Below are 461,373 nucleotides of genomic sequence, written 5' to 3' on the forward strand. Positions count from 1 at the left end.
GTGGAGAGCCGACTCAGCGTGCCGGTTCCGAGCTGGAACAGGCGCCCGTCCGCGGCGGGAAGCCCAAGGCGCCGCGCCGTAAGGACACGAAGGAAGTGGGCGTGAGCGACAAGCACCACGTCACCATCACCCAGCGCCTTCTCCGCCCGCGCCAGAACACGATCGGCCCGCTCACCCACCTCGTCGGCAGACTCACCCGGATGCCCGTCCGGCCCCGCAGGCACCCCGTCGTTCCACAAGTACCAGTCGGGACGAGTCAGATGGATGTCCACGGTGGCGATACCTTCGTACGCCCCGTAGTCCCACTCGTGCATGTCCGGATCGGACACCGCCCCGGTCAGCCCCGCCAGCTCCGCGGTCCGTATCGCCCGCCCCAGCGGACTGGTGAGTACGAGCGCGAAGGGCCGCCCGGCGAACAGCGGGACGAGGGACTTGGCCTGTTCCTCACCGTGCTGGGTGAGGGGCAGATCGGTCCAGCTGGTGTGCCGGCCCGACCTGCTCCACTCGGTCTCGCCGTGCCGGACGAGAAGGAGGTCGCCCATGACTGCTGACCTCTACTTCGCGGACTCGACGGCGTGGCCGCCGAACTGGTTTCGCAGCGCCGCGACCATCTTCATCTGCGGCGAGTCGTCCTGCCGGGACGAGAACCGAGCGAAGAGGGAGGCCGTGATGGCGGGCAGCGGCACGGAGTTGTCGATGGCCGCCTCGACGGTCCAGCGGCCCTCGCCGGAGTCCTCCGCGTAACCGCGGAGCTGCCCCAGGTGCTCGTCCTCGTCCAGCGCGTTGACGGCCAGGTCGAGCAGCCAGGAACGGATGACCGTGCCCTCCTGCCAGGAGCGGAACACCTCGCGCACATCCGTGACGGAGTGCACCGCTTCGAGGAGCTCCCAGCCCTCGGCATAGGCCTGCATCATGGCGTACTCGATGCCGTTGTGGACCATCTTCGAGAAGTGGCCGGCGCCCACCTTGCCCGCGTGGACGAACCCGGCGTCGCCCTCCGGCTTGAGCGCGTCGAAGATCGGCTGGACCTTGGCGATGTGCTCGGCGTCGCCGCCGACCATCAGGGCGTAGCCGTTCTGCAGGCCCCAGACGCCGCCCGAGACACCGGCGTCCACGAAGCCGATGCCCTTGGCCGCCAGCTCCTCGGCGTGCTTCTCGTCGTCCGTCCAGCGGGAGTTGCCGCCGTCGACGACGGTGTCGCCCGGCTCCAGCAGGTCGCCGAGTTCGTCGATGACGCCCTGGGTGGCGGCCCCGGCCGGGACCATCACCCAGACCACGCGCGGGCCTTCGAGCTTGCCGACCAGTTCGGTCAGGCTGCTGACGTCGGAGAGGTCCGGGTTGCGGTCGTAGCCGATCACGGTGTGGCCCGCGCGGCGGATCCGCTCGCGCATGTTGCCGCCCATCTTGCCGAGGCCGATGAGACCGAGCTGCATCGCAGTCATGTCAGTTCACTTCTTTCGCAGAGTGCGGTACGTGGCCACGAGGGCGGCGGTGGAGGGATCGAGACCGGGGACGTCGGCGCCCTCGGTGAGGGCGGGTTCGACGCGCTTGGCGAGGACCTTGCCGAGCTCGACGCCCCACTGGTCGAAGGAGTCGATGTTCCAGATCGCGCCCTGGACGAACACCTTGTGCTCGTAGAGGGCGATCAGCTGACCGAGGACGGAGGGGGTCAACTCGGCGGCCAGGACGGTCGTCGTGGGGTGGTTGCCGCGGAACGTGCGGTGCGGGACCTGCTCCTCGGGCACCCCCTCGGCGCGTACCTCGTCGGCGGTCTTGCCGAACGCGAGCGCCTGGCCCTGGGCGAAGAGGTTCGCCATCAACAGGTCGTGCTGGGCCGCGAGTTCGGCCCCCAGCTCGTCGACCGGGTTGACGAAGCCGATCAGGTCGGCCGGGATCGTCTTCGTGCCCTGGTGGAGCAACTGGTAGTACGCGTGCTGGCCGTTGGTGCCGGGCGTGCCCCAGACGACCGGGCCGGTCTGCCACTCGACCGGGTTTCCCTCGCGGTCGACGGACTTGCCGTTGGACTCCATGTCGAGCTGCTGCAGGTACGCGGTGAACTTGGACAGGTAGTGCGAGTACGGCAGCACCGCGTGCGACTGGGCGCCGAAGAAGTCGCCGTACCAGACGCCCAACAGGCCGAGCAGCAAAGGCGCGTTGGCCTCGGCAGGAGCCGTGCGGAAGTGTTCGTCGACGAGCCTGAACCCGTCGAGCATCTCCCGGAAGCGGTCCGGGCCGATCGCGATCATCAGCGACAGACCGATCGCCGAGTCGAACGAGTAACGGCCGCCGACCCAGTCCCAGAACTCGAACATGTTGGCCGTGTCGATACCGAAGTCCGCGACCTTCTCGACGTTCGTCGACAGTGCCACGAAGTGCTTGGCGACGGCCTCGGACCCACCGCCGAGACCGGCGAGGAGCCAGGACCGTGCCGAGGTCGCGTTGGTGATCGTCTCGATGGTGGTGAAGGTCTTCGAGGCGACGACGAACAGCGTCTCCGCCGGATCCAGGTCCCGGACCGCCTCGTGCAGGTCGGCGCCGTCCACGTTCGACACGAAGCGGACCGTCAACTCGCGGTCGGTGAAGGCGCGCAGCGCCTCGTACGCCATCGCCGGACCGAGGTCGGAGCCGCCGATGCCGATGTTGACGACGTTGCGGATGCGCCTGCCGGTGTGGCCGGTCCACTTGCCGGAGCGGACCTGCTCGGCGAAGTCGGACATCTTGTCGAGCACGGCGTGCACCTTCGGCACGACGTTCTCGCCGGAGACCTCGACGACCGCGTCGAGCGGGGCACGCAGCGCCGTGTGCAGCACGGCCCGCCCCTCGGTGACGTTGATCCGCTCGCCGCGCAGCATCGCGTCCCGCAGCCCGAACACGTCGGTGGCGGTGGCGAGTTCCTGGAGCAGTGCGAGCGTCTCGTCGGTGATCAGGTGCTTGGAGTAGTCGATGCGCAGGTCACCGACGCGCACGGTGTATCGCTCGGCGCGCTCCGGGTCCGTGGCGAACAGTTCGCGCAGCTGCGGATGGAGGAGCGGACCGGCGCGGTGGTCCTCCAGGGCCGTCCACTCGGGACGACGGGTGAGCCTGGGCGTCCGGGGCTCGGACGGAGGCGTGTCAGGCACGGCTCTCCTCCTCTCGGGTGTCGTCACCGCGCAGGGCGACGGCGTACATCTCGTCCGCGTCCAGGCGCCGCAGCTCCTCGGCGATCAGCTCGGAGGTGCTGCGGACCTTCAGCGCGAGGGTGCGCGAGGGCTGGCCCGGCAGCGACAGCGTCGCGAGGGGACCCTCGGGACGGTCGATGACGATCTCGCCGTTCCTGGTGCCGAGCCGGACGGCGGTGACGACCGGCCCCGCGGTCACGACACGCTCGACCGGTACCTGGAGGCGGGCCTCCAGCCAGCGCGCCAGCAGTTCGGCGCTCGGGTTCTCGGCCTCGCTCTCCACCGCGGCCGAGGTGATCTTCGTACGGGCCTGGTCCAGGGCGGCCGCGAGCATGGAACGCCACGGAGTCAGCCGGGTCCAGGCCAGGTCGGTGTCGCCCGGCGCGTACGAGGCGGCACGGGCCTCCAGGGCCGCGAGCGGTGCCTCGACCGCGTACATGTCGGTGATCCGGCGCTGGGCGAGGGCACCCAGCGGATCCTTGGCCGGGACCTCGGGCGCGTCCACCGGCCACCAGACGACGACGGGCGCGTCCGGCAGCAGCAGTGGCAGGACCACCGAGTCGGCGTGCTCGGACACCTCGCCGTACAGCCGCAGCACGACCGTCTCGCCGGTGCCGGCGTCGGCGCCCACGCGGACGTCGGCGTCGAGGTGCGAGTTCGTGCGGTCGCGCGGGGTGCGGGCGTGCCGCTTGATGACGACCAGGGTGCGCGAGGGGTGCTCGTGCGAGGCCTCCTCGGCCGCCTTGATCGAGTCGTAGGCGTTCTCCTCGTCCGTGACGATGACCATCGTCAGGACCATGCCCACGGCAGGCGTGCCGATGGCGCGGCGGCCCTCCACTAGGGCCTTGTTGATCTTGCTTGCCGTGGTGTCGGTCAGGTCGATCTTCATGGCCTGCGCCAGCTCCGTCCGTCTCGTGCGAGCATCTCGTCGGCTTCCCCGGGACCCCAGCTGCCCGAGGCGTACTGCGCGGGCTTGCCGTTCTTGTCCCAGTACTCCTCGATCGGATCGAGGATCTTCCAGGACTCTTCCACCTCCTGGTGACGGGGGAAGAGATTGGCGTCGCCGAGCAGGACATCCAGGATCAGCCGTTCGTACGCCTCCGGGCTGGACTCCGTGAACGACTCGCCGTAGGCGAAGTCCATGGAGACGTCCCGGATCTCCATCGACGTACCCGGCACCTTCGATCCGAAGCGCACCGTCATGCCCTCGTCGGGCTGGACGCGGAAGACGATCGCGTTGGCGCCGAGCTCCTCCGTGGCCGTCGAGTCGAACGGGGAGTGCGGGGCGCGCTGGAACACGACCGCGATCTCCGTGACCCGCCGGCCGAGCCGCTTGCCGGTCCGCAGGTAGAAGGGGACGCCCGCCCAGCGGCGGTTGTCGACCTCCAGCTTGACGGCCGCGTACGTGTCGGTCTTCGACGCGGGGTCGATGCCGTCCTCTTCCAGGTAGCCGGGCACCTTCGCGCCGCCCTGCCAGCCCTCCGCGTACTGCCCGCGCACGGTGTGCTCGCCCAGGTCCTCCGGCAGCCGCACCGACTTGAGGACCTTGAGCTTCTCGGTGAGCAGCGAGTCCGCGTCGAAGGCGATGGGCTCCTCCATCGCGGTCAGCGCCATCAGCTGGAGCAGGTGGTTCTGGATGACGTCACGGGCCGAGCCGATGCCGTCGTAGTACCCGGCCCGGCCGCCGATGCCGATGTCCTCGGCCATCGTGATCTGTACGTGGTCCACGTACGACCGGTTCCAGATCGGTTCGTACATCTGGTTGGCGAAGCGGAGCGCCAGGATGTTCTGGACGGTCTCCTTGCCGAGGTAGTGGTCGATCCGGAAGACCTGCTCCGGGTCGAACACGTCGTGCAGCACCTTGTTCAGCTCACGGGCGCTCTTGAGGTTGTGGCCGAACGGCTTCTCGATCACCGCGCGCCGCCAGGAACCCGCCGGGGCGTCGGCCAGTCCGTGCTTCTTGAGCTGCTTGACGACCTTCGGGAAGAACTTCGGCGGTACGGAGAGGTAGAAGGCGTAGTTGCCGCTGGTGCCCCGGGAGGCATCCAACTCCTCGACGGCGGCGCGCAGTTGCTTGAACGCCTGGTCGTCGCCGAAGTCGCCCGGGATGAACCGCATGCCCTCGGCGAGCTGCTGCCAGACCTCCTCGCGGAACTCCGTACGGGCGTGTTCGCGCACCGAGTCGTGCACGATCTGCGCGAAGTCCTCGTCCTCCCAGTCGCGCCGGGCGAAGCCGACGAGGGAGAAGCCCGGCGGGAGCAGTCCGCGGTTGGCCAGGTCGTAGACGGCCGGCATCAGCTTCTTGCGCGCCAGGTCGCCGGTGACACCGAAGATGACCAGACCGGACGGCCCGGCGATCTTCGGCAGACGGCGGTCGCCGGGGTGGCGCAGGGGGTTGTCCCAGTCGGACGTCAGATCCAGCGCCTGGGCGAGGGACTCGGGCGTGATGTCGGCGGCGGTGGTGGCGTCCGGCGTCGTACCGGGCGTTTCGGCCGCGGCGGCCTCAGTCTCTGCTGCCACTCCCGTCACCTTCGCCGAGGCTCCCTCGGGAAGCTTGTCGCTCATTCCCCGTCAACTCCCTTGCGGCTCAGTGAGACGGCGACCGCGTCGAGCAGTTCGCCCCAGGCGGCCTCGAACTTGGCGACGCCCTCGTCCTCCAGCTGCCGTACGACCTCGTCGTACGAGATGCCCTGCTTCTCGACGGCCTCCAGGTCGGCGCGGGCCTGGGCGTAGCCGCCGGTCACCGTGTCGCCGCGGATCTCGCCGTGGTCGGCGGTGGCGTTCAGCGTGGCCTCCGGCATGGTGTTGACCGTGCCGGGCGCGACCAGCTCGTCGACGTACAGCGTGTCCTTGTAGGCCGGGTCCTTGACGCCGGTCGAGGCCCACAGCGGACGCTGCTTGTTGGCGCTCCCGCCGAGGGCGGTCCAGCGGTCCGAGGCGAAGACATCCTCGTACGCCTCGTAGGCGAGCCGCGCGTTGGCGAGCGCCGCCCTGCCCTTGAGCGCGAGGGCCTCGTCCGTGCCGGTCTTCGCCAGCCGCTTGTCGATCTCGCTGTCGACGCGGGAGACGAAGAAGGAGGCCACGGAGTGGATGGCGGAGAGGTCGAGGCCCGCGGCCCGTGCCTTCTCCAGGCCGGCCAGGTAGGCGTCCATGACCTCGCGGTAGCGCTCCAGCGAGAAGATCAGCGTGACGTTGACGCTGATGCCGCGGCCGATGACCTCGGTGATCGCGGGGAGACCGGCCTTCGTCGCCGGGATCTTGATCATCACGTTCGGGCGGTCGACCAGCCAGGCGAGCTGCTTGGCCTCGGCGACCGTCGCCGTCGTGTCGTGGGCGAGGCGCGGGTCGACCTCGATGGAGACCCGGCCGTCCCGGCCGCCGGTCGCGTCGTACACCGGACGCAGGATGTCGGCGGCGGCGCGGACGTCCGCGGTGGTCATCATCCGTACGGCCTCGTCGACCGTCACGCCGCGCGTGGCGAGGTCGGCCAGCTGCTCCTCGTAACCCTCGCCCGAGCCGATCGCGGCCTGGAAGATGGAGGGGTTGGTGGTCACGCCCACCACGTGCCTGGTCTCGATGAGCTCGGCGAGGTTGCCGGACTCGATCCGCCTGCGCGAGAGGTCGTCCAGCCAGATGGAGACGCCTTCGGCGGACAGGTTCTTGAGGGTTTCCGCGGTAGCGGTCGCTTCGGTGGTCGCGGTTGCTTCGGTCACAGTGATCATCTTCCTTCGGGCGATCGGATCAACCGCGGACTGCGGCAAGAGATTCCCGCGCGGCGGAGGCCACGTTCTCGGGGGTGAAGCCGAACTCGGCAAAGAGGGTCTTGGCGTCGGCGGAAGCGCCGAAGTGTTCGAGGGAGACGATGCGTCCGTGGTCACCGACGTACCGGTACCAGGTCAGGCCGATGCCCGCCTCGACCGCCACGCGGGCCTTCACGGACGGCGGAAGCACGCTCGCGCGGTACTCCGGCGACTGCTCCTCGAACCACTCGACGGACGGCATCGACACCACACGCGTTCCGACGCCCTCGGCCTCCAACTGCTCGCGGGCGGCGACGGCGAGCTGCACCTCGGAACCGGTCGCGACGAGGATCACGTCCGGGGTCCCGGTGGAGGAGTCGCGCAGGACGTAACCACCCTTCGCCGCCTCGGGGTTGGCCTCGTACGTCGGCACGCCCTGACGGGTGAGGGCGAGGCCGTGCGGAGCCGGGTTCGTGGCGTGCCGCTTGAGGATCTCGGCCCAGGCGATCGACGTCTCGTTGGCGTCGGCGGGGCGCACGATGTTCAGGCCCGGGATGGCGCGGAGCGAGGCGAGGTGCTCGACCGGCTGGTGGGTCGGGCCGTCCTCGCCGAGGCCGATGGAGTCGTGCGTCCAGACGTACGTCACCGGCAGCTGCATCAGGGCCGAAAGGCGGACGGCGTTGCGCATGTAGTCGGAGAAGACGAGGAACGTGCCGCCGTAGATCCGGGTGTTGCCGTGCAGCGCGATGCCGTTCATCTCCGCGGCCATCGAGTGCTCGCGGATTCCGAAGTGGACGGTACGGCCGTACGGGTCGGCCTCCGGCAGCGGGTTGCCCTTCGGGAGGAAGGACGAGGTCTTGTCGATGGTCGTGTTGTTCGAGCCGGCGAGGTCGGCGGAGCCGCCCCACAGCTCGGGGAGCACATCGCCGAGCGCCTGGAGGACCTTGCCGGACGCGGCACGGGTCGCGACGGACGTGCCCGCCTCGAACGCCGGGAGCGCGGACTCCCAGCCCTCGGGGAGCTGACCGGCCACGATCCGGTCGAAGAGCTTGGCGCGCGCGGGCTGCGCGGTGCGCCACTCGGCCAGCTGCTTGTTCCAGGCGGCGTGCGCCTCGGCGCCCCGGTCGAGGGCCCGCCGGGCGTGGGCGAGCACCTCGTCGGCGACCTCGAAGGTCTGCTCCGGGTCGAAGCCCAGGAGGCGCTTGGTGGCCGCGATCTCGTCGGCGCCGAGCGCCGAGCCGTGCGAGGCCTCGGTGTTCTGGGCGTTCGGGGCGGGCCAGGCGATGATCGTGCGCATCGCGATGATCGAGGGGCGCCCGGTCTCGGCCTTCGCCGCGGTGAGCGCCTCGTGGAGCGCGTGCGGGTCGATGTCGCCGCCGAGCGCGGGCTCGATCCGCTGCACATGCCAGCCGTACGCCTCGTACCGCTTCAGTACGTCCTCGGAGAAGGCGGTGGCGGTGTCGCCCTCGATGGAGATGTGGTTGTCGTCGTAGACGAAGACGAGGTTGCCGAGCTTCTGGTGGCCGGCGAGCGAGGACGCCTCGGCGGAGATGCCCTCCTCCAGGTCGCCGTCGGAGACGATCGCCCAGACGGTGTGGTCGAAGGGGGACTCGCCCTCGGGGGCCTCGGGGTCGAACAGGCCGCGCTCGAAGCGGGCGGCCATCGCCATGCCCACCGCGTTGGCGACGCCCTGGCCGAGGGGGCCCGTCGTCGTCTCGACCCCGGCCGTGTGCCCGTACTCCGGGTGCCCGGGTGTCTTCGAGCCGTGCGTGCGGAACGCCTTGAGGTCGTCGAGCTCCAGCTCGTAACCGGAGAGGAAGAGCTGGGTGTAGAGGGTCAACGAGGTGTGGCCGGGGGAGAGGACGAAGCGGTCGCGGCCGGTCCACTCGGGATCCGCCGGGTCGTGTCGCATCACCTTCTGAAAGAGGGTGTACGCCGCCGGGGCGAGGCTCATCGCGGTTCCGGGGTGGCCGTTGCCGACCTTCTGCACGGCGTCCGCCGCAAGCAGACGGGCCGTGTCGACGGCTCGCCGGTCCAGGTCGGTCCACTCAAAGCTGTCAGGTGTCTGCGTGCTCATCTTCAAGAAGTCCTCGGTAGAAGCCCAGTAACTGCTCGGTTGCGTTCAAACTTAAAAGTCTGACTTTTGCCGGGGAAGGTGGCCCTGTGTCAGCCTTTGGTGAAAGTGGGACAACGACTGCGGGACCGAGCCGACGCGAGAGGGACATGGCGGACAGAAGCACCCAAGGTGGTGGCGGCCGTGATGGTGGAGGCCGTGGCGGCGATGGCCGTGACGGTGAGAGCGGCGACGGGATCCGGACCTTTCCCTTTCCCGTCGACCTGAGCGTCTGCGGAGTCGGCATGCAGGTCGGCCCGATGGAGCCCGGCCGGACCTGGCACGCGAACGAGGCGATCGAGCGCGTCCACCGCATCGACTTCCACGTGGTCATGCTCTTCGGGGAGGGCCCGGTCCGGCACATGGTCGACTTCACGGAGTACGAGGTCTCCGCCGGTGAGCTCCTGTGGATACGGCCCGGTCAGGTCCACCGTTTCTCCAGCACGGAGGCCTATCGCGGAACGGTCCTGATCATGCAGCCGGGCTTCCTGCCCCGCGCCACGGTCGAGGCGACCGGCCTCTACCGCTACGACCTGCCGCCGCTGCTCAGGCCCGACCCGGACCAGCTCGCCGGACTCAGGGCGGGCCTCGCCCAACTGGAACGCGAGTACGTCGACTCGACCACGCTGCCGCTCAGTCTGCACACCTCCGTGCTGAGGCACTCCCTGACGGCGTTCCTGCTCCGCCTGGCGCACCTGGCCGCCGGCTCCGCCGACGCGGCACGCGACCAGGACCAGGCCGACACCACCTTCACCCGCTTCCGCGAGGCGGTCGAGAAGGGCTTCGCCACCAACCACAGCGTCAGCGCGTACGCCGACGCCCTCGGCTACTCCCGCCGCACCCTCGTCCGGGCGGTCCGCGCCGCGACGGGCGAGACCCCGAAGGGCTTCATCGACAAGCGGGTGGTCCTGGAGGCCAAGCGGCTCCTCGCACACACGGACATGCCGATCGGCCGCATCGGGGTCTCGGTGGGCTTCCCCGACGCGGCCAACTTCACCAAGTTCTTCCACCAGCACACCGGGGTGGCACCGGCGGCGTTCCGGGCGGAACTGCACTGAGCAATCAGAGGAGTTGGACGAGTCCGGGGAATCGAAGGAGGGGGCGGGCCCGTCCGGCCCGCCCCCTCCTCTCCGACTCGGCTCTCAGCGGGCGAAGCTGAACCAGTTCACGTTCACGAAGTCCGCGGGCTGGCCGCTGGTGAAGGTCAGATAGACGTCGTGCGTTCCGGTGACGTTGCTGATGTTCGTCGGTACGGTCCGCCAGCTCTGCCACCCGCCGGTGTTGGCGAGCGCGAAGGTGCCGATCGGTGCGTTCGTACGGCTGTCGAGGCGGACTTCGACCAGGCCACTGGCGCCGCCCCCCACACCGCTCGCGACCCGGGCGCTGAACTGCCTGGCCGCCGTGGAGCCGAAGTTGACGCCCCGGAAGAGGGCCCAGTCGCCGTTGGCGAGGGCACCGATGTTCTGGCCGCCGCCCGTGTCGGTCGTGGTCTCGGTGATCGTGCCGCTCTGACCGTCGAACGACTCGGCCTGGATCGCGCTGTACGCGTCACGGTTGCCCGTCGGCGGAGGCGTGGTGCCGCCCGCGGACTGCAACACCTGGACGTAGTCGACGACAAGTGGGTTGCCGGGCACGGTGGCACCGTCCGGACCGCCACCGAAGGCGTCGACGAACCCGCCGCCCATCGCCACGTTCAGGATGATGAAGAAGCCGTGGTTCGTGGCGTTCGACCAGGTCGTCGCGTCGACCTGATTCGCCCGTACGGTGTGGTAGTTGATGCCGTCGACGTAGAAACGGATCTCCTCCGGGCTCGTCGAGCGGTCCCACTCCATGCCGTACGTGTGGAAGCCGGCCTGGCAGGTCGCGCCCGGGCAGGCGGTGGAGCCGCCGAGGCCGGTCGTCTCGTTGCAGGGGCCGCCCGGGTTGGTGCCGCAGTGCATCGTGGCCCACACGGTGTTGAGACCCTGGACGTTCTCCAGGATGTCCAACTCGCCGACGCTCGGCCAGTTCTGGTAGTTGCCGCGGTAGGGCGCGCCCAGCATCCAGAACGCCGGCCAGTAGCCGCGGGCGGCGGCGCCCGTCACGTTCGGCATCTGGATACGGGACTGGACGCGCAGCTTGCCACCGGCGGGCGGCTGGAAGTCGGTGCGGTTGGTCTCGATGCGGCCCGAGGTCCAGTTGCCCGCGGCGTCGCGGCGGGGGGTGATCCGGAGGTTCCCGGTGCCGTCCAGGGCCACGTTGTTGGTGCTCGACGTCATGTTCTCGATCTCGCCCGTGCCCCAGTTGGCGGGCCCGCCGGGGTAGCCGTGGCCGGTCGCGTACTGCCAGTTCGAGGTGTTGACGCCGGTGCCGGCCGTGCCGTTGAAGTCGTCGACGAAGACCTGGGTCCAGCCGCTGGGCGGCGCGGGCGCGTCCGCCTCGGCCGCCGATGCTCCGGCCGCCGCCAGGCTGAGCACGCTGACCAGCGCGATGAGCGTGCGCCGGAGTGGACCGCGTCTGACGGGTGTGCCTGAAGTTTCCCTCATGGGTGCCTCTTCGGGTACGGAGTGGGGGTGCGCGGGTGTTTCGGAGGGGGCTCCGAGGTGGTTCGGGGGTGGTTCGGGGGTGGTTCGGGAGTGTGCGAGAGGATTTGAGAGCGCTCTCAACTCAGCCGCGCGGCCAATGTGCTCTTCGGCACTCCGGTCGTCAAGAGATAAAGCAGAGAAAGCCCTTGGAGGGCAGGGGAGTTCACACCGTGAAGGTGGGACGGATCGGACCGCTCAGACCGCTGACACTTCCCGGGCTTCCGGGGCCACGGTCCGGGTCCTGTTCGGTCACGTGTCGGAGAAGGGGCGTGCTCGGGGGCGGAGGGCCGGGGAGTGTGCGGGCATGGCGAGACGCGGGGGATGTCTGATCAACGGGTGTCTGGGGGTGCTGGTGCTCGGTGCCGCCCTGGCCGCCCTCATCGGGGGAGGGACCTATGTCGCCTACCAGCGCGACGAGGACAAGGCGCGCGACCAGGTCGAAGCGGGCGCCGAGCGGGCAGAGGCCGAACTGTCCGGAGCCGCCGAGGACGGCACGCTCCTCGGCACGGAGATCTCCAGGGCCGTACGGGGCGGCGAGGTGCGGCGGCAGGGCCGTGAGGTCACGGTGACCGGCTCGTTCATCGGGCAGGTGAACGGCTGGTACGTCGGCGGCATCTCTGCCCGTGACTGCTACCGCTTCAAGGTCGTCCCGCCTGCCGCCGCCGTGCGGGAAGTGGTCGAGGAGGGGTGTAGCTATGCCCTGAAGGTGACACGCCGGGATCCGGCGGCGGTCGCCGACGACGTGGTCGTGGAACTGCGGTCGGCGGTGGCCCGCGGAGGGGTCGCGGCCGCGGGTACCGCGCAGGTGTGGCAGACCCCGGGCGTCACCGTCGAGGACACCGAGACCGAGGGCGGCCGGCTGACCAGCCTTGTCCGGCTGGACGGCGGCACCGCACAACAGGGCAAGGACTGCTACGAGTTCAAGGCGTCCGAGTCCTCCGTCACCGCCAAGAGGCTGAAGCCGGAGGGCTGTTACGGCCCGATCGGCTGATGGGTACGGTCCCTGTATGTCCGACTCAGCCGAAGTCATCAGCGAGCGCAACGCCGAGGTCGTCCGCCGCTACCTTCGGGTCTTCGAGACGAAGGAAGTCGCCGAGTTCGAAGAGCTCGTCGCCGAGGACGTCCTCGTTCACGGTGCGGGCCTGCACGTCCGCGGCCGACACCATCCCGAGGGATCGGTACTGACTCCGGGGCTGTCCAACTGCCGTGTGCAGGTGGACGACCTCTTCGCCGCTCACGACCGGGTCACCGTGGCCTTCACCCTCACGTACACCCATGACCGCAGCGGCCGGGATCTCACCATGACGGGAGTCAAGTCCTACCGGCTCCGAGAAGGACGGATCGTCGAGTTCTGGGGTGAGACCGACCTCTACGGCCTTCTCCGCCGGGCCGGACTCGTACCCGAGCAGATTCCGCCCTTCTGACCGGACCACGCCCCGGCACCGATCGCCCGGGCGGCCTCAAGCCCCGGCCGCGTCCCTCTCCTTCGCGTCGAGCGCCCGCCGTGCCTCGGCCGCGCGGGCCGAGCGGACGAAAGCGGTGACGGCCGGACGGGACGCCCCCTCGGGCCAGGCCAGGGCGAGACGCGTGGGCGGCAGGTCCGACACCGGTACCGCGGCCACCTCGGGGGAGATCCGTTCGGCGGCCCCCGTACCCACGACGGTGACCAGGCGCCCGAGCGCCACCCGGTCGACGATCTCGTCGAGCCCGACCGGCGGGCACTCGGGCGCGAAATTCGCGTCCTGGCCGAGCTCGGCGACCGTCACCGCGGTGCGCCGGGCCAGCGGATGCCCACGCGGCACCAGCGCGAAGGGCGCCTCCTCGGTCAGGTCGGCGGTCCGCAGCCCGGTGAGGTCGTCGGTGCCGACGCACAGCAGTGCGATATCGGCCCTGCCGTCCCTGAGGGCGGCCGGGCGGTCATGCGTGAAGACGACGTCGTGGCCGCCGACCTCGGAGGAGCGGAGCAGATCGGCGATCAGCCCGGACGCGGTGCCGGGACGTACCGCCATCACCAGCCGGCCGGGCTGCTGCACGCGCTGGGCCCGACGCACGGCCGCGTCGAGCGAGTCGAGCAGCCGTCGGGATTCGTCCAGGAACACGGCACCCGCGTCGGTGAGCGCGACCCGGCGGCTGCTGCGCTCCAGCAGTAGCACCCCCATTCGGCGCTCCAGACGGCTGATCGCGCGCGACAGCGGGGGCTGGGCCATGCCCAGGCGCTCCGCGGCCTTCCCGAAGTGCAGCTCCTCGGCGACCGCGACGAAGTAGTCGAGCTCGCGGGTCTCGAGACGATCCATACCTCCAGGGTATCGACCCTTGCCGGAACCCTCATCGTTCTCGCCCGTTCCCGGTGGTCGACTCGAAACAGCAACAGGAAAGAACTCGCATCAGGAACCCGAAAGGAACGTGCGAACCATGAGCGACGAGCGTAAGGTCCAGGAGGTCCTGGCCCACTATGTCCGTGCCGCCGACCGACGCGACGGCAAGAGCCAGGGAGCCCTCTTCACCGACGACGCGATCGTGGACGTCTTCATCAAGACCGGCCCCGACGCCTACGAGAAGGTCGGCGAGCCGATCGTCGGCGGCGCGGGCGTGGCGTACGCGGTCGACAACTTCATGGCGCCGCACCCCGAGGGCGGCTCCAGTCACCACGTCACGGCGGACCACCTCATCGAGGTCGACGGCGACGAGGCGCACATGAACGCCCACTTCGTGGTCTTCGAGGTCCGCGCCCTCTCCCGCCCGGCCGGCGGCTGGCCCGAGGACGCCTTCGGCGCCCAGGGTATCATCCGGCCCATCGAGTCCGGCTACTACGACACCGACCTGCACCGCATCGACGGCGAGTGGAAGATCGTCCGGCACCGCGTCCTGCACGACATGCCGTACGCGGTCCTGGAGGCCTGAGCGTTGAAGGCCGTCGTGTACCGCCGTTACGGCGGACCTGAAGTCCTTGAGCTCACCGAGCTGCCGGAGCCGAAGACCCACGTGGACTCGGTGCTGATCCGGGTCAGGGCCGCCGGGCTGAACCGCGCGGACGCCGCCATCCAGGCCGGGGCGCTGGACAGCGCCGTGGAGACGTTCTTCCCGGTGGTGCCCGGCTGGGACGTCGCCGGTGTGGTGGAGCGCTCCGGGCCCGGCGCACCCGAGTTCACGCCGGGGGACGAGGTGATCGCGTACGTACGAGGCGACGTGCAGCGTGCGCACGGCGGCTTCGCCGAACTGGTCTCCGCGGACGTGCGCACCGTGGCGCACAAGCCGAGCAGCATGTCCTTCACCGAGGCCGCGGGACTGCCGCTGGCCGCGCTCACCGCCTACCAGGGAGTGGTGCACGCACTCGCGGTGCGGCACGGCGAGATGGTCCTCGTGCACGGGGCTGCCGGCGGCGTGGGTTCCGTCGCCGTGCAGATCGCCCTGGCCCGGGGCGCCCGCGTCGTCGGCGTGGGCGGGGCCGACGATCACGACTACCTGCGCGCGCTCGGCGCCCAGGCGGTCTCCTTCGGCGAGGGCCTGACCGACCGGGTGCTCGGCCTGGTTCCGAACGGTGTGGACGCGGTGTTCGACACGGTCGGCGGCGGTGCCCTCGTCGCGTCGGCGGGGGCCGTACGGTCCGGTGGCAGGCTCGCGTCCATCGCCGAACCCGGCGTCCCCGGCTCCACGGACGTCTTCGCCCGCATGGACCGTGCCGACCTCACCGCGGTCACGGCACTGGCCGAGGCAGGCCTGCTCGCCGTACGGGTCGGCGCGGTCTTCCCCCTGGAGAAGGCCGCCGAGGCACAGCGCGCCTTCGCCGCCGGGAACATCACCGGCAAGGTCGTCCTCGAAATCGGCTGAGCCACCGGCCCTGGTCCTGTCCCGACCCGCCTCCGGTCCGACCGCCACACGACGAAGGCCCCGGTCCGGAGGGACCGGGGCCAACGCTCAGTGCCACGCGGGGAGTTCAGGGCTGCGCCATGACTTCAGCGCTGATTGGTGAGTTCGGGCTCGGCGGCCCGTGCCTCCTCGTGCAGTCCGAACCGGTCATGGGCCCGCCGCAGCCGCTGGGGTGCCCACCAGGCGCGCCGGCCGAGCAGCGCCATGGTCGCCGGGACGAGGAGCATGCGTACGAGGGTCGCGTCGATCAGTACCGCGAGGGTCAGGCCGAGGCCGATCTGCAGGATGGGTGCGAAGCCGCCCGTCATGAAGGCGCCGAAGACGACGGCGAGCAGCAGCGCGGCACAGCTCACGACGCGCCCCGAGCGGCGCAGGCCGGTGACGACCGCCTCCCGTTCGTCGCCCGTCCGCAGCCAGGTCTCGCGCATCCGGGCGAGGATGAACAGCTCGTAGTCCATGGCGAGCCCGAAGGCGATCGCGATGATCAGCGGAGGGGCGGTCAGGCTCAGCGCGCCGAGTTCCTGGGAGCCCAGCACCGAGGCCAGATGCCCGTCCTGGAACACCCAGACCACCACACCGAGTGCGGCACCCAGGCTGAGCAGCGTGGTGACGATGGTCCGCAGCGGGATCAGGACCGAGCCGGTGAAGGCGAAGAGCAGGAGGAAGATACCGCCCAGGACGGTGATGGCGGCCCAGGGGGCCCGGTCGCCGAGCATCGCGCGGAAGTCGACGAGACGGGCCGCGACACCGGTGACCTCGACGGGCTCGTCGCCCCGTATGTCCCGTACGCGCTGGACCAGTTCGGTCGCCTCCTTGCCGTCCGCGCTGCCGCCCGGTCGCAGGTTCAGGACCGTCGTGCCGCCCGGCAGGTCACGGGACTCGGCGCCCGGCGAGAGGGCCCGGATCCGGTCGGCCGTGGCGGGGTCGGTGCCCGGCTTCAGGACCACGGTGACGGGGGAGACTCCGGTGCCCGGCGGGAAGTGGGCCTCCACCGTGTCGTCCAACTGGCGTGCCTCCGTGCTCGACGGCAGCTGTTGGGCGCCCCCGATGTTGATCTTCATGCCGGTGACGGGCAGGGCGAGGACGAGCAGGGCAATGGCGGAGGCCGCTGTCACGACGACCGGACGGCCCGTGGCGAACCGGGCGAGGCGGGCGAAGACACGGCCCTCCTCACCGGCGGGCTTGGTGCGTGCCGGAGCGATCTTTCCGCCGAAGCGGGCCAGCAGCGCCGGCAGCAGGGTGAGCGCGGCCAGCATGTCGACGACCACCACGGCGGCCACGGCGAGACCCATGCTGCGCAGGAACGTGCTGGGGAACACCAGCAGACCGGTGAGGCTGACGGCCACCGTCAGGCCGGAGAAGAGGACCGTGCGTCCGGCGCGGGCCACCGTGCGGTGCACGGCCTCCACCACGTCGTCGGTGGTACGGCGTTCCTCGCGGAAGCGGACCACCATCAACAGCGCGTAGTCCACGGCCAGTCCGAGGCCGAGCATGGTCGTCACCTGGATCGCGTACACGGAGATGTCGGTGAACTGGCTGAAGCCGAACAGTGCCAGGAACGCGCCCGCGATACCGCTGACCGCGACCAGCAGGGGCAGCCCGGCGGCGCGCAGTCCGCCGAAGATGACGAGCAGCAGGACGAGAACGACCGGCAGCGAGATGATCTCCGCGCGGGCCACGTCCTGCTGGGCCCGTTCGCCGAGCTGCTGCCCGAGCAACGGGCCGCCGCTGACGTGGACTTCGGGCGCCTTGATCTCATGGACGCGGTCACTGGCCGTGTCCAGGACCTTCTCCTCCGCCTCGTCGTCGAGGCCGCCCTTCAGCGTCACCGGGATGACGAGGGCCTGCCCGTCCTCCGCGAGGAGACCGGGTGTGTCGTACGGGTCGGGCACGGCCGCGATGCCGGCGGCGTCGCGCAGGTCGGCGACGGCGGCCTCGACCTGGGCGCGCAGCCCGGGGTCGGAGACCGCGGTGCCACCGATCACCGCGGTGATCGACTCACCGACGGGGTCGATGCCGTCGAGGTGCACGGCGGCCCGGTCCGACTCGGTGCCCGGCACGTCCGGCACGGAGTCGCTGAGCCGTCCGAAGACGCCCGTCCCGAGCCCGAAGCCGAGCAGTAGGAAGAGCAGCCAGAGGCCGATCACGGTCAGGGGGCGGCGAGTTGACGCCCTGGCGATGGTGGCTAGCACGGGGTGCCTCCCGGCGGGGTCGGCGGTTCTAGGAGTTGCCCCAGACTCGCGTGGCCCGCCCTGTCCGCGGATCGCCGGTGGGAGCGGTTTCCCCGGATCCCTCGCGCGGGTGAGTGGGTGGGGTGGCTCCGCCGTGCGGGGGATGCGCGGGTGCGGGCGGGTGGGGGTTGCTCGCGCAGCTCCCCGCGCCCCAGCTCCCTTGGGGGCGCGGGGAACTGCGCGGCCGGCACAAACCCACCCGCACCCGACGACCCACCCCGAAAGGTCAGTTCGAACCCGGAGTCACCAACCCCGACTCGTACGCCCGGATGACCGCCTGGACCCGGTCCCGCAAGCCCAACTTGCCCAGGACATTGCTGACGTGAGTCTTCACGGTGTGCTCGCTGACGAACAGCGTCGTCGCGATCTCCGCATTGGAGAGGCCGCGGGCCAGCAGCCGCAGGGTCTCCTCCTCGCGAGCCGTGAGGACGTCGAGCCGCACTGTCGAGGGCGGCGGCGTCGAGGCCTCGGCCCGCCGTCGCTGGATGATGTCGGCCACCAGCCGCCGCGTCACCGACGGCGCGAGCAGCGAGTCGCCGGCCGCGACCACGCGCACCGCGTGCACCAGGTCGTCCCGGCGAACGTCCTTCAGCAGGAAGCCGCTGGCGCCCGCGTACAGCGCCTCGTACACGTACTCGTCGAGGTCGAACGTCGTCAGCATGACCACCCGGCAGCCGGACTGCGCGCAGACCAGCCGGGCCGCCTCCAGGCCGTCCATCCGGGGCATGCGGATGTCGAGCAGCAGCACGTCGGGTGTGTGTCGCTGCACCGCGGCCACCGCCTCGACGCCGTCCCCGGCCTCCGCGACCACCTCGATGTCGGGCTGTGCCTCGAGGATCATGCTGAACCCGCTGCGGACCAGCTCCTGGTCGTCGGCGACCACCACACGGATGCTCACCCCAGGGCCGCCTGCCGGTCGGCGGCCACGGGAAGGCGTACGGCGACCCGGAACCCGCCGTCGGGGCCGGGTCCCGTACGGGCCGTGCCCCCGCAGGCGGCGGCCCGCTCGCGGATCCCGATCAGGCCGTGGCCGGACCCGCCCTCACGCGCGCTCCCGCTACCGCCGCGGTCCGCGGGGCCTCGCCCGTCGTCCGTCACCGTGAGCGTCAACTCGTCCTCCGTCCAGTCGAGTTCGACCCGCGCCAGGGAAGCGTACGCGTGCTTCACGGTGTTGGTCAGGGCCTCCTGGACCACGCGGTACGCGGCGACCTCGGTGTCCGGGTGCAGCGGGCGCGGTTCGCCGGTGGCGTGCAGCTCGACGCGCAGACCGGCGGACTCCGCGACCTGCCGGACCAGGTCGGTCAGGGCCGCCACGCCGGGCTGTGGCAATCGGGCGGAAGTACCGTTCACCGGCTCGTCCTTGAGTACGCCGAGGATCCGCCGCAGCTGGTTCATCGCGTCGCGTCCGGCGGCGGCGATGGCGTCGAACGCCGTCTCCGCGCGCTCGGGATCGCTGCGCACCACCACGGGCCCTGCCTCCGCCTGCACCACCATGAGGCTCACCGCGTGGGCCAGGATGTCGTGCATGTCCCGGGCGATCCTGGCCCGTTCCCGCGCGACGGCCCGCGCGGTGTCGGCGGCCCGCTCCCGCTCCAGCCGGCGGGCCCGGTCCTCCAGCGCCGCCGTGTACGCCCGCTGGAGACGGGCCAGCATCCCGAACCCGTACGCGCTGACGCAGCTCAGCAACTGGAAGGCGTACTCGAAGGGTTGGGCGCCCTCCTTGTGCATCATGGTCAGCGAGACCCCGGCCAGCCAGCCCACCAGCATGAAGCGCCGCTGCCAGGGCGGGGCGATCGCGGCCATCGTGTAGAGCACGACCAGGCCGCCGTACATCACGTCGGGCGGCGGCGCGTGGTAGACCGCCATGACGGGCGTGAACACCGAGACACCGCAGGCCGCCAGGAACGGCGCCCGCCGCCGCCACACCAGCGGCACCGCCGTTCCGGCGCCCAGCACCAACCCCTGCCAGGTGAGGCGGTCGTCGCCGTCGTCGGGGAACATCCACTGCAGCGACGCGGCGAACAGCACCAGCGCGGCGAGCGCGGCGTCGACGACGTACGGGTTGGCCGCACGCAGGCGGGCGACGGCAGGTGAGATCCAGGACCGGACGGACAACCGGACGGACATACGCGGCTCCTCGGGGCAAGGGCCGTCTCAGTATCGGGTGACCGCCGGGCCACGTCCTCACCGGTGAGAGGGATTTCCGAGGCCCGCGTTCCCGGCATGGACCTGTCCTCCCCGAAGGGGGCTCGCCTTTCCGGACTGGGCCCGCCGTCCCGGGAAGGCGAGGCACGCGCGCCGTGTCACAACCGTTCCGGCTGCCACCCCAGCGCCCGAGAGATGCCCCGCGCCGCGAGCCGTACCGCCGGGATCAACGCCGGTGTCTGTGCGTCGCGTTCGGGCACTACGACGGAGACGGCCGCGGCGACCGAGCCGTCGGCTCCGCGGACCGGCGCGGCCACCGAGAGGGCGTCGTCGGTGATCTGACGGGTGCTCACCGCGACGCCCGCGTGCCGGACTTCGGCGAGTACGCGGCGCAGGGTGGCTCCGTCCGTGATGGTGTGCGGGGTGAATCCGGCGAGCGGTCCGCCGCAGTACCTCTCCTGGAAGGCGGCCTCGCAGTGCGCGAGCAGGGCGAGGCCCACGCCGGTCGCGTGCAGGGGCCAGCGGGCGCCCACCTGGATCTTCACGCCGACGGCCGAACGGCCGGAGATCCACTCTATGTAGACGACCTCGGAGCCGTCCCGGACGGCCAACTGCACGTTCTCGTGCGTGGCTTCGTACAGGTCCTCCAGATACGGCAGCGCGATCTGCCGCAGCGCGAGACCGCGCGGGGAGAGCGCCGCGATCTCCCACAGGCGCAGGCCCACGTGGTAGATCCCGGACGCGTCGCGCTCCAGGGCGCCCCAGTCGCTGAGCGCGCCCACCAGCCGGTGGGCGGTGGTGAGGGAGAGCCCGGCCCGGCGGCTGATGTCCGTGAGGGAGAGCGCCGGATGGTCGTGGTCGAAGGCGGCGAGCACGGCCAGGAGGCGGTCGGGGGCGGACGACGCGGTCATCGGCCCGAGCCGGTCATCGGCCGGGCCCGGTCATGAGTAGAGCCCGGTCATGAGTCGAGTTCCGCTTCGGCGATCCGCTGCAGCAGCGTGTGCAGGGTGTCCCGTTCGGCGGGGTCGAGGGGCTTGAGCAGGTCGTTCGTCACCCGCAGACCCGCCTCGTCGGTGTCGCGCAGGAAGGCGCGGCCGTCCCCGGTGAGCACCACGATGCGGCTGCGGCGGTCGTCGGGGGAGGGGCGGCGCTCGGCGAAGCCCAGCTTCTCCAGGTCGTCGACCAGACCGACGATCGCGCTCGGGTCGTAGCCGAGCCGCGAGCTCAGCTCCCGCTGGAGCGCGCCCTCCGAGGTGGCCAGGAACCGCAGCAGCGCGTAGTGCCGCAGCCGAAGCCCCGACGCCTGGAGGAACGTGTTGAACAGCTGCCCCGACCGCAGTCCCAGCCGGTAGAGCAGGTAGCCGGTGTCCGCGTGCAGTCCACGCATCCACGGCTCCTGGGCGTCGATGGCGTCGGGGGGCGTGGCGTGCTGCTGGCCGGTGATGGCGGGCTCCCTGGACCGGGCCCCTGCGGGGCGGTGCGTACCTGTTCCGCACAGCATGCCGCACAGACGAGTCGGCAACAACTATTGACGACAACAATGATTGTCTTTAGCTTCGATCTCGTACTGCTTCGATCTCGCAGCCGTCCTGCCTTCCGCAGGTGATCCGTTTCCCGAAGGGACCGTCGTGCCCAGCATCGATCTCACCGGCAAGGTCGCCGTCGTCACCGGCTCCGGCCGTGGCCTCGGCCTGGCCTATGCGCACGCCCTGGCCGCCGCCGGCGCCTCCGTGGTCGTCAACGACGTGGACGCCGACGTCGCCGAGCAGGCCGTCAAAGCGATCACCGAGGCGGGCGGCACCGCCGTGGCCGAGGTGGTCCCGGTCGGCACCACCGAGGCCGCGGACCGGCTGGTGGGCCGCGCGGTGGCGGAGTTCGGCCGCCTCGACATCCTGGTCACGAACGCGGGCATCCTCCGGGACAAGGTCCTGTGGAAGATGACCGACGAGGACTTCGACGCGGTGATCACCACCCACCTCAAGGGCACCTTCACCTGCGCCCGCGCCGCCGCCGTACACATGCGCGAGCAGGGCGAGGGCGGCACGCTGATCCTGGTCGGCTCCCCGGCCGGACAGCGCGGCAACTTCGGCCAGACGAACTACGCCGCCGCCAAGGCCGGCATCGCCGCGATGGCCCGTACGTGGTCGATGGAGCTGGGCCGCGCGGGCATCACCGTCAACGCGATCGTGCCGGTGGCCGCGACCGCGATGACCGAGACCATCCCGGCCTTCGCGCCCTACATCGAGGCCATGCGCGGCGGCGAGCCGCTGCCGGAGTTCCTCCGCAAGGGCGAGGGCTTCGGCACCCCCGAGGACTGCGCCGTCCTCGTCCCCTTCCTGGCCTCCGAGGCCGCCCGCGGCGTGACCGGCCAGGCCATCGGCATCGGCGGCGACAAGGTGGCCCTGTGGTCCCACCCCCAGGAGATCAAGGCGGCGTACGCTGACGGTGGCTGGACCCCCGACTCCCTCGCCGACGTCTGGCCGGCCTCGCTGGGCGCCGAGCCGCAGTCGGTCGGCATCCCCGCCCCGAAGTTCCCGGAGGCGTGATCCATGACGAACATCGATGTCGAGGAACTCGTCGCGATCGACGTCCACACCCACGCCGAGGTCTCCTCCAAGGGCACCTCCTCCCTGGACGACGACCTGCACGAGGCCTCCAGCGCCTACTTCAAGGTCGAGGGCAATCGGAAGCCGACCCTGGAGGAGACGGCCGCCTACTATCGCGAGCGGAAGATGGCCGCCGTGATCTTCACGGTCGACGCCGAGTCCGCCACCGGCACCGCGCCCGTCCCGAACGAGGAGGTCGCCGAGGCCGCCGCCGCCAACGCGGACGTGCTGATCCCCTTCGCCTCCATCGACCCCTTCCGCGGCAGGGCGGGCGTCAAGCAGGCCCGTCGCCTGGTCGAGGAGTACGGGGTGAAGGGCTTCAAGTTCCACCCCAGCATCCAGGGCTTCTTCCCCAACGACAGGTCAGTCGCGTACGAGCTGTACGAGGTGATCGAGGAGACCGGCACCATCGCTCTCTTCCACACCGGGCAGACGGGCATCGGCGCGGGCGTCCCGGGCGGCGGCGGGATCAGGCTCAAGTACTCCAACCCCCTGCACGTGGACGACGTGGCCGCGGACTTCCCGCACCTCAAGATCATCCTGGCGCACCCGTCGTTCCCGTGGCAGGACGAGGCCCTCGCGGTCGCCACCCACAAGCCCGGCGTCCACATCGATCTGTCCGGCTGGTCGCCGAAGTACTTCCCGCCGCAGCTCGTGCAGTACGCGAACACGCTGCTCAAGGACAAGGTGCTGTTCGGTTCCGACTACCCGGTCCTCACCCCGGACCGCTGGCTGGCCGACTTCGCCAAGCTCTCCATCAAGGACGAGGTCAGGCCGAAGATCCTCAAGGAGAACGCGGCCCGGCTGCTCGGGCTGACGAAGCCGTAGCGGACAGCCAAGTGCAACGAAGGACAGAGGCACCCCATGTGCGATGAAGGACAGGGGCACGGACATGCGTAACGAGGGACTGGGGTCGTGGCCCGCACGCCGGGCCCGCAAGACCCCGCACCGCACCGCCCTGATCCACGGCGACACGACGGTCACCTACGCCGGGCTGTACGAGCGCACCACCCGCCTCGCGCACGCCCTGCGCGACTCCGGGGTGCGCCGCGGCGACCGGATCGCCTACCTCGGCCCGAACCACCCCTCCTACCTGGAGACACTGTTCGCAGCGGGCACCCTCGGGGCGGTCTTCGTCCCGCTCAACACCCGCCTCGCCGGACCCGAAATCGCCTACCAGCTCACGGACTCCGGCGCGAAGGCCCTCGTGTACGGGCCGACGTTCGCCGGCCTCGTCGCGGGACTGCCGGGCAACAGCGACGTGCGTACGTACGTCGAAGTGGGCGCCGAATACGACCAGTTGCTCGGCGCGGCCTCCGACGAGGCGATCGACGAACCCGTCACCCCCGACGACACCTGCATCATCATGTACACCTCGGGCACGACAGGCCGGCCCAAGGGCGCGATGCTCACCCACGGCAACCTGACGTGGAACGCGGTCAACGTCCTGGTCGACCAGGACGTGATCACCGACGAACGCGCCCTGGTCTCCGCCCCGTTGTTCCACACGGCCGGGCTGAACATGCTCACCCTGCCGGTCCTCCTCAAGGGCGGCACCTGCGTCCTGGTCGAGGCCTTCGACCCCGAGGCGACCTTCGACCTGATCGAACGGCACCGGATCACCTTCATGTTCGGCGTGCCCACCATGTTCGAGCACGTGGCCCGCCATCCGCGCTGGGCCGACGCCGACCTGTCCTCCCTGCGGATGCTCAGCTGCGGCGGCTCACCCGTACCGACCCCGCTCATCGCCGCCTACCAGGAGCGGGGCCTCACCTTCCTCCAGGGCTACGGCATGACCGAGGCCTCGCCCGGCGTGCTGTTCCTGGACGCCGAGCACGCGGTGAGCAAGGCGGGTTCGGCGGGCGTGCCGCACTTCTTCAGCGACGTCCGTGTCGTACGGCCCGATCTCGCCCCCGCCGAGATCGGCGAGACCGGGGAAGTGGTCGTACGCGGGCCGCACGTCATGCCCGGCTACTGGGGGCTGCCCGACGAGACCGCGGCCGTGTTCCACGACGGCTGGTTCCGCAGCGGGGACGCCGCCCGGATCGACGAGGACGGCTATGTCACCATCGTCGACCGCATCAAGGACATGATCATCTCGGGCGGGGAGAACATCTACCCCGCCGAGATCGAGGACCAGTTGCTCGCCCACCCCGACATCGTCGAGTGCGCGGTCATCGGCGTGCCCGACGAGAAGTGGGGCGAGGTGCCGCGTGCGGTCGTCGTGCCCCGCGAGGACGTCGAGCTCGACCCGGACGAGGTCCTCGCGTCCCTCGCCGGACGCCTCGCCAAGTACAAGATCCCGAAGTCGGTGGTGCTCGCGGACGAACTGCCGCGGACGGCCTCCGGCAAGCTCCTCAAGTCCCGTGTCCGCAAGCGGTACGGCACCAACTCCTAGTCGAAGGACGACACATGAGCATCACCGCGAACGGCATCGACGAGCTCAAGAAGCTCGCAGGCAGCGACCTCGGCACCAGCGAGTGGATCGAGGTCACCCAGGAGCGCATCAACACGTTCGCCGACGCCACCGGTGACCACCAGTGGATCCACGTCGACGAGGAGAAGGCCAAGGAGGGGCCGTTCGGCGCGCCCATCGCGCACGGCTATCTCACGCTCTCCCTCTTCATCCCGCTCTTCACCGAGCTGCTGGACGTCCAGGGCGTCACCACGAAGGTCAACTACGGCCTCAACAAGGTGCGCTTCCCCTCACCGGTGAAGGTCGGCTCCCGCATCCGCCTGGTCGCGAAGCTGGCGGACGTCGAGGACGTACCGGGGGGTGTGCAGATCACGGTCGACGGCACGATCGAGATCGAGGGCGCACCCAAGCCCGCGGCCGTGCTCCAGAGCCTGTCCCGCTTCTACGCGTGAGCGCTCCGCTGTGAGCGCCATTTCGTCTGCGGGTTCGTCGTGGCTGGTCGCGCAGTTCCCCGCGCCCCTATGGGGTGCGAACCGGCACCAGGTCGAGAAGTCGTTCCGCCGATTCCTTCGCGAGTGGGGTCAGTCGGGTGTACACCGTGCGGAACGTCTTCTCGGCCTGTTCGGCGGGCCAGTCGTCCGGCAGGTGCTTGACCGGCAGGCGCGGATCGCCCCGGATGATCTGCAGCCACTCCGTCGACAGGCGCAGCCGGAGCGCGAGCGCCTCGTCGGCGGCGGGCTCCGTCGTCTCCCAGTGCTGCCAGCGGCGCACGAACGCCTCGTAGCGCGTGGCCAGTTCGCCCAGTGCCCAGGTCTCCTCGATCATGGCGCCGATGTCCATGCCCGCGTCCGCGTGGGCGCGGAAGATCTTCACATGGGCGGACAGACCGAGCTCGGTGACGAGCGCGGAGACGTCGGCCTCGCCGGGCGCGATCCACAGTCCGCCGAACAGCGGGCCGAAGCCGCTCCAGGTCAACTGCGCGCGCAGATCGTGCCGTTGACGCTGCCAGGACTCCGGCAGCGAGAAGCCGAGCAGCGTCCAGGAGCCGTCCCACTGCCGGTTGACGGCCCCGTCCTCCCAGATCCGCTGCTCGCCGTCCCGCAGCACGGACTCCGAGCGCTCGGTCAGCCCGAAGTACATACGGCGTCCCTCGCGCTGCCGTCTGAGCAGATCGCGGCCCACCATGCGCGTCAGCGTCGAGCGGGTCGCGTGCTCGCCGACGCCCGCGCGCCCGAAGACGTCGATGACGCTCCCCGAGTACACGCAGACGTCACGGCCGAGCACCTGGTCGCCCAGGAACGACAGCATGAGGGACTGGGGCCGCAGCGCCTCGTCAGTGGTCACCGGCCCACGGTACGCCCGTCGATCAGCTCGTGACCAGGTAGTACGGGCGTACCGGCGGCCCCGGTACATGCGGCCCCGGACCGGCCTCACCGGTGGCCGGCGACCTCCACGAACACGGGGTTGGAGTAGAACCACGTGTCGAGCCACGGATCACCGTCGCCCGGCGCGTGCGGGATCGGCCCGTGCGGGTCGACCGACGCGCCCAGGTATCCGGCGCCGTGCCGGTTGCCGTCGCTGCCGCGCAGCCGCACGTAGAAGGACTCGTCCCCGGCGGTCAGCGGGATGCGCAGGGTGTACGTGCCCTTGCGGCCGGACACGTCCGCCGTGTGCACGACCTTGGTGGCCGGCGCCCGCCAGGTGTCCCGGTCGGCCGCCGGACCGCGCACCGCGCCGCGGATGACGTCCACGTGGGCCAGCTCGGGCAGGATGTCGTGCGGATTGGGCCGCGAGGCCGTCGTCACGGTCACGTTCAGGGTGAGCTTCTCGCCCTTGCGCACCCGCAGCCGACTGCCCAGGGTGACGCCCCGGCCGTGGTCGCAGTCCCGCTTCAGCCGTACGTCGAGACCGTCGAGCAGATGCCCGTGGTCGAGCCAGACCCGGCCCGCGCGCAGGCCCGCCATCACCGCGCGGTAGCCGTAGCGCGTCACGCCGACGTGCGTGCGGCTGAACTGGCCGGGCCAGAAGTCGCCGCCCGGCTGCGGCTCGGTCGTGTTGACCGGGTCGGGCAGCCGGCCCGTGTTGTCGAAGTTCTGCCCCGGCAGCCAGTCGCCGTTCTTCCAGGTGTCGAACACCACCCGGTGCACATCGGAGTTGGTGGTGATCGTGAACAGCCTGCCCTCGGAGAGCATGGCGTCCCACATGCCGCCGACGGTCGCCGTCATCCAGTCGAAGCCGCCGTACGTGAGGTACGAGTCCGTCGGATAGGCGGGCCAGGAGTCCGCCGACGGCTTGTTCTCGTATTCGCCCCGTATCGACGTCGGACCGCGCCACCCGGGGATGGCACCGCCCTGCGCACCCGGCGCGCCCTCCATGCCGATCATGATCTCGGGGGCCGCGTCCCGCCAGTTCCGCATCTCGTGCGGGGAGTCGATGCCGAGGCGCATCGGGTGGTTGGCGAAGACCAGCACGTCGTCCACGTAGCCCGAACGGCGTTGCGCGGCAAGCCACTTGATGGCCTTGACGGCGTGCGCCTCGTTGCGCGGGGTGTCGGGGTGGGTGGGGCCGCCCGCCGTGTAGCCGAGCAGCTTGCCGTCGTAGGCCAGCTCGAACTGCGTGAGCAGGTCCACCTCGTGGCGGCCGGGCGCCGCGAAGATCGTGCAGTGCTCGGCGCCCGGGATGTACCACTCCAGGCCCTGGAAGATCAACTGACGCGGGTTCGCCGCACGGGCCTTGAGGATCTCCTCGTGCTCCAGCTTCGCCCCGTACTGGGCGTGCCCGAAGTTGGAGTGCTCGTTGAACACCATCCAGTCGAGGCCGTACTTGGCGCTCGCCTGCGCCAGTTGGGAGAACGTGTACTTCGCGTCGTGGCTGTAGACGGAGTGCACATGGTGGTCGCCGACGAGGTAGGCGAGGCGCGGGTCGTTGCCGCCGAAGCCCTTCGCGCTCGCCACGGCGGGCGTCGACAGCGACCCGGCGGCGAAGGCGGCGCCGAACAGGCCCGCACGGCGCATGAGTTGACGTCTGGACACGCCCTGCGCGTCCAGGGCGGCGGGGGAGACGGACGGATCTGCCCAGGCGGGCAGCTGCTGCTCGGTCATGGTCTGTGAGTCCCTCGGAGCTCGATGGATCAGTGGTTCATGAACGACGTGACGGGCAGGGCGCGTTCGACGATCCGCACGTCACCGAGCCGTCCGTGCAGGATCTGGTCGATCTTCCCGGCGTACTCGTAGCCGCCGAGCAGCCAGGGCAGGCCGACCGAGGTGATGCCGACGGACGACGCCTTCGGGTTGCGCACCACCGGGCAGCCCTGGACGTACAGAGTGGTGTGCCTTCCGTCGTTGACGACGGCGAGGTGCCACCACGTCTCCAGCGGTGTCTCCTGGCCCCAGTTGGTCGCGATTCCCTGCTGGTTGAGGGGGCGCATGGCCCACTGGGGCTCGCGGTCGTTCGACAGCGACAGCGTGGCGATGGGCTCGTCCGGGTCGTCGTCGGTCTTGCCCGCGGCACCGCCCGTACCGGTGCGGCCGAGCAGCCCGGCCCATGCATCACGCCCGGGATCCCAGTCGGCGGGCAGCCGGTAGAAGGCCTCGATGGTGTAACCCGCCTTGAAGGTGGCCGAGTTGAGCGGCGCGCCGTCGACCGTCCGCAGGTACGCGCCCTTCAGCGGGGGCTTGCCGCCGTGGAAGTCCAGGCTGCCGTGGCCCGGCTGGTCCGGGTGGTGGTCCGACGACCAGGTGAGCGAGCCGCCCGCGACCGTGACCAGGGAGAGGTCGTTGCCGCGCCCGGACGCGTCGCGGACCGTGCCGGTCACGGCGGCCCCGTCGGACTTCCCGTCGAAGCGCCAGTACGCGACCGTGCCCGGTATCAGCATCTTCGACGCGGGACGCGCCGGGCGCGCGGGCACCGGGGCGAAGCCGGCGAAGCGCTCCTCGAAGTCGATCCCGACCGAGAACCGGTCGGCGTCGCCGCTGAGTTCGCTCTCCTGGCGCTCCAGCTCGTTGAGCCCCTTCGCGGCCCGGCCGAGGATCCACGGCGACACCGTCTCCACGTCCACGGTGTTCCGGTCGAGGTCGAAGCGGTAGAGGCGGATCATCGCCGCGCCGCCGAAGTAACGGTTCTGATAGTTCGTCAGGTGCAGGTGGACGTCATGTCCCGCCGCGTTCTTGCGCGTTGCCCTGGCCGCGGGCCAGTAGTGGCCGTTGAGGGTGAGGAAGATCTGGTCGTGGTCCTCGATGAGCCGGTCCCACAGCTGCTGCCCGTACGAGGAGAGCGAGTCGTCCTGGTCGACCAGTTCGTGCGTCGTCAGGATCACCGGAGTCCTCGGGTGCCGGGCGATGACGTCCTCGGCCCACGCGAAGCCCTTCGCCGACAGCCGCCAGTCCAGCGCGAGCACCATCCACTCCCGCCCGGCGGCCCGGAAGAGGTGGAAGGTGTTGTACCCGTCCGGGGAGGCGCCCCCGTACGTGGACCTGCCCCTGAAGCGGTCCGGGCCGAAGACGTCCAGGTACGGGCTCGGGCCGCGCTGGTCGTCCGTCGACGACTTCACGTCGTGGTTGCCCGCCAGGACGCTGTAGCCGACGCCCTGCCGGTCGAGCAGCCGGAAGGCGTCGCCGATCGCCGCGCACTCCGCCTTCGCGCCGTTCTGCGTGAGGTCGCCGAGGTGGGACAGGAACACGATGTTCTCGTCGCGCCCGTGCTCCAGCAGATAGCGCAGGGATGCCTCGACGGGGGCCTTGTCGATGCTGGGCCCGTCGAAGAGGTACTGCGTGTCGGGCATAACGGCGAGCGTGAAGCGGCGGCTGTCGGGGTCGGGTCTCCAACGGGCCTTCGAGCCCGGCACCGCCTGTGTGGTGGCCGCCGGCAGCGCGACCGCCGCCGTGGCCACGCCGATCAGCGCGGTCGCCCGCAGGAAGTTCCGTCGCCCGGCGCCGGCCTGCTCGGCCTCGCAGAGGGTCTGGTCGTGCTCATGCGAAGTACACACGTCTGCTCCGTGAAAGGGGGATGCGTGGCTTGCGGAAACGGGGATCAGAGCACGCGCAGCGTCCAGGCCCAGTGGTGGGTGCCCGGTGCGACGAGGTACTCGGCAGTGGTGTCGGGGCCGCACGACGCCGTGCCGAGCCCCCGGTGCGCGGTGTCGAGGTGCACGACACAGCCGGGCCGCGGCACCAGCTCGTCGTGGTGCGCGGCAGCCGCCAGATCCTCGGCCCGGTACCGGTTGACGGAGACCTGCCCCGGCGCCCCGAGCTCCACGGTCAGCCCCGTGGCGTCCGGCGCCGACAGCGTGAACCGCCGCACACCGTGCCGGCCGCCGCTCTCCTGTGGCCGCAGATAAGGAGTGAACAGCTCGTCCACCGGGAGGGAGTGGTGTCCCACGGGCGCGCCCGTTCTCCGGTCCGGGTAGGACTCCCAGGGGCCCTGCCCGTACCAGTCCAGGACGTCGAGCCCGGGGACCGTCTCGAAGACCGTGCCGACGCGGGCCACGTCGTCGAGGCCCTGAGGCAGTTCGGCCGACTCCTCGACCCGGAGGCCGCTGGCGACCGGGGTGAACACCTGCTCGTGGCGGACGGGTCCGGCCCCGGTCGCGTACTCGGCGACCACGACGACCCGGGGGCCCTCCTCGCGGACGTCCACGACCTTGCGTACGAGCTCGTCGAGCCCCCAGTCGTGCCAGCGGGCCGCCATGCCGCCCAGTTCGTCGTTGTCGGTGGGCGCCCGCCACAGCGAGAGCACGGGCGCGGCGGTCAGCAGCGGGTGGACCAGCAGCGCGTCGGCGTCCAGCGTGACGGCCGGGCCGGGGGCGGGCTCCGGCGTCGGGTCGGCGACGGCCTCGCCCAGCCGGACCTGCGGCAGGCACACCTCGGTGCCGAGCGGCGCCCAGGCCTCGTCGTCCGCGGTGACGACCCGCAGGGTCAGCCAGGACTCGCCCTCGGGAACGGGGAACGGCAGCGGTACTGCCGCGGACTCGCCCGGCAGTACGTCGGGCAGCTCGGCCGGTGCCGTCACCGTGGAGCCGTCCGCGAGGGCCAGATGCCACTCGGCGGCCAGCCATTCCAGGCCCCGGAAATGCTGCCGGTTGTGGACCAGGAGCACGCCCTGGCCGTAGGTGAGGCGGACCGGCGCCGCGATCTCCCGGTGCTCGTACATCACGGGCTTGGGCGTGCGGTCCGGGAACACCACGCCGTCGGCGATGAACGCCCCGTCGTGGATGGTCTCGCCGAAGTCGCCGCCGTAGGCCCAGCGATGGCCGGGCGCGGCGACTCCGTGCTCGTACAGCCCGGCGCCCCCACGCCCGGCAGGTCTTCCGTCGTTCACACGCTGGAGAATGCCGTGGTCCCAGAACTCCCAGATGAAGCCGCCCTGAAGACCTGGGGTGGACTCGATGGCGGCCCAGGTGTCGGCGAGTGTGCCGTTGCTGTTGCCCATGGCGTGCGAGTACTCGCACTGGATGATCGGTTTGGTCTGCTTCCCCGACCGGGCGTGCGCGACACAGTCCTCGATCGGCGCGTACATCGGGCAGGCGATGTCGGAGGCGACCGTGAGGTCGGCCCAGTCGAGCTTGGCCGCGCCCTCGTACTGGATGGGCCGGGTCGGGTCGTGGCGCCGGACCCAGCCCGCCGCCGCGTCGTGGTTGGCGCCGTAGTCGGACTCGTTGCCGAGCGACCAGATGATGACCGACGGGTGGTTCTTGTCGCGCAGCACCATGCGCGAGACCCGGTCCACGAAGGCGGGCAGATAGCGGGGGTCGTCGGCGATCTCGTGGGCGTGGTCGTGCGACTCGATGTTCGCCTCGTCCACGACGTAGAAACCCAGCTCGTCGGCGAGGTCGTACAGCGTCGGGTCGTTCGGGTAGTGGGCGGTGCGGATCGCGTTGAAGCCGAAGCGCTTCATGACGACCAGGTCCGCGCGCATGTCGTCCGCGGTGACCGTGCGACCGGTCAGCGGGTGGAAGTCGTGCCGGTTCACGCCCCGGATGTAGACGCGCTCGCCGTTGACCAGCAGGTCCCGGCCGCAGATCTCGACGTCCCGGAACCCGACCCGGTGCTGCGAGGTGTCGGCGACCGAGCCGTCGGCCCGGTGCAGGCGCACGGTCAGGTCGTACAGCTCGGGCGTCTCGGCGGTCCACGGCCATACGTTCTCGACGGTGCCCCGCAGCCGGGCCTCGCCGAGGAAGTCGGACACCCGCATGTCCTCGGCGTTGAAGCGGTCGAACTCGGTGTCCTGGGCGAGGAGTTGGTCCTCCAGTGCCCCGGTGACGTACCACCCCTGGGGCAGCGGTCCCGCCGCGTCGCGCACCTTGCAGTCGACGCGGAGCCGCCCGTCCCGCCGGGCGCGTACGGTCACGTCCGCGAGATGCAGCGGATCGGTCGCGTACAGCAGCACCGAGCGGGTGATCCCGGCGTGCCACCACTGGTCCTGGTCCTCGATGTGCGAGGCGTCGGACCACTTCACGACGGTCAGCCGCACGGTGGCCGGGTCTCCGGGGCGTACGACGTCGGAGAGGTCGAACTCGGCCGCGAGGTGGGAGTCCTTGGAGATGCCGACCGGTTTGCCGTTCACATGGACCAGGAGCACGCTCTCGGCCGCGCCGACCTGGAGGACGATCCGGCGTCCGGCCCACTCGGCGGGGATGTCGACGGAACGCTCGTATATGCCCGTCGGGTTGGCGGCGGGCGAGGCGGGCGGGATCTCGCCCCACGGCATCTGCGCGTTGGTGTACTGCGGCAGGTCGTCGCCGCTCTGGGTGGTCCAGGTGCCCGGCACCTCGGTCCGCGTCCACTCGCCCGAGCAGCCCATGGGCGAGGGCAGCAGCTGGAAGTGCCAGGAGCCGTCCAGGGACAGTGCGCCGGAGCGCCGGTCCACCGCGTTCATGGCCAGCCGCCCCCAGGAGGTCACCTCGGGTGCCTCCCAGGGGCGCAGGGCGATCAGGTGATCGCGTCGCATCAGCGAATGGCTCCCTTGCCGAGGTCCGCGATGATCTGCTTGGCGCCGATCGCGAAGACGATCAGCAGCGGGATGAGGGCCAGGACCGCACCCGTCATGACCATCCCGTAGTCCGTGGTGCCGTGGACACCGTTGAGCTGGGACAGCGCGACCTGGAGGGTTACGTTGTCCGGGTTGGTGAGGGCGATCAACGGCCAGGCGTAGTCGTTCCACTGGCCCATGAAGGTGAAGATGCCGAGGAAGGCGAGACCGGGCCGGACGACCGGCAGCGCCACGTGCCAGTACTGGCGCATGAAGCTCGCCCCGTCGAGCTTGGAGGCGTCGAGCAGCTCGTCGTGGATCGCGCTCTTCATGTACTGGCGCATCCAGAAGATGCCGAACGCGTTCGCGGCGGCCGGCACTATCAGCGAGGTCATCGAGCCGATCCAGCCGAGCTTCGCCATGATCACGAACTGCGGGATGGCCTGCAGCTGAGCCGGCACCATGAAGATCATCATCATCATGGCGAACAGCACCCCCCGGCCCGGGAAGCTGAACTTCGCGAAGACGAACGCGGCCAGTGAGTCGAAGAAGAGCACGAGGACCGTCACCGAGGTGGCGACGAGCAGCGAGTTGAACATCGATCCGAAGAAGTCGATGCTGTCGAAGAGCTTGCTGAGGTTGTCGCCGAGGTGCGAGCCGGGCAGCAGCTTCGGCGGGTAGGAGAAGATCTCGGTCGACGAGTGCGTCGACATGATCACGGCCCAGTAGAACGGGAACGCGGAGAGCAGCACGCCGAGGATCAGTGAGACGTGGAGGGCGATGCCCCTGCGCCGGGTGCCCTCGATGCGCCTGTTCTTGCCGTGCCTGGCCTTGCCGGGCTCTGACTCGGTGGGCTTGACATCGGTGATTGTCATGGTGACGGGCCTCCCTAGTCTTCGCCCCGGCGCTGCACCAAGCGCCAGTTGATGATCGAGAAGATGACGACGACGAGGAAGATGCCCCAGGCCACGGCCGCGCCGTAACCGAAGTCGTTGTTGTCGAAGGTCTGCTGGAAGAAGTAGAGGACCATCGTCCGGCCGGCGTGGTCGGGACCGCCGGAGAACGTCGACTCGTTGGCCGTGGTCTGCAGCAGCACCTGGGGTTCGGAGAAGCTCTGCAGTCCGGTGACCGTCGAGATGACGAGGACGAAGAGCAGCACGGGCCGCATCATCGGGAGTGTGATCCGGAAGAAGGTCTGGACGGGCCCGGCGCCGTCGACGCGCGCGGCCTCGTACAGCTCACCGGGGATCGTCTGGAGTCCGGCGAGGAAGATGATCGCGTTGTAGCCGGTCCACTGCCAGGTCATCAGGGTGGCGATGGCGACCTTGATGCCCCAGGGGGTGTTCAGCCAGGCCACCTGGTCGAGTCCGACCGCCTGCAACAGGGCGTTCACCAGGCCGAAGTTGGTGGAGAAGACCGAGCCGAAGATGATCGCTACGGCCACCACCGAGGTGACGTTGGGCAGGAAGTACGCGAAGCGGTAGATCTTCTTGAAGCGGACCGCCGAGTTGAGCATCACGGCCGTCACCATCGCCAGGAAGATCATGGGGAAGGTGGCCAGCGCCCAGATGATGATCGTGTTGCCGATCGAACTCCAGAAGTCGGTGTCCGTCAGCAGGTACTTGTACTGCGACAGCCCGGCGTACTCCATCGAGCCCAGGCCGTCCCAGCGGTGGAACGACAGATACAGCGAGAAGCCGACCGGGATCAGACCGAAGGCGAGGAAGAGCAGATAGAAGGGGGAGATCGCGGCGTACAGCCGCCAGTAACTCAGGATGCCCTTCTTGGGGTTGGGGGAGGGCGGCTCCACGGCGGGCGCCGGGGGCTTCTCGACCAGGGGCACGGTAGCCATCAGTGACTCACCCCCAGGTGGTCCGCGATGCGCCGGCACTTGCTCATGGCGTCCCTCCAGGCCTTCTTGGGGTCCTTGCCGAGGACGCCGACGTTCTTGATCTCGTCCCTGATCGGCTGCCCGAGAGCCACGTCGAACGGGCTGTTGAAGGCGACCGGGATCTTCTCCGCGGCCGGCCCGTAGACGTCCATCGTGATCTGGTCGCCGAAGAACGGGTCGGGCTCGCGCAGCTTCTTCATGTCGTACGAGGCGGGGGTCGACGGGAAGAGTCCGGCGTCGACGAAGCCCTGGGCCTGGTTGTCCGCGTCGAGCAGCCAGGTGATGATCTCGAAGGCCTTCTCGGGTTCGCGGCACGCCTTGGTGATCGCCAGGAACGAACCGCCGACGTTCGACGGGCCGCCCGGACAGTTCGCGACCCGCCACCTGCCCTTGGTCTTCGGGTACTGGAGCTTGAGGTCGCCGGCCGCCCAGGAGGCGTTCAGCTGGCTGGGCAGGCGGCCCTTCTCGGTGGCCGAGATGGAGTCGGGGGTGCCCGTCACGAGGTCGGAGACGATCCCGCGCCGCTTGGCCTCCACCGCACGGTCCCAGCAGACGCGTACGTGCTCGCCGTCGCCGATGAAGTGCTTGTCCCGGTTCACGAACCGGGTGGTCCCCTGGCCGATCGACATCTCGAAGACGCTGCCGACGTCGGTCAGGATGTACGTGCCGGGGATGCGCTTCTTGAGCTGTTCACCGGCCGCGAAGAACTTGTCCCAGGTGTTCATCTCCGAGGAGACGTCGTCCGGTTCGTACGCCAGCCCGGCCTTCTCGTAGACCGCCGGCTGGTAGTACTGCACGACCGGGCCCACGTCGATGGGGAAGCCGATGAGGCTGCCGTCCGGTGCGACCGCCTGCTGCCACTTCCAGTCCAGGTACTGGCTCTTGAGCTTCTCGGCGCCGAGGGTTCGCAGATCGACGAACTGGTCGGCGTTCGGCAGATAGGACGCCATGTCCTCGCCCTTGAGCCCCGCGATGTCGGGGATGTGGGCCTGGCCGGTCATCGTGGTGATCAGCTTGGAGCGGTAGTAGCCGCCGATCTGGATCGCGTCCAGGTCGACCGACGAGTCGTAGCGCGCCTTGGCCTTCTTGACGACGGTGTCGCTCAGTCCGCCGCTCCAGTACCACAGGACCATGTTCCGGCCGGTCGAGCCGGTCGGTACGGCGCAGCCGGACGCCAGGCCGCCGAGCGCCGTGGCGGCCGTACCGGCCAGACCCGCGCGGAGCAGGCCCCTTCGTGAGAGCCGCACAGCTCCCACCGCCTTTCGGATGTGTTCGGTCTTCGCATCAGGGGAGATCGGGAATGCCGTGGGGGGCGGGTGGGGTCACCGGGGCGTGGGGGACCGGCGGGCCGGGTTCCGCGGGCATGCGGTCGGCCAGGAAGCCGTACGCACGCCGCAGTTCGGTGGTTTCGCTGTTCTCGGCGTGCTCGGTGTTCCGGACCGACTGCCACCACTGGTGAACGCCGTACCAGCCCGGCGCGGCGAGAGCCCCGCCGTGCCGCTGTACGGACAGTCCGGCGGCCAGCACCGCGAAGCGCAGCCGCTCTTCGAGGGGCCACCCTTCGAGGGAGGCTGCGACGAAACTCGCGCCGAAGACGTCTCCGGCACCCGTCGCGTCCAGCACCTCGGTGGCGAGGGCGGGTACGTCGGCGTACTCGCCCGTCGTCTGGTCGACCGCGATCGCGCCGTCGCCGCCGCGCGTGACCACGGCCACCGGCACCAGCTCGGAGAGCTTGGAGAGCGCGTCGGCCGCGGTGTCGGTGCGGGTGTACGCCATCGCCTCGGTGTCGTTCGGGACGAAGGCGTGGCACAGGGCGAGCTGGTCGAGGAGGGCCGAGGACCACTGCTGGGTGGGATCCCAGCCGACGTCCGCGAAGATCTTCGTACCGTTCGCCGCCGCCTTGGCGAGCCACTCGCGGGGTTCGGCCTCGATGTGCACGAGGGCGGTGCGCGCGGCGGGCGGGTCACCCATGAGCGCGTCCTGCGAGTACGGGGGTTCCTGGCCGTGGGTGACCAGGGCACGGTCGTGGCCGTACGCGATCGAGACGGTGACCGGGGTGTGCCAGCCGTCCGCGGTACGGGAGAGCGAGAGGTCGATGTGCTCCTGCTCCGCGAGGACCTCACGGCAGTGGGCGCCGTAGTAGTCGTCGCCGAACACCGTGGCCAGGGACGTCCTCAGGCCGTAGCGGGCCGCGGCCACGGCCAGGTTCGCTATCCCGCCCGGGCTCGTGCCCATCCCGTCGGTCCAGATCTCCTCGCCGGGGGTCGGCGGCTTGCCCAGACCGGTCAGGACGAGGTCGTAGAAGAGCAGCCCGGTCAGCAGCACATCGGGCCGCGCGTCGGGCCGTTCGTCACCCACGAGCGCATCCTCTCGTCAAAACTCTTCACTTTCGATGCACGGGATCGTGTTTCGGTGGACAGGATCGTGCGCGCCTCCGGCTGATTTGGCAAGAGTCGAGCAGAACTGAGCATAGAAATGATTGCGAATGACGAGTACTGTTCAGCGCGTGCTGGCAGAGCGACGACATCAACTCATCCTGCGGGCCCTGCGAAACGGGGGCCCCGCAGCCGTCACCGACCTCTCGGAGCAGCTGGGCGTGAGCCCCGCCACAGTCCGGCGTGACCTGCTCAAACTGGAGGAGGAGGGGCTGCTCACCCGCGTGCACGGCGGGGCGGTCGCCGAGGAGGGCGACCAGCCCTTCGCCGAGGTCGCCGAGGTGCGCGTGGCCGAGAAGGACGCCATAGCCGAACGCGCCGCCGCCATGGTCGAGGACGGCCAGTCGGTGCTGCTCGACATCGGCACCACCGCGTACCGGCTGGCCCGGCAGCTGCACGGCCGCCGGATCACCGTGATCACCAGCAACCTCGTGGTCTACGAGGAGCTGGTGGACGACGAGGGCATCGAACTGGTGCTGCTCGGCGGCATGGTCCGCCGCGAGTACCGCTCACTGGTCGGCTTCCTCACCGAGGACAACCTGCGTCAGCTGCACGCGGACTGGCTCTTCCTCGGCACCAGTGGAGTGCGCCCCGGCGGGCAGGTGATGGACACGACGGTCGTCGAGGTGCCGGTCAAGCGGGCCATGATCAAGGCGGCCGAGCGGGTCGTCCTGCTCGCCGACCGCGCAAAGTTCCCGGGTACGGGCATGGCCAAGGTCTGCGGGCCCGAGGAACTGGACGTGGTGGTGACCAACGGACCGGCGGACGCCGGGACGCGGTCCGCCCTGGAGGAGGCGGGCGTGCGCGTGGTGCTGACGTGAACGGCGTGCGCGCCGGTTCACGGACATCGAGGAGCTCAAGAGCCTCGACGAACATCGAAAGGGCAGTTGCGTGAAGCTGACGATTCTGGGCGGCGGCGGATTCCGGGTGCCGCTCGTGTACGGGGCGCTCCTCGGGGACCGCGGCGAGGGCCGCGTCACCGACGTCGTGCTGCACGACCTGGACGCGGGACGGCTCTCCGCCGTCGCCCGCGTCCTCGCCGAGCAGGCCGCGGACGTCCCCGACGCACCGACCGTGACCGCCACCACCGATCTCGACGAAGCGCTGCGCGGCGCCGACTTCATCTTCTCCGCGATCCGCGTCGGCGGCCTCGAAGGCCGCGCGGCCGACGAGCGCGTCGCCCTCGACCAGGGCGTCCTCGGCCAGGAGACGGTCGGCGCCGGCGGCATCGCGTACGGACTGCGCACGGTGCCCGTCGCCGTGGACATCGCCCGGCGCGTGGCCCGGCTCGCGCCCGACGCCTGGCTCATCAACTTCACCAACCCGGCGGGCCTGGTCACCGAGGCCATGTCCCGCCACCTCGGCGACCGCGTCATCGGCATCTGCGACTCGCCGGTCGGCCTCGGCCGCCGCATCGCCCGGGTGCTCGGCGCCAACCCGCGCGAGGCCTGGATCGACTACGTCGGCCTCAACCACCTCGGCTGGGTCCGCGGCCTGCACGTCGCCGGACGCGACGAACTCCCGCGGCTGCTCGCCGACCCGGACCTCCTCGGCTCCTTCGAGGAGGGCAAGCTCTTCGGCACCGAGTGGCTCCAGTCGCTCGGCGCGATCCCGAACGAGTACCTGCACTACTACTACTTCAACCGGGAAGCCGTCCGCGCCTACAGCGAGGCCGAGAAGACCCGCGGCGCGTTCCTCCGCGACCAGCAGGAGCACTTCTACGAGGAGATGAAGCGCCCGGACGCTTCCGCCCTCACCGCCTGGGACCGTACGCGCGCCGAGCGCGAGGCCACGTACATGTCGGAGAACCGGGAGACGGCCGGCGCGGGCGAACGTGACGCCGACGACCTCTCCGGCGGCTACGAGAAGGTGGCGCTCGCCCTGATGCGGGCCATCGCCCGCGACGAGCGCACCACGCTGATCCTCAACGTCCGGAACCAAGGCACCCTCTCGGTGCTCGACGCGGACGCCGTCATCGAGGTGCCCTGCCTCGTCGACGCCAACGGTGCCCACCCCGTCGCCGTCGCCCCGCTCCCGGACCACGCGACCGGCCTCGTCTGCGCGGTGAAGGCCGTGGAGCGCGAGGTGCTCGCCGCCGCCGAGTCGAGTTCCCGCGCGACGGCCGTGAAGGCCTTCGCCCTGCACCCGCTCGTCGACTCCGTGAACGTCGCCCGCAGGCTGGTCGACGGATACACCGGGGCACATCCCGGCTTGGCGTACCTTGAGTAAGCGCTTTCCCCGCTACCTGGAGACTTGAGATGCACGACGAACGCCGCCGGATCGAAGAGCGCGTCCAGCGCGTACACGACCAGCGCATCAAGACCGCGATCTACGCCGCCTCCGTACCCTTCGAGGTCGAGGCCTGGCAGGCACCGGGGGAGCCCGTCCCCTTCGAGGAGGCCGCGTCCGCCTCGTACGAGCCCTTCGCGATGGACACCCCCTGGGGACCGCCCTGGGGCACCACCTGGTTCCGGATGCGCGGACAGGTTCCCGCCGAGTGGGCGGGCAAGCGCGTCGAGGCCGTCATCGACCTCGGCTTCATCGGCGACTGGCCGGGCAACCAGGCCGAGGCGCTCGTCCACCTCACGGACGGCACCCCGCTGAAGGCCGTCAACCCGCTCAACCAGTACGTGGCGATCGCCAACCCCGCCGTCGGCGGCGAGCGGATCGACTACCTGGTCGAGGCGGCCTCCAACCCGGACATCCTCGCCGACAACTTCTCCAAGATCACGCCCATGGGCGACAAGCTCACCGCGGGCGACAAGCCGATCTACACCTTCCAGCGCGCCGACATCGCCGTCCTGGACGAGGAGGTCTGGCACCTCGACCTCGACGTCCAGGTGCTGCGCGAACTGATGCTGGAGCTGGGCGAGCACGACCCGCGCCGGCACGAGATCATGCACACCCTGGACCGGGCCCTGGACCTGCTGGACCTCGACGACGTCTCCGGCACGGCGGCGGACGTACGGGCCGCGCTCGAGCCCGCGCTGTCCAAGCCCGCCAACGCCAGCGCCCACATCGTCTCCGGCGTCGGCCACGCGCACATCGACTCCGCCTGGCTCTGGCCCATCCGCGAGACCAAGCGCAAGACGTCCCGCACCTTCTCGAACGTCACCTCGCTCGCCGACGAGTACGACGACTTCATCTTCGCCTGCTCGCAGGCCCAGCAGTACGAGTGGGTGCGCGACAACTACCCCAAGGTCTGGGCCCGTATCCAGGAGTCCGTCAAGAAGGGCCAGTGGGCGCCGGTCGGCGGTATGTGGGTCGAGGCCGACGGCAACCTGCCCGGCGGCGAGGCCGTGGCCCGGCAGCTCATCCACGGCAAGCGGTTCTTCATCGAGCACTTCGGCGTCGAGACCAAGGGCGTCTGGCTGCCGGACTCCTTCGGCTACACCGCGGCCTACCCGCAGCTCGCCAAGCTGGCCGGCAACGAGTGGTTCCTCACCCAGAAGATCTCCTGGAACCAGACCAACAAGTTCCCCCACCACACCTTCTGGTGGGAGGGCATCGACGGCACGCGGATCTTCACGCACTTCCCGCCGGTCGACACCTACAACGCCCGCTTCAGCGGCGAGGAGATGGCCCGAGCCACCCGCAACTACCAGGAGAAGGGCGCAGCCACGCGCTCGCTGGCCCCCTTCGGCTGGGGCGACGGCGGCGGCGGCCCCACCCGAGAGATCATGGAACGGGCGCGCAGGCTGGCCGACCTGGAAGGCTCACCCAAGGTCGTCGTCGAGCACCCCGACGAGTTCTTCGCCAAGGCCCGCGAGGAGTACCCGGACGCCCCGGTCTGGGTCGGCGAGCTCTACCTGGAGCTGCACCGGGCCACCTACACCTCGCAGGCCCGCACCAAGCAGGGCAACCGCAGGAGCGAACACAGGCTCCGCGAGGCCGAGTTGTGGGCCACGACGGCCGCGCTGCACGCACCGGGCTACGCCTACCCGCACGAGAAGCTCGACCGGCTCTGGAAGACGGTCCTGCTCCACCAGTTCCACGACATCCTGCCCGGCTCGTCGATCGCCTGGGTGCACCGCGAGGCGGAGGCCGAGTACGCGCGCGTCGCGGTCGAGGTCGAGGAGCTGACCGCCGAGGCGGTCACCGCACTCGGCACGGGCGGCACCCGCGTCTTCAACACCAGCCCGGTCGAGCGCCGGGAGGTCGTACGGACCGCCGACGGCACCCTCGCGCACACCGTCGTCCCCGCGAACGGCAGCGCACCCCTCGGCACCGGCGACGCACCCGAGCCGGTGACGGTCGCCGGCCGCGTCCTCGACAACGGCCTGGTCCGCGTCGAGGTCGCCGAGGACGGCACCCTGGCCTCCGTACGCGATCTGCGTGCCGGCGGCCGTGAGGTCCTCGCCGACACGGGCAACCTGCTCCGCCTGCACACGGACCTTCCCAACTACTGGGACGCGTGGGACGTCGACAAGCACTACAAGAACCGCTACACGGACCTCCTGGACGCGGAGTCGGTGACCGTGGTCGAGGAGGACCCGCTGCTGGGCGCGATCCGCGTGGAGCGCTCCTTCGGCAAGGGCTCGCGCATCACCCAGACGATCAGCCTGCGCGCAGGCAGCCCCCGTATCGACTTCGAGACGGACATCGACTGGCACGAGGCCGAGAAGTTCCTCAAGGCGGGCTTCCCGGTGGACGTCCGGGCCGCCCACTCGTCCGCCGAGATCGCGTTCGGCCACATCCAGCGGCCCACGCACACCAACACCAGCTGGGAGTCCGCCCGCTTCGAGGTCTCCGGCCACCGCTGGGTCCACATCGGCGAACCGGGCTACGGCGTCGCGGTGATCAACGACTCCACCTACGGCCACGACGTCACCCGCACGGTCCGCGAGGACGGCGGCACGACCACCACGGTCCACCTCAGCCTGGTCCGCGCCCCGCGCATCCCGGACCCGGAGGCCGACCAGGGCAAGCACCGCTTCACCTACGCGCTGCTGCCGGGCGCGACCATCGAGGACGCGGTCGCCGAGGGCTACTCGCTCAACCTGCCGCTGCGGGTGGCGGACTCGGCGGGCACCCCCGAGCCGGTCGTGTCCGTGGACGGCGGCGGGGGCGTGACCATCGAGTCGGTCAAGCTCGCCGACGACGCCTCGGGCGATGTCGTCGTACGCGTCTACGAGTCCCTCGGCGGCCGGGCCCAGGGCACCCTGCGCACGGGCTTCCCGCTCGCGGGCGCCCAGCTCACCGATCTCCTGGAACGCCCGCTGACCAGCGCGGAGACGGACGGCGACAGTGTGTCCGTCACCCTGCGGCCCTTCGAGATCCAGACGCTGCGCCTGGCTGTGGGGAACCGGTGACCACGCTTCCCATGAAGAATTAAGGAAGCGGTAAGACGCCTGGTCACGGCGGGTCCATCGCCCGCCGTGACCAGTGCCTGTTCCCTGCACGACACCTGGAGTTCTCCCGTCGCCCCTCTGATGTGGGGCAGTGCGAGAGAAAGGTGTCACCGTGCGAGACCCGCGAATGTCCGCGATCGGCAAAGGGCTGAGGCGCAGGGGAAGGCTGATGGCACAGGCGGTGAGCCCGCCGCGCCGGAGCCTCGACGCCATGCCCGCGCCCAGGACCGACGGGGACTCGTACACCGCCCCGCCCGCCCCGCGGCTGGTGGACTCGCCGGTCTTCGTCCTCTCCTCCGTACGCTCGGGCTCGACCCTCCTGAGGGTCCTGCTGAACAGCCACAGCAGGATCCGCGCCCCGCACGAGATGCATCTGCGCACCCTGCACATCAACCTGTCGCGCGACTTCACCGCCGACGCCATGAAGGCGCTCGAACTCGACAAGGACGAGCTGGAGCATGTGCTGTGGGACCGGGTGCTGCACCTGGAACTCGCCCGCAGCGGCAAGCAGATCATCGTCGACAAGACCCCGCCGAACACCCTCATGTGGCCGCGCCTGCACCGATGTTGGCCGAACGCCCGCTACATCGTGCTGCTCCGCCACCCCGGCGCGGTCGTCGCCTCGCTCACCGACCGCCGCACCGACCCGGACCACGAACAGATCCGCGCCGAGGTCCTCGACTACAGCGAGAAACTGGACGAGGCCCGCCGCACCCTCGACGCCCACGTGATGACGTACGAGGACCTCACCGCCCACCCGGAGCGGACCACCCGCGGCCTGTGCCAGTACCTCGGTGTCCCCTGGGAGAGCACGATGCTCGACTACGGCGACAAGGACCACGGCGACTTCCGCCCCCAGCTCGGCGACTGGAGCCCCACGATCAGGTCGGGCCGCATCCAGCAGGCCCGCCCGGCCGACCCGACGGCCGAACTGCCGCCGCGCCTGGCCGAGTTGGCGAAGGAGTGGGGGTACCCGGTCGGCTGACCGGGTACCCCCGCGGGAGCCGTCGGCGTCAGCCGGTGAAGCCCGCCGTGATCGATGTGAACTGCCAGTTGCTCTGGCTGATGCCGGAGCAGTTGCTGACCACGCCGCCGCCCGGGCACGGCCGGTCGCGGTTGACCGACCAGAAGGCGAGGCGGGCGATGTGGTGGGAGTTCGCCCAGTCGCGGATCTGCGTCCAGGTCGCCGGCGAGGTGAGCTCCTGCTGGTCGCTCAGCCCGTTCATGCCGGAGATGCCGATGTGCGCGTAGGCCGTGGCGTCGTCCCAGCCGAACACCGACTTGAGCTTGGTCTTCAGCCCCTCCGTCGCGTTCACCGTGTTGCCGTACATGTCGGCGCCGCCGCCGAAGTCGAACGGCATGATGGTGAAGACGTCGATGTTGGCGTTCAGTGCCGAGGCCCGCTCGATGAGCCGGTTGCCCCAGTAGCTCGGGCCGGTCGTCGACGTGCCGAAGGTGATGATCGTCCGCAGCCCCGGGTTGTTCTGCTTGACGATCTTCAGGGCGTTGAGAATCCGGTCCTGGACGACCTCGTTCTCGAACTCGTCGGTGTTCTCGATGTCGACGTCGATCGCCTTCAGCCCGTACGCGTCGATCACCTTCTGGTACGCGCCTGCGAGCGCCTCCGGTGTCGAGCAGTTCGGTCCCAGCTTGTTGCCGCTCCAGCCGCCGATGGACGGGACGATGTCGCCGCCCGCCGAGCGGATGGAGTTGATGACGGACTGGTCGTTGCCGCCGGTCAGCGGACGCGAACCGTCCCAGGCCGGGTTGCAGCCGCCCGAGGAGAGGATGAACGCCATCGTGAACCACTTCACGCCGGTCGAGCCCATCACCGACGGGGCGCTCGGCGGGTCACCCCAGCCGAGGTACAGATAGGGCGCGGCCTGCTTGAAGCCGGTACCCCCGCCACCGCCCGGATCGGTCGTGACAGCAAGGGAGTTGGAGGCGGCCGACCGGTTCCCGGCAGCGTCCCGGGCCCGCACGGTGAACGTGTACGCGGTGCTCGGCGAGAGCCCGCTGACCGTGGCACTGGTCCCGGAGACACTGAGCACCTGGTTCGCACCGCTGTAGATGTCGTACGCGGTGACGCCCACGTTGTCGCTCGACGCGTTCCACGCCAGCGACACGCTCGACGAGGTCTTCCCGGTGGAGCGCAGGGTCGAGGGAGCCGTCGGCGCCTGGGTGTCCGAGCCGCCGCCGGGACCGTCGAGGCTGATGTCGTCGGCCTGGTAGGTGCCCTGCGCGTACCAGCCGTGCGTGTAGATCGTCGCGCTCGTCTGCGACGCGCCGGTGGTGAACGGCACGGTCAACTGGCTGTAGGCGGAGGGGGACTGGGTCCAGGTCGACGGCCCGCCGTCCACGCCCAGGTAGGCGTAGTTGCCGCGCACCCAGCCCGTCAGGCGGTACGCGGTGTTCGGCTGGACCGACACGGTCTGGCTGCACTTGGCGATGTCACTCGAACTCGCCGCGCCCGCAAGGGCTTTGGTGCCCCCGTGGACCGGGCTCGACACGATCGAGCCGAGGTTGCCCGAGCAGGACCAGGGGGAGAGGCCGCCCGACTCGAAGCCGGGGTTGGAGAGCAGGTTGGCCGCCTGGGCGGTGCCGGGCAGGGCGACCGCCCCGGCGAGTGCCAGGGCGGCCGAAGCGAGCAGCGCGAGGAAACGGTTTCTGGAACGTCTGAGGCGCACGTGATCTCCCTGAACGTATGGGGGGTACGGGAGTTGCACGCTCACCAAGTTGGTATGGACCAATCAGACTGTCAAGGGACTGTCCGAAGTCTGTGCCGCCTGGGCCGGATGAGTCGCCTGAGCGGTCTGCTCCGAGTGTGCGTCGGCGGCGGGCTCCGCGGCGGTCGTGGTCGCGGCCGAGGGGACGGGGAGGTCCAGCTCCGCGCGCTGCTGCGGCAGCGACACCGGCCGTACCGCACGCGGTCCCGCGACCACCGTGTAGTCCTGTCCGAGGAACGGCGGGACCACGTCGCCGGGCTCCTCGCCGAGCGCCAACCGCACCGCCGCCCAAGGGGCGTTGATGCCGCACTGCGAGAGCTGGTGCAGGCCGCCCGCCGGGCGCGTGTTCACGTCCATGAGGACCGGCTCGTCACCGAGCATCCGGAACTGAATGTTCGTCAGGTAGTGCAGCCCGAAGGACTCCGCGAGCAGCCGGGACGGCTCGATCCACTGGGGGTCGAGCGTGAAGCCGCGCCGCCGGCCGTTCTTGGTCCGGCCCACGGCCATCCGTACCCGCCCGTCCGGACCGGTCAGGCAGTCCACGGACACCTCCGGCTGCTCCAGACGCGGCATGACCAGCCAGTCCACCGGCTCGTCGGCCTGCTCCAGCGCCTCGACGACCATGTCCAGCGGAACGTACGGGCTGGGGAAGCCGTTCAGGTGCATCAGGGAGAACGGGGTCCGCGTGATGATGCGGAAACCGACGCCGCCCGCCCCGGAGGCCGGCTTGAAGCACGCCTTGTGGCCGTCAGCCTCCAGCGCGTCGACCGCCGTGACCAGCTCCTCCGCGGTCCGCACCCGCCACCACGGCGGTGCCGGAATGCCGAGCTTCTCGACCGCCTCGTACGCGATCACCTTGTCCTGGAAGGTGTGCACGGCCTCCGCGGGCGGCGCGAGCAGCGCCGTACCGACCGCGGCGAACTCCTCGCGGTGCTCGACGAGCGTCGCCTGGTGCAGGACCGGCACGAACACGTCGATGGAGTGCCGGGCGCACTGGTCGAGCGCGTACTCGACGTAGGCCGCCGGGGACAGCCCCTCCGGCTCCAGCGCGGCCGCGTCGGCGGCGGCGAGGATGGGGGAGTCGGCGTCGCCGTGGGTGGCGTGGATCTCGACGGCCCTGCCGCACGGATTTCGCCGTAGCTGATCCATGAAGAACACGTTCTCCGCGTACGTGCGGTTGAGCCAGACGCGTACGCGAGAGACCATGCAGGCCGCCTTTCAGGGTTCGCGGGCACGACGAAGCAGGCCGTGCTCGGCAAAGGAGTAAATGGGTACACAAAACCGCCGTTCGAAAACGGGAGTCCGTGGCGGTTGTGTAGGGCCGATCATAGGGCTTCCGCGGCGTGCTCGCTGCTACGTGCGTGTTACAGAATCCCCGGGACGGGCCCGCCGGTGCTCCTGAGGCACGTCAGGCCCCCTGTACCCCGCTCCCCTTGAAGGACTCCAGGCCCTCCTTGATCTCGGCGAGCACGTCCGCCGCCTCGGCCCCGTCGATCACACGGTGGTCGAAGGTGAGGCTCAGCGGCAGCACCGGAGCGACGACGACCCTCCCGTCACGGACCGCGGGCCGGTCGGCGGTCGCGCCGAGCCCCAGCGTGATCGTGGTCCCGCCGACCGAGTGGAACGCCTCCACGGGACGGTGGCCGAGCGAACTCACCGCGAACGTGCCCGTCATCGAGGCCCGCCTGCGCAGGGGGCGGGTCGCGGCACGGTAGGCGAGGGTGCGCAGCGGCCAGGGCAGCCGCTGGAGCGCGCGGACGCCGGCGAACTCCGGCATCGTCGCGGGGTCGCCGTCCCGGAAGTGGTCGACACGTTCCTGGATCTCGCCGAGCCCGGCCCGCTCCAGATCCGGCAGCACGGCCGACAGCACCACCCGGCGACCGCCCAGCGTGCGGTCGAGCGTGAACTTGCCGTGCACACCGTCGTACCGGGCGACCCTGGACCGGCCCCGGAGCGCGGCGTTCGCCTCCGGGTGCGCGGCCAGCACCCGCGCGGCCACATGGAGCACGTACGTGACCGTGGAGATCCGGCGCCCCGACGGCTGCCCGGCGCGGTGCTCCCGTACGTTGCCCATGTCGACCGACGTACCGAGGAACACCGGCGCGAAGGACCGGATGCCGTCGAGGAAGGCCAGGGTGTGGCGGCGCTCGCGCGCGACCGGTGAGATCCTCACGAGGCCACCGCCAGCGCGTAGATCTCCTCCAGGCTGCCGGCCTCCAGCGCTTCCGCCAGGGGGAGCGCACGGCCGGTCGTACGCTCCAGGAGCGCGAGGAGCGAGAGCAGGTGCACGGAGTCCCAGCCGGGCACCCGGTCGAGCCCCGCGCCGACGTCCGCGCCGGTCACCGGCAGGCCGAGGTCGTCCTGGAGGAGGATGAGGAAGTCGTCGATGGAGTTCACGAGCCGTCGTCTCCCGGGATCTCGGTGAAATGGACGTGCGCGGGCGGCACGGGCAGGACCCCGAGGCCGTGCTCGTACGTCACGGTCGTGCCGTCGCCCTGGTCGATGGCCGTCATGCGGGTGAGTGCCGTGTTCTCGTCCGGGACCCGGACGAAGCCGTTCCTCGGGTAGAAGTCCCTGACCTTGGTGTTCTTCGATGTGGCCCGGTGGTTCGCGCGCACCGCCCGGGCGCCGTGTGCGCGGGCGTGTCGCAGCACGGCACAGAGCGCGGTCTGCTCGATGCCTCGGGAGAACACCCGGCAGCTGAGCAGGAAGTTGTCGATGTGGACGGTGTCGCCGTGCCGGTGCGTGAACACCGCGCCCACGACGCCGTTGTCCCCGAAGCGGTCGGCGGCCCGGACGGCGAGGACACGCGCCGCCGGATCGTCGAGGAGGGCACGCACCTCGGCGGGCCCCAACCGCAGGGTCGTCTGGTTGAACTGGTTGGTCCGCAGGGTCAGTTGGGAGAGCCGGGCCACCTCGGCCGGGCCGGCCTCGACGAGGTGGACCTCGACCCGCAGCTGCCGCAGGTATTCGTCGAGGGAGTCGAAGCTGTCGAGGAAGTCCTTGCGGACCAGCTCGTCGCGGTACTGGGCGACCCGTGTGACGTCCTCGCGGGTCAGCTCGGGGGCGTCGAACCAGCCGTCGCGCAGCAACGCCTCGATGTGCAGGGCCGGTTCGCCGTTCACGGGTACGACGGAGACGCCTGGCAGCTCGTGGCGGACGAGCCCGCACTCGTAGGGGCTGTCGTCCACGAACACGAAGCTGTCCACGCCCAGGTTGAGCGCGTCGGCGAGTTCGGCGAGGTTGTCGTGCTTGGGCCGCCAGTTGGCGACGACCCGGACGAAGTCGCCCTCGCGCAGGAACATGCCGGGATGCCCGCGCAGGACCTCGCCGACCGGTTCGGGGTCGTTCTTGCTGACGGCGGCCAACAGCACGCCCTGCGCGGCGAGTTGTCCGACGACCCGCTGGAACGCGTGATGGGCCCCGCCGCGGTGCGTGCCGTCGGTTCCGGTCTCGATGCCGTCCGGGCCGTCCTCGCCGAGGATCCCGCCCCACAGCGTGCCGTCCAGGTCCAGGACGAGGGCCTTCTTGCCCTGTCCGGCCCGATGCCGGGCCAGATGCCCGATCTCACGGGCGTACGCGGCGAGCAGCGCGGGGGAGAGGTGCGTCCTGGTGTACTGGCTCAGTCGCGGCTCGACCACGGGCACGCCCTCGCCGACCAGCGGATCCAGGTCGAGGACGACGACCCGCTCGTGCTCTTCGGCCAGCCGCAGCAGCCGTGAGTTGGCCTCCCGCCACACCGCCCCGAGCCGCGCCCGCGACCGGTGGTCGACGAGCTGCGCGGCGAACCGCCTCGGCAACGGCAGGGTGTTGAGGACGAGCGTCCCGCGCGCGGACTCCGCGAACCGCGCGACCAGTCCCGCCAACGTCCCGATCCGCTCCCGCGCGACCCGCTCCACGTCCTCGGGCCCCCAGGGCACGGGGACCTCGTCGAAGACCACCATCGGGTCCAGCACACAGAGGGCCAGATCGGCCCCGTACAGCTCACCGCCCGGGTCGGCGAGGTCGAAGACGTACGCGTCGAAGTCCGCGAGATGTGGCCTCAACAGCAGCCCGTGGCGGGCCAGTTCGACGGTCAGGGACGGCAGCAGCGGTGCCAGCGTCCCGTGCCCGGTGACGGCGACGCTCACGACCGGGACGGCCGGATGCTCCGCCAGCACCTCGTCCGGATCGAGCCGCGCCAACAGCTGCCCGGCGCGGGCGAGTTCGGCGTCCGAGGCCCCGTCGAGCAGCCGCCGAACGCCGGGATACTCAGGGACGAGCCGCCCTGCACGGTGCAGATCGAGCAACGTCGAAGGCCCGCTCTTCACCGGACGTTCGGAGCCGGATGCGCCTGCCATGGATCTCCTTGCTCTCCTCGTTCTCCTTGGGCTCGGCACCCCGTTCGGGGGCGCGGGGCGCCGACATCCGCGGCTCCGCCGCGGAGCGCGAGCGGCCAGAACGGACCCGCACCAGGAAGGCCTGCCGTGGTCACATCGTCGGCGGGGCCGCTAAAGCCGCTCTTGTACCGTGGAGGCGGCATGTGTTCTTGTGGTCCCATCCGGGCACGCCGAGGGGCGTTTCCGGTCCACGGAGGGGGCGAGGGTGACGACGGCTGACCGTCCGGGCCGGCTGCTGGCCATCAGCGACCTGCACATCGGATACGCCGAGAACCGCGCCCTCGTCGAACAGATGCGCCCCGAGACCGACGACGACTGGCTCCTGGTGGCCGGCGACGTCGCGGAGACGGTGGCCGACATCCGCTGGGCCCTCGAAACGCTCGCCTCCCGCTTCCGCAAGGTGATCTGGGCACCCGGCAACCACGAGCTGTGGACCCATCCCAAGGACACCGTCACCCTGCGCGGAGTGGCCCGCTACGAGCACCTCGTGGAGGTCTGCCGCGAGCTGGGAGTGACGACCCCGGAGGACCCGTACCCCGTGTGGGAGGGTCCCGGCGGACCGGTCGCCGTCGCGCCGCTCTTCCTCCTCTACGACTACTCGTTCCTGCCCGCGGGCTGCGCGACCAAGGAAGAGGGGCTCACGTACGCCCACGGGACCGGCGTCGTCTGCACGGACGAGCACTTCCTGCACCCCGACCCGTACCCGAGCCGTGAGGACTGGTGCCGGGCCCGGGTGGCCGAGACCGAGCGCCGGCTCGCGGAGATCCCCGCCGACCTGCCGACGGTCCTGGTCAACCACTACCCGCTGGACCGCCACCCGACGGAGGTCCTCTGGTACCCGGAGTTCGCCATGTGGTGCGGCACCGGGCTCACCGCGGACTGGCACCGCACGTACCGCGTCGCGGCCATGGTCTACGGCCACCTGCACATTCCCCGCACCACCTGGCTCGACGGCGTCCGCTTCGAAGAGGTGTCGGTGGGTTACCCCCGCGAGTGGCGCAAGCGCTCGGAACCGCCGGGCAAGCTGCGCCGCATTCTGCCGATGGAGGTCGGATCCGGTGATCGAGGAGCTGCTCCCGGAGTCGGTCGTGGCCGTGGAGGCGCACGGTGACGAGCGGCCCGGCGGCACGACGCCGTACCCCGAGCTCTATCCCGAGGAACAGGCGCTGATCTCGCGCGCCGTCGAGAAACGGCGCCGCGAGTTCACCGTCGTCCGCGGCTGTGCCCGGCACGCCATGGAGAAGCTCGGCGTGCCCCCGCAGGCCGTGCTGCCCGGTGAGCGGGGAGCCCCGCAGTGGCCCGCCGGGCTGATCGGCAGCATGACGCACTGCGAGGGCTACGCCGCCGCGGCGCTGGCCCGCGCCACCGATCTGGCCTCGATCGGCATCGACGCGGAGCCCCATCTGCCGCTCCCGGACAACGTGCTGGCGTCCGTGGCGCTGCCCGACGAGGACCGGCGGCTGCGCGGCCTCGCCGAGCGGCACCCCGGCGTCCACTGGGACCGGCTCCTGTTCAGCGCCAAGGAGTCGGTCTACAAGGCGTGGTTCCCCCTCACCGGGAAGTGGCTCGACTTCTCCGAGGCGGACATCGACGTCTTCATGGATTCCGGACACACCACGTCAGGAGGCCTCCGTGCCCGGCTCCTCGTGCCCGGGCCGGTGGTCGACGGCCGGCGGATCGGGCACTTCGACGGCCGCTGGACCGTACGCCGGGGACTCGTGGCGACCGCGGTGACCGTGCCGCACGCGCAGGACTGAGCGCGTTCACGTTCGCGTCCCCGGACGGCGGTCTGCGGAGGGCCGGGCGCGCCGCGACGGATGCGACGGACGCGAAACGCGGGTTCGGCGGGTTCGTCCGGCCCGTCCGGCCCATCTGGATCATCCGGGCCGTCCCGCCTCCGTCGAAGGGCTGACGGTGGCTCATCAGACCTCCGGGCACCAGGTGTGCAGCAGGCGGAAGAACGCCTCCTCGTTGCCCGTGAGCCCCGCCGCGGCCAGCGCGCGCTCCGCCTCGGCGAGGGCGGCGGGCGGCACGACGGGTGGTCGGCCCGTGCCGGGAGGGCCGTCCATGGCGGCCCGGACCGTCTGCAACAGGCGCAGATAGGCCTGCACGGCGGTGCGTTCGTGATCGGTCAGTACGGCGGTCGGCATCGGACGGCTCTCCCCGGTTCGGCTCGGCAGCAGCGCTTGTGGCGGTTCACTCGCCCCCGCACAGCGGTGGCGCTGGGTCCAGCTTGCCGTCCGCCACTGACAATGCCCTTTCGGTACGCGTCGGTTCGCCCGGTTAGCGGAGGGGAAACATCACGGAAATCCCTTGTCGGACAAGGGTCCTACGCTGGAAGCCAGGGCCTGGAGCCGTACTCCCGGCGGCCCGGTGAGGGGAGGCGAGCCCGTGGTCGACGTCCCGCGACAGCACCCGAGGCCCACCGCACGGCTGCGCTCGGTGGGCGACGGGGAGCTGCGGCTGCACCACCGAGTGGTGCACGGCTACCGCCGCGCCTACCGGATGGCGGGCGAGGGCCCGGCACTCGTCCTGATCCACGGCATCGGCGACTCCTCGGCGACCTGGGCCGAGCTCATCCCCGATCTCGCCCGCACCCACACGGTGATCGCCCCCGACCTCCTCGGCCACGGTGCCTCGGACAAGCCCCGGGCCGACTACTCGGTGGCCGCGTACGCCAACGGGCTGCGCGATCTGCTCTCCACCCTCGGCATCGAGCAGGCCACGCTGATCGGGCACTCGCTCGGCGGCGGTGTCGCGATGCAGTTCGCATACCAGTTCCCCGAACGCACCGAGCGGCTGATCCTGGTCAGCGCCGGCGGCGTGGGCCGCGAGGTGAACCCGGTCCTGCGGGCGGTCTCGCTGCCCGGCGCCGACCTGGCCCTGGCCGCGCTGCGGCTGCCCGGGATGCGGATCCAAGTGGGGCTGGTCGCCCATCTGATGAGGCTCCTCGACACCGACCTGGGCCAGGACGCGCCGGAGTTGCTGACCCTCGTGGACGCCCTGCCCGACGCGACCTCGCGCAGCGCGTTCATCCGTACGCTGCGGGCGGTGGTCGACTGGCGCGGCCAGGTCGTGACGATGCTCGACCGCTGCTACCTCACCCAGGGCATGCCGACGATGCTGATGTGGGGCGACCGCGACAGCGTGGTCCCCGTACGGCACGCGTACGGGGCGCACGAGGCCATGCCCGGCAGCCGCCTGGAGATCTTCGAGGGCGCCGGGCACTTCCCCTTCCACACCGACCCGGCCCGCTTCCTCTCCCTCGTCGAGGAGTTCACCGGCACCACCAGCCCCGCCGACTGGAGCCGCGAACACTGGAGCGACCTCCTGCGCGCCGGCCGCCCGGGCACCGCCGCGGGCCGGCCGGACACGGCCCGCAGCCGGGCGGTGGAGCGGGACCTGAGGGAGGCGAGCGAGCGCAGCGCGACGTGACCGCCGCGTAGGGCCGCGCCCAGGGGGCGCGGTCAGCCCTCGCGTGCCCCCGACGGCTCCGGTGCGCCGAGGACCGCGTCCCGCTCCTTGTCCGACAGCGGCGGATCGGCGAGGGGCGTCCGGCGTGGGCCCCGGAGCACCGCGATGACGACGGCGGGCTGGACCAGCGCGCTGAGGGGCTTGGACAGCGTCACCACGTCGAAGAACGCCTGAGTGACCAGCGGGCGGGCGGTCGCCGTGAGCATGAGGCGGTCGATGTAGCGGCCCAGGAGCTTGTCCGTGAGGCCCGGCTGCTCGCCGATGGCGTCGGGGTAGAGGATGTCGGTGCCGGTGGCCAGGTCCCAGGCGGTGGAGACCGGCCGGGCCACGGCGCGCTGCACACGCCGGGCCAGCCCGGGCGTGGCGATCCCGTACTCGGCCAGGAGCTCGCGCATCGCCACGGCACCCTGTGCGGCCACCGACAGCCCGTGCCCGTACACCGGGTTGTACGTGGCGACCGAGTCACCGATCGCGACGAAGCCCTCGGGCCAGTCCTTGACCTTCTCGAACAGGTGGCGGCGGTTCACGGTGCTGCGGGTGACGAAGACGTCCGACAGCGGCTCGGCGTGGGCGATGAGTTCGCCGACGACCGGATGCCTGACCCCGCGGGCGAACGTCTCGAACTCCTCGGCGGAGCCGGTGGGCTGACCGCCCCGCGTGCCCGAAAGGGTCACCAGCCAGCGGCCTCCCTCGATCGGCACGATGGTCGTGGTCTGCCCGGGGACGGGCTGCCGCGCGTCCGACTGCACGTTCACCAGGGGGTAGTCCTCGGTGCCCTCGGGCGCCCGGAAGATCCGGCTGGCGTACGCGAGTCCGGAGTCGACCTCCTCCATCGGGGCCGGGGACACACCCAGCTCGTCGAGCCATTTGATCGCCCGCGAACCGCGCCCGGCGGCGTCCACGACCAGATCGGCCGCCAGGACGCTCTCCTCGCCCCCCACCGTCCGGACCCGCACACCGGTCACGCGCCGCGCGTCACCCTCCAGACCGAGCAACTCGGTACGCGGCAGCACGGTGACGCGGGCGTTGCGCGCGACCCGCTCGCGGACCACCCAGTCGAGGAGGTCACGGCTGCAGGCGATCATGAACTGCATCTCGGGCCACCGGCGGAACCAGCCCCGCGGCTGCATGGAGACAAGACCCGTCGGCAGCGAGATGCGACGGGCACCGGCGGCGAGCCACCCGTCGGTGACGCCGGGCAGCAGCTCCTCCATCGCACGGGCACCACCGGACCACACGACGTGGACGTGGCGCGCCTGGGGGAGCCCCTTGCGCGGCTCGGGCCCGTCCGGCAGCACATCGCGCTCGACGACGGTGACGTCGGCGTACTCGCTGAGCGCGGCGGCGGCCAGCATGCCGGCCATTCCACCGCCGATCACGACGGCACGTCTGGGGGCCGTTCCCGGTTTGGCGCTAGTTGGTTCGCTCATGGAAGTCGCTCTCTGACCTGGTCGCGTACTGCCCTCGGGCAGCCGCGACGACGGGGGACTGACGCAGCGCGATGGACATCCGCACGAGGTCGCGCGGTCCCTCGGTGGACATGGACGGAGATACGGCGGCCGGCGAGGGGGCGGGGGCCGGGGTGTCGGCCGTCTCCGCCTTGTCGATGACCCTGCCGTCCGGGTCGGCGGCCCGCGCCCGGACGGCCGCCGTCACCATCGCCGCGTCGGCCTCGGCCTGCGCCTGGGCGGGATCGGAGCCCGACGCGAGCGCCGCGTCGTAGGCGTTCGCGCGCACCACCGTGTCGAAGTAGGGATACAGGCTGAGCATGCCGTCGTGGATGTCCGACTCCCGCTGGGTGACCTGGAGTTCGGCCGGGGACCACCACGACATGCGGACCCCGTGGGCCGCGTGCGGCGAGACCGGCTTCAGCTCGCGCCACAGCGGGCCGAGACGGCGGTACGTCGACCAGGTGGACCAGGTGTCGCCGACCCGCTGGCAGGCCAGGGGGAAACAGAAGCCGATCGCGCTGATCTGCACCCCGGTGGAAGCGAGTACGGGGGCGGCGTCGGAGCTGAGGTAGTCGAGGTTCGCGCCGTTCCAACGGGCGATCACCGCGGTGAACTTGGTGGTCAGATAGGCGATGTTGAACAGATAGCCGGCCACGATGATCAGCAGCCCGGCCCGCAGCCACCCCTGCACCTGAAGTGCCCAGCGCCCGCACATGACGCTCATCGCGACACCCGAGACGGTCAGCGCCACGAGATAGAGCACGATCATCTCGCGGACGAACGGCTCGTTGGCGTAGTACGTGTCGAAGTCCACCAGCCGTTCCACCGGCGCGTCGCCGAGGACGAACAGCACGACCAGCGCCACGATCACGACGCTGTAGCCGATGATCCAGCGGCGTGACACCCGGCGGGTCGACTCCGCCGGCCCGCCACGCCAGTTGACGATCAGCACCAGACAGGCGGCGCTGAAGGCGCTGAGCAGGCAGTAGACCAGCGGCGCCGAGACGTTCGTGATCCCGATGACGTCGTTGACCTCACCGATGGTCGGCGGGGCCGCGAAGAAGAACACCAGCCCGGCCAGCGCCATCAGCGTGCACACCGAGCGCAGCAGCGGGTCGCGCCAGGACCGCGACAGCGCGGGCGCCTTGAACATGAGGGCCGCCGACATGGCGACGGCGGGAATGTAGTAGCTGGACCCGTCCACGGTGTTCCGGCGCCCTCAGCCCTGCGGCCCGCGATAGCCCAGGGTGGCCTCGATGCGTCCGGCGAGACCCTCACGCCGTACGGGACCGCGCAACGACGAACCCGCAAGCCACACTCGGCACTTGCTCGCCAGCAACAACCCGAAACTCTCCGCGTCCTTCTCGTCCGCCAGGTCCGACCGCGTGCGGGCCGCCACCTTCAGGACGGTCGCCTGGAGGTCGGCGTCGTCCGAGAGCATGCGGGCGGCGACGGCCGCGCCCTCCACGTGGTGGCTGCAGTGCCCGGCGTTCATGTGCCACAGCTCATGGCCGAGGATCACCAACTGGTGGTCGGGCGCGGTGCGTTCCTCGACGACCACGAGGTCCTGGTCGGCCATGTCGAGCCAGAGCCCGCTGGCGGTGCCCGGCGGGAACGCGGCCGTGCGGAACTGCACCGGGCGTCCGCGCCGTCTGCTCATGGCGTCGCACAGCGCGGCGTACAGATCGGCGGGCTCCGCCGGTGCCGGCAGTGAGAGCTCGTCGACCAACTCGCCGCACAGACGGCGCATGTCCTTTCCTATGCCCACAGAATCCCCCGGATCACGACTCGGGCCGCTTGACGCTCTCCAAGAGCATGTCCAGCCACTCGGCGACCTTGTCCCGGTGCTGGTCGGTGGGCAGCTGTGCGGCCCGCCAGGCGATGCCACGGACGCCGTGGTCCTGCAGCAGCCGCTCCAGCGGATCGTCGGCGACAGCCGGCGCGGCCTCGCGCTCCCGGTCCGCGAGCCGCTGCAACAGCTCCTGCTCGGTGTGCTGGAGGGCGCCCGCGAGCGCCTCGGGGTCCTCCGCGGTGAGGAATCCGGCGTGCACGCGGAAGAACCGCTGGATGGCGTCGCAGTGCTCCATCGTGGGGCGCCGGTCGCCGTTGATGAGGGCGCCGGCCTGCTGGCGCGACATTCCGGCGCCGTCGGCGATCTCCTGCTGGGTGTAGCGGCGGCCGCCCGGCTTCAGCCGGGTGCGGCGCAGCAGGTCGAGCCGTTGCAGGAAGCGGGCCTGGAGATCGGGCTCGCCCGCGGGCCGCCCGTTGAGCAGGGATCTGACCACGACCTCGGGGACTCCGGAGGCCGCGGACAGCCGCCGGACGTCGAACACCTCGTCGTGCGGCGCACCGAGCCGGTCGGCCAGCCCGGTGACTCGGGCCACGACGGCCGGCAGCAGACCCGTCGCCGTGGCGCCCGGAACCTCGAAGCCATCCGTCACCGACACTTCTCTCCTACGTCTCTTGTCGACCGCTCTGGTGGAACCGGATTCCTCGGACGTGAAGCCCCTGTGGGAATTCCGGAAGTGCGGAGTGAACCGCCCGAAGACCGGAGAGTAGCCCTTTGGTCGAACTGACATCCAGGTCTCGCCACAACTGTGGCGGGATTCAGCCGTCAACGGGCGTCAAATGCCACGATAGTTGACACCGCTCGACCAGGGGTAGCAGGATCACGACGCCGCGATAGGGCCGCATAGGCAAGAGGGGTGGACCTCCCGATGGCATACCAGGCAGGAGGGTCCCGGCCACAGCCGCGACCAGCCCCCGAGAGTCGTGAGGCCCAGGCGTATCTCCAGGACTATGCCGCGCTCCTGGAGGCCGTGACCTTTCCTTCCGTCGTCGTCGACCACCGCTGGGACGTCGTCCTGGCGAACGGTGCGTTCGAGACACTTTTCCGCGGGGTCGGCCCGCACCCCACCGCCATGCCGGGGGACAACTTCCTCCGGTTCGTCCTGTTCCATCCGGACGCGGGCACGGTCCTCGGCGAGCACGAGTCGAGCTGGTGTCTGCCGATGCTGGCGCACTTCGCCGCCGCCGTCGAGCGGCACGGTCACGACCACGGACTCCAGTCGATCCTCCGGGACATCGCCCAGGACCCGATCATGGACGCCGCCTACCGGCACGGCCTGCCGCACTGGATCCGCTCGGTCGGCCCGGACGCCGTGGAACACGACGGCGCGGTGCGGCCGTTACTCCATCCCGACCCGCGCTGGGGCCGTACGGACTGCCGCATCGTCGGCGAGACCACCAAGACCCTTCAGGGCATGGGCTATACGCGGCTGACGCTGGTCCTGCGCGCGGCCCGCCGCGCGCCCGCGCGGCGTACGCGACGCGCGTCGAGTCACCTGAGCGTGGTGCCCGCCGCCGAGGTGTAGCCCCCGTTACGCGGGCCGTTGGTCCTTCACCACACGGTCGACCGGTGTCCCGCGCTTCGCCGCCTGGATCTGCTCGTACACATGGGTCCGCAGCTCGGCGAAGCGTGGGGCCACCCGGGTGTGCAACTGGTCGCGCTCGGCCGGGAGATCGACCTTCAGCTGCTCCTGGACGACCGTCGGGGAGGAGGACAGGATCAGCACCCGCTCGCCGAGGTACACCGCCTCGTCGATGTCGTGCGTCACGAAGAGGATCGTGATGCCCCGCTGCCGCCACAACCCCCGGACCAGGTCCTCCAGTTCGGCGCGGGTCTGTGCGTCCACCGCCGCGAACGGCTCGTCCATGAGCAGCACATCGGGCTCGTACGCGAGCGCGCGGGCGATCGCCACCCGCTGCTGCATGCCGCCCGACAGCTGCCACGGGTACGCGCCCGCCGCGTCGGTGAGGCCGACCGACTCCAGCGCGTCGGCGACCAGTTCGCGGCGCCTCACGCTCGGCAACTTCTTCTGCTTGAGGGGGAGTTCGACGTTCTCGCGGACCCGCATCCAGGGGAAGAGACTGCGCCCGTACTCCTGGAAGACGACCGCCATCCCGGGCGGCGGCCCGGTCACCCGCTCGCCTCCGAGGAACACGTCACCCGCCGTGGGCGCCAGCAGTCCGCCCACGCACTTCAGCAGCGTCGTCTTGCCGCAGCCCGACGGGCCGACGAGACACACCAGTTCGCCGGCCTCGACCGTGAAGGTGAGGTCGCGCACCGCCTCCACCCGGCGGCCCGACCCCTCGTAGACCTTCTGGAGGCCGCGTACGTCGAGCATGGAGCGCCCTTTCGCGAGGTTCACGTTCGAGAGGTTCACGACGACCGCCGGGAGACATCGCGCAGACCGTGGTACCAGCCGAGCACCCGCCGCTCGACCAGCCGGAAGACGACCGACAGGACGAAGCCGAGCAGCCCGAGCAGCAGGATCCCGGTCCACATGTCGGGGATGGCGAAGCCGCGCTGGAACTGGACGATGGTGAAGCCGAGCCCGTTGCTCGCGGCGAACATCTCGCTGATGACCATCAGGATGATGCCGATGGACAGGGCCTGCCGCAGCCCCGCGAAGATCTGCGGGCTCGCCGAACGCAGCACCACGTGCCGCAGCCGGGCCACCCCGGTGATGCCGTACGAGCGGGCCGTCTCCGACATCACGGAGTCGACCGCCCGGACGCCCTCCACAGTGTTGAGCAGGATCGGCCAGACACAGCCGCTCGCGATCACGGCGATCTTCATCGTGTCCCCGATGCCCGCGAACAGCATGATGACCGGCACGAGCACCGGCGGCGGCACCGCGCGCAGGAACTCGAGCACCGGCTCGCACACGGCCCGTACCCGGCGGTACGACCCGATGACCGTGCCGAGCGCCACGCCCACGACGGCCGCGCACGCGTAACCGGCACTCAGCCGCAGCACGCTCGGCAGCACGTCGTCGCGCCACCGGTCGCCCGTCCACACGTCCGGGAAGGTGGTGAGGATCGTGCGCAGCGGCGGCCAGTAGACGTCGGTGCTGTCGTCCGAGGCGACCCACCACCCCGCGACCAGCAGCGCGGGCAGCGCGACGACGAAGACCCCCCGCAGCAGGACGCCCCTCACACCGCCACCTCCCCGCGCACCGACTGGTGCCAGGCCAGCGCCCGCCGCTCGACGGTCCGCGCGCCCACGTTGATCAGCAGCCCGAGCAGCCCGGTGACCACCACCAGCGCGTACATCTCCGGCACGGCCTGCGAGGTCTGGGCGACGGCGATACGCGCGCCCAACCCCGGTGCCCCGATGACGAGTTCGGCGGTCACGGCCAGGATCAGCGCCACCGCCGCGGCCAGCCGCACACCCGTCATGACGTACGGGAGGGCCGTCGGCCAGAGCACGTGCCGGACCCGGGCCCAGGTGCCGAGGCCGTAGGAGCGGGCCGTCTCCTCGGCGACCGGGTCGACGTCCCGGACGCCGTACATGACCTGGACGAGGACCTGCCAGAAGGACGCGTACACGACCAGCAGGAGGACCGAGCGCAGTTCGGTGCCGAACAGCAGGACGGCCAGCGGGATCAGGGCGACCGAGGGGATCGGGCGCAGGAACTCGATCGTGGAGGCCGTCGCCTCGCGGAGGTAGGGCGTGACCGAGATCAGAACTCCCGCCAGGATTCCGGCTGTCACCGCGATCGTGAGCCCGATCGCCCAGCCGGTGAGCGTGTCCCCGAGCGCGGTCCAGAAGGCCTCGTCGGCGAGCTCCGTCGCGAGCGCGTCGGCGATGCGGCTGGTCGGCGGGAAGTACTCGTCCTTGACGAGGCCGAGCCGCGGCACCGCCTCGCCGAGTGCGAGGAAGGCCGCGAGCCCGGCCGCGCCCAGGAGGGCGTTGGTGCCCCTCACGGAAGGAGCTTGTCCAGGTCCGGGGCCGTCTTGAACAGGCCGTCCTGCACGCCCAGTTCGGACAGCCGCTCGATGGAGGCGCGGTTCGGCTCGGCCGGCCACCGGGGCAGGGTCAGCGTCTCCAGGAGGTTCTTCGGGATCTTCGTGTACGTGGAGATGATCTCGCGGGCCTCGTCCGGGTGGCTGTCGGCATAGGCGAGGGACTCGGCGGTCGCCTCCTGGAACTTCTTCAGCGTCTCCGGGTTCTTCTGCGCGTACTGCTGGGAGGTGAAGTACATGGCCACGGTGAGGTCGGGCGACACGTCGACGAAGAGCGACGCGATGCTGGTGCCGCCCTGGGACTTGATGGTGGCGAGCGCGGGTTCCACGACACAGGCCGCGTCCACCTGGCCGTTCGCGAGCGCGGCCGGCATCTGGTCGAAGGGCATCTCCACGAACTCGACCTTGGACGGGTCGCCGCTGTCCTTGCGGACCGACTCCTTGACCGAGGTGTCACAGATGTTGTTGAGCGTGTTGGCGGCGACCTTCTTGCCCTCCACGTCCTTGGCGGACTTGAGGGGGCTGCCCTTCTTCACGGCGAGCTCCGCGAAGTCGGCGCCCTGCTTGCCGGTGGACGCGACACCGTTCGACACGGCCTTGACCGGCATGTTCTTGGACTGGGCGACCAGCAGGGACGTCATGTTGCTGAAGCCGAAGTCGAACTGGCCGGAGACGACACCGGGCACGATCGCCGCGCCGCCCTGCGCGCTCGTCAGCGACAGCTTGATACCGCGCTTGCTGTAGAAGCCCTTCGACTGGCCCAGATAGAGGGGCGCGACGTCGATGATGGGGATGACGCCGGCCTTGATCGTGGTGGTACCGCCGGACGCCTTGGCGTCGTCCGACCCGGAGGAGTCGGACGAACCGCAGGCCGTCGCGGCGACGAACACGGCTCCGGCCGCGAGGCCGATGAGCAGACGACGCATGACTCCCCCTACTGGGACAGTTCCTCGACGGGCTGTGCGCAGACCGCACAGAAGTGCTCAGCGGGAACGTAGAACCTCGCCGCGACCTGGTCAATGCTCTTGACACGCAAGGACGTTGACAGAACCGTGCTCTTAGAGTGCGCAGTGCGCACCCCCGTGCGTCCCGTGGAGGCGATGATGCCTGCTGGAGCCCGCGAACCTCATTTCGTCCGTTCCTTCGAGCGCGGCCTCGCGGTCATCCGCGCCTTCGACGCCGAGCACCCGGAACTGACGCTCAGCGAGGTGGCACGGCACACCGACCTCACCCGCGCGGCGGCCCGCCGCTTCCTGCTGACGCTCTTCGACCTGGGATACGTGACGACGGACGGGCGGATGTTCCGGCTCACCCCGCGCGTCCTCGAACTCGGCTACTCGTACCTGTCCAGTTTCACCCTGCCGGAGCTCGCCGAGCCGCATTTGGAGCAACTCGTCGCGCAGATAAGGGAGTCGTCGTCCCTGTGCGTCCTCGACGGCGACGACATCGTGTACGTGGCACGGGTGCCCACCCGCCGCATCATGACCGCGACGATCACGGTCGGCACCCGCTTCCCGGCCCATGTGACGTCCGTGGGACGGGTGTTGCTCGCCCAGCTGCCCGACGAGGAGATCGACGCCCGGCTCGTCCGCGCGGACCTGCGCGCACTGACGGCCCGCACGATCGTCTCGGCCGACCTGCTGCGCACCGAACTGCGCCGGGTACGCCGTCAGGGGTACGCGATCGTCGACCAGGAGCTGGAGGAGGGGCTGCGCTCGGTCGCCGTCCCGGTGCGGGACCGGGACGGCGAGGTGGTGGCCGCGGTCAACATCCCCGTGCACGCCAGCCGCAACTCCGTCGACTCCGTACGCCGTGACCTGCTGCCGCATCTGCTGGCCACGGTCGCCCGGATCGAGGCGGACCTGGGGTCCGTCCGGCGGGTCGGGTCGCAGACGCGGTAGCGGTAGCGGTCGTCACAGGTCGAGCACGAGGCGCTTCCCGCGGCACCGGGACACACAGATGAGCATGGTCTCGCCGGTCTCCCGTTCCTCGTCCGTGAGGACCGAGTCCCGGTGGTCCGGGGTGCCTTCGAGGACGTCCGTCTCGCAGGTCCCGCAGGTGCCCTCGGTGCAGGAGAAGAGCACCTCGACCCCCGCGGACCGTACGGTGTCGAGCACGGAGACGTCCGCGGGGACGGTGAGCGTGCGACCCGACCGCTCCAGGACCACCTCGAACTCCGTGTCCGCGCCCGTCTCCTGGACCTTGGGCTGGAACCGCTCGACGTGCAGCGATCCCTTCGGCCACTGTGCGCACCGCTCCTCCACGGCGTCCAGCAGCGGCCCGGGACCGCAGCAGTAGACGAGCGTGCCGGGCTGCGGGGTGCCGAGTTCGGCGGCGAGGTCGAGCAGCCCGGCCTCGTCCTGCGGGGCGATCCGCACCTTGTCCCCGTAGGGGCTCAACTCCTCGACGAACGCCATGGAGTTGCGCGTACGGCCGCCGTACAGCAGTGTCCACTCCGCGCCCGACGCCTCGGCCTCCGCCAGCATCGGCAGGATCGGGGTGATGCCGATGCCGCCCGCGACGAAGCGGTAGCGCGGCGAGGGCTGGAGGGCGAAGTGGTTGCGCGGGCCGCGCACGCGGACCTTGCCGCCCGCCTCCAACTGCCCGTGCACATGGGCGGATCCGCCGCGTCCGTCGGGTTCCCGCAGGACCGCGACGCGCCAGGAGCGCCGGTCGGCCGGGTCACCGCACAGGGAGTACTGCCGCTCCAGGTCCGGGCCGAGGACCACATCGATGTGGGCGCCCGGCTCCCAGGCCGGCAGTTCCTCGCCGAGCGGATGGCGGAGGGTGAGGGCGAGCACGCCTTCGGCGGCCAAGTCCCGTCGCTCGACGACGAGTTCGGCTTCGTAGGAGGTCATGAGCCGTTTCCTTGGGGGACGTGCGGGTCGTGTGGGCCGTTCGGCACGTTCGGGTCGCGCGGGGTGTGTCCTTCGGGGTGGCCGAGCATCCACTCCCACATCTCGATCGGGTCCTCGGCGCTGTGCTCGGCCCCGCAGTGACAGGTGCCGTGCAGCACATCGGTGCCCGGCAGCCAGTCGATGCGGTAGATCTCGCCGGTCGGGCTGGTCACTGGACCTTCTCCATGGGCTTCTCGCCCTCCTCGACCAGCCGGGCGAGGATCCGGCGGGCGGCCAGACCGCCGGTGTCGATGTTGATGCTCAGCTCCTGGTAGCCCGTGCGTTCCGTGCCGAGCGTCTTCTGCAGCAGGTTGAGCGCGTCGACGTCCTGCATCACGACGGTGTGGTTGTTGCCCCGCAGGAACTCGGTGACCTCGGCGTCGTCGGTCGCCCAGTCGCGCGAGACCATCCAGAAGTCGTACACCTTGCCGTCGGCGGACGGCGTGATGGCGTACGTGATCTCCGTGTGGAAGCCGTTCGGATCTCTGCCGTCCGCCTCGGGCACCACACCGACCGGGGCGATCCGGCTGTGCAGCAGATACAGACACGGCGCGTGGTACTCGATGTCCTGCCAGCGGGTGATCCGCCCTCTGATACCGGTCGACTTGGCGTAGAACGGCGGGCATTCGGCGTCGTCCATGTGCCGGCTGACCCGGACGATGCCCGCGCCCTCGTCGACCTCGGTGGTGATCGGCGTCTCGGCGACCTCGGGTGTGCCGATGTAGCCGCCGTGCAGATACGTTTCGTGGGACAGGTCGAGGAGGTTGTCGACGAGGAGGCCGTAGTCGGCGTCGATCGGCTCCATCCCGCTGACCGTGACCCAGCCGGGGGAGTCCAGGTGCCGGGCCCGCGGAATGGTCTCCGGATCGGCGAGGGCCGCGTCGCCTATCCACACCCATATCAGGGCGTCCTGCTCGACCACCGGGTACGAGGCGACCCGGGCGGTGCGGGGGACGCGTTTCTGACCGGGCACGTACACGCACGTACCCGTCGTGTCGTACGTGAAGCCGTGATAGCCGCAGACGATCCGGTCGCCGTCGAGCCCGCTCTCCGAGAGCGGGTAGCGGCGGTGCACGCAACGGTCGTGCAGGGCGACCGGCCGTCCGTCGTCCTCGGTGCGGTAGAAGACGAGCGGCTCACCGAGAACCGTCCGGCCGAGCAACTCCCGCCCCACCTCGTGGGCGTAGGCGGCGACGTACCACTGATTCCTGGCGAATGCGGTCATGTGCGGCATGGGCGGGTCCCGTCTTCGTCGACGTCGTGTCGGCAACACCATGACGTTGTCGCCTCCACCCCGGCAAGAGGACTTCCGTCGGACGGAAAATCCCTGGTCAGTCGCTTACAGGTCGCCCGCGCCGTCGATGTACGACTTGGTGGTGTCGGTCAGGAAGTCACGGCTGTTGTCAGGGTCGAGGGCCCGGGTCCGGAGCTGGTCGTACATCACGCTGTAGTGCTGCACGTCGGACGGTTTCTCCAGGCAGAGGTCGCTGGTGAACCGTTCCAGGTACACCACCCCTGCCTCGTGGATGTCGGCGAACCTCAGGATGGAGAACTGGCCTGACAGGCCAGGGTGAGCGCCCACGCTGTAGGGGAGGACCTGCATGGTGATGTGCGGCTCGGCGCCGAGTGCGCTGAGGTGCTCCAGTTGTTCGCGCATGATGTCGGTGCTGCCGACGACGCGGCGCAGGGCCGATTCGTCCAGGACGACCCACAGGCGCAGGGGGCGGGCCGGGTCGTAGATCCGGTGCTGACGGCGCAGCCGCACCTTGAGGCGCGTGGCGGCCTGTTCGGCGGTGAGCAGGGGGATCGTTTCGCCGATGACGGCCTCGGCGTAGGCGGGGGTCTGCAGCAGGCCGGGGATCACCATGGGGTCGTAGGTGTGGAGGGAGACGGCGTCCGCCTCCAGGCCGATGTAGACGCTGTTGGAGAGGTCGCCGTAGGAGCGCCACCAACTCCGCGGGCCCGATTCCTTGGCCATCTCCATCAGGGAGTCGATGACCTCCCGGTCCGTCACTCCGTAGATCGCGCACAGGTCGCGAACGTCGCGAGGGCTGATGGCGCGGTTGCCGTTCTCCAGATGACTGATCTTGGGCTGGGAGACCAGGAGTCGCTCGGCAACTTCCTTGCTCTTCAGTCCACTGGCCATGCGGAGACGGCGGAGCTCGGCCCCGAGAAGGCGTCTCCTGACGGTGGGATTGCTCGTTGCCGCCACGCGCGATGTACCTCCGGTCCAAGTCCCTGTGGTGGACCGCAGATTGCCATGCGGCAAGGATTGTTGATCACACGCCATGCCGATGTGATCGCAGGTGCCGAAACGGACTCTTACGTTGGCATTTGCCACACTTCAAGCGGTGCGGAAGGGTTCGCTGACGTGTGAAGGGAGCGCTGGCGCCAGGTGTCCTGTGCCGTGTGTCCCGTGCCTGTGCGCGGCCGACTGCTGGTGTCACCGCCGTGCTGCGCAACAAATGGTGCCAATGTTCGGCTATGAAGCGTTCTGTCCCATCAGGGCCCCTGGCCCTCGGCGGCCTGCCGGTCGCTGTCGCTGTTGCCGTCGCTGCCCTGGTGCTGGGGCTGGTCCACCCTGCGAGCGGCCACACCCTCACGGACCGTTGCCCGCATACGGGCGCCGCGACGGAATGCCGGGTGGCCCCGAAGCCGGTGCGCGGGGAGGATCCGGGACCGGTGGCGAGACTCTACGGTTCGGAGGTCCGCCGGATTCCCACCACGAGCCGACTGGTGGCGCTGACGTTCAACGCGGCGTGGGACGAGACCGGCGTGGAGACGGCCTTGACGGTGCTGCGCGGGCGGAACGTACCTGCGACGTTCTTCCTGACCGGCCGGTTCGCCGAACGCCACCCCGGTGCGGCCCGGTTGATGGCGGCCGAGCATGGGATCGGCAACCACTCCTACAGCCATCCGCAGTTCGCGGACCTCACCCGCCAAGAGGCGACGCAGGAGATCATGGGGGCCGACCGGGCGATCCGTCGGGCGACCGGGGCGGTACCGCTCCCGTTCTTCCGCTTCCCCTACAGCGCCACCACCCCGGATGGCATCGCCCATGCCAACGAACTGGGCTTCGCGGACATCGAGTTCACCACCGACACCAACGGCTACCTCGGAACCGCCGGCGGTATGACGGTCCAGAAGGTCGTCGACCGGGTCGTGAACGCCCTGACCCCCGGGGTGATCGTGCAGATGCACGTCGGTACGGCCCAGGGACGCGGACCCGCCCTCGACGTCCAGGCTCTCCCGCGCATCATCGACGCCATCCACGCCCACGGATACCGGATCACCGACCTGCGGACCGTCCTCGAATAGGAAACCCGCCAGGAACCCGCCAGGAAACCCGCCAGGAACCCGCCAGGAAACCCGCCGGGAAATCCACCCGCCCCATCTGCGACGATCCCTGCGTGGACTACCCGAACGATCAGCACCCCGCGGCCCCCGTCCGCTCCGGAATTCCGGAGCACGGCCGCATCCCGAAGTACTACGCGGTGAAGGCGCGGATCTCCGCCCTCGTCGACGAACTCGGCGAGGGAGGGCTGCTCCCCACCGAGCGGGACCTGTCCGAGCGGTACGAGGTCGCGCGGGAGACCGTGCGGCAGGCGATCCGTGAACTGGTGCTGGAGGGGCGGCTGCGCCGGCAGGGGCGCGGCACGGTCGTCGCAGGCCCGAAACTGGAGCAGCCGCTGTCGCTCGCCAGCTACACCGAAGGCGTACGACGTCAGGGACGAACCCCTGGCCGAAACCTCGTCACCCTCGACCGCTTCCCCTGCCCCGAGGCGCTCGCCGCCGAGACCGGGCTCACGCGCGGCGAACCGGTCTGGCATCTGGAGCGCGTGCTGCTCGCGGACGACGAGCGGGTCGGGCTGGAGAGCACCTACGTCTCGGTGGCCCGCATTCCCCGCCTGGACGCCGACTTCGACCCCGACTCCTCCTTCTACGCCTACCTCCACCAGCAGGGCATCGCCTTCGGAGACGCCGACGAACGCATCGAGACGGTGCTCGCCACCCCGCGAGAGGCCCTCCTCATCGGCACCCCGCCGGCCCTTCCGATGCTGCTGATCCACCGCGTTTCACGGGACACCGACGGGCAGCCGCTGGAGCGGGTGCGGACGCTGTTCCGGGGGGACCGGTTCTCGTTCACGACCCATCTCAGCGGCTGAAAACACCCCCTCCGCACCTTCTCTCGACCCCTTTTTATTATCACGAATAGATAACGGGTCTAGCCCAAATGTGATAGCCGGTTCACGCTCCCGTTGTGAGCCGGACCCTTCCGGTTCCCCGATCCCGAGGAGCGTGGCCGTCGTGAGAGTGATAGTCGTCGGAGCCGGCGTGGTGGGCACCATGCACGCCTGGCAAGCAGTGGAACGCGGCCATGAGGTCGTACAGATCGAGCGCGAGGCGGAGGCTCGCGGCGCCTCGTTGCGCAACTTCGGCCAGATCTGGGTGAGTGGCCGCGCGGGGGGCGAGGAACTGGAAACCGCGCTGCGGGCGCGGGAGTTGTGGGAGGAGATCGGCAGCCGGATCCCCGGACTCGGCTTCCGGCCGAACGGCTCGCTGACCCCCGTCCGCGGTGACCTCGAACTCGCCGTCGCAGAGGCCGCCGTGGCCCGTGAGGACGCACCCGCCCGCGGCTACAAGCTGCTGACCCCCGACGAGGCGCGGGCCCTGAACCCCGCCCTGCGCGGCGAGTTCAGCGCCGCCCTGTACTGCGAGCGGGACGCGGCCGTCGAGCCGCGCACCGCACAACTCGCCCTGCGCGCCGAGCTGTTGAAGTCGCCGAGGTACACGTTCCTGCCCGGCAGGGAGGTCCGCGAGGTCATCGGTCACCACGCCGTCCGCGACGACCACGGGGACGTGCACACCGGGGACGTCGTCGTCCTCTGCACGGGCGCGTGGCTCGGCGGCCTGGTCCGTGAGCTGGCCGGACCCGCTCTGCCCGTCCGCCGCGTACGACTCCAGATGATGCAGACCGACCCGCTGGGCGAGCCGCTCACCACCTCGGTCGCCGACGCCGACAGCTTCCGCTACTACCCGGCGTACGACTCCGCGGCCCTGGACGAGTTCAACGCCCGTCAGCCCCAGGCACGGACGGCCGCGGACCACCGCATGCAACTGCTCATGGTTCAGCGCGCCGACGGCGGGCTGACCATCGGCGACACCCACGAGTACGAGCACCCCTTCGCCTTCGACACCCTCGAAGACCCCTACGACCACCTCACCGAGGTCGTCGAGTCGTTCCTCGGCCGCCCGCTGCCGAAGATCCGGCGCCGCTGGGCCGGGGTGTACGCGCAGTGCACCGACCCGAGCCGGGTCGTGCACCGGCAGCAGGTGCGCGACGGGGTGTGGCTGGTCACCGGGCCCGGCGGGCGCGGCATGACCTGCTCGCCCGCGATCGCCGAGACGACCGCGAACGAACTGGGCTGGTGACACCCCTCATGACCCACACGAACCACGACATCCGTCTCGTCGTTCTCGACATGGCCGGCACCACCGTCGCCGACGGCGGCCTCGTCGAGCGGGCCTTCGCGACGGCCGCCGCCGAACTGGGCGTCGAGCCCGGCAGCCCCGACCACGCCGACAAACTCGCCTACGTCCGCGCCACCATGGGCGAGTCCAAGATCTCCGTCTTCCGGCATCTGTTCGGGGAGGAGACGAAGGCGCAGGAGGCCAACAGGGCCTTCGAGGAGGCGTACGCGGAGCTGGTCGACGGCGGGCTCGTCGCGCCGATCCCCGGTGCGCGCGAGGCCGTCGAGCAGCTCAGGTCCCAGGGCCGCACGGTCGTACTGACCACCGGCTTCGCGCGCACCACGCAGGACGCGATCCTGGCCGCGCTCGGCTGGCAGGACCTGGTACCCCTGACGTTGTGCCCAGCCGACGCCGGAGGCCGGGGGCGCCCCTACCCCGACATGGTTCTCAGCGCGTTCCTGCGGACGGCGGCGGCGGACGACGTCCGGCAGATCGCCGTCGTGGGCGACACCTCGTACGACATGCTCAGCGGGGTCCGTTCGGGGGCGGGCGTGGTCGCGGGTGTCCTGACCGGCGCGCACGACGAGGACGCGCTGCGGGCGTCCGGGGCCACCCAAGTGCTGCATTCCGTGGCGGAGTTGCCGGGAGCCCTCGCATGAGCAGCGGCATCCGCTTCGACTCGGTGACGGTCGCCTACGACGGGAACGTCGTCCTCGACGCGCTCGACCTCACCGTCGAGCCCGGCGAGGTGATGGCCCTGCTCGGGCCGTCCGGGTCCGGCAAGACCACCGCGCTGCGGGCGGTCGCCGGGTTCGTGCGGCCCGTCTCCGGGCGGGTGTACCTCGGTGAGCGCGATGTGACCGAACTGCCCCCGCACCGGCGGGGGATCGGGATGGTCGTCCAGCAGTACGCGCTGTTCCCGCACATGCGCGTCGAGGACAACGTGGCCTTCGGACTGAAGGCGCGCAAGGTCGCGAAGAGCGAGATACGCGGGCGGGTCGCCGAGGCGCTGGAGATGACCGGCATGTCGGCCTACTCCCGCCGCCATCCCCGGGAGTTGTCCGGCGGTCAGCAGCAACGCGTCGCCATCGCACGGGCGTTGGCCATCCGGCCCGGCGTACTGCTCCTCGACGAACCGCTGTCCGCGCTGGACGCCCGGCTGCGCTCCGGGATGCTGGCCGAACTCGCCCGGCTGCACCGGGAGTTGCCCGATGTGTCGATCCTGTACGTCACCCACGACCAGGTCGAGGCGCTGACGCTGGCCGACCGGATCGCGGTGATGGACCGGGCCCGGCTCCAGGACTGCGGGACTCCTCACCAGCTCTACCGGGCGCCGAGGACCGAGTTCACGGCCTCCTTCGTGGGCAACGCCAATCTGCTGCCGGTGACGGTGGGGGAGGGCGGCGTCTCCTTCGGCGGGCGCGAGGTCGAGGTCGGGACGGAAGGGATCGCGCCCGGCGCGCAGGCCACCCTGTGCGTACGCCCTCACCTCGTCGGCCTCGGTTCCGGCCCCAACCAACTCGCCGGAACCGTCGACGAGATCCAGTGGCGGGGCGCCACCCACCGGCTGTACGTCGACGTGGACGGCCACCGGCTCATGGCGGACCTGCGGGAACTCAAGGCTCCGCCGGCTCACGGGGACGCGGTGACGCTGCACTTCGCACCCGAGGACGCGACACTCCTGCCCGCCGGAGTCACCCCCGCCGGAGTCACCGATGAGTAGGCGGCTGCTGTGGGTCGCGCCCCCCGTCGCCGTCCTGGCTCTCGTCTTCCTCTACCCCCTCGCCCTTGTCGTCCAGCAGTCCTTCCAGCCCGACACCGGCGGGACCTCGCTCCAGCCGTACTCCGACGTCCTCGGCTCCGAAGCCTTCCGCGAAGCCCTGTGGACCACCGTCTGGCTGGCGGTCGGGGCGACCGTCGGGTGTCTGGTGCTCGGGTTCGTGCTGGCGCTGATCATCGCGTTCGTGCCGTTCCCGGGGGCGCGGAGCGTCGCCAGGTTCATCGACGTCTTCCTCTCCTTCCCGTCCTTCCTGATCACGCTCGCCCTGCTCTTCATCTACGGGACCGTCGGCATGGCCAACGGCCTCTGGGCGGACGTCACGGGCGCGGCGGACGGGCCGTTCCGGTTCCTGACCACGCCGTGGGGCGTGCTCCTCGCCGAGGTCACGTACTTCACGCCCTTCGTCGTACGGCCGCTCCTCGCCGCCTTCTCGCAGCTCGACACCGCGCAGCTGGAGGTGGCGGCAGGTCTCGGTGCGCGGCCCGCGCGGATCATCCGGACGGTGATCCTGCCGGAGGCGCTGCCCGCGCTCGCGGCCGGCGGGAGTCTCGTCCTCGTCCTGTGCCTCAACGAGTTCGGGATCGTGCTCTTCACCGGGGCGAAAGGGGTGACGACCCTGCCGATGCTCGTCTACAGCAAGGCGATCCTGGAGTCCGACTATCCGGGCGCGTGTGTGGTCGCCGTCGTCAATGTCCTGATCTCCGTGGGGCTCTACGGCCTCTACCGGGTGGTGAGCCGTCGTGCTGGTGCATAGCAGGAAAGGGAAGTGGGCCGCCTGGGCCCTGTTCCTCGTTCTCTTCCTCCCGCTGTTCGCCCTGCCTCTGCTGGTGATCCTGGCCGCGTCGTTCGCCACCAACTGGTCGAGCGTCCTGCCGTCCGGCTTCACCACCGGGCACTACGACGCCGCCACCCGCGGCGAGGCCCTCCAGGCGCTGACCACCAGCCTGATCACCGCGCTCGCCGCGAGCCTGCTCGCGCTTGCCGTCGGGACCTGGGCCGCCCTCGCCGCATCCGGACTCAAGCGACGCCAACGCCGGTTCCTGGACGCCTTGTTCGTGCTGCCCGTCGCCGTGCCCTCCGTCGTCGTGGGGCTCGCGATCCTCGTCGCCTTCTCCAAGCCGCCGCTGCTGCTCAACGGCACCCGGTCGATCGTGATCCTCGCGCACGCCGTCCTCGTCACCGCGTTCGCCCATCAGTCCGTGTCGGCCGCGATCGCCCGGCTCGACCCGGCGTACGAGCAGGCCGCGGCCTCGCTCGGCGCCCGCCCCTCCTACGTCCTGTGGCGAGTGAAGCTGCCCCTGCTGCTGCCCTCGCTCACCGCTGCCGCCGGCCTCTGCTTCGCCCTCTCCATGGGCGAGTTGAGCGCCACGATGATGCTGTACCCGCCCGGCTGGACCCCGCTTCCGGTCCTGATCTACGCGGCCACCGACCGCGGCGCCCTGTTCGCCGGCTCCGCGCTCGCCGTGGTCCTGATGACGGCGACGCTGATCGCCCTGCTCGCCGTCTCCCGCGTACGCACCAAAGCCTCGTACCGCTGACCTCATCCCCTGAACAGCCCATTCAGTTGAACAGCCCTTTCAGCGCAAGGAGTTCACCTCGCCATGTCCAGGAACAGGCTCGTCCCGATCGCCGCCCTCTGTCTCCTCGCCGCCCCGCTCACCGCCTGCGGAGGCACCTCCGCCGCCTCCGACGAGAAGGTCGTCACCGTCTACAGCGCCGACGGCCTCAAGGGCGAGAACGGTGACGGCTGGTACGACCTGGTCTTCAAGGACTTCCAGAAGGACACCGGGATCAAGGTCGAGTACGTCGAGGGCGGCTCCGGCGAGGTGGTGCAGCGCGCCGTCCGCGAGAAGAGCAACACGCAGGCCGACGTGCTCGTCACGCTCCCGCCGTTCATCCAGCAGGCCGACGGCAAGGGACTGCTCCAGAAGTACACCCCGGCCGGATCCGACCAGGTCGACGGCGCCGACAAGGGGGCCGACGGCACCTGGACCTCCGTCGTCAACAACTACTTCGGGTTCATCTACAACAAGAAGGAGCTCAAGCAGGCCCCCACCACGTGGGAGCAGCTCCTCGACGCCGAGTACAAGGACAAGATCCAGTACTCCACGCCCGGTGTCGCCGGTGACGGAACCGCCGTACTGATCAAGGCGATGCACGACTTCGGCGGCGAGAAGGCCGCCATGGACTACCTCGCCAAGCTGCAGTCCAACAACGTCGGCCCGTCCGCCTCCACCGGCAAGCTCGCGCCCAAGGTCGACAAGGGTGAACTGCTCGTGGCGAACGGCGATGTCCAGATGAACTTCGCCCAGGCCAAGTCCATGCCGAACCTCGCCATCTGGTTCCCGGCGACCGGCACGGGCAGGCCCACCACCTTCGCCCTGCCCTACGCGGCCGGGCTCGTCACCGGAGCCCCGCACAGCGAGAACGCCAAGAAGCTCCTCGACTACATGCTCAGCCGCAAGGCCCAGCAGCAGGTCAGCGAGATCGGCGGCGGCTTCAGCGCCCGCCAGGACACCAAGCCCACCGACGCCAACGCGATCGCCCTCACCAAGCTCATGGACGGCGTGGAGGTCTTCGAGCCCGACTGGGCCGACATCGACAAGAACCTCACGTCGTACGTCGGTGACTGGAAGGACGCGACCGGCAGCTGACCGTTTTCCGAAGGCGGACCGCGGCACCGTGATCCGGGCGCGCACCTCACGTACCGCCGTGTTTCACACAGATGCCACGCGCCCCTTCCCTGACGTTTGTTGCTCTTGGAACACTCCATTCGCGCACGTTCCATCACGTACTCGCCCTCAGTTACCCCATCAGGACAAGAGGTCACCTGACATGCCCGAAGTGAATCGGCGCCGTTTCCTCCAACTCGCAGGCGGCACCGCGGCGTTCACCGCGCTGTCGGAGAGCATCGCCAAGGCCGCGGCCATCCCCGCGGGGTATCACCGCGGCACCATCGAGGATGTCGAGCACATCGTCGTCCTTATGCAGGAGAACCGTTCCTTCGATCACTACTTCGGTGCGCTGAGAGGCGTCCGCGGCTTCGGCGACCCCCACCCGGTCACGCTCGACAACGGCAAATCCGTGTGGCACCAGTCGGACGGCACCAAGGACGTGCTGCCCTTCCACCCGGAGGTCGACGACCTCGGCATGCAGTTCCTGGAGGGCCTGCCGCACAGCTGGCCCGACGGGCACGCCGCCTACAACGGGGGCAAGTACGACAAGTGGGTCCCCGCGAAGGGCGCCACGACCATGGCGTACCTGACCCGCGAGGACATCCCGTTCCACTACGCGCTCGCCGACACCTTCACCGTCTGCGACGCGTACCACTGTTCGTTCATCGGCTCCACCGACCCGAACCGCTATTACATGTGGACGGGCTTCACGGGGAACGACGGCAAGGGCGGCGGGCCGGTCCTCGGCAACGACGAGGTCGGCTACGACTGGACGACCTACCCGGAGCGCCTGGAGAAGGCCGGGATCTCCTGGAAGGTCTACCAGGACATCGGCGACGGCCTGGACGCGGCCGGCTCCTGGGGCTGGATCCAGGACGCGTACCGCGGCAACTACGGCGACAACTCGCTGCTCTACTTCAACAAGTACCGCAACGCCAAGGCCGGCGACCCGCTGTACGACAAGGCCCGCACCGGCACTGACGCCCGCAAGGGCGAGGGCTTCTTCGACCAGTTGCGGGCCGACGTCAAGGGCGGCAGGCTGCCGCAGGTCTCGTACATCGCCGCCCCCGAGGCGTTCTCCGAGCACGGCAACTGGCCCACGAACTACGGCGCCTGGTACATCGCCCAGGTCCTGGAGGCGCTCACCTCCGACCCCAAGGTGTGGGCGAAGACGGCCCTGTTCATCACGTACGACGAGAACGACGGCTTCTTCGACCACCTCGTCCCGCCGCTGCCGCCGCGCGACGCCGACCGGGGCAAGTCCACCGTCGACGTCGGCCCGGACCTCTTCGCGGGCAGCTCGACCCATGTCGCAGGACCGTACGGGCTCGGCCCGCGCGTGCCGATGCTCGTCGTCTCACCCTGGAGCAAGGGCGGTTACGTCTGCTCCGAGACCCTCGACCACACCTCGATCATCCGGTTCATGGAGCGCCGCTTCGGCGTCGAGGAGCCGAACATCTCGCCCTGGCGGCGGGCCATCTGCGGCGACCTGACCGCCGCCTTCGACTTCTCCCGCAAGGACAGCAGGCCGGCCGACCTCCCGGACACCGACGCGTACGAGCCGCCGGACAAGGACCGGCACCCGGACTACAAGCCGACCCCGCCCGCGGATCCCAAGCTGCCCAAGCAGGAGCGCGGTCAGCGGCCCGCCCGCCCCCTCCGGTACGCACCGTGGATCGACGGCTCGGTGGACCCGAAGGCCGGGAAGTTCACGCTGACCTTCGCCTCGGGCAAGAAGGCCGGCGCCTCCTTCCACGTCACCTCCGGGAGCCGCACCGACGGACCCTGGACCTACACCACCGAGGCCGGCAAGAGCGTCTCGGACACCTGGAACTCCGCCTACTCGAACGGCTCGTACGACCTGACCGTGCACGGGCCCAACGGCTTCGTACGTGTCTTCAAGGGCCCGGGCAAGACCGCCGGACCCGAGGTCACAGCCCGTCATGACGGGGACGACATCGAGCTGACCTTCACCAACAAGGGGTCCCGCACGGCCGAGCTCAAGCTCACCAACGGCTACGGCGGCAGGCCCAAGTCGATCCGTGTACGGTCCGGCGCCACCGTCAGGCACACCGTGGACCTGGGGGCGAGCAAGCGCTGGTACGACCTCACCGTGTCCGACGCGGACGGTTCGTTCCTGCGCCGGTTCGCCGGGCACGTCGAGAACGGCCGCGTGGGCGTCAGCGACCCGGCGATCGCCAGGGTGTAGACGATGCGATTCGCCACAGGAGATGCGATGAGTCCCACATCGCACGGACTGGTCAGGTTCTGGTGGGCCCGGGGTAGTGTGCCCCGGTGACCACGCATTCGAACACTCCTGCAGGTTGGTACCCGGATCCTCAGGGTGCGCCCCAGACGCTGCGTTACTGGGACGGCGTTCAGTGGACCCAGCACACCAACCAGGACCAGCAGCAGGCTCAGGCCGCTCAGCCGGTCCAGCCCGTGCAGCAGCAGCCCGTGCAGCAGCAGCCTGTGCAGCAGCCGCAGGCTGTGTACCAGCAGCCGGCGCAGCAGGTTCCGCAGCAGGCGGGAGGGTTCGACCCGCGCGTGCAGCAGCAGGTGCATCAGCAGGCCGGTGTCGCACCGAACACCGCCGGCGGGGGCACGCTGTTCACCGAGCCGGTCCTGGTGGTGAACCAGAAGGCCAAGCTGATCGAGCTGACCAACGAGTACAAGGTCATGGACCAGCAGGGCAACCAGCTCGGCGCGGTGGTGCAGGTCGGACAGAGCGCGCTCAAGAAGGTGCTGCGCTTCTTCGCGAGCCTCGACCAGTTCATGACGCACAAGCTGGAGATCCGCGACGCGTACGGCCAGCCGCAGCTGCTGCTGACCCGGCCCCGCAAGTTCATGAAGTCGCGGGTGCTCGTGGCGCGTCCGGACGGTTCGCCGGTCGGTGAGATAGCCCAGCAGAACATGGTCGGGAAGATCAACTTCGCGATCAAGGTCGACGGCAAGCAGGTCGGCGCGATCAAGGCGGAGAACTGGCGCGCCTGGAACTTCTCCATCGTCGATCACGCCGACAACGAGGTCGCCCGGATCACCAAGACCTGGGAAGGCCTCGCCAAGACGATGTTCACGACGGCGGACAACTACGTCCTGCAGCTGCACTACCAGCTCCCCGAGCCCCTGTTGAGCCTCGTGATAGCGACGGCGCTGACCGTCGACACGGCGCTCAAGCAGGACAACCGAGGGCTTGGCTGACGAATCGGTTCGTCATGTTCGTCGTGTGGGAGGGGCGGTCGCGGACATCCGCGGCCGCCCCTCCCACATTCCGTCGTGGCCGGTCTACAGCGGGGTGAGACGCCCGGGCTTCGGCTGCCGAGGCAGCAATGACGGCTCGTTCAACGCCGATCCGGGCTCCAGGGCGAGAACGGCGGCCACGGGGTGCTCCTCGTCCACCGAGGTCTCCATCGAAGGCTCCGGCGGAGTGGCTGTCAGGGATTCCGCCGTCAGGGTCGGGGATTCCACCGCCGAAGGCTGCGGCGTGGCGCGCGACAGTGTCACCACGCCCCAGGCCGCGACCGCCGCCCCGGCCAGCGCGAGCAGCAGTCCCGCCGCGCCGCCCTGCAGCCGCTCGCCGAGCAGCGAGAGGCCGATCACCGCGGCGGCGATCGGGTTGGCCAGTGTCACCACCGCGAGGGGAGCGCCGAGCCCGCCCTTGTAGGCGGTCTGCGACAGCAACAGCCCGCCCGTCGCGAACGCGGCGACCAGCAGCGCGACCACGATCACCTGCCCGCTGAGCAGAGACTCCGAGCGGTCCGTCGCGGCGACCGTGACGGTCTGCGTGAGCGCCGAGGCGACACCCGAGGCGAAGCCGGACGAGGTCGCGTGCCGCAGTCCGGGGCGGGTGCCCGGCCTCGCCAGTACGCCGACGAGTGCCATGGTCGTACCCGCCACGGCCAGCGCCTGCGGGACGCTCAGCACATCGTCCGGTGCGGGCCCGGACGCCGTGACCAGCAGGGCCGCGAGCCCGGCCAGCGTCAGCGCCGTACCGCGCCACTCGACGAAGGTGACGCGCCGCCCCGCCATCCGCGCGCCGAGCGGCACCGCGGCGACGAGCGTGAGCGCGCCGAGCGGCTGGACCAGCGTGAGGGGCCCGTACTTGAGGGCGGCCACGTGCAGCAGCGCCGCCGCCGCGTTGAGGCCCACCGACCACCACCAGGCACCGCTGCCGAGCAGCCGGAGCACCCCGGAGTCGGGGGTCCGTGCGGCCAGCCGCTGCTGGGCCACGGCCGCGGCGGCGTACGCGACGGCCGAGAACAGCGACAGGACGACGGCGACGAGCGTGGCGCTCATCGTCCGGCTCCCACGAGCTCCGGAGCGTCCTGCGCGCCGGGTGTCCCCGGCCCGCCCGGCCCGCCGGGTCCGTCCGGTGTCTGCGGCCCTTCCAGTACGGAGCCGCCGGCGCCCACGCGCTCCCGGGTGGGGGCCGTCGGTGCCGCCGTCCGGCGGGGTGCGCGGATCACGGCGAGGGCGATGCCGAGCAGCGAGGCCGCGACGATCGCGTCGAGCCAGTAGTGGTTGGCCGTGCCGACGATCACCAGCAGCGTGACCAGCGGATGCAGCAGCCAGAGCCACCGCCACCGGGACCGGGTCGCGGCGATCAGGCCGATCGCGACCATCAGGGCCCAGCCGAAGTGCAGTGAGGGCATCGCCGCGAACTGGTTCGACAGCGAGTCGGTCTCGGGCGAGGCGCCGTACACCGTGGGTCCGTACACCTGGCCGGTGTCCACGAGGCCCGTCGCGGCGAGCATGCGGGGCGGGGCGAGCGGGAACGTGAGGTGCACCACCAGGGCGGCGGCGGTGACCGCGGCGAGCACCCGGCGGGCCCACACGTAGTGCCCGGGCCGCCGCAGGTACAGCCAGATCAGGAAGGCCGCGGTGGCGGGGAAGTGGACGGTCGCGTAGTAGGTGTTGACCACGTGCACGAGGGTGTCGCTGTGCAGCAGCGCCGACTGTACGTCGCCTTCGCCGGGCAGACGCAGGAACCGTTCGAGGTCCCAGACCCGGTGCGCGTTGTCGAAGGCCTCACCGGTGTGGCCCGTGGCCAGTTGCCGGCCGAGCTTGTAGACGAGGAAGAGCCCCGCGACGAGCAGGAGCTCACGGACGAGGGGCGGCCGCTGTATCGCGGCCTCCCCTTCTCTTGCAGGCTCGGATCGGCTTTCCATCCCCGGCCCCCTTGCTGACGTTCTGGTCGTGCTGGTGCGTGGTGAGCCCAGGAGGGGATCCACTCGACACAGGGGTGGGTCCTGTCCAAGGCTCATCGATACGCCAGTGTACCGATACGTTCGCGTTCCGGTACACTGGCGTATCGATAGGACTTACGCCACACTGAGGGCCGGCCGAGGGCCACACTGGGGAGCACACGGGAAGCGGGCCCGCACGGGGCCGCCGGGACCAGCGAGGAGAAGAGCCATGACGTCGCAGGCAGCGGACGAACCGGAGACGGTCGTCGCCTCGCGCCGCTCCAAGATCACGCCTCAGCGTGAGCAGGAGTTCTTCGACGCCGTGCTCGACCAGATCCGCGAGTGCGGCTATGACGCGCTGACCATGGAGGGCGTCGCCTCCAGCACCCGGTGCAGCAAGTCCACGCTCTACCGGCAGTGGAAGACGAAGCCGCAGTTCGTGGCAGCCGCGCTGCGGGCCAACCACTGTCCCAAGTTCATCGGTATCGACACCGGTTCGCTCGCGGGCGACCTGCGCGCGGTCGCGCGCACGGCGGGTGAGCGGTCGGACGAGGACACCAGGCTGCTGCAGGCGCTCGGCCAGTCCGTGATGCAGGACGAGGAGCTGAAGCTCGCGCTGCGCGACGCACTGGTGGAGCCCGAACTGGAGGCGCTCCGCGGGATGGTCCGGCGCGCGGTCGAACGCGGGGAGATCACGGCCGACCATCCGGTCCTGGAGTTCGTGCCGGCGCAACTGCTCGGCGTGCTCCGCGTCCGCCCCCTCCTGGAGGGGTGCCCCGCGGACGCCGACTACCTCCTGCGCTATGTGGAGGTGGCCCTGCTGCCGGCCCTGGGGCTGTCGGATGCCACCGGGCCGCCGGACACCATCTGAGACCCAGGCCGCCGTCCATGGGATGACTGGACGGTGACCTGCTCGCGCCGCACCGTGGGGACGGGGGCGGCGCGCACCCCCCGGCCGGGTGGGGTTCCTCTCGAGCGGAGAGGCGCTCCACCCGGCCGATTGGTGTGCGGCCAAGGCCCGGGGCCCTGACCGCCGTACGTCCTACATGCTCTGCACGTCCTACACGTCCTACACGTTCTGCCCGTTGCCGCCGCCGCCCGCGGCCTCCTTGATGCCCTTGGTGATCTCGTCGATGACCGACTGCTTGGGGGCCTTGGAGCTGACATCGATGCCGAAGCGCACGACGACGAGCTGCTTGGAGTTGGAGGGCGCCGGGAAGACGAGCGACTCGACGTAGCCGTCGTCGCCCTTGCTCGTGACGACCTTCCAGCGGACCGCGTAGCCCTTCTGCCCGGCCACGGTCACGGCCTTGGACGAGAGCTCGTCGTGCGAGGTGATCTTGCCGTAGCTCTTGCCGCCGTAGGACTCCTCGGCGTTCTTGGAGATGTCCTCCTTGGCGGCGGCCTCGGCGGTGGTGGCCTTGAGCTCCAGGGCGAGCGCGGGGGCCGAGTAGGCGCCGCCGAGGCTGCACTCCGCCGAGGCGTCGCCGGGGCACTTGTAGGAGCCCTTGGTCGTCACCTGCGCGCCCACCTGGATGGTCGAGCCGCTCCAGCCGTCGGGCACGGGCAGGCTGATGCCGTTGATCGGGTCGGTGGCGTAGCCCTCCTCGGACGGGAGCGGCTGCGGGACCTCGGACTCGCCGCCCTCCGGGGCACCGGGGCCGCCCTGGCCGCCGCCGTCCTGCCCCTGCGGGCCGCCCGGCTGGGTCGGCACCGGCTGGGTGTTGGCCGAGTTGGTGTTGTCCGAGCCGTCGTCCGAGGTCAGCGCGTACACCCCGCCGCCGATGCCGGCGAGGACCGCCACGGCGACGGCGACGGCTATCGCCGTGCGTGCCTTGCGTCGTGGGCCGCCCGGGTGCGCGCCCGGATAGGGCGAGCCCGGTGAGAACGCCGGAGGACCCCAAATGGCACCGGACTCCGCTGGGCGGGTCTGGTCCGTCCATGTCCTACCGTCCCACCAGCGCTGCGTTGCGGGGCCGTCAATTGTCTGCCCGGGGTCGGGATACCAGCCGGGGGGAGTCGCCTGCGTCATGGGTCCACCGTATGAGGCGCGAGTGAAAGCCGGATGAGAGGATCCGGATTCATTTCACCCAATCACCAGCCGCACCGGCTGTTTCAAGCCCCGGGGCACCCGTGGCAGCCCGTCCCGCCCCGGTGTCACCGAGCCCAGCACGCTGGGATGCCGGGCGCCGGTGCTCCTCGGATCGGTGCCCGCGAGACCGTGCAGCGTCAGGAAACCGAGGACGGCGAACGCGTACGCCTCCTTCGCCGCCGACGGCAGGCCCAGCGCGTCGGAGGTGTGCACCGGGGCCCCCGGCAACTCCTCGGCGAGCATCGCCATGAGGACGGGATTGCGCGTGCCGCCGCCCGATGCGATGACCTCGGTGGCCCGCACGGACCGGACGGCGTCCGCGACCGTGCGCGCGGTGAGCCGGGTGAGGGTGGCGATCACGTCCTGGTGCGAGAGAACGCCGGTGTCCGTCGGAGCCGCCGGATCGACCGCCGTAGCCAGTACAGCGGGGTCAGCCAGAGCCGCCAGCAGATAGTCCCGGTGGAACAGCTCCTTGCCGGTCGTCTTCGGGGCGGGCAGCGCGTAGTACGGCTCGTCGAGGAGCCGGCTCAGCAGCGGCTCGTGGACCCTGCCGCGGGCGGCCAGCGCGCCGTCCGTGTCGTAGGCGCGGCCGGTGAAGTGGTGGACGGCCGCGTCGATGAGCGCGCTCGCGGGACCCGTGTCGAAGGCGGTGCCGTCGGGCGCGGTGAGGTTGGCGATGCCGCCGAGGTTCAGCGCGACCGGGGTGCCCGGCCTGCCGCGCAGCCACAGCAGGTCGAAGAGGCTCACCAGGGGCGCCCCCTGGCCGCCGGCGGCGATGTCGCGTGGCCGGAAGTCGGCGACCACGGGCAGCCCGGTGGCCTCCGCGATCCAGGCGGGCTGACCGATCTGCAGGGTGCCGCGCACCTGCCCGCCGTCGGTCCAGTGGTAGACGGTCTGGCCGTGCGAGGCCACCAACTCGGCTCGTCCGTCGCACAGTTCGCGGTCGGCGCGGAGGGCGGTCGCGGCGAAGGCCTGCCCGATGAGCGTGTCCAGGCGGCACACCTCGGCGAGGGTCGTGGCGGCCGGAGGCAGCGCCGCCGCGAGGGCCTCGCGCACCTCGGCCCCGTACGCGTCGCCGACCATGCCGAGCGGCCGCAGCACCAGACTGTCCCCGTCGAGCCGCAGGTCGGCCGCCGCCGCGTCGATCGCGTCGTACGACGTGCCGGACATCAGGCCGATCACCCGCATCCGTTCAACTCCCTCCCTGTACCGGCTCCTTACGGAGCGTCAGAAGCGCGAGCACGCTCACCGCGCAGGTCACGGCCGCGTAGTACGCCGGAATGTCCACGCTTCCCGTCCGCTTGATGGTCTCCGTGATGATGAGGCCCGCGCAGCCCGAGAACACGGCATTGGACAGGGCGTAGGCGAGTCCCAGCCCCGTGTAGCGGACGCTCGTCGGGAACATCTCCGAGAGCATCGCGGGGCCCGGCCCCGCCATCAGCCCCACGACGGCGCCCGCGACGAACACGGCCCCGCCCTTCACTGCGTTCGAAGTGCCCGTGTTCTGAAGGAGGTTGAGCAGCGGGACCGCGAGGACGGTGACCAGCAGCGCGCCCGTCAGCATCACCGGCCGTCGGCCGATCCGGTCGCTGAGCAGGCCCGCAGGGATGATCGTGGCCGCGAAGCCCAGGTTGGCGAGGACAGTTGCGACCAGGGCCTGCTGGAACGTGGCGTTCAGTGAACTCTGCAGATATGAGGGGAGCACGACGAGGAACGTGTAACCGGCCGCCGCCCAGCCCATGATGCGCCCCGCGCCCAGCGCGATCGCCTTCGCCACCTCACGCCCCGGTGGCCGTTCCGGCAGGGGCTCCTCCCGGAGCGACTCGAAGGACGGGGTCTCGTCGAGCCGCAGGCGCAGCCACAGCGCTCCGAGCCCCATCGGCAGCGTCAGCAGGAACGGCAACCGCCAGCCCCAGTCGCCCAGTTGCCCCTCGCTGAGCACGGTCGCCAGCAGCGCGGCCACTCCCGCCCCGCCCAACAGCCCCAGCGCCACCGTGAACGACTGCCACGACCCGTACAGGCCCCGCCTGCCCGGTGGCGCGAACTCCGTCATCACCGACACCGCACCCCCGAACTCCCCGCCCGCGGACAGCCCCTGAAGGACCCTCAGAAAGGTCAGCAGCCAGGGCGCGAGGGCACCCACCGTGTCGTACGTGGGCAGCACGCCGATCAAGGTCGTCGCGGCCGTCATCAGGACGATGACCATGATGAGTACGGGCCGGCGTCCGACGCGGTCGCCGAGCCGCCCGAACAGCGCGGCGCCGACGGGCCGGAAGAAGAACGCGAGCGCGAAGGACGCGTATGTCTTGACCAGTGCCTCGACCTCGCTGCCGCCCTCCGGCGTGAAGAACCGGGCCGCGATGACCGTCGCGAAGTAGCCGTAGACACCGAACTCGTACCACTCGATGAAGTTGCCCACGGACCCCGCGACCAGCGCTCTGCGGGAGCGCTCAGGCCGGTCGGTCCGCAGGCCGGAGCCGTGCACCGGAGCGCCCATGCCGTTCCTCCCGCCGCCCTGACGATGTTGGAAAGTTAGTTTCAGTTCACGGCTTTTGACTGTCAATAACTTTCACCCGGGCCGGTCGGCGGTGTCGTCGGTCATCTTCGGGCCGTCGGCGTCACTCGTTGTGTCAGCAGGTGTCCCGACCAGGCTCCATCGTGTCTTCCGGAGGGCTAGGCTCAAGGTCTGTACGTCGTTTGGGCGACCTGGGGAGGTAGCGGGATGACGGAGGCACGGCCGGGAACGGCCGCCTCGGCACCCCTCTGGGAGCGCGACGCGGAACTCGCCGCGGTCGCGGAGGCAGTCGACGCGCTGTGCGCGGGTTCGGCCTCGGGCAGCCTTCTGGTCTTCACCGGAGAGGCGGGCATCGGCAAGACCGCGCTGCTCGCCGAGTCGCGCCGGATCGCGGAGACACGCAAATGCACGGTGTGGTCGGCACGCGGTGGCGAGACCATCACGTCCGTTCCCTTCAACGTCGTACGGCAGTTGCTGCAGCCGGCGCTCGTGGCGTTGATGCCCGACGAGGCGCGTGAGTACTTCGGCGACTGGTACGACATCGCGGGACCCGCCCTCGGGATCGCCGAATCGGGCGACCGCCAGGCCGACCCGCAGGGCGTGTGCGACGGACTGGTCGCGGCCGTGCGCAGGCTCGCCCGACGCGAGTGGCCGCTGGTGCTGCTCGTCGACGACGCGCACTGGGCCGACCAGGAGAGCCTGCACTGGCTCGCCGCCTTCGCGGAGCGCCTCGACGACCTGCCCGTCCTCGTCCTGGTCGCCCGCCGCCCGGGCGACGCCACCGGCGACAGCGCCCGCCACCTCGACGCCATCGGCGCCCTGGCCGGCGCGATGCCCTCCCTGCGCGCGCTGACCCCGGACGCCACGGCGGGACTCACCCGCGCCACGCTCGGCGAGCACGCCGACGTCCCGTTCTGCCGTGAGGTCTGGGCCGTCACCGGCGGCAACCCGTACGAGACCGTGGAGCTCCTCGCCAAGGTCCAGGACAGCGACTTCGAACCGGTCGAGGAGTCGGCCTCCGAACTACGCGCGCTGAACCGCTCGGCGCGCGGCCGGGGACTCGTCGACAGGCTCGAAGGGCTCGGCGTGGACGCCACCCGGTTCGCCTGGGCGGCGGCCATCCTCGGCACGCAGATCTCCCTGGAACTGGCGGCCGAGCTCGCCGGAATGCCGCGGGACGAGGCGGAGCGCTGTGCGGCGCTCCTCGGCGCGGCGCGCATCCTCACCGAGGCCGACCAGACGACCGGTCAAGTCCAGGACGGGGACCTGGAGTTCGTCCACCCGCTCATCGCCACCGCCGTCTACCGCTCGATCCCGGACGCGCTGCGCACCGCGATGCACGGGGTGGCCGCCTCGGTCGTCACCGCGTCGGGCCTCGGCGCCGCCGCGGCCTCCCGCCACCTCCTCGAAGTACATCCGGACGACGACCCCGAACTCGTCGAGCAGATGCGCGAGGCCGCCCGTGAGCACCTCGCCGTCGGGGCCCCGGACGCGGCCCGCCGCTGTCTGGAGCGCGCCCTGCTGGAACCGCCGCTTCCTGAGGTCCACGCGCGCGTGCTCTACGAGTTGGGCTGCGCCACGCTCCTCACCTCGCCCGCGACGACGATCGGGCATCTGCGGCAGGCACTCACGCTGCACGGCCTGGAGGAGGAACTGCGGGTCGACGCGGTCTGCCGGCTCTCCTCCGCACTCATCCACAACGACCAGCCGGAGGAGGCCGTCGCCGCGGTCGACGCGGAGGCCGACCGGCTCCAGCCCGGCCCCGCCCGTATGCGCCTGCAGGCCGTGCACTACATGTGGGAGGGCGTCCACGTCGCCGAGGAGGACGCGCCCGGCCGCTCCCGCCGCCTCGCCGAGCTCGTCAAGCCGCTCACCGGCCGCGACAACTCCGAGCGCGCCCTGCTCATCCTGCGCGCCTTCGACGGGATGACCCGCGGGGAGAACGCGGAGGAGGTCGTCGAGCACTGTGACCGAGCCCTCGTCAACGGCCGCCTCGCGCCGGGCCTCGGGTGGACCGACACCGAGTGGAGCTTCGAGCTCCTGATGATGCTCGGCATCTCCTACGCGTTCGCGGACCGCCTCGACCGCGCCGAGAGCCTCTTCACGGAGGCCCAGCGGACGTACGAGCACGCCGGGTGGAGCGGCGGTCATCTGGCCGTCGCGCACGCCTTCGGCGGATACGTGCTCCGCAGACGGGGCCGCCTCGTGGACGCGGAGGAGTCCCTGCGCGAGGCACTGCGGCTCGCGGACCGGGTGGGCCAGGGTCTGCCCATGCACTGGTCGGCGGCGTGCATGCTCATCGACACGCTGCTCGCCCGCGGCCATGTGGGCGCGGCCGAGGAGATCGCCGAGCGGTACTCCTTCGAACCGCCCCACCCGTCCACGACCGTCCTGCCGGACACCCACTCGATAAGGGGCCGCCTGCTGATCGCCACCGGCCGCGTCGAGGAGGGCGTGAACGAGCTGGAGACCGCGGAGAAGAGGTCCGTGGCCCGCGGCGGCCACAACACGGTGATGGCGCCCTGGGCCGGAGATCTGGCCCGCACCCTCGCTGTCGCCGACCCGCGGCGTGCCGCCGAGGTGGCGGCCGACGCCCGCATCCAGGCCGAACGCTTCGGCACGGACAGCGCGATAGGAGAGGCCCTGCGGTGCGCCGCGGCTCTGGAGACCGGCCGACGCTCGGTCACGCTGCTCGCCCAGGCGGTCGCGTACCTGGAGGCTTCACCCTGTGCCTACGAGCATGCGGCGGCCCGCGTCGAGTACGGCATCGCGTCCCACTCCGTCACGGAGCTGACCCGCGGTCTGGCACTGGCGCGGACCTGCGGCGCGGACGGCCTGGTGACGAAGGCCCGGGAGGCATTGGCACTGCACTCGGGTCTGGTGCCCCGTCCCCGGTGACCTGGGGGCGGACGGGGCGGTGGCCCGGCACCTTCAGGTTCCGAGCAGCCGGTCCGTCGCCGCCTCCAGGCGCTTCCACATGTCCCGGTCGTACGCCTCCGCGTGGGCCCGCGAGGGACTCGTACCGTCGAAGTACTGGCCGGTGCCGGCCTGCCCCGACTCCGTGGTGGTGAGGGCCAGTACCCCCGCCGCGCCGTCGGAGATCGTGGACAGCGGCTCGACGCCGGCCTCGCGGACCATCGCGGTGTCGATGAAGGTGGCGGGGTGCAGCACGTTGACGGAGACGCCGGTGCCCGCGAGTTCCTCGGCGAGGGCGAACGTGTGGGCGGCCAGGGCGAGTTTGCTGCGGCGGTACGCCGTCACCCCGTCGTAGTCCCGTGCCGTCCCGAAGTCGTCGAAGTCCAGCGGCTGTTGGCCCGCCGAGCCGACGTTGACGATGCGGGACGGGGCGCTCGCGCGCAGCACCGGAAGAAGGGTACGGGTCAGGGCGACCGGCGCGAGGTAGTTGACCGCGAGCCGCAGCTCGTGACCGTCGACGCTCTCCTCCCGGCCTGCCCCGGGGATCCCGAAGCCCACCCCTGCGTTGTTGATCAGGACATCGAGCCGGGGGTGCGCCGCCGCGACCCGCGAGCCCAGCTCACGCACCTGCGCCAGCGACGCCAGGTCCGCCACGAACCCGTGGGCCTCGCCCTCCGTACGCAGCTCCGCGACCAGCCGTTCGGTACGCCCCGGATCACGGCCGTGGGCGAGGACGACGAAACCGGAACGGGCGAGCTCGAAGGCCACGTACCGGCCGAGTCCGGAGGTGGCACCGGTGATCAGAACAGTGGGCATGCCCTCACCCTAGGCACGGCGGCACGGTCCGTACGAGGTGCTGCTGAGCGTACGACCAAGAGGGGCACCGTCCGACGGCCGGCACGTCAGCCGGCCGCCTCGTCCTCCTCGGCGAGCACCCGCTGGGCCACGGCGAACGCCGAGTTGGCCGCCGGGACCCCGCAGTACACGGCGGTCTGCAGCAGCACCGCGCCGATCTCCTCCGGGGTGAGCCCGTTGCGGCGGGCGGCGCGGATGTGCATCGCCAGCTCGTCGTAGTGGCCGTGCGCCACCAGCGCGGTCAGTGTGATCATGCTGCGCTCGCGGCGCGCGAGCGTCGGATCGGTCCAGATCTCGCCCCACGCGTATCGCGAGATGAAGTCCTGGAATCGCGCCGTGAACTCCGACTGCCGGGCCTGCGCACGGTCGACGTGTGTGTCGCCGAGCACCTGGCGGCGTACCTCCATGCCCCGCTTGGCGCCGCCGTCGAAGTGCGCGCGCAGCGCGGTGAGTACGGCCTCCGGGCACTGCGCGGGCGCCAGGTGCGAGGCCCCCGGGATCTCGACGAGCGCGGCACCGGGTACCGCGTCGGCGATCTCGCGCAGATGCGCGGGCGGCGTCGCGGGATCCTCGCGCCCGGCGACGAGCAGCGTCGGCGCGCCGATCTCCGCCAGCCGCTCCCGGATGTCGAAGGCCGCGAGCGCGTCACAGCAGGCGGCGTACGCGTCCGGATCCGCCGTCCGGTGGTCCTCGACCAGCTCCGGAACGGTGAAACCCGGTGTGAACCAACGCGCGTCGGCCCCCTCCGCGAGCCCGGCCAGCCCCTCGGCGCGCACCAGCGCGGCCCGCTCCTCCCACGGCTTGGAGCCGTTGAAGTGGGCGGAGGAGCAGATCACCGCGAGCCGCTCGATCCGCTCGGGGTGATGGACGGCGAGATGCAGCCCCACCGCGCCGCCCAGCGAGACACCGGCGTACGAGAACCGGTCGAGGCCGAGCGAGTCGGCTAGCGCGAGCACCAGTGCGGCGAGGTCGGCGATGGTCGCGCCGGGGCCGATCAGTCCGGCGGGGGAGTCGCCGTGGCCCGGCAGGTCCCAGCGCACGACCCGGTGGGTGACGGACAGTTCGGGCGCGACCTTGTCCCACAGGGCCGTCGACGTGCCGAGGGACGGACCGAGGAGAAGCGGGGGAGCGGTTACGGGACCCTCGGCGCGGTGGTGGAGCGACTTGCCGTCGGAAAGGGACTGTCGGGTGCTCAACTTCGCTCCAGGGCACGGTCGGTGAGGGCTCCGGCGGAACCGGTGTACTGGGTGGGGTCGGTGAGGGCCGCAAGGTCGAGGCCCTTCAACGCGGGTTCCTTCAACTCGGGCTCTTCGGCGAGGAGGTCCACGAGCGTGCGGTTCTCGGTGGTGGCCCGTCGCGCCGCCCGGGTGAGCAGTTCCTTGGCGCGGGCCCGCCCGAGTACCGGCGCGAGTTCGGCGGACAGCCGCTCGGAGACGATCAGGCCGTGGGTGAGGTCCAGATGGGCGCGCATCGCGTCCACGTGGACCCGCAGCCCCTCGGTCAGCTCGGCCGTGTCACGCGCGGCCCCGCCGACCAGCCGCAGCAGGTCACGCAGGGGCTCCCACTCGGCGTGCCAGGCACCGGCGGGCCGTTCGTCCTCGGCGGCCAGGGACCCGTACAGCGTCGCGGCGAGCTGCGGCGCCCGGCGGGCCGCCGCGGCGACGAGGGTGGAGCGCACCGGGTTCGCCTTGTGCGGCATGGCGGAGGAGCCGCCGCCCGTGCCCTCGCTCAGCTCACGGATCTCCGTACGGGCGAGGGTGAGCACGTCCGTGGCCGCCTTGCCGAGGGCGCCCGCGGTGAACGCGAGGGCTCCCGCCAGGTCGGCGACGGGCGTGCGCAGGGTGTGCCAGGGCAACAGCGGTGCGGCGAGGCCCAGTTCACGGGCGTACGCCTCGACGAGGGCAGCCGTGTCCGGGGTGCCGTACGCGGTGAAGGCCGCCAATGTGCCCGCCGCGCCGCCGAGTTGGGCCGGGAGCCCGTCCCGTACGGCCTGCACGCGGTCCCTGGCGTCCAGCACCAGCGACCGCCAGCCGGCCGCCTTCAGCCCGAAGGTGGTCGGTACGGCGTGCTGGGTGAGGGTGCGTCCCGGCATGACCGTGTCCCGGTGCTCGCGCGCGAGCCGCGCCAGCGCACGCTCCGTACGGGCGAGGTCCGCCAGGACCAGGTCCAGCGTCCGGGCGGCGAGCAGCATGGCGGCCGTGTCCATGACGTCCTGGCTGGTCGCGCCCCGGTGGACGTAGGGGGCGTACTCGGTGTCGACGGCCTCGACCACCGCAGTCAGGTCCGCGACCAGCGGGATTACCGGGTTGCCGCCGCCCCGCGCGCGGAGCGCCAGATCGCGGACGTCGAAGCGCGCCGCGTCGGCCGCCGCGGTGACCGCGTCGGCGGCCTCCGCCGGGGCGAGGCCGAGCGAGGCCTGCGCGCGGGTGAGTGCCGCCTCCGCGTCGAGCAGCGCCTGAAGGAAGGCGCGGTCCCCGGTAGCGGACTCGGCGGGCGAGCCCGCACGGCCGGGCGCGAGCAGGCCGACGTCCGAGCCGGGAGGACCGCCGGGATCGCTGGAACCGACGGGATCACCGGGACCGACGGGATCGCCCGAACCAGTGGGATCGCCGGGATCGGCAGGGGCGGCAGCTGTCACTGGAACTCCAGGAAGACCGTTTCGCCTTCGCCCTGAAGGCGGATGTCGAAACGGTACGTCCGGTTCGCGCCCTCGGCCGCGACCAGCGTGGCGCGCCGCTCGGCCGGCAGCGAGTCGAGCAGCGGGTCAGCGCCGTCGGCGAGGTACGCGCGGGTGAAGAGGTGGTGCGTCAGACCGCGCGCGAACACGCACACGCTGATGTACGGCAACCCGGTGTTGCCCGGCGGCAGCGTGTGGAGCGCGTAGTGCCCGTCGGCGTCCGTGGGGACCCGCCCGTAGCCCGTGAAGTCGACGCCGTTGCGGCCCACGAACCCGCCCGTCGACGGGTCACGGCGCATCGATCCGGGCGCGCCCTTCAGCGAGCCGTCGGGCGCCGCCTGCCAGAAGTCCAGCAGGGCGTCGGGGATCGGCGTGCCCGCGCCGTCGAACACGTACCCGTGCAGGGTGATCGCGTCGGAGTGGCCCTGCGGCGCCACCTCGGCGCCGCCCGGGAAGGGGAGCGCGTGCCCGTAGAACGGGCCGATGGTGTGGGACGGGGTGGGGAGCAGGCGCCCGGTCGTCTCGGTCATGGTCAACGGCCTTCTTCGATCCAGGTGGCGGAGGGACCGTCGAGGACGATGTCCCAGGCGTAGCCCATCGAGAACTCGGGCCGCGAGAGGTCGTGGTCGTAGGTGGCGATCAGCCGGTTCCGGGCCGCCTCGTCCGTCACGGACTGGAGGATCGGGTCGTACCGGAACAGCGGGTCGCTCGGGAAGTACATCTGCGTCACGAGCCGCTGGGTGAACGCCGTGCCGAACACGGAGAAGTGGATGTGCGCGGGCCGCCACGCGTTGGTGTGGTTGCCCCACGGGTACGGGCCCGGCTTGATCGTGGTGAACGAGTACCGGCCCTGATCGTCCGTCAGGGTCCGCCCCACACCGGTGAAGTTGGGGTCGTGCGGCGCCGGGTGCTGCTCGCGCAGATGGGCGTAGCGGCCGGCGGCGTTGGCCTGCCAGATCTCGACGAGCTGGCCGCGCACGGGACGGCCCTCGCGGTCGAGCAGCCGGCCCGACACGGTCATGCGCTCACCGATCGGCTCGCCGCGGTGCTGGAGGGTCAGATCGCTGTCGTGCTCGGTGATGTCGGTGACCCCGAACACCGGCCCCGACAGCTCGACCGCCTCCGGGTCGCCCCCGCTCACGGCGACCAGCGGCTGCTTGGGGTGCCGCAGGAGCGAGCTGCGGTACGGGGCGTAGTCGCGCCGCGGGTGGTGCAGGACCGGGGCGCCGCCGGCGACCGCCTTGTCGTAGGCGTCCTGGAGATCCTTGATCTCGGTGTCGATGTCCGACTGGGTGAGAGCCATGAGAGTTCCTAACGCTCCAGTACGAGGGCGAGGCCCTGGCCGACGCCGATGCAGAGGGTGGCGACGCCGACCCCGGTGCCCTTGCGGGCGAGCTGGTGCGCCACGGTCCCGGCGAGCCGGGCGCCGGACGCGCCCAGCGGGTGGCCGAGCGCGATGGCACCGCCCTGCGGGTTGAGGACCGCCGGGTCGAACTCGGGCCATTCGGCGACACAGCCCAGGACCTGCGCGGCGAACGCCTCGTTCAGTTCGAGAGTTGACAGATCGTCAAATCGCTTGCCCGCCTTGGCGAGTGCACGGTTGACGGCCTCGACGGGGGCGAGCCCGAAGTAGTCCGGGTCGAGCGCGGAGACACCGGTCGCCGAGACGCGGGCGAGGGGATCGCGGCCGATGGCGCGCAGGCCCTCCTCGTCGACCAGGAGCAGGGCGGCGGCGCCGTCGTTCAAGGGCGACGCGTTCCCCGCGGTGACCGTGCCGTTCTCCTTGCGGAAGGACGGCTTGAGCTTGGCCATCGCGTCCAGCGAGGTCGAGGCCCGTACGCATTCGTCGGCGCCGAAGACCAGTGGGTCGCCCTTGCGCTGGGGGACCGGCACCGGCGCGAGTTCGGCGTCGAACAGTCCGTCCGCCTGCGCCCGGGCGGCCTTCTGGTGGCTGCCGAGCGCGTACTCGTCCTGCTGCTCGCGGCTGATCTTGTGCTTGTCGGCGATGAGTTCGGCGGACTCGCCCAGCGGGATGGTCCACTGCGGGTCCATCCTCGGGTTGACCATCCGCCAGCCCAGGGTGGTGGAGTACATCTCGGTGTGCCCGGCGGGGAAGGGCTTGTCGTTCTTGGGCAGCACATAGGGGGCGCGGGTCATCGACTCCACGCCGCCGGCCAGGGCGACCGACGCGTCCCCGACCGCGATGGCGCGGGCGGCCTGGATGACCGCTTCGAGGCCGGAGGCGCACAGCCGGTTGACCGTCACGCCGGGCACGGAGGTCGGCAGCCCGGCCAGCAGTCCGGCCATGCGGGCGACATTGCGGTTCTCCTCACCGGCACCGTTCGCGTTGCCGAAGTACACGTCCTCGATCCGGGACGGGTCCAACTCCGGCGTACGGGCGAGGAGTTCACGGATGGCGTGGGCGGCCAGGTCGTCCGGGCGCACGGATGCCAGGGACCCGCTGTACTTGCCGAACGGGGTGCGGACCGCGTCGACGATGTAGACGTCCTTCACGACTGGATCTCCTCGATGAGCTCGTCTGCGATACGGACCTTCGCGGCGGTCTTGGCGACGATCTCCGCGACGGTGACGCCGGGGGCGGTCTCGACGAGCACGAGCCCCTCGTCGGTGACGTCCAGGACGCCGAGGTCGGTGATGACCCGGTTGACGCACGCCTTGCCGGTCAGCGGCAGCGCGCACTCCTGAAGGATCTTCGGCGAGCCGTCCTTGGCGGTGTGCGTCATCACCACGATCACCGTACGGGCGCCGTGCACGAGGTCCATCGCGCCGCCGATCCCGGTGATCATCTTGCCGGGGATGGCCCAGTTCGCCAGGTCCCCGCCCGCGGACACCTGCATGGCGCCCAGCACGGCGACGTCGATGTGCCCGCCGCGGATCATCCCGAACGAGAGCGACGAGTCGAAGTAGGAGGCGCCGGGCAGGACCGTGACGGTCTCCTTGCCCGCGTTGATCAGGTCCGGGTCCACCTGGTCCTCGGTCGGGTACGGGCCGGTGCCCAGGATCCCGTTCTCCGACTCCAGGATCACCTCCACGCCCGGCGGGAGGTAGTTGGGGATCAGCGTCGGCAGACCGATGCCGAGATTCACGTACTGGCCGTCGTGAAGCTCACGCGCCGCGCGGGCGGCCATCTCTTCCCTGCTCCAGGCCATCACGCACTCACCGTTCCCTCTGCGGCGGGCGCCGAGGTCGTCCGCTTCTCGATCAGCTTGGAGTTCGCCTGCTCGGGCGAAAGCGCGAGAACCCGCTGCACGAAGATGCCCGGCAGATGCACGGCGTCCGGGTCGATCTCGCCCGGCTCCACCAGCTCCTCCACCTCGGCGATCGTCAACCGCCCGGCCATCGCGGCCAGCGGGTTGAAGTTGCGGGTCGACTTGTTGAAGACGAGGTTCCCGTGCCGGTCGCCCTTCGCCGCCCTCACCAGCGCGAAGTCGGTACGGATCCCATGCTCCAGCACATACTCAGTGCCGTCGAACTCCCGCACCTCCTTCGGCGGCGAGGCAAGCGCCACCCCGCCGCTGCCGTCGTAGCGCCAGGGCAGCCCGCCGTCCGCGACCTGCGTACCCACCCCGGCCGGCGTGTAGAACGCCGGAATCCCGGCGCCGCCGGCCCGCAGCCGCTCGGCCAGCGTGCCCTGCGGGATCATCTCGACCTCCAGCTCCCCGCCGAGGTACTGCCGCGCGAACTCCTTGTTCGCCCCGATGTAGGAGCCGGTGACCCGGGCGATGCGGCCCGCCGCCAGCAGTACCGCCAGCCCGGACTCCATCGCCCCGCAGTTGTTCGAGACCACGCCCAGGCCGGAGACCCCGCGCTCGTACAGCGCCTCGATCAGCACGTTCGGCACACCGCTGAGCCCGAAACCGCCGACCGCCAGGGTCGCGCCGTCGGGCACATCGGCCACTGCCTCGGCGGCTGTGGCGACCACCTTGTCCATCTGCGAAGCCTCATCTCTGCCGAGCGTCAGCGGCCCGATTAATCAGGGCACTGAGTATTTCTTCGAGGTTTCAAACACGCTGCCATTCGAACCCCTGACCGTCAAGACCCCCAGGGAATCCGCAGCTCAGAGTCTCGTCGTACGGCGAGACAAGGAGAGCGGCTGCCCGGTATCGTTCAGTGCACCAACGAACAAGGAGGGCACATGACCGCGGTGGATCTCTCCGCCCACCCCGGGCACCTGGCCCGGCGGCTGCAGCAGGCGCACTACCTGCTCTGGAACACGATGGTCTCCGAGGAGATCACCTCACCCCAGTTCGCGGTCCTGAACGCACTCGTCGCCGAACCGGGGCTCGACCAGCGCTCGGTGGGGGAGCGGGTCGGGCTCGACCGGTCCACCATCGCCGAGGTCATCAGCCGCCTCGGCCGGCGCGGACTCCTGGACAAGGTCCGCGATCCGCAGGACGGCCGGCGCTTCCTGCTCCGCCTCACCGACGAGGGCGTGCGCGTCCACCGGAAGCTGACGGTACGGACGGCGCGGATGAACCAGGTCTTCCTGGCACCGCTCTCCGGCGAGGAGCAGACCGTCTTCTTCGATCTGCTCCAGCGGGTGTCGGACGCGGCGGAGGGCCTGCGCAACCCAGGCGCCCCGGTGGCTCCCCTCGTCACGCAGAGCTGAGGCTGCTGAGGCTCAGGACTTCGCTGGTCAGGCCTTCGCGAACACCACCCAGACCTGGCCCTCCGCGAAGTTCATGGGGCTGCCGTCCGTGGTCGTGAACTCCGTGCCGTCCTCGGCCGCCGGGCGCTTCCAGCCGGCGTCGAAGACCTTGCCGTCACGCAGGACCTTCGCCGTCCCCGTGCCCACGGTGTTCGTGTACGGGGTGTTGTTGCCCAGGAAATCGCGGAACGAGGACTTCCGGACGTTCACGTACTGCACGACGACCGTCGAGGCCGCCACCCGCTTGCCGTCCGTCGTGACCGTCGGACTGCCGTCCATCGACACCAGCCAGCGCTGCCGGTCCTGCGCCCAGTCGAAGGTGAAACGGGCCGCCGGGAAGCGGACCGTACGCGTGCTCTCGGCCTTCCCGCCCGCGGGCGCGGCCCCGTACTTGAACCCCGTCGTCAGCGCGTCCGCTCCGGGCACGGACTTCAGGAGCCGCTCGGGGCGCAGATAGAGGTTGTGCGGCGTGGGCTTGTCCGACCCCCGGTAGTACACCTTCCCGTCGTCCTCCGGGGACACCGCGCGCAGCGGCGCCCTGTCGATCAGCGGCATCAGCTTGCCCTGCGCGCCCGAGAAGGCCAGCGTCGGCTCGTTGAACTGGCGCAGCAGCTCCAGATCGGACTCGCGGGCGCTGCGCACCGGGCCGATGGCCTTCGGCAGCTTCGTCGCGTACACCGCCATCAGCCGGCTGAGACCGCCCTCCACCTGCTCCGCGTACACGATGTCCGCGGCGTCCAGGCCCGTCTGCGGCCGGGCGGCGGGGACGTTGTCGATCTTCACTGCGAGCGGTGAGGGAGCGCGGGGCGCCACGCTCTCCGGGCTGCCGCTGTCCGTGCTGTCGGGGACGTCCCCGCGCCCGTCGTCGAGCCGGTTCCCGGCTGTCGTACAGCCCGACGCCAGGGCGGCGGCCACCGTGGCAGCCAGCAGTGCCGCCGTCATCGTGCGGCGCCGCCTGAGCGCCATCCGTCCCATGCCCACCGTTGCCACCAATTCTCGTATTGATGATTGTGTGCTTATAAGTTCATTGATGGCCTTACCCGCTCGGTTCTGATTGCGCGCGCCGATCGGCCGATCAGCGCAAGTTGATGACCGATCGATACATGTGGAGGGGCCCGGCGGGGACTACCCGGGTACCCACATACGCCCCGTCCACTGCCGTCCACTGCCGTCCACTGCCATCCGGTCGGCCGTCCGGTCGGCGCCGGTCAGTCCCGCGGTCCCAGGATGTCCGCCAGGTCGTAGCCGACCGGCTCCTCCAACTGGGCGTAGGTGCAGCTCTCGGGCGTACGGTCCGGGCGCCACCGGCGGAAACGGGCCGTGTGCCGGAAGCGCTCGCCGTTCTCCATGTGCTCGTACGCCACCTCGCACACCAGCTCCGGCCGCAGCGGGAGCCAGGAGAGGTCCTTCTTGCCCGTCCACCGGCTGGGGGCGCCCGGCATCCGCGCCGACTCGTGCGCCTCCCCCTCCGTCCAGGCCGCCCACGGATGCCCGGCGGCCGACTCCATCCGAAGCGGCTCAAGCTCCGCGATCAGCTCCTCACGCCTCTTCATGGTGAAGGCCGCGCACACCCCCACGTGCTGCAACGTCCCCCCGGCGTCGTACAGACCGAGCAACAGCGAACCGACGACCGGCCCGCTCTTGTGGAGCCGGTAGCCCGCGACCACCACGTCAGCCGTCCGCTCGTGCTTGATCTTGTACATCAGGCGCTCGTCCCGCCCGTAGCGCAGCGCGAGCGGCTTGGCGACGACCCCGTCGAGGCCCGCGCCCTCGTACTGCTCGAACCACCGCTGCGCCACCTCGATGTCCGTCGTCGCCGGTGCCACATGCACCGGAGCCGTGGCGCCGGACAGCGCCGCCACCAGCAGCGCCCGCCGGTCGCTCAGCGGCACGTCCAGTAGCGACTCGTCGGCGAGCGCGAGCAGATCGAACGCCACGAACGACGCCGGATTCCGCTCGGAGAGCGTCTTCACCCGGGAGGCCGCCGGGTGGATGCGCTCGGTGAGCGCGTCGAAGTCGAGCCGCCCGTCGCGCGCGATCACGATCTCACCGTCGACCACACAACGCTCCGGCAACCGCTCCCGCAGCGCCTCCACCAACTCGGGAAAGTATCTGACCAGCGACTTCGTCGAACGACTCCCGATCTCGACCTCGTCCCCGTCCCGGAAAACGATCGCCCGGAACCCGTCCCACTTCGCCTCGTAGTGCATGTCCGGAGGAATCCTGGCCACGGACTTGGCGAGCATGGGTTTCACGGGGGGCATCACCGGTAGATCCATGTTCTGATTCTGCGCGGACCGGAGACGATTCGCCCGGTGTAGGGGCATGCACCCGAATATGCGAGGCGCGCCCGGTGCGCCTACCGTGGCTCGCATGGCAGACGCGGTGCAGCTGGAGGTGGCCGGGCGGACGGTACGGCTGTCCAGTCCGGACAAGGTCTTCTTTCCGGAGCGCGGGTTCACCAAGCGGGACCTCGCCGAGTACTACATCGCCGTCGGCCCGGGCATTCTGCGCGCGCTGCGGAACCGGCCCACGACCCTGGAGCGCTACCCGGACGGCGTGACCGGGGAATCGTTCTTCCAGAAGCGGGCGCCGAAGAACATGCCCGACTGGATCCCCACCGCGCACATCACCTTTCCCAGCGGACGCAGCGCGGACGAGATGTGTCCGACGGAGGCCGCCGCCGTCCTGTGGGCCGCCCAGTACGGCACGCTGACCTTTCACCCCTGGCCCGTACGCCGTGATGACGTCGACAGCCCCGACGAACTGCGCATCGACCTCGACCCTCAGCCGGGTACCGACTACGCCGACGCCGTCCGCGCCGCCCACGAACTGCGCGAAGTGCTCCACGAGTACGGGGATCTGCGTGGCTTTCCCAAGACATCCGGAGGCCGCGGTCTGCACGTCTTCGTGCCGATCGAGCCGCGCTGGACCTTCACCCAGGTCCGCCGGGCCGCGATCGCCGTCGGGCGTGAGCTGGAGCGGCGGATGCCGGAGCAGGTGACCACGGCCTGGTGGAAGGAGGAACGGGGCGAGAAGATCTTCGTCGACTACAACCAGACGGCCCGTGACCGCACCATCGCCTCCGCCTACTCCGTACGCCCCCGCCCGCACGCCCCGGTCTCGGCGCCCCTCACCTGGGACGAGGTCCCCGACGCCGTACCCCGTGACTTCGACCTCGCGACCATGCCCGCGCGCTTCGCCCGACTCGGCGATGTGCACGCGGACATGGACGAGCATGCCTACTCACTCGAAGCCCTGCTCGAACTCGCCAGCCGTGACGAACACGACCACGGCCTGGGCGACCTGCCGTACCCGCCCGAGTACCCGAAGATGCCGGGTGAGCCCAAGCGGGTACAGCCGAGCAGGGCCAGGGACAAGAAGGAGAACGGCCCTACAACTCCTTGATCACAGCGTCTGGATCACAACTCCTTGATCACAGCTCCTTGATCCTGATGTCCCGGTACGAGACGACATCCGTCGTGCCGTGCACCTGCAGTCCGAGATAGCCGGAGGCGAACCGTCGCCCGTCCGTGCCCGGGTCGTCCGAGCGCGGCGGGGTGAAGTCCTGGCCACCGGTGTTGTCGAACTCGTTGATCAGCACACCGTTGCGGTAGATCGAGTAGTGCTGGTCCACCACACGGATCTCGTAGTCGTTCCAGGTGCCCTTCTGGGTGACACCGGCCCCGGCCAGACCCACGCGGTCGAAGCCGTAGATCGAACCGCTCTTGTACATGTCGCCGGTTGGGCTGTCGAACGCCTGGATCTCGTGCCCGTACTTGATGGCGACCCACTCGGGCCGGGACTCCTCGGGGTGGTTGTGGACTCCCGGGAACCGCACGAACACACCGGAGTTGGCGTTGCCCGTGCCCGGCGCGTCGTCACGCCACTGGAGCTTCAGCGAGAAGTCCCCGTACTTGCGCTCGGGGAACCACAGCATGCCGAGCCCGGCCCTCGTCGTGCCCGAGGTGATGGTCCCGTCGGCGTTCAGGCCGAACGAACCGCCGCCCACGTGCTGCCACTTGGCGAACGACGCCGGCGTACCGTCGAGGATCGTCCGGTAGCCCTCGGTCTGGCCGGGCTTGCCGATGCCCGACTGCTTGGCCGCCTTGTTGATCAGGTTGTACTCGCGCTGGACGACGACACCTTCCTTCAGGAGGGCGTCCAGGACCGTCGTCACGTGCTTGAGGAACAGCGCGTGGGACGTCCACTCCTTCTCGTCCTCGATCAACTCGTTGATGCGGCAACGGCTGTTGGTGATCCGGTTCGGCACGCCCGAGTCGATCGTGCCGACGATGACCGTCAACCGCTCGTCGTACTCGGCACAGTTGGGCGCCGGCACACCGCCGCCCGGGGCGACCGTGAAGCTCACGGACCGGGCGTCGGAGGTGTTGCCCGCCTTGTCACGCGCGCGGTACGCCACGGTGTGCGCGCCCACGCGGTCGACCACCACGGGAGCGGTGTAGGCGAGGTAGGGCCCGCCGTCGAGCGAGTACTCGATCGCCTCGACCCCCGAACCGTGCGCGTCCGTCGCGGTCACCGTCACCTTGGCGTTGTTGATGTACGCCCCGGACGAGTTCTTCGTGCCGTCGACGCTCACGCCGGTCACCGGGGGAGTCTTGTCCTCCTCGGGCGGTGCGACGACGGTGAAGGAGACGGACTTCTCGGCCGCCGCGTTGCCCGCCTTGTCCGTGGCCCGGAAGCGCACCTTGTGGGTGCCCACCTCGTGGACCATGACCGGGGCGGTGTACGGCTGCCAGGCGCCCGCGTCACCGATCGCGTACTCGATGGTGTTGACGCCGGAACCGGTGTCGGAGGCCGTCACCGTGACGGTCGCCATGGAGAGGTACTCCCCTTGCGGGTTCTGCTCACCTGTCACGGCGGCCGACGTCTCCGGGGGAGTGGTGTCGTCCGTCGGCTTGGCGACCACCGTGAACGACTCCGCCTTCTCGGCGGCCATGTTCCCGGCCTTGTCGAGCGCCCGGTAGCGGACCTTGTGGGCGCCGACCTGATCGACCACCACCGGCGTGGTGTACGGCTGCCAGGCACCCGCGTCACCGATCGCGTACTCGATCCGTTCCACACCCGAACCGGCGTCCGTCGCGCTGAGCGTCACGGTCGCCGAACCGACGTACGCGCCGTCCGCGTTCTGCGTCCCGCTCACGTCCGCCGCGGTCTCCGGCGCGGTGGTGTCCTCGCCGGTGCCCTCGGTGACCACGAGGATGCCCTGCATCTGGCCGTGGCCGGGGATGGTGCAGAAGTAGCGGTACCGGCCGGGAGTGAGTGTCACCTCGGCCGTGTACTTGCCGCCCTGGTCGTCGTTCGGGCTGGCCAGGATGTTCAGCGGTACGTCGTTCTGGTACTCCGGGTCGGACACGTCGAACGTCAACGTGTGCGGCATTCCCATGGTGTTGCCGGTCGCCTTGCTGTTCTCGAAGACGATCGTCGTGGGGCCCGCGACCGCCGTGGTGGGGGCGGACGCGTACTTGGTGATGTCGTCGCCGGCCGTCCACGTGAGTGTCTGCGCGGCGGCTGCCGCGCCGGCCGGAGCGCCGTCGGTCTGGCCGGACGCCTGGGTGGACGCGAGCCCGAGCACCATCAGCAGCGACGCCACAAGTGCCGTCCACAGCCGTCCAGTTCTTCGCCTTCGCATGTCCGTCACGCTTGTCACTGCGCCTCCCTGGCCAGCTGATCGGCGGCAGGCGTGGGGCCACCGCCCTTGTACGTCACCTGCCACAGCGCGGACTTGGAGTCCGACGTGAAGAAGCCGCGCCCGTAGTCGAGGACGTACAGCGTGCCGTCGGGGCCGAACTTCCAGTCCATGAGGTTCTTGATGCCGTCGTTGCCGATGGGGATGATCTTCTTCAGCGACTCGGCGTGCACCGGAATGCCGCCCTGCCCGGCCGTCTTGGGGTCGAGCAGCACCGCGTGCCGCGGCTGGTCGGCGTCGTAGAAGTCGCCGACGAACCACTTGCCGTCCCAGTACGAGGGCCACTTGGCGTCGCTCGCGGTCGTGGCGTCGTACCGGTAGACCGGCCCGTCCATGGCTGCCTGGCCGCCGCCCTTCAGCCACGGCAGCAGGAACTTCTGGTCCTCCGCCTTGTACGACGGGATGCCGTTGGCGTCACGCGGGAAGTCCGGGCCGCCGCCCTGGGGCGAGTACCAGATGGTGTTCGAGGTGACCGGCGGAAGGTTGACCAGGCCGTCGTTGTTGGGCGACTCGTTCTTCGGCGCGTCGCAGTTGTACCAGCCGAGCGGCTGGTTGGGGTCGGGCAGGTTGCGGTCCCGGTAGGGCTGCTTGTTGCCCATGCAGTACGGCCAGCCGTGATTGCCCGGCTTGGTGATCGCGGCGAACGTGTCGTACTTCGCCGGACCCCAGGTCGTCGACGGCGCCGAGGCGTCCGGGCCGACCCAGCCCGCGTACAGGGTGTCGGTCTTCTTGTCGATGGAGATGCGTGCCGGGTTCCTGACACCCATCACATAGATCTCGCCGCGCGTCTTGCCGCCGCCCTCGGCGGTCTCCTTGCCCGTGAAGAGGTTTCCCTCGGGCAGGGTGTACGTGCCGTCCTGCTCCGGGTGGATGCGCAGGATCTTGCCGTTGAGGTTGTTGGTGTTGCCCGCCGTGCGGCGCGCGTCGGCGAAGGAGACGCCCTTGTAGTTCGGCTGCGGGTTGTTGCCCGAGTAACCGCTGCTGAAGCCACTGGAGTTGTTGTCGCCGGTCGCGATGTAGAGGTTGCCCTTCGAGTCCCACGCCATGCCGCCGCCCGAGTGGCAGCAGCTGTGGATCTGGACCGGCCACTTCAGCAGGACCTTCTCGCTGGCCATGTCCAGCTTGCCCGTGGTCGAGCTGAGGGTGAAGCGGGAGACGTAGCGCTCGGCCATCCGGGTGTCGCGGTTGATCCGGGAGTGGGGCGTGTAGTGCAGATACACCCAGCCGTTCTCCTCGAACCGCGGGTCCAACTCGATGCCCAGCAGGCCCTCTTCGACCTTGATGAGTTCGTCGCCGCCGCCCTTGTTGCCGAAGACGGTGAGCGCGCCGGCCAGCGTGACCTTCTTGGTCTTCGGGTCGTAGACGTGGATCTCGCCCTTGCCCTTGCCGATGTCCGGGTTGTTCCAGTCCGTCACGACGGGCTGCGAGGAGTCGGCGCCGCCCCGGCCGATGTAGAACACGCGGCCGTCGGGCGCGGTGACCAGGCCGTGCGGCTCGCCGATCTGGTCGTTCTGGCCCGGCTGGTTGGGCTGGGTCAGGCGCTCCGCCTTGTAGTTGGCGTTGATCGTGGCCTTGCAGTCGGCCTGCGCGATACGGGTCGTCCAGTTCAGGGCCCCGCGCAGATGGGCGCGGAAGTCCGTCTCGTCGTACGAGGAGACCGTGCCGCCCATGCCGGTGTAGAAGGACCGGCCGCCGTCGTAGTCACGGCACCAGGACACCGGGTGGTCCGCGCCGTTCTTGCTGTCGCCCGGCTGGTACGTCGACTCGCGGACGCGGGCCACGGTGTGCACGTCGCCGGACGGGTTCTTGACCCAGTTCAGCCACTGGTCGGGGCGCTTCCACTGGAGCGGGAGGTCCTTGGTGGCCGGGTGCTGGCGGTCACCGACCTCAACGGTCGCGCGCTGTACGGCCGTTGGGCTGCCGGCCGCCGGACGGGCGCCGACGAGTCCCGAGAACCAGTCCGAGTAGGGCTCGGCGCGGGCCGCGTCATGGATGCCGAGGAAACCGCCGCCCGCCTCCATGTACGCCTCTAGGCCGGACTCCTGCTCCGGTTCGAGGATGTCTCCGCCGCCGGTCAGGAAGACGACGGCGTTGAAGCGGCTCAGCTTCGTGTCGTTGGTGAAGACCGAGGCGTCGTCCGTGGCCGTCACGCTGAACCGTTGTGCCGCAGGCCCCGTCAGACCGATGTCCTCGATCGCCTCGATCCCGGCGTTGACGACGGGCGACTCCTCGCCGTTCGCCGCGGATCCGTGGAAGATCAGCACACGTACGTTGGCGCCGCCGGGCGGCGACTTGATCGACATCGTTGTCAGCGCCGGGTCGGGCGCCTGGCGCGCGCTCGCGGCCGGCCCCGAGAGGACGCCCGCGGTGACGACTCCGGCGGCCAGCGCGGCCGCCCAGCCTCTCCGTCTACCTCTGCTCAACCCTCGTACGGTCAAGGGCTTTTGATGCGGTGTGAACCGCATGTGGTCACCCACCCCTCTGCTTCCTTTAGGGCTCGGTTCGCCGCCGGGGCGCTACAGCCTGGGTCGAGAGCGCGACCGTGCTCGACCCTCCTTCGTCGGGCCTCCGCGCGCTCGCACTCTCGACCCAGGCGCGCCCCTTTGGCTCACTCGCGTCACAGCAACAGCGCCATGGAAGCTAGACCTTTTCGTGGAACTCGCCAATAGGTAGGACCGGGATCGAACGAACTTTGTCCTGAGTGTGGATAAACGGACGCGATGCCACTACCGTCTCCCGGGTTCGTCTCTGTCACTCGGTCCTTCAATTCCGTCAATTCCGTTGATTCCGCACCCAGTTGGGGGAGTTCGGCATGGGCACCACGGACGACATGGACAGACGCGGCCTCAGCCGGCGGATGGTGCTGGGCGGGGCTGCGGTGGCCACGGTCGCGACATCGTTGTCGCTCGTGGCGGCGCAGGACGCCACCTCCGCGGACAGTCCGGTCCGGACCGCGCCCGCGGGCGGCGAGGTGAAGCACCTCAAGCTCTACATCGAGAAACTCGCCGACGGATCGATGGGCTACGGCTTCGAGAAGGGCAAGGCCTCGATCCCCGGCCCGCTGATCGAGCTCAACGAGGGCGACACCGCCCACATCGAGGTCGAGAACACGATGGACGTGGCCGCGAGTCTGCACGTCCACGGCGTGGACTACGAGATCTCCAGCGACGGCACGAAGCTGAGCAGGTCCCAGGTCGAGCCGGGCGACACCCGTACGTACACCTGGCGCACCCACGCCCCCGGCCGCCGCAAGGACGGCACCTGGCGGGCGGGCAGCGCGGGCTACTGGCACTACCACGACCATGTGGTCGGCACCGAACACGGCACGGTCGGCCTCCGCAAGGGCCTCTACGGTCCTGTGATCGTCCGCCGCAAGGGCGACATCCTGCCCGACAAGACGCACACGATCGTCTTCAACGACATGACGATCAACAACAAGCCCGGCCACCAGAGCCCCAACTTCGAGGCCACGGTGGGCGATCGCGTCGAGTTCGTGATGATCACGCACGGCGAGTACTACCACACGTTCCATGTGCACGGTCATCGCTGGGCGGACAACCGCACCGGGCTCCTGACCGGCCCCGACGACCCGAGCCAGGTCATCGACAACAAGATCGTGGGGCCCGCCGACTCGTTCGGCTTCCAGGTCATCGCCGGGGAGGGCGTCGGGGCCGGGGCATGGATGTACCACTGCCACGTCCAGAGCCATTCCGACATGGGGATGGCGGGCCTGTTCCTGGTGAAGAAGACGGACGGGACGATCCCGGGGTACGAGCCCCACGAGCCGCACGAGCACTGACGGCTCCGCCGAAGGGGCCGGTCGGTGTCCGCGGGTTCGATGCGGCCGGCCGCGCGGTTCCTCGCAACCCTTCGGCGGGTCGGCGAGGCGGTTTTCCAGGAACGCACATCCGACCACTTGAACAGGGAGCGCTCTCAATGGCGTGTCGTACGGCGGCTATCCTGATCCGCAAACGCCGCCCTGAGGAGCCCCGAGGTGTCCGAGCAGTCGACAGAGCCCCGCCCGACACTGGAGGCCGTGGCCGCCCGGGCCGGAGTGTCCCGGGCCACCGTGTCGCGTGTCGTCAACGGCGGTGACGGCGTGCGGGAGCCCCTGGTCGAGCGGGTCAGGCAGGCCGTCGAGGAACTCGGCTACGTGCCCAACCAGGCCGCGCGCAGCCTCGTGACCCGGCGGCACGACGCCGTCGCCGTGGTGATCGCCGAACCGGAGACCAAGGTCTTCGCCGACCCCTTCTTCGCGCTTCAGCTCCGGGGCATCAGCAAGGAACTGACGGCTCACGACTCGCAGCTCGTGCTGCTGCTCACGGAGGGACGCGCCGACCACGCGCGCGTGGCCCGCTATCTCGCCGGCGGCCATGTCGACGGCGCGCTCGTCTTCTCCCTGCACCTCGACGACCCGCTGCCCGGCCTCATCCACGGTGTGCCGACGGTGTACGGCGGGCGGCCCGGCTGGATCGACGGTTCGCGTGGCGCGGTGTACGTCGACTGCGACAACCGGGGCGGCGCCCGCGAGGCCGTACGTCATCTCGTCGGGCTGGGCCGCCGGCACATCGGCCACATCACCGGCGCCCTCGACCAGACCTCGGCGGTCGACCGGCTCGACGGCTTCCGGGACGTGATGGTGGACGCCGATCCGAAGCTGATCGCGGAGGGCGACTTCACCCCGGGGGGCGGTGAGCGTGCCATGCGGGAACTCCTGGACCGCTGCCCCGACCTGGACGCGGTGTTCGCCGCCAACGACCTCACGGCGGTGGGCGCCATGCGTGTTCTGCGGGAGCGGGGGCGGCGGGTGCCTGAGGACGTCGCCGTGGTCGGCTTCGACGACATGCTGCCGTTCACCGAGCAGGCCGACCCACCGCTCACGACGGTCCGGCAGGACATAGAGGAGATGGGTCGGCTGATGGCGCGGTTGCTGTTGCGGGGGCTCGAACGGACCTCCGCCGCGGGGGGCTCCGGCGGGTTGGTGGGGGCGCCGTCGAGTGTTGTTCTGCCGACGACGCTGGTTCGGCGGGGCTCGGCTTAGCCGCTCCGCGGAGGGGTGGGTTTTGGGGTGCGGGTCGGTGTGGGTTGCCCGCGCAGTTCCCCGCGCCCCCAAAAACGGGGCCCGGGGAACTGCGTGACCAGCCGCAACGCACCCGCAGATGAGTTGCCGCGCTCCAGACTCGCTTACGACCCGACCGACACCGTGAAGCGGCGTGGGTTGCCGTCGTGGGCTGCGCCCGAGACGTCGGGCTGGCCGTCCGGGCGTACGTCGTCGTACGGGAAGGCGTAGCCGATGGGCGAGTTGGCGTGTACGACGCGCGACCAGTGGTTGACGGCCGAGCCCTTGTAGTAGTCGGCGGTGGTCGTGCCGTTGGGCTGGGTCGGGTGGGTGAGCATGATCGAGCGGTTGAAGCCGGCGGCGAGGCGGGCGAGGAGGGCCTTCTTGTCGTCGGAGTCGCCCGGGTTGTTGGTGAACGGCCCGTGGTTGCAGGTGAAGATGTCCTTCGACGTGGGCTTGGCGAAGGTGTGGCCGCCCGCGAAGGTGAGCGTGTCCCCGCTGACCCGGCCGGTGAGCGTGCCCCGGCCGCCCTGGAGGTCGATCTTCAGGTCGGTCGAGCGGTACTTCGCCCACACCTCGTCGATGTAGCTGTTCCAGAGGTCGCGGAACGGCATCTCGGCGGGCCGGTCGAAGTACGGGGCCATCAGGTTCTGCGGGGAGATCACCCGCAGCACGGAGCCGCCGTCGCCTCGGATCACCAGCTTGTCCCAGGGCTGGCCGTCCCTGGCCGCCTGTGCCGTGAGGTCCGAGGCGATCCTGTCGACCGCGCCGTCGGGCAGGGGCGCCACCGTGTGCGTGGCGTCGCCCTCCAGGGTCAGGCCGATCGGCAGGGCGGTGACCAGGTCGACGTAGCTGATGTTGGCGTACAGCTGCTGGGTGTTGAACGTGAACTCGCAGAACGACCAGGTCTTGCCGTAGTTCGAGTCGCCGGGCGTGGCGAACGCGGGCTCCACGAGCGCGGGGCCCGGGTTGAGGAAGAAGTTGAGCGTGCTGTCCCGGACGAAGTAGACCCGGGCGCCGAACATCTGAGGCAGCGTCAGGACCTTCGGGGCCGAGCCGGCGGCGCCGAGCGGGATGGCGCAGTCGACGGGCAGCGGGGTCTGCGGCGCCGAGGGGGAGGTGGGCCGGTAGACGCTGCCGTCGGCCCGCAGCAGCACCCAGTCGCCCGTCGACTGCTCGTGCCCGGTGACGTACGCGCGGACCGTGCCCGGCAACGAGGTGTTCTTGAGGGCGAGTTCGCAGGTGGCGGGGGCCGCCTCGGCGGTGGGGCTGAGAGCGCTTCCCCAGACGGGGTAGCTCGCGGTGGCTCCGACGGCTGCGGCTCCGGACAGGAACGCTCTGCGTGAGATCACGGAAGTCTCCTGGATGTGGGGGGAGGCAGGGGGATGGGCCGACCCGTGGGGGGATCGACGCCCTGCGGTGCACCACTGTTCCCAGGGGGAGTTGGGGCGTCAAGGGTTATGACTGAGAGCGCTCTCGAAATCTGCTTGCGTTCAGAAGTTGACGGCGAGGGTGACAGCGAAGTCGACGGCGAGGTTGGCGGCCCGGTGGCCGGGTCCTCGTGGGGGCCCGGCCACCGTTCGCCCTGCCGGCCGCGCTGTTGTCAGTCCTGCAGTCACCACTCGTGTTGGAAGTGCTCTGGCCAGTCGTGTGGTCAGCTCTGCGGCTCGCTCTTGATCACCGCGAAGCGCGCCCCGTACGGGTCGGCGAGCTTGGCGATACGGCCGACGCCCTCCACGGACGTGGCAGGCATCCGGACCGTGCCGCCCAACTCCTCTGCCTTGGCTACCAGGGCATCGGTGTCCGCGACTTCGAAGTACGGCAGCCAGTAGGCCCCGGTCTCCTGCTCCGTCGGGTCGTCGGCCAGCGGGACGACACCGCCGAACATGGAGTCCTCGCCGCCCTCCGCGGGGTTCAGGCAGGTGTACGTGCCGCCGGGGAACGGCATGGCCGAGGTCTCCAGGCCCAGTACGGAGTAGTAGAAAGCTGCCGCCGCGGCGATGTCCGGTGTGTAGAGCTCGACCCAGCACAAGGAGCCCGCGTCGCCCGCGATGTCGATGCCGCGAAGCTGGCCCGGCTGCCAGACGCCGAAGGAGACGCCCGCCTTGTCGCTGAAGACGGCCAGTCGGCCCTCCTTCATCACGTCGTCGGGCGGCATGAGCACCTTGCCGCCGGTCCGCTCGACGGCCTTGGCCGTGGCGTCGGCGTCCGGGGTCTGGAAGAACACGTTCCAGGACGGTGGGCCCTGCTCGGGAGAGGTCTGCATGCCGCCGGCGGCGGTCTTCCCCGCCAGTTGGAAGAAGCCGTAACCGCCGGACTCCGGTCCCGCCGACCGGAAGTCCCAGCCGAAGAGGCCGTTGTAGAAGGATGTGGCGCCGTCGATGTCGCTCGTGCCGAGATCGACCCAGTTCGGGGCGCCGGTGACGAAACGGGTGGTGAGCATGTTGCCCTCCTTTGAGGGGTCCCGTTGCCTGCACCCCGAGTCTTGCACCGCGCACTGACAAACGCTGCCGGAGCGCTGCCGCTGGGCTTGGCGGTTCATGGTGCTTACTCTGGGTGATCGGGTGCTGCTTGTGTGGGGTGGGGTGGGGGGAAGGTGCGGGTCTGTGAGGGCTCGGCGCGCAGTTCCCCGCGCCCCTTTGGGGCGCGCCGCCGTGCGGACCGCCCGCTCCGGGCCACATCATGGGGTCAGTGCGTTCATCACTGGAGCCGGTCGTGGTGTGCCGGGGCTCGGCATTGATCCGGCGTTGATCGAACGTTTTTCGGTGCGCGGCACGATCCTGGGCATGCACAACGACACCATTGCCGCGCCCGACCTCTCCTGGCAGGAACAGGCACTGTGCGCCCAGACCGGATCCGAGTTCTTCTTTCCCGAGCCGGGCAGTTCGGTGCGTGAGGCGAAGCGCATCTGCGGACTGTGCGAGATACGCTCCGCCTGCCTCGAATACGCGCTCGACCACGACGAACGCTTCGGCGTCTGGGGCGGCCTCTCCGAGAAGGAGCGGCTCAGTCTCCGCCGCACGCAGGACCAGCAGCAGCACCAGCAGCAGTACTGACGGCGGCGCCCGTCATTCGTACGTCACCGTGAACCGTTCCGTCCCGGCCGGTACCCGCACGTCCTGGCCCGTCACCTCCAGGTCCCGCCCGTCGGCGGACGCCGCCCGCACCCGGCCGAACCCGCACGGATAAACGAACCGCACCCCGTCCGGAGCCTCCGTGATGTCGATGCTCACGGTTCGCCCGGCCGGATCGTGCGCGAGCCGGTATCCGAACGGCTCCCCGAAGAGCGTGGGCGCCGCCTCCACCGCGACCTCTTCGCCCTCCGGCACCCAGTGCGGACGTACGCCCGGCGCGATGTAGAGATGCGGATCGCGGTCCTCGTCCGCCTCGAAGAAGAGGATGTCGCGGATCAGCAGCAGATACTCGGCCGCCGCCCAGCCGTGCGGGATGTCGCCCATGTACCAGGGTCGGTACGGGACTTCGGTGAAGTCCGAGGCGACCGGGAAGGCGTGCTGCTCGTTCCACGCGCCAAGTGCCGCCACCCGGCCCGCCGTTCGGGGGAAGCCCGCGCCGACCGTCCAGCCGAGCAGCGCGTCCATCCGGGCGGGATCGCCCGCCAGCAGATACGCGTGCGCCAACTGCAGCGTCAGATAGGGCCCGTACGCGTTCCAGGCAGCCTCGTGGCGATAGCCGCCGGTGACGAAGTGCGCGTACATCGGGTCCAGGGTGGAGCGGGCGGCCCGGTCGACCTCCTCGCCCAGCTTGCTGCCCATGTGCAGGCGCAGCGGGTGGAAGTAGGCGGCCGTGCCGATCATCGTGGAGTCGAGCCGCCCGACGTCGGCGGGCCCGGTCGGGATGTATGTCTCCCAGGCACCGCGAGCACGCTGCTCGGCCAGCACCCAGCGGATCGAGTCGCCGGTGGCGCGTTTCAAGTCGTCGAAGGCGGCCCAGAGTTCGGGGACTTCGGGTGCGTCGATCCGTTCCGCGAGGCGCGCCGCCTCGTACAGTCCGGCGAGGCCCCAGAGGTCGTCCCAGTAGTGCGGCTTGTCGCGTCCGCCGAGGTGCTCGGCGCTCCAGCCGCTGTGCAACAGCCCGTACCCGTCACGGTTGTCGCGGAGCCAGCGGGCCGCGTCGCGTACATACGGGACGTACAACTTCGCCCCGAACGCGGCCTGTCGGCCGATGGTGCGGTCGAACCGGCCGATCGCCCAGAGCGCCTGGCCGTTGCTGTCCCACTCGCGGTCGTCCTTCTCGTGCGGGCCGCCGTAGAAGCCGTACTCGGCGCAGGGGCCGATCCGGCCGGTGCCCCGGTTGAACCGCAGCGGGTAGTGCGTGCCCAACTGGTGCTCGGCCAGGGCCGAATCACCGACCAGCGAGCAGGCCGTGGCCTCCACCGACGAGTCGCGGATCCAGAACGAGTCGTAGACCGTCGGGCCCGGATGGATCTCCCCGTGGTCGGAGAGAATCAGCAGCTGCGACCGCGACTGCCGGAAGAGGTCCGTCAGATGGCCGACCGGGGAAGGCAGTTGGGGCTGGAGTCCCTGACCCAGCAGTTTCGCCGCCCAGAAGTCCCGGTTGGCGGACTCCAGTTCAGTTGCCGGCGTTCCCTTCAGCTCCGCCAGATCGTCGGCTCCGGCGTACAGGTCGACCGGTAGCCGTACGTCGAGTTCGAAGACCTCGTCCGCGGTGACCCGGAACGGCCAGGCGAACACGGCACTGCACAGCCCTGCCACCTGGTCCTGCGCGTCCAGGGCGCCGTTCAGCTTCCCGCCCGTCACCAGGTCGTGGAACGGGCTGTGCGCCAGATACGTGTCCGGATCGAAGGAGGAGTCCGGGTTGCCGTACACGCCGTACTGCTCGGGCGGGGTGTCGAAGACCGGCCCCCACCCCGAGTTGGTCTCCACGCGCTGTTCGTCCGGCAGATGACGCAGGTAGGTCAGTCGCCGGTCGGTGACCTGACGGCCGTTGCGGTCGTGCCGCTGGAAGCCGGTCGGCCCCGCGGGCATGACCGCCGCGCACAGCAGTCCCTCGCGCGGCTGCCCGGTCGGACTGCTCACCGTCACCCTCGACATCACCAGGTCCCGCTGCCGCGTGCCGACGGGTGCGGCGAAGGTGCGCTGCACGAACTCGACGTCCTCCGGCGTACGGAACGTCGTGAGGACGACCGGTAAGTGCGGTGCCTCCATGCGCTGTTCGACGCTTCCGTCGTCCGGGAGCTGGGGCAGCCGCAGCGTGCCCGTCGCCGGATCGTGCAGGAAGAACGAGAGACAGTACTTGTCGTAGACCGGCTCGATCTCGCCGGCCTGCCCGATCAGTGACTCCTGCCGGTGGTCCTTGACCCCGACCATGTGCCAGTAGCGGTACAGGGCGTTGGAGGCGAAGGCCGCCTCCTTCGAGTCGTACGTGCCGGCGTCGAAGTCGTCGCTCCAGCGCCGGAAGGCCTGCTGCGCCCACCAGGGAACGGGATACGGAACCTGCCTTTTGCCCGCCCAGCCGCGCCACATGACCTCGTAGAACATCCACTCATGGGTCTGTGCCATGGTGTGTCACCCCCTCCGGGCACCGTTGCACCGCGAGGGCGACCCGTAAATGCGTACGGCACACGGTTAAATGCGTACGGCGGACGGTCGGGGCACGATGGGCTGCTTTCGGCTTCGCGGCCGGCCTCATCGGCAATTCGGCGCGCACCACGGTCCCCGGCAGGCACAATCCACCCCATGGTCCACACCCCGCGGCACCAGGCCGAGAGCCTGCTGAACGCCCTCGACCCACTTCCGTACCCCTTGCGCATGCGCGAACTCGCCGCTCGCACACGGGAATTGAAGGAGACGCGCCCGCTGCTGGACGAGCTCGAATCGCGCGGCGCCTACGAGCGGGGGCTCGCTGTCGTCGCCGCGTCCGTCGCAGGGGACACCGAGTGGATCGCGGCGCGCATCGCCGATCCGGACTCCTTCGTGCGCGGGCACGCCCTGCGCACCGCCGACAGTCTCCAAGTGCCGGACTCCGCCTACGAGTCGGCGCTCACCGATGCGCCCGAGGTGATACGTCGTCAGCTGCTGCGTGCTGTTGTTGCTGGCCGGCGTACCGCGCTGGCGGACCGGCTCGTCGACGGGGTGCGGGCGGAATGGGGCGACGAGGAGGCGGCTCGGCTGCTGCCCGGGTGCTCCCCGGAGACGGTGGCCCGGCTGCTGCCCGCGCTGCTGCACGCCGTACAGGGCTCGAAGTCCCTCGGCCGACGGCACCCCGGGGCCCTGCTGGACGTGGCGGAGCGTGAGTTGAGGACCCTGCCGGAGTCGCTTCGCGACGCCTGGTGGCAGCGGTACACCCAGGCCGTCGTCGTCACCGTGACCGCCGAGCCACTGCGTGTGCTGGAGCTGATCGAGCGTCTCGGGCCCTCCCGGATCCCGGCTCAACTCCTCGACCAGGTGGGCGCGTTCGCCGCCGTCGCGCCGGAACGCGTGCTCCGGCTGCTGATCTCGGACCGCTTCCCCTCCTACATCGGCGCGCGCAGTCGCTCGCTGCAACGCAGGCTGGCCCGATCCGAGGCGGAGGAACTCGCCGTCCACGGGCGGATGCTGGCCGCGTCGGGTGGCCTCGCACCGCTCCTCCAGGCACTGCCGCCCGCTCGTCGGCACGCCTTCTACACGGCGTCGACGGCGGGCCGGGGCGTGGGCGGTACCACCGTGGACGCGGTCATCCTCGAGGCGCTGCCCCGCAGTTGCGTGGCCGAGGAGGCCCGGCGGATGGCCGCCGCGGCACGCGAGCGCGGAGAGACGTGGGACACCGTGCTGCTCGCCGAATCCTTCCTCCCCGTCGACGAGGTACGGGAGCGGCTCGTCGAGGCCACGCGCCGTCCCGCGGCCGAAGACCGGGCGCTGGCCTGGCCGTTGCTGATCCGCAACGCCGCCCGCTCCGGCGACTCCGCGGCCGTCACCTCCGTACTGGAGGAGTCGGCCAGGCTGCGCAACGAACAGGACCTTGTGCGGCTGCCCGCCCTGAACGCGATGTCCCGCACCCCGCCCGCCCTGTTCACCGAGGACGCCGAGCCGCACCTCGACCGGATCACCGCCGACGCCGTCGAGGCCCGGGACTCCTCGCACCAGACCCGGGGCAACCTCAGCGAGCTCGCCCTGTCCGTGCTCCGGGAGCACGCGGCGGGCGGATCACGGGAGTTGGTGAACTGGGCACTGCGCACACTCGTCCGGATCTCCGGCAACACCGGACGCGCCGACCTGGGCCGACTCGACGAGAAGCTGCGACGCGGCCAGGAACACCAGGTGTACGAGGCACTGCGGCCGTGGATCGAGGCGGGCGCCGAGAAGTCCGACTACAGCCTCGCCTTCTCGCTCGCCCGGGCCGTGGGACGTCGCGCCGCGGGCATGCCCGAACTGCAGGAACTGCTGGGGCAGGCCGTGAGGTTCGGAAGCGACAGCACCGTGCGCGACGCAGGCGAGCTGTGGCTGGAACCGCCCGCCACCCGCGACGAACGGGTCGCGCGCATCCTCTCGCTCGAACCCTCGGCGGGAACACTGTGGCCGGTCCTGGACGTGATCACCCGGCGCCGCACCGACCTCCTCGACGTGCTCCTCGCGGACACCCCGCCGTACGGGCGTTTCCTCACCAAGGGCAGCCCGTGGACCGTGCCCGTGGGCCACGACGTACGGCGCTGGCTGCCACGTCAACAGGAGGCCGTGGCCCGGCAGTTGGCCGACCAGGCCGCCGATGCCGGGCTGCCGTCGTACACGCGGGTGGCCGCCATCGCGCAGGGCGCGCGGATTCCGGGCGCGGGCATCGGACTCGTACGCGACTGGACCGGCTCGTCGGACGTCGTGCTCGCGGAGGCCGCGCTCGGCGCGCTCGCCCACACCGACCGTCCGGGCGACGCACTGCCCGAACTCCTCGCGCACGCCGGGAACGACCGTGCCCGCGTCGCCGTGTACGCGGCCACACGGGCATCCCGGCACGTGGCGCCTTCGCGACTCGTGGGACAGCTGCGCGAGGTCCTGCTCGGCCCGGGCGTCAAGGTGACCAGCCGAAAGGAGGCCGCCCGTCTCGCCGCCGCCCGGCTCCCGATACCGGTGGCCGCGGGGCTCCTCGCCGAGGCGTACGAGCGGCCCGGTGCCCATCTCGACGTCCGGGCCGCGTGTGTCGCCTTCGCGGGAGCGCTGCTCACCGAGGAGAGCGTCTGGACGCTCCTGGGTGACGCGTCGGGTGCCGAGCCAGTGCTCCGCGCTGCCGTCCTGCGTGTCTCGCCGCTCGACCTGCCGGAACGGCACCGCGCGCGGTACGCCCGTCTCGTCCGTGACGTGTGCGCGACCGACGACCCGGCGACGGCGACCCTCGCCTTCGCCGCCCTGTCCCACTGGGCACCCTGGTCCCCGGACGCCCCCACCGTCCTGGCCTCGGCCACGGCGGACCTGTCGAACCGCACGAGCTGGCGGGCGGCGGGGCAGGGTCTCGTGGTCGCGGCGGCAGGAGCGGCCGGGGGAGCGGGGGGCCTGCGGGAGGCTCTGCGCGTACTGGCCGAGGCGGAGGCGGAATCCGAGCCCGAAACCGAGGCCAGTGCCAACGCTTTCGCCGCCGACGCCGAACCCCGTCGCGACCGCCCCGCCCGCCAACGGGTCGACTACCTCGTCGCCCGGCTCGCCCAGCAGGCCAGGACAGCCGCCGGGCCCGTCCGGGAAGCGGCCCTAGGAGCCGGTGAGCTGCTCGCGAGCTATGACGGATTCGTACCGCAGGCCGCCACCATCGCGGCGTTCCATCTCGACCTCGACGCGGAGGCGGAGCAGGTCGACACGGCCCTGGACCGGCTGGCCGCGCTGACGGCAGGCCGGCCGGTGCTCGCTGCCCGCACCGCCACGGAGCTCGCCGCCAGGCTCCGCCGGACGCAGGAGGGCGACGCCGAGACCCTGCTCGGCGCCGCCCGACGGCTGACTGTCCACGGCGGCCACAGCGAGGGACTGCTCGCTACGGCGATCACGGCCACAATCGGCACCCGCACGGGCTGGGCACCTGCGTGGCGGGCCCAGCTGAGGACCCTGCGCCGCCACCCGCACCCCGACGTGCGGGACGCGGCACTGGCGCAGATGACGGCGTACGAGTGAGCCCCGCGTCCCATCAGGGGCGCGGGGCTGTGTCGATATGCGGCTCCTCCGCGTGGGCGCGATCAGCCCTCGACGAGCCGCGGCTGAAGGATCAGCCCGAGCCGATCGGTCAGACGGCCGCGGCGCGCGCCGCCATCCGCGCCTTGCGAGCCGCGAGCTTCTCGTCGAACTTCGAGGCCTCGGCGTCGAGCCCGCCCATGTAGAGACCGAGCTCTTCCTGGGCCTTGAGGCCCTCGGGGCCCAGGCCGTCGATCTGCAGGACCCTGAGGTGACGCAGCACCGGCATCAGCACGTCGTCGTGGTGGATCCGCATGTTGTAGACCTCGCCGATCGCCATCTGCGCGGCGGCCCGCTCGAAGCCGGGCATGCCGTGTCCGGGCATCCGGAACTGGACGATGACGTCCCGCACGGCCTGCATGGTCAGGTCCGGGGCGAGCTCGAACGCGGCCTTGAGGAGGTTGCGGTAGAAGACCATGTGCAGGTTCTCGTCGGTCGCGATGCGCGCCAGCATGCGGTCGCAGACGGGGTCGCCCGACTGGTGGCCGGTGTTGCGGTGCGACACGCGGGTCGCGAGCTCCTGGAAGGCGACATACGCGACGGAGTGCAGCATCGAGTGGCGGTTGTCCGACTCGAAGCCCTCGCTCATGTGCTGCATACGGAAGGCTTCCAGCTTGTCCGGGTCCACGGCGCGCGACGCGAGCAGGTAGTCGCGCATCACGATGCCGTGCCGGCCCTCCTCCGCGGTCCAGCGGTGCACCCAGGTGCCCCAGGCGCCGTCGCGGCCGAAGAGGGAAGCGATTTCGTGGTGGTAGCTGGGCAGGTTGTCCTCGGTGAGGAGGTTCACGACCAGCGCGATTCGGCCGAGCTCGGTGACCTTGGACTGTTCCTTGTCCCAGGCCTCGCCGTCCTCGAAGATGCCGGGGAAGTTGCGGGCGTCGGACCAGGGCACGTACTCGTGCGGCATCCAGTCCTTGGCGACCTTCAGGTGACGGTTGAGTTCGGTCTCCACCACTTCTTCCAGCGCGAACAGCAGCCGTGCGTCGGTCCAGTCGGAGGACGGGCTGCCGAGATGGGGAGAAGTGATCGTCACGGGGGCTCCAGGGGGGACGTAAATGCTGAGCGTTCACACAACCTACGGCATCGTAGGCTACGTATCCGTAGGTTACGATGCCGTAGGTTAAGCGCGACGTAAAGGGCCCTGATCAGCAAGAATCTCTTCGTAGATCGACAAGGGCGGTCTACCGGAGTCGCCCATCTGGCGGACACGCAGGTCCCAGGGGGCGAACAGGCGTCCTGGCCGGTCGTTCAGGCGTACAGCCCCCTGAGCCGGACCGAGAGGCAAGTCACACAGCCTTCGAGCTTCTCGAACTCGCTGATGTCGACGAGGACGGGCTCGTGGCCGAGATCGGCGTAGAGCTCGGCGGTCTTGGGCGCGCTGGCCGCCATCAGCAGCTTGCCGCCGCCGAGGAGCACCACGTGGGCGCCCGACTCCTCCGGCACCCCGAGGAAGCGCGGGAAGATCGACGGGGTGTCCACCAGGGGCTCGTGCCCGACGACCGTGCCGTCCGGGAGCGCGGTGACGGCCGATTTCAGGTGCAGCACCTTGCTCACCGGTACGGCGACGACTCGGGCGCCGAGCGGTTCGAAGGCGGCCCGCAGCTGCTGAATGCCGGCCCCGTTGGTCCGTCCGCCCCGGCCGACGTAGATCGTGTCGCCGACCTTCAGGACGTCGCCGCCGTCGAGCGTGCCCGGCTCCCACACCCAGTTCACCGAGCAGCCGAGCCGTGCGACGGTCTCCTCGACCCCGGTGGTCTCGCCGCGCCGCGACTCCGCGCCGGAGCGGCCGATCAGGGCCACGTTGCGGTAGACGACCACCGCGTCCTCCACGAACACGGAGTCCGGGCAGTCGTCGGCGGGGTCGACCTCGACGGTCTCCCAGCCGTGCGTACGCAGCGCCTCCGCGTAGGCCTCCCACTGTTCGGCCGCCAGCTCGACGTCGACCTTCGTGCGCTCGATGTGCGTGACCAGACCCTCGGCCAGGCGGGGGCTCGGGCGGCGGATGAGGGCTTTCTGGCTGGGCACGTGCGTTTCTCCGTCTCGGCCGGGTGTGTCCCCGCACATCATGCAGCCCATGCCGGAGTCGCAACAGCCCCCTGGGGTGCGGGGCTGGAGAGGGGATTGTGGCGGGTGTGTCCGTATCCGCACTCCCTCCCGCGACCGATCGCCCCCATGCCCCCCTTCGGAGTCCTATCCCACGAACCGCCGCAGGTGCTCCGCCGTGAACGACCCCTCCGCGTCCAGAAGCTGCCCGGGCGTCCCCTCGAAGACGACCCGCCCACCGTCCTTGCCGCCGTCGGGCCCCAGGTCGATGACCCAGTCGGCGTGGGCGACGACATCGAGGTTGTGCTCGACGACCAGGACCGTGTTGCCCGCGTCGACCAGCCGGTCGAGGAGAGCGAGCAGTCCGTCGACGTCCGACATGTGCAGGCCGGTGGTCGGCTCGTCGAGGACGTACACCGCCCCCGTCCTGTGGAGCCGGGTCGCGAGTTTGATGCGCTGCCGCTCCCCGCCGGAGAGCGTGGACAGTGGCTGACCGAGCGTCAGATACGTGAGCCCCACGTCCCGTAGAGCCCGCAGACGGCGGCGTACGCCCGAGTCCTCGAAGAAGCCCAGGGCCTGATCGGCCGTCATCTCCAGTACGTCCACGATGGAGTTGCCGCCCACGGTCAGCCGCAGCACCTCGTCCTTGAAGCGCCGCCCCTCGCAGTCGGGGCAGGTCGTCGTCACCGGGTCCATGAACGCGAGGTCCGTGTAGCTGACCCCGCGCCCCTGACAAGTCCCGCACGCCCCATCGGAGTTGAAGCTGAACAGGCCCGGCTCCACGCCCGTCTCCCGCGCGAAGATCTTCCGTACGGTGTCCATGACGCCGAGGTACGTCGCCGGAGTGGACCGCGCCGAGATGCCGATGGACGACTGGTCGACGACCACGGCGTCCGGGTGCGCGGCCGTGAACTCCTTCGAGACGAGCGTGCTCTTTCCCGAACCGGCGACACCGGTCACCGCGGTCAGCACACCCGTGGGGAACTCGACCGTCACATCCCGCAGGTTGTGCAGGCCGGCGCCCTTCACCCAGAGCCCGCCGGTGGCCGTCCGCGTCCGCCGCTTCACCTCGGTGCGGCGCCGCAGACAGCGGCCCGTCGGGGTGTCGGCCGAGGCCAGCTCGCCGGGCGTCCCCTCGAACACGACCCGGCCGCCGTCCGCCCCGGCCCGAGGCCCCATGTCGACGATGTGGTCGGCGAGGGCGATGACGTCCGGATCGTGCTCGACGACCAGCACGGTGTTCCCCTTGTCCCGCAGCCGCAGCAGCAGGTCCCCGAGCCGCCCCACGTCACGCGGGTGCAGTCCGACGCTCGGCTCGTCGAAGATGTACGTCATCCCGGTCAGGCTCGACCCGAGGTGGCGCACCATCTTCAGCCGCTGCCCCTCCCCGCCGGACAGCGTCTGGGTCTCCCGGTCCAGGCTGAGATAGCCGAGCCCGATCGCCTCGATCCGCTCCAGCGAGGCCACGGCGGCGGCCGCGACCGGTGTGGCGACCGGGTCGTCGATGTCCTTGAGTACGGGGATCAGGTCGCTGATCTGCATCCGGGTGCAGTCGGCGATGGACAGGCCGGGCCGCCCGGCGGGCCCAGCGGCGATCCGGGTGGCGAGCGCCGCCTCGTTCAGCCGCGCGCCACGGCACGCCGGGCAGAGCCCCTCCGTCATATAGCCCTGCACCTGGTCGCGCGTCTTCTGGCTGAGCGCGGACAGGTCCCGCTTGAGATACAGCCGCTCGAAACGGTCGGCGAGCCCTTCGTAGTCGGTGTTCCAGGTGCCGCCCGAGCCGCTGATGGTGACCTTGCTGCCGGGCCGCCCGCGCAGCAGGAACTCCCGCTCGGCCGTGGTGAATTCACGTACGGGCCGGTGCGGGTCCAGTTCGGTGGTGTTCGTGTACCCCTGCCCCTGCCAGGTTCCCGCGGCGAACGGCGGGAAGAGGATCGCGCCGTCGGCCAGGGACAGGTCCGGGTCCAGGATGCGGTCCCAGTCGGGCCGGACCGTGCGCCCGAGGCCGTCGCACTCGGGGCACATCCCCGACGGATCGTTGAACGAGTACGCGGTGGCCGGGCCCGCGCTCGGACTGCCGTGCCGCGAGAACAGCACCCGGATCACCGAGTACACGTCAGTCATCGTGCCCACCGTCGACCGGGAGTGGCCGCCGACCGGCTTCTGGTCGACGACGATCGCGGGCGAGAGGTCCTCGATGGCCTCCGCGTGCGGTCGCTCGTACTTCGGCAGCCGGTTGCGGACGAACCAGGTGAAGGTCTCGTTCAGCTGGCGCTGCGACTCGACCGCGATCGTGTCGAAGACGACCGACGACTTGCCCGACCCCGACACCCCGGTGAAGACCGTGAGCCGGCCCTTCGGGATGCGCAGGGTCACGTCCTGGAGGTTGTTCTCCCGGGCCCCGACCACCCGGATGAACGAGTGCGTACCGGAAACGGGCTGGTCAGGGCCGGTGGCGGGCTGATGTGTACCGGTGGTCAACTGGCTCATACCGCCGAAGCTAGCCTGGATACCCGACAGCTTCTGGCGTGATTTCCTTGAGTTCTCCTCCTTCCAGGAGCAGCCAGCGGGTGATCCCGATGGACTCCAGGAACGGCACGTCGTGGCTGGCCACGATCAGCGCTCCCTCGTACGACTCCAGGGCCGTGGTGAGCTGCCGCACGCTCGCCATGTCGAGGTTGTTGGTCGGCTCGTCCAGCATCAGCACCTGCGGCGCGGGCTCGGCGAGCATCAGTGCGGCCAGCGCCGCCCGGAAGCGTTCGCCGCCGGAGAGCGTCGCCGCCCGCTGGTCGGCCCGCGCACCCCGGAACAGGAAGCGGGCCAGGCGTGCCCGGACCCGGTTGTTGGTGGCGCCGGGCGAGAACCGGGCCACGTTCTCGGCGACCGTCAGCTCGTCGTCGAGCACGTCGAGCCGCTGCGGCAGGAAACGCAGGGGCACATGTGCCCGTGCCTCTCCGGAGACCGGTTCCAGCTCCCCGGCGATCGTCCGCAGCAGAGTCGTCTTGCCCGACCCGTTGCGCCCGATCAGCGCGACCCGCTCCGGCCCGCGCAGATCGAAGCTGCCCACACTCGCGCCGTACGCCAACTCCAGGTCCAGGAGCGTCAGTACGTTCCGGCCCGGCGGCACGGCCGTGTACGGCAGGTCGACGCGGATCTCGTCGTCGTCCCGCACCGCGTCCACGGCGTCGTCGAGGCGCTCCTTCGCCTCGGCGAGCTTCTCCTCGTGCATGATCCGGTGCTTGCCCGCGGACTCCTGGGCGGCCCGTTTGCGGGCACCCATGACGATCTTCGGCTCGCGCTTCTGCTCGAACATCTTCTGCCCGTACTTCTTGCGCCGGGCCAACTTGACCTGTGCCTCGGCCAGTTCACGCTTCTGCTTCTTCAGATCGGACTCGGCGACGCGCACCATGCGCTCGGCCGCCTCCTGCTCGGTGGCGAGCGCCTCCTCGTACGCCGAGTAGTTGCCGCCGTACCAGGTCACCTCGCCGGAACGCAGATCGGCGATCTGGTCGACCAGGTCCAGGAGTTCACGGTCGTGGCTGACCACGACCATGACTCCGGACCAGGCCTCGACGGCCGCGTACAGCCGTCGGCGTGCGTACAGGTCGAGGTTGTTGGTGGGCTCGTCGAGGAGGAGGACGTCGGGCCGGCGCAGCAGCAGCGCGGCCAGCCGTAGCAGGACCGACTCGCCGCCCGAGACCTCGCCGATGGTGCGGTCCAACTCGATGTGGCCGAGGCCGAGTTCGCCGAGGGTGGCGACGGCTCGCTCCTCCACGTCCCAGTCGTCGCCCACGACGTCGAAGTGCGCCTCGGACACGTCGCCCGCCTCGATGGCGTGCAGCGCGGCCCGCTTGTCGGCGATGTCCAGCGCCTCGTCGACCCGCAGACCGGTGTCCAGGGTGACGTTCTGCGGCAGATAGCCGACCTCGCCCGCGACACGCACGGTGCCGTCGGCCGGGGTCAGTTGCCCGGCGATCAGCTTCAACAGGGTTGATTTCCCTGATCCGTTGACGCCGACGAGCCCGGTTCTGCCGGGTCCGAAGGCCACCTGCAGATCGTCGAAGACGGAGGTGCTGTCCGGCCAGGCGAAGGAAAGGGAGGTACAGGTGATGGAGGTGGGGAAGGTTGACATACGCGCCTCGCGGTACTTGATGCGGTCAGGGCAACGCGTATCGAGACACCGGGGCGGCGACGACGGCCGGGAGGACGGTCAGAAGTCCTCAAGGCATCCTGGGAGGAAAGGGGAAGGCCCTGTTCCGAAGGACGGCTCGAATGCCGAGGTCGCACGCTGCGCACACACGTACAGGTGTGTGACGAGGTGTCTCAGGACCTCAGACGAGCAACGTCCTTCTCCAATCGGCGACAACAGAACCGTCATACACCGTACGAGGGGCTCTCCCGGCTGTCAACGAATTAACGTGAGCCCCCACCTCGACCGCACCAAGGAGACCCCGTGCCCACCGGTTCCCTCTCGTTGCCCGCCCGGCTCTACCTGCTGGCCTGGGACACCACGAAGCTGAAGGTCACCGACGCCGCCCACCTCCCCCACATCGTCCGGGCCGGTGCCCTCACCGAGCTGGCACAGCGCGGGCTGCTCGCCGACGTGGACGGCATCGCCACGCCCACGGACCCCGACGCCCAGACCGGGGACCCCGTCCTCGACGGGCTCCTGGAACTCGTCGAGGAGTCCCGCCCGCACAGGTGGAAGACCTGGGTCGGCCTGCGGGCCCGCGTCACCCTGGACGCCGTACGGGCGCAGCTCGCCGCCGACGGATACCTGCGCGCGGAGAAGACGCGGGTGCTCGGGGTGTTCCCGTCCGTCGAGTACGAGATCGACCGCGTCGCCGTCGTGGACGCGCTGCGCGCGGAGGCCCGGGAGGTGCTGGAGGGGCCCGTGCCCGTCGAGGAGGTGCCCGAGCAGGACGCGGCACTCGTCGCCCTCGCCGCCGGGGCCGAGCTGCGCACGCTGCTTTCGGGCAAGGAGCAGCGGCAGTACAAGCAGCGGATCGAGGACCTGGTCGAACGCAGCGGGGCGACCACTCCCGCCTTGAAAAAGGCGGTCCAGGAGGTCCGTTCGGCGGTGGTCCTGGTGATGACGACGACAGGCGTGCCCGGGAGCTGAGCGCGCGAGCCGCCCCCGTCCACTGGTGAGCGGCGCGGAGGGAGCACCGGACCCGGCCGCCACCCTGGAGGGAGCCGTCGCCCTCCTTGCCACTGGGGCCCGCGGATTCTTCCTGCCCGTCCGTCCCGTCGGCCCGGTCACCGTCAAGTTCCTGGCCGCACACGCGCTTGTCCGCCGTGCCGCGCGGGAGCTGCTGGGCACGGGAACGTACGAGTCGCCGGCCGGCGTACTCGACCACGGCGAGCTCAACACCCTGCTGGGGAAGGGGCGCCGACCTCTCCGGAAGGGGTCAGCAGGCGTCCCGCAGGAGTTCGGCCAGCTGCTGGTCCAGGTCCTGGTGCAGATGCTCCAGACCGAAGGGCACGACCTGGGTCGTGCTCTCCAGGAAGCGCCGCAGTTCGCCCGTGCGGACGTGGACCACGGCGGTGCCCTCGGGGGCGTGGAACTCCAGGACGATGCGGTCGTATCCGTACGGCCGCACGCGGACGTCGCCGTGTCCCACCGGCTCCTCCAGGCCCGAGGCGAGGAGCTCGCGGGCGAAGGTCCAGATCACGTCCACGCCTTCGAGCGTGGCCGGGGCCGGGAAGGACATGCGGACGGCGAACGGGTCGTGAGGGTCGTACCGGAGGGTTGCGGGAATGCTCGGCATCCGCGGAGCCGCGGCGACGAGACGGGCCTCTACGGGCTGCTCGATGACGGTGGACAACGCCTTGCTCCCTTGTGACGGCTGGACGAACGGTGGACGGATGAGCCGGGCACTTGTAGAGACGCTCGAACCGGCCGATCCGTGCGCACCAAAGTGCAGGAAATTCGAGTGACCTCCGTCACCGCCTTCAATCACGGAAGTGATCAAAGATTCCTGAAGTGACCTCCGATGCCTTCCGGGGCATCTGGACGCCACTGGGGGAGTGGGCTAGCTTCGCCCGCCATGAGGGGCTTGGGGAAGACGCGACGCACGAGACTTACGGGATTCACAGGGCGCACGGGATCCACAGGGCGCACGGGATCCACGAGACGACTGGTGACGGCGGGGGTGTGCGGACTCGCGCTCGCCGCCACGCTCACGGCACCCGCGCAGGCACACGGACCGGACCAGGGGTCCGACCAGAGATCGGGCCAGGTGGCAGACAACAGGTCGGGTGGCGGCTCGGGTGACGGCTCCGGTGGTGGGAAGGCGCCGCACTGGGAGCTGAAGGACAGCGGCACGGACGTGCGCTTCCGCGGGCTCTCCGCCGTCAGCCGGAACACCGCCTGGCTGGCCGGGTCCAAGGGAACCGTGCTGCGCACCGCCGACGGCGGCAAGAACTGGCGGAACGTATCGCCGCCGGGAGCCGCCGAGTTGGAGTTCCGCGACATCGAGGCCTTCGACGGCAGGCGCGCCGTGGTGCTGGCCATCGGCGAGGGCGAGGCGTCCCGGGTCTTCCGGACCGAGGACGGCGGGTCGACCTGGACCGAGTCGTTCCGCAACACCGACGCCAAGGCCTTCTACGACTGCATCACCTTCTTCGACAGCCGCCACGGCCTGGCCATGAGCGACCCGGTGGACGGCAAGTTCCGCATCCTGTCGACCCGCGACGGAGGCCGCTCCTGGCAGGTGCTGCCGAGCGCCGGCATGCCCGCGGCCCAGACGGGCGAGGCGGGATTCGCGGCCAGCGGGCAGTGCCTGGTGAGCTCGGGGTCGCGGGACGTGTGGATGGCCACCGGCGGGGCGGCACGCGCGCGCGTGCTGCACTCCTCCGACCGGGGCCTGACCTGGACGGCCACCGACACCCCGATCCCGGCGGGCGACCCGGCGCGCGGCGTCTTCGCCGTCGCCTTCCGCGACCGGACGCACGGCATCGCGGTCGGCGGTGACTACCGCGCCGACCAGGCCTCCCCGCAGGCCGCCGCGACCAGCCGCGACGGCGGGCGTACCTGGACGACGGCCGGCACACCGCCGCCCGCCTACCGCTCGGGCGTCACCTGGCTCCCGCACAGCCGCACGTCGGCCCTCGCGGTCGGCCCCACCGGCACCGACCTCACCACGGACGGCGGCCGCACCTGGCGCACGCTGGACACCGGCTCGTACGACACCGTGGACTGCACCCCAGACCGGGCCTGCTGGGCCTCCGGCGAGAAGGGCCGGGTGGCCCGCCTGGAGCGCTGACCGGGATCCACCGGGCGAACGGGCGCGGCAAGTGACCGTCGGCCGCGGGGTCGTACGCTCGTCACATCATGACGACGACCGTACGCATCCCCGCGGGCTGGCCCGCCACCGAGGACCAAGCCCGGGCCGTACAGGACGAGTTGCGGGGGCGGGTGGTCCTCGACGAGCCCGGGCCGCCGCCGGGAACCGGCCGGGTGACCGGGGTCGACGTGGCGTACGACGACGAGCGCGATGTCGTCGTGGCCGCGGCCGTCGTGCTCGACGCGTCGACCCTCGACGTGGTCGCCGAGGCCACGGCCGTGGGACAGGTGCCGTTTCCGTACGTCCCCGGCCTGCTGGCCTTCCGGGAGATCCCGGCCGTCCTGGCCGCCCTCGAAGCGCTGCCGTGCGCACCGGGCCTGGTCGTCTGCGACGGCTACGGCCTCGCCCACCCCCGCCGCTTCGGCCTGGCCAGCCACCTCGGCGTCCTCACCGGCCTGCCGACGATCGGCGTCGCCAAGAACCCGTTCACCTTCACGTACGAGGAGCCGGGCGCCCCGCGCGGATCCGCCTCACCGCTGCTCGCGGGCGAGGAGGAGGTCGGCCGGGCACTGCGCACACAGGCGGGCGTCAAGCCGGTGTTCGTCTCCGTCGGCCACCGGGTGACCCTGGACACCGCCTGCGCCCACACCCTCCACCTCGCGCCGCGCTTCCGCCAGCCGGAGACGACCAGGCACGCGGACGCCCTGTGCCGACGGGCGTTGAAGGCGACCGCCCTCTGAGACGGCTCCCTGAGTACGGGTACTCGGCACCGGATTCTGAGTACGCGTTCTGAGTACCAGTTCTGAGTATCTGTACGGATGCCGGGCCCCCGCCATGATCGGCAGGCTGTGACGCATGACGACACACCGTGCCCCGAAGCCCGCCACCAGCCCCACCCAGCCCGTCGAGCGGGCCGTGATGGCCGGACTGCTCCTCGCCGTCCTCGCCGGAGTCGCCTGGATAGCCGGGATGATCTACACGGTCATGGGGTGGCCGCTCTGAGCAGTTCCTCGCGGCCGATGACGTCGGCCCTCGTGGCCGGCACAGTGCACGCGTACGCCCCGGCGATCGCGCCGAAGAGCCCGCACCGCTCGGGCGGTTCGCCGCTCAGCCTGCCGAACAGATAGCCCGCCGCGAAGGCGTCCCCGGCCCCGTTCGAGTCCACGACCGGCGCGCTCGGCGTGACGGCCGGGATGCGGGTCAGTTCACCGTCCAGCAACTGGTACGCGCCCTCGGCCCCGGCGGTCGCGACGACCACCTCGGCCCGGCCCCGCTCGGCGATCCGCCGCATGGTCCGCTCCCGGTCCGCCAGCTCGGCCGCCGACAGGAACACGACGTCGGCCTCATACGCGAACGCCTCGTGATACGCCTGCGTACCGTCCCAGTTGTGCAGATCGGTCGAGATGCTCACCCCCGCCTCGCGCAGCTCCGGAAGGGCGTACGCGCAGGGGTGCGTGATGGACACATGCGCGTGCCGGCTCCTCGCGGCGAGGGCCCGTACGGTCTCCGGCGGCAGCCGATCCTCCTCCCGCGCGCGCGTGCTGTCGTACAGCGAGAGCCGCCGCCCGTCCGGCCCGACGAGGTTCACCGCCCGCTTGGTACCGCCCGACTGCGGAACGTCGGTGAGCGGCACACCCCGGTCGCGGTGCAGCGCCCGCACGAGATCCCCCGCGTGATCCTCACCGAGCATGTCGAGATGGTGCGTCCGCAGCCCGAGCGCATGCACCCCGAGTGCCACGAAGTCCCCGGTCTGCCCGGCCCGCGTCTCGATCGCGGGCACCATGTGGCTGTCGGCGAAGGGCAGCGGCAACTCGGGCACGTACACGATGGTGTCGACCCCGGCACCCCCGAGAACGAGCACGTCGATCGAGCGGCTCAAGTGCCCTCCTGCGATGGTCGAGTGTGATGGCCGGGGTCCAGGCCCGCGGGGCGCCTCGCGAAGCGCTACCGCGTGGCGGCCACCCGGAAACTGATCCCAGCTCCCCGCAGCCGTTCAATCAGCGATTCCCCCATGGCGACAGCAGTCGTCACCTGCCCGGACGTCGAGGGAAGCTCGTCGAAGGCAAGGCACAACGCGGACTCGGCCAACATCTTCGCGGTGTCCCCGTACCCGGGATCCCCACCGGAGACCTCGGTGAACACCCGTCGCCCACCGCCCTCACCGACGAACCGCACGGAGAACCAACTCTCCGCCCGCTTCTCCTCGCTGGGCCCGTCGCCGGGCTTGAGCCGGTCGGAGAGCCACCGCCGCACCGGCGGCACCTGCGCCGCCGCGATGACCGCCCCGGCCCCTGCCGCCCCGCCCAATGCGAAGGGCAGCGTCTCGACGGCCGCGTAGTGCCGGTAACGGAAATCGGGCCCGTACCGCTCCAGCGCCCGCGCGGACCGCTGCACGATCTGCGCGTCGATGGTGGGCAGGGGCAACGCCCACGCCCCGACCTCCTTGGCGTACCGCGGAGCGCTCGGCGGCGCGTACGCCCGCCGTCCCACCAGGCGGGGCTCGTGCCGCTTGCGGTCCCGCGCCGCGGCGAGCATGTGCCGTCCGCGCGACATCTGGTTGAGGGCGGAGGCGAAGGTGCCGCCCGAGAACATGCCCCCGGCGCGTACGAACCCGTCCACGGTCAGCGGCACCCCTTCGGGCAGCTGACGCACGGTGAAGTAGGCGCCCAGGTCGTGCGGGACCGAGTCGAAGCCGGCGGCGTGCACCAGCCGCGCGCCGGTCTCACGCGCGCGTGCGTCGTGCCGCACGTACATGAGGTCCACGAACTCCGACTCACCACACAGGTCCAGGTAGTCGGTGCCGGCCTCCGCGCAGGCAGCGACCAGGTCCTCGCCGTACGTGAGGTAGGGCCCGACGGTCGTGGCCACCACGCGCGCGTGCTCCGCGAGTTCCCGCACGGACGCCGGATCGGTGACATCGGCCCGCAGCAGCGGCAGCTCCGCGCAGGCCGGGTCGATCGACGTCAGGCGCTCCCGCAGCTGTTCCAGCTTCGCGGTGTCGCGCGCCGCGATCGCCCACCGCAGCCCCTTGGGAGCGTGCGCGGCGAGATACTCCGCCGTGAGCACTCCGACGAACCCCGTGGCCCCGAAGAGCACGATGTCGTACGCGCGCTCCGTCCTGTCCTGCCTGCTCATGGCACCTCTCAGCCGTCCAGCCCGCGCCGTTGTCGGTGGCTGAGGCTAGCGTGAGGTACGAGGAGCCGAACCAGTACCCCGTGCGAGGGGCCGAAAAGGACCGGAGGCAGCCGTGGCCCCGACGAAGACCGCCCTGAAGAAGTGGGAGAAAGTACGAGAGTTCGCCCTCGGACTGCCGGGCGCGGCCGAGGAGTTCCCCTGGGGCGAGAGCGTCGCGAAGGTCAACAAGAAGGTGTTCGTGTTCCTCGGAGTCGCCGACGGCAGCTATCCGCTGGGCGTCACCGTGAAGCTCAAGGACGAGGTGGCGCACGCCCACGCGCTGTCCTCGCCGGGCGCGGAGCCCGCGGGATACGGCCTGGGCAAGGCCGGCTGGGTGAGGGTCCCGCTGGAGGAGAAGGGCGCCCCGGCCGCGGAGCTGCTGTGCGACTGGGTCGAGGAGAGCTACCGCACCATCGCGCCAAAGAAGCTCATAGCGGAGCTGGACTCGCGCTGAAGCTCCTGGTTGGCTTCCAGAATCTACTAAGCGCTTGCTCGTCAGGGCTTGTGCGGAGTGGAACGCGTTCTTAACATCACTGATGTTACATCAGGTGTGTCACAGTGCTGGGGGCTTGATGGCAGCGGCAGGAACGGCAGTGCACGGCCCGCTCGCCGGGGTGCGCGTGGTCGAGCTGGCGGGCATCGGGCCCGGCCCGTTCGCCGCCATGCTCCTGGCCGACCTGGGCGCGGACGTCGTCCGCGTGGACCGGCCGACCGGCGGGGGACTGGCGATCAAGCCCGCCTACGACATCACCAACCGCAACAAGCGCTCGGTGATCGTCGACCTGAAGGCACCGGAGGGCGCGGACCGCGTCCTCGACCTGGTCGACCGCGCCGACATCCTCATCGAGGGCTACCGCCCGGGCGTCGCCGAGCGCCTCGGCGTCGGCCCCGAGGCCTGCCACGCCCGAAACCCGAAGCTCGTCTACGGACGGATGACCGGCTGGGGCCAGGAGGGCCCGCTCGCCCCGCGCGCGGGCCACGACATCGCGTACATCGCGCTGACCGGCACCCTCGGCATGATCGGCGCGCCGGGCGAGCCTCCGGCCGTCCCCGCGAACCTCGTCGGGGACTACGCGGGCGGCTCGCTCTACCTCGTCGTCGGCGTCCTCGCCGCCCTCCACCACGCCCGCGCGACCGGCGCGGGCCAGGTCGTGGACGCGGCGATCGTGGACGGCACGGCCCACCTCGCCTCGATGATCCACGGCATGATGGCCGCCGGCGGCTGGCAGGACCGGCGCGGCGCCAACCTCCTCGACGGCGGCTGCCCGTACTACGGGACGTACGAGACGGCCGACGGCCAGTACATGGCGGTGGGCGCCCTGGAGGGCCAGTTCTACGAGGAGTTCGTGCGGCTGCTCGGCCTGGGGGAGTACGTCTCGGCGCGCAAGGACCTGTCCCGCTGGGGCGCCCTCCGCGAGGAGGTCGCGGCCCGCTTCAAGAGTCGTACGAGGGACGAGTGGACCGAGGTCTTCGAGGGCTCCGACGCCTGTGTGGCCCCGGTGCTGTCGCTCCGCGAGGCCCCGCACCACCCGCATCTCGCCGCCCGCGGCACCTTCACCGACCACGGCGGCATCACCCAACCCGCGCCCGCGCCCCGCTTCTCAGCCACCCCCACCGCCGTCCGCAGCGGACCCGCACTGCCGGGCGCAGACACGGCGGACGTGGCCGATGACTGGGACGTGCCGGATCTCCTGAAGGGCAGCGCCGAGCCGGAAGGCAATAGCGAACTGACGAGCAACAACGAACCGAAGGGCAGCGCCGAATGAAGCGGCAGATCTTCGCGCCCGAGCACGACGCGTTCCGGGAGACCGTCCGGACCTTCCTCGCCAAGGAGGTGCTGCCGCACTACGAGCAGTGGGAGAAGGACGGCATCGTCTCGCGTGATGCCTGGCTGGCCGCCGGACGGCAGGGGCTGCTAGGACTCGCAGTCCCGGAGGAGTACGGGGGCGGGGGCAACGCCGACTTCCGCTACAGCGCCGTACTCGCCGAGGAGTTCACCCGCGCGGGGGCCGCAGGGCTGGCGCTCGGGCTGCACAACGACATCATCGGGCCGTATCTAACGGGCCTCGCCACCGAGGAGCAGAAGAGGCGCTGGCTGCCCGGTTTCTGCGACGGCTCACTGATCACCGCCATCGCCATGACCGAGCCCGGCGCCGGATCGGACCTCCAGGGCATCAAGACGCGCGCCGAGGACCGTGGCGACCACTGGCTGCTCAACGGCTCCAAGACCTTCATCTCGAACGGGATCCTTGCCGACCTGGTGATCGTCGTCGCGAAGACGACCCCCGAAGGCGGCGCGAAGGGGCTCTCCCTGCTCGTCGTCGAGCGCGGCATGGACGGCTTCGAGCGCGGGCGCAACCTCGACAAGATCGGCCAGAAGGCCCAGGACACCGCCGAGTTGTTCTTCCACGACGTACGCGTCCCGAAGGCCAACCTCCTCGGCGAGCTCGACGGCGCGTTCGTGCACCTGATGACGAACCTCGCGCAGGAGCGGCTGAACATCGCCGTCGCCGGGATCGCCGCGGCCGAGTACCTGCTGGAGATCACCACGGAGTACGTCAAGGAGCGCGAGGCCTTCGGACGGCCGCTGTCCCGGCTCCAGCACATCCGCTTCGAGATAGCCGAGATGGCCACCGAGTGCGCCGTCACCAGGACGTTCGTCGACCGTTGCACAGAGGACCACGCGAACGGCGAACTCGACGCGGTGCACGCCTCGATGGCCAAGTGGTGGGCCACCGAACTGCAGAAGCGCGTCGCGGACCGCTGTCTCCAACTGCACGGAGGCTACGGCTACATGACGGAGTACCGAGTCGCCAGGGCCTTCACCGACGGCCGCATCCAGACCATCTACGGCGGGACGACCGAGATCATGAAAGAGATCATCGGCCGCTCCCTGCTCGGCTGACCCTCCCGGCCCTCGCGGGCTCTCCTCGAAAGGCTCACGCGTGACCACCGAAGCGTACGTGTACGACGCGATCCGCACCCCGCGCGGCCGCGGCAAGGCGAACGGCGCCCTGCACGGCACCAAGCCCGTCGACCTGGTCGTCGGGCTCATCCACGAGATCCGGGACCGCTTCCCGGGGCTCGACCCGGCCGCCATCGACGACATCGTGCTCGGTGTCGTCGGACCCGTCGGCGACCAGGGCTCCGACATCGCCCGGATCTCCGCCATCGCCGCCGGACTGCCCGACACGGTGGCCGGAGTCCAGGAGAACCGCTTCTGTGCGTCGGGCCTGGAGGCCGTCAACCTCGCCGCGATGAAGGTCCGTTCGGGCTGGGAGGACCTCGTCCTCGCGGGCGGCGTCGAGTCGATGTCCCGGGTGCCGATGGCCTCCGACGGCGGCGCCTGGTTCGCCGACCCGATGACCAACATCGCCACCAACTTCGTACCGCAGGGCATCGGCGCCGACCTCATCGCCACCATCGAGGGCTTCTCTCGCCGGGACGTCGACGAGTACGCGGCCCTGTCCCAGGAGCGCGCCGCCGCGGCCTGGAAGGACGGCCGCTTCGAGAGGTCCGTCGTCCCCGTGAAGGACCGCAACGGCCTGGTCGTCCTCGACCACGACGAGCACCTGCGCCCGGGCACCACCGCCGACTCGCTGGCCAAACTCAAGGCGTCGTTCGCGGACATCGGCGACCTGGGCGGCTTCGACGCCGTGGCGCTGCAGAAGTACCACTGGGTGGAGAAGATCGACCACGTCCACCACGCGGGCAACTCCTCCGGCATCGTGGACGGCGCCTCGCTGGTCGCCGTCGGCTCGAAGGAGGTCGGCGAGCGCTACGGGATCACCCCGCGCGCGCGGATCGTCTCCGCGGCCGTCTCCGGCTCCGAGCCGACCATCATGCTCACCGGGCCCGCGCCCGCCACCCGCAAGGCGCTCGCCAAGGCCGGGCTGACCATCGACGACATCGACCTCGTCGAGATCAACGAGGCCTTCGCCGCGGTCGTCCTGCGCTTCGTGAAGGACATGGGCCTGTCCCTGGACAAGGTCAACGTCAATGGCGGCGCGATCGCCCTCGGCCACCCGCTCGGCGCCACCGGCGCGATGATCCTCGGCACGCTCGTCGACGAACTGGAGCGCCAGGACAAGCGGTTCGGCCTCGCCACGCTCTGCGTCGGCGGCGGCATGGGCATCGCCACGATCGTCGAGCGCATCTGACTCCCCAGTGGACCAACGGACTTCCAACGGACTTCTACGGAGAACCCCCTCATGACCGAGAGCACCACCATCCGCTGGGAACAGGACGAGACCGGCGTCGTCACCCTGGTCCTCGACGATCCCGCCCAGTCCGCGAACACCATGAACCAGGCGTTCCGCGACTCGCTCACCGTGATCGCCGACCGTCTGGAGGCGGCGGTCCAGGCCGACCCCGACTCCGTCCGAGGCATCGTCTTCACCTCCGCCAAGAAGACCTTCTTCGCGGGCGGTGACCTGCGCGACCTCATCCGCGTCACCCCCGAGACCGCCCAGCAGCTTCTCGACGGCGGCCTCGCCATCAAGCGCGACCTCCGCCGCATCGAGACCCTCGGCAAGCCCGTCGTCGCCGCCATGAACGGCGCGGCCCTGGGCGGCGGCTTCGAGATCGCGCTGGCCTGCCACCACCGCGTCGCCCTCGACGCGCCCGGCTCCAAGATCGGCTGCCCCGAGGTCACGCTCGGCCTGCTGCCCGGAGGCGGCGGCGTCGTCAGGACCGTACGCCTCCTGGGCATCGCCGACGCGCTCCTCAAGGTGCTCCTCCAGGGCACCCAGTACAGCCCGCAGCGCGCGCTGGAGAACGGCCTCGTCCACGAAGTGGCGGCCACCCCCGAGGAGATGCTCGCCAAGGCCCGCGCCTTCATCGACGCCAACCCCGAGTCGAGCCAGCCCTGGGACAAGCCCGGCTACCGCATCCCGGGCGGCACCCCGTCCAACCCGAAGTTCGCGGCCAACCTGCCCGCCTTCCCGGCCAACCTGCGCAAGCAGACGAACGGCGCGCCCTACCCGGCGCCGCGCAACATCCTCGCGGCGGCCGTCGAGGGCTCGCAGGTCGACTTCGAGACCGCGCAGGTCATCGAGGCGCGCTACTTCGTGGAGCTGGCCGCCGGCCAGACCTCCAAGAACATGATCCAGGCCTTCTTCTTCGACCTCCAGGCCGTCAACTCCGGAGCCAACCGGCCCAAGGGCGTCGAGCCCCGCCAGGTCCGCAAGGTCGCCGTCCTCGGCGCCGGGATGATGGGCGCGGGCATCGCGTACTCCTGCGCCCGCGCGGGCATCGACGTCGTCCTCAAGGACGTCTCCGCCGAGGCGGCGGCGAAGGGCAAGGGCTACTCCGAGAAGCTCTGCGCCAAGGCCGTCTCCCGGGGCCGTACGACCCAGGAGAAGGCGGACGCGCTCCTGGCCCGCATCACACCGACCGCCGACCCTCAGGACGTGGCGGGCTGCGACGCCGTCATCGAGGCCGTCTTCGAGGACTCCGCGCTCAAGCACAAGGTGTTCCAGGAGATCGAGCACATCGTCGAACCGGACGCGCTGCTCTGCTCCAACACCTCGACCCTGCCGATCACCGCCCTCGCCGAAGGCGTCGAGCGTCAGGTCGACTTCGTCGGGCTGCACTTCTTCTCGCCCGTCGACAAGATGCCGCTCGTCGAGATCATCAAGGGCGAACGCACCGGCGACGAGGCACTCGCCCGCGCCTTCGACCTCGTACGGCAGATCAGGAAGACCCCGATCGTCGTCAACGACTCGCGCGGCTTCTTCACCTCCCGCGTCATCGGGCACTTCATCAACGAGGGCGTGGCGATGGTCGGCGAGGGCATCGAGCCCGCCTCCGTCGAGCAGGCCGCCGCCCAGGCCGGCTACCCCGCCAAGGTTCTCTCCCTGATGGACGAGCTGACCCTCACCCTGCCGCGCAAGATCCGCGCCGAGTCCAAGCGGGCCGTCGAGGAGTCCGGCGGCACCTGGACGGCGCACCCCGCGGACGCGGTCATCGACCGCATGGTCGACGAGTTCGGCCGCCCCGGGCGCAGCGGTGGCGCGGGCTTCTACGAGTACGGGGAGGATGGCAAGCGGGGCGGACTGTGGCCCGGGCTGCGCGAGCACTTCACGCGCGCGGGGGGCGCCGAGGCCGAGATTCCCTTCCGGGACATGCAGGAGCGCATGCTGTTCTCCGAGGCGCTGGACACCGTCCGGCTCCTGGAGGAGGGCGTCCTGACGTCCGTCGCCGATGCCAACATCGGCTCCATCTTCGGGATCGGGTTCCCCGGCTGGACTGGAGGCGTCCTTCAGTACATCAACGGATACGAGGGCGGCCTGCCGGGCTTCGTGGCCCGCGCGCGTGAGCTCGCCGAGCGGTACGGCGAGCGGTTCACGCCTCCGGCGCTGCTCGTGGAGAGGGCGGAGAAGGGGGAGGGGTTCGGGGGCGCGTGAGGGTTTGACGCCGGGTTTTCTTCGCCCCCGCCGCCCCTACCCATTCCCGTCCCCTGGGGCTTCGCCCCAGACCCCGTGCCCCGTGGGGTGGGTTTTCGGGTGGAGGTTGGTTGTTGCTGGCCGCGCAGTTCCCCGCGCCCCTAAGTACCTAGGGGCGCGGGGAACTGCGCAGTCTTTTGGGGGTTCGGGGGCGGAGCCCCTGAGGAAGGGACGGGAATGGGTAGGGGCGGCGGGGGCGAAATACCCCCGGCCCCGCCGACCGTACCGCTCAGCGACACGCCCCCCTTGCCCCCGGCCCAGCGGGCCTCGACGCTGACCGGCGACCCCAGGTCCCCCTCCCCACGAGGAGCCAACGATGGGCCCCCGCCCCGCCCCCGCCCTGCTCGACATCCTGCGAGGCGAGGGCGTGGACCGCGTCTTCGGCAACCCCGGCACCACCGAACTGCCGTTCCTGGCAGCCCTCGCGGACACCGAGGAGGCACCCGAGTACGTCCTCGGCGTCCACGAGGCCGCGGTCGTCTCGATGGCCGACGGATACGCCCGCGCCACAGGCCGCCCAGCCTTCGTCAGCCTCCACATCGCGGCAGGCCTCGCCAACGGACTCATCGGCCTGCTCAACGCCCGCCGCTCGCGCACCCCGCTGGTGGTCATGGCGGGCCAACAGGACCGCCGCCACCTCCAACAGGACCCCATGCTCTCCGGGGACCTGGTCGCGCTCGCGGCACCCGCCGTGAAGGCGACGTACGACATCCAGCACGCCCACGACCTCCCGCTCGCGCTGCGCCGCGCCTTCGCACTCGCCGTACGGCCGCCCGCCGGGCCCGTGTTCCTGTCGGTTCCCATGGACCTGCTGGCCGAGGACACGGAGGTAGACGTCCCGGCCCGCACGCCGCCGCTCAGGCCCACCCCCGCCGGGGGCCTCGACAGGGCCGCCGTCCTGCTCGGCGCCGCCGCCAGGCCCGTGATCGTCGCGGGGGACGGGGTGGGCCGCGAGGATGCGATGGCCGCGCTCGTCCGGACCGCCGAGACGTGCGGCGCGCCCGTGCACCACCAGCCGATGGCGGACCACCTCGACTTCCCGACCACTCACCCCCTGTACGCGGGGATGCTGCCACCGCGCCACGACGCGATCCGCACCGCGCTCGCCCCGTACGACACCGTGCTGATCGCCGGGGCGCACGCGTTCACGCCGCACCACTACAGCCCTGGTCCCGCGCTGCCGCCCGGCATCACGGTCGTACAACTCGACTCCGACCCGGACGAGATCGGCCGCAACTTCCCGGCCGACCACGGGGTCGTGGGCGCGCTCCGTCCCTCCCTGGACCGGCTCGCGGAGTTGCTGCGCGAGCGGGTTCCCGAGCGCACGGCGAAGATCCGGGTGCTGCGTGCGTACGACCGGCACACGGTCGAACGGGACCGCACGGAGGCCGCCGCGCGGGCCGCGTACTCTCCCGCGCCCCTCGCCCCCTGGGCCGCAGCCCACGCCGTCGCCCGCGGGCTGCCACCGGGTGCCGCCGTCGTCGAAGAGGCCATCACCGTGGGCCTGTTGCTGCGCCGGCTCGTACACCTCGACCGGCCCGGCAGCTACACGCACACCGTCGGCGGCGGGCTCGGCTGGGGCATCGGCGCCGCGGTCGGCCGGGCCCTCGCCGAGCCGGGGCGGCCCGTCGTCGCGGTCCTGGGCGACGGCTGCGCGCTCTTCGGCCTCCAGGGCCTGTGGAGCGCGGCCCGGTACGCGGCTCCCGTGCTGTTCGTGGTGATGAGCAACGGCGCGTACCGCACGCTCCAGAACACCTACGAGGCGATGGGCGGCAACGGGCCATGCCCCGGCACCGAGTTGGGGCGACTCGACTTCACACAGGCGGCCCGCTTCTTCGGGGTCGACGCGGTGCGCGCGGAGAGCGCGGATCACTTACGTGAACTGGTGGGTGGGGCAGGTGAGTTGGTGCGACCGATGCTGGTCGATGTGCCCCTTCGGTGACGGGGAGAGGGAGGGGAGTGGGAGGCGGCCGGTGACTCACAGGGCCCCGCACCTTGTCACCCGTCTGCCGGGGCCGGACCATCGGTCCATGACGGACAGTCAGGTGCCTCGAGTACCTCAGGTGCCGAAGTCGGTGCTCGCGCGCGGGGCGGCGCTGCTGCGGGCCTGTGGTGAGTCCGAGGGAGCTCAGAGCCTGGCCGAACTCGCGCTGCGCACGGGGCTGCCCAAGCCCACCGCGCACCGGCTGCTGGGCGAACTGGTCCGGCTGGGGCTCGTGGAGCGCGGACCGGACGGCCGCTACGGCATCGGGCTCGCCCTGTTCGTACTCGGTCAGTCGGCGCCGTCCGCGCGTGAACTGCGGGACATCGCCCTGCCGTTCCTCGGCGACCTGTACGAGGCGACCGGCGAGAACGTGCACCTGGCTGTGCCCGACGGCCCCGACACCCTCTTCCTGGCCAAGCTCACCGGCCGCCGCGCCACACCGATCGTCTCGCGCACCGGTGGTCGCCTGCCTGCCCACTGCACCGCCACGGGGAAGGTCTTCCTGGCCCACGACCCCCGGCCGCCGGGTGTCTCCCTGCCCAGGCTCACCCCGCGCACGCTCGTCCTCCCGGGCCAGCTCGCCCGCGACCTCGCACGGACCCGCGCCCGCGGCTTCGGCGTCAACCTGGAGGAGGCCGAGATCGGCATCTCCGCCGTCGCGGCCCCGGTCTACGCCCACGAACGCCGCCCGGTCGCCGCCATCTCCGTGACGGGCGGGACCCGGCGGCTCGACATGGAACGCGTCGGCGCGCGGGTGTGCGCGGCGGCGCGTGCTCTGACGCGGGCGCTGTCGGCGTGAGAGGTACAGGGGCTGGGCGCCCGGAGCCGGTCACTTCTCGGTCCCGGTCCTCCCGCCCGCCTGCATCGACACCGCCAGCTCGTGCTCGGTCAGCCGGGCCCCGCTCAACTCCTCCACGGTCCGGCCCCGTACGAAGACCAGCACCCGGTCGCAGACCTCGGTCAGTTCGGCCAGGTCGGTCGAGGCGATGAGCACGGCGGCACCGCCCGCCGCCAACTCGCCCACGATGCGGTGCATTTCGGACCGTACGCCGACGTCGACGCCACGCGTGGGGTCGTCCAGGACGACGATCCGGGGCTCGGTGGCCAGCCACTTCGCGAAGACGACCTTCTGCTGATTGCCGCCGGAGAGGCGGGCCACGACGTCGTGCGGGTCGCCGCGCAGCCGCAGACGTTCCGTCAAATCACCTGTGCGCTGGATCAGTTCGGCCCGCGAGGGCAGGAAACCGCCTCGCCCCAGCGCCAGCCAGCTCACCGCCGTGGTGTTCTCCCACACGGTGCGGTCGGTCATCAGCCCGTACCGTTTGCGGTCGCTCGGCACGAAGGCCACGCCCGCCCGGACCGCGTCCCGCAGGGACCGCGGCAGCCCCCGGCCGCCGATGTCGACCCGGCCGACAGAGACGGCCGTACGCCCGCACACCACCGCCAACGCGTCGAGATGGCCCGCTCCTTGGAGCCCGGCCACGCCCACGACCTCTCCCGCGCGCACGGTGAAGGTCACGTCCGCGAGGCGCCCCGGTACGCACACCCCGGAGAGCACGACCGGTGGCGGCCCGTCGGCCACGGCACGCGTCCGCCGTACCGGCTGCTGCGGAGTCCCGCCCAGCATCGCCGTCACGAGATCCGGCACGCCGACGTCCTCCCGCCGTACACCGGCCAGCGTGACCCGTCCGTCGCGCAGTACCGTCACGCGTTGCGCGAGGCGCATCACCTCCTCCAGGAAGTGTGTGACGTACAGGATCGCGATGCCCCGCCCGGTGAGCGTCCGCAGGACCTGTTCGAGGCGGTCCACGGCGGCGGCCGGCAGCGCGGATGTCGGCTCGTCGAGCACCAGGACTCGCGGCCGGCGTAGCAGCGCCCGCGCGATCTCCGTCAACTGCTGGTCGGCGAGCGGAAGTTCACCGACCAGGGTGCCGGGCTCGACGTCGAGCCCCAACTCCGCGAGTACTGGGCGCGCTGCCCGGTCCATGGCGCTCCGGTCGAGCAGCCCGAAGCGACGCGGCGGACGGTAGGGGAAGAGGTTCTCCCGTACCGACAGATCGGGGAAGAGGCTCAACTCCTGGGAGACGACGGCGATTCCGCCCGACCGCGCCTCCGGCGCGAGCCGCACCGTCCCGTCGTCCGGCCGGAGCGTGTCCGACAGGATCCGCACGAGAGTCGACTTGCCCGCCCCGTTCTCGCCGACCAGCGCATGCACCTCACCGCCCCGCAGCCGGATGTCCGCTCCGTCCAGGGCCCTGACCCCGCCGTACGACTTGACCAGGCCCTGCGCGGCCAGCATGTCGCCGTACGTCATCTCAGCGCGCGTCCTTCAACGGCTTGAGCTGCGCCTTCTGGTCACCGAGCAGCTTGTCGATCACGGGCTGGTACCAGTCGTACGCCGCCTTCGCGGACTTCTGCCGCGTGATGATCTCGTCGATGTTGGAGGAGTCGACGACCCCGCCGGGGGAGAGGAACCAGCCGTCGGGCAGCTTGCCGTCGTTGTCGCGCACCGACTCGATGAGCATCGCCGTCGAGAGGTAGCCCTTGAGGAAGTGCTGCGGGTCGATGGCGACGAAGTTCGAGCCGTCCTTGACCGCGTCGAGGGTCTTCGGGTCGACGTCGAAGCCCGCCGTCAGCCACTTGCCGTTCTTCTCCTTCTTGATCTTCGCGAGGTTGTAGCTGTCGGCGTCACCGACCCCCAGGAAGGCGAGGGCCTTCGGGTGCGCGCCCACCTGTGACGACCAGGAGCTGTGGTTCTGCCCGGGATCGCTGTACGTCTGGAAGGGGCCGAGCACCTTCACGCCCGGTGCCTCCTTCCTGAACGTGTCGGCGATGCCCTTGGCCCGGTTGTCGAGCACCGGCGTCCCCGGATTGGGCACCCCGACGACGATCTCCCCCTTCGGATCGTCGCCGAGCCGTTTCAGAGCCTCCTTTGCCATCAACTCGCCCAGCGCGTAGTTGTCGTTGCCCACGTAGAAGGTCACCTTGCTGCCGTCGGTGGGGGAGGTGTCCAGGGCCACGATCGGGATGCCCTGGTCGACGGCGCGCGCGGCGGGCCGGGTGAAGATCGGCGGGTCGAGGTTCTCCAGGACGATGCCGTCCTTGGCGCGGGCCGTGAGGTTCTGGAAGAGCTGCACCTCGGCGGGGCCGTCCGTGTTGGGCGGCCCGACGGCCTTGAAGTTCACGTCCCCCGCGTGGTCGGCGGCGCTCTCGGCGCCCAGCACCATCTCGTGGGCGAAGTTCAGGCTGATGTTGGCCACCGCGATGCCCATGTCGAGCTCGCCGCCGCCCGAGCCGCCGGGGCCGTCGTCACTGCCGCAGCCGGTCACGGAGAGGAGGACCAGCGCGCCGAGCGCGGCGGACAGCGTACGCAATCGGGAGTGCATGGCGGCCTCCAAGGCGGCTCCGAACAAACTCCGAACCAGGCTCCGAACAGGGCCCGGGCCAATCCGAACCAGGCTCCGGACAAAGGGACTTCAATGTCGACGGCGTCCGCCGCGCCGCAGCGCGCTGTCCGCCGCGACCGCGACGAGGATCACCCCGCCGGTCGCGAACGACGTCCAATTGATGGGTACTTCGAAGAACACGAGCCCGGAGGCGACGACGGACAGGATCATCGCCCCGGCCACCGCCCCGACCACCGAGCCACGGCCGCCCGCGAGCGGAGTGCCGCCGATGATGCACGCGGCGATGGCCTGCAACTCGTAGCCCTGGCCGAGCGTGGGATCACCGGCGCCGTAGTACGCGAGCGCGAGGACCGCCGCGCAGGCCGTGGTGAGGCCGGACAGCACGAGGGCCTGGACACGGGTGCGTACGACCGGGATACCGCTGAACTCGGCGGCGTCGGGATTGGACCCGATCGCCCGCACCCGAGCCCCGAACCGGGTGCGGGCGAGCAGCACCGCGAGAACGACCACGACCGCGAGCAACACCCAGAGCGCGAAGGGCACTCCGGCCGCGTCACCGCCCGCGAGCGTGAAGAACGAGTCGTCCAGCGGCAGATCGGTGATCTGCTTCCCGTCGGCGAGCGCCAGCCCGACACCGCGGAACAGCATCAGCGTGCCGAGCGTCACGATGAACGACGGCAGCCCGAGCAGCGTCGTGACCAGTGCGTTGAAGACCCCGAGCACGATCCCGGTGACCAGCACCGCCGGGACCGCCAGCCAGGGCGCGACACCCTCCCGGATGAGCAGGGCGCCGACGACCAGGCACATCGCGTAGCTGCCGCCCACCGACAGGTCGACCTCGCGCATGGCGAGCGCGAAGACCATGCCGCACGCCATCAGCGAGATGTAGACGGAGTTGTGTGCCGTGGAGAGCAGGTTGTCGCTGTCGAGGAAGTCCGGGTAGGGGATGCCGATGCCGGCGACGAGCAGTGCGAGGACGACCAGGACGCCGAGTTCGTCGGGCAGCCGTCGCCGCCAGTTCCCGACGCGGCCCGCCGACAGCCGACCGCGACCGGGCGACAGCCCGAACCACCGTCCGCCGCCGCCCTGTTCGCGGGCGCGCTCGGCGTCGTCCACGGCACGGTCGGTCTCGGTCATCGGGCACGGCTCCCGAACGCTCGCGGCTGGGGGTCGCCCCGCAGCGTCGGGCCGCCGGGCGCGCGCGGCAACGCGGCCGTTCCAGCGAATGGAACAGGCGCGGTGGTGATCGGGGCAACGCGGGGACCCACCGGCCGAAGGGAGCCGCCGCCGGACCCGGCCACCGCGTTCCGAAGACCGGAAACGCCCCCTTGCCCGCCGCCTGACGGGTCATCACACTGCCCGCATGGAGACGCGGACCGCGTTGGTGACCGGAGCGGCACAGGGCCTCGGGCAGGAGTTCGCCGTCGCGCTCGCCGGACGAGGCTACCGAGTCGCCGGACTCGACCTCGTCCCGCAGACCCGGACGGCCGAACGCGTCCTGGACTACGTGGAGTTGATCGCCGACGTCACCGACGAGGCGCAGGTCCACGCGGCACTTGAGCGGGTGCTGGAACAGTTCGGCACGCTGCACGTCCTGGTCAACAACGCGGGCGTGTACCCGGAGTCGCCCTTCGAGGACATCACGCCCGAGGAGTGGCGGCGCGTGATGCGCGTCAACCTGGAGGCGCCGTTCCTGATGACCCGGGCCGTCCTGCCGTACCTGAAGGCGGCGGGCTGGGGGCGCATCGTGAACATCGCCTCCGCGGCCGTCCTCACCGCACCGCCCACCATGGTGGCGTACACCGCCTCGAAGGCAGGCCTGATCGGCTTCACCCGGGCGCTCGCCTCGGCGCTCGGCCCGTACGACATCACGGTCAACGCGATCGCGCCGAGCATGGTCCGTACCGCGACCGCCGAGCGAACGGTCGGCGCCGGCGGCGGTTTCGAGCACGTCCGCGCCCAACAGGCCGTCCCCAGAACCCAGGAGCCGTCCGACCTGGTCTCCACGTTGCTGTACGTCGTCGACGAGGGCAGCGGCTTCCTGACGGGCCAGACGCTCAACGTGGCAGGCGGGTCGGCGTACTTGTGAGAGTCGGAGGTGTGAGGGACCGGGGGCGGCGGCTCAGGACTCCTCGGTGAGCCACTCCCGCAGCTCTTCCTTCAGAGACCGCTGAAAGGTCGTCAACAACGCCTGCACCACGAGCGGTTGCATGTGCGCGGACAGGTCCTTCACCGCCTCGACGGACTCGCGCTCGGACACCTCGTCCCGGAACAGCAGGGACAGCTCGTGGGCCGCGGCGCGCGTGTGCTTCAGCAGGACCGTGCGCGCGGCGAGGATCGTCTCGTGCGCGATCGGTACGTCGAGCAGCTGGACGCCGAGCCGCAGCAGCCCGAGGTCCACGCGGTACGTGCCCGGGGCGGCCGCCTCCCTGACGACGCTCATCGCGACGAGCCGGTCCAGGTCCTCCGCGCTCAGTGGCCGGCCCGCCCGGCGCTCCAGCTCCGCGCGGCTCACCTCCTCCGCCGAGTCCGGCGCCCAGGAGGCCACCACGGCCCGGTGGATGGCCAGGTCATGGGCGCTGAGCCCCTCCGGGAGCTGCTGCAGATAGCGCTCGATCGCGGCCAGCGTCATCCCCTGGTGCTGCAGCTCCTCGATGAGCGCGAGCCGGGACAGATGCTCCTGGCCGTAGTGCCCCACCCGGCGCGGCCCGATCACGGGCGGCGGCAGCAGCCCCCGCGTGCCGTAGAACCGCACGGTCCGCACCGTGACCCCGGCCCGCGCGGCCAGCTCGTCGACCGTGAGCGTCGGCTCCTCGATGTCCGTCGCCATTGACCGCTCCTTCGGGTGCCACATCTGCCTCACGGGTGCGGTGCAACAGTATTGCTGTCTCACCTGCGTTGTGAAAGCTCCCACGGGCGGCCGGCGGGCCCCGAATGCCGTGGCCGATTGTCAGTGGCGGTCCGTACGGTTGGCGTCATGTCGGAGATCACGTACGTCCGGGGCGACGCCACCACCCCGCTGGGCAAGGGCGTCAAGCTGATCGCCCATGTCTGCAACGACATCGGGGGCTGGGGCAAGGGCTTCGTCCTCGCCCTGTCGAACCGCTGGCCGGAGCCGGAGGCGGCCTACCGCCGCTGGCACCGCGAGCGCGCGGGCAACGACTTCGCCCTGGGCGCGACCCAGTTCGTGAAGGTCGACCGATACATGTGGGTGGCCAACATGATCGGCCAGCGGGGCACCAAGACCGGCAGCAAGGGCGTCCCCGTCCGCTACGAGGCCATCGACGCGGCCCTCGCCCCACTGGCCGACAAGGCCCTCGAACTCGGCGCCTCCGTCCACATGCCCCGCATCGGCTGCGGACTGGCGGGCGGAAAGTGGTCACGAGTGGAGCCACTGATAACCGAGCGGCTCATAGGGAGGGGCATCAAGGTGACGGTGTACGACCACGGCGACTGAGCCCTGCTCGTCCACCCTGGCGAGCCCCGTAAGGGGCGCGGGGAACTGCGCGCCCAGCCCAAACCAACCCGCACCAATTGTCCGAGGCCAGCACACCCCGCCCCCCCCACAGCACCGGCACCCCTCCCCGCCCCCCCACAGCACCCGCACCCCTCCCCGCCCCCCCCCGCGGAGCGCTTGCGCTATCCCTCGTGAACGGAGTTCGTCGCCGCGATCTTCTTCCAAGACTTCGGCCGCACCAGATCCCCCTGACCCCGAGGCGCAATGGAAACAGCCCGCGCCGCCGGCGCCCCCGGCTTGGCCGCCTGATACAGCCACGTGTCGAACAGCGAGGCGAGCGGCTGCCCGGACACCTTCTCCGCGTACTTCACGAAGTCACCGACCGTCGCGTTCCCGTACGAGTACTGCTTCGGCCACCCCTTCAGAATGGCGAAGAACGCCTCGTCCCCGATCTCGTTGCGCAGCGCCTGCAACGCCAGCGCCCCACGGTCGTACACGGCGATGTGGAACTGGTTCTCCGGCCCGGGATCCCCGGGCTTGACGGTCCAGAACGGATCGTCGGCGGCCCGCGACGCGTACACGTAGTCCGCGATCTCCTGAGCCGTCCCCTCGCTCTCGTGCTCCGACCACAGCCACTGCGCGTACCGGGCGAAGCCCTCGTTGATCCAGATGTCCTTCCACCCGGTCACGGACACGGAGTCGCCGTACCACTGGTGGGCCAGTTCGTGCACGACCACGGACACGTTCGTCCCGCTCGCGAACTGCCGCGGGCTGTAGAACGGCCGGGTCTGAGTCTCCAACGCGTACCCGGTGTTGGTATTCGGCACGTACCCACCCAGCGCATTGAACGGATAGGGCCCGAAGTACTCGGACAGCCAGTCCGCGACCTCCCCGGTCCGCTCGATGCTCGCCCGCGCCGCCCCGTAGTTGTCGCCCAGATCCTTGCTGTAGGCGTTGACGATCGGGATGCCGCTCTCCGACGTGCCGGTCGTGAGGTCGAACTTCCCGACCGCCAGCGTGGCGAGATATGTGGCCTGCGGCTTGTTCGAGCGCCAGCTGTAGCGCGTCCAGCCGGCTCGTGAACTGACCGACTGGAGCGTGCCGTTGGAGATGGCCTGCGAACCGTCGGGCACGGCGACCGACACGTCGTACGTGGCCTTGTCCAGCGGGTGGTCGTTGCTGGGGAACCACCACCAGGCGGCCTCGGGCTCGTTCGCCCCGACCCCGCCGTCCGGGGTGCGGTGCCAACTGGTGAACCCGTACGCCTTCTTAGAGGACGGCACCCCGCTGTACCGCACCACGACGGTGACGGCCGTGCCCTTGGGCAGCGGGTTCTTCGGCGTGATCTCCAGCTCGTGCTCGCCCGAGGTGGAGAACGAGGCCTTCGTGCCGTTGACCCGCACCTCGCTCACATCGAGCAGGAAGTCCAGATTGAAGCGCGAGAGATCCTGTGTGGTCCTCGCCAGGAGGGTCGCGGTGCCCTCCAACTTGTCTGTCTCCGGCTGGTATTGGAGCCGGAGGTCGTAGTGGGAGACGTCGTATCCGCCGTTGCCGTAGGCCGGGTAGTAGGGGTCGCCGATGCCCGGCGCTCCAGGCGAGTAACTGGCCGCCGATGCCGGGATCGCCAGCAGCAGGGAGGCCGCGAGTGCGCCCGGGGCGATGAGTCTGCGGTGCACGTCAAGCTCCAAGTCGTAGGGGCACGAAGTCTGTTCGGAGCCTATTCAGTCCCTGTGGGCCCAGCCCTGTCCATGACCGCTCCTGTCACACGATCGCCATTCGGCCGACATGAGCGACCCCGTCCCACGCACCTTTCAAGCCACACCTCGGCCGAACCACCACCCACCCCAATCGGCCCCCTTTTGCACAGGAGTTGACCGGAGTACCTTCCGCGCATGCGGACACCTGCGCGCTACAAGCGCTTCACCAACTGGAGATCGCTCGCGACGGCGGCCACAGCCGCCCTGATGGCCACGCTCCTCACCCCGGCAGCCGCCCACAGCGCCCCGCGGGAGAGCGCCCCCGTCTACTCGTACGAGAACGCGATCCGCGAATCCGTCTGGGTGGACACCAAACTGGACGGCGACAGCGACGGGAAGACCGATCGCGTCGCCGTCGACATCGTCCGCCCGCGCGAACCCGCCCAGCAGGGCCGCAAGATCCCCGTGATCATGGATGCCAGCCCGTACTACTCCTGCTGCGGGCGCGGCAACGAGAGCCAGAAGAAGACGTACGACGCGAACGGCGACGTCGTCCAGATGCCGCTCTACTACGACAACTACTTCGTGCCGCGCGGCTACGCCTTCGTCGGCGTCGACCTCGCCGGGACCAACCGCTCCGACGGCTGCGTCGACGTCGGCGGACGCTCCGACGTCCAGTCCGCGAAGGCCGTCGTCGACTGGCTGAACGGTCGGGCCAAGGGCTACACCTCCCGCACGGGAACCACGAAGGCCAAGGCCGGCTGGACCAACGGCAGGACCGGCATGATCGGCAAGAGTTACGACGGCACGATCGCCAACGGCGTCGCCGCGACCGGAGTCGAGGGCCTGGAGACGATCGTCCCCATAGCCGCCATCTCCTCCTGGTACGACTACTACTTCGCCAAGGGCGCCCCCCTCTACGACTCGGGCCCCGAGTGGCTGTCCGACTACGTCGAGAGCCCCGACGCCCGCGCCAGGTGCGCCGCCGTCCAGCAGAAACTCGTCGACGAGGCCCCGCGCACCGGCGACTGGACCAAGCTGTGGACCGAGCGCGACTACGTGAAGGACGTCCGCAAGGTCGACGCCAGCGTCTTCGTCATCCACGGCATGCAGGACCTCAACGTCCGCCCGAAGCACTTCGGCCAGTGGTGGGACGGCCTCGCCGAGAACGGCGTCGACCGCAAGATCTGGCTGTCCCAGACCGGTCACGTCGACCCCTTCGACTTCCGCCGCGCCGAGTGGGCCGACACGCTGCACCGCTGGTTCGACCACGAACTCCTCGGCTACGACAACGGCATCGACGACGAGCCGATGGCCGACATCGAGCGCGCCCCCGACCAGTGGGTCACCTCGAACGTCTGGCCGCCGCGCGCCACCGACACCGTGAACCTGCGCCCGGGCAAGGGGGAACAGGCGGGCGTCGGTACCCTCTCACTGCGTACCGGATCGGGCACCGAGACCTTCACCGACGACCCGCAGCAGGACGAGACCGACTGGGCGGCCCAGATCGACCAGTCGACGTCCGCCAAGGCCGGCTTCACCACCAAGCCGCTCACCCGTGACGTCCGCCTGTCCGGCTCCTCCAAGGTGACCGTCACCGCCACCCCGACCACGTCGAGCGCCCATCTCTCCGCGGTCCTGGTCGACCTCGGCCCGGACACGATCCGCGACTACTCCGCCTCGGGCGAGGGCATCTCCACGCTCACCGACCGCACCTGCTGGGGCCCGAGCACCACCGGCGACAGCTCCTGCTTCAAGGAGACCCGGGCGAAGACCGCGGACGTCGACTACACGGTGTTCAGCCGCGGTTGGGCCGACCTCGGCAACCACGCCTCCGACGCCAAGGGCGAACCGCTCACCCCGGGCAAGCGCTACACCATCACCCTCGACCTGCACGCCAGCGACCACGTCGTCCCGGCAGGGCACCGCCTCGCGCTGATCGTCGCCGGTACCGACGAGGGCCTCATCGACCCGCCGTCGAGCACCCCGACCCTCGCGCTCGACCTCGCGCGCACAAAGGCCAGCGTGCCGCTCGTCGGAGGCGCCGCCGCCTTCGCCCGCGCCACCTCGGGATCCTCGTACGTCACTCCCGACGCCACGCTCGACGGCATAGGCGAGCCGCGCGCCACGCACCGCGTCCCCGGAGGCACCCACTGATGACATCCCGCGGCACAGGAATACTCGCCCTGACGGTGGCGGTGCTCACCGCACCCCTCCTGACGGTGCCCGCCCACGCGGCCCAGGCCCCGCCCCGTACCGGATTCGAGCAGACCGACGGCGCACGCTGGACCACCCAGCCCGAGGAGCAGGACTTCCTCGCCGCCGTCGACAGGTCGAGCAGCCGGGTGTCGATCAGCCGGATCGGCACGACGAAGCAGGACCGCCCGCTCCGGCTCGTACGCATCGGCAACAGCCACGCGGCCAACACCGTCCTGCTGGTGTGCAGCCAGCACGGTGACGAACCCTCCGGGCGCGAGGCCTGTCTCACGACCGTCCGCGACCTCGCCTACGCGAAGGACTCCGCCACACGGAAGTTCCTCGACCGCACCACGCTGCTCGTCGTGCCCACCGCCAACCCGGACGGCCGGGCCGCCGACACCCGCGGCAACAGCGACGGCATCGACATCAACCGCGACCACCTCGCGCTCCAGACGGCCGAGGGCCGTGCCATGGCGGCCGTCGTCCGCGACCGCAAGCCCGACGTGATCTACGACCTGCACGAGTACGGGGCCACACCCCCGTACTACGACAAGGACCTCTTCGACCTCTGGCCGCGCAACCTCAACACCGCCGCGGCCGTGCACGACGAGGGGCAGACCCTGTCGCAGTCGTACGTACGCCCCGCCGCCCAGGCGGAGGGCTACTCGACCGGCACGTACGGCATCTGGACCGACCCCGTGACCGGCGACCCGATCCGGCAGGTCGCGGGCGACGGACAGGAGCGGATTTTGCGGAACATGTCCGGCGTCAAACACGGCGTCGGGCTGCTCATCGAGAGCCGCGTCGACCCCCTCACGGACGCCGAGAAGGCCGACGAGGCGCTCAACAACCGGCGCCGCGTCCACTCCCAACTGGCCGCGCTGGACGGTCTGTTCGAGTTCACGGGCGAACGGCGTAACCGGGTCGAGGCGGCCACGACGGCGGCCCGGCTGGCCGGCTACCGGGACACCGGGCCGGTCTACGTCGGCGGCGCCGACAACGACCCGGCCGAGCCGTCCGAGATTATCGCGGACCCGCCGTGCGCGTACCGGCTGACAGCCGAGCAGTACGCGGACGTGCAGGACGAACTCGCCCTGCACGGGGTCACGACGCGGCGGGACGCCGAAGGCACCTACGTCCCGCTGCGTCAGTCCCTGCGCGCTCTCGTCCCGCTGCTCCTCGACGAGCGCGCTCCGTACCGCCTCACGGTCGGGGAGCCCGACACCGACTGCTGAGGCGGGTGAGATCTGTAGCACCTGTGGTAGGTCGTAGGGCATAGCGAGGAAATGGCTTACCCACGGTTTCCAGGGGAAGGTGCCGCAGATGACTGAAGACCTGAGTAAGAGGGGAGGCCGGGAAGGTCCCACGGACATTCCCGGCGGCCCCGGCCAGCACACAGACTGGGTGGTGTTCGGCGTCACCGCCGCCATCACCGTGGCCTTCGTGATCTGGGGATCGGTCGGCACCGACTCCCTGAAGAGCGCCTCCGACACGATGCTCAGCGGCCTGATCCACAACGGCGGCTGGGCCTTCATGCTGGCCGCGTCGGGCTTCGTGGTCTTCGCACTGTGGCTCGCGATCAGCCGGTACGGCAGGATCCACCTCGGCGCGGAGGGCGAGGAGCCCGAGTTCAAGACCGTGTCCTGGGTCGCGATGATGTTCAGCGCTGGTATGGGCATCGGCCTGATGTTCTACGGCGTGAGCGAACCGCTCTCCCACTACACGACCCCGCCACCGGGAACCGACCCCGCGGACTCCGCGGAACGCATGCAGACGGCGATGGCCACCACGCTCTTCCACTGGACGCTCCACCCCTGGGCGATCTACGCGGTGGTCGGCCTCGCCATCGCCTACAGCACCTTCCGCAAGCGCCGCCGCCAGACGATCAGCGCGGTCTTCACCCCGCTCATCGGGGAGAAGCACGCGAACGGCAGCGTCGGCCGGGCCATCGACGTCCTCGCGATCATCGCCACCGTCTTCGGTTCCGCGGCCTCCCTGGGTCTCGGCGCCCTCCAGATCGGCTCCGGGTTCACCGAGCTGGACTGGATGGACAAGGTGAGCGACAGCCTGCTCGTCGTGATCATCGCCGTCCTGACGGTGGCGTTCGTCGCCTCGGCCATCTCCGGCATCGAGAAGGGCATCCAGTGGCTGTCCAACATCAACATGGTGCTCGCCCTGGTGCTCGCGGTCTTCGTGTTCATCGCGGGCCCGACGGTGATCGTCCTCGACCTGCTCCCCACCTCGATCTTCTCCTACCTCGGTGACCTGCCGCAGCTGGCCGGCCGCACCGAGGCCAGCACCGGCGAGGGCGTCGCGGACTGGCTCGGCAGCTGGACCGTCTTCTACTGGGCGTGGTGGATCTCCTGGACGCCCTTCGTCGGCATGTTCATCGCGCGCATCAGCCGTGGCCGCACCATCCGGCAGTTCGTCGGCGGCGTCATCCTCGTGCCCAGCACCGTCAGTCTCGTCTGGTTCGCGATCTTCGGCGGTACGGCGATGAAGCTGAAGGAGGGCGGCGCGCTCGGCGGCGAGTCGACCCCCGAGGGCCAGCTCTTCGGCGTCCTTCAGGAGTTCCCCATCGCGACCGCGACCAGCCTGCTCGTGATGATCCTCGTCGGCATCTTCTTCGTCTCCGGCGCCGACGCCGCGTCCATCGTGATGGGCACGCTCTCCCAGAAGGGCGCCCTCGAACCCGGCCGCTTCGTCGTGGTGTTCTGGGGCGTGGTCACCGGCGCCGTCGCCGCGATCATGCTGCTCGTCGGCACCGAGGGCAACGCGCTCACCGGCCTGCAGAACCTCACGATCCTGGCCGCCGCGCCCTTCGTCCTCGTGATGATCGGCATGTGCATCGCCCTCATGCGCGACCTGCGCCGGGACCCCGTCATCGTGCGCCACGAAATGGGCTCCGAGGCCGTCTCGCTCGCCGTGATCGAGGGCCACAAGAAGTACGACGGCGAATTCGAGATCAGGGTAGGCCCAGGAGCCGGCACAGAAACGGAGGGCGACCCCTTGGGCCACGACCACGGCTGAGCGCGGGTTTCGGCTGCAGACTGGGCGGGGCCGGGGCTTTGGCTTTTGTCTTTGAGGGGCGCGGGGAACCGCGCACCCAGCGACAACCGACCCGCACCCAACAAACGGCCTTCACCACGGGGCGCCCTGCGTTCACCACAGGGCGCCCCGTGGTGAACGCAGGGCGCCCCGCGAGGGACCGCTCAGCCGAAGGCAAGCCCCGCAGCCACCCGCGCACACCCCCAAGCCACCGTCACCCCCGCCCCACCATGCCCATAGTTGTGCACCAACACCCCACCCCCACCTCGAACCTCCCGCTCAAGCCGCACAACACCCCGCACAGGCCGCAACCCGACCCGATGCCCCAGGACCCGCGCCCGCGCCACCGCGGGCGCAAACCGCGCACACCGCTCCACGATCCGCGCGGCCACCGCCGGATCAGGCGTCAGCGACCACTGGTCCTCCTCGGTCGTCCCACCCAGCACCAACCGGTCGGGCTGCGGAAACAGATAGGTGGTCGTCCCGTCGACGGCATCCGTCGAGACGAGCCAGCTACGCACACCGGGGTTCTCCACGATCACCAACTGCCCCCGCACCGGCCGAACCGCAGGATCCGCCACGAGCTCCCGGGCACCCAACCCCGTGCAGTTGACGACCACCGGCGCCGCCGCCTCCGCCTCGGCGAGGTCGGTGACGGCACGCACCTCGACCGTCCCGCCCGCCCGCAGGAACCGCTCGCGCAGCCACCGCAGCTGCACCGGCATGTCGATCAACGGCAGCCGGGCCCACAGCCCGGTCCCCGCGTACTCCTCGGGCGTCGACGCCCGAAGCCCCGGCAGCCGAGCGGCGGCCCACGGCCCGTGCTCGTCCAGCCGCGACTCACCCAGTACGCCCTCGACCATGCGTACGCCCGTCTCCTCGGGCCGCGCCGCCAACTCCTCGTACACGGAAAGTGACTCCAGGGCCCACGCGCGGGCGAGTTCAAGGGGTTCGACGCTGTACGGCCACCACAGCGCGCCCGCAACCGCCGAGGTGGTTCCCTCGGCGGGCTCCCGCGTCCAGACCCGCACCCGCCTGCCGCTCTCGGCCAGAACGACGGCTGTCGTCAGCCCTATGACCCCGCTGCCGACCACGATCACGTCACCGCTTCGATCCCTCGTCACGCGGGGACGGTAGCGGAATGTGTCATGCCGTGCTCAGACAGCGCTCACTCTGGGGATACTCACAGCATGTCTGCCGAGTACGCGACCTTCGGCCTGGCACCGGCGATGCGTGCCGGTGGAGTCCTTGCCAACGGTGACTACCAAGCGCACCGGGATTTCCTCGACTTCATCGTCGACGGACGCCCGCTGCTGTATCAGCTCTCCGACCTCGACGCCGTGTCCCCCCTCGCCTCCGACGTACCGCCCGCGATCTTCACCGCACAGGTACGCAGTCTCCTGCTGGAAGCCGACGCCCCGCTGGAGGGCGGCCGGTACGTCATCTACGGCTGCCCCGAGTGCGAGGACCTCGGGTGCGGCGCCGTGACCGCCGCGATCGAACGGCACGGCGACGACTACGTATGGCGCGACTTCGCCTGGCAGACCGACGAGCACGCGGATCTGGAGCGGAACGGCTATCACGGCATCGGCCCGTTCCTCTTCCACGGCGAGGAGTACCGCGCCGCCCTGGGCTCGCTGCTCACCGGCACCGCGGGCGAGCGCCGCAGGGTCCTGCTCATCGGCGCCCGGGCAGCCGTCCTGGCCAAACTCGCCGCCGCCCTGCGCATCATCGGCATCGGCGCCGAGACCGCCCAGGACGCCACCGACATCTCCGCCGACGAACTGCGCACGTACGGGGCCGTCGCCTTCGGCCGCGCGGTCACCGAGCAGGAACGTGCCGCCGTACGGCAGTCCTTCGACCACGCGGGCGCCGAGGTCGCGTACGTCGAGGGCCTCGCCCCGATCGTCCCGCTCCTGGTCGCCCAGATAGAGAATGCCCTGGACCGCAGCCCCCAGGAACAGCGCCGGCTGACCCGGCTGGTCGCCGCCGACGGCGAGGCGGGCGTCGAGGTCACCTCCACCTGCCGGGTCCAGCTGACGGCGTACCGCCTCGACCGCCTCTATCGCACGCACATGTACGAGGTCTTCGACGGCGTCCTGGAAGCGGGCCGCCACCGGCTCGCCCTGGACGCCAAGGCCACGAAGGGAGAGTCGTTCATCGTGGCGCGCACATCGGGAGGCGTGCTGGTGGAGGCGATGGTGCGCTGAGGTCCCCGGGCGCGCCGGGATCCTCCGACGGCCGTGCGCAGGGAGCCCGACATCGGTGCGCCGGGAGCCCCCCGACATCGGCGCGAGGGCGCCCGCGATGTCCCCGCGCCGGGACCGGGGCGACGGCGGTACCGGCGCCGGGGCGCCGGCGTGCGCGAAAACCGAGGGCGGGCGTGCGTGGCCGGGCGATTAGGATCGCCCTCTGATGACTGCCACCCTCGTCGCCAAGAACCTCGCCGCCGGCCACGGCGACCGCTCGCTCTTCTCCGGGCTCGACCTCGTCGTCGCGCCCGGAGACGTGATCGGTCTCGTCGGTGCCAACGGAGCGGGCAAGTCCACCCTGCTGCGGATGCTCGCCGGGCTGCTCACACCCGAGGAGGGCGAGCTGCGGCTCTCCCCGCCGGCCGCGACCGTCGGCCATCTTCCGCAGGAGCCGGAGCGCAGGACCGGCGAGACCGTCCGGGACTTCCTGGCGCGCCGCACGGGCGTCACCGAGGCCCAGCGACTGATGGACGAGGCCACGCAGGCGCTCGTCGACGGGGCACCGGGCTCGGACGACGCGTACTCGACCAGTCTGGAGCGCTGGCTCGACCTCGGCGGCGCCGACCTCGACGAGCGGGCCGAGGAGGTCGCCGACTCGCTCGGCCTCGCCGTCGGCCTGGACCACCCGATGACCGCCCTCTCCGGCGGCCAGGCGGCCCGCGCCGGACTCGCCTCCCTCCTCCTGTCCCGCTACGACGTGTTCCTGCTCGACGAGCCGACCAACGACCTCGACCTGGACGGCCTGGAACGCCTCGAACGCTTCGTCTCCGGCCTGCGCGCGGGCACCGTCGTCGTCAGCCACGACCGCGAGTTCCTCACCCGCACGGTCACCAAGGTCCTCGAACTCGACCTCGTCCAGCAGCAGATCAAGCTGTACGGCGGCGGCTACGAGGCCTATCTGGAGGAGCGGGACGTCGCCCGCCGGCACGCCCGCGACGACTTCGAGGAGTACGCCGACAAGCGGACCGCGCTCGAAGGGCGGGCCCAGATGCAGCGTTCCTGGATGGACAAGGGCGTCAAGAACGCCCGGCGCAAGGCGAACAACGACAACGACAAGATCGGCCGCAAGTTCCGCAGCGAGGCCAGCGAGAAGCAGGCCGCGAAGGCCCGGCAGACCCAGCGCATGATCGAGCGGCTCGATGTGGTGGAGGAGCCGCGCAAGGAGTGGGAACTGCGGATGGAGATCGCGGCCGCCCCGCGGTCCGGCGCCGTGGTCGCCACCCTGCGGGACGCGGAGGTCCGGCGGGGCGACTTCAACTTCGGCCCGGCCACGCTCCAGATCGACTGGGCGGACCGGGTCGCCGTCACCGGCGCGAACGGCGCGGGCAAGTCGACCCTGCTAGGAGCGCTGCTCGGCCGGGTGCCTCTGGACTCGGGTCACGCCACCCTCGGCTCGGGCGTGATCGTCGGTGAGGTCGACCAGGCCCGCAAGCTGTTCCACGGCCCGGAAGCCCTGATCGACGCGTTCTCCGCGGCCGTCCCCGAGACCGAGCCCGCCGAACTCCGTACCCTGCTGGCCAAGTTCGGCCTCAAGGCGGAGCACGTCCTGCGCCCGGCCGCCACGCTCTCCCCGGGCGAGCGCACCCGCTCCGCCCTCGCCCTTCTCCAGGGCCGAGGCGTCAACCTCCTCGTCCTCGACGAGCCGACGAACCACCTCGACCTGCCGGCCATCGAGCAGTTGGAGTCGGCCCTCGACTCGTACGAGGGCACGCTCCTCCTGGTCACCCATGACCGCCGCATGCTGGACGCGGTCCACACGACCCGCCGCCTGGAGGTGGCGGCGGGCAAGGTGACGGAGCGCTAGAGCGCCCCCGAAGGGGCGCCCCTTCAGGGGCGCGGGGCCGTATCGCTTTGCGGCTCCGCCACGTGGGCGGCGTGGGCGGCGTGTGCCAGCCACGATCCACCCGCAGTCCGGCCACGCGCCCCCAGCGATCAGCGCTTGCCCTTCTTCGGGTCGGCAAGCCCCGCGCGCCGCAGCGCGTCAGCCATCGCGCTGTTGGCGGGCGGAGGCGCCTGACGGGAACCCCCGCCCCCGCCACCACCGGAACGGCCGCCACCCTGGCGCTGCTGCCCCCGCTGCTGAGGAGGCCGCCCACCCCGCTGAGGCCGGTCCTGCCGCCCCTCGCCGGAGGCCACCGCCTCGTCGTCCAGCCGCAGGGTCAGCGAGATCCGCTTGCGCGGGATGTCGACCTCAAGGACCTTCACCTTGACGATGTCACCGGACTTCACCACGTCCCGCGGGTCCTTGACGAACGTCTTGGACATCGCGGAGACGTGCACCAGACCGTCCTGGTGGACGCCGATGTCCACGAAGGCACCGAAGGCGGCCACGTTCGTCACGACACCTTCGAGGACCATCCCGGGGGCCAGGTCGGAGATCTTCTCCACGCCGTCCTTGAAGGTGGCCGTCTTGAAGGCGGGCCGAGGGTCGCGCCCCGGCTTCTCCAGCTCCTTCAGGATGTCGGTCACGGTCGGCAGACCGAAGGTCTCGTCCACGAAGTCGTCCGGCCGCAGCGACCGCAGCACACTCGTGTTCCCGACCAGCGAGGCGACCTCGCTGCCCGCCGTCTTCACCATCCGCCGCACCACGGGGTAGGCCTCGGGGTGCACGCTGGACGCGTCCAGCGGGTCGTCACCGCCGCGGATCCGCAGGAAGCCCGCGCACTGCTCGTACGCCTTGGGGCCGAGCCGTGCCACGCTCTTCAGCGCCGTACGCGAGGTGAAGGGGCCGTTCGTGTCGCGGTGCGCCACGATGTTCTCGGCGAGTCCGGAGGTGATGCCGGAGACCCGGGAGAGCAGCGGGGCCGAGGCCGTGTTCACGTCCACACCCACGCCGTTCACACAGTCCTCCACGACCGCGTCGAGGGAGCGGGACAGCTTCACCTCGGACAGGTCGTGCTGGTACTGGCCGACACCGATCGACTTCGGGTCGATCTTCACCAGCTCGGCGAGCGGGTCCTGGAGGCGGCGGGCGATGGAGACGGCGCCGCGCAGCGACACGTCCATGCCGGGCAGCTCCGCCGAGGCGAACGCCGATGCCGAGTACACGGACGCGCCCGCCTCGGACACCATCACCTTCGTGAGGTTCAACTCCGGGTGCTTGGCGATGAGTTCACCGGCGAGCTTGTCCGTCTCGCGGGACGCCGTGCCGTTGCCGATGGAGATCAGCTCGACCGAGTGCTCCTTGGAGAGGCGGGCGAGCTTGGCGATGGCCTCGTCCCACTTGTTCGCCGGGACGTGCGGGTAGATGACGTCCGTGGCGACGACCTTGCCGGTCGCGTCGACCACGGCCACCTTCACACCCGTACGGAAACCCGGGTCGAGGCCCAGCGTCGATCGCGTGCCCGCAGGGGCGGCGAGCAGCAGGTCGCGGAGGTTCGCCGCGAAGACGTTGACCGCCTCGTCCTCGGCGGCCGTGCGCAGCCGCATCCGCATGTCGATGCCGAGGTGCACGAGCAGCCGGGTGCGCCAGGCCCAACGGACCGTGTCCGTCAGCCACTTGTCGGCGGGACGGCCACGCTCGGCGATCCCGAAACGGTGGGCGACGATCCCCTCGTACGAGGACGGGCCGGGCTGTTCGGAGGGCTCCTCGGGCTCCAGGACGAGGTCCAGGGCCTCCTCCTTCTCGCCGCGCAGCATGGCGAGGATCCGGTGCGAGGGCAGGTCGGTGAAGGGCTCGGCGAAGTCGAAGTAGTCGGCGAACTTGGCGCCCGCCTCCTCCTTGCCGTCCTTCACCTTGGCGGCCAGCCGGCCCCGCACCCACATGCGCTCGCGCAGCTCGCCGATCAGGTCGGCGTCCTCCGAGAACCGCTCGGTGAGGATCGCGCGGGCGCCGTCCAGGGCGGCCTGCGGGTCGGCGACGCCCTTGTCGGCGTCCACGAAGGCCGTGGCCGCGGCGATCGGGTCGACGGACGGGTCGCCGAGCAGCCCCTCGGCCAGCGGCTCCAGGCCCGCCTCACGGGCGATCTGCGCCTTCGTGCGCCGCTTCGGCTTGAACGGCAGGTAGATGTCCTCCAGCCGCGCCTTGGTCTCGGCGCCGCGGATCTGCGCCTCCAGCTCGTCGGTGAGCTTGCCCTGCTCGCGCACCGAGTCGAGGATCGCCGTGCGCCGCTCCTCCAGCTCCCGCAGATAGCGCAGCCGCTCCTCGAGCGTGCGCAGCTGCGCGTCGTCGAGCATCTCGGTCGCTTCCTTGCGGTAGCGGGCGATGAAGGGCACCGTCGATCCGCCGTCGAGCAAGTCGACGGCGGCCTTGACCTGCCGCTCCCGTACGCCGAGTTCCTCGGCGATCCTGCCTTCGATGGACCCTACGAGGGGTGTCGTCACGATCCCGTACCGCCTTCTTGACTGAGGTTGCGCGGCAATTGTGGCAGGTGACACCGACAACGGGGGATCAGGGCGGCGAACAGGGTCTCGACGCGGCGGACATGCCGGGAGCCGGACACGCCCATGGCGTCTCCGGCTCCGATGGCAGTCGGTGGTCAGGCCCTGCGACCCCGCCCGCCGCGCGTCGACTGGGAGGCGCCGCCGAACAGCCGGGCCAGGGCCCGGAACGGCAGCGTCACAACCGTGGCGATGGCCCCACCGATCTGCCGCAGCACGTCTGCGATGGCACGGAACACGTCTTTCCCCTTTCGTCTCCCGGCCGGCACGGCCGGAGGACGAACGAGTACCTCGCACAGGGAATCCGAATCATGGCCGGTCGAGCGCCACCCGCAGGCCACTCGCACGCCACCCGCGAGCCACGCGCGCGTGCCCGACGACGGGCCCCTCTGCCGCGGCCCCGCCGGGCCCCTCCGTCGTGGTCCCGCCGCACTCAGTTCTTGCCGATCATGCCCTCCGGGAACGCCCCCGCGGCCATCGCCGCCATGAGCAGCCCCGTGGCCAGCTCGGTGAGGCGTTCGACGCCCGGGGCGCCCAGATGCTCGTACGGAGCCGCGTCGAGGCGGTCCGTCCGCGACTCGATCTCCTTGCGCAGGGCGACGCCCACATCCGTCAACTCGCCCTCGGCGTTCAGCAGTCCGCGCTCCTTGAGCCGGTCCACCGCCGCGTCCCAGTCCTCGCGGGCCCAGCCGCGCGTGCCGAGGACCCACCTCGGGGCCATCCCCTTGCCGGTCGCGGTGTGGCTCACCAGCGCCTCCAGGGGGTCGAGTTCCGCGTCGAGCAGCGCCGCGAGATGCCCGTCGCCGCGGTGTTCGCGGAGCAGCGTGGCCGCGTGCCACAGCGCGAGGTGCGGCTCGCCGGGGACCGGCAGATCGGCGTGCGCGGCGTACAGCGGGCGGGCGGTACGGGTGCACGCCTCGGCCGCGCGCAGCGCGAGCTCCGCCGCCTCGGCGACCTCCTTGGACGCGAGCATCTCGTCCCCGAGCAGCCGGCGCAGCGTCGCGTCCACGGCACGCGCGCGTGCCGCGAGCACCACCTCCGGAGAGGCGGTCCGCCACACCTCGGGCACATGCAGCGCCACCAGGTCGTGGCGGAAGTTGTAGAACGTCGCCGTCACCGTGCCCGCGCCCACCGGCCCCATGGCCGCGGCACGCACCGCGAAGTACGCGGCCCTGGGGTCCGTGACACCGACCCCGGCCAGCTGCTCCGCGAGATCGGGCGAGAAGTAGTGGGTCGAGTGCAGGGGATTGAGGACGTTGTGACATCGGCGTCCGGCACGCTCCGGCAGGGCTGTGGTCATGCCTCGCACGTTACCGACTGGTTGGTACGTGCGGAATGGTGGGGCGACGATCGGGTCGGTCGTCCGGCCCTCCACCTGTGCCCCGATGGCAGGAAAGGTGGGATGTTCGTCATTGCGGCCATCCCGCCGCCCGCGAAGAATCGACCTCATGGCGTACCGAACCGTCCTCGTCGTCCTCTTCGACGGCGTCCAGAGCCTGGACGTCACGGGCCCCGTCGAGGTCTTCACCGGCGCGGACACCTACGCCGGCGAGCCAGGAGAGACGTACCGCATCCGGACCGCCTCCCTGGACGGAGCTCCCGTACGCACCTCGAGCGGCCTGACCCTCGTCCCGGACCACGCCCTGGCCGGGGCCCCGGCGCCGCACACCCTGCTCGTCCCGGGAGGCAGGGGCACGCGCGGTCCCGATCCGCGCGTGATCGACTGGTTGCGCGAGCACGGCCCGCGCGCCGACCGCCTGGTCTCCGTCTGCACCGGCGCCATCCTGCTCGCGGAGGCGGGCCTCCTGGACGGCCGCCGCGTGACCACCCACTGGGCGTACTGCGACCGGCTCGCCCGCGACCACCCGGCCATCGAGGTCGATCCGGACCCCATCTACGTACGCGACGGCCATGTGGCCACCTCGGCCGGTGTCACCGCCGGGATCGACCTCGCCCTCGCGCTGGTCGAGGAGGACCTCGGCCGGGACGCCGCGCTCAGCGTCGCCCGGCACCTCGTCGTCTTCCTCCGGCGCCCGGGGAACCAGGCCCAGTTCAGCGCCCAGCTCTCCGCGCAGACGGCCCGCCGCGAACCCCTCCGCGAAGTCCAGCACTGGATCACCGAGCACCCCGGCGACGACCTGTGCGTCGAGTCGCTCGCGGCCCGCGCCCGCCTGTCGCCCCGCCACTTCGCCCGCGCCTTCCAGTCCGAGACGGGCATGACCCCGGGCCGCTACGTCGACACCGTCCGCCTCGAACACGCCCGCCGCCTGCTGGAGGACACCACGGACGGCATCGAACAGATCGCCCGGGCGAGCGGCTACGGCACCCCGGAGGCGATGCGCCGGGCCTTCATCAGGACCTTGGGCGCACCTCCGGCGGAGTACCGCCGCCGTTTCCACACGACACGGACCTCGTGATCAGGCGCCGGCCCACGACGGCCCCGCCCCTCAACGGAAAGGCTCGCCATGCAGATCGCCATCGTCCTCTTCGACCGCTTCACAGCCCTGGACGCAGTAGGCCCCTACGAAACCCTGGGCCGCCTCCCAGGCTCGGAAACGGTCTTCGTCGCCGAGCAATCGGGCCCCGTCCGCACGGACACCGGCAACCTGGCCATCACCGCCGACAAAACCCTCGCCGAGGTCTCGACGCCGGACATCGTCGTGGTCCCCGGCGGCCCCGGCCAGACCCCGCAGATGGACAACGAGGTGCTCCTCGACTGGCTGCGCGCGGCGGACGCCACGAGCACCTGGACGACTTCCGTGTGCACCGGTTCACTGCTGCTCGCGGCGGCCGGGCTCCTGGAGGGCCGGCGCGCGACCTCCCACTGGCTGGCCCTCGACCACCTGAAGAACTTCGGCGCCGAGCCGACCGGGGAGCGGGTCGTCACCGACGGCAAGTACGTTACGGCGGCCGGCGTCTCGTCCGGCATCGACATGGGACTCACGCTGCTCGGCAGGATCGCGGGCGACGAACAGGCCCAGGCGGTACAGCTGTTGACGGAGTACGACCCGCAGCCGCCCTACGACGCGGGCTCACCGCAGAAGGCCCCGGCCCACCTCGTCGAGCGGTTCCGTTCGGACAGCCGCTTCAACGTGACGTAGACGTAGACGTAGACGTGGGCTCGGACGCGGGCGCGGGCGTGGTCCAGGTGAAGTCGGGCCGGCGGCGCTCCAGGAAGGCGGCGACCCCCTCCGCGGTGTCGCCGCCGTCGCGCGCCTGCCGCGCCCAGTAGTCGTCCCGGTCCGTACGCCCGTCGGCGAACTCCTTCGCTGCGGCCTGCGTGAGCTGCGAACGCGAGACGAGGATCCGGCTGAACTCCGCGACCCGCTTGTCGAGTTCGCCGCCCGGCAGCACCTCGTCCACCAGACCGGTGCGCAGCGCACGCTCGGCGTCGATCAACTCACCCGAGAACAGCAGGTACTTGGCGGTGGCGGGCCCCACGAGGGACACCAACCGCCGGGTGGAGGAGGCCGCGTAGACGATCCCCAGCTTCGCCGGAGTGATCCCGAACGACGCCTCCTCGTCCGCGAACCGCAGATCGCACGCAGCCGCGAGCTGACACCCACCGCCCACGCAGTAGCCGCGTACGGCGGCGAGCGTCGGCTTGGCGAACGCGGCGAGCGCCTCTTCGGCCCGTACGGCCAATCCCTGCGCCTCGCCCGACGAACTCCGCAGCGAGGAGATGTCGGCCCCGGCACAGAACGTCCCGCCCTCACCGGTCAGCACGAGCACGCGTACGGCGGGGTCGGCGGCCAGGGTGTCGAGCAGCGGCGGCAGCGCCCGCCACATGTCCGCCGTCATGGCGTTGCGCTTCGCCGGGTGGTGGATGACGACGGTGGCGACCCCGTCGGCGACGCTGTGCAGCAGCTGCGGCTCCATACGCGGGATGCTATCCGCCCTCGTCGAACGCACGATCAAGCGGACCTCGGGCTCGTGACGACCGGTACGGCGGGCGGCGCGTCGCGATGTGGTCCCGGAGCTAACCCGTACAACCCGAAGAGTTCCGGATTCGGCACAAGACGGACAGGACCGGTCCCACAGGTGACGGTGTCACGCATCGGTGATCAGAAATCGCCGATACTCGCTGACTTCTGTTCAGTTATCCGGTACGGACCAGCGCGTTACCAACACTCGACGTGTGGTGACAATCGAGCGCAAGGGCGGCGACCGGACGATGGACGACCAGGGGCGGGGGTCCGGCCCACGCCCTGAAGGCGGCGGGGAGTTGCCTCCCGACGTCAGACCGCCGGGCCCGCTGCCGTACGAGGGGGTCTGGCGCTTCACCGCTCCGGCCGTCGACGCCTCGGTACCGCAGGCGCGGCACGCCGTCCGTGACCTGCTGGCCCGCCAGGGCGTACCCGTCTCGGACGAGCTGATCCAGGGGCTCCTGCTGATCGTCTCGGAGCTGGTCACCAACGCGGTCCGGCACGCGGCACTGCTCTCCCCGGTGCTCGCCGTGGAGATCGCCGTCGGCGCCGAGTGGGTGCGCGTCTCGGTCGAGGACAACCACCCCTACCGCCCGACCGCCCTGGAGGCCGACCACGGCCAGACCGGCGGCCGGGGCCTCCTCCTGGTCCGCGAGGTCACAAGGGAGGCGGGAGGCGTCTGCGACGTGGAACACACGGCGACGGGGGGCAAGGTGATCTGGTCGGCGCTCCCACTCACACCTGTACGAGCCATGTGAGAGGGCACGGGGGACGGCCTGCCGCGCCCCTCTTTAGGGGCGCGGGGCTGTGTCATCCTGCGGTTCCGCCGCCTGGGCGCAACCAGCCACACGGCCCCGCAGCCACTTCAGATACGGACGGTCACCAACCCGCCGCGGCCCCGGTCAACTCCCGAATCGCCGGCCGGGCCGAATCCAGCACGGTCATGAACCACGCGGAGAACGGATCCGCCGCATGCCGCTCCACGAGCTCCCCCGCGGTCACGAACGCCGTGGACCCCACCTCCTCCGGATCCGGCCGCACGACGGACTGCACCATCCCCACGAACAGGTGATTGAACTCCTGCTCGACCAGCCCCGACTTCGGATCGGGGTGGTTGTACCGCACGGTTCCCGCCTCGGCGAGCAGCGACGGCGAGACCCCAAGCTCCTCGTACGTCCGCCGCGCGGCTGCCGCGAAGGGCGCCTCGCCGGGGTACGGGTGACCGCAGCACGTGTTGGACCAGACACCGGGGGAGTGGTACTTGCCGAGAGCCCGCTGCTGGAGCAGCAGCCGCCCCCGCTCGTCGAAGAGGAACACGGAGAACGCCCGGTGCAGCTGCCCGGGCGGCTGATGGGCCGTGAGCTTCTCCGCCGTGCCGATCGTGGTGCCGTCCTCGTCTACCAGTTCGAGCAAGATGGCTTCGGCGGTGCCGTTCGACGAACTGTGCGTCGCGGTGGCAGGTGTGATCGGCATACCCATCCTTCGCATCGGTCTTCAAGCCCCAAGTCTGCCGTACGAAACCGGCACTCCCGGCATCACGCGGAGTCCCGCATGTCCGGTTCCGCCCCTCGGCCGAACCGGGCAACGCGGCCTGCGCCGGTCGGACGCCGAAAGCGGCCGGACACCTGATCGTGCCCGCCCCCACCGGGGCGGAACCGTCCGGTCAGGTGCCGTCACCGCTGCTTCCGGCACCTGGAATCCGGGCCGGATGCCGTAACCCGAGGTCGGTACGCCGTGCACCCCGACCGCCCTCACGCGCCCGTGTCGCCTCCGTCACCGGACGTACGTCCCGCCCGTACCCGCAGCTCAGTGGCAGACGCGCAGCTCGTGCGCCGCGTGCCCGTCGGGCTCCAGCTGGAAGGTGCAGTGCTCCACGTCGAAGTGGTCGCCGAGGCACGTCCGCAGCTCGTGCAGCATCTTCTCGTGGCCGATGGTGTCGAGCGCCTCGGCTCCGACGACCACGTGCGCGGAGAGCACCGGCAGCCCCGAGGTGATCGTCCAGGCATGCAGATCGTGGACGCCCTCGACTCCCGGCAGCGCACGAATGTGCGAGCGCACCGCGGCCATGTCGACGTCCTCGGGCGCCGCCTCCAGGAGCACGTTCAGCGTCTCCCGCAGCAGCTTCCACGTACGAGGAACGATCATCAGGCCGATGACGATCGAGGCGACCGGGTCGGCGGCCTGCCAGCCCGTGGTCAGGACCAGGACGGCGGAGACCAGCACCGCCAGCGAGCCCAGCGCGTCCGCGGCGACCTCCAGGAACGCACCGCGTACGTTCAGGCTCTCTTTCTGGCCGCGCATGAGCAGCGACAGCGAGATCATGTTCGCGACCAGACCGATCAGGCCGAACACCGCGGTCAGTCCGCCCTCGGTCTCCGTCGGGGTCACGAAGCGCTGGACCGCCTCGTACAGGACATAGCCGCCCACCCCGAGCAGCAGCAGACAGTTCGCGAGCGCGGCGAGGATCTCGGCGCGGGCGTACCCGAAGGTGCGGTTTCCGCTCGGCGGGCGGCCCGCGAAGTGGATCGCGAGCAGCGCCATGGCGAGGCCGAGCGCGTCCGTCGCCATGTGCGCCGCGTCCGCGACGAGCGCGAGCGAGTTCGCGACGATCCCGCCGACGATCTCGACCACCATGACGGTGAGCGTGATCCACAGCGCGACGCGCAGCCTCCCGCGGTACGCCGCTGCCGCCGTGCCCCCACCCCCGCCGTCGGCGCCGTGCGCATGCCCGTGACTGTGACCGGCCCCCATGAGAACCACCCTCCGAGATCGCCCCGACGCCCTGTCGGCGATCTCCAGTGAACTACGGGTGGGGGGTATGTGCAACGCGGTACTGAACACCGTTGTCATATGCTCTGACCTGCGGAAACGGTCCGCAGGTCAGAGCGGGGGCCCGATGGTCCCGTGGGGCCTCCGGCGGGTCATCCGGAGTGGTGCAGCCGCCAGCCCTCCCAGGCCGACTCGACCATCTCGCGCACCCCGCGGCGCGCGGTCCACTCCAGCTTCTCGGCGGCCAGCGCGGCCGAGGCGACCGCGCGCGGGGCGTCGCCCGCCCGGCGCGGCTCGACGAGTGCCGGACGGCTGTCACCGCTGACCTCGCCGATGAGCGTCACGAGCTCGCGCACCGAAACCCCCTCGCCGCGGCCGATGTTGACCGTCAGGTCGCCCGTCCCGCTCCCGGCACCCGCCGAGGTCAGCCGCCGGGCCGCCGCGAGATGTGCCTCGGCGAGGTCGGCGACGTGGATGTAGTCGCGTACGCAGGTGCCGTCCGGCGTCGGATAGTCGTCGCCGAAGATCCGCGGGGCCTCGTCACGGGTGAGCCGGTCGAAGACCATCGGGACCACGTTGAAGACCCCGGTGTCCGCCAGCTCGGGCGTGGCCGCGCCCGCCACGTTGAAGTAGCGCAGGCAGACCGTCGCGATGCCGTGCGCGCGGCCCGCCGCCCGGACCAGCCACTCACCGGCGAGCTTCGTCTCGCCGTAGGGGTTCACCGGGACGCAGGGGGTGTCCTCCGTGATGAGATCCACATCCGGGTTGCCGTAGACGGCGGCGGAGGAGGAGAAGAGGAAGCGCTCGATGCCCGCCCCGGCGACCGCCTCCAGGAGCGTGGCGAGCCCTCCGACGTTCTCCTGGTAGTAGCGCGTGGGCTGGGCCACGGACTCGCCGACCTGCTTGCGCGCGGCCAGGTGCACCACACCCGTCACCGCGTGCTCGGCGAGCACCCGCTTCAGCAGTTCCCCGTCCAGCGACGAGCCCTGGACCAGAGGGATGTCGTCGGGCAGTCGCGCGGGGACGCCGGCCGAGAGGTCGTCCAGCGCGATCACGCGCTCCCCGGCCCCGGTCATGGCACGCACCACGTGTGCCCCGATGTATCCAGCTCCGCCTGTGATCAGCCATGTCATGGACGCCAACCCTATGCCGGTCCCGCGCGGTCGGATCGGCGCGCGGGCGTGAGGTGGGGCAAGCGACCACAAGAACCATGACGGGAGCTATGCCATGAATTGCGGTGGAATCAGCCGTGGTTTGTGGGCCGGGGCCCGGATCCCCGATGATGATCGCGGCGGACGCGGCACAGCAGACCCTGTTGATCGGGCCGTGAACGGCCGGTGAACGGTCCGTTCCCATCATCCGATAGCCTCTGCCGACACGCCGCCCGGCCGTTCCTGGCCTGGGGCGCCCCCCACCACGCACATGCCCGGCGTCGGCGTACGCCGGAACCCAGAGGAGTGAGTTCGTCTGTCGACCGCCATCCTCACCGGTCAGCCGGTCCCCGGGTCGTCGCTCGAGAACGATCTCCGGTCGCTCGGCTTCGACGTACGGGTCGCCACTGACGCGGCCGACGCCGAGACACTCCTCGCCGCCGTCCCGGCAGACCAGCGGGTCGCCGTCGTCGACGCCCGTTTCGTGGGGCACGTCCACGCGCTGCGGCTCGGCCTGACCGACCCGCGCTTCGACGCCGCCGCGATCCCCGGTGCCGTCACCGCCCGGCCCGCGGCCCGTCCGGCGCTGACCCGCGCGCTGCGCACCGCCTCCGACGACGCCTCGAACGGCTCGGTGGTGGTCGGCATCCTCGCCGAGCGGATCGCGGAGGTCCTCGACACCGACCTGCACCGCCCCGAGCTCGGCGAACTCGTCGCCGAGGTCCCGAGGGACCCGCAGGCCCGCAACGAGGCCCGGCAGGCCGTCACCGTCGTGGACGACGAGGCGATCCGGCTGCGTACGGCCGTGAAGTCCCGCGACGGCTTCTTCACGACGTACTGCATCAGCCCGTACTCCCGCTACCTCGCCCGCTGGTGCGCCCGCCGCGGCTTCACGCCGAACCAGGTCACCACGGCCTCGCTGATCACCGCGCTGATCGCGGCGGGCTGCGCGGCGACCGGCACCCGCGCCGGCTATGTCGCCGCCGGGCTGCTGCTCCTCTTCTCCTTCGTCCTCGACTGCACGGACGGCCAGCTCGCCCGGTACTCCCTGCAGTACTCCACGCTCGGCGCCTGGCTCGACGCGACCTTCGACCGCGCCAAGGAGTACGCCTACTACGCGGGCCTCGCCCTCGGCGCGGCCCGCGGTGGCGACGACGTCTGGGCGCTCGCCCTCGGCGCGATGGTCCTGCAGACCTGCCGGCACGTCGTCGACTTCTCCTTCAACGAGGCGAACCACGACGCCACCGCCAACACCAGCCCCACCGCGGCTCTTTCGGGACGGCTCGACAGCGTCGGCTGGACGGTCTGGCTGCGCCGCATGATCGTGCTGCCCATCGGCGAGCGCTGGGCGATGATCGCCGTCCTCACGGCTGTCACGACGCCCCGCATCACCTTCTACGTGCTGCTGATCGGCTGCGCCTTCGCGGCGACGTACACGACCGCGGGCCGGGTGCTCAGGTCCCTGACCCGCAAGGCACAGCGCACCGACCGGGCCGCCCAGGCCCTGGCCGACCTCACCGACTCCGGTCCGCTCGCCGAGTTCCTGGCCCGCCTGACGCGCGGAGTGCGCGTCAGCGGCCCGGCCGCCGTCGCCCTGATCGCCGGTGCGCTCGTCGTGGGCGCCTCCTGGCTTTCCCCGTACGGCAGTTGGTGGCCCGTCCTGGGCGCCGGCGTGTACGTCCTGCTGTCGCCCGTGGCCCTCCAGCGGCCCCTGAAGGGCGCCCTGGACTGGCTGGTTCCGCCGTTCTACCGGGCGGCCGAATACGGGACCGTTCTGGTACTGGCGGCCAAAGCCGATGTGAACGGAGCCCTTCCCGCGGCTTTCGGGCTGGTGGCGGCCGTCGCCTACCATCACTACGACACGGTGTACCGCATCCGCGGCAACGCCGGCGCGCCGCCGCACTGGCTGGTGCGGGCGATCGGCGGGCACGAAGGCAGGACGCTGCTGGTCACCGTCCTGGCCGCGCTGCTCACCGCCACAGATTTCAAGGTCGCGCTCACGGCTCTCGCCGTGGCCGTGGCGCTCGTGGTGCTCGTCGAGAGCATCCGCTTCTGGGTGACCGCCCACAAACTCGGCGCACCCGCCGTACACGATGAAGGAGAACCCGCATGATCGGCCTCGTGCTGGCTGCCGGCGCCGGACGGCGTCTGCGCCCCTACACCGACACCCTGCCCAAGGCACTGGTGCCGGTGGGACCCGAGGGCAACGAGGACAGCATCACCGTGCTCGACCTCACGCTCGGCAACTTCGCCGAGATCGGCCTGACCGAGGTCGCGATCATCGTCGGTTACCGCAAGGAAGCCGTCTACGAGCGTCGCGAGGCGCTGGAGCAGAAGTACGGCGTCAAGATCACGCTGATCGACAACGACAAGGCCGAGGAGTGGAACAACGCCTACTCCCTGTGGTGCGGCCGTGACGCCATCAAGCACTCGGTGATCCTCGCCAACGGCGACACCGTGCACCCGGTCTCCGTCGAGAAGACCCTGCTCGCCGCCCGCGGCGACGGCAAGAAGATCATCCTCGCCCTCGACACGGTGAAGTCCCTCGCCGACGAGGAGATGAAGGTCGTCGTCGGCCCCGAGGGCGGCATGACCAAGATCACCAAGCTGATGGACCCGGCCGAGGCGACCGGTGAGTACATCGGCGTCACCCTCATCGAGGGCGACGCGGCCGACGAGCTCGCCGACGCGCTGAAGACGGTCTTCGAGACCGACCCCCAGCAGTTCTACGAGCACGGCTACCAGGAGCTCGTGAACCGCGGCTTCCGCATCGACGTGGCCCCCATCGGCGACATCAAGTGGGTCGAGATCGACAACCACGACGACCTCGCCAAGGGACGTGAAATCGCGTGCCAGTACTGACGAGGCTCATCCCCTCGCCGGTCGTCGTCGACATCCGTCCGGGGGCCCTGGACGACCTGGCGAGTGTCCTCGCCGACCAGCGCATCTCGCACTCCGGCAAGCTGGCCGTCGCGATCAGCGGCGGCTCGGGAGCCAAGCTGCGTGACCGGCTGGCCCCGGCGATGCCGGGCGCCGACTGGTTCGAGGTCGGCGGCGGCACCCTGGACGACGCGATCAAGCTCGCCGACGTCATGAAGAAGGGGCACTACGACGCTGTCGTCGGCCTCGGCGGCGGCAAGATCATCGACTGCGCGAAGTTCGCCGCGGCACGCATCGGCCTCCCGCTGGTCGCCGTCGCGACGAACCTCTCGCACGACGGTCTGTGCTCGCCGGTCGCGACCCTGGACAACGACGCGGGCCGCGGTTCCTACGGTGTGCCGAACCCGATCGCGGTCATCATCGACCTCGACGTGATCCGTGAGGCCCCTGTCCGCTTCGTGCGCTCCGGCATCGGCGACGCCCTGTCCAACATCTCCGCGGTCGCGGACTGGGAGCTGGCCAACCGCGAGAAGGGCGAGGCGATCGACGGCCTGGCCGCCGCGATGGCCCGCCAGGCCGGCGAGGCCGTGCTGCGGCACCCGGGCGGGGTCGGCGACGACGCCTTCCTGCAGGTGCTCGCCGAGGGCCTGGTCCTCACCGGCATCTCCATGTCGGTCGCGGGCGACTCCCGCCCGGCGTCCGGCGCCTGCCACGAGATCAACCACGCCTTCGACCTGCTCTTCCCCAAGCGGGCTGCCAGCCACGGCGAGCAGTGCGGCATGGGCGCGGCCTTCGCGATGCACCTGCGCGGGGCCCGTGAGGAGTCCGCGTACATGGCGGAGGTCCTCCACCGCCACGGCCTCCCCGTGCTCCCGGAGGAGATCGGCTTCACCGTGGAGGAGTTCGTCCAGGTCGTGGAGTTCGCTCCGTCGACCCGGCCGGGCCGCTACACGATCCTCGAACACCTCGACCTGTCCACCGACCAGATCAGGGACGCATACGCCGACTATGCAAAAGCCATCGGTAGCTGAGCTCCGCCCGGTCGTTCACCCTCCGGGTGTGAAGGACCGGCGGAGCGGCGAGCACTGGGGAGGCCGGCTCTACATGCGCGAGATCTCGCTGCGCATCGACCGGCACCTGGTGAACACCCGGGTCACGCCCAACCAGCTGACCTACGTGATGACCGTCTTCGGCGTGCTCGCCGCCCCGGCCCTGCTGGTGCCGGGCATCCCGGGCGCCCTGCTCGGCGTACTGATGGTCCAGCTGTATCTGCTGTTCGACTGCGTCGACGGCGAGATCGCCCGCTGGCGCAAGCAGTACTCGATGACCGGGGTGTACGTCGACCGCGTCGCCGCCTACCTGTGCGACGCCGCGGTCCTGGTCGGCTTCGGCCTGCGCGCCGCGGACCTGTGGGGCACCGGACGGATCGACTGGCTGTGGGCCTTCCTCGGCACCTTGGCCGCCCTCGGCGCCATTCTGATCAAGTCCGAGACCGACCTCGTCGGTGTCGCCCGGCACCAGACCGGCAAGGAGCCGGTCCAGGAATCGGCGTCCGAGCCGCGCTCCTCCGGCATGGCGCTGGCCCGCCGGGCCGCCGGCGCGCTCAAGTTCCACCGGCTCGTCCTCGGCATAGAGGCCTCCCTGCTGATCCTGGTCCTCGCGGTCCTGGACACGGTCAGGGACGACCTGTTCTTCTCGCGGCTCGGCGTCGCGGTCCTGGCCGGTATCGCGATGCTGCAGACCGTGCTGCACCTGGTGTCCATCCTCGCTTCGAGCAGGCTGAAGTGAGCACGGCCATGAAGGTCGGCGCGGTGATCATCACCATGGGCAACCGCCCCGACGAACTCCGTGCCCTCCTCGACTCGGTCGCCAAGCAGGACGGCGACCCGGTCGAGGTGGTCGTGGTCGGCAACGGCTCGCCCGTACCGGACGTCCCCGCGGGCGTACGGACGGTCGAGCTGGCCGAGAACCTCGGCATCCCCGGCGGACGCAACGTCGGCATCGAGGCGTTCGGCCCCGGCGGCACCGACGTGGACGTCCTTCTCTTCCTGGACGACGACGGCCTCCTGGCGAACCACGACACGGCGGAGCTCTGCCGGCAGGCCTTCGAGGCGGACCCGGAGCTCGGCATCATCAGCTTCCGCATCGCCGACCCCGAGACCGGGGTCACCCAGCGCCGCCACGTACCCCGGCTGCGCGCCTCCGACCCGATGCGCAACTCGCGCGTCACGACCTTCCTCGGCGGCGCCAACGCCGTCCGTACGAAGGTGCTCGGCCAGGTCGGCGGACTGCCCGACGAGTTCTTCTACGCCCACGAGGAGACCGACCTCGCCTGGCGTGCCCTCGACGCGGGCTGGATGATCGACTACCGCTCGGACATGGTGCTGTACCACCCCACGACCGCACCCTCGCGGCACGCGATCTACCACCGGATGGTCGCCCGCAACCGTGTCTGGCTGGCCCGTCGCAATCTGCCCGCGCCGCTGGTTCCCGTGTACCTCGGCGTGTGGATGCTGCTGACCCTCGCCCGTCGCCCCTCCCGCCCCGCGCTGAAAGCCTGGTTCGGTGGTTTCAAGGAGGGCTGGACCAGTCCGTGCGGCCCCCGGCGCCCCATGAAGTGGCGTACGGTATGGCGCCTGACCAGACTGGGCCGGCCACCCGTCATCTGACAAGCTCGAAATCTGAGAGCATTCGGGCCGTACCCCGGTCCCTGGCTTTGGCCTACGCCCGACCAGGCTGCGTATCTTGAGGACGAAAGTTTCCACTTGTGAGTGAGACAACGCATGACGGTGGTGTCGCGGTGAGCGCCCCTCCGTCGCCCGATGAAGGGCTCTCCGCGGCGGACCTCGCCGCCAAGTACGGGCTTGCCGTCAGCGGCGCCCGGCCCGGACTCGTCGAGTACGTCCGCCAGCTCTGGGGACGGCGTCACTTCATCCTTGCCTTCTCGCAGGCGAAGCTGACCGCCCAGTACAGCCAGGCCAAGCTCGGCCAGCTCTGGCAGGTGGCCACACCGCTGCTGAACGCACTCGTGTACTTCCTGATCTTCGGCCTGATCCTGGGCGCCGACCGCGGCATGCCCCAGGAGGTCTACATCCCGTTCCTGGTGACGGGCGTCTTCGTCTTCACCTTCACGCAGAGCTCGGTGATGGCGGGCGTCCGCGCGATCTCCGGGAACCTCGGCCTGGTCAGGGCGCTGCACTTCCCGCGCGCCGCGCTGCCGATCTCGTTCTCGCTGCAGCAGCTCCAGCAGCTGCTCTTCTCGATGATCGTGCTGTTCGTCGTGGCGGTCGGCTTCGGCAGCTACCCGGGCCTGTCCTGGCTCCTGATCGTCCCGGTGCTCGCCCTGCAGTTCCTCTTCAACACCGGCCTCGCGTTGATCATGGCCCGGATGGGCGCCAAGACCCCGGACCTCGCGCAGCTCATGCCGTTCGTGATGCGTACGTGGATGTACGCGTCCGGCGTGATGTTCTCGATCCCCGTGATGCTGGAGAAGCACCCCGCCTGGATCGCCGACATCCTCCAGTGGAACCCGGCCGCCATCTACATGGACCTGATGCGCTTCGCGCTGATCGACGGTTACGGTTCCGAGAACCTGCCCCCGCACGTGTGGGCGGTCTCGGCCGGCTGGGCCCTCCTCGTCGCCGTCGGCGGATTCGTGTACTTCTGGAAGGCTGAGGAGCGCTACGGCCGTGGCTGAGGAAAACACCGTGGGCCAGATCCCCACCGTCATCGCGGACGAGTTGCACATCGTCTACCGGGTCAACGGCGCCAAGACCGGCAAGGGCAGCGCCACCGCGGCACTCAGCCGCATAATCAAGCGCGGCGAGGACCGTGGCGTCCGCAAGGTGCACGCCGTCCGGGGGGTCTCCTTCAAGGCCTACCGCGGCGAGGCCATCGGCCTGATCGGCTCCAACGGCTCCGGCAAGTCCACCCTGCTGCGGGCCATCGCGGGCCTGCTCCCCGCCGAGAAGGGGCACGTCTACACCGACGGCCAGCCCTCGCTCCTCGGCGTCAACGCGGCACTGATGAACGACCTCACGGGCGAGCGGAACGTCATCCTCGGTGGGCTCGCCATGGGGATGTCCCGCGAGCAGGTCCGGGAGCGCTACCAGGACATCGTCGACTTCTCGGGCATCAACGAGAAGGGCGACTTCATCACCCTGCCGATGCGCACCTACTCCTCCGGCATGGCCGCCCGTCTGCGGTTCTCCATCGCGGCGGCCAAGGACCACGACGTCCTGATGATCGACGAGGCCCTGGCGACCGGCGACCGCTCCTTCCAGAAGCGCTCCGAAGCCCGCATCCGCGAGCTGCGCAAGAGCGCGGGCACGGTCTTCCTCGTCAGCCACAACAACAAGTCGATCCGTGACACGTGCGACCGCGTCCTGTGGCTGGAGCGCGGCGAGCTGCGCCTGGACGGCCCGACCGACGAGGTCATCAAGGAGTACGAGAAGTTCACGGGCAAGTAGCCCGAATCGCCCAGGGCCCCGTCGGAACGTTCCGGCGGGGCCCTGCGTCTGCAAAGGAAACGCCAACTCTGGGCGTCCTTGGGAATCTTGACGCCAATCGGTGTCTTGTTGTGATGTGCAGGACACCCCGACGAGGCATGCCGGGTTGTACAACGTAAGCTGTACCGGTGCTGATTCGCGGCAAGTAGGGCGATAATGCGCGACACCCGGCATAGGGTCTGCTGCGCGGACGCCCGGGCGGCGTGTCCGAAATAGTCTGTATTGGGTCGGCAGTGTAGAACGGGAGATGTGACGGCAATGGCTACGGAAACTCTCCAGCTCAGCTGTGCGCGTGCCGTCTTCGCTTGTGCCGTTCCCGGCCCGGGCAGTGAGCGGTGACGCCAGCCGGGACGGCGCGCGCCGGTGACCCGGAGCGCAGCACCCTGGACAAGGCCACGGACGAGAACTTCCCCGTGGCACCGTTCTTCCTGCCCAGGGCCTGGCGCGCCGACCTGATGGCCGTCTACGGCTTCGCCCGCCTGGTCGACGACATCGGTGACGGAGACCTGGCCCCCGGCGGTGCCGACGCCCGCCTCCTGGGTGTGTCCCCCGAGGAGGCCGAGGACCGGCTGCTCCTCCTCGACGCCTTCGAGACCGACCTCCACAGGGTCTTCGACGCGACCCCGCGCCACCCGCTCCTGCGCCGCCTCCAGCCGACGGTCCGCCGCACCGGGCTCACCCCCGAGCCCTTCCTCGGCCTCATCGCGGCGAACCGCCAGGACCAGCTCGTCAAGCGGTACGAGACCTACGACGACCTCGTCGCCTACTGCGAACTGTCCGCGAACCCCGTCGGCCGACTGGTCCTCTCGGTCACCGGCACCTCGACCCCCGAGCGGGTCCGCCGCTCGGACGCCGTCTGCACGGCACTGCAGATCGTCGAGCACCTCCAGGACGTCGCCGAGGATCTGGACCGCGACCGTATCTATCTGCCCGCCGAGGACATGAAGCGCTTTCATGTCCAGGAGGCGGATCTCGCCACGGCCACGGCAGGCGCATCGGTGCGCGCACTGGTTGCATACGAAGCAGAACGCGCCCTGAACCTCCTGAATGAAGGCACCCCCCTCGTGGGTAGCGTCCACGGCAGGCTGAGGCTGCTGCTCGCGGGCTTCGTTGCAGGAGGAAGGGCGGCAATCCGTGCGATTGCCGCCGCCGAATACGACGTACTTTCCGGCCCGCCCAAGCCCGGCAAGATCCAGTTGCTGCGCGAGGTGGGAGTGACTCTGCGAGGAGAGGGGTGATCCGGACCGTGGAGGCTCCGCCGCACATGTCCGCACCGGTACTCGCCGCATATAGCTACTGCGAGGCGATCACCGGGCAGCAGGCCCGCAATTTCGCGTACGGCATCAGACTGCTGCCGACGCCCAAGCGTCGCGCCATGTCGGCGCTGTACGCGTTCTCGCGCCGCGTCGACGACATCGGGGACGGCACGCTCGCTCCCGACGTCAAGGCCGCGCGCCTCGAAGACACCCGGGCGCTGCTCGCCCGGGTCCGCGACCGCTCCGTGGACGAGGACGACACCGACCCGGTCGCGGTCGCCCTCAGCCACACGGCGGACCACTTCCCGGTCCCGCTCGACGGCCTCGACGAACTGATCGACGGCGTCCTGATGGACGTCCGCGGCGAGACCTACGAGACCTGGGACGACCTCAAGGTCTACTGCCGCTGCGTGGCCGGGGCCATCGGCCGCCTCTCGCTGGGCGTCTTCGGCACGGAACCGGGGGCGCGCGGCGCCGAGCGGGCGCCGGAGTACGCCGACACGCTCGGGCTCGCGCTGCAACTCACCAACATCCTCAGGGACGTTCGCGAGGACGCGGAGGACGGGCGTACCTATCTTCCAGCGGACGACCTGGCGAAATTCGGCTGCTCGGCCGGCTTCGACGGAGCGTATCCACCGGCCGGCTCCGACTTCGCGGGCCTCGTCCACTTCGAAGTGCGACGGGCCCGCGCCCTTTTCGCGGAGGGCTACCGGCTGCTGCCCATGCTGGACCGCCGCAGCGGCGCCTGCGTCGCCGCCATGGCCGGCATCTACCGCCGCCTCCTCGACCGCATCGAGCGCGAGCCGGAGGCCGTCCTGCGCGGCCGCGTCTCGCTGCCCGGCCGGGAGAAGGCGTACGTCGCCGTGCGGGGCCTTTCCGGTCTCGACGCCCGGCACGTCTCGCGCCGAACCATCAGGAGGCGCGCTTGATGGACACTTTGGGCCAAGATGACGCAAGTCCCGGGAAACGGCGCGCAACCCTCCGGTCGGGGACCGCGTCCCTGACTTCAACGGCCGACCGTGCACTGCTCGATCAGCACGGCCCGGCTTCGGGGGAAGGTGCACGATGAACGACACGACGCAGGACGAGGGGCTCGACGCGGATCAGCGGAGCCGCCCGGCGACGGCCGTGGTGGTCGGCGGGGGGCTCGCCGGAATCACCACCGCGCTCGCGCTCGCCGACTCCGGGGTGCGCGTGACGCTGGTGGAGGGCAGGCCGCGCCTCGGCGGGCTGGCCTTCTCCTTCCAGCGCGGCGCCCTCACCGTGGACAACGGCCAGCATGTGTATCTGCGCTGCTGCACCGCGTACCGCTGGTTCCTCGACCGCGTCGACGGAGCAGAGCTTGCTCCCCTGCAGGATCGTCTCGACGTGCCCGTTCTCGACGCGGAGGCGAAACCCGGACGCAGACTCGGCAGAATCGGCCGCACGGCCCTGCCCGTACCGCTGCATCTGGCGAAAAGCCTCGCGACGTATCCCCATCTGTCGCTCGCCGAGCGCGCCAAAGTAGGACGTGCCGCGCTGGCCCTCAAGGGCCTGGACCTCGCGGATCCGGCGCTCGACGCGCAGAACTTCGGCACCTGGCTGGCCGCGCACGGTCAGTCGGAGCGTGCCATCGAGGCACTGTGGGACCTGGTGGGGGTCGCCACCCTCAACGCGGTGGCCGGCGACTCGTCGCTCGCCCTCGCCGCGATGGTGTTCAAGACCGGTCTGCTGTCCGATCCGGGCGCGGCCGACATCGGCTGGGCTCGCGTCCCGCTGGGTGAACTGCACGACCGGCTGGCCCGCAAGGCGCTCGACTCCGCGGGCGTCCGTACCGAACTCCGGACACGGGTCACCTCCATCTCCCTTCACGAGAACGGGCGTTGGAGCGTTCAGGTTCCCGGCGAGACGCTCGACGCCGACGCCGTCGTGCTCGCCGTACCGCAGCGCGAGGCCCACGATCTGCTGCCCGACGGCGCCCTCGACGCCCCTGAACAGCTCCTCGACATCGGTACGGCGCCGATCCTCAACATCCACGTCGTGTACGACCGCAAGGTGCTCGGTCGGCCGTTCTTCGCCGCGCTCGGCTCGCCGGTGCAGTGGGTCTTCGACCGGACCGAGGCGTCCGGCCTCTCGGACGGCCAGTACCTCGCGCTGTCGCAGTCGGCCGCGCAGGACGAGATCGACGAACCCGTCTCGGCACTGCGCGAGCGGTACCTGCCGGAGCTGGAGCGGCTGCTGCCCGGCACCCGCGGCGCCGAGGTCCGGGACTTCTTCGTGACCAGGGAGCGCACGGCGACGTTCGCTCCGACCCCCGGCGTCGGGCGGCTGCGGCCCGGCGCCCGCACCAAGGCACCCGGCCTCTACCTGGCCGGCGCGTGGACCGCCACAGGGTGGCCCGCGACCATGGAGAGTGCGGTCCGCAGTGGCGTGAGTGCGGCGGACGCCGCGCTGAGCGCCCTGGGCCGGCCCCGCGACCACCTCTTCGAGCTCTTCGAGGAGGCGGCGTGACGCTCGAACTGAGCGCGGCGGGCCCCCGCACCCCCCGTATCACCACAAGAGGAGAGACTGTGCCCACTGTGCCCCCGGCATCGACGGCTGCCGACGCGGTGGACGTGACCGCGCTCCTGGAGCGCGGCCGGACCCTGGCCACTCCGGTACTGAGGGCGGCCATCAACCGCCTCGCCCCTCCCATGGACACCGTCGCCGCCTACCACTTCGGCTGGATCGACGCCGAAGGCAACCCCGCGGAGGGAGACGGCGGCAAGGCCGTACGCCCCGCCCTCGCCGTCATGTCCGCCGAGGCCGCCGGTGCGGCCCCCGAGGTGGGCGTGCCGGGCGCGGTCGCCGTTGAACTGGTGCACAACTTCTCGCTCCTGCACGACGACCTGATGGACGGCGACGAGCAGCGCCGCCACCGTGACACCGTCTGGAAGGTGCACGGCCCCGCCCAGGCCATCCTCGTCGGCGACGCCCTGTTCGCGCTGGCCAACGAGCTGCTCCTGGAGCTCGGCACGGTCGAGGCGGGCCGGGCCACGCGCCGCCTGACCACCGCCACCCGCGCCCTGATCGACGGCCAGGCGCAGGACATCTCCTACGAGCACCGCGACCGGGTCAGCGTCGAGGAGTGCCTGGAGATGGAGGGCAACAAGACGGGCGCCCTGCTCGCCTGCGCCTGCTCCATCGGCGCGGTCCTCGGCGGCGCCGACGACGTCACCGCCGACACCCTGGAGAAGTACGGCTACCACCTCGGCCTCGCCTTCCAGGCCGTCGACGACCTGCTCGGCATCTGGGGCGACCCGGTGGCCACCGGCAAGCAGACCTGGAGCGATCTGCGCCAGCGCAAGAAGTCCCTGCCGGTCGTGGCCGCGCTCGCCGCGGGCGGCCCGGCCTCCGACCGTCTCGGTGAACTGCTCGCCGAGGACGCCAAGAGCAGCGACTTCGAGAACTTCTCCGAGGAGGAGTTCGCCGTACGTGCCGCGCTCATCGAGGAGGCGGGCGGCCGCGAGTGGACCGCCAAGGAGGCGCGCCGCCAGCACACCATCGCCATCGAGGCGCTCGACACGATCCTCATGCCGGACCACGTACGGGCCCAGTTCGTGGAGCTCGCCGACTTCGTCGTCGTACGAAAGAGATGATCACTATCGGTCGAATAAGCCTCGCGTAGTCGCCGGCCGGTGCCGCGGGAGAACGAGCACCGGCCGACGGCGGACCCACAGCAGAGACATGCCACTGCACGAAGGGGAAGCCATGACAGCGACGACCGACGGAAGCACCGGGGCCCTGCCGCCCCGGGCAGCCGCGGCCAGCGAAACCACACAAGTCACGACTCCCGAGGCGGCCGGGACAGTCGACACCCGAGACGCCGCCGAGCGCGCGATACTGCGCGCCACCGACTTCCTGCTCTCCACGCAGGACGCCCAGGGCTGGTGGAAGGGCGATCTCGAGACCAACGTCACGATGGACGCCGAAGACCTGCTGCTGCGCCAGTTCCTGGGGATCCGCGACGAGGCGACCACCCGCGCCGCCGGCCTCTTCATCCGCGGCGAGCAGCGCGAGGACGGCACCTGGGCCACCTTCTACGGCGGACCGGGCGAACTCTCCACCACCATCGAGGCGTACGTCGCCCTGCGGCTGGCCGGTGACGCGCCGGACGAGCCGCACATGGCGAGGGCGTCCGCGTGGATCCGCGAGCGGGGCGGCATCGCCTCGGCCCGGGTCTTCACCCGGATCTGGCTCGCCCTGTTCGGCTGGTGGAAGTGGGACGACCTGCCCGAACTCCCGCCGGAGCTCATCTACTTCCCCAAGTGGGTGCCGCTCAACATCTACGACTTCGGGTGCTGGGCTCGGCAGACCATCGTGCCGCTCACCGTCGTCTCGGCGAAGCGTCCGGTACGGCCCGCGCCGTTCCCCCTCGACGAGCTGCACACCGACGCGGACAACCCGAACCCGGTCAAGCCCCTTGCCCCCGTGGGCAGTTGGGACGGGGTCTTCCAGCGGCTCGACAAGGCCCTGCACACCTACCGCAAGGTCGCACCGCGCCGACTCCGCAGGGCCGCGATGAACACCGCCGCCCGCTGGATCATCGAGCGGCAGGAGAACGACGGCTGCTGGGGAGGCATCCAGCCGCCCGCCGTGTACTCGATCATCGCGCTGCACCTGCTGGGCTACGACCTCCAACACCCGGTGATGCGCGAGGGGTTGGCGTCCCTCGACCGGTTCACCGTCTGGCGCGAGGACGGGGCCCGGATGATCGAGGCCTGCCAGTCGCCGGTGTGGGACACCTGCCTGGCGACCATCGCGCTCGCCGACGCGGGCGTGCCCGCCGACCACCCGCAGCTGGTGAAGGCCGCGGACTGGATGCTCGGAGAGGAGATCGTCCGCCCGGGGGACTGGGCGGTCAAGCGGCCCCATCTGCCGCCTGGCGGCTGGGCGTTCGAGTTCCACAACGACAACTACCCCGACATCGACGACACCGCCGAGGTCGTCCTCGCGCTGCGCCGCGTCAAGCACCACGACCCGGAGCGCATGGAGAAGGCCATCGGACGCGGGGTGCGCTGGAACCTCGGCATGCAGTCGAGGAACGGCGCGTGGGGCGCCTTCGACGTCGACAACACCAGCCCCTTCCCCAACCGGCTGCCGTTCTGCGACTTCGGCGAGGTCATCGACCCGCCCTCCGCCGACGTCACCGCGCACGTCGTGGAGATGCTCGCGGTCGAGGGACTGTCCCACGACCCGCGCACCCGCCGCGGCATCGAGTGGCTGCTCGCCGAACAGGAGGCGAACGGCTCCTGGTTCGGCCGCTGGGGCGTCAACTACGTATACGGAACCGGGTCGGTGGTGCCCGCGCTGGTCGCCGCCGGACTGCCCGGATCGCATCCCGCGATCCGCCGGGCCGTGGCGTGGCTGGAGACCGTGCAGAACGACGACGGCGGCTGGGGCGAGGACCTGCGCTCCTACGACGACGTCGCCGAGTGGAGCGGGCGTGGCGCCTCGACCGCCTCCCAGACCGGGTGGGCGCTGCTGGCGCTGCTCGCGGCTGGGGAGCGCGACTCCAAGGCCGCCGAGCGCGGTGTCGCCTGGCTCGCGGAGACCCAGTTGGCGGACGGCTCCTGGGACGAGCCGTACTTCACCGGTACGGGGTTCCCGTGGGACTTCTCGATCAACTACCACCTCTACCGGCAGGTCTTCCCGCTCACCGCGCTGGGCCGGTACGTCAACGGCGAACCGTTCGCCGACCGGCAGGGCGCCTTCGGCAGGGCGAGCTGATGAGCACGACACCGGGCGCCGCCCCGCTGCTGATCGCCTGCGCGCTCGGCATCGAGCAGCTCGCCCTGCGCACCGGCGGCGACCGGGGCGGCGCCGACGGTCCGGTCACCGTGCTGCGTACGGGCATGGGGCCGGGTGCCGCCGAACGGGCGGTCACCCGGGCTCTGGCCCGCCCCGCGCTGAGCGGGGCGGCCGTCCTGGCCACGGGCTTCTGTGCCGGGCTCGCCCCCGGCATGCACCCGGGGGACCTGGTCGTCGCCGACGAGACCCGGGACCCGCGGGGCACCACGCCCTGCGTGGGCACCGAACTGCTCGTCAAGGAACTGGCACGCGCCCTGCCCGGGCGCACCGTCCACACGGGGCCGCTCACCGGCTCCGATCACGTCGTCCGCGGTCAGGAACGGTCGGAACTGCTCGCGACCGGCGCGATCGCGGTCGACATGGAGTCGGCGGCCACGCTCCACAGCGCCGTCCGCGCGGGCATGCGCCCGGTTGCGGCCGTCCGGGTGGTCGTGGACGCTCCAGAACATGAACTCGTCCGGATCGGCACGGTGCGCGGTGGAATATCAGCCTTCCGCGTTCTTCGTGCCGTTCTTCCAGCTTTCTTCGAATGGCACCGTTCTTTGCTGCTCCCCAGGAGGTGAGCCAGATGGCCATGCCGCTCCGCCAGACCATCAAGGTCGCGACGTATCTCTTTGAACAGAAACTGCGCAAGCGGGACAAGTTTCCGCTGATCGTCGAGCTTGAACCGCTCTACGCCTGCAATCTGGCATGCGAGGGCTGCGGCAAGATCCAGCACCCGGCCGGAGTGCTCAAGCAGCGCATGCCGGTGGCCCAGGCCGTCGGGGCGGTGCTGGAGTCCGGCGCGCCGATGGTGTCCATCGCCGGCGGCGAACCCCTGATGCACCCGAAGATCGACGAGATCGTGCGGCAGCTGGTGGCCAGGAAGAAGTACGTCTTCCTGTGCACCAACGCCATGCTGATGCGCAAGAAGATGGACAAGTTCACGCCCTCGCCGTACTTCGCGTTCGCCGTGCACATCGACGGCCTGAAGGAGCGGCACGACGAGTCCGTCGCGAAGGAGGGTGTGTTCGACGAGGCCGTGGCGGCCATCAAGGAGGCCAAGAAGCGGGGCTTCCGGGTCACCACCAACTCGACCTTCTTCAACACCGACACCCCGCAGACGATCATCGAGGTACTCAACTTCCTCAATGACGACCTGAAGGTGGACGAGATGATGATCTCGCCCGCGTACGCCTACGAGAAGGCGCCCGACCAGGAGCACTTCCTGGGCGTCGAGCAGACCCGCGAACTGTTCAAGAAGGCCTTCGCGGGCGGCAACCGGCGGCGCTGGCGGCTCAACCACTCCCCGCTCTTCCTGGACTTCCTGGAGGGCAAGGTCGACTTCCCGTGCACGGCGTGGGCGATCCCCAACTACTCGCTCTTCGGCTGGCAGAAGCCCTGCTACCTGATGAGCGACGGGTACGTCACCACGTACCGGGAACTCATCGAGGACACCGACTGGGACTCGTACGGCCGCGGCAAGGACCCGCGCTGCGCCAACTGCATGGCGCACTGCGGCTACGAGCCGACCGCGGTCCTGGCCACCATGGGCTCCCTCAAGGAGTCCCTGCGGGCCGCCCGCGACACCGTCTCCGGAAACCGCGGGTGACGTCATGACCGCCATCTCCTTGGGCCTCCCCGAGGTACCGGTCCGGCCGATCGCGGAGCGCCGCGTATCGCGGCAGATCCAGGTCGGACCGGTGGCGGTCGGGGGCGGGGCACCCGTGTCCGTCCAGTCGATGACGACGACGCGTACGTCGGACATCGGCGCCACCCTGCAGCAGATCGCCGAACTCACCGCGTCCGGCTGCCAGATCGTCCGTGTCGCCTGTCCCACACAGGACGACGCGGACGCGCTGGCCACCATCGCGCGCAAGTCGCAGATCCCGGTGATCGCGGACATCCACTTCCAGCCGAAGTACGTGTTCGCCGCGATCGAGGCGGGCTGCGCGGCGGTCCGCGTGAACCCGGGCAACATCAAGCAGTTCGACGACAAGGTGAAGGAGATCGCGCGGGCCGCGAAGGACCACGGCACGCCGATCCGGATCGGGGTCAACGCCGGTTCGCTGGACCGGCGGCTGCTCCAGAAGTACGGGAAGGCCACGCCCGAGGCGCTCGTGGAGTCGGCGCTGTGGGAGGCGTCGCTCTTCGAGGAGCACGGGTTCCGGGACATCAAGATCTCGGTCAAGCACAACGACCCGGTCGTGATGGTCAACGCCTACCGGCAGCTGGCGGCCCAGTGCGACTACCCGCTGCACCTCGGCGTGACCGAGGCGGGCCCGGCCTTCCAGGGGACCATCAAGTCCGCGGTGGCCTTCGGGGCGCTGCTCGCCGAGGGCATCGGGGACACCATCCGGGTCTCCCTGAGCGCACCGCCCGCCGAGGAGTGCAAGGTCGGCATCCAGATCCTGGAGTCGCTCAATCTCAGGCAGCGGCGGCTGGAGATCGTCTCCTGTCCCTCCTGCGGGCGGGCCCAGGTCGACGTCTACAAACTGGCCGACGAGGTCACGGCCGGCCTGGAGGGCATGGAAGTGCCCCTCCGTGTCGCGGTCATGGGCTGCGTCGTCAACGGACCGGGAGAGGCCAGGGAGGCGGACCTGGGGGTCGCCTCCGGCAATGGCAAGGGCCAGATCTTCGTCAAGGGCGAGGTCATCAAGACCGTGCCCGAGTCGAAGATCGTGGAGACCCTCATCGACGAGGCGATGAAGATCGCCGAGCAGATGGAGGCGGACGGCGTCGCGTCAGGCGAGCCGGAGGTCACGGTGCCGGGGCAACCCACCGTCACCGCGAGTTAGCTGCAGCACGGACCGAGAGGGGGCCGAGCGTGACGATTCTGGAGAGCATCCGGGGACCACGCGACCTGAAAGCGCTGTCCGAGGCGGAGATAGGTCAACTGGGCGACGAGATCCGGGAGTTCCTGGTGCACGCGGTCGCCAGGACCGGCGGTCATCTGGGGCCCAACCTGGGGGTGGTGGAACTCTCCATCGCGCTCCACCGGGTCTTCGAGTCGCCGGTCGACCGCATTTTGTGGGACACCGGCCATCAGAGCTACGTACACAAGCTGCTGACGGGACGTCAGGACTTCTCCAAGCTGCGCGGCAAGGGCGGCCTCTCGGGCTACCCGTCGCGTGAGGAGTCCGAGCACGACATCATCGAGAACAGCCACGCGTCCACCGCGCTCGGCTGGGCCGACGGGCTCGCCAAGGCCCGCCAGGTGCAGGGGGAGAAGGGGCACGTCGTCGCGGTCATCGGCGACGGCGCCCTCACCGGCGGCATGGCGTGGGAGGCGCTGAACAACATCGCGGCGGCCAAGGACCGGCCGCTCATCATCGTCGTCAACGACAACGAGCGCTCGTACTCGCCGACCATCGGCGGTCTCGCGAACCATCTGGCGACCCTGCGGACCACCGACAGCTACGAGAAGGTCCTGGCCTGGGGCAAGGACGTGCTGCTGGGCATGCCCGTCGTCGGCGGCACCCTCTACGAGTCGCTGCACGGCGCGAAGAAGGGGTTCAAGGACGCGTTCGCGCCGCAGGGCATGTTCGAGGACCTGGGGCTGAAGTACGTGGGCCCGATCGACGGGCACGACGTGGGCGCGGTGGAGTCGGCGCTGCGGCGCGCGAAGCGCTTCCACGGGCCCGTACTCATCCACTGTCTGACCGAGAAGGGGCGCGGCTACGAGCCCGCGATCGCCCACGAGGAGGACCACTTCCACACCGTCGGCGTGATGGACCCGCTCACCTGCGAGCCCCTCGCGCCCTCCAACGGCCCTTCCTGGACCTCGGTGTTCGGCGACGAGATCGTACGGATCGGGGAGGCGCGCCAGGACGTCGTCGCGATCACGGCGGCCATGCTGCACCCGGTGGGACTCGCGAAGTTCGCGGAGAGGTTCCCCGACCGGGTGTGGGACGTCGGCATCGCCGAGCAGCACGCGGCGGTGTCCGCGGCCGGGCTCGCGACGGGCGGACTGCATCCGGTCGTCGCGGTGTACGCGACCTTCCTGAACCGCGCCTTCGACCAGTTGCTGATGGATGTCGCACTGCATCGCTGCGGAGTGACCTTCGTGCTGGACCGGGCCGGTGTCACGGGAGTTGACGGCGCGTCACACAACGGCATGTGGGACATGTCCATCCTCCAGGTCGTGCCGGGGCTCAGGATCGCCGCGCCGCGCGACGCCGACCAGCTGTGCGCCCAGCTGCGCGAGGCGGTCGCCGTGGACGACGCCCCGACCCTGATCCGGTTCCCCAAGGAGTCGGTGGGGCCGGTCGTTCCGGCGGTCGACCGGGTGGGCGGCCTGGACGTCCTGCATCGCGGCGAGCGGCCCGAAGTGCTCCTCGTGGCCGTCGGCGTGATGGCGCCGGTGTGTCTCCAGGCGGCCGAACTGCTGGAGGCGCGGGGCGTCAACTGCACGGTCGTGGACCCGCGTTGGGTCAAGCCCGTCGATCCCGCGCTGCCCGGCCTCGCCGCCGAGCACCGCCTGGTCGCCGTCGTCGAGGACAACAGCCGGGCGGCCGGCGTGGGCTCGGCGGTCGCGCTCGCCCTCGGGGACGCCGAAGTCGACGTGCCCGTACGGCGGTTCGGGATCCCCGAGCAGTTCCTCGCGCACGCCAAACGGGGTGAGGTGCTCGCCGACATCGGCCTCACGCCGGTCGAGATCGCCGGGCGGATCAGCGCGAGCCTGGCCACTCAGGAGGCGCGCTCGACGGTCACGGAGGCCGAATCCGCGGTCGAGGGGCAGGTCCCCGAGGCGCGGCGGGCTGTGAACGGGAAGGCCGCTGACGGTAAGGCTCCCGCGTCGGGCGGCTCGAAGGCGCGGTCCGCCGGGCAGGGCGCTTCAGGCGCTTCGAGGGCGCAGCCCGCCAGGCAGCGCGTCGCGAAGAGGCAGACCGCCAAGAAGCCGGCGGGCAAGGAGCACGCGTCCAAGGAGAAACAGGAATGACGACCAGCAAGTCCCAGGAGTTCGACCTCACCGGTCTGCTTGCCGAGCGCGGAGCCGAGCGCTACGAGCTGCACGCGAAGCATCTGAACCACCAGCTGCCGCGCATGCTGCACACCATCGGCTTCGACAAGGTCTACGAGCGGGCCGAGGGCGCGTACTTCTGGGACGCGGACGGCAACGAGTACCTGGACATGCTGGCCGGGTTCGGGGTGATGGGCCTGGGCCGCCATCACCCCGTCGTCCGCAAGGCGCTGCACGACGTCCTCGACGCCCAGCTCGCCGACCTCACCCGCTTCGACTGCCAGCCGCTGCCCGGGCTGCTGGCGGAGAAGCTGCTCACGCACAGCCCGCATCTGGACCGGGTGTTCTTCGGCAACAGCGGTACGGAGGCAGTCGAGACCGCGCTGAAGTTCGCCCGCTACGCGACCGGGAAGCCGAGGGTCCTGTACTGCACCCACGCCTTCCACGGTCTGACCACCGGGTCCCTGTCCGTCAACGGCGAGGACGGCTTCCGGGACGGCTTCGCCCCGCTGCTGCCCGACACGGCCGTCCCGCTCGGCGATCTAGACGCGCTGGCAAGGGAGTTGAAGAAGGGCGACGTCGCCGCGCTGATCGTCGAGCCGATCCAGGGCAAGGGGGTGCACGAGTCGCCGCCCGGATATCTGCGCGCCGCACAGGAGTTGCTGCGCAAGCACAAGGCGCTCCTCATCGCGGACGAGGTGCAGACGGGGCTCGGCCGGACCGGGGACTTCTACGCCTACCAGCACGAGGACGGCGTGGAGCCGGACCTGGTGTGCGTGGCCAAGGCACTGTCCGGCGGGTATGTGCCCGTCGGGGCCACCCTCGGCAAGGACTGGATCTTCAAGAAGGTCTACTCGACCATGGACCGCGTCCTCGTGCACTCCGCGAGCTTCGGGGCCAACGCGCAGGCCATGGCGGCGGGCCTCGCCGTCCTCTCGGTCATGGAGAACGAGCAGATCGTCGCCAACGCCCGGGCCACGGGGGAGCAGTTGAAGTCCCGGCTCGCGGCGCTCGTCGACAAGTACGAGCTGCTGAGTGATGTGCGCGGCCGTGGGCTGATGATCGGCATCGAGTTCGGGCGGCCCAAGTCGCTGAAGCTGCGCAGCCGTTGGACGATGCTGCAGGCCGCGCGGAAGGGGCTGTTCGCCCAGATGGTGGTCGTGCCGCTGCTCCAACGGCACCGGATCCTCACCCAGGTCTCCGGCGATCACCTGGAGGTGATCAAGCTGATTCCGCCGCTGGTCGTCGGGGAGCGGGACGTCGACCGGTTCGTGGAGGCCTTCACCGCGGTGATGGACGACGCGCACAGCGGGGGCGGGCTGATGTGGGACTTCGGGAAGACACTGGTGAAGCAGGCGGTCGCCAACCGGTAGGGACCTCTGCCCCAACCGGTAGGGGCCTCTGCCGCGGGACCGGCCTTGTCGCCGCGGGACCGGCCTCGGCGGCGTGGCCCGGCCTGCGCGCCGTGGGCCCGCCTCACTTTTGCCTCTGAGGTAAGAAATTTGCCTCAGAGGTAAGCCTCCGGCTCAATGGAGGCATGAACCCTGTCGAGGGTACGAGCCCTTCCGAGCCGGGGGCGGCCGACGAGCTGCCCGCGGTCGCACCGCAACTGCGTGCCCTGCGGCGCCGTGCCTCCCTCACCCTGGAGTCCGCGGCCCGCGCCGCCGGGCTCTCGCCCGCGCATCTGTCCCGTCTGGAGACCGGACAGCGCCAGCCCTCGCTGCCGATGCTGCTCGCGCTGGCCCGCATCTACGGTACGACCGTCTCCGAGCTGCTCGGCGAGACGGTCGCCGAGCGGGACGCCGTCGTGCGAGCCGACGACATGGAGCCCACCCAGGCCGGTGGCTGGACGTACTGGCAGGCCGGTGCGGCCGGACGCGGCATGCAGTCCCTGCGCGTGCACGTCCCCTACGGAGCCCAGGGCGACATCGTGCGGGTGCACCCCGGCGAGGAGTGGCTGTACGTCCTTGAAGGGCGGCTGCGGCTGCGCCTCGGGGACACCGCGCACGTCCTCGAGCCCGGCGACAGCGCGCACTTCGACTCGCTGACCCCGCACCGGATCGCCGCCGCGGACCGGGACGGGGCCGAACTCCTCTTCGTACACACCCTGCTGCAGAGCCCCACGGCCACGCTGTGCCTCGGGCCGACGACCCCTGGAGAGACGTCATGAAGGACATGGAGGAGAAGTTCCCGCGCGCTCTGTGGGTACGGCTCATCATCTACGTGGCGGTCGGGCACATCTTCGCCGCCTTCATCTACCTGCTGTTCTCGCTCGGAGCGCAGGGGCAGTAGCCGCCGTCTCGAGGGGCGGGAAGCCGGTCAGTCGAGGAACCGCTCCCGCAGGCGCTCGCGGATCTCGGGGGTCACGCCCAGGCCCTGCTCCAGATACGCGTCCACCCCGCCCCACTTCTCCTCGATCGTGTCGAACGCCGCTTCCAGGTACTCGGCGCGCGCGTCGAAGAGGGGGCTGAGCAGCTCCATCACCTCGGGTGAGTACGCCGAGGCGGAGGACTTGCTGCGGTGCACCTTGTAGCGGCGGTGCGTCGCGTTCGACTCCAGGTAGTCCGCGACGATGGCCTCGCGCTCGACGCCCAGGGCGAGCAGGGTGATGGCGATGGAGATGCCGGCGCGGTCCTTGCCCGCCGCACAGTGCATCAGGGCGGGGACGCTGTCCTCGGCCATCGAGTGCAGCACCTGGCGGTGCTCGGCCGTGCGCTCCTGGATTATCGCGCGGTAGGAACCGATCATCCGGTCCGCCGCCTTGCCGTCCCCGAGGATCGAGCGCAACTGGTCGATGTCGCCGTCGCGGACCATCGTCCAGAACTCGGCGCCGTGCGCCGGGTCGGTCAGCGGAAGATTCACGTTCCGCACACCCGGCAGCTCGACGTCCGGTCCTTCGAGCTTCTGGTCGGCCGCATTCCGGAAGTCGAAGATCGTGTGCAGGCCCAGGGACGCGAGGAACGCGGCGTCCGACTCCGTCGCGTGCGCGAGATGGCCGCTGCGGAACAGCCGTCCGTACGCCACGCGTCGGCCGTCCACCGTCGGCAGGCCGCCCACATCACGGAAGTTGCGCACTCCAGCCAGCTCGGGCTCGGTCGACGGGACCTGCTGCGTCACGGGGGCTCCTCCCATTCGGCTGCCGACGCGGCTCGTCGGCGAAGTGCGTTCTCGACGATACGACATCGATTCGTAGGCCAATGAGTTGTCCACAGGCGTTGCCGGGGAGGCACGCGGCCCATAATGATGTTGATGATTGAGCGTGCCTGTTCGGATCTGTGAGGGTTTGATGTTGGAGATCGGCGAAGACGGTCGTACGTGGCTTCTTTCGGGCCCGGCGAGCAGTTATGCCCTGCGGCTCGGCGAGGACGACGCGCTGCTGCATCTGCACTGGGGTCCGCGTATCGCGCTCGCCGACGCCGAGGCACTCGCCGCCGGCCCGGGACCGGAGTACTGGGCCTTCGAGGCCACCCTCGACGGGCACGAGGAGTACCCGGTGGAGGGCGGCCCCCGGTTCGGGCGGCCCGCCCTGTCCGTGCGTACGGACGAGCGGCGCGGCACCGAGTGGAGCTTCGAGACGTACGAGGCCGACGGCGACGAGCTGCGGCTGCGGTTCTCCGACTCCGGGCTCAGGATCACGCTGCACTACCGGATGCGTGCCGGGACCGACGTCGTCGAGCGGTGGGTGACCCTCGCCAACGAAGGGCCCGCCCTGGAGGTGCTGCGCGCAGACTCCGCGGCCTGGACGCTGCCGCACCGCGACGGCTGGCGGCTGTCCCAGCTGCATGGCCGGTGGGCGGCCGAGTCCCGGCTCGTGCGCTCCGAACTCACCTACGGTGAGAAGGTCATCGGCAGCCGGCGCGGGCACACCTCGCACCAGCACCTGCCCTGGGTCGCCCTGGACCCCGACGGAGCGGCCACCGAGGAGCAGGGCGAGGTCTACGGGTGCGCCCTCGCCTGGTCGGGCACCTGGCGGATCGCCGTGGCCCAACTCCCTGACGCGCGCGTGCAGATCACCGGCGGCGTCGGGTACGACGACTCGGGGCTGCTGCGACTGGAGCCGGGGGAGAGCTTCGTCACACCCGTCTTCGCGGGGTTGTGGAGCGACGGCGGATTCGGCGGCGCGAGCCGTGCCTGGCACGCCTACCAGCACGCCCATGTGATCCCGGACGCGGGCGAGCACCGGCCGGTGCTCTACAACTCCTGGGAGGCCACGGAGTTCGACATCTCCGAGGAGCAGCAGGGGGCGCTGGCGCGACGGGCCGCCGCGATGGGGGTCGAGCTGTTCGTGGTCGACGACGGCTGGTTCGGGGCGCGCACCAGCGACCGGGCCGGGCTCGGCGACTGGACGCCCAACCCCGACCGCTTCCCGGCGGGTCTCAAGCCCCTCGCCGACGAGGTGCACGCGATGGGGATGCAGTTCGGGATCTGGGTCGAGCCCGAGATGGTCAACCCGGACAGCGAGCTGTACCGAGCGCATCCCGACTGGGTGCAGTTCCAACCGGGACGAAAGAGGACGGAGCTGCGCAATCAGCTCGTACTGAACCTCGCCCGCGAGGACGTCCAGGAGTACCTGTGGGAGCAGCTCGACACGCTGCTCTCCAGTGCGCCGATCGACTACGTGAAGTGGGACTTCAACCGCTGCTTCACCGACGCGGGGTGGCCCGGCGAGGCCTACCCGCAGCGGCTCTGGGTGGACCATGTGCACGCCCTGTACCGCCTCCTGGACCGGCTGCGGGCGGCCCATCCGGGCGTCGCCTTCGAGTCCTGCTCGGGCGGCGGCGGCCGTATCGACCTCGGGATCATGGCGCGTACGGACCAGGTGTGGACCTCGGACAACACCGACCCGCTCGACCGGCTCGCCATCCAGCACGGCTTCAGCCAGGTGCATCCCGCGCGGGTGATGGCCGCCTGGGTCACCGACAGTCCGAACGACCAGCTCAACGGCCGCGCCAGCTCGCTGCGCTTCCGCTTCGTGAGCGCGATGGCCGGCGTGCTCGGTGTCGGCGGCGACCTGACCCGGTGGAACGAGGAGGAGCTGGCCGAGGCGCGGACGTGGGTGGAGCTCTACAAGGAGATCCGGCCCGTCGTGCAGGGCGGGGACCTCCACCGGCTGCGGGCGCCGGAGGGCGGGCTGAGCGCCGTGCAGTACTCGCGTGACGGGGAGGTCGTCGTCCTCGCCTGGCTCCAGGCCCAGCACTACGGCGAGCCGGTCGCTCCGGTGCGACTGCGCGGGCTCGACCCGGCGGCGACGTACGAATGCCTCGAAACGGGCGAAGTCCACCGAGGTGCGGTGCTGTTGCATCACGGATTGCGGACGGGGTTGCGCGGCGACCTTGATGCGGCAGTTTTCCGGCTGCGTCGCATGTGACTGTTGTGTCCGTAATGGAGCATTGGTTCCAACTCGCTCTGGAATAAAGGCTCCTGGAACGGCACTCCGTGAGCAGCGTCATATTCGTGACGGTCCGCTGTCGCCATGTTCACGTAATTCGGTTGCGTTTTCAGGGATTTAACAAACGGGGAAGATCCCTGATTTACGCAGCGTGACCGTCATTTCGGTCAGGGATCAAGAGAACGGGGCACACAGGAAACCCCAAAGGTTGTTCCTGCGTCTTCATGTCGCTTACGTTCGCCACCAATCCGGACGGACGCCCAATCCTGCCGCCGCCCGGAATCCGCTCACCCACCCGTACACGGCAGGAGCGGGGGACCCACAGGTAGAACGCCTGTTCCGGTCTCCGGAACGGCTAGGGGTTAAGTCGTGCGCAAACACGGCCGGGCATCTCCAGCTCGCACCCGACAGCTCACCTCGCAGGCGCCGGAGAGGAATTCGCCATGCCCGCGAAGGGTAAGCACCGCCGTCCCAAGTCCCAGCGTTTCACCCGCTCCATAGCCGTCGCCGGAACCGGCGGCGCGGCGCTCGCCCTTCCGCTGCTCGGTGCGACCGGGGCGCACGCCGCGACTTCGCAGTCCGCCGCCGATTCCGTGGCGAGCGTCTCGAATGTCGCGAACAAGGCCGCCGAATCGGCGCCTGCCGCCGCCGACAAGAAGGCCGAGGCGAAGAAGGCCGCCGCCAAGACCTATTCCGTGCGAGCGGGCGACTCCCTGTCGAAGATCGCCGGCACGCAGAACGTCAGCGGCGGCTGGAAGAAGCTGTACGAGGACAACCGCAAGGCGATCGGCGGTGACCCGGCGCTGATCCACCCGGGCCTGAAGCTGTCGATCGGCAAGGCCGCCGCCACGTCGAGCTCCGACTCCGGCGCCTCCAAGACCACCCAGTCCTCCGCGAAGAAGGCCGCGGCCCCCAAGGCTGCTGCCGCTCCAAAGGCCGCCGAGGCCAGTGCCGCCGGCTTCACGCTGCCGGTCGCGGGCGCGGGCGTCGGCACCCCGTACAAGATGTCGGGCAGCATGTGGTCCAGCGGGTACCACACCGGCGTCGACTTCGTGGTCCCGACCGGCACGTCCCTCAAGTCCGTCGGTGCGGGCACGGTCGTCTCCGCCGGCTGGGGCGGCGCGTACGGCAACCAGGTCGTCATCCAGCTCGAGGACGGCCACTACGCCCAGTACGCCCACCTGTCCTCCCTCTCCGTCTCGGCCGGACAGGCCGTGACCGAGGGCCAGCAGGTCGGCCTCTCCGGCGCGACGGGCAACGTCACCGGCCCGCACCTGCACTTCGAGATCCGCACCACCCCGGACTACGGCTCGGACGTGGACCCGCTGGCGTACCTGCGTGGCAAGGGCGTCTCCGTCTGACCCGACGCCAGGCACGCCCGCACGGCGTACCACTCCGCTCGTCTCCGAAGGCCGGACCCGGTGATCCCCGGGGTCCGGTCTTCGGTGTTTCGGTTCTGTGGCACGTCTGTGGCATGGCCGGGCGATGTGTCGACAGGGATGCGGAAGTCGCGGCACAGTGATCTCCGCAAGCGCTTTCTATGCGCCTTCCCTGCCATGGAGGTCTTCATGACGACCACACGCAGAGCGTTCGGAGTCCTGGCCGCCGGTGCCGCACTCACCGCGCTGGCCCCCGCGCAGACCGCGGGTGCGGCGGTCCGGGGCCGTCCGGGGCGGCTCATCGCCCGCGACGACTTCCGGCACGGCCTCGGCCAGTGGGCGACGGAACTGCAGGACGGCGGCAGCGTCACCGCGTCCCGCGGCGTCCTGGAGATAGACGTGCCGAGCGGCGCGACTGTGTGGTTCAAGCGCAAGCTCCGAGGGCCCTATGTCCTGGAGTACACCGCCACACCGGTCTCCGCGGGCGGCGCCAACGACCGGGTCTCGGACCTCAACAACTTCTGGAACGCCACGGACGTCCGCTCCCCGGAGGACCTCTTCGCCACGCACCGGGGCGGTGCGCTCGACGAGTACGACCACCTCACGACGTACTACGCCGGATACGGAGCCAACACCAACACCACGACCAGGCTGCGCCGTTACGTCGGTGAGGCGGGTGTGCGCCCGCTGGTCTTCGACTACACAGAGCCCTTGCTCACGGCGAACGAGCCCAACCGCGTCAGGATCGTCTCGAACGGCTCGACGGTCCGGTGGTGGAACAACGGGCGGCTCGTCTTCGACTTCGTGGACCAAGAGCCGTACACGAGCGGGCACTTCGCGTTCCGGACGGTCTGGAGTCACTTCAGGATCACGGACTTCAGGGTGCGAGAGCTGCGACAACGTCCCTGATGGAGCCCCTTATTCCGAGATTGACCAACACTTGACGAGTGGCTTATCTCACCGCGCGTCAACCCTTTCCTACGGTCGCGTAGCTCACACCCGAAGGTGAATCATGGCCCGATGTGGCAGACGATTCGAAGAATGACAACAGATCAGTGATCGGGTCGTACGTGGCGGTGGGGGACAGCTTCACCGAGGGCGTCGGCGACCTTGGCCCGGACGGGGCGTCCGTCGGCTGGGCCGACCGGTTCGCGGTGCTTCTCGCGGACCGTCGGCCCGAGGGCGACTTCGACTACACCAACCTCGCAGTCCGCGGGAAACTCCTCGACCAGATCGTCGAGGACCAGTTGACGCGCGCGAAGGAGCTCGCGCCCGACCTGGTCTCCTTCTGCGCGGGCGGCAACGACATCATCCGGCCGGGCACCGACCCCGACGAGGTCGCGGAGCGCTTCGAGCGCGCCGTCGCGGACCTCACGTCGGCCGTCGGCACGGTCCTCGTGACCACCGGCTTCGACACCCGTGGCGTACCCGTGCTCAAGCACATGCGCGGCAAGATCGCCACGTACAACCTCCATATCCGGTCCATCGCCGACCGGTACGGCTGTCCCGTGCTCGACCTGTGGTCCCTCAGGACCATCCAGGACCGGCGGGCCTGGGACGGCGACCGGCTCCATCTGTCGCCCGAGGGGCACACGCGGGTCGCCCTGCGCGCCGGCCAGGTCCTCGGCCTGGAAGTGCCCGCGGATCCCGACCAGCCATGGCCGCCGCTGCCGCCGCGCGGCACGCTCGAAATGCGGCGCGACAACATCCACTGGGCGCGCGAGTACCTGGTCCCGTGGATCGGGCGGCGCCTTCGCGGGGAGTCCTCCGGGGACCGCGTGGTGGCGAAGGGGAGCCTGTCGCCCGACGACATCAAGATGCGGATCGAGCCGGTGGCTTGAAGGTCCGGGGGCCTGAGGGCCTTCGGGGCGGGCCGTGGTTCGACCGGCGGTCTTGCTCTGCGGCCCGAATGTCCGCGGAGGGGCGGGGCTTCCCTGACGGGTGACGTCGGGGGAGCCCCGCTGCTTCGTTGTGGGTGAGGCCGAAATTCTTTGTGGCGAGGCCGCGAACCGTCTTGCGGGCGGTGATGCCGGGCAAGCCCCACCGTCGCTCGGCGGTGATGTCGACGAGGCCTCGCTGTCCCCTCGCCCGGCGAATCGACGGTGCGTCGGTACGCCGCCTCAGGCGCCCGGAGTCGTCAGCGCCTCGCGGTCCAGGCCCAGCTCCCGGGCCAGTGCCTCGTCCACCCACTCCTGGGTGCGGGCGCGTGAGACCGCGCCGGGGTACGCCGTCATCTGGACGGCGAGCCCGTCCAGCAGGGCGGTGAGGCGCAGGGCCGTACTCGTGGGGTCCGGGCAGTGGAACTCGCCCGCGGCCACGCCCTCCGCGATGACCTCGGTGATCGCGGCCTTCCACTGCCGGTCGAGGTCACGGGTGACGTCCCGGAGCGTGGGCTCGCGCAGCGCCACCGCCCAGCCCTCGATCCACAGCCGCCAGCCCTTGGCCTGCCCGGTCGGCGCGTACCAGCGGACCGCCGCGCGCAGCCGCCGCAGCGCGGTCGTCCGGCGGCCGAGCAGCTTGCGGAGATGGGCGAGGTCGTCCTCGGCCGCGTAGGTGAACGCGGCGGCGACCAGTTTCTCCTTGGTCGAGAAGTGATAGAGCACCAGCGCGTTGCTCACCCCGAGCGCGGTCGCCACATCGGCGATCCGCACCGCGGACACGCCCCGCCCCTCGATCTGCTGGATGGCGGCCCGCAGCAGTTCCTCACGCCGCTCCGCCACGCTCAACCGCACTCTTGCCACCGGGCAACCCTATTGCGTCGCCCCGGGGCACGCCGGTGGAGGGTCGGTTACCGGCCGCGGCCGGGCGGTCACCGTTCCCGCCCGGCCTCGCCGACGGCGTCAGCGGTACCAGCCGAACCGCTCCGCGATCACCGGCAGCCGGTCGGCGACGATGGCGTGCGCGGCTGCCCGTGGTGTCGTCCCGTCGGCCTCCGCGCGCGCGAGCGTCTGGTCGATCAGGGCACGCATCGAACGCCGCGTGTACGCGAACGCCTCGTCCGCGTCGGCCCCGATGTCGCCGAACAGCGTCCACCACCACCAGGCGTTGGTCCCGGAGTTGACCACGACGTCCGGCAGGACGGTGACACCGCGGCCGGCGAGCTGCTGCTCCGCGCCAGGCAGGACGGGCATGTTGGCGGCCTCGACGATCCAACGGGCTGTGATCCGCCCCTGGTTGGTGGCGTCGATCGCGTACGAGACCGCCGCCGGAACCAGTACGTCGGCGTCGGTGGACAGCCAGGCGTCGCCGGGCAGTTCGCGGTCGCCCGGACGCAGCGCCGCGCGGTCGATCGTTCCGTACGTGTCCCGTGCGGCGAGCAGCGCGTCGACGTCGAGCCCCTCGGGGTTGGCGATCGTGCCCTTCACGTCGGCGACGGCCACGATTCTGAGCCCCGCGCGCGTGAGGAAGCGGGCCGTGGCCCCGCCCATCGTGCCCAGACCCTGCACGGAGACCCGGGTCCCCTCGTACGCGACCCCGGCCCGGTCGAGGGCCGCGAGGACCGACTCGGCCACCCCGCAGCCGCCAACCAGCTCGTCGAGCCCGATGCCGTCCACCTCGACCGCGAACGCGTCCGCCAGCCGCCGCCGGGCCGCCGCCTCGTCGTCGAGCAGCGGATACACGGCCTGGATCGACGACACGAGCCCCGCCTCCGTCGCGGCCCGGTCGACGAGGTCCTGGGTGAGGCCGAGATCCTCCCCGGTGGTCCAGAGGCTCTCGATGTACGGGCGCATGGCCCGCAGATAACGCACGAGCAGGCCGTACGCCTCCGGGGCCTGGGGATCGCAGTCGATGCCGCCCTTGGCGCCGCCCAGCGGCACGTAGCGGCTCTCGGGGTTGTAGTGCAGGGCCTCTTTCATGGTCATGCCACGGGCGAGCCCGGTGACCTCGTCCAGCGTGCAGCCCGCCCGCATGCGCAGCCCGCCGCTGGAGACACCGCGCACCAGCCGGTCGACGACCAGATGCCCCTGGCGGCCGGTGACGTGGTCGGTCCAGGTGAGCGTCATCAACGGGCTGCTGTCCTGGGCGGTCATGGGGCTCCTCGGGAACGGGGATCTGGGGAACGGTGATCTGGGAACCGGAAACTGGGAACTGAGGACTGGGACTGAGGACTGGGAAAGACGGAAACAGGGGGGATCAGGGGAACAAGGTGACAGGTTCGGAGCGTTTGACCGGCGTGAGGCCGGGTGCGCACCGCGCCCCGGTGCTGTACCGGCTGCCTTTACTGAATGGTCGGTCAGTATCGAAAGTGCTGCATGTATCTGTCAACTTACTGAATGGACCTTCAGTAGAACGTGATGTCGTACCCGATGGATCCCGCCATGGCCCGCGCGGAAACCGCCCCGCCATACGCCCGACCCGGCGCTGTCAGAGGCGGCGACCATAATGGAAAGTCAGACCGACTCCACCTGGAGGTGCCGTGACCGGTTCCCGTTCTCTCAGCTCCGGGCTCCGTGCGCTGCGGCCCGCCGCCTTCGGCGCGGATCCGAGCGGTGAGCGCATGGAGCGCATCCGCAGATCGCCGAACTACGCGGACGGCGTCTTCCGGAATCCCGAGGGCGCACCCCGGCCCGACGGCGCGATGCTCGAGTTCGCCCGGTCGTTCTTCCGCAAGGAGGAGCGTGTCCGCCGCGCCCCGGCGGGCACGGTGCCGGTGCATGCCACGACCCTCGCCGACCTGGCCCGGCCACCGGCCGACGGACTGCGGCTGACGTGGATGGGGCACTCCAGCGTCCTCGCCGAGATCGACGGGCACCGGGTGCTCTTCGACCCCGTCTGGGGTGAGCGCTGCTCCCCGTTCGCCTTCGCCGGTCCCAAGCGGCTGCACCCCGTGCCCCTCCCGCTGGAGGCGCTCGGCCCGGTGGACGTGGTCGTCATCTCGCACGACCACTACGACCACCTGGACCTGCCCACGATCAAGGCCCTGGCCAGTACGGACACGGTGTTCGCGGTGCCCCTGGGCGTCGGCGCCCACCTGGAGCGCTGGGGCGTCTCGGCGGACAGGCTGCGCGAGCTCGACTGGCACGAGACGACGAAGATCGGCGGAATCTCCCTGACCGCAGCGCCCGCCCGCCACTTCTGCGGGCGCGGTCTGCGCAACACCCAGCACACCCTCTGGGCCTCCTGGGTCGTGGCCGGGGACGAGCACCGGATCTACCACAGCGGGGACACGGGTTACTTCGCCGGTTTCGCGGACATCGGCGCCGAGCACGGCCCCTTCGACGCCACGATGATCCAGATCGGCGCGTACAGCGAGTTCTGGCCCGACATCCACATGACGCCCGAGGAGGGCATGCGGGCCCACCTGGACCTCCAGGGCGGCCGGCCCAGCGGCGTGATGATGCCGATCCACTGGGCGACGTTCAACCTCGCGGCGCACCCCTGGGCCGAGCCCGGCGAGGGCACCGTCACGGCCGCCCGTGCGGTCGGCGCCCGGATCGCGCTGCCGCGGCCCGGTGAGCCCTTCGAGCCGACCTCGGAGACCGTCCCGTCCGAGCCCTGGTGGCGCGGCGTGGCCGTCGTCCCGGAGGGCGGCTGGCCCTCCGCGGAGGAGACGGTCCGTGACACACCGCGTGACACCAAGGAGGACACCGGAGACCCGGAAACCGTCCCCGCCGGGTGACGTAGAAGCGCGCGAAGGCATCAAAGAGGCATTCGGCGAGGGCCGAGGAGCATCCCGCTCCTCGGCCCTCGCCGATTTTTGCTGACCGCTTCTGACCAGGTCTGATCGGTTCGCTGGCGCACGGGAACGGACGTGCGAGGGGTTTATCGGCCTGTCGTACGAACCCTCATACCAGAGCGGGACGCAGGCCGCCGGACTTTGTCAACTGCCCACCGCACATGATGCGGTGGCGACTACTGTGAGTGGCCGCTGAGCGACACAGGGCCGAATTCTTCGACTCTCTCGACCGGCGCAGCGATGGCGCGTGTCCCAGTCGGCGCATGCCTCGGTCGCAGAACCCGCGGGAGCCCCCACGGCCCCGACACACCAGTACGAGGACGTCGATGTCTCACCTTCGCGCACCGGCCGCACGCGCAGACCGCCGCGAGGGCGGGCGGCACGGGCGACCGGTCGCCCGCACCGCCCCCACGCTGCCCGAGACCCACATACGGCCCCAGCTCCTCCGCCTCGCGGTCCTGCCGCCCATCGCCGTCGCCCTCAGCGCCAGCGCCGCCGTGCTCTTCCTCGTCCGTACGACCGCCGTACGGCCCGGCCCCACCCTGTGGATCGTGCTCGGCGGGGCCTTCGCGGTCGCCCTCGCGGGCATCGTGATCGCCGCCGTGGCCGCCGACCGCGCCGCCAGGTCCGTACGCGACCGCGTGGGCACCCTGCGCCGCGCCAGCGGCCGCGGCCAGTCCGATCTGCGTGCCCTCGTCGAGACGCTGCGCCGGGGCGAAGCGCCGCCCGAGCCCCGACCTGTCGGCCGGCCCGCCTCGGACGCCGACGAGTTCGACCTGCTCGAGGACGACCTGGCACGCGCCCAGGACGGTGCCGTGAAAGCCGTCGTCCAGGCCGCCCAGCTCTCCAGCCAGGCGGGCAGCGAACAGAAGGTCGAGGTCTTCGTCAATCTGGCACGGCGCCTGCAGTCCCTGGTGCACCGCGAGATCTCGATCCTCGACGAGCTGGAGAACGAGATCGAGGACCCGGACCTGCTCAAGGGTCTGTTCCACGTCGACCACCTGGCCACCCGTATCCGGCGGCACGCCGAGAACCTCGCCGTCCTCGGCGGGGCCGTGTCGCGCCGGCAGTGGAGCAACCCGGTCTCCATGACCGAGGTGCTGCGATCCGCGATCGCCGAGGTCGAGCAGTACTCGCGGGTCAAACTCGTCCCGCCGATCGACGGCACCGTGCGCGGGCACGCCGTCGCCGACGTGATCCATCTGCTGGCCGAACTCGTCGAGAACGCCACGGTGTTCTCTGCGCCGCACACCCAAGTACTGCTGCGGGCCAACGTCGTCACCTCCGGGCTCGCCGTCGAGGTCGAGGACCGCGGGCTAGGGATGCCGCTGGCCGAGCAGCACAAGATGAACGCTTTGCTCGCCGACCCCGATCAGGTGAACGTCGCGAGTCTGCTGCAGGACGGCCGCATCGGGTTGTTCGTGGTCTCGCAGCTCGCGCGCCGGCACGGGATCGTGGTGCGGCTGCAGACCAATATCTACGGTGGCGTACAGGCCGTGTTGGTTGTGCCGCAGGCGTTGCTGGGGGCGGAGGGAGAGCCGTCGGCCGGGGGCGGGGCCGATGTCGGGGTCCGTTCTGGGACTGGCGCTGGGGCTGGTTCCGGGGGTGGGTCTCCTCGGGAGGTCACGGCGGGAGGTGCCGGTGCGGGTGGCGGTGCCGGTGTTGGGGCCGGGGTGTTGGGGCCGGGTGCTTCCGGGATTGAGGGGGTGGTTGGCCGTGGGGGTCCGGCACATGGTGGTCAGGCGCATGCCGGTTCGGCACAGGGTGCCTCGGGGCATGGTGCTTCGGTGCCTGGGGCTCCAGCGCATGCCGCGCAGTCTCATGCCGGACCGACTCATGCCGCGCCGAGTCATGCCGCTCCGGTACGTGGGCTTGCAGCACATAGCTCTTCGGCACATAGCTCTTCAACACATGGGGCCGCGATTTCCCATGGCATGTCAGCACACGAGCCGCCGCTGAGGAGCACGCCTCGCCACGGCACGCCGGGGCAGGACACGCCGGCCCATGGCACGCCACCACATGGCACGCCCGCACATGGGAGCCCGGTTCAGGGGACGCCGACTCACGGGACGCCTGCCTATGGGACGCCCGCTCACGGGACGCCGACTCATGGAACTCCCGCCCATGGGGTTCCCGCCCACGGCAGTCCGGTCCACGAGACTCCCGCTCACGGCAGCCCCGCCCATGGGACTCCCTCCCACGGGACGCCGATCCCCGTACCGGGAGTGGTTCCGGGCGCCTCCGTCGACGTAGCGCGGGCGTCGTTTCACGAGTCCGCGTCGTATCCGCCCCACGACGCGCACGGCGTGAGGACCGCCGTGCCCGCGCAGCCGCGGGGGGACAGCGTGCCGGGCGGGCTGTCGGTTGTGAACGGTGGTGTTCCGGCGCCGCTTCCGGTGCGCGGTGCCGAGACGCGGGCCAATCCGGCGGAGGCCGTGCCCGGTATCCGTCCCGGGGATCGGCGGTTCGTCGCCGAGAACACGGTCAAGCCTCCGACCCCGCGCGGCGGAGTGGTGCGCGGCACCATGAGCAAGCCCCAACTGCCCAGACGGCGGGCCCAGGAGCACCTCGTGGCCGAGCTGCGCGACGGACCCGCGCCCCGGCCGGACACCGACTTCCATGTCGGTCACGACCCCGGTCTGATGGCGGCGTTCCAGCGCGGCATCGGGCTCGCCGAGGCCCAGTTCCGGGACTCGGCCCACATGGATGAAACGCCCATAGGGGAAGCGCACCCGGCGCACCCAGCGCACGAACCACCCGAGGCGCACGCGGCGCACCCGGCGCACGAGCCGGCGCCCGCGCCAGGTCACGACCTCACCGCCCGGCACGACGGGAGCACACCAGCCGGATGAACCACGCGACCCCCACCCCCACCCACACCTCCGCTCCCGCACACCTTCGTACTTCAAGGAGTCGATCCCCCATGGCGAGCGATGTGCCGACCGGGCACGCATCCGACCTCGACTGGCTGATGAGCGGCCTGGTGCAGCGCGTACCGCACACCAGGAGCGCCGTACTGCTTTCCTGTGACGGCCTGGTGAAGTCGGTGCACGGGCTGGACCCCGACAGCGCCGACCACATGGCGGCCCTGGCTTCCGGGCTCTACTCCCTGGGGCGCAGCGCGGGCGTCCGCTTCGGCGACGGCGGTGACGTCCGCCAGGTCGTCGTCGAACTGGACTCCACCCTGCTGTTCGTGTCCACCGCGGGCTCCGGCACCTGTCTCGCCGTGCTCGCCGGACGCGACGCCGACGCGGCCGTGCTCGGCTATGAGATGGCGATGCTGGTCAAGAGTGTCCGCCCGTACCTGATGACCGCGCCGAGGCAGCACAGCGTCGAACCGTCGGCGATGAGGCCTTGAGCGTGACCTCGGCCGGTGACGGGCCCTGGCTCGACGATGCGGCCGGACGCCTTGTGCGCCCCTACCAGGTCAGCAACGGCCGGACCCGGCCGAGCACCGCGCTCGACCTTCTGTCGCAGGTGATGGCCACCGGCGTCACCCCTCTCGGCTACCTCGGCCCCGAGCACGCCCAGGCACTCGAACTGTGCCGGGACCCCGTCTCGGTCGCCGAGGTCGCCGCGCATCTGAGACTGCCCGCCGCGGTGACCAAGGTGCTGCTGTCCGATCTCGTCGACTGCGGGGCGCTGTCCATGAAGCCCCCGACGTTCCACCACAACCCCACTGACCGGTCTCTTCTGGAGGCAGTGCTCGATGGACTACGACGACAGCTCTGACCCCTTTCCCACCGCCTTGAAGATCCTGGTGGCAGGAGGGTTCGGAGTAGGAAAGACGACTTTCGTCGGCGCGGTGAGCGAGATCGCGCCGCTCAGCACGGAGGAGCTGCTGACCACTGTCAGTGCCGCGACCGACAATCTCGACGGCATCGAGAACAAGGTCGAGACGACCGTCGCGATGGACTTCGGCCGCATCACCCTCGATCCGGAACACGTGCTGTACCTGTTCGGCACGCCCGGACAGGAGCGGTTCTGGTTCATGTGGGACGAGCTCTCCGAAGGCGCGCTCGGCGCGGTCATCCTCGCCGACACCCGCCGCCTGGAGGACTGCTTCGCCGCCGTCGACTTCTTCGAGCAGCGCGGCCTGGGATTCATCGTGGCCGTCAACGAGTTCGACGGAGGCTTCCGCTACGACCCGGAGGAGGTGCGGGCAGCCATCGACCTCGACCCGGAGGTGCCCGTCGTGCGCTGCGACGCCCGGATCTCCAGCTCGGGAGTGCAGACCCTGCTCACCCTCGTCCGCCACCTCCTCGCCCACGCCCCCTCGCACGCCCCCAGCCATGGAGCCCACACATGACGTACGACCCGCCGCGTCCGGCCGGTCGGCTGCTGCTCACCCCAGAGGACAAGGAGGCCCCCGCCAGAACACGACGGCTGAGGGTGCTCGGCCTGGGGCAGCACACGGAGCCTGCTCTCGACGCGTTCGCGGATAGGCTCGCCGAACTCGCCGGGGCGCCCTACGCGATGGTCAACTTCATCGACGAGGAGCGACAGTTCTTCGCGGGCCTGCATGTCCCCGACGGGGGCGTCCCGGCCGGGCCGTCGGCCGAGTCCCGTACGGATCGCACGGACGCCACGAAACCGAGGATCGGCCGCTATATGGCCCGGGACCATGGCTTCTGCCCACATGTGGTCGTCCGCCATAAGGCGTTGGTCCTGGAGGACGTCCGTGACTATCCGCGTTTCGCGGGCAACCAGATCGTCGACGAGTTCGGCATCCACTCCTACCTCGGCGCCCCGCTCATCGACCGCACCGGCATCGCGCTCGGCACGGTGTGCGTCAGCGATGTCGAGCCCCGGCCGTGGGGGCGGGCAGGGCTCGACACCATCAAGTCGATGGCGGCGGAGCTGGTCGAGCGGATCGAGCTGCGGGAAGGCGGGTTCTGACCCGCGCGCCCTCCGTCCTCACATGGACAGTGCCCCTCTCACACGGAGTCCGAGGCACATCGGTCATGTCGGTCAGACGGAGACGGTGTCCCCTTCGGGGAACGTGATCCGGACCTCGTGCCCCTCGACCTCGCAGGACACCGACTCCCGTAAGGCCTGCGGGTGTACGGAGTCCCGCGTGAGCGCGAGCAGCGTGACGTACACGCCGGAGCCGCCCGGACGGCCCGCCGCGCACCGGAGGTACGGCGTCGCCGAGTGGGGGCCGAAGGCGTTGGCCTCGACCTCGCGCGCGATGCCCGCGTCCTCGTCCCAGCCGTGCAGTGCGACGACCACACTGGTCAGCCCGTTGTCCGTGCGGGCCAGCGCCCAGCCGTGGCCCCGCTCGGCGGTTGGCCGGGTTTCGGCGGCGACCGCGTAGCCGCCCTCCCGGACGGTCAGGCCGGTCGGCGCGAGCACCCGGTGCACGCGTATCTCCCAGGGACCGCGCAGAACGCTCGTCGTCTCGATCGGGAACTCCTCCTCGCTGCCCGGCAGTCGGGCGCTGTAGCGGGAGGCCGCCGTCCGCCCGGAGCAGCTGAGCGGAACGATGGTGCGCCGGCGGGACGCCGTGCCGTCCGGGGTCACGAGCGCGATGTGCCCGTCCACGGTCCGCTCCCAGGCGTGGGCGGCCGCCTCGGGCGCGGTCGCCGTCGAGTAGCCGAACTTCGCGTAGTGCGGATCGTCCTCGGCGAGCCCGGACGGGGAGCTGTGGTCGCCGCCGTGATTGACCAGGCGGACGATGCCGTCGTGTTTCGTGCCGTGCAACAGCCAGCCGGGGGCCGGGAGCGCGGTGTACTGGTCCGACTCCTCGACGGGCAGCGGCAGTTCGCGTGCCGTCCACACCGGGTGCTCCGGAGGCAGCAGCAACCCGAGGAAACCCATGCTCGCCCAGTACGGGGACGCGGGCCCCGAGTACGGCTGGGTCATCGGCAGGAACGTTTCGTACCAGCCGAGCGGCAGCAGCCCGCGTTCATCGGGCACCCCACGCTCCACGAAGTGCCGTACCGTGCCGGACGCCAGCCGTCGGGTGAGGCCCGGCTCCAGCGGCGTACAGCCGGCGAGGGCGCCCATCCATGCCGGGGCGGCGGTGGCGAAACGGTACGTCAGGGAGCGGCCATGGTGCACGGGGGCACCGTCCGCGCCGAAGAAGCGCGGGTAGTCGGCGAGGAACCGGCTGAGCCGCTCCCGGTAGACGTGGCCGCGACCACCGCCGTCGCCGCCGGTCATCCGGCACCACAGCAGCGGGTACAGGTGCATGATCCAGCCGTTGTGGTAGTCGAAGGTCCCGCCGTCGCCGTCGCTGTACCAGCCGTCGCCGACGTACCAGTCGTCCAGGCGGTCGAGCCCGGCGTCGATGTCGTCCTGGCGGTGGGGCGCGCCGACCGAGGCCAGGAACTGCTCGGCCACCACCTGATAGAGCCGCCAGTGGTTGTCCCAGGTGCGGCGGCCCACAAAACCCCACAGCCAGTCCACGACCCGCTCCTGCGCCTCGGTGTGCAGCCGGTCCCAGATCCAGGGGCGGCTCTCGTGCAGCGCCACGGCGACCGAGGCGGCCTCCGCCATCTGCTGGGAGCAGTCCGTGAGTTCGGGCCAGGCCTCGCCGCTGTCGCGGTCGGTGCCCGTTGTCAGACCTCGCGCGTAGCGTTCTGTGAGACGGGGATCGACGTCGCCCCGCGCCCCGGCGATCCGGAAGGAGGCCAGCAGGAATGACCGCGCGAACCCTTCGAGGCCGTCCGACACGACACCCGACCACGAGGTCCGCCCGGGCAGCCGGTACTGCGCGAGGCCCGGCGTCGCGTACGGGACCAGGGCTTCGAGCTGCCGGTCGGCGAGCGTCTCCCAGTGCGCCCGCGTCCAGCCGGTGTGCGGCGACAGGACGTGGTCGATGGGCGGCAGGGACACGTGCGGTGCGGGCATGGCGGGGTTCCGACTCCTCTGTTCCCAGGCGCGATTCCAGGTTCCGGAGAGGGATACGGCTGGTGGGGGCCGACAGATCAATTGTGCTGTGTGCGTATGCCATGTGTCGTGTGCGCACAGCGTGAGACCTGTTCGCATGTGGTCGGCCCTGTTCGTATGTGCGGCCCCCGTGCGCTCTCCCGGAACGCGGCGCCCGATGGGAAGTTGACTCCGGCGCAGGTGGGCTCGGCTTCCTCGGAGGAACGCGGCCGGACTCCCTGCCGCCGGACACGACTCCTCGTCACCGAACGGGAAGGCATCCCATGACCGACCTGCGTCTCGGCGCCCTCGGCTTCGGCCTGCGCGGTTCACTCGCGCGCATCGCCCACCGGCCCGGCCGGGGCTCGCGCGTGACCGTCGTCGCCGAACACGATCCGGCACTGCGGGACCGCGCCGCCGACCGCATCCCCGGCGTCAGGACCGTCGAGGACCACCGCAAGGTCATCGACGACCCCGACGTCGACGCCGTGCTCGTCCTCACCCCGGACCACACACATGCCGACATCGCCTGCACGGCACTGCGCGCGGGCAAGCCCGTCCTCGTCGAGAAGCCCCTGGACATCACCATCGAGCGCTGCGACCTCATCCTCCGCACGGCCTTCGAGACCGGCACCCGGCTGTACGTGGGCCACAACATGCGCCACATGCCGGTGATCCGGCAAATGCGCGACCTCGTCCTGCGCGGCGACATCGGCACGGTCAGAACGGTGTGGGTACGCCACTTCGTCGGCTACGGAGGCGACTGGTACTTCAAGGACTGGCACGCCGAACGCCGGTGCACCACCGGCCTGTTGCTCCAGAAGGGCGCCCACGACCTCGACGTACTGCACTGGCTCGCGGGCGGATACACCCGGCAGGTACAGGCGTTGGGCGACCTGATGGTGTACGGCGGCAATCCGCACCGCCGTTCGCCGGGCGAGCCGAAAGCAGACGACTGGTACACGGAGGACGGCCACTGGCCCCCGCACACCCAGCGGGCCCTCAACCCCGTCATCGACGTCGAGGACGTGTCGATCGTCAACATGCGCCTGGACAACGGGGTGTTGGCCGCCTACCAGCAGTGCCACTTCACCCCCGACTACTGGCGCAACTACACGGTCATCGGCGACGCGGGCCGCCTGGAGAACTTCGGGGACGGGCCCGGGGGAGTGGTGAAGGTGTGGAACTCCCGCCGCTCCGGATACCGGGCCGAGGCGGACGCCGAGTACCCGATACCCGACGTGGAGCAGGACGCCGAGCACGGGGGCGCGGACCCGCTGCTGATCGACGAGTTCCTGCGGTTCGTACGCGAGGGAGGGCGCACCGACACGTCCCCGGTGGCCGCGCGGATGGCGGTGGCGGCGGGATACCGGGCCACCGAGTCGCTGCGCGGGGGCGGCGTTCCGTACGAGGTGCCGCCGCTGGACGCGGAACTGGTCGCGTACTTCGAGAGGGGACAGACACGCTGACGGACCCGAGGGAGGCGTGAGAAGGGAGCAGATCTGCGGGAGGGGAGCGAGGCGTGAAGGAAAGCTGCGGCGGAGCTTAAGAAAACCTCGATGGACCGCAGCGCCCGCGTACGGCAGATTTCTCCACGTCGGCAGTGGAGCGCCGCAGCCGCTGAGAGGCGCTCCCGCATGGCCCACCCGCCATGCCCGCTGCCGTGACGCCACCCCTCACTCCGGGCCCAAGCCTGCCTCGGCATGCCCAGGCCCGGAACCCTCGTACACGGGAGCCGTGTTGAAGGCGCTGGTCAAGGAGAAGGCTGAGCCGGGACTCCGGCTCATGGACGTACCGGAGCCGGTCGTCGGACCCGGTGACGTGCTGATCAAGGTCCTCAGGACCGGGATCTGCGGCACCGACCTGCACATCCGCAGCTGGGACGGCTGGGCACAGCAGTCGATCAGGACCCCGCTCGTGATCGGCCACGAGTTCGTGGGCGAGGTCGTCGAGACTGGCCGCGACGTCGGCGACATCACCGTGGGCGACCGGGTCAGCGGCGAGGGCCACCTCGTCTGCGGCAAGTGCCGCAACTGCCAGGCCGGGCGGCGCCATCTGTGCCGCGCCACGGTGGGGCTCGGCGTCGGCCGCGACGGCGCGTTCGCCGAGTACGTCGCGCTGCCCGCGTCCAACGTGTGGGTGCACCGCGTCCCCGTCGACCTCGACGTCGCCGCGATCTTCGACCCGTTCGGCAACGCCGTGCACACCGCGCTGTCGTTCCCGCTGGTCGGAGAGGACGTACTGATCACCGGCGCGGGCCCCATCGGCCTGATGGCCGCCGCCGTCGCCAAGCACGCCGGCGCCCGGCACGTCGTGGTCACCGACGTCAGCGAGGAGCGTCTGGAGCTCGCCCGCAAGATCGGCGTCAGCCTCGCCCTGAACGTCGCCGAGTCGACCATCGCCGACGGGCAGCGCACGCTCGGCCTGCGCGAGGGCTTCGACGTCGGCCTCGAGATGTCCGGCAACCCCGTCGCGATGCGCGACATGCTCGCCAACATGACGCACGGCGGAAAGATCGCCATGCTCGGACTGCCGTCCGAGGAGTTCGCCGTCGACTGGTCCCGCATCGTCACCTCCATGATCACGATCAAGGGCATCTACGGCCGCGAGATGTTCGAGACCTGGTACGCGATGTCGGTCCTCCTCGAAGGCGGCCTCGACCTCGCCCCCGTGATCACCGGCCGCTACGGCTACCGCGACCACGAGGCGGCGTTCGCCGACGCGGCGAGCGGCCGTGGCGGCAAGGTCATCCTCGACTGGACCCACTAAGGACTGATGATGTTCGACTCCGTACGCGACGACCTCCGGACCACCCTCGACGAGATCCGCGCCGCCGGACTGCACAAGCCCGAGCGCGTCATCGGCAGCCCGCAGTCCGCGACCGTGAACGTCACCTCGGGCGGTCGCCCCGGTGAGGTCCTCAACTTCTGCGCGAACAACTACCTCGGCCTCGCCGACCACCCCGAGGTGATCGCCGCCGCCCACGAGGCCCTCGACCGCTGGGGCTACGGCATGGCGTCCGTGCGCTTCATCTGCGGTACGCAGGAGGTGCACAAGGAACTCGAACAGCGCCTCTCGACCTTCCTCGGCCAGGAGGACACGATCCTCTACTCCTCCTGCTTCGACGCCAACGGAGGAGTCTTCGAAACCCTCCTCGGCGAGGAGGACGCGGTGATCTCCGACGCCCTCAACCACGCGTCGATCATCGACGGCATCCGCCTCTCCAAGGCTCGCCGCCTCCGCTACGCCAACCGTGATCTCGCGGACCTGGAACAGCAGTTGAAGGAGGCAGCGGGTGCCCGCCGCAGGCTGATCGTCACCGACGGCGTCTTCTCCATGGACGGGTACGTGGCCCCGCTGCGCGAGATCTGCGACCTCGCCGACCGCTACGACGCCATGGTCATGGTCGACGACTCGCACGCCGTCGGCTTCGTCGGCCCCGGCGGCCGCGGCACCCCCGAGCTGCACGGCGTCATGGACCGCGTCGACATCATCACCGGCACCCTCGGCAAGGCACTCGGCGGTGCGTCCGGCGGTTACGTCGCCGCCCGCGCCGAGATCGTCGCCCTGCTGCGCCAGCGCTCGCGCCCGTACCTCTTCTCGAACACCCTGGCCCCGGTGATCGCCGCCGCCTCGCTCAAGGTCCTCGACCTGCTGGAGTCGGCGGGCGACCTGCGCGAGCACCTCGCCGCGAACACCGCGCTGTTCCGCTCCCGGATGACCGAGGAGGGCTTCGACATCCTCCCCGGCGACCACGCCATCGCCCCGGTCATGATCGGCGACGCGGCCGTCGCCGGACGCATGGCGGAGCTGCTCCTGGACCGCGGGGTGTACGTGATCGGCTTCTCGTACCCGGTGGTCCCGCAGGGCCGCGCCCGGATCCGCGTACAGCTGTCCGCCGCGCACTCGACGGAGGACGTGAACCGGGCCGTGGACGCCTTCGTGGCGGCGCGCGCGGAGCTGGAGGCGGAGACGAAGGCATGAGCGCGGAAGCCTGGGCGCGGGGGAACGGGGTCGGGTGCCCGGCGCCGCGGACGGGCTGAGGGCCGGAGCAGCAGGGTGAGCGCGAACCTCTGAGAGAATCGGTCACATGATCGAAGCGCGGCGGCTCCACATCCTCCGTGCGGTGGCGGACCATCGCACGGTGACGGCCGCTGCCGCCGCGCTCTACCTCACACCCTCCGCCGTCTCGCAACAGCTGACGGCCCTTGAGCAGGAGACGGGCCACCGCCTGGTGGAGCGCAACGCCAGGGGCGTACGCCTGACTCCGGCCGGCGAGATCCTGCTCAGCCACACCAACGCGGTCCTCGCCCAGCTGGAGAAGGCCGAGGCCGAGCTCGCCGCGTACGGCTCGGGTTCGGCGGGCACCGTCACGGTCGCCTCCTTCGCGACCGGTATCGGCCTGGTCGTCGCGCCCGCCGTGGCCCGGCTCGCGCGGACCGCGCCCGGCATCCGCATCCGCGTCCAGGACGCCGAGGGGGACGCCAGCCTGCCGATGGTGCTCGACCGGCAGGTCGACGTGGCGGTCGCCGTCGAGTACCGGGGCGCCCCGGACGCCGACGACCCCCGCCTCGCCCACATCTCGTTGTACGCCGAGCCGTTCGACGCGGTCGTCCCGGTGACCCACCGCCTCGCCGACCGTACGGAGGTCCCGCTCGCCGAGTTGGCGAAGGACCCGTGGATCGGCCCGTACCCCGGAAACCCCTGCCACGACGTGGTGGTCCTGGCCTGTGAGCACGCGGGATTCCAGCCCCGTCTGGAGCACTCCTCGGACGACTTCCGGGCGGTCGTCGCGCTCGCGTCGGCGGACGCGGGGGTCGCCCTGGTGCCGCGCTCGGCCCTGAGCGGCATGGATCTCTCGGGTGTGGTCGTACGCCCCGTCGACGGGGTCGCACCCACGCGCCGGGTCTTCGCCGCCGTGCGCCGGGGAGCCGAGGAGCATCCACTGATCCGGCCGGTGCTGGAGGCGTTGGGCGAGGCCGCACCGGTGGGATGAGTACCGCGTCGCCGTAGCGTTTCACATGTGGGATAGCATCCCGAATATGAGACGTGATGGTGATGGCGGCGCGGAGGGCGGCGGCCCGGACCCCGTCGACTCCCGACTCGGCGTGCGGCTGGCCGAGCTGCGGGCCGAACGAGGCTGGTCCCTGGGCGAGTTGGCGGAGCGCAGCGGGGTGAGCCGGTCGACCCTCTCCCGGGCCGAGCGAGCGGAGATCAGCCCCACGGCCTCACTCCTGAACCGACTGTGCGGGGTCTACGGCCGCACCATGTCGCAGCTGCTCAGCGAGGTCGAGGAGGAGCCCGCCCTGCTGGTACGGGCCGCCGACCAGGCCGTATGGGAGGACAAGGCGTCCGGATTCGTACGCCGCTCCGTGTCCCCGCCGCATGCCGGGCTGCGCGGCGAACTCGTCGAGGGCCGGCTCGCGGCCGGCGCGGACATCGCGTATGACCGGCCGCCCGTACCCGGCCTCGAACAGCACATCTGGGTGCTCGACGGGCGGCTCGAGGTCACGGCCCAGGACACCGGACACCGGCTCGACGCGGGCGACTGCCTGCGGTTGCGGGTGTGGGGGCCGACGCGGTTCCGGTCCACCGGCCCCGGGGACGCGCGCTATGTGCTGGCGGTGGTGCTGCCGTGACTGCCACCACCACCGTCGTCCGGCTCACCGCCGACCAACTCCTGCGGTCGGTTGATGAGTTGGCCGATCTGTTGACCCACACCGTCAATGAGGGAGCGTCGGTCGGCTTCCTCGCCCCGCTCGACCGCGCCGCCGCCGTCGACTGGTGGCGGGGGCGGGCGGACGTGCTCGTGGAGGGCGGTCTCGCCGTGTGGGCCGCGTACGCGCGGGACCGGATCGTCGGCACTGTCAGCCTGGCCTTTCCGGACAAGCCCAACAGCAGCCACCGCGCCGAGGTGGTGAAGCTGATGGTGCACCGGGAGGGGCGGGGGAAGGGGCTCGGCCGTTCGCTGCTCGCGACGGCCGAACGCGCCGCCGCCGAGGCGGGCGTGACCCTGCTCAACCTCGACACCGAGACGGACAGCCCGGCCGAGTCCCTTTACCGGTCCGCGGGTTGGATCCGGGCGGGCGTCATACCCGACTACGCGCGGACGCCCGCGGGGGTGCTTCGTCCGACGACGATCTTCTACAAGTATGTGACGGCGGCCGAGGGTTCGGAGCCTGTTCCGAGTCGTTGACCGCGCTCTTCGCGGCGGGTGGCCGAACCGGCTGTCAGTGGTGCCTGTACCTGCTCTCAGCAGGTGATTGTCAGTGGTATTGGCTACGGTGCTTTCCATGCAGGATGCCGAAGACGTACGCCGAATCTGCCTCTCTCTGCCGGACACGACGGAGAAGATCGCCTGGAACATGCCCACCTTCCGGGTCGCGGGGAAGATGTTCGCCACGCTGCCCGAGGAGGAGACCTCCATCGCCGTGCGCTGCCCCAAGGAGGAGCGCGACGAGTTGGTGCTCGCCGAGCCCGGGAAGTTCTGGATCGCCGACCACGAGGCGGGCTTCGCCTGGGTGCGCGTGCGGCTCGCGTCCCTTGAGGACTCGGACGAGTTGCGTGACATCCTCGCGGACTCCTGGCGGCAGGCGGCTCCGACCCGACTGCTGGAGTCCTACCCGGAATTGGGCCTTCCGGCCGACGGTTGATGGCTGATGGCAGACGCATGAGATCTGACGCGTATGAGGTCTGACGGATGAGGCCTGGCGGCTGAGGGGCGTTGTCAGTGCCGCGTGGCATGATCCGAAGGCGGGTGGGGAGCTCGGCGCGGAGGGGCGCGGGGGTCCCGTCGAGGGGTCGGTCGGTGGGGGAGGCGTGTGAGGGGGATGGCTGGGGGCGGGTTGTCCTCGGGCGGGGTGCCGTCGTCGGGGAAGGACGTGGGCGGCGGTCACCGTGGCGTGGGCGGTGAGCCCGGGCGTCGTGACGTGACTGACGGCACCGGGCCCCGGAAGGTCTGGTCGCGGGATTTCGGACTGTTCTTCACCGCTCGGGCCGTCGCCAAGCTGGGCGACACGATGTTGCCGGTGGCGCTGGCGGCAGGCCTGCTGCAGCACGGCTACGGGGTGGGGGCCGTCGGCCTGGCCATGGCCGCTTCGGCCGCCTGCTTCGCGGGGCTGGTGATCTTCGGCGGGGTCTTCGCGGACCGGTTCAGCACCCGTCTGCTGATGATCGGCGCCGATGTGGTGCGGCTGGGCAGCCAGTCGGTCGCCGCCACCTTGTTCTTCACCGGCCACGTGGTGCTCTGGCAGATCTGCGTGATCGGCGCGGTCAACGGCGCGGCGGCGGCGATCTTCGAGCCGGGTGTCGCGAGCACGGTGCCTCGGCTCGCCACCGACGTCCAGGCGGCCAACGGCGCCATACGGGTCGCGGAGTCCACAGCCCAGCTGGCGGGCCCCGCGCTCGCCGGCCTGCTGGTGGCCTTCGCCTCACCCGGCGGAGTCTTCGCGGCCCACGCCACGACGTACGCCCTCAGCGCCCTGTGTCTCCTGCTGCTCCGGCTGCCGCCGGCCGACCCCGACCACAGGGCCCGTACCAACGGCTTCGGGGCCGATCTCGTCCAGGGCTGGCGGGAGTTCAGATCACGTACGTGGCTGTGGTCCGTGATCGTCATCTGGTGCGTCCTGATGATCTCCGTCTGGGGTCCGACGGTTCCGCTGGTCGCGACGGAGGTCGTCCAGGAGCACGGGCCGCGTGCCTACGGCCTGGTCAACTCCGCCCTCGGCGCGGGCACGGTCATAGGCGGCCTGATCGCACTGCGCCTGCGCCCTCGGCACATGCTGCGCGCGGGTTCGCTCGCCCTCTTCTCCTTCGCCTGCTTCCCGGCCGCCGTCGGAGCGGGCTTCGGAGTGGCGACGATGGCGGCCGGTGCGGCGATAGCGGGCGCGGGCCTGTCGTTCTGGGGCGTCATGTGGGCGACCAGCGTGCAGACCCAGGTCCCGCCCGATGCCCTGAACCGCATCCACGCGTACGACATAGCCGGCTCCCTGGCCATGATGCCGGTCGGCCAGGCCCTCGCGGGCCCGGCCGCGGCGGCCCTGGGCGCGGACAACGTCCTCCTCGTGGCCGGCGCCATGACCCTCGTCGTGGCGACGGCGCTGCTCTCGGTGCCCGCGATACGAGGGCTGGTGCGGGCCGAGGCGCCGACGCCGCGGTCGCTGCCGCACGGGCCCACCGGGACAGCCCGCCCCGCCCATACCGGCGGCGGAGGAAACAGCCAAGGGGACAGGCCTACGCGCTGACCCGCGTCGCCCCCAGGAACCCACCGATCCGCTCCCGCAACGACCCGGCGTCCAGCCCGTGCGCGGCCACGTGTTCCTCGATCTGCCCGTAGCGGCGCAGCTCGCGGCGGCCGACGCCGAGGCCGAGAACGCGGTGCGGCAGATCCGCGAGGGCGTCGTTCGCGACGGCCGTCGACGTGCCGGCCAGGTACGGCTCGACGAGGACGACGTCGGTCCCGGCGGCCTCCGTGGCCCGGCGCAGCGCGGCCGAGTCGAAGGGGCGCACGGTCGTGCCGTACAGCACGGTGACGTCGAGGCCCTCGGTGGCGGCGAGGACCGGGTCGAGCATCGGCCCGACCGCGACGACCACACCGGCCCGACCCTCGCGGACGGTGCGGAAGCGGGCTCCGTCGACGGCGAGGGCCTCGGTGTTCGACTGCACGGACAGCCGTACGTACACCTTGTCGTCGCCCGCCGCGACGGCGTGCCGCAGTAGGGTCTCGGCCTCGTCCGGGTGGCCCGGGACGTGCACCGTCCAGCCGTCGAGCGTGTCCAGCAGGGCGATGTCGCCGGGTGCCATGTGGGTGTAGCCGCCCGAGGGCCAGTCGAAGGACGCGGAGGCGCTGACCAGCACCGCGCCCACGTCCTGGTGCCCGAGGTCCAGCTTGACCTGCTCGAAGGGCCGCTCGACGAGGAAGCTGGCGAAGGTGTGCACCACGGGCCGCAGCCCGGTCAGCGCCAGGCCCGCGCCCGCCCCGACCAGCAGCTGCTCCCGGATGCCGACGTTGATCACGCGGTCCGGATGCCGGTGCCGCGCCTCCTCGAACCCGGCCAGACCGATCTCGGCGAGAACGACCGCGACGCGCGGATCCTCGTCGAGCAGCCGTGAGACGACCGGGGCGAAGCGGTCACGCATGGTGTCCATGGGGAAAGTCCTCCGTTGCGGGTGTGCGGGTGTGCGGGTGTGCGGGTGTGCTGAAGAGTTGATGTGCGGGCGGGGGCGACCGGCTCAGGCGGTCTTCGGTTCCACTCGGGCGACGACCACGCGCGGCTGTCCCGGGTGAGGGGCGGTGAAGGCGGCGTACAGGGCGTCGTGGTCCCGTCCGTCGACGGTCTCGGCGGACCAGCCCGCGGCCTCGAAGCGCGCGGCGATCCCGCCGGGGAGCGCGTAACTGGCGGAGGAGTTGTCGATCACGACGGTGTGCAGCTGGTCGAGTCCGGCCGGACCGGCGTACGCGATGGCCTCGTGGTTGCTGCCCTCGTCCAGTTCGGCGTCCCCGACCAGCACCCACACGCGGGGGTCGCCCAGTCCTTGGGCGCGCAGACCCAGCGCCGTACCGACCGCGATCGGCAGCCCGTGCCCGAGCGAACCGCTGCCGATCTCGGCACCCGGGACGAGCACGCGGTCCGGATGGTGGCCGAGCGGCGAGTCGTACGAGCCGAAGCCCGGCAGCCAGTCGACCGGCACGAAGCCCTTGGCGGCGAGCACCGCGTAGTAGGCCATCGGCCCGTGCCCCTTCGACAGCAGGAACCGGTCCCGTTCCGGAGCGTCGGCCCGCTCCGGCGTCACCCGCAGTACCCGGTCGTAGAGCACCCACAGCGCGTCGAGCGTGGACGTCGCCGCCGGTCCGTGCTTCTCGTCCCCGCTCATGAGCCCCATCAGGCCCGGCAGGTCCGCATACCCGTAGTCGCGCTTCAGCGTTGTCGTCGTCATACGGACGATCGTGCAACCTCAAGCGAGGTTGAGGTCAAGCGGTGACCGCCGGGTCAAGGTGATCACCGGGACAAAAGGAGTGCGCGACCACCGACCCGAGTGCGGTATTGTTTCCGTGCGCGTTCAACCAGGGGAAACCCCAGGTCACAACGGGCAACGGGACGTGGCGCAGCTTGGTAGCGCACTTGACTGGGGGTCAAGGGGTCGCAGGTTCAAATCCTGTCGTCCCGACAGAGCGAAGGGTCTTCGCAGGCGAGAGCCTGCGAAGACCCTTTTCGTATGCATAAGGGTCAAGCCCTCTTTCCGAAGACAAGCACCTCGGTGGAGGCGACGCCCATGGGTGCCAGGAAGCCGGCCTCCAGGCTGCAGCCGAGGGTCGCGAAGAGGTCCACGCACGTCTGGCGAGGCATGGCGGCCGGGTAGGAGCCGTGCCCGGCGCCGCCCTTCGTCGCCCAGGCGCGCACCGTGGCCGGGTCCAGGCAGGTCTCCGTCATCACGTCGAAGACGATCCGACCACCGGGTCGCGTGACCCGTGCCATCTCGAAGAAGTAGCGGGAGGCGTAGAGGAAGGTCACGGTGTTGAAGACCTTGTGGGCCTGAACGAGGTCGACGCTGTCGTCGGGTGTCGAAGCGAGACTGCATCCCGCGGTCGGCTGGGCGACCACGCCGAATGTGTCCACCAGGTGGTCGGACCAGGGCGCTGCCGTCTCGTAGATCTCGTAGCGGCCTGGTGAACACTCCTTCAGCGTCTTCTCCAGGTACCGTCCGGACCCGGGGCCTATCTCCAGCACCGTGTCCGGGTTGGCGGTGAAGACGCCGAGAGTGCGTAGTTCGTCGATGGTGAACTGGGTGGCGCCAGGCGTCCCGTTCATGACCTCGTCTATGTAGTCACCGACCGACAGGCCGGCCGCCCGTGCGGCCCGCATCGTTGCCTCGAAGGGGATGAAGTCGTCCACTCCACCCCGGTTGTTGTTGGTGCGCACGATGTCGAATCCCGTACGTCCCAAGAGCCGCTTGACCCCCGACTTCAATGCTGACGTTCCCCGCACTGCTGGGCTCACCAGGCATCCCCCCTCTTTCCGCCTTAGGTGCCCAAAGCATAGGATCTCGGACGCGGACGCGCAGTGGGACGGCGAACTTCGCATCTCGGCCTCCTCGCGCAGTCGCGCGACTTCCCCGGAGCCCCTCTTCTTCCGCGGTTAGGGTGGCAAGCGGAGAAATGGGGGACTGTGGGCGGGGAGTTGGCGTCAGCGGAAGCGGAAGAACACGTCGACCGGCGTCAGTGGCGTTGGATCGCCAAGTCGGAGCGGGCCCGGAAGTCGGCCCGGCCCAGTTCGGGGCGTAGCGCGGTCGAGTTCGGTGATGAAGTGCGGCCATCCGCGGGGGTTGCAGAGGCCGTCGGCGAGCAGTGCCCGAAACGCGACGCAAGCGGCGCGCGCCCGGACCACCAGGTGGGCGGCCGCTGGGCCCCTGGTGGCCGCGACGATGCCGTTTCCGACCTGTGCCCTTCCGACCTGTCCGCGGGAGCCGAGGTACTGACGGGACATGAACCACTCCTGTGCATGGCGGACAAGCAGGTCGCCGAAAGCAGGCCCGGCAGTCTTCAAGAGGGCTTGGAGCAGGGGAGACAGGAAGCCGCTGATTCATGGCCGGCCACGGGGCGGACGACGAGCCGCATCCTCGCCCCGCCCCAAGAAGTCAGGGTCCGGAGCACCATCTGCCGATCACGGCAAAGCACCGCAGGCCGACCGGACGCGGTGGACGCGTGACCGGCCGGTCGGAGACCGCCGTGCTGCCCCCTTTGCTGCGCATGTGGCTCGGGCTGACCGCGATCCTCTCCGCGCTGGTGGTCGTCGTGCTCGGGGTCCTGTATGCCGGCCACAGTGAACCCGGCACAGTGGACAGATGGGTCATCCAGCCGACGGCGGACAGCGTGCGGCCGCCGTGGCGGAACGTCGCTCTGGCCACGGACTTCCTGGGGGAGCCCGCCGGAGCGGCGGTGCTGGTCGTGGCCGCCGTGACGGGCTGCCTGCTGCAGCGGCGTCCTCGCGCGGCGGTGCTCGTCGTTGCCGGTGCCGGCACGACCGTGGCGACGACGACATTGCTCAAGTCCCTGGTGGGCCGCACCATCCACGGCGACGACAACCTGTCCTATCCGAGCGGGCACACCGCCTTCCTCACCGCGCTCGCCCTCGTGGTGGCGCTGCTCGCGACCGGTCGGCTGGGCCTCGGCAGGAGGGCCGGCGCGTTGCTCGTACTCGCAGCGGCGCTGGTCGCCGGCGCCGCCATGGGCTGGGCGCAGGTCGCCCTGGGCGCGCACTACCCGACCGATGTCCTCGGCGGCTGGTGCACCGCGCTGGCAGTGACACCGGCGACCGCGTGGCTGGTCGACCGGACAGCCGACCGGACAGCCGACCGGGTGGCCGACGCCGGTCGGCGGGACCGCCGCTGACGTCACGTCACGTCACGTCACGTCATGTCCCGGCCGTCACGCCAAGCGGCGGAACACGGGCTTCACCGGTCGTCCGGCCAGCCAGGGGGTGGGGTCAGCGGCGTCCAGTGCCTTCCGGTACACCGCGCATGCCTGGGCCACCACGTCGACGGTGTGATCGATGTCGACGTCGCCGAGCGCGCTGCTCACCACGAACGACGGGGCCAGTACGCCGCCCGCGAGGAGCCGGCGCAGGAACAGGGTGCGGTACTGCTGCGACGGCTGCCGGTTCTCGTCGAGGGTGGCGAAGACCAGGTTGCTGGCCCGGCCCCGGACGACGACGTGGTCGCCGACGCCCATGCTGTCCGCCGCGTCGCGGACACCGGCGGCCAGCCGCTCGCCGAGGGTGTGCAGCCGCGCGGTGATGCCCTCCTCGACGTAGGTGGTCTGCACGGCCATCGCGGCGGCGAGCGAGTGCGTCTCCGCACCGTGCGTGGTGGACAGCAGGAACACCCGTTCGCCGGAGTGGCGCAGTCCGCCCAGCTCCATCAGATCGCGGCGCCCGGCCAGTGCGGAGACGGCGAACCCGTTGCCCAGCGCCTTTCCGAAAGTGGAGAGGTCGGGGACGACGCCGTACAGGCCCTGGGCGCCCGCCTCGGACCAGCGGAGGCCGGTGATCATCTCGTCGAAGATCAGTACACAGCCGTGCCGGTCGGCCAGCTCGCGCAGGCCGGCCAGGTATCCGGGCGGCGGCTCGGTGTGGGTAGCGGGTTCGAGGATCAGGCAGGCGACCTCGTCCCGGTACCGGGTGAGCAGCTCCTCCGTGGCGGCCAGGTCCCCGTAGGGGAATGCCACGGTCAGCTCGTTGGTCGCCGCCGGAATGCCGGCGGACATCGGCGTGGTGCCGATGAACCAGTCGTCGGTGGAGAAGAACGGATGGTCGGCGCAGAGGGCCACCCGCGGGCGCCCGGTGGCGGCGCGGGCGAGGCGCACCGCGGCGGTGGTGGCGTCGGAGCCGTTCTTCGCGAACTTCACCATCTCGGCGGTCGGCACGGTGGCCAGGAAGCGTTCCGCCGCCTCGACCTCCACGATGGACGGCCGGACGAAGTTGCTGCCGCGGTCGAGTTCCCGTCGCACCGCCTCGGTCACGCGTGGGTGGGCGTGGCCGAGGCTGACCGAGCGCAGGCCGGAGCCGTACTCGATGTAGCGGTTGCCGTCGACGTCCCACACATGGGCACCGCGGCCGTGGCTGATGACCGGGGCCAGGCCCTCGGGGTACTGGTCGTCGCCCTTGGCGTAGGTGTGCGCGCCGCCGGGGATCAGGGCGTGCAGCCGCTCGTTCGCCGCCCGCGATCGGGGAAGGCCGAACTCTTCGGTGTCCACGGTGACTTCAGCTCTCTCTCTGCTTCAGGACCTCGGCGAGGCTCGGCGCCTCCCGGTCCCGCTGGGACATCGAGGCGGGTGGGAGCGGCCAGGGGACGGCGAGCTCCGGGTCGTCGAAGGCGATCGTCACGTCCTCGGCCGGATCGTGCGGGCGGTCGATCCGGTACGAGGTGTCGGCGGTCCCGGTCAGGGCCTGGAATCCGTGGGCGCAGCCCGCCGGTATGTAGAGCGTCGCCTGCGTCTCGCCGGACAGCTCGAAGGTCGCCACGTTGCGGTACGTCGGTGAGTCCGTCCGCAGGTCGACGACGACGTCGAAGATCCGTCCGTACGAGCAGCGCACCAGCTTGGCCTCGCCCGCGCCGGAGCGCAGGTGCAGGCCGCGCAGCACGCCCCGGACCGAGCGGGACAGGCTGTCCTGGACGAAGGCGTCCGGGTCGAGGCCCACCGAGCGGACCACGTCGGCGTCGAAGGTGCGGCAGAAGAAGCCGCGCTCGTCGGAGTACGGCGTCGGCTCGAACAGGTACGCGCCGTCGATCGCCGGGACTTCGGTCGCCTTCATTTGGCCTCCCTCAAGGCGTGGGCGTGGTCGGCCGCCGGGAACAGGGCCGCGGTCAAGGCGGTGAACTGGTCCTCGAGTTGCCGGGCGGCGGTCAGGTTCCGCTCGGCGAGGGTCCGCCGCAGCTCCGCCGATCGTTTCTCCAACGCCCGGAACTGCTCCAGGAGTTGACCGGCGTCGACCTCGCGAGCCGGGTGGCAGTACGCGGCAAGGCCCATCCGGTCCATGAGGGCGTCGCTCTTCGCCGCATAGCTGAGTGCGAGCGTCGGCGTGCCGACCTTCAGCGCGCAGACCAGGTTGTGGTACCGGGTGGCCACCACGGTGTCGGCAGCCGCCGTCTCCTTCATCAGGTCGGCGAGCGAGGTCGCCTCGGCGGCGGTGACCAGCGGCGAGTCCACCGCGTCGAGGATCGCGGCGACCACCGGCCGGTCGCACTCGTCGCCGGTGAGCAGCCGGACCGGCCTGCCGTCCTCGACCAGCGCGCGGACGAAGCGAGTTGTCCCGTCGAGGTAGCGCCGGTGGATCTCCTCGGCCTGTGCGCGGTCGTCGTTGCCGCCGTGGAAGTCCATGACACCGACGCAGACCGGGCCCGGCGGCCCCGAGGGCGCGCTCGCCGGCGGCGTCGGCAGGGCGAAGGCGAGGTCCGGGTAGACCTTGTCACGTGCGGTGTCCACGCCCATCGCCCGCATCGCGTCGCGGGACAGGGCGTCCCGGTACGACCGGTAGCCGGCCAGCCGCGCCGACCAGCGCACCAGGGCCCGGGTCGGCCGGTTGCCGATCGCGGCGGCCCCGACGCCGACCAGCGCGACGCGGGTGCCGAACAGTCGGCCGCTCGCGCAGAGCAGGAACAACGAGTACGGGAAGCCCCACGGCCGCAGCGGCAGCGTGGCCTCCAGGACGCCCATGCCCGGCACGATCACCACGTCGTGCCGGCGCACCCAGGCAGCGGTACGGACGGCGTCGACGAGTTTGCCCAGGCCCTTGCCCGCGATCGCGCCCGCCCGCGACGCGGTCTGGTACTCCCCGCGGTACCAGTGCAGCCGCGTCGCGGGGATGCCGTACCGGGACGTGACGACCTCGGGTCCGCCGCACAACGCGTCCACGACCGCATCCGGGTGCTCGGCGCGGAGGTAGCCGAGCACGGCCTCCAGTGACCCGTCGTTGCCGAGATTGCCGGAGCCGAGCAGGCCGAACACCCCGACGCGCACCGGGGTTTGGTCCGCGGGTGTCATGCCTGCCGCCCCTCACGTCCGGCGACGAGGGCGTCGACCGAGACGGTGAGCCGGCCCGGGTCGACCGGGGTACGGTCCTCGACCCGCTCGCCGGCACCCGGCCGGACCCGGCTGGTCATCCATGCGGCCAGGTGGCGGTGGCACGCGCGCCGGTCGGCCGCGGACAGCGGCGCCCGCCGGATCGCCGAGACGAAGCCCCAGACGTACTCGGCGAGCAGCCGGGGCGTCGGGTGCAGCGCACCGGCCCGGCGCGGGTCCAGGTTGACGCACCGGGAGCGTTTGGAAGGGTTCGCCCGCTCGGCGCGGGTGGGGTGGTCGCGGCGGAAGTACAGCAGCTCCGGCACCTGGTGGAACGGCCCGTGCAGGGTGATCTCGGCGACGAACGTGCGATCCGCGTGGTGGTAGCTGTCGTGCGGCTTCACCCGGCGCAGCACGTCGGCCCGCATCACACCGTAGAAGTCGTCGCCACCGGGCTCGAACAGCAGACTGCGGAAGCGTTCCGGCGCGTGTGGCGAGTCGGTGGCCAGCCCGTACTCGTACGGGACCTTCACCTGGCCCTCGCCGTCGATGACCGCCTGGCCGGAGTGCGCAAGGACCACGTCCGGCCGCTCGTCCAGCGCCTCCACGCAGCGCCGCAGCAGGTCGCGGGCGTAGAGGTCGTCGTGCGAGGCCCACTTGAATAGTTCGCCGCGGCACTCCGTGAACACGTAGTTGTGGTTCGGTGCGGCGCCGATGTTCCGGGTCAGGCGGATGTACCGGATGCGCGAGTCCTTCGCGGCGTACCGGTCGCAGATGTCCCGGGTCCCGTCGGTCGAGGCGTTGTCGGAGATGACCAGCTCGAAGTCCTCGTAGGTCTGGCCGAGCAGGGCGTCGAGCGCCTCGGCCAGGTACTCCTCGCCGTTGTACACGGGCAGGCCGATGCTCAGCCTGGGTTGCGCGGTCATGGCGTCCTCACTTCGGGAATGGGGTTGTGGTGGCGCTCGCGCAGAGCGGACCGCAGCTGCAGCCACCACACGGCCGAGCTGATCGACGTCGCGGCGGCTACGCCCCAGGCCGAGCCGACCGTGCCGGCCACGGCCGCCCCGCCGAGCCCGCCGATGACGTAACAGGCGGAGGCGAACAGCTGGCTGCGCAGGCTGCGCCGGGCCGCGGCGAGTGCGCGCAGCCCGGCCGCCGCGCCGCTGCCGAGGCCGGCCCCCGCGACGCCGAGCGTCGCCGGGACGATGAGTTCGGAGGCAGAGCTCCAGACGCCACCGAGCACGAACTCGCCGATCCGGTCCGGCATCAGCAGCAGAGCCGCGCCCCAGAGCAGCGCGGCGACGGCCTGCCCGCCGCCAAGGTGGAGGCAGAATCTGTTCAGTTGATGCGGGGCCTGCCGCAGCACCCGTGCCGCCTCGGCGACGGTGACCAGCGACAGCCCCATCAGCAGGGCGAGGAACGGGCCCAGCAGGAGCTCGGCGCCCCGGACCGCGCCGACCGCGCCGACCCCGACGATGGCGCCGAGCCCGTACGCCCTCAGCTGGCTCGCGCCGCTGAGGCTGACGTTCTCGACCAGGTACCGGTAGCCGAGATCGCGCTGCTCGCGAAGCCACCCGCGCGCCCCGGTCGTCCGGGGGCGGATGCCCGACTGGAGGCAGCCGTACACCGCGGCCACCGTGGCGGACGCGCCCCAGGCGAGCACGAAAGCGGCCACGCTGCCCACGCGGGCCGCCACCACCATGGCCGGGACGAGCGCGACGCCCCACACGAGGTCGTTGGCGAACGCCTTCTGCCCGGCGCCGGCCGCGAAGAACGCGAACCGCCAGGCGTCCTGCAGCAACAGCGCAGGCAGCACGACGCCGAGGCAGACGAAGGCGGGCCCCACACGGCCGCCCAGGCCCAGCCCGACCAGCAGACACGCGGCGCCGAGGGCGGTACCGATGCCGAGGGCGGCACCCGACGACCGGGCCGCCGCCGAGCGCCAGGACGCGGTCGGTACGCCGCTGAAGCGCACCACGAGCGGGTCGGTGGCCAGGCCGCGGGAGACGTTGAGCACCACGCCGTAGGTCAGCCAGGCCAGGCTGAACACGCCGAACGCGGCCAGCCCCAGCGAGCGTGCCACGTAGAGCCCCACCGCGAAGTTGGTCATGCTGGAGGCCGCCTGGTCGGCCAGTCCCCAGGACAGCCGGCCGACGATGGCCCGCTTGGCGGTCCGCTTCCCTCCCTCGGTGGCCATCGGCGTCACGCCTTGATCAGCCCGGCGCCGTGCAGGGCATCGGCCGCGGCGGCGACGGTGTCGAACGGCAGCCCGGACCGTTCTGCGACGTCCAGCAGACCGTGCTCGCCGTCGGAGAGACTGAGCACCCAGAGCATGGCCATCTCGGCCTGCTTCGCGTCGCTGCGGCCGCCGAGAGAGTCGTACAACCCCCGTCGGCCCAGCTGCGGTTCGCCGTAGGGGCTGAGGTTGACGTACCGCCGGTTGCCGTCGAGGACGGCGAACGCCTCGCGGCAGACGGTGAGCGTGTCCTCCATCGCGTCCGGGGAGACGAAGTCCGGGTTGTCCGCCGAGGTGTGGTACTCGGGGTAGCCGGCGTACGGGGTCCGGCTGAGCGAGCCCACGCCCAGATCGAACCCGGGCGAGCAGTACTGCCGCTCGTCGTAGCCGTACGGAGTGAACTCGTTGACGCGGTGCGGGCGTTCGGAGGCGGCCAGCACATGCCGCATCACCCGGTCGATCTCCGCGTCGCCGCGCCTGCTCTGCTTGTACGTCAGTTGGCCCGGGTCGCCTGCGCAGGCCAGCACGAGCCCGTGCTTGACCCGTTCCACCCGCTCCGCGTTGCGGGCCAGCCAGGTGATCGCCCCGATGGTGCCGGGCGCGTAGATGAACCGGTAGGTGTAGTACGGCGTCTGCTGTGCCAGCGCGCGGGCCAGGAACGTCGCCACCGCGATGCCGGCCAGGTTGTCGTTGGCCAGTGACGGGTGGCAGACGTGGCAGGAGACGATCACCTCGTCCTGGACCTGTCCGGGGACCACGTGCTCGGCGTAGGTGAGGTGGCCGTCCGCGAGGGTGGAGTCGACGCGCACCTCGTACTCGCCGTCCGGCATCGCGTCCAGGGTCTCCTGGGCCAGGCAGAAGCCCCACTCCGGCTTGTAGTAACTGGTGCGGTACGGCACCCAGTTCGGGTGGTCCGGCAGGGTGTGCAGGTGCGCGCGCAGCTCGGCGAGTGGCATGGTCCGCGACACCGGCACGCTGTAGCCGAGCACGTGCAGGCTGGACGCGGCGAAGTCGACGACCCGGTGGCCGGAGCTGTCGGCAACGTACGCGTCCCGGATGTTCCACTCCTGTGGCACCGTCCAGTCGAGCACCTGCGTCCCGGTCGGGACCTCGTGCACCTGGAGGGGGACGTACTCGCCCACGATCTCCAGGGTGGCGCGCACACCGTCGCCGGTGATGCTCCGGCACAGCGGGTACAGCCGCTCCACCAGCGCGTGCATCTCCTCGCCGGCCCCGGTCGTCGTCTGCTCGCCGACCGCGGTCATCGGCGCCACCGCAGGGTGTCGTCGACGGCACCGGACTCGGACGCCGCGCGCAGCACGGCAAGGCGGGTGAAGCGTCGCTCGAAGTCCTCCCGGGTCAGCCCGAACTTCCGGTAGGCGTCGGCGAGTTCGAGTGCGCCCTGCTTCACCGTCCACTCGCAGTCGAAGCCCGGGATCGCGGCGCGGAACCGGGAGAAGTCCACCCGGTACGACCGCGGATCGGCGCCGTTCTCCCCGGTGATCACCACCTTCGCGCCGGACACCGCCTCGGCGACCTGCTCGGCGATCTCGGCGACCGTGACGTTGTTGGTCTCGCTGCCGATGTTGAACGCCCGGTCGTGCACCGCTTCCCGCGGCGCGGTCAGCGCGGCTGCGAAGGCCCGTGCGATGTCGGCGGCGTGCACCAGTGGGCGCCAGGGGGTGCCGTCGGAGAGCACCAACACCTCGCCGGACAGCAGCGCATGCCCCACCAGGTTGTTCAGCACGATGTCGGCGCGCAGCCGGGGCGAGTAGCCGAAGGCGGTGGCGTTGCGCATGCACACCGGGCTGAAGTCGCCGTCGGCCAGCGCGTGCAGGTCGTCCTCCACCCGCACCTTGGACTCCGCGTACGGCGTCACCGGGCGCAGCGGGGCGTCCTCGGCCACCAGGTCGTCGCCGCCCGAGGCGCCGTAGACCGAGCACGTCGACGCGTACAGGAAGCGCCGCACTCCGGCGTCGCGGGCCAGCCGGGCCAGCCGTACGGAGGCGTGGTGGTTGATGTCGTAGGTGAGGTCCGGCGCCAGCGATCCCAGCGGGTCGTTGGAGAGCGCGGCCAGGTGGATCACGGCGTCCACCCCGGCCACGTGTTCGGCCGTGACATCGCGCAGGTCCACCCGATGCCCCTGCGGGTCCGCGGGCGGCTCGCCCAGCACGCAGTCGGCGAACAGGCCGGCGTCGAGGCCGACGACCTCGTGCCCGGCGGCCGCGAGAACCGGGGCCATCACGGTGCCCAGGTAGCCCTGATGTCCGGTCAGTAGTACGCGCACTGTTCATTCCCCCAGGTCGAGAGTGAGTTTGCTGACGGCGAACGCCTCGGCGTAGCGCGCGTGGCATTCGATGCCGCGGATCCGTGCGAGACCGAGGAAGGCCTCCCGGTCGAACCAGGGCCGGTGCCGTTGCGAGGGGTAGTGCTCCTGCAGCAGCCGCACCTTCTGTTCGGCGATCTCCGGCGACAGCGGCTGGTACGCCGTCGGACGTCCGAGATCGCCGTCCCACTTGACGATCTCGTAGCCGAGGACCAGGTGGTCGCGGAACGCGGTGGGTATCAGCTTCGCCAGGCCGCGGTGATCCTGGTGCGCGTCGTGGGTACGCGGGGCAAGCACGAGATCCGGCTCGGTCCGCTCGCGCAGCTCCTCGATTGCGGCCTTGGCCTCTTCCCAGTGCGTCGGCAGTCGGCCGTCCGGCAGCTTGAGCACGGTCAGCCGCAGGTCGGCGCCCGGGCAGAAGGCGCCGAGCGCGGCCTGCTCCTCCTGCTCCCGCTCGCCGCCACCGCCGGAGAGCACCAGCGCGTCGACACGTACACCAGGCTGCGCGAGGCACAGCGTCAGCAGCGTGCCGCCGGCGCCGATGGCGATGTCGTCGCAGTGCGCGCCCACCGCGACGATCCGCTCCAGGGGGCCGGCCCCGAGCCGGATCACGCTCTGACTCCGGCACGGTCCCGCTCCCACACGGCCCACGGGCGGTCGCCCCGGGCGTAGGAGTCGTCGAGCGCGGCCCGCTCCTTCACGGTGTCGGTCGGCTTCCAGAAGCCGTAGTGCTGGTGCGCCACCAACCGGCCGCGCTTGGCGAGCTGGGCGCATCCGTCGGCGACCAGGTCACCGTTCTCCGGTATGTGGTCGAAGATCTCCTGGCGGAGCACGAAGTAGCCACCGTTCTCCCACAGCGGGAGTTCGCTCACCGCGGTGATGCCCCCCACCAGGCCGTCCTCACCCAGCTCCACGCAGTGGAACGAGGACTGCGGCGGCACCACCATCATCGACGCACCGGCGTCGCGCGGCGTGAACCGGTCGATCATCTCCGGGAGCGGAGCGTCGGTGAGTACGTCGGCGTAGTTGGCGAGGAACATCTCGTCGCCGTCCAGGTGGTGCCGCACCCGGCGCAGCCGCTCCCCGATCGGCGACTCGATGCCGGTCTGCGCGAACGTGATCGTCCAGTCCGAGATGTCGGTGGACAGCAGCTCGGTCTTCCCGCCCCGCAGTACGAAGTCGTTGGACGTCGTCTCCTCGTAGTTGAGGAAGAAGTCCTTGATGTGGTGGGCCCCGTACCCGAGGCACAGGATGAACTCCGTGTGCCCGAAGTGCGCGTAGTAGCGCATGACATGCCAGATCAGCGGTCGCGGGCCGACCATCGCCATCGGCTTGGGCACGTCGTCGGAGGTTCCGTTGCGCATGCGCATCCCGTAACCGCCGCAGAACAGGACGACCTTCATGCGGTGACCTCCTTCAAGACGCCCTCGACAATGCTCAGTTCGGGGATCGGAAACACCAGCTGGCCGCCCCACTCGTGCACGAACGACAACTGCTCGACCAGTTCGGCCCGCAGGTTCCACGGGAGGACGAGGACGTAGTCCGGCTTGTCGGCGGCTATCTGATCGGGCGGCAGGATCGGGATGCGGGTGCCCGGGGTGAACCTGCCGTGCTTGTACGGATTGCGGTCGACCGTGTACGCGAGCAGGTCGGGCCGGATGCCGCAGTGGTTGAGGAGGGTGTTGCCCTTGCCCGGGGCGCCGTAGCCGACGACCGTCTCGCCGCGCTCGGCGACCTCGATGAGGAACCGCAGGAGGTCCCGGCGCACCTTGGCCACCCGGGCGGAGAACTCGGCGTACCCGGACAGCTCCTGCAAGCCGGCGGCCTTCTCCCGGTCCAGCACGTCGGCCACCCGCTGCGTCGGCTCGCCGGCCACCTCGGCAGGCCGGGCCCACAGCCGGATGGAGCCGCCGTGTGTGGGCAGCAACTCGACGTCCACGAGCGTGAGTCCGCCGCTCGCGAGGGCTCGGATCGCGGACGCGACCGTGTAGTACTGGAAGTGCTCGTGGTAGATCGTGTCGTACTGGTTCTCCTCGATCAGGGTCAGCAGGTGCTGCACCTCGATGGAGACCCAGCCGTCGTCGGCGACCAGGGCGCGCAACCCCTGGGTGAAGCCGACCACGTCGGGGATGTGCGCGTACACGTTGTTGGCCACGACCAGGTTCGCCGGGCCGTGCTCGGCGCGGACGTCGGTGCCGGTGGCCGGGTCCAGGAACTCCGTCAGTGTGGGCACACCCGCCTCGCGCGCCGCGGCGCCGACGTTCACCGACGGCTCGATGCCGAGACAGCGGATCCCCCGGTCCACCACATGCCGTAGCAGGTAGCCGTCGTTGCTGGCGACTTCGACCACGAAGGCGTCGGCGCCGAGGTCCAGCCGCTGTACGGCGCCGTCGACGTACGTGCGCGCGTGCTCCACCCAGGAGGTCGAGAAGGAGGAGAAGTACGCGTACTCGCTGAACGTCTCCTCCGGCGTGATCAGCGGCGGGATCTGCGCCAGCCAGCAGTTGGTGCAGACCCGCAGGTGCAGCGGGTACGCCGGCTCCGGCCGGTCCAGTTGGTCCGCGGCGAGAAAGCTCTCACACGGCGGCGTCGCCCCAAGGTCGACGACGCTCGCCATCGCTTCCGAGCCGCAGAGTCGGCATCGTGTCATCTGCTGTCCCCATCCCCCCTGCTCGCGCGCGTGTCCCCGCCGCGAGCCAGTGCTGACCGACCCGCGATCGCGGTGCGGTACTCCTCCACCAGGCGCTCCAGGCCGACGGCCGGGCTGAAGCCCTTCTCGTAGCGGCGCCGGGCCGCCTGGCCCATCTCCCGGTTGCGGGCCGGCTCGGCCGCGATCCGGCGTATGCGGGACGCGAGCGAGGCGGGCTCGCCCGGCCGGTGCAGCAGCCCGGTCACCCCGTCCTCGACGAGTTCGACGAAGGCGCCGTGACCGGCGGCGACGGTCGGGACCCCGGCCGCCATCGCCTCCACGACCACCAGGCCGAACGCCTCCAGCCACGTCGAGGGAGCCACCACGGCGACCGACCGCGCGATGGCCTGTCGGCACTGCTCCGTGTCGTACAGGCCGACGTATCGCACGTCGTCCCGGCCCGCGGCCCAGGCGGTCACCTCCGGCTCCAGCGGCCCGGTGCCGGCGATCACGAGCGGTACGCCCACACCGCCGCTCGCCGCGATCTCGTCCCACGCGGTCATGAGCAGCCGCACGCCTTTGGCCTCCGCGAGCCGCCCGAGGTAGAGCACGTGCTCGCCGTCACCGGTTCGGCAACTGCCCGGCTCCGGCACGAAGTTGTGCTTCACCGCCAGCCGCTCGGCCGGCATGCCGGACCGCACCAGGACGTCACGCTGCGCCGCGGAGATGCAGAGGAACCGCTCCACGCCGGACCACCACCGCCGCCGGTTGACCGACAGGCTGACCGCGAGCGGCACCGTCGCGAGGCGGGAGCCCCGGTAGCAGCCGTGCCGGACGGCGGGCAGTGGTGCGGAGCCGACGCACTCGGTGCACGGCCGGCCGTCGCGTTGCAGCGTGCCGGGTGGGCAGACCTGGGTGTAGTTGTGCAGTGTGGCGACGGCGGGCACGTCGGCGTCGGCGCAGGCGGCGAGGACCGCGGGCGACAGGAGCGGGAAGACGTTGTGAACGTGCACCACGTCCGGCCGTTCGGCGCGCAGCCGGGCGGCGAGCTCCGATCGGACCGCCGGGTTCCACGGTACGAGGAGCGGCAGCGCGGCCTTGGAAAGGAGGGACCGGGCGGCGATGTCGTCGCTGCGCCGCTCGAACACCTCGACCCGGTGGCCGGCCTCGCGCAGCAGCGCGACCTCCTGGTCGACGACCTTGTTCTCCCCACTCGGCTGTGCCGAGGCGTAGCGGTTGTGCACCACGAGGACGTGCATGATCAGATCACCTCCGATCTTTTGGCCCATCGCGGGATGTGTCGTCGCGGGGCTTCGGGCGTCGGCAGTCGAGGGACTTCGGGCGTCGAGAGGCGAGTGGCCGCGGCAGGCGTTGCCAGCAGTGAGGCGGCCACGGCCAGATGCAGCAGATACGGCGAGGCGTCGCCAAGACCGGCCTCGGTGTACGACGCGATCCCGCAGTAGCTGATCAGGAAGATCGCGCAGGCCCTCGACAGTGACGGTGGCCGCAGCAACGCGACGCCGGCGAGGACGATGATGATCGCCGCCACCAGGGCGACGCCGATCAGACCCTGCTCCTGGTAGACGGCCAGCCAGCTGTTGTCGATCGGCAGCCCGCCGAACGACTTGTCGCCCAGGCCCATGCCGAACAGCTGCTCGAAGGTCGTCCGGGGTGCTGCCAGCAGGGCGTCCCAGACCTTGGCCCGACCGGTGAGATTGGAGAAGTTCTCCTGGCTCTGCCCGCGCAGGAACCACGCCTGCAGCGCGGAACTCAACGCCACCGCGGCCACCGTGGCGCACAGCACCGCCCAGACGAAGAACCGGCGGGCGGCCGCACTGGTCAGGACGAGCGAGCCGATCGCCAGCGCCAGCCCGATGAGCAGCCCGAGGGTGGCCGTCCGGGTATGGGTCAGCAAGAGCAGGACGAGTGACGGCACGATGACCACCGCCGCGCTTGTCCTGTCGGTCCGGCGGCCCAGTACGAGCAGCACGGTGAGCCCGATGATGACCGCCGCGTACTGTCCGATCTGCGGCGGGGTGAGCGGCCACAACGCGCCGACAAGGCGTCCGCCGTAGAGCTCGGGCATGGCCGCGCCCGGTGACACGACCAGGCCGGCGGCCACCGACCCGAGCACCGCGAAGTACATCCGGATGTGGTGCCGGACGAGCGTCAGGCCGCCGTCCCACCAGCGGCTGAGCAGCCACAGCGTGCCGACGAAGAGAGCCAGCCGGCCGCAGCGGAACAGTGCGCCGAACCCGGACTCCAGGTTCGCGCTGGAGATCACGCTCAGCACCAGCAGCAGGGTGAGCAGGAACACGAAGGCGCTCGCTCGCAGGCGCAGCCGGAGATTGACCGCCAGCGCCAGCGCGAACGCGGCGACCAGAGCACCCATGGTGGCCATCTGGATGAGGGAGCGGGGCAGCGGGATGATGGTCTTCGCCCCGGTGGAGCCGAGCGTGTTGAGGATCAGCAGCCCCCAGACGATTCCGACGATCCTCGGTGTGCCGCCGGGGCGCGGTTCGGCGCCGGGCCGCGGGCCCGCCGTGTCCGGTCCGCCCGGCAGCCCACCGTGCCGCAGGTCTCCGCCCATCTCAACCACCGGCCCGTGGGCCGAGGGTGCTGCCCGTGTCCTGCTGGTAGGGCCTGCCCTGCCACTCCCCGAAACCGAGCACCCGGCCCGGGTCGTGGGCGACGAACTTCCATGATCCGAGGTAGACGTTGTCGTGCCAGCGGTTGTGCTGTTTGCGGGTGATCGCGTCGGCCACCCGCTCGCCCTTGTACGGCGACCATTCCGGATAGGTGCCGTAGTTGGACAGCACGGCCATTCGGTCGCACATCGACGTGCACTTGACGACGGACTTGTCCAGCACGAAGCGGTTGTCGTGGATGTCCACCCGCTGGGTCTTCCACCGGCAGTCGGTGTAGAGCGGTGCCTTGGCGATCGCCGGCTGCTCGCAGCGGTCCGGGTTCCGCACCAGCAACGTGCAGTCACCGGACGAGGTGTTGGCCGGGCTGTTGCAGAACCGGTCGGCGTTCTCCCACAGGGTGATTCCGGACCAGTTGTTCTCCAGCAGGTTCCCGTAGACCTCGATCTTGTCGGTACGGGCTCGGACTCGTGGTTCGCCGCCGGACTCGGACAGGTAGACGGTCGCGTACGGGAAGTCGTCTCCGCCCTCGGCCCCCTTGCGGCCCTCGACCCAGTTGTTCCGCCGGATCGTGTTGTTCCGGACCACCGCGTTGTAGCTGGTCTCGTAGATCAGCGCGGCACCGTCGTTGGCCTCGATCACATTGTTCTCGATACGGAAGTCGTTGTTGTTCGTGTCCGCCCACAACCCTGTTCCGCGGTTGTCGTGCACCCAGTTGCCGCGTACGTCGGCGCCGTTGACGGCCCAGAACTTGATGCCTCCGGTGCAGCCGCAGCCCTCCCGCCGCCGCTCCCAGTCGCCGGTGTTGTTGCCCACGATCTCGTTGCCCTCGACCACCAGGCCGCGAATGGAGTCGCCGGCCTTGTACGCGTTCATGCCGTACTGGCCGTTGTCGCGCAGGCAGCTGGCGCGGACCTGCTGGCGGGCACCGGCCATCAGCCCGGCGGCGGAGTTGTTCTGGATCGTCGCGTTCTCGATCACCCATCCGTCGGCCGAGTCATGGTTGACCACGCCCTCGTCGTGCGGCGCGACGAAACGCTGCACGGTCAGGTAGCGGATGGTGACGTCACTGGCGCTGCCGCCGAACGCGTACTGGTTCTTCTTCCGGCCGTCGAGCACCGCGCCCGGAGCGCCGAGGTAGCGGTTCCCCTTCTTGGGGATGACCTGGGCGTAGCGGTCCGGATCGAGCCTGTGCTTGCCCGGCCGTAGCCAGAACGTGGTCTTCGGGGGGCTGCTCTTGGTCTTCGCGGCCAGGTCACCGACCACCGAGGGGTCCACCGTCACCGCGCCCGCCGGTGCCTTCGTCGGCCCGGCCGCGGGCTTGGCGCACACCCGGGCCACCGATCGGGCCGCGGACGGGGCGGACGTGGATGCCGCGGGCTTCGGCTCCGCCTTGGTGCCCTGCGAACCGTCGCAGCCGGTCACCGTCAGCAGGGCCAGTGCCAGCGGTGCCGCCGCCCAGTGCCGCCTCTTGACGCTCACTCGTCCCCCGGGCCGCGGAACCTGAGCACAGTGGTGAACTCCCCCGACGGCCCAGAGCCGTCGGCGAAGCCGGTGCCGACCAGCGTCGTGGCGGGTTCCTTGCGCCCGAAGCCGGGGGAGTACCAGCCCAGCGGCGGGTCGGTCTCGCCGCGGTGCGACAGCCAGCTGAGCTGCCCGGGCAGGTCGAGCACCGCGGAGCGTTCCTCGCCGTCCCGGGTCCAGGTGAGCACGGCCCGGTTGTCCGCCAGGTCCGCGGTGATCGCGGGGCCGAGGTGGAACGCCAGCCGAACGGCCCGGTGCGGGCCGTGTCGGCCGCGGACCTCGTCGACGATCCTCAACTCCTGGCTCGCGGCCGTCAGTTCCACCCGGCGGCGGTGCACGGAGGGCTGGTAGCCGTCGTGCTCGGCACACCAGCGGGCCGTCCCCCCGTCGGAGGCGTCGGACGCGTCCGCGACCAGGACGCGGCTGCGGGCCTGCCGGGTCCACAGGAACGGGCCGCCGGAGACGGACTGGTCACCGCCGTCCAGCTGCAGGGTGTTGTGGCCGAGGGTCGAGCGGAAGTACTGCCGCCACTCGGGCTGCCCGTGGTAGCAGAACGTCCCCGGGTCGGCGAGCACGTCCACCCCGTCGTGCCGGACCTCCACGGACAGCGCGTCCGCGTGGGCATGCGCGGCGATGGACAGGAAGCCGTGCGGACCACCGTCGCAACGGCACCAGATCTCCGCCGGACCGCGCAGGATGGTCATGCCCGCGTCCGCGAAGTGGCCCGGTCGGCTTGCCGGGCGGGCCACGGCCGGTGCGGTTCCCTTGTTTGCGTACGGCTTGATGAGCGCGGCCAGCAGCGGGGTGCGCACATCGGTGCCGGTCACCGTCGGCCACCAGGCGAGCCGGCCGAACACGGCGTCCCCGGTGGCCAGCAGCGAGGCCCAGCGGTCGGTGCCCTCGCCGTCCACGACCAGACCGTGCCCGTCGTCAGCGTCCCCCTGACGCGGGGGCCGTAGCCGGTTGTCCACGACGGCCGCGAGCGCGTCGGTCATCCGCAGCAGCACCAGCCGGATCGTGGCGGGGACCGGTACGTCGGCGGCGTCCGCCTCGGCCACCGCGGCCAGACCGAGTTCCAGCACAAGTCCGTGATACTCGGTGGCCAGCTCGCGGTTGAGGCCGGAGGGGAAGGTGTTGCTTCGCAGGTGCCGCTCAAGGGATCGCAGCGCCTCGGCCCGCCAACGCGCCGAGGAGGGGAACCACCCGAACGCGCAAGCCGCCGCGAACTGCCCGGCGGCCTCGGCGACGACGTGGTTGTTCGCCGAGGACCCCCGGCTGGGGAAGGCGGCCAGCCAGCGCTGGTGGTGCCAGATCTGGTTCAGCGCCACCGGGTTGTCCTCGAACAGACCGGCCGCGCCCGGCCAGCCGTCGAGCAGCCGGCGGATCCACACCCAGGACAGCAGCCGGATGCCCAGCTCGATGCCGCTGATCCAGTGCACGCCGCGCAGCGGTGGGTTGGCCGACCACCACGACCGCAGGTGCTCGGCCACGCGCTCGGCGTACCGCTCGTCCCCGGTGATCGCGTAGGCGGCGGCGAGCTGGGTGAGGTACTGATGCCGGGACGGCTCCCAGATCTGCTTGATGTCCCCGACCGCGTCCTCGTTCCGGTACGGCACGTCGAAGGCGTAGCCCCACGGGGCCCGGCGCCCGGTCTTCGGGTCGCACCACCAGTCCGGGTCGGTCATGTCGTCGCGGACCACCCCGAAGTACTCGGCGTGCCCGTACATCAGCCGGTCCGCCTCGGCGATGAGACGTTTCGCGGCGTCCGGGGGTATCGCGGCGAACGTCCCGGCGGGCAGTACCGCGGTGAACCGGGCGCCGGTCACGCTCGGGCAGTCCGGCGGCTCCGACCGCCACCGTCGCCTGCGCACCGTGTCGCCCACCCGGCCGCCGACCTCCCGCGGTCCCATCCGGGACAACCGCCGCAGGTACCAGGCCGGACTCCCCGAGTTCACAGTCATCGCGCCCTCGCCAACGTCACCGGCGCGCCGCCGGCCAGGCCGGCCTGCACGGCGAGGGTGGCCGACGTGGTGGCGACCAGCGACTCCAGCGGCACCGGCATCGGCCCGCCGGTCCGCACGGCCTTGATGAACGCGGCCAGCTCGGCGTTCTGGCCCTTGTCCCGGGCCTTGGGCAGCCGCGAGCTGACCCACTGCTTGCGGCCGACCGTGCCGTCCGAATACACCGAGGCACGGACGAAGTCGTCGAGCCGCAGCACCTTGCCGTCCGCGATGAGGTCCAGCGTCTCCTTGGGGAAGCCGGCCGCGCCCGTGGTGACGTAACTGATGGTGGCGGTGGACCCGTCCGGGTAGCGCAGGACGACCTGGAGGTCCTCGTTGCCGGGCGCGGCCGTCGCGTACACCGAGACCGGGTCGGCGTCGAGCAGCCAGCTCGCCGTGTCGATGAAGTGTCCGCCCTCGCCGACGAACCGCGAGCCCTCGGCGCCCTGTTGGAGGTACCAACTGCCGTGCTGGAGCTTTCCCGCGTTGACGAGGTAGCGCAGGCTCGCCGGACCGGTCCGGGCGCCGAACCGCTTCCTGGCCTCCTGCAGCAGCGGCGCGAACCGGCGGTTGAAGCCCACCTGCAGCCGGTCGTTGCCGGACTCCTCCACCGCCGCGAGCACGCCGGCCAGCTCGTCCTCGGTGAGGGCCAGGGGCTTCTCCACGAACACCGTCTTGCCGGCCAGCAGCGCCTGCCGGGTCAGTTCGGCGTGCGAGCTGTGACGGGTGACCACGAACACCGCGTCGATGGACTTGTCGCCGAGCACGGCGTCGAGATCGGTGGTCGCCTCGGCGAAGCCGAACTTCCGCTGCGCGTTGGCCGCGGACAGCGCCGTGGTGGTGACGACGGTCGACAACTCGACGCCCTCGCGCTGGGCCAGGTGCGGCAGCAGCATCGACGTCGCGTAGTTTCCCGCGCCGACGAACGCGAGGCGCACCGGTGTCTTGGCGGACCTGGCCGGGGCGACGGTCGTGCCGGTGCGCCGCACCTCGGGCACGGACACCTCCGGGGCCGCCGACTCCCCTTGTTCCTCCGCCTGTTCGGGGTAGCGGAACAGCACGGCCACGGCTTTGAGGTCGCCGTCCTTCAGGCTCTGATAGGTCTCCACGGCGTCGTCGAAGTCGGCGATGTGCGAGACCAGGGGTTCCACGTCGACGCTGCCGCGGGCGAGGAGATCGAGGAAGCAGGCCAGGTTGCGGCGCTCGGTCCAGCGCACATAGCCGATCGGGTAGTCGCGTCCCTCCAGTTCGTACGCCGGGTCGTAGCGGCCGGGGCCGTACGAGCGCGAGAAGCGGACGTCGAGTTCCTTCTCGTAGTACGCGTTCCACGGCAGGTCCAGGCGGCACTTGCCGATGTCGACGACCCGGCCGCGGTCCCGCGCGAGCCGGGCGGCGAGCTCGACGGGCTGGTTGCTGCCCCCGCCGGCGGCCAGGAACACCTGGTCCACGCCGTGACCGCCGGTGAGTTCGGCGACGGCGGCCTCCACGGCAGTGGACGCGGGATCGCCGCAGGCCGCGGCGCCCAGGCGCTCGGCGAGCTCGCAGCGCGTCGGGTCCGGGTCGGCTCCGACCACGCGGACTCCCGCGGCGGTGAGCAGCTGCACCACCAGTTGCCCGATCAGCCCGAGGCCGATGACAAGGGCCACCTCGCCGAGCTGCGGCTCGCCCTGGCGGACGCCCTGCATCGCGATCGACCCGACGGTGCCGAAGGCCGCGTGCCGCGGCGCGAGGCCGTCCGGCACCGGGGTGTAGAGGTTCTTCGGCACCCAGTTCAGCTCGGCGTGCAGCGCATGCTCGTTGCCGGCGCAGGCCACGAGGTCGCCGGCCTTCACGTCGTCGACACCGGCGCCGACCTGCTCGACCACCCCGCACAGCGAGTAGCCCAGCGGCGTGTAGGAGTCCAGCTTGCCCATCACCTTGCGGTAGGTGGCGGGCACCCCGTTGGTGGCCACGCTCTGCATGACCTTGGCCACCTGGTCCGGCCGGGAGCGGGCCTTGCCCAGCATCGACATGCCGGCCTCGGACACCTTCATCAGCTCGGTCCCGGTGGATATGAGCGAGTAGGCCGTGCGGACGAGGACACCGCCCGGCTTGCACCCCGGCACCGGTACGTCGAGCACCGCCAGCTCGCCGCTCTTGTAGTTCTGTACGACCTGCTTCACCCGAAGTCCCCTTGTTTCTGAGCCGTCTTCGCCGTCTTCGCCGTGTTCGCCGTCTTCTACGCCGCCGAGCGAGTGCTCCGGCCGGACCCGGAGGTCGCGTCGCGATACCAGTACTCGAGCGTCAGCACATGCCACAGATGCTTGGAGAAGTCCCGCTGCCCGGCGGCGTCCTCGGCGACCATGCGCGCCAGCGCGTCACGGCGCAGGAGCCCGGAGTTGACGAGCACACCGTCGTTGACCACCTCGCGCACCAGCGGTGCCAGATCCCGGCTCATCCAGGCGCGCAGCGGGGCGCTGAACAGGCCCTTGGGCCGGTACACGATCTCCCGGGGCAGGATCGAGGTGGCCGCCTCCTTGAGGACGGCCTTGCCCTGCCGTCCGACGATCTTGCGGTCGCCGGGCACGGCGAACGCCGCCCTGACCACCTCGACATCCACGTACGGCACGCGCACCTCGGTCGACGCGGCCATGCTCGACCGGTCCGTGTAGGCGAGGTTCAGGCCCGGGAGGAACATCCGGGCGTCGCCCAGGCACATCCGGTTGACGAAGTCGTCGAGGTCGTTGTCCTCGTAGACGTCCGCATGCTCGGTCAGCACGTCCTCGACCGTCCCGGCCAGGTCCGGATTGACCAGCGCGAGCAGCTCGTTCTGGTCGTACATGGTGTAGCTGCGCCGGAACGCGGTCTCCTCCGGCAGATCGGCGAAGGACAGGAACCGCTTCGCGAAGCGCACCGACCGATAGCCCCGGCGGGCCGTCGCGACCGGCAGCCGGTCCACGGCCGCGTGGACGCCGCGCCGCAGGGGCCGCGGGACGCGCTGATAGCGCAGCGCGAGCAGGTTGGCCAGGTGCTTGCGGTATCCGGCGAACAGCTCGTCCGCGCCCATCCCCGAGAGCATCACCTTGACCCCGGCCTCCCGGGCGGCCATGCAGATCAGAAACGTGTTGATCGCGGCGGGGTCGCCGATCGGCTCGTCCAGGCTGTACGTCATCTGCGGCAGCAGGTCGAGCACGTTCGGGGCGATCTCGATCTCGTGCAGGTCGACGCCGAACTGTTCCGCCACCTGCCGGGCATAGCGCAGGTCGTCCGGCATCGCCTCGAACTTGGCGTCCTCGGCGCGGAACCCGATCGTGTAGGCGGAGATCCCGGGCCGGTCGCGGGCCGCAAGCGCGGTCAGGTAGCTGGAGTCGAGGCCGCCGGAGAGGAAGGTCGCCACGGGTACGTCGGAGAGCAGGTGACGGCGGGTCGAATCCTCGACGATGGCAGCCAGGTCCGGCCGCTCGCCGGCCTGCGCCCGCTCCCGGCCCTCCGCGGCGACGTCCTTGAGGTGCCAGAACCGGCCGCGCTCCACACGGCCGTCGGGCCGGAACCTCATCCAGCTCCCCGGCGGCAGCTTCTCCGCTTCGCGGAACGCGCACCGTGAGTCCGGCACCCAGTAGTACAGCAGTGAGGCCACCAGCGCCCCATGGTCCACCTCCAGCGACCCGCCGGTCGCGGCGGCGAGCGCCTTGAGCTCGGAGGCGAACATCAGGCCCCCGCCGCGCCGGAGCAGGAACAGCGGCTTGATGCCCAACTGGTCGCGGGCGAGCACCAGGTCACCGGTTCGCTCGTCGAAGATCCCGAACGCGAACATGCCGCGCAGCCGGGGCAGGCAGTCCGTGCCCCAGCGCCGCCAGGCCTCGAGCAGCACTTCGGTGTCGGAGGTACCACGGAAGCGCACCCCGGCGGCTGCCAGTTCGGCACGCAGCTCGGGCGCGTTGTACAGCTCGCCGTTGTACGTCAGGACGAGGCCGCCCGAGACCATCGGCTGGGCGCCGGTCTCGGACAGGTCGATGATGGACAACCGGCGGTGCCCGAGCTGCACTTCGCCGTCACCGACGGGGTGGCCGTACCGGCCCGCCCCGTCCGGCCCGCGATGGGCGAGGGTGTCGGTGAGCCGGTCGGTCACGACCTTCCCGTCCGGCCATCGGTAAGTGCCTGCGATGCCACACATGTGCTACCGCGCCTCCTGGTCGTTGTCCGGGCCCTGGGCGGCCCGCACCGGCAGCCGCTCCGTCCGCCGCAGATCCGTCCCGTTCTGCCGGGCCGGCCGCTCGCTCCGGCCGCGCAGCGCGGTGTGCAGCCCGTCCCACAGCGTCCCGTCGGTCCGGTCACGCGGATCGGGGTCGATCAGCACCACACCGATCACCGGAATGCGCTGGTCCGCGAGCTGCCGCGCCACGGTGTGCAGCCATGCGGCGCTGCCGTGCCCGGCACGCACGACGAGTACGGTCTGGGTGCCGAGGTACTGGAGGTCGGTCCACGCGGTGCCGGGCGCGACCGAGCCGACGCCGATCGGGCGCTCCTGATGCGACACCGCCGCGGCACGCTCGCCGCTGACCACCGTGGGGGCTCCCGGCTTGGGGCGGCGGCCTGCGAGCGGCAGGCCGGGCAGACCGTCGATGACGACCACCGGCCCCTCCGCCGCCAGAGCCCCGGCGAGGTCCAGGGCGATCACGCTCGTGCTGCGCGCACAGCCCAGTTCCAGCAGCGACACCGGTTCCGCGGAGCCGCGTACGGTGCGGGCCAGATGCGCGGTGAGCCGTTCGCGTGTCGCCCGGGTCCGTCGGCGCTGCCACAGCCTGCCCGACCGGCGGGGCAGCTCGGCGATGACCGAGGCACCCAGGTTCGCCGCGATGTCCCGGCGCAGCACGGGGCGGTCCGCCACCACCGTGCGGACCGCAGCGAGGGCGAGCCCGAGGACGAGCCCGAGGACGAGCCCGATCGCGGCATTGGTGACAGCGGTCCTGGGCAGGGAGTGTCGCACCGCGCGCGGTGCGTCCACGATCTGCGTGCCGGCGACGACCTTGGGCGTGCCGGTGCGCGCCTCCGCGGCGCGTTGGTCGAAGTCGGCGATCCTCGAGTTGAGTTCGGCCCGGCGGGCGAAGAGCGTCTCGATGCTCGCCGACGCCGTCGGCTCGCTCTCCGGCGTCCGGCTTCCGATCTCCTCATTGACCTGGGCGAGTTCGTCCCGCATGCGGTCACGCTGGTCGAGCAGGGCCTTGGACTCGGCCGTCGCGGTTGCCCGCATCCGACGCACATGGTCCGCGATGAACGCGTCGGCCAACGCCTTGGCCCGGGCCACCGCTTCCGCGTCGCTGTCACCTGTCACATCGATCTGCATCACGTTGTTGGTCAGGCCGGTGCCCCGGTAGTCCCGCATGAAGTCCTCCGGCTTCTCCCGGGACTTGAGGGCCCGCAGGGCCTCGTCGGCGATCCGCGTGGTCCCCAGCACCGCGACGTCGGTGCGCATCAGCGTTCCGGTGTCGTTCGGCTGGTCCTCCGCATGCGCGACCAGCACCTTGGTCACCGCGCTCGCCGGCGGCGGCAGCAGGACCGCCAACGCCGCGCCGGCCACCAGACCGAGGAGCGCCATGGCGCACCAGAGGCGGCGGCGCCTGCGCACCGCAACCACCAGCGCCTGCAGGTCGAAGAGCGGAGTGGCGGCCGACGACTCCGAAGTCGTGCTCGTCGTCACGCTGAACCTCCCGTCGAGTGGCCGCGAACCGCGAGTGCGGGAGAGGCGCTGTCCGGCGGATCGCCGTCGGACCGTGACTCACGGGCCCGGACCGTGCCGGCGACGACGATGCCGACGACCTCATGCCCGCCGTCCGCACAGGCCTCGGCGATGCCGGCGAGCTCCTGTGCGGTCCAGCTGCCCGCGCTGAGTACGACCAGGACACCGGACTCGGTGTCGCGGTCCGGCACCATCGGCCGGTCCACCGAAACCTCCACCACCCGCAGCAGCGGATCGCCCTTGGCCTCGGCGACGAGCTGCCCGGCGGCCCGGAGGGCGATCTCGTCGCCGTCCGGTACGACAACCAACAGCCGCCGGGGAGAGGCGAGTTGGTCCCGGAGGCGAGCGCACACCCGCCGGTGGCGGAGCTGCCTGCCGGCCTCGTCGACGGACCTCTGCGGGGCCGGTATGTCCCACCGGGTGTCGATGCCGAGGAATCGGCGGATCGAGGCCCGTGGGCCACTGTCCTCCGGCCGGTACGCGCGCCGTTCATCAGGCACGTCGACGGTGCCGAGCAGCGCCGAGCCCAGGGCCGCGGCGATCTCCGGTTCGGTGCGCAGCCGGCGATTCATCCGTGCGGCGGCGAGATGACCGATGACCGCGAACAGGAAGAACAGCAGTGCCCCGGCGACGATGAGCTGCATCCTCGTCGGCGGCGCCTCGCCGGTCGGCCGGGCCGCAGGACCCATGACGACCATGCCGGCCAGGGTGCTCGCCGGATCGGCCTGGTCCAGCTTCGTCATGGCCTCCTCCAGCGAGGTCCGCAGCTTCTCGAGCGAGGTGCGGGCCTGCACGCTCTCCACGGTCTTCCCCGGATCGGCCGCCTTGGCCAGGTCGGTGATGCGGCGGTTGGTCTCCTCCACCTGCTGCCGCAGCGTCTCGGGCGCCGTGGCCGCTTCGGAGTCGGTGCCGCCCGCGATCCGCGCGGCGAATGCGACGAATTGCCGGGCCACCTGGTCGGAGAGCTGCTGCGCGCGCTCCGGGGTGCTGTCCGTACCGGAGATCTTGATGATGTTCCCGTCGCCGACCTCGGCGCTCACCCGATCCCGCAGCTCGGCGCCGCTGACGCCCGGCCGGCCGAGCTCGGCGGCCGCGCGGTCGATCACCGTCGAACTGGTCACGATGTCCACTTGGGTCAGCAGCTCGCGCTCTTCCCACTGCCCCGGCAGCAGTACCGATGCCGAGGCCGTGTACCGCGGCGGGAACACCACCGAGATGCCGTAGCCGACCAGCGCGCCCACCACGGCGAGGGTGGCGAGAATCCGCCACCGCCGACGGAGAATCCGCCCGATCGTGGCCAGGCGGATCGTGTCTTCGTTCAACGGTGCTGCCTCTTCCCTGTGCGGTCCGGGCCGCCCGCCGACACCGGTGTGTGGCCACGGGTTGCGGCGGAGTAGGCGGCGAGCAGCGACGCCTGCGAGTTCCGCCAGGAAAGCTGCCCGCTGATCCGCTCCTGGCCGATCTCGCCCATCCGGGCCCGCTTTTCGGGATCGTCGAGGAGCACCGTGATGAGCTTGGCGAATGCGGCCTCGTCGTTGGCGGGCGCGTAGAGGGCGGCGTCACCGGCGGATACACGCGCCTCACGGAGGTCGAACGAGACGATCGGCCGGCCCATCGCCATGTACTCCAGGACCTTGTTCATGGTCGACACGTCGTTGAGCGGATTGCGCGGGTCGGGGGAGAGGCACACGTCCGCGGTGGACAGGTAACGCACCAGGTCGGCGTCCGGAATGCGCCCGGTGAACTGCACCTGTTCGGAGAGACCGAGCTTCCGGGACAGCTCCACCATCGCGTCGAAGGCGTCGCCGGAACCGACGAACACCGCGTGCCAGTCGGTCCGCCCGATCTCGTCGCGCAGCTTCGCGAGGGCACGCAAGGCGTAGTCGACGCCGTCCTGCGGGCCCATGACGCCGAGGTAGCACAGCAGATGAGGCTTGCCGCGCTTCAACTCCGGTTCGGGCGGCACCGGTTGGAACCGGTCGGTCTGGGGCGCGCTGCGCACCACGAAAACGTCCTCCGGCCGCCGACCACCACGGCGCACCGCGACGTCCCGGTAGCTCTCGTTCGTGGCGAGTACGACGTCCGCGGCCCGGTAGGTCCGCCGTTCCAGCGCGCACACGGCGCGATAGAGCAGATCCTCGCCGCGGTCGAACCGGGAGAGGTACAGCTCGGGTACCAGGTCGTGCTGGTCGAAGACGAACCGCGCGCCGCGCCGCTTCAGCCACAGTGCCGGCAGGAACAGCAGGTCGGGCGGGTTGCAGGCATGGACCACGTCGACCGGTCCGACCTTGCGGGCCAGCCGGGCCGTGTGCCACAACGCCGATCCGTACTCCCGCAGATAGCCGGCAGGACCGCCGGTGGCCGCGCGCAACGGGTAGCGGTGGATCCGCACCCCGTCGATCACCGCCTCCGGCTCCGTGTCCCGCTTCTCCCCGCGGGGACAGATGACGTGCACCTCCCAGCCCGCGTCGCGAAGCGTCGTGCACTCCTGCCACACCCGCCGGTCGAACGGCACCGACAGGTTCTCCACCAGGATCAGCGCGCGCCGGTCCGGCCGGTCGCCGCCGGCCGTGTCATCGAACGATCTGTCACCAAGCAAGGCCCACGTACCCCGGTTCGGCCCGCCGCGCGTCGGCGTCGGGAAGGTGGATGAGGTCGACGATCACCGGGCTGTCGCCATGGGGCAGCGCCGACAGCACGGCCGGATCCCTGGTCCCGACGAGGCACACCTCGGCGTGCTCGAGCACCTCGTCGACGGACTCCGCGAGCAGCTGCCCGAGGTGCGGCAGCCGGGTCTCGATGTACTCGCGGTTGGCGCCGAGCAGCCGGGAAAGGCTCACGTTGGCGTCGTAGATCTTCAGGTCGTATCCCTTGCCGAAGAGTCTCTCCGCCAATTCGACGAGTGGGCTCTCACGCAGGTCGTCGGTGCCGGGTTTGAAGGACAACCCGAACAGGCCCACCCGGCGCTTGCCGGTGCGCCCGACCAGCTCCACCGCGCGCTGCAGATGGTCGGAGTTGGAGGGCAGCACGTGGGCGAGGATGGGTACGGAGATGTCGGCCCGCTGCGCCGCGTGGACCAGGCTGCGCAGGTCCTTGGGCAGGCAGGAGCCACCGAAGGCGAAGCCGGGCCGCAGGTAGGCGGGGCTGATGTTCAGCTTGCGGTCGGCCAGGAAGACATCCATCACCTGGTGCGAGTCCACCCCGAGCGCCTGGTACACCGCGCCCAGCTCGTTCGCGAAGCCGATCTTGAGGCCGTGGAACGCGTTGTCCGCGTACTTGATCGCCTCGGCCGTCGGGACCGGCACCCGGAACACCTCGCCGGGCAAGCCGTCGTACAGCGCCGCCACCGCGTCGCCGCTTGCCGGGTCCAGCTCGCCGATGACGGTTTTCGGCGGGTCGAAGAAGTCCCGCACGCTCGTGCCCTCGCGCAGGAACTCCGGGTTGACCGCGACCCCGATGTCCACCCCGGCCGTGCCGCCGACGTACTTCTCCAGGATCGGCACCAGCAGGTTCAGACAGGTGCCCGGGAGCATGGTGCTGCGGAACACGACGGTGTGCCGGCCCCCCTGCTTGGCTCCCTCGGCCAGCACAGCGCCGATCTGCTCGGTGACCCGCTCCAAGTACGTGGTGCACAGGCTGCCGTTGGGCTCCGACGGTGTGCCCACGCAGACCAGCGACACGTCGCTGTCCATGATCGCCTCGCGGACGTCGTCGGTGGCTCTCAAGGCCCCGGTCCGCACGACGTCGGCGATGAGCTCGCCTATCCGTTCCTCGACCACCGGGGCCCTGCCGTCGTTGACCAGGTCGACCTTCACCTGGTTCACGTCGACCCCGATGACCTCGTGCCCCATGCTGGCCAGGCACGCGGCCGACACACAGCCCACGTAGCCGAGCCCGAAAACGCTGACCTTCATGACCTGTCCCTCCCCCCAGGCAGGCCCCTACGGCCTGCAGTCCGCGTGCGAGCCGGTCGACGACCCCCGCGCATCAATAGGCCCCGTGCCCATGGAGCACCGCACGCAGCGTCTTCCACAAGATCACTGTGTCCAGGGCGAGCGACCAGTCCTCCACGTACCGCAGGTCGAGGCGCACCGCCTCCTCCCACGCCAGATCGCTGCGTCCGCTGATCTGCCACAGGCCGGTGAGCCCGGGCTTGACCAGCAGCCGCCGCCGGATGTCCGGGCCGTACTCGGCGGTCTCCTCCGGCAGTGGAGGCCGCGGACCGACGAGCGACATCGATCCGGTGAGCACGTTGAAGAGCTGCGGGAGCTCGTCGAGCGAGTACCGGCGCAGCACTGCTCCCACCCGGGTCACCCGAGGATCCCGGCGGAGCTTGAACAGCAGGCCGGCGCCCTCGTTGTGGTCGGCCAGCTCGGCACGTACCCCGTGAGCCCCGGCGACCATGGTGCGGAACTTGAGAATGGTGAACTCGCGGCCGTCCTTGCCGACCCTGCGCTGGCGGTAGACCGCCCCGCCGCGGCTGTCCACCATCACGAGCAGCGCGACGAACACCATCAGGGGTGCGAACAGCATCAGCAGAATCGTTGCGCCTATCCGGTCGACGAACCCTTTGACCGCCCGGCGACCACCCGTGAAGGTCGGCATGCTGACCCGCAGCAGGGGGATCCCGAGCACCGCGTCGACATGCAGTCGCGGGCCGGCCACTTCCATCAGCACGGGGGCCACGACCATCTCGGCGTCGCTGCCCTCGAGGTTCCAGGCCAGCCGCTGCAGCCGGTCCGGTGACCAGTGCGGGTCCGGTGTGACGGCGACGACCCGGTAGCCGTCGTGGCGGACGTGCTTGGCGACGTCCTCCAGCAGGCCTATGACCGGTACTCCGTTCAACTGGTCGCCGTCGAGCCCGCCTTGGTCACCGTCGAGCCCGCGACCGTCCGTCGTGCACACCGCCTCCACCCGCCAGCCGAGGTGCGGGAGTTTGCGGGTCCGGTCGATCAGGTCGCGTACGGTGGCCGGGCTCCCGGCAGCGAGCACCGGTCTCAGGCACCGTCCCTCCTTGCGCTGTTTGTGCAGTCGTAGGCGGAGCAGATACCGCGCGGTCATGGTGACGAGCGCGATCGCGGGGATCGCGACGAAGATCCAGAGTTTGATGTTGCGCGAGGTCAGGGCGATCCCGCCGAGCGCCAGCACGACGGTCGCCGTGAACAGTGCGCGTCCGAGCCGGCGGAATTCCTCGGCGCCCTGGCCGAGCACGGCCGGAGACCACGACCGGCTCACCGCGAGCGCTCCCAGCACCAGCAGCTCGGTGCCGAATGCGAGAATTCCCCACTTCTCATGCCAGTTGGCCGCGTCCCGGGCCCCGAAGAAGTTGCCGATCGCGGCCACCACGAAAGCGGTGGCCGCGGTGTCGCTGGTGATCACGGTACGTCGGTACCGCTGCTCCCAGTCGATTGCGGGCCTGCTGATTGCCCCATTCGTCAGACTCCCGCTCGCCGACGAAAAAGGGTCGACTATTCCCCCCTGCCGCACAGAACCCCCCGGTTCCCAGTGGTACGACGTGAGCGCCTAGCGCTGTCCCTCCCCCGGGAGGCCCCACCCTCCCGCACAGTCCCTTCCCGCAGGAGGTCCCTGCCCCTCCGCGCATGACTTCTCGGCTCTTTGAGCGTTACTTGGACAACTCACCCTGGCGGCAGCGGACTCATATGTCCTGCCGGACTCTCAAGGTGTGCGGGAACCCGTCGAAACCTCGGGTGCACCCCGCACCCGAAGCCCTCTCGCGGGCTCCAAGAATTGATCATCCCCACGCATGGCGTGGGGGACGCGACTGCTGGCCTTTTGTGGTGCCGGACCTATAGATCATTGCGGGTCGCCTCGTGTCCGATCAGCTGAAGCACGGTCAATCTAGACCATCGTTGCCAGTCTGTAGAGGGGGTGTGTGTAATTTGTGGTCAAGCTATGGTGCTGGAGCTACCTACCGGTGACCACCTACGGGTGACTGATGCCACCGCGCACTCCAGCAGCTCGCCCGTCGGCCCCGGGCGCTGCCTCCAGAGGTGGGCTGGGCGATCGACTCCCGCGATCCGTACGTGTGAATTCCGGGAGTTACGTGGCGGGGACACGGTGTACGCAAGGTCGCGCGCATGCCCAAGTTGGGCATGAGTGGTCGCACCCCGGCGCCGGCTCCGTAGGAGTCGCGGTAGATCGAGGATCCCGATTGGATGGCGCATCTTGAACGTGCCAATGGCCTGAAGGAATTGCCGGGAGATTGTCCAAAACGGCGCGGAACTCCGGCCCTTTTTGGCGTCCACGCACCACATGGAATATCGGGGGCGACAGGACGGCATCGTCCGGACGAGTCCTTCGCAGGTTGGCGCGTTCGCAGCTTGCTCGCGCCGTTCGCTCCACCGCGCGGCACTGGAATCGGTACGTGCGGCGCCGTGTCGGTGCCGGCATCCACAACGGCTCCCGCCCGTCCGGTCGGTTGCTCAACGGGGCGGCCCGGAAATGCGAATGATCGAGGGCGGGCTACTGATCGTCATCGTCGTGATCGCTACCACCTGCCCCGAGCAGGCCATTGCGTGCTGTTGTCCGGCCTGCCGTGGCGCATCGGTGAGATGACATCCGGGGGACCGGCCCGGCCGTGCTGTCGTCAGCGGTGGGTCTGTGCCGGACTGCTCGAAGTGGCGGGGTCGGTATCCCGACTCGACCGAACCGTTGAGGCGCGTGCCGCCGAGCCCGGCTTCTGTCATCACGCCGCTGAAGACAAGACACCGACCGGGCCGGAGTCCGACCACCCTGCTTGCTCGATGCGGACCGCCGGCCTTCCCCGCGCACAGTGGCGGCGAGTGAGGCAGTTGCTCGTGTCGAGGTAGCGGGCGTGGTCGTCGAAGGAGTGGGCGAGCTCGGGATTTCCGGAGTCGCCCATGCCGATGAGATCGGGGGCGAGGAGGCGGCGGCCGGGCTCGGCCACACCCGGCAGGACGTTCCGTCACAGGTGGGAGGAGGTGGGGTTGCCGTGGAGGAAGACGAACGGCAGACCGTCGGGGTCGCCGGACTCGCGGTGGTGGAGAGTGGAGTCGAGGACGGGGAGGCCGGGCACGGCGGAGTTGCTTCGCTTTCTTCGAGGGGGCTTCAGAGGTTGAGGCTCAGGACCCGGTCGACGGCGATCTCGACGACGACCAGGTCCGGCGGGGTGGGCGGGGCCGCGCGGTGGCGGACGGTGTAGCGGCGGACCGCCTCGGCCAGGCGCGCCGGGTCGTCGGTGACGGTGGCGCGGCCTTCGAGGGTGACCCAGCGGAAGCCGTCCGCCTGGCAGAGCGCGACACGGGCCGTCGGGCCGCCCGCCGCCACGTTCCGGGCCTTGCGCGCTCCCGCCCGGGTGGTCACCCGGGCCAGTCCGGTGACCGGGTCGAAGGTGAAGCGGACAGGGGTGACATGCGGGGTGCCGTCGGGGCGGAGGGTGGTGAGGGTGGCGGTGTGGGGGCGAGTGAGGAACACCCTTGTGGAGGGCGGGAGTTCGACGGTCGCCCGGCTCACTTCTTCTTCACGCCCTCGTTCCAGATCAGCTTGGCGATGTTCGGCTTCACGGCCGTGGTGATGACACCCATGGCCGTACGGACGTACCGCCGCTCCTCCAACTCGCGCAGCATGCTCGAGGCGAGGTCGGTACGGGCGGTGAAGACGCCGTCGGCACTGGCCTCGGCGGTGTGGTAGTCCGTGACGACGGGGTGCTCGAAGAGGCCTGAGGGCCGGACGAAGGTCCAGTCGAGGTCCGTCCGACGGATCACGGCCTCCATGCGGCGCATGTCCTCGTGGAGGGTACGGCCGAGGCGTCGGTTCACCAGCGGGTCGAGCACATGATTGAAGAAGTGCGCGCCCGTGGGACGCCAGTGCGGGTCGGCGATGCTGGAGCTCACGGCGAGCAACCGCTTGATGCCGTGGCGGTCCATGGCCCCGGTGATGGCCGTGGCGCTCGCCGAGTACGTGCTGATGGTCTCCTTGCTGAAGCGCGCGCCCAATACGGAGAGGACGGCGTCCGTCCCCCTGATCGCGGCGTCGACAGCCACCGGGTCGGTGGCGTCGGCGACGGCCACGGCGAGACCGGGCCGCGTGGCGAGGGAGCCGGGGCGGCGAGTCACGGCGACGACCTCGTGGCCGGCGGCGAGGGCCTGGTCGGTGAGGTGGCGGCCGGTCGGTCCATTGGCGCCGAAGACTGCGATACGCATGGCGTCGGGTCATCCCTTCGTGTGGTTGCCGGAACGCCCTTGACTGTGCCGACCACGAAAAGCAGGCTCAACGCTGATGAATAACTCCGCCCCTGTCGCCGCCCGCACCCGAGGCCGCCCCCGCGGCAACCCGCCGACCCGCGAGTCGATCGTCTCGGCGGCCCGCGCGCTCTTCCTGGAGCGCGGCTACCGGGGCACCACTCTGCGCGCGGTGGCCGGGGCTGCCGGCGTCGACCCGGCGCTGATCGCGTACCACTTCGGCTCGAAGAAAAGCCTGTTCGCGGACGTGATGCAGTTCCAGTGCGCCAATGCGCTGGCGGTGGACGATGTCCTCGGCGGAGACCCGGCCACTCTCCCCGACCGTCTGATCGACGCGGTGACGAACCTGTGGGAGGACGCTGACTTCGTACAGCTCACCACCCAGGGCGAGGAGGCCGCCGAGGTGATTCGTGAATACCTGGAACGCGAGCTGCTGGCCAGGCTTGTTGAATTTCTCGGCGGCCGGGACGCGACCGCCCGCGCCACGGCCGTGGTGACGATCCTCGGCGGCCTCATCTACACCCGCTACCTCAACCCCCTCCCGACCCCCGCCGCCCTCACCCCCTCCGAGACCCGCCGCATCCTCACCCCGGCGCTGCGCGCGGCACTGACCCCGAGGCCGCGCACTGGGGCAACCACCGGAGCGGGCCGTCGGGGCTCGCCGACCTCCGGTTGAGGGCGGCTGGTCGCAGTGTGGCTGCGGCAGGTGCCGTCGGCCGGGGCAGGTTGCCGCCCCGGCCGACAGCCCTTCGGGTCAGTCCCGGATCTGCGGCAGAAGCGAGACGATCCTGCTGTTGTTCCGGGCGACCAGGACGTCCTCGTAGAGCAGGAGTTGGGGCGGATTTCCGAAGTAGGGCCCCGGCTTCTGGTTGCCGGGGTCGGCGTGGCCGCGCCAGACCTGCTCACCCGTGCGCACGTCGAGGCCGGACATTGCTCCGGTCGGGCCTGCGAAGTACAGGACCCCCTGGCTCGCCGACAGGACGGGAGCCACGAGGCCCGTCATCGTGTCCTTGTCGGGCATCTTGACGCCCACCGGGACGGTCCACAGGGTCTTTCCCGTGGTCAGGGAGTAGGCCGAGGCCTTGCCCTGCCAGGACACGGAGATCAGAAGATCACCGACGATGTCCGAGTTGGCCGGCTCTCCCTGGATCCGATAGGAGTGCGAGGCCTGCTCCCCGGAACCGCTGAGGGTGGTCAGCCGCAGGTCCTTGCCGCCCACGCTCTTCGCCGCGACCAGGACCATCCGGTCGCCCGAGGTCCCGACGAGCTGCTGCCTGCCGGGCATGGTCACGACCTTCTCGGCACTTCCGGTGGCGGGATCGAGACGGAAGATGTCGGTGTCGTGCGGCTCCTTGGTGTCCTGGTTGCACAGCAGATAGGGCACCCCGCTCAGCACCGCCCGCTCGCAGACGATTCCCTTGTCCCAGGTGTGGCGCCACTTCTCCTCTCCCGTCAGCGGGTCGAGGGCAGACATCGTGCGGAGTGTCGGGGTGTTGGCCAGTACCGCCCCGTCGATGAGCATGGCGGCCTGGTCGGTGCGGTCGTCCTGCGGCATCTCGGCCGTCCACACCACCTTGCCGGTGTCGGCGTGCACCGCCATCAGATCCGTACCGCCCATGTAGTCGCCGTTCGGCTCCTTGTCCGCGGTGTGATTGCGGTAGGCGTAGACAATGCCGTCCCGCACGGCGAACGCGTGGTCGGGCCCGTCGCCCTCGCGATTGACCTTGACGGTCCACAGCCGCTTGCCGGTGTTGGCGTCGAACTTCGCGACGTCGTACTTGAACCCGCTGCAGTACAGCGCGGAACCCTCCACCAGGCAGCCCCGCTCGGCGGCGCCCGTGGCGCTGCTCTGCCACGGCTTCCAGCCCTCAGGAGACACCGCCGGCCGTACGGGCCGGTCCTGGTCTGCCGTACCGCCGCCGCCGAAGCCGAACACCGCCCCGACGGTGATCGCGGCAACGGCCACCGCCGTCCCCGCGGCCTGCGAGTAACGGCGCCGACTGCGCCGCCGTACCACCGTTTCGGCCAGGTCCCCGGGCGCCCGCACCCGGTCCAGGGCGACCGCGCGCAGTGTCTCCCGGACCTTCTCCTCCACCTGCTCCGTCGTCATCCCTGGACCTCCTTCGGCGTGTAACTGAGCGACTGCACCTGTTCCGCGGGACTTTCGGGCCCGAGCTCCGGTACGAGCAGCCGGAGCTTGGCGAGCGACCGGTACGCCGTACTGCGCACCGTGCCGACCGGGCATCTCAGCAGCGCCGCGACCTCGGCCTCCGGCAGGTCCTCGAAGTAGCGCAGTACGACCACGGCCCGCTGCCGTTTCGTCAGTTTTCCGAGCGCCGCCCACAGAGCGATCCGCAGCTCGGAGTCCGACGCGGTGCCGGGCTCGCCGCCGGACTCGGGCAGCACCGGCACCGTCGTCTCGGCGCGGTGCCTGCGCAGCCGCCAGCGGTTGACCTGCTGGCGGTACATGATCTGGCGGACGTACGCCTCGGGCTGCTCGATTTGAGCCCAGCGCCCGTAGGCCTTCATCAGCGCGATCTGCAGCAGATCCTCCGCCGCGTGCCGGTCCCCGCCGGTGAGCAGCACCGCGAGCTGCAGCAGCGCGGTGGAGCGCATCGCTACGAACTCCCGGAACTCGTCGTGACTTGTGGCCTCCATCGACCCTCCCCTTCTCGCAACCACCACGACGTGATGAGCCGCCCGCGGCTATCCCTCAGCCGATGAAATTGTGTATTCACACCAAGTCGGTGAGGGCAAGATCGCACATACCGTCACTGACGAACCGAAGCCCCCTCCGGGAATGGAGCCGCAGGCGTGACCGACCCGTTGCAGGACCCGCGGTTCTTCGCCGATCCCTATCCGACCTACGCCCGGCTGCGGGACATGGCGCCGGTGCGGAAGGTGCCCACCGGTTCGGGAGGGCGCCACAGCTACCTGGTCACGGGCTATGCGGAGGCCCGGGAGGCGTTCGCCGATCCTCGGCTTTCGAAGGACACCGTACGGTTCTTCGCCGGTCGGACCTCGGAGCGCGACCTCCATCCGGCCGTCTCCCGGAACATGCTCGCCACCGACCCTCCGCAGCACGCACGGTTGCGGGCGCTGGTGACGAAGGCGTTCACCACCGGGGCCGTCGCACGGTTGCGTCCCTATATCGCCGGCCTGGTCGACGAGTTGCTCGATGCCTGGCCGGAGCGCGGACCGGTGGACCTCGTCGCGAGCCTCGCCGTCCCGCTGCCGGTCACCGTCATCTGCGAGATGCTGGGGGTGCCCGAGTCCGACCGTCCGCTCGTGCGCACCTGGTCGAGCGAGCTGTTCGCCGCAGGAGATCCCCGACGGATCGACGCCGCCTCACATGCCATCGGCGGCTACATGACCGACCTCGTCGCCGCCAGACGCAGTTCGCCCGGCGAGAGCCTGCTCGACGACCTCATCGCCGTACGCGACGGCCAGGACCGGTTGACCGAGGACGAACTCGTGTCGCTCGCCGTGCTCCTGCTCGTCGCCGGCCACGAAACCACCACCAACTTCATCGGCAACGCGGCCCTGGCGCTTCTCCAACACCCGGAGTCCCTCGCGCGGTTGAGGGCGGAGCCGCAGTTGCTCGGGAGTGCGCTGGACGAGTTGCTGCGCTTCGACTCGCCTGTCGGGATCGCCACGTTCCGCTACAGCACCGAGGAGTTCACGCTCGGCGGGACCGTGATCCCCGAAGGCGTTCCGGTACTCATCGCTCCCGGCGCCGCCAACCGCGACCCGAACCGATTCCCCGGTCCGGACCGACTCGATCTCGACCGCGGTGCCACCGGACACCTCGCCTTTGGCCACGGAATCCACAGATGCCTGGGAGCACCCCTCGCGCGGGCCGAGGCCGAACTCGCGCTTCGGGCGGTGATTTCCCGCTTCGCCGACATTCGACTGGCCGTTCCCGCAGAGGAACTGGAGTGGCGGCACACGCGGTTGATGCGCGGCCTCGCGTCCCTGCCTCTCATCCTGTGAGGACCATCCTGTGACGGTCATCCGGTGACGACGAGGGGCGCGGGTTCACGTCCTGTCGAGCGAGCGATAGAAGTCGAGGTGGCTGTGGGCCGCGGAGGCCCAGGTGTGGCGGGCGGCCAGGGCGCGGCCGGCGGTACGTCGCACGGGGGCGTCCGTCGTGAGGGCGTGGCCGAGTTCGGTGGCCAGGTCGTGGGGCGTGGCCGCGAAGCGGGCGGTGAGGCCGAAGACCTCGCGCAGGACCGGCAGGTCGCGTACGACGAGCGGGACGCCCGCGGCCAGTGCCTCCATCGCCGCCAGGCCGAAGCCCTCCTTGACCGAGGGGAAGGCGAAGGCATCCGCGGCGGCCACCAGCGACGGCAGTTCGTCCTCGGCGACCTGGCCCAGCACGAGCGGTTCGACGCCGAGTTCGGCCGCCCGGTTCTCCCAGCGGGTCCGGTAGTCGCGGTAGTCGAAGAGGGTCTCGCCGCCCGCGATCACGAGCCGTACGTTCGGGTGCTCGGCGCGCAGGAGAGCGTACGCCTCCAGCAGGTCCAGGGAGCCCTTGCGGGGCTCGATGCCGCCGACGGTGAGTACGTAACTGCCCAGGCGGGAGCGCCAGTTCGCGCGGGCGGCCGGATCTGTCGTGGCGAAACGCTCGTACGCCACTCCGTTGGGGACGACCTCCGCCTTGATGCCCCAGTCGTCGGCGAGTTCGGTGGCGACGGACGCCGACACGCAGATGTGCGCGTACGGCTCGACGATGGCGCGCTCGTGGCAGGCGGCCAGTTCGGGCGTGGTGAAGTGGTCGATGTGATGGACCGTGCGGATGCAGCGCCCGTCCACCGCGTTGGCGCTGATGCAGTCCTGGGCATGGACGATGTCGTACGTGGCCGCGAAGGGCTCGAAGGCCTCGCCGAGCACGGAGATGGAGCGCAGGATCCGTTCGCCGACGGACTCCTGCGGTGGGCCGTCCGGGAAGGGGACGATCCGCAGCCGTACGGCAGGATCCACGGGCCGGAAGAAGCCGGAGTCGCCGCCGCGGCCCAGCGTCCACACCGTGACGTCCTGCCCGGTCGCGGCGAGCGCCTCGGCGAGGGCGAGGGTGTGGACGACACCCCCGCGAGGCCTGGTGGAGTAGCTGAGCAGGGCGATCCCGAGGCGCGTCACGAGGAGGTCTCCCGGTAGGCGTCAGGTCGCCGTTCGTCGAGGTGGCGCAGGATGCGGCGGGCGCGGTCGATCTCCTCCGCGACGTCGACCTCGGCGACGGCGAGACCGGCCTTGGCCCAGGTGCGGGCGAGGATGTCGCCGCCGGGGCCGACCACCTTGGACTGGCCGAGGAAGCGCATGCCGCCCATCGCGCCGGTCTGGTTGGAGGAGGCCAGGACGACCTGGTTCTCGGCGGCGCGGGCCTGGTCGTACAGGTCGAAGAGCTTGGCCTGGCGGTCCTGCGCCATGCGTGGGGCGCGGTTGGTGATGCTGGTGGGCCAGGCGGACAGACAGGCGAGGATCTCGGCGCCGTCCAGGGCGAGGGAGCGGGCGGACTCGGGGAACGTCTTGTCGTAGTCGATGAGCATGCCGATCCGGCCGACCGGGGTGTCGAAGGCGTCGAAGCGGTCGCCGGGGGAGTAGGCCGCGACCTCTCCGGCGGGCAGGTGGACCTTGCGGTGGCGGCCGAGGATCCCGTCGCCGCTGACACAGACGGCGGCGTTGTAGCGCTCGGTGCCGCCGTCCTCGCAGTAGCCGACGCAGACCACCATCTCGGCCGCCAGGCGCGCGACTTGGAGGATCAGCGGGTCGTCGGGCTTCAGGGCCGGGGGCAGGGCCTCCGGGTCGGGATGACGCAGATCGGCGAGGTAACCGCCGAGGGCGGCGTCGGGCAGGACCAGCAGACCGGCGCCGGACGCCCGGGCGTCGTCGACGAGTTTCGCGATACGGGCCAGGTCGAACTCCAGGTCGCGGCCGAAGTGGGCGGCCGCGGCCGCGATCCGGATGGTGCTCATGCGCTGACTGCTCCAGGGGAAAGGTCGTAGGTCTCGGGCCGCCGGTCGCGCAGATGCCCCATCGACCGGCGTGCGGTGTCCAGGGCCTGTACGACGTCGAGTTCGGCGACGGCGATGCCGGCCGTGACGCCGGTGTCGGCGAGGATCTCGCCGCCGGGGTCGACGACCTTGGCGCTGCCGACGAAGCGTAGCGACCCGAAGGTTCCCGACTGGTTGGCGGAGAGCCACACGATCTGGTTCTCCAGGGCGCGGGCCCGGTCGAACAGGTCGAAGCGACGCTTCCACCGGTCCTCTTCGAGGCTGGCGGCCACGTTCGTACGGGATCCGGGCCACGCGGAGACACAGACCCCGATCTGCGCCCCGTCCAGGGCCAGTGCGCGGGCGGACTCCGGGAACGCCTTGTCGTAGCAGATCATCATGCCGATCCGGCCGGCCGGTGTGTCGAAGGCGTGGAAGCGGTCGCCGGAGGCGTAGCTGGCGTCCTCGCTCAAAGGCTGGTGCACCTTGCGGTGGTTGCCGAGGACGCCGTCGCCGGTGACGCAGACGACGCTGTTGTAGCGCCGCCCGTCCGCCCCCGCCTCGCAGTAGCCCGCGACGACCGTCATCTCCCCGGCGAGGGCGGCCAGTCGGCGGATCTCGGGGCCGTCGAGGGCGAGAGCCGGCGGGCCCCCGTCCAGTTCCGTGTCGTCGTCGAGGCTCAGCAGATACCCGCCCAGGCACGCCTCCGGGAGCGCGAGCAGCCGTACGCCCTCCTCCCGGGCCTCCTTGACCAGCCGTTCGGCGATCTGGAAGTCCTCCTCCAGGTCGCGGCCGAACTCGGCGGCGACGGCCGCCATGCGCAGGGCGGTCATGCGGTCCCCATCCCGGTCACGCTGGACGCGACCACTTCGGTGATCTCTCCGTCGGGCCAGCGCAGCCCGACCCCTTGTCCTTCGGTGAGTTCCCCGCAGACACCGCCCGTGGCAGGTCCGGCGGGCAGCGGCGGTGCGCCCGGCTCGTCGGCCGTGAGCATCGCGAAGCCCGGGAAACAGGTGAACCAGTCGCCCACGGTCGCGGTCCGCGGTCGCGGTACGGCCGCCACGTCGAGCACCGCGCGACAGCCGCTCGCCTCCGCGAGCATGCCGAGCGTGCCGGCGATCCCGGCCATCGACACGTCCTTGGCCGCGGCGGGCCGGGCGGCGGCCACCGAACCGGTCATCGCTCGCAGTTCGTCCGTACGGCGGTGGGTGGACGAGTCCCACTGGCGGCCCCGGTATCCGGGACGCCAGCCGCCACCGAGATCGACGGTGAGCCGTACGGAGTGTCCCGGGCGTCCGCCGCCACCCGGAACCGGCCGGTCGGTGCGACCGAGAGCGGTCACCGACAGGGCGGCCGGGACACCGAGTTGGGTGTGTCCGCCGAGCACCGGCACGTCGTACGACCGTGCCGCCCCGGCCAGTCCGGTGAGGACCCGAGAGGCGTGCGCCGCGTCGCGAGCGCCCACCGCGTCCAGCAGCCCAAGTGGTGAAGCACCCATCGCCGCGAGGTCGTTGACGTTGACGAGGACCGCGCACCAGCCCGCCCACTCGGGGTCCCGCTCGACCATCGACGGCACGATCGCGTCGCACGCGGCGATCATGTCGGTGCCGGGGACGGGGGCACCGTCGTCACCGACGAAGCCGGTACCTCCGAGGACGGCTCGCGCCGCGGTGCGCGGGGCCCCGCCGACAGGGTCCCGGGCGGCGGCGCGAACCGCCGGTTCACGGAGGACCGTCAGGAGCGGCCCCAGGGCGGACTTGGTGGCTGCCGCGAGGGCGGCGATGCGGCCGATCGGCCAACGCATCAGTACATGCGGGGTGTTCGCGACCTCGACGTCCCGGACCCGCTGCCAGCCGAGGCGCCTGAACAGCACCTCGCTCGGGGCCTGGACGGTCGCGTCGAACCGCAGCACGCCCTCCGCCTCCGCCCGGGCGCAGGCGGCCCGGACGAGCGCCGCGCCGATGCCGTGCGGGCCGCGCGCCCGGCGGGCGACGACCAGGCGGCCACCCTGCCACCAGCCGATGTCGGGGCCGTCGTCGACCGGGCCGAGGCGCACCCCGCCGACCACGACTCCCTCCGGATCCTTCGCGACCAGGACGACGGTCCGGGGGTCACTGTCGCGGTCGTCCAGGTCATGGCGGGCGAAGAGCCCCTGCTCGTGGACGAAGGCGTCACGGCGCAGCTGCCGGTAGGCGGCCAGGTCCGTCGTGCCGTCCGCCTCCTCGATGCGGAAGGCGGGCAGCCGGGCGAGCGTGCTGCGGTCGCCCAGCAGGGCCAGGATGTCCTGCGGCCCGTCCATGGCAGGCCCGACGACGGAACCGTCGAGGTACACGCCGCTCACCCGCCCGCGGCCCGGAGCACACTGCACGCCCCGCAGGCCGCGCAGCCGGCCTGCTGGTCGGCGCCGCTCATTCCGGCGGCGCGCAGCTTCGCGGCGACGCCCTCGGTGACGTACTTCAGGAGTTCCGCGCCGGGCGCCGTGACGCCGTCGCGGGCGGCGAGCGTGCCGCTCATCGGGCGGAAGGGGACGACGAACGGGTACACCCCTCGGTCGATCAACCTGCCTGCTCCCGCGACGAGTTCGCCGGGATCCTCGCCGAGACCGACGAGCAGGTACGTGGAGACGCGGTTCGGTCCGAAGACCCGCACCGCCTCGTCCCACGCCGCCTCGTACTCGGCCATCGGAACCGTGGACTTGCCGGGCATCCAGCGCCGGCGCACCTCGTCGTCGAGGGACTCGACGTGGATGCCGACGGCGGTGGCCCCGGCGTCGTGCAGTGCGCGGATCCAGGCCAGGTCGCCGGGTGGTTCGCACTGCACCTGGATCGGCAGACCGGGTACGGCCTTCAGGACCGCGCGGACCGACCGTACGAGGTTGCGGGCGCCGCGGTCGGGTCCCGTGGTGGTGCCGGTGGTCATGACCATCTGCCTGACGCCGTCCAGCCGTACGGCGGCCTCGGCGACCTCGGCGAGCTGTGCCGGGGTCTTCGCGGCCACGGTGGCGTCGGAGCGCAGGGACTCCTCGATGGTGCAGAAGCGACAGCGGTCGGACTCGGCGTAACGGATACAGGTCTGGACGACGGTGGTGGCGAGGACGTCCGCCCCGTGCAGGCGGGCGATCTGTTCGTAGCGGATGCCGTCGGAAGTGGTCAGGTCGTAGAACTTCGGTCGCTGGACGGGGGTGAGGGAGATGCCGGTGTCCTGGAGACGGCCGTCCTCGTCCCCCAGCCACACCTTGCCGTCGCGTACGGAGAAGGGGCTGTCGGGGTTGCGGGGGAGTGCGGCGTTGACACCGTCGGCGTGACCGTGCCCGATCAGGAAGTGTCCGTCGTCGCTGGGCCCCGCGCCGTCCGGCCGCCGCACGGGCGCGTCCGACGCGACGCCGTGCAGGGCGAGTTCGGCGCGGGTCATGATCCGCACATCCACCGCCGTACTGCTGGTACCGGTGCCAACGCTCACGGCGTGCTCCCTACAGCTGGTAGGTGGAGTTGATGATGGCGCCCTTGCGCGCGTAGTGGATCAGCGCGTCCTGGACGTCGAGCGGATGGGTGGGGATGACGCCCTCGATGAGGTCCTCTTCGCGGGCGCCGTGCAGGGACAGACCGAAGCGGCAGCAGAAGACCTTGCCGCCCTCCGCGATGAACGTCTTGAGCTGGTTGTTGATGTTGTGCTCGCCGGGGAACGCGGAGTTGCCGACGGTCGGAAAGCCGCGGGTGGCAAGGCAGTTGAGCGAGCCCGGGCCGTAGAAGTAGATGGCGGTCTCGAAGCCCTTGCGCAGGGCGCGGGTGGCCTGGAGGACGGCGACGAAGGACACCGACGACTCGTGGGCTATGCCGTGCACGAGGGTGAAGTAGGTCTCCCCGTCCTCGGCCCGGTAGTCGGGGAAGACCTTGGTGGAGCCGTAGATGCTGGTGCCCTCGGGAAGCGAGGGGTGCGGGATCTCGTCGAGGGACTTCTGCTCGACGTCGGAGAGTTCGGCGGCGACGACGGATTCGGACATGGCTGTCTCCCTGTACGTGGTGTGGTCGTACGTGGTGTGGCGGTATGCGGTGTGGTCGTACGTGGCGTGGTCGGGATCGGTGGTCAGTCGTAGAGCGCGGCGAAGGTGTCCCGGAAGGCCAGGTCGCCGAGTTCGCCGTCGCCGGTGGCTTCGGCGAGGCGGGCGTACTCGCCGGTGAAGTCGCCCCACGGCTGGTCGCTGGCGAAGAGCACCCGGTCATGGCCGATGCCGCGGCGCTCGATCTCCTGGGCCAGCCAGCGGGGAGTGAAGCCGATGGCCCAGGAGAGGTCGGTGTAGACGCGCTTGCCGGCGTCGATCCAGTCGAAGAACCGGGAGCCGGCGAGCTTGATGTGGCCGCTCATCCCGCCGCCGAAGTGCACGAGATGGACGGGGACCCGGTCGGCGTACCGGTCGACGAGGTGGCCGACCTCGTCGATGTCGGACGCGGCACCGGGGGAGGTGTGGACATGGACGACGAGGCCGTGCCGGGCGGCCTCGGCGAAGACACGGTCGAGCATCGGGCGGCAGGCGGCGTCCGTGGGGGCGCCGCCCAGCAGGAAGCTGAGCTTGAGCGCCTTCACACCCGCTTCCCCGGCCAACTCCAGGGCCTGTGCGGTGCGTTGTTCGTCCTCGGGGCGCGGTGAGACCCACAGCCCGGCGCGGATCCGGTCGTCGGTCTGCGCGGCCTCGATCGCCAACTCGTTGAAGGAGAACGCGATGGCGGGGTCGGGTACGCCGTAGTTGGGGATGACCAGGGCGCGTTCGGTGCCCTCCGCGTCGAGGTCGGCGATGAGCTGCTTGACGGTGGCGCGGGCGGTGGTGTCGGGGTTGACGGGCGGGCCGCCGTAGAAGGGGTACGCGGGCAGGACGCCGATGTGGCGGTGTGCGTCGTGGACCATGTCTTCTCTTCCTCCTCCTCAGCCGATCGGGAGGGCGGAGGCGAGTTCGCTGGGTGCGCCGGTGAGCGTGCCGCACACGTCGGCCAGGCGGCGCGAGGCGTCGATGTGGTCGGCGAGGAACTCGGCGTCGCGGCCCACCGCCTCGAAGCGGCCCGAACCCCACGAGTGCTGCCAGGGCAGGCCGAGGAAGTGCAGACCGGGCGTGCTCGTCGCACCGCGCCAGTGCATCGGGTAGCCGCGGCCGTCGAAGACGGGTGCCTCGATCCACCGGTGGTCGCGACGGAAACCGGTCGACCAGACGACGGAGGTGATCCCGGCGGACGCCAGGTCGAGCGAGCCGGGCTGCTCGGCGGGCTCCCACACGGGTACGTACCGGGGCTCGTCGGGGGCGGTGATGTCGTGTGCGCCGATGTACGCGTCGATGGCGTCCTTGATGCCCTCGGCGACCGCGTCAGCGTGGTCCAGGTTCACCTTCAGGTCGTCAGCGAACTCCAGTCCCGTACCGCTGACACCGGTCAGCCGCCCGTACAGTCGCATGCCGTCGCGAGCGAAGGCGCGCAGGTCGATGTCGCGGCCACCGTCCCGTCCGGTCACGTAGTGGTTGACCCGCATCCGTACGGCACCGGCGTCGTCGAACTCGTCGATGCTCCGGTCGTAGTGGCCCATCTCGTCGAGCCAGGCCACGCAGTCGCGGCCGCGGTAGCAGCGGGCCACGCGCGGGGCGCTCCCCACGGCCAGGTGCACGGGCCGCCCCGCCAGATGCAGGTCCTCGGCTATCTGGCACCCGGACTGGCCGGTGCCGACCACCAGGACCGCCCCGCCGGGGAGTTGGGACGGGCCGCGGTAGCGGGAGGAGTGGACCTGGACGACGTCGTCGGGCAGGCGCTGGGCCATCGGCGGGACGGACGGCGTGTGGTACGGGCCGGTGGCGACCACCACCTGATCGGCGGTGAAGTCCCCTGCGGTGGTGGAGAGTTCGAAGACGCCGGCCGGTGTGCGCCGCAGTCGGGTGACCGACACCCCCTCGACCAGCGGCGGCCGGAAGAAGGCCACGTAGTCCTCCAGGTACCGGACGATCTCGTCGCGGACCATGAAGCCGTCCGGATCGTCGCCCCGGTACGGGTAACCGGGCAGCCTGCACTGCCAGTTGGGGGTCACCAGACAGAAGGAGTCCCAGCGGCGCTCCCGCCACTCGTGCCCGACCCGGTTCGCCTCGACGACGACGTGCTCGACACCGCGCTGCCGCAGGCAGTAGCTGATCGAGAGGCCCGCCTGCCCGCCGCCGACCACGGCCACCGGAAAGTGGGCGCCGGCCGGCCGTATCGCCGGGCTCACCGGGCCCTCCCGTCGGCGCCGGTCAGGGACTCGACCGCGACCTTGGCCCCGCCGACGGCGCTGTAGGAGGCGGCGGTCCGCTCGATCTGCGCGAGCTGGTCGGAAGCGCCGGTGCAGAAGAAGCCGAACTTCTCCTTCACGCGCTCCCCGGCGATACCGAGCGCCGTGCGGCTGCGCTCGACGAATTCCGCGAGATCGTATTCATCGCCAGGGGTGAAATAGTCTTCGACTACCGTGGAGGGGGAATAACAGCGCTGCGTCACGCCGTCGGGCCAGCGCACATGGAAATACATCTCGGGCATGACATCCTCCATGCCGGGCGCCGAGGTCTTGACACCTCGCCGCTGTCCGTGGAGAACAACTCCAGCCCTCGGAGATTTCCGAACGAAGTCATCCGGAATAAAGGGGAGTTGCCAGAACCTCACGCGCCGTCATGCGGATTACGAATCCGTTCTGTCGCGCTTCCTGATGGGAGCAGCGCTGTCCGGGTTTCCCGTACCGGGCGGCGGCTCACACGGTCGCGAGGGAGACCTCGGTCGACTTGATCAGGGCGATGACGGCGGTACCGGTCCTCAGGTCGAGGTCGGTGACTGCGTCCTTGGTGATCGCCGAGGTCAGGTGGCCGCCGTCGACGCTCACCTTCACGGAGGCCATGGCGCCGCCCGTGGCGATGTCGGTGACCGTGCCCGGGATTCGGTTTCGGATGGACAGGCCGTCCACCGAGCCTGTGGCCAGCGAGATCTCGGTGGACTTCACCAGCGCGCGGACGGTGGAACCCTCGGCGAGACCGAGTTCCTTCACGGCCTCCAAGGTGATCGCCGTGGTGAGCTCCTGCCCGCCGTCGAGACGTACTTTGACGGTCGCCATGGCCTCGCCCGGGGTGACGGCGGTGACGGTGCCGGGGAGCTGGTTGCGGATGCTCAGACTCATGACGGGATGCCTCACAGACTGCGTGATTGATATGTCCCACTTTGGGGTGGCTGTGGTTTCACCGTAGCCGGGTGGGGCGTGAGCCGGGGTGAGGCTGGTCGCATCCGCCAGGCGAATGACGTCCAAGACCTCGCAGGTCGCACGACGAGCTGTAGACCTCGCAGGCCGTGGTGAGCGGGGAGCGTCAGACCGGGTGGGCGGGGGAGCGTCAGGCCGGGTAGGCGTGGGTCTGGGTCGCCTTGACCGTGGCCCAGACGGTGGCCCCGGGGTGGAGGTCGAGTTCGGCGGCGGCGACGGTGGTGAGGTCGGCGGCGAGGGGGAGTTCGCCGGTGAGGTCGGCCCGGATCTGGTCGCCGTGGGTCTCCAGACCGGCGACCTCGCACTGCCAGAGATTGCGGGCGCTGGAACCGGTGGGGCGGTCGCGGTAGAGGGTGACCGCGCTCGGCGGGAAGGCCACGAAGACCGGGCCGGTCAGGTCCTCCGTGGTGGTGATCGCCGGGCCGTCGTCCACACGGACCGTGTGGCCCTCGGCCCGTCCCTTGTAGAGGTTCAGGCCGACCAGGTGTGCGATGTAATCCGTGCGCGGGTGGCGTGCGATGTCCGCGGGAGTGCCCTCCTGGACGATGCGGCCGTCCTCGATGACGACGAGACGGTCGGCCAGGACCATGGCGTCGAGCGGATCGTGGGTGACGAGCACGGCGACGGCCTCGAACTCGGCCAGGTGGCGGCGGAGTTGGGTCCGTACCTCCAGGCGGGTGCGGGCGTCGAGTGCGGCGAGGGGTTCGTCGAGGAGGAGCAGGCGGGGGTTGGTGGCGAGGGCGCGGGCGAGCGCGATGCGCTGGGCCTGACCGCCGGAGAGGCGGCGGGGCTTGGCACCGGCATGCTCGGCGAGGCCCATCCGCTCCAGCCACTCGGCGGCCTGGGCGCGGGCCTCCGCCTTGGTCGCGCCGTGGCAGCGCGGGCCGAACGCCACGTTGTCCAGGGCCGTGAGGTGCGGGAAGAGCAGGTAGTCCTGGAAGACGACACCGACCGGGCGTGACTCGGGCGCCGTACGGTCCAACACCGCGCCGTCCAGGCGCAGTCGGCCGCCGGTGAGCGGCGTCAGGCCGGCCAGGGCGCGCAGCGCGGTGGTCTTTCCGGCGCCGTTGGGGCCCAGCAGCGCGACGACGTCGCCGGGTGCGGCGGTCAGCGCCACGTCGAGCCGGAACGACCCGCGGTCGACGACGAGATGGGCGTCCAGCCCCGCGGGAGCCGGGCCGGGGACGCCCGTGGCCTCGTACACGGCCTTCTCGGCCCCTTCGCTCTTCCGGGTCTTCTCGGTGTGGGTCATGAGGCGGTCATCCAGCGGTCGCGCAGCCCGGCCAGGACCGCGACGGACACGGCCAGCAGCACCAGGCTCAGGGCGATGGCCGCCTCGGGGTCGCTCTGCAGGGCCAGGTAGACGGCCAGCGGCATGGTCTGCGTACGGCCGGGGAAGTTGCCGGCGAAGGTGATCGTCGCGCCGAACTCGCCGAGCGCCCGTGCCCAGGCCAGGACCGCGCCCGCCGCGATGCCGGGCGCGATCAGCGGGAGCGTGACGCGGCGGAAGGCGGTGAAGCGGGAGGCGCCGAGCGTGGCGGCGGCCTCCTCGTAGCGGGGGTCGGCGGCGCGCAGGGTGCCCTCGACGCTGATGACGAGGAACGGCATCGCCACGAACGCCTCGGCGATGACGACACCGGTGGTGGTGAACGGCAGCGTGATCCCGAACCACGCGTCCAGCCACTGCCCGACGATGCCGTTGCGGCCGAGTGCCATCAGCAGTGCCACGCCGCCCACCACCGGGGGCAGCACGAGCGGCAGCGTGACCAGGGCCCGTACGAGCCCGCGTCCGGGGAACTCGACCCGGGCCAGCAGCCAGGCCAACGGCACCCCGATCACCAGACTCACCGCGGTCGCCGCCGTGGCGCACAGCAGGGACAGCTTCAGCGCCTGCCAGACCTCGGGACTGGTCAGCTGGTCCGGCAGGCTGTGCCAGGGGGTGCGGACCAGCAGGGCGATCAGCGGCAGCACCAGGAACGCCAGGCCCAGCAGCGCGGGCACCAGCAGCGGCAGCGGTACGCCCCGGCCGAAGCCCTTCCGGACGCGCCCGCGCCCGCGCCGCGGCCCACCCCGGAGGGTGTCGGCCGCGGCGGCGGACCTGTCGGGCGCGTCGGTCGGGGAGGTCACGGCTTGAGGAACCCGGCCTCGGTCAGGACCTTCTGGCCGTCGGCGGACTGCACGAGCGCGATGAACGCCTTGGCCGCCTCGGCGTTGGGGGCGTCCTTGAGCTGGACGATCGGGTAGTCGTTGATGGCGTCGGCCGATTCGGGGAAGTCCACGCCCTCCACCTTGTCACCGGCGGCGTTCACATCGGTCTTGTAGACGACGGCCGCGTCGGCCTCCTTGAGCTCGACCTTGGTCAGGGCGGCCTTGACGTCCTGCTCGTACGAGACCGGTGTGAGCTTGAGCTTGCTGGCGTCGAGCGCCTTCTGGGCGGCGGCGCCGCACGGCACGGTCTTGTCGCAGAGGACGACCTTCAGGCCCGACTTGGTGAGGTCCTTGAGGGAGGCGATCTTGTCCGGGTTGCCGGGCAGGGTGGCGATCTCCAGCTGGTTGCGGACGAAGGTGGCGGGCGTGCCCGACGCGTCGCCCTTGTCCGTGACGATGGCCATCGTCTTGGGGCTGGCGGAGGCGAACACGTCGGCCGGGGCGCCGCCGGTGATGCTCGCGGCGAGAGAGTCGCTGCCGCCGAAGCTGAAGGTGACCTTCGTGCCGGGGTGCTCCTGCTCGAACTCCTTGCCCAGCGCGGTGAAGCTCTCCTTCAGGGAGGCCGCGGCGAACACGGTGACCGTGCCGGACAGCTTGTCCGAGGAGGTCGAGGACTCCGACGCGGAGGAGCCGGACCCCGTCGACGAGTCGTCGGAGGAGGAGCAGGCGCTCAGAGCCAGCAACGCGGCGGCTCCCGCACCGGCCACCTTCAGGGTCCGGCGGGTCCGGCGCGCGGAACGAGTCATCACGGATCTACTCCCTCTATTACTGGCATGGGCGGCCTATTACTGGCATGGGCGGCGAGGACCGGCCCGGGGATGATCCGGCGGCCCGTCCCGTCGCGCTCGGCGGCGAGCTTCCCACCGTCGACCAGGCGCCTCACGGTGTCGGCGCTGATACCGAGCAGGGCGGCGGCGTCCCCGATCCGGTAGACGTGCAGTGCAGATGATACTGCCGCAAATGCAAGGTGAAAGCCTACTGTCTCATTGCATGAGCCGGATCATTGATTCACAGGGCTGGAATGTGCGTTTCTACGAGGCGGCGGCCCGGTGCGGTCGTCCGGGAGGCGGTGGGCGTGAAGAATTTGGTTGCCGGACGAAGATTCACCCGCCTACGGTCGATCGCATGGCGGACGACGAACCCACGCGCGCGGCGCGCCTGCTGGGCGCCCAGGCGAAGGCCGAGCGGCTCTTCGCGGAGATCGAGGAGCGCGGGCTCATCGCGCCGGGGCAGGGGGAGCGGGCGGTCAGCGACCGGGTCCGGGACCTGGCGAACGAGCTGTTCGGCACGACCCGCCACTGGCACAAGCGGATCGTGCGCTCCGGCCCGAACACGCTGAAGCCCTACCGGGAGAATCCGCCGGACCGTCAAATCGGCGCGGACGACATCGTGTTCGCCGACTTCGGACCGATCTTCGAGGAGTACGAGGCCGACTTCGGGCGCACCTTCGTACTGGGCGACGATCCGGTCAAGCGGCGGCTGAGGGACGATCTGCCGAAGCTCTTCGCGGCCGGGCGGCGGTTCTTCGGGAGCGAGCCCGACATCACCGGCAAGGGGCTGTACGCCGAGGTCGAGCGGCTCGCCACCGACGCCGGGTGGGAGCTGGGCGGCTGGCACGCCGGACACCTGGTCGGCGAGTTCCCGCACGAGTGGATCGACGGCGCGGACGTGGAGTCGTACATCGCGCCGGGCAACGACACCCCGATGCGGCGCACCGACAAGGCCGGGCGCCGCTGCCACTGGATCCTGGAGATCCATCTCGTCGACCAGGAGCGCGAGTTCGGCGGTTTCTACGAGGAACTGCTGGACCTGGGCTGATCCGTCACACCACCCACGCCGCGGGGTCCCTGTGCCTCGGCCCGCCAAATCCTGTCGCGGAGCGGTGTCAGCCGCCGCCGTCGAGGTCCGCGCGTCGGCGGAGCACTCGTAGCTCGTGGCCGCCGAGTTCCATCTCGTACAGCTTGCCCCGTGCGTTCTCGAAGGGGCGGTGGAGGACCATCATCAGGCGGCCGTCGAAGGTGTGGAAGAGCATGCCGTGACCGCTGTCGTCGCGGACCAGCGGCCGGTGCTGCTGCCACGGCCCTGTGATGCCGCCGGACCTGGAGGTGGCGTAGGTCTGCACATAGCCGCCGCTGACGGACCCGTCCTGGCCGACCACGTTCTTCTCGTATGTCGACCACAGCATGAGCAGGGAACCGTCGGGGGTGCGGTGGAGCTGGGGGCCGTCGGTGATGTAGGGCGGGAGCTGGTTCGGCAGGCCGGCGGGGATCTGCTCGGTGATCCAGGACGCGTCCGAGGCCTTGAACAGGAGGACCGGGTCCCCGATCGTCCGGGTCAGGTCCTCCGGGGCCAGCCGGATCGCCTCCATGGTTCCGTCGATGGTCTGCAGCCACTCGTGCGCGTACACCATCCACGGCTGTCCGGACGGGTCCACGTGGAGCGTGCCGTCGAGGGTCATGAGGTTCTCTGGCGGGGTGGGGCGTGCGGGGTCGACGACGGTGAAGGGGCCCAGCAGCGAGTCGGAGACGGCCGTGATCGTGCCGCGCATGTAGGCCGGGATCTGGAACGGCACACCCCACTGGTTGGGCGGGGGCACCGGGATCGGTCTGTCCTGGTTGTGGAGTGTGGTGAACAGGTAGTACCTGCCGCCCCATTCGTGGACCTCCGGCGCCCATCCGCCGTCGGTCGCCCAGAGTTCCTGCTGCTCGGCGGCGAGGAAGACCACGACGGGACGCGTCCAGTCACGCAGGTCCTCGCTGCGGTAGACCATCGTGCCGGTGCCGTCCACGCCCGATACGGAAGGGTCGTTGGACGTGTAGAGGTGGTAGGCGCGCGTCCTCGGGTCGGCGACGACGAACGGATCGTGCAGCGGCATGTCGGGAAGACGCATCAGTTCGCTCTCGGCCACGGCCGAAGACTACGTCGACGGGAGCCGGGAGCGGTCGGGCCGCCGGACGAACCCGACGCCGACGAACGCGACGCCGTCAGCCGAGACACACCACCAACAGGCATATCTGCGACGGCGAGGTCGCGGTCGGCGCGGGGCTCGTCTGCGGCGGCTGCGAACTCGGCTCGGTGGCAGAGGGTGTGGGCATCTGACTCGGCTGCGCCTCGTTGCGGTCGGAGACCGTGTCCTCGGGGGCGGGCGAGGTCGGGGACGTCGTCTGCGGCTGAGGGGTCGACTCCGTCGTCGTACGCGGCGGCGCGGCCGAGTCGGTTCGCAGGTTCGAGGGCGTGCTCCGGGGCGGGGCGGCGGTGCGCTGCCGACTGGGGCGCTCGGGCGCGGCCGATGTGGGGGAGGAGGCGCCGGTGTCGGGCCGTGTCCCGGTCGACGGTGTGTAGGGCGTCGACGGTTCGTCCGCGATGTCCGTGTCCGTGCCGGTGGACTCCGGTGCCGTGGCCGCCTGCGCCCGATCGCCGGACCGCTGGTCCATCGCGGACACCGTCAGGCCGCCTCCGACGAGTGCGACCGCGGTCGCCACGACGGCCCGGCGCTGGTTCTTCTTCCAGCGGGCCCGCTGGCGACGCCGTGCCGCCCGTCCCTGCGGGGCGGACGGCACGGGTACGAGGTCGTCGTCGCCCGGGTCGGTCAGCGGGGGCTCCCAGGCGGGCGGCATGCCCGTCGTCGCCGAGACGGCCGGGGCCGGGACGGTGTGACCGGCGGTGCTGATCGGGGCGATGTCCGGGGCGTAGGCACCGCACCCGGGACACACCAGGGCGCCGTTGAGATGCCGGCGGCAGGAGGTGCAGTAGTCCATCTGGGGTCTTCCTGGGTTGACGCACCGTCGACCCTCCGGGCCGCGGCCCGGGCACGTTCGTACGTGGGATCGAGCGGCCTGCAACGCTAACGAGGCTTTCGAGGGACTGTGTGCAGTCTGTGTGAGGCTCCTGCACGGGTTCTCCGGGGGCTCTGTGGGTTACAGCGGTGTACCGCGCCCGGCCGCGAGGTGCAGCGCGCCCGGCCGGAGCGGGCTCACCGGGGGTCGTGCTCCGGCTGAACCGCTTCGTGTCCGTTGAGTGCTTCGGACATCTGGCGCTGCGTCTGCTCGGCCGCCGCACGGGCTTCCTCCACGACGTCACCGCGCTCACGCACCAGGCTCTCGTAGACCGGCAGGTGGTCGTTTCGGGTTGAGCTGGGTATCACGGGGCTGGTCCTTCTTCGTGTCGTACCCGGATGAACGAGCGGTGTCGATCGAGCCATTCAACCGGCCGGGCTGAGATTCGCACGCAATTATGCCCGCCAATTGGCGAGGCAATCCCGTGGCCCCGCCCGGTGGGCAAATCGCGGCGGACGGAACGCAATTGAGGAGAACGCGAAACAATTCTGTGCCCGTGGTGAAAACATTCTGCGGTGGTCCATTCCGCGTGTGCCGCCTCTGACGTGTCTGCCGCCTCTACCGCGTGTACCTGACGCGCCCCGGTGGCGGTGAGGGAGGCGCCACCGGGAAGTACCGGCGCGCACGCGGGCGTACGGCGGCGCACCGGTAGGCGGCGGGCCAATGGCTGAGAAAAACGCTTGGACTGCGGGGGTTCCGGCGCGGGACGATTTGGTTCCAGTCGGCACACAACACCACAGGGTTGGAATGGGATCGCCCGAATCGCGAGAGGTTCCGCGGTGCAAGGGGTCGGTGCTCCTTGCACTCCGATACTACGGACGGGAGTTGGCCCGGCTCAGGTGGCTGACGGCCCCCGCGATGCTGCTGCCCGCACTGGGCAACATCGGCATCAACTACATCGCGCCGCTGATCGTCGCGAAGCTCGTCGGCCGCATCGCCGGTGACGCCGGTATCGACCTCGGCTCGACGCTGCCGTACGTTCTCGGCTTCGCCGGTGTCCTGCTGCTCGCGGAAATACTGTGGCGCATCGGCCTGCACTGTCTGAACCGCCTTGCCGCCCGCGGTATCGAGCGGTTGTACGTGGTCGGCATGGACGAACTGTTCGCCAAGGACGCGGCGTTCTTCCACGACAACTTCGCCGGGGCACTGACCAAGCGGGTGCTGAGCTTCGCGTCCCGCTTCGAGGAGTTCGTCGACACACTGACGTTCCAGGTCGTGGGCAGTCTGGTGCCGCTCGTGTTCGGGTCGGTGGTGCTGTGGCGCTATGAACCGCTGCTCGTCGTCGGCCTGTTGACGATGATCGCGTTCACGGCGCTGATCGTGGTGCCCCTCATCCGCCGCCGTCAGGTGCTCGTCGACAAGCGCGAGGAAGCGATCGCCAGGGTGGCGGGCCATGTCGCCGACAGCCTGATGAACATGGACACGGTCCGGGCGTTCGCGGCCGAGGAACGTGAGGCCGCCGAGCACCGCTCCCGCGTCGCGCAGTCGCGACGGCTCACGCTCAGGTCGTGGGACTACGGCAACCTGCGCATCGACACGCTGGTCGCGCCGATGTCCGTACTGACCAACGCGCTGGGCCTGTTGCTCGCGGTCGCGCTCGGCGGGGGCAGCCTCGGCGTGGAGGCGGTCGTGGTCGCCTTCACGTACTACACGAACGCGACGCGGATCATGTTCGAGTTCAACCAGATCTACCGCCGCCTGGAGAGCTCGATGACGGAGGCCTCGCAGTTCACCGAACTGCTGCTGGCGCCGCCCACCGTGCTCGACCCGCCGTCGCCCGCGCCGCTGCCCGGGGCCGCCGACGTCCGCTTCGAGCAGGTGACCTTCGCCCACGGGGGCGGGCGGCCGCTCTTCGAGGACCTCGACCTGGCCGTGCCCAGCGGGACGAAGATCGGCCTCGTCGGACGGTCCGGCGGCGGCAAGACCACGCTCACCCGGCTGCTGCTGCGGATGACGGACATCGAGGCGGGCCGGATCCTGATCGGCGGCCAGGACATCAGCAGGCTGCGCCAGGCCGACCTGCGCGGTCTGATCGCGTACGTGCCACAGGACCCGGCGATGTTCCACCGCACCCTGCGGGAGAACATCGCGTTCGCCCGGCCGGACGCCACCGACGCCGAGATCCGCCGCGCGGCCGAGGCGGCGCACGTCGCGGAGTTCGCCGACGCGTTGCCGGACGGCTTCGACACCATGGTCGGCGAGCGCGGTGTGAAGCTGTCCGGCGGCCAGCGCCAGCGGGTCGCTCTCGCCAGGGCGATCCTGCGCGACGCACCGATCCTGCTGCTCGACGAGGCCACCAGCGCCCTGGACTCCGAGAGCGAGATCCTCGTGCAGGAGGCGCTGTGGCGGCTCATGGAGGGACGGACGGCACTCGTGGTGGCGCACCGGCTGAGCACGGTCGCCACCATGGACCGGCTCGTCGTCCTCGACCGCGGACGCATTATCGAGCAGGGCACCCACCAGGAACTGCTCGCCTCGGAGGGCGCGTACGCGAAGCTCTGGCAGCACCAGTCGGGCGGCTTCCTCGACGAGGACGCCATCGACCCCGTCGACGACCCTCTCGACGGCAGCCCCGCCCGGGCCGACCTGCTCTGAAGGTGATGCGGTCGGACGCTCTGGACGCTCCGGACGCGAGGAGGTCGCGGATGCTCTGAACGCGAGCCGGTCGGACGTCAGGCGGCGAAGACCTGGGAGTCGTCGGTGAACGCCTTGAACTCCAGGGCGTTGCCGGCCGGGTCGAGGAGGAACATCGTCCACTGCTCGCCGGTCTGCCCCTGGAAGCGGACGTAGGGCTCGATGACGAACTCTGCGTCCGCCGCGCGCAGCCGGTCCGCCAGCTGCTGGAACGCGGGGACCGTGAGGATCAGCCCGAAGTGCGGCACGGGTACGTCGTGGCCGTCGACCGGGTTGTGGATCCGCTGGGCGCGCTCCGGCGCGAGGTGCGTGACGAACTGGTGGCCGTGCAGGTTCCAGTCCACCCAGGTGTCCGAGCTGCGGCCCTGCTCCAGGCCCAGCACCTCACCGTAGAAACGGCGGGCGGCCGTCAGGTCGTCGACCGGCATGGCCAGATGGAAACGCGGGATCGGGGAGTCGAGAACGGTCATGGACGTCTCCTGCCTCTCAGCGACGCGGGTCCGGCCCCCGCCTTCGAAGATTGTCCAGGGTCTCGTCAACGGTCCGGCTGCGCATCAGCGGCCGTATCGCTCGCCTGTAGGCGGCCGGCGGCATCTGTCGGTGATCTGTCGGAGGCCGCCGGGATCTTGGGGATGTGGGCGACGGGCCGTGAACGCGCGGCCCCGCCGCCACCGCCAGACCGTCCCGAGCGCGAGGAGCGTGCCATGTCGTCCGCAGTCCAGTCCCGCCCGTGGTCCGTTCACCGGCTCCCACGTGCCGACGGCAAGACCTTCCTGGTCACCGGCGGCAACGTGGGCATCGGGTACTTCGTCGCCGAGCAGCTCGCCGGCACCGGCGCCACGGTGGTGCTCGGCAGCCGTGACGCGGCCAGGGCCGAAGCGGCCATGGCCTCCATCCGCTCCCGCGTCCCCGACGCCCGCGTACGTCATCTGAAGCTGGACCTCGCCGACCTGTCCTCGCTGCGGGCCTGTGTGGACGCCCTGGAGACGGACCGCTTGGACGCGGTGGTCCACAACGCCGGGGTCCTGATCGAGGAGCCTGAGCGCCGGGAGACCGCGGACGGCAACGAGTGGATGTTCGGCATCAACCACCTCGGGCACTTCGCGCTGACCGGATGGCTCGCGCCCCTGCTGGAGGCCGCCCCCGCCGGCCGCGTCGTCACCACCGGAAGCTTCACGGGCAAGTCCGTACGGCTGGACCTCGCCGATCTGCAGAGCACCCGGGAGTACCAGCCCAAGCGCACCTACTCCCGCTCCAAACTCGCGCAGATGCTCTTCGGCTTCGAGCTCGACCGCCGGCTGCGGGCCGCCGCGAGCACGGTGTCGAGCGTGGTGACCCACCCCGGCGGCGCGCTGGACTCCCTGACTCCCGAACGCGCGGACGTGCACCGGCGCACCACCGGCGAACGGCTGCGCGGCCTGCCCGCCGGTCTGCTCGTCCAGGGCAAGGAGCACGCCGCGTGGCCTGCCGTACGGGCCGTTCTCGACCCGTCCGTGAGCGGCGGGCAGCTATGGGGGCCCCGGGTGTTCGGCCTGCGGGGCCTGCCCGCGCTCGAACCCGTGCGTGACGCTCTGGCCGACCAGGACGTCGCGGCACGCCTGTGGGAGGCCAGTCGCGACCTGACCGGTGTCGATCCGACCTTTCGACCGGCGTGACTGTGTGTCCCGTATCTGGGTAGCCGCCCGACCGCTCAAGGAGTTCGCCGATGGCCCCGCGGGGCCGGCCGGAGGGCGTCCTGGCCGCGTATCCGGCTGTTCCGGCGGCCGGAGGCATCCGGACGAGTGGCCCGGCTCACATGGCGCGGGGCGGGCGGGGCCGACACGATGGTGCGCGTCACCGGGCAGGCTGAAGGGATCCAAATGTTCCGCAAGGTGCTGGTCGCCAACCGTGGTGAGATCGCTATTCGCGCGTTCCGCGCCGGCTATGAGCTGGGCGCGCGAACCGTGGCTGTCTTCCCGCACGAGGATCGCAATTCACTGCACCGGTTGAAGGCGGACGAGGCGTATGAGATCGGGGAGCCGGGACACCCGGTGCGGGCCTACCTCTCCGTCGAGGAGATCGTCCGTGCGGCGCAGCGGGCGGGAGCGGACGCGGTCTACCCGGGATACGGCTTCCTGTCCGAGAACCCCGACCTGGCGCGCGCCTGCGAGGAGGCGGGCATCACCTTCGTCGGCCCCAGCGCGGACACCCTGGAGCTGACCGGCAACAAGGCGCGCGCGGTGGCTGCCGCCCGCGCGGCAGGCGTACCGGTGCTCGGCTCCTCGGAACCCTCCACCGACGTGGACGAACTCGTCCGCGCCGCCGAGGACATCGGCTTCCCGGTGTTCGTCAAGGCCGTCGCGGGCGGTGGCGGGCGTGGCATGCGGCGGGTCGAGGAGCCCGCCCAGCTGCGCGAATCCATCGAGGCGGCGTCCCGCGAGGCGGCGTCCGCGTTCGGCGACTCCACGGTCTTCCTGGAGAAGGCCGTCGTCGAACCCCGTCACATCGAGGTGCAGATCCTCGCGGACGGGGAGGGCAATGTCATCCACCTCTTCGAGCGCGACTGCTCGGTGCAGCGCCGCCACCAGAAGGTGATCGAGCTCGCCCCCGCGCCGAACCTCGCTCCCGAGCTGCGCGACCGGATCTGCGCCGACGCCGTACGGTTCGCCCGGGAGATCGGCTACCGCAACGCGGGCACCGTGGAGTTCCTCCTCGACCGCGAGGGCAACTACCACTTCATCGAGATGAACCCGCGCATCCAGGTCGAGCACACGGTGACCGAGGAGGTCACCGACGTCGACCTCGTGCAGTCGCAGCTGCGCATCGCCTCCGGCCAGACACTGGCCGACCTCGGCCTCTCGCAGGAGACCGTCACCCTGCACGGCGCCGCACTCCAGTGCCGTATCACCACCGAGGACCCGGCCAACGGCTTCCGCCCGGACACCGGCAGGATCAGCGCCTACCGCTCGCCCGGCGGTTCGGGCATCCGGCTGGACGGCGGAACCACCCACGCCGGTACGGACATCAGCGCGCACTTCGACTCGATGCTGGTCAAGCTCACCTGCCGGGGACGCGACTTCAGCACCGCGATCGGCCGGGCCAGGCGTGCCGTGGCCGAGTTCCGCATCCGCGGCGTGGCCACCAACATCCCCTTCCTGCAGGCCGTGCTCGACGACCCGGACTTCCGGGCCGGCCAGGTCACGACGTCGTTCATCGAGAAGCGTCCGCACCTCCTCACGGCACGTCACTCCGCCGACCGCGGTACGAAGCTGCTCACCTACCTCGCCGACATCACGGTGAACAAGCCGCACGGCGAACGGCCCGAGCTGAGCGACCCCGTCACCAAGGTGCCGCCCGTGCCGGCCGCGGAGCCGCCCGCCGGGTCCCGGCAGCGGCTCGTCGAGCTCGGCCCCGAGGGCTTCGCGCGGTGGCTGCGCGAGTCACCGGCCATCGGTGTCACCGACACCACGTTCCGCGACGCCCACCAGTCGCTGCTCGCCACCCGGGTGCGTACCAAGGACATGCTCGCCGTCGCGCCCGTCGTGGCGCGGACCCTGCCCGAGCTGCTGTCCCTGGAGTGCTGGGGCGGCGCCACCTACGACGTCGCGCTCCGCTTCCTCGCGGAGGACCCCTGGGAACGCCTGGCCGCGCTGCGCGAGGCCGTGCCGAACATCTGTCTGCAGATGCTGCTGCGTGGCCGCAACACCGTGGGCTACACGCCGTACCCGACCGAGGTGACCGACGCCTTCGTGCAGGAGGCCGCGGCGACCGGCATCGACATCTTCCGGATCTTCGACGCGCTGAACGACGTCGGGCAGATGCGCCCCGCCATCGACGCCGTACGGGAGACCGGAACGGCGATCGCCGAGGTCGCCCTCTGCTACACCTCCGACCTGTCCGACCCGTCCGAGCGGCTCTACACCCTCGACTACTACCTCCGCCTCGCCGAGCAGATCGTCGAGGCCGGGGCCCACGTCCTGGCCGTCAAGGACATGGCGGGCCTGCTGAGGGCCCCGGCCGCCGCGACCCTCGTGACGGCGCTGCGCCGCGAGTTCGACCTGCCGGTGCACATCCACACCCACGACACCGCGGGCGGCCAGCTCGCCACCTACCTCGCCGCGATCCAGGCCGGGGCGGACGCTGTCGACGGAGCGGTGGCCTCGATGGCGGGCACCACCTCGCAGCCCTCGCTGTCGGGCATCGTCGCCGCGACCGACTACACCGAGCGGTCCACCGGGCTCAGCCTCCAGGCTGTGGGCGACCTGGAGCCGTACTGGGAGAGCGTCCGCAAGATCTACGCACCCTTCGAGGCGGGCCTGGCCTCGCCGACCGGGCGCGTCTACCACCACGAGATCCCCGGCGGGCAGCTCTCCAACCTGCGCACCCAGGCGGTCGCGCTCGGCCTCGGCGACCGCTTCGAGGACATCGAGGCGATGTACGCCGCCGCCGACCGGATCCTCGGCCATCTGGTGAAGGTCACCCCTTCGTCGAAGGTGGTCGGTGACCTCGCGCTCCACCTGGTGGGCGCAGGCGTGTCGCCCGCGGACTTCGAGGCGACGCCGAACAGGTTCGACATCCCCGACTCCGTCATCGGCTTCCTGCGCGGCGAGCTGGGCAACCCGCCCGGCGGCTGGCCCGAGCCGTTCCGCACCAAGGCTCTTGAGGGCCGCGCCGCCCCCAAGCCGGTCGAGGAACTGACTGCGGACGACCGCGAGGGGCTGGTGAAGGAGCGGCGTACGACACTCAACCGGCTGCTGTTCCCCGGTCCGACGCGCGAGTTCGAGACACACCGTCAGACCTACGGCGACACGAGCGTGCTGGACAGCAAGGACTTCTTCTACGGGCTGCGTCCGGGGAAGGAGTACGCGGTCGACCTCGAACAGGGCGTACGGCTGCTCATCGAGCTGGAGGCCGTGGGCGAGGCCGACGAACGCGGGATGCGTACGGTGATGTCCGCCCTGAACGGTCAGTTGAGGCCGATCCAGGTGCGCGACACCTCGGTCGCCTCCGACGTCCCGGCGACGGAGAAGGCCGACCGGGCCAACCCCGGCCATGTCGCCGCCCCGTTCGCCGGAGTCGTGACCCTCGCGGTCGCAGAGGGCGACGAGGTGGCGGCCGGTGCCACGGTGGCCACCATCGAGGCCATGAAGATGGAGGCCTCGGTGACCGCCTCGAAGGCCGGAACGGTGTCCAGGCTGGCCATCAACAAGATCCAGCAGGTGGAGGGCGGCGATCTGCTCGTCGAGATCGGCTGAGCCTCCCGACGGTTCCGGTCGGCGAGTTGGGTGAGCTTGGAGGGTCGGCGGGTTCGGCGGGAATCGATGGGTCCCGGGGGCGGTTCGCCGCCGGGCATGATCACCGGCGAACCCGTGGGCTCGTACCTCCACCGCCCGCGGGGATCACTGCCGGGCAGTGAGCCAGCCGGTGTCCGCCCAGACCGCCGTCGGCGGGATCCGGTCCGCGTAGGCCGCGTCCTTTTCCAGGCGCGCGCGGACGCTCTCGTGCACGTGCGCGCCCTGGGGGAGTCCGCGCCGCCGGTAGGTGAGCAGGGCCCAGATCCAGCCCATCCGGTGGACCTCGCCCAGGGCGTCCTCGGGCACGAGGGTCACCTCGCGCTCGTAGGCCCGGGGCTTGAGGAGGAGACGCGCTTCGGGCTCGCCGTCCCGTGCTTCGAGGGCGCCGTCCACGACCCACTTGAGGGCGATCGTGGGGAGCCGGGGGTCGTCCTCGAAGGTCCCGCCGACGTCGGAATGGACTCCGGCGAACCACACCTGCTCGACCGTCGACGGTACGGCGGCCCGCTTCTTGTCGCCGTCGGCGGGGGTGACGAGGTACTCGCGGTAGGGCCTGCGCTTCTCGTCGATGGACACGGCGTGGCGGATACGGCGGACGTTCGGGGCCTGACGGGTGTACGGCCAGCGCAGGTTCCAGCGCAGGAGGCCCGCGGCCTTCACCGAGTCCCAGATCCCCAGGTACTCGACGCGGATGCCGACCCGCCCGTCGACCGCGTTGCTGAACGCGCCCGCGAATCGGTGGAGTTGGTCCCAGTCCTGCCGCGTCCAGTCCTTGTTCCTCGCGTAGACGGACACGGCGTACGGGACGAGGTTCTCCATGCCGGGCCGCATGAGACCGACCGCCTTGAGCATGCCCACCAGGGCGCGGGCCGTGTAGGCGCCGCGGCTGAAGCCGAACACATAGATGCGGTCGCCCGGTTGGTAGTGCCGCATCAGATAGGTGTAGGCCTCGGCGAGGTTGGTCCGCATTCCGGAGCCGAAGGCGAGACCGAGGAGTTTCGACAGATGCCGGCCCAGAGGTGTCCAGGCGCCCGCGGCCGAGAACGTGCCGACGCCGGGGTCGTAATAGGCGATCTGCCGGGCGGGATCGCTGAGGTCCAGCATTTCGTAGAGCCGGACGACATTGGTGTTCCCTTTCGCCTTCAACTGATTCCCCGTGCCGTCCAGACAGACGACGAGATTCTTGGCCATGGCGGGCCTCACGTTCACCGATGAACCTGCCACTGGTGGCATATCAAGACATATTGGATGTCTCAGGAATATAATAGGGAAAATGCTGCCTGCGGGCATGCTCCGGTGCGGTAGTAGGGGTTCCGGAGGATCCATGGCCGGTTCCGTGGTCCACCTCGATGAACACGCCGATTCTCCGTGCACCCACGCACTGGTCATCGGCGTCGGCAAGTATCCCCATCTCGCCGGGGGCGAGGCACCGGTCGCCGATCCCGACGGAATGCGGCAGCTCAGCTCGCCGCCCATCTCCGCCCGTACGCTCGCGACCTGGCTGCTGGCCGAGTACCACGATCCCGGACGGCCGCTCGGCTCTCTCGCCCTGCTGCTCAGCGAGGAGACGCCGACCCCGTTCGTGAACCCCCGCACCCAGCAGGCCCACGAGGTCGAGACCGCCACCATCGACAACATCCTCACGGCGGTCACCCAGTGGTACGACCGCGGCGACAGCCATGTCGACAACCGGCTCGTCTTCTACTTCTGCGGCCACGGCGTCTCACAGGGCGACGACATGGCGCTCCTGGCCGCGGACATCTTCGCCGACGAGCACAACCCCCTCAACAGCGCACTGGACTTCGCGGGCCTGATGAACGGCCTCAAGCGGTGCAGGGCCAGCGAGCAGGTGTTCTTCGTCGACGCCTGCCGGTCCAACTCCGATGTCCTCATCGAGCGTTCGGGCGCGCGGTTCGCGGGGCGCTCACCGCTCGGCGCCGGGACCCGGCCCCTCGATCTGCCCCGCCGCTTCCACATCCCGTACTACGCGACCCTGTCCGGCGACCGCTCGCACGCGCGGCCCGGTCAGGTGAGCCTGTTCACCGAGGCCCTGCTGAAGAGCCTCGGCGGCGCCGCGAGCGACGATCCCGAGGGCGACTGGCGGGTCGACACCTCCGACCTGCTGAAAGCCATCGACCACTTCATGCGCCAACCGCGGTTCGCCGGGGCGGTCGCGGGCGTCCAGGTCCCCTCCGTCGGCGAGCTGCCCGTGTTCGTCCTCCACCAGCTGTCCGGCCCGCCGGTCGTCCCGGTGTACGTCGGCTGCGATCCCGCCGAGGACAACGCCGAGGCCGAGTTCGTCTGCCGCGAAGACGGTCTTGAACGGCTGCATCGGGCCGCGGGAGACGTCGACGGCGAGGATCCCGACAGCGAGTGGGCCATCGAACTGCGCTTCGGGGACTACGACTTCGAGGCCCGACTCGGCGACCAGGACGTACGGACCAAGTCAGTCACCGTACGTCCGGTGTTCCGCCGCGTGAAGTTGGAGAAGCCATGAGCGCGGGCCTGAGCGTCAACGTCGAGCTGAGCCTCCACGAAGCCGACCTCGCCGACGGGGCAAAGGTGGTCGGCAACATCTACCCGTCCGAGGGCAGCGGCCCCGGTCACCGCGCCGTCCTCTTCCCCTGCGGGACCACGGCACCTCCGGCGCGGTTCGAGGTCGCCCCCGGCCACTACATCGTGTCCACCACACTGCCCTCCGGTGTCGTGCTCTCCAAGGACGCAGAGGTGGCGGACGGTGAGGAGAAGCAGGTGACGCTCCGCCCGGCGGCCTCGCCCTTCGAGTCCCACTCCTGGCAGCACCTCATGGGCAACATCGAGTCCTACGGGGCCTACCACGACGGGGCCACGATCCCCGTGCCCCGCTCCCTGGGCTCGCGGTCCGGGACCTGGGAGCGCGGCGCGTTCATCGAACCCGGACACGCGGCCTGGGTCGGCGACCCGAAGCCGACGAGCTGGCAGTTCCCCTCGATGCTCCGGCTGACCGACGGGCCCGCGAAGCAACTGGTCGCGTTCGAGATCGCCCGCTCCGAACCGCACTCCATTGCCAGTCTCGAACTGGGCGACGCCGCCTCGCGGTTGTACCGCTTCGGTGAACACGGCCCGGTCGACGAGCGGGGTGGCCGCACGCTCGACGTGCCCCTGGGCCCACGCCAGTTCCTGGTCGTCACGCTGGCCGGCATCGAGTACGTCGTCACCCTGCCCGCCCCCTGGGGCGCCTCGCAGATCGAGGTACTCGTCAACGAACGGCAGAGCCCCACCGGCAGTGCCGTCTCGGTGTCCGTACGGGACAGCCGGGTGGGGCCCGCCCTGGCCTATATGGCCCGGGGCGCCTTCGACGCGGCGGCGATGCTGGTCAGGGACGCGGAGGCCATGCTCTACGAAGGCAGGATGACCAACCCGCTCGCGGCGGTGGCGGGCGCCTACGTCCTGGTCGGCAGCGAGCTGACCGAGCAGCCGCACCGCTGGGACCCGTGGCTGTCCCGGCTGCGGCACGAGTTCGACTGGATGAGCGACGGATCCCTGCTCTGGGCCATGCGGCACCTGCGCCGGGCCCACACCGAACCGGAGCGCGAGGCGGCCCGGGACGCCCTGGTCGAGGCTTACGACCGCGGAGTGCCGGTGTTCACCCTGGGCCTGAGCCGCCTCATCCACGGGCTCTCCGAGTTCCCCGACGACCCCGGCTGCGCCGCGCGGCTCGAACAGGCCCGCCGCCTGTCGTGGCGCGTCGACATGCGCGAGCCGTTCGTGATCGTCGCTCTGCGAGGGAGACAGCAATGATCCGGTTCACGATGATGCCCGGCGAGGACGGCGACTGCCTGCTCCTGGAGTACGGCGACGGCGGCTTCGTACGCCGGATCCTCGTCGACGGCGGACGCTCGGGCACGTATCCGCTGATCAAGCCCACGCTGGCCGGGCTCGACGGGCAGGTCGACGTCCTCGTCGTCACCCATGTCGACCAGGACCACATCCTCGGGGTGCTCGCCCTGCTGGACGACCTCGACCGGTCGGTGGAGTTCGGGGACGTGTGGTTCAACGGCTTCGACCACCTCCTCGACACCGAGGGGTTCGGCGCGCAGGACGGGGAGAAGCTCACCAGCGCCCTGCTGGAACAGAAGGTGCCGTGGAACGACTCGTTCGGCGGACGCAGTGTCGAGGTCGGCCGGGAGCTCGCGTGGTTCGACGACGGATCCACGATGGACGTGCTCTCACCCGACCGCAGACAACTGGAGAAGCTGGCGCCCGCCTGGACCGCGGAATGCGCCAGACACGGTCTGATCCCCGGCAGGGATCCCGAGGAGAACGCCCCGGTCCCGGGCTTCGAGCACTTCGGCGGCGTGAACGTGGACCGGCTGGCCGCGTCGGTGTTCAAGCCCGACACGTCGAAGACGAACGTGTCGAGCATCGGTCTGCTCTTCGAGTTCGAGGACAAGCGGGTCGTCCTCACCGGTGACGCCGACGACCGCCGGCTCGTGGCGTCGATACGGCCCCGGGCCGAGGCGGAGGGCGGACGGATGCACGTCGACCTCCTCAAGGTCGCCCACCACGGCAGCGACCACAACCTCTCGAACGAACTCCTCGACCTGATCGACTGCGACCGCTACCTGATATCGACCAGCGGCGCGCGGCACGACCACCCCAACGAGATCGCGATCGCCCGGATCCTCAAGCACGGCGGAGTGGAGAAGGAACTCGTCTTCAACTACCGCGACCGTGCGGCGCTGTGGGACGTCACGGGCCTGAAGGATCGCTTCGGCTACACCGTGACCGCCCCGGCACCGGACGAGCCGGACGGGTTCGTCACTCTCGAACTCTGAGGACGGGCACCCGCCGTCAGGACAGGTGGCCGATGTGCGCGAGGGCCTGCTTGAGGAGGGCTCCGGTGCCGCCCGGCATCTCGTTGATGACCACGGGAGACGCGGCCTCCTCGGGGCTGAACCAGACCAGGTCGAGAGCGTCCTGCCGCGGGCGGCAGTCGCCGGACACCGGGACGATGTAGGCGAGGGACACCGCGTGCTGGCGGGGGTCGTGGAACGGTGTGACCCCGAGTGTCGGGAAGTACTCGGCGACGGTGAAGGGCTGCAGCGAGGCCGGGACGCGGGGGAGTGCGACCGGGCCGAGGTCCTTCTCCAGGTGGCGCAGCAGGGCGTCCCGCACCCGCTCGTGGTGCAGCACCCGGCCGGAGACGAGCGCGCGGCTGACCGTCCCGTCCGACCCGATGCGGAGCAGCAGTCCGATGCTGGTGACTTCGCCGCTGTCGTCGACGCGGACGGGGACGGCCTCCACGTACAGGATCGGCATGCGTGCGCGCGCCTGCTCCAGTTCGTCGTGCGGGAGCCAGCCGGGCGTGGTTTCGGTCATGTCAGACATTGGTTGATCATACTTTCAGGGTCTCGTGTCGCGAGCGTGTCGCGTGACACAGCCGGGGCCGGGGTCACGTGCGTGCCACAGCGGGGCCGGGGCACGGATCGTCGTGGCCCCGGCCCTCTGTATACATGCGCCGGGTATCCGTGCGGACGTCGTCAGGACGTCGGATCGGTGACCTTCGTGGCCGTGTCGCCGTCGACCGCCGCGCTCAGCTGCGGGACCAGACGCTCCAGCATGTACGGCAGGCTCAGCACCGACACGAACGAGACGGCGTTGCCGTAGTCGCTCGACTCCTTGACGAAGACCTCCCGCCCCTGCTTCACCACGTCCAGGTCGGCGTAGAGGGCGTTCTTGTGGAGCGTGGCCGCGCCCTTGGTGGTGTCGCCGACGATCCACACGATCGCGTCGGTGTCCAGCAGGTCGGTGCGCTCCTTGCTGATGTTGGCCCCGAACTCGTCACCGATGACCTTGTCCAGGTCCTTGGGCAGCTCGAAGCCGAGGTCGGTCAGGATGCGCGAGCGCGGGTCCTGGCTGCCGTAGACGAAGATGCCCTCGTACGGGGTCGCCATCACGCCGGTGGACTCCGCGAACTTGGGATTGTCCTCGGCCGTGGTCGCGATGTCGTCCTGGACGCCCTTGACCAGGTCCTTTGCCTTGCTCTCCTGGCCGAGCGCCTTGCCGATGATCTCGGTCTGCTTCTGCCACGGCACACCGAAGTCGTTGTACTCCTTCGGCTGGGCGAGGACGGGGGCGAACTTCGACAGGGTCGTGTACTGGTCCTTCGTCAGACCGCTGTAGACCGCGAGGATCAGATCGGGCCGGAGCGCGGCGACCTTCTCCGTCTGCGGGCCCGTGCCGGTGTCCTTCAGCACGGTCGGGGCCTCGGCGCCGCCCAGCTCGTCGGCGGCCCAGGGGCCGATGGCGCCCTTGTAGTCGCCGAGCCACCGGGTGGTGCCGACGGGCACCTTGCCCAGCGCGAGCACGGGGTCCTGGTCGGTCAGCCCGACCGTGACGATCCGCTTCGGCTCGGACTTGATGGTGGTGCCGCCGTACTTGTGGGCGATGGTCACCGGGAAGGCACTGTTCGCGGACGCGGACGAGTCGGAGCCCGCCTCGGAGCTGTCGTCCTCGGAGCCGCAGGCCGCGGCGGTGGTGAAGAGGAGGAGGGCCGACGCGAGCGCCGCGACGAGGCGTATGCCTCTTCTGGAAGAGCCGGGCATCAGTGGTCCTTCACGGTGGTGGTGTCAGGGCGGTGGTGCGTGGGGGTCTCGTCGGCCGTGGTGCGGGTGCCGGACCACGCCTCCCACAGGGAGGCGTAGATGCCGGCCGCGGCGCACAGCTCGTCGTGGGTGCCGCTCTCCACGATCCGGCCGCCGTCCATGACGACGATCCGGTCCGCGGTGGCGGCCTGGGTGAGGCGGTGGGCGACGACGAGCGCGGTGCGGCCGTCGACCGCCCGGTCGGCTGCCTGCTCCAGGAGGCGGGCACCGGTGCTGCCGGCCTCGGCTGTCGCCTCGTCCAGCACGGCCACTGGCGGATCGGCCAGCACGAGCCGCGCCAGGGCGAGTTGCTGGACCTGCGCGGAGGTGAGGCGGTGGCCGCCCTCGCCGACGACCGTGTCCAGGCCCTCGGGCAGTGCCTCGGCCCAGTCGAGGGCGTCCACCGCTGTCAGGGCCTTGCGCAGCTCGTCGTCGGTGGCGTCGGCCCGCGCCAGGCGCAGATCGTCCGCGAGCGGTCCGGCGAAGACGTGCGTCTCCTGGGTGACCAGTGCGACCGGAACCCCGTCGCCGGACTCCCCGGCGCCGTTCGTCGTCACCCGCACCGAGCCGGCCGTCGGACGGTGCACGCCCGCGATGAGCTTGGCCAGGGTGGTCTTGCCCGCGCCGCTCGGACCGACCAGGGCCACCCGCTCGCCCGCCCGGAGTGTGAGGCCCACGTCGTGCAGGACGGGGCGGCCCGGCTCGTACGCGTGATGGATGCCCGTCACGGTGACCGTGCCGCCCGCCTCCGCCGTCCGGGGCCGTGACTCGTGGGCCTGCTTCTCCGGTTCGGGCGACGGCTGGTCGGCGACCCCGACGAGACGGGCCAGCGCGGCGGTCGCCGACTGCGCGTCGTCGAGGAGGACGAGCGCCGCGTTGACCGGCGTGAACAGGCTGTGGAAGTAGAGCGCGGCGGCCGTCGCGGTGCCGATGGACACCGACCCGCCGCGCACGAGCAGGAACCCGGTGACGAGGACGGCCGCGAGCCCCGCGTACTCGGCGATGTGCAGCCGGTTGTAGAAGTCCAGGACCAGCCGCACACCACGCAGCGTCAGTTCGACCGCCGCCGACGACCGCCGGGTCACCCGCCCGGTGTGCTCCTCCTCCAGCCGGAACGCCCGTACGGTGCCGGCGCCCGCGATGGTGTCCAGGAGCTGCTGTTGCTGGGACCCGGTGGCGATCCGCTGCCGGGCGTAGAGCGGCACGGCGTTGCGTACGTACCAGCGCGCGGTGGAGGCCTGGACGGGCACCGCGATGAGCGCGGCGAGGAAGAACCGCCAGTCCAGGGCCGCCATCGCGGCCAGGGTCAGCGCGATGGCCAGCACGGAGCGGGCCAGTTCGGGCAGCGCTTCGCGTACCGCCTCGCCCACCACCGAGACGTCCCGGGTGACCCGCGCGGTGAGGTCTCCGGCGCCCGCCTTCTCGACCTGTTCCAGGGGCAGCCGCAGCGCCTTCTCCACGAACCGTTCGCGCAGCCGCGCCAGTACGGTCTCGCCGAGCCGGGAGACGAGGGACAGGCCCAGCGCGGTGGCCGCGCCCTGAGCGAGGGCGACCAGGACCAGCAGGACCACCGGGAGGGTGATGTCGCCCGGCGGGCGGTGGTCGGCGACGATGTCCACGATGCGGCCAAGCAGCGGCTGGACCAGCAGGCCCACACCGGTGGCCGCGATCATCGTCGCGAAGCCGGCGACCGCCAGGCCCCGGCGTGGACGGACGAGTTCGCGGACCGCGGCACGGGTGCGGGCCGGCGTCGCGGTGGGCAGCAGCTCGCGGCCGGCGGGCTCCGAGCCGAAGTCGCGCGCCGAGCCGTCGTCGGGGGCCGCGCCGGTCGGGCCCGTGGGTGGTGTGCTGGGGGAGTCGCTCATGCCAGCACCGCCGCGCGGTAGGTCTCGTGACGGGCTATCAGGTCGGCGTGCGGGGCGGTGTCCGTGACCCGGCCGTCGTCGAGCAGCACCACCCGGTCGGTGACGGAGAGCAGCGCGGGACTCGTCGTCACGAGGACCGTGGTGCGGCCCTTGCGGATCTCCCGGATGCCGGACGCGATGCCCGCCTCGGTCACCGCGTCGACCGCGGTGGTCGGATCGTGGACCACCAGGACGGGCCGGTCGGCCGCCAACGCACGGGCCAGGGCGACCCGTTGGCGCTGTCCGCCGGAGAGCGAGCGACCGCGTTCACCGACCGCCGTGTCCTCGCCGTCGGGCAGTGTCTCGGCGACCTGCGCCACCCCGGCGGCGGTCATGGCGGGCTCGGGGTCGGCGGAGCCGGGGGCGACGGCCGTGACGTTGTCGCGGACCGTGCCCGCGAAGAGGTCCGCGTCGTGCTCGGCCACCAGCATCGCCGTACGCAACTCGGCCAGGTCAAGGTCCCGCAGCGGCACGCCGTCCAGCTCCACCGTGCCGGTGTCGGGGTCGGCCCGCCGGGCCAGACAGCGCAGCAGGTCGGTGGCGTGCGCGGGGTCGGTCGCGACCACACCCAGCAGTTCGCCGGACGCGATGTCCAGGTCCACCTCGCGCAGGCCGCCGTGGCTGACGCCGGTCAGCCGGACCGCGCCGCGAACCGGCTGGGCCAGGATCCGGTCTCCGGCCGTGACGGTGTGCGGGGTCGCCAGGACCTCCGCGATCCGGGTGGCCGAGGCGCGGCCCTGGGCGAGCCCGGCGTTGACCCACGCGAGCACCTGAAGTGGTCCGAGCAGGAAGAGCGCGAGCCCCACCGCCGACACCAACTGGCCCAGGCTGATGGTGCCCTGCGCGGCCAGCCGCCCGCCGACCAGGGCGACGACGGCGATCAGGCAGCCCGTCAGGGTGAGCACCATGCCGCTCTGGAAGGCCTGCGCGCGAGCGGCTTTCAGGGTGGCCTGCAACGAGTCGCGGCTGGTGGTGCGGTAGCGGGCGATGGCCGTCGACTCGCCGCCGATGCCCTTGAGGATGCGCAGCCCGGCCACCAGGTCCGCGGCGACGGCCGAGGCGTGCGCCGCGCGCTCCTGCTCGGTCTCGCTGCGGGACTCCAGCGGCTTGCTCAGCAGATGTCCGAGCCAGAGCAGCACGGGTGTGCCGAGCAGGACGACCAGGCCGAGCGTCACCGACGTGCGCAGCAGGACGACGGCGGTGGTGAGGATGCCGACCAGGGCCGAAATCCCGTACATGACCGCCATGTTGACGGCGCCGACCCGCTTGGCGTCCTCGGTGGCGATGTTGGCGAGGGCGCCGGGCAGCCGGCCGTCCTCGGCCCCGCCGCCGGGGTGCAGTACCCGTCGTACGAGGGCGATGCGCAGGGCGTGTTCGGCCCGTACGGCGGAGCGGTCGCCGGACCAGGCGCCGAAGCGCCAGCTCAGCGCCAGCCCTACGTAGACCACGGCGAGGACGCCGAGCCACAGGACGAGGGCGCCGGTGTCGGACTTGGTGACGGCCCGGTCGATGACCACGCCGATCAGGACCGGGACCAGCGCCTCGCCCAGCTGATGCCCGGAGCCGAGGAGCGAGCCGAGGGCGACGTCCCGCCGCTGCCCTCTTACCGATTCCCGCAGGACGTCCCGCCCCGACGGAGTTGAAGGACCCACCCGTTTCCCTCCGGGACTAGGACGCAGAAAAGTTAGGTTAGGCTACCTTAAGTTAATGGGTATTGCCCGGTGGGCGGGCGTGGAGCCGACGGTGGCCGTGCCGGGTGGGACGGCACGTGGATCCGTGCCGTCCCACTCGGCCGTCGAGGGTGTTCTCAGCCGGTTCGCGCGGTGAGGCCGTCCGCCAGGTCGCCCGCTCGATGGGCGAGCAGGGAGTCGAGGATCTCGCCGGACCGGACCGCCGTGGTGGACAGCAGGGTCGAGGTCAGTCCGTGCGTGTGCTCGGTCGCGCCCTGCAGATAGATGCCCGCCGTGACATCGGGCGTGAGCTCGACACGGTGATCGCGCCCAACGCGTACCGCGTCCTTGTCGTCCCGCAGGCAGAGTTTCGCGGTCCTGCCCAGGAGGGTGTCGAGATCCCTGGGGCGGTAGCCGGTCGCGTGGACGAGCAGGTCCGCGGAGATCACCTCCCGTTCCCCGGTGGGGAGATACTCGACGGTGACTTCGAGGTGGTCGTCGAGACTGCGTACGTCCCGGATGCGGGACACGTTCCGCAGGCGCAGCCGCTCACGGCCCTGCACCTTCTCGCGGTACATCGTCGCGTACAGCGACTCGATGAGATCCATGTCGACCACCGAGTAGTTGGTGCTGCGGTGGTAGTCGACCAGGGACTGCTTCACCTCCGGTTTGGAGCGGAAGTAGACGTCCACCGCCTCCGGGTCGAAGATCCGGTTGGCGAACGGGCTGTCGTCGGCGGGCGTGTACCCGTACTTGGCGAAGATCGCGCAGATCTCCGACTCGGGGAAGGACTGGTGCAGATAGTCCACGGCCTCGGCCGCGCTCTGGCCCGCGCCGAGCACCAGGACACGGCCCACCGGGGTACCGGACTCGTTCAACTCGCGTACGCGCGGGACGAGTTGGCTGTTGTGCCAGATGCGGTCGGACAGCGCGGTGTCCGGTGGCAGGTGCGGCTCCAGGCCGACGGCCACCGAGATGTTCCGGGCCCTGCGCGTGATGGTCCGCTCGGGGGCGCCGGGCACGCGGCTGACCACGTCCAGCCAGCGGACCTCCCCGTCGGGTCCGGTCACCGGGTCGACCGACACGACCTCGTCGGAGTAGTCGACGAGGTGGGCGACCCGGGCGGCGGCCCACTCGAAGTACTCGTGGAACTCGATCCGCAACGGGAACAGCGTCTTCGCGTTGAGGAAGTCCACCATCCTGCCCCGCTCCCGCAGGAAACACAGGAAGCTGAAGTCGCTGGTCGGGTTGCGCATGGTGACCAGGTCCTTGAGAAAGGACACCTGCATCGTGGCGTCTTCGATGAGCATTCCCCGGTGCCAGCCGAACGACGGCTGGCGCTCCAGGAATCCCGCGCGGATCCGGTGCTCCGGAGCGACTTGGGCGTTGTGTTCCTCAACCGCAATGGCCAGTGCGAGATTTGACGGCCCGAAACCTATACCGAGCACGTCAAGGATGGCGTCCGGCTCGTCATGCAGTGCGTTCACCGCAACTTTCCTTCCCCTAGGCGCCACTGATGTTAAATAAGGTTAGCCTTACCTTGCAATGGTGTGTCCTAGGAGAGGATCGACGATGCGGGTCGCCATGTTCGGCCAACAGACCAGGGGGCACCACACGCTCCGGGCTCTGCTGGACTCCGGCAACGAGGTGGTCACGGCCGTGACCCACCCGAAGAGCGACCACGTATACGAGAAGATCTGGGACGACTCCGTGGCGACCGCCGGCTTGCGCACCATGGGCGGCCACCTTACGGCACGCCCGTGAACGGGGCCGTCGTGGCCGAAACGGCCACCTCCCTCGATGCCACCTCCCTCGATGCCGCGTCCTCCGAGATCACGTCCTCCGCGGCCGATCTCACCGACCGCCTCGCGGCGCTGGAACCCCTGCGCGGACACACGGTCGTCGTCAAGTACGGCGGCCACGCGATGACCGACGACTCGCTCAGGCGGGCCTTCGCACAGGACGTCCTCACCCTGCGGCGGGCCGGAGTCAGACCGGTCGTCGTGCACGGCGGCGGTCCGCAGATCGGCGCCCACCTGGACCGGCTGGGCCTCAAGTCGTCCTTCCTGAACGGGCTCCGGGTCACCACTCCGGAGACCATGGAGGTCGTCCGCATGGTGCTGTCCGGCAAGGTCCAGAAGGAACTCGTCGGCCTGCTCAACGAAGACGGCCCGTACGCCGTCGGCCTCAGCGGCGAGGACGGGCGCACCCTCACCGCCGTCAAGCGGTACGCCGAAGTGGCCGGTGAGCCCGTCGACATCGGGCTCGTCGGGGACGTGGCACGGGTGAACACCGCGGTCGTGCGCATCCTGCTCGACAGCGGCCACATCCCGGTGGTCTCCTCCGTCGGCCGGGGTGAGGACGGGCAGGTCTACAACGTCAACGCCGATACGGCGGCAGGGGCGTTGGCGGCGGCGCTGGGGACGCGGATCCTGGTCGTCCTCACCGATGTTCCCGGGCTGTACGCCGACTGGCCCGAGAGCGACCGGATCGTCGACCGGATCGGCGCGGGTGAACTGGAGCGGTTGCTGCCGACGTTGAACGGCGGCATGGGGCCCAAGATGGAGGCCTGCCTCAGGGCCGTCAGGGGCGGGGTGGGAGCGGCCAGGGTGCTCGACGGGCGCGCGCCGCACGCGTTGCTCGACGGGCTGGCCGGTGTCGTCGGAACGGGGACGACGATCCTGCCGTGACGCTCCGCTGGGGGCAGGGTTGTTCGGCTGCGGCTGTGTGTGGGGCTGGTCGCGCCCCGCGGCGGAGTCGCGGATCGATACAGCCCCGCGCCCCTATCGGGCGCTTGGACCCGTCTCGAGCGGCGGGGCTCCATGGTGACGGCCGATCGGGATCACCAGCGGGGTCCCGCTGACCGGGTCCGTCGTGATCTGGCAGGTCAGGTCGAAGACGTCCTCGACGGTGGCGGCGGTGATGACCTCCGCGGGGCTTCCTTCGGCGACGATCCGTCCGGACTTCATCGCGACGACGTGATCGGCGTACCGGCAGGCCTGGTTGAGGTCGTGGAGCACCATGACGACCGTGCGGTTCTCGCGTCGGTTGAGGTCGGTGATGAGGTCCAGGACGTCGATCTGATGGGCCAGGTCCAGATACGTCGTCGGCTCGTCCAGCAGCAGTACGGGGGTGCCCTGGGCGACCGCCATGGCGATCCAGGCGCGCTGGCGCTGGCCGCCGGACAACTCGTCGACGGGCCGGTCCGCGAGGTCCGTCATGCCGGTGGCGTCCAGGGCCCGCCGCACGGCCTGCTCGTCGGCCTTCGACCACTGCCGCCACCAGGTCTGATGCGGTGAACGGCCGCGGTTGACCAGGTCGATGACGGTCAGTCCCTCCGGCGCGAGTGGACTCTGCGGCAGGATGCCGAGGCGCTGGGCCAGCTCCCTGCTCGGTATCGACCGGATGGCCCGGCCGTCGAGGTGGACGGCTCCCTCCTTGGGCGCCAGCAGCCGGGCGAGGGCGCGCAACAGGGTGGACTTGCCGCAGGCGTTGGCGCCGACGACGGCCGTGATCCGGCCCGGCGGTACGGCCAGGTCGAGCCCGTCGACGACCAGCCGGTTGTCGTAGGCCAGCCGCAGACCGCTCGCGCGCAGGTCCGGGTCGGGGGCCGGCACGCGAGCGGCCGACCGGGGATCAGCCGACGTGGGCTCAGCCGACATGGGTTCAACCTCCTGATCCCGCGCGGTTGGCGCGGGCGAGCAGCCAGAGCAGGACCGGTGCGCCGAGCACTCCGGTGACGATTCCGACCGGCAGTTCCGTGCCGGGGACGAGCGTACGGGCGATGAGGTCGCCGCCGAGGACCACCAGCGCCCCGGTCAGTCCCGAGGCGACGGTCGGCGGCCAGGACGTACGGGCCAGCCGCTGGGCGATCTGCGGAGCGGCGAGCGCCACGAACGCGACGGGACCCGCGGAGGCGGTGGCGAACGCGATCAGTCCGACACCGGCGAGCAGGATGGCGAGGCGGACGGGCTGTACGCGCGTACCGAGGCCGGTGGCCACGTCGTCGCCGAGTTGGAGGGTGCGCAGCAGCCGGCCGAGCAGCAGTGCCGTCGGCAGCAGCACCGCCAGCGCGACGGCGAGCGGGCCGACCTGGTCCCACGTGCGGCCGTTGAGGTTGCCGACCAGCCAGCCGAGGGCGGCCTGTGCCTGGAAGCGTCCGCCCCTGGCCACCAGGTAGTCGGTGGCGCTCGTGCAGATCCAGGCCACGCCGATGCCGACCAGGATGATGCGGTATCCGGTGGTGCCGCGCCGCCAGGCCAGCACGTAGACGATCAGAGCCGAGGCCAGGGCGCCGAGCAGGCCGAGGGCCTGGGTGCCGAGACCGCCGTCCCAGCCCAGCACGATGCCCGCGACCACGGCGGTGCCCGCGCCCTGGGTGAGGCCGATCATGTCGGGGCTGGCCAGCGGATTGCGGGTCATGGTCTGGAACAGCGCGCCGGAGACACCGAAGGCGACCCCTGCCAGCAGCCCGACCAGGGCGCGCGGCAGCCGCAGTTCCCGCACCACGAGGACGGTTCCGGGGTCGCCTGAGCCCACCAGGGCCCGTACGACGTCGGTGAAGTCGATGGGATAGTCGCCGGTCGTCAGGCCCCAGCAGAACAGCAGGAAGGTGGCGGCGGTGAGCACCGCGCACAGGGCGACCAGCCGGGGGCGGAAGACACCGGAGACGGGCGGCAGGGACAGCCGGTAGGTGCGGAGGCGGGGGCCACCGGGTGAATCGTCGGGAACCGGGCGGGAGTTGAGCGCCTGCTTCGGGTTCGGCACGTTCACACCTCCGCCAGATTGCGTCTGCGGACCATGGCGATGAAGAAAGGGCCGCCGATGAAGGCGACCAGTACGCCCGCCTGGATCTCCGTGGGCCGTGCCACCAGGCGTCCGAGGATGTCGGCGGTGAGCAGCAGACTGGGGGCGAGGACCGCGGACAGTGGGAGCAGCCAGCGCTGGTCGGGGCCGATGCCCGCCGACTGGGCGAGCACGCGGGCGACATGGGGGACCACCAGGCCGATGAAGACGACCGGGCCGATGACCGCGACCGAGGCCCCCGTCAGCAGGGTGACCGCGGCGACGCCCGCGAGCCGGACCAGGCCGAGGCGCCGGCCGAGCGAGGCCGCGACGTCGTCGCCGAGGGCCAGGCTGTTGAGGGCCGGAGCGCAGGCCAGCGCCAGCACCGCGCCGATGACGAGGAAGGGCAGGACCCGCCACACCATGCCGCTGTCCGCGTCCGCGAGCGAACCCGCGGACCAGAAGCGGAACTTGTTGAGCGCGTCCACGTCGGTGAGCACGATGGCCTGTGTGAATGACCACAGCATCGAGGTGACGGCGATTCCCGCGAGTGCCAGTTTCACCGGGGTCATCCCGGACCGCCCGAGACCGCCCAGCAGATAGACGGCCACCGTGGCGATCAGCGCTCCGGCGAAGGCGAACCACACATATCCGTAGAGGGAGTTGATCCCGAGCACGCCGACGGCCAGCACGATGGCGAAGGAGGCGCCGGCGCTGACCCCGAGCACCCCGGGGTCGGCGAGCGGGTTGCGGGTCAGGGCCTGCATCAGCGCGCCGGCCAGCCCGAGGGCCGCGCCCGCGGCGAGCGCGAGGGCGGTACGCGGTACGCGCGCCGTCCAGACGACGTTGTCCACGAAACGGCTCGGTGCGTCGCCGAACAGGGCCCGGATCACCTGGTCCGGCGGGATGTCGGCCGCGCCGAGCGCGAGCGACAGCAGGCAGAGGACGGCCAGGACGACACCCAGCAGCGCCACGAGAAGGGCTGGGCGCGCTCTCTTGCCTGTCACCTTGCGGTCTCCAACGGCCGGCTTCCTTGGCTGAGGCGGGCCCGAATCGTAGAGGGAACGCCCCCGCCGTGCGGAGACGGGAAGTTCCGCACGGCGGGGGCGTCCGGCCGGCCCTCGGGACCGTGCTGGGGCCGGGGTATCAGGGGCGGGTGGTGAGGTAGCCGCCCATGGAGGTGAAGTACTGCGTCGCGGGCAGCTCGCGGCCGTCCTCGGTCCGTACGCGGGTGATGGCCAGGCCGTGGTTGCGGCCCGTGCGGGCGTCGGCTCCGGCGACGATCACGACGCCCTCGCCCTCGCGGTAGAAGATGCGGCCGGGCGTACCGCCGTAGCGGCCCTGGGACACCACGGCGGCGAGGACCTCGAGTCGCTTGCCCTTGTGGAAGGTGAAGGCGCTGGGGTACGGCTCGGACTGGGCGCGGACCAGGCGCTCCAGGTCCTCGGCCGGCCAGGCCCAGTCGATGCGGATGTCCTCGGCGGCCCGCTTGTGGAAGAAGCTCGCCTGGGACCGGTCCTGCTTGGTGAACTCCGTCTGCCCGGCGGCGATGAGGTCGAGCGCGCCGACGGTGACCGGGGCGATGAGGTCGACGGTCTTGTGGAAGAGGTCGGTGGCGGTGTCCGTCGGCCCGACCGGAACGGCCTCCTGCCGGACGATGTCACCCGCGTCGAGTTCGTCGTTCATCATGTGCGCGGTGACGCCCACTTCGGACTCTCCGTTGATCAGAGCCCAGATCAGCGGGGAGAAGCCGGCGTACTTCGGCAGCAGCGAGTCGTGGACGTTCAGCGTGCCGTGGCGCGGCAGGTCGAAGATGCGCGGGGGGATCCAGGTCCGCCAGTTGTTGGCCACGAGGATGTCCGGGTCGGCCTCCTTGAGGCGCTCGAACAGCTCGTCGTCGTCAGGGCGGTTGCGGATCAGCACCGGGACGCCGTGCTCCTCGGCGAGGTCGGCGACGGAGTCGCTCCAGATTTTCTCGTACGCGTGCTCGCTCTTGGGGTGGGTCACGACCAGCACCACGTCGTGTTCGGAGTCCAGGAGGGCTTGCAGGGTGCGGTGCCCCCAGGTCTGGTAACCGAACATGACGACCCGCATGGGGTTCCTCCTCGAAGGCAGGGGATGGACCGGGGTCAGTAAAGCAAGGCTTACCTTAGTATGCAACGGGGGTGCGTAGTGCCCCAGTTGGCGACTGCCGGTGCCTGATTGCCCGGTTCGTCCGGTCGACAGTCTTATGAGATTAGCTTAGGCTAACCTAAATTCCCGGTGGGCTCGGCCCGTTGGCATGCCCACCTTTCGCACTTCGTACCTTCCCCCGCCTGACAGGCGACTGCCCCGCACGATGGGAGTGACATGTCACAGGTTCTTCCTGATGACGCACCACTGGTCCACGACCTCATTGGCATCGGTTTCGGACCGTCCAATGTGGCCATGGCGATCGCACTCGGCGAGCACAACGCCCGAGCCGGCGAGCAGGAGGCGATCACCGCTCACTTCTTCGAGCAGCAGCCGTGCTTCGGCTGGCACCGGGGCATGCTGATCGACGACGCGACCATGCAGGTGTCCTTCCTCAAGGACCTGGTGACGCTCCGGAACCCGGCCAGTGAGTTCAGCTTCCTCTGCTACCTGAAGAGCAAGGGCCGGCTGATCGACTTCATCAACCACAAGAACCTCTTCCCGCTGCGGGTCGAGTTCCACGACTACCTGGAATGGGCCGCGGCCCAGGTCGAGGACGCGGTCTCCTACGGCCACGAGGTCGTCGGCGTCGCGCCCGTCGTCCGTGACGGAGTCGTGGAGCACCTGGAGGTGACGGTCCGGTCGGCGGAGGGTCTCGCGGTCCACCGGGCCCGCAACCTGGTCCTCGGCACCGGAATGCGTCCCCTCATGCCGGAGGGCGTCGAGACGGGCGACCGGGTCTGGCACAACTCCGAACTGCTGGCGAAGGTCGACCGGTTGGAGGGCACCTCGCCCTCCCGGTTCATCGTCGTGGGCGCCGGTCAGAGCGCCGCGGAGAACGTCGCCTACCTGCACCGCCGCTTCCCCGAGGCCGAGGTCTGCGCGGTCTTCTCCCGCTACGGCTACAGCCCCGCCGACGACAGCAGCTTCGCCAACCGGATCTTCGATCCCGCGGCGGTCGACGAGTACTTCGCCGCGCCCGAGAACGTCAAGCGGCGCCTGATGGACTACCACGGCAACACCAACTACTCAGTGGTGGACATCGACCTGATCGAGGACCTGTACCGGCAGACGTACCAGGAGAAGGTCCTCGGCACCGAGCGGCTGCGCTTCCTCAACGTGTCCCGGCTGACCGACGTCGAGGAGACCGCGGGCACGGCCCGTGCCACCGTGACCTCCCTCGTCACCGGCGAGGAGACCGTCCTGGACGCGGACGTCGTAGTCTTCGCCACCGGCTACAGCCCCGCCGACCCCCTCGGACTCCTCGGCGAGGTCGCGGACCACTGCCTGCGCGACGACGAGGGCCGCGTCCGCGTCGAGCGCGACTACCGCATCGTGACGGACCCCGAACTGCGCTGCGGCATCTACCTCCAGGGCGGTACGGAGCACACGCACGGCATCACGTCGTCCCTGCTGTCCAACACCGCGACCAGGGTCGGGGAGATCCTGGACTCGCTCCTCGCCCGGGGAGTGAAGGCCCCCTCGGACGAGGCCCGGACGGTCGCCGCGTGAACGGCCAAGGCCATGTTTCTCCGGTGGATCAATAGGGATAACGTACTTCGGCATGGGCATCACGACTGCGGTTGAGCGCCCCGCGCCCAGGGGCACAGACGCCCGTCGGCGGCGGGTGCTGGGTTTGGGCATGCTGGTGTTGGTCCTCGTGGCCGCGGGGGTGGTGTCGTTGGCTGTCGGTGCGCGCTCGTTGAGCCCCGCCGAGGTGTGGCACGGGCTGTTCGCGGCGCCGGACTCCGACCAGCGGCTCACCGAGATCAGGCTCATCGTGCGGACCGTGCGGGTGCCCCGGACGGTGCTCGCGATCGTGGCGGGCATCGCGCTGGGGGTCGGCGGAGCGCTGATCCAGGGGTACACGCGCAACCCGATCGCGGACACGGGCCTGTTGGGCGTGAACGCCGGTGCCTCGTTCGCCGTGGTGTCGGTGATCGCCGTGTTCGGGCTCTCCAACCCGTTCCAGTACGTCTGGTTCGCGTTCCTGGGAGCGGCGGTCGCCGGCGTCGTCGTGTTCGGCCTCGCGAGCATCGGCCGGGGCGCCGGCAATCCGTTGACGCTCGCACTGGCCGGGCAGGGGATCACGGTGTTCCTCGCGGCGATGACCACCGCGGTCGCGCTCACCGACCTTGCGTCGCTGAACGCGCTGCGGTTCTGGAACGCCGGCTCCGTGGCCGGCGTCGGATTCGACGTCATCTGGCCGGTGACCGCGTTCATCGCCGTCGGGCTGGTGCTGGCCCTGGCCATGCTGCCGTCCCTCAACCTGCTCAACCTGGGCGACGACGTGGCGCGGGGCCTCGGAGTGAACATCGCGCTGAGCCGGACCGTCGGCATCCTGGCCATCACCCTGCTCGCGGGCGCGGCGACGGCGGCATGCGGCCCCATCGCCTTTCTCGGGCTCATGGTGGCCCATGTGGCCCGGTACCTGACCGGTCCGGACTACCGCTGGCTGGTGCCGTACGCGGGACTGCTCGGCGCCATCGTCCTGCTGGTCTGCGACATCGTGGGGCGACTGGTGGTGCGGCCGGGCGAGTTGGACGCGGGTGTCCTCGTCGCCCTCCTGGGCGCCCCGTTCTTCGCGGTCCTGGTGTGGCGCGGAAAGTTCAAGAACGCATGAACGGGACCGATGTGAAACCGACGGTGGCGCCCGGCGTGCGGCTCGGCCAGGTGTCGTTCGTGTGGCGGCCGTTGGTCGTGTTCGTCACGCTGCTGCTGGCGGCGGCGACCTTCCTGGTGTTCTGCGTCTCCATCGGCGTGGGGGACTTCCCCATCGGCCTGAACCGGGTGATCGCCACGATCCTCGGCCGGGGCGAACGGGTCGACGAGTTCGTCATCATGGACCTGCGGATGCCGCGTGCCCTGGCCGGGCTCGTCGTGGGGATCGCGCTCGGGGTGTCCGGTGCGATCACCCAGTCCATCGCGCGCAATCCGCTGGCCAGCCCGGACATTCTGGGGGTCACCGGGGGCGCCAGCGCGGTCTCGGTGTTCCTGGTGACGGTGTCGGGCGGGACCGCGACGGCGATCGTCAGCTCCGTGGGCCTGTCCGCGGCGGCGCTCCTGGGCGGGCTCGGCACGGGTCTGCTGGTGTACTTCCTGGCGTGGCGGCGCGGGGTCGACGGCTTCCGGCTCATCCTCATCGGCATCTCGGTGAGCGCGGTGATGGAGGCGATCACGACCTGGCTGCTGGTCACCGCCGACATCCGGGACGTGGCCAAGGCCCAGGCGTGGCTGGTCGGTTCGCTGGACAACCGGTCGTGGGGCGAGGTCCGGATAGCGCTCTGGTGCACGCTCGTCCTCCTGGTCGTCGTGGCGAGTGTCGCGTTCCAGTTCAAGCCGATGCACTTCGGCGACGAGATCGCCGCGGGCCTCGGCGTCCGGTACTCGATGGTCCGGGCCGTCCTGCTGCTGTGCGCGGTACTGCTGGCCGCCGCGGCGGTGAGCGCGGCGGGCCCGGTGCCCTTCGTCGCGCTGGTGGCGCCGCAGGTGGCGATGCGGCTGGCGAGATGTCCGACGCCGCCGATGGTGGCCTCGGGGCTGGTCGGGGCGCTGCTCCTGATCGGCGCGGACCTGGTGGCACGTACGGCACTGCCGATCAGTCTCCCGGTCGGTGTGGTCACCGCGGCGATCGGCGGCCCCTTCCTCGTCTATCTCCTGGTGCGGGCGAATCTCAGATAACTGGTACAAAGAGTTAGGCAAACCTAAGTAGGCAGAGGGGGATTCGTGGCCGCGCAGCACATCGCCGAGGTCGAGGCCGGGGTCGGTGACACCTCGCGGCTGGCAGCGAAGGGCGTCACGGTCGGGTACGGCGGCCGGATCGTCATCGACGAGCTCGACGTGGCGATACCGCCAGGGGTCATCACCACGGTCATCGGCCCCAACGGCTGTGGGAAGTCGACCCTGTTGAGGACCCTGTCGCGGCTGCTCAAGCCGACCAGCGGGACAGTCGTGCTCGACGGCGACGACATCGTCAAGCTCAGGACCAGGGACGTGGCCAAGAAGCTCGGCCTGCTGCCCCAGGCGCCGGTGGCGCCGGAGGGGCTGACGGTGTCCGACCTGGTCGCCAGGGGCCGCCATCCGCACCAGAGTTGGCTGCGGCAGTGGTCGTCGGACGACGTCGCCGTCGTGGAGCGCGCACTGGCCATGACCGGGGTGTCCGACCTCGCCGACCGTCCCGTCGACTCGCTGTCCGGCGGACAGCGGCAGCGCGTCTGGATCTCGATGACCCTGGCCCAGGGCACCGACCTGCTGCTGCTCGACGAGCCGACCACGTACCTCGACCTGGCGCACGCTATCGACGTGCTCGACCTGGTGGACGACCTGCACGAGTCGGGCTGCACCGTGGTCATGGTGCTGCACGACCTCAACCTCGCCACCCGCTACAGCGACAACCTCGTCGTGATGAGGGAGGGGGCGATCCTGGCGCAGGGGCATCCGCGTGACGTGATCACCGCCGAACTGCTCCACGAGGCGTTCGGACTGCGCGCCAAGGTGATCGACGACCCGGTCGGCGACAGGCCGCTCATCGTGCCGATAGGCCGCGCTCACGTCCAACTCGACTAGATGCGCATAAAGATGACGAAGTTAGGCTAGGCTAACCTCACTTCGCCAGGATAAGGTTTGCCTGCCCTAAGACAGGGTGCAGCGGATGGCGCTAAAGCAAGGGATCTGGGATGTTCCTCCTTCGAACGACGCGTATGAAGCCCTGGCGGCGATTGGCGGCGACGGTTTCCGCGGCGACGCTCGGCGTCGGTCTTCTCGCGGGATGTGGTTCCGACTCCAAGGACGAGTCGAACGACAGCGCCCCGGCTGCCAAGTCCGGTGCGTTCCCGGTCACCGTGGAGCACGCGTTCGGATCCACGAAGGTCGCCGAGGCCCCCAAGCGCGTGGTCACCGTCGGATACACGGACGACCAGAGCGTCCTCGCGTTCGGCATCAAGCCGGTCGGCATGGTCGACCAGTACCCGAACCCGGCGGGCCAGAGCCCCGACATCAACACCCAGTGGCCCTGGGTGAAGGACAAGTGGGGCGACGCCAAGCCCGAGGTCATCATGAAGAACGGTGACGCCGGCCCCAACTACGAGAAGATCGCGGCCCTGCGGCCGGACCTGATCATCGCGGTCTACTCCGAGGTCGACAAGGCCGCCTACGACAAGCTCTCCCAGATCGCCCCGACGGTGGGCCGTACCAAGGCCGAGAAGGAGCCGTTCAGCGCTCCGTGGCAGGACAACGCGCTCCAGATCGCCAAGGCGCTCGGCAAGGCCGACGAGGGCGAGAAGATGGTCGAGGGCATCCAGGCCCAGCTCGACACCGCCAAGAAGGAACACCCGGAGTTCGCGGACCAGAAGGCCGTCGCGCTGTCCTGGTACAAGGACGCGGTCAACCCCTTCACCTCCACCGACGTGCGCGGCCAGCTGCTGACGGGCATCGGCTACAAGTACCAGACCGAGATCGACAAGGTCGCGGACGGCAGCTTCTCCGTCGCGCTGTCGCCCGAGCGCATCGACCTGGTCGACGTCGACCGCATCTTCGTCATCAACGACAAGGCGGACACGGCCGCCCTCAAGAAGTTCAAGCTGTTCACCAACCTGGACGCGGTGAAGAACGGCAAGGTCACGTACCTGCTGGACAGTGAGGGCCCGGCGATCGGCGCGGCCATCTCCCAGGGCACCCTGCTGTCCATGCCGTACGCGGTCGAGGAGCTCGTCAAGTCGGCGGCCGGCTAAGGATGTCGACGGTCAACGGATCCCGTCCCCGACCCGATCTGGTTGTGGTGTGAGCACTACCGACACACGCGTCGCCCCGGCAACTCTGCGTACGGCGACCGGGGGTGAGGCCACCCGCTGGGTAGCGGCACACTGCCGCGAGGTGCCGTGGCTGACCCTCTCCACCGTGCTCACCACGGTGGTGGGGGCGGCGCTCCAGGTACTCCCGGTGCTCCTGCTCGGCCGGGTGGTCGACGGGGTGGTCGGGGGCGAGTCCCGCTCGATCCTGGTCAGGATCGGGGTGTTGATGGTGGCCGCCGCGGTGTTCGGCGCGGTGGCCACCGCGGTCTCGACGTATCTGATCGGGCGGCTGGGCGCGGATCTGCTCGCGCGGCTGCGCGAAGGGGCCGTCCGGGCGGTGCTCGGGATGCCGAGCGAACGGATCGAGCAGGTCGGCCGGGGAGACGTACTGTCCCGGGTCGGGGACGACGTCGCCGTGATCTCCAAGGGCATCCGGACGGCCATCCCCACGGTGTTCTCGGCGGGAGTACTGGTCGCCATCGCCACGGTCGGCATGTTCGGCCTGGACTGGCGGCTCGGCCTGGCGGGCGCCGGCGCACTGCCCGCGTACGCGCTGGCCCTGCGCTGGTATCTCCCGCGGTCCGCCCCGCTCTACCGGAAACAGCGGGTGGCCCAGGCCGACCGCGCCCAGGCGTTGATCAGTGGCCTGAACGGGATCGACACGGTCAGGGCGTACCGCCTCGAGGGTGCCGTCCGCGAGAAGGTCACCAGCGAGTCGTGGCGGGTGCGTGAGCTCGGCATCGAGGTGTTCCGGTTCTTCGGCCGGTTCGTCGGCCGGGAGAACCGGGCCGAGTTCATCGGCCTGGTCCTGATCCTCGTGGTGGGGTACGCCCTGTTGGAGGCCGATGCCGCCAGCCTGGGCGAGGTGTCGGCGGCGCCGCTGATGTTCCACCGGCTGTTCACCCCGCTGGGCGCCATCATGTTCACCTTCGACGAGGCCCAGAAGTCGGGCGCGAGTCTGACCCGGCTGGTCGGGGTGCTGGGGGAGGACGCGGAGGACCGGCTGGTGGGCGACGAGGCCGTCGCGCCCGCGGATGCCGTGTCGTACCAAGTGACGGTGGAGGGGCTGACGTTCAGCTATCCCGACACCGAGGAACCGGTCCTGAGGGATGTCGCCCTGACGATCCCGGCCGGCGGTTCGCTCGCGCTGGTGGGGGCGACGGGCGCGGGCAAGTCGACCCTGGCCGCGCTGATCGCCGGCATAGGGACACCGCAGGCCGGATCGGTGCGTGTCGGGTCGACCGACCTCGCCGGTCTGGACGAGGCCGGGGCGCGGGCCCTGGTGAGCATCCTGACGCAGGAGACACATGTGTTCTCCGGTCCGCTCGCCGACGACCTGCGGCTGGCCGCGCCGGAGGCGACCGACGCCGAGCTGATGGACGCGTTGCGCACGGTCGGCGCCGGTGGATGGGTCGACGCGCTGCCCGAGGGGCTGAACACCCTGGTCGGCGAGGGCGGCGAGCGACTGGACGTCACCAAGGTGGCCCAGATCGCCCTGGCCCGCCTCGTGTTGGGCCGGGCACCGGTGGTCGTGCTCGACGAGTCGACCGCGGAGGCGGGCAGTGAGGGCGCCGCCGAGCTGGAGCGGGCCGTGCTGGCCGCGTGTGCGGGCCGGACCACGCTGTTCGTGGCGCACCGGCTGACCCAGGCGATGGCGGCGGACCGCATCGCCGTGCTGGACGCGGGACGCGTCGTTGAGCAGGGAACTCACGAGGAGTTGGTGGCTCTGGGCGGCCGCTACGCACGACTGTGGCGGGCCTGGCGCGAAGGCAGTTAGGTAAACCTAATTTAGGTTAGGCTAACTTTCATTACCTGGAAGGGACGCTGAGTCTTCGATGATGGAACCGAGCGCTCGTCTCGTACTGCTTTCTCCCACGCGCCTTGCCGACGTACGCAGGCGGACCGGCGACTTCTCCGACCGGACCATCGTCGAGGCATGCGCCATCGGGCTGTCGTACTGGGCCACGGGACAGAGTCCCGACGGCATCGACCTCACCCTCGGCACGCTGTTCGCCGACGTGCTCGCGTGGGTCGACAACGGCGGGGACGCGCCCGGCGGTGCGGAGTCCGGCAGTTGGGAAGCCCACGAGGGCGGCTGGAGCATCGCCGTCCCGGCGGGCGCCATGCAGTCCGACGCGCAGCTCGCGCTGGACGACCTGGCCGACTTCCCGGACCGGCCCGTCGGCACCATCGGCCCGTCCGGCGTGGCGGCGCGGATAGAGGCACTGGCCGAGTGGAACGACACCGAGGCCGACCGGGTCCGCCCGACCATGGTGGAGATGTTCCGCGAGCAGGCGCGTACCCGTCCTGACGCCGTTGCCATCGTCGACGAGCACCGATCCCTGACGTACCGTCAGGCGGCCGAACTGTCCAGCCAGTTGGCCCACCACCTCATCGAGCGCGGACTCACCGCCGAACAGGTCGTCGGCATCTCGCTGGGCCGCTCCGCCGACATGGTGATCGGGCTGCTCGGCGTCCTCCAGGCCGGGTGCGCGTTCGTCCCGCTCGATCCGCAGTGGCCCGCCGCACGCCGAGCCGTCGTCATCGAGGACGCCCGGGTCGTACTGCAGCTCAACGACTCCGGCGAGCAGGCCCCGGGCGAACCCGACGCCGTGGCCGTCGACCTCGGCGACTGGAAGTTCGGCTCCCACCCCACCGACGGGACCGGCATCGCCGTCGACGGCGACGCCCTGGCGTACGTGATCTTCACGTCCGGTTCGACCGGGCGGCCCAAGGGCGCGATGATCCGTCACGAAGCCATCAGCGAGCGCCTGTTGTGGCAGGTCGACGAGATCCTCGGCTTCGGCCACGACGACGCGTCACTGTTCAAGGCGCCGCTGTCCTTCGACATCTCCATCAACGAGATCTTCCTGCCGCTGGTCAGCGGCGGCCGGCTGGTGGTCCTGCGGCCCGGCGGCGAACGCGACCCGCACCACCTGCTGAGCGTCATCGCCGAACACCGCGTCACCTTCACCTACTTGGTCTCGTCCATGCTGGACGTACTCCTCGAGATCGCCGGCGACTCCGGAGACCTGGACAGCCTGCGGCACGTGTGGTGCGGCGGCGAGGTGCTGACCCCCGAGCTGTACGAGCGGTTCCGCACCCGGCTCGACATCCCCATGTACCACGGCTACGGCCCGGCCGAGACGACGATCGGCGTCTCGCACGTCATCTACCGGGGCGAGGCGGAACGCCTGTCGACGTCGATCGGCAAGGCCAACCCCAACACCCAGCTGTACGTGCTGGACGACGAACTGCGCCCGGTCCCGGTCGGCGTCGGCGGCGAACTGTACGTGGGCGGCTTCCTGTTGGGGCGCGGCTACGTCAACGCGCCCGGCCTGACGGCGTCCCGGTTCGTGGCGAACCCCTTTGCCGCGGACGGGTCCCGGCTGTACCGGACCGGTGACCTCGCGAGGTTCGCCCCGGACGGTTCGCTGGACTTCCTCGGCCGTGCCGACAACCAGATCAAGATCCGCGGTATGCGGCTGGAGATCGAGGACGTCGAGGTCGGTCTCGCCGAACACCCCGGCGTACGGCACACCTGCGTCGTCGCGAAGAAGAACGCGGCGGGCGGCACCTACCTCGTGGGGTACGTGATCCCGGCCGCCGGGAGCGAGACCCTGCGGGCGGACGAGGTCAAGGCGTGGGCCACCGAGCACATGGTCGAGTACATGGTGCCCGCCCATGTCGTCGTGATGAAGGAGTTCCCGCTCACCGCGAACGGCAAGCTCGACCGGAACGCGCTGCCCGAACCCGCCGTCGGGACAGGCTCGATCGTCCCGCCCACCACCGAGAACGAGCGCGCGGTCTGCGCGGCGATCGCGACGCTGCTGCAGCTCGACGAGGTCGGTGTCGACCAGGACTTCTTCCAGCTCGGCGGAGACAGCATCCTGGCGATCTCGCTGCTCAGCGCGTTGCGCGACGCGGGCCTCTACGTCACGACACGGCAGATCTTCACCCACACCCTGGTGGGAGCACTGGCGGCGGTGGCGAGCCGTGAGGACGTCTCCACCGTGGACCACGGTGACGTCGCGACCGGCGCCGTCGTGGGCTCGCCCATCGTGCAGTGGCTCGGCGAGACCACGGACGCGATCGACGGCTTCGTCCAGTCGGTCGTGCTGAACACCCCGGCGGACCTGACCGCCGACGCTCTCGACGAGATCCTCGCCGCCCTGGTCGGCCGACACGACATGCTGCGCGCCCAACTGGTGCGTGGCGACCACTGGAGCTTCGAGATACCGGAGGCCGACCAGGCCGCCCCGGGGTGGCAGGAGAGCGACCGGCCGCTCGACGAGTGCGTCGCCCTCGCCACCGACGGTCTCGACCCGGCGAATGGCGCGATGCTGCGTGCCGTGTGGCGCCGCGAGGCACGCCAACTCGTCCTGGTCGCCCACCATGTGGTGATCGACGGCGTGTCCTGGCGGGTCCTGATGGAGGACCTGGCCACGGCATGGCGCCAGTTCTCCTCGGGCGCGCCGATCGACCTGCCTCCGGTGGGCACGTCGTTCCGCCGCTGGACACAGTTGCTGGACCGCGCCGCCTTCGACGCGGACAGCGCCTACTTCCGGCGCCCCTTGCCGGGAGCGGACGAACCGGTGGGCAGGCGCGCGCTGTCCGAGGCCGACACCGTCGCGGGCGAACGGCTCCGGACCGTCTCCGTCGGCCCCGAGGTCACGGCCGCGCTGCTCGGCGAGATCCCCGCGAAATTCCACGCGGGCGTCAACGACGTACTGCTGACGGCACTCGCCGTCACCCTCGCCCGATGGCGCCGCGACCTCGGTCAGGACCAGACGTTCGCGCACATCGAACTCGAAGGCCACGGCCGCGAAGGGCAGTTCGTGGCGGGCACCGCCGGCTTCGAACCCGAACTGTCCCGGACCGTGGGCTGGTTCACCACGCTGTTCCCGGTGACCGTGGACCCCGGCGCGGCGAGCGACCTCACCGCACCCGAGTACCTGGCCGCCGCACTCAAGGCGGTCAAGGAGGACCTCGCCCGGGTGCCGGACAACGGCGTCTCCTACGGCGCCCTGCGCTACCTCGCCCAGAGCGAGTTCGACGCGCCCGCACCCCAGGTGCTGTTCAACTACCTGGGCCGCTTCGACGCGGGCTCGTCCGGCGACTGGCAACTCGCGGGCACCACAGGCCAGTTGGGCGAGAAGCGCGACCCGAGGATGCGCCTGCCGCGCGCCCTGGAGTTCAACGCGATCGCCGAACCCGCCACCTCGACCGGCGAGTACGAACTGGTCACCACCATCTCCTGGCCCGACGGGATGTTCACCGACGAGGACATCACGACGCTCGGCGAGTACTTCCGGCTGGCCCTGGCCGGACTGGCCGCGCTCGACCAGGGCGGCCACACCCCCAGCGACTTCCCCCTGGTGCCCCTGACACAGGCCGACGTCGACACCCTGGACGGCCCGGAGCTGCGGGACATCCTGCCGCTGACCCCGCTGCAGGAAGGCCTGTACTTCCACTCGGTCTTCGACGACGACTCCGCGGGCAGCTACGTCGAGCAGCAACTGCTCACGCTGGACGGCGAGGTGGACGCCGACCGGCTCGCCGCCGCGGCCACCCGCCTGCTCACCCTCTACCCGAACCTGGCCGCACGGTTCGTGGCCCTCGCCGACGGCCGCGTGGTCTCCGTACTGGACAGCGGCGCGGAGGCGCCCTTCACCACGCTGGACCGCCCCGGCATCACCGACGACGAGATACGCGACCACGCGGAACGCGACCGCCGCGCCGGATTCGACCTGGCCACAGGACCACTGATGCGGTACACGCTCGTCCGCGCGGGCTCCGGCCGCAGCGTCCTGGTGCAGACCGTGCACCACATCATCGCCGACGGCTGGTCGGTGCCGCCGATGCTCCGCGCGCTGCTGGCCGAGTACCACGCGCCGGGGACCGTGTACGCGATCGGCGGCTTCCCCGACTACGTGCGCTGGCTCGCCGGACGCGACGCCGACGAGAGCGACCGCGTCTGGCAGGAGCAGCTCGCCGAGCTGCCCGGCCCCTCCCTCGTTGCTGAGGGGCACACTCCGTCGGACCAGTTCGACGACACCGCGGTGGAGCCGACGGACGACATCGACGCGGCCGTCCGGTCCGCCGGGGTGCCGCTGAGTGCGGCCGTGCACAGCGCCTGGGCCGTGACGCTGGGCGGCATCCTGCACGGCAAGGACGTCGTGTTCGGCTCCACGGTGTCCGGGCGCGACGCGGAGGTGCCCGGCATCGAGAACATGGTGGGTCTGTTCATCAACACGATCCCCGTACGCGCCCGTTGGGCCGGAACCACCACGGCCCGCGACCTGCTCGCCTCCGTACGGGAACACCAGAGCGCGGTACTGCCGCACCAGCATGTCTCGCTGGCGAGGATCGGCCGCCAGGCCGGCACAGGCTCCCTCTTCGACACCCTGGTGGTCTTCGACGTCGCGACCGACGTGGACGCGCTGCGAGGGCCCGACGACGACCTGGTCATCACCGACATCGTGAACGAGGGCGCCCCGCACTACCCGTTGACCCTGGTGGTGGAGCGCGCACTCGACGGCCGTCCGCGCTTCAACCTGATCTACGACGGCGAACTGCTGCGGGAGGCTCGCGCCCAGGAGATCCTGCGTACGTTCACCCGGACCCTCACCGACCTGCTCACCCGGCCCGACGCCCTGGTCGAGGACCTGGCGCCCGAGGACGGCCGACGTCCCGCACACATCACTCCGACCACCCTGGGCGGACTCTTCGACGCCGCCGCGCGCCGGGACCCGGCCGCCACCGCCGTCACCCAGTGCGGTCTCGACGGCGGCACCAGGTCACTGACTTACGGCGAACTGTCGGACGCGAAGGACGAGTTGGCCTCGGTGCTGCGTGCGTCCGGGGTCGGCCCGGGCAAGCGGGTCGCCGTCGCCGTCCCGCGTTCTCTTGAGCAGGTCGTCGCCCTGGTCGCGATCGTCGGCGCGGGCGGTGCCTACGTGCCGCTGGACCTGGCGTACCCGGACGAACGGCTGGAGTACATCCTCGCCGACTCCGCTCCGCAGGTCGTCCTCGTGGAGCGTGAGCAGCGGGAACGCTTCACGGAGCTGCTGGCCCGGGCAGGCGTGTCGGCCCGCGTGTTCGTACAGGGGGACGAGCCGCCGCGGGCAGATGCCCAGGCGTGGGGCGATGGGCAGGCGCAGGGAAGCGGGCAGGCACCGGGAGCTGGGCAGGCGACGGCCCCCAACGAGCCCGGTCCGGCGGTCAGTTGGCGCGACCCCGCGTACGTGATCTACACGTCCGGATCGACCGGCCGGCCCAAGGGTGTCGTCGTCCCGCACTCCAGCGTGGTGACGCTGCTCGCGAACACCCGGCCCGACATGGACTTCGGTCCGTCCGACGTGTGGGTCCAGTTCCACTCCTTCTCCTTCGACTTCGCGGTCTGGGAGCTGTGGGGGGCGCTGGCGCACGGCGGTGAGCTGCTGGTGCCCGAGTACGGGCTGACCCGTTCCCCGGTCGACTTCCACCGGCTGGTCCGCGAGCGCGGAGTCACAGTGCTCAACCAGACCCCGTCAGCGTTCTACCAGTTCATCGAGGCCGACCGGCACGCCGGAGAGCCCGTCACCGCACTGCGCCGGATCGTCTTCGGTGGCGAGGCGCTGGACCTCGGGCGGCTGCGCGGCTGGGTCGAGAGGCACGGCACCGGTTCGCCCGAGCTGGTCAACATGTACGGCATCACCGAGACCACGGTCCACGTCACCCACCGGGTGCTGACCGACGAGGACTTCGGCCTCGGCGACGACGTCAGCCCCATCGGCGGTCCGATTCCCGGCCTGACCACCTATCTGCTCGACGACCGGCTCCGGCCGGTGCCGCCGGGCCGGGTCGGCGCCATCTACGTGGTCGGCGACCAGGTGTCCCTCGGCTACCTGGGCAGGCCGGGGCTCACCGCGGGCCGGTTCGTGGCGAACCCGTTCGCCGACGACGGCTCCCGGATGTACCACACGGGCGACCTCGCCCGGCGCACGCTCGACGGCGAGCTGGAGTTCGCGGGCCGCGCCGACGACCAGGTCCAACTCAAGGGCTTCCGGATCGAGTTGGGCGAGGTCGAGTCCGCGATCCGGGAACTCGACGGTGTGGTCGACGTGGCCGTCACCGTGGCGGACAGCGGCGACCACCTGGTCGCACACGTGGTGGGTTCCGTGCCCGGCGACCTCACCGGCCTCCTGTCCACGAAGCTGCCCGTGCACATGGTGCCCGGGCGGGTGCTGTCGGTCGACGCCTTGCCACTGACGGTCAACGGCAAGCTGGACCGCAAGGCTCTGATCGAGCGGGCGGGTACGCCCCTCCGGGGTGCGGGGCACGCGGTGACCAGCCCTGACGGACTCGCAGACGGATACGCCCCTGTTGCGACCCTTCCTGCGGAACGCGTCAGCGATTCCACGCTCGCCGAGCTGGTCGGCATCTTCGCGGAAACCCTGCCCGGCTCCGCCGCGGGCACCGTGGATGCCGACACCGACTTCTTCATGGCCGGGGGCGACAGCATCGTCGCCATCACCGTGATCAACCGGGCGAGGGCGCTGGGCCTGCCGATCGCGCCACGGGACGTGTTCCTGTTCAGGACACCGCGCGCGCTCGCCGAGCACGTGGGCACGCGCACCCCGCAGGCCACGCCGACGGACCCGGCACCCGCCCGCCGCGAGGACGGCCCGCTGACGCCGACGCCGATCATCCTGCGCCAGCGCGAACTGGGCGGATCGCTCGCCCGGTTCGCCCAGGCGAGGACGCTCGTGGCCCCCGAGGGCACTGGTTTCGCCGATGTCGAGCGCGCCGCGAACGCCGTCGTGGCCGCACACCCGGCCCTCCGCCTGCGGCTGCGCGCCGAGCACGGGGTGTGGGCCCTGCGCACCGAACCCGCCCGCGAGGTCACCGTCGTGGAGACGGCCGCGACCGACGCGACGACCGCGGCGAACGAAGCCGCCGGACGGCTCGATCCCGAGTCCGGGGACGTCATCGCGTTCACGTGGCTGGCGGCGAGCCGGACCCTGGTCGTCACCGTGCACCACCTCGCCGTCGACTCGGTGTCCTGGCTGATCGTCCTCGACGACCTGGCCGCCGCCTTGAGCGGGGCGCCCCTGGCACCGCCGACCACGTCCTACGCCGAGTACGCCGAAGCCCTGACGCTCCAGGCCACCTCGGCGATCGACGGCCTCGGGCGCTGGGTCACCACGCTCCAGGCGCCCGAACTGCTGCCCGCGGTCGAGAGGTTGCGCGAGATCACGGTCGTACTCGCGCCCGACGTGAGCGACCGCGTGACACGTACCGCGCCCGCCGCACTCGGCGTCGGTCTCACCGAGCTGCTGTGCGGCGCCCTGCGCACCGCGCTGACCGGCGTCCAGCCGTCACCCACCGACCTGGCGGTCGAGCTGGAGCGGCACGGCCGGGTCCCGGCCCTCGAACACCACGACTACACCCGTACGGTCGGCTGGTTCACCTCCATCGCGCCCGTGCGGCTCACGGCGCACACCGACCCGGTCGCGGCGGCTCGCGAGGTCGCCGAACGCCAGCCGGACGAGTGCGGACACGTCGCCTACGGCGGGCTCAGGTACCTCAACCCGCAGACCGCACCGCTCCTCACCGCCCGCCCGCAGGTGCTGTTCAACTACCTCGGCCGGGGCAGCGAGTCCCAGGCGCTGCACATCACCGGCGGCGATCAGGGCAGCCCGTACGCCGTCGAGGTCAACGCCTGGGTCGACGAGGGCACCGGGAGCCTGCGCGCGGAGTTCACCCTCGCCGAGGGCGTTCCCGACGAGATCACCGAGCACTGGCTCGGCGCGTTGAAGCACATCGCGGACGCCTCCGAGACGGCCGAGCGCACGGCACCGGTCACCCCGCTCCAGCGGGGCCTGTTCTTCCAGGCCCAGATGGCGGGCTCGGCCGGACACTACGTCGCGCAGAGCTGGTTCACCTTCGACCGGCGGCTGGACACCGACGCCCTGGCCGAGGCGATGGCGTACGTGATCGGGCGCCACCCGATCGTGGGCGCCGGCTTCTCCACCGACGACGACGGAAACCCGGTCCAGGTCCTCAAGGCGGGCCGGCGGGTCGGCGTACGTACGGTCGAGCTGGCGACGGATGCCGAGGTCGAGGCCCTGCGCGCCCGGGATCGGGACACGGGGTTCGACCCGGGTGAGCCGCCGCTGATCCGGCTGACGGTGGTGCGGCTGCCCGACGGCCGCGACGGCCTGCTGCTGAGCTACCACCTCCTGCTGTGGGACGGCTGGTCCCGCGAGATCATGCTGCGGGACCTGTTCGACGCCTATCAGGCCGTCGTCGCGGGCGAGCCACTGGACGCGGCTCCGGCCACGCCGAGCTTCGAGGACTACGCCCGGGCGCTCGACGCCAAGGACCCCGCCGTTTCGGAACGCTTCTGGGCCGAGCACCTGGCAGGCCTCGCGGGCCCGACACTGCTCGCCGGACCGGCGCCGGCCCTCTCCGACGACCTGCCGCAGGCGCTCGTGCACCAGATGTCCGAGGAGCAGTCGGAACTGCTGCGGGAAGCGGCCAGGACGCACGGCGTCACGCTGAACTCGGTGCTGACCGGCGCCTTCGGCCTCCTGCTCGGCGCCCATACGGGCCGCAGTGACGCCGTGTTCGGCGTGACCGTCTCCGGCCGCGAGGGCGAGGGGCTGTCCGACATCGTCGGCGTGCTGCTCAACACCGTGCCCATGTGGACGCGGGCACGGCCGGACGACACGGTCCGCGAGTATCTGTCGGCCGTGCAGACGGCCAGGGTCGAGGCGATGGAGCACGAGCACCTCGGCCTCGGCGAGATCCAGCGGGCCAGCGGGCACGACACCCTGTTCGACAACCTGTTCGTGCTCCAGAACTTCCTGGACATGGACGCGTTCGCCGAGATGAACGCCAGGCACGGCATCACCTCGGTGAAGGCCGACGACTCCACCCACTATCCGTTCACCTGGGTCGTCACGCCCGGAGACCGGCTCACGGTCAAGCTGGAGCACCGCTACGGCGACTCCGACAACGCCCGCCGTCTCCTCGACGACTATCTGCGCGTGCTCGAGGACCTGGCCCGGTCGACCGGACCGGTCGGCGCGTTGCCGGGTCTGGGGGCCGAGCCCGAGTCGGCTGAGCGCACGGCCGTCGGAACGGACACCGTGGTCGACCGGTTCGACCGGGCGGCGGACCGCGACCCGGAGCGGGTGGCGCTCGTCGCCCACGGCTCGACCATGACCTTCGCCCAACTGCGGGACCGCAGCCGGGCGGTGGCGGGTGTGCTGGCCCGGCGTGGCATCGGCACGGAGACGAACGTGGGGCTCGCGATCCCGCGCTCCCTCGACTCGATCGTGGCGTTGTTCGCCGTGCTGCGCGTCGGCGCCGCGTACGTACCGCTGGAACTGGACCACCCGGACGAGCGGATCGCCGCGATCGTCGAGGACGCCCGCCCGGACGTGATCCTCACCGTGAGCGCCGTCTCGCCCCGGCTGACCGGCGACCTGATCGAGCTGGACCGACCCCTGCCGGAGGCCGAGCCGTTCGTGACGTTCGCGCCGGACGACCCGGACCGCCTGCGGCACCCCGCGTACACGATCTACACCTCCGGTTCGACCGGGAAGCCCAAGGGCGTGGTGACCGAGTACGCCGGGCTCACCAACATGCTGATCAACCATCAGCGCCGCATCTTCGAGCCGGTGTTGGCCGAGCACGACCACCGGGTCTTCCGGATCGCGCACACCGTGTCGTTCGCCTTCGACATGTCGTGGGAGGAGCTGCTGTGGCTCGCCGACGGGCATGAAGTGCACATCTGCGACGAGGAGTTGCGCCGCGACGCGCCCCGACTCGTCGAGTACTGCCTCGATTTCGGCATCGACGTCATCAACGTGACCCCGACCTACGCACAACAACTGGTCGCGGAAGGACTGTTGGAGAACCCGGCACGTCGGCCGGCGCTCGTGCTGCTGGGCGGCGAGGCCGTCACCCCGACGCTGTGGCAGCGGCTCGCCGAGACCGAGGGGACGGTCGGCTACAACCTGTACGGGCCCACCGAGTACACCATCAACACCCTCGGCGTCGGCACCTTCGAGTGCCAGGACCCGGTGGTGGGCGTGGCGATCGACAACACCGACGTGTACGTACTGGACCCGTGGCTGCGCCCGCTTCCGGACGGAGTCCCCGGTGAGCTGTACGTGTCCGGCATCGGCATCGCGCGCGGCTATCTCGGGCAGCCCGCCCAGACCGCGCACCGCTTCGTCGCCTGCCCGTTCGGCGAACCCGGCGAGCGCATGTACCGCACCGGTGACCTGGTGGTCCGGCGGTCCGACGGCAACCTGATGTACCTGGGCCGCACCGACCAGCAGGTCAAGATCCGCGGACACCGGGTCGAACTGGGTGAGGTCGAGGCCCTGTTCGCGGCCCACCCGGCGGTGCGGTTCGTCGCCGCGGTCGCCCAGCCCGACCCGCAGGTCGACGGGGCGTACCGGCTGGCCGCCTACCTCGTGCTCGACGGCTCCGACCTGGCGGCCGTCGCCGCCGAAGTGGGCGCCGGACTCCCGGACTTCCTGCGCCCGACGCACTACGCCGAGGTCGACAGCATCCCCCTGACGGTGAACGGGAAGGCTGACACCAAGGCGCTGCCCGAGGCCAAGCCGCTGGGTGCGCTGACCACGGCGGGGGAGCGCGGACCGGAGACCGAGACCGAGACCACGGTGTGCGAGTTCTTCGCCGAGGCACTGGACCTGGACGACGACGAGGTGAGCGCGGTGAGCGACTTCGTGTCCCTCGGAGGGCACTCCATGCTGGCGGTACGGCTGATCGGGATGCTCCGCCGGGAGTACGGTCCTGTGATCACCATCCGAGACCTGTTGACCCTGCGAACCCCGGAAGCGATTGCCCACCATCTCGATGACAACTCCTGACACACAGCGGCCCCGACCGGGGTCCGACATCCTCCGTACCGCTCTGCGCCGCAACATCGGCGCCATGGTCTGGGGCACCGTCCTCATGGGCCTGTACCAGGCAGGCGAGACGGCCTTTCCCATCGCGCTCGGCCTCATCGTCGAACACACGATGCAGGGCGACCGGAGCCTCGGCGCGCTCGGCCTGTCGATCGGCGCGCTGGCCGTGATCATCACGACCGTGTCGCTGTCGTGGCGGTTCGGGATGCGCGTCCTGCAGAAGGCCAACACGACCGAGGCACACCGCTGGCGGGTGCGGGTCGCGGCCTGCGGACTCCAGCCGGTGGCCAGGGACGTCGACCTCAAGTCCGGCGAGATCCTGACCATCGCCACCGAGGACGCCGACCAGACCGCCGACATCATCGAGGTGGTGCCGCTGCTGATCAGCTCGCTGGTCGCGGTGGTGGTCGCGGCGGTCGCGCTGGGCCTGGCGGACATCCGGCTCGGGCTGCTGGTGATCGTGGGAACCGTCGCGATCCTGTCCGTCCTGAGCGTGATGTCCAAGCGGATCGGCGCCAGCACCCAGGAACAGCAGGCCCGGGTCGCGCGGGCCGGCGCGAAGGTCGCCGACCTGATCATCGGCCTCCGCCCGCTGCACGGCTTCGGCGGCAACCACGCGGCGTTCCGGTCCTACCGGAGAGTCAGCACGGAGGCCAAGCACCAGGCGATCACCGTCGCCAAGGTGAACGGCGTCTACGCGGGCACCGCGCTGGCCCTCAACGCGGTCCTCGCCGCCGCCGTGACCCTCACGGCCGGCTGGCTCGCGTTCGGTGGCGAGATCACCATCGGTGAACTGGTCATGGCCGTGGGCCTGGCGCAGTTCATCATGGAACCCCTCAAACTGTTCTCGGAGATGCCCAAGTACGTGATGATCGCCCGCGCGTCCGCCGAGCGGATGGCGCTGGTCCTGACCGCGCCGCCGGTGACGACACCGGGCCCTGAGCGCCCGTCCGAGGGCGGATCCCTGGAGATCGACTGTGTCCGGTACGGGACCCTGCGCGACGTGAAGTTCCAGGTGCCGGCCGGGGAGTTCGTGGCGATCGCCGTCTACCAGCCCCGCTCGGCGGCCGACCTCGCGTCGGTCCTGTCGGTGAACGTCCCGCCCGAGGCGTACGAGGGATCGGTGCGGGTCGGCGGGCAGGAGCTCGCGGAGCTGTCGGTCGAGGCGGTGCGGGAGCACATGCTGGTGAACCCCTACGACGGGGAGATCTTCGCGGGCACCCTCCGTACGAACATCGACCCGTCCGGCACCAGCCGGTCGGTCCCCGAGGCCGTCGAGGCGTCCCTGCTGACCGATGTCGTCGCCCTGCACCGCGAGGGCCTCGACCACGGGGTCCGCGACCGAGGCGCGAACCTCTCAGGAGGACAGCGCCAACGACTGTCCCTGGCCCGCGCGTTGGCCGCCGACACCGACGTCCTCGTCCTGCACGACCCGACGACAGCCGTCGACGCGGTCACCGAACAACTCATCGCCCGCAACATCGCAAAACTGCGCCGAGGCCGCACCACCGTCGTCCTCACCAGCAGCCCGGCCCTCCTGGACGCCGCCGACCGAGTCCTGGTCCTGGACGAAGGCGCAATCACAGCAGAAGACACCCACCGCAACCTCCTGGCGAAGGACGAGACTTACTGCTCGGCGGTGGCCCGCTAACTTTCTGACGGGCCTGTGGCTTCAAGGGGCGCGGGGAACTGCGCAGTCTTTTAGGGGGCGCGGGGAACGGCGCAGTCCTTTGGGGCGCGGGGAACAGCGCGGTCGGTTAGGGGCGCGGGGAACAGCGCGGTCGGTTAGGGGCGCGGGGAACTGCGCAATCTTTTAGGGGCGCGAGGAACTGCGCGGCCGGCCCCCACCGACCTCGCAGAAAATCACGACGCTCACCGCGGAGCGTCAAGCGCCCAGGCCACATCCCTCAACAAGGCATGCCGCCAGCCGGCCCGATCGTGCCCCGCGGGCGATCGCGAAACCCGTACGGTCGCCCCGGCTTCAGAGGCCAACGCCTCAACCAACTCACAGTGCGGCAACATCCGCCCCTCATGCTCCCCCACATCGAACGCAACCCGCAGCCCAGCCAGTTCGGCCCCCCGGTCCCGCAACCGCGCCGCGATGGCCCCGCCGAGCGGCCCGCCGAACGGGTCGGCCAGCTCCATGGCATCGGGCGTCCACCAGAACGACCCCGACTGGCACGCGACACGCGACACCAACTCCGGGAACTCCAGCGCCGCGTACACCGCGCTCAGCCCGCCGAGGCTCTGCCCGGCGACCACCAGCCGGTTCTGGTCGGAGGGGACGTCGGACTCCGCCACCAGCGGCAGCAGTTCGTCCCGGACCGCCTCCCAGAGTTCGCGCCTGCACGCGAACTCGGCCGCCCTGTCCTTGCTCGGCAGGAAGACGAGGGTGACGGGAGGCATCTCACCACTGGCGACGGCCGAGTCGAACGCGGTCATCGCCGGGTGCAGATACAGCCAGTCGTCCCCGTCGAGCAGCAGGACCACCGGTCCGCCGCCACCCACCGGATGGACCCGCACGGTACGCCGCCCGCCGAGCCGTTCACTGTTCCAGCGGAGCCGGGTGAGCGGGAGAGGCAGGACGACATCGGCGCCGACGACGGGCCAGTGCGGCTGGGCCGGGGCGTCCGGGGTCGCGGCGATGGACCGGTCGCCACCCGCACCGACCGGGTTGAACGGGTCGGCGTACGCTTCGTCACCCGCGAGGAACCGGTAGGTCACCCGCAGCCGCGCGGGCATGCGCACCTCGGCGTACCAGCAGTCCGTGTCGCCCCACCGTCGCAGGGGGACCGGCTCCGACCAGCTCTCGAACTCGATGCTCGCCGGAGAGCCGCGCCACAGGAACAGGGTCACCCAACCGCCGTCGTCGGCAGGTACGGACGCGGGTGTCCCCGCCGCCGCCCAGAACTCTTCGGTGCCTGGTTCGCCGGGGAGTCCGAACGCGACGACGGCGCTCTCCCTGTCGGCCGCGAGGCCGGGGACGGCATCGGTCATGGCCGGACCCGTTCGATCACCAGGCGCATCAACGTCTCCTTGTGAGAGGGAAGGTGAGAAGGATAAGCTCGCTTCTAATTAGGCGAGCCTAACCTAATCATGGCATTCCTCTCCATCCTCGAATCCACCCCGGCTCCCTCCCCGATGAGCTTCCTGAAAGGGCCACCGAACATGAGCACCAACCCTTTCGACGACACCGAAGGCCGCTTCCTGGTCCTGGTGAACGACGAGGGCCAGCACTCGCTCTGGCCGTCCTTCGCCGAGGTGCCCGGGGGGTGGACGGTCGCCTTCGACGAGAACACCCGAGAGGCGTGCCTGGACTACATCGAGGCGCACTGGACCGATCTGCGCCCCCGGTCCCTCGCGACGTCCGGGGACGTGTGACCCCGCCGACCACTCCGGGGGGACACCGCTGATGCTCTGCACCAGACTGACGAACGCCCGCTTCCTCACCATGGATCCGGACCACCCCGTGGCCCACGACCTGGGCATCTGGCGGGGCCGGATCGTGGGCCTGGACGAAGCGGTGACCTCCCTGCCGGCCCGCGAGGTGATCGACGTCCAGGGCGCCACCGTGCTGCCCGGGTTCATCGACAGCCATGTGCACCTGGCCTGGACCGGTTTCAAGGCGGGCACCCCGAGCGTCGCCCCGTGCACCTCGGTCGAGGACGTGCTCGCCGCCGTGGCGGAGGCGGTGGCCCGTACGCCGGAAGGGGGCTGGGCGGACCTCGCGGGGTACGACCAGCGTGGCCTCGGACGCCATCTGACCGCCGCCGAGCTGGACAAGGTCAGCGCCGGGCGAAAAGTCTTCATGATGCACGACTCCGGACACGGCTGCATGGTCAACACGGCCGTCCTGGACCTGCTCCCCGCCGAACTCCCGCACGAGGAGGGCTTCCTGGCTGAGGGCGCCATGGGAGCCGCCCGAGCGCTTCGACTGCCGTACTCCCAGCAGGAGTTGGCCGACGCGATCGGGCTGGCCGCCCGGACCTGTCTGGCCGAGGGAGTGACGGCCTGCGCGGAGGCGGGCATCGGAGGCGTGCTGTTCGGGCACAGTCCGGTCGAGCTCGGCGCCTATCAACTCGCCCAGGAGCAGGGCAAATTGCCGCTCAGGGTGCAGCTCATGGTGTCCGCCGACCGCCTGCGCCCCGTCACCGCGCACGAGGACGACGGCATTCCCCGCGCCCTCGACCTCGGGCTGCGCACCGGGTTCGGCGACGACCGGCTCTCCGTGGGTGCGCTGAAGATCTACACCGACGGCGGCATGATGGCCCGTACCGCCGCGCTCACCGGCCCGTACCAAGGGCTCGACCACACGGGCCAGTTGCAGGACGACCCCGAGATCCTCGCCGACACCATCGTCGACGGCCATCTCGCGGGCTGGCAGCTCGCCGTGCACGCCATCGGCGACCGGGCGGCCGATGTGGCCCTGGACGCCCTGGAGCGGGCACAGCGGATCCGGCCCCGCCCGGGCGCCCGGCACCGCATCGAACACGCCGGCCTGATCCGGCCCGACCAGCTGGAGCGCTTCGCGCGGCTGGGCGTGACGGCCGTGATCCAGCCGAACTTCCTGCGCTACTTCGGCGACGACTACGCGGCGATCATGGGGGAGGAGCGGGCGCCCTGGCTGTACCGGGGGAGGGGTTTCCTGGAGCACGGGATCACGCTCGTGGGCAGCTCCGACCGGCCCGTCGCGGACGGATCGCCGCTCAGGGCCGTGCAGTTCATGGTCGAGCGCGCGTCCACGTCGGGTCAGGTCATCGGCCCGGACGAGGGCATCACGGTCGACGAGGCCCTGCACGCGTACACCGTGGCCGGCGCCTTCGCCTGCCACTGGGAGGAGAGCGCGGGGAGCCTGACCCCGGGGAAGCGCGCCGACCTGGTCGTCCTGGGCGACGACCCGAGGAGTGTCGACGTCTCGCGCATCGGCAACATCGAGGTGGTCGCGACGTACGTCGACGGCCGTGAGACCGAGGAGGCCGCGTCGTGAGCACGCGGACGGACAACGACAACACCCGGTACGCACACCTGTGGCAGGGGTCGCCCTACCCGCACCGGTGGGTGCTCTGGGACACCGCCGACGGCATCCTGGTGTTCGACCGGGACGCCAACGGCCTTGTGGACATCGACGACGAGCGTGTCCGGCACGAGGTTGTACGCAGGATGCGCGAGGCGGGCGTACCGGAGAGCGACGACTACCCGGGTCGCCCCTGCTCGTGAACGACCCGCTTCGGCGAAGGCGAAGGCGAGCGGTAAGACGAGGGCGAAGGGCAGGGCTAGAGCGGCGAAGGCATCACATGCTCTGTGCCGCCCTGCCGTGCAGGAGCTGGCGGATCAGCTGGTCGGTGGTGCACACCACGCTGGTGCGTCCGATCCACCGCAGTGCCATGGAGTGGTCCTCGGCGGAGAAGTCGGCCACCGCGTCGGCCACCACGAACGGCTGGATGTCGTTCATGAAGGCGTCCGCCGCCGTCAGCAATATGCCGAGATGTGCCCGCACCCCGCAGAGGATCAGCTGGTCGCGCCCTTCGGAACGCAGCAGCCGGCCCAGATGACTGCGCAGGAAGGCGTTGTGGCGGACGTTCACAAGTACGTGCTCTCCCACCCTGGGCGTGAGTTCCGCGACGATCGCCGCGTCGTCGCCGGGCTCCTGACCGATGCCAGGGCCCCAGATGTCGGTCATCAGCCCTCGCTGGCCCGGGCGTTGGGCGGCCGGCTCGGCGCTGAACACCACCGGCATGCCGAGCGTCCCCGCGAGCTCGCGCAGGGTGGCGCTGTTGTCGAGCAGCTCCACGACGGGCGAGCAGTCCGGCGGGAAGGCCTGGACGAAGTGGTTCTGCATGTCGTGGATCAACAGCGCGGCCCGTGCCGGATCGATCGTCCAGGGCGGGCCCGACGGGGGCACCGCGGAACGGTCGGGCATGGGATAGGAGTGGATGACCGGCAAGCCCATGGGCGGACTCCTCCCTGATGGCGTGTGCGCCGAGTCCGATTGAGAGAAGTTAGCTTAGCCTAAGCTAACTTGATGAGTGGTGGATCGTCAGATGGCCGGTTCGGCCCAGTTACCAGGAGTTCGAGGAGCGAGGATCATGGCGAGCAGTACGTACCGGGACGCCTGGGGCATCCCGCATCTCCGTGCCTCCGATCCGTTGCAACTGGCCTTCGCCCAGGGGAAGAACGCGGCGCGCGACCGGGCCTGGCAGATCGAGACCGAAAGACATCGCTCGCAGGGCACCACCGCCTCCTTCCTCGGGCCGGCCGCCGTCCCCTGGGACCGTTTCGTCCGCCGGGCCCGGCTCGACGACACGGCCCGGCGCTGCTTCGAGACGCTGGAGGAGGAGACGGCGGCCTGGGTGTCGGCGTACGTGGACGGGGTGAACGCCGGCCTTGAGCGGGGAGCGGCCGACGCACCGGAGTTCGCGGCCACGGGACTGACCCCGGGAACCTGGCAGAAGTGGACGCCCCTCGGCGTCTGGCTCGCCCACCACATCCTCTTCGCCGGATTCCCGACCAAGCTGTGGCGCGAGGAGGTCGCGCGCCGACTCGGCGACGAGGCCCTCGAACTCTTCGCCGCGGACGGCCCCGCCACCTCGGGCTCCAACGGCTGGATGGTCGCGGGCGACCGCACCGAGTCCGGGGCCGCGCTCATCGCCGGCGACCCCCACCGATTCATCCAGGACCCGGGCTTCTACCAGCAGATCCACCTTTCGTGCCCGGAGTACGACGTCGTCGGCTTCGCTGTGCCCGGAGTGCCCGGCATCGCGCACTTCGGCCACACCGGGACCGTGGCGTGGGCCATCACCAACGCCATGTCCGACTACCACGACCTCTACCGGGAACAGCTGCGCACCACGGATGGCGGCATCGAGGCGCTGGGGCCCGAAGGGTGGCGGCCGGCCGCACAGCACCGGGAGACCATCCGGGTCGCGGGCGGCGACCCGGTCGAGATCGACGTGATCGAGACGGAGCGCGGACCGGTCGTCATCGACGGGCCCGTCGAGGGGGCCGAGGGCGACTCGGGACCCACCGCGCTCTCCGAAGGCATCAGCCTCCGCTACCCGCCCCGCGTCACCGAGGACCTGGGGTTCGATGTACTCCCGGCCCTCCTCCGGGCCCGTACGGTCGCGGACGTGGACCGGGCGCTCGACCGCTGGATCGAGCCGGTGAACGTCGTGTACGCAGCGGACACGTCCGGCGGGCTGCTCCACCGCGTTGCCGGATACGTGCCCGTACGGCACCGGGAGAACGGGCTGCGGGTCGTGCCCGCCTGGCGGGGCGGGCGCGAGTGGCAGGGCCGTCACGACACGCCTCGCGCCGAGGTGGACGGCATCGCGGTGATGGCCAACGAGCGTGGCCTCGCGGCGCCGCTGGGCACGGAGTTCGCCCCGCCGTACCGCGCCGACCGTATCCAGCACCTGCTGCGCGCGTCACGGCAGTGGGCGCCCCACGACATGGCCGCCATCCACATGGACACCCAACTCGCCTCCGCTGCACCCCTGTTGGAGCGAGTGGCACGGCTCGACGGACTCGGCCCCGAGGCGGAGCGGCTGAGGGCGCGGCTGCTGGCCTGGAACCGGCACATGGACGCCGACAGCGCCGCCGCCGCGGACTACGCCCGGCTGCGCTCCGCGGTCGTACAACGGGTCGCGGCGGCCCCCGAGTTGAAGAGCCTCGCCGTGCCGCCCCTGCCGTATCCCGCGGTGTTCGAGCCCTGGCTGAACCTCACCGCGAAGGTCGCTTCCGCGCTGGAGAACCTGCTGGCCACCGAGTTGCTCCCGGGGCTGGACAGCGCGGCGGTCGTCCGGGCGGCTCTGGAGGAGACCGCGCGCCTGGAGCCCGTCACCTGGGGTGAGCTGCACCGGCTCGCCCCCGCCCGGATCCTCCCCGCAGCCGAGGGCGAGGAGTGGCCCGGCCTCGGCGGGGACCACGACTGCGTGCTGGCCACGTCGAGCACGCCCGGCCTGACCGATCTCAGCTCCCGAGGGCCGTCCGCCCGGTACGTCTGGGACCTCGCCCGCCGCGAGAACAGCCTCTGGACCGTGCCCCTGGGAGCACGCGGCATCCCCGGAGACCCGCACCGGCGGGACCAGCTACCTCTGTGGGTGACCGGTCAACTCGCCCCTGTCATCACCGATTTCGCGCTCCTCGTAGAAGAACCGGAGCACGGTTCCTGAAGCCTCGGAATGTGATCGTCCGTTCTTCATGCGGACGAATGAAAGGCGAAGGCCCCTGGTTTTTCGCTCTCCCCGCTCGGACAGACCGGGGTCATGGTTCACGGGAATTGGGCGGAGACTTCAGGCGTGTCCGGGATCGGCGATCCGGAACTCCATGAATCCCAGGAGGAGTTACGAAGGGCGTTGTCCTGGGAGGTGATCGCCGGCCACCGGGAGCGGCTGATGAGACTTGTCCGCCGGCGTCTTCCGAACGCGCAGGACGCGGAGGACTGCGTGCAGGAGGCGATGCTGAGGACGGCCGCCTGCGGCGATCTGGACCGGGAGCGGATCGGTCACTTTCTGACCTCGGTGGCCCTGCGCCTCTGTGTCGACAACCACCGCGAACAGGAGCGGAGCCGGCTGCTGCTGCCCCGCACCGCCGATGTCCGTACGCCCGAGACCCCGGACGAGGGCGTGTGCGACCGGGACTTCGGGCGCTGGCTGCTCCGCCAGGTGTACCTCCTGCGTGGCCGGGAGCGGCAGGTCGTGCTCGCTCGCGCGCATGGAATCTCCACTCTGGAATTCGCCCGCATCCACCAGATCTCGGTCAAGGCGGCCGAGGGCGCGTTCACGCGTGGTCGTGCGCGGCTTCGGCTGATCTGCGCCAGGTCCATGGACGGTGTCGTGGCGTAGGCGGCGTACGCCGTTTTCGAGCAACGCTCCCGATTCCTCCGGCCACGCTGTTCAATGAGTGTGAACGTATCTGCGGAAGGAGCCGTCCGTGTCCCCTGTGGTCGTGCCGCCCGTCGGTGCGCGCATCCGGCAGGCGCGTACGGCGCGGGGGATGAGCCTGCGCGGCCTCGCGCGGGAGATCGGGGTCTCCGCGAGCCTGATCTCCCAGATCGAGACCGGCAAGAGCCAGCCCTCGGTGAGCACGCTGTACGCGATCACCACCGCGCTCTCCATCCCGGTCGAGTCGCTCTTCGACGCGGAGGGGGAGACCGCCCGGACCCCGGCGCCCGCGGCCGTGGGTGCGCCCCCCGACACCGTGCTGCACGCCCTCGCCGCCTTCGCCGCCGACCCCGGCCGCAGGATCGGACCCCTGGTCGGAAGCGGTGAACGGGAGGTGCTTGAGCTCGATTCGGGAGTGATCTGGGAGCGTCTCGGCCATGTTCCGGGAGCGGACGTCGACTTCCTGCGCGTGACCTACCGACCTGGCGGTACCTCCTCCAGCGCGGGAGGCCTGATGCGGCACCCCGGGACGGAGTACGGCTATCTGACCTCCGGCGAACTCGTCCTCACCCTCGGCTTCGAGGAGCATGTGATCCGGCCCGGCGACGCCGTCTGCTTCGAGTCGACGACCCCGCACCGCTATCGCAACGATGGCAGCGAACCCGCTGTCGGCGTCTGGTTCGTGTTCAGTATGGGTTGACACTTTCCCCGGACGGTCGTTCACTCCGAATGAGGGTGGTGGTCGTCATGGCAATCCGCACATTCGGACCGAACGCCGTCGACTGGGAACAGCGCATCGACCTCGACCGGCTGCGGAGGCAGCGGCTGGCCCGGCTCCACGAGGCACTGAACCGCTCCGAGCTGGGGGCGCTGCTCAGCTTCGACTTCGCCAACATCCGCTACATGTCGTCCACCCACATCGGCACCTGGGCGATGGACAAACTGATCCGCTTCGCGCTGCTCGTCCGCGGCGGCGAACCGATCGTCTGGGACTTCGGCTCGGCCGCCCGCCACCACCAGCTCTACAACCCCTGGCTCGACTACAGCGACGGCAAGGAAGGCCCGCCCACCGGCGCCCGCGCCGGCATCTCCACCCTCCGCGGTGCCTTCCACCCGGACGCCGGCATCGGCGCGGACGTCGCGGCGAAGGTGGCGGCGGAACTTCGTGAACACGGCCTGGCGGGCGAGCCGTTGGGCGTCGACCTCGCCGAGATGCCCGTCCTGCACGCCCTCAAGGAACAGGGCATCGACGTCGTCGACGGCCAGCAGGTCTTCCTTGAGGCCCGCCGCGTCAAGACACCCGACGAGATCTCCCTCCTCACCCAGGCCTGCTCGATGGTCGACGCTGCCTACGAGGAGCTGTACGCCCACCTGCGGCCCGGCATCCGCGAGAACGAGTGCGTCGGACTCGTCAGCAAGGTCCTCTACGACCTCGGCAGCGAGTACGTCGAAGGCGTCAACGCCATCTCGGGCGAGCGCTGTTCACCGCATCCGCACGTCTACAGCGATCGGCTGATCCGCCCCGGCGACCCCGCCTTCTTCGACATCCTGCACAGCCACCTCGGCTACCGCACCTGCTACTACCGCACGTTCGCCGTCGGCAGTGCCTCGCCCGCCCAGCGCGACGCGTACATCCGCTGCCGCGCCTATATGGACGAGGCCATCTCCCTGGTCCGGCCCGGTGCCACGACCGCCGACATCGTCCAAGTCTGGCCGCGCGCCGAGGAGTTCGGCTTCCCGGACGAGACGGCCGCCTTCGCGCTCCAGTACGGGCACGGGGTGGGCCTGTCCATCTGGGAGAAGCCGATCTTCAGCCGCCTCGTCTCGCTCGACCATCCCGAGGTTCTCGAAGAGGGCATGGTGTTCGCCCTTGAAACCTATTGGCCGGCGGCGGACGGCTGGTCGGCTGCGCGCATCGAGGAGGAGCTCGTCGTCACGGCCGACGGGTGCGAGGTGATCACGAAGTTCCCCGCCGAGGAACTCCTCGTCGCGGGCCGCAAGTACTGGACCGTAGGCGGCGAGCTCAACACCCGGCGCGAGTCCCAGTCCCACCTCAACACCCGCGAGGGTCGGGGGGAACGATGACGGACGCCCTCCAGCGGGAGGAGGCGGCAGGCCCGGACGCGGCCCAACTCCTCGCGCTGTACGAGCAGATGGCCGTCATCCGGCGTACGGAGAAGGCCGCCCACGACCTGTTCATGTCCGGCCTCGTCAAGGGAACCACTCATCTCGCCGCCGGGCACGAGGCCATCGCCGTCGGCGCGAGCGCGGCCCTGCGCGACGACGACTACGTCTTCGCCACCTACCGCGGCCACCACCACGCCCTGGCCCGTGGTGCGACCCCCGAGGAGTGCCTCGCCGAACTCATGAGCCGCGCCACCGGACTCTGCGGGGCCAAGGGCGGCTCGATGCACCTGACCAAGGCCTCGCGGAACATGCTCGGTTCGTACGCGATCGTCGGCGCCCATCTCCCGATAGCGGTCGGCGCAGCCTGGTCGGCCCGGCTGCGGGGCACCGAACAGATCGCCGTGGCCTTCTTCGGCGACGGCGCGACCAACATCGGAGCCTTCCACGAGGCACTCAACCTCGCCGCCGTGTGGAAGCTGCCCGTGCTGTTCGTCTGCGAGAACAACCTCTACATGGAGTACACCCCGATCGCCGACGTGACCGCGGTGGCCAACCCCGCCGCAGACCGGGCGCCCGCCTACGGCATCCCCGGCGAGATCGTCGACGGCAACGACGTGGTCGCCGTCCAGGAGGCGGTGACCCGGCTCGCGGGTCGGGCCCGGGCAGGAGACGGGCCCAGCCTGCTGGAGGCGCAGACCTACCGGCACTTCGGCCACAGCCGCGCCGACCCGGCGACGTACCGCCCGGCGGAGGAGGTCGAGCGCTGGCTCAAGCACGACCCGCTGGACGTGGCACGCGGCCGGCTCGCCGAACTCGGGGTGCCCGCCGACACGGTCACCGAGGCCGACGAGCGTGCAACCGGCCTCGTACAGGCGGCAATTGAGGCCGCAAAGAGCGCACCCGCGCCCGATCCCCGGGAGGCGCTGACCGACGTGTGGGCCGACGGAGGTGCGGCGTGGCGGACGTGATCACCTACCGGCAGGCGGTCGCCGAGGGCATCGCGCGGGAGATGCGGCGCGATCCGACGGTGGTGTGCCTGGGCGAGGACATCGGCGCGGCGGGCGGGGTGTTCAAGACGACCGCCGGGCTGCACGAGGAGTTCGGGTCCGGGCGGGTGTGGGACACGCCGATCTCCGAACAGGCCATCGTCGGAGCCGCGATGGGCGCCGCGATGACCGGGATGCGACCCGTCGCCGAGATCATGTTCTCCGATTTTCTTGCCTGTTGCTGGGACTACCTCGCCAACGAGATACCCAAGGTGCGGTACATGACGGGCGGTCAGGTCACCGTCCCGCTCGTGGTGCGCACCGCCAACGGCGGTGGACTCGGCTTCGGCGCGCAGCACTCGCAGGCTACCGAGAACTGGGCGCTGACCGTCCCCGGGCTGAAGATCGCGGCACCGGCCACACCCGCCGACGTGGTCGGCATGATGGCGGCCGCCATCCGCAGCGACGACCCCGTGGTCTTCTTTGAGCACAAGGGACTCCTCGCGACCAAGGGAGCGCCCGCACCGCCGGACCACGTCGTCGAACTGGGGCGGGCGGCCGTCGTGCGAGAGGGCGCCGACATCACGCTCGTGGCCCTCGCCTCGATGGTTCCGGTGGCGCTCACCGCCGCCGAACGGCTGGCCGAGGAGGGCATCGAGGCGGAGGTGATCGACCTGCGCTGCCTGGTGCCGCTCGACACCCGGACCGTGCTCGGCTCCCTCGCGAGGACCTCGCGGCTCGTGACCGTCGAGGAGAACCCGTACCAGGGCGGCTGGGGCGGCACGCTCGTGTCGGTCGTCGCCGACGAGGGGTTCGGCCTCCTCGACGCGCCCGTGCGCCGGGTCGCCGCCGAATGTGTGCCCCTGCCCTTCGCGGACGCGCTCGAGGAGCAGGTGATCCCCACCGTCGACAAGGTCGTGACCAAGGTCCGCGACCTCACCGCGTACTGAACTCGGCAAGGAGAGAGGCGAGTAGGGCGATGACGAATCGGATGCTCCTGCGCTCGGGCCATGTGATCTCGATGGACCCCGACATCGGGGACCTGCCCGGCGGTGACGTCCTCATCGAGGACGGGAAGATCGTGGCGGTCGACCGCGACATCAGCGCGGACGCCGAGGTGCTCGACATGACGGGCCGCATCCTCGTGCCCGGCTTCGTCGACACCCACCGCCACACCTGGGAGGCGCCCATCCGCGGCTGCGCGCCCAACGCCACCCTCGACGACTACTTCGTGGAGGTCCTCGACACCTTCGCGCCCGTCTACACACCCGAGGACGTGTACGCGGGAAACCTGGCCGGCTCGCTGGAGTGCCTGAACGCCGGGATCACCACCCTCGTCGACTGGTCCCACATCAACAACACGCCCGAGCACCCGGACGCCGCGGTCCAGGCACTCGGCGAGACCGGCATCCGCGCCCAGTACGCGTACGGCAGCGCCAACACCTCGCTCGCCGACTACTGGTACGAGAGCAAGATCTCGATTCCCGGGGACGACGTACGCAGGGTGAGGGACCGTCACTTCGCCTCGGACGACGGGCTGTTGACCATGGGCCTCGCCACCCGGGGCCCCGGCTTCTGCATCAACGACGTCGTCGAGGCCGAATGGCGCCTCGCACGTGAACTGGGCATCCCCATCACCGTGCACGTAGGCATGGGACGGCTGGCCGGCCGCTTCGGGATGGTCAAGCAACTGCACGAGCTCGGGCTGCTCGGCTCCGACACCACCTATGTGCACTGCTGCTACTTCAGCGAGGAGGAGTGGCGGATGGTCGCCGACAGCGGCGGCACGGTCTCCGTCGCGCCGCAGGTGGAGCTGCAGATGGGGCACGGCTGGCCGCCCGTGGCGAAGGCCATCGAGCATGGGCTGCGGCCGTCCCTGAGCATCGACGTGGTCACCACCGTGCCCGGCGACATGTTCACCCAGATCCGCGCGGCCTTCGGCGCCGAACGGGCACGGGTGAACGCCGACTGCTGGCAGGCCGACATCCCCGTACCCGAAACGATGTTGACGGCACGTCAGATGCTGGAGATCGCGACGGTCAACGGCGCCCATGTCGCGGGACTTGAACACCGCACCGGTTCACTGACCCCCGGCAAGCGCGCCGACGTCGTCGCGATCGACGCGACCGCGCTCAACGTCGCGCCGCTCATCGACCCGGTGGCCGCCGTGACGCTGAGCGCGGACGTGTCCAACGTCGAGACCGTCATCGTCGACGGCGTCGTCCGCAAGCGCGACGGCAGGCTGCTCGCCGACGTCGGGCGGGCGCGGCGCCTGGTCGAGGAGTCCCGCGACCGCCTCGCGGCAGCGGTCGAGGCACGCGGGAAGCAGCAGGCATGACGCACCACGTGATCCGGCGGGCGGCGGACGCCACGTTCGTCGCCCCGCCCCAACTGTCGTACGGGAGCACGGGATTCACACGGCGGACCGTGGTCGCCGAGGAGGACGGCTCCGTGCACACGGGCTTCGGCGTCTGCGAACTGACGCCGGACGGGGCCATCGGGGCGCACGTCCACTCGTACGAGGAGTCCTTCCACCTGCTCTCCGGGACGGTGATCCTCGATACGCCCGAGGGCTCGTACCTCCTCGAAGAAGGGGACTACGGGCTGCTGCCGACGGGCGTGCCGCACGCCTGGCGCGGGGCCGGGGACACCGCCGCGCGCTGGGCGGACATGCTCGCACCGGTGCCGAGGGCGCGCTACGGACACGACACCCGGGCGGTGCCCGCACTGCCGGACCGCGAGTCGTTCCGCGAGCCGGTCCGGATCGACGTCCGCGACCCGCGCACCCGCTCGTTCGGCCACTTCGAGGCCGCCCAGATGGACCCCGGCAAGCAGTCCCAGGACCTCCTCGCCGTGTCGGCCAGCATGCGCACCGCGCTGCTCGTCTACAGCGGGATCACCGTGAAGATGATGGTGGACGCCGACCTGGGCGCGGTGGCCTCGACGATGTTCATGGTGCAGTACGCGGCCGACGGCGTCGCGGGCGCGCACGACCACCCCTTCGAGGAGACGTATCTGATCGTCGAGGGAACGGTGGACGCCGCCTTCGACGGCCGGCAGTACCGCCTCGGCGTGGGCGACGCCGCCTGGGCGGGCGCCGGTTGCGTCCACAGCTTCACCAACGCCGGTACGGGACCGGTGCGTTGGCTGGAGACCCAGGCACCGCAGCCACCGTCGCGCCACTCATACCGGTTCGCCCGCGACTGGGACCATCTGCGCGACGTGCGGGGGGCGGAAGAAGGGGAGAAGAAGCCGTGAGCCGTGACGTGCCGGGGGAGAGGCCAAGGCCATGAGCAGTGTTGTCGTCATCGGCGGTACGGCCGGCATCGGCCGAGAGTTCGCCCGCACCCGCGTGGAACGCGGCGACGAGGTCGTACTCACCGGCCGCGACGCCCACCGCGCCGACACGGCTGCCAAGGAGATCGGCGCGCACGGGCTGGCCCTCGACCTGTCCCGACCGCGCGAGATCGCGGGCGCCCTGGCGGGCGTCGAAAGAGTCGACCACCTCGTCCTCGCGGGCATCTCCCGCGACCAGAACACCGTCACCGACTATGACATCGACGCCGCGCTGCACCTGGTCACCCTCAAGCTCGTCGGCTACACCGAGGTGGTCCACACGCTGCTGCCCCGGATGAGCGGGGCGAGCGCCGTAGTGATCTTCGGCGGGCAGGCCAAGGAACGGCCCTACCCGGGCGCCACGACCGTCGCCACGGTGAACGCGGGCGTCACGGGCCTGGTGCGCACCCTCGCGAGCGAACTCGCCCCGATCCGCGTCAACGCCGTCCACCCGGGCATCGTCGGCGACAGCCCCTTCTGGGCGGGCAAGCCCCCGGAGGTACTGGAGAACTACCGCACCCAGACGCCCACGGGACGGCTCGCGCGCATGCGGGACGTCGTGGACGCGGTGGACTTCCTGCTGCGCAACGAAGCGGTCAACGGTGTCAACCTCGGTGTGGACGGGGGGTGGTTGCTGCGATGAGCGAGCGTGGCCCCGGCACCGGGGGTCCGCCGGCTCAGCCTCAGGAGGTCTTGAACCCCACACCCGCGTACAGCGGCACCGGCGCCTCGCCCTTGAGCCGCTCGCCCGCCGCGAGTTCCGGATGCCACTCCGGCAGGGGGACGACCCCCGGCTCGACCAGTTCAAGTCCCGTGAAGAAGCGGGTCACTTCGGCGTGCGAACGGGCCACGAGTGTGACGCCGCCCGCCGCGTACGACCGCACGGCCCGGTCCATGTTCTCCGGATCGTAGTCCCCGGTGATCATCGACAGCACGACACAACTGCCGGGCGGCAGCGCCTCGACCAGGCTGCCCACCAGGTCGTACGCCCCGTCCTCGTCGGCGACGAAGTGCAGCAGCGCGACCAGCGACAGCGCGATGGGCCGGTCGAAGTCGAGGACGGCCCTCGCCTGTTCCAGGACCTTGCCCGTGTCGCGCGCATCCGCCTGGATGTACTCCGTCACCCCTTCGGGAGTGCCGTGCAGCAGAGCCGCGGCGTGGGCCAGCACGATGGGGTCGTTGTCGACGTACACGATCCGCGCGTCGGGCGCCGCGGCCTGCGCCAACTGGTGGAGGTTGGGCTCCGTCGGGATCCCCGCACCGATGTCGAGGAACTGACGGATGCCCGCCTCCTGGACCAGCCACCGCGTGGCGCGGTGCATGAACCAGCGGTTGTTGAGCGCGGAGTGCCTGGCGTGGGGCTCCAACGCCAGCATTTGAAGGCCCAGTTGCTCGTCGACCGGGTAGTTGTCCTTGCCGCCGATGAGCCAGTCGTACACCCGTGCGGGATGCGGTCTGCTGGTGTCGATCCGGTGCGCGGAAGGCTCTGGCCCCGTCATACGGCGCTCCTCTGCTCATCGATGTGTGCGAGCAGTGTGCCACCGGTCACCGGATCTTCGAATGCCTTTGCCGGGCCCTGCGAGGGGGAAGTCCCGCTCTAGGAAGGCGGTTTGAGCGGGTCGTGGCCCAACGCCATCAGCCGATGCCGGCGCTGTGTCTCCTCGGCCCCCGGACCGGCCAACGGTTCGCTCCCGGCGTCCGTCTCGGCCGTGACGGCGTCCACGACCTCGTACATCACGTCGAGGTCGTCGTCGGTGAGATCGGTGCGGCGCTTCTGGAGGATGGCCAGCACATGCTCACCGGTGGGCGAACCCGCGTGCTCCGGCAACGGTCCCGTCTCCTCGGAGGCGTCGCTCACCCGCAGCCACGCGGCCAGCTCCTGCGAGGTCATGTTCACCGCGCGGTGGAACTCGTCCCACAGCGCGTCGAGTTCGAGGGCGTCGGTCATGACGTACCCCTTCCCCTTTCGGTCGTGCGCTTGCCCCTGCCTGCGTGGCCCGCGTGGCCTGTGCGTGTGTCGTGCGGGCGCTTCTCGCGGCGCCGCGTACGCACGCCCGCGGCCTCAGGCGCGCCGCGGCCAGTCCTCGGCCTGGAACATCCAGCGGTGCTTCTCCAGCTCCGCCGTCAGACCGATCAGCAGGTCCTGGGTGACGGGGTCGGGCTCGGCGGTCGCGGTGATCCGCTCCCGCAGCAGTCCTATTGTCGCCTCCAGCGCCTCGACGAGCACGCCGACGACCTCGGTGTCCTGGACCCAGCCCTCCTTCGGGCCCTGCGGGGCGGCCGTCGCCGCGACGGTCTCGGGCCGGCCGTCCGGCGGCACACCGAGCGTCGCCGCGCGCTCGGCCACGGTGTCGGCGTACGTACGGGCCGTGTCGACGACCTCGTCGAGCTGCAGATGGATCGATCGGAACCGCGGGCCCACAATGTTCCAGTGGGCCTGCTTGCCGATGAGTGAGAGCCCGAGCAGATCCACCAGCGTGCCCTGCAGGGCCTCCCCGACGACCTGACGAGCAGACTCGGACAGGGTGCTCTTCACCACGGTCATAGTGCGTTTCTCCTTGAGGTTTTCGATGTTCGCGACGTTTGCCGACGGCGGACCATGCGGAGCAGTGCGGCGCGCTCCTCCTCGCCCGTGCCGCCCCACACACCGGAGGTCTGTCCGGTGGAGAGCGCCCACGCGAGGCACTGGCCGGTCACCGGACAACGGGCGCAGACGCGCTTGGCGGCGGCGATGTCGTGCCGTGCGGGGCCGACCGAACCCACGGGGAAGAACAGTTCTGGGTCCTCCTCCGCGCAGGCCGCTCGCCGCAACCACTCCATGCGGGGGCGGGTGCCCAGGGCGGATCAGCGAAAACACCCGATTCCGAAGACACGCGGCCCGTCGCCCTCAGCCGGCGAGCACCCGGTCCACGAAGGCGGTCACGTCCGCGAGGACCGTGTCCTTGTTCGTCTCGTTGAACACCTCGTGCTGAGCGCCCGCGTACACACGCTCGGACCAGTCGGCCCCGCGCAGCTCCTCGATGCCCCCGCGGCTGGCGGGCAGCGGCACGATCCGGTCGTCGTCCCCGTGCAGCCAGAGCAACGGCAGCGCACCCACGTCACCGCTCTTGGCGATGGTCTCCAGAGTGCGTACGAAGGCCTCCAGGGTGGGGCGCTTGAACGGCCCGTGCCAGACCAGCGGATCCGCCGCGTACGCCGCACCGACCGACGGGTCGCGCGAGAGCGTCGTCGGGTCGATGGGGATGTCGGGTAGCGGATCGAGCGCGAGCAGCTGGGGCAGCAGGTCCCAGCTGCCGATGACCGGCCCGGAGAGGACGAGCGCGGCCAGGCCGTCCCCGTACCGCTGGGCGTGTCGTGCGGCGATGAGGCCGCCCATGGAGTGGCCGATCAGCACGACCGGCACGTCCGGGTGGGCGGCCCGGGCCAGCCGCTCCACGGCGTTGACGTCGCACACCACGTCCTCGAAGTCCTCGACCAGCACCCGCTCGCCCGCCGACTTCCCGTGCCCCATGTGGTCGGGGCCGAACACGGCCGCGCCGTGCCTGTGCAAGACGTCGGCCACGTACTCGTACCGGCCGATGTGCTCCCCGTAGCCGTGCACCAGCAGTGCCACGTACCGAGGCCGTTCCCGTGGCCACTCGCGTGCGGTGATCGTGCCCCGGGTGCCCGTGAGGGTGTGCTCGCGGGAGTCGGCCATGGGTCCTCCATCGGCGTCGGCGAAGGGTCGGGGGCGATCTTTCCAGGAGGCGGGGGAGCGGTCCATAGCGCGCGGCCGGTGTCGGAGGCAGGGGCCACCTGTCGAGACGGTCCTGACGCGACCGGATACGTGGGCATAGCATCGGTCCCCGCATGAACACGATGACGCTCTGGCACATATCCCTGTGGGAGTTCGCCGCACTCGCCGCCGCGGCCCTGCTCGTCGGCTTCTCCAAGACAGCCGTCAGCGGAGCCAACACCGTCAGTCTCGCCATTTTCGCGGCCGTCCTGCCCGCGCGGGCGTCGACCGGAGTCCTGCTGCCGATCCTCATCGTCGGTGACGTGCTCGCCGTGCTCACCTACCGGCGGCACGCGCACTGGCCCACGCTCTGGAAACTGTTCCCCGCGGTCGCCGCGGGAGTGATCGTCGGCACGGTGTTCCTGATGTGGGCCGACGACCAGGTCGTACGGACGTCGATCGGCGCGATCCTGCTGCTGATGGCCGGGGTCACCATCTGGCGCCGACGCAGGGCCGAGGCGGAGGAGGAACCCGAGTCACTGGCCACGCGGACCGGCCGCGTCAAGGCCCGTTCGTACGGCGTGCTGGGCGGATTCACCACGATGGTCGCCAACGCCGGCGGCCCGGTGATGTCGATGTACCTGCTCTCCGCGGGCTTCCGGAAGCTCGGCTTCCTGGGGACCTCCGCCTTCTTCTTCCTGATCGTCAACGTCTCCAAGGTCCCCTTCAGCGTCGGCCTCGGCCTGATCGACGGCAACTCGCTGCTGCTGGACGCGGCCCTCGCCGCCTTCGTCGTACCAGGGGCGTTCATCGGGAAATGGGCCGTGAACCGGATCAATCAGCGACTCTTCGAGCAGCTGGTGATCGCGGCGACGGTGGTGGGCGGAGCACAGCTGCTCCTGCGCTGAGCCCCGTCAGCCGTCGCCCGTCGCCCGGCGCGCGCGGTCGCCTAGTACGCCGATTCCGTGGCGTCCCCGTCCGGCCGGACCTAGGCTGGAGGCGTCAACAGTGTGTTCCCGGGGCAGGGAGGCTGCGGCCATGTCCGAGGCGTCCGGTCACGAGGATCCACCGGCATCCGCCCGTTATCTGCCGATCGCCGAGCACGGCCTGATCGGCGATCTGCGCAGCGTGGCCCTGGTGGGCACGAACGGCACGATCGACTGGTACTGCTGTCCGTCCTTCGACGCCCCCAGCGTCTTCGCCTCGATCCTCGACGCCGAGCGGGGCGGCTCCTTCGAGCTGGCGGCCGCCGTGCCGGCCCGGACCAAGCAGTTCTACTTCCCCGACACGAACGTCCTGGTCACCCGGTTCTTCACCGAGGACGGAGTGGGTGAGATACAGGACTTCATGCCGGTGGACGGCGACGAGACCGAGGCGGACCGGCACCGGCTCATCCGCCGCGTGCTGTGCGTACGCGGCTCGATCCCCTTCCGCGCGCGCGTGGCCCCCCGGTTCGAGTACGGAGCCCAGCCGCACACCGCACGGCTGCACGACGACATGGTGATCTTCGAGTCCGAGAACCTGGCCCTCGCGCTGACCGCCACGGAGCCGCTCGAATGCGACGGGGTCGACGCGCGCGTGGACTTCAAGCTCCAGGAGGGCGAGTCCGCGGTGTTCGCCCTCGACCAGGTCAGCGGTGCCATCCAGCCCCGCCGCTGCCCGCGCGCCGAGGCCGAGGCGCTGTTCAACTCCACGGTGGCCTTCTGGCGGCACTGGCTGACCGCCTCCCAGTACCGCGGCCGGTGGCGGGAGATGGTGCACCGCTCCGCGCTCACCCTCAAACTGCTCACCTACGCGCCGACCGGCGCGATCGTGGCCGCGGCTACGACCAGCCTGCCCGAACAGCTCGGCGGCGAGCGCAACTGGGACTACCGGTACGTGTGGGTGCGCGACGCCGCCTTCTGCGTGTACGCGCTGCTGAGGCTGGGTTTCACCAGCGAGGCCGAGTCCTTCATGGCCTTCGCGGCCAGGCACATCACCCCGGGCGACGGCCACCCCGGGGGCCCGCTGCAGATCATGTACGGCATCGACGGCCGCACCGACCTGCCCGAGCGGGAACTGTCCCACCTGGAGGGCTACCAGGGCTCCTCCCCCGTCCGGGTCGGCAACGCGGCCTCGGACCAGCTCCAGCTCGACATCTACGGGGCGCTCATCGACTCGGTCTACCTCTACGACAAGTGGGCCCAGCCGATCTCCAGCGACCAGTGGGACAACATCTGCGGACTGGTCGACTGGGTCTGCGAACACTGGGACCAGCCCGACGAGGGCGTCTGGGAGACCCGCGGCGGCCGTAAGAACTTCCTCTACTCCCGGCTCATGTGCTGGGTGGCGATCGAGCGGGCCATACGGCTGGCGACTCGCCGGGGCCTGCCCGCGGACATCGTGCGCTGGCGCGACGCCCGCGACACGATCTACCGGCGGATCATGAAACGCTGCTGGTCACCGGCGCGCCAGGCGTTCGTCCAGCACGAGGACGACGACGTCCTGGACGCCGCGGTGCTGATGATGCCCCTGGCCAAGTTCATCTCGCCGACCGACCCGAAGTGGCTCTCCACCCTCGACGCGCTCACCGAGGACCTGGTCTCCGACTCGCTGGTCTACCGCTACGACCCGAACGCGAGCCCCGACGGCCTGCGCGGCGAGGAGGGCACCTTCTCGATCTGCTCCTTCTGGTACGTCGAGGCCCTGACCCGGGCCGGACGGCTCGACGAGGCACGGCTGGCCTTCGAGAAGATGCTCACCTACGCCAACCACCTCGGCCTGTACGCCGAGGAGATCAGCCACACCGGCGAACAGCAGGGCAACTTCCCGCAGGCCTTCACCCATCTCTCCCTGATCAGCGCGGCGTTCAACCTGGACCGGGCCCTGGGCTGACAGCGGCCGAGGCCGGTGGACGGATACGCGGATCGGCGACCGGAGTCCGGGCCCGTACGCTCGATGCCATGTCCCCGCATGTCCTGGTCCTCGGCGGGACCACCGAGGCGCGTGAACTGGCCGCGTCGCTCGTGGCCCGCCCCGGCGTGCGCGTGACCACGTCGCTCGCGGGCCGCGTGTCCCGGCCCGGGGCCCTGGACGGGGACGTACGAGTCGGGGGATTCGGCGGGGCGGAGGGCCTCGCGCAGTGGCTGCGTACCGAGCAGGTGGACGCCGTCGTCGACGCCACGCACCCCTTCGCGACGGGCATCACCGAGAACGCGGCACGGGCCGCGGCGGCCACCGGAGTCCCGGCCGTCGTCCTGCGCCGCCCGGGCTGGACCCCCGTCCCCGGCGACCGCTGGCACCCGGCGGCCTCCCTCGCCGAAGCCGCCGCCCTGCTCCCGCCCCTGGGCCGGCGGGTCTTCCTCACGACGGGCCGCCTGGGCCTCGCGGCCTTCGCCCGGGAGCCCGAACTGCACTACCTCGTACGCTCGGTGGAACCCCCCGAGCCGCCGATGCCGCGCCACACGGACGTCCTGCTGGCGCGCGGCCCCTTCACGGTGGAGTCCGAAACGGCCCTCCTGCGCGACCGTCGCATCGACGTCCTGGTCACCAAGGACAGCGGCGGCTCGGCCACCTCGGCCAAACTGACGGCCGCCCGGGAACTGGGGCTGCCGGTCGTGGTCGTACACCGCCCGCCCCTCCCGGAGGGGGTACGAGCCGAACCGGACGTGGCGTCGGTGCTGGCCCGGCTGGGCTTCGGGGTGGGGCAGGGAGCCGGGTAGGAGGTGGGGCCGGACGGCTCGCGGGCGTGCTCGTCAGGTCTCCTCCGTGGCCGCCGCCAGGGACTTGGGACGGTTCTCCGTGAGGATGTCGTTGGTCAGGTCCTCGACCAGGAGACGCTTGGCGATGGTGTCCACGGCGGCGCGGAGATCCGCGCCGGAGGGGCGGCCGATGTCCTGCTCGACGCGTTCGGCGAGCGCGGTGGACAGGGCCTCGCCGATGATGTGGGCCTCGCGGTCACCCGCCTCGGTGTGGGTGAAGAGGGTGCCGTGGCGCGAGAGGTAGCCCTCCTCGACCATGCGCTGGAAGACCGGGACCAGGACCTCCGGGGGCATGCGGCGGCGGGCGGCGATCAGGCTGAGGTTCGCGTGGCCGACCATCCGGGTGAACAGCTCGACCTGCATCACGGCCCAGGCGCCCGCGATGTCGAGACGGGTGTCGGACTCGGTGACGAGCCGGCGCATGGCGTCGGGACTCGTGCCGCCGATGATCTTTCCGACCACGGCCTCCAGACGCCGCTGGTTGTCGGCCGAGGAGGGGGTGCCGAAGCCCTCGCCGAGGTCCGTGGACCCCATCCGGGCGCTGTCGCGCAGCTCCACCTGCTTGAGGAACAGGGCGACCACGAAACCGATCAGCGTCACCGGCACGGTCCACAGGAAGACGGACTGGAGCGTGTCGGCGTACGCCTCCACGATGGGCGCGGCGGTCGCCGACGGCAGTTCGTGCAGTCCCTCGGGGCTGGTCGCGGCCTTCATGAGGGCCGCGGGGTCGGTCCCGCTCGTCCTGGCCGCCTCCGCGACACCGTCCCTGAGCTGCGGCGCCAGCGTGTTCGTGTAGATGGTGCCGAACACCGCGGTGCCGAACGAACTGCCCAGCGTACGGAAGAAGGTCACGCCGGACGTCGCGGTGCCCAGGTCGGTGTACTCGACGGTGTTCTGTACGGCGATGGTGAGCACCTGCATGCACAGACCGATCCCGGTGCCCAGGACGAACATGTAGAACGACGCGAGCCAGGCGCTGGTGCCCGGGCCCATCAGGGAGAGCAGATACAGGCCGACGCCCATGACCAGGGACCCGACGATGGGGAAGACGCGGTAGTGGCCGGTCTTGCTGACGACGTTGCCGCTGAACACCGACGCGATGAGCAGCCCGATGACCATGGGCAGGGTGCGCACGCCGGAGACCGTGGCCGAGTCGCCGTCCACGTACTGCAGGAACGTCGGCAGGAACGTCAGCGCGCCGAGCATCGCGAAGCCCACGATGAAGCTGAGGATCGAGCAGACCGTGAAGACGGGGTTGCCGAAGAGCCGCATCGGCAGCATGGGCTGGTCCGCGCGGGTCTCCACCCAGCAGAACACCGCGAGGGCGACGACACCGCCCGCGAAGAGGCCGATGATGACCGGCGAGCTCCAGGCGTACTCGTTGCCGCCCCAGCTGGTCGCCAGGATCAGGGCGCTGGCGCCGACGGCCACGAAGGCGATGCCCAGATAGTCGATGACCGGGCGGGAGGGCGACTTCACCACCGGGATCGTGCGGGCCGCGGCCACGACGACGAGGATCGCGATCGGGACGTTGACGTAGAAGCACCAGCGCCAGGTGAGGTGGTCGGTGAAGAGGCCGCCGAGCAGCGGGCCGATGACGGTGGCGACACCGAAGACGGCACCGATGGCGCCCTGGTACTTGCCGCGCTCGCGCAGCGGGATCACATCGGCGATCAGCGCCATCGCGGTGACCATCAGACCGCCCGCGCCGATGCCCTGCACGCCCCGCCAGACGATCAGCAGCATCATGTTCGAGGCGAGGCCGCAGAGGAACGAGCCGGTGATGAAGATGATCGCCGACGCCTGGAAGACCACCTTGCGGCCGAACAGGTCTCCGAACTTGCCGACCAGCACCGTCGCGACGGTCTCCGCCAGCAGATAAGCGGTGACCACCCACGACATGTGCTCCGCACCGCCGAGGTCCGACACGATCGTCGGCAGGGCCGTGCCCACGATCGTCTGGTCCAGTGCCGCCAGCAGCATTCCGAGCATGATCGTCACGAAGACGATGTTGCGTCGGCGCTTGTCCAGCACGGGCGGCTGGGCGGGGGCCGCCTCGCCGGCGGACGGCGGCTCGGTGGCGTCGGTGGTCGTCACATCCGTCAGCTTCACACCGGGTGGTGGCGCCTGCATGCGGGGCAGTCCGCACGGGTGCGGGGCGCTGCCGCGGTGGTTCGGGGCAGCGGTGGGGTGGCTCGGCGTCCCACCGCGGGAAGTCCGGTGCGTCGGCTGCGGGTGCGCCGTGGCTGGGCGCGCAGTTCCCCGCGCCCCTTCGGGGCGCTGCCGGACCCCGCGTCTGCGGCATGATCCGCCGGAACGGCCCTAGTCCCGCGGGCGTCGGCGCAGCAGGTACGTGTCCATGATCCAGCCCTTGCGGTCGCGGGCCCGCTCGCGCAGTTCGGCGATGCGCGGGGCCGTTTCCGCGAGGGGGCCGGAGGCCAGGATCTCGTCGGGCGTGCCGATGTAGGCACCCCAGTAGATGTCGATGTCCTGGTCGGCGTACCGCTGGAAGGCCTGGTGCGCGTCGAGCATGACCACCACGTCGTCGACGTCCTCGGGGAAGCCCTGGGCGAGCCGGCGGCCCGTGGTGATCTGCACGGGCCGGGCCACGCGGTTGAGCCCGGTGCGGTGGCGGGCGACCAGCGCCGAGACGCTGCTGATGCCCGGCACCACGTCGTGTTCGAAGGAGACCGCGCCCCGGTCGAGGATCTCCTCCAGGATCCCCAGCGTGCTGTCGTACAAGGAGGGGTCGCCCCAGACGAGGAACGCCCCGCTCTCGTCCTCGCCCAGCTCCTCGGTGATCAGCCGCTCGTAGATGTCGGCACGGGCACTGCGCCAGTCCCCGACGGCGGGGGAGTAGCCCGCGCCCCCGGCGGCCCGGTCCCGCTCCGGGTCGCGCGCCTCGACCAGGCGGTACGTGCCGTCCGGCAGATGCGCGTCGAGAATGTCACGGCGCAGCTGGACGAGGTCCGACTTGGCCTCGCCCTTGTCGAGGATGAAGAACACGTCCGTGCTCCTCAGCGCCTTGACCGCCTGCAGGGTCAGTTGGTCGGGATCGCCCGCCCCGATGCCGATGACATGAATCTTTCGCACGCCCCGAGTCTGCCCCACGCCACCGACAGTCCCGTCACCGCGTCCGGCGGAGGCGTCCGGCCCCCGGCCCCGAGCCGCCGTCAGGCCCCGCCGCCCCGCAGCCGCGGCGCCCGCACCTCCGCGTCCACGGCCGCCCCGTCCTTCTCCACCGTGTCCGCCAACTCCCGCGCCCACGCGGCCAGTCCGACCAGGTCCAGCCCGTACGGCCGCGACCGCCCGCTCTCCGCCGCCCACTGCTCGACCGCCCCGGCGCCCCGCCGCAGCAGCCGCGCCCCGCCCGTCACGTTCCCCCGGGCCGCGTGCGTGAGCCCCACCGCGAGCTGGGCGAGCCCGCGCCACAGGGCCCGCTCCTCGTCGGGGCCCGACTTCCACGCGTCCTCGAAGACCTCGTGCGCGTGGAACGGTTTGCCCGCCGTCAGCAGCGCCTGCGCCTCCGTGACCGTCTCCTCGGGCGCGCGCACCACCCCTTCGGGCTGTCGCTCCACCCCGTCGGTCCCGTACGGCAGGGGCCGCCCGAGTCCGTCCCGGGGCCGCGCGTTGCGCGCCCGTCCCTCGGCGTCCCGGTCCCGCCCGTCGTCAGAAGCACTGGTCATTCGGCGATTGTCCCTCGCCCCACGCCACCTTCGAAGCAGCACCGGGGGTGGGGTAGTGTTCTGTCTGCGCGATCACGTGGTTCTGCCGCGGCGAAGCGCATCGGGACGTGGCGCAGCTTGGTAGCGCACTTGACTGGGGGTCAAGGGGTCGCAGGTTCAAATCCTGTCGTCCCGACTCGTACGAGTCGTAGGTCAGGGGCGGTTTCGGAGGAATCCGAAACCGCCCCTTGATCATTTCGCCGTCAGGGCAGGATCGAGTCGATGTAACCCCCGTCGACGCGCAGCGCTCCGCCCGTCGTGGCCGACGCCTGGTCGGAGCTGAGGTAGACGACCATGTGGGCGATCTCCTCGGGCTCGATCAGCCGTTGCAGGAGGGACTGCGGCCGGTGCTTCCGCATGAACTCGCGCTGTGCCTCGTCCCAGGGCAGGTCGCGGTCGACGAGTTCGTAGACGAAGTCCTCGACGCCGCCGGTGTGGGTGGGGCCGGCGATGACCGAGTTGACCGTCACCCCCGTGCCCGCCGCCTGCTTCGCGAAGCCGCGGCCGACGGCGAGGAGCGCGGTCTTGGACATGCCGTAGTGGATCATCTCGGCCGGGATGACGACCGCCGAGTCGCTGGCGATGTTCTGGATCCGGCCCCAGCCGCGCTCCGTCATGCCCGGCAGGTACATACGGATCAGCCGCACCGCGGCCAGCACGTTCACCTCGAAATAGCGCCGCCACTCCTCGTCGCTGATCTCCAGCGGGTCGGCGGAGCCGAAGATGCCGAGGTTGTTGACGAGGATGTCCACGTCCGGCAGCGTCTCCAGGACGCTCTGCGCGCCCTCCTCGGTCGCCACGTCGGCGGCCACCGGGACGAAGTCCGCACCAGGCACCTCCGCCGCCAGCCGCTCCACGCCCTCCGCGACCCGCTTCTCGTTTCGGCCGTTCACCCCCACTTGGGCACCGGAGCGCGCGAGTCCGGCGGCGATCGCCGCGCCGATGCCCTGCGTCGAGCCCGTCACCAGGGCGGTGCGGCCCGTCAGATCGATCTGCATGTGGAACCAGTCCCCTTGCGCTGCTGTCCGTCCGTGCCGGTACGTCTGCCGTCAGCCTGGCGGCAGGGGGATCGCCCCGCCACTCCGGCCGACGCCGACGGGCACGACCTCGGCTGCGTATGCCCACTCGGCCACGAGTGACACCCGGGCCGGCTCCTGCCCCCGCGACGCGCCGACAGGCCCTTCGGGGCATTCGGCCGGCCACGGCAGGATGGCGGTCATGCGATTTCGACTGCTCGGCCGCCTGGAGCTGGTGAATGCCAACGGCGCGGTCGTCCCTCCCGGCGCCGTGTCCCGGGCGATCGTGGGACGGCTGCTGCTCGCCCACGGGGCGGTCGTGCAGCGCGACACCCTCGTCGACGAGTTGTGGGCGGAGCGCGAGACCAAGAACCCGGTCGGCGCGCTTCAGGTCCAGATGGCCAAGCTGCGCGCGGCCTTCGCTGCGCGGGGCGAGGACGGTCGTCTGCTGTTCGGCCACGGCGGGTACCGGATCGTCCTGGGACCGGAGGACGAGGTCGATGTGCCCGTCTTCGAGGCCGCGGTCCGGGAAGGCCGCGAGCACCTGGCGGCCGAGGAGTACGAGAAGGCCGAGAGCAACCTGCGGCTGGGACTGTCGATGTGGAGTGGCCGCGCCCTGGACGGCCTGGAGGGGCGGGTCTTCGAAACCGAGCGGACCCGCCTCGAGGATCTGCGGCTGGGCGCTCTGGAGGACGTCGCCACCGCGGGCCTCGAAGTCGGTCGGCCCTGGTGTCCCTCGCACCGCTCCGCGAGCGGTCCCGGACCCGTCTCATGCTCGCGCTCTACCGCTGCGGGCGGTTCACGGAAGCCCTGGAGGTCTACGAAACGGGCCGACGGCTGCTGAAGTCCGAGCTCGGTGTTGTCCCCTCACTGGAACTGCGCTCCCTGCACGCCGCGATCATCCGCCACGAGCCGTCCCTGCAGGGGCCGGCCTCCACGTCGTACCGCATGACCTCGACGCGCACGGATGTCCGGCCGGCACCCGGCGAGGGCAATCCGATCCGGCCACCCGAGCGCTGGATCGAACCCCTGGTCGCGGCAGCTCCGGCCGCGCCCGCGCACCCCAACGCCCGGGGCCAGCAGGCCATGGCCGCCGTGGTGGAGCGTGCCGTCCACTGCCGCGCGTACCGCCGGTGAACTGAGTGGGTGACGGGTACCGGCTGTCCCCGGGACAGCCGGTACCCGTCACCCGAGCAGCCCGGAAGGAACGCTGCCTTCGCCCTCTTGCCGGAGTAATGGCGGGAGCGGCGGGAGCGGCGAACTGTGAGAAGTCGCTGAAGTCCGGTGATGTCTCGACCCGATACGACGAAGGTCACAGTTATATATCGGACACTTCGCACTTCAATCTTCACACGAGGTGCACATGTTGGCTAAGTTGACGGACAGGACGCACGACTCCCTCCGGTGAACCTCGCCGGGTCGCGCGGCCTCCGCCGAATCCGGTGGCCCACGCGGCGACCGGAACCGGGGACCCAACCGAACTTTGGGGTGAATCGGCCCAACCGCCCGACAGGGCAAGGGCCGTAGGGCATACCTTCCGGATTCCTCGCCCGAACCCGACAGCTAACTCGGTAGGCGGAGCACGGAAGGAGTACGGCTCCCATCGCGCCGGAACGAACCCCGCGCCCCGGAGGCAGCAACCTCCCGGGTATACCCCGGCCCGCCCTCGCGACGGCGGCCGCCACCTCAGTGGACCTCTACTCCTCGGCCGGCGGCTCCTCGCCCGCGAGAGAGGACGACAAGCCGAGTCGCGAAGAGGTCCAGCAGAGGATCAGCAGCCTCTACGACCAGGCAGAGACCGTCAGCGGGAACTACAACGCGACCCGGGCGATGAGTTCGGGGCGCACGCGCGAGCGTGTGACGCCCGGACCCGACACCGGGCGTGGGCGCGCCGACACGGTTGCCGCCCCTGCCCCCGCTCTGAACGACCGTGCCAAGCAGTGGTTCGACGTGGGGCGTTCGCAGCTGGGGCCCCTCATCCCCGCCGTGCTGCCGCCCGACAGAATGCCGGACCGCGGCCAGGACGCGACGCGGCCCAAGAGCCCCGGTGGCCGTTCGGAGGACCGGAAGCCCGAGGGGTCGGGTGGCCGTGCGCTGGAAGCGCCGAGTAAACCCCTCCTGGAGCTGACCGCCGGACCCGGTGCCGCTTCGACCGCCCGGCCCGTGGCGGAGTTGACCGCGGGGCCCATCGCCGCGCTGCCTGCCGTGCCGCAGGCGCGCCAGGAGGCCACCGCGATCCTGCCCGCGATCGCCGCCGATCCGCGGCAGTCGTTGAAGACCTCCAAGCAGCGGAACCAGAGCAAGCTCGCGAAGGCCCGTGAACTGCTCTCCGCACACACCGCCCGGCGGAGCGCGCCGGTGGCGGCCATCGAACCCCCTCCGGCGGAGACCGTCTGGGCCACCACCGAGGGGCAGGGCTACCGCCAGGCCGAGCCTGAATGGTGGCAGCCGCAGGCGCAGTCCCAACTACAGCCTCAGTCGGCCGGTTTCGGCATGGAACCGGCCGTCGACGCCCTGGGCGGCCCGGACCTGACGTTCGGCATGGGTCTGCCCGCTGCTCCGGTTCCAGCTCCGGTACCGGTTCCGTCAATCGCTCCGGCTCCGGTCCTGGCCCCTTCTCCGTCCATCGGCATGGACCTGCCCATGGGCCCGGACCTGTCGTTCGGTATGGCTCCGCCCATCGACACCCGTACGCCGATCGGCACGGGCATGCCCATCGGTTCGGACGGAGCTGCGAACCCGGGGTACGGCGCTTCGAACCCCGGCTACGGCGTCGCGGCCCCGGCATACAGCGGCGGGTCGACCCCGGGATACGCCGGAGCGACCCCCGGATACGGCGGAAAGGCGGCGACAGCGGTCGACTTCGCCCGGGAGCAGATCGGCAAGCCCTGTGTGTGGGGAGCGATGGGGCCGGGCTCGTACGACTGCTCCAGCCTCACCCAGGCGGCCTGGAAGGCGGCGGGGGTCGCACTCCCGCGCAATGTGAACGATCAGGCGGTCGCCGGTATGGCGGTCCCCCTCTCCGACATCCGTCTCGGCGACCTGGTCCTCTTCCAGGGGCAGGTCGGCCATGTCGGCATCTACAGCGGCAACGGCATGATGGTCCACGCGCCGAGCCCGGGGGCGGCCATCCGCGAGGAGTCGATCCACTGGGCCGGCGAGTCGGCGATCCACAGCGTGATCCGGCCCGCCTGACCCGGAGTCGTATCCGACCCAGGGGCCGTATCGCTGCGCGCACGAGGCGCCGCCCGATACGGCCCCTGATCGTCTCGTTCCGGAGACGGCGGTCCGCGAAAGTGTCAGCTCATGTCGAGCGAGACGGCGACGTCGGTGATGGCTATGGGGAACTGGTCCACACTGGTCGTGGCTCCGGTGAGCACGTCGACGGTGTAGAACGTCGACGTCGAGGCACCGGCCGGGGTCAGGGTGGCGAAGGCCGTGTTCGAGATCGTCTTGCCTGCGCTCAGATCGCTGAAGATGTCGAAGCCCGCGTTGACACCGGCGTCGAAGCCCAGTGAGCCGGTCGGGACCAGCAGGCCGTTGGCGGGCGGCGACTGGATGACGACCTGGTCCGAGGTCGTGTTGATGTCGAACAGCGTCGTCGCGGTGGCCGAGTTCAGGTCGTTGTTGGTGTAGGCCGCTCCGGTGACGCCGTGGGTCGTCGCCCCGTCCGTGGTCAGGGGGGTATTCGTGGCGGTGCTGCTGTTGGCGAGGTTGTGCGCCAGGTTCTGACCGGTGTCACTGATGATCCGCAACCGGTCGGCCGCGGGGTTGAAGTCGACACCGAAGTTCGTGCCCTGCAGCGGAACACTGAGCTGCGAGACCTTGGTGACCAGCGGGTTCGGGACCGCGGGCGGGATCTGGACCGTGTAGATGCCGCCCTTGTTGCCGACCAGGTACAACAGTCCGTTCTGTACGCGGAAGTCGAGCCCGACGACGGCGGTGTCGCCGACGAGCCCGTCGATGCGCTTGAACCAGTTGAGCGTGCCGGGGTCGTCGGTGTTGAACGCGGCCATCAGCGTACCGTCGGCCGAGATGCCGAACGCCAGCAGACGGGGCGGCGCCGCGTGGCTGGTGCCCGGCGTCGCCACGACGAGTGCCGCCATGGCGGACGCGGCCGCGACCGCCGCGGCCAGTCTCTTCTTGAGCCCTGCTTTCATCGCTATTTCCTTCTCGGTCGGCGTGAGCGCGAGCGCGCGCTGTGGCAGAGGTGTTGCCGCCTGGCCCGTAAGGCCGGAGCGACAGGCGGCGACGGCAAGCTATGGGGCAGGACTGGACGTCCACTGGACGGTGGTTGAACGGTCGACCGGCGAGGGCTCCGAGGGCTCCGGGGGCTCTGCGGGTTCACGGCCCCGAAGTGGTCGACGCCGCGGTGGCCGCCACCCACGACCCCAGGGCCCGGCGGGCGCGCTCGGCGCCCGCGTGCGCCCGTGCCAGCTGGTCGTGTTCACCGGTGACGGCCGCGACCGTCGCCGCGGTGGAGTGGTGGTCGAGCGCCTCGTCGTGACGGCCGCTGCCGTGCAGCGCCTCGGCCAGGCCGTTGAGCGCCGACGCCTCGCCGTAGCCCTCACCGTTCTCACGGAACAGTTCGAGGGCCCGCCGCTGGCAGGTGACGGCGGCCTCCAACTCGCCCTGCCCCAGCCGGATGTCGCCGAGTCCGGACAGCGCGTACGCCTCCCCGCCGTGGTGCCCCAACTGCCGGAAGAGCGTGAGCGCTTGCTCCTGGCACTCGGCCGCGGACTCCGAACGGCCCAGCCGCAGAAGGGCGTTGCCGAGGTGGGAGAGGGTGCGGGCGCGGCCGATCCGGTCACCGGTCAGATCGTGCAGGGCGAGGGCCTGCCGTTGGTGGTCGGCCGCCTGCTCGTACTCGCCCAGCCGCAGACACACATTGCCGAGGTTCGTGAGGGTGCGCGCCTGTCCCACCTGGTCGCCGGTCTCCCGGTAGAGGGTGAGGGCCTGTTGATGGTCGTGCGCGGCGTCGCGGAGGCTGCCCAGCCGCCAGTGGACGTTGCCGAGGTTGGACAGGGTCCTGGCCCGCCCCGCCCGGTCGCCCGTCCTGCGGTGCAGTTCGAGGGCCCGTACGAGATGGTCCTCGGCCGATCCCGCGTCGGCGAGCCGCCAGTGCACGACCCCGAGGTTGGTCAGCGCGTGGGCCTGTCCGCCCAGGTCACCGAGCGTCTCGGCGGCCCGCAGGGCGTGGCGGTGGATCTCCAGCGCCTCGGTGTGGTGACCGGAGTCGAGGTGGCGGAACAGCAGGGCTGCCAGGCGGACGGCGTGCCGGGGGCTTCCGCGGTCCGCGGCCACCGCGCAGACGGCGGCCAGTGTCGGCCGCTCGGCGTCCAGCCACGCCCGTGCCGCGTCCGCGTCGCCGACGACGGACGGGACATGGACGGATGCTGCGACCGCGGGCCTGTGGTGCCGCTCGGCCGGGTAGAGCGTGTCCATGGCCGCCGCGGCCGTGCCGAGGTAGTGGTCGAAGAGACGGACCAGCGCGGCCTGCCGTTCGGCCTCGGAGTCATGCGTACGGGTCAGGCGGAACGCGTACGCACGCAGCAGGTCGTGCGTGCCGAACCGGCCCGGCCGGGCGGGCTGAAGGAGGTGGGCACGGGCCAGCAGCGCCAGGGTCCCGGCGGCGCGGGGCGGACTGTCACCGGCGCCTGCGGGTTCGTCGCCCGGTACGGCACCTGGCGTGTGGAGCTCCGGCGTCCGACCCGGCACGTGTTCCGGCGTGTGGCGTGGCCTGCTGCCGGGCACCTGGCCCGACGAGGCGCTCGGCACGTGCCCGGGTCTCTCTGCCCGCGTGGCGCCCGGCGCAAGGGTCGGTTCTTCGCTCGGCACAGGGGGCGGTGCGTCGCCCGGCGCACGAGTGGCCCCCTCGCCCGGCGCAGGGGCCGTTGCTTCGCCCAGCACAGGAGTCGGCCGCTCGCCCGGCGCTGGGGTCGTTGCTTCGCCCGGCGTATGGGTCCGCTCCTCACCCGCCACACGGGTCATCGCTTCGCCCGGCGTCTCGCCGATCAGCGCCGCCACCGCATGCGCGTCCGCCTCCGGTCCCGGATGCAGACTCAGCAGGCGGAAGGTGCGGGCGGCCGGGGCCGGGAGGCGTTCGTACGACCAGGAGAACACCGCCTCCACGGCCGCACGCCGGTCGCCGCCCGCGTCCAGGAGATCGAGCCGCCGCTGCTGGTCGGCAAGCTCAGCCACCAGGTCTGCCAATCGCGACGACGGGTGGGCGACGGCGAGTTCGGCCGCGACCCGGAGCGCCAGCGGGAGACGCGCGCACTGTTCGGCCAGGGCGGCGGCAGGACCCGGCTCGGTGTCGACGCGCGCTCCGACGAGTGTGCGCAGCAGGGCGACCGCGTCGGGCGGCGGCAGCGGGCCCAGGGCGATACGGCGGGCGCCGTGCAGGGCCACCAGTCCTGCGAGGCTGTCCCGGCTGGTGACCACGACCGAACAGGCCGGCGAGCCGGGAAGCAGCGGGCGGACCTGCTCCTCGGACAGGGCGTTGTCCAGGACCAACAGCATGCGCCGGTCTGCCAGTTCGGTCCGGAACCGGCTCGCGCGGTCGTCGACGTCGAGCGGGACCGCGTCACCGGGGACCCCGAGCACGGTGAGGAACCGAGTGAGGGCGTCGCCGGGAGGCATGGGGCGGTCCGGGTCGTAGCCGCGGAGGTTGACGTAGAGCTGGCCGTCGGGGAAGCGGTGCCGGGTGCGGTGCGCCCAGTGCACGGCCAGTGCGGTCTTGCCCACCCCGGCCGTGCCGGAGACGACCGAGACGGCCCCGGCCGTCGGGCTGTCCGCCGCCGCGGCCAGCAGCCGGTCCAGTGCGGACAGTTCGGGGTCACGGCCCGCGAAGTCGGGTACGTCCGCGGGTAGTTGCGCGGGTAATCGGTGCGCCGAAGTCGGGTACGGGGGTACGTGGGCGGGCACCTGCGCGGGCAACTCGGCGGCGCTTGCCGTGACAGGGCCACCGGCGGCGTCGCGGGGAGCGTGCCCGGCGCCGGGAGCGGGGGGCCGGGTGCGGCGGCGCAGCAGGGCGGCATACGCCTCGGCCAGCGCGGGGCCGGGGTCGACGCCGAGTTCGTCGGCCAGCCGACGGCGGCTCCGCCGGTAGACGGCGACCGCCTGGTCACGTCGCCCGACTGCCTCGTACGCCCGGATCAGCCTCGCCTGGGCGTCCTCGTCCAGCGGCTGCGCGACCGCGGCCTCCTCCAGGACGGGCAGCGCGTCGGCGCTCCGGCCCGCCGCGATCATGGCCTCGCCGTACTGGGCGACCGCCCCTCGACGTTCCTCCGCCAGCGCGACGACCACCGGGTGTGCGGAGAGGAAGGGCAGGTCCGCGAGGGGCGGTTGCTGCCACAGCCCGAGCGCGTCGGCGAGCAGCGCGGCGGCCCGTTCCTGGCCGCCGCCCCGCCCGTCCCGTCGTACGGTCACCGCCCCGGCGACCAGGGCCCTGAAGCGCAGCAGGTCGATGGCGTCGTACGGGACGCGCAGCGCGTAGCCGTCGCCGAGCCGGGGGAGCAGCGTGCTTCGAGCGCGTGGTGGGCGGTCCGGTTCGAGCAGGTGGCGCAGGTGCTTGATGTGGGTCTGGACGACGTTCGACGCGGTCGCCGGCGGGTGCTCGCCCCACAGCGCGTCCGCGAGTCCGAAGAACGGCAGTTGCTGTCCACGGGACACGGCGAGCAGGGCGAGTACCGCGCGGCGCTGGGGCGAACCGAGGTCGAGGCGGGTGGCGTCCCGCCAGGCGCAGACCGGCCCGAGTACCTGAATGCGCATGCGTCCCCCGCCCGCCGTTTTACAACTCCCTCACCATTCCCTTTCTCTATCCTCGTTTTCTGCATATCCGGAAGGCGTATTCAGGCCCACTGCCGCGCAGTTGGCCGCATCGGCCCGTGGGTCTGCGCTCGGCGCTCGGCGCTCGGCGGTCAGCGCTCAGCGCTCAGCGGTCAACGCTCGTCGACGGAGAGGTCCGGGTGATCGCCGAGGCGTCGTACGTACTCCTCGATGTGGCGGTACGCGGCGAGGGTGCCGGCCGCGTCGAAGTGGTCGAGGTGGGTGAGCGTCACCCAGAGGTCCCTGTCCGCGGTGCCGAGTTCGTCGCCCGACACGTAGGGCCGGCGGGCGAGTTGCCGGTCGAGCCGATCCAGTGCGGACGCACATGCCCCGTCGGCGAGCAGGCCGGCGAGGTCGCGGAGGATGTCGGGGGCGTGGTTGCTGACGACGCGTCCGCTCCAGCGGTCGCACAGCGCGGGCGCGGTGAGCGGGCCGTCGTAGTGGTGCCAGGTCGCCTCGTAGGCGCCGCGCAGCGATGCGAAGGCCTCGGGTGTCTCGGCGGGGAGCTTCAGGACCGTGGTGGTGAGCGAGCCCGTGAGGCCGAGCAGGTCGAGGACGACCGCCACGCGCCCCGAGTAGGGACAGGCCTCGGACAGGTACAGCTGATAGCGGTGCGGCGCAGGGTAGAAGCCGCCCGCGAGACCCACGCCGATACGGCCGCGGAAGCGGTGCGGACGGGCGGCCGGAGCGGGGGCGGGCGTGCCACCGGCGGCCGTGCCGCAGCCGGACGAGTGGGAGGCCGATGGGTGGGGGCCGGAGGAATGGGAGGCGGTTGCGCGGGAGGCCGTCGTGGTGAAGGTGTCAGTGCTGCTGGAACCGCGGGAAACTGTCTCGGGCATGACTCTCCAGGGGGAACGCGGAGGCCCTGGCCGCCTCGTGGGCGCCAGTGGCGGAACGGAGTGACTGCGCTGCCGTACAGGTCCGGATCGGTCGGACGTGTAGCGGATCAGTAAGCGCTGGAGACACGCGACAAATCGATGTGCAGGCGCCTCGTCAAGCCGTTCCTGGACAATTCCCACCGGTCCTGCCGTCGGGGCTCGCGAGACGCGAGACCACGCTTGCCCCGCCGCTCCGGCGGAACCCGGTCGTCACCCGGGGCACCCCGTCGCGGTGGAAGGGTTGCCTGCCAGCGGGCCGGGGCCGATGACCGCACGAACGGGGAATCCCCGCACGACGGGCGCTGGCAATCGTGACCGTCCCCGCCAGTGTTGATGCGGTCCGCGGGGCCGTCAAGACGGCGTCTCAACAACTGGGCATCCGGCCGCCGGACCGGCTTCGCGCCCTGCACTCGTGTCGCACCGGCGTCGCACTGGCTTCGCACCTCGTGATGAGGAACCCCCGCCGACAAAGAACTCCCCATGGCCGGAAGAAAAGGCACAGCCGTACTGTTGTGCCCGTTGACGACGAGGCGGTGCCCGATCGAGGGCCCGCGAACGCGAGGTCGGCCGGACCCCTGGTCCGCCGAGCAGGAAGGGCGGAGGTGACGCAAGTGCCAGCGCGAACGGTGTCCCGCCGCAGCGTCCCGAAGGCCGCCCCGCTCCATCGCGTACGCCTCTACTCCCGGCCGCACATCGACCTGTTGCGCGTCGCCGGCGCGCTCTGTTGCTCCTGACCTGTATCCCACGCGGTCGCGCCCTTCGGTGAGGGCCGGCCTTCTCGTACGGTCGATCAGGAAGGCACACCTCCCGTGTCCTCAGCACCTTCTGCCCTGCCCACTTCCGCGCATCTGCACCTCGCCGTGGCGCTCGACGGCGCCGGCTGGCACCCCGCCGCCTGGCGCGAACCGGTGGCCCGCCCGCGCGAACTCTTCACTGCCCAGTACTGGGCCGACCTCGTCGCCGAGGCCGAGCGCGGTCTCCTCGACTTCGTGACCTTCGAGGACGGCCTCGGACTGCAGTCCTCGCACTTCATCGAGCCGGACGGGCGGACCGACCAGGTCCGCGGCCGGCTCGACGCCGTTCTCGTCGCCGCCCGCATCGCCCCGCTGACCCGCCACATAGGTCTGGTGCCGACCGTGGTGTCCACCCACACGGAGCCGTTCCACATCTCCAAGGCCATCGCCACCCTCGACTATGTGAGTGGCGGCCGGGCAGGCCTGCGCGTGCAGTTGACGGCACGACAGAACGAGGCGGCGCACTTCGGCCGCCGTACGCTGCCCCGCCTGGACGCCTACGACAGCCCGGCCACCCAGGACGTGGTGACCGAACTCTTCGACGAGACGGCCGACTACGTCGAGGTCGTACGCAGACTCTGGGACAGCTGGGAGGACGACGCCGAGATCCGGGACGTGGCCACCGGCCGCTTCGTCGACCGCGACAAGCTCCACTACATCGACTTCGAGGGCCCGCACTTCAGCGTCAAGGGGCCTTCCATCACCCCGCGTCCGCCCCAGGGTCAGCCCGTCGTCAGCGCCCTCGCGCACCAGACCGTCCCGTACCGGCTGGTGGCCCGCGCCACCGACGTCGGCTACGTCACCCCGCACAACACCGAACAGGCCCGCGCGATCGTCGCCGAGATCCGCGCCGAACAGACCCTCGTCGGCCGCGCGGACCAACCCCTGCACGTCTTCGGTGACTTGGTGGTCTTCCTGGACGAGGATCCGGCCGCCGCGGCCGCCCACAAGGACCGTCTCGACGCCCTCGCGGGGCAGCCGTTCACCAGCGACGCCCGCGTCTTCACCGGCACACCCGCCCAACTCGCCGACCTGCTCCAGGAGTTGTGGTCGGCCGGGCTGAGCGGCTTCCGGCTGCGCCCCGCCGTCCTCGGGCACGACCTGCCGGCCATCACCCGGGGCCTGGTCCCCGAACTCCAGCGCCGGGGCGCCTTCCGCAGCGCCTACGAGGCCGACACCCTGCGCGGACTGCTCGGGCTCGCCCGCCCGGCCAACCGCTACGCCGCCAACGGCAACGCCACCGGCGCCGCTGCCGCCGACGCCACCGCCGCTGCCAACGCCACCGCCTGAGCCGGACGGAGACCGCAGGACCATGAGCAAGCCGCTGAAGCAGATCCACCTGGCCGCCCACTTCCCCGGCGTCAACAACACCACCGTCTGGAGCGACCCGGAGGCCGGCAGCCACATCGAGTTCAGCTCCTTCGTGCACTTCGCGCGGACCGCCGAGCGCGCCAAGTTCGACTTCCTCTTCCTCGCCGAAGGGCTGCGACTGCGCGAACAGGGCGGAAGAATCTACGACTTGGACGTCGTCGGCCGACCCGACACCTTCACCGTCCTCACCGCGCTCGCCGCCGTCACCCAGCACCTCGGCCTGACCGGAACCATCAACTCCACGTTCAACGAGCCCTACGAGGTGGCCCGCCAGTTCGCCAGCCTCGACCACCTCTCGGACGGACGCGCCGCCTGGAACGTCGTCACCTCCTGGGACGCCTTCACCGGCGAGAACTTCCGCCGCGGCGGCTTCCTCCCGCAGGACGAGCGCTACTCCCGGGCCAAGGAGTTCCTGGCCACCGCGAACGAACTCTTCGACTCCTGGCACGGGGACGAGATCGTCGCCGACCAGGACACCGGCACCTTCCTGCGCGACGCGAAGGCCGGCGCCTTCGTCCACCAGGGCCAACACTTCGACATCGAGGGGCAGTTCAACGTCCCGCGCTCCCCGCAGGGCCGCCCGGTGATCTTCCAGGCAGGCGACTCCGAGGAGGGGCGCGAGTTCGCCGCCGCGGGCGCCGACGCGATCTTCAGCCGGTACGCCACCCTCAAGGACGGCCAGGCGTTCTACACGGACGTCAAGGGACGCCTGGCCCGCTACGGCCGTACGCCCGACCAGCTGCTGATCCTGCCCGCCGCGACCTTCGTCCTCGGCGACACGGACGCCGAGGCGGAGGAACTGGCCCGCGAGGTGCGCCGCCAGCAGGTCAGCGGGGCGACCGCCATCAAGCACCTGGAGTTCGTCTGGAACCGCGACCTGTCCGCGTACGACCCCGACGGCCCGCTGCCCGACATCGACCCCGACCTCGGCGAGCACACCATCGCGCGCGGCCGGGCCCAGGTCCGTATGTACCGCGACCCGCTGGCCACCGCCCGCGAGTGGCGGGAGCGGGCCTCCGCCAACAACTGGTCCATCCGCGACCTGGTCATCGAGACCGGCAACCGCCAGGCCTTCGTCGGCTCCCCGGCCACGGTCGCGGCCACCATCGACGACTTCGTCCAGGCCGACGCGAGCGACGGCTTCATCCTCGTCCCGCACATCACCCCCGGCGGCCTCGACGCCTTCGCCGACACGGTGGTCCCGCTGCTCCAGGAGCGCGGAGTGTTCCGTACGGAGTACGAGGGCACGACCCTGCGCGACCACCTGGGCCTGGCCCATCCCGATGCCCGTACGAGTGCCGATGCCGGTGGCGCCGACCTCGGTGAGCGGGGTGAGCGGGTGGCCTCGTGAACGTACGGGGTCATCTCGATCGGGTAAGCACGAGACCACGGCACAAGACCACGGCGCGAGACCGGGGAGTGGGGGTCGAAACCGGTCATCTGGCTTGATGTGGATGCCGAAAGGGACCATTCTTGTACACATGGTGACATTGCCGCGCGACGGAGGACCGGCGGCCACGGCCGGTGACGCCATGGCGGTGGTCGACGCGAGCGGCGATGTCACGGGCTGGAGCGAGGGCGCGCGGCTGCTGACGGGGTACACGGCCGAGGACGTGACCGGGCGGCCGGCGTCGGAGCTGGTGGCGGGGGACCCCGCGGCGGCCCGGCGGGCTCTGCTGACACACGGCGACGCGGTCGTTGCCGTACGCCACAAGGACGGGCGGCGGCTGGAGCTGGCGCTGCGGATGTGCTCGCTGCGGGGCGGGAAGGAGCGGCGGCCGGGGTTCGTCGTCACCGCGACCCCGGACGCGGGCGAGGGAATCGCCGGCGAGCGGACCCTGGGCGAGCTGGCCTTCAAGCAGGCGTCGATGTCCATGTCGATCTTCGACACCGGGCAGCGCTATCTGCGGATGAACGACTTCGCGTGCCAGGTCATGGGGCAGCCCGAGGAGGCGTTCCAGTACCGGTACTTCCCCGACACCGTGGAGAACGCCGAGCACAGCCGCGGCTTCCTGCGCCATCTGGAGATCGTCGCCGAGACCGGGCAGCCGGTGCACTACGAGAGCTGGACCCGCTCACCGTCCGGCCGTCGCATGCACGCCTGGAGCTTCGAGATGTGGCCGGTGCGGGACCGGGCCGGAGAGCTGCTCGGCACCGCGCTCGCCGGGTTCGACAGCAGCGAGCAGTACTGGGCGCGGCAGCGGCTGGCTCTGCTGAACGAGGCCGCCGGGTCCATCGGCACCAAGCTCGACGTGATCCAGACAGCCCGTGAACTCGCCGAACTGGCCGTGCCCCGGCTCGCCGACTTCGCCAGCGTCGACCTGCTGGACTCGGTGCTCCAGGGCGAGGAACCCGTGACAGGACCGGTGGAGGGCGGCGTGGAGCTGCGCCGGGTCGCCCACCACTCCGGCACCCCCGGTGTGCCGGAGGCGGCCATCGACCTGGGTGCCGCCGACATCTACCCGGCCTTCTCCCCGCCCGCCCGCGCCCTGGCCACCGGCGAGCCGGTGCTCACCCGGAGCGGCGACAGCGGCCTCGACACCTGGTTCGCCCAGCACGGTGCCCGCTCCGCCAAGCTGCGCGAGAGCGAGGACCACGAGCTGTCGCTGATGGCCGTACCGCTGGTGGCACGCGGCACGACACTGGGCGTGGCCGTCTTCGTACGGATCCTCACGCCCGAGCATCCCGACGCCTTCGACCTGGACGACGTGTCGCTGGCCGAGGAACTGGCCAGCCGGGCGGCCGTCTGCGTCGACAACGCCCGCCGCTACACCCGCGAGCGCACCACCGCGCTGGCCCTGCAGCGCAGCCTGCTGCCCCAGGTGATGGCGGTGCAGGCGGCCGTCGAGTTCGCCTCCCGATACCTTCCGGCGCTGTCGCAGGCGGGAGTGGGCGGCGACTGGTTCGACGTGATCCCGCTGTCCGGGACCAGGGTGGCGCTGGTCGTCGGAGACGTCGTCGGACACGGCCTGCACGCCTCCGTCACCATGGGTCGGCTCCGTACGGCGGTCTGGACCCTCGCCGATGTCGATCTGCCGCCGGACGAGCTGCTCACACACCTGGACGACCTGGTCGGACACCTCGCGGCCGACGAGAGCGCGATGATCGGCGAGATCGGCGCCACCTGCCTGTACGCGGTGTACGACCCGGTGTCCCGCCGCTGCACCGTCGCCTCCGCCGGCCACCCGCCGCCCGTCGTGCTGCTCCCGGACGGGACGGTGAAGGTCGTCGAGGTCACCGCGGGACCGATGCTCGGCGTCGGTGGCCTCCCGTTCGAGGCCACGGAGCTGGACGTGCCCGAAGGCGCCGTCCTCGCCCTCTACACGGACGGTCTCGTCGAGGCCCGCGATGTCGATGTGGACGTGGGCACCGCCGCCCTCTGCACCGCGCTGGCCGCCCCGGCCCGGAATCTGGAAGACGCTTGCGACAACGTCCTCAAGGCCCTGCTTCCGCAGCGCCCCGCCGACGACGTGGCGCTGCTCCTGGCCCGTACCCGCGCCCTGGACGCCGACCAGGTGGCCGTCTGGGACCTGGAGTCCGATCCGGCGCTGGTCGGCACGGCCCGGCAGTACGCCACCGAGCAGCTGACGCGCTGGGGGCTCGACGAGGCCGCCTTCGTCACCGAACTCGTCGTGAGCGAACTGGTCACCAACGCCATCCGCTACGGCGGCTCCCCGATCCAGCTCAGACTCATCCGCGACCGCACGCTCATCTGTGAGGTCTCCGACGCCAGCAGCACCTCGCCCCATCTGCGCCGGGCCCGCACCTTCGACGAGGGAGGCCGGGGCCTGCTGCTCGTCGCGCAGCTCACCGACCGCTGGGGCACACGTCCGAGCGGCACCGGAAAGACGATCTGGGCCGAGCAGGCACTGCCGGTTCAGTGAGGCTCAGTCGAGGCCCACGTAGTCGCGCAGGGCCTGTGAGCGGGACGGGTGGCGCAGCTTCGACATCGTCTTGGACTCGATCTGGCGGATGCGCTCGCGCGTGACTCCGTAGACCTGGCCGATCTCCTCCAGGGTCTTCGCCTGCCCGTCGAGAAGCCCGTAGCGCAGGGTGATGATGCCTGCCTCGCGCGGGGTCATATGGGCGAGGATCTCCTGGATGGTGTCCTTGAGCAGGAGGAACGTCACCGCGTCGAAGGGGGAGATGCTCTCGCTGTCCTCGATGACGTCGCCCAGTTCGCTGCCGCCGTCCTCGCCGAGCGGCAGGTGCAGGGAGACGGGGTCCTTGGTGTAGCTGTCGAGCTCGATGACCTTGGAGACGGGCAGCTCCATCCGCTCCGCCACCTGCCCCACCGTGGGTTCGACGCCCAGTTCCTGAAGCATCTCCCGGCGGAGCCTGGCCATTCTGTTGATGACCTCCACCGCGTGGACCGGAATACGGATCGTGCGGCTCTGGTCGGCCAGGGCCCGTGTCAGTGCCTGCCTGATCCACCAGGTGGCGTAGGTCGAGAACTTGAAACCCTTGACGTAGTCGAACTTTTCAACGGCCCGAATCAGACCCGTGTTGCCCTCCTGGATCAGGTCCAGAAAAGTGAGACCCCGTCTCGTATAACGCTTGGCGATGGAGACGACCAGGCGGAGGTTGGCCTCGATGAGGTGGGATTTCGCCCGGTGGCCGTCCTCGACAAGGATTTTCAGCTCGTGCCGGAACGCCGGATCGAGATCGGGATCTTCTTCGAGCCTGTGCTCGGCGAACAGGCCGGCCTCGATCCGCTTGGCGAGGTCGACCTCCTGTGCGGCGCTGAGGAGGCGGACCCGGCCGATCACCTTCAGGTAGTCCCGGACCGGATCGACGGAGGCACCGTCGGAGCCGAGCCGGGGCTCGGGAGCGTCGGCGTCGTAGTCCGGAGACACCAGAAGAGTCTCCTGCCCTTGTTCTGGGGTATCCGTCTCCATTGCGGTCAACATCTCTTCCCGTGCCTCAGTTCTTTGTGCAAACTCAACAATGTCGAGCAAGACCTTCGGTCTTCAGGAATCCTGAATTCTTGTCGTCCACGGTGCTGATTGCTCGGCGTGGGAAATCTTCATCAGGCTCGCCCCATTACGGTACACCCGCCGGAGCCCCGGTCGGCGGCCCCGCATTGCCTCGAAATGTGGGTGACATGAATCACGTCGTCCGCGCTGTTGATTTTCCCGACGGATTCTGAACGCCCAATATTCCGTGGCCCGCAGGGGCGGCGTGAGGTCATACTCCGACACCGATGAGCACACAGACTTCCGGGGAGATCCCCGAAAAGTTCGCCGCCGGGCACTTCCTGAACCGCTGGTCACTGACGCCGGACGGCCCGACGGCACGCGGGATGGCCTCCGTCGTCCTGCCGGTGACCCGCGCGGACGGCACGCCCGCGGTCCTGAAGTTCCAGGAACTCAGCGAGGACAACGCGGGCGCCGCGCTGGGACTGCGGGTGTGGAACGGCGAGGGCGCGGTGCGTCTGCTCGACCACGACCCGCACACCGGCACCATGCTGCTGGAGCGACTGGACGAGGCGACGCCGCTGTCGTCGCTGACCGACGACGACACCGCTCTGCGGATCCTCGCCGGCCTGTTGGCGCGCCTGGTCGCGGTGCCGGCGCCGGACGGCGTCCGACGGCTCTCCGACATCGCCGCCGCGATGCTCGACCAGGTGCCGCACGCGCTGCCCGCCCTCCGCGACCCCGCCGACCGGCGTCTGCTGCGTATCTGCGCGTCCGCCGTGGCCGAACTCGTCGGCGAGGCGGGGGACCGGCTGCTCCACTGGGACCTGCACTACGACAACGTCCTCGCCGGGCAGCGGGAACCCTGGCTAGCCATCGATCCCGAACCCCTCGCCGGAGACCCGGGGTTCGACCTGTGGCCCGCGCTGGACAGCCGCTGGGACGCGGTGACGGCGACCGGCGACGAGGCCCGCGCGGTGCTCCGCCGCTTCGACGTGCTGACCGAGACGGTCGGCCTCGACCGGCAGCGGGCGGGTGGCTGGACGCTGGGCCGCATCCTGCAGAACACCCTGTGGGGCATCGAGGACGGCAAGACGGCGATCGATCCGTCTCAACTGGTCATCGCCTCGGTGGCGTTGGAGCGCTGGGCCGGGACGGGCAAGGGGTGACGGGGCGCGCCCGTGACGGGGCGCGCCCAAGTGCCCAGCGAAAGTTTCGAATAGTGGTGCTCGCGCGATGGGAGCGTTGACCCCGCAGCAACCGGTTCCTACATTGAGCGCGCCTCAGCGAGGCGTGGCGGACTCCGTGTGAAGGGAACTGCATGACCGTGGGCCGTATCAGCAACCCCGTGCTGCCGGGATTCCACCCGGATCCGAGCATCCTGCGGGTCGGCGGGGAGTACTTCCTCGCCACCTCCACCTTCGAATGGTTCCCGGGCGTACCTGTGCACCGCTCGACCGATCTCGTCCACTGGGAGCGGGCCGGTCACATCCTGGACCGGCCCGAGCTGCTCGACCTGCGCGGAGTCGCCGACTCGGCGGGTGTGTGGGCGCCCTCGCTCTCGCACCACGAGGGCCGGTTCTGGCTCGTGTACAGCATCGTGCGGACCATCGGGCACCCGTTCAAGGACGTCGACAACTACCTGATCACGGCCCCGTCGATCGACGGCCCGTGGTCCGAGCCGGTGTTCCTCAACTCATCCGGCTTCGACCCGTCGTTCTTCCACGACGAGGACGGCCGCAGCTGGCTGCTCAACATCCAGTGGGACCCGCGCGACGGCCACCCGTCCTTCGCCGGGATCCTGCTCCAGGAGTACGACGCCGACAAGCGTGCCCTGATCGGCCTGCCACGCACGATCCTCACCCACGAGGAGCTGATCGAGGGGCCCAACGTCTACCGGCGCGACGGCTGGTACTACCTGATGCTCGCCGAGGGCGGCACCGGCTGGAACCACGGCATCCTGATGGCCCGCTCGCGCGAGCTGACCGGACCGTACGAACTCGACCCGGACGGCTCGCTGTTGACGACCCGTGACGCCCCGGACTGGCCGCTGCAGAAGGCCGGACACGGTGAGCTGGTCGAGACGCCGGAGGGGGAGTGGTACCTCGCCCACCTGGCCTCCAGACCCGTAGAGACACTTGACGGGCCGCGCTGCATACTCGGCCGGGAGACCTGCCTGCAACGCGTGACCTGGACGGACGACGGATGGCTGCGGCTGGCGGACGGAGGGCGGCGGCCGAGCCTGGAGGTCCCGCCGCCCACGAGGGTGGAGTCGAGAGTGGTCGCGCCGCCCGTCGCCCGCGACGACTTCGACTTGCCCTCCCTGGAGGGGAGTTGGAGCACACTCCGCGTGCCCGCCACTCCCGACTGGCTGACCCTCCGCGAGCGTCCCGGACATCTGCGACTGCGAGGCAGGCAGAGCCCGCACTCGCGGTTCGACCAGAGCCTGGTTGCGCGGCGGCTCACCTCGGTGCGCTGCGAGGTGACGACGGTCGTCGACTTCCACCCCTCGCACTTCAGTCAACTCGCGGGCCTCATCTGCTGGTACGACACCTCGACGCACTTCTATCTCCGCCTCACCCATGCTGAGGACCGGGGCCGCGTCCTGGGCGTGGTCCTCACCGACGACGGCGCGTACAGAGAGCTTCCGGACAGCGAACTGGCCACGGACGACTGGCCGTTGGTGCACCTGCGGGCGCGGTTCGACGGCGTGGAACTCCGCTTCTCCGCGTCGCCCGACGGTGCGGACTGGCATGCCGTGGGCCCGGTCCTGGACGCGAGCAAGCTCTCCGACGACTACGGCGACCGATTGCGGTTCACCGGCGCCTTCGTCGGCATCTGCGCACAGGACCTGGGCGGGACCCGCACCCCGGCGGACTTCGACTGGTTCGAGATGCGGGAGCTCGACGGCCGGCAGTAGAAGACCTGCCGACCTGCCGACCTGTACGCCCGTCTGCTCACCGGTTCCTTTCGAAAGTCGGCGAAGACCCTTGACGCGGATTCCGGACGGGAAGAAGCTCTGCGCACCCACTCATAGAAACCGGTTGTCACGCTCGCCGCCGCACACAACCCGAAGCAGGAGATCACCAGTTGATGCGCTCACCCGCCGTCGCTCCCCTCGGCCGAGGTCCCTTCCTTCCCCGCTCGGCGGGCGCCACCGCCGGACCGGAGGACGGGCCGGAGGACGGGCCCGAGGCCGCCGACCGGCTCGTGGTGCATCCCGTCCCGACCGGGCTGCCGCTCAACACCAGCTTCTCCGTCAAGGCCCGCACGCCCGGCGGCGGGTGGCGGACCGTGCCAGTTCTGCGCGCCCGGACGAGGACCGTCGACGAGACGACCGGCGCGGGCATCGTCAGGAACTCCTCGGTCGCCAACCTGGACTTCACCGGCACGGTCGAGATCGAGGTCACCGCCGCCAAGGGCGCCATCGGCTCCGTACGCATCCGCCCCTTGTCGTACGCCGTCGAGCACGAGGTGAGTGGCGACACCGTCCGCTTCAGCCTCACCGGACCGCGCAACCTCTCCATCGAGATCGACGGGGACCTCCACGACAACCTCCACCTGCACGCCAACCCGATCGAGCGCCAGTCGCCCGACGCCGACGACCCGGACGTCCTCTACTTCGGCCCCGGCATCCACACCGTCCCGGACAACGTGCTGCAAGTGCCCAGCGGGAAGACGGTCTATCTGGCCGGCGGCGCGGTGCTCAAGGCACGGGTCGACTTCACCAGCGTGGAGAACGCCCGGCTGATCGGCCGGGGCATCCTGTACGACACGGACGGCGGCACCACGGTGGCGTTCTCCAGGAACATCGAGATCGACGGCATCCTCGTCCTCGACCCGAAGAGCGGCTACTCCTGCGCCATCGGCCAGTCCCGGCAGGTCACCGTCCGCAACCTGCACTCGTACAGCTGTGGCCAATGGGGCGACGGGATCGATGTGTTCAGCAGCGAGGACGTCCTGATCGAGGGCGTCTTCATGCGGAACAGCGACGACTGTGTCGCCGTCTACGCCCACCGCTGGGACTACTACGGCGACTGCCGCAACGTCACCGTCCGCGACTCCACGCTGTGGGCCGACGTCGCGCACCCGGTGAACATCGGCACGCACGGGAACCCGGAGAAGCCCGAGGTCATCGAGAACATCGTCCTGAGCAACATCGACGTCCTCCAGCACCGCGAGCCGCAGGTGCTCTACCAGGGCTGCTTCGCCCTCAATCCCGGTGACGCCAACCTCATACGGAACGTCCGTATCCAGGATGTCAGGGTCGAGGACTTCACCTGTGGCCAGCTGGTCAACCTGCGGGTGATGGCCAACCGGTACAACGCCTCACCCGGCCGGGGCATCGAGGACGTGTACGTGCGGAACCTGACGTACGACGGCACGCACGCGGACACGGCGGTCCTGGCAGGCTACGACGCGGACCGGCCCGTCAAGAACGTCACCTTCCAGAAGCTGACGGTCAACGGCACGGTCGTCCACGACAGGATGGAGAAGCCGGGCTGGTTCCTGACCACTGACATGGTGCCGATGTTCGCCAACGAGCACGTGTGGAACCTCCGTTTCCTCGACGACGCGACGGCCGCATCCACGGCGGCCCCGGAGATCACCAGCTCGGGCGAGGCGACGGCCACGAACAACCGCGCCTTCAACCACCTCGTCACCGCGACCGCCCTGCCCACGTCGTTCGACGCCGAGGGGCTGCCGAAGGGCCTGGTCATCGACGAGGACACGGGGCTGATCTCCGGGACCCCGAAGGAGCCCGGCACCAGCACGGTCACCGTCTCGGCCACGAACGCGGCGGGCACGGCGACCAAGTCCCTCAGGCTCATCGTCCGGAACGTGTGAGGGAGTCGGTCGTGTCGGGACCGGAAACGCCTTCCGTCCGAACCGAGCAGTACGGGCGGGCCGTACGTACTACTGCTCGGTCTCCGCCACCAACCCGCAGGAGGCAAGCGGCAGCAACTCGGGGTGGGTGGCGGCGACCGTCAGCCTCCCCACCGTGCCGCGACCGTGCTGTGACCGAAGCACCGGGACTGCCTTCGGCGCGGCCGTTTCCCCCGATGACGGCGTCGTCCGGACCCCCCTCGCCGAGGGAGAGATCCCCGGCTTCGGTGACGCCCCCACCTGAACGGTCTCCCGCAGTGCGGGTGTGCTCCCGTGCTGCCTGAGAGCCGCTGATCCTTCCCAGGATTGGAGATGCACAGAATGAGCCGCACATCCCCCCACCAGCACTTCCCCAGCACGGAGTTGAGCCGCCGCGGTCTGCTCAGGACCGCCGGTGGCCTCACCGCCGCCCTCGCCGTCGGCGCCTCCGCCACGGCCCTCACCGGCAGTACGGCAGCGGCGGCCCCGGCCACTTTCACCCACCCGGGCATGCTGCACGCGTACGGCGAACTCAACCGGGCCAAGGTACGGGTCGCCGCGGGGAACGAACCCTGGCTGTCCGGCTGGAACCGGCTGACCGCCAACTCCCACTCCGCCAGTACCTGGACGCCGCGCCCGCAGGCCACGATCATCCGCGGTGGCACCGGCGAGAACTACGGCATCCTCTACAACGACATCCACGCCGCCTACCAGAACGCCCTGCGCTGGAGGATCGCCGGCACCACGGCCCACGGCGACAAGGCCCGCGACATCCTCAACGCCTGGTCGGCCACGCTCACCACGGTCACCGGCAACGCCGACCGCTTCCTGGCCGCCGGGATCTACGGCTACCAGTTCGCCAACGTCGCCGAACTCATGCGCGGCTACAGCGGGTTCGACCTCGAACGGTTCAAGACGATGATGCTCAACGTCTTCTACCCGCTCAACAACCAGTTCCTCAACAACCACAACGACGCCTGCATCACCAACTACTGGGCCAACTGGGATCTCTGCACGATGAACTCGGTCCTGGCGATCGGCATCCTCTGCGACGACGCCGCCAAGTACGACCAGGCCGTGAACTACTTCAAGAACGGCGCGGGCAACGGCTCCATCAACCACGCCGTTCCGTTCGTGTACGACTCGCAGGGTCTCGCCCAGTGGCAGGAGAGCGGGCGCGATCAGGGCCACACCATGATGGGCATGGGCCAGATGGGCGCCTTCTGCGAGATGGCCTGGTCCCAGGGCGACGACCTGTACGGCTACGGCGACAACCGGTTCATGAAGGCCGCCCAGTACGTCGCCAAGTACAACCTCGGACAGGACGTGCCCTTCACGACGTACACCTGGGGCACCGGCCAGAACTGTGCCCAGCAGTCGCACACCGTCATCTCAGCCTCGGGCCGGGGGCAGGTCAGGCCGGTGTGGGACATCCTCCACTACCACTACGCCCGCCGGCGCGGGCTGTCCGTCCCGTACATCACCGCCATCGCCGAGAGCGTGCGGCCCGAGGGCGGCGGGGGTGACTACGGCACCAACAGCGGAGGCTTCGACCAGCTCGGTTTCGGGACGCTGATGTACGCCAAGTAGCTCTTGTCGACCGGCACTTGAGGGTGCCCGCCGGGTGTCCGCCGCCCGTCACTCATGCGCCTCCGACGGCGGTGCCACCGAAGCGCGTACGACCACGTGCGTGCCCAGGAGCAGGTGTTCGTCGGGGGCGTCCGGGGTGCGGGTCAGGGCTGTGCGGACCGCGAGCCGGCCCAGGTCCTCGTAGGGGACGTGGACGGTGGTCAGCGGCGGATTGAGGTCCCGGGCGAAGGGGATGTCGTCGTAGCCGACCAGCGAGACGTCCTGCGGGACGGAGAGGCCCGCCTCGTGGAGGGCGGTCAGGGCTCCCGAGGCGACCATGTCGGTGGACGCCATGACCGCGGTGAAGTCGAGGCTCTGAGCGAGGGCCTGACGGATGAGGCGGTGGCCCGAGTCGCGGGTGAAGTCGCCGAAGAGGCGGAGGGCCGGGTCCGCGGTGACGCCGCGGGCCCGGTGGGCCGCGAGATAGCCCTGTTCGCGGCCCTGGGCCGTGGTGTTGGACGGCTTGCCGCCCAGGAAGAGGACACGGCGATGGCCCTGGGCGAGGAGATGGGCGCAGAGCGCGTACGCTCCGCTCTCGTTGTCGTACTCGATGACGGTCACCGGCGTGCCCGGGTCCAGGGGCGGACGGCCGCAGAGGACCAGACGGGAACCCGCGGAGGCCAGGGAGTCCGCGATACGGGCCATGCGTTCGCGGTACTCGGCGGTGTCCGCGGTGCCGCCGACCAGGATCACCGCGGCGGCACGCTGGGCGCGCATCATCTCGATGAACTCCAGCTGGCGTTCGGCGTCGCCGTCCGTGCTGCACACGAGGGACAGATGGCCGAGCCGGGTCGCCTCGCGCTCCACGCCGTGCGCCATGTGCGCGAAGGACGGGCCCGTGATGTCGTCCAGGACGAACGCGAGCGTGGGAGTGCCCGCCCCCGCGATGGCCTTGGCGCGGGCGTCGGCCACGTAGTCGAGATCGCGGACCGCCCGCATCACACGGGTACGGGTCGAAGTGCTGACCGGGTAGTCGCCGCCGAGGACGCGCGACACCGTGGACGCCGATACGCCGGCCCGCGCTGCCACGTCCCGGATGGTGCGTCGGCCCGCGATGTCGCCGGTGGTCTTCCTGGTCATGACCCGCCCCTCTGTTCCGCCCCGGAACCGACTCGTCCGCCGTCCGGGGTGCGCCCCACCGCTGGGAAGTGCGGCAACGCTCGTGGCAACCGGTTCCCGGGCCGGAGGCTAGCAGGGGGAGCGGCGGACGGGGAGGGGTCGGAATTCAGCTGTCACAGGGAGGGGAACTCTGCTGTCATCGGGAGCGGAACCGTGTTGTCACAGGGAATAGCCCCGCAGCTTTCGGTACAGCGTTGCGCGGGCGATGCCCAACGCCGCCGCGGCGCGCGCCTTGTTGCCGCCGTGGCGGCGCAGCGACTCCAGGATGGCGGTGCGCTCGGCGAGCTCCATCGGGCTCAGCTGCCGTGTCGCGGGCCCCTCCCGGACGAGGTCCGGGAGTTCGGTGCGCCGCACAGGGCCCGCCACCTGGCGGTGCTCGGCCAACGCCCGTACGAGATGGGCGAGTTCCGTGATGTTCCCCGGCCACGGATGACGTTCCAGGGCCCGTAGCGCGTCCAGCGTCCAGGTGAGTGGCGGCCGTCCCGGTACCGGCCTCGGCGCCAACTCGGGGAGCAACTCCCTTATGTCGTCCGGGCGTTCACGCAGCGCCGGGAGGGTCACCGAGCGGACGGCCAGGGTGTCGAGCAGCCGCTGGAGACACGGGCCCGCGGGAGTACCGGGCGTGAATGTGAGGAGCAGAGGCGCGTCCGGGCGTTCGTCGAGCAGGGAGTTGAGAGCAGCGACGTCCGCCTGGGCGAGGCGCTCGGCATGTCGGAGGAGGAGCGCGCGGTCGCTCGCCAGGGCCGTCGCCCAGATGCCGGGGTCATCGACCGGGCCCTCCGCCACGTCCACGACCAGCGGATCCAGGTCCCCGCGCGCCGTCAGCAACTCCCTTGCCAGGGCGGTCTTTCCGGTGCCGCGCTCCCCGGTGAGGAGCAGAGGCTCCCGGGAACGGGCCAGCTCCGCGGCCTTCGCCGTCGCGTGACGCCACGGCACCGAGCGCCCGGCGAGTGCGACACGGGGCTGCTGCGTGTGCGGTCGAACGGCTTCGTCGGCGGGCGGCTCGACCACGGCGACCACACCGATGACCGCGCCCTCGTGGCGTACGGGGGTGACATGAGCTGTGCCCGTGCCGTCGGGGAGTTCGAGGTCGTAGGCGGCGGAACCGTTCCTGCTCGGTGCCGAGTCGTACGCCTCGGCGGGGCCGGTGTCGTCCCGTCCCGAGCCGTTCGTCGCCGCGGTCCGCTCCAGGACCGCCACCGCGCCCGGCGACAGCATTCCCGCCGCCGCGTCGCTCAGCAGCCGGTTCTTGCCGTCGAGCGCCACGACCGCGGCCCCGGGACGTGCGGCGGCCCGCTGGAAGGCGTCGAGCAGCACGCGTTCCGTCGTACGGGACCTGGCCAGCAGCTGCGCCTCCACGGCCGTCGCCGTGGCCTCGGCGAGGGCGGCGCCCGGATGCGGCGTACACCCCGTGCACAGGCCGGACGCCACGGTCAGCGTCCCCAGGACCTGGCCGTTCTCCGGGGCCAGCACCGGCACGCTGACCGCGGACACGTCCTGCCACAGGTCGAGGAAGTGCTCGGGGCCGTGCACCTCCGCGCGACGCCGGGTGCGCAGGGCGAGGGCCGCGCTGTTGTTCCCGACCTCCTGCTCGGACAGGTCATGGCACTTCTCGTCGCCGGGCCCGCTCCCGGCCGACCAGAGCACGCGCAGCCGCTCGTCGGTGAGGACGAGGGACGACTGCCCGGAGGCGAGGGCGGGGGCGAGCCGTTCGAGTACGGGCCGCGCGGCGGTCAGGAGGGCCGACCGCGTAGGAGGCAGGGGCTCGGAGGGTTCCGCCAGGTCGTGCCGTACGCCGAAGAAGCGGGCGCGCCGCCAGGCGGCGACGATCTCGTCCGGCACTCCGTCAGGCAGCGGGCGTCCCGTGAGGAACCGCTCTCGCGCCTGGCGCAGCGGCGTGAGAGCGGGTCGGGCGGGGGACTCTTCGGTGGTCGTCACGGCGCCTCCCACCGTACCGGGCATGGTTGAAGAGGTAACAAAGGGGCGCCCCCGCTCTGTTCCGCGCCCCGCACCGGTGTCCCGTCGGACCCGCACTCGTGCCCCGCCGAACCCGCACGGGTTCCCGTAAACCCGCGTCGGTGTCTCGTAATGAGACACCCGCGTTCCCGCGCATCGCACCATGATCATGAATGGTTGGTGCTGTTCTCATCCCCTGGAGCGTGCCCGTGCACAACGTCGAGCCCGTAGTCGAGACCGACGTACTCATCGTGGGCAGCGGCCCCGCGGGCGCCTCGGCCGCCCTGGCCCTGAGCACCTACGGCGTGCCCAACATCGTGGTCACCCGCTACGCGAGCCTCGCCGACACACCCCGGGCCCACATCACCAACCAGCGCACGATGGAGGTCCTGCGCGACCTCGGTGTCGAGCAGGAGGTCGTCGCGCAGGCCACGCCCCAGCACCTGATGGGCAACACGACCTTCTGCACCAGCCTGGCCGGGGAGGAACTGGGCCGCGTCCGCTCCTGGGGCAACGACCCCCTCGTACAGGCCGCGCACGACCTCGCCAGCCCCACGCGGATGTGCGACATGCCCCAGCACCTCATGGAGCCGGTGCTCGTCGAAGCGGCCGTCGCCCGCGGTACCCACCTCCGCTACAGCACGGTCTACAAGTCCTTCGTCCAGGACGCCGACGGAGTCACGGTCACCGTCGAGGACCGGCTGCGCGGGGACGAGTACACCATCCGCGCCAAGTACCTGATCGGCGCCGACGGGGGCCGTTCCAAGGTCGCCGAGGACGCCGGGCTGCCGATGGGCGGCCAGATGGGCGTGGCCGGCAGCATCAACATCGTCTTCGACGCCGACCTGAGCAAGTACACCGCGCACCGGCCGTCCACGCTCTACTGGGTGCTCGCCCCGGGCGCCACCGTCGGCGGCATCGGCGCGGGCCTCGTCCGCAACGTCCGCCCCTGGAACGAGTGGATGATCGTCTGGGGCTACGACGTGACCGCGGGCGCCCCCGACCTCACCACCGAGTACGCGGAGTCCATCGTCCGCAGACTCGTCGGCGACGACGAGATCCCCGTGACCATCAAGTCCTCCTCGGCGTGGACGGTCAACGAGATGTACGCCGAGACGTACTCGAACGGCCGCGTCTTCTGCGCGGGCGACGCCACGCACCGCCATCCGCCGTCCAACGGCCTCGGCTCCAACACCTCCGTCCAGGACGCGTACAACCTGGCGTGGAAGCTCAGGCTCGTCCTCGACGGCTCCGCCTCGCCGAAGCTCCTCGACACGTACACCGCCGAGCGCGCCCCGGTCGGCAGGCAGATCGTCACCCGCGCCAACAAGTCCATCGGCGAGACCGCGCCGATCTTCGAGGCGCTCGACGGTCTCTCCCCGCAGAGCCCCGAGCAGCTGTGGGCCAACATCGCCGCCCGCAAGGACGCCACCGAGGCCGCCGAGAAGCAGCGCGCCCGCCTCCGTGAGGCGATCGCCTTCAAGGTGTACGAGTTCAACGCGCACGGCGTCGATCTCAACCAGCGGTACGTGTCGGACGCGGTCGTCCCCGACGGCACGGCAGATCCCGGGTTCGACCGCGACCCCGAGCTCTACCACCAGCCCTCCTCGCGGCCCGGTGCCAAGCTGCCCCATGCCTGGATCACGGCCGGGGACCGGACCCTGTCCACGCTCGACGCGGCCGGTCAGGGGCGTTTCACCCTGTTCACCGGTATCGGTGGGGACTGCTGGGTGCGGGCCGCCGAGGCCGTCGGCCTCGACATCGCCACCGCTGTCGTCGGGCCCGGGCAGCAGTACGAGGATCCGTACGGCGACTGGGCGCGGTTGAGCGAGGTCTCCGACTCGGGTGCGCTGCTCGTGCGGCCCGACGGGTACGTGGCGTTTCGGTACGCGACGGCCGCCGGGGACGCGGAGGAGTTGCTGGGGGACGCCGTGCGGCGGATTCTCGGACGGTAGCGGGTGGCTCCGCCGGTTGGGCCGTGGGGCGTCGGGGTGGTGTGGGTGTCGTGCTGGTGCGGGTCGCCCGTGGCTGGGCGCGCAGTTCCCCGCGCCCCTGAAGGGGCGCCCCATGCGGGCGGAGTAGGACAATGATCGTCGGGAAGCGGGACACGGCGAATCGGGACACGGTGAATCAGGAGTCGTCATGACCATCGATGCCAGCGAGACCGCGGTCACCGAGGAGGCCGTCGGGAGTCTCGGCGGGGCAACCGATCCGCGGTTGCGGGAGCTGCTCACCGGGCTGATCCGGCACCTTCACGACTTCGCGCGCGAGACGCGGCTCACCCAGGAGGAGTGGGAGCGGGCGATCGGGTTCCTGACGGCGACCGGGCAGACGTGCACCGACACCCGGCAGGAGTTCATCCTCCTGTCGGACGTGCTCGGCCTTTCGATGCTGGTCGAGACCCTGAACGCCGACCGCGGCCCCGGCGCCACCGAGTCGACCGTCCTCGGCCCCTTCCACATGACCGAGTCGCCGGTCCGTGAACTCGGCGCCGACATCAATCTGGTGGGCAGCGGCGAACCCTGTGTCGTCAGCGGCCGGGTGCTCTCCCAGGACGGCACCCCGCTGCCCGGCGCGGTCCTCGACGTCTGGCAGGCCGACACCGACGGCTTCTACGACGTGCAGCAGCCGGACCTCCAGCCACCGGGCAACGGCCGCGGTCTGTTCACGGCGGACGCGGCGGGCCGCTTCTGGTTCCGCACCTGCGTACCGAGCCCGTATCCCATCCCCACCGACGGCCCGGTCGGCGACCTGCTCCGCGCCACCGGCCGGCACCCCTACCGCCCCGCCCACATCCACTTCATCGCCACCGCCGAGGGCCACGCCCCCGTCACCACGCACATCTTCGTGGCGGGCAGCGACTACCTCGACTCGGACGCGGTCTTCGCGGTGAAGAGCAGTCTGGTCGAGGACTTCGCGGAGACCGACGACCCTTCCCTGGCACGGGAGTTCGGCATCCCGAACCCCTTCCGGCACGCCCGGTTCGATCTCGTACTGACTCCTGGGGCGAAAGCGTGAACTTCTCGTACGAGGCCCAGCCCATGCGGGTCGTCTTCCGGCCCGGCGCCTCGGTGGGCGCGACGGCCGAGGAGGTCCAACGGCTCGGTCTGCGGCGGGTGTTGGTGGTGTCCGGCGCGCGCGGCGCGGACACCGCGCGGGCGGTCGCCGACTCGCTGGGCCAGCTCTGCGCGGGACTTCACGCCGAAGCCCGGATGCACGTCCCGGTGGAGGTCGCCGACCGGGCCGTCGAGGTGGCTCGCAAGACCGGTGCCGACGGCTGCGTCGCCGTGGGCGGCGGTTCGTCGATCGGCCTGGGCAAGGCGATCGCGCTGCGCACGGGACTGCCCCTGATCGCCGTGCCCTCCACGTACTCGGGTTCCGAGATGACCCCCGTGTGGGGCCTCACCGAGCACGGCGCGAAGCGCACGGGCCGCGACCCGTCGGTCCTCCCACGCAGCGTGGTGTACGACCCCGAGCTCACCCTCTCCATGCCCGTGCCCCTGTCCGTCACGAGCGGGGTCAACGCCGTCGCGCACGCGGTCGAGGCGCTGTACGCCCCCGACACCTCGCCCCTCGTCTCCCTGATGGCCGAGGAGGGCGTACGGGCGATGACCTCCGCCCTTCCGGAGATCGCCGCCGAGCCTGCGTCCCTGGAGGCCCGCGGGCGCGCCCTCTACGGGGCCTGGCTCTGCGGTTCCTGCCTGGGCGCGACCACCATGGGGCTGCACCACAAGCTCTGCCATGTGCTGGGCGGCACGTTCGGCCTGCCGCACGCCGAGACGCACACGGTCGTCCTCCCGTACGCCCTCGCGTACAACGCGCCCGCCGCTCCCGAGGCGATCAGGGCCCTCGATCGCGCCCTGGACACCGACAACGCCCCGCTCGCTCTGTGGACCCTGTCCGGACAGCTCGGCGCACCTCGCTCCCTGGCTCAACTGGGTCTCACCGAGGCCGACTTGGCGGTCGCGGCCGAGCAGGTCGCGGGCCAGGCGTACGCCAATCCGCGCGAGGTCACGCACGAGGGCGCGCTCGCCGTGCTGAGTGCGGCGTTCGCGGGGGACGCCCCTCTCGTCTAGTTCTCCATGTCTTGACATACACCTGAAACGATTCTTAGCTGGCTGCGCGCCAGCTAGATTCATGAAGCAGGTTCATGGACATGAATGGCGTGCGTGAAGCTCATCGACCACGGCCTGGAGGCAGTCCGCGCATGACCACCCCCGACAGTCGGATCCGTGAACTGATCGTCACGCCGATCGCCTTCCGTGACCCGCCGCTCCTCAACTCCAGCGGTGTGCACGAGCCCCTCGCCCTGCGGCTGATCCTCCAACTCGTCCTGGAGGACGGCACGGTGGGCCTCGGCGAGTCGACCGGCGGCGACATCCGTATCGAACGACTGCGGGCCGCGGCACAGGCGGTCGTCGGCATGGACGTCTTCGACACGACCGCCGTCGCTGCCGCGATCGACACCGTCCTGCTGCCCACCGTGCCCAGTTCCCACGAGCGCGGCTGGACCACCTCCGCCGTGGAGGTCGCCTGTCTGGACGCCCAGGGCAAGCTCCTGGGGCGCTCGGTCAGCGACCTGCTGGGCGGCGCGGTCCGTGACGCCGTGCCCTTCGCCGCGTACCTCTTCTACAAATGGGCCGAACACCCGGCGCTCGACGGCAGCCCGGCCGTCGGTGACGAGTGGGGCGAGGCCCTCGACCCGGCGGGCATCGTCGAGCAGGCCCGGCTGATGCAACAGCGGTACGGATTCAGCTCGTTCAAGCTCAAGGGCGGTGTCTTCCCGCCCGACGAGGAGATCGCCGCGATGAGGGCGCTCGCCGAGGCGTTCCCGGGACAGCCGCTGCGGCTCGATCCCAACACGGCCTGGACGGTGGAGACTTCGCGGTACGTGGCGCGGGAGCTGGACGGCTGTCTGGAGTACCTGGAGGATCCCACCCCCACGATTCCCGGCATGGCGGAAGTCGCGAAGACCTCGCCCATGCCGCTGGCCACCAACATGTGCGTGGTCGCCTGGGAGCACCTGAAGCCGGCCGTCGAGCAGGACGCCATCCAGGTCCTCCTCACCGACCACCACTACTGGGGCGGTCTGCGCCGCACCCGTGAACTCGCCGCCGTCTGCGAGGCGTTCGGCCTCGGTCTGTCCATGCACTCCAACTCGCACCTCGGCATCAGCCTCGCCGCCATGACCCATGTGGCCGCCGCGATCCCGAACCTCGACACATCGTGCGACACCCACTACCCGTGGAACCTCGCGGACGACGTCGTCGTCCCCGGCGCGCTGGAACTGCGGGACGGCGCGGTCAAGGTCCCCACGGGCCCCGGTCTCGGAGTCGAACTCGACCACGACGCGCTGGAACGCCTCCACCGGGCCTATCTCGACTCCGGCATGAAGGGCCGCGACGACACCGGTTACATGCGGCGCGTCCACCCGGAGTACGAGCACAAGCTCCCTCGGTGGTGACACCGGCGCGCCCCTGGGTGCGTGGGAACACGGGCTCCCATGTGTCACTGCCGTGACACGGGTGCCCGTAAAACTATCGAAAGAGAAAGCGCTGTCACGCGTCTCGACAACCGTTTGCCTCCGCCCCATTCTTCAACCAGGTTGTGGCATGAGCGCGACAGGAGACCTCCATGATGAAGCGCAGATCCCTGCTGGCGGCGGCGGGCGGCACGCTGCTGGGCAGTGCGCTGGCGACGGGCACCGCCCGCGCCGACGCGACCATCAGTGTCAACCCCGGCACCAGGTACGGGAGTTGGGAAGGCTGGGGCACCTCGCTCGCATGGTGGGCCAACGTGTTCGGCGCGCGGGACGACTTCGCCGACATCTTCTTCACCACCAAGTCCGTGGCGTACGGCGGCAGGACGCTGCCGGGCCTCGGTATGAACATCGCCCGCTACAACCTGGGCGCGTGCAGCCCGAACAGCGTGGGCGGCCAGTCCATGGTCGCCTCGCCCAACATCCCGGCCTTCAAGCAGATCGAGGGCTTCTGGCAGGACTGGAACAACGAGGACCCCACGTCCTCCGCCTGGGACTGGACGGCGGACGCCAACCAGCGCGCCGCACTGGTGAAGGCCGTCCAACGCGGCGCCGTCACCGAGCTGTTCGCCAACTCGCCCATGTGGTGGATGTGCCTCAACCACAACCCGTCGGGCGCGTCCGGAGGCGGCAACAACCTCCAGTCCTGGAACTACCGCCAGCACGCCTCCCACCTGGCGGCCGTCGCCCTGCGCGCCAAGAACAACTGGGGCGTGAACTTCGCGACCGTCGATCCCTTCAACGAACCCTCGTCCTCCTGGTGGACCGCCACCGGCACGCAGGAGGGCTGCCACATGGACGCCGCCGTCCAGGCCGCCGTCCTCCCGTACATGCGCAGCGAACTCGACACACGGGGCCTGTCCGGCATCAGGATCTCCGCGTCCGACGAGACCAGTTACGACCTGGCCCGTACGACCTGGAACTCCTTCGGGGCGTCGACGAAGGCCCTGGTCAACCAGGTCAACGTGCACGGCTACCAGGGTTCGGGCGGTCGCCGCGACCTCCTCTACACAGACATCGTGACGACCGCGGGCAAAAAGCTCTGGAACTCCGAGACCGGTGACAGCGACGGCTCCGGCCTCACCCTGGCGAGCAACCTGTGCCTGGACTTCCGCTGGCTGCACCCGACCGCCTGGGTCTACTGGCAGGTGATGGACCCCTCCACCGGCTGGGCGATGATCGCGTACGACGCGAGCACCCTGCAGCCGACCACCGTGCAGACCAAGTACTACGTGATGGCCCAGTTCAGCCGCCACATCCGGCCGGGGATGACCATCCTCGACACCGGCGTCGGCTACGCGGTCGCCGCCCACGACGCCACGCAGAAGCGCCTGGTCGTCGTGGCCGTCAACTCCGGTGCCGCGCAGACGCTCACCTTCGACCTGTCCCGCTTCACCACGGTCACGGGCGGCAGCGGCGGGCTCGTACGGCGCTGGAACACGCTCACCTCGGGCGGCGGCGACCTCTACACGGCACGCTCGGACACCTACCTCAACGGCAAGAGCCTGAGCGTGCCGTTCGCCGCCGCCTCGGTGCAGACCTTCGAGATCGACGGTGTCACCGTGTGAGGGCGGCCCCTCCCGTACCGGTGACCTTCAGGTCGCGCATCCGCCCGATGTTGTCGAACGAGCCGAAGCCCACCCGGCCGGAGGAGAGCGTGGTGTCGACGGCCGTCATCAGGGGGTGTTTCGAGCCGTCGAGGTAGACCGCGATCTCACCGGTGCCGGGGCAGTGCACCACCCGCACCTTGTGCCAGGCCGAGTCGGTGACGGCCGGTGGCGCACCGGTGGTGCCGTTCCACTGGTCCTCCAGGCGCAGCCGGTCGGCGTCGTTCACGACGAAGATCCCGTTGTGCGGATAGATGGTGTTGTCGGTCGACAGGTGCGCGTAATAGAACTTCGTGTCCGACTGATGGCCGAACACGATGATCACGTCCCGGTTGGTGATCTCGACGGGCGTGTCGAGACGGACCTGCGCGTCGATCCGTACGGAACCGAAGGCCGGGGGACCGGCAGTGAGCAGGGCGTACTCGAAGGGACGCCGGGGACCGGGGCGGGCGACCCCGGCCTCGGCGAGGATCGCCTCGCGGCCCGGGAACTGCCACTTGGACGGGGTGACCGGGGCCCAGTTCCGTCCGGCCATGACGTTGGTGACCTTCGTGCCGTCGGTGTCGCAGGAGGCGAACTTCCGGGTGCCGGTCACCTTCCAGATCTTGCCGTTGGCCTTGGAGAGGAGATAGAGCCCGCCGTCGGCGTCCTGCCCGAAGCGGAGGTCGACCCGGCTGTCCCCGGCGAGGTCCTGCAGCGTCACCCGGGTGCCGCTCTCGTCGTACAGCATCAGGTCGTACAGCTTGGCCAGGTCCGTGCCGCCCCGGCGCATGTCCTTGGTGTCGGCGTAGAGGAGCCGGCCGTCGACGAGGTCGCCGAAGACGTACTTGCCGTACAGCTCGGGCAGGTCGCGGTCGCGCAGGACGAAGCCGCCGACGATGGCCCGTCCGACGTCGGAGGTGCAGTTCCAGTTGGCGGGCGGGTCGTGGTCGTAGGCGGCGACGGGATACGTGTAGCCGTACTTCTCGTCGTCGGCGGGCAGCGGCTGGATCTTGGCGCAGGGATCGGTGGCGGTCTTGTCGAAGACGAAGGCGCCCTCGCGCTCGCTCCAGCCGAGGTTGTCGCCCGCCCTCACCTCGTAGACGGCCTCGATGGCGTGCTCACCGATGTGACCGAGGTACATACGGTTGCGGCCGCCGGAGTCCCAGCTGAACCGGTGCGGGTCGCGCATGCCGTACGCGTAGATCTCGCCGAGGGCGCCGGGGGTGCCGACGAAGGGGTTGCGGGACGGGATGCCGTACTTGCCGTTGGCGCTGTTGGTGCCCCGCGGGTCGATGCGCAGGATCTTGCCGTGCGGCAGGGCCAGGTTCTGCGGCTCGCTGTTCCTGGCGCCCTGGCCGCCGTCGCCGACGGCGAGGTAGAGCAGCCCGTAGTCCTTGTCGTGCGGCCGGGCGGTGGGGTTGAAGTCGATCTGCTGGATGCCGTGGACGCGGCCGTTGAAGCCGATGCGGAGGACCTCGCGGCGCGTGCCCTCGAAGGTGTCGGCCGAGGGGTCGTCGGCCGTCCACTCCGTGACGATGCCGTGGTACGTCGTGTTCGACGCCTGCCGCATGTCGGGCACGGCCGTGGTGGCGGAGGCCAGTTCGGCGTGGACGGTGTAGAAGCGGCCGTTCTTCTTGAAGCGCGGGTCGAAGGTGACGAACCCGAAGCCCATGCCGAGACCCTGGCTGCCGAAGAACGCGGGAGAGAAGGTGCCGGCGACGTCGAGATAGACGCGCGGGGTGCCGTCCTCGACGAGATACAGCTTCCCGTTGAGGTCGGGCACGGCCATCCGGCCCGAGCCGTCGGGCAGTTCGCTCAGGTAGTTGATGCGGGCGTGCCGCCTCAGCCGTGGATCGGTGACGGGCCCGTCCGGCGGCACGCTCTTCGGGAAGGCCGCGAACTCCTCGACGGTCAGCCCGATGCCGGAGGTGGTGGGCCGCTCGGGGATCGGGTCGGTGATCGGTTCGGCCGCGTGGGCCGTCGCGCCGGGCAGGGCGACGAGGACGGAAAGCAGCAGGGCGAGAACGAGTAACGGTGTCAGCAGGATGGGTCTGGGGCGGGCTTCGAGTCTGGGTCTGAGGCTGGGTCTGGTGCCGGGTGATCCGGTCATGGCTGTCACTCCTCTGCGGCCTTGTGCGTGACCAGTCGGTACTGCGCTCGGACCAGCGCGGCATCCACCGCGCGGTCGAGGAACATCAGGCTGTCCATCCGGCAGTTGCAGGGATTGCCCTCCCGGGTGTTCTGCGGGAAGCTGCCGCCGATCTTGATGCCTCGCGGGTTGGTGGCCGAGGTGCGGTGCGGGCCGGGGCCCGAGAGGTCCCAGGGGTCGCCGACCACGGTGTAGAAGCCGTCCAGCGGCCTGCCGTTGCGGTAGAGCGCCATCTCACCGCTGTCGAAGTCGAAGGTCGCGGCGAGGAACACCCACTTGCCGGGCGGCAGCAGGGTCCGCCAGTCCTGGGAGGCCGCGAAGGTCTGGGACGCGGCCCCGTCGATCCGCCGCCCGAGAGCGACCAGCCGGAGCTCGCCGTTCACGTTGATGAGTTCCAGCAGGGCGCGCACACCATGTCCGTCGGAGTCGCCGGAGAGCACCCCGGCAAGCCCGATCGCGCCGTAAAGGTCGTCGGGGGCCGCCGTGTTGGTGTTGGGGCTCGGGTTCTGCCCGGTCATCTTGAACCACCCCATGACCGTGGTCCCGCGCACCGCGTTGAAGGCGGTCAGCGTCGGCACGCCGGACGCGGAGTACACGCCCGCCTTCCAGTCGTCGTTGCCCGCCGCGTCCGGGGTGACCTGCCGCACCTGGAGCGAGGTCCGGCTGCCGCGGTGTGCGCCGTCCGGGGCCCGCATCCGCGCGCCGCCGCCGACGAGGTCGATGTCGGTGCCGGAGAAACCCCGGTCGCGTTCGCGGCCCGGATTGCCGCGTACCGGGTGCTCGAAGTCGTAGTGGGCGGCGAGGTGGGGTCGGAGCCCGGGATGCACGGTGGGTGGTGGCCGGTGGTGGCCGCTCGCCCCGGCCGGGGCCGCGGCGAGAGCCGTGAGAACTGTCAGGAGAACGGCGAGGGCCGCTCCCGCGTACCGTCTGCGTTTGACCATGTCGCTCGCTCCTTTGCGAGGCGTGTCATGACATCGATGTCCTTGCCTGTCATCGCGGGTCCCCGCCGGGTCACCGCTTGGGCGCGGCCGGCGGCTGGGCCGGCCTGCCCCCGAGATACAGCTCGCCCAGCTGCGGATCGGCCAGCAACTCCCTTGCCGGACCCGATATATGGACCCGCCCGAGGTCGAGTACGCAGCCGATGTCGGCGGTCTCCAGCGCGCGGCGGGCGTTCTGCTCGACCAGCAGTACGGCCGTGCCCGCCTCCCGCATCCGTACGATCTGCTCGAAGACCACGCCCGTCGTCTTCGGGTCGAGCCCCATGGACGGCTCGTCGAGCAGAACCACCCGGGGCCTGACCATCAGCGAGCGGGCGAACTCCACCTGCTTCTGCTGCCCGCCGGAGAGCAGTCCGGCCAGACTCGTCCAGCGTTCGGCGACGAGCGGGAAGAGATCGCGTACGAAGTCGGCACGTTCGGCGACGACCGCCTTGTCCTTGATGGTGTAGCCGCCGAGGAGGACGTTCTCGGCGACCGTCATCTCCCGGAAGACGCTGTGCCCTTGGAGGACATGGGCGACTCCGGCGGCGAGCAGTTGCTGCGGTCCGCGGCCGGTGACGTCCACGCCGTCGACCAGGACCCGGCCGGAGCGCGGCGTGAGCAGCCCGCTGGCAACCTTCAGCACGGTGGACTTGCCCGCGCCGTTCGGGCCGACCAGGCACACCACGCCTCCGGCGGGCACCCGGACCGTCAGACCGCGCAGCACCAGGGCCGCCCGTCCGTATCCGGCGCGGATGTCGTCGAGTTCGAGCAGGAATCCGGAGTCGGAGCGCGGGGAGGGGACGGTGGGGGAGCCGGAGTCAGACGCCAAGGTAGGCCTCCAGGACTCGTTCGTCGGACTGGATCAACGAGGGCGGGCCCTCCGCGATCGGCCGTCCGCGGTCGAAGACCACGACGTGGTCGCTGAGGGACATGACCAGGTCCATGTTGTGCTCGACGATCAGGAACGTCCTTCCCTCGGCGTTGAGTTCGCGCACCAGGTCGCAGATGCGGTCGATCAGTGCCGGATTGACCCCGCCCGCCGGTTCGTCGAGCAGGATCAGTTCGGGCTCGCTCATCAGGACGCCCGCGAGCTCCAGCAGCTTCTGCTGCCCCCAGGACAGATTCCGCGCCTCCGCCCTCTCCAGGTGGTCGATGCCCATGCGGGTCAACCAGTATCGGGCCCGTTCCGTCTCCTCCCGCTTTCGGGCACCGGCGAGTTGGGCCAGGAGGTTCGGCGGGCGTACGGCGACGAGCAGGTTGTCCAGGACCGTCATCCGGGGGAAGACACGGCAGAGCTGGAAGGAGCGGCCGATCCCCGCCCGGGCGATGCGGTGCGGCGGCCTGGCGGTGATGTCCCGGCCCCGGTACGTCGTACGGCCCGCGTCGGGACGGATCATGCCGGTGACGCAGTTGAAGAACGTGGTCTTGCCGGAGCCGTTCGGCCCGATCAGGGCGTTGACCCTGCCGTGCCGGAACGACACGGTGGCGCCGTCCAGGGCGGCGACCCCGCCGAAGGTCTTGGTGAGTCCGACAGCCGCCAGGCTCTGCTCACCCTCGTCCGCGCTCACTGCCTCACCTCTCTCTTCCCGTCCGGTCTTTTCCCGTCCGGCCGGTGGTCCGGCCGGACGTCCGCCTCGTGCTCGTCGCGTTCGTCGCGCAGTTCGGCTGCGGTGACCTCGCGGATCGACGTCTCGCCGGTCCCGAGGACACGGGCGACCAGACCGGTGACCGCCGGGATGACACCGTCCGGCATGAACATCACGACGACCCCCAGCAGCAGGCCCGCGAAGACCAGGTGCAGCGGGGTGTCCCCGTACTCGAGCTTGGAATACTCGAGGCCGTACCCGACGACCACCGCCCCGAGCAGTGGCCCGTACAGATGGCGTACGCCCCCGAGGAGCGCCATCAGGACCATGTAGGCCCCGCTCAGGATCGAGAACTGGAAGACGGGGTCGAGGTCGCCGAACCACAGCCCGTAGAGCCCTCCGGCCAGAGCGGTGAAGGCCGCCGAGACCACGAAGACGACGAGCTTGTACGTGTAGGTGGGGGTGCCCAGCGACTGCGCTTTGTCCTCGTCCTCGCGGATTGCCTTCAGACCCATGCCGAACCGCGAGCGGTCGATGATCCACCAGGCGAGGAGCGCCATCGCGAGCAGCCCGAGGAACAGGAAGTAGAAGATCTCGTGGTGCTCGGAGCGCAGCTTGCCCGGGAACGGCCGCGGGACCACCAGACCGCGCGAGCCGCCGGTGAAGGAGGCCCAGCTCTGGAACACCAGCAGCATGATCAGCACCAGTGCGATCGAGACGATGACGAAGGACGCGCCGCGCACCCGCAGCGCCGCGTAGCCGACGGGTATCGCGAGCACGGCGACCAGGGCGGCCGACACGAACAGCGCGACGAACGACGGCAGTTCCCCCTTGGTGACCAGCAGCCCGGTCGCATACGCGCCGAGCCCGGCGAACGCGCCGTGCCCCAGGGAGATGTAGCCGGTGAAACCGCCGACGAAGTTCCAGGAGGTGGAGAGCACCGCGAAGTTGAGGATGGCGATGCCCACGGTCAGCTCGTACGGACTGGGGGCCATGGACGGGAAGGACAGCGCGACGGCGATCCCGGCGAGCAGTGCTCCCAGCCGTAACAACCTGCCAATGGGGCGCGGGCGTTCAGAATCTCTGGGCAAGCCGACCCCCGAAGAATCCCTGCGGCCGGACGGCCAAGGTGGCGAAGAGCGCGACATAGAAGACCGTTTGCGCCCAGGTCGTGCTGAGTTCCAGCTGGAGCAGGCTCTGTGTCAGGCCCAGGGTCATGGCGGCGATCGCCGCGCCCGGCACGCTGCCGAGGCCGCCGACCACGATGATCGCCATCAGCGGTCCGATCCAGTGCCAGTGCAGCGACGGGTAGATGGTCGTGTCGAGCGAGAGCGCCGTACCGCCGACCGCCGCCGTCGCGAGACCGAGGCCGAAGCCGTACCCGGCGATCCGGTCGGTGTCGATGCCGACCAGCGCGGCGGCCTCCCGGTGCTGGATCGTCGCCCGCAGCGCCTGGCCGAACCTGCTGTGCCGCATCAGGAGATACAGCCCGAGCAGTGCGGCGGCGGCCAGGCCGAACGCGATGAGCTTGACCACCGCGACGCGCGCGCCGAAGAACTCCAGGCTCGCGGAGGAGTAGCCGAGCCGGATCCGGCGCTGGGTGCCGGAGAAGGCGTACCCGAGGAGCCCCTCGATGACGAGGGCGACGGAGAACGTCAGCAGCACCGACATCATCGTCAGGGTCGCCGGGCGCAGCCGGGTCAGGAGCAGCCGTTGCATGGCCACGCCCGCGACGAAGAACAGGGGGACGGTCACGAGCAGGGTGAGCAGCGGGTCGACACCGGTCTCCCGGTGCGCGTACCAGGCGAGGTAGGCGGCGAGGATCAGGAACGCGGAGTGGGCGATCATCACGACGCGCATGACGCCGAAGTAGAGGGTCAGGCCGGCCGCCAGGAGGGCGTAGAGCCCTCCCAGCAGCACGCCGAGGACGATGCTCTGGAAGACGAGGCTCGCGGAGGGCACGCAGGCATCACCACTTCGGCTTGGGATGGACCAGGTCGGCTTCCTTCTGTTCCTCGGGCAGGACGATCTGGATCTCGCCGTCCACCCACTGCTGGATCATGTGCGCGCTCTGCGGGCGGCCCTTGTCGTCCCACTTGAGGGGCCCGACGACGGTCTCCACCTCGTTGCCGCGCAGCCACTTCACGAGCTTCTGCTGGCACTCCTCGTCCTGGGAGGCGCACTTGGCGGCCTCGACGGCCGCGGCGACGACCTGTCCCGTGGTGTAGGCGTTGGCCTCGTCCTCCTCCGGGGCCTTGCCGAACTGCTCGGTGTACTTCTCGACGAACTCCTTGTTGCTCGGGTAGTCCGCGTGCTGGGTGTAGCCGGTCGGCGCGAGGATGCCCTCGGTCTTGTCGCCGATGGCCTTGGCGAACTCCGGTTCGGTGGGGGCGGTGGAGAAGGCGGCCATCTTCGGCTGGTAGTTCAGCTGTTGGAGGGCGACGATCAGGTTCACCCCGTCCTGGTACTGCGAGCCGCCCACCACCATGTCGGCCTTGGAGGAGGCGATCTGCGCGGCGATCGAGCCGAAGTCGGTGGTGTTGGGCGGGTAGACCTCGTCGACGACGGTCTTGATACCGCCCTTCTCCAGCTTGTCCTTCAGCCCGTACGCCGTTCCCTGGGCGAAGGGGTCGTCCATCGCGGCGTACGCCACTGACTTGGGACGCTCCGCCTCGGGCAGCGCCAGGATGTAGTCGGCGAGGTGGTTGTAGTGGTCGTTGGCGACCGCGGGGGCCGCGTAGAAGAGGTTCTTGAAGCCCTGGTCGAAGACCTCCGGGGCCGCACCGGCCGGCTCGACGAAGAGCAGACCGTATTCTTCCGCCACCCGGGCCGCCGGCACCACGAGCCGGGTGGAGAACGGGCCGAAGACCAGGTCGACCTGGTCCCTGCCGATCAGCTGCTCGTAGTCGGAGACCACCCGGTCCGCGTTCGACTGGTCGTCGAGGATCTTCAACTCGACCTTGCGGCCGAGCAGTCCGCCCTGGTCGTTGACGATCTTCGCCCATGCCTTGTAGCCGCGCTCCACACCCTTGCCGGGCTCCGAGAAGTCCCCGGTGAGCGGCAGTGAGACACCGATGGTGATGGGGTCGTCGGGTGAATCCTCCGAGCCGCCGCCCGAGCCGCAACCGGCGGCAGTCAGTGCCGTGGCGGACGCGAGGGCGGCAACTCTCCATGAAAGGCGCTGTGTTGTGCTCATCGCTGGACTCCCCTGTCCGCAGGCACTCTCTTCGCCGTTCGAAAGCGCTTTCGCGAGCGCTTGCGTACTATGTAAGCCACGTCACATGAGTTGAGACAAGCGTCGTGCACGGACCGATTGACAAGGCCCTGTTCGGAGGCGGTGACGAATGCCAAGGCCCCGTTCACGACTGCGGCTCGCCGATGTGGCCGAGCGCGCGGGGGTTTCACTGACCACGGCGTCCCGGGCGCTCGCCGGACGGGACGGGGTGCGCGAGGAGGTGGCCGAGCGGGTCCGCCGCATCTCGCGGGAGCTCGGCTATGTCGCCAATCCCCATGCGCGCACCCTGGCGGGCGGTACCGCGTCGACGGTGGGGCTGATCGTCCATCAGATCGACGACCCGTACTTCTCGGAGATCGCGGGCGGGGTCGTACAGGTGGCGGACGAACGCGATCTGATCGTCCAGATCTGCCACTCCGGCCGCAATCCGCAGAACGAACTGCGTCAGATCCGCCATCTCATCGCCCAGCGCGTCGGCGTCATCATCATCGCGGGCTCCGGGTACGTCGATCCCCGGATGGAGGCCGAGTCCAGGGCCGAGCTGTCCGCCTTCCAGGACGCCGGCGGGCGGCTGACGGTGATCGGCCGTCACTTCCTCAACGCGGACGCGGTGCGGCCCGACAACAAGGAGGGCGCCGAGACCGTCACTGATCATCTGCTGTCCCTCGGACACCGCAGGATCGCGGTGGCGGCGGGGGAGATGCTGCTGTCCACGGTCGCCGACCGGTTCGCGGGGGTGGTTGGGGCACTGACGGAGGCCGGACTGCCCACCGACGAACTGCCCCTGGCGCAGGCCGAGTTCACCCGCGACGGCGGGCGTGACGCGGCCGAGCGGATCCTGCGCGACCACCCGGACACCACCGCGATCGTAGCCCTCAACGACGCCATGGCCATCGGTGTCCTCTCCGCGCTCCGCGCCCACCGCGTACCGGTCCCGCACCGGATGTCGGTCGCCGGATTCGACGACGTGTCGTTCGCGGCGGACCTCGCACCCGGCCTCACCACCGTCCGGCTGCCCCTCGCAGAAATGGGCCGCCAGGCCCTCTCGATGGCCCTCAGACCGCCCGCGTCCCGGCCCCGCCGCAAGTCCACCGGCCATGAGCTGGTGGTACGCGACTCCACGGGGCCCGCGCCCTCGCGGTGAGACACCGGGCGCGCACTGTCTCGATCGAGACGGCGTGCACTGTCTCGAATTGAGACACCCACGCCGTGGACGGCCGGATCATGATCATGGCTGGCTCACGTCCCGGTTCGCCGTGCCCGTGTCCGTGCGGCCCACGGGCCTGCCGGGTGCGTGGGAGGGCGTCGAGCCGTGGCACGCAACGGAATTGAGAAGACAGGTGAACATCATGGCCCTCGGACTGCTTCGGCGCCGGCGTTCCAGGGACGCCTCCGCCGCCGCCTCGGGCCTCACAATGCCCCTGCCGCCCGGCGCGGGCGCGGTCGGCTGCGAGGTCGCGGACCCCATGGGACAGCCCATGGGAGGCGCCGACGTCACGATCACCGCGCTCGACTCGCATCGCGTCGCGGCCCGCGGCACCACCGACCCGTACGGCTTCTTCATGGCCGTGCTGCCGCCGGGCGGCTACAGCATGATGGTCATGGCCGAGGGGCTCTCCCCGGTCCGCGAGACCGTCGAGATCGTCGCCGGCGTCACCCTCCCCACCCTGTACGCCCGCCTGGAACCGGCCCGTCAGCTCGACCTGCCGCCGACCGGCACCTGGCTCTTCGACCCGCCCCACACGGCGATCCGCTTCATCGCCAAGCACGTCGGAATGGCCCATGTGCACGGGCGCTTCGAGCGTTTCGACGGCGGTATCCAGATCGTTCAGGACATCACAGAGTCCCGGGTCCATGTCCGGATCGACGCGGCGAGCATCACGACCGGCAACACGACCCGCGACAACCACCTCCGGTCGGCGGACTTCCTGGACGTCAAGCGGTTCCCCTTCATCGACTTCCACAGCACGCGGTTCGCCTACCGCGGCGGCAGCAAGTGGACGCTGCAGGGCTCGCTGACGATGCACGGGGTGAGCCGCTCGGTGGCCCTGGACACGACGTACCTCGGTATGGTGAACGGCGGTTATGGCGAGGAACTGCGCTGTGCGGCCCTGGCCAAGGCCGAACTGCACCGCGAGGACTACACCCTCAACTGGCGGAACATGCTGGCCCGCGGTATCGCGGTGGTCGGTCCGACGATCCAGCTCGAACTGGACGTCCAGGCGATGTACCGCACGCACGACACGCCCACCCCGCCGGAGTAGCGGGCCCTCTCCGAACTCACTTACCGTCCGATCGAGTTGAGGGCGTCGAGCAGCCGGGGACTCGCCGGGGAGCCCTCGTCGGGCGGCCCGGCCGTGCGGTGGAGTTCGCCGTCGACGATCTCGTAGTGCCCGATGGCCTCGATCGGCGGCGAGTAGACGTGGATGGTCACGGCACCGGCGTCGTGGTCCATCCGGTGGACGCCCGAACCCGGGAACGAGAACGACTCGCCGGCCCCGTACCGGCGGGCGCGGCGCGGGCCGCCCACCGGCAGCCCCTCCTGCCAGGCGGCGCCCTCGATCACATGCACGCCGACGCACGACCCCTGGTGGTCGTGGTAGCCGGTGTCACGCGACTCCCACCAAGTGTTCAGCCACGCCTCGGAGTTCGCGTTCCGCCACAGCAGCAGATACGAGCCGGGACCGGAGCGGTCGAGCGCGGCGGTGTCGACGAACGCCGCCGCCCGGCGGGCCCGGTCCGCACATTCCTCGGGCCTGAACGGCCGGTCGGACGCGCCGAGTTCGGCGAGCGCGGGTGTGTCTATCGGGGTCGGGTCCATGGTCATCCCCCTTGTGCCGGTTGCGTGTTGGACGACGGTCACGGGTGGCCGTCGCGTGAGTCCGTCGGGCGCGGTCAGTGCTCTCCGGTGAGCAGTCGGCGTGGATTGGTGATGCGGAAGGCGTATGCGGTGGCCCCGCCCAGGCCGAAGCCGGGCTGCTGCGGCGGTTCCGCGTAGGGCCGGTCCGAGCCCATCACGACGACGTCGGTCCCGAGGACGCGGACGACCGAGTCGACGGCACGCGGACCGTACGAGGACGTCTCGACGAACACATCGGGATCGATCCCCGCCCGCCCCTCGTCCCCGCCGCGGGCGGCGAAGCGCTCCCCGTGCAGCGGGGCGAGCCCGGCCAGCAGCGCGAAGCACACCCGCAGCCGGGGATGGCGGGGCCGGCCGAACGCCCGGAAGGCGAACCAGGCGGAGTGCATCTGCTGCACGTACGGCACCATCGCGGGCCACCAACCGGGTCCCGGGGAGGCACCGGGCGCCGGGCCGGGGTGGACGAACAGCGGGAGGCCGCGCGCTTCGAGCAGATCGAGCAACGGGGCGCAGCGCGCGTAACCCGCCTCGTCGGTCAGGGCGTTGGCCGGGAGCTGGAGCCCGGCGAACCCCCGGTCCAGGTCCGCGGCGGTCGTGCCGGCGTCGATGTCCCGGACGCAGGCGGCGGCCCAGGCCCCGAACGGTTCGGGCAGTCCTGCCGCGTCCTCGTGGTAGGCGTCGAGCAGCGGGCGTGCCTCGTGGGACGGCAGCCACTCGATGCCGAGCGGGGCGGACAGTGAGACGAGCGCCCTGCCGAGCCCGTCGGCGGCGGCCAGTTCGGCACGCGCGGCCACATCGTGCTGGGCGGCCGGGACCTCGTAGGGCGGCTCACCGGCCGTGTGCAGGGTCCAGCCGTCCAGGAACGGCGGCTCGTCACGCGCGCGCAGGGCGGCGAGGAACGAGGCGGTCCACAGATGCTGGTGTACGTCGACGTTGGTCACGAAGGTCCTTCCACCAAAGCGTGCAGAGCGCTTCGTACCTCGTCGGACCCCAGGACGTCATCGCTCACCCGGTCCACGTCCACTCCGCAGGGCCGGTCGTCGTCCAGGCGCGGGACCAGTTCGCGGATCGCGTCGTGCAGGAGACCGGGTCCGCGTCCCACGGTCGCCGGGGCCGCCAGGTCCACGGCCTGCGCCGCCGCCAGGGCCTCCACGGCGAGCAGTTGCCGCAGCCTGACCAGCATCGTCGTCAGCCGGCGCGCGCCGAGCGCCGCGTTGGTCGAGTCGTCCTCGACCGCGTCCGCGCCGTGCCGGGGGTCGGTGCACACGGGCGCGGACAGGGCACGGATCTCGGCGACGAGCGCCTGTGCCGTCTTGGCCAGCGGCGCGAAGCCCGAACGCTCCGGACCGTAAGGCGAGAGGTTCGCGGGCAGTCCGCTGACAGCGGGATTCAGCAGCCGCCGCATGCGCTCGGCCGAGATCGCCGCGGTCTGCGTCAGGGCCAGCGCGACGGTGTCGAAGCCGAGGGCCAGGGCCGGGGTGTGGAAGTTGCCGGACGAGAGGATCTCCCCGGTGTCCGCCAGGACCACCGGGTTGTCGCCGCAGCCGTTGAGCTCGGGTTCCAGCGCGGCGAGGGCGAAGTCCAGGGCGGCGTGCAGCGCCCCGTGCACCTGGGCGGCACAGCGCAGGCTCACCGGGTCCTGGACGCGCCGCGCGTGCCGGGGGTCGGCCAGCTCGCCGCCGTCCAGCAATGCGAGGAGTTCGCCCGCCGCCCGGGCCTGACCGGGGGCCGGGCGCAGACCCAGTACGCGGCTGTCGAGCGGGCTGGTGTTCGCCCGGAACCCCTCGAAGGTGAGCGCCGTGACCGCCTGGGCGAGGGTGAGTACGGCAGTCGCCTCGTGAAGAGCGAGGGCACCGACTCCGGCGGCCAGCGGGCTCGCGCTGCACAGCACATGCCCGTCCTTCGGCCCCAGTTCCGCGGGGGCCAGCCCGGCCCGTCGCAGTGCTTCCGCCCCGTCGAGCACCTCGCCCGAGACCTCGGCACGGCCCTCGCCGATGACGACCAGACCGACATGGGCCATCTGGCACAGATCGGAGGCGCCGATCGACCCCACCTCGGGGATCACCGGGTGCACCCGTGAGTTGAGCATGGAGACCAGCAGCGGCACGATCTCCGGCCGCACCCCGCTGCCACCGCCCGCGACGCCGTTCACCCGGGCCAGCAGGGCGGCGCGGACGACGGGGACCGGCAGCGGATCGCCCACCGCGTTGGCCCGCCCCCGCACCGTGCGCACGCTGAACTCGCCGAGTTCGGCCCGCGGCAGCGCGTACGACGAGCGGCTGCCGAGCCCCGTCGTCAGGCCGTACGTCGGCACCTCACGGTCGACCACGTCGTCGACGACCGCCCGGTCGCGCTCCAGCCGGGGCAGGACCTCCTCGGCCAGCACGACCGGAGCGCCGCGGAGTGCGACGGCGGCGACGTCGTCGCAGGTGAGTACGCGCCCGTCGAGGACCACGGCGTCAGTCGCGACGGGCGGGGTAGGAGCGGGAGGCGTACCGGTCATGAGAACCGCAGGTTCTGCCCGAGGCCACGCTCTTCGGCCTTCTTGAGCATGGCCGCGCCCAGTGCGATGTCGGACAACGAGAGGCCGCGATGCCAGAACAGGATGGTCTCGTCGTCGCGCTCGCGGCCGGGCTTGTCGCCGACGACGATCTCGCACAGCTCGCCGTGCAGGGTCTCCTCGCTGAGCCGCCCCGACTCGACATGCGCGCGCAGGGCACCGAACGGCCCGGACCGGCACTGGCCCCAGTCGTCGACGACGACCTTGTCCATGATGTCGGTGAGGGTGATTTCGACCGCGCTCATCGTTCCGTACGGTACGACAAGCGCTCCCGGCGCGATCCACTCCGTCCTCAGCAGCGGCTCGGGCCGCTCCAGGCGGGACGCCTCCACGACGATGTCCGCGCCCTCGACGCACGACTTCCAGTCGTCGGTGACGATCACGGGCTTGCTGAGGTCGTTCTCCAGCCGCTCGGCGAAGGCCTCACGGCTCTCCGGGCGGCGCGAGTGGACCCGTATCTCCTCGAAGTCGAAGATCCGGTCGAGCAGGCGGACGTTCCAGTACGAGGTGGCGCGGGCGCCGATGTGGCCGAGCACCTTGGAGCCGGGGCGGGCCAGGTGCCGCGCCCCGAGCGCGGTGAGCGCGCCGGTGCGCATCTCGGTGATGGCGGTGGCGTCGACCACGGCCACCGGCATGCCCGTACGCGGGTCGAAGAGGTTGAGCAGCGCCATCTCGGACGGCAGGCCGGCCTTGTAGTTGCCGACGTAGTCGCCCACAATCTTGACTCCGGCCAGCCCCAGTGGCGCGATATAGCCGCGCAGGACGTTGAAGTGGCCGTTGAACGAGGGATCGGGCGTGAGGTGGACCCGTGGTTCGATCACCGTTTCCCCGCGGCCCTGAGCACGCAGCCCCTGCTCGACGGCGTCGAGCACCTCGGTGTCGTCAAGTTCGAGCTGTTCGATATCCGAGCCGTTCAGAAACGTGAACCAAACCGGATCAAACGCCTGCATTTCGGGCGCCCTTTCACTTTCTTCGGACGAACGTAACGTGCCGTTTACAAAAGGGGATTGACTGTAATTCAGCCACACACAACTCTGCATGACCATATGCAGTCGGGTAAGGGGCAGCTTTGATCAGATTCGACGCGGTGAGCAAAAACTATCCCAACGGCACGACAGCCGTGGACGAGCTGTCGCTGGAGTTGGCGGAGGGCGGCATCACGGTCCTGGTCGGCCCTTCCGGCTGCGGCAAGACCACGACTCTGCGCATGGTCAACCGCATGGTCGAGCCGACGGCCGGCACGGTGAGCCTGCGCGGCCAGGACATCCGGGAGATCGCCGCCCCGGAGCTGCGCCGGGGCATCGGGTACGTGATCCAGCACGCGGGGCTGTTCCCGCACCGCACGGTGCTGGACAACATAGCCACCGTGCCGCTGCTCCTCGGCTGGGGCAAGAAGAAGGCGCGCTCGCGGGCGGCGGAGCTGCTGGAGCTCGTGGGGCTGCCGGACTCCATGGCCAAGCGCTACCCGTACCAGCTCTCCGGCGGACAGCAGCAGCGCGTCGGGGTGGCCAGGGCGCTGGGCGCGGACCCGCCGGTGCTGCTGATGGACGAGCCGTTCAGCGCGGTCGACCCCATCGTCCGGGGGGAGCTGCAGGCGGAGTTCATCCGGCTGCAGAAGGAGCTGCACAAGACGATCGTGTTCGTCACCCATGACATCGACGAGGCGATCAAGCTCGGCGACCACATCGCGGTACTCCGCACCGGGGGCAAGCTCGCGCAGTTCGACACCCCGGAGCGGCTGCTCGCGCACCCCGCCGACGACTTCGTGGCCGATTTCGTCGGCCAGGACCGTGGCATCCGCCGTCTGTCCTTCGTCAAGGCGGCAGACCTGCCGCTGCGGGAGGGGCTGGTCCTGCCGGCCGGCTCCCCGGTGGCCCAGGCGCGGGCGTCGGGCGAACCCTGGGTGCTCGTCGTCGACGGGGACCGGCGTCCCCTCGGCTGGGCCGCGGTCGCCGACCTGCCGACCGGCGGCACGCTGGCGGACGCCGCGCTGACCCCGCTCGGCCACACGTTCAGCCTGGCCGGCGACTCGGCACGGGCCGCCCTCGACGCGGCCCTCCTGTCGCCGTCCCGGCTCGCGGTGGGGGTCGACCCCCAGGGCGCGGTCGTCGGGGTCGCGGACGCGTATGAGCTGTCGGCGGCGATGACGGGGGACGGGACGGTCGGTGATGCGGCGGTCGAGGAGAAGACGCTCGGCGTCGCCGCGACCGCACCCGAGAAGGCCCGCGCGGCGACTACTGAAGCGGAGAGCGGCGAGGCGGCGGCGACCGGCGCGGGGACGGCCGACGCTGCGGCGGCTGAGGACCCGGTGTCCAAGGCGCCGGTCGCCAAGGACGAAACGGACGGCGGCAGCGGCGGCGACGCCGACGAAGCTGGCCCGAGCGCAGGCGGTGACGGGCGATGAGAGACGGCGAACCCCTCATACGCTGGGACTGGATCGGCGATCACATCGGCGAGCTGGCCGACTACACCGGAGTCCATCTGCGGCTCGGACTCCTGCCGGTGCTGTTCGGGCTGATCATCTCCGTGCCGCTCGGCATCCTCTGCCACCGCTGGCGGTGGATCTACCCGCCGACCCTGACCGCGGCCAACGTGCTGTACTCGATCCCGTCGCTGGCCCTGTTCATGATCTTCGTGCGCTACACGGGACTTACCGAACGCACGGTGATGATCCCGCTGACGCTCTACACGCTGTCGGTGCTCATACCCAACGTCGTGGACGGACTGGCCTCGGTCCCCGAACCGGTCCGGCAGGCGGCCACCGCCATGGGCTTCAGCACGGTACGCCGTGTCGTCCAGGTCGAGCTGCCGATCGCCGTGCCCGTCGTCGTGGCAGGCGTCCGGGTCGCCGCCGTCTCCTCCATCAGCCTCGTCGCCGTGGGGCAGCTGATCGGACAGGGCGGCCTCGGCTACTACATCACCCGAGGACTCCAGCTCGACTTCCCGACCCCGATCATCACCGCGACCGTACTGATCATGCTGCTGGCCCTCGTCACCGACGCACTGCTCGTGCTGGCCCAGCGGCTGCTCACGCCATGGGCGCGCGGCAAGGGGGCGACGGCGTGAACGACTTCCTGAACCAGCTCGAGCTCGTGGGTGACTGGCTGACGTCGTCCCAGCAGTGGAGCGGTGACGACGGCATCCCCCACCGGCTAGCGGAGCATCTGACCTACAGCGGCATTTCGCTGGTGTTCGCCACCCTGATCGGGCTGACCTTCGGACTGCTGGTCGGGCACACCGGCCGGGGCGCGTTCGCCGTCGCGAGCGTGGCGAACCTCGCGCGGGCCATCCCCACCTTCGGCCTGGTCGTCCTCGTCGTCACGGTCGCCGGGCTGAGCACCACGCCGGTGCTGGTCGCCCTGGTCGCGCTGGCGGTCCCGCCGATCCTCATCAACACCTTCGAGGGCGTACGAGGCGTAGATCCCGACACCAGGGACGCGGCGCGCGGGATGGGCATGACCGGCTGGGAGGTCCTGCTGAAGGTCGAGGTGCCGATGGCGCTGCCGCTGATCCTGCTCGGGCTGCGGGTCGCCGCGATCCAGGTCGTGGCCACGGCGACCGTCGCCGCGTACCCCGGTCTCGGCGGTCTGGGCCGTTTCATCGTCGACGGACTCGCCCGCAACAACTACGAACTGGTCATCGGCGGCTCCGCCGTCGTCGTCATGCTGGCGCTCGTCGTCCAGGCCGTCTTCACCGCGCTGCGGCGCCTCGTCGTCTCGCCGGGGCTGCAGCCTTCGGCGACCAAGTCCTGATGTCCCGAGTTCCCCGAGTTCCCGATTTTCCGGGTTCCCCGGCTCCCACGCTCCTGAAGGCCCCGAGAGCTCCTGAGAGCTTCTGAGGGCTCCCAAGAAAGGAAACACCCATGAAAGCCAAATCCATCGTCCGCGCCACCGCGTTCGGCCTCATCACCACGTTCGCCCTGACCGCCTGCGGAGGAGGCGACGACAGCGACGACAACCCGCTGACGGGCAGCAGCGGGGACAGCGGAGGCGGCAAATCGATCGTCGTCGGCTCGGCCAACTTCCCCGAGAACCAGCTCCTCGCCGAGATCTACGCCCAGGCCCTGGAGGACAAGGGCCTGAAAGTGACCCGGAAGTTCGACATCGGTGCCCGCGAGGTGTACTACGGCCAGGTGGTCAAGGGCGGCATAGGTGTCTTCCCCGAGTACAACGGCGCGCTGCTGTCCGTCGCGGTCGACAAGAAGAGCACCGCCACCAGCACGGAGGAGATCAACGCCGAGCTGAAGGCGAAGCTCCCGAAGTCCGTGGAGATACTCGACTCCGCCGCGGCCGAGGACAAGGACTCGGTCACCGTCACCTCCGAGACCGCCGCCAAGTACAAGCTCAAGACCCTCGCCGACCTGAAGCCGGTCGCGAAGGACATGACGATCGGCGCCGGCTCGGAGTTCAAGACCCGTACGCAGGGCGGTGTCGGTCTGAAGACGGTCTACGGCGTCGAGTTCGGGAAGTTCCAGCCGCTGGACGCGGGCGCCCAGAGCACCCTGCTGAAGCTGCTGAAGGACAACAAGGTGCAGGCCGCCAACCTGTACACGACCGACCCCGCCATCGTCGAGGACAAGCTGGTCGTCCTGGAGGACCCGAAGAACCTCTTCTCCTCGCAGAACGTCACACCCCTCGTCTACAAGTCCGCGGTCAATGACAAGGCCAAGGCGGCTCTCAACGCCCTCTCGGCCAAGCTCACCACCGAGGACCTGCTGGAGATGATGAAGAAGCTCGTCAACGACAAGGAGGACGCCTCCGACGTCGCCAAGGAGTGGCTGACGAACGCGGGGCTCGCCGGCTGACGCAGACGGTCGCCCGGACCGTCCGCAACCTGTGCGGACGGTCCGGTACGCCCGGCAGGGAGTCAGGCAGGACCGGCAACGAGTCCGGTACGCGCGCGACAGGGAGGGGGACCAAGGTGACCGACACGGATGGGGCCGGCGTCGGTGTCGACGCGCCCCAGGGGGCCGTCGAGCCCGCGCGGCTGCACCAGCTGTTCGAGGGGCGACGGCTGACGCCCACCCAGCGCCGCATCGCCCACTGCCTGGTCCGGCAGACCGCGGCCGCACCCTTCCTGTCGAGCGTGGAACTGGCCCAACTGGCAGGCGTGAGCCAGCCGTCGGTGACCCGCTTCGCGGTCGCCCTCGGCTTCGACGGCTACCCGGCCCTGCGCAAGCACCTGCGGGACGTGGCACCCGCCGGGCCTTCCGTGGACGCGCGGCCGGCCAACCCGTACCAGCAGGCGGTACGCGCCGAGATCCACCACCTGCTCCAACTCGCGTCCCTGCTGGCCGATTCCGGGCCCGTGGAACGCGCGGGACGGCTGCTCGCCGCCTCCCGTCCCCTGCCGGTGCTCGGACTGCGCGCCTCCGCGGCCCAGGCCCGAGGCTTCGCCTACTTCGCGGCCAAGGTCCACCCGGACGTACGTCTCCTCGACGAGGGAGGCTCACGGCTCGCCGACCGCATCGACATGGCCAGGAACGCCGGTGCGAGCGCCCTCATGTGCTTCGCCCTGCCGCGCCACCCGGCCGAACTCCTCGACGCACTCGACCACGCCCGCACGACGGGACTGACCGTGGTCACGATCGCCGACGGCACCTTCGCCCCGGTCGCCGCCCACAGCGACCTGCTCCTCCCGGCCGCCGTCGGCACCGACCTGGTCTTCGACACGGTGAGCGCCCCCATGCTCCTCGGCCAGGTCCTCCTTGAGGCGATGTGCGACGCCCTGCCCGACGCCCAGGCCCGCCTGGAGGAGTTCGACACACGGGCGGCCGCACGGGGCCTGTTCGTCGACTGACCCGCTCGGGCGAGCGCCGCGCGACGGGTGCGCCCCGACACCGGTCACCGCCTGCGGACCGGCCTCGGTCACCGGGCGCGTACGATAAGGTTCACCTGCGTGTTCACGCGGAACTCCGCGACGAAGCGCATCGGGACGTGGCGCAGCTTGGTAGCGCACTTGACTGGGGGTCAAGGGGTCGCAGGTTCAAATCCTGTCGTCCCGACAGAGCGAAGGGTCTTCGCAGGCGAGAGCCTGTGAGGGCCCTTTTCGCGTGCGCGTGTTGGGCCGGTGCTCAGCATCGGCGGGGGAGGGGCGCGTGCCTCTGGCTGGAATCGATCATCATCAACGTCCGATATTTCGTTCGTAGTTCGAAGTTTCGGTGCTGAAAATAGAGCCGTGCCCGAAGCGCGTCAAGACCCTTGCCGTGAATCCGTGTTGTGGGCCGCCGGCCCGACACCGCATGCTTCCGCCGCGTTACTCAAACGTGACGTCCTCCTGCTGTTGCACCCCTTGACCGGCATGAATTGTTAGCGCTCACAATGACCTCCGCAATCACCCGCCGACTTCCAGGGAGGTACGACCATGGCGTTCGCGACGCCTCAACTCGCCTCCGTGGCAACTGCCGTGGTCGTGGGGCTCCCACCCGGAGAGTTACCCGGCTGTCCGGCGGACCTGCTGCCGTCGATGCGGGCCGGGCCCCACCGCCCGGAGACGTCCACGGGTGTCACAGGAATCTTCCGGTATACGACCGCCAAGGAGGTGCGGCCATGGCACAATCGCAGCTTCGGCCGCCCACCATGGCCGATGTCGCGCGACTGGCGGGCGTGTCCCACCAGACTGTTTCCCGTGTGCTGGGGGATCACCCCAACGTGCGGGACGAGACTCGGGCCAGGGTGCTGCACGCGATCGAGGAAATGGGCTACCGCCGCAACTCCTCCGCACGAGCCCTGGTCACCCGGCGCACTCGGACCCTGGGAGTCGTCGCCTCCGACACGACGCTCTACGGACCGGCCAGCACCCTCTTCGCACTCGAGGAGGCGGCCCGTGCCGAGGGCTACCTCGTCTCCACGGTCAGCCTGCGCAAGCTGACCGTCGAGACCCTGTCCGAAGCCCTGGACCACCTCAGTGAGGGCGGGGTGGAGGGAGTCGTCGCCATCGCCCCGCAGCGGTCGGCGGTCGAGGCCCTCGCCGAACTCCGCCACCCCTTCCCGGTGGTGACCGTCGGCAGCGGACCTGGCGTGGGTATCCCCTGCGTCAACGTGGACCAGTACATGGGCGCACGACTCGCCACCGGTCATCTGCTGGCCGCCGGCCACCGTACGGTCTGGCACCTCGCCGGACCCGAGGACTGGCAGGAGGCGGCCGACCGGGCCGCCGGCTGGCGGGCGACCCTCGAAGAGGCCGGTGTGGAACCGCCGATGTCCCTGCGCGGGGACTGGAGTCCGCTGTCGGGCTACCGGGCGGGCCAGGAACTGGCAGGCTGGGTCGGCCGGGGACTGACCGCGGTGTTCGTCGCCAACGACCAGATGGCACTGGGGGTGTTGCGGGCCCTTCGGGAAGCGGGCGTGCGAACTCCCCAGGACGTCGCGGTGGTCGGCTTCGACGACATACCGGAGTCGGAGTTCTTCGCCCCACCGCTCACCACCGTCCGGCAGGACTTCTCGGCGGTGGGCAAACGGAGCATCGCCCTGCTCCTGGACCTGATCGAGGGCCGTGACCCGGCCGGGACACCCCGGTTCGCCATCGAGCCCCAACTCGTGGTCCGCGCAAGCACTTTCCCGTACACCGCGGACCCGGGCGCAGCACCCACCTGACACCGCGCACAGCGCCCGACGGCCGATTTTCACCGCATCCGTATGGCCGATATGTCGAACAATGATCGACAGGCTGGACGAGGGCAGCCTGTCCCGGCGAGTAGCACGGCGTACCAGCAGGTCCCCCAGGGACCGGCTCTTCAAAGGAGAAGACACATGCTCAACAGAAGGAACTTCCTCACCGCGGCGGTCGGCGTGGCGGCGGCGGGCGGCCTGGCCGCCTGTGCCAAGGAGGACGAGGGCGGCTCGAGTTCCTCCGACGGCAACGGCGGCGGCAAGAAGATCACCCTCGGCTTCGCACAGGTCGGCTCGGAGAGCGGCTGGCGCACCGCCAACACCAAGTCGGTCAAGGCGGCGGCCAAGGACGCCGGTTACACCCTCAAGTTCTCCGACGCGCAGCAGAAGCAGGAGAACCAGATCTCGGCGATCCGCAGCTACATCGCGCAGAAGGTGAACGTCATCGCCTTCTCGCCGGTGGTCGTCACCGGCTGGGACGCGGTGCTCAAGGAGGCCAAGACCGCGAAGATCCCGGTCATCCTCACCGACCGCTCGATCGAGACGTCCGACGACTCCCTGTACGTGTCCTTCATAGGCTCCGACTTCACCGACGAGGGCCGCCGCGCGGGCAAGATGCTGGAGACGGTTCTCGAGAAGGCCGGCCACAAGGGTGCGGTGAAGATCGCCCAGCTGGAGGGCACCACCGGCGCCGCCCCCGCGCTCGAACGCGCCAAGGGCTTCAAGGAAATCATGGACGCCGACCACAAGGACGACTGGAAGATCGTCGTCAGCCAGACCGGCGACTTCACCAGGGCCGGCGGCAAGCAGGTCATGGCGGCCTTCCTGCAGTCCAACCCGGACATCAACGTGCTCTACGCGCACAACGACGACATGGCCCTCGGCGCCATCCAGTCGATCGAGGCGGCCGGCAAGAAGGCCGGCAAGGACATCCTGATCATCTCGGTCGACGGCGTGAAGGACGGCTTCGTCGCGATGTCCGAGGGCAAGATCAACGGCATCGTCGAGTGCAACCCGCTGCTCGGCCCCCAGCTGATGGAGCTCGTGAAGAAGGTCAACGACGGCGAGACGGTCGAGCGCCGGATCAAGACCAAGGAGGGCGACTTCCTGCAGGAGCAGGCCAAGGACGCTCTCCCGACCCGCAAGTACTGACCTACGGGTGCCGGCCCGCAGGTACTGACCTACGGGTACCGACCCACGGTACTGAACCTGCGGGTGCGATCCGCAGGTACTGACCCTCGGGTGCCGGTCCGCACGTACCGATCCGCGGGTGTCGGCCCGCACGTACCGACCGACCGCACCCACCGCCAGGGAGCCTCCGCCCGGCCGAAGACCTCGGCCCAGGGGGCTCCCTGCGGGACTGAACGAAATCCATGAGGAGCGCTGCCATGGCAGAGCCGCTGCCCGTCCTGGAGATGACGGGCATAGTCAAAGAGTTTCCGGGGGTACGGGCTCTGTCGGGTGTCGACTTCCGGCTCTTCCCCGGCGAGATCCACGCACTGCTCGGCGAGAACGGCGCCGGCAAGTCCACCCTCATCAAGGTGCTGACCGGGGTCCACACCCTGGACGGCGGCACCATCACCCTCAACGGCACGAACGTACGGTTCGCCAGCCCGTCGCAGGCGCAGCAGGCCGGCGTCAGCACGGTCTACCAGGAGGTCAACCTCTGCCCCAACCTGTCGGTGGCGGAGAACATCTTCATCGGACGCGAGCCCACCCGCTTCGGCCGCATCCAGTGGAAGCGGCTGCGCCGTGAGGCCGCCGAACTCGTCGACCGGCTCGGCCTCGACATCGACGTCACCGCGCCCCTGTCCTCGTACCCGCTGGCCGTGCAGCAACTGGTCGCGATCGTACGGTCGGTGGGCACCGGAGACGCCGACGGCCAGGGGGCGGGCACCAAGGTGCTCATCCTCGACGAGCCGACCTCCAGCCTCGACCGCGACGAGGTCCTCGAACTCTTCGCCCTGATGCGGCGGTTGAAGGACCAGGGCGTCGCGATCCTCTTCGTGTCGCACTTCCTCGACCAGATCTACGAGGTCTGCGACCGGATGACCGTCCTGCGCAACGGAACCCTGGTCGGCGAGCACATGGTCCGCGACCTCGACCAGGTCGGCCTCGTTCAGCTGATGATCGGCAAGGCACTGGACCAGCTGGAGGAGCTGCACGACCAGCAACTCCACTCCGACGTGGGCGAACCGCTGCTCCAGGCGGACGGCCTCGGCCGCGTCGGCGGCATCGCCCCCTTCGACCTGGAGATCAAGAAGGGCGAGGTCATCGGGCTCGCCGGTCTCCTCGGATCGGGCCGCACCGAACTCGCCCGGCTGCTCTTCGGCGCCGACCACCCCGACAGCGGCAAGCTGACCATCGGCGGCAAACAGGTCTCGATGAGCGACCCGAACGACGCGATCGCCGCGGGCGTCGCGTTCTGCTCGGAGAACCGCAAGACCGAGGGCCTAGTACCGGACCTGACGGTGCGGGAGAACATCATCCTCGCCCTCCAGGCCACGCGCGGCTGGACCCGGCCCATCCCGGTCGCCCAGCGCGACGAACTCGTCGCCAAGTACATCAAGGCCCTGGACATCAGGCCCGCCAACCCCGAGGCCAGGGTCGGCCAGCTCAGCGGCGGCAACCAGCAGAAGGTGCTGCTCGCCCGCTGGCTGATCACCCAGCCGAAACTGCTGATCCTGGACGAGCCGACGCGCGGCATCGACATCGGCGCCAAGGCCGAGATCCAGAAACTCGTGGTCTCGCTCTCCGAGGAGGGCATGGCCGTGCTGTACATCGCGGCCGAGCTGGAGGAGGTCCTGCGGCTCAGCCACACCATCGGAGTGCTGCGCGACCGCAAGCTGGTGGCGCAGCTCGCCAACGGGCCCGAGATCACCACCACCCGGATCCTGGAGACCATCGCGAGCGGAGAGCACCAGTGACCACCACTCCCCGATGGCGAGCGCTGACGCACCATCACCTGTTCTGGCCGGTCGCCGTGCTGGTCATCCTGCTGCTCGTCAACGTTCCCTTCACACCCGACTTCTTCGCCATCAAGATGACGGACGGCCACCTCTACGGCAGCCTCGTCTCGATCGTCCTGTTCGGCTCGCCCCTCATCCTGGTCGCGGTCGGCATGACCCTGGTCATCGCCACCGGCGGCATCGACCTCTCCGTCGGCGCCGTGGTCGCCATCACCGGCGCCCTGACCTGTTCGTACATCAGCGACCAGGCCGACCAGAGCGCCCTGTCCGGGGTGTTCCTGGCCCTGGGCATCGGGCTCGTGGCCGCCATCGTCTGCGGCCTCTGGAACGGCTTCCTGGTCGCCAGGATGGGCATCCAGCCGATCATCGCCACGCTGATCATCATGGTCGCCGGCCGCGGTGTCGCCCAGCTCATCACCGACGGGCAGATCATCACCGTCAACAGCGAGCCGTACAAGCTGATCGGCGGCGGCTACTGGCTGACGCTGCCCTTCTCCATCTTCATCGTGGCCGCCGTCGTGGCCGTCACGGTCGTACTCACCCGCCGCACGGCCCTCGGCCTGCTCGTCGAGTCCGTCGGCGGCAACGCCGAGGCCAGCCGCCTGGTCGGCATCAGGTCCATGCGGATCAAGATCATGGTGTACGTGTTCTGCGCGCTGTGCGCCGGTATCGCGGGCCTGATGATCAGCTCCAACACCTCGGCCGCGGACGGCAACAACGCCGGTCTGTGGATCGAGCTCGACGCGATCCTCGCCGTGGTCATCGGCGGTACGTCGCTGCTCGGCGGCCGGTTCTCCATCGGCGGCACGGTCGTCGGCGCCCTCGTCATCCAGACCCTGACCACCACGATCTACACCATCGGCGTGCCGACCCAGACCAACCTGGTCTTCAAGGCCGCCGTCGTCATCATCGTCTGCCTGATGCAGTCGCCGAAGTTCCGCGCCAAGGTGTTCGGCGCGAAGTTCGGCGGCAAGCAGACACCGGCACCGGCACCGGCGGAGACCGCCCCGGCGGCCGAGGCCTCTCCCAAGATGGAGGTGTCGTGATGAGCACGACCACCCAGCGGCCGACTGCGGCGGACAGCCGCACGCCCAGCAAGGCGTCACGCGTACTCGGCGACCGGCGGCTGCCCGTCCTGGTGACGGCCGGTCTCTTCCTCGTGATGTACGCCGTCGGCCTGAGCCGGTACCAGAACTACGGGTTCGCCGAATCGCAGGTCTTCCTGAACCTGTTCATCGACAACAGCTATCTGCTGGTCGCCGCCGTCGGCGCCACCTTCGTCATTCTGTCCGGCGGCATCGACCTCTCCGTCGGCTCCGTCATCGGCTTCACGACCATGTTCACGGCATGGCTGGTGGAACGTCAGGGACTGCCGATCGTGGTCGTCATACCCATGGCGCTCGCCGTGGGAGCCTTCGGCGGCTTCCTGATGGGCTATGTGATCCAGAACTTCGAGATCCAGCCCTTCATCGTGACCCTCGCCGGCCTCTTCCTCTTCCGGGGCCTGTGCCTGGTCATCAGCAAGGAGTCCATCTCCATCGGCGACCCCTCCGTGAGCAGCATGGCCCAGACACAGGTGTCACTGGGCGGGGCCTTCCTCTCCATCGGAGCCATCGTGGCGCTGGTGGTACTGGCCGCGGCCTTCTACGTCCTGCACTACACGCGCTTCGGACGCCGGGTGTACGCCATCGGCGGCAACGAGCAGTCGGCCCTGCTGATGGGGCTTCCGCAGGGCGGCACCAAGATCGCCGTGTACACGATGAGCGGTTTCTGCTCGGCGCTCGCCGGACTCCTCTTCACCCTCTACATCCAGTCCGGTGACCCCCTGCACGCCACCGGCATGGAGCTCGACGCGATCGCCGCGGTCGTCATCGGCGGCACGCTCCTCACGGGCGGCTCCGGCTATGTGATCGGCACGCTGTTCGGTGTTCTCGTCCTCGGCCTCATCAAGAGCCTCATCCAGTTCGAGGGCACGCTGAGCTCGTGGTGGACGAAGATCGCGACGGGCGTGCTGCTGTGCGCGTTCATCCTGATCCAGCGGGCGATGACGTCCCGCCGCAAGACCTGACCCACCGTCCGTTCCACGCCTTTGGGCCCGCCCGGAAACACTCCGGGCGGGCCCTTGGTATGCGCGTCACGACAACGGTGGGAGTTCCCCGCCGCGTTGGGCCGAGTCGTCCGAGGCCAGCGTCTCCTTGATGGCGCCGAAGAGGGAACGCCGTGCCACGACCTGAGCGCCCCGCAGGTCTGCGAGCGGCTCGGGGCGATCGCCGAAACCGGCGGGCAGCGGGGGCAGTCCGAGCAACGTGAACGTCTCCCCGACGTGCTGCAGCGGTGCGCCGGTGCCGCGCAGGGCGGCGGTGAGCGGCCGGTGGTCCGCCACGCTGTAGCAGGCCGCCAGCGCCGCCGCCCGCTTCGCCGCCTCCTCCTGCGTCGGCATCTCGGCCGGGTCGGTCCACCAGGCGTGGGCGGTCAGCTCCCGGCCGTCGTGGTACAGGCGGAGCGTGTAGTAGGCTCCCTCCTTCGCCACCACGAGGACCGGCCATGTCTCACCCCTGCTGAACGCGCGGGCGAGCCTGGGCAGTTCGCCCTCGCCCAGCAGCGTTCTGCGCATGCCCTTGCGGCGGGCCGGCGGGTCGGCCGAGGGCGCGGTCTCGACCAGGGTGCTGCCACGAGGTGCCGGGGCCAGACGCATGGTCGTACCGGTGATCAGGACCGCCTCACGGACCTCCCGCATCGGGGCACGGACGACCGCCAGGGCCATCGCCGTGGGTACGGTCGCGGACACGGTCGTGCCCGGCGCGAGGGTTCCCGACGGGGTCTCGGCCACCGGAGAGGGTATGGAACCGCCGAAGTACGGCGTGGAGCGGGAGACGTGGACCCGGACCCCCTTGCGCAGGAGGAGGAAGACCTCCCGGGCGTCGCCGAGGTACGCCCAGGGGAAGGTGCGCGCGTCGGTGCCGATGAGCCGGAAGACCTCCAGGGCCTCGTGGTGGCGCTCGCAGCGGATCAGCGCGAGGGCGAGATGGTTGCGGAACCCGGCGGCCTGCCGGTCGCCCGGCCCGTAGGCGGCGGAGAGTTCGAGACCCGCCTCGACGTGGGCCTCGATACGGGACCAGGCCACCGGCCCCCGGCCGATCCCCGCTTCGTGCTCCAGCGCGTACTCGGTGACCGCCTGCAGGGGCAGACCGCGCAGCAACGATCCCTCCGGCGATGCGGCGGCGGCCGACTCCGCGAAGTCGAACATCTCCTCATGCGAGCCGTACCACTTCTGCGCCAGGTACTGCACCGCGCGGGTGTGCAGGCCGAGGTCGTGCGGGTCGCAGTCCCTGCCCCGGGCCAGGTACTCGTCGAACACCTCGCGGGGTGCGCCGAGACCCATGGCGTGGCTGATGAGGATGCGCCAGGGAACGGGGTCGCCCGGGTTCAGGTCGGCGGCCGTCCGCAGGACCGGCGTGGCGTCGTTCAGGAGGGTGCGGAACGCGTGGAACTGCTCCTGGGAGACATGGCGGGCGCGTGCCGCCGTACGGATCTGCCAGGCGCGGTCGATCCCCAACTCGGCCAGTACCAGGGCCAGATCGGGGTCGCCGGGCCGTGCGCGGTTCCAGTCGTCCAGCCATCCGTGGTGGTGCAACGCGAGTTCGGCGAGGCCGGCGCTGGACAGGCCGCGCCGGTACCAGTCCCCGGCGGAGCGCGTCTCCGCCAGCAGGGTCGCGGCCGGTTCCCAGGTACCGGACCTCGCGGCGGAGAGCACGGCACGGAGCGCGTCGTCCGGAGCGTCCACCTCCACCGCGCCGTCCTCGGGCAGCCCTTCACCGGTGGTCGCGAAATGACGGAGCATCCGAGGCAGCGCCAGCGCGCCCGGCAACTTGGCCACAGCAGTCCTTCCCCCAGCGGTCCAGGGACCGCGCACATGTGATCGTCGACAATGTGGACGCACCCTACAGAGGGAGCGGCGCCCGGGCTCACGAGCCCGGGCGCCGCTCCCATCGGTGGTACGTCAGCCGTCAGACCTCAGCCGAGCACGATGCCGTAAGCCTTCGAGCCGGTGCGGTTGTCGTAGACCACGTCACCCGTGGACTTCTTCCAGATCCTGATGCGGTAGGTGTCGGGGGAGTCGGTGATGGTGATGCGGAAGGCGTATCCGCCGGTGCCGTTGACCGTGCCCGAGCCCTGGTACTGGGCTTCGGAGCGGGTGACGACCAGCCAGTCCGAGTCGGTGGAGCGGAACTTCACCTTGCCGGCCGCGAAGTCGAAGGTCGCGTTGCCGCTGGGCACCGTGTCCTTCGCCTTCTTGTACGCGGCACCGAAGGAGAAGCCCGCAAGACCGGTCAGCGAGGGCTTCGCCGGATAGGCGCCCGCCGGGGAGGAGATGACTCCGACGCCCGCGATCGGACCGGCCGCACGGTCGTAGACGACCAGCTCTGGCAGCTCGGTGCTGTCCTTGCCGCCGTCGTCGTCGGTGACGGTGACCACCGGACGATGGATGCCCGCCTTCTTGTACGTGTGCGTGGCCTCGCAGCCGGAGGCGGTGACCTTGCCCGTGGACGGCTCGGTGCCGTCCTTCCAGTCGATCTTGCACGTCTGGGTGTCGTCGGACCCCAGGTCGGTGAACACGGCCTTGACGGACGCGCTCTTGCCGACGGACACCGCCGAGGCGGGCCCCGTCGCCGACGTGATCACTGGCGCCGCGTTGTCCACGGTCACGGTGAGCGTGTCACTGCTGCGGCCCCCGGTCAGAGTCACCTCGTACGTACTGTCGTCGGCGCACGTGACCGAGGTGAGGACGGCGTCGGGATCGGCGAAGGTGCAGGGCGCTCCGTCCTCGACCGTCCACCGGGGCTTGCCCGCGCCGGAGATCGTGCCGGTGACCGGGATCGCGCTGCCCTCGGTGCCCATGGCGTCCGGACCTGCCCGGACGATGGTGACCGGGTCGATGCTCGACAGTGTCGGGACGACCTTCTTGATCAGGCCGTCGGCGTCGAACTCCAGCTTGTCGATGGTGGTTTCGCGGTTCGTGCCGTCACCGCCGGGGATGGCGAAGCGGTGGTAGGCGATGTACCAGTCGTCGGTGTTCGGCACCTTGACCACCGAGTGGTGGCCGGGGCCCTTGATGCCCAGGGACAGGTCCTTCTCCAGGATCACGCCCCGCTTGGTCCAGGGGCCCGTGGGCGAGGAGCCGGTCGCGTAGGCGACGCGGTAGTTCTCGTCCCGGGTGTCGTTCTCCGACCACATGAAGTAGTAGGTGCCCTTGCGCTTGATGACGAAGGTGCCCTCGTTGTAGCCGCTGGGAGTCATGTCGGTGACCTTCGACGCGTCGAAGGAGACCATGTCGTCGTTGAGCGGGACGGCGTACGCCCTGCCGTTGCCCCAGTAGAGGTACGGCGTGCCGTCGTCGTCCGTGAAGACGGCCGGGTCGATCATCTGGCCCGGGTACAGGCCCGCCTTCAGCAGCGGCTTGCCCAGCGCGTCCTTGAACGGGCCGGTGGGCGAGTCGGACACCGCGACACCGATGTTCGCGTCGGCGCAGAAGTAGAAGTAGTACTTGCCGTCGCGCTCCTCGATCGCCGGCGCCCAGGCCCTGCTGTCGGCCCAGGTGACGTCCGGACCGAGGTCGAGGATGACGCCGTGGTCCTTCCAGTGGACCAGGTCCTTGGAGGAGTACGCCTTGAACTGGGTGCCGCTCCAACCCGGGAAGCCGTCGGTGGTCGGGTAGATGTAGAAGGTGTCGCCGAACCTCGTGATGTTCGGGTCGGCGTTGAGCCCCGGCAGCACCGGGCTCTTCATCTCCACGGCCCGGACCGTCCAGGTGCGCTTCTTGCCGTCCGAGCCGGTCACCTCGTACGTCACCGGCTCGGTGAAGTCGTGCAGCGAGCCGGACGCGGGGCTGATCGACGCCCCGTGGGCGAGGCCGAACTCCGGTGCCAGGGCGGTGAGATCGCTGCCCTCGGCCAGCGGGAGGGTGACCTTGCTGTCCGCGTCATCGATGATCGCGTCGACCTTGAGCGCCGGGTGGGTCGCCGTGGCGATGCCCGTCGTGTTCCCGCTCAGCTCCAGGACCTCGGTGGGCGACAGTGCCCGGTTGTAGATCCGGAAGTCGTCGACCTCGCCGCCGAAGTACGGGTCGGGGGAGTACATGGACCTGCCGATGTAGCCGGAGTAACCCTTCGACGCGTCGTACAGCTCGGACGGCTTGATGATGACGCCGGTCGCCCGGGCCGCCTCGACGCCGTCCACGTAGAGGATCGCCGTCTCGGTCGCGCTGTTCACCGTCACGGTGACGTGCTGCCACTTGCCGGGGGTGAGCTGCGAGCCGCCGGTCATCTGCTTCTCGCCCGACCAAGTGGCCTTGGTGATCGCGGAGAAGAGCTTGCCGCCGCCGTTGGACGGAGTGGCGAAGAGGTACTTGTCGCTGTCCGGGCCAAGACCGAACAGCCACTGGAAGTTGTCCCCGCCCTTCCACTTGGCGTACGTGGAGACGGTGACGCTGTCGGCGCCCTTCAGCACGCCGTTGGGGATCCTCACGTAGGGGGAGGTGGTCGAGGTACTGGAACCGCCGGACATCTTGAACGAGCCGCCGTCCACGCCCGTCCCGAAGTCGGGCGTACGGACGTACGTGCCGTGGTAGCCGTGGCCGCTGGAGTCACGGGCGATGCTGCCGCCGGTCTCGTCGAAGCCGTAGTGCAGGACCAGGTCGGCGGGCACGTCGGGGCCCTCCGACGTGACAGTGACCTCGGCCTCGGCCTGGAGCGCGGCTCCGTCCGGCAGGCTGCCCTTCACGGTGAACGTGCCGGCCTGCGCGTACTCCGAGGCCGGGACCTCGTCCCAGGTGACGGAGACGGGCCGCTTGACGCCGTCCGCGTACTCGGCGATGACCGTGCCCGGCAGGACCGGGGCCTCACCGATGCCCGTCGTCACCTTGACGTCCTCGACCGACTCGACGATCTGGTCCGGCTGGTACGCCTTCAGCAGCCGGTCGTACTCCGCCTGCGTGACCGGAAGTACCGTGCCGTGGCGAGGCCTTGACGGAAGGTCATATCCCGTGGACGGCGTCCAGTTGCCGGAGGCGAGGTTCGTCGTCTCGAAGGGGATGTAGCCGCGACCGCCGAACTCGTCGAGGAACGCGTACCACTTCTCCTCGGTGTTGGACTTGAACACCAGCGGTCCCTCGGCGGCGCTCATCGCACCCTTGCCGATGCCCTCGGCCACGAAGTCCCAGGACTCGTCAAGGATCGAGTCGCTCTTCTCCTGGAAGATGAACTTGCTGTTGGGGGTCGAGGAGGAGTTGTTGCGCTCGTCCTTCGACAGCCGGTAGTAGGTGTCGCCCTGCTTGATCATCGTGGAGTCGATGACCGAGTAGCCGCGGTCGATCCACACCTTGGGCTCGCTGAAGGTGCGGAAATCACGGGTGGTCGCGTACATCATGCGGTTGTACGTGTCGCCCGAGTGCTCGGCGTTGTCGTACAGCTTCGACGCCCAGAAGACGACGTACGAGCCGAGCTTCTCGTCGTAGAACGCTTCCGGCGCCCAGGTGTTGCCGGCCGAGTCGGGCGAGACCTTGACCAGGCGCTGGTCGGTCCAGTGGACCAGGTCGGTGGATTCCCAGACCATGATGGACTTGCTGCCGGTGCGCTGGGCCGCGTCCCAGTTGCCGTTGCCGTAAATCCGCAGGTCGGTGGCTATCTGGTAGAACTTGTCGCCCTCGGGGGAGCGGATGATGAACGGGTCGCGCAGGCCCTTCTCCCCGAGTGTGGAGGTCAGGACGGGCTTGCCCTCGTTCAACTCCCGCCATTTCAGCGGGTCGTTGCCCTTGCTGAGGGCCGCGTAGAGCTGCTCGCCGTCCGAGGTGCCCTCGCCGGTGAAGTAGCTGAACATATAGCCCTTGAGGGGTGCCTCCGCGGGGAGTTCGGGCACCTTCGCGGTGAGGACGCGGGTCGCCCGAGCGTTGCCCTTCGTGACGGTCGCGGTGAGCTCGACGGTCGTGCCGCCGTCGCCGTGCGCCGGGCGGTGGACGATGCCGTCGGCGGAGACGACGTCCGGCTTCGCGGAGGTCCAGCCGACCTTCGTGCCGTACGAACCGGTCGTCGGCAGGGTGATGTTGCCGCGCACGTCGTCGAGGTTGTCGACCTTCAGCGCCTCGGCGGCCTGCTCGGTGGCCGTGTCGTCGTCGAACGCGGCCGGGACCGTGATGTCGAAGGTCCTGGTGTCGGTCACCGAGCCCTTCTTCAGGGTCGCGGTGAGCGTGGCGTGGCCGTCCGGTTCGCCGGCGGCGGGGCGGGTGACGGCACCGGAGTCCGACACCACCGAGGGGGTGTCGGACTTCCAGCTGATCGTGGAGCCGCCCGCCGTGCCGGTGGTGGGCAGCGTCAGGTCCGCTACGACGGCGCTCGTGTCGCCGAGGGTGAGGGCGGCCTTGTCGTCGGCGACGCCCCGGGTGGCGACGGGGAGGGAGAGCTGCTCGACCTCCGAGCCGGCCAACGCCCGGTCGTAGACCCGGAAGTCGCGGATGCTGCCCTTGAAGAGCTTGTCGCCCGGGTACACCGACTTGCCGATGTAGTTCGCGGTGGTGGTGCCGGAGCCGATGGAGCCGGGCGTGATGGTGACCGCCGTGTTGCGAGCCACCTCGACGCCGTCCTCGTAGAGGACACCGGTGTTGCCGGTCTGGGTGTACGTGACCTGCTTCCACACGGCACGGGTCATGGCACGCGCCGGTGAGGGCTGGGTGGTCTGTTCCGTCGACCAGTTGCCGGAGGCGATGGAAGTCCGGAAGGTGCTGCCGGTGGTGAAGAGGTAGCCGTTGCCCGCGGATCCGCTCGTGTTGCCGAAGCCGTAGATGAAGTACGGGGTGTTCTGCGCGGAGTCGACCTTCACGTCCATCGAGACGGAGATCGAGTTCATGCCGCTCATGACGTTGTCCGGCACCTTGACGTAGGTGTCGGAGCCGTTGAACGAGAGTCCCTCGCCGGTGCCGGACCAGGTGGCGGTGCCGTTCACCGTGCCGGTCCTGCCGTTGCCGGAGGCATCGGCCACCGTGGTGCCGGAGGCGGCGTCGAGCTTGTACCAGAGGGCCAGGCCGTCGGTGATGTCCGCGCTCTCGGCCGCTGTTGCGGGGGCGACGGGACCGGCCAGTCCGAGGAGCAGTGAGGCCGCGGTCAGTCCCGCGAGTCCTCCTGCCCAACGTCTTGTACGGCTAAGGGATCTCGCGAGTTGCATCGTTTCAACTTCCTCTGCTGAGACATGCCGGAAGGAAAGGACCGCGAGGTCTCAGCAGCGGGCTCGTGCCGTTTCGCGTGTGTGACGTCGCGTTGCGAGAGTGTGAAGCGGTGCGAACGGGGGCGTCAAGAGGTTCCGAACAATGTCCGACAGGTCGAACGGCCGGGAACTTCGCGCAACACCCGTAGGTCCGCGTGACGTTCGTGGTTTTACGTCACGGAAAGCCGACCGGAACCAAACGTGTCAGAAGCGTTGACGCGTACCTCGTGCGTCCTTATCTTCTGGTCGAAGTTACGCACGCTGTACGGGATTTCGAACGTTGTCAACGTCGTGCTCATCGGAAGGGGATCAGCCGTGTTCCGTGCCCGTCACTGGTGCACCCTCGTGGCAGCGCTGCTCGTGATGCTCGCCTCCGTCGCGACGCAGCCCGCCACGGCCGCGGAGGGGCGGCCGTACACGAACCCCGTCAAGGCGCAGAAGGGCGCCGACCCCTGGCTGGAGTACTACAACGGCAACTACTACCTGGTCACCACGTCCTTCACCGGTGTGCTGACCATGCGGAAGTCGCCGACTCTGGCCGGTCTGTCCGTGGCCCCCAGCGTCCAGGTGTGGAGCGACACCACCTCCACCCGGAACACCAACTTCTGGGCCCCCGAACTGCACTTCTTCGACGGGCACTGGTACCTGTACTACTCCGCCGGACAGGGCGGGGTCGCCTGCTGCGACTCCCAGCGCACGTACGTCCTGGAGAGCGCGGGCACCGATCCGATGGGCCCGTACACCTTCAAGAACCAGCTCACGGGCTCCAACCTGACCCCCGGCGGCTGGCTGATCGACGCCAGTGTGCTGAAGCAGGGCAACAACCTGTACCTGGTCGGCAGCGGATTCATCAACGGCAGTACGCAGAGCCTGGTCATCGCGCCGATGAGCAACCCGTACACGCTGAGCAGTTCCACCTTCAGTGTCATCTCCAGCCCGACGCTGAGCTGGGAGACCTCGGGCGGCGCCGTCAACGAGGGGCCCGAGCCGCTGTACCACGGCGGCCGCACCTTCCTCACCTTCTCCGCCAGCCACTGCCAGACCGCGGACTACAAGCTCGGCCAGCTCGAACTGACCGGCACCAACCCGCTGTTGGCGTCGTCCTGGACGAAGAAACAGACCCCGGTCTTCCAGCGCAATGACGCGGCGGGTGTCTACGGCCCCGGCCACAACGGTTTCTTCACCTCGCCCGACGGCACCGAGAACTGGATCGTCTACCACGGCAACAACACCGCGAACGGCGGCTGCGGCAACGGCCGGACGACCCGCGCCCAGAAGTTCACCTGGAACGCGGACGGCACGCCGAACTTCGGCACCCCGGTCGCCCTCGGAACCACCCTGCCCGGCCCGGCGGGGGAGACCGCGGCGACCCCGACGGCGTACACGCTGGTGAACCGCAACAGCGGCAAGTGCCTGGACGTCGCCGGCGGCAGCACCGCGGACGGCGCCAACATCTTCCAGTGGACCTGCACCGGCGGCGCCAACCAGAAGTGGCGGATCGAGGACCAGGGCAACGACACCAGCCGGCTGGTGAACGTGGCCACCGGCAAGGTGATGGACACCGCCGGGTGTGCCGCCGCCGACGGTACGGACATCGCCCAGTGGTCCTGGCTGAACAACAACTGCCAGAAGTACCGCCTCGTCTACACGGCGACCGGTGACTACGTGCGGATCGTCAACGAGAGCACCGGCAAGGTCGCCGACGTCGCCAACTGCGGCACGGGCGACGGCGTCGACGTACGCCAGTGGACCTGGCTCAACAACACCTGCCAGCAGTGGCAGTTCAAGCCCACGACGTGACCGGCGCGTTCGACGTGATCTGACGCATTCGACGTGATCGAGAGGAACTCAGTGAGACGCACGATCGCAAGGGTGGTCACGGCGCTGCTCGTCACCCTGGCCGCCCTGACCTCCGGCATCGCCGAGGCCGCCGCCCCCGCCTCGCCGGCCGTCACCTTCACCAACCCGATCGCCGAACAGCGCGCCGACCCGCACATCTTCAAACACACCGACGGCTACTACTACTTCACCGCCACCGTGCCCGCGTACGACCGGATCGTCATGCGGCGGGCCACCACGCTCCAGGGCCTGTCCACCGCCACCGAGACGACGATCTGGACGAAGCACGCGAGTGGTGAGATGGGCGCGCACATCTGGGCGCCGGAGATCCACTTCATCGACGGCAAGTGGTACGTCTACTTCGCCGCCGGTGCCTCCAACGACATCTGGAAGATCCGGCCGTACGTCCTGGAGACCAGCGCCGCCAACCCGCTGACCGGGACCTGGACCGAGAAGGGCCGTATCGCGCTGCCGCTGGACACCTTCTCGCTCGACGCGACGACCTTCACCGTCGGCGGTACCCGCTATCTGAGCTGGGCGCAGAACGACCCGGCGGTCGGCACCGGAACCAGTGTCTACCTCGCCCCGATGTCCAACCCCTGGACCATCAGCGGCACTCCGGCACGGATCTCCACCCCGACGCTCTCCTGGGAGATCGTCGGCCACCGCGTCAACGAAGGACCGGCCGTCATCCAGCGGAACGGCAAGGTCTTCATGACCTTCTCGGCCAGCGCCACCGACGCCAACTACTGCCTCGGCCTGCTGACCGCCAACGCCAGCGCCGACCTGATGAACCCGGCCTCCTGGACGAAGACCCAGACCCCGGTCTTCAAGAGCAACGACGCGACCGGCCAGTACGGCCCGGGCCACAACACCTTCACCACGTCCGAGGACGGAAAGTCCGACATCCTCGTCTACCACGACCGCAACTACAAGGACATCAGCGGCGACCCGCTCAATGACCCCAACCGCCGTACCCGCTACCAGAAGCTCTACTGGAACGCCGACGGCACGCCCAACCTCGGCATCCCGGTGGCCGACGGTGTCACCCCGGTCCGCTTCTCCTCGTACAACTTCCCCGACCGGTTCATCCGGCACTGGGAGTACCGGGCGAAGATCGAGCCGAACGTCACCAACCTCGCGGACTCGCAGTTCCGTGTCGTGACCGGGCTCGCCGGTACCGGGACCGTCTCCCTGGAGTCGGCGAACTTCCCGGGGTACTACCTCCGTCACCGGAGCAACGGTGAGGTGTGGGTGGACAAGAGCGACGGGAGTACGGCCTTCAAGGGCGACGCGAGCTTCTATCGGCGGGCGGGGCTGGCCGACGCGTCGGCGGGCGTTTCGTTCGAGTCGTACAACGTGGCTGGCAGCTATGTCCGGCACTACAACTATCTGCTGGTGACGCAGCCGGCCGATACGACGACGGCGAAGGCTGACGCCACCTTTTACGCCGAGTAGGCGGGGGATTGTTCGTGGGGTCGCCGGGTGCGGGCCGTTCGTGGCTGGGCGCGCAGTTCCCCGCGCCCCTTAGTGGGTCAAGGGAAGCCTCATTGTGAAAGTTGTCGCGCCCGGGCCGCTCCTCAGGGTGATCGTGCCGCCGTGGGCCTGGACCAGGGAGCGGGCGACCGCCAGGCCGAGGCCGCTGCCTCCGCGGTCTCGGCTGCGGGCCTTGTCGATGCGGAAGAAGCGGTCGAAGACGCGCTCCTGGTCGGCGGCCGGGATGCCGGGGCCGGAGTCGGTGACCTGGACGACCGCCGCGTCGGCCACGACCGACACCTCCACGGACACCTTCGTACCGGCCGGGGTGTGGACGGCGGCGTTGGTGAGGAGGTTGTCCAGGACCTGGCGGATGCGCAGGGCGTCGAGGCGCAGCCGCACCGGAGCGGGCCCGACCGTCACGGCCAGCGGATGGTCCGGGCGGGCCGCGCGGAAGGCTTCCGCGGCCTGGCGGACCAGCTCCGCCAGATCCGCGTTCTCCAGCCGCACCGGTGCCTCCACCTCGGCGGCGTCCAGCCGGGCGAGCAGCAGGAGGTCGTCCAGGAGGATGCCCATCCTGGCGGCCTCGGCACGCAGCCGGGCCAGGTGCTTCTCCCGTTCCTCGGGTTCGTTGGCCGCCGCGTACTGGAAGAGGTCCGCGTAGCCGCGTACCGACATCAGGGGCGTACGCAGCTCGTGCGAGGCGTCCGCGACGAACCGGCGCAGCCGCTGCTCGGCCTCGGTGCGGACGGCCAGCGAGTCGTCGATGTGCTCCAGCATGGTGTTGAAGGCGGTCCGCAGCTCCTCGACCTCGGGGCCGCCGTTCCCGCGGTCGGCGCGCACCGGAAGCCGCGCCGAGTCGGTGAAGTCGTGCGAGGTGATGCCGCGGGCCGTGTGCGCCATGTCGCTGAGCGGCTTCAGGCCCCGCCGCAGCACCGCACGTCCGAACACCACGAGCCCGATCAGCGCGAGGGCGAAGGCGACGACCTGGACCGTGGCCAGCTGGTCCATGGTGTCCTCGATGTCGTCCATGGGCGCCGCGGTGACCAGGACCACCCCGGGTTCGGGCTCGCAGGCACGCAGCCGGTACGTGCCCTCTCCCTTGATGTGCGCGGTGCGGAAGACGGGGTCGTCCCCCGAATCCCGTACCGCCTGGGCGACGACGGCCAGCTCGTCGGCGTCCGCCGGCACGTCCGCGGGCTCGCGGAGCACGGCCGAGTTGGCGGAGACCTCGTACGAGGCGGTGTACCAGCCGTAGTACGGCTTGCCCTGCACGGTGCCGTACGCCTCGACGTCCTTGGACTGGGTGAGCTGGACGAGCTTCATCTGGTCGTTGAGCTGGCGTTCCAGATAGTCCCGCATGTACATCGACAGGGCCGCCCCGACGACGGCGAACACGACCAGTGAGAGCACGCCCATGCCGAGGGCCAGCCGGGTGCCCAGCCGCAGCCTGCGGTAGGTCTCCCTGAAACGGCGGATCACCCGGCGACCTGCCGCACCACGTATCCGACGCCCCGGACGGTGTGGATGAGCGGCGTCCCTTCCTCGTCGTTGCCGTCGAGCTTGCGGCGCAGCCGGCTGATGACCAGCTCCACCACGTTCGACCGGCCGCCGAAGCCGTACTCCCAGACATGGTCGAGGATCTGCGCCTTGGTGAGCACGGTCGGCGACTTCCGCATCAGATAGCGGAGCACCTCGTACTCGGTGGGGGTGAGCGTCAGCAGCCGGTCGCCCCGGCGCACCTCGCGCGTGTCCTCGTCCATGGTCAGGTCCGCGACGCTGAGCACCGACCGCTGGAAGGCCGGTCCCGCGCTGCGGCGCAGCACGGTCCGCAGCCGGGCCATGAGCTCCTCCACCGCGAACGGCTTCACGAGGTAGTCGTCGCCACCCCTGGTCAGGCCCGCTACTCGGTCGGCCACGCCGTCCCGCGCGGTCAGGAACACCACGGGCACCATCGTCCCGGACAGCCGCAGCCGGTCGAGCACGGCGAAGCCGTCGAGCCCGGGCAGCATGAGGTCGAGCACCACGATGTCCGGATGGAAGTCCGCGGCACGGTGCAGCGCCTCCTCGCCGGAGTTCGCGGTCACCGCCTCCCAGCCCTCGTAGCGGGCGACCGTCGCGACCAGGTCGGCGATGGGCGGGTCGTCGTCCACGACGAGAAGTCGTACTTTTTCCACGTGCCCATAGTGCTTCACGCGCCTCCTGACGCCATAGCCGCGGGCCTGTCTACTTCATATCGATAAAAACTTGAAAGTTGACCGACAGGAAAACGACAGCACCCGGAAGGCAGGCTCGGAGTCCCAGGACCCGATCAAGGAGTTGCCGACCCCGTGACTACTGTCCAGACGACCGTTCCCCCACCTCCCGCGGCGGTGCGTCCCAAGGTGGTGGCCCGCGCCGGCCTGTACGGCGTGCTGGCCGTGAACGTAGCCGTGGTGACCGTGTTCTTCGTCCAGGCCGGGTTCGCCTCGAACGCCCTCATCGTCATCGGCCGGCTCCTCGGCCTGTACGGCGCTCTCCTGATGGCCTTCCAACTGCTGCTGGTCGCCCGGCTGCCGTGGCTCGACCGCCGCATCGGCATGGACCGGCTGACCTCCTGGCACCGCTGGGTCGGCTTCGGCCTGCTCTGGACGCTGCTGGGCCACGCCGTGTTCATCACCTTCGGCTACGCCGACTCCTCCGGCCTGGGCCCGGTGAGCCAGCTGGTGGACCTCGCCGAGACCGTCGAGGGCGTGCTGCGCGCCGTCGTCGCGCTGGTGCTGATCCTCGTGATCGGCGGCGTCTCGGCCCGCTACGCCCGCCGAAGGCTGGCCTACGAGACCTGGCACTTCATCCACCTCTACACGTACCTCGCGGTCGTGCTGGCCTTCACGCACCAGGTCGCGGTGGGTACGACCTTCACCGCGTCGTCCTTCGCCACGGCGTACTGGTACGGCGTGTGGGGCGTGGCGCTCGGCGCGGTCGCCCTGGGCAGGCTCGTGCTGCCGCTGTGGCGGAACATGCGGCACCAGCTGCGGGTCTCGGCCGTGGTGCCCGAGTCCGACAACGTCGTGTCGATCTACATGACGGGGCGCGACCTGGACCGGCTGCCGGCCCGCGCGGGCCAGTTCTTCCTGTGGCGGTTCCTGACCAAGGACCGGTGGTGGCAGGCCAACCCGTTCTCGCTGTCGGCGGCGCCGGACGGCCGGACACTGCGGCTCACCGCCAAGACGGCCGGCGACGGCACCGCGGGCCTGCGGCACCTGAAGGTCGGCACGCGCGTCTTCGCCGAGGGCCCGTACGGCGCCTTCACCGCGATGCACCGCACCCGGCCGGAGTCCGTACTCATCGCCGGCGGCGTGGGCGTCACCCCCATCCGGGCCCTGCTGGAGGAGGTCCAGGGGCACGCCGTGGTCATCTACCGGGTGTCCACGGACCGGGACGCGGTCCTCTACGACGAGCTGCGGGAGCTCGCCCAGGCCAAGGGCGCCGAGCTGCACCTGGTGTCCGGGCCGGTCACCCCCGACAAGCTGGCGGCGCACGAGCTCGTACGGCTCGTGCCGGACATCGGCGACCGGGACGTCTTCCTGTGCGGACCGCCTCCGATGATGAACGCGGTGCTGGGCAGCCTGCGCGAGCTGAACGTGCCCAAGCAGCAGATCCACTTCGAGCGCTTCAGCCTGGCGGGATGAGAGAGACACCGTGAAACGAGCCATTCCTGTCCTGGTCCTGACCGTCGCGGGTCTCATCCCGGTCTGGCGCTACGCGCCCTCGACCGACACGTCGTCCACCACGGAGGTCTCCGAACCCGCCTCGACACCTTCCACCTCCTCTTCGGGAGGTACCTCGAACCAGGTCGTCGCCGGTTCGACCATCAAGACCGAGAAGGGTCCCGTACAGGTCGAGGTCACCTTCGACGGCGACAAGATCAGCTCCGTACGGATGCTGCAACAGCCGAACCACCCGCAGACCAAGGCCGCGGTCCCGAAGCTGATAGCGGAGACGCTCACGGCACAGAGCGCCGACATCGACGCGGTGTCCGGCGCCACGATCACGAGTGAGGGGTACGTCGAGTCCCTCCAGGCCGCCATCGACGCGAAGCCGGCGTCTTCGTCGTCGTCCTCTTCTTCGTCCTCCTCCTCGTCCTCGCCGTCCGCCTCGGCCGCCGCATCCCAGGTCGTCGCGGGTTCGGCCGTAGGCACGGAGAAGGGCACCGTGCAGGTGGAGGTGACCTTCGAGGGCGACAAGATCGACGCGGTACGGATGCTGCAGCAGCCGAACCACCCGCAGACCAAGGCGGCCGTGCCGAAGCTGATCGCCGAGACGCTGGAGGCCCAGAGCTCCGACATCGACGCGGTCTCGGGCGCCACGATCACGAGCGACGGGTACGTCGAGTCCCTCCAGGCCGCCATCGACGCGAAGGGCTGATCGAGATGTCACGGGCCGAAGAAGTGCGCCGGGTCGAGCACATCATGGGGCTGCCCATCTCCCTGCGGATCGAAGGCGCTGACCTGGACGGCGGTGACCCTCACGGGGGTGACCCCGACGGGGGCGCCGCCGTGGCCGCGGACCGGGTGTTCGCGTGGCTGCGCGAGGTCGACGAGCGGTTCAGCCCGTTCATCGCCGACAGCGAGGTGTCCCGGCTGGGGCGGGGGGAGCTCGAACCCCACGAGCTCAGCGCGGACCTCGTCGAGGTGCTCGACCTGTGCGAGGAGTACCGGGTCGCGAGCGGGGGCGCGTTCCAGGTGCGGCTGCCCGGCCGTGGCCTCGACCCGTGCGCGATGGTCAAGGGCTGGGCGGTGCAGCGGGCGGCCGAACTGCTGCTCGCCGAGGGCATGACGACGTTCTGTCTGAACGCCGGCGGCGATGTGGTCTCGGCCGGCCGCCCGTGGCGGGTGGGAGTGCGTCACCCGGAACAGGCCGACCGGCTGTGCGCGGTCCTGGAGATCACAGACGGAGCGGTGGCGACCTCCGGGCGCTACGAGCGGGGTGACCACATCCTCGACGGCCGCACCGGCCGTCCGGCGACCGGACTGCTCAGTCTGACCGTCGTGGCCCCGTCCCTGACCGAGGCGGACGCGACGGCGACCGCGGCGTTCGCGATGGGCGCGGACGGGATCGACTGGGCCGCCGCGCGCGAAGGCTGCGAGGTGTTCGCCGTGGACGTCGAGCGCCGCGTCTTCCGCACGTCGGGGTTCCCTGTGGCCGCCTGATCGCGGGGAACCGCTCGTACGAATTCCCGAGGGCCCTGATATCCGCAACTGCGGATATCAGGGCCCTCGTTGGTGTGTGGCCGTGTGTGGCCGTGCCATATGGAAAACAAAATTGTTGACAATCTTGTTCGTCTAGATTTAGGTTCGACAGGCACTCACCACCCAGGGAGAGCACACATGCCGAAACAAGCCCGTCCGAGCACCGGAGAGCAGGCCAGGCAGCATGCGCTCGCGCAGCTGCGGCAGGCCATCCTGCGCGGCGAGATGGCACCGGCCCAGCGGCTGGTGGAGAACGAACTCGCCGAGCAGTTCGGTGTGACACGGGCCAGTGTGCGGGCCGCACTGATCGAGTTGGAGTCGGAGGGTCTGGTCGAGCGGATCCGCAACCGCGGTTCGCGGGTGCGGGTGGTGACCGTGGAGGAAGCGGTCGCCATCACCGAATGCCGCATGGTCCTCGAAGGGCTGTGCGCGGCCAAGGCGGCCGTCGCGGTCACCGACGAGCAGCTGACCCGGCTGGTCGACGTGGGCGAGGCGATGTCCAAGGCCGTCGCCGACGGCGAACCGGTCACCTACTCCGACCTCAACCACGAACTGCACGCCCTCATCAGACAGTTCTCCGGCCAGCAGACGGCCGTGGAACTGCTGGAGCGGCTCAACGGGCAGCTGGTGCGCCACCGTTTCCAGCTCGCGCTGCGGCCGGGGCGGCCCCAGAAGTCCCTGGGTGAGCATCTGGCCATGATCGAGGCGATCAGGGCCCGGGACCCGCAGGCGGCCGAAGCGGCCGTCCGCGCCCACCTTTCGGGTGTGATCGACGCGTTGCGCGAGTGACACCGCGGGGGGTGGGTCAACTGGCCTGTCCATCAAGGAGATTGCAACAATGACGCATGGCAACGCGGCCGGTACTTCACTACCGTCGACGCCCGCCACCCCGCGATCCACGCTCGTCATCACGGCGCACGCAGGGGACTTCGTGTGGCGGGCGGGTGGAGCCATCGCCCTCGCCGCCTTGCGCGGCGAGAAGGTCACCATCGCCTGTCTGACCTACGGCGAGCGCGGCGAGTCCGCGAAGGCCTGGCGCGAGGGCAGGTCGCTGGAGGAGATCAAGGAGATGCGCCGGGCGGAGGCCGAGGCAGCCGCCGCCACCCTCGGCGCCGAGGTCGTCTTCTTCGACGCCGGCGACTACCCCCTGACCATCAGCCCCGAGCTGACGGACCGGCTGGTGGCCGTCTACCGCGCGGCGCAGCCCGACGTCGTCCTCACGCATCCACTCGAAGACCCGTACAACGGCGACCACCCGGCGGCGGCCCGGATGGCCTTGGACGCTCGCGTGCTCGCCCAGGCCATCGGCTACCCGGCAGAGGGGGAGATCATCGGCGCCCCGCCGGTGTTCTTCTTCGAACCGCACCAGCCCGAGATGTGCGGCTTCAAGCCGGAGGTCCTCCTCGACATCTCCGAGGTGTGGGAGACCAAGCGCAAGGCCATGGAGTGCCTGGCCGCCCAGCGGCACCTGTGGGACTACTACACCGACCTCGCCGTCCGCCGCGGTGTGCAGCTCAAGCGCAACGCGGGCCCCAACCTCGGTCTGCCGCACACCACTTACGCCGAGGCGTACATGCGCCCGTACCCGCAGGTCACAGGGGAATTGGCATGAGCGGCCTGATCGTCACCAACCCCCCGAAGGCCGCCGAGAAGGACGTCGATGCGCTCTCCGCGTACGGCGTGGCGACCGTCCACGAGGCCCTCGGCCGCACCGGCCTCCTCGGCAGCGACCTGCGCCCGATCCAGCAGGGCGTACGGGTCGCGGGCACCGCGGTCACCGTGCTGAGCTGGCCCGGCGACAACCTCATGATCCACGCGGCGGTCGAGCAGTGCGGCCAGGGCGACATCCTCGTCGTCACCACCACCTCGCCCTCCACGGACGGCATGTTCGGCGAACTCTTCGCCACCGCCCTGCGACGCCGGGGCGTACGCGGCCTGGTGACCGGCGCCGGGGTGCGCGACACCGAGGAACTGCGCGCGATGGGCTTCCCCGTCTGGGCGGCGGCCGTCTCCGCACAGGGCACCGTGAAGGCCACCGGCGGATCGGTCAACGTACCCGTGGTGCTCGGCGGACAGAGCGTCCGGCCGGGCGATGTGATCCTCGCCGACGACGACGGCGTGATGGTCGTCCCGCGCGAGCGGTCCGCCGAGGCCGTCGACGCGTCCGCCGCGCGCACCGCGAAGGAGGAGGCGACACGCGCCGCCTTCGCCGAGGGCCAACTCGGCCTGGACCGCTACGGGTTGCGGGAGACGCTCGTACGTCTGGGAGTGCGCTACCAGTCGTACGAGGAGTACCGGAGGGAGCGGCAGGAACGGCCGGAGCGGCGGGAACGGCTGGATCCGTGGGACGGGGCCGGGTCGTGACCGGGCACAGGGGCGGAGTGGGCTCGTGACCGGGGCCGGCTCCGAGGAAGTGCGCTGCATGCTCATGCGCGGCGGTACCTCCAAGGGCGCCTACTTCCTGGCCGGGGACCTGCCCGCCGAACCCGCCCCGCGCGACGACCTGTTGCTGCGCGTCATGGGCAGCCCCGACCCGCGCCAGATCGACGGCCTGGGCGGTGCGCACCCCCTGACCAGCAAGGTGGCGGTGGTCTCCGCGTCGGCCGACCCCGAGGCGGACGTCGACTACCTGTTCCTCCAAGTCGGCGTCGACACACCGGAAGTGAGTGACCGTCAGAACTGCGGGAACCTCCTCGCCGGGGTCGGCCCGTTCGCCGTCGAACGCGGACTGGTCGCCGCCGGAGAGGGCCGTACGTCGGTGCGGATCCGCATGCTCAACACCGGGGACCTCGCCGTCGCGTCCTTCCCCACCCCGGAGGGGCGCGTCGACTACACCGGCTCCGCCGAGATCTCCGGGGTGCCGGGGGCCGCGGCGCCGGTGACCATCGAGTTCCCGCAGAGCGGCAGCCCGTTGTTGCCGACCGGCCGGGCGCTTGACCTCGTCGCCGACGTACCGGTCACCTGCGTGGACAACGGCATGCCGACCGTGCTGATCGCCGCGTCCTCGCTCGGTGTCACCGGGTACGAGACCCCCGCCGACCTGGAGGCGGACCGGGCCCTCGCCGAACGGCTCCGGGAGATCCGGCTGGAGGCGGGAAAGCTGATGGGGCTCGGCGATGTCGAAGGCACCACCGTGCCCAAACTCAGCCTGCTGGCACCGCCGTTGGACGGTGGCGCGGTCATGACCCGCACCTTCATCCCGGTGCGCTGCCACACCTCGATCGGGGTCCTGGGCGCCGCGAGCGTCGCCACCGGGCTGCGGATCGAGGGCGGCGTCGGCGGGGCGATCGCACGTCTCCCGGCCGGCGGGGACCGGGTGCGCATCGAGCACCCCACCGGATTCCTCGACATAGAAACGACCCTCGCGTACGACACCCCGGGCGCCCCAACGAGTGCTGCTTCGGGCGCCGCAACGAGTGTCGCTTCCGGCGCTGGCCCGAGCGCCGTCCCCGTGGCGCGGCGCACCGCCGTCGTCCGTACCGCACGCAAGATCTTCGACGGCACGGTCTTCCCCCGGCCGGCCGGAGCCGCACAACACCCCTGAGGAGGCCCCATGGCCCCGCCGCTCGGCGACATCGCCCACCTCGGGCACGTCGAACTGCTCACCCCCGACCTGGACGCCAGCGTCCGGTTCTTCACCGACTACCTCGGCCTGACCGAGAACGGCCGTTCCGGAGACTCCGTATACCTGCGGACCTGGGACGACTACGAGCACCACAGCGTGACGTTGACCGCCCACACGACGTCCGGGATCCGTCGCACCGCCCTGCGCGCCTCCAGTGAGGAGGCCCTCCAGCGCCGGGTCAAGGAGACCGAGAACGCGGGCCGCCCCGGCCGCTGGGTCGAGGACGAGCCGGGCATCGGCCCGCTGTACGTCACCACCGACCCCGACGGCCATGAACTCGCCCTCTACTGGGAGAGCGAGTGGTATCAGGCACCGGACGAGCTGAAGCCAGGGCTGAAGAACCAGCCGCAAGCGAAGCCCGGTCACGGCGTGGGCGTACGCCGCCTGGACCACGTGAACTTCCTCGCCGCCGATGTCGAGCCCAACGGAGACTTCGTCCACGAGGTGCTCGGCGCCCGTCCCACGGAGCAGATCCGGCTCGACAGCGGGCGGATCGCCGCCCAGTGGCTGACCTTCAGCAGCAAGTCGTACGACCTCGTCTACACCGAGGACTGGACCGGCTCCAACGGGCGCCTGCACCACATCGCGTTCGCCACGGACACCCGTGAGGACATCCTGCGGGCGGCCGATCTCGCCCTGGACACCGGTGTGTTCATCGAGACGGGCCCGCACAAGCACGCCATCCAGCAGACGTTCTTCCTGTACGTCTACGAGCCCGGCGGCAACCGCGTCGAGCTGTGCAACCCGCTCACCCGCCTCGTCCTGGCGCCCGACTGGCCGCTGATCACCTGGACCGAAGAGGAGCGGAAGAAGGGCCAGGCCTGGGGTCTGAAGACCATCGAGTCCTTCCACACCCACGGCACGCCGCCGGTCGGCTGACACCGGCGTCCCCGTTTCGCGTCACGGGCGGCACACCCATGCCGTGTGCCGCCCCGGCGCCCGCCTGGTTTCTATGATTGTTGACAAAAACGTTGACAATTAGGAGGGCGGATTTCTAGCGTCATGCGCATCACGGGGTCGGCCGCACGAACCGCTCGCGCCGCGCGCTCCCCGCCTCCCCGATCCCCTCCAGGGACACGACTCCTGGACGAGAGGAAACAACGATGTCCTCCTCCTTCGCCCTGTCCGCCCGCGGCGGCAAACTGGCGGCACTGGCCGTCGGCCTGTGCTGGCTGGCCGTGCTCTTCGACGGCCTCGACATGTTCATCTACGGCTCGGTGCTGCCGCACATGCTGGCGGAGAAGGCCCTCGGCATCACCCCGGACAAGGCCGGTGACCTGGGCAGTTACGCCACCTTCGGCATGCTGGTCGGCGCACTGACCGCGGGGACGGTCGCCGACCGCATCGGCCGCAAGAAGCTGATGGTCGCCTGCGTCACGCTCTTCTCGCTGGCCTCCGGCCTGTGCGCGATGTCGGGCAGCGTCGCGGTCTTCGGCCTCGGCCGCACCCTCGCCGGAGTCGGTCTCGGCGGGCTCCTGCCCACCGCGATCAGCATGGTCTCCGACTACGCCCCGCGTGGCCGCACCGCCCTCACCATCGGCATGCTGATGACCGCCCACCACGCAGGCGGCATCCTCTCCGCGTACGTGGCCCTGTGGATCGTGGAGCCCTTCGGCTGGCGCGCCGCCTTCTGGGTCTGCGTGGTGCCGCTGCTCTTCGTCCCGGTGCTCGCCAGGTTCATGCCCGAGTCGCTGAGCTTCCTGGTCGCCAAGGGCCGTACCGAGGAGGCCCGCGAGCTGGCCGGCCGTTTCGAGGTCGAACTGCCCGCCGCAGCCGAGAAGAAGGCCCCCGCCGACCGCTGGAACGCCCTCGTCAACCTGTTCCGCGGCGGCGAGTGGACCCAGACCCTGCTGTACTGGCTGGCCTCCTTCGGTGGACTGCTGCTCGTCTACGGCGTCGCCACCTGGCTGCCCACCCTGATGCGCAGCGAGGGCTACGAACTGGGCTCCGCGCTCACCTTCGTGGTCCTCTTCAACCTCGGCGGCATCGTGGGCATGCTGGTCGCGGGCCGGGCCGCCGACCGGTTCGGGGCGCCGCGCATCTCGTCGATCTGGTTCGCGCTGACCGCCGCCGGAGTCTTCCTGCTCAGCGTCCACATGCCGCTCGCGGTGACCTTCACGGTGGTCTTCCTCACCGGCGTGTTCCTCAACAGCGCCCAGACCATGATCTACGCGACGGTCTCGATCCGCTCCACCCCCGACAACCGCGCCACAGCCGTCGGTTGGACCTCCGGAATGGGTCGCTTCGGCGCGGTCTTCGGCCCGTGGCTCGGCGGCCAGTTGCTCGCCGCCGGCAACGGGGACTGGGGCTTCACCGCCTTCGCGATCGCGGGCCTGTCGTCGATGGTCTTCATCGGCATCGCGGCACTGCGCGGCTCGCGACAGACGCCGCAGAGCAGCACGCGGCAGGAGCTGATCACCAGCGGCTGACCCGACACGGGGGCGGGTGCCTGGGCCGGGTTCGAGGAGGGCGCCGGCCCAGGCGCGTAACGACACTCATCCGGACAAACCCGGGCCGCCTCACCCGCCCCAAGAATCGTCAACAATCGTGTTCTGCATCTTGCCGACGCATTGGTGACACGGTTACGTTCACCGCCACGGAGCCGGCCGCTCGCCACCGACCGAGACCGCCCTCAACAAGCCCACCCCTCCTGGTTGTTCATGCCCGGCACGTCAACAGGAAGCAGGGATCGATGCGACGCATGAGACCACTCGGCTCAGCTGTGACCGCCCTGGTGAGTGCGAGCCTGATCGGCCTCGGGATCCTGTCCCCGGGGGTGACGCAGACACGGTCCGCGGAGGACTCGGCCCGGCCCACGTCCACGCTGGTGGAGACCACGAACGGCAAGGTACGCGGCCGTAGTCAGACCGGGTACGACCAGTGGCTCGGCATCCCGTACGCCGCCGACCCGACCGGGAAGCAGCGGTGGACCGCTCCCCGGCCGGCCGCGCGGTGGACCGGGGTGCGTGACGCCACGCGGTTCAGCGACCGCTGTGCCCAGGCGAGTGGCTGGGACCCCGGCTACGAGAACCCGACGCTCACCGAGGACTGTCTGTCGCTCAACGTCTACACGCCGGAGGGAACGCGGGGGCGGCTTCCGGTACTCGTATGGATCCACGGCGGCGGCTTCACCGGCGGCGCGGGGCAGGACACCAACCCCCGCAAGTTCGCACAGCAGGCCAACGCGGTCGTCGTCACCGTCAACTACCGTCTGGGCGCCCTCGGATACCTCAACCTGCCCCAGCTGCGGAAGGAGAACGCCGACGGCCCCGGCACCTTCGGGCTGCTCGACCAGCAGGCGGCCCTGCGCTGGGTACAGGCCAACATCGGCCACTTCGGCGGTGACGCACGGAACGTCACCATCGCGGGCCAGTCCGCCGGCGGCTCGTTGGTCTGCGCACAGCTGGCCTCACCGACCGCCAAGGGACTCTTCGCACGGGCGGTCGTCATGAGTGGCGGCTGCAGTCTGCAGTCAGCGGCGGCAGGGGAGACGTCAAGTCTTGCCTTCGTCAAGGAGATTGGCTGCTCGACCGCCTCGGACGTCCTCGCGTGTCTGCGAGGCAAGCCCGCCGCCGACATCGTCACCGCCCAGCAGAAGGCGGGCATCCGGCCCTCGCTCGGAGGCGCCGCCTTCCCGGCCGATCCCGCTGTCGCTGTCCCGGCCGGGAAGTTCAACCGCGTCCCGGTCATGCTGGGACAAGTCAGCAGCGAGCGCTCGCTGTTCACCTTCCAGAACTACGACTACCTGGGCAAACCGCTGACCGCACCGCAGTACGAGGCACTGGTGAGGTCGACGTACGGCACCGACGCGGACCTGGTCCTGGCCGAGTATCCCGTCGCCGAGTTCGACTCCCCAGGGGTGGCGTGGACCACCGTGCAGAACGACTCGACCTCGTACACCCGTCAGCAGGTCATGGGGCAGCTGGCGCGGTATGTGCCCACGTACGCCTACGAGTTCACCGAGAGCGACACACCGCAGTTCACGTCCATCCACCTGCTCCAGCAGAAGAACGAGGTCGCCCGGAAGTTCCCGTTCGGCGCCACCCATGTCGACGACCTCGGCTACCTCTGGGAGTACCTCGGACAGACCCTGCCGTACAGCGACGGCCAGTTGGAGCTGTCCGACCAGATGATCCGGTTCTGGGGGAGGTTCGCGGCGAAGGGCGACCCGAACGGCGAACGCACCCCGAAGTGGCCCAAGTACGACCCCAGGAGCGACGCGATGATGTCGCTGTCGGCCTGCGACACCTCACCGGTCACCGATCGGCCTCCGGCCGCTTGCTCCAGGACCACCGACCGGTTCGGCATCGAGCACAACACGGCGTTCTGGAGGGGGCTTGCCTCCTGAACCCGGAAGGCGGTGGCTCACCCCATCTGGTCCTGCGCCGACAGGTGTTCCACCGTCACTCCGGTCTCGGTGAACGTGCGGGTCACCGTTCCCGACGTGTAGACCCACAGGATGCGCAGGGGCGTGTCGCCGGTGTTGCGGAAGAGGTGGGGGAGGGGAGAGGGGACGTACGTCGTGTCGAACCTCTCCAGCTTCGTCACCTCTCCGTCCACCACGACCTCCGCCTCCCCTTCGAGGACCGTCACGTGCTCGTCGCAGTTGTGCGAGTGCAGCGGCGCCCCGGAGCCGACCGGATACACGCTCATCCCGCTCGTGATCCGGTTCTCCCCGCCCGCCGAGGAGGTCGTGACGAGCGGTGTCGTCAGGACGGCACCGCCCCGGTCGAGCAGCGGCACGGACGCGACTTTGACGATGGTGGTCATCCGGAGTTCCTCACCGATCTCTGGGCTCACTGGGCTCTCTGAGGGCTCTGGGGTCCTTGGGGTCTCTTGGGTTTCCCGGCCCCGCGTCGAACGACGTTAGGTCGCGCGCCCGTGAACGGGTGCCCTCCGGCGTGCAGTTTTACGTTGCATTCCGGGAGGGGTGAGCTTCTCGAACCCGGTTGTACCGTCGGCTGCCATCGCACGGCTTCTCGATCCGTGCCGGAAACGCGCCGGAAAGAAAAGGCAGGTATCGGCCACATGAGGCTCCCCGTTCTCAGCGAAGAGGAAATGAATCCGCGGCAGCAGGAGCTGGCCGCCCGTATCGCCGGCCGCCGCGGTGCCGTCCGTGGTCCGTTCCGGGTCTGGCTGCACAGCCCGGAGATGTGCGAACGCGCCGAGTCCCTCGGCGCGTTCGCCCGGTTCGACTGCGGCCTGCCCGAGCACCTGCGTGAACTCGCCCTGCTGATGGCCGCCCGGAACTGGGACGCGCAGTACTCCTGGAACGCGCATGTGCGCCAGGCGGTCGAGGCCGGTATCCCGGAGGCCGCCGTCAAGGCGATCGCCGAGAGGCGCGAGGCGGTCCTCGACACCGAATCGGACCAGGCCTTCTACCAGTTCTGCCGCGAGATCCTCGATGAGCACTTCGTCTCCGACGGGACCTTCGCCCGCGCACTGGACCACTTCGGCGCCAAGGGCCTGGTCGACACCATCGGCGCGCTCGGCAACTTCACCATGCTCGGCATGTGCCTCAACACCTTCCAGGTGGACCTGCAGGCCGACCGCGAGCCCCCCTTCCCGGACATCCGCGGCTACGAGCGGATCGTCCCCGGCGCCGACCGGCCGCGGCCGTGAATCCCCTCCTTCGCGTACGGGGCGTCACCAAGAGCTTCGGCGGAGCCGCCGCGCTGAAAGGCGTGGACCTCGACCTGTACCCCGGCGAGATCCACGCGCTGATGGGCATGAACGGCGCCGGCAAGTCGACGCTGGTGCAGATCCTCTCGGGGGTCCACCAGGCCGACTCGGGCACCATCGAGGTCGACGGCCGGCCGCACACCGCGCTGACCGTACGCAGGGCCCGTCGCCTCGGCATCGCCTCGGTGCCGCAGCGCCGCGAACTCGCGACCGGCCTGACTGTGGCCGAGAACGTCATGCTCGGCGATCTGCCCACCCGGCACGGCACCGTGCACTGGAAGGCGGTCAGGGACGAGGCGAGGAAGGCACTGTCCGCACTCGGCATCGACATCGACGTCCGACGCGTCGCGGGATCCCTCACCGTCGCCGAACAGACCATGGTCGAGGTGGCGCGGGAGGTCCGCCGCGGCGGACGGATCCTGGTCCTCGACGAACCGACCGCCTGCCTGAGCGCCCAGGACGCCGACCGGATACGGGAGTTGGTGCGGACCCTGCGCGACGAGGGCGTCGCGGTCGTCTACATCTCGCACTACATCGACGAGGTCATGGCCGTCGCGGACCGCCTCACCGTCCTGCGCGACGGGGCAGTGGTGACCGCCGCACCGGCCGTCGACATGGACCGCGCCGGACTCGTCCGCAGCATGGTCGGCCGGGACGTGGTCTCGCGGCGCCCCGAGCGTCCCGCACCGAAGGACGAGAGCGGACTCGCCGTACACGGACTGAGCCACGGGCGCGCCGTGCGGGACTTCACCGTCGAGGTGCGCAAGGGCGAGATCGTCGCCGTCCTCGGGCCCGCGGGCGACGCGCAGTCCCGGCTGTTCGACCTGCTGTCCGGACGGCAGCGCCCGGACACCGGCGAACTGCGGATCGACGGCAGGTCAGTCCCCCTCGGTCGGGTGGCGGCCTCGCTCGCCGCCGGACTGCGCTGCGTCACGGGCGACCGCCGGAGCCTGGGCCTGGTCCAAGGGCTGTCCCTGGACGAGAACCTGATGCTCGCGGGCGACCGCCTGGCAGGACGCAGACTGCACCGCCGCACCGAACTCGTCCGCCGGGCAGCCCCCTTGCGCAGCAGCTACGGAGTGGTCGCCCTCGCCGGGAATCCGCCGGTGGGCGCGCTGTCCGGCGGCAACCAGCAGAAGGTCCTGCTCGGCAAGTGGCTGGAGACCGATCCGGTCGCCTGCTTCCTGGAGGACCCGACCAACGGGGTGGACGTGGCGGCCATGGCCGACATCCACGCCCTCGTGGACGACCTCGCGTCGAGCGGTGTCGCCGTGCTGCTCGCCTCCTCCTCCGCTGAGGAGGTGATGCGCCTCGCCGACCGTGTCGTCGTCGTCAGCGCCGGCCGCACGGTCGCCGAGCACGACATCACCGCCATCACCCGCGACGAGCTCGTCGCCACCGCTCTCGGAGGTCAACCCCAGTGAGCCTCAAGACCCCCGCCGCCTCCCCGGACGTCGCGGCCGACCCGGCCGAGCGCACCGCGTCCCGCCTGACGCCCCGGGCCCTGCTCAGGATCCCGCACGCCGGACTGATCGCCGTCCTCGTCCTCGTGGCGCTGTTCACCGCACTGCAAGCGGACTCCTTCACCAGCTCGCAGAACCTGCTCAACGTGCTGCGGCAGATCAGCGTGACCGCCGTCATCGCGGCCGGGCTGACCCTGCTGATGACCGCGGGCGGCATGGACTTCTCCATGGGCAGCAACGCGGCGGTGACCGTGTCCGTGGCGGCCCAACTCCTGCACGACGGCTGGTCCACACCCGTGACCGTCGTGATCAGCCTGCTCCTCGCCACGGCCGTGGGCCTGGTCAACGGAGTGGTCGTGACCTTCACCCGGGTCGCCCCGTTCGTCGCCACCCTCGCCTCCGCGATGCTGCTCGACGGCGTGGCACTGCTGGTCCTCAACGGCATGAGCGTCACCATCGGCGACAAGATGTCGGCCCTGGGCAACTCCGAACTCCTCGGCATTCCCTACCTGTTGGTCGTGGCGCTGCTCGTGCTCACGGCGGTCGGTCTGGCCATGCGGTTCACCACCTTTGGCCGCGACGCCTTCGCGATGGGCGGCAACGAACACGTGGCCCGGCTGAGCGGTATCAACGTCTCAGGACGCAAACTCGCCCTCTACGCCCTCGCCGGTGCCCTCGCGGGTCTGGCCGGACTGATGCTGCTCTCGCGACTCGGCGCCGCCGCCCCCAACACCGGTGGCCTGCAACTGCAGTTGACCGCCGTGGCCGCTGTCGTCATCGGCGGCACCTCGCTCGCGGGCGGCCACGGCACCGTCGTGGGCACGGTCCTCGGCGTGATGCTGCTGGGCGTCGTCGCCAACGCGCTCAACCTGCTCCAGGTCAACAGCTACTACCAATTCGTCGTCACCGGCGGGGTGTTGCTCGTCGCGGCGATCATCAACGAGTTCCAGCGCAAGTCGCCGCCGGGCCACTAGCGCCGGGCCGGGTCACTGGCGCCGGGTCAGGTCCACCGGGCGAAGAGCCGGGCCACTGGCGCCGGGCCGGTCCAGAGCACACGCCTCGCTCGCGCGGCCTCACGCCGCACGTCGTCCGAGCGACCGCACGTCAGCCACGCGCCATCCGCATGCCGGCCACACGCCATCCGCGCGGCCTTCAGCGTCCGCGCGCCCGCTCCCGCACTCGCCCTCCCGCACTCCTCCGCCACGCACTTCCCTTCAACGACGCAGGAAAGGCCAACCCCATGAAGCCCAAGGTCCACTCCAGCCGCGCCACCGCGGTCTCGTTCGTCGGCGCCGCCGCGCTGGTCCTCTCCGGATGCGGCTCGGAGAACGACGCCGGGGGCGCGGCCGACGGCTCGGTCACCCTCGGGTTCGTCAACGGCGCCAACACCCACTTCCACACCTGTCTCCTCAAGTCGGTGGAGGAGACCGCGAAGGCGGACGGGGCCAAGATCTACTCGGCCAACTCCAAGCAGGACGCCGGGACCGAGCTGTCCAACATCGAGGACATGATCTCCCGCAGTGTGGACGCCCTGATCGTCCAGACGGTCAACGTCGACGCCCTGGAAGGTGACATAGCCAAGGCGAAGAGCGCCGGCATCCCGATCTATCTGACCTCCGTGGCCACCTCCGACATGTCCGACGTCCTGGGCGCCGCCGTGGTCGACCTCAAGAAGGTCGGCGCGCTGGACGCGGGCTGGATCGAGAAGGACGCGGCGGGCAAGAACGTGAACGTCGGAATCGTCGCGGGTGCCCCCGGCGCCGCCTCCGACCTGCTCGTGGGCGGATTCAAGGACGCCCTGCCGTCGAACGCCGAGGTGGTGGCGAACCAGCCGGGCATGTTCAACCCGGCCAAGGCACAGGACGTCGCCGAGAACATGATCCAGGCACACCCCGACCTCGACTACGCCTTCGTGGCCAACGAGGAGATGGCCTTCGCCGTGCGCAAGGCGTTCGACGCGGCCGGCGCCGACGACGTGAAGATCGTCAGCGTCAACGGCACCGAGGAGGGCGTGGCGGCCGTCAAGAGCGGGGATCTCGCCGCCACCGTGGCCAACTCGGCGATGGAGATCGGCCGGACAGCGGTCACGAACACGATCGGCCTGCTCGATGACAACCAAGGTGTTGACAAAATTGCCAACATTCCACTTGTCTTGGTGACCGAGGACAACGTGAGCGAGGCACCTCAGTACTGCCCCAAGTGAGCGAGCCCCGACGGGACGCGATGTCCGTCCCACGCGTCCCCCGGAGGAATCATGGATCGCTTGCTGCTCATGCACAGCTTCGTCACCGTCGCGCAGGCCGGCAGCTTCAGCGGAGCCGCCAAGAAGCTGGGCTCCTCGGGCTCCCTGGTGTCACGGCACGTCGCCGAACTGGAACGACAGGTGGGTGTCCGCCTCGTCAACCGCACCGCCCGCTCGGTGAGCCTCACCGAACCCGGCAGGCGGTACGCCGAGTTCGCCGCGCGCATCCTCGACGAGATCGACGCCGAGGACGCCAGCCTCTCCCACCTCCACGACCGCGCCGAGGGCTCGCTCAGCATCATCTGCCCGAAGTGGATAGGAAGCCTGGACCTCGGAGACGCGATCGCCGCCTTTTCCGCCGCCCATCCGAAAATCAGCGTCCGCTTCGAGCTCGGCGGTATGTCCGACCGCACCTATGACTTCCTGGACAGCGGATTCGACATCGCCTTCCACACCCGGGACCTGCGCGATTCGAGCGTCCGCCTGAAGAAGATCGCCTCGCTGCCCTTCGTGCTCTGCGCGGCAAAGGGCTATCTGGACAGGGAGGGCCCGCTCACCGAACCGAACGCCCTCGCCCACCACGACTGCCTCGTGCACGTCAACGACCCGGTCTGGCGCATCGGGCACGGACACGCGAGCACCCTCCACAAGATCCGCAACATCGCCTTCTCGTCCAACTCGTACATCGCTCTGCAGAAAGCGGCCGTTCACGGTCGTGGCATCGCCCTGCTGCCGCAGCGCCCGGCGTACGACGACCTGATGTCCGGCGCCCTCCAGGTCCTGCTGCCCGAACTGGCCGTACCCGACCGCCCCTTGTACGCGATCTACGGTCCCGGACAGGCGACGCCCCGCAAGGTCAGCGTGTTCCTGGACTTCCTCGCCGAATGGTTCTCACAGAATCCGATTCCCGCGATCCGGTCATAGCCGCGATCTGGTCATAGTCGCCATCCGGCGATAGTCGCGATCTGGTCGTAGTCACGATCCGGTCGGATTCGCAAGCCGCAAGAAACGATTGCGAATTCAGCAGAGCCCAAGTCATTGAGGGCCCCACGATCCGAAATCTAGGCTCGCCGGGCGACCAGCGAAACGAGGCATCCATGGGAATCCAGAGAATCGAATCGGTCACCTACGGCATCGACAATGTCGACGAATGTGCCCGATTCTTCGACGACTTCGGGCTGTTCCCGGTCGAGCGGACCGACGAGCACGCGGTCTTCGAGACGCTCACCGGCCAGACCCTCCACCTGGACTCCCGCCCCGGCCCGCGACTGCCGCCCCCCGTGGAGGCGGGCCCCACCCTGCGCGAGGTGGTGTGGGGCATCGACACCACACAGGAACTGGAGCGGCTGGTCGCCGCGGCGAGCCGTGACCGCAGGGCGCACGAGAGCGCCGACGGCGTCCACCACACCGTGGACGAGACCGGCTTCGGAGTGGGACTGGCCCTCGCCCGGCCGAAGGCCGCGCCCGTCACCCCCCGGCCCGCCAACGCGCTGGGCAGCGTCAACCGCTGGAACACCGCCCTGGACCCGATCACCCGCGTACGCCCGCTGCGCATGTGCCATGTCGCCCTGAACATCGCCAAGCAGGGGCGTGAGGAAGCCGTCGCCTTCTACGTCGAGCGCCTCGGCTTCCGGCCCACCGACGTCGTCGAACCCATGGGCGTCTTCCTCCAGGCACCGGGCGACGACGACCAGCACACCATGCTGCTCTGCCACCGCCCCGACCGGCCCGGCGTCAACCACATCGCGTACGAGGTCCCGGGCTTCGACGACGTCGTCGAGGGCGGCAACCACATGATCGACCAGGGATGGCGGGAAGCCCGCAAACTCGGCCGCCACACCATCGGGTCCAACGTCTTCCGCTTCCTGCACGCGCCGTGCGGCGGCCGGGTCGAGTACGCCGCCGACATGGACCGGGTCGACGACACCTACGAGACCCGCGTCCACGGGACCACACCGCCCCACCACATCTGGGCGCTGCGCACGAACCGTGACCAGGAAGCCCCGGCCCGGTCCTGACCCTGAGAGGGCACCCACCCATGACCACCGACCACGGCTACCCCGCCGTCCGCATGCACATCGCGGGCGAGTGGTGCCAGGGCGGCACCGGACGTACCGCCCCGATCGTGAACCCGGCCACCGAGGAGGTGATCGGATACGTACCGTTCGCCACCGGCGCCGACCTCGACCGCGCCCTCGACGCGGCGGCCGAGGGCTTCAGGACCTGGCGGGACACGCCCGTCGCCAGGCGTACCGAGATCCTGCACACGGCCGCCGACCTGCTCACCGAGCGGGCCGTCGCCGTCGGCCGGATCATGACCCTGGAACAGGGCAAGCCACTCGCGGAGGCGACCGGCGAGGCCCGCCGCGTCGCGGACACCTTGCGCTGGCACGCCGATGACGCCCGCCGCGCGTACGGCCGCATCATCCCGTCCGCACCCGGCACGCTGCTCTCCGTACGACGTGAACCGATAGGCCCCGTCGCCGCGTTCGTCCCGTGGAACTTCCCCGCGGGCGGCCCGATGCGGAAGATCTCCTCCGCGCTCTCCGCCGGCTGTTCGATCGTCATCAAGGCCTCGGAGGAGACGCCGGCCACCGCCGCGGCCCTGGTGGGCTGCTTCGAGGACGCGGGTCTGCCGGCCGGGGTGCTGAACCTCGTCTTCGGTGAACCGGCCGAGGTCTCCGCCCAGTTGATCGCCTCCCCGGTCACCCGTCTCGTCGCCTTCACCGGCTCGGTGCCCGTGGGCAAGCTGCTGGCCGCCGCGGCCGGGAAGGTCATGAAGCCCTCCTTGATGGAGTTGGGCGGGCACGCCCCGGTGATCGTGTGCTCCGACGCCGACCCGGCCGTGGCCGCCCGCCGCGCCGCACGGGCGAAGTTCGCCAACGCGGGCCAGGTGTGCACCTCGCCGAGCCGGTTCCTCGTCCACGAGAACCTCGTCGAGGACTTCACCGCCGAGTTCGTGAAGGCTGCCGAAGCGGTCGTCGTCGGTGACGGTCTGGCGGAGGGCACCACCATGGGGCCCCTCGCCAACGAGCGCCGGATGCGCGCGATGCGGCGCCTGACCGCGGACGCCGTCAACCGTGGCGCCACCGTGCGCACAGGCGGCGAACGGCTCGACCGCGCCGGGTACTTCTACGCGCCGACCGTCCTCACCGACGTACCGGCGGACGCGGACCTGATGCGCGAGGAACCGTTCGGGCCGATCGCACCCATCGTGCCGTTCACCGACCTCGACGAGGCGCTCGCGACCGCGAACGAACTCCCGTACGGACTGGCCGCGTACGGCTTCACGGAGTCCGCCGCCACCGCCGAGCGGCTCGTGCGCGAACTGGAGGCCGGGATCCTCTCCCTCAACCACTGCGGAGGCTCCGTCAGCGAGGCACCCTCCGGAGGCGTCAAGGAGAGCGGCTACGGCAGGGAGGGCGGGCCGGAGGCCCTGGACGCCTACCTGGTCACCAAGCGCGTCTCCCATCTGCTGGCGGGCTGAGACGCCATGAGGTACACCAGGGTCGCCGTCGGCGGCCGGGCTGTGTGGGGACGCGTGGGGGAGACGGACATCGAGCTGTTGTCCGAGTCCCCGATCGACGGCGCCCCCACCGTGCTCGGCACGGTGCCGCGGGCCACCGCGACCTGGCTGCCCGTCGTCGTCCCGCCCGTGTTCTACGCGGTCGGCCTCAACTACCCGCGGCACATCGAGCATGCCGGCGCCGAGACGCCTGCCCGCCCGGAGGTGGGCTACCGGGCCAACAACGCGCTCACCGGCCACGGGCAGCCCATCGTCAAACCGGCAGGTGTCGAGGGCCGGTTCGAGGCCGAGCCGGAACTTGTCGCGGTCATCGGCCGCACCCTGCGCCACGCCACCCACGACGAGGCGCGCGGGTCCGTCTTCGGCTGGACCATCGGCAACGACGTCAGTGCCCGCACCTGGCAGCACCAGGACCGCACCTTCTGGCGCAGCAAGAACAGCGACACGTTCAAGCCGATGGGCCCCTGGATCGAGACCGACGTCGACGCCCTGGCGCAGACGACCACGCTCCGCGTGAACGGGGAGGCCCGCGCCTCCTTCGCCACCGGCGACATGGTCTTCGACCCCTTCGACCACATCGTCGAGATCACCAGACACATCACCATGCACCCGGGCGACGTGCTGTGGATGGGCGCCGAGTCCACCTGCCAACTCGAACCCGGGGACACCGTGGACATCGAGATCAGCGGTATCGGCGTCCTGTCCAACCCGGTCCGGGGAGAAGCCCCCGTCCAAGGAGAAGCCCCCGTCACGGAAAGGCAGCAGCAGTCATGAGCAGCGCACCCCGCTACATCCACCACGTCAACTTCCCCACCACCGACGCCGACAGGACCGCCGAGTGGTACACCAAGGTCTTCGGAATGAAGCGGATCATGCCCAAGTCCAACACCCGTGTGGTGCTGATGACCCGGGGCAACTTCGATCTGCACTTCACCCCGGTCGAGGAGATGGAGCGCATGGCGCCCTATCACTTCGCCGTCGAGGTCGACGACTGGGACGACTTCCTCGCCCACCTCAAGGACCTGGGCATCCGGCACACCCGCCCGATCCAACGCCCGGAGAACCAGTCGAAGTTCTGCTACATCCACGACCCCGACCACACCATGATCGAGCTGGTCTGGCACAGCAAGCGCCCCAACTGACCGCGTACGACTGGGAGTTCACCGACATGCCTCTCGTCGACTCCGACGGCACCTCCATCTACTACGAGCGCCACGGCAGCGGTCCGGCGATCCTGTTCGTGCACGGCAGCGGCGGGCACCATGCCGCCTGGTGGCAGCAAGTGGCCGCGCTGCGCGAGGAGTTCACGGTCGTCACCGTGGACCTGCGCGGCTTCGGGAAATCGGACACCCCGACCCGTCCGCACTCCTCGAAGCCCGGGTTCGACGGGCAGGATTTCCCCGGTGACGTGGTCGCCGTACTGGACGCCGAGGATCTGACCGACGCCATGCTCGTCGGCCAGTCCATCGGCTCCGTCGCCGCACTGCGCGCCGCCCTCCTGCGCCCGGGACGGGTCTCCTCGGTCGCCCTCGGCCACTCCCTCGGCGGCATCAATCACCCCGAACTCAGGGAGCTGGCCGCCGCCGACCGCACCGAAGCCGTCAAACTACCGGTCATCGACCGCCTGTTGACCAAACGGTTCCAGGAGGAGCGCCCCGACCTCACGTTCCTCTTCCAGCAGATGGGCACCTTCAACGTCGCGAAGATGGCCGACCTGCGCAACCTCGACACCGACGGACCGTCCCTGGACGACGTCCGGGCCTCGGGAGTCGCCGTCGCGTTCCTGGCCGGCGAGCGGGACGCGGTGCTCAGCGTGAAGACCGTGACCCGCGCCCACGAACTGCTGCCCGGCTCCCACCTGGAGATCGTCCCGGACGCCCCGCACTCCATGTACTGGGAGACGCCGGACAAGTACAACGCGGCCGTCGCCCGCCTGCGCCGCACCCTCACCGCACCGAAGGAAGCCGCATGAGCCCCGCATCGAAGGAAGCAGCATGAGCACCCTCACGCTCGACGCCGCCGACGAGATCGTCGACGCCGCACTGAAGCGCGCCCAGTCCCTGGGGAAGGCGGTGAGCGTCGCGGTGGTGGACGCGGGCGGCTTCGTCATCAGCGTCCGCCGCTCGGACGGCGCGCGCCCCCTGACGCCGGACATCGCCCGCGCCAAGGCGTACACCGCGGCCGTGATGCAGCGCCCCGGAAAGATGCTGAAGAAGTGGCAGGAGAGCCAGCCGGTCTTCTTCGCCCAGCTGTCCCAACTCCCTGGCGCGGCCCTGCCGATCATGGCCACCGAGGGCAGCGTCACCATCAAGAAGGACGGCGAGATCATCGGCGGCCTCGGTATCGCGGGCGGCACCGCCGACGAGGACCAGCAGGTCGCTGACGACGTACTCCAATCCCTCGGCTACGAGCTGGAGTTCGCGGCATGGGGCGTCGCGGGCACGCCGACCGGGCCCAAGCAGAGCGGGACCACGGAAGCCGGGGCCACAGACAACGGGACCACGGGCAACGGGACCACGGACAAGGGGGCCTGAGTCATGGCGGACACCTTCAACTACCGCATCGACCACCACGGCAGTCTGGTCCGCCCCGCCGAACTCCTCGCGGCCCGGGCGGCCGACGACCCCGAGGCACTGCACAAGGCCCAACTCACCGCGGTCGAGGAGTCGGTGGCCTACCAGCGCCGGTTGCGCTCCACGGTCGTCACCGACGGCGACTTCCCCCGCGAGGACTTCCGCAGCGCCGTCCTCGACGCGGTCTCCGGCTTCCGGCGTACGGAGGAGCGGACGGCCGACGGGCTGCCCCGCTGGGTGGCGGAGGCCTTGCCCAAGGCCAGTGGCCCGCTGCTCGCGGACTGGGCCGCGCGGATCGCGGACCTGACGGTGATCGCGCCGAAGGTCTCGCTCCCGTCACCTGCCTACCTGGCCGCGACCACCTTCGACCCGGAGTTGGTCGGCTCCGGCGGCCCGGCCTCGGCCCGCGAACTCGGCGAGGTCCTCGCGGAGATCATCCACGCGGAGATCGAGCTGCTGGTCTCCCGGGGCGTCCGGCTGATCCAGCTCAACAACCCGCTCCTCCTCGGCCAGGTCGCCGCCGACCCGGCCGAGCCCGGCCCGCTCTCCTTCGAGGACGCGCTGGCCGTCGAGGCGCAGGCGGTACGGCTCGACGTGCGACCGGAGGGCGTACGGATCGGCGTCTGCCCGGGCTGGGAGGCTCCCGCGGTGGTGGACCGGGCCGGGGCCGAGAGCCTGTTCGGTGAGGTCCCGGCCGACCGCTGGATCCTGCCGTACGACAAGGGCACCGCCGCCGAACTCGACCTGCTGAGGGCGCTCCCCGAGGACCGGGACGCCTGCCTGGGCGTGGTGGACGCGACCGTGCCCGAACTGGAGGACATCGACACGGTGTTGGCCCGCCTTGACGCCGGCGCCGAGGTCAAGGACATCGAGGACATGGCCGTCGCACCCTCCCGCGGCTTCGCCGACTCGGCCGCCCATCCGCTGCTGAGCGCCGAGGACCAGCGCCGCAAGCTGGTCCTGGTGGAGACCGTCGCCCGCTACTGCTGGGGCAACGAGTTCTGAGCCGATGACCCCGATGCGGCCCCTGTGCAGCCCGGATACGGCCCGGATACGAGCCGGGAAGCGCACCCGCGCTTCCCGGCGGGGCAGGGCCTCACAGGACCTCGGCGAAGGTCACCGTCCGTTCCGTCAGCAGCGGCCACACCGTCCCGACGATCAGTTCGTCGAAGTGCTCGGCGGCCTTGTGCGCGTCGAACCCGGCCCGGTCGGTGTACTGCTCGTACAGCACGAAGCTCCCCGGACGGTCCGCCTCGGCGTGCACCTCGTACGCCAGGTTCGCCGGCTCGGCACGGGTGTGCTCGCGCGCCTTCAGCAGCGCGGCCCGCACCGAGGCCTCGTCGGCGGGCTCGCAGTGGTAGCGGGCGATGACCGCGTAGGCCATGTCTGTCTCTCCTCGCGTCAGTGGATCTCGGCTCCCGGCGGCCCGCCACAGGCCTCCGGCCTGCCGATTCCAGCACGGATCAACCGCCCGCCGACCTGCGCGCGGCGCAAGCAATGCCTGCCCACGCGGGGCTGGTGGCACGTTCGCCCATGGTGTGTTGTCGCATCCGGCCCGTACGGCCGCTCCCTGTGCAGACCGCGGACCCGCGCCGCGGCGGACGAAGGAAGTGATCTTCATGCGAACCCTGGAAACCCTCTCCGGTGGAGAGTGGGTGGCGACCGGAGAGTGGATCGACGTCCACGACCCCGCCGATGTCCGCACCCCGTTCGCACGTGTCCCCGCCCTCGCCGCCAAGGACGTCACCCGCGCGTACGACCACGCCGAGCGAGGGTTCGCCGCCTGGAAACGCACCAGCCCCTTCGAACGCGCCCGCATCCTCACCGAGGCGGCCCGGCTGATCCGCGATCGGGTCCACGAGACAGCCGCCGACGTCACCGCCGAGAACGGCAAGACCCGTGCCGAGGCCCGCGGCGAGACCCTGAAGGCCGCCGACTTCCTCGACTACTACGCGGGCCTCGCCCGCCAGGGCTACGGCACGCTGCTGCACGACGCCCGCCCCGACACCCGTACGCACACCCAGCGGGAGCCGATCGGCGTGATCCTCGTGATCAGTCCGTGGAACGACCCGCTGATCACCCCGGCCCGCAAGCTCGCCCCGCTCCTCGCGGCAGGCAACGCGGCCGTCTTCAAACCGGCCACCCAGACCCCCCTCTCCGGCCTGCACTTCGCCCGCGCCCTGCACGACGCGGGCCTGCCGGCCGGTGTCCTGAACGTGGTGACGGGCCGTACGGCCGACATCGAGGAGGCGCTGCTCGACGACCCGCGGATCGCGGGCATCACGTTCACCGGCTCCAACGCGGTGGGCAACCGGATCCGCCGCCGCCTCGCCGACCGCAACGTCCGCTTCCAGGGCGAACTCGGCGGCAAGAACGCCTCCGTCGTCCTGCGTGACGCCGATCTGCCGGCCGCCGCGAAGGCGGTCGTCGCGGCCTCCTTCGGCCAGGCCGGACAGCGCTGCACCGCCACCAGCCGGGTGGTCGTCGAACGGCCGGTGTACGAGGAGTTCGCCCGGCTCCTGGTCACCGAGGTCGAGGGGCTGACGACGGGCCCGGGCAGCGACCCGGCCACCGCCCTGTGCCCCCTGTCCAGCCCCCAGCAGCGCGACAGCGTCCTCGCCGACCTGAACAAGGCCATCGACCAGGGCGCCACCGTCCTCACCGGCGGCGGCGCGGACACCGAGGGCGACCGCGCCCACGGCTGCTACGTACAGCCGACCGTCCTCGCCGACGTCACCCCCGAGACGGCGGTCTGGCGCGAGGAGGTCTTCGGCCCGGTCCTCGCCGTCCGCGTGGTCGAGGACTTCGACCGGGCCGTCGACGCGGTCAACGACTCCCAATTCGGCCTCGCCGCCGCCGTCTTCACCCGCGACCTCACGGCCGCGTACCGCTTCGTCGACGAGGCCGAGTGCGGGCAGGTCGCGGTGAACACCACCACGACCGGCTGGGACGTCCACCTGCCCTTCGGCGGGTTCCGCGACTCCGGCACGGCCTACAAGGAGCAGGGCGACGAGGTCCTGCGCTTCTCCACCCGCGTCAAGACCGTCGCCGTCCACTTCGGCACATGACGGTCGTGACGGTGGCGAGCGGCAGAAGGAGAGCCGGAGGGAGAGCCAGGAGTGCCGGAGGAGTGCCGGAGGGAGAGCCAGGAGTGCCGGAGGAGTGCCGGAGAAGAAAGGAGGACGCCGATGGCTGACGAGACGATCGGCATAGTCGGCGCAGGCATCGTCGGCCTCGCCACCGGCCGCGAGATCGCCCTGCGCCGCCCCGGCACCCGGGTCGTGGTGCTGGAGAAGGAACAGCGGATCGCCGTCCACCAGACCGGCCACAACTCGGGCGTCGTGCACGCCGGGATCTACTACGCCCCCGGCAGCCTCAAGGCGGACCTGTGCGTCCGGGGCGTGTCCATGCTCCGCGAGTACTGCCAGGAACGGGCCCTGCCGTACGAGGAGACCGGCAAGCTCGTCGTGGCGGTGCGCGAGGACGAGCTGGACCGGATGGAGAGCCTCTACCGGCGGGCCCGGAACAACCACGTACCCGACCTCCGGAGGGTCTCCGAGGAGGAGATCAAGGAGATCGAACCCCACACCACCGGCATCGCGGCCCTGCACTCCCCGCGCACCGCGATCACCGACTACCCGGCGATCGCCCGGGAGTTCGCCAAGGACATCGAGGCCTCGGGCGGCGAGGTACGGCTCGGCTTCCCGGTCACCTCGATCACTGACGTACCGGGTGGCATCGAGGTGACCTCAGGCCGGCCGCAGGGATCCCGGGACGAAGACCGGGGGAGGGTCCGCGTCGACCGGCTGATCCTCTGCTCGGGGCTCCACTCGGACTCCGTCGCCAGGCTGGCCCAGGACAGCAGGGAGCCGCGGATCGTGCCCTTCCGGGGCGAGTACCTGCTCCTCAAGCGGCAGTCGCGAGACCTGGTCCGCGGGCTCATCTACCCAGTGCCAGACCCGCGTTACCCCTTCCTCGGCGTGCACTTCACCCCGCGAATCGACGGCTCCGTCGAGGTCGGTCCGAACGCAGTCCTGGCCCTGGCGAAGGAGGGCTACCGGCTCGGCAGCGTCTCGCCCAGAGATCTCGCCGGACTCGCCGGTTACCCCGGCACCTGGAGGATGGCCGCCCGGCACTGGCGGACGGGCATCAAGGAGTACCGCGGCTCACTGTCGAGGGCGGCCTTCATGAAGGACGCCCAGCTGTACGTGCCCGGCGTCGGCGTCCCGGACGTGGTGCGCGGCGGAGCCGGTGTACGCGCCCAGGCCCTGGACCGGGACGGCACCCTCGTCGACGACTTCCGCATCCACCGGCTTGGCCGGATCACCGCCGTCCGCAACGCACCCTCGCCGGCCGCCACCGCCTCCATGGCGATCGCCGAGCACATCGTCGACGCCGTCCTCGACGACGCCTCCGCACCCTGAAAATGCCCTGCTCACACCGCACTTACGTGCAACAACAGCTTGCGCTCCCAGCGCTCTGCAAGACCTCACGTCCCGCCTAGCGTTCCTTCCGCACCACCCCAACACGCCGTCCCAGAGGAAGAGTTGAAGACATGTTCGTCGTCGACACGCAGATCCACATCTGGAAGGAAGAGACCCCGGACCGCCCCTGGGTCCCGGGCGCGCGGGAGCGCATCCGCCTCAACGGCCACCGCGAGGACCCCTTCTCGTACGAGGAGGCCCTGGAGCTGATGGACGAGGCGGGCGTCAACCGGGCGCTGATCCTGCCCCCTTCATGGGAGGGCAACCGCATCGACTACGCCCTGGAGGCCTGCGAGGCGCACCCGGACCGCTTCGGCATCATGGCCCGCGTCCCCCAGGACGACCCGGTCGAGGGCACCGCCCTGCTGAAGGACTTCGCCGGGAACCCGTACATCAAGGGCACCCGGCTCACCTTCCACCGCCCGCAGGACCGCAACTGGATGATCGACGGCACCAACGACTGGTACTGGCCGATAGCCGAGGAGCTCGGCATCCCGACCATGGTCCACGCCCCGATCTGGAAGCGCGAGCTCGGCCAGATCGCCGCCAAGCACCCCGGACTGAAGATCATCATCGACCACATGGGCATCATGGCCCGCTGTGTGGACGACGCGATCGGCTACTGGGTCCAGGAGACCGCCGACCTCGCCGAGCACCCCAACATCTACGTCAAGGTCTCGGCCCTGCCGGGCTATTCGTCGCAGCCCTTCCCGAACAAGAACATCGAGAAGTACGTGCGCGAGATGGTCGACAAAATGGGCCCCCGGCGCTGCTTCTACGGCACCGACATCACCCGGCTGCTCGGCCACGGCATCACGTACACCGACACGATCGAGCAGTTCACCAAGCACTGGGACTTCACGCCCGAGGAGCTTGAGTGGATCATGGGCCGCGGAATCTCCGAGGTCCTCGACTGGCCGATCGAGGGCTGAGGAAGCGCCGGAGATGACGGACACCCAGAACACGCCCGGCACCGCCAAGACGCCCGACGCCCCGAGCACCCCGAGTACCTCCAGTGCCTCCAACACCCCCGGCATCGGCGGTGGCGATGGCGTCGACGGCGGCGATGCCTTCGTATCGGCCTTCCAAGCCGCCGGCGCCGACTACCTCTTCTGCTCTTCCGGTTCCGAGTGGGCCCCGGTCTGGGAGTCCCTGGCCCGGCGCCACCGCGACGGGCTGCCCTGTCCGCGGTACCTCGACCTGACGCACGAGACCGTCGCCGTCGGCATGGCCACCGGCTACGGACTCGTCAGGCGCCGCCCGCAGGGTGTGCTGCTGCACGCGGCACCCGGCCTGCTGCAGGGCTCCATGGCCGTGCACGGGGCGCTGCTCGCCGGCGTGCCGATGGTGGTGGCCTCCTCGGAGTCGACGACGTACGGCGACGGGCCCGGCCAGGACCCGGGCGGCCAGTGGTACCGCAACCTGTCGATCGTGGGCGGCCCGCACGGCATCGCGCAGCCGTTCACCAAGTGGTCCAACGAGGCCGCGAGCGTCCACACCCTGCCCGCGATGATCACCAGGGCGGCGGAACTGTCCTGGCGTGCCCCGGCGGGACCCGCCTACCTCAACATCCCGCTGGAGATCCTCCTGGAGGAGTGGGACGGCCGCGAGGCCAAGCCCGTCGTGCCGCCGGGCTCCACGCACAGCTCGCCCGAAGAGGCCGATGCTGTCGCGCAGTTGATCCGAGAGGCCCGCAATCCCGTGATCGTGACCGAGACGTCCGGCCGCGAGGCGGGCGGCTTCGAGGCGCTGGTCGCCTTCGCCGAGGCCTGGCACATCCCGGTCGTCGAGCCGGACTCGGCGGTGTGCGCCAACTTCCCGCGCACCCACCCCCTGCACGCGGGCTCTGACATCGGTCCCTGGATGGACGAGGCGGACCTGATCCTCCTCGTCAACTGCCGTGCGCCCTTCTACCCGCCCTCGCGCCGACCGTCCAAGGCGCGGGTCGTCGTCATCGACGAGGTGCCGCAACGCCCGCACATTGTCCACCAAGTCCTGTTCGCCGACGCCTACTTGGAAGGCAACGTCACCAACACCCTTCGCCAGCTCACGAAACGGGCGAGGGACCTCGACGAGACGGCGGTCGCCGAGCGCCGTGCGGCACAGGAGGTCCGGTCCGCCGCCGAGCGAACCGCCGTGGCCACCGTGGAGACGAAGGCCGAGCAGCGGGCCGAGGGCATCGACCCCGTCCTCCTCGCCGCCACCCTTCGCAAGCTGCTCGACGGCCGGGACGGGATCGTCGTCGATGAGACCATCACCCACAGCCGGATCGTCAGGCGTCATCTGCGGACCGACGCGCCCGACTCGTACTTCTACGTGCAGGGCGGCCTCGGACAGGGCATCGCCGTCGCGCTCGGCGTCAAACTCGCCGCCCAGGAGCGCCCGGTGGTGCTCACGATCGGCGACGGCGCCTTCGCCTACAACCCGGTCATCCCGTCGTACGACGCCTCCAAGGCGTACGAACTCCCGTTGCTGGTCGTGGTGTTCAACAACCGTGTCTACAAGTCGATGAACCTCAACCATCGCAGGTTCTACCCCGAGGGCGCCGCCGCCGAGACGGGGGAGTGGCTGGGCACCGATCTGCGCCGGCTGCCCCGACTCGCCGCGTTCGCCGAGCCGTTCGGCATGCACACCGAGACCGTCGACGCGCCGGACGCGCTCGCTCCGGCGCTGGAGCGTGCCCTCAAGGCCGTGTCCGAGGGCACCACCGCCGTCGTCGACGTCCTCGTCACCCGCTGAAGCGCCTTGTGGGCGAACCAGCCAAGAATCCGGAGGCATCCGCCACCATGACCGACACCCCGACGACCCCCAAGCCGGGCCAGGTCCGCGTCCGGGCCGAGGACCTGCGCGCCTTCTCCGCCGGACTCCTGGAGAAGGGCGGGCTCAGCCCCGAGCATGCCGCCACCACCGCCGACGTGCTCGTCTGGGCCGCCCTGCGCGGCGTCGACTCGCACGGCATCGCCCGCGTCCCCGCCTACCTGGAACTGCTCGCCAAGGGCGTGGCCAACCCGCGGGCCGAGATCACGCTCGCGTCGACCACACCGGCCGCCGCCGTCCTGGACGCCGACCGTGCCCCCGGTCCGGTGGCCCTCAGTGCCGCCGCCGAGGAGGCCGTGAGCCGGGCGCGGACCACCGGTATCGCCTCCGTCGGCGTGCGTGGCACCGTCCACACCGGTGCCATCGGCTACTACGTCTCGAGGATCGCCGAACAGGGCCTGGTCGGCCTCGGGTTCGTCGCCGGAATGCCGAACATGGGCTACACGGGCGTGCGGGGCGCGGCCGTGGCGACCAGCCCGCTCGCCATCGCCGTACCCACCGCCGCCTCGTCGGGGCACGCCCCGCTGCTGCTCGACATGGCCACCGCCACCATCGCCCTCGGCAGGATCCGCCAGGCCAGGGCGAGCGGCACACCATTGCCCGAGGGTGCCGCCGCCACCGAGGACGGCACCCCGACCACCGACCCGGACAAGGCCGTCATGCCGCTGCCGCTGGGCGGCGCCAAGGGGTCCGGCATGTCACTCGCGTTCGAGCTCCTCACCAGCGTGCTCGTCGGTGCGCCGATCTTCTCCGCCTTCCACTCGGACGACCCGAAGGCCCGCAAGCACCGGCAGAACGCCCTGCTCATCGCCCTCGACCCGGCGGCCTTCGGCGACCCGGACCGCTTCACCGCGGACGCCGACACCACCCTGAGCACCCTGAAGGGACTGCCGTCGGCGGACGGCGCGGCAGGCGTCTTCTACCCGGGCGAGCGCAGCGCCGCCGTGGCGGTGGAGCGGGCCGAGAAGGGAGTGCCGGTGACTCCGAAGGTGTGGCGCGAACTGACGGAGAGCGCGGAGAGGTTCGGGATCGCTCCGCCGACCCCGGTCGCCTGACGGGACCGGGCGGCGGGGGCGCCGCGGGGGCTCGGGGGCCCCGGGGGCCGAGGTCGCTCGCGAAGGATCGGGTCGGCCCTCGGTCAACCCCGCCTCCCGCCCCTCCGGCACTGGGTTCCGCACGGAGTATTGACTCGCGTGCCCGCGCTGTGAACACTGGCCTGACTACGTAGTCATCCCGATCCTCGCATCACCACACGCGAGACTGACTACGTAGTCAACGCCGACGAACACCGGACTGAGCACGAGGAGGGTCATGGCCACCACCGGCACCGAGCCGGCGTCCCCCCGTGGTCCGGGACGCCGCCGACGCGGCCCCGGGATGATGGAGGTCGCCCGTGCCGCGGGTGTCTCCCAGAAGACCGTGTCCCGTGTCGTCAACGGCGAACCCCACGTCAGCGCCGACGTCCGCGACCGCGTACTCGGCGTCATCCGCGAACTGGACTACCGTCCGAACAACGCGGCACGCGCCCTGCTGATGGGCAGGTACCGGCGGATCGGCGTGGTCTCGCTGGGCAGCGCGCTCTACGGTCCGTCGACCCAGCTCATCGACCTGGAGCGGGCCATGCACCGGGTCGGTTACTCGTTCGCCGTGGCCAGCACCCTGGAGGGTCAGGGCGGCGCCGGAATCGCGGCCGCCGTGGAATCCCTGCTGGAACAGGGCGTCGACGGGATCGTCCTGTCGGAGCCCATCGACGACGGCACGCCCCTGCGACTGAGCGCGGACGTACCGGTGGTGAGCCTGGGCGAGGGCGTGCACCTGGCCGACGCGCCCAGCACCGTCGTCCGTGCCGACGGAGTCACCGCCGCACGCATCGCCACACAGCACCTGCTCGGGCTCGGGCACCACACGGTCTGGCACATCCCCGGCCCACAGGACTGGTGGACCGCCCGCGACCGGCTCCGCGGCTGGCGCGAGGCGCTGGCCGACGCAGGAGCCCCCGAACCACCACTGCCCGCGGACGGCGACTGGACCCCGGCCTCGGGCTACGAGGCCGGCCGGTCACTGGTCCAACTCCCCGACCTGACCGCGGTGTTCGCCGCCAACGACGACATGGCCCTCGGCGCGCTGCGCGCCTTCGCCGAGGCCGGACGTGCCGTACCCGCCGATGTGAGCGTGGTCGGATTCGACGACATCCCCGCCGCGCCCTATCTCTCCCCGCCACTGACCACCGTCCGTCAGGACTTCGCCGCCGTCGCGACCCGCGCCGTCGACGTCCTGGTCGCCATGATCGAGGGCAGGCCCCATCCGGCCGAACCCGTCGATCTAGCCGTCGAGTTGACCGTACGCGCCTCCACCGCACCGCCCGCCCGCTGACCGACCTCGACGCATTGGCCGGCCCGCCGACCGGCTGACCGATCTCATCGCCCCACCCGATCCGCTGACCCGCGGACCGACCCCACCCGCCCGAACCGCCGAACCGTCGGCGGGACGGCCGACCTCGCCGTCGGCCGGATCCGCCCTGCCCGCGTGAGCCCGGACCGGGACGTCCGTCGCACGCGCACCCAAGTAGCCGCACCACGTGAGGAGTCACGTGTGTACACCCCACCGCCCCTCCCGCGCCGCACCCTGCTGCGTGGCGCCCTAGGCCTGGGCACGGCCGCCGCGCTCGCCGCCTGCGGCCGTGACAGCACCACCGCCCGCACCTCGGGAGACGTCAACCTCGCCCTGTGGACCCACGATCCGGGATACGAGGCCTTTTTCCGCAAGGGCATCCCGGAGGCCGACCGGCTCGCCGACTTCCGTTACCACTTGACGGTCACCCGTGCCGGACCCGCCGACATCGTCACCAAGCTGCTCGCCCAGGCCGTCGCCGGACGCGGTACACCGGACATGGCGGGCTTCGAGATAGGCAGCTTCCCGCGCATGCTGCGCGGCGACATCTCCGAGCGCCTGCTGCACGACTTCACCCCCGACATCGCCGCCGTGCCCGGCCTGAAGGACGACCTACTGCCGGCCCGAACCGCCCCCTACAGCAAGGACGGCCGGGTCTACGCCCTCGACTCGGACACCCCCATGGTCGTCTACTACTACCGCGACGACCTGTTCACGAAGTACGGGCTGGCCAAGGACACCCCGACCTGGGAGGAGTTCGCCGAACTCGGCGCCCGCGTGCACAAGGACCACAACGCCTCGCTCTGTGTCGTCAGCACCAACGGCAGCGACACGGCACAGATCGTGCAGTCCTTCCAGATGCTGCTCTACCAGCGCGGCGGCGCCTTCTTCGACGCCGACCAGCAGCTGGTGCTCGACTCGGCCGAGGCCGAGGAGGTACTCGGCTTCCTCTGCGAGGGGCTGCGCAGCGGCTTCGTCATCGACATCTCCGACTACTACGGCGCCGCGATGCAGACCGCCCTGAAACAGGGCAGGGTCATCGGCCTGCCCATGGCCATCTGGTACAAGAGCTACGGTCTCGTGCCCAACGTGCCCGAGCAGAAGGGGAAGTGGCGGGTCCGTGCGATGCCGCGGTTCGCCGAGGGCGGCGGGACGACGGCGGCCCTCGGTGGCACCGGCTTCGGAGTCATCAAGGACAAGGCCAACACGCGGGCCGCCACGGACTTCCTCCTCAACACCTGGCTCACGCATGAAGGTCAGGTCCGGCGGTTCATCGAGACGGGCTATCTGCCCACGCGGCGTTCCGTGTTCGAGGACCCGCAACTCAGAGGTCTCAAGGACGACTTCTGCGGTGGTCAGCGGTTGTTCGGCCTCTATCGGGACCTGCTTCCCGATGTGCCTCCGCAGCACACGAGTCCCGACCAGTCGATTCTCTTCGACGTGCTCGCCGGGAATCTGTTGCGGGCCTATCGCGGGGACGTCAGCCCTCGGCAGGCGTTGCGGCGGACCGCGGAGGAGTTCCGAGACCAGGCGGGGCGCTAGCGCCGTTCGCGAAGTTCCTCGCGCCCCTCGAACGGGGCGCGCCACTCGCATCCGGAATTCACCTCTCGCATCCGGAATTCAAATGAGTACGGCCAGGAGAGTTGTCCATGACCACCGCCATCGCCGATCCGGCCAGCAGTGCTCGCAAGCGTACGAGCACGCGCCGGACCGCTCCCCGTCTCAAGCAGTCCCGAGCCCCCTACCTCTTCATCGCCCCCTTCTACATCCTCTACGTGCTCTTCATGCTGGTGCCCGTCCTGGTGTCGCTCTGGCTGAGTCTCACCGAGTGGGTGGGCCTCGGTACTCCGCAGTGGGTGGGGCTGCGCAACTACCGACTCCTCGCCACCGACGTCAGCTTTCACCGGGCCCTGGGCAACACGGGTGTCTTCGTGATGATCGCGGTCTTCGTCGTCGTACCGCTCGCCCTGCTGATCGCACAGGCCCTCAACACCCGTGGCCTGCGGGTACGCGACCTGTGGCGGACCGCCTACTTCGTGCCGATCGTCGTCTCGCCGATCATCGTGGCGCTCATCTTCGGGCTGATCTTCGACCGGCAGTTCGGGCTGCTGAACTCCGTCCTGCGGGCCTTGTTCGGCACCGGAGGCGTCGACTGGCTCGGCGATCCGGACCTGGCCAAGGTGAGTATCGGGCTGGTGATGCTGTGGCGCTGGACCGGCTACCTCACCGTCTTCTTCCTCGCCGGACTCCAGGCCGTACCGAAGGAGTTGTACGAGGCCGCCGCCCTCGACGGCGCCGGACGCATTCGCACCTTCACCACCGTCACCCTCCCGGCCCTGAAACCGGTGACCGCCTTCGTGGTCGTCACCTCCTTCATCGGCGCCGCGCAGATCTTCGAGGAGCCGTATCTGCTGACCGGCGGCGGACCGGCCGAGAGCACCCTGTCGGTGACGATGTTCATCTACCGGGCGGCCTTCCAGCGCCAGCAGTTCGGGTACGCGGCCGCCGCGGCCGTCGTGCTGTTCGTCCTCGTCTTCGGGCTCAGCCAGCTCTTCAACCGTCTGCTCGGCATCGGGAGGGCGACCTCATGAGCGCGACCACTTCGTCCGGCTCCATACGCACCTCCACACGTACATCCGTACGTACCTCCGCGGGCGCGAGGACCCGGCGCGGCCTGCTCTACCTGACGCTGGTCCTGCTGCTGCTCGCCTTTCTGGCGCCGCTGCTGTGGGCGCTGAGCGGGTCGTTCAAGCCGCGCGGAGACATCTTCGCGTACCCGCCGAAGCTGGTTCCGGACCCTTTCACCCTGCACAACTACCGTGCGCTGATCGAGGATCAGCCCTTCGCGCGCTGGTTCGTGATGAGCACGGTGGTCGCCGTCGTCGCCACCGTCGTGTCGGTGTTCGTCTGTGCCCTGGCCGGCTACGGCTTCGCCAAGTTCCGGTTCGCGGGCAAGAGGCTGCTGTTCGGCGTGATGTTCAGCTCGCTGTCCATCCCGTTCGCCGTGATCCTCGTGCCGCTGTTCGTGATCCTGGTCAAGACCGGGCTCGGCAGCCCGTGGTTCGCGCTGATCGTGCCATGGGTGGCGCCCGCGTTCGGGATCTTCATGATGCAGCAGTACATCGTGCAGTCCGTCCCCGACTCGGTCCTGGAGGCCGCCCGCATCGACGGCGCGAGCGAGTTCGGCATCTTCCGGCGGATCGTGCTGCCCCTGCTGCGGCCCTCGCTCGGCGCACTCGCCGTGTGGACCTTCCTGCAGAGCTACAACAGCTTCCTGTGGCCGCTCGTCCTGGTCTCCGACAGCTCGCAGTACACGCTGCCGCTCGGCCTGCAAACCCTCTTCGTCTCGGAGCAACGGCAGTACGACCTGGTGATGGCCGGTGCCGTGCTGGCCGTCCTGCCCGCCGTCGCCCTCTTCGTGCTGCTGCGCAAACAGCTCCTCGAAGGCCTTTCCACGGGTGCCGTCAAAGGCTGACGCACCCTCACATCCCGTAAAGGAGAAGCATGTTCGAGCTGCCCGGCCGGGTTCTGTTCGGCGCCGCCTACTACCACGAGTACCAGCCGAACGAGCGGCTCAAGGACGACCTCGACCTGATGGCGGAGGCCCGCTTCACGGTGATCCGGGTCGGCGAGTCCGTCTGGTCGACCTGGGAGCCCGAGAACGGCCGCTTCGACCTCGACTGGCTCCAGCCCGTCCTGGACGGGGCGGAGGAGCGGGGGATCGGAGTCATCCTCGGGACGCCCACGTACGCCGTGCCGCCGTGGCTGGCCCGGCAGTACCCAGAGATCGCGGCGGAGCGGCGCACCGGCGAGCGCGTTCCCTGGGGCGCCCGCCAGGAAGTCGACTACACGCACCCGGCGTTCCGCTTCCACGCCGAGCGGATCATCCGCAAGGTCGTCGGCCGGTACGCCGCGCACCCGGCGGTGATCGGCTTCCAGGTCGACAACGAACCCGGCCTCGAACTCTTCCACAACCACGGTGTGTTCCAGCGCTTCACCGACCATCTGCGCGAGACCTACGGCGACGTCGAGACCCTCAACCGCGAGTGGGGGCTGGTCTATTGGTCGCACCGGCTGTCCACCTGGGCCGACCTGTGGACCCCCGACGGCAACGCCCAGCCGCAGTACGACCTCGCCTGGCGCCGCTTCCAGGCGAGGCTCACCACGGAGTTCATCGCCTGGCAGGCGGACATCGTGCGCGAGTACGCCCGGCCGGACCAGTTCGTCACGACATGCATCTCCTACGACCGGCCCACGGTCGAGGACGACGAACTGACCAGGAAGCTCGACGTCACCGCCGGCAACCCGTACTACACGATGCAGGACGCCCTCGCACTGCCGGACCTGAACCGCCAGGACCAGGGCTGGACCACCAACGGCACCTGGGCGCTGTACCAGAGCGCCGACCGCATGTACGCCTCCCGCCAGGAACCCTTCCTGGTGACCGAGACCGACGCGCAGGCCATCGGCTTCCCCTGGAACAACCGCCCCGCGTACGACGGGCAGTGGCGCCAGGCCGCCTGGGCGCTGATATCGCGGGGCGCCTCGATGATCGAGTACTGGCACTGGCACACCCTGCACTTCGGCACCGAGACCTACTGGGGCGGAGTGCTGCCGCACAACGGGCGACCGGGCCGCGTCTACCGCGAACTGGCCGCGCTGGGCGCCGAGTTGGAGACTGCGGGCGACCTCGTGTCGTCCCTAACTCCGGACGCCGACGTGGCGTTCCTCTACTCCAGCCCCAGCAAGTGGGCGCTCCAGGCACAGCCCGCGCTCGCCACGCCCGACGGAGGGCCCGACCGGCGCTCGTACCAGACCGTCTTCGACGCCTTCTACCGCGGCGCCTTCGACGCGGGGCTGCAGAGCAGGCTCGTACACCCGGGCCAGGTGGACGACACCGACCTGCCGCCGGTACTCGTCGTCCCCGCCTTCTACGCGGCCGACGACGCCACCCTCGACCGCCTCCTCGCCTACGCCGAGACCGGTGGCCATCTGGTCCTGGGCCCGCGCACGGCGTACGCGGACCACGAGGCGCGGGCCCGTACGGAGGAACAGCCCGCCCGGCTGGCCGAGGCCGCCGGAGTCACGTACGACGAGTTCAGCAATCTGGGGTCTGGACTCGGCGTCCACGGCACGGATTCCCTTCCGCTGTCGGAGGAGGCGCGTGCCCTCCACTGGGTGGACGGCCTGCGGCCCAGGGGTGCGGACACCCTGGCCACGTACGACCACCCGCACTTCGGCCGCTGGCCCGCGGCCACGACCCACGCGCACGGCGCCGGACGCGTCACCTACGTCGGCACCGTGCCCGACCCGGAGTTCGCCAGGGCCCTCCTCCGCTGGGCCGCCCCGGCCGGCCTCCCGAGTCCGGCCCACCCGAGCGTCACGTCGACGAGGGCGACCGCGCGCGACGGCCGTCGGGTCCGGTTCCTGCACAACTGGTCGTGGGAGCCGGTGGAGGTCGCACTGCCGACGCCGGTACGCGACGCGCTCACGGGGACGTCGTACGCGCCGGACGAGGCGATCCCGCTCGGGGCGTGGGACGTGAAGGTGCTCCAGGAGGAGTCATGAGCAACTGAGCCACCAGCGGTCTTGTGGGTGAGGCCGGGGCGCGGGTCGCCTCGGTCTAGCCCCGTTGCCGTGCGGCCAGTTCATGGGAGATGTCCCGTGTCGCCGGGTAGAGCCGGAGGTACAGCGCGTACAACTCGTCGTAGTCGGAGCGCAGTTGAAGGTCCGGGGCGACGCGTTCGCGCACGGGGTTCCACTCGTCGATGAGCGGGCCGCCGACCGCGCTCGCCGCGAGGAACGCCGCGCCGTAGCTCGCCCCGAGCGTGACGGTTCTGATCTCCTGCTCCAGGCCGGTCACGGACGAGACGATCCGGGTCCACAGGCCGCCCCGGGTGCCTCCGCCCACGGCGACGACACGGCGGATGTCCGCGCCGGCGGCGCGCATCGCCTCGACGTTGTGCCGTACGCCGAAAGCTGTCGCCTCCAGGGCGGCACGGTAGAGGTCGCCGCGGGTGTGCTCCACCGTCAGCCCGGCGATCACCCCGCGGGCGTGCGGGTCGGCCACCGGTGTCCGTTCGCCCGCGAAGTACGGCAGCATCAGCAGCCCGCGCGCACCGGGACCGGACGCCTCCGCCCCGGCGAGCAGCTCGCTGTGCTCGGGCGTGCCGAACAGCTCCCGCAGCCAGTCGGTGATCATGCCGGAGGTGGCCATGCCGCCCGCGAGACTGCGCGTTCCGGGCAACGCCCCGACGGTGCTCCACAGTTGGGGAACCAGCAGACGCTCGGACAGGGTGTTGATCAGGAACATGGTGCTGCCGTACATGAGCATCAGGTCACCGGTGTGCTGTGCCCCCACACTCAGCGCCTCCGACCAGGCGTCGATCGTGCCGGCGATCACCGGGATCCCGGCGGGCAGACCGGTGGCGTCCGCGGCCTCCGCCGTGACCTGCCCGGCGATGTCTCCGGGCCAGAGCAGCCGGGGGAGTTCGAGCCAGGGCGCGATGTGCCGGGTCCACGGCTCGTACCACTCCTGGGCCACGGAGTCGTACAGCGGGACGGCCTGGCTCGCCGAGTGGTGGTCGAGCACGTAGGTCCCGGTGAGCCGGACCACCAGGTACGAGCTGGGCATGTGGAGCCGCCGGGCCCGGGCGACCACGTCGGGTTCGTGCTCCGCCAGCCAGGCGATCTTGGGGCCGACGGCCTGGGTGGAGAGCAGCGACCCGCAGCGCCGCAGTACGGCGTCGCGGCCCAACTCGTCGTCCAGGCGGGCGATCTGCTCGGTGGCCCGGGTGTCGACGCCGTACAGGATCGCCGGGCGCAGCGGTGTGTCCGTCCCGTCGGTGAGGGCCACGCACGGGCCCATACCGCTGACGCCGACCGCGGTGACGGAGGTGCCGTTCGGTGCGGATTTCAGCAACTCCCGGGTGATGGAGGCGAGCTCGTCCCACCACACGCGTGCGTCCATCTCGACGTGCCCGGGGTGCGGACGGTCGACCGTGTGCGGGCGGACAGCCGTCGCGAGGACGGTTCCGCCCTCGTCCACCAGCACGCCCTTGCTGCTGGACGTACCGATGTCGACACCGATCACCGTCATACGCTCAAGTCTCCCCGCTCACTCGCCGACCGGCCCGGCACAGGACGCCCGACCGGCCCGATGGGGGCGGCCTTCGCGGACCGCCCCACCCCGATGTTCTACGGGATCGACAGGGATCCGTCGCGCTGAGGCGGAATCGCCACGCCGTTCTGCTGGAGGGCGACGGTCCGCGCGGGAGCGGGAATGCGGATGCCCTCCACGTGGTACCGCTTGTGCAGCCGCTTCACGAACTCGTGCTTGATCCGGTACTGGTCGCTGAACTCCCCGACACCCAGGATGACGGTGAAGCTGATCCGCGAGTCCCCGAACGTGTGGAAGCGGATGGCGGGTTCGTGCTCCGGAACCGCCCCCTCGATCTCCGTCATGACCTCGGTGACGACCTCGGAGGTGACGCGCTCGACATGGTCGAGGTCGCTGTCGTAGCCGACGCCGACCTGCACGGTGAGCGTCATCTCCTGTTCCGGACGGCTGAAGTTGGTCATGTTGGTGCTGGAGAGCTGGGCGTTCGGGATGATCACGAGGTTGTTGGAGAGGTTGCGTACGACGGTGTTGCGCCAGTTGATGTCGACGACGTACCCCTCCTCCCCGCTGGTGAGACGGATGTAGTCGCCGGGCTGGATCGTCTTCGAGGCGAGGATGTGGATGCCCGCGAAGAGGTTGGCGAGGGTGTCCTGGAGGGCCAGGGCGACCGCGAGACCGCCGACGCCGAGGGCCGTGAGCAGCGGGGCGATGGAGATGCCCAGGGTCTGCAGGACGATCAGGCAGCCCATGGCCAGGACGACGACGCGCGTGATGTTGACGAAGATCGAGGCCGATCCGGCGACCCCGGAGCGGGAATGGGTGACGGCCCGCACCAGGCCCGCGACCACGCGTGCCGCCGTGATGGTGGCGGCGAGGATGAGCAGGACCGTCAGGATCTGGTTGACGGTGTGATTGACCTTGCCGGTCAGCGGCAGCGCCGCCGCGGCGGCCGCGATGCCGCCCGTGAGGGCCGCGACCGGTATCAGCGCGCGCAGCGCGTCGACGAGGACGTCGTCGCCGCTCCAGCTCGTGCGGGTCGCGTGCTTGCCCAGCCAGCGCAGGAGGAGGCGCAGCAGGACGCCCGCCGCGAGCCCGACGGCCAACCAGACACCCGCGACGATCCAGTCGTGCACAGTGAGGTCCCGGTTCACCAACTGCCTCCCGACGTGCCGCGAAGGGCGTTCGCGCCCGGTATGTGATGTGTCGTCACCTTGTTGCCACCTGCTGCTCGATTCCTGGATGTACGACCCCGCCGGGAACGTCAAGTCGTTGACCGGCGGGTTCGCTCATCTTGCTACATGCGCACAGGTGTTCCGCGCCAGGACCGCTCGGGTCAGGCCATCTCCCACCAGCATCGCCGCCAACTCCCCATGCCCGTAGGCATGTTGGCGTCATCCCCGCCTCGTCCGAGCGCCGAGGCACCCTCGACTTCCGGCCCGACGGACATCCCCATGCCCCCTTGAGGATTCCGCCCCAACTTGGCCTGGATACGTCGTCGGGAACGCTCAGATCTCGCCGAACGAACCGTGCCGCCCCGCCCCCGCCGAGAACCTTGCCGCCCCCTCAAGGCTCTCCTCCAACACACCTGTCCCGTGACGGAATTCACCCCGCATGGCGGCGCGCTCTTTCACCCCCTCCTGGTCGAGGACGGAGGCGCGGTCGCCGCGGAGACAGGCCTGCGGGAAGCGGGCGATCGACGCGGCCAGCGCCTCCGCCTCCGCACGTGCCCGGCCCGGCGGGACGACCCGGTTCGCGAGGCCCATCTCGTACGCCTCGGGAGCCGCCACCGGGCGGCCGGTGAGGATCATGTCCATCGCGCGGCTGGTGCCGATGAGACGGGGGAGCCGAACCGTGCCGCCGTCGATGAGAGGCACGCCCCAGCGGCGGCAGAACACCCCGAAGACCGCGTCCTCCTCGGCGACCCGCAGATCGCACCAGAGGGCCAGCTCCAGACCTCCCGCCACGGCGTGGCCCGCGACCGCGGCGATCACCGGCTTCGACAGCCGCATCCGCGTGGGGCCCATCGGGCCGTCGCCGTCCTCCGTCACATGGTTGCCGCGTTCCGTGCCGAGCGCCTTGAGGTCCGCGCCCGCGCAGAAGGTGCCGCCCTCGCCCCACAGCACGGCCACCCGGGCCGTCTCGTCGCTCTCGAACGCGCGGAACGCGTCGGCGAGGTCGGCCGCCGTGGGCCCGTCCACCGCGTTGCGGACCTCGGGGCGGGAGAGGACGACGGTGGTGACGTGTTCCTGGCGCTCGATCCGGACCGGCATCGCTCGGACCCCTTCGTGTGGCGACCTGGTGTGGCGACGCCAGCAGGTTACTCCCGAGTCACACCGACGAGTTCAGGCCGTCCGCGTCAACCGTCCCCGCGAGTCGTCCTCGCCGGGCCGTTGCCGCCAGCCGTCCCCGTCGGTCGTCAGCCGTTGGCCGTCGGCGTCGGTCGTCTTCGCCACCCACCCCCGTCAACTTCCGGGCGGAATGAGAAGAGTGCTTTCGGGAGGGCCCGGCGGCCCACGCGCTCAGATCATCTTCAGCCGCACGAGCGCGCCGAGCGTCAGCGCCCCCGGCAACAGCGGCAGCCACACCGTGATGATGCGGTAGGCGAGCACCACCGCCGTCGCCACGGCCACCGGACCGCCCGCCGCCACCAGCGCCAGGATCAGCGCGGCCTCCACCGAGCCGATCCCGCCCGGCGTCGGCACCAGGGCGACGGCCACCGTGGCCGCCAGATACGCGAGCGCCATGTGCAGCGGCGGCACGGGCAGCCCAAGCGCCTGCCCCACCGCGGCCAGTCCGGCGGCCTGGAACATCGGGAAGGAGAGCGAGCCGCCCCACAAGGCGAGCGCCCGGGCCGGCCGCGTGTGCACGGACCGGGCCTCGCCCAGTGCGGTCCGCAGGAACGTGAACACGACGGTACGCACCCGTCGTACGAGCAGAAGCACCGTCACCGCGACGCACACCACCGCTCCGACGACGAGCAGCAGCGGGCCGACCGCGCCGTCCGGCAGGAGCGCGCCGACCCGCAGGGCGTCGGGGAAGGCGATCAACAGGGCCAGCAGCAGCCCGACCCGGGCGATGGACTCCGCCAGCAGGTAGAGCGCGAGCGCGGACGACGAACGGGCAAGCGGAACCCCGCACACCGTCATGAACCGCAGATTGACGGCACTCGCGCCGAGGCCCGTCGGCAGCAGATGGTTGGCGGCGCCAGCAGCGAACTGCGTGGCCAGCAACCGCCGTTTGGGCAGCCGTTCGACGAGCGCGCCCTGCCGGGTGACGGCGGCAGCCACCCAGGTCAGACAGGTCGCGGCGACCGCGGCCAGCAGCCACGGCCACTTCGCCGACGCCAGATGCCCGAAGCCCTCAGCGAGCACGGACCGGTGCTGCACCGCCACCACGGCCACGAGGGCGAGCGGGAGGAGGCACAGGATCTGCCGGACAGGAAGGCGTCTGGCGAAGCCCTGGGGAAAGCGTTCGACCGTCACATCGGGAGAGGGTTTCCACACCGCACCAACGTGGGGTTGCGGGCACGGGGACAGCGGCTGACACGCCGGGCACGTCAGAGGGTCGCCGGGCCCGGTGAGGGACTTGGTGCCGGTGAGCGCGGCTGTCTCGGTGGGATCCACTGTCCCGCTGAGGGGAGTGGGCTCAGTCAATGTCATCGATCGCCCCTTGACCTCAAGATTGCTTCAGGTTCTACGGTCGGTCTCATGAGTATGGAGACCACAGCCTGGACGCAGCTCCACAGCGTCATGAACGCCGAGCAGGAACGCCGCCCCTTCGCCCGGGCGACCCTGCGTCGCATCGCCGGATTCGCCCGCCCGCACCGCCGCCGAATCGCGCAGTTCGTGGTGCTCAGTGTGGTGACGGCACTGCTCGCCGTGGCCACCCCGGTCCTCGCCGGACGCGTCGTGGACGCGATCGTGTCCGGCGGCGACGAGAGCACGGTCGTGCGACTCGCCCTGCTCATCGCCCTGATCGCGTTCGCGGAGGCGGCGATCGGACTGGTGGGCCGCTGGCTCTCGGCGAACCTCGGCGAGGGACTCATCCTGGATCTGCGGACTGCGGTCTTCGATCATGTACAGCGCATGCCGGTCGCGTTCTTCACACGCACTCGTACGGGCGCGCTCGTCAGTCGACTCAACAACGACGTGATCGGCGCCCAGCGGGCGTTCAGCAACACGCTCTCCGGAGTGGTGAGCAATCTCGTGACCCTGCTGCTCACCCTCGCCGTGATGCTCACCCTGTCCTGGCAGATCACCCTGCTCGCGCTCGTACTGCTCCCGGTGTTCGTCGTGCCCGCCCGCCGGATGGGCAGCCGGATGGCGAAACTCCAGCGCGAGGCGGCCGACCTCAACGCGTCCATGGGCACCCGGATGACCGAGCGCTTCTCCGCGCCCGGCGCCACCCTGATCAAGCTCTTCGGCCGGCCGGGCCAGGAGTCCGCGGAGTTCGCGGTGCGCGCCCGGCGGGTGCGGGACATCGGGGTGCGCACGGCGATGGCGCAGACCGCGTTCATCACGGCCCTGACCCTCGTCTCCGCCCTCGCGCTCGCCCTCGTCTACGGACTCGGCGGCTGGTACGCCCTGCGCGGCAGCCTGGAACCGGGCGCGGTCGTCTCCCTGGCCCTGCTCCTCACCCGCCTGTACGCGCCGCTGACCTCCCTCGCCGGCGCCCGCGTCGAGGTCATGAGCGCCCTGGTCAGTTTCGAGCGGGTCTTCGAGGTCCTCGACCTGAAGCCGCTGATCGACGAGAAGCCGGACGCCCGCGCGGTCCCCGACGGCCCGGCCTCCGTCGAGTTCACCGACGTCCGCTTCGCCTACCCGTCGGCAGACAAGGTCTCCCTCGCCTCCTTGGAGGAGGTCGCCGCACTCGACACCCGTGGCGGCGCCGAGGTCCTGCACGGCATCTCATTCCGAGCCGAACCCGGCCAGACCGTCGCCCTCGTCGGCTCGTCCGGGGCGGGCAAGTCCACGGTCGCCGCACTGCTGCCACGGCTGTACGACACCGACGAGGGCACCGTACGCATCGGCGGCGTCGACGTCCGTGACCTGAGCGCCGAGTCGATGCGGGCCACCCTCGGCATGGTCACCCAGGACGGCCACCTCTTCCACGACTCGGTCCGCGCCAACCTGCTCCTCGCCCGTCCCGACGCCGACGAGGAGGAACTCTGGGACGTCCTGCGCCGGGCCCGCCTCGACGACCTCGTGAACTCCCTGCCCGACGGCCTCGACACGGTCGTCGGCGAGCGCGGCTACCGCCTCTCCGGCGGCGAACGCCAGCGCATGACCATCGCCCGGCTGCTGCTGGCCCGCCAGCGGGTGGTCGTCCTCGACGAGGCGACGGCCCACCTGGACAACACCTCCGAGGCCGCCGTTCAGGAGGCACTCGCCGAGGCCCTCCAAGGCCGCACCGCACTCGTCATCGCCCACCGCCTCTCGACGGTACGGGCCGCCGACCAGATCCTCGTCGTCGAGGCCGGCCGCATCGTGGAACGCGGCACCCACGAGGAACTCCTCAAGGCGAACGGACGGTACGCGGAGCTGTACCGGACGCAGTTCGAGAAACCGGCACGGACCGACGGGACCGAGGACGCCGTGACCGGGGCCGGCGCGACCAAGGACGGGGTGACTGAGATCGCTGTGGCGGAGGAGGCGGTGGCATAGGTACCGCGCACGACGCCGTCGTACCCCGACGGCGTCGTGCGCGTACCCGCACCCGGGACGCGCCCCTCTCGTCACAGGAGCAACGCCTCGTGCTGCGCACCATGCTCAAGTCCAAGATCTGACGTTTGGGCATTTGCACAGTTCAGAGGCGTGTTCGGGCCGTTTGGGCCAGCAAACGGTCAGCATTGGGCGCGGCGGCGTCCGGGCGTGATGCTGATAACTGCGGCTGTGCCGGGCCGACCCGGTACCCGCATTTCTTGACGTGCTCGCCTGTCGAGTATTCGGTCACCCAGCGCTGAAACGGATTGTATACGGAGCGTTCTGGACCTGATCCACGTGAAGCAGGCTTTGGCTGTCGCGGGGGACTGCCTTGCATTGGAGATCGTGATGATGGCGGGTTGCGAACTTCGCAACGGCGAAGCCCGAATCGTGAAAATCAACAACGTGGCAGCGGATGACGTGTGCCGAGTGTGCGAGCATTTTCATTCCAATACACACCGGCTCGCCGCTGCTTTCGACTCGGCTGCGCCAGGAAGATTGACAGTGTCCAGTTCGGCTTGAGAAGGTGAAGTGGATCAACATTGCTGACAAATTGCTTAATTTGATTGCTCCTGGCGTGGAGCGCGAGCGTTGACCGAGGTGTGGAGATGTCTGGATCGCATGGCGGCCGTCGTGAGCTGATGGCTGGACAGCTTGGCTTATGGCATGCGCAGCAGCTGAATCCGGATAATCCGATCTATAACATGGGTGAATACATAGAGATTCGCGGAAAGGTGGACACGAGCTTATTCGAGGCGGCTGTGCGAAGGGTCGTCCTGGAAGTCGACGGTTTTGCTCTGCGCTTTGAGGGAGGTGCTGACGAAGTTCCGCGGCAATATTTTGGCCTGCGGAGCGATTGGCTGTTTCATGTGATCGACGTGATCGACGTGAGCGGCGAGGAGGACCCCCGTTCCAGCGCGGAGAGTTGGATGCGGGCGGACATGCGACGCCCGGTGGATCTCCAGGTCGGTGAACTCTTCACCCAGGCCATCTTCAAGGTGGACGAAGATCTCTTCTTCTGGTACCAGCGAATACACCACATCATCGCGGACGGACTCGCGGGACCCCGGATAGCCTCCCGAGTGGCTGCGGTCTACACGGCACTGTCGGCCGGCGAACCCCTCGCGGACAGTGCGCCTCCCTCAAGTTCCGTACTGATGGACGCCGATGCCGACTACCGGGCGTCCGCAGAATTCGAACTGGACCGGCAGTACTGGACGGAGCGTCTTTCCGATCGCCCTCAAACGGTCAGCTTGAGCGGCCAGGAACCTTCCACCACACCCCATGAACTGACACGGCATACGCTCCACATCCCACCCGACGCCGCTGCGGAACTCAGAAGCTCCGCCCGTCGGCTGGGAACGAGCCTCTCGGGTCTGGCCCTAGCTGCGAGCGCCGCCTACCTGCATCGCGCAACGGGACAAGAGGACATCATTCTCGGGGTCCCCGTAATGGGCAGAAAAACCGCGCTGCGGGACATCCCCGGAATGACGGCGAATATCGTTCCTCTGCGCCTCACCGTGCAGCCGAAGGCCACGGTGAGGGAACTCGTGAAGCAGGTGTCTCGCGGAGTGCGAGACGCCTTGCGGCATCAGCGATACCGCTACGAGGACATACTCAGAGACCTGAAGCTCGTGGGGCGCGACGGACTCTACCCCCTACTGGTCAATATCGTCTCCTTTGACTACGATTTGAAATTTGGTGACGCCCCCAGCAGTGCGCACGGGCTCGGCGGCATAAACTTCAACGACCTGTCGATTTCCGTGTACGACAGGTCGTCCGACGGAAGCATGTCCGTGGTTGTGGACGCCAATCCCGACCTTTACAGCCGCGGAGCAGTGCAAGAGCATGCCGCGAAATTCCTCGACGTGATGAACTGGATGGCGCGTTCCGCTGCGGAGGAACGCATCCACCAGATCACGTTGATGAGCCGCTCCGAACAGCGTCTGGTTCTCCAGGACTGGAACGACACCGCCCGGGAGGTGTCCGCGACGACACTGCCGGAGCTGTTCCAGACCCAGGCCGCCCGCACCCCGGACGCGGTCGCGGTGGTCTTCGAGGGTGTCGAGGTGACCTATGCGGACCTCAACGCACGGGCCAACCGTCTCGCCCGATTACTGATCGACCGGGGCGCGGGACCCGAATCGCTGATCGCGGTGATGATGCACCGCTCCGTCGACCTGGTGGTAGCCCTCCTCGCCGTGGTCAAGGCCGGCGGGGCGTACGTACCCGTTGACCCGGACTACCCCGCTGAGCGGATCACCTACCTCCTCACCGACGCCCGGCCCCTCCTGGTACTCACCAGCACGGACCTGGCCTCCCGCCTCACCGACAGCCACCCGCCCCATGTGGCCGTCGACGATCCCAGCACCACTGCCCTACTCGGGGATTTCGACGACACCGACCCCACCGACACCGAGCGCCGCACCACCCTGCTGCCCGCCCACCCCGCCTACGTCATCTACACCTCCGGCTCCACCGGGCGGCCGAAGGGCGTGGCCGTACCCCACGCGGGGATCGTCAACTGGCTTACGTGGCTGCAGGGAACGTACAACTTGACTGCCTCGGAACGGGTGTTGCAGAAGACGCCCTTCGGTTTCGACGTGTCGGTACGGGAGTTCTTCTGGCCGCTGCTCCAGGGTGCGACGTTGGTGGTCGCCAAGCCCTCGGGCCACCGCGACCCCGGGTACCTGGCCGAGCTGATCCAACGCGAACGTGTCACGATCGCGCACTTCGTCCCGTCCCTGCTGCAGGTCTTCCTCCGCGAACCGGCTGCCGCCGCCTGTACCGACCTGCGAGCCGTGTTCTGCAGCGGCGAAGCGCTCCCCGGCGACGTCGCCGGACAGCTGCGGAACGTACTGGACGTTCCGCTTCACAATCTCTACGGTCCTACCGAGGCGTCGGTCGAGGTCACCGCGTGGACGTACGACAGTGACACCAGCAGGAGCAGTGTCCCCATCGGCCGCCCGGTGTGGAACACGCAGGTCTATGTACTGGACGCGGCGTTGCGGCCCGTGCCGGTGGGTGTCGCGGGTGAGTTGTACCTGGCCGGGGTCCAGTTGGCGCGTGGCTATCTCGACCGGCCGGGGTTGACGGCGGAGCGGTTCGTGGCGAACCCGTTCTCTCCGGGTGAGCGGATGTACCGCACCGGCGACCTGGCCCGGTGGAGCGCCGACGGGCAGGTCGAGTACCTCGGCCGTACCGATGACCAGGTGAAGGTTCGTGGGTTCCGGATCGAGCTGGGTGAGGTCGAGGCCGCGCTGACCGCGCACTCGTCCGTGGCTCAGGCGGCGGTGGTCGTGCGTGAGGACCGTCCGGGTGACAAGCGCCTGGTCGGCTACCTCGTCCCGGCGAGTGGTCCGGAGGGTCTGGATACCGCCGTAGTGCGTAGGCATCTGCGGGGTGTGTTGCCGGAGTACATGGTGCCGTCGGCGTTGGTGGTGCTGGATGAGCTGCCGTTGACGGTGAACGGCAAGTTGGACCGTAAGGCGCTGCCTGCTCCGGACTACCTGGCGGCCGATCGTGGTCGGGGGCCGTCGACGGTGCAGGAGGAGCTCCTGTGCACGGTGTTCGCCGAGGTCCTGGGCGTGCCTCAGGTCGGAGTGGGGGACAACTTCTTCGAGCTGGGCGGTCATTCGCTGTTGGCGACCCGGCTCGTGAGTCGTATCCGGTCGGTGTTTGGGGCGGAGGTGCCGATCCGGGTGTTGTTCGAGGCGCCCACCCCGGCTGGCCTGGCGGGCCGGCTGACGTCGTCCGATGCGAGGCGGCAGCCGCTAGTACGGGTGGAGCGATTTGAGCGGCTGCCGGTCTCGTTCGCGCAGCAGCGGTTGTGGTTTCTGGGGGAGTTGGAGGGCCCGTCGGCGACGTACAACATCCCCTTCGCCCTGCGACTGACCGGGCCGCTGGATGTCGACGCCCTGGAAGCTGCTCTGGGCGATGTGGTGGGTCGGCACGAGGTGCTGCGGACGGTGTTCGCCACGGTGGACGGACAGCCCTATCAGCGCATCCTTTCGGCCGAAGAGGCCTCGGTGTCCCTTGAGGTCGAGCAGGTGACCGACCTGGAGTCGGCGATCGGCGAGGTCGCGGGTCATTGCTTCGATCTCGCCACCGAGATCCCGTTGAGGGCCCGGCTGTTCGAAGCCGGTCCTGACGAGCATGTGCTAGCGATGGTGGTGCACCACATTGCGGGTGACGGATGGTCTCTGGCCCCGCTGGCGCGTGATTTGTCAGCTGCTTATTCGGCTCGGTCCACCGGCCGGATCCCGGAGTGGGCAACGTTGTCGGTGCAGTACGCGGACTACTCGCTGTGGCAGCGTCAACTGCTGGGCGAGGAGGCCGACGCGGCCAGTGTGCTGGCCCGGCAACTCGGTTACTGGCGTGAGGCGCTGGCCGACCTGCCCCAGGAACTGACGCTGCCGTTCGACCGGCCACGCCCGACGATCTCCTCCCACCAGGGCGGAAGCGTGGAGCTGACCATTGGCGCCGACATCCACGGCGCCCTGGTGGAGCTGGCCAGAGCGCAGGGTGTGACGGTGTTCATGGTGGTGCAGGCGGCGTTGGCCGTCCTGCTGCACCGGCTCGGAGCCGGAGATGACATTCCGGTCGGTACCCCGATCGCGGGCCGCACCGACGAGGCACTGGACGACCTGGTGGGGTTCTTCGTCAACACCCTCGTCCTGCGCTCGGACCTGTCCGGGGATCCGACCTTCCTGCAACTGCTGGCCAGAACACGGGAAGCGGACCTCGGCGCCTACACGCACCAGGACGTGCCGTTCGAGCGGCTGGTCGAGGACCTCGCACCGGCCCGCTCGATGGCCCGCCACCCCCTCTTCCAAGTCATGCTCACCCTGCAGAACACCGCCGAGGCCCGTCTCGACCTGCCCGGGCTGAACATTGAGGCACTGCCTGCGGGCGTCCTGCCCGCCAAGTTCGACCTGGACTTCCAGATCGCCGAGCAGATCACCGACGGCGGCACCCCGGCGGGTCTGACCGGGCTGATCATCTACGCCACCGACCTGTTCGATCCCGCGAGTGTCGAGGCGATCGCACGGCGTTTGCTCATGGTCCTGGAGACAGTGACCGCGGATCCGTCGGTGCCGGTCAGCCGCGTCGATGTCCTGGACACGGCGGAGCGCGAGCTGGTCCTCTCCGGCCTGACCGGCTTGTCCGGCCTGTCCGGGTGGAACGACACCACCCACGATGTTCCGCAGTCCACGCTGGTCGAACTGTTCGAAGCCCAGGTCACGCGCACCCCCGCTGCGACCGCGGTGGTCTTCGACGGCACCGAGGTGACCTACGCGGAGTTGAACGTGCGGGCCAACCGGCTGGCCCGCGTCCTCGTGGACAGAGGCGCCCGGCCGGAAGAACGCGTGGCCGTGATGATGGACCGCTCCGCCGACCTCGTCGTCGCGCTCCTCGCGGTGGTCAAGACCGGAGCCGCGTACGTCCCGATCGACCCGGCGTACCCCGTCGACCGCATCACCTACATGCTCCAAGACGCCCAGGCCACAGTGCTGGTCACACACCAGGCCATGACAGACGCAGCGGATGACGGTGTGACACGCATCGTGACGGATGCTCCGGACACCATGGCGGCCCTGTCCAACATGGCCGGGGAGAACCTCACGCACCACGAGCGAGGAGCGGCGCTTCTGCCCGCCCACCCCGCCTACGTGATCTACACCTCCGGCTCCACGGGCCGCCCCAAGGGCGTCGTGGTGAGCCACGCGGCAGTCTCCTCCTACCTCAACTGGGCCATCAGCGCGTACCCCGGGTTGAGTGGTCGGACCATGCTGCATTCGTCGGCCGCGTTCGACCTGACCGTTACACCGTTGTACGGCACGCTGATCTCGGGCGGCGCCCTGCACATCGCGGACATCCAGGATGGGATTCCCGCTGAACCGGCGCCCACCTTCCTGAAGGTGACGCCGAGCCACCTGGGCCTTCTGTCCGAAGAGCCCGCCGGATCCTTCACCCGGGGAGACCTCGTCGTCGGCGGCGAAAGCCTTACAGGCGAGCAGCTCACACGCTGGCGGTCCGCGCACCCTGACGTCCTGATCACGAATGAGTACGGTCCGACCGAGGCGGCCGTCGGATGTGTCACCTTCACCATCCGTCCCGGGGACGCGGATGTACTGGGCGGCGGCGTCCCCATCGGCCGTTCCGTTCCGAACATGAGGGTCTTCGTACTGGACGCGGCGTTGCGGCCGGTCCCGCCGGGGGTGGCGGGTGAGTTGTACCTGGCCGGTGTTCAGCTGGCGCGTGGCTATCTCGACCGGCCGGGGTTGACGGCGGAGCGGTTCGTGGCGAACCCGTTCTCTCCGGGTGAGCGGATGTACCGCACTGGCGACCTGGCCCGGTGGAACGTCGACGGGCAGTTGGAGTATCTCGGGCGTACCGATGACCAGGTGAAGATCCGGGGTTTCCGTATCGAGCTGGGTGAGGTCGAGGCCGCGTTGACCGCGCACCCGTCCGTGGCCCAGTCGGCGGTGGTGGTGCGCGAGGACGGCCCCGGCGACAAGCGCCTGGTCGGCTACCTCGTCCCGGCGAGCGGCAACGGCGGCAGTCACGACAACACGGAGCTTGCCGCGCTGCGCGCTCGTCTTGGCGAGGTGTTGCCGGAGTACATGGTGCCGTCGGCGTTGGTGGTGCTGGACGAGCTGCCGTTGACGGTGAACGGCAAGTTGGACCGTAAGGCGCTGCCTGCTCCGGACTACCTGGCGGCCGACAGCGGGCGGGGGCCGGCCACAGTGCACGAGGAGCTCCTGTGCACGGTGTTCGCCGAGGTTTTGGGTCTGCCCACGGTCGGGGTGGAGGACAACTTCTTTGAGCTGGGCGGTCATTCGCTGTTGGCGACCCGGTTGGTGAGCCGTATTCGGTCGGTCTTCGGGGCGGAGGTGCCGATCCGGGTGCTGTTCGAGGCGCCCACTCCGGCTGCTCTGGCGGGCCGGTTGACGTCCTCCGGCGTGAGGCGTCAGCCGCTGGTACGGGTGGAGCGATTTGAGCGGCTGCCGGTCTCGTTCGCGCAGCAGCGGTTGTGGTTTCTGGGGGAGTTGGAGGGTCCGTCGGCGACGTACAACATTCCTGTGGCGCTGCGGTTGACCGGTGATGTGGACGTCGAGGCATTGCGGTTGGCGTTGGGCGATGTGGTGGGCCGGCATGAGGTGTTGCGGACGGTGTTCGCCACGGTGGATGGGCAGCCCTATCAGCGCATCCTTTCGGCCGAGGAAGCCTCGGTGTCCCTTGCGGTCGAGCAGGTGTCCGACCTGGAGTCGGCGATCGGCGAGGTCGCGGGTCGTTGCTTTGATCTCGCGGCCGAGATCCCGTTGCGGGCCCGGCTGTTCGAGGCCGGTCCTGGCGAGCATGTGCTGGCGATGGTGGTGCACCACATTGCGGGTGACGGATGGTCCCTGGCCCCGCTGGCGCGTGATCTGTCAGCTGCCTATACGGCTCGGTCCACCGGCCGGACCCCGGACTGGGCAACGTTGTCGGTGCAGTACGCGGACTACTCGCTGTGGCAGCGCGAGCTGCTCGGTGATGAGGGCGACCCGGACAGCCTGCTGAACGAGCAACTGGCTTACTGGCGCAAGGCTTTGGACGGGGTGCCGCAGGAGTTGGTGCTGCCGTTCGACCGGCCGCGTCCGGCGGTGGCTTCGCATCGCGGGGGCCGGGTGGAGGTCCGTGTGCCGGCCGAGGTGCATGCCCGGGTGGTCGAGCTGGCCCGTGCTCAGGGTGTGACGGTGTTCATGGTGGTGCAGGCGGCGCTGGCGGTGCTGTTGTCCCGGGTGGGCGCGGGCCGTGACATCCCGGTGGGTGTCCCTGTTGCCGGGCGTACTGACGAGGCGTTGGACGACCTGGTCGGGTTCTTCGTCAATACGTTGGTGATGCGTACCGATCTGTCGGGTGATCCCACGTTCGTCGGTCTGTTGGAGCAGGTTCGGGAGAAGGGTCTGGCGGCGTTCGCGCATCAGGATGTGCCCTTCGAGCGGCTGGTCGAGGATCTGGCACCGGCCCGCTCGATGGCCCGGCACCCGCTGTTCCAGGTCATGCTCGCCTTGCAGAACACTGCCCAGGCGGTACTGGACCTGCCCGGGATCGACGCCGAACCTCTGCCCACCGGCGAACCGGCAGCAAAATTCGACCTGTCCTTCGCCCTGGCCGAGACCTTCTACACCGACACCGACACAGACACCGATACGGACACCGACACCAGCACCGACACCCGTGCCGAGACGGGTACCGGCAGCGGCAATCGCCCGGCCGGTCTGCACGGCGGTATCGACTACGCCCTCGACCTGTTCGACCGCGAGACGGTGGAGACGCTTGCCGAACGGTTCGTCCGCGTCCTGGACACAGTCACCGCCAACCCCCACCAGCACATCGACGCGATCGAGGTACTGGACCCGGCGGAGCGGGAGCGGATCCTGGTCGAGTGGAACGACACCGCCCGCGACGTGCCCGCGGCGACGCTGCCCGAACTGTTTCAGGCCCAGGCCGCCCGCACCCCCGACGCGACCGCCGTGGTCTTCGCCGACGCCGAGATGACCTACGCCGAGCTCAACGAGCGGGCCAACCGCCTCGCCCGCCTGCTGATCGATCGCGGAGTGGGACCGGAGTCTCTGGTCGCGGTCATGGTGCACCGCTCGGCCGACCTCGTCATCGCCTTCCTCGCGGTGACGAAGGCAGGCGGCGCCTACCTTCCCATCGACCCCGACTACCCAGCCGACCGCATCACTTACATGCTCACCGATGCCGAGCCCCTCCTGGTGCTCACCAGCACGGACGTGGCCTCCCGTCTCACCGACGGCCACCCGCCGCATGTGGCCGTCGACGACCCCCGGACCACCATCGCACTCGAAGACCTCGACGACACCGACCCCACCGACACCGAGCGCCGTACCGTTCTGCTGCCCGCTCACCCCGCGTACGTCATCTACACCTCCGGCTCCACCGGGCGGCCGAAGGGCGTGGCCGTGACTCACCAAGGGCTGCCGAGCCTGGCTGCCGCGCAGGCGGAGGAGTTCGGGATCGCAGCGGGTAGCCGGCTGTTGCAGTTCGCGTCGGCGAGTTTCGACGCGGCGGTCTGGGAGATGGTGATGGCCTTGTGCAATGGGGCCTGCCTCGTGTCGGCAGCGTCGCACGACCTGCTGCCGGGCCAGGCACTCGTCCGCCTGGTCGCGGAGAACTCGGTCACACACGCACTCCTGCCTCCCGCTGCACTGGCTCTGCTGGAACCGGGCAGCCTGCCGTCGATCACGACCCTTGTCACCGGCGGCGAAGCTCTAGGCCAGAACCTGGTTGCACATTGGGCCGACGGCCGTCGCCTTATCAACGCTTACGGACCGACGGAATCCACTGTCTGCGCCACGACCACGGCCCCCCTGTCCGCCGACGAACCCACCACCCCGCCCATCGGTACACCCGTCCCCAACACCCGGGTCTACGTGCTGGATTCGGCTCTGCGGCCGGTGCCGGTCGGTGTTGCGGGTGAGTTGTACGTCTCCGGCGCGGGCCTGGCCCGCGGCTACCTCGACCGGCCGGGGCTGACCGCTCAGCGCTTCGTCGCCAACCCCTTCACCCCGGGCGAGCGGATGTACCGCACCGGCGACCTGGCCCGCTGGAACGCCGATGGGCAGGTCGAATACCTCGGGCGTACCGATGACCAGGTGAAGATCCGGGGTTTCCGTATCGAGCTGGGTGAGGTCGAGGCCGCGCTGACCGTGCACCCGTCCGTAGCCCAGTCGGCAGTGATGGTGCGTGAGGACCGCCCCGACGACAAGCGCCTGGTCGGCTACCTCGTCCCCGCCACCGCTCACACAGGCGGAGTCGACACCGCTGCGCTCCGCGCCCATCTCGGCGCGATGCTGCCGGAGTACATGGTGCCGTCCGCGCTGGTGGTCCTGGACGAGCTGCCGCTGACGGCGAACGGCAAGCTGGACCGCAGGGCCCTGCCCGCTCCGGACCACCAGGCGGCGGACCGCGGCCGGGCGCCGGCGACCGTGCAGGAAGAAATCCTGTGCTCGGTGTTCGCCGAGGTCCTGGGCCTGCCCACGGTCGGCGTGGACGACAACTTCTTCGAACTGGGTGGCCACTCACTCCTCGCGGTGCGCGTGGTCGAGCTGCTGCGT

Annotated in this window: 367 protein-coding genes, 3 tRNA genes, 5 pseudogenes and 3 riboswitches (2 of these 378 running past the window's edge); of the genes and pseudogenes, 196 read left to right on the forward strand and 179 right to left on the reverse strand. The window is 70.4% G+C overall.

Going from position 1 to position 461,373, the window contains the following annotated elements:
• The 7 genes from ACN20J_RS40930 to tkt all read right to left on the reverse strand — a co-directional run.
• Nucleotides 1–542 carry the 5' portion of a histidine phosphatase family protein gene (locus ACN20J_RS40930; RefSeq protein WP_419667901.1) on the reverse strand. The gene continues 52 nt to the left of window position 1, outside the view, so only the first 542 of its 594 coding nucleotides appear in the window; it begins with the start codon at nucleotides 540–542; its stop codon lies beyond the left edge, outside the window.
• Nucleotides 543–554: 12 nt separating this feature from the next.
• On the reverse strand, nucleotides 555–1,433 hold the full coding sequence (gene gnd / locus ACN20J_RS40935; protein ID WP_189839765.1) for a phosphogluconate dehydrogenase (NAD(+)-dependent, decarboxylating): 879 nt from the start codon (nucleotides 1,431–1,433) through the stop codon (nucleotides 555–557).
• Nucleotides 1,434–1,448: 15 nt separating this feature from the next.
• A complete protein-coding gene (pgi, locus tag ACN20J_RS40940; protein ID WP_189839625.1) occupies nucleotides 1,449–3,119 on the reverse strand; it encodes a glucose-6-phosphate isomerase in 1,671 nt (556 codons plus the stop codon).
• On the reverse strand, nucleotides 3,112–4,047 hold the full coding sequence (gene opcA / locus ACN20J_RS40945) for a glucose-6-phosphate dehydrogenase assembly protein OpcA (protein ID WP_189839624.1): 936 nt from the start codon (nucleotides 4,045–4,047) through the stop codon (nucleotides 3,112–3,114). The genes pgi and opcA overlap by 8 nt, the downstream gene beginning before the upstream one ends.
• Nucleotides 4,044–5,573, reverse strand: a complete 1,530-nt coding sequence (gene zwf, locus ACN20J_RS40950; protein ID WP_189839764.1) for a glucose-6-phosphate dehydrogenase — start codon at nucleotides 5,571–5,573, stop codon at nucleotides 4,044–4,046. Before zwf ends, opcA begins: the two co-directional genes overlap by 4 nt.
• A gap of 146 nt (nucleotides 5,574–5,719) precedes the next feature.
• On the reverse strand, nucleotides 5,720–6,880 hold the full coding sequence (gene tal / locus ACN20J_RS40955; RefSeq protein WP_419667902.1) for a transaldolase: 1,161 nt from the start codon (nucleotides 6,878–6,880) through the stop codon (nucleotides 5,720–5,722).
• 19 nt (nucleotides 6,881–6,899) lie between these two features.
• On the reverse strand, nucleotides 6,900–8,975 hold the full coding sequence (gene tkt / locus ACN20J_RS40960) for a transketolase (protein ID WP_419667903.1): 2,076 nt from the start codon (nucleotides 8,973–8,975) through the stop codon (nucleotides 6,900–6,902).
• 146 nt (nucleotides 8,976–9,121) lie between these two features.
• Between tkt and ACN20J_RS40965 the strand changes: the two genes are divergently transcribed.
• Nucleotides 9,122–10,069, forward strand: a complete 948-nt coding sequence (locus tag ACN20J_RS40965; RefSeq protein WP_190227314.1) for a helix-turn-helix domain-containing protein — start codon at nucleotides 9,122–9,124, stop codon at nucleotides 10,067–10,069.
• 84 nt (nucleotides 10,070–10,153) lie between these two features.
• On the opposite strand, the gene ACN20J_RS40970 is transcribed toward ACN20J_RS40965, so the two are convergent.
• A complete protein-coding gene (locus tag ACN20J_RS40970) occupies nucleotides 10,154–11,536 on the reverse strand; it encodes a glycoside hydrolase family 16 protein (protein ID WP_190227315.1) in 1,383 nt (460 codons plus the stop codon).
• Between the two features lie 343 nt (nucleotides 11,537–11,879).
• On the opposite strand from ACN20J_RS40970, the gene ACN20J_RS40975 reads away from it, so the two are divergent.
• Nucleotides 11,880–12,566 (forward strand): hypothetical protein, encoded by a 687-nt coding sequence (locus ACN20J_RS40975; RefSeq protein ID WP_419667904.1) that lies wholly within the window; start codon nucleotides 11,880–11,882, stop codon nucleotides 12,564–12,566.
• A gap of 16 nt (nucleotides 12,567–12,582) precedes the next feature.
• Complete coding sequence (locus ACN20J_RS40980) at nucleotides 12,583–12,999, forward strand: ester cyclase (protein WP_419667905.1); 417 nt, start codon at nucleotides 12,583–12,585, stop codon at nucleotides 12,997–12,999.
• Between the two features lie 36 nt (nucleotides 13,000–13,035).
• On the opposite strand, the gene ACN20J_RS40985 is transcribed toward ACN20J_RS40980, so the two are convergent.
• On the reverse strand, nucleotides 13,036–13,869 hold the full coding sequence (locus ACN20J_RS40985; protein ID WP_419667907.1) for a LysR family transcriptional regulator: 834 nt from the start codon (nucleotides 13,867–13,869) through the stop codon (nucleotides 13,036–13,038).
• A 118-nt stretch (nucleotides 13,870–13,987) separates the two neighbouring features.
• Between ACN20J_RS40985 and ACN20J_RS40990 the strand changes: the two genes are divergently transcribed.
• Entirely contained in the window at nucleotides 13,988–14,476 is a 489-nt protein-coding gene (locus ACN20J_RS40990; RefSeq protein WP_419667908.1) for a nuclear transport factor 2 family protein, read from the forward strand.
• Between the two features lie 3 nt (nucleotides 14,477–14,479).
• Nucleotides 14,480–15,403, forward strand: a complete 924-nt coding sequence (locus ACN20J_RS40995; RefSeq protein WP_419667909.1) for an NADP-dependent oxidoreductase — start codon at nucleotides 14,480–14,482, stop codon at nucleotides 15,401–15,403.
• Between the two features lie 125 nt (nucleotides 15,404–15,528).
• Here the strand turns inward: ACN20J_RS40995 and ACN20J_RS41000 are convergent, their stop codons facing one another.
• The 5 genes from ACN20J_RS41000 to ACN20J_RS41020 form a co-directional block, all read right to left on the reverse strand.
• Nucleotides 15,529–17,634: an MMPL family transporter gene (locus ACN20J_RS41000; RefSeq protein ID WP_419667910.1), complete on the reverse strand. Its 2,106-nt coding sequence runs from the start codon at nucleotides 17,632–17,634 to the stop codon at nucleotides 15,529–15,531.
• Between the two features lie 265 nt (nucleotides 17,635–17,899).
• Nucleotides 17,900–18,571 carry a response regulator gene (locus ACN20J_RS41005; protein WP_055617808.1) on the reverse strand — a complete coding sequence of 224 codons (672 nt, stop codon included), beginning with the start codon at nucleotides 18,569–18,571 and terminating at the stop codon, nucleotides 17,900–17,902.
• On the reverse strand, nucleotides 18,568–19,800 hold the full coding sequence (locus ACN20J_RS41010) for a sensor histidine kinase (RefSeq protein ID WP_419667911.1): 1,233 nt from the start codon (nucleotides 19,798–19,800) through the stop codon (nucleotides 18,568–18,570). The genes ACN20J_RS41005 and ACN20J_RS41010 overlap by 4 nt, the downstream gene beginning before the upstream one ends.
• Nucleotides 19,801–19,976: 176 nt before the next feature.
• On the reverse strand, nucleotides 19,977–20,729 hold the full coding sequence (locus ACN20J_RS41015) for an IclR family transcriptional regulator (RefSeq protein WP_419667912.1): 753 nt from the start codon (nucleotides 20,727–20,729) through the stop codon (nucleotides 19,977–19,979).
• A 47-nt stretch (nucleotides 20,730–20,776) separates the two neighbouring features.
• Entirely contained in the window at nucleotides 20,777–21,205 is a 429-nt protein-coding gene (locus ACN20J_RS41020; protein ID WP_189839763.1) for a MarR family winged helix-turn-helix transcriptional regulator, read from the reverse strand.
• A gap of 241 nt (nucleotides 21,206–21,446) precedes the next feature.
• On the opposite strand from ACN20J_RS41020, the gene ACN20J_RS41025 reads away from it, so the two are divergent.
• The 4 genes from ACN20J_RS41025 to ACN20J_RS41040 all read left to right on the forward strand — a co-directional run bounded on the left by ACN20J_RS41025 (nucleotide 21,447) and on the right by ACN20J_RS41040 (nucleotide 25,292).
• On the forward strand, nucleotides 21,447–22,364 hold the full coding sequence (locus tag ACN20J_RS41025) for an SDR family oxidoreductase (protein ID WP_190227324.1): 918 nt from the start codon (nucleotides 21,447–21,449) through the stop codon (nucleotides 22,362–22,364).
• Nucleotides 22,365–22,367: 3 nt separating this feature from the next.
• The gene (locus tag ACN20J_RS41030) at nucleotides 22,368–23,252 is read left to right on the forward strand and encodes an amidohydrolase family protein (protein WP_190227325.1); all 885 of its coding nucleotides are present in this window, start codon (nucleotides 22,368–22,370) and stop codon (nucleotides 23,250–23,252) included.
• A gap of 64 nt (nucleotides 23,253–23,316) precedes the next feature.
• The gene (gene menE, locus ACN20J_RS41035; protein ID WP_419667913.1) at nucleotides 23,317–24,822 is read left to right on the forward strand and encodes an o-succinylbenzoate--CoA ligase; all 1,506 of its coding nucleotides are present in this window, start codon (nucleotides 23,317–23,319) and stop codon (nucleotides 24,820–24,822) included.
• 14 nt (nucleotides 24,823–24,836) lie between these two features.
• Nucleotides 24,837–25,292 carry a MaoC family dehydratase gene (locus ACN20J_RS41040; protein ID WP_190227327.1) on the forward strand — a complete coding sequence of 152 codons (456 nt, stop codon included), beginning with the start codon at nucleotides 24,837–24,839 and terminating at the stop codon, nucleotides 25,290–25,292.
• Nucleotides 25,293–25,359: 67 nt separating this feature from the next.
• On the opposite strand, the gene ACN20J_RS41045 is transcribed toward ACN20J_RS41040, so the two are convergent.
• The 8 genes from ACN20J_RS41045 to ACN20J_RS41080 all read right to left on the reverse strand — a co-directional run bounded on the left by ACN20J_RS41045 (nucleotide 25,360) and on the right by ACN20J_RS41080 (nucleotide 37,054).
• The gene (locus tag ACN20J_RS41045) at nucleotides 25,360–26,184 is read right to left on the reverse strand and encodes a PaaX family transcriptional regulator C-terminal domain-containing protein (RefSeq protein ID WP_361919844.1); all 825 of its coding nucleotides are present in this window, start codon (nucleotides 26,182–26,184) and stop codon (nucleotides 25,360–25,362) included.
• A gap of 86 nt (nucleotides 26,185–26,270) precedes the next feature.
• On the reverse strand, nucleotides 26,271–27,941 hold the full coding sequence (locus ACN20J_RS41050) for a PHP domain-containing protein (RefSeq protein WP_419667914.1): 1,671 nt from the start codon (nucleotides 27,939–27,941) through the stop codon (nucleotides 26,271–26,273).
• Between the two features lie 29 nt (nucleotides 27,942–27,970).
• Complete coding sequence (locus ACN20J_RS41055; protein WP_419667915.1) at nucleotides 27,971–29,824, reverse strand: LamG-like jellyroll fold domain-containing protein; 1,854 nt, start codon at nucleotides 29,822–29,824, stop codon at nucleotides 27,971–27,973.
• 44 nt (nucleotides 29,825–29,868) lie between these two features.
• Nucleotides 29,869–32,784 (reverse strand): glycoside hydrolase family 2 TIM barrel-domain containing protein, encoded by a 2,916-nt coding sequence (locus ACN20J_RS41060; RefSeq protein ID WP_419667916.1) that lies wholly within the window; start codon nucleotides 32,782–32,784, stop codon nucleotides 29,869–29,871.
• Nucleotides 32,784–33,680: a carbohydrate ABC transporter permease gene (locus ACN20J_RS41065; RefSeq protein WP_189839604.1), complete on the reverse strand. Its 897-nt coding sequence runs from the start codon at nucleotides 33,678–33,680 to the stop codon at nucleotides 32,784–32,786. Before ACN20J_RS41065 ends, ACN20J_RS41060 begins: the two co-directional genes overlap by 1 nt.
• A 14-nt stretch (nucleotides 33,681–33,694) precedes the next feature.
• Complete coding sequence (locus ACN20J_RS41070; RefSeq protein ID WP_189839603.1) at nucleotides 33,695–34,657, reverse strand: carbohydrate ABC transporter permease; 963 nt, start codon at nucleotides 34,655–34,657, stop codon at nucleotides 33,695–33,697.
• Complete coding sequence (locus ACN20J_RS41075; RefSeq protein WP_419667917.1) at nucleotides 34,657–35,943, reverse strand: extracellular solute-binding protein; 1,287 nt, start codon at nucleotides 35,941–35,943, stop codon at nucleotides 34,657–34,659. Before ACN20J_RS41075 ends, ACN20J_RS41070 begins: the two co-directional genes overlap by 1 nt.
• 37 nt (nucleotides 35,944–35,980) lie before the next feature.
• Nucleotides 35,981–37,054, reverse strand: a complete 1,074-nt coding sequence (locus tag ACN20J_RS41080; protein WP_419667918.1) for a carbohydrate kinase family protein — start codon at nucleotides 37,052–37,054, stop codon at nucleotides 35,981–35,983.
• A gap of 148 nt (nucleotides 37,055–37,202) precedes the next feature.
• Between ACN20J_RS41080 and ACN20J_RS41085 the strand changes: the two genes are divergently transcribed.
• From ACN20J_RS41085 to ACN20J_RS41100, 4 genes are all read left to right on the forward strand, one after another.
• Entirely contained in the window at nucleotides 37,203–37,952 is a 750-nt protein-coding gene (locus tag ACN20J_RS41085; RefSeq protein ID WP_055614767.1) for a DeoR/GlpR family DNA-binding transcription regulator, read from the forward strand.
• Nucleotides 37,953–38,022: 70 nt separating this feature from the next.
• A complete protein-coding gene (locus ACN20J_RS41090; RefSeq protein ID WP_360063776.1) occupies nucleotides 38,023–39,360 on the forward strand; it encodes a 6-phospho-beta-glucosidase in 1,338 nt (445 codons plus the stop codon).
• A gap of 29 nt (nucleotides 39,361–39,389) precedes the next feature.
• Nucleotides 39,390–42,443: an alpha-mannosidase gene (locus ACN20J_RS41095; RefSeq protein ID WP_419667919.1), complete on the forward strand. Its 3,054-nt coding sequence runs from the start codon at nucleotides 39,390–39,392 to the stop codon at nucleotides 42,441–42,443.
• A gap of 151 nt (nucleotides 42,444–42,594) precedes the next feature.
• A complete protein-coding gene (locus tag ACN20J_RS41100; protein WP_259333523.1) occupies nucleotides 42,595–43,467 on the forward strand; it encodes a sulfotransferase family protein in 873 nt (290 codons plus the stop codon).
• Nucleotides 43,468–43,495: 28 nt separating this feature from the next.
• On the opposite strand, the gene ACN20J_RS41105 is transcribed toward ACN20J_RS41100, so the two are convergent.
• The 5 genes from ACN20J_RS41105 to ACN20J_RS41125 all read right to left on the reverse strand — a co-directional run bounded on the left by ACN20J_RS41105 (nucleotide 43,496) and on the right by ACN20J_RS41125 (nucleotide 49,548).
• Nucleotides 43,496–45,169, reverse strand: a complete 1,674-nt coding sequence (locus tag ACN20J_RS41105) for a carbohydrate binding domain-containing protein (RefSeq protein ID WP_190227335.1) — start codon at nucleotides 45,167–45,169, stop codon at nucleotides 43,496–43,498.
• A gap of 63 nt (nucleotides 45,170–45,232) precedes the next feature.
• Nucleotides 45,233–46,414, reverse strand: a complete 1,182-nt coding sequence (locus tag ACN20J_RS41110; protein ID WP_190227336.1) for an ATP-grasp domain-containing protein — start codon at nucleotides 46,412–46,414, stop codon at nucleotides 45,233–45,235.
• A 202-nt stretch (nucleotides 46,415–46,616) separates the two neighbouring features.
• Nucleotides 46,617–47,381, reverse strand: coding sequence for a 2-oxo acid dehydrogenase subunit E2 (locus ACN20J_RS41115; RefSeq protein WP_419667920.1), 765 nt, complete (start codon nucleotides 47,379–47,381; stop codon nucleotides 46,617–46,619).
• Nucleotides 47,378–47,605, reverse strand: a complete 228-nt coding sequence (locus ACN20J_RS41120) for a phosphopantetheine-binding protein (protein WP_307519734.1) — start codon at nucleotides 47,603–47,605, stop codon at nucleotides 47,378–47,380. Before ACN20J_RS41120 ends, ACN20J_RS41115 begins: the two co-directional genes overlap by 4 nt.
• The gene (locus ACN20J_RS41125) at nucleotides 47,602–49,548 is read right to left on the reverse strand and encodes an HAD-IIIC family phosphatase (RefSeq protein ID WP_419667921.1); all 1,947 of its coding nucleotides are present in this window, start codon (nucleotides 49,546–49,548) and stop codon (nucleotides 47,602–47,604) included. The genes ACN20J_RS41120 and ACN20J_RS41125 overlap by 4 nt, the downstream gene beginning before the upstream one ends.
• 244 nt (nucleotides 49,549–49,792) lie before the next feature.
• On the opposite strand from ACN20J_RS41125, the gene ACN20J_RS41130 reads away from it, so the two are divergent.
• Nucleotides 49,793–50,698 carry a metallophosphoesterase family protein gene (locus tag ACN20J_RS41130; protein WP_190227340.1) on the forward strand — a complete coding sequence of 302 codons (906 nt, stop codon included), beginning with the start codon at nucleotides 49,793–49,795 and terminating at the stop codon, nucleotides 50,696–50,698.
• Complete coding sequence (locus ACN20J_RS41135; protein ID WP_419667922.1) at nucleotides 50,646–51,344, forward strand: 4'-phosphopantetheinyl transferase family protein; 699 nt, start codon at nucleotides 50,646–50,648, stop codon at nucleotides 51,342–51,344. The genes ACN20J_RS41130 and ACN20J_RS41135 overlap by 53 nt, the downstream gene beginning before the upstream one ends.
• Before the next feature lie 165 nt (nucleotides 51,345–51,509).
• Here ACN20J_RS41135 and ACN20J_RS41140 read toward each other — a convergent pair whose 3' ends face one another.
• Nucleotides 51,510–51,737, reverse strand: coding sequence for a hypothetical protein (locus ACN20J_RS41140; protein WP_055614757.1), 228 nt, complete (start codon nucleotides 51,735–51,737; stop codon nucleotides 51,510–51,512).
• Nucleotides 51,738–51,978: 241 nt separating this feature from the next.
• Here ACN20J_RS41140 and ACN20J_RS41145 point away from each other — a divergent pair, with 241 nt between their 5' ends.
• Nucleotides 51,979–53,022 carry an alpha/beta fold hydrolase gene (locus tag ACN20J_RS41145; RefSeq protein WP_364184225.1) on the forward strand — a complete coding sequence of 348 codons (1,044 nt, stop codon included), beginning with the start codon at nucleotides 51,979–51,981 and terminating at the stop codon, nucleotides 53,020–53,022.
• Nucleotides 53,023–53,054: 32 nt separating this feature from the next.
• On the opposite strand, the gene ACN20J_RS41150 is transcribed toward ACN20J_RS41145, so the two are convergent.
• From ACN20J_RS41150 to ACN20J_RS41165, 4 genes are read right to left on the reverse strand one after another with little or no spacing between them, the layout of a single operon-like run.
• A complete protein-coding gene (locus ACN20J_RS41150; RefSeq protein WP_190227343.1) occupies nucleotides 53,055–54,491 on the reverse strand; it encodes an NAD(P)/FAD-dependent oxidoreductase in 1,437 nt (478 codons plus the stop codon).
• Nucleotides 54,475–55,716 (reverse strand): MAB_1171c family putative transporter, encoded by a 1,242-nt coding sequence (locus ACN20J_RS41155; protein ID WP_419667923.1) that lies wholly within the window; start codon nucleotides 55,714–55,716, stop codon nucleotides 54,475–54,477. Before ACN20J_RS41155 ends, ACN20J_RS41150 begins: the two co-directional genes overlap by 17 nt.
• Before the next feature lie 15 nt (nucleotides 55,717–55,731).
• Complete coding sequence (locus tag ACN20J_RS41160; protein ID WP_361996687.1) at nucleotides 55,732–56,262, reverse strand: toxin-antitoxin system, toxin component; 531 nt, start codon at nucleotides 56,260–56,262, stop codon at nucleotides 55,732–55,734.
• Between the two features lie 31 nt (nucleotides 56,263–56,293).
• Nucleotides 56,294–56,953 carry a helix-turn-helix domain-containing protein gene (locus tag ACN20J_RS41165; protein WP_189839760.1) on the reverse strand — a complete coding sequence of 220 codons (660 nt, stop codon included), beginning with the start codon at nucleotides 56,951–56,953 and terminating at the stop codon, nucleotides 56,294–56,296.
• A 276-nt stretch (nucleotides 56,954–57,229) separates the two neighbouring features.
• Between ACN20J_RS41165 and ACN20J_RS41170 the strand changes: the two genes are divergently transcribed.
• Nucleotides 57,230–57,886 (forward strand): hypothetical protein, encoded by a 657-nt coding sequence (locus ACN20J_RS41170; protein WP_190227344.1) that lies wholly within the window; start codon nucleotides 57,230–57,232, stop codon nucleotides 57,884–57,886.
• A 6-nt stretch (nucleotides 57,887–57,892) separates the two neighbouring features.
• On the opposite strand, the gene ACN20J_RS41175 is transcribed toward ACN20J_RS41170, so the two are convergent.
• From ACN20J_RS41175 to ACN20J_RS41190, 4 genes are read right to left on the reverse strand one after another with little or no spacing between them, the layout of a single operon-like run.
• A complete protein-coding gene (locus ACN20J_RS41175) occupies nucleotides 57,893–58,699 on the reverse strand; it encodes an ABC transporter ATP-binding protein (protein ID WP_189839759.1) in 807 nt (268 codons plus the stop codon).
• 35 nt (nucleotides 58,700–58,734) lie between these two features.
• Complete coding sequence (locus ACN20J_RS41180) at nucleotides 58,735–59,514, reverse strand: ABC transporter permease (protein ID WP_419667924.1); 780 nt, start codon at nucleotides 59,512–59,514, stop codon at nucleotides 58,735–58,737.
• Nucleotides 59,511–60,284, reverse strand: coding sequence for an ABC transporter permease (locus ACN20J_RS41185; RefSeq protein ID WP_189839586.1), 774 nt, complete (start codon nucleotides 60,282–60,284; stop codon nucleotides 59,511–59,513). The genes ACN20J_RS41180 and ACN20J_RS41185 overlap by 4 nt, the downstream gene beginning before the upstream one ends.
• A complete protein-coding gene (locus ACN20J_RS41190) occupies nucleotides 60,281–61,249 on the reverse strand; it encodes an ABC transporter substrate-binding protein (RefSeq protein ID WP_419667925.1) in 969 nt (322 codons plus the stop codon). Before ACN20J_RS41190 ends, ACN20J_RS41185 begins: the two co-directional genes overlap by 4 nt.
• A 177-nt stretch (nucleotides 61,250–61,426) precedes the next feature.
• On the opposite strand from ACN20J_RS41190, the gene ACN20J_RS41195 reads away from it, so the two are divergent.
• The gene (locus tag ACN20J_RS41195) at nucleotides 61,427–62,224 is read left to right on the forward strand and encodes an IclR family transcriptional regulator domain-containing protein (RefSeq protein ID WP_190227648.1); all 798 of its coding nucleotides are present in this window, start codon (nucleotides 61,427–61,429) and stop codon (nucleotides 62,222–62,224) included.
• A gap of 12 nt (nucleotides 62,225–62,236) precedes the next feature.
• Here the strand turns inward: ACN20J_RS41195 and ACN20J_RS41200 are convergent, their stop codons facing one another.
• From ACN20J_RS41200 to ACN20J_RS41215, 4 genes are all read right to left on the reverse strand, one after another.
• On the reverse strand, nucleotides 62,237–63,181 hold the full coding sequence (locus tag ACN20J_RS41200) for a PDR/VanB family oxidoreductase (protein WP_361996692.1): 945 nt from the start codon (nucleotides 63,179–63,181) through the stop codon (nucleotides 62,237–62,239).
• Nucleotides 63,178–63,393, reverse strand: a complete 216-nt coding sequence (locus ACN20J_RS41205) for a hypothetical protein (protein ID WP_361900820.1) — start codon at nucleotides 63,391–63,393, stop codon at nucleotides 63,178–63,180. The genes ACN20J_RS41200 and ACN20J_RS41205 overlap by 4 nt, the downstream gene beginning before the upstream one ends.
• Nucleotides 63,390–64,454 carry a Rieske 2Fe-2S domain-containing protein gene (locus ACN20J_RS41210; protein ID WP_419667926.1) on the reverse strand — a complete coding sequence of 355 codons (1,065 nt, stop codon included), beginning with the start codon at nucleotides 64,452–64,454 and terminating at the stop codon, nucleotides 63,390–63,392. Before ACN20J_RS41210 ends, ACN20J_RS41205 begins: the two co-directional genes overlap by 4 nt.
• A 105-nt stretch (nucleotides 64,455–64,559) precedes the next feature.
• Nucleotides 64,560–65,432: a helix-turn-helix domain-containing protein gene (locus tag ACN20J_RS41215; protein ID WP_419667927.1), complete on the reverse strand. Its 873-nt coding sequence runs from the start codon at nucleotides 65,430–65,432 to the stop codon at nucleotides 64,560–64,562.
• Nucleotides 65,433–65,902: 470 nt separating this feature from the next.
• On the opposite strand from ACN20J_RS41215, the gene ACN20J_RS41220 reads away from it, so the two are divergent.
• The 10 genes from ACN20J_RS41220 (at nucleotide 65,903) to ACN20J_RS41265 (ending at nucleotide 76,348) form a co-directional block, all read left to right on the forward strand.
• Nucleotides 65,903–66,538, forward strand: a complete 636-nt coding sequence (locus tag ACN20J_RS41220; RefSeq protein WP_419667928.1) for a polysaccharide deacetylase family protein — start codon at nucleotides 65,903–65,905, stop codon at nucleotides 66,536–66,538.
• Between the two features lie 92 nt (nucleotides 66,539–66,630).
• Entirely contained in the window at nucleotides 66,631–67,386 is a 756-nt protein-coding gene (locus ACN20J_RS41225) for a GntR family transcriptional regulator (protein WP_190227351.1), read from the forward strand.
• Nucleotides 67,387–67,528: 142 nt separating this feature from the next.
• Nucleotides 67,529–68,653 carry a TIGR03364 family FAD-dependent oxidoreductase gene (locus ACN20J_RS41230; protein ID WP_419667929.1) on the forward strand — a complete coding sequence of 375 codons (1,125 nt, stop codon included), beginning with the start codon at nucleotides 67,529–67,531 and terminating at the stop codon, nucleotides 68,651–68,653.
• Between the two features lie 8 nt (nucleotides 68,654–68,661).
• Nucleotides 68,662–69,351: a phosphonatase-like hydrolase gene (locus ACN20J_RS41235; protein ID WP_419667930.1), complete on the forward strand. Its 690-nt coding sequence runs from the start codon at nucleotides 68,662–68,664 to the stop codon at nucleotides 69,349–69,351.
• On the forward strand, nucleotides 69,348–70,415 hold the full coding sequence (locus ACN20J_RS41240) for an ABC transporter ATP-binding protein (RefSeq protein ID WP_419667931.1): 1,068 nt from the start codon (nucleotides 69,348–69,350) through the stop codon (nucleotides 70,413–70,415). Before ACN20J_RS41235 ends, ACN20J_RS41240 begins: the two co-directional genes overlap by 4 nt.
• The gene (locus ACN20J_RS41245; RefSeq protein WP_419667932.1) at nucleotides 70,408–71,226 is read left to right on the forward strand and encodes a 2-aminoethylphosphonate ABC transporter permease subunit; all 819 of its coding nucleotides are present in this window, start codon (nucleotides 70,408–70,410) and stop codon (nucleotides 71,224–71,226) included. The genes ACN20J_RS41240 and ACN20J_RS41245 overlap by 8 nt, the downstream gene beginning before the upstream one ends.
• Complete coding sequence (locus ACN20J_RS41250; protein WP_419667933.1) at nucleotides 71,213–72,010, forward strand: ABC transporter permease subunit; 798 nt, start codon at nucleotides 71,213–71,215, stop codon at nucleotides 72,008–72,010. The genes ACN20J_RS41245 and ACN20J_RS41250 overlap by 14 nt, the downstream gene beginning before the upstream one ends.
• 63 nt (nucleotides 72,011–72,073) lie before the next feature.
• Nucleotides 72,074–73,126 (forward strand): 2-aminoethylphosphonate ABC transporter substrate-binding protein, encoded by a 1,053-nt coding sequence (locus tag ACN20J_RS41255; protein WP_190227357.1) that lies wholly within the window; start codon nucleotides 72,074–72,076, stop codon nucleotides 73,124–73,126.
• Between the two features lie 181 nt (nucleotides 73,127–73,307).
• Nucleotides 73,308–75,356 (forward strand): phosphocholine-specific phospholipase C, encoded by a 2,049-nt coding sequence (locus ACN20J_RS41260; RefSeq protein ID WP_419667934.1) that lies wholly within the window; start codon nucleotides 73,308–73,310, stop codon nucleotides 75,354–75,356.
• 86 nt (nucleotides 75,357–75,442) lie between these two features.
• Nucleotides 75,443–76,348 carry a phospholipid scramblase-related protein gene (locus tag ACN20J_RS41265; protein ID WP_419667935.1) on the forward strand — a complete coding sequence of 302 codons (906 nt, stop codon included), beginning with the start codon at nucleotides 75,443–75,445 and terminating at the stop codon, nucleotides 76,346–76,348.
• An 84-nt stretch (nucleotides 76,349–76,432) separates the two neighbouring features.
• On the opposite strand, the gene ACN20J_RS41270 is transcribed toward ACN20J_RS41265, so the two are convergent.
• Together ACN20J_RS41270 and ACN20J_RS41275 are read right to left on the reverse strand one after the other, a co-directional pair.
• Nucleotides 76,433–77,443 (reverse strand): DMT family transporter, encoded by a 1,011-nt coding sequence (locus ACN20J_RS41270; protein WP_361919787.1) that lies wholly within the window; start codon nucleotides 77,441–77,443, stop codon nucleotides 76,433–76,435.
• A complete protein-coding gene (locus ACN20J_RS41275) occupies nucleotides 77,440–78,315 on the reverse strand; it encodes a phosphatase PAP2 family protein (RefSeq protein WP_419667936.1) in 876 nt (291 codons plus the stop codon). The genes ACN20J_RS41270 and ACN20J_RS41275 overlap by 4 nt, the downstream gene beginning before the upstream one ends.
• 247 nt (nucleotides 78,316–78,562) lie before the next feature.
• Between ACN20J_RS41275 and ACN20J_RS41280 the strand changes: the two genes are divergently transcribed.
• Entirely contained in the window at nucleotides 78,563–79,204 is a 642-nt protein-coding gene (locus ACN20J_RS41280; protein WP_419667937.1) for a TetR/AcrR family transcriptional regulator C-terminal ligand-binding domain-containing protein, read from the forward strand.
• A gap of 198 nt (nucleotides 79,205–79,402) precedes the next feature.
• On the opposite strand, the gene ACN20J_RS41285 is transcribed toward ACN20J_RS41280, so the two are convergent.
• The 3 genes from ACN20J_RS41285 to ACN20J_RS41295 are packed head-to-tail and all read right to left on the reverse strand — an operon-like array spanning nucleotide 79,403 to nucleotide 82,922.
• Nucleotides 79,403–80,365 (reverse strand): DUF2510 domain-containing protein, encoded by a 963-nt coding sequence (locus tag ACN20J_RS41285; RefSeq protein ID WP_419667938.1) that lies wholly within the window; start codon nucleotides 80,363–80,365, stop codon nucleotides 79,403–79,405.
• 54 nt (nucleotides 80,366–80,419) lie between these two features.
• The gene (locus ACN20J_RS41290; RefSeq protein WP_419667939.1) at nucleotides 80,420–81,613 is read right to left on the reverse strand and encodes an anhydro-N-acetylmuramic acid kinase; all 1,194 of its coding nucleotides are present in this window, start codon (nucleotides 81,611–81,613) and stop codon (nucleotides 80,420–80,422) included.
• A gap of 4 nt (nucleotides 81,614–81,617) precedes the next feature.
• Complete coding sequence (locus tag ACN20J_RS41295) at nucleotides 81,618–82,922, reverse strand: MFS transporter (RefSeq protein ID WP_190227365.1); 1,305 nt, start codon at nucleotides 82,920–82,922, stop codon at nucleotides 81,618–81,620.
• 225 nt (nucleotides 82,923–83,147) lie between these two features.
• Here ACN20J_RS41295 and ACN20J_RS41300 point away from each other — a divergent pair, with 225 nt between their 5' ends.
• A complete protein-coding gene (locus tag ACN20J_RS41300; RefSeq protein WP_364184166.1) occupies nucleotides 83,148–85,838 on the forward strand; it encodes an ATP-binding protein in 2,691 nt (896 codons plus the stop codon).
• Between the two features lie 33 nt (nucleotides 85,839–85,871).
• Here the strand turns inward: ACN20J_RS41300 and ACN20J_RS41305 are convergent, their stop codons facing one another.
• The 8 genes from ACN20J_RS41305 to ACN20J_RS41340 form a co-directional block, all read right to left on the reverse strand.
• Nucleotides 85,872–86,672, reverse strand: coding sequence for an SDR family NAD(P)-dependent oxidoreductase (locus ACN20J_RS41305; RefSeq protein WP_419667940.1), 801 nt, complete (start codon nucleotides 86,670–86,672; stop codon nucleotides 85,872–85,874).
• Between the two features lie 86 nt (nucleotides 86,673–86,758).
• Nucleotides 86,759–87,907 carry a 3-oxoadipate enol-lactonase gene (gene pcaD / locus ACN20J_RS41310; RefSeq protein ID WP_419667941.1) on the reverse strand — a complete coding sequence of 383 codons (1,149 nt, stop codon included), beginning with the start codon at nucleotides 87,905–87,907 and terminating at the stop codon, nucleotides 86,759–86,761.
• Nucleotides 87,904–89,232, reverse strand: a complete 1,329-nt coding sequence (gene pcaB, locus ACN20J_RS41315) for a 3-carboxy-cis,cis-muconate cycloisomerase (RefSeq protein ID WP_419669046.1) — start codon at nucleotides 89,230–89,232, stop codon at nucleotides 87,904–87,906. Before pcaB ends, pcaD begins: the two co-directional genes overlap by 4 nt.
• Nucleotides 89,233–89,345: 113 nt before the next feature.
• Nucleotides 89,346–89,918 carry a protocatechuate 3,4-dioxygenase subunit alpha gene (pcaG, locus tag ACN20J_RS41320; RefSeq protein ID WP_190227369.1) on the reverse strand — a complete coding sequence of 191 codons (573 nt, stop codon included), beginning with the start codon at nucleotides 89,916–89,918 and terminating at the stop codon, nucleotides 89,346–89,348.
• A 2-nt stretch (nucleotides 89,919–89,920) separates the two neighbouring features.
• Entirely contained in the window at nucleotides 89,921–90,691 is a 771-nt protein-coding gene (gene pcaH, locus ACN20J_RS41325) for a protocatechuate 3,4-dioxygenase subunit beta (protein WP_419667942.1), read from the reverse strand.
• An 8-nt stretch (nucleotides 90,692–90,699) separates the two neighbouring features.
• A complete protein-coding gene (locus ACN20J_RS41330) occupies nucleotides 90,700–91,902 on the reverse strand; it encodes a thiolase family protein (RefSeq protein WP_361919769.1) in 1,203 nt (400 codons plus the stop codon).
• A complete protein-coding gene (locus tag ACN20J_RS41335) occupies nucleotides 91,899–92,558 on the reverse strand; it encodes a CoA transferase subunit B (protein WP_190227372.1) in 660 nt (219 codons plus the stop codon). Before ACN20J_RS41335 ends, ACN20J_RS41330 begins: the two co-directional genes overlap by 4 nt.
• Complete coding sequence (locus ACN20J_RS41340; RefSeq protein WP_190227373.1) at nucleotides 92,558–93,340, reverse strand: CoA transferase subunit A; 783 nt, start codon at nucleotides 93,338–93,340, stop codon at nucleotides 92,558–92,560. The genes ACN20J_RS41335 and ACN20J_RS41340 overlap by 1 nt, the downstream gene beginning before the upstream one ends.
• 204 nt (nucleotides 93,341–93,544) lie before the next feature.
• Here ACN20J_RS41340 and ACN20J_RS41345 point away from each other — a divergent pair, with 204 nt between their 5' ends.
• A complete protein-coding gene (locus tag ACN20J_RS41345; RefSeq protein WP_364184157.1) occupies nucleotides 93,545–94,018 on the forward strand; it encodes a MarR family winged helix-turn-helix transcriptional regulator in 474 nt (157 codons plus the stop codon).
• 27 nt (nucleotides 94,019–94,045) lie between these two features.
• On the opposite strand, the gene ACN20J_RS41350 is transcribed toward ACN20J_RS41345, so the two are convergent.
• Both ACN20J_RS41350 and ACN20J_RS41355 read right to left on the reverse strand, forming a co-directional pair.
• Complete coding sequence (locus ACN20J_RS41350) at nucleotides 94,046–95,032, reverse strand: DUF3048 domain-containing protein (RefSeq protein ID WP_361900865.1); 987 nt, start codon at nucleotides 95,030–95,032, stop codon at nucleotides 94,046–94,048.
• A 233-nt stretch (nucleotides 95,033–95,265) separates the two neighbouring features.
• Nucleotides 95,266–96,336, reverse strand: coding sequence for an ATP-dependent DNA ligase (locus tag ACN20J_RS41355; RefSeq protein ID WP_190227376.1), 1,071 nt, complete (start codon nucleotides 96,334–96,336; stop codon nucleotides 95,266–95,268).
• Nucleotides 96,337–96,430: 94 nt separating this feature from the next.
• On the opposite strand from ACN20J_RS41355, the gene ligD reads away from it, so the two are divergent.
• Entirely contained in the window at nucleotides 96,431–97,465 is a 1,035-nt protein-coding gene (ligD, locus tag ACN20J_RS41360) for a non-homologous end-joining DNA ligase (RefSeq protein ID WP_361900869.1), read from the forward strand.
• A gap of 28 nt (nucleotides 97,466–97,493) precedes the next feature.
• Here the strand turns inward: ligD and ACN20J_RS41365 are convergent, their stop codons facing one another.
• Complete coding sequence (locus ACN20J_RS41365) at nucleotides 97,494–99,710, reverse strand: OmpL47-type beta-barrel domain-containing protein (RefSeq protein ID WP_190227378.1); 2,217 nt, start codon at nucleotides 99,708–99,710, stop codon at nucleotides 97,494–97,496.
• Nucleotides 99,711–99,724: 14 nt separating this feature from the next.
• Nucleotides 99,725–102,232: a ThuA domain-containing protein gene (locus ACN20J_RS41370; protein WP_419669047.1), complete on the reverse strand. Its 2,508-nt coding sequence runs from the start codon at nucleotides 102,230–102,232 to the stop codon at nucleotides 99,725–99,727.
• A 365-nt stretch (nucleotides 102,233–102,597) separates the two neighbouring features.
• On the opposite strand from ACN20J_RS41370, the gene ACN20J_RS41375 reads away from it, so the two are divergent.
• Nucleotides 102,598–103,566, forward strand: a complete 969-nt coding sequence (locus ACN20J_RS41375; protein WP_055614771.1) for a multicopper oxidase domain-containing protein — start codon at nucleotides 102,598–102,600, stop codon at nucleotides 103,564–103,566.
• 195 nt (nucleotides 103,567–103,761) lie between these two features.
• Nucleotides 103,762–104,808: a LacI family DNA-binding transcriptional regulator gene (locus tag ACN20J_RS41380; protein WP_419667943.1), complete on the forward strand. Its 1,047-nt coding sequence runs from the start codon at nucleotides 103,762–103,764 to the stop codon at nucleotides 104,806–104,808.
• Nucleotides 104,809–104,951: 143 nt separating this feature from the next.
• On the opposite strand, the gene ACN20J_RS41385 is transcribed toward ACN20J_RS41380, so the two are convergent.
• Nucleotides 104,952–106,178 carry a glycoside hydrolase family 64 protein gene (locus ACN20J_RS41385; protein WP_190227380.1) on the reverse strand — a complete coding sequence of 409 codons (1,227 nt, stop codon included), beginning with the start codon at nucleotides 106,176–106,178 and terminating at the stop codon, nucleotides 104,952–104,954.
• Between the two features lie 302 nt (nucleotides 106,179–106,480).
• Nucleotides 106,481–107,269, reverse strand: a complete 789-nt coding sequence (locus ACN20J_RS41390; RefSeq protein WP_361919763.1) for a VOC family protein — start codon at nucleotides 107,267–107,269, stop codon at nucleotides 106,481–106,483.
• Between the two features lie 343 nt (nucleotides 107,270–107,612).
• Between ACN20J_RS41390 and ACN20J_RS41395 the strand changes: the two genes are divergently transcribed.
• Nucleotides 107,613–107,882: a WhiB family transcriptional regulator gene (locus tag ACN20J_RS41395; RefSeq protein ID WP_190227651.1), complete on the forward strand. Its 270-nt coding sequence runs from the start codon at nucleotides 107,613–107,615 to the stop codon at nucleotides 107,880–107,882.
• 12 nt (nucleotides 107,883–107,894) lie between these two features.
• Here the strand turns inward: ACN20J_RS41395 and ACN20J_RS41400 are convergent, their stop codons facing one another.
• Nucleotides 107,895–110,366 carry a hypothetical protein gene (locus tag ACN20J_RS41400; RefSeq protein WP_419667944.1) on the reverse strand — a complete coding sequence of 824 codons (2,472 nt, stop codon included), beginning with the start codon at nucleotides 110,364–110,366 and terminating at the stop codon, nucleotides 107,895–107,897.
• 177 nt (nucleotides 110,367–110,543) lie between these two features.
• Between ACN20J_RS41400 and ACN20J_RS41405 the strand changes: the two genes are divergently transcribed.
• The gene (locus ACN20J_RS41405) at nucleotides 110,544–113,930 is read left to right on the forward strand and encodes a hypothetical protein (protein ID WP_419667945.1); all 3,387 of its coding nucleotides are present in this window, start codon (nucleotides 110,544–110,546) and stop codon (nucleotides 113,928–113,930) included.
• Between the two features lie 109 nt (nucleotides 113,931–114,039).
• Here ACN20J_RS41405 and ACN20J_RS41410 read toward each other — a convergent pair whose 3' ends face one another.
• From ACN20J_RS41410 to ACN20J_RS41425, 4 genes are all read right to left on the reverse strand, one after another.
• Nucleotides 114,040–115,020: an acyl-ACP desaturase gene (locus ACN20J_RS41410; RefSeq protein WP_190227383.1), complete on the reverse strand. Its 981-nt coding sequence runs from the start codon at nucleotides 115,018–115,020 to the stop codon at nucleotides 114,040–114,042.
• Nucleotides 115,021–115,235: 215 nt separating this feature from the next.
• Entirely contained in the window at nucleotides 115,236–116,012 is a 777-nt protein-coding gene (gene ddaH, locus ACN20J_RS41415; protein WP_055614707.1) for a dimethylargininase, read from the reverse strand.
• A gap of 165 nt (nucleotides 116,013–116,177) precedes the next feature.
• A complete protein-coding gene (locus ACN20J_RS41420) occupies nucleotides 116,178–118,520 on the reverse strand; it encodes an ATP-binding cassette domain-containing protein (RefSeq protein ID WP_419667946.1) in 2,343 nt (780 codons plus the stop codon).
• A gap of 10 nt (nucleotides 118,521–118,530) precedes the next feature.
• Nucleotides 118,531–120,162: an ABC-F family ATP-binding cassette domain-containing protein gene (locus ACN20J_RS41425; protein WP_419667947.1), complete on the reverse strand. Its 1,632-nt coding sequence runs from the start codon at nucleotides 120,160–120,162 to the stop codon at nucleotides 118,531–118,533.
• 321 nt (nucleotides 120,163–120,483) lie between these two features.
• On the opposite strand from ACN20J_RS41425, the gene ACN20J_RS41430 reads away from it, so the two are divergent.
• A complete protein-coding gene (locus ACN20J_RS41430; RefSeq protein ID WP_419667948.1) occupies nucleotides 120,484–121,152 on the forward strand; it encodes a GOLPH3/VPS74 family protein in 669 nt (222 codons plus the stop codon).
• Between the two features lie 289 nt (nucleotides 121,153–121,441).
• Here ACN20J_RS41430 and ACN20J_RS41435 read toward each other — a convergent pair whose 3' ends face one another.
• Nucleotides 121,442–121,858 (reverse strand): SsgA family sporulation/cell division regulator, encoded by a 417-nt coding sequence (locus ACN20J_RS41435; RefSeq protein ID WP_189839578.1) that lies wholly within the window; start codon nucleotides 121,856–121,858, stop codon nucleotides 121,442–121,444.
• Between the two features lie 315 nt (nucleotides 121,859–122,173).
• Between ACN20J_RS41435 and ACN20J_RS41440 the strand changes: the two genes are divergently transcribed.
• From ACN20J_RS41440 to mmpA, 3 genes are all read left to right on the forward strand, one after another.
• Nucleotides 122,174–123,298, forward strand: a complete 1,125-nt coding sequence (locus tag ACN20J_RS41440) for a WD40/YVTN/BNR-like repeat-containing protein (protein ID WP_419667949.1) — start codon at nucleotides 122,174–122,176, stop codon at nucleotides 123,296–123,298.
• 68 nt (nucleotides 123,299–123,366) lie between these two features.
• A complete protein-coding gene (locus ACN20J_RS41445) occupies nucleotides 123,367–124,059 on the forward strand; it encodes an endonuclease V (RefSeq protein WP_419667950.1) in 693 nt (230 codons plus the stop codon).
• 115 nt (nucleotides 124,060–124,174) lie between these two features.
• On the forward strand, nucleotides 124,175–124,321 hold the full coding sequence (gene mmpA / locus ACN20J_RS41450) for a morphogenic membrane protein MmpA (protein WP_169801948.1): 147 nt from the start codon (nucleotides 124,175–124,177) through the stop codon (nucleotides 124,319–124,321).
• On the opposite strand, the gene ACN20J_RS41455 is transcribed toward mmpA, so the two are convergent.
• The gene (locus ACN20J_RS41455; protein WP_419667951.1) at nucleotides 124,302–125,198 is read right to left on the reverse strand and encodes an adenosine kinase; all 897 of its coding nucleotides are present in this window, start codon (nucleotides 125,196–125,198) and stop codon (nucleotides 124,302–124,304) included. The two genes, mmpA and ACN20J_RS41455, sit on opposite strands and share 20 nt — an antisense overlap.
• A 65-nt stretch (nucleotides 125,199–125,263) precedes the next feature.
• Nucleotides 125,264–126,454, reverse strand: a complete 1,191-nt coding sequence (locus ACN20J_RS41460; RefSeq protein WP_419667952.1) for a saccharopine dehydrogenase family protein — start codon at nucleotides 126,452–126,454, stop codon at nucleotides 125,264–125,266.
• 112 nt (nucleotides 126,455–126,566) lie between these two features.
• On the opposite strand from ACN20J_RS41460, the gene ACN20J_RS41465 reads away from it, so the two are divergent.
• The 7 genes from ACN20J_RS41465 to ACN20J_RS41495 all read left to right on the forward strand — a co-directional run bounded on the left by ACN20J_RS41465 (nucleotide 126,567) and on the right by ACN20J_RS41495 (nucleotide 135,722).
• Nucleotides 126,567–126,947 (forward strand): MmcQ/YjbR family DNA-binding protein, encoded by a 381-nt coding sequence (locus tag ACN20J_RS41465; RefSeq protein ID WP_189839574.1) that lies wholly within the window; start codon nucleotides 126,567–126,569, stop codon nucleotides 126,945–126,947.
• A gap of 118 nt (nucleotides 126,948–127,065) precedes the next feature.
• The gene (locus tag ACN20J_RS41470) at nucleotides 127,066–128,259 is read left to right on the forward strand and encodes a CaiB/BaiF CoA transferase family protein (protein WP_419667953.1); all 1,194 of its coding nucleotides are present in this window, start codon (nucleotides 127,066–127,068) and stop codon (nucleotides 128,257–128,259) included.
• A complete protein-coding gene (locus tag ACN20J_RS41475; RefSeq protein ID WP_419667954.1) occupies nucleotides 128,256–129,398 on the forward strand; it encodes an acyl-CoA dehydrogenase family protein in 1,143 nt (380 codons plus the stop codon). Before ACN20J_RS41470 ends, ACN20J_RS41475 begins: the two co-directional genes overlap by 4 nt.
• 40 nt (nucleotides 129,399–129,438) lie before the next feature.
• Entirely contained in the window at nucleotides 129,439–130,653 is a 1,215-nt protein-coding gene (locus tag ACN20J_RS41480; RefSeq protein WP_419667955.1) for an acetyl-CoA C-acetyltransferase, read from the forward strand.
• 51 nt (nucleotides 130,654–130,704) lie between these two features.
• Entirely contained in the window at nucleotides 130,705–132,900 is a 2,196-nt protein-coding gene (locus ACN20J_RS41485) for a 3-hydroxyacyl-CoA dehydrogenase NAD-binding domain-containing protein (RefSeq protein WP_419667956.1), read from the forward strand.
• Between the two features lie 355 nt (nucleotides 132,901–133,255).
• The gene (locus ACN20J_RS41490) at nucleotides 133,256–134,881 is read left to right on the forward strand and encodes a thiamine pyrophosphate-binding protein (protein ID WP_419667957.1); all 1,626 of its coding nucleotides are present in this window, start codon (nucleotides 133,256–133,258) and stop codon (nucleotides 134,879–134,881) included.
• Nucleotides 134,882–134,969: 88 nt separating this feature from the next.
• Nucleotides 134,970–135,722 (forward strand): IclR family transcriptional regulator, encoded by a 753-nt coding sequence (locus tag ACN20J_RS41495; RefSeq protein WP_189839568.1) that lies wholly within the window; start codon nucleotides 134,970–134,972, stop codon nucleotides 135,720–135,722.
• A gap of 30 nt (nucleotides 135,723–135,752) precedes the next feature.
• On the opposite strand, the gene ACN20J_RS41500 is transcribed toward ACN20J_RS41495, so the two are convergent.
• The 3 genes from ACN20J_RS41500 to ACN20J_RS41510 form a co-directional block, all read right to left on the reverse strand.
• Nucleotides 135,753–137,237, reverse strand: coding sequence for a sugar ABC transporter ATP-binding protein (locus ACN20J_RS41500; RefSeq protein WP_361901547.1), 1,485 nt, complete (start codon nucleotides 137,235–137,237; stop codon nucleotides 135,753–135,755).
• Nucleotide 137,238: 1 nt separating this feature from the next.
• A complete protein-coding gene (locus ACN20J_RS41505) occupies nucleotides 137,239–138,309 on the reverse strand; it encodes a sugar ABC transporter substrate-binding protein (RefSeq protein ID WP_419667958.1) in 1,071 nt (356 codons plus the stop codon).
• A gap of 90 nt (nucleotides 138,310–138,399) precedes the next feature.
• Nucleotides 138,400–139,467, reverse strand: coding sequence for an ABC transporter permease (locus ACN20J_RS41510; protein ID WP_419667959.1), 1,068 nt, complete (start codon nucleotides 139,465–139,467; stop codon nucleotides 138,400–138,402).
• Nucleotides 139,468–139,693: 226 nt separating this feature from the next.
• Here ACN20J_RS41510 and ACN20J_RS41515 point away from each other — a divergent pair, with 226 nt between their 5' ends.
• Nucleotides 139,694–140,419, forward strand: a complete 726-nt coding sequence (locus tag ACN20J_RS41515; RefSeq protein WP_189839564.1) for an SDR family NAD(P)-dependent oxidoreductase — start codon at nucleotides 139,694–139,696, stop codon at nucleotides 140,417–140,419.
• Between the two features lie 33 nt (nucleotides 140,420–140,452).
• Here ACN20J_RS41515 and ACN20J_RS41520 read toward each other — a convergent pair whose 3' ends face one another.
• Nucleotides 140,453–141,160: a MerR family transcriptional regulator gene (locus ACN20J_RS41520; RefSeq protein WP_419667960.1), complete on the reverse strand. Its 708-nt coding sequence runs from the start codon at nucleotides 141,158–141,160 to the stop codon at nucleotides 140,453–140,455.
• A 147-nt stretch (nucleotides 141,161–141,307) separates the two neighbouring features.
• Between ACN20J_RS41520 and ACN20J_RS41525 the strand changes: the two genes are divergently transcribed.
• On the forward strand, nucleotides 141,308–141,787 hold the full coding sequence (locus tag ACN20J_RS41525) for a macro domain-containing protein (protein WP_419667961.1): 480 nt from the start codon (nucleotides 141,308–141,310) through the stop codon (nucleotides 141,785–141,787).
• A 182-nt stretch (nucleotides 141,788–141,969) separates the two neighbouring features.
• On the opposite strand, the gene ACN20J_RS41530 is transcribed toward ACN20J_RS41525, so the two are convergent.
• Entirely contained in the window at nucleotides 141,970–143,463 is a 1,494-nt protein-coding gene (locus ACN20J_RS41530; protein WP_419667962.1) for a M1 family metallopeptidase, read from the reverse strand.
• Between the two features lie 216 nt (nucleotides 143,464–143,679).
• Here ACN20J_RS41530 and ACN20J_RS41535 point away from each other — a divergent pair, with 216 nt between their 5' ends.
• The 3 genes from ACN20J_RS41535 to ACN20J_RS41545 all read left to right on the forward strand — a co-directional run bounded on the left by ACN20J_RS41535 (nucleotide 143,680) and on the right by ACN20J_RS41545 (nucleotide 148,713).
• Entirely contained in the window at nucleotides 143,680–145,641 is a 1,962-nt protein-coding gene (locus ACN20J_RS41535) for a Xaa-Pro dipeptidyl-peptidase (protein WP_419667963.1), read from the forward strand.
• Nucleotides 145,641–146,918, forward strand: coding sequence for a M14 family metallopeptidase (locus ACN20J_RS41540; protein WP_419667964.1), 1,278 nt, complete (start codon nucleotides 145,641–145,643; stop codon nucleotides 146,916–146,918). The genes ACN20J_RS41535 and ACN20J_RS41540 overlap by 1 nt, the downstream gene beginning before the upstream one ends.
• Before the next feature lie 88 nt (nucleotides 146,919–147,006).
• Nucleotides 147,007–148,713: a BCCT family transporter gene (locus tag ACN20J_RS41545; protein ID WP_361999291.1), complete on the forward strand. Its 1,707-nt coding sequence runs from the start codon at nucleotides 147,007–147,009 to the stop codon at nucleotides 148,711–148,713.
• Between the two features lie 182 nt (nucleotides 148,714–148,895).
• Here the strand turns inward: ACN20J_RS41545 and ACN20J_RS41550 are convergent, their stop codons facing one another.
• Complete coding sequence (locus ACN20J_RS41550) at nucleotides 148,896–149,855, reverse strand: FAD-dependent oxidoreductase (RefSeq protein ID WP_419667965.1); 960 nt, start codon at nucleotides 149,853–149,855, stop codon at nucleotides 148,896–148,898.
• A 66-nt stretch (nucleotides 149,856–149,921) separates the two neighbouring features.
• Between ACN20J_RS41550 and ACN20J_RS41555 the strand changes: the two genes are divergently transcribed.
• Together ACN20J_RS41555 and ACN20J_RS41560 are read left to right on the forward strand one after the other, a co-directional pair.
• Nucleotides 149,922–150,941 carry an oxidoreductase gene (locus ACN20J_RS41555; protein WP_189839556.1) on the forward strand — a complete coding sequence of 340 codons (1,020 nt, stop codon included), beginning with the start codon at nucleotides 149,922–149,924 and terminating at the stop codon, nucleotides 150,939–150,941.
• 205 nt (nucleotides 150,942–151,146) lie between these two features.
• On the forward strand, nucleotides 151,147–152,787 hold the full coding sequence (locus tag ACN20J_RS41560) for an ABC-F family ATP-binding cassette domain-containing protein (RefSeq protein ID WP_190227406.1): 1,641 nt from the start codon (nucleotides 151,147–151,149) through the stop codon (nucleotides 152,785–152,787).
• Nucleotides 152,788–152,915: 128 nt separating this feature from the next.
• On the opposite strand, the gene ACN20J_RS41565 is transcribed toward ACN20J_RS41560, so the two are convergent.
• From ACN20J_RS41565 to ACN20J_RS41575, 3 genes are all read right to left on the reverse strand, one after another.
• Complete coding sequence (locus ACN20J_RS41565) at nucleotides 152,916–155,306, reverse strand: Tex family protein (protein WP_419667966.1); 2,391 nt, start codon at nucleotides 155,304–155,306, stop codon at nucleotides 152,916–152,918.
• A gap of 155 nt (nucleotides 155,307–155,461) precedes the next feature.
• On the reverse strand, nucleotides 155,462–155,602 hold the full coding sequence (locus ACN20J_RS41570) for an LPFR motif small protein (RefSeq protein WP_189839553.1): 141 nt from the start codon (nucleotides 155,600–155,602) through the stop codon (nucleotides 155,462–155,464).
• 194 nt (nucleotides 155,603–155,796) lie between these two features.
• The gene (locus tag ACN20J_RS41575) at nucleotides 155,797–156,663 is read right to left on the reverse strand and encodes an SCO6745 family protein (RefSeq protein WP_419667967.1); all 867 of its coding nucleotides are present in this window, start codon (nucleotides 156,661–156,663) and stop codon (nucleotides 155,797–155,799) included.
• A gap of 148 nt (nucleotides 156,664–156,811) precedes the next feature.
• Between ACN20J_RS41575 and ACN20J_RS41580 the strand changes: the two genes are divergently transcribed.
• Nucleotides 156,812–157,780 carry a GlxA family transcriptional regulator gene (locus ACN20J_RS41580; RefSeq protein ID WP_361921249.1) on the forward strand — a complete coding sequence of 323 codons (969 nt, stop codon included), beginning with the start codon at nucleotides 156,812–156,814 and terminating at the stop codon, nucleotides 157,778–157,780.
• Nucleotides 157,781–157,828: 48 nt separating this feature from the next.
• Nucleotides 157,829–158,464, forward strand: coding sequence for a DJ-1/PfpI family protein (locus ACN20J_RS41585; protein ID WP_419667968.1), 636 nt, complete (start codon nucleotides 157,829–157,831; stop codon nucleotides 158,462–158,464).
• Here ACN20J_RS41585 and ACN20J_RS41590 read toward each other — a convergent pair.
• Entirely contained in the window at nucleotides 158,451–159,242 is a 792-nt protein-coding gene (locus ACN20J_RS41590) for an enoyl-CoA hydratase/isomerase family protein (RefSeq protein WP_419667969.1), read from the reverse strand. The two genes, ACN20J_RS41585 and ACN20J_RS41590, sit on opposite strands and share 14 nt — an antisense overlap.
• A gap of 295 nt (nucleotides 159,243–159,537) precedes the next feature.
• Between ACN20J_RS41590 and ACN20J_RS41595 the strand changes: the two genes are divergently transcribed.
• Nucleotides 159,538–160,047, forward strand: a complete 510-nt coding sequence (locus ACN20J_RS41595) for an ATP-binding protein (protein WP_189839756.1) — start codon at nucleotides 159,538–159,540, stop codon at nucleotides 160,045–160,047.
• A 121-nt stretch (nucleotides 160,048–160,168) separates the two neighbouring features.
• On the opposite strand, the gene idi is transcribed toward ACN20J_RS41595, so the two are convergent.
• From idi to galE, 3 genes are all read right to left on the reverse strand, one after another.
• The gene (gene idi, locus ACN20J_RS41600) at nucleotides 160,169–160,762 is read right to left on the reverse strand and encodes an isopentenyl-diphosphate Delta-isomerase (protein ID WP_189839548.1); all 594 of its coding nucleotides are present in this window, start codon (nucleotides 160,760–160,762) and stop codon (nucleotides 160,169–160,171) included.
• Between the two features lie 333 nt (nucleotides 160,763–161,095).
• Nucleotides 161,096–162,040 (reverse strand): cation diffusion facilitator family transporter, encoded by a 945-nt coding sequence (locus ACN20J_RS41605; RefSeq protein ID WP_419667970.1) that lies wholly within the window; start codon nucleotides 162,038–162,040, stop codon nucleotides 161,096–161,098.
• A gap of 170 nt (nucleotides 162,041–162,210) precedes the next feature.
• A complete protein-coding gene (gene galE / locus ACN20J_RS41610; RefSeq protein WP_419667971.1) occupies nucleotides 162,211–163,191 on the reverse strand; it encodes a UDP-glucose 4-epimerase GalE in 981 nt (326 codons plus the stop codon).
• Between the two features lie 334 nt (nucleotides 163,192–163,525).
• On the opposite strand from galE, the gene ACN20J_RS41615 reads away from it, so the two are divergent.
• The 20 genes and pseudogenes from ACN20J_RS41615 to ACN20J_RS41710 all read left to right on the forward strand — a co-directional run bounded on the left by ACN20J_RS41615 (nucleotide 163,526) and on the right by ACN20J_RS41710 (nucleotide 184,916).
• Complete coding sequence (locus tag ACN20J_RS41615) at nucleotides 163,526–165,322, forward strand: DUF5941 domain-containing protein (RefSeq protein WP_419669048.1); 1,797 nt, start codon at nucleotides 163,526–163,528, stop codon at nucleotides 165,320–165,322.
• The gene (locus tag ACN20J_RS41620; protein ID WP_190227414.1) at nucleotides 165,319–166,071 is read left to right on the forward strand and encodes a sugar phosphate nucleotidyltransferase; all 753 of its coding nucleotides are present in this window, start codon (nucleotides 165,319–165,321) and stop codon (nucleotides 166,069–166,071) included. The genes ACN20J_RS41615 and ACN20J_RS41620 overlap by 4 nt, the downstream gene beginning before the upstream one ends.
• Nucleotides 166,059–167,120, forward strand: a complete 1,062-nt coding sequence (locus ACN20J_RS41625) for an iron-containing alcohol dehydrogenase family protein (RefSeq protein WP_361999274.1) — start codon at nucleotides 166,059–166,061, stop codon at nucleotides 167,118–167,120. Before ACN20J_RS41620 ends, ACN20J_RS41625 begins: the two co-directional genes overlap by 13 nt.
• On the forward strand, nucleotides 167,098–167,877 hold the full coding sequence (locus tag ACN20J_RS41630; protein WP_359712049.1) for a CDP-alcohol phosphatidyltransferase family protein: 780 nt from the start codon (nucleotides 167,098–167,100) through the stop codon (nucleotides 167,875–167,877). Before ACN20J_RS41625 ends, ACN20J_RS41630 begins: the two co-directional genes overlap by 23 nt.
• A complete protein-coding gene (locus ACN20J_RS41635; RefSeq protein WP_190227417.1) occupies nucleotides 167,874–168,758 on the forward strand; it encodes a glycosyltransferase family 2 protein in 885 nt (294 codons plus the stop codon). Before ACN20J_RS41630 ends, ACN20J_RS41635 begins: the two co-directional genes overlap by 4 nt.
• A 98-nt stretch (nucleotides 168,759–168,856) precedes the next feature.
• Nucleotides 168,857–169,786: an ABC transporter permease gene (locus ACN20J_RS41640; protein ID WP_189839541.1), complete on the forward strand. Its 930-nt coding sequence runs from the start codon at nucleotides 168,857–168,859 to the stop codon at nucleotides 169,784–169,786.
• Entirely contained in the window at nucleotides 169,779–170,558 is a 780-nt protein-coding gene (locus tag ACN20J_RS41645; RefSeq protein WP_055616162.1) for an ABC transporter ATP-binding protein, read from the forward strand. Before ACN20J_RS41640 ends, ACN20J_RS41645 begins: the two co-directional genes overlap by 8 nt.
• Before the next feature lie 374 nt (nucleotides 170,559–170,932).
• Nucleotides 170,933–171,835: a squalene synthase HpnC gene (gene hpnC, locus ACN20J_RS41650; RefSeq protein WP_189839540.1), complete on the forward strand. Its 903-nt coding sequence runs from the start codon at nucleotides 170,933–170,935 to the stop codon at nucleotides 171,833–171,835.
• 26 nt (nucleotides 171,836–171,861) lie between these two features.
• The gene (hpnD, locus tag ACN20J_RS41655) at nucleotides 171,862–172,782 is read left to right on the forward strand and encodes a presqualene diphosphate synthase HpnD (RefSeq protein ID WP_307887923.1); all 921 of its coding nucleotides are present in this window, start codon (nucleotides 171,862–171,864) and stop codon (nucleotides 172,780–172,782) included.
• Nucleotides 172,782–172,922 (forward strand): DUF6380 family protein, encoded by a 141-nt coding sequence (locus tag ACN20J_RS41660; protein WP_220451502.1) that lies wholly within the window; start codon nucleotides 172,782–172,784, stop codon nucleotides 172,920–172,922. The genes hpnD and ACN20J_RS41660 overlap by 1 nt, the downstream gene beginning before the upstream one ends.
• A complete protein-coding gene (gene hpnE, locus ACN20J_RS41665) occupies nucleotides 172,919–174,343 on the forward strand; it encodes a hydroxysqualene dehydroxylase HpnE (RefSeq protein ID WP_419667972.1) in 1,425 nt (474 codons plus the stop codon). Before ACN20J_RS41660 ends, hpnE begins: the two co-directional genes overlap by 4 nt.
• Entirely contained in the window at nucleotides 174,340–175,470 is a 1,131-nt protein-coding gene (locus tag ACN20J_RS41670; protein ID WP_419667973.1) for a polyprenyl synthetase family protein, read from the forward strand. The genes hpnE and ACN20J_RS41670 overlap by 4 nt, the downstream gene beginning before the upstream one ends.
• 112 nt (nucleotides 175,471–175,582) lie before the next feature.
• Nucleotides 175,583–177,601, forward strand: a complete 2,019-nt coding sequence (gene shc / locus ACN20J_RS41675) for a squalene--hopene cyclase (RefSeq protein WP_189839537.1) — start codon at nucleotides 175,583–175,585, stop codon at nucleotides 177,599–177,601.
• The gene (locus tag ACN20J_RS41680) at nucleotides 177,601–178,245 is read left to right on the forward strand and encodes a 1-hydroxy-2-methyl-2-butenyl 4-diphosphate reductase (RefSeq protein ID WP_419667974.1); all 645 of its coding nucleotides are present in this window, start codon (nucleotides 177,601–177,603) and stop codon (nucleotides 178,243–178,245) included. Before shc ends, ACN20J_RS41680 begins: the two co-directional genes overlap by 1 nt.
• Before the next feature lie 5 nt (nucleotides 178,246–178,250).
• The gene (gene hpnH / locus ACN20J_RS41685; protein ID WP_189839535.1) at nucleotides 178,251–179,273 is read left to right on the forward strand and encodes an adenosyl-hopene transferase HpnH; all 1,023 of its coding nucleotides are present in this window, start codon (nucleotides 178,251–178,253) and stop codon (nucleotides 179,271–179,273) included.
• Nucleotides 179,274–179,277: 4 nt separating this feature from the next.
• Entirely contained in the window at nucleotides 179,278–180,459 is a 1,182-nt protein-coding gene (gene ispG, locus ACN20J_RS41690) for a flavodoxin-dependent (E)-4-hydroxy-3-methylbut-2-enyl-diphosphate synthase (protein ID WP_055616154.1), read from the forward strand.
• Between the two features lie 29 nt (nucleotides 180,460–180,488).
• Nucleotides 180,489–182,366: pseudogene (gene dxs / locus ACN20J_RS41695) on the forward strand (1-deoxy-D-xylulose-5-phosphate synthase); the annotation flags it as partial.
• Between the two features lie 233 nt (nucleotides 182,367–182,599).
• Nucleotides 182,600–183,997: an aspartate aminotransferase family protein gene (locus tag ACN20J_RS41700; protein WP_189839534.1), complete on the forward strand. Its 1,398-nt coding sequence runs from the start codon at nucleotides 182,600–182,602 to the stop codon at nucleotides 183,995–183,997.
• Nucleotides 183,998–184,161: 164 nt separating this feature from the next.
• Nucleotides 184,162–184,794 carry a helix-turn-helix domain-containing protein gene (locus ACN20J_RS41705; protein ID WP_189839533.1) on the forward strand — a complete coding sequence of 211 codons (633 nt, stop codon included), beginning with the start codon at nucleotides 184,162–184,164 and terminating at the stop codon, nucleotides 184,792–184,794.
• Complete coding sequence (locus ACN20J_RS41710) at nucleotides 184,791–184,916, forward strand: DUF6126 family protein (RefSeq protein ID WP_055616152.1); 126 nt, start codon at nucleotides 184,791–184,793, stop codon at nucleotides 184,914–184,916. The genes ACN20J_RS41705 and ACN20J_RS41710 overlap by 4 nt, the downstream gene beginning before the upstream one ends.
• Before the next feature lie 27 nt (nucleotides 184,917–184,943).
• Here ACN20J_RS41710 and ACN20J_RS41715 read toward each other — a convergent pair whose 3' ends face one another.
• Nucleotides 184,944–185,741, reverse strand: a complete 798-nt coding sequence (locus tag ACN20J_RS41715) for a tyrosine-protein phosphatase (protein ID WP_190227423.1) — start codon at nucleotides 185,739–185,741, stop codon at nucleotides 184,944–184,946.
• A gap of 169 nt (nucleotides 185,742–185,910) precedes the next feature.
• Here ACN20J_RS41715 and ACN20J_RS41720 point away from each other — a divergent pair, with 169 nt between their 5' ends.
• The 4 genes from ACN20J_RS41720 (at nucleotide 185,911) to ACN20J_RS41735 (ending at nucleotide 191,233) form a co-directional block, all read left to right on the forward strand.
• The gene (locus ACN20J_RS41720; protein WP_419667975.1) at nucleotides 185,911–187,992 is read left to right on the forward strand and encodes an alpha-galactosidase; all 2,082 of its coding nucleotides are present in this window, start codon (nucleotides 185,911–185,913) and stop codon (nucleotides 187,990–187,992) included.
• 295 nt (nucleotides 187,993–188,287) lie between these two features.
• A riboswitch (cyclic di-AMP (ydaO/yuaA leader) is annotated at nucleotides 188,288–188,452 on the forward strand.
• Between the two features lie 4 nt (nucleotides 188,453–188,456).
• A complete protein-coding gene (locus tag ACN20J_RS41725; protein ID WP_190227425.1) occupies nucleotides 188,457–189,374 on the forward strand; it encodes a LysM peptidoglycan-binding domain-containing M23 family metallopeptidase in 918 nt (305 codons plus the stop codon).
• Between the two features lie 207 nt (nucleotides 189,375–189,581).
• Nucleotides 189,582–190,301 (forward strand): DUF6250 domain-containing protein, encoded by a 720-nt coding sequence (locus ACN20J_RS41730; RefSeq protein ID WP_419667976.1) that lies wholly within the window; start codon nucleotides 189,582–189,584, stop codon nucleotides 190,299–190,301.
• A 146-nt stretch (nucleotides 190,302–190,447) separates the two neighbouring features.
• Nucleotides 190,448–191,233 (forward strand): SGNH/GDSL hydrolase family protein, encoded by a 786-nt coding sequence (locus ACN20J_RS41735; RefSeq protein ID WP_419667977.1) that lies wholly within the window; start codon nucleotides 190,448–190,450, stop codon nucleotides 191,231–191,233.
• Between the two features lie 279 nt (nucleotides 191,234–191,512).
• On the opposite strand, the gene ACN20J_RS41740 is transcribed toward ACN20J_RS41735, so the two are convergent.
• Together ACN20J_RS41740 and ACN20J_RS41745 are read right to left on the reverse strand one after the other, a co-directional pair.
• A complete protein-coding gene (locus ACN20J_RS41740) occupies nucleotides 191,513–192,133 on the reverse strand; it encodes a TetR/AcrR family transcriptional regulator (RefSeq protein WP_246574922.1) in 621 nt (206 codons plus the stop codon).
• Nucleotides 192,134–192,232: 99 nt separating this feature from the next.
• Nucleotides 192,233–193,423, reverse strand: coding sequence for a glutamate dehydrogenase (locus ACN20J_RS41745; RefSeq protein ID WP_189839527.1), 1,191 nt, complete (start codon nucleotides 193,421–193,423; stop codon nucleotides 192,233–192,235).
• Between the two features lie 386 nt (nucleotides 193,424–193,809).
• Here ACN20J_RS41745 and ACN20J_RS41750 point away from each other — a divergent pair, with 386 nt between their 5' ends.
• The 6 genes from ACN20J_RS41750 to ACN20J_RS41775 all read left to right on the forward strand — a co-directional run bounded on the left by ACN20J_RS41750 (nucleotide 193,810) and on the right by ACN20J_RS41775 (nucleotide 199,968).
• On the forward strand, nucleotides 193,810–195,012 hold the full coding sequence (locus tag ACN20J_RS41750) for an MBL fold metallo-hydrolase (RefSeq protein WP_419667978.1): 1,203 nt from the start codon (nucleotides 193,810–193,812) through the stop codon (nucleotides 195,010–195,012).
• A 383-nt stretch (nucleotides 195,013–195,395) separates the two neighbouring features.
• The gene (locus tag ACN20J_RS41755) at nucleotides 195,396–197,921 is read left to right on the forward strand and encodes an ATP-binding protein (RefSeq protein WP_419667979.1); all 2,526 of its coding nucleotides are present in this window, start codon (nucleotides 195,396–195,398) and stop codon (nucleotides 197,919–197,921) included.
• 71 nt (nucleotides 197,922–197,992) lie between these two features.
• Entirely contained in the window at nucleotides 197,993–198,427 is a 435-nt protein-coding gene (locus ACN20J_RS41760; protein ID WP_055509592.1) for a roadblock/LC7 domain-containing protein, read from the forward strand.
• A gap of 2 nt (nucleotides 198,428–198,429) precedes the next feature.
• A complete protein-coding gene (locus ACN20J_RS41765; RefSeq protein ID WP_143635063.1) occupies nucleotides 198,430–198,801 on the forward strand; it encodes a DUF742 domain-containing protein in 372 nt (123 codons plus the stop codon).
• On the forward strand, nucleotides 198,779–199,378 hold the full coding sequence (locus ACN20J_RS41770) for a GTP-binding protein (protein ID WP_143634358.1): 600 nt from the start codon (nucleotides 198,779–198,781) through the stop codon (nucleotides 199,376–199,378). Before ACN20J_RS41765 ends, ACN20J_RS41770 begins: the two co-directional genes overlap by 23 nt.
• Nucleotides 199,375–199,968: a GAF domain-containing protein gene (locus ACN20J_RS41775; protein WP_419667980.1), complete on the forward strand. Its 594-nt coding sequence runs from the start codon at nucleotides 199,375–199,377 to the stop codon at nucleotides 199,966–199,968. The genes ACN20J_RS41770 and ACN20J_RS41775 overlap by 4 nt, the downstream gene beginning before the upstream one ends.
• Nucleotides 199,969–200,040: 72 nt before the next feature.
• Here ACN20J_RS41775 and ACN20J_RS41780 read toward each other — a convergent pair whose 3' ends face one another.
• Nucleotides 200,041–201,924 (reverse strand): DUF2264 domain-containing protein, encoded by a 1,884-nt coding sequence (locus ACN20J_RS41780; protein ID WP_419667981.1) that lies wholly within the window; start codon nucleotides 201,922–201,924, stop codon nucleotides 200,041–200,043.
• A gap of 302 nt (nucleotides 201,925–202,226) precedes the next feature.
• Here ACN20J_RS41780 and ACN20J_RS41785 point away from each other — a divergent pair, with 302 nt between their 5' ends.
• The 8 genes from ACN20J_RS41785 (at nucleotide 202,227) to ACN20J_RS41820 (ending at nucleotide 210,185) form a co-directional block, all read left to right on the forward strand.
• Nucleotides 202,227–203,411, forward strand: a complete 1,185-nt coding sequence (locus ACN20J_RS41785; protein WP_419667982.1) for a Gfo/Idh/MocA family protein — start codon at nucleotides 202,227–202,229, stop codon at nucleotides 203,409–203,411.
• Nucleotides 203,412–203,682: 271 nt separating this feature from the next.
• Entirely contained in the window at nucleotides 203,683–204,711 is a 1,029-nt protein-coding gene (gene tdh, locus ACN20J_RS41790; protein ID WP_269652509.1) for an L-threonine 3-dehydrogenase, read from the forward strand.
• 9 nt (nucleotides 204,712–204,720) lie between these two features.
• Entirely contained in the window at nucleotides 204,721–205,926 is a 1,206-nt protein-coding gene (locus tag ACN20J_RS41795) for a glycine C-acetyltransferase (RefSeq protein ID WP_419669049.1), read from the forward strand.
• Nucleotides 205,927–206,032: 106 nt separating this feature from the next.
• Nucleotides 206,033–206,938 carry a LysR family transcriptional regulator gene (locus ACN20J_RS41800; RefSeq protein WP_419667983.1) on the forward strand — a complete coding sequence of 302 codons (906 nt, stop codon included), beginning with the start codon at nucleotides 206,033–206,035 and terminating at the stop codon, nucleotides 206,936–206,938.
• Nucleotides 206,939–206,984: 46 nt separating this feature from the next.
• Nucleotides 206,985–207,581: a helix-turn-helix domain-containing protein gene (locus ACN20J_RS41805; RefSeq protein WP_189839520.1), complete on the forward strand. Its 597-nt coding sequence runs from the start codon at nucleotides 206,985–206,987 to the stop codon at nucleotides 207,579–207,581.
• Nucleotides 207,578–208,138 (forward strand): N-acetyltransferase family protein, encoded by a 561-nt coding sequence (locus ACN20J_RS41810; RefSeq protein ID WP_419667984.1) that lies wholly within the window; start codon nucleotides 207,578–207,580, stop codon nucleotides 208,136–208,138. The genes ACN20J_RS41805 and ACN20J_RS41810 overlap by 4 nt, the downstream gene beginning before the upstream one ends.
• Before the next feature lie 97 nt (nucleotides 208,139–208,235).
• Nucleotides 208,236–208,595, forward strand: a complete 360-nt coding sequence (locus ACN20J_RS41815; RefSeq protein ID WP_189839518.1) for an MmcQ/YjbR family DNA-binding protein — start codon at nucleotides 208,236–208,238, stop codon at nucleotides 208,593–208,595.
• A 276-nt stretch (nucleotides 208,596–208,871) separates the two neighbouring features.
• Nucleotides 208,872–210,185, forward strand: coding sequence for an MFS transporter (locus ACN20J_RS41820; RefSeq protein ID WP_419667985.1), 1,314 nt, complete (start codon nucleotides 208,872–208,874; stop codon nucleotides 210,183–210,185).
• On the opposite strand, the gene ACN20J_RS41825 is transcribed toward ACN20J_RS41820, so the two are convergent.
• Both ACN20J_RS41825 and ACN20J_RS41830 read right to left on the reverse strand, forming a co-directional pair.
• The gene (locus tag ACN20J_RS41825; RefSeq protein ID WP_419667986.1) at nucleotides 210,175–211,089 is read right to left on the reverse strand and encodes a transketolase family protein; all 915 of its coding nucleotides are present in this window, start codon (nucleotides 211,087–211,089) and stop codon (nucleotides 210,175–210,177) included. The genes ACN20J_RS41820 and ACN20J_RS41825 overlap by 11 nt on opposite strands.
• Before the next feature lie 84 nt (nucleotides 211,090–211,173).
• Nucleotides 211,174–211,878, reverse strand: a complete 705-nt coding sequence (locus ACN20J_RS41830) for a transketolase (protein WP_419667987.1) — start codon at nucleotides 211,876–211,878, stop codon at nucleotides 211,174–211,176.
• 157 nt (nucleotides 211,879–212,035) lie between these two features.
• Here ACN20J_RS41830 and ACN20J_RS41835 point away from each other — a divergent pair.
• A tRNA-Pro gene (locus tag ACN20J_RS41835) sits at nucleotides 212,036–212,109 on the forward strand.
• A 59-nt stretch (nucleotides 212,110–212,168) separates the two neighbouring features.
• Here ACN20J_RS41835 and ACN20J_RS41840 read toward each other — a convergent pair.
• Nucleotides 212,169–212,885 carry a methyltransferase domain-containing protein gene (locus tag ACN20J_RS41840; protein WP_419667988.1) on the reverse strand — a complete coding sequence of 239 codons (717 nt, stop codon included), beginning with the start codon at nucleotides 212,883–212,885 and terminating at the stop codon, nucleotides 212,169–212,171.
• Between the two features lie 758 nt (nucleotides 212,886–213,643).
• Here ACN20J_RS41840 and ACN20J_RS41845 point away from each other — a divergent pair.
• Nucleotides 213,644–214,330 carry a phosphatase PAP2 family protein gene (locus tag ACN20J_RS41845; protein ID WP_419667989.1) on the forward strand — a complete coding sequence of 229 codons (687 nt, stop codon included), beginning with the start codon at nucleotides 213,644–213,646 and terminating at the stop codon, nucleotides 214,328–214,330.
• Nucleotides 214,331–214,366: 36 nt separating this feature from the next.
• On the opposite strand, the gene ACN20J_RS41850 is transcribed toward ACN20J_RS41845, so the two are convergent.
• The 24 genes and pseudogenes from ACN20J_RS41850 to ACN20J_RS41965 form a co-directional block, all read right to left on the reverse strand.
• Nucleotides 214,367–215,692 (reverse strand): glutamate-1-semialdehyde 2,1-aminomutase, encoded by a 1,326-nt coding sequence (locus ACN20J_RS41850; protein WP_419667990.1) that lies wholly within the window; start codon nucleotides 215,690–215,692, stop codon nucleotides 214,367–214,369.
• Nucleotides 215,693–215,699: 7 nt separating this feature from the next.
• On the reverse strand, nucleotides 215,700–216,251 hold the full coding sequence (gene rfbC / locus ACN20J_RS41855; RefSeq protein ID WP_361891155.1) for a dTDP-4-dehydrorhamnose 3,5-epimerase: 552 nt from the start codon (nucleotides 216,249–216,251) through the stop codon (nucleotides 215,700–215,702).
• The gene (locus ACN20J_RS41860) at nucleotides 216,248–217,480 is read right to left on the reverse strand and encodes a polysaccharide pyruvyl transferase family protein (protein WP_419667991.1); all 1,233 of its coding nucleotides are present in this window, start codon (nucleotides 217,478–217,480) and stop codon (nucleotides 216,248–216,250) included. Before ACN20J_RS41860 ends, rfbC begins: the two co-directional genes overlap by 4 nt.
• Nucleotides 217,477–218,424: a glycosyltransferase family 2 protein gene (locus ACN20J_RS41865; RefSeq protein ID WP_419667992.1), complete on the reverse strand. Its 948-nt coding sequence runs from the start codon at nucleotides 218,422–218,424 to the stop codon at nucleotides 217,477–217,479. The genes ACN20J_RS41860 and ACN20J_RS41865 overlap by 4 nt, the downstream gene beginning before the upstream one ends.
• Nucleotides 218,421–219,695 (reverse strand): hypothetical protein, encoded by a 1,275-nt coding sequence (locus tag ACN20J_RS41870; protein ID WP_419667993.1) that lies wholly within the window; start codon nucleotides 219,693–219,695, stop codon nucleotides 218,421–218,423. Before ACN20J_RS41870 ends, ACN20J_RS41865 begins: the two co-directional genes overlap by 4 nt.
• Nucleotides 219,696–219,700: 5 nt before the next feature.
• Nucleotides 219,701–220,999: a DUF4910 domain-containing protein gene (locus ACN20J_RS41875; protein ID WP_419667994.1), complete on the reverse strand. Its 1,299-nt coding sequence runs from the start codon at nucleotides 220,997–220,999 to the stop codon at nucleotides 219,701–219,703.
• Nucleotides 220,996–222,021 (reverse strand): NAD-dependent epimerase/dehydratase family protein, encoded by a 1,026-nt coding sequence (locus tag ACN20J_RS41880; RefSeq protein WP_419667995.1) that lies wholly within the window; start codon nucleotides 222,019–222,021, stop codon nucleotides 220,996–220,998. The genes ACN20J_RS41875 and ACN20J_RS41880 overlap by 4 nt, the downstream gene beginning before the upstream one ends.
• A gap of 3 nt (nucleotides 222,022–222,024) precedes the next feature.
• A complete protein-coding gene (locus ACN20J_RS41885; RefSeq protein WP_189839506.1) occupies nucleotides 222,025–222,672 on the reverse strand; it encodes a PIG-L deacetylase family protein in 648 nt (215 codons plus the stop codon).
• On the reverse strand, nucleotides 222,669–223,463 hold the full coding sequence (locus ACN20J_RS41890) for a hypothetical protein (protein ID WP_055615355.1): 795 nt from the start codon (nucleotides 223,461–223,463) through the stop codon (nucleotides 222,669–222,671). Before ACN20J_RS41890 ends, ACN20J_RS41885 begins: the two co-directional genes overlap by 4 nt.
• Complete coding sequence (locus ACN20J_RS41895; protein WP_419667996.1) at nucleotides 223,460–224,710, reverse strand: methyltransferase domain-containing protein; 1,251 nt, start codon at nucleotides 224,708–224,710, stop codon at nucleotides 223,460–223,462. The genes ACN20J_RS41890 and ACN20J_RS41895 overlap by 4 nt, the downstream gene beginning before the upstream one ends.
• Nucleotides 224,707–225,948 carry a glycosyltransferase gene (locus ACN20J_RS41900; RefSeq protein ID WP_419667997.1) on the reverse strand — a complete coding sequence of 414 codons (1,242 nt, stop codon included), beginning with the start codon at nucleotides 225,946–225,948 and terminating at the stop codon, nucleotides 224,707–224,709. Before ACN20J_RS41900 ends, ACN20J_RS41895 begins: the two co-directional genes overlap by 4 nt.
• A gap of 2 nt (nucleotides 225,949–225,950) precedes the next feature.
• Nucleotides 225,951–227,279 carry an O-antigen ligase domain-containing protein gene (locus ACN20J_RS41905; RefSeq protein ID WP_419667998.1) on the reverse strand — a complete coding sequence of 443 codons (1,329 nt, stop codon included), beginning with the start codon at nucleotides 227,277–227,279 and terminating at the stop codon, nucleotides 225,951–225,953.
• A gap of 1 nt (nucleotide 227,280) precedes the next feature.
• On the reverse strand, nucleotides 227,281–228,816 hold the full coding sequence (locus ACN20J_RS41910; protein ID WP_419667999.1) for a right-handed parallel beta-helix repeat-containing protein: 1,536 nt from the start codon (nucleotides 228,814–228,816) through the stop codon (nucleotides 227,281–227,283).
• Nucleotides 228,813–230,819 carry an alginate lyase family protein gene (locus tag ACN20J_RS41915; RefSeq protein WP_419668000.1) on the reverse strand — a complete coding sequence of 669 codons (2,007 nt, stop codon included), beginning with the start codon at nucleotides 230,817–230,819 and terminating at the stop codon, nucleotides 228,813–228,815. The genes ACN20J_RS41910 and ACN20J_RS41915 overlap by 4 nt, the downstream gene beginning before the upstream one ends.
• Entirely contained in the window at nucleotides 230,816–233,020 is a 2,205-nt protein-coding gene (locus tag ACN20J_RS41920; protein ID WP_364183965.1) for a bi-domain-containing oxidoreductase, read from the reverse strand. The genes ACN20J_RS41915 and ACN20J_RS41920 overlap by 4 nt, the downstream gene beginning before the upstream one ends.
• Nucleotides 233,021–233,076: 56 nt before the next feature.
• On the reverse strand, nucleotides 233,077–235,011 hold the full coding sequence (asnB, locus tag ACN20J_RS41925; RefSeq protein ID WP_419668001.1) for an asparagine synthase (glutamine-hydrolyzing): 1,935 nt from the start codon (nucleotides 235,009–235,011) through the stop codon (nucleotides 233,077–233,079).
• Between the two features lie 3 nt (nucleotides 235,012–235,014).
• Nucleotides 235,015–236,535 (reverse strand): Wzz/FepE/Etk N-terminal domain-containing protein, encoded by a 1,521-nt coding sequence (locus ACN20J_RS41930; RefSeq protein ID WP_419668002.1) that lies wholly within the window; start codon nucleotides 236,533–236,535, stop codon nucleotides 235,015–235,017.
• Nucleotides 236,532–237,896, reverse strand: a complete 1,365-nt coding sequence (locus ACN20J_RS41935; RefSeq protein ID WP_190227462.1) for a Wzz/FepE/Etk N-terminal domain-containing protein — start codon at nucleotides 237,894–237,896, stop codon at nucleotides 236,532–236,534. The genes ACN20J_RS41930 and ACN20J_RS41935 overlap by 4 nt, the downstream gene beginning before the upstream one ends.
• The gene (locus tag ACN20J_RS41940; RefSeq protein ID WP_189839496.1) at nucleotides 237,893–239,173 is read right to left on the reverse strand and encodes a glycosyltransferase family 4 protein; all 1,281 of its coding nucleotides are present in this window, start codon (nucleotides 239,171–239,173) and stop codon (nucleotides 237,893–237,895) included. Before ACN20J_RS41940 ends, ACN20J_RS41935 begins: the two co-directional genes overlap by 4 nt.
• Nucleotides 239,163–240,488: a nucleotide sugar dehydrogenase gene (locus ACN20J_RS41945; protein ID WP_189839495.1), complete on the reverse strand. Its 1,326-nt coding sequence runs from the start codon at nucleotides 240,486–240,488 to the stop codon at nucleotides 239,163–239,165. The genes ACN20J_RS41940 and ACN20J_RS41945 overlap by 11 nt, the downstream gene beginning before the upstream one ends.
• A gap of 73 nt (nucleotides 240,489–240,561) precedes the next feature.
• Complete coding sequence (locus ACN20J_RS41950; RefSeq protein WP_190227464.1) at nucleotides 240,562–242,061, reverse strand: sugar transferase; 1,500 nt, start codon at nucleotides 242,059–242,061, stop codon at nucleotides 240,562–240,564.
• A 1,333-nt stretch (nucleotides 242,062–243,394) separates the two neighbouring features.
• Nucleotides 243,395–243,631 (reverse strand): annotated as a pseudogene (locus ACN20J_RS41955) (alpha/beta fold hydrolase); the annotation flags it as partial.
• A 32-nt stretch (nucleotides 243,632–243,663) separates the two neighbouring features.
• A complete protein-coding gene (locus ACN20J_RS41960) occupies nucleotides 243,664–244,068 on the reverse strand; it encodes a pyridoxamine 5'-phosphate oxidase family protein (RefSeq protein WP_419668003.1) in 405 nt (134 codons plus the stop codon).
• Entirely contained in the window at nucleotides 244,065–244,757 is a 693-nt protein-coding gene (locus ACN20J_RS41965; protein WP_419668004.1) for an NAD(P)-dependent oxidoreductase, read from the reverse strand. The genes ACN20J_RS41960 and ACN20J_RS41965 overlap by 4 nt, the downstream gene beginning before the upstream one ends.
• A gap of 76 nt (nucleotides 244,758–244,833) precedes the next feature.
• Between ACN20J_RS41965 and ACN20J_RS41970 the strand changes: the two genes are divergently transcribed.
• The gene (locus tag ACN20J_RS41970) at nucleotides 244,834–245,472 is read left to right on the forward strand and encodes a TetR/AcrR family transcriptional regulator (protein ID WP_362296109.1); all 639 of its coding nucleotides are present in this window, start codon (nucleotides 244,834–244,836) and stop codon (nucleotides 245,470–245,472) included.
• A 78-nt stretch (nucleotides 245,473–245,550) separates the two neighbouring features.
• On the opposite strand, the gene ACN20J_RS41975 is transcribed toward ACN20J_RS41970, so the two are convergent.
• The gene (locus ACN20J_RS41975) at nucleotides 245,551–246,906 is read right to left on the reverse strand and encodes a PQQ-binding-like beta-propeller repeat protein (RefSeq protein ID WP_419668005.1); all 1,356 of its coding nucleotides are present in this window, start codon (nucleotides 246,904–246,906) and stop codon (nucleotides 245,551–245,553) included.
• A complete protein-coding gene (locus tag ACN20J_RS41980) occupies nucleotides 246,903–247,454 on the reverse strand; it encodes a SigE family RNA polymerase sigma factor (protein ID WP_419668006.1) in 552 nt (183 codons plus the stop codon). The genes ACN20J_RS41975 and ACN20J_RS41980 overlap by 4 nt, the downstream gene beginning before the upstream one ends.
• A 156-nt stretch (nucleotides 247,455–247,610) precedes the next feature.
• Here ACN20J_RS41980 and ACN20J_RS41985 point away from each other — a divergent pair, with 156 nt between their 5' ends.
• Nucleotides 247,611–248,789, forward strand: a complete 1,179-nt coding sequence (locus ACN20J_RS41985) for a cytochrome P450 family protein (RefSeq protein WP_190227469.1) — start codon at nucleotides 247,611–247,613, stop codon at nucleotides 248,787–248,789.
• 45 nt (nucleotides 248,790–248,834) lie between these two features.
• Here ACN20J_RS41985 and ACN20J_RS41990 read toward each other — a convergent pair whose 3' ends face one another.
• The 14 genes from ACN20J_RS41990 to ACN20J_RS42055 all read right to left on the reverse strand — a co-directional run bounded on the left by ACN20J_RS41990 (nucleotide 248,835) and on the right by ACN20J_RS42055 (nucleotide 261,119).
• On the reverse strand, nucleotides 248,835–249,935 hold the full coding sequence (locus ACN20J_RS41990; protein WP_419668007.1) for an MSMEG_0565 family glycosyltransferase: 1,101 nt from the start codon (nucleotides 249,933–249,935) through the stop codon (nucleotides 248,835–248,837).
• Nucleotides 249,932–250,768, reverse strand: a complete 837-nt coding sequence (locus ACN20J_RS41995; protein WP_189839486.1) for a carbon-nitrogen hydrolase family protein — start codon at nucleotides 250,766–250,768, stop codon at nucleotides 249,932–249,934. Before ACN20J_RS41995 ends, ACN20J_RS41990 begins: the two co-directional genes overlap by 4 nt.
• Nucleotides 250,765–251,619: a carbon-nitrogen hydrolase family protein gene (locus ACN20J_RS42000; RefSeq protein WP_419668008.1), complete on the reverse strand. Its 855-nt coding sequence runs from the start codon at nucleotides 251,617–251,619 to the stop codon at nucleotides 250,765–250,767. Before ACN20J_RS42000 ends, ACN20J_RS41995 begins: the two co-directional genes overlap by 4 nt.
• On the reverse strand, nucleotides 251,616–253,118 hold the full coding sequence (locus ACN20J_RS42005) for an MSMEG_0567/sll0787 family protein (protein ID WP_419668009.1): 1,503 nt from the start codon (nucleotides 253,116–253,118) through the stop codon (nucleotides 251,616–251,618). Before ACN20J_RS42005 ends, ACN20J_RS42000 begins: the two co-directional genes overlap by 4 nt.
• Nucleotides 253,119–253,123: 5 nt before the next feature.
• On the reverse strand, nucleotides 253,124–254,245 hold the full coding sequence (locus ACN20J_RS42010) for an MSMEG_0568 family radical SAM protein (protein WP_419668010.1): 1,122 nt from the start codon (nucleotides 254,243–254,245) through the stop codon (nucleotides 253,124–253,126).
• A 10-nt stretch (nucleotides 254,246–254,255) separates the two neighbouring features.
• Entirely contained in the window at nucleotides 254,256–254,786 is a 531-nt protein-coding gene (locus ACN20J_RS42015) for an MSMEG_0572/Sll0783 family nitrogen starvation response protein (RefSeq protein WP_189839483.1), read from the reverse strand.
• A gap of 83 nt (nucleotides 254,787–254,869) precedes the next feature.
• Nucleotides 254,870–255,685 (reverse strand): amidohydrolase family protein, encoded by an 816-nt coding sequence (locus ACN20J_RS42020; protein WP_419668011.1) that lies wholly within the window; start codon nucleotides 255,683–255,685, stop codon nucleotides 254,870–254,872.
• A gap of 18 nt (nucleotides 255,686–255,703) precedes the next feature.
• Nucleotides 255,704–257,020: an MSMEG_0569 family flavin-dependent oxidoreductase gene (locus tag ACN20J_RS42025; protein ID WP_419668012.1), complete on the reverse strand. Its 1,317-nt coding sequence runs from the start codon at nucleotides 257,018–257,020 to the stop codon at nucleotides 255,704–255,706.
• Nucleotides 257,017–257,322, reverse strand: coding sequence for an MSMEG_0570 family nitrogen starvation response protein (locus tag ACN20J_RS42030; protein ID WP_190227475.1), 306 nt, complete (start codon nucleotides 257,320–257,322; stop codon nucleotides 257,017–257,019). The genes ACN20J_RS42025 and ACN20J_RS42030 overlap by 4 nt, the downstream gene beginning before the upstream one ends.
• A gap of 208 nt (nucleotides 257,323–257,530) precedes the next feature.
• Nucleotides 257,531–257,950, reverse strand: coding sequence for a TOBE domain-containing protein (locus tag ACN20J_RS42035; protein ID WP_419668013.1), 420 nt, complete (start codon nucleotides 257,948–257,950; stop codon nucleotides 257,531–257,533).
• A 208-nt stretch (nucleotides 257,951–258,158) separates the two neighbouring features.
• Nucleotides 258,159–259,280: an ABC transporter ATP-binding protein gene (locus ACN20J_RS42040; RefSeq protein ID WP_361917176.1), complete on the reverse strand. Its 1,122-nt coding sequence runs from the start codon at nucleotides 259,278–259,280 to the stop codon at nucleotides 258,159–258,161.
• Nucleotides 259,277–260,155 carry an ABC transporter permease gene (locus tag ACN20J_RS42045; protein ID WP_361917174.1) on the reverse strand — a complete coding sequence of 293 codons (879 nt, stop codon included), beginning with the start codon at nucleotides 260,153–260,155 and terminating at the stop codon, nucleotides 259,277–259,279. Before ACN20J_RS42045 ends, ACN20J_RS42040 begins: the two co-directional genes overlap by 4 nt.
• Nucleotides 260,152–260,982 (reverse strand): molybdate ABC transporter substrate-binding protein, encoded by an 831-nt coding sequence (gene modA / locus ACN20J_RS42050; RefSeq protein ID WP_361917281.1) that lies wholly within the window; start codon nucleotides 260,980–260,982, stop codon nucleotides 260,152–260,154. The genes ACN20J_RS42045 and modA overlap by 4 nt, the downstream gene beginning before the upstream one ends.
• The gene (locus ACN20J_RS42055; protein WP_419668014.1) at nucleotides 260,982–261,119 is read right to left on the reverse strand and encodes a hypothetical protein; all 138 of its coding nucleotides are present in this window, start codon (nucleotides 261,117–261,119) and stop codon (nucleotides 260,982–260,984) included. The genes modA and ACN20J_RS42055 overlap by 1 nt, the downstream gene beginning before the upstream one ends.
• Nucleotides 261,120–261,361: 242 nt before the next feature.
• On the opposite strand from ACN20J_RS42055, the gene ACN20J_RS42060 reads away from it, so the two are divergent.
• Entirely contained in the window at nucleotides 261,362–262,054 is a 693-nt protein-coding gene (locus ACN20J_RS42060) for a M24 family metallopeptidase (RefSeq protein ID WP_419668015.1), read from the forward strand.
• 67 nt (nucleotides 262,055–262,121) lie between these two features.
• Here the strand turns inward: ACN20J_RS42060 and ACN20J_RS42065 are convergent, their stop codons facing one another.
• From ACN20J_RS42065 to ACN20J_RS42075, 3 genes are all read right to left on the reverse strand, one after another.
• Nucleotides 262,122–263,126, reverse strand: a complete 1,005-nt coding sequence (locus ACN20J_RS42065) for a glycoside hydrolase family 43 protein (protein WP_419669050.1) — start codon at nucleotides 263,124–263,126, stop codon at nucleotides 262,122–262,124.
• 94 nt (nucleotides 263,127–263,220) lie between these two features.
• Entirely contained in the window at nucleotides 263,221–263,994 is a 774-nt protein-coding gene (locus tag ACN20J_RS42070; protein ID WP_419668016.1) for an SCO2400 family protein, read from the reverse strand.
• Between the two features lie 215 nt (nucleotides 263,995–264,209).
• Nucleotides 264,210–264,380: a hypothetical protein gene (locus tag ACN20J_RS42075; protein ID WP_189839778.1), complete on the reverse strand. Its 171-nt coding sequence runs from the start codon at nucleotides 264,378–264,380 to the stop codon at nucleotides 264,210–264,212.
• A 439-nt stretch (nucleotides 264,381–264,819) separates the two neighbouring features.
• Here ACN20J_RS42075 and ACN20J_RS42080 point away from each other — a divergent pair, with 439 nt between their 5' ends.
• On the forward strand, nucleotides 264,820–266,667 hold the full coding sequence (locus tag ACN20J_RS42080) for an ABC transporter ATP-binding protein (RefSeq protein ID WP_419668017.1): 1,848 nt from the start codon (nucleotides 264,820–264,822) through the stop codon (nucleotides 266,665–266,667).
• Between the two features lie 77 nt (nucleotides 266,668–266,744).
• On the opposite strand, the gene ACN20J_RS42085 is transcribed toward ACN20J_RS42080, so the two are convergent.
• Nucleotides 266,745–267,176 (reverse strand): VOC family protein, encoded by a 432-nt coding sequence (locus ACN20J_RS42085; protein WP_189839474.1) that lies wholly within the window; start codon nucleotides 267,174–267,176, stop codon nucleotides 266,745–266,747.
• A 234-nt stretch (nucleotides 267,177–267,410) separates the two neighbouring features.
• Here ACN20J_RS42085 and ACN20J_RS42090 point away from each other — a divergent pair, with 234 nt between their 5' ends.
• Together ACN20J_RS42090 and ACN20J_RS42095 are read left to right on the forward strand one after the other, a co-directional pair.
• Complete coding sequence (locus ACN20J_RS42090) at nucleotides 267,411–268,361, forward strand: SDR family NAD(P)-dependent oxidoreductase (RefSeq protein ID WP_189839473.1); 951 nt, start codon at nucleotides 267,411–267,413, stop codon at nucleotides 268,359–268,361.
• Between the two features lie 204 nt (nucleotides 268,362–268,565).
• Nucleotides 268,566–271,940 (forward strand): pyruvate carboxylase, encoded by a 3,375-nt coding sequence (locus ACN20J_RS42095; RefSeq protein ID WP_361917275.1) that lies wholly within the window; start codon nucleotides 268,566–268,568, stop codon nucleotides 271,938–271,940.
• 144 nt (nucleotides 271,941–272,084) lie between these two features.
• On the opposite strand, the gene ACN20J_RS42100 is transcribed toward ACN20J_RS42095, so the two are convergent.
• Nucleotides 272,085–273,170 carry a DUF2235 domain-containing protein gene (locus tag ACN20J_RS42100; RefSeq protein ID WP_361994556.1) on the reverse strand — a complete coding sequence of 362 codons (1,086 nt, stop codon included), beginning with the start codon at nucleotides 273,168–273,170 and terminating at the stop codon, nucleotides 272,085–272,087.
• A gap of 133 nt (nucleotides 273,171–273,303) precedes the next feature.
• Here ACN20J_RS42100 and ACN20J_RS42105 point away from each other — a divergent pair, with 133 nt between their 5' ends.
• From ACN20J_RS42105 to ACN20J_RS42115, 3 genes are read left to right on the forward strand one after another with little or no spacing between them, the layout of a single operon-like run.
• Entirely contained in the window at nucleotides 273,304–274,476 is a 1,173-nt protein-coding gene (locus ACN20J_RS42105; RefSeq protein WP_361891046.1) for a caspase family protein, read from the forward strand.
• On the forward strand, nucleotides 274,473–275,759 hold the full coding sequence (locus ACN20J_RS42110; protein ID WP_190227484.1) for a hypothetical protein: 1,287 nt from the start codon (nucleotides 274,473–274,475) through the stop codon (nucleotides 275,757–275,759). Before ACN20J_RS42105 ends, ACN20J_RS42110 begins: the two co-directional genes overlap by 4 nt.
• A complete protein-coding gene (locus tag ACN20J_RS42115; protein WP_419668018.1) occupies nucleotides 275,756–276,796 on the forward strand; it encodes a ComEC/Rec2 family competence protein in 1,041 nt (346 codons plus the stop codon). The genes ACN20J_RS42110 and ACN20J_RS42115 overlap by 4 nt, the downstream gene beginning before the upstream one ends.
• Nucleotides 276,797–276,812: 16 nt before the next feature.
• On the opposite strand, the gene ACN20J_RS42120 is transcribed toward ACN20J_RS42115, so the two are convergent.
• From ACN20J_RS42120 to ACN20J_RS42140, 5 genes are all read right to left on the reverse strand, one after another.
• Nucleotides 276,813–277,340 (reverse strand): NUDIX hydrolase family protein, encoded by a 528-nt coding sequence (locus tag ACN20J_RS42120; RefSeq protein WP_055612524.1) that lies wholly within the window; start codon nucleotides 277,338–277,340, stop codon nucleotides 276,813–276,815.
• Between the two features lie 161 nt (nucleotides 277,341–277,501).
• Entirely contained in the window at nucleotides 277,502–278,566 is a 1,065-nt protein-coding gene (locus tag ACN20J_RS42125; RefSeq protein WP_419668019.1) for an iron-siderophore ABC transporter substrate-binding protein, read from the reverse strand.
• Nucleotides 278,566–280,470 carry an ABC transporter ATP-binding protein gene (locus tag ACN20J_RS42130; protein WP_419668020.1) on the reverse strand — a complete coding sequence of 635 codons (1,905 nt, stop codon included), beginning with the start codon at nucleotides 280,468–280,470 and terminating at the stop codon, nucleotides 278,566–278,568. The genes ACN20J_RS42125 and ACN20J_RS42130 overlap by 1 nt, the downstream gene beginning before the upstream one ends.
• Complete coding sequence (locus tag ACN20J_RS42135; protein WP_419668021.1) at nucleotides 280,467–282,161, reverse strand: ABC transporter ATP-binding protein; 1,695 nt, start codon at nucleotides 282,159–282,161, stop codon at nucleotides 280,467–280,469. Before ACN20J_RS42135 ends, ACN20J_RS42130 begins: the two co-directional genes overlap by 4 nt.
• A 155-nt stretch (nucleotides 282,162–282,316) precedes the next feature.
• Nucleotides 282,317–283,666 carry a lysine N(6)-hydroxylase/L-ornithine N(5)-oxygenase family protein gene (locus tag ACN20J_RS42140; protein WP_190227489.1) on the reverse strand — a complete coding sequence of 450 codons (1,350 nt, stop codon included), beginning with the start codon at nucleotides 283,664–283,666 and terminating at the stop codon, nucleotides 282,317–282,319.
• Nucleotides 283,667–283,751: 85 nt separating this feature from the next.
• Here ACN20J_RS42140 and ACN20J_RS42145 point away from each other — a divergent pair.
• Together ACN20J_RS42145 and argB are read left to right on the forward strand one after the other, a co-directional pair.
• Nucleotides 283,752–283,895: pseudogene (locus ACN20J_RS42145) on the forward strand (methionyl-tRNA formyltransferase); the annotation flags it as partial.
• A 44-nt stretch (nucleotides 283,896–283,939) separates the two neighbouring features.
• Nucleotides 283,940–284,869, forward strand: coding sequence for an acetylglutamate kinase (gene argB / locus ACN20J_RS42150; protein ID WP_419668022.1), 930 nt, complete (start codon nucleotides 283,940–283,942; stop codon nucleotides 284,867–284,869).
• Nucleotides 284,870–284,962: 93 nt separating this feature from the next.
• Here argB and ACN20J_RS42155 read toward each other — a convergent pair whose 3' ends face one another.
• From ACN20J_RS42155 to ACN20J_RS42170, 4 genes are all read right to left on the reverse strand, one after another.
• The gene (locus ACN20J_RS42155) at nucleotides 284,963–285,841 is read right to left on the reverse strand and encodes an ABC transporter ATP-binding protein (RefSeq protein WP_419668023.1); all 879 of its coding nucleotides are present in this window, start codon (nucleotides 285,839–285,841) and stop codon (nucleotides 284,963–284,965) included.
• A gap of 4 nt (nucleotides 285,842–285,845) precedes the next feature.
• A complete protein-coding gene (locus ACN20J_RS42160) occupies nucleotides 285,846–286,865 on the reverse strand; it encodes a FecCD family ABC transporter permease (RefSeq protein ID WP_419669051.1) in 1,020 nt (339 codons plus the stop codon).
• Between the two features lie 83 nt (nucleotides 286,866–286,948).
• The gene (locus ACN20J_RS42165; protein WP_189839460.1) at nucleotides 286,949–287,971 is read right to left on the reverse strand and encodes a FecCD family ABC transporter permease; all 1,023 of its coding nucleotides are present in this window, start codon (nucleotides 287,969–287,971) and stop codon (nucleotides 286,949–286,951) included.
• A 139-nt stretch (nucleotides 287,972–288,110) separates the two neighbouring features.
• Entirely contained in the window at nucleotides 288,111–289,058 is a 948-nt protein-coding gene (locus tag ACN20J_RS42170; protein ID WP_362296048.1) for a methionyl-tRNA formyltransferase, read from the reverse strand.
• A gap of 255 nt (nucleotides 289,059–289,313) precedes the next feature.
• Here ACN20J_RS42170 and ACN20J_RS42175 point away from each other — a divergent pair, with 255 nt between their 5' ends.
• The 8 genes from ACN20J_RS42175 to ACN20J_RS42210 all read left to right on the forward strand — a co-directional run bounded on the left by ACN20J_RS42175 (nucleotide 289,314) and on the right by ACN20J_RS42210 (nucleotide 309,511).
• Complete coding sequence (locus ACN20J_RS42175; protein ID WP_361891022.1) at nucleotides 289,314–290,648, forward strand: lysine N(6)-hydroxylase/L-ornithine N(5)-oxygenase family protein; 1,335 nt, start codon at nucleotides 289,314–289,316, stop codon at nucleotides 290,646–290,648.
• Between the two features lie 52 nt (nucleotides 290,649–290,700).
• Entirely contained in the window at nucleotides 290,701–291,759 is a 1,059-nt protein-coding gene (locus ACN20J_RS42180) for a FecCD family ABC transporter permease (RefSeq protein WP_189839457.1), read from the forward strand.
• Nucleotides 291,756–292,817 carry a FecCD family ABC transporter permease gene (locus ACN20J_RS42185; RefSeq protein WP_189839456.1) on the forward strand — a complete coding sequence of 354 codons (1,062 nt, stop codon included), beginning with the start codon at nucleotides 291,756–291,758 and terminating at the stop codon, nucleotides 292,815–292,817. The genes ACN20J_RS42180 and ACN20J_RS42185 overlap by 4 nt, the downstream gene beginning before the upstream one ends.
• 45 nt (nucleotides 292,818–292,862) lie before the next feature.
• Nucleotides 292,863–293,702, forward strand: coding sequence for an ABC transporter ATP-binding protein (locus ACN20J_RS42190; protein ID WP_055612536.1), 840 nt, complete (start codon nucleotides 292,863–292,865; stop codon nucleotides 293,700–293,702).
• A 110-nt stretch (nucleotides 293,703–293,812) separates the two neighbouring features.
• Complete coding sequence (locus ACN20J_RS42195; protein WP_189839455.1) at nucleotides 293,813–294,865, forward strand: ABC transporter substrate-binding protein; 1,053 nt, start codon at nucleotides 293,813–293,815, stop codon at nucleotides 294,863–294,865.
• A 49-nt stretch (nucleotides 294,866–294,914) separates the two neighbouring features.
• Nucleotides 294,915–296,702, forward strand: a complete 1,788-nt coding sequence (locus ACN20J_RS42200) for an ABC transporter ATP-binding protein (RefSeq protein ID WP_189839454.1) — start codon at nucleotides 294,915–294,917, stop codon at nucleotides 296,700–296,702.
• Between the two features lie 58 nt (nucleotides 296,703–296,760).
• Nucleotides 296,761–307,821 carry an amino acid adenylation domain-containing protein gene (locus ACN20J_RS42205; protein WP_419668024.1) on the forward strand — a complete coding sequence of 3,687 codons (11,061 nt, stop codon included), beginning with the start codon at nucleotides 296,761–296,763 and terminating at the stop codon, nucleotides 307,819–307,821.
• The gene (locus ACN20J_RS42210; RefSeq protein WP_419668025.1) at nucleotides 307,808–309,511 is read left to right on the forward strand and encodes an ABC transporter ATP-binding protein; all 1,704 of its coding nucleotides are present in this window, start codon (nucleotides 307,808–307,810) and stop codon (nucleotides 309,509–309,511) included. The genes ACN20J_RS42205 and ACN20J_RS42210 overlap by 14 nt, the downstream gene beginning before the upstream one ends.
• 221 nt (nucleotides 309,512–309,732) lie before the next feature.
• Here ACN20J_RS42210 and ACN20J_RS42215 read toward each other — a convergent pair whose 3' ends face one another.
• A complete protein-coding gene (locus tag ACN20J_RS42215) occupies nucleotides 309,733–310,857 on the reverse strand; it encodes an alpha/beta hydrolase-fold protein (RefSeq protein WP_419668026.1) in 1,125 nt (374 codons plus the stop codon).
• Between the two features lie 171 nt (nucleotides 310,858–311,028).
• Here ACN20J_RS42215 and ACN20J_RS42220 point away from each other — a divergent pair, with 171 nt between their 5' ends.
• From ACN20J_RS42220 to ACN20J_RS42230, 3 genes are read left to right on the forward strand one after another with little or no spacing between them, the layout of a single operon-like run.
• Nucleotides 311,029–311,241, forward strand: coding sequence for an MbtH family protein (locus tag ACN20J_RS42220; protein ID WP_189839450.1), 213 nt, complete (start codon nucleotides 311,029–311,031; stop codon nucleotides 311,239–311,241).
• Nucleotides 311,242–311,272: 31 nt separating this feature from the next.
• Nucleotides 311,273–312,847: an amidohydrolase gene (locus tag ACN20J_RS42225; protein ID WP_419668027.1), complete on the forward strand. Its 1,575-nt coding sequence runs from the start codon at nucleotides 311,273–311,275 to the stop codon at nucleotides 312,845–312,847.
• Nucleotides 312,844–313,077 carry a hypothetical protein gene (locus tag ACN20J_RS42230; RefSeq protein WP_419668028.1) on the forward strand — a complete coding sequence of 78 codons (234 nt, stop codon included), beginning with the start codon at nucleotides 312,844–312,846 and terminating at the stop codon, nucleotides 313,075–313,077. The genes ACN20J_RS42225 and ACN20J_RS42230 overlap by 4 nt, the downstream gene beginning before the upstream one ends.
• A gap of 73 nt (nucleotides 313,078–313,150) precedes the next feature.
• On the opposite strand, the gene ACN20J_RS42235 is transcribed toward ACN20J_RS42230, so the two are convergent.
• Nucleotides 313,151–313,810 (reverse strand): isochorismatase family protein, encoded by a 660-nt coding sequence (locus ACN20J_RS42235; protein ID WP_189839447.1) that lies wholly within the window; start codon nucleotides 313,808–313,810, stop codon nucleotides 313,151–313,153.
• Nucleotides 313,811–313,946: 136 nt separating this feature from the next.
• On the opposite strand from ACN20J_RS42235, the gene ACN20J_RS42240 reads away from it, so the two are divergent.
• The 9 genes from ACN20J_RS42240 to ACN20J_RS42280 all read left to right on the forward strand — a co-directional run bounded on the left by ACN20J_RS42240 (nucleotide 313,947) and on the right by ACN20J_RS42280 (nucleotide 323,834).
• Nucleotides 313,947–316,031, forward strand: a complete 2,085-nt coding sequence (locus tag ACN20J_RS42240; protein ID WP_419668029.1) for a penicillin acylase family protein — start codon at nucleotides 313,947–313,949, stop codon at nucleotides 316,029–316,031.
• 126 nt (nucleotides 316,032–316,157) lie between these two features.
• Nucleotides 316,158–316,703, forward strand: a complete 546-nt coding sequence (locus ACN20J_RS42245) for an RNA polymerase sigma factor (protein WP_419668030.1) — start codon at nucleotides 316,158–316,160, stop codon at nucleotides 316,701–316,703.
• Nucleotides 316,704–316,791: 88 nt separating this feature from the next.
• Nucleotides 316,792–317,442 (forward strand): helix-turn-helix domain-containing protein, encoded by a 651-nt coding sequence (locus ACN20J_RS42250; protein WP_189839444.1) that lies wholly within the window; start codon nucleotides 316,792–316,794, stop codon nucleotides 317,440–317,442.
• Nucleotides 317,443–317,489: 47 nt separating this feature from the next.
• Complete coding sequence (locus ACN20J_RS42255) at nucleotides 317,490–318,827, forward strand: M24 family metallopeptidase (protein WP_190227509.1); 1,338 nt, start codon at nucleotides 317,490–317,492, stop codon at nucleotides 318,825–318,827.
• Nucleotides 318,824–319,837 (forward strand): thiamine pyrophosphate-dependent dehydrogenase E1 component subunit alpha, encoded by a 1,014-nt coding sequence (locus ACN20J_RS42260; protein WP_189839442.1) that lies wholly within the window; start codon nucleotides 318,824–318,826, stop codon nucleotides 319,835–319,837. The genes ACN20J_RS42255 and ACN20J_RS42260 overlap by 4 nt, the downstream gene beginning before the upstream one ends.
• Nucleotides 319,825–320,805 (forward strand): alpha-ketoacid dehydrogenase subunit beta, encoded by a 981-nt coding sequence (locus tag ACN20J_RS42265; protein WP_189839441.1) that lies wholly within the window; start codon nucleotides 319,825–319,827, stop codon nucleotides 320,803–320,805. The genes ACN20J_RS42260 and ACN20J_RS42265 overlap by 13 nt, the downstream gene beginning before the upstream one ends.
• Before the next feature lie 29 nt (nucleotides 320,806–320,834).
• Nucleotides 320,835–322,193, forward strand: coding sequence for an amidohydrolase family protein (locus ACN20J_RS42270; protein WP_189839440.1), 1,359 nt, complete (start codon nucleotides 320,835–320,837; stop codon nucleotides 322,191–322,193).
• Nucleotides 322,190–323,113 (forward strand): cupin domain-containing protein, encoded by a 924-nt coding sequence (locus tag ACN20J_RS42275; RefSeq protein ID WP_419668031.1) that lies wholly within the window; start codon nucleotides 322,190–322,192, stop codon nucleotides 323,111–323,113. Before ACN20J_RS42270 ends, ACN20J_RS42275 begins: the two co-directional genes overlap by 4 nt.
• Before the next feature lie 31 nt (nucleotides 323,114–323,144).
• Nucleotides 323,145–323,834, forward strand: coding sequence for an SDR family NAD(P)-dependent oxidoreductase (locus ACN20J_RS42280; protein WP_189839438.1), 690 nt, complete (start codon nucleotides 323,145–323,147; stop codon nucleotides 323,832–323,834).
• Between the two features lie 40 nt (nucleotides 323,835–323,874).
• Here ACN20J_RS42280 and ACN20J_RS42285 read toward each other — a convergent pair whose 3' ends face one another.
• From ACN20J_RS42285 to ACN20J_RS42305, 5 genes are all read right to left on the reverse strand, one after another.
• Nucleotides 323,875–324,690 carry an SAM-dependent methyltransferase gene (locus ACN20J_RS42285; protein WP_189839437.1) on the reverse strand — a complete coding sequence of 272 codons (816 nt, stop codon included), beginning with the start codon at nucleotides 324,688–324,690 and terminating at the stop codon, nucleotides 323,875–323,877.
• Between the two features lie 98 nt (nucleotides 324,691–324,788).
• Nucleotides 324,789–325,139, reverse strand: a complete 351-nt coding sequence (locus ACN20J_RS42290) for a DUF3140 domain-containing protein (protein ID WP_189839436.1) — start codon at nucleotides 325,137–325,139, stop codon at nucleotides 324,789–324,791.
• A 114-nt stretch (nucleotides 325,140–325,253) separates the two neighbouring features.
• Nucleotides 325,254–325,736: a Dps family protein gene (locus tag ACN20J_RS42295; RefSeq protein WP_189839435.1), complete on the reverse strand. Its 483-nt coding sequence runs from the start codon at nucleotides 325,734–325,736 to the stop codon at nucleotides 325,254–325,256.
• Complete coding sequence (locus ACN20J_RS42300) at nucleotides 325,733–326,011, reverse strand: WhiB family transcriptional regulator (protein ID WP_189839434.1); 279 nt, start codon at nucleotides 326,009–326,011, stop codon at nucleotides 325,733–325,735. The genes ACN20J_RS42295 and ACN20J_RS42300 overlap by 4 nt, the downstream gene beginning before the upstream one ends.
• A gap of 67 nt (nucleotides 326,012–326,078) precedes the next feature.
• Complete coding sequence (locus ACN20J_RS42305; protein ID WP_189839433.1) at nucleotides 326,079–326,888, reverse strand: alpha/beta hydrolase; 810 nt, start codon at nucleotides 326,886–326,888, stop codon at nucleotides 326,079–326,081.
• A 152-nt stretch (nucleotides 326,889–327,040) separates the two neighbouring features.
• On the opposite strand from ACN20J_RS42305, the gene ACN20J_RS42310 reads away from it, so the two are divergent.
• The 3 genes from ACN20J_RS42310 (at nucleotide 327,041) to ACN20J_RS42320 (ending at nucleotide 330,607) form a co-directional block, all read left to right on the forward strand.
• Entirely contained in the window at nucleotides 327,041–327,814 is a 774-nt protein-coding gene (locus ACN20J_RS42310) for a sulfite exporter TauE/SafE family protein (protein WP_419668032.1), read from the forward strand.
• Between the two features lie 130 nt (nucleotides 327,815–327,944).
• The gene (locus ACN20J_RS42315) at nucleotides 327,945–329,780 is read left to right on the forward strand and encodes a glycoside hydrolase family 15 protein (protein WP_419668033.1); all 1,836 of its coding nucleotides are present in this window, start codon (nucleotides 327,945–327,947) and stop codon (nucleotides 329,778–329,780) included.
• A gap of 68 nt (nucleotides 329,781–329,848) precedes the next feature.
• A complete protein-coding gene (locus tag ACN20J_RS42320) occupies nucleotides 329,849–330,607 on the forward strand; it encodes a cobalt-precorrin-6A reductase (protein WP_419668034.1) in 759 nt (252 codons plus the stop codon).
• A gap of 33 nt (nucleotides 330,608–330,640) precedes the next feature.
• On the opposite strand, the gene ACN20J_RS42325 is transcribed toward ACN20J_RS42320, so the two are convergent.
• From ACN20J_RS42325 to ACN20J_RS42335, 3 genes are all read right to left on the reverse strand, one after another.
• Entirely contained in the window at nucleotides 330,641–332,779 is a 2,139-nt protein-coding gene (locus tag ACN20J_RS42325; RefSeq protein ID WP_419668035.1) for an MDR family MFS transporter, read from the reverse strand.
• Between the two features lie 189 nt (nucleotides 332,780–332,968).
• Entirely contained in the window at nucleotides 332,969–333,739 is a 771-nt protein-coding gene (cobF, locus tag ACN20J_RS42330; protein ID WP_361890953.1) for a precorrin-6A synthase (deacetylating), read from the reverse strand.
• An 80-nt stretch (nucleotides 333,740–333,819) separates the two neighbouring features.
• Entirely contained in the window at nucleotides 333,820–334,332 is a 513-nt protein-coding gene (locus ACN20J_RS42335) for a DUF309 domain-containing protein (RefSeq protein ID WP_419668036.1), read from the reverse strand.
• 101 nt (nucleotides 334,333–334,433) lie between these two features.
• Here ACN20J_RS42335 and ACN20J_RS42340 point away from each other — a divergent pair.
• A tRNA-Pro gene (locus tag ACN20J_RS42340) sits at nucleotides 334,434–334,507 on the forward strand.
• Between the two features lie 67 nt (nucleotides 334,508–334,574).
• On the opposite strand, the gene ACN20J_RS42345 is transcribed toward ACN20J_RS42340, so the two are convergent.
• Nucleotides 334,575–335,369 (reverse strand): SDR family NAD(P)-dependent oxidoreductase, encoded by a 795-nt coding sequence (locus ACN20J_RS42345; RefSeq protein ID WP_419668037.1) that lies wholly within the window; start codon nucleotides 335,367–335,369, stop codon nucleotides 334,575–334,577.
• A gap of 415 nt (nucleotides 335,370–335,784) precedes the next feature.
• Here ACN20J_RS42345 and ACN20J_RS42350 point away from each other — a divergent pair.
• Together ACN20J_RS42350 and ACN20J_RS42355 are read left to right on the forward strand one after the other, a co-directional pair.
• Nucleotides 335,785–336,524, forward strand: a pseudogene (locus ACN20J_RS42350) (AfsR/SARP family transcriptional regulator).
• A 284-nt stretch (nucleotides 336,525–336,808) separates the two neighbouring features.
• Nucleotides 336,809–336,981: riboswitch (cyclic di-AMP (ydaO/yuaA leader) on the forward strand.
• Nucleotides 336,982–337,076: 95 nt separating this feature from the next.
• Nucleotides 337,077–338,582, forward strand: coding sequence for an NlpC/P60 family protein (locus ACN20J_RS42355; RefSeq protein WP_419668038.1), 1,506 nt, complete (start codon nucleotides 337,077–337,079; stop codon nucleotides 338,580–338,582).
• A gap of 104 nt (nucleotides 338,583–338,686) precedes the next feature.
• Here ACN20J_RS42355 and ACN20J_RS42360 read toward each other — a convergent pair whose 3' ends face one another.
• The 3 genes from ACN20J_RS42360 to ACN20J_RS42370 all read right to left on the reverse strand — a co-directional run bounded on the left by ACN20J_RS42360 (nucleotide 338,687) and on the right by ACN20J_RS42370 (nucleotide 344,056).
• On the reverse strand, nucleotides 338,687–339,547 hold the full coding sequence (locus ACN20J_RS42360) for a DUF4394 domain-containing protein (RefSeq protein WP_189839424.1): 861 nt from the start codon (nucleotides 339,545–339,547) through the stop codon (nucleotides 338,687–338,689).
• A gap of 184 nt (nucleotides 339,548–339,731) precedes the next feature.
• On the reverse strand, nucleotides 339,732–343,160 hold the full coding sequence (locus tag ACN20J_RS42365; protein WP_419668039.1) for a tetratricopeptide repeat protein: 3,429 nt from the start codon (nucleotides 343,158–343,160) through the stop codon (nucleotides 339,732–339,734).
• Nucleotides 343,161–343,330: 170 nt separating this feature from the next.
• Entirely contained in the window at nucleotides 343,331–344,056 is a 726-nt protein-coding gene (locus ACN20J_RS42370) for a glutathione S-transferase C-terminal domain-containing protein (RefSeq protein ID WP_189839422.1), read from the reverse strand.
• Nucleotides 344,057–344,266: 210 nt separating this feature from the next.
• A riboswitch (SAM riboswitch) is annotated at nucleotides 344,267–344,412 on the reverse strand.
• Nucleotides 344,413–344,706: 294 nt separating this feature from the next.
• Here ACN20J_RS42370 and ACN20J_RS42375 point away from each other — a divergent pair.
• The 4 genes from ACN20J_RS42375 (at nucleotide 344,707) to ACN20J_RS42390 (ending at nucleotide 350,144) form a co-directional block, all read left to right on the forward strand.
• Nucleotides 344,707–344,829, forward strand: coding sequence for a putative leader peptide (locus ACN20J_RS42375; RefSeq protein ID WP_257678064.1), 123 nt, complete (start codon nucleotides 344,707–344,709; stop codon nucleotides 344,827–344,829).
• Between the two features lie 75 nt (nucleotides 344,830–344,904).
• A complete protein-coding gene (locus ACN20J_RS42380; RefSeq protein ID WP_189839421.1) occupies nucleotides 344,905–346,179 on the forward strand; it encodes an LLM class flavin-dependent oxidoreductase in 1,275 nt (424 codons plus the stop codon).
• A 22-nt stretch (nucleotides 346,180–346,201) separates the two neighbouring features.
• A complete protein-coding gene (locus tag ACN20J_RS42385; protein WP_189839420.1) occupies nucleotides 346,202–347,611 on the forward strand; it encodes an NtaA/DmoA family FMN-dependent monooxygenase in 1,410 nt (469 codons plus the stop codon).
• 130 nt (nucleotides 347,612–347,741) lie between these two features.
• A complete protein-coding gene (locus tag ACN20J_RS42390; protein WP_189839419.1) occupies nucleotides 347,742–350,144 on the forward strand; it encodes an ATP-binding SpoIIE family protein phosphatase in 2,403 nt (800 codons plus the stop codon).
• Between the two features lie 3 nt (nucleotides 350,145–350,147).
• On the opposite strand, the pseudogene ACN20J_RS42395 reads toward ACN20J_RS42390, so the two are convergent.
• Nucleotides 350,148–351,203 (reverse strand): annotated as a pseudogene (locus ACN20J_RS42395) (RNA polymerase sigma factor); the annotation flags it as partial.
• Between the two features lie 260 nt (nucleotides 351,204–351,463).
• Here ACN20J_RS42395 and ACN20J_RS42400 point away from each other — a divergent pair.
• The 4 genes from ACN20J_RS42400 to ACN20J_RS42415 all read left to right on the forward strand — a co-directional run bounded on the left by ACN20J_RS42400 (nucleotide 351,464) and on the right by ACN20J_RS42415 (nucleotide 357,632).
• Nucleotides 351,464–352,345, forward strand: a complete 882-nt coding sequence (locus ACN20J_RS42400) for an aminoglycoside phosphotransferase family protein (protein ID WP_190227526.1) — start codon at nucleotides 351,464–351,466, stop codon at nucleotides 352,343–352,345.
• Nucleotides 352,346–352,497: 152 nt separating this feature from the next.
• A complete protein-coding gene (locus tag ACN20J_RS42405) occupies nucleotides 352,498–354,096 on the forward strand; it encodes a glycoside hydrolase family 43 protein (protein ID WP_190227527.1) in 1,599 nt (532 codons plus the stop codon).
• 173 nt (nucleotides 354,097–354,269) lie between these two features.
• Nucleotides 354,270–356,024 carry a putative Ig domain-containing protein gene (locus ACN20J_RS42410; RefSeq protein WP_419668040.1) on the forward strand — a complete coding sequence of 585 codons (1,755 nt, stop codon included), beginning with the start codon at nucleotides 354,270–354,272 and terminating at the stop codon, nucleotides 356,022–356,024.
• Nucleotides 356,025–356,384: 360 nt separating this feature from the next.
• Nucleotides 356,385–357,632, forward strand: a complete 1,248-nt coding sequence (locus tag ACN20J_RS42415; RefSeq protein WP_361917015.1) for an alginate lyase family protein — start codon at nucleotides 356,385–356,387, stop codon at nucleotides 357,630–357,632.
• 48 nt (nucleotides 357,633–357,680) lie between these two features.
• Here the strand turns inward: ACN20J_RS42415 and ACN20J_RS42420 are convergent, their stop codons facing one another.
• Together ACN20J_RS42420 and ACN20J_RS42425 are read right to left on the reverse strand one after the other, a co-directional pair.
• Nucleotides 357,681–358,751 carry a LacI family DNA-binding transcriptional regulator gene (locus ACN20J_RS42420; RefSeq protein WP_361917012.1) on the reverse strand — a complete coding sequence of 357 codons (1,071 nt, stop codon included), beginning with the start codon at nucleotides 358,749–358,751 and terminating at the stop codon, nucleotides 357,681–357,683.
• A 198-nt stretch (nucleotides 358,752–358,949) separates the two neighbouring features.
• Nucleotides 358,950–360,728 (reverse strand): helix-turn-helix domain-containing protein, encoded by a 1,779-nt coding sequence (locus tag ACN20J_RS42425; RefSeq protein ID WP_419668041.1) that lies wholly within the window; start codon nucleotides 360,726–360,728, stop codon nucleotides 358,950–358,952.
• Nucleotides 360,729–360,919: 191 nt separating this feature from the next.
• Between ACN20J_RS42425 and ACN20J_RS42430 the strand changes: the two genes are divergently transcribed.
• The 5 genes from ACN20J_RS42430 to ACN20J_RS42450 all read left to right on the forward strand — a co-directional run bounded on the left by ACN20J_RS42430 (nucleotide 360,920) and on the right by ACN20J_RS42450 (nucleotide 367,853).
• The gene (locus tag ACN20J_RS42430; RefSeq protein WP_419668042.1) at nucleotides 360,920–362,701 is read left to right on the forward strand and encodes an FAD-dependent oxidoreductase; all 1,782 of its coding nucleotides are present in this window, start codon (nucleotides 360,920–360,922) and stop codon (nucleotides 362,699–362,701) included.
• 187 nt (nucleotides 362,702–362,888) lie between these two features.
• Nucleotides 362,889–363,764, forward strand: a complete 876-nt coding sequence (locus tag ACN20J_RS42435) for an intradiol ring-cleavage dioxygenase (protein WP_419668043.1) — start codon at nucleotides 362,889–362,891, stop codon at nucleotides 363,762–363,764.
• Between the two features lie 23 nt (nucleotides 363,765–363,787).
• Nucleotides 363,788–364,822: a maleylacetate reductase gene (locus tag ACN20J_RS42440; RefSeq protein WP_419669052.1), complete on the forward strand. Its 1,035-nt coding sequence runs from the start codon at nucleotides 363,788–363,790 to the stop codon at nucleotides 364,820–364,822.
• 131 nt (nucleotides 364,823–364,953) lie between these two features.
• Nucleotides 364,954–366,210 (forward strand): glucarate dehydratase family protein, encoded by a 1,257-nt coding sequence (locus tag ACN20J_RS42445; RefSeq protein ID WP_419668044.1) that lies wholly within the window; start codon nucleotides 364,954–364,956, stop codon nucleotides 366,208–366,210.
• Nucleotides 366,211–366,380: 170 nt separating this feature from the next.
• Nucleotides 366,381–367,853: a glycoside hydrolase gene (locus ACN20J_RS42450; RefSeq protein WP_189839408.1), complete on the forward strand. Its 1,473-nt coding sequence runs from the start codon at nucleotides 366,381–366,383 to the stop codon at nucleotides 367,851–367,853.
• Here ACN20J_RS42450 and ACN20J_RS42455 read toward each other — a convergent pair.
• The 7 genes from ACN20J_RS42455 to ACN20J_RS42485 form a co-directional block, all read right to left on the reverse strand.
• Nucleotides 367,843–369,984 carry a PQQ-dependent sugar dehydrogenase gene (locus ACN20J_RS42455; RefSeq protein WP_419668045.1) on the reverse strand — a complete coding sequence of 714 codons (2,142 nt, stop codon included), beginning with the start codon at nucleotides 369,982–369,984 and terminating at the stop codon, nucleotides 367,843–367,845. The two genes, ACN20J_RS42450 and ACN20J_RS42455, sit on opposite strands and share 11 nt — an antisense overlap.
• A 5-nt stretch (nucleotides 369,985–369,989) precedes the next feature.
• Complete coding sequence (locus ACN20J_RS42460; RefSeq protein ID WP_419668046.1) at nucleotides 369,990–370,964, reverse strand: hypothetical protein; 975 nt, start codon at nucleotides 370,962–370,964, stop codon at nucleotides 369,990–369,992.
• Between the two features lie 70 nt (nucleotides 370,965–371,034).
• Nucleotides 371,035–371,832 (reverse strand): ABC transporter ATP-binding protein, encoded by a 798-nt coding sequence (locus ACN20J_RS42465; RefSeq protein ID WP_419668047.1) that lies wholly within the window; start codon nucleotides 371,830–371,832, stop codon nucleotides 371,035–371,037.
• Nucleotides 371,822–372,571 (reverse strand): ABC transporter ATP-binding protein, encoded by a 750-nt coding sequence (locus tag ACN20J_RS42470; RefSeq protein WP_419668048.1) that lies wholly within the window; start codon nucleotides 372,569–372,571, stop codon nucleotides 371,822–371,824. Before ACN20J_RS42470 ends, ACN20J_RS42465 begins: the two co-directional genes overlap by 11 nt.
• On the reverse strand, nucleotides 372,568–373,641 hold the full coding sequence (locus ACN20J_RS42475) for a branched-chain amino acid ABC transporter permease (protein ID WP_419668049.1): 1,074 nt from the start codon (nucleotides 373,639–373,641) through the stop codon (nucleotides 372,568–372,570). The genes ACN20J_RS42470 and ACN20J_RS42475 overlap by 4 nt, the downstream gene beginning before the upstream one ends.
• Before the next feature lie 22 nt (nucleotides 373,642–373,663).
• Nucleotides 373,664–374,551: a branched-chain amino acid ABC transporter permease gene (locus ACN20J_RS42480; RefSeq protein ID WP_055612580.1), complete on the reverse strand. Its 888-nt coding sequence runs from the start codon at nucleotides 374,549–374,551 to the stop codon at nucleotides 373,664–373,666.
• 7 nt (nucleotides 374,552–374,558) lie between these two features.
• Nucleotides 374,559–375,785 (reverse strand): amino acid ABC transporter substrate-binding protein, encoded by a 1,227-nt coding sequence (locus ACN20J_RS42485; RefSeq protein ID WP_189839402.1) that lies wholly within the window; start codon nucleotides 375,783–375,785, stop codon nucleotides 374,559–374,561.
• A gap of 148 nt (nucleotides 375,786–375,933) precedes the next feature.
• Here ACN20J_RS42485 and ACN20J_RS42490 point away from each other — a divergent pair, with 148 nt between their 5' ends.
• Both ACN20J_RS42490 and ACN20J_RS42495 read left to right on the forward strand, forming a co-directional pair.
• Entirely contained in the window at nucleotides 375,934–376,968 is a 1,035-nt protein-coding gene (locus ACN20J_RS42490) for a LacI family DNA-binding transcriptional regulator (protein WP_361994696.1), read from the forward strand.
• A 205-nt stretch (nucleotides 376,969–377,173) separates the two neighbouring features.
• Nucleotides 377,174–378,088, forward strand: coding sequence for a YceI family protein (locus ACN20J_RS42495; RefSeq protein WP_190227540.1), 915 nt, complete (start codon nucleotides 377,174–377,176; stop codon nucleotides 378,086–378,088).
• Nucleotides 378,089–378,108: 20 nt separating this feature from the next.
• Here ACN20J_RS42495 and ACN20J_RS42500 read toward each other — a convergent pair whose 3' ends face one another.
• From ACN20J_RS42500 to ACN20J_RS42515, 4 genes are all read right to left on the reverse strand, one after another.
• A complete protein-coding gene (locus ACN20J_RS42500; RefSeq protein WP_419668050.1) occupies nucleotides 378,109–378,645 on the reverse strand; it encodes a hypothetical protein in 537 nt (178 codons plus the stop codon).
• A gap of 74 nt (nucleotides 378,646–378,719) precedes the next feature.
• Nucleotides 378,720–379,625: an amidohydrolase family protein gene (locus tag ACN20J_RS42505; RefSeq protein WP_419668051.1), complete on the reverse strand. Its 906-nt coding sequence runs from the start codon at nucleotides 379,623–379,625 to the stop codon at nucleotides 378,720–378,722.
• On the reverse strand, nucleotides 379,622–381,187 hold the full coding sequence (locus tag ACN20J_RS42510; RefSeq protein WP_419668052.1) for an HAL/PAL/TAL family ammonia-lyase: 1,566 nt from the start codon (nucleotides 381,185–381,187) through the stop codon (nucleotides 379,622–379,624). The genes ACN20J_RS42505 and ACN20J_RS42510 overlap by 4 nt, the downstream gene beginning before the upstream one ends.
• Nucleotides 381,184–382,194, reverse strand: coding sequence for an ornithine cyclodeaminase family protein (locus ACN20J_RS42515; RefSeq protein WP_419668053.1), 1,011 nt, complete (start codon nucleotides 382,192–382,194; stop codon nucleotides 381,184–381,186). Before ACN20J_RS42515 ends, ACN20J_RS42510 begins: the two co-directional genes overlap by 4 nt.
• Nucleotides 382,195–382,313: 119 nt before the next feature.
• Here ACN20J_RS42515 and ACN20J_RS42520 point away from each other — a divergent pair, with 119 nt between their 5' ends.
• From ACN20J_RS42520 to yjfF, 11 genes are all read left to right on the forward strand, one after another.
• The gene (locus ACN20J_RS42520) at nucleotides 382,314–383,648 is read left to right on the forward strand and encodes an ABC transporter ATP-binding protein (protein ID WP_419668054.1); all 1,335 of its coding nucleotides are present in this window, start codon (nucleotides 382,314–382,316) and stop codon (nucleotides 383,646–383,648) included.
• A complete protein-coding gene (locus tag ACN20J_RS42525) occupies nucleotides 383,645–384,310 on the forward strand; it encodes an ABC transporter permease (protein WP_055612587.1) in 666 nt (221 codons plus the stop codon). Before ACN20J_RS42520 ends, ACN20J_RS42525 begins: the two co-directional genes overlap by 4 nt.
• Entirely contained in the window at nucleotides 384,307–384,996 is a 690-nt protein-coding gene (locus ACN20J_RS42530) for an ABC transporter permease (RefSeq protein ID WP_190227546.1), read from the forward strand. The genes ACN20J_RS42525 and ACN20J_RS42530 overlap by 4 nt, the downstream gene beginning before the upstream one ends.
• Before the next feature lie 110 nt (nucleotides 384,997–385,106).
• Entirely contained in the window at nucleotides 385,107–386,048 is a 942-nt protein-coding gene (locus tag ACN20J_RS42535) for an ABC transporter substrate-binding protein (RefSeq protein ID WP_419668055.1), read from the forward strand.
• Nucleotides 386,049–386,164: 116 nt separating this feature from the next.
• Entirely contained in the window at nucleotides 386,165–387,043 is an 879-nt protein-coding gene (locus tag ACN20J_RS42540; RefSeq protein ID WP_419668056.1) for a MurR/RpiR family transcriptional regulator, read from the forward strand.
• Between the two features lie 131 nt (nucleotides 387,044–387,174).
• Nucleotides 387,175–387,248: transfer RNA gene (locus tag ACN20J_RS42545), tRNA-Pro, on the forward strand.
• A gap of 544 nt (nucleotides 387,249–387,792) precedes the next feature.
• The gene (locus ACN20J_RS42550) at nucleotides 387,793–388,839 is read left to right on the forward strand and encodes a LacI family DNA-binding transcriptional regulator (RefSeq protein ID WP_055612588.1); all 1,047 of its coding nucleotides are present in this window, start codon (nucleotides 387,793–387,795) and stop codon (nucleotides 388,837–388,839) included.
• A gap of 156 nt (nucleotides 388,840–388,995) precedes the next feature.
• Entirely contained in the window at nucleotides 388,996–390,006 is a 1,011-nt protein-coding gene (locus ACN20J_RS42555; RefSeq protein ID WP_055612589.1) for an ABC transporter substrate-binding protein, read from the forward strand.
• 236 nt (nucleotides 390,007–390,242) lie between these two features.
• Nucleotides 390,243–391,781, forward strand: coding sequence for a sugar ABC transporter ATP-binding protein (locus tag ACN20J_RS42560; RefSeq protein ID WP_419668057.1), 1,539 nt, complete (start codon nucleotides 390,243–390,245; stop codon nucleotides 391,779–391,781).
• Nucleotides 391,778–392,869, forward strand: a complete 1,092-nt coding sequence (locus tag ACN20J_RS42565) for an ABC transporter permease (protein WP_189839389.1) — start codon at nucleotides 391,778–391,780, stop codon at nucleotides 392,867–392,869. Before ACN20J_RS42560 ends, ACN20J_RS42565 begins: the two co-directional genes overlap by 4 nt.
• Nucleotides 392,869–393,891, forward strand: coding sequence for a galactofuranose ABC transporter, permease protein YjfF (yjfF, locus tag ACN20J_RS42570; RefSeq protein WP_419668058.1), 1,023 nt, complete (start codon nucleotides 392,869–392,871; stop codon nucleotides 393,889–393,891). Before ACN20J_RS42565 ends, yjfF begins: the two co-directional genes overlap by 1 nt.
• A gap of 66 nt (nucleotides 393,892–393,957) precedes the next feature.
• Here the strand turns inward: yjfF and ACN20J_RS42575 are convergent, their stop codons facing one another.
• The gene (locus ACN20J_RS42575) at nucleotides 393,958–395,700 is read right to left on the reverse strand and encodes a hypothetical protein (protein ID WP_419668059.1); all 1,743 of its coding nucleotides are present in this window, start codon (nucleotides 395,698–395,700) and stop codon (nucleotides 393,958–393,960) included.
• Nucleotides 395,701–395,837: 137 nt separating this feature from the next.
• The gene (locus ACN20J_RS42580; RefSeq protein WP_419668060.1) at nucleotides 395,838–401,036 is read right to left on the reverse strand and encodes a family 43 glycosylhydrolase; all 5,199 of its coding nucleotides are present in this window, start codon (nucleotides 401,034–401,036) and stop codon (nucleotides 395,838–395,840) included.
• Between the two features lie 402 nt (nucleotides 401,037–401,438).
• On the opposite strand from ACN20J_RS42580, the gene ACN20J_RS42585 reads away from it, so the two are divergent.
• Nucleotides 401,439–402,875 carry a family 43 glycosylhydrolase gene (locus tag ACN20J_RS42585; protein WP_361918162.1) on the forward strand — a complete coding sequence of 479 codons (1,437 nt, stop codon included), beginning with the start codon at nucleotides 401,439–401,441 and terminating at the stop codon, nucleotides 402,873–402,875.
• A 72-nt stretch (nucleotides 402,876–402,947) separates the two neighbouring features.
• A complete protein-coding gene (locus ACN20J_RS42590; RefSeq protein WP_373310681.1) occupies nucleotides 402,948–404,372 on the forward strand; it encodes a family 43 glycosylhydrolase in 1,425 nt (474 codons plus the stop codon).
• Between the two features lie 69 nt (nucleotides 404,373–404,441).
• Here the strand turns inward: ACN20J_RS42590 and ACN20J_RS42595 are convergent, their stop codons facing one another.
• Nucleotides 404,442–405,872: an ATP-binding protein gene (locus tag ACN20J_RS42595; RefSeq protein WP_419668061.1), complete on the reverse strand. Its 1,431-nt coding sequence runs from the start codon at nucleotides 405,870–405,872 to the stop codon at nucleotides 404,442–404,444.
• On the reverse strand, nucleotides 405,869–406,567 hold the full coding sequence (locus ACN20J_RS42600) for a response regulator transcription factor (RefSeq protein WP_189839741.1): 699 nt from the start codon (nucleotides 406,565–406,567) through the stop codon (nucleotides 405,869–405,871). The genes ACN20J_RS42595 and ACN20J_RS42600 overlap by 4 nt, the downstream gene beginning before the upstream one ends.
• 153 nt (nucleotides 406,568–406,720) lie before the next feature.
• Between ACN20J_RS42600 and ACN20J_RS42605 the strand changes: the two genes are divergently transcribed.
• The 10 genes from ACN20J_RS42605 (at nucleotide 406,721) to ACN20J_RS42650 (ending at nucleotide 417,594) form a co-directional block, all read left to right on the forward strand.
• Entirely contained in the window at nucleotides 406,721–408,061 is a 1,341-nt protein-coding gene (locus ACN20J_RS42605) for a ferric reductase-like transmembrane domain-containing protein (RefSeq protein ID WP_419668062.1), read from the forward strand.
• Between the two features lie 10 nt (nucleotides 408,062–408,071).
• On the forward strand, nucleotides 408,072–408,797 hold the full coding sequence (locus tag ACN20J_RS42610) for an FMN-binding protein (protein WP_189839382.1): 726 nt from the start codon (nucleotides 408,072–408,074) through the stop codon (nucleotides 408,795–408,797).
• A 5-nt stretch (nucleotides 408,798–408,802) separates the two neighbouring features.
• Nucleotides 408,803–409,582, forward strand: a complete 780-nt coding sequence (locus ACN20J_RS42615) for an FAD:protein FMN transferase (protein WP_419668063.1) — start codon at nucleotides 408,803–408,805, stop codon at nucleotides 409,580–409,582.
• A 177-nt stretch (nucleotides 409,583–409,759) separates the two neighbouring features.
• Nucleotides 409,760–410,410, forward strand: coding sequence for a GntR family transcriptional regulator (locus ACN20J_RS42620; protein WP_189839381.1), 651 nt, complete (start codon nucleotides 409,760–409,762; stop codon nucleotides 410,408–410,410).
• Between the two features lie 49 nt (nucleotides 410,411–410,459).
• Nucleotides 410,460–411,233 (forward strand): PIG-L deacetylase family protein, encoded by a 774-nt coding sequence (locus ACN20J_RS42625; RefSeq protein ID WP_419668064.1) that lies wholly within the window; start codon nucleotides 410,460–410,462, stop codon nucleotides 411,231–411,233.
• Complete coding sequence (locus tag ACN20J_RS42630; protein WP_361994997.1) at nucleotides 411,230–411,985, forward strand: 4-carboxy-4-hydroxy-2-oxoadipate aldolase/oxaloacetate decarboxylase; 756 nt, start codon at nucleotides 411,230–411,232, stop codon at nucleotides 411,983–411,985. The genes ACN20J_RS42625 and ACN20J_RS42630 overlap by 4 nt, the downstream gene beginning before the upstream one ends.
• Nucleotides 411,986–412,043: 58 nt before the next feature.
• Nucleotides 412,044–413,165, forward strand: a complete 1,122-nt coding sequence (locus ACN20J_RS42635) for a 4-oxalomesaconate tautomerase (RefSeq protein ID WP_419669053.1) — start codon at nucleotides 412,044–412,046, stop codon at nucleotides 413,163–413,165.
• Between the two features lie 9 nt (nucleotides 413,166–413,174).
• Nucleotides 413,175–414,125 (forward strand): catechol 2,3-dioxygenase, encoded by a 951-nt coding sequence (locus ACN20J_RS42640; protein ID WP_190227555.1) that lies wholly within the window; start codon nucleotides 413,175–413,177, stop codon nucleotides 414,123–414,125.
• Nucleotides 414,126–414,349: 224 nt separating this feature from the next.
• Entirely contained in the window at nucleotides 414,350–415,675 is a 1,326-nt protein-coding gene (locus ACN20J_RS42645) for an MFS transporter (RefSeq protein WP_361995001.1), read from the forward strand.
• Nucleotides 415,676–415,938: 263 nt separating this feature from the next.
• A complete protein-coding gene (locus ACN20J_RS42650) occupies nucleotides 415,939–417,594 on the forward strand; it encodes a carboxylesterase/lipase family protein (RefSeq protein WP_419668065.1) in 1,656 nt (551 codons plus the stop codon).
• 17 nt (nucleotides 417,595–417,611) lie between these two features.
• On the opposite strand, the gene ACN20J_RS42655 is transcribed toward ACN20J_RS42650, so the two are convergent.
• A complete protein-coding gene (locus tag ACN20J_RS42655) occupies nucleotides 417,612–418,016 on the reverse strand; it encodes a cupin domain-containing protein (protein ID WP_361885271.1) in 405 nt (134 codons plus the stop codon).
• Between the two features lie 258 nt (nucleotides 418,017–418,274).
• Between ACN20J_RS42655 and ACN20J_RS42660 the strand changes: the two genes are divergently transcribed.
• The 12 genes from ACN20J_RS42660 to ACN20J_RS42715 all read left to right on the forward strand — a co-directional run bounded on the left by ACN20J_RS42660 (nucleotide 418,275) and on the right by ACN20J_RS42715 (nucleotide 429,737).
• Entirely contained in the window at nucleotides 418,275–418,868 is a 594-nt protein-coding gene (locus ACN20J_RS42660) for a carboxymuconolactone decarboxylase family protein (RefSeq protein WP_419668066.1), read from the forward strand.
• A complete protein-coding gene (locus ACN20J_RS42665; RefSeq protein ID WP_419668067.1) occupies nucleotides 418,865–420,352 on the forward strand; it encodes a sugar ABC transporter ATP-binding protein in 1,488 nt (495 codons plus the stop codon). The genes ACN20J_RS42660 and ACN20J_RS42665 overlap by 4 nt, the downstream gene beginning before the upstream one ends.
• Entirely contained in the window at nucleotides 420,349–421,365 is a 1,017-nt protein-coding gene (locus ACN20J_RS42670) for an ABC transporter permease (protein ID WP_419668068.1), read from the forward strand. The genes ACN20J_RS42665 and ACN20J_RS42670 overlap by 4 nt, the downstream gene beginning before the upstream one ends.
• A 266-nt stretch (nucleotides 421,366–421,631) precedes the next feature.
• A complete protein-coding gene (locus ACN20J_RS42675) occupies nucleotides 421,632–422,594 on the forward strand; it encodes a sugar ABC transporter substrate-binding protein (protein WP_419668069.1) in 963 nt (320 codons plus the stop codon).
• A gap of 51 nt (nucleotides 422,595–422,645) precedes the next feature.
• Nucleotides 422,646–423,557 (forward strand): LysR family transcriptional regulator, encoded by a 912-nt coding sequence (locus ACN20J_RS42680; RefSeq protein ID WP_361918005.1) that lies wholly within the window; start codon nucleotides 422,646–422,648, stop codon nucleotides 423,555–423,557.
• A 173-nt stretch (nucleotides 423,558–423,730) separates the two neighbouring features.
• Complete coding sequence (locus ACN20J_RS42685; RefSeq protein WP_419668070.1) at nucleotides 423,731–424,651, forward strand: VOC family protein; 921 nt, start codon at nucleotides 423,731–423,733, stop codon at nucleotides 424,649–424,651.
• Between the two features lie 20 nt (nucleotides 424,652–424,671).
• Nucleotides 424,672–426,120 (forward strand): NAD-dependent succinate-semialdehyde dehydrogenase, encoded by a 1,449-nt coding sequence (locus ACN20J_RS42690; protein WP_419668071.1) that lies wholly within the window; start codon nucleotides 424,672–424,674, stop codon nucleotides 426,118–426,120.
• A gap of 6 nt (nucleotides 426,121–426,126) precedes the next feature.
• Nucleotides 426,127–426,933 (forward strand): fumarylacetoacetate hydrolase family protein, encoded by an 807-nt coding sequence (locus tag ACN20J_RS42695; protein ID WP_364192464.1) that lies wholly within the window; start codon nucleotides 426,127–426,129, stop codon nucleotides 426,931–426,933.
• Nucleotides 426,930–427,301 carry a VOC family protein gene (locus ACN20J_RS42700; protein WP_189839368.1) on the forward strand — a complete coding sequence of 124 codons (372 nt, stop codon included), beginning with the start codon at nucleotides 426,930–426,932 and terminating at the stop codon, nucleotides 427,299–427,301. Before ACN20J_RS42695 ends, ACN20J_RS42700 begins: the two co-directional genes overlap by 4 nt.
• 26 nt (nucleotides 427,302–427,327) lie before the next feature.
• Entirely contained in the window at nucleotides 427,328–428,131 is an 804-nt protein-coding gene (locus ACN20J_RS42705) for an alpha/beta fold hydrolase (RefSeq protein ID WP_419668072.1), read from the forward strand.
• A 22-nt stretch (nucleotides 428,132–428,153) separates the two neighbouring features.
• Nucleotides 428,154–428,693, forward strand: coding sequence for a GlcG/HbpS family heme-binding protein (locus ACN20J_RS42710; protein ID WP_419668073.1), 540 nt, complete (start codon nucleotides 428,154–428,156; stop codon nucleotides 428,691–428,693).
• 3 nt (nucleotides 428,694–428,696) lie between these two features.
• On the forward strand, nucleotides 428,697–429,737 hold the full coding sequence (locus tag ACN20J_RS42715) for a methionine synthase II (cobalamin-independent)-like protein (RefSeq protein WP_419668074.1): 1,041 nt from the start codon (nucleotides 428,697–428,699) through the stop codon (nucleotides 429,735–429,737).
• Between the two features lie 91 nt (nucleotides 429,738–429,828).
• Here ACN20J_RS42715 and ACN20J_RS42720 read toward each other — a convergent pair whose 3' ends face one another.
• Nucleotides 429,829–430,116, reverse strand: coding sequence for a putative quinol monooxygenase (locus ACN20J_RS42720; protein WP_189839364.1), 288 nt, complete (start codon nucleotides 430,114–430,116; stop codon nucleotides 429,829–429,831).
• A 235-nt stretch (nucleotides 430,117–430,351) separates the two neighbouring features.
• On the opposite strand from ACN20J_RS42720, the gene ACN20J_RS42725 reads away from it, so the two are divergent.
• The 10 genes from ACN20J_RS42725 (at nucleotide 430,352) to ACN20J_RS42770 (ending at nucleotide 443,992) form a co-directional block, all read left to right on the forward strand.
• Nucleotides 430,352–431,800, forward strand: a complete 1,449-nt coding sequence (locus tag ACN20J_RS42725; RefSeq protein ID WP_419668075.1) for an aldehyde dehydrogenase family protein — start codon at nucleotides 430,352–430,354, stop codon at nucleotides 431,798–431,800.
• 120 nt (nucleotides 431,801–431,920) lie between these two features.
• Nucleotides 431,921–433,156 (forward strand): L-2-hydroxyglutarate oxidase, encoded by a 1,236-nt coding sequence (gene lhgO, locus ACN20J_RS42730; RefSeq protein ID WP_419668076.1) that lies wholly within the window; start codon nucleotides 431,921–431,923, stop codon nucleotides 433,154–433,156.
• 131 nt (nucleotides 433,157–433,287) lie between these two features.
• On the forward strand, nucleotides 433,288–434,148 hold the full coding sequence (locus ACN20J_RS42735) for an amidohydrolase family protein (RefSeq protein ID WP_189839361.1): 861 nt from the start codon (nucleotides 433,288–433,290) through the stop codon (nucleotides 434,146–434,148).
• A 13-nt stretch (nucleotides 434,149–434,161) separates the two neighbouring features.
• Nucleotides 434,162–435,955: a thiamine pyrophosphate-dependent enzyme gene (locus ACN20J_RS42740; protein ID WP_419668077.1), complete on the forward strand. Its 1,794-nt coding sequence runs from the start codon at nucleotides 434,162–434,164 to the stop codon at nucleotides 435,953–435,955.
• 47 nt (nucleotides 435,956–436,002) lie between these two features.
• Nucleotides 436,003–437,088 carry an Ldh family oxidoreductase gene (locus tag ACN20J_RS42745; RefSeq protein WP_419668078.1) on the forward strand — a complete coding sequence of 362 codons (1,086 nt, stop codon included), beginning with the start codon at nucleotides 436,003–436,005 and terminating at the stop codon, nucleotides 437,086–437,088.
• 256 nt (nucleotides 437,089–437,344) lie between these two features.
• Nucleotides 437,345–438,406: a LacI family DNA-binding transcriptional regulator gene (locus tag ACN20J_RS42750; protein ID WP_419668079.1), complete on the forward strand. Its 1,062-nt coding sequence runs from the start codon at nucleotides 437,345–437,347 to the stop codon at nucleotides 438,404–438,406.
• Nucleotides 438,407–438,625: 219 nt separating this feature from the next.
• Nucleotides 438,626–439,966: an ABC transporter substrate-binding protein gene (locus ACN20J_RS42755; protein ID WP_419668080.1), complete on the forward strand. Its 1,341-nt coding sequence runs from the start codon at nucleotides 438,626–438,628 to the stop codon at nucleotides 439,964–439,966.
• 107 nt (nucleotides 439,967–440,073) lie between these two features.
• Nucleotides 440,074–441,015 carry a carbohydrate ABC transporter permease gene (locus tag ACN20J_RS42760; RefSeq protein WP_419668081.1) on the forward strand — a complete coding sequence of 314 codons (942 nt, stop codon included), beginning with the start codon at nucleotides 440,074–440,076 and terminating at the stop codon, nucleotides 441,013–441,015.
• The gene (locus ACN20J_RS42765; RefSeq protein ID WP_419668082.1) at nucleotides 441,012–441,899 is read left to right on the forward strand and encodes a carbohydrate ABC transporter permease; all 888 of its coding nucleotides are present in this window, start codon (nucleotides 441,012–441,014) and stop codon (nucleotides 441,897–441,899) included. The genes ACN20J_RS42760 and ACN20J_RS42765 overlap by 4 nt, the downstream gene beginning before the upstream one ends.
• A gap of 29 nt (nucleotides 441,900–441,928) precedes the next feature.
• Nucleotides 441,929–443,992, forward strand: coding sequence for a beta-galactosidase (locus ACN20J_RS42770; protein WP_419668083.1), 2,064 nt, complete (start codon nucleotides 441,929–441,931; stop codon nucleotides 443,990–443,992).
• 55 nt (nucleotides 443,993–444,047) lie between these two features.
• Here ACN20J_RS42770 and ACN20J_RS42775 read toward each other — a convergent pair whose 3' ends face one another.
• The 4 genes from ACN20J_RS42775 to ACN20J_RS42790 all read right to left on the reverse strand — a co-directional run bounded on the left by ACN20J_RS42775 (nucleotide 444,048) and on the right by ACN20J_RS42790 (nucleotide 449,026).
• Entirely contained in the window at nucleotides 444,048–445,523 is a 1,476-nt protein-coding gene (locus tag ACN20J_RS42775; RefSeq protein WP_419668084.1) for an FGGY-family carbohydrate kinase, read from the reverse strand.
• Between the two features lie 98 nt (nucleotides 445,524–445,621).
• A complete protein-coding gene (locus ACN20J_RS42780; RefSeq protein WP_189839355.1) occupies nucleotides 445,622–446,695 on the reverse strand; it encodes a mechanosensitive ion channel family protein in 1,074 nt (357 codons plus the stop codon).
• 354 nt (nucleotides 446,696–447,049) lie between these two features.
• On the reverse strand, nucleotides 447,050–447,814 hold the full coding sequence (locus ACN20J_RS42785) for a crotonase/enoyl-CoA hydratase family protein (protein ID WP_419668085.1): 765 nt from the start codon (nucleotides 447,812–447,814) through the stop codon (nucleotides 447,050–447,052).
• A 249-nt stretch (nucleotides 447,815–448,063) separates the two neighbouring features.
• A complete protein-coding gene (locus ACN20J_RS42790; RefSeq protein ID WP_190227576.1) occupies nucleotides 448,064–449,026 on the reverse strand; it encodes a lysylphosphatidylglycerol synthase transmembrane domain-containing protein in 963 nt (320 codons plus the stop codon).
• A 231-nt stretch (nucleotides 449,027–449,257) separates the two neighbouring features.
• Here ACN20J_RS42790 and ACN20J_RS42795 point away from each other — a divergent pair, with 231 nt between their 5' ends.
• Complete coding sequence (locus ACN20J_RS42795) at nucleotides 449,258–451,207, forward strand: ABC transporter ATP-binding protein (protein ID WP_419669055.1); 1,950 nt, start codon at nucleotides 449,258–449,260, stop codon at nucleotides 451,205–451,207.
• A gap of 647 nt (nucleotides 451,208–451,854) precedes the next feature.
• On the forward strand, nucleotides 451,855–461,373 hold the 5' portion of the coding sequence (locus ACN20J_RS42800; RefSeq protein WP_419668086.1) for an amino acid adenylation domain-containing protein. The gene runs 7,428 nt beyond the window's last position; only the first 9,519 of its 16,947 coding nucleotides appear in the window; the start codon lies at nucleotides 451,855–451,857; the stop codon falls past the right edge of the window.

This window comes from Streptomyces sp. 2-1, from assembly GCF_048564895.1.
In the GTDB taxonomy this organism is placed as follows: Bacteria; Actinomycetota; Actinomycetes; order Streptomycetales; family Streptomycetaceae; genus Streptomyces; species Streptomyces phaeochromogenes.

What these genes read in the sequence shown, in the direction of transcription:
- gnd (WP_189839765.1), bottom strand. Translation starts at nt 1,433, where the DNA reads ATGCAGCTCGGTCTCATCGGCCTCGGCAAGATGGGCGGCAACATGCGC.
- opcA (WP_189839624.1), bottom strand. Translation starts at nt 4,047, where the DNA reads ATGAAGATCGACCTGACCGACACCACGGCAAGCAAGATCAACAAGGCC.
- tal (WP_419667902.1), bottom strand. Translation starts at nt 6,880, where the DNA reads ATGATCACTGTGACCGAAGCAACCGCGACCACCGAAGCGACCGCTACC.
- tkt (WP_419667903.1), bottom strand. Translation starts at nt 8,975, where the DNA reads ATGAGCACGCAGACACCTGACAGCTTTGAGTGGACCGACCTGGACCGG.
- ACN20J_RS40965 (WP_190227314.1), top strand. Translation starts at nt 9,122, where the DNA reads ATGGCGGACAGAAGCACCCAAGGTGGTGGCGGCCGTGATGGTGGAGGC.
- ACN20J_RS40970 (WP_190227315.1), bottom strand. Translation starts at nt 11,536, where the DNA reads ATGAGGGAAACTTCAGGCACACCCGTCAGACGCGGTCCACTCCGGCGC.
- ACN20J_RS40975 (WP_419667904.1), top strand. Translation starts at nt 11,880, where the DNA reads ATGGCGAGACGCGGGGGATGTCTGATCAACGGGTGTCTGGGGGTGCTG.
- ACN20J_RS40980 (WP_419667905.1), top strand. Translation starts at nt 12,583, where the DNA reads ATGTCCGACTCAGCCGAAGTCATCAGCGAGCGCAACGCCGAGGTCGTC.
- ACN20J_RS40985 (WP_419667907.1), bottom strand. Translation starts at nt 13,869, where the DNA reads ATGGATCGTCTCGAGACCCGCGAGCTCGACTACTTCGTCGCGGTCGCC.
- ACN20J_RS40990 (WP_419667908.1), top strand. Translation starts at nt 13,988, where the DNA reads ATGAGCGACGAGCGTAAGGTCCAGGAGGTCCTGGCCCACTATGTCCGT.
- ACN20J_RS41010 (WP_419667911.1), bottom strand. Translation starts at nt 19,800, where the DNA reads ATGTCCGTCCGGTTGTCCGTCCGGTCCTGGATCTCACCTGCCGTCGCC.
- ACN20J_RS41015 (WP_419667912.1), bottom strand. Translation starts at nt 20,729, where the DNA reads ATGACCGCGTCGTCCGCCCCCGACCGCCTCCTGGCCGTGCTCGCCGCC.
- ACN20J_RS41020 (WP_189839763.1), bottom strand. Translation starts at nt 21,205, where the DNA reads ATGCGTGGACTGCACGCGGACACCGGCTACCTGCTCTACCGGCTGGGA.
- ACN20J_RS41030 (WP_190227325.1), top strand. Translation starts at nt 22,368, where the DNA reads ATGACGAACATCGATGTCGAGGAACTCGTCGCGATCGACGTCCACACC.
- menE (WP_419667913.1), top strand. Translation starts at nt 23,317, where the DNA reads ATGCGTAACGAGGGACTGGGGTCGTGGCCCGCACGCCGGGCCCGCAAG.
- ACN20J_RS41040 (WP_190227327.1), top strand. Translation starts at nt 24,837, where the DNA reads ATGAGCATCACCGCGAACGGCATCGACGAGCTCAAGAAGCTCGCAGGC.
- ACN20J_RS41050 (WP_419667914.1), bottom strand. Translation starts at nt 27,941, where the DNA reads ATGACCGAGCAGCAGCTGCCCGCCTGGGCAGATCCGTCCGTCTCCCCC.
- ACN20J_RS41060 (WP_419667916.1), bottom strand. Translation starts at nt 32,784, where the DNA reads ATGCGACGCGATCACCTGATCGCCCTGCGCCCCTGGGAGGCACCCGAG.
- ACN20J_RS41065 (WP_189839604.1), bottom strand. Translation starts at nt 33,680, where the DNA reads ATGACAATCACCGATGTCAAGCCCACCGAGTCAGAGCCCGGCAAGGCC.
- ACN20J_RS41070 (WP_189839603.1), bottom strand. Translation starts at nt 34,657, where the DNA reads ATGGCTACCGTGCCCCTGGTCGAGAAGCCCCCGGCGCCCGCCGTGGAG.
- ACN20J_RS41095 (WP_419667919.1), top strand. Translation starts at nt 39,390, where the DNA reads ATGCACGACGAACGCCGCCGGATCGAAGAGCGCGTCCAGCGCGTACAC.
- ACN20J_RS41110 (WP_190227336.1), bottom strand. Translation starts at nt 46,414, where the DNA reads ATGGTCTCTCGCGTACGCGTCTGGCTCAACCGCACGTACGCGGAGAAC.
- ACN20J_RS41125 (WP_419667921.1), bottom strand. Translation starts at nt 49,548, where the DNA reads ATGGCAGGCGCATCCGGCTCCGAACGTCCGGTGAAGAGCGGGCCTTCG.
- ACN20J_RS41140 (WP_055614757.1), bottom strand. Translation starts at nt 51,737, where the DNA reads ATGCCGACCGCCGTACTGACCGATCACGAACGCACCGCCGTGCAGGCC.
- ACN20J_RS41150 (WP_190227343.1), bottom strand. Translation starts at nt 54,491, where the DNA reads ATGAGCGAACCAACTAGCGCCAAACCGGGAACGGCCCCCAGACGTGCC.
- ACN20J_RS41160 (WP_361996687.1), bottom strand. Translation starts at nt 56,262, where the DNA reads ATGCGCCGTCTGTGCGGCGAGTTGGTCGACGAGCTCTCACTGCCGGCA.
- ACN20J_RS41170 (WP_190227344.1), top strand. Translation starts at nt 57,230, where the DNA reads ATGGCATACCAGGCAGGAGGGTCCCGGCCACAGCCGCGACCAGCCCCC.
- ACN20J_RS41175 (WP_189839759.1), bottom strand. Translation starts at nt 58,699, where the DNA reads ATGCTCGACGTACGCGGCCTCCAGAAGGTCTACGAGGGGTCGGGCCGC.
- ACN20J_RS41190 (WP_419667925.1), bottom strand. Translation starts at nt 61,249, where the DNA reads ATGCGTCGTCTGCTCATCGGCCTCGCGGCCGGAGCCGTGTTCGTCGCC.
- ACN20J_RS41195 (WP_190227648.1), top strand. Translation starts at nt 61,427, where the DNA reads ATGCCTGCTGGAGCCCGCGAACCTCATTTCGTCCGTTCCTTCGAGCGC.
- ACN20J_RS41200 (WP_361996692.1), bottom strand. Translation starts at nt 63,181, where the DNA reads ATGACCTCCTACGAAGCCGAACTCGTCGTCGAGCGACGGGACTTGGCC.
- ACN20J_RS41210 (WP_419667926.1), bottom strand. Translation starts at nt 64,454, where the DNA reads ATGCCGCACATGACCGCATTCGCCAGGAATCAGTGGTACGTCGCCGCC.
- ACN20J_RS41235 (WP_419667930.1), top strand. Translation starts at nt 68,662, where the DNA reads ATGACCCACACGAACCACGACATCCGTCTCGTCGTTCTCGACATGGCC.
- ACN20J_RS41240 (WP_419667931.1), top strand. Translation starts at nt 69,348, where the DNA reads ATGAGCAGCGGCATCCGCTTCGACTCGGTGACGGTCGCCTACGACGGG.
- ACN20J_RS41245 (WP_419667932.1), top strand. Translation starts at nt 70,408, where the DNA reads ATGAGTAGGCGGCTGCTGTGGGTCGCGCCCCCCGTCGCCGTCCTGGCT.
- ACN20J_RS41255 (WP_190227357.1), top strand. Translation starts at nt 72,074, where the DNA reads ATGTCCAGGAACAGGCTCGTCCCGATCGCCGCCCTCTGTCTCCTCGCC.
- ACN20J_RS41260 (WP_419667934.1), top strand. Translation starts at nt 73,308, where the DNA reads ATGCCCGAAGTGAATCGGCGCCGTTTCCTCCAACTCGCAGGCGGCACC.
- ACN20J_RS41270 (WP_361919787.1), bottom strand. Translation starts at nt 77,443, where the DNA reads ATGAGCGCCACGCTCGTCGCCGTCGTCCTGTCGCTGTTCTCGGCCGTC.
- ACN20J_RS41275 (WP_419667936.1), bottom strand. Translation starts at nt 78,315, where the DNA reads ATGGAAAGCCGATCCGAGCCTGCAAGAGAAGGGGAGGCCGCGATACAG.
- ACN20J_RS41280 (WP_419667937.1), top strand. Translation starts at nt 78,563, where the DNA reads ATGACGTCGCAGGCAGCGGACGAACCGGAGACGGTCGTCGCCTCGCGC.
- ACN20J_RS41285 (WP_419667938.1), bottom strand. Translation starts at nt 80,365, where the DNA reads ATGACGCAGGCGACTCCCCCCGGCTGGTATCCCGACCCCGGGCAGACA.
- ACN20J_RS41290 (WP_419667939.1), bottom strand. Translation starts at nt 81,613, where the DNA reads ATGCGGGTGATCGGCCTGATGTCCGGCACGTCGTACGACGCGATCGAC.
- ACN20J_RS41295 (WP_190227365.1), bottom strand. Translation starts at nt 82,922, where the DNA reads ATGGGCGCTCCGGTGCACGGCTCCGGCCTGCGGACCGACCGGCCTGAG.
- ACN20J_RS41300 (WP_364184166.1), top strand. Translation starts at nt 83,148, where the DNA reads ATGACGGAGGCACGGCCGGGAACGGCCGCCTCGGCACCCCTCTGGGAG.
- ACN20J_RS41305 (WP_419667940.1), bottom strand. Translation starts at nt 86,672, where the DNA reads ATGCCCACTGTTCTGATCACCGGTGCCACCTCCGGACTCGGCCGGTAC.
- pcaG (WP_190227369.1), bottom strand. Translation starts at nt 89,918, where the DNA reads ATGACCGAGACGACCGGGCGCCTGCTCCCCACCCCGTCCCACACCATC.
- pcaH (WP_419667942.1), bottom strand. Translation starts at nt 90,691, where the DNA reads ATGGCTCTCACCCAGTCGGACATCGACACCGAGATCAAGGATCTCCAG.
- ACN20J_RS41335 (WP_190227372.1), bottom strand. Translation starts at nt 92,558, where the DNA reads ATGGCCTGGAGCAGGGAAGAGATGGCCGCCCGCGCGGCGCGTGAGCTT.
- ACN20J_RS41340 (WP_190227373.1), bottom strand. Translation starts at nt 93,340, where the DNA reads ATGGACAAGGTGGTCGCCACAGCCGCCGAGGCAGTGGCCGATGTGCCC.
- ACN20J_RS41345 (WP_364184157.1), top strand. Translation starts at nt 93,545, where the DNA reads ATGACCGCGGTGGATCTCTCCGCCCACCCCGGGCACCTGGCCCGGCGG.
- ACN20J_RS41350 (WP_361900865.1), bottom strand. Translation starts at nt 95,032, where the DNA reads ATGGGACGGATGGCGCTCAGGCGGCGCCGCACGATGACGGCGGCACTG.
- ACN20J_RS41355 (WP_190227376.1), bottom strand. Translation starts at nt 96,336, where the DNA reads ATGGATCTACCGGTGATGCCCCCCGTGAAACCCATGCTCGCCAAGTCC.
- ligD (WP_361900869.1), top strand. Translation starts at nt 96,431, where the DNA reads ATGGCAGACGCGGTGCAGCTGGAGGTGGCCGGGCGGACGGTACGGCTG.
- ACN20J_RS41365 (WP_190227378.1), bottom strand. Translation starts at nt 99,710, where the DNA reads ATGCGAAGGCGAAGAACTGGACGGCTGTGGACGGCACTTGTGGCGTCG.
- ACN20J_RS41370 (WP_419669047.1), bottom strand. Translation starts at nt 102,232, where the DNA reads ATGCGGTTCACACCGCATCAAAAGCCCTTGACCGTACGAGGGTTGAGC.
- ACN20J_RS41375 (WP_055614771.1), top strand. Translation starts at nt 102,598, where the DNA reads ATGGACAGACGCGGCCTCAGCCGGCGGATGGTGCTGGGCGGGGCTGCG.
- ACN20J_RS41390 (WP_361919763.1), bottom strand. Translation starts at nt 107,269, where the DNA reads ATGCTCACCACCCGTTTCGTCACCGGCGCCCCGAACTGGGTCGATCTC.
- ACN20J_RS41395 (WP_190227651.1), top strand. Translation starts at nt 107,613, where the DNA reads ATGCACAACGACACCATTGCCGCGCCCGACCTCTCCTGGCAGGAACAG.
- ACN20J_RS41400 (WP_419667944.1), bottom strand. Translation starts at nt 110,366, where the DNA reads ATGGCACAGACCCATGAGTGGATGTTCTACGAGGTCATGTGGCGCGGC.
- ACN20J_RS41405 (WP_419667945.1), top strand. Translation starts at nt 110,544, where the DNA reads ATGGTCCACACCCCGCGGCACCAGGCCGAGAGCCTGCTGAACGCCCTC.
- ACN20J_RS41420 (WP_419667946.1), bottom strand. Translation starts at nt 118,520, where the DNA reads ATGAGCCAGTTGACCACCGGTACACATCAGCCCGCCACCGGCCCTGAC.
- ACN20J_RS41425 (WP_419667947.1), bottom strand. Translation starts at nt 120,162, where the DNA reads ATGTCAACCTTCCCCACCTCCATCACCTGTACCTCCCTTTCCTTCGCC.
- ACN20J_RS41445 (WP_419667950.1), top strand. Translation starts at nt 123,367, where the DNA reads ATGACGACGACCGTACGCATCCCCGCGGGCTGGCCCGCCACCGAGGAC.
- mmpA (WP_169801948.1), top strand. Translation starts at nt 124,175, where the DNA reads ATGACGACACACCGTGCCCCGAAGCCCGCCACCAGCCCCACCCAGCCC.
- ACN20J_RS41460 (WP_419667952.1), bottom strand. Translation starts at nt 126,454, where the DNA reads ATGAGCAGGCAGGACAGGACGGAGCGCGCGTACGACATCGTGCTCTTC.
- ACN20J_RS41470 (WP_419667953.1), top strand. Translation starts at nt 127,066, where the DNA reads ATGGCAGCGGCAGGAACGGCAGTGCACGGCCCGCTCGCCGGGGTGCGC.
- ACN20J_RS41475 (WP_419667954.1), top strand. Translation starts at nt 128,256, where the DNA reads ATGAAGCGGCAGATCTTCGCGCCCGAGCACGACGCGTTCCGGGAGACC.
- ACN20J_RS41485 (WP_419667956.1), top strand. Translation starts at nt 130,705, where the DNA reads ATGACCGAGAGCACCACCATCCGCTGGGAACAGGACGAGACCGGCGTC.
- ACN20J_RS41490 (WP_419667957.1), top strand. Translation starts at nt 133,256, where the DNA reads ATGGGCCCCCGCCCCGCCCCCGCCCTGCTCGACATCCTGCGAGGCGAG.
- ACN20J_RS41495 (WP_189839568.1), top strand. Translation starts at nt 134,970, where the DNA reads ATGACGGACAGTCAGGTGCCTCGAGTACCTCAGGTGCCGAAGTCGGTG.
- ACN20J_RS41500 (WP_361901547.1), bottom strand. Translation starts at nt 137,237, where the DNA reads ATGACGTACGGCGACATGCTGGCCGCGCAGGGCCTGGTCAAGTCGTAC.
- ACN20J_RS41505 (WP_419667958.1), bottom strand. Translation starts at nt 138,309, where the DNA reads ATGCACTCCCGATTGCGTACGCTGTCCGCCGCGCTCGGCGCGCTGGTC.
- ACN20J_RS41510 (WP_419667959.1), bottom strand. Translation starts at nt 139,467, where the DNA reads ATGACCGAGACCGACCGTGCCGTGGACGACGCCGAGCGCGCCCGCGAA.
- ACN20J_RS41515 (WP_189839564.1), top strand. Translation starts at nt 139,694, where the DNA reads ATGGAGACGCGGACCGCGTTGGTGACCGGAGCGGCACAGGGCCTCGGG.
- ACN20J_RS41520 (WP_419667960.1), bottom strand. Translation starts at nt 141,160, where the DNA reads ATGGCGACGGACATCGAGGAGCCGACGCTCACGGTCGACGAGCTGGCC.
- ACN20J_RS41525 (WP_419667961.1), top strand. Translation starts at nt 141,308, where the DNA reads ATGTCGGAGATCACGTACGTCCGGGGCGACGCCACCACCCCGCTGGGC.
- ACN20J_RS41535 (WP_419667963.1), top strand. Translation starts at nt 143,680, where the DNA reads ATGCGGACACCTGCGCGCTACAAGCGCTTCACCAACTGGAGATCGCTC.
- ACN20J_RS41540 (WP_419667964.1), top strand. Translation starts at nt 145,641, where the DNA reads ATGACATCCCGCGGCACAGGAATACTCGCCCTGACGGTGGCGGTGCTC.
- ACN20J_RS41545 (WP_361999291.1), top strand. Translation starts at nt 147,007, where the DNA reads ATGACTGAAGACCTGAGTAAGAGGGGAGGCCGGGAAGGTCCCACGGAC.
- ACN20J_RS41555 (WP_189839556.1), top strand. Translation starts at nt 149,922, where the DNA reads ATGTCTGCCGAGTACGCGACCTTCGGCCTGGCACCGGCGATGCGTGCC.
- ACN20J_RS41560 (WP_190227406.1), top strand. Translation starts at nt 151,147, where the DNA reads ATGACTGCCACCCTCGTCGCCAAGAACCTCGCCGCCGGCCACGGCGAC.
- ACN20J_RS41575 (WP_419667967.1), bottom strand. Translation starts at nt 156,663, where the DNA reads ATGACCACAGCCCTGCCGGAGCGTGCCGGACGCCGATGTCACAACGTC.
- ACN20J_RS41580 (WP_361921249.1), top strand. Translation starts at nt 156,812, where the DNA reads ATGGCGTACCGAACCGTCCTCGTCGTCCTCTTCGACGGCGTCCAGAGC.
- ACN20J_RS41585 (WP_419667968.1), top strand. Translation starts at nt 157,829, where the DNA reads ATGCAGATCGCCATCGTCCTCTTCGACCGCTTCACAGCCCTGGACGCA.
- ACN20J_RS41590 (WP_419667969.1), bottom strand. Translation starts at nt 159,242, where the DNA reads ATGGAGCCGCAGCTGCTGCACAGCGTCGCCGACGGGGTCGCCACCGTC.
- ACN20J_RS41595 (WP_189839756.1), top strand. Translation starts at nt 159,538, where the DNA reads ATGGACGACCAGGGGCGGGGGTCCGGCCCACGCCCTGAAGGCGGCGGG.
- idi (WP_189839548.1), bottom strand. Translation starts at nt 160,762, where the DNA reads ATGCCGATCACACCTGCCACCGCGACGCACAGTTCGTCGAACGGCACC.
- ACN20J_RS41605 (WP_419667970.1), bottom strand. Translation starts at nt 162,040, where the DNA reads ATGGGGGCCGGTCACAGTCACGGGCATGCGCACGGCGCCGACGGCGGG.
- galE (WP_419667971.1), bottom strand. Translation starts at nt 163,191, where the DNA reads ATGACATGGCTGATCACAGGCGGAGCTGGATACATCGGGGCACACGTG.
- ACN20J_RS41620 (WP_190227414.1), top strand. Translation starts at nt 165,319, where the DNA reads ATGATCGGCCTCGTGCTGGCTGCCGGCGCCGGACGGCGTCTGCGCCCC.
- ACN20J_RS41630 (WP_359712049.1), top strand. Translation starts at nt 167,098, where the DNA reads ATGCAAAAGCCATCGGTAGCTGAGCTCCGCCCGGTCGTTCACCCTCCG.
- hpnD (WP_307887923.1), top strand. Translation starts at nt 171,862, where the DNA reads ATGTCCGCACCGGTACTCGCCGCATATAGCTACTGCGAGGCGATCACC.
- ACN20J_RS41660 (WP_220451502.1), top strand. Translation starts at nt 172,782, where the DNA reads ATGGACACTTTGGGCCAAGATGACGCAAGTCCCGGGAAACGGCGCGCA.
- hpnE (WP_419667972.1), top strand. Translation starts at nt 172,919, where the DNA reads ATGAACGACACGACGCAGGACGAGGGGCTCGACGCGGATCAGCGGAGC.
- shc (WP_189839537.1), top strand. Translation starts at nt 175,583, where the DNA reads ATGACAGCGACGACCGACGGAAGCACCGGGGCCCTGCCGCCCCGGGCA.
- ACN20J_RS41680 (WP_419667974.1), top strand. Translation starts at nt 177,601, where the DNA reads ATGAGCACGACACCGGGCGCCGCCCCGCTGCTGATCGCCTGCGCGCTC.
- hpnH (WP_189839535.1), top strand. Translation starts at nt 178,251, where the DNA reads ATGGCCATGCCGCTCCGCCAGACCATCAAGGTCGCGACGTATCTCTTT.
- ispG (WP_055616154.1), top strand. Translation starts at nt 179,278, where the DNA reads ATGACCGCCATCTCCTTGGGCCTCCCCGAGGTACCGGTCCGGCCGATC.
- ACN20J_RS41700 (WP_189839534.1), top strand. Translation starts at nt 182,600, where the DNA reads ATGACGACCAGCAAGTCCCAGGAGTTCGACCTCACCGGTCTGCTTGCC.
- ACN20J_RS41705 (WP_189839533.1), top strand. Translation starts at nt 184,162, where the DNA reads ATGAACCCTGTCGAGGGTACGAGCCCTTCCGAGCCGGGGGCGGCCGAC.
- ACN20J_RS41710 (WP_055616152.1), top strand. Translation starts at nt 184,791, where the DNA reads ATGAAGGACATGGAGGAGAAGTTCCCGCGCGCTCTGTGGGTACGGCTC.
- ACN20J_RS41720 (WP_419667975.1), top strand. Translation starts at nt 185,911, where the DNA reads ATGTTGGAGATCGGCGAAGACGGTCGTACGTGGCTTCTTTCGGGCCCG.
- ACN20J_RS41725 (WP_190227425.1), top strand. Translation starts at nt 188,457, where the DNA reads ATGCCCGCGAAGGGTAAGCACCGCCGTCCCAAGTCCCAGCGTTTCACC.
- ACN20J_RS41730 (WP_419667976.1), top strand. Translation starts at nt 189,582, where the DNA reads ATGACGACCACACGCAGAGCGTTCGGAGTCCTGGCCGCCGGTGCCGCA.
- ACN20J_RS41745 (WP_189839527.1), bottom strand. Translation starts at nt 193,423, where the DNA reads ATGACCGCCCAGGACAGCAGCCCGTTGATGACGCTCACCTGGACCGAC.
- ACN20J_RS41755 (WP_419667979.1), top strand. Translation starts at nt 195,396, where the DNA reads ATGTCTCACCTTCGCGCACCGGCCGCACGCGCAGACCGCCGCGAGGGC.
- ACN20J_RS41760 (WP_055509592.1), top strand. Translation starts at nt 197,993, where the DNA reads ATGGCGAGCGATGTGCCGACCGGGCACGCATCCGACCTCGACTGGCTG.
- ACN20J_RS41770 (WP_143634358.1), top strand. Translation starts at nt 198,779, where the DNA reads ATGGACTACGACGACAGCTCTGACCCCTTTCCCACCGCCTTGAAGATC.
- ACN20J_RS41775 (WP_419667980.1), top strand. Translation starts at nt 199,375, where the DNA reads ATGACGTACGACCCGCCGCGTCCGGCCGGTCGGCTGCTGCTCACCCCA.
- ACN20J_RS41780 (WP_419667981.1), bottom strand. Translation starts at nt 201,924, where the DNA reads ATGCCCGCACCGCACGTGTCCCTGCCGCCCATCGACCACGTCCTGTCG.
- ACN20J_RS41785 (WP_419667982.1), top strand. Translation starts at nt 202,227, where the DNA reads ATGACCGACCTGCGTCTCGGCGCCCTCGGCTTCGGCCTGCGCGGTTCA.
- ACN20J_RS41795 (WP_419669049.1), top strand. Translation starts at nt 204,721, where the DNA reads ATGTTCGACTCCGTACGCGACGACCTCCGGACCACCCTCGACGAGATC.
- ACN20J_RS41800 (WP_419667983.1), top strand. Translation starts at nt 206,033, where the DNA reads ATGATCGAAGCGCGGCGGCTCCACATCCTCCGTGCGGTGGCGGACCAT.
- ACN20J_RS41805 (WP_189839520.1), top strand. Translation starts at nt 206,985, where the DNA reads ATGAGACGTGATGGTGATGGCGGCGCGGAGGGCGGCGGCCCGGACCCC.
- ACN20J_RS41815 (WP_189839518.1), top strand. Translation starts at nt 208,236, where the DNA reads ATGCAGGATGCCGAAGACGTACGCCGAATCTGCCTCTCTCTGCCGGAC.
- ACN20J_RS41825 (WP_419667986.1), bottom strand. Translation starts at nt 211,089, where the DNA reads ATGGACACCATGCGTGACCGCTTCGCCCCGGTCGTCTCACGGCTGCTC.
- ACN20J_RS41830 (WP_419667987.1), bottom strand. Translation starts at nt 211,878, where the DNA reads ATGACGACGACAACGCTGAAGCGCGACTACGGGTATGCGGACCTGCCG.
- rfbC (WP_361891155.1), bottom strand. Translation starts at nt 216,251, where the DNA reads ATGAAGGCGACCGAAGTCCCGGCGATCGACGGCGCGTACCTGTTCGAG.
- ACN20J_RS41860 (WP_419667991.1), bottom strand. Translation starts at nt 217,480, where the DNA reads ATGACACCCGCGGACCAAACCCCGGTGCGCGTCGGGGTGTTCGGCCTG.
- ACN20J_RS41865 (WP_419667992.1), bottom strand. Translation starts at nt 218,424, where the DNA reads ATGACCGCGCAACCCAGGCTGAGCATCGGCCTGCCCGTGTACAACGGC.
- ACN20J_RS41870 (WP_419667993.1), bottom strand. Translation starts at nt 219,695, where the DNA reads ATGGCCACCGAGGGAGGGAAGCGGACCGCCAAGCGGGCCATCGTCGGC.
- ACN20J_RS41875 (WP_419667994.1), bottom strand. Translation starts at nt 220,999, where the DNA reads ATGACCGCGGTCGGCGAGCAGACGACGACCGGGGCCGGCGAGGAGATG.
- ACN20J_RS41890 (WP_055615355.1), bottom strand. Translation starts at nt 223,463, where the DNA reads ATGAAGGTCGTCCTGTTCTGCGGCGGTTACGGGATGCGCATGCGCAAC.
- ACN20J_RS41895 (WP_419667996.1), bottom strand. Translation starts at nt 224,710, where the DNA reads ATGACACGATGCCGACTCTGCGGCTCGGAAGCGATGGCGAGCGTCGTC.
- ACN20J_RS41900 (WP_419667997.1), bottom strand. Translation starts at nt 225,948, where the DNA reads ATGCACGTCCTCGTGGTGCACAACCGCTACGCCTCGGCACAGCCGAGT.
- ACN20J_RS41905 (WP_419667998.1), bottom strand. Translation starts at nt 227,279, where the DNA reads ATGGGCGGAGACCTGCGGCACGGTGGGCTGCCGGGCGGACCGGACACG.
- ACN20J_RS41915 (WP_419668000.1), bottom strand. Translation starts at nt 230,819, where the DNA reads ATGACTGTGAACTCGGGGAGTCCGGCCTGGTACCTGCGGCGGTTGTCC.
- asnB (WP_419668001.1), bottom strand. Translation starts at nt 235,011, where the DNA reads ATGTGTGGCATCGCAGGCACTTACCGATGGCCGGACGGGAAGGTCGTG.
- ACN20J_RS41945 (WP_189839495.1), bottom strand. Translation starts at nt 240,488, where the DNA reads ATGAAGGTCAGCGTTTTCGGGCTCGGCTACGTGGGCTGTGTGTCGGCC.
- ACN20J_RS41965 (WP_419668004.1), bottom strand. Translation starts at nt 244,757, where the DNA reads ATGCGTATCGCAGTCTTCGGCGCCAATGGACCGACCGGCCGCCACCTC.
- ACN20J_RS41970 (WP_362296109.1), top strand. Translation starts at nt 244,834, where the DNA reads ATGAATAACTCCGCCCCTGTCGCCGCCCGCACCCGAGGCCGCCCCCGC.
- ACN20J_RS41975 (WP_419668005.1), bottom strand. Translation starts at nt 246,906, where the DNA reads ATGACGACGGAGCAGGTGGAGGAGAAGGTCCGGGAGACACTGCGCGCG.
- ACN20J_RS41980 (WP_419668006.1), bottom strand. Translation starts at nt 247,454, where the DNA reads ATGGAGGCCACAAGTCACGACGAGTTCCGGGAGTTCGTAGCGATGCGC.
- ACN20J_RS41995 (WP_189839486.1), bottom strand. Translation starts at nt 250,768, where the DNA reads ATGAGCACCATCCGGATCGCGGCCGCGGCCGCCCACTTCGGCCGCGAC.
- ACN20J_RS42000 (WP_419668008.1), bottom strand. Translation starts at nt 251,619, where the DNA reads ATGACCGCCCTGCGCATGGCGGCCGTCGCCGCCGAGTTCGGCCGCGAC.
- ACN20J_RS42015 (WP_189839483.1), bottom strand. Translation starts at nt 254,786, where the DNA reads ATGTCCGAATCCGTCGTCGCCGCCGAACTCTCCGACGTCGAGCAGAAG.
- ACN20J_RS42020 (WP_419668011.1), bottom strand. Translation starts at nt 255,685, where the DNA reads ATGGTCCACGACGCACACCGCCACATCGGCGTCCTGCCCGCGTACCCC.
- ACN20J_RS42030 (WP_190227475.1), bottom strand. Translation starts at nt 257,322, where the DNA reads ATGCCCGAGATGTATTTCCATGTGCGCTGGCCCGACGGCGTGACGCAG.
- ACN20J_RS42035 (WP_419668013.1), bottom strand. Translation starts at nt 257,950, where the DNA reads ATGAGTCTGAGCATCCGCAACCAGCTCCCCGGCACCGTCACCGCCGTC.
- ACN20J_RS42040 (WP_361917176.1), bottom strand. Translation starts at nt 259,280, where the DNA reads ATGACCCACACCGAGAAGACCCGGAAGAGCGAAGGGGCCGAGAAGGCC.
- modA (WP_361917281.1), bottom strand. Translation starts at nt 260,982, where the DNA reads ATGACTCGTTCCGCGCGCCGGACCCGCCGGACCCTGAAGGTGGCCGGT.
- ACN20J_RS42060 (WP_419668015.1), top strand. Translation starts at nt 261,362, where the DNA reads ATGGCGGACGACGAACCCACGCGCGCGGCGCGCCTGCTGGGCGCCCAG.
- ACN20J_RS42065 (WP_419669050.1), bottom strand. Translation starts at nt 263,126, where the DNA reads ATGCGTCTTCCCGACATGCCGCTGCACGATCCGTTCGTCGTCGCCGAC.
- ACN20J_RS42070 (WP_419668016.1), bottom strand. Translation starts at nt 263,994, where the DNA reads ATGGACTACTGCACCTCCTGCCGCCGGCATCTCAACGGCGCCCTGGTG.
- ACN20J_RS42080 (WP_419668017.1), top strand. Translation starts at nt 264,820, where the DNA reads ATGGGATCGCCCGAATCGCGAGAGGTTCCGCGGTGCAAGGGGTCGGTG.
- ACN20J_RS42085 (WP_189839474.1), bottom strand. Translation starts at nt 267,176, where the DNA reads ATGACCGTTCTCGACTCCCCGATCCCGCGTTTCCATCTGGCCATGCCG.
- ACN20J_RS42090 (WP_189839473.1), top strand. Translation starts at nt 267,411, where the DNA reads ATGTCGTCCGCAGTCCAGTCCCGCCCGTGGTCCGTTCACCGGCTCCCA.
- ACN20J_RS42095 (WP_361917275.1), top strand. Translation starts at nt 268,566, where the DNA reads ATGTTCCGCAAGGTGCTGGTCGCCAACCGTGGTGAGATCGCTATTCGC.
- ACN20J_RS42100 (WP_361994556.1), bottom strand. Translation starts at nt 273,170, where the DNA reads ATGGCCAAGAATCTCGTCGTCTGTCTGGACGGCACGGGGAATCAGTTG.
- ACN20J_RS42105 (WP_361891046.1), top strand. Translation starts at nt 273,304, where the DNA reads ATGGCCGGTTCCGTGGTCCACCTCGATGAACACGCCGATTCTCCGTGC.
- ACN20J_RS42110 (WP_190227484.1), top strand. Translation starts at nt 274,473, where the DNA reads ATGAGCGCGGGCCTGAGCGTCAACGTCGAGCTGAGCCTCCACGAAGCC.
- ACN20J_RS42115 (WP_419668018.1), top strand. Translation starts at nt 275,756, where the DNA reads ATGATCCGGTTCACGATGATGCCCGGCGAGGACGGCGACTGCCTGCTC.
- ACN20J_RS42120 (WP_055612524.1), bottom strand. Translation starts at nt 277,340, where the DNA reads ATGACCGAAACCACGCCCGGCTGGCTCCCGCACGACGAACTGGAGCAG.
- ACN20J_RS42125 (WP_419668019.1), bottom strand. Translation starts at nt 278,566, where the DNA reads ATGCCCGGCTCTTCCAGAAGAGGCATACGCCTCGTCGCGGCGCTCGCG.
- ACN20J_RS42130 (WP_419668020.1), bottom strand. Translation starts at nt 280,470, where the DNA reads ATGAGCGACTCCCCCAGCACACCACCCACGGGCCCGACCGGCGCGGCC.
- ACN20J_RS42155 (WP_419668023.1), bottom strand. Translation starts at nt 285,841, where the DNA reads ATGTCGGCTGAGCCCACGTCGGCTGATCCCCGGTCGGCCGCTCGCGTG.
- ACN20J_RS42170 (WP_362296048.1), bottom strand. Translation starts at nt 289,058, where the DNA reads ATGCGGGTCGTCATGTTCGGTTACCAGACCTGGGGGCACCGCACCCTG.
- ACN20J_RS42175 (WP_361891022.1), top strand. Translation starts at nt 289,314, where the DNA reads ATGTCACAGGTTCTTCCTGATGACGCACCACTGGTCCACGACCTCATT.
- ACN20J_RS42180 (WP_189839457.1), top strand. Translation starts at nt 290,701, where the DNA reads ATGGGCATCACGACTGCGGTTGAGCGCCCCGCGCCCAGGGGCACAGAC.
- ACN20J_RS42185 (WP_189839456.1), top strand. Translation starts at nt 291,756, where the DNA reads ATGAACGGGACCGATGTGAAACCGACGGTGGCGCCCGGCGTGCGGCTC.
- ACN20J_RS42195 (WP_189839455.1), top strand. Translation starts at nt 293,813, where the DNA reads ATGTTCCTCCTTCGAACGACGCGTATGAAGCCCTGGCGGCGATTGGCG.
- ACN20J_RS42205 (WP_419668024.1), top strand. Translation starts at nt 296,761, where the DNA reads ATGATGGAACCGAGCGCTCGTCTCGTACTGCTTTCTCCCACGCGCCTT.
- ACN20J_RS42210 (WP_419668025.1), top strand. Translation starts at nt 307,808, where the DNA reads ATGACAACTCCTGACACACAGCGGCCCCGACCGGGGTCCGACATCCTC.
- ACN20J_RS42215 (WP_419668026.1), bottom strand. Translation starts at nt 310,857, where the DNA reads ATGACCGATGCCGTCCCCGGCCTCGCGGCCGACAGGGAGAGCGCCGTC.
- ACN20J_RS42220 (WP_189839450.1), top strand. Translation starts at nt 311,029, where the DNA reads ATGAGCACCAACCCTTTCGACGACACCGAAGGCCGCTTCCTGGTCCTG.
- ACN20J_RS42225 (WP_419668027.1), top strand. Translation starts at nt 311,273, where the DNA reads ATGCTCTGCACCAGACTGACGAACGCCCGCTTCCTCACCATGGATCCG.
- ACN20J_RS42235 (WP_189839447.1), bottom strand. Translation starts at nt 313,810, where the DNA reads ATGGGCTTGCCGGTCATCCACTCCTATCCCATGCCCGACCGTTCCGCG.
- ACN20J_RS42240 (WP_419668029.1), top strand. Translation starts at nt 313,947, where the DNA reads ATGGCGAGCAGTACGTACCGGGACGCCTGGGGCATCCCGCATCTCCGT.
- ACN20J_RS42255 (WP_190227509.1), top strand. Translation starts at nt 317,490, where the DNA reads ATGGCAATCCGCACATTCGGACCGAACGCCGTCGACTGGGAACAGCGC.
- ACN20J_RS42260 (WP_189839442.1), top strand. Translation starts at nt 318,824, where the DNA reads ATGACGGACGCCCTCCAGCGGGAGGAGGCGGCAGGCCCGGACGCGGCC.
- ACN20J_RS42270 (WP_189839440.1), top strand. Translation starts at nt 320,835, where the DNA reads ATGACGAATCGGATGCTCCTGCGCTCGGGCCATGTGATCTCGATGGAC.
- ACN20J_RS42275 (WP_419668031.1), top strand. Translation starts at nt 322,190, where the DNA reads ATGACGCACCACGTGATCCGGCGGGCGGCGGACGCCACGTTCGTCGCC.
- ACN20J_RS42280 (WP_189839438.1), top strand. Translation starts at nt 323,145, where the DNA reads ATGAGCAGTGTTGTCGTCATCGGCGGTACGGCCGGCATCGGCCGAGAG.
- ACN20J_RS42285 (WP_189839437.1), bottom strand. Translation starts at nt 324,690, where the DNA reads ATGACGGGGCCAGAGCCTTCCGCGCACCGGATCGACACCAGCAGACCG.
- ACN20J_RS42290 (WP_189839436.1), bottom strand. Translation starts at nt 325,139, where the DNA reads ATGACCGACGCCCTCGAACTCGACGCGCTGTGGGACGAGTTCCACCGC.
- ACN20J_RS42295 (WP_189839435.1), bottom strand. Translation starts at nt 325,736, where the DNA reads ATGACCGTGGTGAAGAGCACCCTGTCCGAGTCTGCTCGTCAGGTCGTC.
- ACN20J_RS42300 (WP_189839434.1), bottom strand. Translation starts at nt 326,011, where the DNA reads ATGGAGTGGTTGCGGCGAGCGGCCTGCGCGGAGGAGGACCCAGAACTG.
- ACN20J_RS42305 (WP_189839433.1), bottom strand. Translation starts at nt 326,888, where the DNA reads ATGGCCGACTCCCGCGAGCACACCCTCACGGGCACCCGGGGCACGATC.
- ACN20J_RS42310 (WP_419668032.1), top strand. Translation starts at nt 327,041, where the DNA reads ATGAACACGATGACGCTCTGGCACATATCCCTGTGGGAGTTCGCCGCA.
- ACN20J_RS42315 (WP_419668033.1), top strand. Translation starts at nt 327,945, where the DNA reads ATGTCCGAGGCGTCCGGTCACGAGGATCCACCGGCATCCGCCCGTTAT.
- ACN20J_RS42320 (WP_419668034.1), top strand. Translation starts at nt 329,849, where the DNA reads ATGTCCCCGCATGTCCTGGTCCTCGGCGGGACCACCGAGGCGCGTGAA.
- ACN20J_RS42325 (WP_419668035.1), bottom strand. Translation starts at nt 332,779, where the DNA reads ATGCAGGCGCCACCACCCGGTGTGAAGCTGACGGATGTGACGACCACC.
- ACN20J_RS42335 (WP_419668036.1), bottom strand. Translation starts at nt 334,332, where the DNA reads ATGACCAGTGCTTCTGACGACGGGCGGGACCGGGACGCCGAGGGACGG.
- ACN20J_RS42345 (WP_419668037.1), bottom strand. Translation starts at nt 335,369, where the DNA reads ATGCAGATCGATCTGACGGGCCGCACCGCCCTGGTGACGGGCTCGACG.
- ACN20J_RS42360 (WP_189839424.1), bottom strand. Translation starts at nt 339,547, where the DNA reads ATGAAAGCAGGGCTCAAGAAGAGACTGGCCGCGGCGGTCGCGGCCGCG.
- ACN20J_RS42365 (WP_419668039.1), bottom strand. Translation starts at nt 343,160, where the DNA reads ATGCGCATTCAGGTACTCGGGCCGGTCTGCGCCTGGCGGGACGCCACC.
- ACN20J_RS42370 (WP_189839422.1), bottom strand. Translation starts at nt 344,056, where the DNA reads ATGCCCGAGACAGTTTCCCGCGGTTCCAGCAGCACTGACACCTTCACC.
- ACN20J_RS42385 (WP_189839420.1), top strand. Translation starts at nt 346,202, where the DNA reads ATGAGCAAGCCGCTGAAGCAGATCCACCTGGCCGCCCACTTCCCCGGC.
- ACN20J_RS42390 (WP_189839419.1), top strand. Translation starts at nt 347,742, where the DNA reads ATGGTGACATTGCCGCGCGACGGAGGACCGGCGGCCACGGCCGGTGAC.
- ACN20J_RS42400 (WP_190227526.1), top strand. Translation starts at nt 351,464, where the DNA reads ATGAGCACACAGACTTCCGGGGAGATCCCCGAAAAGTTCGCCGCCGGG.
- ACN20J_RS42405 (WP_190227527.1), top strand. Translation starts at nt 352,498, where the DNA reads ATGACCGTGGGCCGTATCAGCAACCCCGTGCTGCCGGGATTCCACCCG.
- ACN20J_RS42410 (WP_419668040.1), top strand. Translation starts at nt 354,270, where the DNA reads ATGCGCTCACCCGCCGTCGCTCCCCTCGGCCGAGGTCCCTTCCTTCCC.
- ACN20J_RS42415 (WP_361917015.1), top strand. Translation starts at nt 356,385, where the DNA reads ATGAGCCGCACATCCCCCCACCAGCACTTCCCCAGCACGGAGTTGAGC.
- ACN20J_RS42420 (WP_361917012.1), bottom strand. Translation starts at nt 358,751, where the DNA reads ATGACCAGGAAGACCACCGGCGACATCGCGGGCCGACGCACCATCCGG.
- ACN20J_RS42430 (WP_419668042.1), top strand. Translation starts at nt 360,920, where the DNA reads ATGGTTGGTGCTGTTCTCATCCCCTGGAGCGTGCCCGTGCACAACGTC.
- ACN20J_RS42435 (WP_419668043.1), top strand. Translation starts at nt 362,889, where the DNA reads ATGACCATCGATGCCAGCGAGACCGCGGTCACCGAGGAGGCCGTCGGG.
- ACN20J_RS42440 (WP_419669052.1), top strand. Translation starts at nt 363,788, where the DNA reads ATGCGGGTCGTCTTCCGGCCCGGCGCCTCGGTGGGCGCGACGGCCGAG.
- ACN20J_RS42445 (WP_419668044.1), top strand. Translation starts at nt 364,954, where the DNA reads ATGACCACCCCCGACAGTCGGATCCGTGAACTGATCGTCACGCCGATC.
- ACN20J_RS42450 (WP_189839408.1), top strand. Translation starts at nt 366,381, where the DNA reads ATGATGAAGCGCAGATCCCTGCTGGCGGCGGCGGGCGGCACGCTGCTG.
- ACN20J_RS42455 (WP_419668045.1), bottom strand. Translation starts at nt 369,984, where the DNA reads ATGACCGGATCACCCGGCACCAGACCCAGCCTCAGACCCAGACTCGAA.
- ACN20J_RS42460 (WP_419668046.1), bottom strand. Translation starts at nt 370,964, where the DNA reads ATGGTCAAACGCAGACGGTACGCGGGAGCGGCCCTCGCCGTTCTCCTG.
- ACN20J_RS42485 (WP_189839402.1), bottom strand. Translation starts at nt 375,785, where the DNA reads ATGAGCACAACACAGCGCCTTTCATGGAGAGTTGCCGCCCTCGCGTCC.
- ACN20J_RS42490 (WP_361994696.1), top strand. Translation starts at nt 375,934, where the DNA reads ATGCCAAGGCCCCGTTCACGACTGCGGCTCGCCGATGTGGCCGAGCGC.
- ACN20J_RS42495 (WP_190227540.1), top strand. Translation starts at nt 377,174, where the DNA reads ATGGCCCTCGGACTGCTTCGGCGCCGGCGTTCCAGGGACGCCTCCGCC.
- ACN20J_RS42500 (WP_419668050.1), bottom strand. Translation starts at nt 378,645, where the DNA reads ATGGACCCGACCCCGATAGACACACCCGCGCTCGCCGAACTCGGCGCG.
- ACN20J_RS42510 (WP_419668052.1), bottom strand. Translation starts at nt 381,187, where the DNA reads ATGACCGGTACGCCTCCCGCTCCTACCCCGCCCGTCGCGACTGACGCC.
- ACN20J_RS42515 (WP_419668053.1), bottom strand. Translation starts at nt 382,194, where the DNA reads ATGCAGGCGTTTGATCCGGTTTGGTTCACGTTTCTGAACGGCTCGGAT.
- ACN20J_RS42525 (WP_055612587.1), top strand. Translation starts at nt 383,645, where the DNA reads ATGAGAGACGGCGAACCCCTCATACGCTGGGACTGGATCGGCGATCAC.
- ACN20J_RS42535 (WP_419668055.1), top strand. Translation starts at nt 385,107, where the DNA reads ATGAAAGCCAAATCCATCGTCCGCGCCACCGCGTTCGGCCTCATCACC.
- ACN20J_RS42550 (WP_055612588.1), top strand. Translation starts at nt 387,793, where the DNA reads ATGGCACAATCGCAGCTTCGGCCGCCCACCATGGCCGATGTCGCGCGA.
- ACN20J_RS42555 (WP_055612589.1), top strand. Translation starts at nt 388,996, where the DNA reads ATGCTCAACAGAAGGAACTTCCTCACCGCGGCGGTCGGCGTGGCGGCG.
- ACN20J_RS42560 (WP_419668057.1), top strand. Translation starts at nt 390,243, where the DNA reads ATGGCAGAGCCGCTGCCCGTCCTGGAGATGACGGGCATAGTCAAAGAG.
- yjfF (WP_419668058.1), top strand. Translation starts at nt 392,869, where the DNA reads ATGAGCACGACCACCCAGCGGCCGACTGCGGCGGACAGCCGCACGCCC.
- ACN20J_RS42580 (WP_419668060.1), bottom strand. Translation starts at nt 401,036, where the DNA reads ATGCAACTCGCGAGATCCCTTAGCCGTACAAGACGTTGGGCAGGAGGA.
- ACN20J_RS42585 (WP_361918162.1), top strand. Translation starts at nt 401,439, where the DNA reads ATGCTCGCCTCCGTCGCGACGCAGCCCGCCACGGCCGCGGAGGGGCGG.
- ACN20J_RS42615 (WP_419668063.1), top strand. Translation starts at nt 408,803, where the DNA reads ATGTCACGGGCCGAAGAAGTGCGCCGGGTCGAGCACATCATGGGGCTG.
- ACN20J_RS42620 (WP_189839381.1), top strand. Translation starts at nt 409,760, where the DNA reads ATGCCGAAACAAGCCCGTCCGAGCACCGGAGAGCAGGCCAGGCAGCAT.
- ACN20J_RS42625 (WP_419668064.1), top strand. Translation starts at nt 410,460, where the DNA reads ATGACGCATGGCAACGCGGCCGGTACTTCACTACCGTCGACGCCCGCC.
- ACN20J_RS42630 (WP_361994997.1), top strand. Translation starts at nt 411,230, where the DNA reads ATGAGCGGCCTGATCGTCACCAACCCCCCGAAGGCCGCCGAGAAGGAC.
- ACN20J_RS42635 (WP_419669053.1), top strand. Translation starts at nt 412,044, where the DNA reads ATGCTCATGCGCGGCGGTACCTCCAAGGGCGCCTACTTCCTGGCCGGG.
- ACN20J_RS42640 (WP_190227555.1), top strand. Translation starts at nt 413,175, where the DNA reads ATGGCCCCGCCGCTCGGCGACATCGCCCACCTCGGGCACGTCGAACTG.
- ACN20J_RS42645 (WP_361995001.1), top strand. Translation starts at nt 414,350, where the DNA reads ATGTCCTCCTCCTTCGCCCTGTCCGCCCGCGGCGGCAAACTGGCGGCA.
- ACN20J_RS42650 (WP_419668065.1), top strand. Translation starts at nt 415,939, where the DNA reads ATGCGACGCATGAGACCACTCGGCTCAGCTGTGACCGCCCTGGTGAGT.
- ACN20J_RS42655 (WP_361885271.1), bottom strand. Translation starts at nt 418,016, where the DNA reads ATGACCACCATCGTCAAAGTCGCGTCCGTGCCGCTGCTCGACCGGGGC.
- ACN20J_RS42660 (WP_419668066.1), top strand. Translation starts at nt 418,275, where the DNA reads ATGAGGCTCCCCGTTCTCAGCGAAGAGGAAATGAATCCGCGGCAGCAG.
- ACN20J_RS42675 (WP_419668069.1), top strand. Translation starts at nt 421,632, where the DNA reads ATGAAGCCCAAGGTCCACTCCAGCCGCGCCACCGCGGTCTCGTTCGTC.
- ACN20J_RS42680 (WP_361918005.1), top strand. Translation starts at nt 422,646, where the DNA reads ATGGATCGCTTGCTGCTCATGCACAGCTTCGTCACCGTCGCGCAGGCC.
- ACN20J_RS42685 (WP_419668070.1), top strand. Translation starts at nt 423,731, where the DNA reads ATGGGAATCCAGAGAATCGAATCGGTCACCTACGGCATCGACAATGTC.
- ACN20J_RS42690 (WP_419668071.1), top strand. Translation starts at nt 424,672, where the DNA reads ATGACCACCGACCACGGCTACCCCGCCGTCCGCATGCACATCGCGGGC.
- ACN20J_RS42695 (WP_364192464.1), top strand. Translation starts at nt 426,127, where the DNA reads ATGAGGTACACCAGGGTCGCCGTCGGCGGCCGGGCTGTGTGGGGACGC.
- ACN20J_RS42700 (WP_189839368.1), top strand. Translation starts at nt 426,930, where the DNA reads ATGAGCAGCGCACCCCGCTACATCCACCACGTCAACTTCCCCACCACC.
- ACN20J_RS42705 (WP_419668072.1), top strand. Translation starts at nt 427,328, where the DNA reads ATGCCTCTCGTCGACTCCGACGGCACCTCCATCTACTACGAGCGCCAC.
- ACN20J_RS42710 (WP_419668073.1), top strand. Translation starts at nt 428,154, where the DNA reads ATGAGCACCCTCACGCTCGACGCCGCCGACGAGATCGTCGACGCCGCA.
- ACN20J_RS42715 (WP_419668074.1), top strand. Translation starts at nt 428,697, where the DNA reads ATGGCGGACACCTTCAACTACCGCATCGACCACCACGGCAGTCTGGTC.
- ACN20J_RS42720 (WP_189839364.1), bottom strand. Translation starts at nt 430,116, where the DNA reads ATGGCCTACGCGGTCATCGCCCGCTACCACTGCGAGCCCGCCGACGAG.
- ACN20J_RS42725 (WP_419668075.1), top strand. Translation starts at nt 430,352, where the DNA reads ATGCGAACCCTGGAAACCCTCTCCGGTGGAGAGTGGGTGGCGACCGGA.
- lhgO (WP_419668076.1), top strand. Translation starts at nt 431,921, where the DNA reads ATGGCTGACGAGACGATCGGCATAGTCGGCGCAGGCATCGTCGGCCTC.
- ACN20J_RS42735 (WP_189839361.1), top strand. Translation starts at nt 433,288, where the DNA reads ATGTTCGTCGTCGACACGCAGATCCACATCTGGAAGGAAGAGACCCCG.
- ACN20J_RS42740 (WP_419668077.1), top strand. Translation starts at nt 434,162, where the DNA reads ATGACGGACACCCAGAACACGCCCGGCACCGCCAAGACGCCCGACGCC.
- ACN20J_RS42745 (WP_419668078.1), top strand. Translation starts at nt 436,003, where the DNA reads ATGACCGACACCCCGACGACCCCCAAGCCGGGCCAGGTCCGCGTCCGG.
- ACN20J_RS42750 (WP_419668079.1), top strand. Translation starts at nt 437,345, where the DNA reads ATGGCCACCACCGGCACCGAGCCGGCGTCCCCCCGTGGTCCGGGACGC.
- ACN20J_RS42760 (WP_419668081.1), top strand. Translation starts at nt 440,074, where the DNA reads ATGACCACCGCCATCGCCGATCCGGCCAGCAGTGCTCGCAAGCGTACG.
- ACN20J_RS42765 (WP_419668082.1), top strand. Translation starts at nt 441,012, where the DNA reads ATGAGCGCGACCACTTCGTCCGGCTCCATACGCACCTCCACACGTACA.
- ACN20J_RS42770 (WP_419668083.1), top strand. Translation starts at nt 441,929, where the DNA reads ATGTTCGAGCTGCCCGGCCGGGTTCTGTTCGGCGCCGCCTACTACCAC.
- ACN20J_RS42775 (WP_419668084.1), bottom strand. Translation starts at nt 445,523, where the DNA reads ATGACGGTGATCGGTGTCGACATCGGTACGTCCAGCAGCAAGGGCGTG.
- ACN20J_RS42785 (WP_419668085.1), bottom strand. Translation starts at nt 447,814, where the DNA reads ATGCCGGTCCGGATCGAGCGCCAGGAACACGTCACCACCGTCGTCCTC.
- ACN20J_RS42795 (WP_419669055.1), top strand. Translation starts at nt 449,258, where the DNA reads ATGGAGACCACAGCCTGGACGCAGCTCCACAGCGTCATGAACGCCGAG.